This is a genomic window from Rhizobium sp. GN54 (assembly GCF_021026345.1).
Taxonomy (GTDB): domain Bacteria; phylum Pseudomonadota; class Alphaproteobacteria; order Rhizobiales; family Rhizobiaceae; genus Mycoplana.
Genome location: NZ_JAJNCZ010000004.1, coordinates 228,108 through 583,696, shown reverse-complemented (window position 1 = coordinate 583,696; position 355,589 = coordinate 228,108). Strand labels below are relative to the sequence as shown.

The 355,589-nt window shown below is 65.4% G+C and carries 339 protein-coding genes, 2 tRNA genes, 1 other RNA gene and 2 pseudogenes; 141 read left to right on the top strand and 203 right to left on the bottom strand.

From position 1 onward, the window contains the following. Positions 1-40: 40 nt before the first annotated feature. From LQK81_RS14850 to LQK81_RS14780, 15 genes are all read right to left on the bottom strand, one after another. Positions 41-358, bottom strand: a complete 318-nt coding sequence (locus LQK81_RS14850; RefSeq protein WP_230807122.1) for a hypothetical protein — start codon at positions 356-358, stop codon at positions 41-43. Positions 359-429: 71 nt separating this feature from the next. Then, positions 430-849 (bottom strand): hypothetical protein, encoded by a 420-nt coding sequence (locus LQK81_RS14845; protein WP_230807121.1) that lies wholly within the window; start codon positions 847-849, stop codon positions 430-432. Further along, positions 849-1,043 (bottom strand): hypothetical protein, encoded by a 195-nt coding sequence (locus tag LQK81_RS14840; RefSeq protein WP_230807120.1) that lies wholly within the window; start codon positions 1,041-1,043, stop codon positions 849-851. Before LQK81_RS14840 ends, LQK81_RS14845 begins: the two co-directional genes overlap by 1 nt. Further along, positions 1,040-1,972 (bottom strand): phage tail tube protein, encoded by a 933-nt coding sequence (locus LQK81_RS14835; RefSeq protein ID WP_230807119.1) that lies wholly within the window; start codon positions 1,970-1,972, stop codon positions 1,040-1,042. Before LQK81_RS14835 ends, LQK81_RS14840 begins: the two co-directional genes overlap by 4 nt. 29 nt (positions 1,973-2,001) lie before the next feature. After that, on the bottom strand, positions 2,002-2,430 hold the full coding sequence (locus tag LQK81_RS14830; protein WP_230807118.1) for a hypothetical protein: 429 nt from the start codon (positions 2,428-2,430) through the stop codon (positions 2,002-2,004). Between the two features lie 3 nt (positions 2,431-2,433). Next, positions 2,434-3,111: a hypothetical protein gene (locus tag LQK81_RS14825; RefSeq protein WP_230807117.1), complete on the bottom strand. Its 678-nt coding sequence runs from the start codon at positions 3,109-3,111 to the stop codon at positions 2,434-2,436. A 35-nt stretch (positions 3,112-3,146) separates the two neighbouring features. Further along, positions 3,147-3,551: a hypothetical protein gene (locus tag LQK81_RS14820; protein ID WP_230807116.1), complete on the bottom strand. Its 405-nt coding sequence runs from the start codon at positions 3,549-3,551 to the stop codon at positions 3,147-3,149. Next, positions 3,551-4,216, bottom strand: coding sequence for a hypothetical protein (locus LQK81_RS14815; RefSeq protein WP_230807115.1), 666 nt, complete (start codon positions 4,214-4,216; stop codon positions 3,551-3,553). The genes LQK81_RS14820 and LQK81_RS14815 overlap by 1 nt, the downstream gene beginning before the upstream one ends. After that, positions 4,216-4,398 (bottom strand): hypothetical protein, encoded by a 183-nt coding sequence (locus tag LQK81_RS14810; protein WP_230807114.1) that lies wholly within the window; start codon positions 4,396-4,398, stop codon positions 4,216-4,218. Before LQK81_RS14810 ends, LQK81_RS14815 begins: the two co-directional genes overlap by 1 nt. A 59-nt stretch (positions 4,399-4,457) precedes the next feature. After that, positions 4,458-5,735, bottom strand: a complete 1,278-nt coding sequence (locus tag LQK81_RS14805; protein WP_230807113.1) for a phage major capsid protein — start codon at positions 5,733-5,735, stop codon at positions 4,458-4,460. A 50-nt stretch (positions 5,736-5,785) separates the two neighbouring features. Beyond that, positions 5,786-6,388: an HK97 family phage prohead protease gene (locus LQK81_RS14800; protein WP_230807112.1), complete on the bottom strand. Its 603-nt coding sequence runs from the start codon at positions 6,386-6,388 to the stop codon at positions 5,786-5,788. Then, positions 6,375-7,628, bottom strand: a complete 1,254-nt coding sequence (locus tag LQK81_RS14795; RefSeq protein ID WP_230807111.1) for a phage portal protein — start codon at positions 7,626-7,628, stop codon at positions 6,375-6,377. Before LQK81_RS14795 ends, LQK81_RS14800 begins: the two co-directional genes overlap by 14 nt. Further along, a complete protein-coding gene (locus tag LQK81_RS14790; protein WP_230807110.1) occupies positions 7,625-9,433 on the bottom strand; it encodes a terminase large subunit in 1,809 nt (602 codons plus the stop codon). The genes LQK81_RS14795 and LQK81_RS14790 overlap by 4 nt, the downstream gene beginning before the upstream one ends. After that, complete coding sequence (locus LQK81_RS14785) at positions 9,408-9,839, bottom strand: P27 family phage terminase small subunit (protein ID WP_230807109.1); 432 nt, start codon at positions 9,837-9,839, stop codon at positions 9,408-9,410. The genes LQK81_RS14790 and LQK81_RS14785 overlap by 26 nt, the downstream gene beginning before the upstream one ends. 134 nt (positions 9,840-9,973) lie before the next feature. Further along, positions 9,974-10,300 carry a hypothetical protein gene (locus LQK81_RS14780; protein WP_230807108.1) on the bottom strand — a complete coding sequence of 109 codons (327 nt, stop codon included), beginning with the start codon at positions 10,298-10,300 and terminating at the stop codon, positions 9,974-9,976. Between the two features lie 100 nt (positions 10,301-10,400). Between LQK81_RS14780 and LQK81_RS14775 the strand changes: the two genes are divergently transcribed. Continuing rightward, positions 10,401-10,649, top strand: coding sequence for a hypothetical protein (locus LQK81_RS14775; RefSeq protein ID WP_230807107.1), 249 nt, complete (start codon positions 10,401-10,403; stop codon positions 10,647-10,649). Here LQK81_RS14775 and LQK81_RS14770 read toward each other — a convergent pair. The 3 genes from LQK81_RS14770 to LQK81_RS14760 all read right to left on the bottom strand — a co-directional run bounded on the left by LQK81_RS14770 (position 10,646) and on the right by LQK81_RS14760 (position 11,843). Further along, positions 10,646-10,894, bottom strand: coding sequence for a hypothetical protein (locus LQK81_RS14770; RefSeq protein WP_230807106.1), 249 nt, complete (start codon positions 10,892-10,894; stop codon positions 10,646-10,648). The genes LQK81_RS14775 and LQK81_RS14770 overlap by 4 nt on opposite strands. A gap of 40 nt (positions 10,895-10,934) precedes the next feature. Next, entirely contained in the window at positions 10,935-11,126 is a 192-nt protein-coding gene (locus LQK81_RS14765) for a hypothetical protein (protein ID WP_230807105.1), read from the bottom strand. A gap of 543 nt (positions 11,127-11,669) precedes the next feature. Further along, positions 11,670-11,843, bottom strand: coding sequence for a hypothetical protein (locus tag LQK81_RS14760; protein ID WP_230807104.1), 174 nt, complete (start codon positions 11,841-11,843; stop codon positions 11,670-11,672). A gap of 444 nt (positions 11,844-12,287) precedes the next feature. Between LQK81_RS14760 and LQK81_RS14755 the strand changes: the two genes are divergently transcribed. Next, complete coding sequence (locus tag LQK81_RS14755) at positions 12,288-12,470, top strand: hypothetical protein (RefSeq protein ID WP_230807103.1); 183 nt, start codon at positions 12,288-12,290, stop codon at positions 12,468-12,470. Positions 12,471-12,848: 378 nt separating this feature from the next. Here the strand turns inward: LQK81_RS14755 and LQK81_RS14750 are convergent, their stop codons facing one another. The 15 genes from LQK81_RS14750 to LQK81_RS14680 all read right to left on the bottom strand — a co-directional run bounded on the left by LQK81_RS14750 (position 12,849) and on the right by LQK81_RS14680 (position 19,961). After that, on the bottom strand, positions 12,849-13,454 hold the full coding sequence (locus LQK81_RS14750) for a DUF6362 family protein (protein ID WP_230807102.1): 606 nt from the start codon (positions 13,452-13,454) through the stop codon (positions 12,849-12,851). Beyond that, on the bottom strand, positions 13,451-13,888 hold the full coding sequence (locus LQK81_RS14745) for a hypothetical protein (protein ID WP_230807101.1): 438 nt from the start codon (positions 13,886-13,888) through the stop codon (positions 13,451-13,453). Before LQK81_RS14745 ends, LQK81_RS14750 begins: the two co-directional genes overlap by 4 nt. After that, entirely contained in the window at positions 13,885-14,508 is a 624-nt protein-coding gene (locus LQK81_RS14740; RefSeq protein ID WP_230807100.1) for a ribonuclease H family protein, read from the bottom strand. The genes LQK81_RS14745 and LQK81_RS14740 overlap by 4 nt, the downstream gene beginning before the upstream one ends. A 73-nt stretch (positions 14,509-14,581) precedes the next feature. After that, complete coding sequence (locus LQK81_RS14735) at positions 14,582-14,941, bottom strand: hypothetical protein (protein ID WP_230807099.1); 360 nt, start codon at positions 14,939-14,941, stop codon at positions 14,582-14,584. Beyond that, positions 14,938-15,276, bottom strand: coding sequence for a hypothetical protein (locus LQK81_RS14730; protein WP_230807098.1), 339 nt, complete (start codon positions 15,274-15,276; stop codon positions 14,938-14,940). Before LQK81_RS14730 ends, LQK81_RS14735 begins: the two co-directional genes overlap by 4 nt. Further along, complete coding sequence (locus tag LQK81_RS14725) at positions 15,273-15,728, bottom strand: hypothetical protein (RefSeq protein ID WP_230807097.1); 456 nt, start codon at positions 15,726-15,728, stop codon at positions 15,273-15,275. The genes LQK81_RS14730 and LQK81_RS14725 overlap by 4 nt, the downstream gene beginning before the upstream one ends. Further along, the gene (locus tag LQK81_RS14720) at positions 15,725-16,102 is read right to left on the bottom strand and encodes a hypothetical protein (protein WP_230807096.1); all 378 of its coding nucleotides are present in this window, start codon (positions 16,100-16,102) and stop codon (positions 15,725-15,727) included. The genes LQK81_RS14725 and LQK81_RS14720 overlap by 4 nt, the downstream gene beginning before the upstream one ends. Continuing rightward, positions 16,099-16,377, bottom strand: coding sequence for a DUF6074 family protein (locus tag LQK81_RS14715; RefSeq protein WP_230807095.1), 279 nt, complete (start codon positions 16,375-16,377; stop codon positions 16,099-16,101). The genes LQK81_RS14720 and LQK81_RS14715 overlap by 4 nt, the downstream gene beginning before the upstream one ends. Then, positions 16,374-17,243, bottom strand: coding sequence for a helix-turn-helix domain-containing protein (locus LQK81_RS14710; protein ID WP_230807094.1), 870 nt, complete (start codon positions 17,241-17,243; stop codon positions 16,374-16,376). The genes LQK81_RS14715 and LQK81_RS14710 overlap by 4 nt, the downstream gene beginning before the upstream one ends. Further along, positions 17,240-17,785, bottom strand: a complete 546-nt coding sequence (locus tag LQK81_RS14705; RefSeq protein WP_230807093.1) for a S24/S26 family peptidase — start codon at positions 17,783-17,785, stop codon at positions 17,240-17,242. Before LQK81_RS14705 ends, LQK81_RS14710 begins: the two co-directional genes overlap by 4 nt. Beyond that, positions 17,782-18,228, bottom strand: coding sequence for a hypothetical protein (locus LQK81_RS14700; protein ID WP_230807092.1), 447 nt, complete (start codon positions 18,226-18,228; stop codon positions 17,782-17,784). The genes LQK81_RS14705 and LQK81_RS14700 overlap by 4 nt, the downstream gene beginning before the upstream one ends. Then, positions 18,225-18,512 carry a hypothetical protein gene (locus LQK81_RS14695; protein ID WP_230807091.1) on the bottom strand — a complete coding sequence of 96 codons (288 nt, stop codon included), beginning with the start codon at positions 18,510-18,512 and terminating at the stop codon, positions 18,225-18,227. Before LQK81_RS14695 ends, LQK81_RS14700 begins: the two co-directional genes overlap by 4 nt. Next, entirely contained in the window at positions 18,509-18,979 is a 471-nt protein-coding gene (locus LQK81_RS14690) for a hypothetical protein (protein ID WP_230807090.1), read from the bottom strand. The genes LQK81_RS14695 and LQK81_RS14690 overlap by 4 nt, the downstream gene beginning before the upstream one ends. Further along, positions 18,976-19,731, bottom strand: coding sequence for an ORF6N domain-containing protein (locus LQK81_RS14685; protein WP_230807089.1), 756 nt, complete (start codon positions 19,729-19,731; stop codon positions 18,976-18,978). The genes LQK81_RS14690 and LQK81_RS14685 overlap by 4 nt, the downstream gene beginning before the upstream one ends. Then, entirely contained in the window at positions 19,728-19,961 is a 234-nt protein-coding gene (locus LQK81_RS14680) for a hypothetical protein (RefSeq protein WP_230807088.1), read from the bottom strand. The genes LQK81_RS14685 and LQK81_RS14680 overlap by 4 nt, the downstream gene beginning before the upstream one ends. 61 nt (positions 19,962-20,022) lie before the next feature. On the opposite strand from LQK81_RS14680, the gene LQK81_RS14675 reads away from it, so the two are divergent. Continuing rightward, positions 20,023-20,550 carry an Arc family DNA-binding protein gene (locus tag LQK81_RS14675; protein ID WP_230807087.1) on the top strand — a complete coding sequence of 176 codons (528 nt, stop codon included), beginning with the start codon at positions 20,023-20,025 and terminating at the stop codon, positions 20,548-20,550. Here LQK81_RS14675 and LQK81_RS14670 read toward each other — a convergent pair. The 3 genes from LQK81_RS14670 to LQK81_RS14660 all read right to left on the bottom strand — a co-directional run bounded on the left by LQK81_RS14670 (position 20,547) and on the right by LQK81_RS14660 (position 24,407). Next, entirely contained in the window at positions 20,547-21,812 is a 1,266-nt protein-coding gene (locus LQK81_RS14670; RefSeq protein WP_230807086.1) for a tyrosine-type recombinase/integrase, read from the bottom strand. The two genes, LQK81_RS14675 and LQK81_RS14670, sit on opposite strands and share 4 nt — an antisense overlap. A gap of 348 nt (positions 21,813-22,160) precedes the next feature. Beyond that, a complete protein-coding gene (locus tag LQK81_RS14665; RefSeq protein WP_230807085.1) occupies positions 22,161-23,051 on the bottom strand; it encodes a 2OG-Fe(II) oxygenase in 891 nt (296 codons plus the stop codon). Positions 23,052-23,153: 102 nt separating this feature from the next. Further along, positions 23,154-24,407, bottom strand: a complete 1,254-nt coding sequence (locus tag LQK81_RS14660; protein WP_230807084.1) for a rhamnosyltransferase WsaF family glycosyltransferase — start codon at positions 24,405-24,407, stop codon at positions 23,154-23,156. Between the two features lie 358 nt (positions 24,408-24,765). On the opposite strand from LQK81_RS14660, the gene LQK81_RS14655 reads away from it, so the two are divergent. Next, positions 24,766-25,158, top strand: coding sequence for a GFA family protein (locus LQK81_RS14655; protein ID WP_230807083.1), 393 nt, complete (start codon positions 24,766-24,768; stop codon positions 25,156-25,158). 43 nt (positions 25,159-25,201) lie between these two features. Here the strand turns inward: LQK81_RS14655 and LQK81_RS14650 are convergent, their stop codons facing one another. Beyond that, entirely contained in the window at positions 25,202-25,672 is a 471-nt protein-coding gene (locus LQK81_RS14650; protein WP_230807082.1) for an aminoacyl-tRNA deacylase, read from the bottom strand. A gap of 193 nt (positions 25,673-25,865) precedes the next feature. Between LQK81_RS14650 and LQK81_RS14645 the strand changes: the two genes are divergently transcribed. Beyond that, the gene (locus LQK81_RS14645) at positions 25,866-26,225 is read left to right on the top strand and encodes a DUF488 domain-containing protein (protein ID WP_230807081.1); all 360 of its coding nucleotides are present in this window, start codon (positions 25,866-25,868) and stop codon (positions 26,223-26,225) included. 104 nt (positions 26,226-26,329) lie between these two features. Here LQK81_RS14645 and LQK81_RS14640 read toward each other — a convergent pair whose 3' ends face one another. From LQK81_RS14640 to LQK81_RS14625, 4 genes are all read right to left on the bottom strand, one after another. Beyond that, a complete protein-coding gene (locus LQK81_RS14640) occupies positions 26,330-27,373 on the bottom strand; it encodes a Gfo/Idh/MocA family protein (protein ID WP_230807080.1) in 1,044 nt (347 codons plus the stop codon). A gap of 8 nt (positions 27,374-27,381) precedes the next feature. After that, complete coding sequence (locus tag LQK81_RS14635; RefSeq protein WP_230807079.1) at positions 27,382-28,167, bottom strand: ThuA domain-containing protein; 786 nt, start codon at positions 28,165-28,167, stop codon at positions 27,382-27,384. Between the two features lie 113 nt (positions 28,168-28,280). Further along, positions 28,281-28,622: an SMR family transporter gene (locus LQK81_RS14630; protein WP_230807078.1), complete on the bottom strand. Its 342-nt coding sequence runs from the start codon at positions 28,620-28,622 to the stop codon at positions 28,281-28,283. 43 nt (positions 28,623-28,665) lie between these two features. Beyond that, a complete protein-coding gene (locus tag LQK81_RS14625) occupies positions 28,666-29,226 on the bottom strand; it encodes a TetR/AcrR family transcriptional regulator (protein WP_230807077.1) in 561 nt (186 codons plus the stop codon). Positions 29,227-29,449: 223 nt separating this feature from the next. Between LQK81_RS14625 and LQK81_RS14620 the strand changes: the two genes are divergently transcribed. Next, positions 29,450-29,881 carry a group II truncated hemoglobin gene (locus LQK81_RS14620; protein WP_230807151.1) on the top strand — a complete coding sequence of 144 codons (432 nt, stop codon included), beginning with the start codon at positions 29,450-29,452 and terminating at the stop codon, positions 29,879-29,881. Beyond that, entirely contained in the window at positions 29,878-30,249 is a 372-nt protein-coding gene (locus LQK81_RS14615) for a DUF423 domain-containing protein (RefSeq protein ID WP_230807076.1), read from the top strand. Before LQK81_RS14620 ends, LQK81_RS14615 begins: the two co-directional genes overlap by 4 nt. Positions 30,250-30,420: 171 nt before the next feature. On the opposite strand, the gene LQK81_RS14610 is transcribed toward LQK81_RS14615, so the two are convergent. The 4 genes from LQK81_RS14610 to LQK81_RS14595 all read right to left on the bottom strand — a co-directional run bounded on the left by LQK81_RS14610 (position 30,421) and on the right by LQK81_RS14595 (position 32,936). Next, positions 30,421-30,705, bottom strand: a complete 285-nt coding sequence (locus LQK81_RS14610) for a hypothetical protein (protein ID WP_230807075.1) — start codon at positions 30,703-30,705, stop codon at positions 30,421-30,423. Then, entirely contained in the window at positions 30,702-31,103 is a 402-nt protein-coding gene (locus LQK81_RS14605) for a DUF2325 domain-containing protein (RefSeq protein WP_412178778.1), read from the bottom strand. Before LQK81_RS14605 ends, LQK81_RS14610 begins: the two co-directional genes overlap by 4 nt. 441 nt (positions 31,104-31,544) lie before the next feature. Then, positions 31,545-32,444: an energy transducer TonB family protein gene (locus LQK81_RS14600; protein WP_230807074.1), complete on the bottom strand. Its 900-nt coding sequence runs from the start codon at positions 32,442-32,444 to the stop codon at positions 31,545-31,547. Positions 32,445-32,495: 51 nt separating this feature from the next. After that, positions 32,496-32,936: a hypothetical protein gene (locus LQK81_RS14595; protein WP_442967136.1), complete on the bottom strand. Its 441-nt coding sequence runs from the start codon at positions 32,934-32,936 to the stop codon at positions 32,496-32,498. Between the two features lie 309 nt (positions 32,937-33,245). Here LQK81_RS14595 and LQK81_RS14590 point away from each other — a divergent pair, with 309 nt between their 5' ends. From LQK81_RS14590 to LQK81_RS14565, 6 genes are all read left to right on the top strand, one after another. Then, entirely contained in the window at positions 33,246-34,304 is a 1,059-nt protein-coding gene (locus tag LQK81_RS14590; protein WP_230807073.1) for a hemin-degrading factor, read from the top strand. Positions 34,305-34,314: 10 nt separating this feature from the next. Continuing rightward, on the top strand, positions 34,315-35,244 hold the full coding sequence (locus LQK81_RS14585) for a heme/hemin ABC transporter substrate-binding protein (RefSeq protein WP_230807072.1): 930 nt from the start codon (positions 34,315-34,317) through the stop codon (positions 35,242-35,244). A gap of 16 nt (positions 35,245-35,260) precedes the next feature. After that, positions 35,261-36,346 (top strand): FecCD family ABC transporter permease, encoded by a 1,086-nt coding sequence (locus LQK81_RS14580; RefSeq protein WP_230807149.1) that lies wholly within the window; start codon positions 35,261-35,263, stop codon positions 36,344-36,346. Positions 36,347-36,380: 34 nt separating this feature from the next. Then, positions 36,381-37,169, top strand: a complete 789-nt coding sequence (locus LQK81_RS14575) for a heme ABC transporter ATP-binding protein (RefSeq protein WP_230807071.1) — start codon at positions 36,381-36,383, stop codon at positions 37,167-37,169. Between the two features lie 101 nt (positions 37,170-37,270). Then, positions 37,271-37,660 carry a DUF883 family protein gene (locus tag LQK81_RS14570; RefSeq protein ID WP_230807070.1) on the top strand — a complete coding sequence of 130 codons (390 nt, stop codon included), beginning with the start codon at positions 37,271-37,273 and terminating at the stop codon, positions 37,658-37,660. Between the two features lie 162 nt (positions 37,661-37,822). Beyond that, the gene (locus LQK81_RS14565) at positions 37,823-38,257 is read left to right on the top strand and encodes a hypothetical protein (protein ID WP_230807069.1); all 435 of its coding nucleotides are present in this window, start codon (positions 37,823-37,825) and stop codon (positions 38,255-38,257) included. A 116-nt stretch (positions 38,258-38,373) separates the two neighbouring features. Here LQK81_RS14565 and LQK81_RS14560 read toward each other — a convergent pair whose 3' ends face one another. The 3 genes from LQK81_RS14560 to LQK81_RS14550 all read right to left on the bottom strand — a co-directional run bounded on the left by LQK81_RS14560 (position 38,374) and on the right by LQK81_RS14550 (position 40,751). Next, on the bottom strand, positions 38,374-39,885 hold the full coding sequence (locus tag LQK81_RS14560; RefSeq protein ID WP_269064975.1) for a sensor histidine kinase: 1,512 nt from the start codon (positions 39,883-39,885) through the stop codon (positions 38,374-38,376). A 123-nt stretch (positions 39,886-40,008) separates the two neighbouring features. Continuing rightward, positions 40,009-40,569: an RNA polymerase sigma factor gene (locus LQK81_RS14555; protein ID WP_230807067.1), complete on the bottom strand. Its 561-nt coding sequence runs from the start codon at positions 40,567-40,569 to the stop codon at positions 40,009-40,011. Then, the gene (locus LQK81_RS14550; protein WP_230807066.1) at positions 40,566-40,751 is read right to left on the bottom strand and encodes a NepR family anti-sigma factor; all 186 of its coding nucleotides are present in this window, start codon (positions 40,749-40,751) and stop codon (positions 40,566-40,568) included. The genes LQK81_RS14555 and LQK81_RS14550 overlap by 4 nt, the downstream gene beginning before the upstream one ends. 188 nt (positions 40,752-40,939) lie before the next feature. On the opposite strand from LQK81_RS14550, the gene LQK81_RS14545 reads away from it, so the two are divergent. Further along, the gene (locus LQK81_RS14545) at positions 40,940-41,731 is read left to right on the top strand and encodes a response regulator (protein ID WP_230807065.1); all 792 of its coding nucleotides are present in this window, start codon (positions 40,940-40,942) and stop codon (positions 41,729-41,731) included. 286 nt (positions 41,732-42,017) lie between these two features. Here LQK81_RS14545 and LQK81_RS14540 read toward each other — a convergent pair whose 3' ends face one another. The 8 genes from LQK81_RS14540 to LQK81_RS14505 form a co-directional block, all read right to left on the bottom strand. Then, complete coding sequence (locus tag LQK81_RS14540) at positions 42,018-43,601, bottom strand: FGGY-family carbohydrate kinase (protein ID WP_230807064.1); 1,584 nt, start codon at positions 43,599-43,601, stop codon at positions 42,018-42,020. A 4-nt stretch (positions 43,602-43,605) separates the two neighbouring features. Further along, a complete protein-coding gene (locus tag LQK81_RS14535) occupies positions 43,606-44,292 on the bottom strand; it encodes an HAD family hydrolase (protein WP_230807063.1) in 687 nt (228 codons plus the stop codon). Between the two features lie 57 nt (positions 44,293-44,349). Further along, positions 44,350-45,834, bottom strand: a complete 1,485-nt coding sequence (locus LQK81_RS14530) for a mannitol dehydrogenase family protein (protein WP_230807062.1) — start codon at positions 45,832-45,834, stop codon at positions 44,350-44,352. A 142-nt stretch (positions 45,835-45,976) separates the two neighbouring features. Next, positions 45,977-46,750, bottom strand: a complete 774-nt coding sequence (locus tag LQK81_RS14525) for an L-iditol 2-dehydrogenase (RefSeq protein ID WP_230807061.1) — start codon at positions 46,748-46,750, stop codon at positions 45,977-45,979. An 11-nt stretch (positions 46,751-46,761) separates the two neighbouring features. Next, on the bottom strand, positions 46,762-47,763 hold the full coding sequence (locus tag LQK81_RS14520; RefSeq protein ID WP_230807060.1) for an ABC transporter ATP-binding protein: 1,002 nt from the start codon (positions 47,761-47,763) through the stop codon (positions 46,762-46,764). Between the two features lie 11 nt (positions 47,764-47,774). Then, positions 47,775-48,599 carry a carbohydrate ABC transporter permease gene (locus LQK81_RS14515; protein ID WP_230807059.1) on the bottom strand — a complete coding sequence of 275 codons (825 nt, stop codon included), beginning with the start codon at positions 48,597-48,599 and terminating at the stop codon, positions 47,775-47,777. A gap of 9 nt (positions 48,600-48,608) precedes the next feature. Next, a complete protein-coding gene (locus LQK81_RS14510; protein WP_230807058.1) occupies positions 48,609-49,481 on the bottom strand; it encodes a carbohydrate ABC transporter permease in 873 nt (290 codons plus the stop codon). A gap of 189 nt (positions 49,482-49,670) precedes the next feature. Further along, a complete protein-coding gene (locus LQK81_RS14505) occupies positions 49,671-50,984 on the bottom strand; it encodes an ABC transporter substrate-binding protein (RefSeq protein ID WP_230807057.1) in 1,314 nt (437 codons plus the stop codon). A 299-nt stretch (positions 50,985-51,283) separates the two neighbouring features. Here LQK81_RS14505 and LQK81_RS14500 point away from each other — a divergent pair, with 299 nt between their 5' ends. Continuing rightward, a complete protein-coding gene (locus LQK81_RS14500) occupies positions 51,284-51,517 on the top strand; it encodes a hypothetical protein (protein ID WP_230807056.1) in 234 nt (77 codons plus the stop codon). Between the two features lie 27 nt (positions 51,518-51,544). Here the strand turns inward: LQK81_RS14500 and LQK81_RS14495 are convergent, their stop codons facing one another. Further along, complete coding sequence (locus LQK81_RS14495; protein ID WP_230807055.1) at positions 51,545-51,976, bottom strand: OsmC family protein; 432 nt, start codon at positions 51,974-51,976, stop codon at positions 51,545-51,547. 128 nt (positions 51,977-52,104) lie between these two features. Next, on the bottom strand, positions 52,105-53,058 hold the full coding sequence (locus LQK81_RS14490; protein WP_230807054.1) for a sugar-binding transcriptional regulator: 954 nt from the start codon (positions 53,056-53,058) through the stop codon (positions 52,105-52,107). Between the two features lie 256 nt (positions 53,059-53,314). Here LQK81_RS14490 and LQK81_RS14485 point away from each other — a divergent pair, with 256 nt between their 5' ends. The 3 genes from LQK81_RS14485 (at position 53,315) to LQK81_RS14475 (ending at position 57,701) form a co-directional block, all read left to right on the top strand. After that, the gene (locus LQK81_RS14485; RefSeq protein ID WP_230807053.1) at positions 53,315-54,676 is read left to right on the top strand and encodes an NAD(P)-dependent oxidoreductase; all 1,362 of its coding nucleotides are present in this window, start codon (positions 53,315-53,317) and stop codon (positions 54,674-54,676) included. 14 nt (positions 54,677-54,690) lie between these two features. Next, positions 54,691-56,004 carry an NAD-dependent dihydropyrimidine dehydrogenase subunit PreA gene (gene preA, locus LQK81_RS14480; protein WP_230807052.1) on the top strand — a complete coding sequence of 438 codons (1,314 nt, stop codon included), beginning with the start codon at positions 54,691-54,693 and terminating at the stop codon, positions 56,002-56,004. A 275-nt stretch (positions 56,005-56,279) separates the two neighbouring features. Beyond that, positions 56,280-57,701, top strand: a complete 1,422-nt coding sequence (locus LQK81_RS14475; protein WP_230807051.1) for a GGDEF domain-containing protein — start codon at positions 56,280-56,282, stop codon at positions 57,699-57,701. 35 nt (positions 57,702-57,736) lie between these two features. Here LQK81_RS14475 and LQK81_RS14470 read toward each other — a convergent pair whose 3' ends face one another. Beyond that, positions 57,737-58,387, bottom strand: a complete 651-nt coding sequence (locus tag LQK81_RS14470) for a TetR family transcriptional regulator C-terminal domain-containing protein (protein WP_230807050.1) — start codon at positions 58,385-58,387, stop codon at positions 57,737-57,739. A gap of 275 nt (positions 58,388-58,662) precedes the next feature. On the opposite strand from LQK81_RS14470, the gene LQK81_RS14465 reads away from it, so the two are divergent. The 3 genes from LQK81_RS14465 to hydA all read left to right on the top strand — a co-directional run bounded on the left by LQK81_RS14465 (position 58,663) and on the right by hydA (position 62,045). Further along, entirely contained in the window at positions 58,663-59,913 is a 1,251-nt protein-coding gene (locus LQK81_RS14465) for a Zn-dependent hydrolase (protein ID WP_230807049.1), read from the top strand. 97 nt (positions 59,914-60,010) lie between these two features. Next, the gene (locus LQK81_RS14460; protein ID WP_442967141.1) at positions 60,011-60,586 is read left to right on the top strand and encodes an endonuclease domain-containing protein; all 576 of its coding nucleotides are present in this window, start codon (positions 60,011-60,013) and stop codon (positions 60,584-60,586) included. A gap of 1 nt (position 60,587) precedes the next feature. After that, positions 60,588-62,045, top strand: a complete 1,458-nt coding sequence (gene hydA / locus LQK81_RS14455) for a dihydropyrimidinase (protein ID WP_230807048.1) — start codon at positions 60,588-60,590, stop codon at positions 62,043-62,045. 308 nt (positions 62,046-62,353) lie between these two features. Here hydA and LQK81_RS14450 read toward each other — a convergent pair whose 3' ends face one another. Then, complete coding sequence (locus LQK81_RS14450; protein WP_230807047.1) at positions 62,354-62,764, bottom strand: cupin domain-containing protein; 411 nt, start codon at positions 62,762-62,764, stop codon at positions 62,354-62,356. 119 nt (positions 62,765-62,883) lie between these two features. Between LQK81_RS14450 and LQK81_RS14445 the strand changes: the two genes are divergently transcribed. The 8 genes from LQK81_RS14445 (at position 62,884) to LQK81_RS14410 (ending at position 72,913) form a co-directional block, all read left to right on the top strand. Continuing rightward, positions 62,884-63,675 (top strand): ABC transporter ATP-binding protein, encoded by a 792-nt coding sequence (locus LQK81_RS14445; RefSeq protein WP_230807147.1) that lies wholly within the window; start codon positions 62,884-62,886, stop codon positions 63,673-63,675. A 75-nt stretch (positions 63,676-63,750) separates the two neighbouring features. Continuing rightward, positions 63,751-64,167 carry an EamA family transporter gene (locus LQK81_RS14440; RefSeq protein ID WP_442967135.1) on the top strand — a complete coding sequence of 139 codons (417 nt, stop codon included), beginning with the start codon at positions 63,751-63,753 and terminating at the stop codon, positions 64,165-64,167. Positions 64,168-64,169: 2 nt separating this feature from the next. Beyond that, positions 64,170-65,054, top strand: coding sequence for an ABC transporter permease (locus tag LQK81_RS14435; protein WP_230807045.1), 885 nt, complete (start codon positions 64,170-64,172; stop codon positions 65,052-65,054). Continuing rightward, positions 65,051-65,920: an ABC transporter permease gene (locus LQK81_RS14430; protein WP_230807044.1), complete on the top strand. Its 870-nt coding sequence runs from the start codon at positions 65,051-65,053 to the stop codon at positions 65,918-65,920. The genes LQK81_RS14435 and LQK81_RS14430 overlap by 4 nt, the downstream gene beginning before the upstream one ends. A 26-nt stretch (positions 65,921-65,946) precedes the next feature. After that, a complete protein-coding gene (locus LQK81_RS14425; RefSeq protein ID WP_230807043.1) occupies positions 65,947-66,939 on the top strand; it encodes an ABC transporter substrate-binding protein in 993 nt (330 codons plus the stop codon). A 381-nt stretch (positions 66,940-67,320) separates the two neighbouring features. Further along, positions 67,321-68,493 (top strand): efflux RND transporter periplasmic adaptor subunit, encoded by a 1,173-nt coding sequence (locus LQK81_RS14420; protein ID WP_442967140.1) that lies wholly within the window; start codon positions 67,321-67,323, stop codon positions 68,491-68,493. A 211-nt stretch (positions 68,494-68,704) separates the two neighbouring features. Continuing rightward, complete coding sequence (locus tag LQK81_RS14415; protein WP_230807041.1) at positions 68,705-72,016, top strand: efflux RND transporter permease subunit; 3,312 nt, start codon at positions 68,705-68,707, stop codon at positions 72,014-72,016. Positions 72,017-72,238: 222 nt separating this feature from the next. After that, complete coding sequence (locus LQK81_RS14410; protein ID WP_230807040.1) at positions 72,239-72,913, top strand: Crp/Fnr family transcriptional regulator; 675 nt, start codon at positions 72,239-72,241, stop codon at positions 72,911-72,913. A gap of 59 nt (positions 72,914-72,972) precedes the next feature. Here the strand turns inward: LQK81_RS14410 and LQK81_RS14405 are convergent, their stop codons facing one another. The 10 genes from LQK81_RS14405 to LQK81_RS14360 form a co-directional block, all read right to left on the bottom strand. Next, positions 72,973-73,740 (bottom strand): GGDEF domain-containing protein, encoded by a 768-nt coding sequence (locus LQK81_RS14405; RefSeq protein WP_230807039.1) that lies wholly within the window; start codon positions 73,738-73,740, stop codon positions 72,973-72,975. 186 nt (positions 73,741-73,926) lie between these two features. Then, entirely contained in the window at positions 73,927-74,313 is a 387-nt protein-coding gene (locus LQK81_RS14400) for a hypothetical protein (protein WP_442967134.1), read from the bottom strand. 347 nt (positions 74,314-74,660) lie between these two features. Beyond that, positions 74,661-75,632: a 2-hydroxyacid dehydrogenase gene (locus LQK81_RS14395; RefSeq protein WP_230807038.1), complete on the bottom strand. Its 972-nt coding sequence runs from the start codon at positions 75,630-75,632 to the stop codon at positions 74,661-74,663. A gap of 118 nt (positions 75,633-75,750) precedes the next feature. Next, the gene (locus LQK81_RS14390; protein ID WP_230807037.1) at positions 75,751-76,869 is read right to left on the bottom strand and encodes a branched-chain amino acid ABC transporter substrate-binding protein; all 1,119 of its coding nucleotides are present in this window, start codon (positions 76,867-76,869) and stop codon (positions 75,751-75,753) included. Positions 76,870-76,986: 117 nt separating this feature from the next. Beyond that, a complete protein-coding gene (locus LQK81_RS14385) occupies positions 76,987-77,331 on the bottom strand; it encodes a DUF6867 family protein (protein ID WP_230807036.1) in 345 nt (114 codons plus the stop codon). Positions 77,332-77,436: 105 nt separating this feature from the next. After that, on the bottom strand, positions 77,437-78,162 hold the full coding sequence (locus LQK81_RS14380; protein WP_230807035.1) for an ABC transporter ATP-binding protein: 726 nt from the start codon (positions 78,160-78,162) through the stop codon (positions 77,437-77,439). Beyond that, positions 78,162-79,058 carry an ABC transporter ATP-binding protein gene (locus LQK81_RS14375; protein ID WP_318530123.1) on the bottom strand — a complete coding sequence of 299 codons (897 nt, stop codon included), beginning with the start codon at positions 79,056-79,058 and terminating at the stop codon, positions 78,162-78,164. The genes LQK81_RS14380 and LQK81_RS14375 overlap by 1 nt, the downstream gene beginning before the upstream one ends. Further along, entirely contained in the window at positions 79,058-80,449 is a 1,392-nt protein-coding gene (livM, locus tag LQK81_RS14370) for a high-affinity branched-chain amino acid ABC transporter permease LivM (RefSeq protein WP_230807034.1), read from the bottom strand. The genes LQK81_RS14375 and livM overlap by 1 nt, the downstream gene beginning before the upstream one ends. Positions 80,450-80,453: 4 nt before the next feature. Next, positions 80,454-81,356: a branched-chain amino acid ABC transporter permease gene (locus tag LQK81_RS14365; RefSeq protein ID WP_230807033.1), complete on the bottom strand. Its 903-nt coding sequence runs from the start codon at positions 81,354-81,356 to the stop codon at positions 80,454-80,456. 305 nt (positions 81,357-81,661) lie between these two features. Then, entirely contained in the window at positions 81,662-84,088 is a 2,427-nt protein-coding gene (locus LQK81_RS14360; protein ID WP_230807032.1) for a GcvT family protein, read from the bottom strand. Between the two features lie 411 nt (positions 84,089-84,499). Here LQK81_RS14360 and cysD point away from each other — a divergent pair, with 411 nt between their 5' ends. The 7 genes from cysD (at position 84,500) to LQK81_RS14325 (ending at position 92,639) form a co-directional block, all read left to right on the top strand. Further along, positions 84,500-85,399 (top strand): sulfate adenylyltransferase subunit CysD, encoded by a 900-nt coding sequence (gene cysD, locus LQK81_RS14355; protein WP_230807031.1) that lies wholly within the window; start codon positions 84,500-84,502, stop codon positions 85,397-85,399. Next, positions 85,399-87,291: a sulfate adenylyltransferase subunit CysN gene (cysN, locus tag LQK81_RS14350; RefSeq protein ID WP_230807030.1), complete on the top strand. Its 1,893-nt coding sequence runs from the start codon at positions 85,399-85,401 to the stop codon at positions 87,289-87,291. Before cysD ends, cysN begins: the two co-directional genes overlap by 1 nt. 77 nt (positions 87,292-87,368) lie before the next feature. After that, a complete protein-coding gene (gene cysQ / locus LQK81_RS14345; protein ID WP_230807029.1) occupies positions 87,369-88,166 on the top strand; it encodes a 3'(2'),5'-bisphosphate nucleotidase CysQ in 798 nt (265 codons plus the stop codon). A 232-nt stretch (positions 88,167-88,398) separates the two neighbouring features. Further along, complete coding sequence (locus LQK81_RS14340; protein ID WP_230807028.1) at positions 88,399-89,805, top strand: hypothetical protein; 1,407 nt, start codon at positions 88,399-88,401, stop codon at positions 89,803-89,805. Between the two features lie 35 nt (positions 89,806-89,840). Next, complete coding sequence (locus LQK81_RS14335) at positions 89,841-90,635, top strand: ABC transporter permease (RefSeq protein WP_230807027.1); 795 nt, start codon at positions 89,841-89,843, stop codon at positions 90,633-90,635. Then, positions 90,632-91,300: an ABC transporter ATP-binding protein gene (locus tag LQK81_RS14330; protein WP_230807026.1), complete on the top strand. Its 669-nt coding sequence runs from the start codon at positions 90,632-90,634 to the stop codon at positions 91,298-91,300. Before LQK81_RS14335 ends, LQK81_RS14330 begins: the two co-directional genes overlap by 4 nt. Positions 91,301-91,601: 301 nt before the next feature. Beyond that, entirely contained in the window at positions 91,602-92,639 is a 1,038-nt protein-coding gene (locus LQK81_RS14325; RefSeq protein WP_230807025.1) for a DUF2793 domain-containing protein, read from the top strand. A gap of 31 nt (positions 92,640-92,670) precedes the next feature. On the opposite strand, the gene LQK81_RS14320 is transcribed toward LQK81_RS14325, so the two are convergent. The 5 genes and pseudogenes from LQK81_RS14320 to LQK81_RS14300 form a co-directional block, all read right to left on the bottom strand. Further along, positions 92,671-93,966 (bottom strand): capsular polysaccharide export protein, LipB/KpsS family, encoded by a 1,296-nt coding sequence (locus tag LQK81_RS14320; protein WP_230807024.1) that lies wholly within the window; start codon positions 93,964-93,966, stop codon positions 92,671-92,673. Positions 93,967-94,283: 317 nt separating this feature from the next. Then, on the bottom strand, positions 94,284-96,311 hold the full coding sequence (locus LQK81_RS14315) for a capsular polysaccharide biosynthesis protein (protein ID WP_230807023.1): 2,028 nt from the start codon (positions 96,309-96,311) through the stop codon (positions 94,284-94,286). A gap of 98 nt (positions 96,312-96,409) precedes the next feature. Next, on the bottom strand, positions 96,410-97,624 hold the full coding sequence (locus LQK81_RS14310) for a polysaccharide biosynthesis/export family protein (RefSeq protein ID WP_230807022.1): 1,215 nt from the start codon (positions 97,622-97,624) through the stop codon (positions 96,410-96,412). A gap of 344 nt (positions 97,625-97,968) precedes the next feature. Continuing rightward, positions 97,969-100,419: pseudogene (locus tag LQK81_RS14305) on the bottom strand (GcvT family protein); the annotation flags it as partial. Between the two features lie 11 nt (positions 100,420-100,430). Continuing rightward, positions 100,431-101,315 carry a phosphotransferase gene (locus tag LQK81_RS14300; protein ID WP_230807020.1) on the bottom strand — a complete coding sequence of 295 codons (885 nt, stop codon included), beginning with the start codon at positions 101,313-101,315 and terminating at the stop codon, positions 100,431-100,433. A 266-nt stretch (positions 101,316-101,581) separates the two neighbouring features. Here LQK81_RS14300 and LQK81_RS14295 point away from each other — a divergent pair, with 266 nt between their 5' ends. The 3 genes from LQK81_RS14295 to LQK81_RS14285 all read left to right on the top strand — a co-directional run bounded on the left by LQK81_RS14295 (position 101,582) and on the right by LQK81_RS14285 (position 104,535). Then, positions 101,582-102,382, top strand: a complete 801-nt coding sequence (locus LQK81_RS14295; RefSeq protein WP_230807019.1) for a DeoR/GlpR family DNA-binding transcription regulator — start codon at positions 101,582-101,584, stop codon at positions 102,380-102,382. A 493-nt stretch (positions 102,383-102,875) separates the two neighbouring features. Continuing rightward, on the top strand, positions 102,876-103,835 hold the full coding sequence (locus tag LQK81_RS14290; protein ID WP_230807018.1) for a ring-cleaving dioxygenase: 960 nt from the start codon (positions 102,876-102,878) through the stop codon (positions 103,833-103,835). A 139-nt stretch (positions 103,836-103,974) separates the two neighbouring features. Then, the gene (locus tag LQK81_RS14285) at positions 103,975-104,535 is read left to right on the top strand and encodes an NADPH-dependent FMN reductase (RefSeq protein WP_230807017.1); all 561 of its coding nucleotides are present in this window, start codon (positions 103,975-103,977) and stop codon (positions 104,533-104,535) included. A 111-nt stretch (positions 104,536-104,646) separates the two neighbouring features. Here the strand turns inward: LQK81_RS14285 and LQK81_RS14280 are convergent, their stop codons facing one another. The 3 genes from LQK81_RS14280 to LQK81_RS14270 form a co-directional block, all read right to left on the bottom strand. Then, positions 104,647-106,203: a VOC family protein gene (locus LQK81_RS14280; protein WP_230807016.1), complete on the bottom strand. Its 1,557-nt coding sequence runs from the start codon at positions 106,201-106,203 to the stop codon at positions 104,647-104,649. Between the two features lie 105 nt (positions 106,204-106,308). Further along, a complete protein-coding gene (locus LQK81_RS14275) occupies positions 106,309-107,160 on the bottom strand; it encodes an SDR family NAD(P)-dependent oxidoreductase (RefSeq protein ID WP_230807015.1) in 852 nt (283 codons plus the stop codon). Positions 107,161-107,289: 129 nt separating this feature from the next. Continuing rightward, on the bottom strand, positions 107,290-107,505 hold the full coding sequence (locus tag LQK81_RS14270) for a hypothetical protein (RefSeq protein ID WP_230807014.1): 216 nt from the start codon (positions 107,503-107,505) through the stop codon (positions 107,290-107,292). A gap of 748 nt (positions 107,506-108,253) precedes the next feature. Here LQK81_RS14270 and LQK81_RS14265 point away from each other — a divergent pair. Continuing rightward, entirely contained in the window at positions 108,254-109,702 is a 1,449-nt protein-coding gene (locus LQK81_RS14265; protein ID WP_230807013.1) for an efflux transporter outer membrane subunit, read from the top strand. Between the two features lie 208 nt (positions 109,703-109,910). Here LQK81_RS14265 and LQK81_RS14260 read toward each other — a convergent pair whose 3' ends face one another. After that, positions 109,911-110,594, bottom strand: a complete 684-nt coding sequence (locus LQK81_RS14260) for a GntR family transcriptional regulator (protein WP_230807012.1) — start codon at positions 110,592-110,594, stop codon at positions 109,911-109,913. 145 nt (positions 110,595-110,739) lie between these two features. Between LQK81_RS14260 and LQK81_RS14255 the strand changes: the two genes are divergently transcribed. Next, positions 110,740-111,579 (top strand): fumarylacetoacetate hydrolase family protein, encoded by an 840-nt coding sequence (locus LQK81_RS14255; RefSeq protein ID WP_230807011.1) that lies wholly within the window; start codon positions 110,740-110,742, stop codon positions 111,577-111,579. A 322-nt stretch (positions 111,580-111,901) separates the two neighbouring features. Beyond that, complete coding sequence (locus LQK81_RS14250) at positions 111,902-113,968, top strand: calcium-binding protein (RefSeq protein ID WP_230807010.1); 2,067 nt, start codon at positions 111,902-111,904, stop codon at positions 113,966-113,968. Between the two features lie 181 nt (positions 113,969-114,149). Here the strand turns inward: LQK81_RS14250 and LQK81_RS14245 are convergent, their stop codons facing one another. Further along, positions 114,150-114,338, bottom strand: coding sequence for a hypothetical protein (locus LQK81_RS14245; protein WP_230807009.1), 189 nt, complete (start codon positions 114,336-114,338; stop codon positions 114,150-114,152). 207 nt (positions 114,339-114,545) lie between these two features. Between LQK81_RS14245 and LQK81_RS14240 the strand changes: the two genes are divergently transcribed. Then, the gene (locus LQK81_RS14240; protein ID WP_230807008.1) at positions 114,546-114,701 is read left to right on the top strand and encodes a hypothetical protein; all 156 of its coding nucleotides are present in this window, start codon (positions 114,546-114,548) and stop codon (positions 114,699-114,701) included. A gap of 307 nt (positions 114,702-115,008) precedes the next feature. Here LQK81_RS14240 and LQK81_RS14235 read toward each other — a convergent pair. The 3 genes from LQK81_RS14235 to LQK81_RS14225 all read right to left on the bottom strand — a co-directional run bounded on the left by LQK81_RS14235 (position 115,009) and on the right by LQK81_RS14225 (position 117,393). After that, positions 115,009-115,085: transfer RNA gene (locus LQK81_RS14235), tRNA-Met, on the bottom strand. 134 nt (positions 115,086-115,219) lie between these two features. Then, positions 115,220-116,416: a tRNA 2-thiouridine(34) synthase MnmA gene (gene mnmA / locus LQK81_RS14230; protein WP_230807007.1), complete on the bottom strand. Its 1,197-nt coding sequence runs from the start codon at positions 116,414-116,416 to the stop codon at positions 115,220-115,222. Between the two features lie 230 nt (positions 116,417-116,646). Next, a complete protein-coding gene (locus LQK81_RS14225) occupies positions 116,647-117,393 on the bottom strand; it encodes a helix-turn-helix transcriptional regulator (protein ID WP_230807006.1) in 747 nt (248 codons plus the stop codon). A 421-nt stretch (positions 117,394-117,814) separates the two neighbouring features. Here LQK81_RS14225 and sciP point away from each other — a divergent pair, with 421 nt between their 5' ends. Further along, positions 117,815-118,090, top strand: coding sequence for a CtrA inhibitor SciP (gene sciP, locus LQK81_RS14220; protein WP_007769470.1), 276 nt, complete (start codon positions 117,815-117,817; stop codon positions 118,088-118,090). A 40-nt stretch (positions 118,091-118,130) separates the two neighbouring features. Here the strand turns inward: sciP and LQK81_RS14215 are convergent, their stop codons facing one another. After that, entirely contained in the window at positions 118,131-118,583 is a 453-nt protein-coding gene (locus tag LQK81_RS14215) for a paraquat-inducible protein A (protein ID WP_230807005.1), read from the bottom strand. Between the two features lie 202 nt (positions 118,584-118,785). On the opposite strand from LQK81_RS14215, the gene LQK81_RS14210 reads away from it, so the two are divergent. Beyond that, on the top strand, positions 118,786-119,067 hold the full coding sequence (locus tag LQK81_RS14210) for a GNAT family N-acetyltransferase (RefSeq protein WP_230807004.1): 282 nt from the start codon (positions 118,786-118,788) through the stop codon (positions 119,065-119,067). A 152-nt stretch (positions 119,068-119,219) separates the two neighbouring features. On the opposite strand, the gene LQK81_RS14205 is transcribed toward LQK81_RS14210, so the two are convergent. Further along, a complete protein-coding gene (locus LQK81_RS14205) occupies positions 119,220-119,570 on the bottom strand; it encodes a flagellar export protein FliJ (protein ID WP_230807003.1) in 351 nt (116 codons plus the stop codon). Positions 119,571-120,096: 526 nt separating this feature from the next. Between LQK81_RS14205 and ctrA the strand changes: the two genes are divergently transcribed. Then, positions 120,097-120,798, top strand: a complete 702-nt coding sequence (gene ctrA / locus LQK81_RS14200; RefSeq protein ID WP_230807002.1) for a response regulator transcription factor CtrA — start codon at positions 120,097-120,099, stop codon at positions 120,796-120,798. Between the two features lie 166 nt (positions 120,799-120,964). On the opposite strand, the gene LQK81_RS14195 is transcribed toward ctrA, so the two are convergent. Both LQK81_RS14195 and chpT read right to left on the bottom strand, forming a co-directional pair. Then, positions 120,965-121,327 carry a response regulator gene (locus LQK81_RS14195; RefSeq protein ID WP_230807001.1) on the bottom strand — a complete coding sequence of 121 codons (363 nt, stop codon included), beginning with the start codon at positions 121,325-121,327 and terminating at the stop codon, positions 120,965-120,967. Positions 121,328-121,433: 106 nt separating this feature from the next. After that, on the bottom strand, positions 121,434-122,081 hold the full coding sequence (gene chpT, locus LQK81_RS14190) for a histidine phosphotransferase ChpT (protein WP_230807000.1): 648 nt from the start codon (positions 122,079-122,081) through the stop codon (positions 121,434-121,436). Positions 122,082-122,293: 212 nt separating this feature from the next. Between chpT and LQK81_RS14185 the strand changes: the two genes are divergently transcribed. Together LQK81_RS14185 and LQK81_RS14180 are read left to right on the top strand one after the other, a co-directional pair. Further along, positions 122,294-122,881 (top strand): DUF1134 domain-containing protein, encoded by a 588-nt coding sequence (locus LQK81_RS14185; protein ID WP_230806999.1) that lies wholly within the window; start codon positions 122,294-122,296, stop codon positions 122,879-122,881. Between the two features lie 134 nt (positions 122,882-123,015). Continuing rightward, positions 123,016-124,179, top strand: a complete 1,164-nt coding sequence (locus LQK81_RS14180; protein ID WP_230806998.1) for a hypothetical protein — start codon at positions 123,016-123,018, stop codon at positions 124,177-124,179. A gap of 36 nt (positions 124,180-124,215) precedes the next feature. On the opposite strand, the gene LQK81_RS14175 is transcribed toward LQK81_RS14180, so the two are convergent. Beyond that, the gene (locus LQK81_RS14175; RefSeq protein ID WP_230806997.1) at positions 124,216-125,046 is read right to left on the bottom strand and encodes a TrmH family RNA methyltransferase; all 831 of its coding nucleotides are present in this window, start codon (positions 125,044-125,046) and stop codon (positions 124,216-124,218) included. Between the two features lie 7 nt (positions 125,047-125,053). Continuing rightward, on the bottom strand, positions 125,054-125,440 hold the full coding sequence (locus tag LQK81_RS14170) for a hypothetical protein (RefSeq protein ID WP_230806996.1): 387 nt from the start codon (positions 125,438-125,440) through the stop codon (positions 125,054-125,056). A 37-nt stretch (positions 125,441-125,477) separates the two neighbouring features. Between LQK81_RS14170 and LQK81_RS14165 the strand changes: the two genes are divergently transcribed. The 3 genes from LQK81_RS14165 (at position 125,478) to rpoH (ending at position 128,795) form a co-directional block, all read left to right on the top strand. Beyond that, positions 125,478-126,500, top strand: coding sequence for an RluA family pseudouridine synthase (locus tag LQK81_RS14165; protein ID WP_230806995.1), 1,023 nt, complete (start codon positions 125,478-125,480; stop codon positions 126,498-126,500). Between the two features lie 409 nt (positions 126,501-126,909). Then, a complete protein-coding gene (locus tag LQK81_RS14160; protein WP_230806994.1) occupies positions 126,910-127,695 on the top strand; it encodes a class I SAM-dependent methyltransferase in 786 nt (261 codons plus the stop codon). 194 nt (positions 127,696-127,889) lie between these two features. Then, complete coding sequence (rpoH, locus tag LQK81_RS14155; protein ID WP_230806993.1) at positions 127,890-128,795, top strand: RNA polymerase sigma factor RpoH; 906 nt, start codon at positions 127,890-127,892, stop codon at positions 128,793-128,795. A 237-nt stretch (positions 128,796-129,032) separates the two neighbouring features. Here rpoH and LQK81_RS14150 read toward each other — a convergent pair whose 3' ends face one another. Both LQK81_RS14150 and LQK81_RS14145 read right to left on the bottom strand, forming a co-directional pair. Continuing rightward, complete coding sequence (locus tag LQK81_RS14150) at positions 129,033-131,306, bottom strand: hypothetical protein (protein ID WP_442967132.1); 2,274 nt, start codon at positions 131,304-131,306, stop codon at positions 129,033-129,035. A 69-nt stretch (positions 131,307-131,375) separates the two neighbouring features. Next, entirely contained in the window at positions 131,376-132,680 is a 1,305-nt protein-coding gene (locus LQK81_RS14145; RefSeq protein ID WP_230806991.1) for an adenylosuccinate synthase, read from the bottom strand. Between the two features lie 196 nt (positions 132,681-132,876). On the opposite strand from LQK81_RS14145, the gene LQK81_RS14140 reads away from it, so the two are divergent. Continuing rightward, complete coding sequence (locus tag LQK81_RS14140) at positions 132,877-133,764, top strand: DMT family transporter (protein ID WP_230807144.1); 888 nt, start codon at positions 132,877-132,879, stop codon at positions 133,762-133,764. 30 nt (positions 133,765-133,794) lie between these two features. On the opposite strand, the gene LQK81_RS14135 is transcribed toward LQK81_RS14140, so the two are convergent. Beyond that, positions 133,795-134,697, bottom strand: a complete 903-nt coding sequence (locus LQK81_RS14135) for a LysR substrate-binding domain-containing protein (protein ID WP_230806990.1) — start codon at positions 134,695-134,697, stop codon at positions 133,795-133,797. 401 nt (positions 134,698-135,098) lie between these two features. Here LQK81_RS14135 and LQK81_RS14130 point away from each other — a divergent pair, with 401 nt between their 5' ends. Beyond that, a complete protein-coding gene (locus LQK81_RS14130) occupies positions 135,099-136,541 on the top strand; it encodes an MFS transporter (RefSeq protein WP_230806989.1) in 1,443 nt (480 codons plus the stop codon). Then, entirely contained in the window at positions 136,538-136,957 is a 420-nt protein-coding gene (locus tag LQK81_RS14125) for a GlcG/HbpS family heme-binding protein (protein ID WP_230806988.1), read from the top strand. The genes LQK81_RS14130 and LQK81_RS14125 overlap by 4 nt, the downstream gene beginning before the upstream one ends. A 284-nt stretch (positions 136,958-137,241) precedes the next feature. Here the strand turns inward: LQK81_RS14125 and serA are convergent, their stop codons facing one another. The 14 genes from serA to ybgC form a co-directional block, all read right to left on the bottom strand. After that, complete coding sequence (gene serA, locus LQK81_RS14120) at positions 137,242-138,837, bottom strand: phosphoglycerate dehydrogenase (protein ID WP_230806987.1); 1,596 nt, start codon at positions 138,835-138,837, stop codon at positions 137,242-137,244. An 87-nt stretch (positions 138,838-138,924) separates the two neighbouring features. Then, positions 138,925-140,106 carry a phosphoserine transaminase gene (locus LQK81_RS14115; protein WP_230806986.1) on the bottom strand — a complete coding sequence of 394 codons (1,182 nt, stop codon included), beginning with the start codon at positions 140,104-140,106 and terminating at the stop codon, positions 138,925-138,927. Between the two features lie 419 nt (positions 140,107-140,525). Further along, entirely contained in the window at positions 140,526-141,365 is an 840-nt protein-coding gene (locus LQK81_RS14110; RefSeq protein WP_230806985.1) for an outer membrane protein, read from the bottom strand. Between the two features lie 199 nt (positions 141,366-141,564). Then, positions 141,565-142,389 (bottom strand): outer membrane protein, encoded by an 825-nt coding sequence (locus tag LQK81_RS14105; RefSeq protein WP_230806984.1) that lies wholly within the window; start codon positions 142,387-142,389, stop codon positions 141,565-141,567. 254 nt (positions 142,390-142,643) lie between these two features. Next, a complete protein-coding gene (gene glmM / locus LQK81_RS14100) occupies positions 142,644-143,996 on the bottom strand; it encodes a phosphoglucosamine mutase (protein WP_230806983.1) in 1,353 nt (450 codons plus the stop codon). 216 nt (positions 143,997-144,212) lie between these two features. Next, positions 144,213-146,135: an ATP-dependent zinc metalloprotease FtsH gene (gene ftsH / locus LQK81_RS14095; RefSeq protein ID WP_230806982.1), complete on the bottom strand. Its 1,923-nt coding sequence runs from the start codon at positions 146,133-146,135 to the stop codon at positions 144,213-144,215. 191 nt (positions 146,136-146,326) lie between these two features. Beyond that, the gene (gene tilS, locus LQK81_RS14090; protein WP_230806981.1) at positions 146,327-147,685 is read right to left on the bottom strand and encodes a tRNA lysidine(34) synthetase TilS; all 1,359 of its coding nucleotides are present in this window, start codon (positions 147,683-147,685) and stop codon (positions 146,327-146,329) included. 23 nt (positions 147,686-147,708) lie between these two features. Continuing rightward, the gene (gene ybgF / locus LQK81_RS14085; RefSeq protein WP_230806980.1) at positions 147,709-148,695 is read right to left on the bottom strand and encodes a tol-pal system protein YbgF; all 987 of its coding nucleotides are present in this window, start codon (positions 148,693-148,695) and stop codon (positions 147,709-147,711) included. A gap of 216 nt (positions 148,696-148,911) precedes the next feature. Continuing rightward, positions 148,912-149,436, bottom strand: a complete 525-nt coding sequence (gene pal, locus LQK81_RS14080; RefSeq protein WP_230806979.1) for a peptidoglycan-associated lipoprotein Pal — start codon at positions 149,434-149,436, stop codon at positions 148,912-148,914. 257 nt (positions 149,437-149,693) lie between these two features. Continuing rightward, positions 149,694-150,998 carry a Tol-Pal system beta propeller repeat protein TolB gene (gene tolB, locus LQK81_RS14075; protein WP_230806978.1) on the bottom strand — a complete coding sequence of 435 codons (1,305 nt, stop codon included), beginning with the start codon at positions 150,996-150,998 and terminating at the stop codon, positions 149,694-149,696. Between the two features lie 49 nt (positions 150,999-151,047). Next, entirely contained in the window at positions 151,048-152,115 is a 1,068-nt protein-coding gene (locus tag LQK81_RS14070) for a hypothetical protein (protein ID WP_230806977.1), read from the bottom strand. Between the two features lie 8 nt (positions 152,116-152,123). Then, on the bottom strand, positions 152,124-152,573 hold the full coding sequence (gene tolR / locus LQK81_RS14065) for a protein TolR (RefSeq protein ID WP_230806976.1): 450 nt from the start codon (positions 152,571-152,573) through the stop codon (positions 152,124-152,126). A gap of 30 nt (positions 152,574-152,603) precedes the next feature. Then, positions 152,604-153,320 (bottom strand): protein TolQ, encoded by a 717-nt coding sequence (gene tolQ, locus LQK81_RS14060; RefSeq protein WP_230806975.1) that lies wholly within the window; start codon positions 153,318-153,320, stop codon positions 152,604-152,606. A 402-nt stretch (positions 153,321-153,722) separates the two neighbouring features. Next, positions 153,723-154,178 carry a tol-pal system-associated acyl-CoA thioesterase gene (gene ybgC, locus LQK81_RS14055; RefSeq protein WP_230806974.1) on the bottom strand — a complete coding sequence of 152 codons (456 nt, stop codon included), beginning with the start codon at positions 154,176-154,178 and terminating at the stop codon, positions 153,723-153,725. 134 nt (positions 154,179-154,312) lie between these two features. On the opposite strand from ybgC, the gene LQK81_RS14050 reads away from it, so the two are divergent. From LQK81_RS14050 to LQK81_RS14040, 3 genes are read left to right on the top strand one after another with little or no spacing between them, the layout of a single operon-like run. Next, a complete protein-coding gene (locus tag LQK81_RS14050) occupies positions 154,313-155,533 on the top strand; it encodes an NAD-dependent epimerase/dehydratase family protein (protein WP_230806973.1) in 1,221 nt (406 codons plus the stop codon). Continuing rightward, positions 155,530-156,429, top strand: a complete 900-nt coding sequence (locus LQK81_RS14045) for a glycosyltransferase (RefSeq protein ID WP_230806972.1) — start codon at positions 155,530-155,532, stop codon at positions 156,427-156,429. Before LQK81_RS14050 ends, LQK81_RS14045 begins: the two co-directional genes overlap by 4 nt. Further along, on the top strand, positions 156,426-157,322 hold the full coding sequence (locus tag LQK81_RS14040; protein WP_230806971.1) for an NAD-dependent epimerase/dehydratase family protein: 897 nt from the start codon (positions 156,426-156,428) through the stop codon (positions 157,320-157,322). The genes LQK81_RS14045 and LQK81_RS14040 overlap by 4 nt, the downstream gene beginning before the upstream one ends. A 52-nt stretch (positions 157,323-157,374) precedes the next feature. On the opposite strand, the gene ruvB is transcribed toward LQK81_RS14040, so the two are convergent. The 7 genes from ruvB to ruvC are packed head-to-tail and all read right to left on the bottom strand — an operon-like array spanning position 157,375 to position 161,008. Then, entirely contained in the window at positions 157,375-158,415 is a 1,041-nt protein-coding gene (gene ruvB, locus LQK81_RS14035) for a Holliday junction branch migration DNA helicase RuvB (protein WP_230806970.1), read from the bottom strand. Beyond that, positions 158,412-158,810, bottom strand: a complete 399-nt coding sequence (locus tag LQK81_RS14030) for a PIN domain-containing protein (protein ID WP_183804458.1) — start codon at positions 158,808-158,810, stop codon at positions 158,412-158,414. The genes ruvB and LQK81_RS14030 overlap by 4 nt, the downstream gene beginning before the upstream one ends. Next, positions 158,807-159,094 (bottom strand): AbrB/MazE/SpoVT family DNA-binding domain-containing protein, encoded by a 288-nt coding sequence (locus LQK81_RS14025; RefSeq protein ID WP_183804461.1) that lies wholly within the window; start codon positions 159,092-159,094, stop codon positions 158,807-158,809. Before LQK81_RS14025 ends, LQK81_RS14030 begins: the two co-directional genes overlap by 4 nt. Positions 159,095-159,150: 56 nt before the next feature. Then, positions 159,151-159,768: a Holliday junction branch migration protein RuvA gene (gene ruvA, locus LQK81_RS14020; RefSeq protein ID WP_230806969.1), complete on the bottom strand. Its 618-nt coding sequence runs from the start codon at positions 159,766-159,768 to the stop codon at positions 159,151-159,153. An 11-nt stretch (positions 159,769-159,779) separates the two neighbouring features. Further along, positions 159,780-160,196 carry a type II toxin-antitoxin system VapC family toxin gene (locus LQK81_RS14015; protein WP_230806968.1) on the bottom strand — a complete coding sequence of 139 codons (417 nt, stop codon included), beginning with the start codon at positions 160,194-160,196 and terminating at the stop codon, positions 159,780-159,782. Beyond that, positions 160,177-160,440 (bottom strand): AbrB/MazE/SpoVT family DNA-binding domain-containing protein, encoded by a 264-nt coding sequence (locus LQK81_RS14010; protein ID WP_230806967.1) that lies wholly within the window; start codon positions 160,438-160,440, stop codon positions 160,177-160,179. The genes LQK81_RS14015 and LQK81_RS14010 overlap by 20 nt, the downstream gene beginning before the upstream one ends. A gap of 55 nt (positions 160,441-160,495) precedes the next feature. After that, positions 160,496-161,008, bottom strand: coding sequence for a crossover junction endodeoxyribonuclease RuvC (ruvC, locus tag LQK81_RS14005; RefSeq protein WP_230806966.1), 513 nt, complete (start codon positions 161,006-161,008; stop codon positions 160,496-160,498). Positions 161,009-161,167: 159 nt separating this feature from the next. Between ruvC and LQK81_RS14000 the strand changes: the two genes are divergently transcribed. Then, on the top strand, positions 161,168-162,163 hold the full coding sequence (locus tag LQK81_RS14000; RefSeq protein ID WP_230806965.1) for an LLM class flavin-dependent oxidoreductase: 996 nt from the start codon (positions 161,168-161,170) through the stop codon (positions 162,161-162,163). A gap of 103 nt (positions 162,164-162,266) precedes the next feature. Here the strand turns inward: LQK81_RS14000 and LQK81_RS13995 are convergent, their stop codons facing one another. Together LQK81_RS13995 and LQK81_RS13990 are read right to left on the bottom strand one after the other, a co-directional pair. Beyond that, entirely contained in the window at positions 162,267-163,013 is a 747-nt protein-coding gene (locus LQK81_RS13995) for a YebC/PmpR family DNA-binding transcriptional regulator (RefSeq protein ID WP_230806964.1), read from the bottom strand. A gap of 227 nt (positions 163,014-163,240) precedes the next feature. Next, positions 163,241-164,077 carry an MBL fold metallo-hydrolase gene (locus LQK81_RS13990; protein ID WP_230806963.1) on the bottom strand — a complete coding sequence of 279 codons (837 nt, stop codon included), beginning with the start codon at positions 164,075-164,077 and terminating at the stop codon, positions 163,241-163,243. A gap of 166 nt (positions 164,078-164,243) precedes the next feature. On the opposite strand from LQK81_RS13990, the gene LQK81_RS13985 reads away from it, so the two are divergent. Beyond that, entirely contained in the window at positions 164,244-164,783 is a 540-nt protein-coding gene (locus LQK81_RS13985; RefSeq protein ID WP_230806962.1) for a pyridoxamine 5'-phosphate oxidase family protein, read from the top strand. A 20-nt stretch (positions 164,784-164,803) separates the two neighbouring features. Here the strand turns inward: LQK81_RS13985 and LQK81_RS13980 are convergent, their stop codons facing one another. From LQK81_RS13980 to LQK81_RS13965, 4 genes are all read right to left on the bottom strand, one after another. After that, positions 164,804-165,112, bottom strand: coding sequence for a BrnA antitoxin family protein (locus LQK81_RS13980; protein ID WP_230806961.1), 309 nt, complete (start codon positions 165,110-165,112; stop codon positions 164,804-164,806). After that, positions 165,099-165,353 (bottom strand): BrnT family toxin, encoded by a 255-nt coding sequence (locus tag LQK81_RS13975; RefSeq protein ID WP_230806960.1) that lies wholly within the window; start codon positions 165,351-165,353, stop codon positions 165,099-165,101. The genes LQK81_RS13980 and LQK81_RS13975 overlap by 14 nt, the downstream gene beginning before the upstream one ends. Positions 165,354-165,437: 84 nt before the next feature. Further along, the gene (locus LQK81_RS13970; protein ID WP_230806959.1) at positions 165,438-166,262 is read right to left on the bottom strand and encodes a TIGR00282 family metallophosphoesterase; all 825 of its coding nucleotides are present in this window, start codon (positions 166,260-166,262) and stop codon (positions 165,438-165,440) included. Then, positions 166,262-166,897: a 5-formyltetrahydrofolate cyclo-ligase gene (locus LQK81_RS13965; protein ID WP_269064931.1), complete on the bottom strand. Its 636-nt coding sequence runs from the start codon at positions 166,895-166,897 to the stop codon at positions 166,262-166,264. Before LQK81_RS13965 ends, LQK81_RS13970 begins: the two co-directional genes overlap by 1 nt. Positions 166,898-167,161: 264 nt before the next feature. Here LQK81_RS13965 and LQK81_RS13960 point away from each other — a divergent pair, with 264 nt between their 5' ends. Beyond that, positions 167,162-167,401, top strand: coding sequence for a transcriptional regulator (locus tag LQK81_RS13960; protein ID WP_230806958.1), 240 nt, complete (start codon positions 167,162-167,164; stop codon positions 167,399-167,401). A 6-nt stretch (positions 167,402-167,407) separates the two neighbouring features. Here LQK81_RS13960 and LQK81_RS13955 read toward each other — a convergent pair whose 3' ends face one another. Beyond that, on the bottom strand, positions 167,408-168,391 hold the full coding sequence (locus LQK81_RS13955) for a sugar-binding transcriptional regulator (protein WP_230806957.1): 984 nt from the start codon (positions 168,389-168,391) through the stop codon (positions 167,408-167,410). A 306-nt stretch (positions 168,392-168,697) separates the two neighbouring features. On the opposite strand from LQK81_RS13955, the gene tal reads away from it, so the two are divergent. Beyond that, the gene (gene tal / locus LQK81_RS13950) at positions 168,698-169,660 is read left to right on the top strand and encodes a transaldolase (protein WP_230806956.1); all 963 of its coding nucleotides are present in this window, start codon (positions 168,698-168,700) and stop codon (positions 169,658-169,660) included. An 85-nt stretch (positions 169,661-169,745) separates the two neighbouring features. On the opposite strand, the gene LQK81_RS13945 is transcribed toward tal, so the two are convergent. Further along, positions 169,746-170,558, bottom strand: coding sequence for an AraC family transcriptional regulator (locus LQK81_RS13945; RefSeq protein WP_230807142.1), 813 nt, complete (start codon positions 170,556-170,558; stop codon positions 169,746-169,748). 94 nt (positions 170,559-170,652) lie between these two features. On the opposite strand from LQK81_RS13945, the gene LQK81_RS13940 reads away from it, so the two are divergent. Next, positions 170,653-171,060 carry a DUF2000 family protein gene (locus LQK81_RS13940; RefSeq protein WP_230806955.1) on the top strand — a complete coding sequence of 136 codons (408 nt, stop codon included), beginning with the start codon at positions 170,653-170,655 and terminating at the stop codon, positions 171,058-171,060. Positions 171,061-171,106: 46 nt separating this feature from the next. Here the strand turns inward: LQK81_RS13940 and LQK81_RS13935 are convergent, their stop codons facing one another. Both LQK81_RS13935 and LQK81_RS13930 read right to left on the bottom strand, forming a co-directional pair. Next, a complete protein-coding gene (locus LQK81_RS13935) occupies positions 171,107-172,252 on the bottom strand; it encodes a GumK N-terminal domain-containing glycosyltransferase (protein WP_230806954.1) in 1,146 nt (381 codons plus the stop codon). A gap of 53 nt (positions 172,253-172,305) precedes the next feature. Then, positions 172,306-173,220: an ATP-grasp fold amidoligase family protein gene (locus tag LQK81_RS13930; protein WP_230806953.1), complete on the bottom strand. Its 915-nt coding sequence runs from the start codon at positions 173,218-173,220 to the stop codon at positions 172,306-172,308. Between the two features lie 192 nt (positions 173,221-173,412). On the opposite strand from LQK81_RS13930, the gene LQK81_RS13925 reads away from it, so the two are divergent. Then, a complete protein-coding gene (locus tag LQK81_RS13925) occupies positions 173,413-174,903 on the top strand; it encodes a lipopolysaccharide biosynthesis protein (RefSeq protein WP_442967130.1) in 1,491 nt (496 codons plus the stop codon). Positions 174,904-175,014: 111 nt separating this feature from the next. Here LQK81_RS13925 and ssrS read toward each other — a convergent pair. The 3 genes from ssrS to LQK81_RS13910 form a co-directional block, all read right to left on the bottom strand. Next, positions 175,015-175,173: non-coding RNA, 6S RNA (ssrS, locus tag LQK81_RS13920), on the bottom strand. Between the two features lie 48 nt (positions 175,174-175,221). After that, positions 175,222-175,593, bottom strand: a complete 372-nt coding sequence (locus LQK81_RS13915) for a cell division protein ZapA (protein ID WP_230806951.1) — start codon at positions 175,591-175,593, stop codon at positions 175,222-175,224. A gap of 42 nt (positions 175,594-175,635) precedes the next feature. Then, the gene (locus tag LQK81_RS13910; RefSeq protein WP_230806950.1) at positions 175,636-175,908 is read right to left on the bottom strand and encodes a DUF4164 domain-containing protein; all 273 of its coding nucleotides are present in this window, start codon (positions 175,906-175,908) and stop codon (positions 175,636-175,638) included. Between the two features lie 327 nt (positions 175,909-176,235). On the opposite strand from LQK81_RS13910, the gene tkt reads away from it, so the two are divergent. The 5 genes from tkt to LQK81_RS13885 all read left to right on the top strand — a co-directional run bounded on the left by tkt (position 176,236) and on the right by LQK81_RS13885 (position 183,482). Beyond that, on the top strand, positions 176,236-178,218 hold the full coding sequence (gene tkt, locus LQK81_RS13905; protein ID WP_230806949.1) for a transketolase: 1,983 nt from the start codon (positions 176,236-176,238) through the stop codon (positions 178,216-178,218). A gap of 66 nt (positions 178,219-178,284) precedes the next feature. Beyond that, positions 178,285-179,295: a type I glyceraldehyde-3-phosphate dehydrogenase gene (gap, locus tag LQK81_RS13900; protein ID WP_230806948.1), complete on the top strand. Its 1,011-nt coding sequence runs from the start codon at positions 178,285-178,287 to the stop codon at positions 179,293-179,295. A gap of 342 nt (positions 179,296-179,637) precedes the next feature. Further along, entirely contained in the window at positions 179,638-180,834 is a 1,197-nt protein-coding gene (locus LQK81_RS13895; RefSeq protein WP_230806947.1) for a phosphoglycerate kinase, read from the top strand. 169 nt (positions 180,835-181,003) lie between these two features. Then, positions 181,004-182,029, top strand: a complete 1,026-nt coding sequence (locus LQK81_RS13890) for a class I fructose-bisphosphate aldolase (RefSeq protein ID WP_230806946.1) — start codon at positions 181,004-181,006, stop codon at positions 182,027-182,029. A 460-nt stretch (positions 182,030-182,489) separates the two neighbouring features. Then, positions 182,490-183,482: an endonuclease/exonuclease/phosphatase family protein gene (locus LQK81_RS13885; protein ID WP_230806945.1), complete on the top strand. Its 993-nt coding sequence runs from the start codon at positions 182,490-182,492 to the stop codon at positions 183,480-183,482. An 18-nt stretch (positions 183,483-183,500) separates the two neighbouring features. Here the strand turns inward: LQK81_RS13885 and LQK81_RS13880 are convergent, their stop codons facing one another. Beyond that, on the bottom strand, positions 183,501-183,656 hold the full coding sequence (locus LQK81_RS13880) for a hypothetical protein (RefSeq protein WP_230806944.1): 156 nt from the start codon (positions 183,654-183,656) through the stop codon (positions 183,501-183,503). 158 nt (positions 183,657-183,814) lie between these two features. Between LQK81_RS13880 and LQK81_RS13875 the strand changes: the two genes are divergently transcribed. The 3 genes from LQK81_RS13875 (at position 183,815) to rcdA (ending at position 186,231) form a co-directional block, all read left to right on the top strand. After that, positions 183,815-185,149: an MFS transporter gene (locus tag LQK81_RS13875; protein ID WP_230806943.1), complete on the top strand. Its 1,335-nt coding sequence runs from the start codon at positions 183,815-183,817 to the stop codon at positions 185,147-185,149. After that, positions 185,146-185,334: a DUF1192 domain-containing protein gene (locus tag LQK81_RS13870; RefSeq protein WP_230806942.1), complete on the top strand. Its 189-nt coding sequence runs from the start codon at positions 185,146-185,148 to the stop codon at positions 185,332-185,334. The genes LQK81_RS13875 and LQK81_RS13870 overlap by 4 nt, the downstream gene beginning before the upstream one ends. Positions 185,335-185,712: 378 nt before the next feature. Then, a complete protein-coding gene (gene rcdA, locus LQK81_RS13865; protein ID WP_230806941.1) occupies positions 185,713-186,231 on the top strand; it encodes a protease adaptor protein RcdA in 519 nt (172 codons plus the stop codon). 131 nt (positions 186,232-186,362) lie between these two features. Here the strand turns inward: rcdA and rpmE are convergent, their stop codons facing one another. Further along, positions 186,363-186,584, bottom strand: a complete 222-nt coding sequence (rpmE, locus tag LQK81_RS13860) for a 50S ribosomal protein L31 (RefSeq protein ID WP_230806940.1) — start codon at positions 186,582-186,584, stop codon at positions 186,363-186,365. Between the two features lie 271 nt (positions 186,585-186,855). Here rpmE and LQK81_RS13855 point away from each other — a divergent pair, with 271 nt between their 5' ends. Next, entirely contained in the window at positions 186,856-188,616 is a 1,761-nt protein-coding gene (locus tag LQK81_RS13855; protein ID WP_442967139.1) for an ABC transporter transmembrane domain-containing protein, read from the top strand. A gap of 42 nt (positions 188,617-188,658) precedes the next feature. On the opposite strand, the gene LQK81_RS13850 is transcribed toward LQK81_RS13855, so the two are convergent. From LQK81_RS13850 to LQK81_RS13820, 7 genes are all read right to left on the bottom strand, one after another. Then, positions 188,659-190,302 (bottom strand): FAD-binding dehydrogenase, encoded by a 1,644-nt coding sequence (locus LQK81_RS13850; RefSeq protein WP_230806938.1) that lies wholly within the window; start codon positions 190,300-190,302, stop codon positions 188,659-188,661. Between the two features lie 393 nt (positions 190,303-190,695). Further along, positions 190,696-191,727, bottom strand: coding sequence for a peptidoglycan -binding protein (locus LQK81_RS13845; RefSeq protein WP_230806937.1), 1,032 nt, complete (start codon positions 191,725-191,727; stop codon positions 190,696-190,698). Between the two features lie 3 nt (positions 191,728-191,730). Then, positions 191,731-192,810, bottom strand: a complete 1,080-nt coding sequence (locus LQK81_RS13840; protein WP_230806936.1) for a MotA/TolQ/ExbB proton channel family protein — start codon at positions 192,808-192,810, stop codon at positions 191,731-191,733. A gap of 167 nt (positions 192,811-192,977) precedes the next feature. Beyond that, positions 192,978-193,778 carry an inositol monophosphatase family protein gene (locus LQK81_RS13835; protein ID WP_230806935.1) on the bottom strand — a complete coding sequence of 267 codons (801 nt, stop codon included), beginning with the start codon at positions 193,776-193,778 and terminating at the stop codon, positions 192,978-192,980. Positions 193,779-193,849: 71 nt separating this feature from the next. Next, positions 193,850-194,413, bottom strand: a complete 564-nt coding sequence (gene efp, locus LQK81_RS13830; RefSeq protein WP_230806934.1) for an elongation factor P — start codon at positions 194,411-194,413, stop codon at positions 193,850-193,852. 151 nt (positions 194,414-194,564) lie between these two features. Then, entirely contained in the window at positions 194,565-195,872 is a 1,308-nt protein-coding gene (locus LQK81_RS13825) for a tetratricopeptide repeat protein (RefSeq protein WP_269064966.1), read from the bottom strand. A gap of 10 nt (positions 195,873-195,882) precedes the next feature. Next, positions 195,883-196,536, bottom strand: coding sequence for a thiamine phosphate synthase (locus LQK81_RS13820; RefSeq protein WP_230806932.1), 654 nt, complete (start codon positions 196,534-196,536; stop codon positions 195,883-195,885). Between the two features lie 102 nt (positions 196,537-196,638). On the opposite strand from LQK81_RS13820, the gene LQK81_RS13815 reads away from it, so the two are divergent. Both LQK81_RS13815 and LQK81_RS13810 read left to right on the top strand, forming a co-directional pair. Then, positions 196,639-197,409, top strand: coding sequence for a sulfite exporter TauE/SafE family protein (locus LQK81_RS13815; RefSeq protein ID WP_230806931.1), 771 nt, complete (start codon positions 196,639-196,641; stop codon positions 197,407-197,409). A gap of 100 nt (positions 197,410-197,509) precedes the next feature. After that, entirely contained in the window at positions 197,510-197,770 is a 261-nt protein-coding gene (locus tag LQK81_RS13810; protein WP_230806930.1) for an ArsR/SmtB family transcription factor, read from the top strand. Positions 197,771-197,917: 147 nt separating this feature from the next. Here LQK81_RS13810 and LQK81_RS13805 read toward each other — a convergent pair whose 3' ends face one another. Further along, positions 197,918-198,091, bottom strand: coding sequence for a YdcH family protein (locus tag LQK81_RS13805; RefSeq protein WP_230806929.1), 174 nt, complete (start codon positions 198,089-198,091; stop codon positions 197,918-197,920). Between the two features lie 217 nt (positions 198,092-198,308). Between LQK81_RS13805 and LQK81_RS13800 the strand changes: the two genes are divergently transcribed. The 5 genes from LQK81_RS13800 to LQK81_RS13780 all read left to right on the top strand — a co-directional run bounded on the left by LQK81_RS13800 (position 198,309) and on the right by LQK81_RS13780 (position 201,102). Then, positions 198,309-198,512, top strand: coding sequence for a YdcH family protein (locus LQK81_RS13800; protein WP_112593742.1), 204 nt, complete (start codon positions 198,309-198,311; stop codon positions 198,510-198,512). A gap of 49 nt (positions 198,513-198,561) precedes the next feature. Continuing rightward, the gene (gene purE / locus LQK81_RS13795) at positions 198,562-199,029 is read left to right on the top strand and encodes a 5-(carboxyamino)imidazole ribonucleotide mutase (protein WP_230807141.1); all 468 of its coding nucleotides are present in this window, start codon (positions 198,562-198,564) and stop codon (positions 199,027-199,029) included. Continuing rightward, positions 199,026-200,081 carry a 5-(carboxyamino)imidazole ribonucleotide synthase gene (locus LQK81_RS13790; RefSeq protein ID WP_230806928.1) on the top strand — a complete coding sequence of 352 codons (1,056 nt, stop codon included), beginning with the start codon at positions 199,026-199,028 and terminating at the stop codon, positions 200,079-200,081. The genes purE and LQK81_RS13790 overlap by 4 nt, the downstream gene beginning before the upstream one ends. Before the next feature lie 217 nt (positions 200,082-200,298). Beyond that, a complete protein-coding gene (ykgO, locus tag LQK81_RS13785; RefSeq protein ID WP_012709334.1) occupies positions 200,299-200,424 on the top strand; it encodes a type B 50S ribosomal protein L36 in 126 nt (41 codons plus the stop codon). Between the two features lie 78 nt (positions 200,425-200,502). Further along, positions 200,503-201,102, top strand: a complete 600-nt coding sequence (locus LQK81_RS13780; protein WP_230806927.1) for a hypothetical protein — start codon at positions 200,503-200,505, stop codon at positions 201,100-201,102. A 124-nt stretch (positions 201,103-201,226) separates the two neighbouring features. Here the strand turns inward: LQK81_RS13780 and pyk are convergent, their stop codons facing one another. Beyond that, positions 201,227-202,666 carry a pyruvate kinase gene (gene pyk / locus LQK81_RS13775; RefSeq protein WP_230806926.1) on the bottom strand — a complete coding sequence of 480 codons (1,440 nt, stop codon included), beginning with the start codon at positions 202,664-202,666 and terminating at the stop codon, positions 201,227-201,229. Continuing rightward, positions 202,666-203,082, bottom strand: a complete 417-nt coding sequence (locus LQK81_RS13770; RefSeq protein WP_230807140.1) for a DUF1036 domain-containing protein — start codon at positions 203,080-203,082, stop codon at positions 202,666-202,668. The genes pyk and LQK81_RS13770 overlap by 1 nt, the downstream gene beginning before the upstream one ends. A gap of 265 nt (positions 203,083-203,347) precedes the next feature. Between LQK81_RS13770 and LQK81_RS13765 the strand changes: the two genes are divergently transcribed. The 3 genes from LQK81_RS13765 (at position 203,348) to LQK81_RS13755 (ending at position 204,941) form a co-directional block, all read left to right on the top strand. Continuing rightward, positions 203,348-204,148: an N-formylglutamate amidohydrolase gene (locus LQK81_RS13765; RefSeq protein WP_230806925.1), complete on the top strand. Its 801-nt coding sequence runs from the start codon at positions 203,348-203,350 to the stop codon at positions 204,146-204,148. Between the two features lie 62 nt (positions 204,149-204,210). Further along, positions 204,211-204,516 (top strand): DUF1244 domain-containing protein, encoded by a 306-nt coding sequence (locus LQK81_RS13760; protein ID WP_230806924.1) that lies wholly within the window; start codon positions 204,211-204,213, stop codon positions 204,514-204,516. Between the two features lie 161 nt (positions 204,517-204,677). Continuing rightward, positions 204,678-204,941 (top strand): DUF2312 domain-containing protein, encoded by a 264-nt coding sequence (locus LQK81_RS13755; protein WP_183804609.1) that lies wholly within the window; start codon positions 204,678-204,680, stop codon positions 204,939-204,941. Positions 204,942-205,023: 82 nt separating this feature from the next. Here LQK81_RS13755 and LQK81_RS13750 read toward each other — a convergent pair whose 3' ends face one another. Both LQK81_RS13750 and LQK81_RS13745 read right to left on the bottom strand, forming a co-directional pair. Beyond that, on the bottom strand, positions 205,024-206,889 hold the full coding sequence (locus LQK81_RS13750; protein WP_442967129.1) for a DUF882 domain-containing protein: 1,866 nt from the start codon (positions 206,887-206,889) through the stop codon (positions 205,024-205,026). A gap of 178 nt (positions 206,890-207,067) precedes the next feature. After that, the gene (locus tag LQK81_RS13745; RefSeq protein WP_230806923.1) at positions 207,068-208,606 is read right to left on the bottom strand and encodes a sigma-54-dependent transcriptional regulator; all 1,539 of its coding nucleotides are present in this window, start codon (positions 208,604-208,606) and stop codon (positions 207,068-207,070) included. Positions 208,607-208,767: 161 nt separating this feature from the next. On the opposite strand from LQK81_RS13745, the gene LQK81_RS13740 reads away from it, so the two are divergent. The 3 genes from LQK81_RS13740 (at position 208,768) to LQK81_RS13730 (ending at position 212,532) form a co-directional block, all read left to right on the top strand. Then, a complete protein-coding gene (locus tag LQK81_RS13740) occupies positions 208,768-210,621 on the top strand; it encodes a M3 family oligoendopeptidase (protein WP_230806922.1) in 1,854 nt (617 codons plus the stop codon). Positions 210,622-210,706: 85 nt separating this feature from the next. After that, entirely contained in the window at positions 210,707-211,864 is a 1,158-nt protein-coding gene (locus LQK81_RS13735; protein ID WP_230806921.1) for an aminodeoxychorismate synthase component I, read from the top strand. Beyond that, on the top strand, positions 211,849-212,532 hold the full coding sequence (locus LQK81_RS13730) for an aminotransferase class IV family protein (RefSeq protein WP_230806920.1): 684 nt from the start codon (positions 211,849-211,851) through the stop codon (positions 212,530-212,532). Before LQK81_RS13735 ends, LQK81_RS13730 begins: the two co-directional genes overlap by 16 nt. Before the next feature lie 29 nt (positions 212,533-212,561). Here LQK81_RS13730 and LQK81_RS13725 read toward each other — a convergent pair whose 3' ends face one another. Then, the gene (locus tag LQK81_RS13725; protein WP_230806919.1) at positions 212,562-212,867 is read right to left on the bottom strand and encodes a type II toxin-antitoxin system RelE/ParE family toxin; all 306 of its coding nucleotides are present in this window, start codon (positions 212,865-212,867) and stop codon (positions 212,562-212,564) included. Continuing rightward, on the bottom strand, positions 212,864-213,151 hold the full coding sequence (locus LQK81_RS13720) for a CopG family ribbon-helix-helix protein (protein WP_230806918.1): 288 nt from the start codon (positions 213,149-213,151) through the stop codon (positions 212,864-212,866). Before LQK81_RS13720 ends, LQK81_RS13725 begins: the two co-directional genes overlap by 4 nt. A 93-nt stretch (positions 213,152-213,244) precedes the next feature. Here LQK81_RS13720 and LQK81_RS13715 point away from each other — a divergent pair, with 93 nt between their 5' ends. The 8 genes from LQK81_RS13715 (at position 213,245) to LQK81_RS13680 (ending at position 221,982) form a co-directional block, all read left to right on the top strand. Further along, positions 213,245-214,153: a heme-dependent oxidative N-demethylase family protein gene (locus LQK81_RS13715; protein WP_230806917.1), complete on the top strand. Its 909-nt coding sequence runs from the start codon at positions 213,245-213,247 to the stop codon at positions 214,151-214,153. Between the two features lie 134 nt (positions 214,154-214,287). Then, positions 214,288-215,739: a homospermidine synthase gene (locus LQK81_RS13710; RefSeq protein WP_230806916.1), complete on the top strand. Its 1,452-nt coding sequence runs from the start codon at positions 214,288-214,290 to the stop codon at positions 215,737-215,739. Between the two features lie 178 nt (positions 215,740-215,917). Then, positions 215,918-216,286, top strand: coding sequence for a hypothetical protein (locus tag LQK81_RS13705; RefSeq protein ID WP_230806915.1), 369 nt, complete (start codon positions 215,918-215,920; stop codon positions 216,284-216,286). Positions 216,287-216,329: 43 nt separating this feature from the next. Continuing rightward, positions 216,330-217,163, top strand: coding sequence for a PhzF family phenazine biosynthesis protein (locus LQK81_RS13700; protein ID WP_230806914.1), 834 nt, complete (start codon positions 216,330-216,332; stop codon positions 217,161-217,163). Between the two features lie 172 nt (positions 217,164-217,335). After that, a complete protein-coding gene (locus LQK81_RS13695) occupies positions 217,336-219,171 on the top strand; it encodes a bifunctional metallophosphatase/5'-nucleotidase (RefSeq protein WP_230806913.1) in 1,836 nt (611 codons plus the stop codon). A 126-nt stretch (positions 219,172-219,297) separates the two neighbouring features. Next, positions 219,298-220,329 (top strand): ferrochelatase, encoded by a 1,032-nt coding sequence (hemH, locus tag LQK81_RS13690; RefSeq protein ID WP_230806912.1) that lies wholly within the window; start codon positions 219,298-219,300, stop codon positions 220,327-220,329. A gap of 183 nt (positions 220,330-220,512) precedes the next feature. Then, entirely contained in the window at positions 220,513-221,520 is a 1,008-nt protein-coding gene (locus tag LQK81_RS13685) for an SPFH domain-containing protein (RefSeq protein WP_230807138.1), read from the top strand. 3 nt (positions 221,521-221,523) lie between these two features. Then, positions 221,524-221,982, top strand: coding sequence for an NfeD family protein (locus LQK81_RS13680; RefSeq protein WP_230806911.1), 459 nt, complete (start codon positions 221,524-221,526; stop codon positions 221,980-221,982). Between the two features lie 10 nt (positions 221,983-221,992). Here LQK81_RS13680 and LQK81_RS13675 read toward each other — a convergent pair whose 3' ends face one another. Next, entirely contained in the window at positions 221,993-222,709 is a 717-nt protein-coding gene (locus LQK81_RS13675) for a hypothetical protein (RefSeq protein WP_230806910.1), read from the bottom strand. Positions 222,710-222,823: 114 nt separating this feature from the next. Further along, entirely contained in the window at positions 222,824-223,819 is a 996-nt protein-coding gene (locus tag LQK81_RS13670; protein ID WP_230806909.1) for a KpsF/GutQ family sugar-phosphate isomerase, read from the bottom strand. A gap of 141 nt (positions 223,820-223,960) precedes the next feature. Between LQK81_RS13670 and LQK81_RS13665 the strand changes: the two genes are divergently transcribed. Then, positions 223,961-225,445 carry an outer membrane beta-barrel protein gene (locus LQK81_RS13665; protein WP_230806908.1) on the top strand — a complete coding sequence of 495 codons (1,485 nt, stop codon included), beginning with the start codon at positions 223,961-223,963 and terminating at the stop codon, positions 225,443-225,445. A 92-nt stretch (positions 225,446-225,537) separates the two neighbouring features. On the opposite strand, the gene galU is transcribed toward LQK81_RS13665, so the two are convergent. Next, a complete protein-coding gene (gene galU, locus LQK81_RS13660; protein WP_230806907.1) occupies positions 225,538-226,425 on the bottom strand; it encodes a UTP--glucose-1-phosphate uridylyltransferase GalU in 888 nt (295 codons plus the stop codon). A gap of 203 nt (positions 226,426-226,628) precedes the next feature. Between galU and LQK81_RS13655 the strand changes: the two genes are divergently transcribed. The 4 genes from LQK81_RS13655 (at position 226,629) to LQK81_RS13640 (ending at position 230,216) form a co-directional block, all read left to right on the top strand. Continuing rightward, the gene (locus LQK81_RS13655; RefSeq protein WP_230806906.1) at positions 226,629-227,852 is read left to right on the top strand and encodes a lytic murein transglycosylase; all 1,224 of its coding nucleotides are present in this window, start codon (positions 226,629-226,631) and stop codon (positions 227,850-227,852) included. Between the two features lie 178 nt (positions 227,853-228,030). Continuing rightward, positions 228,031-229,233: an SGNH/GDSL hydrolase family protein gene (locus tag LQK81_RS13650; protein WP_230806905.1), complete on the top strand. Its 1,203-nt coding sequence runs from the start codon at positions 228,031-228,033 to the stop codon at positions 229,231-229,233. 54 nt (positions 229,234-229,287) lie between these two features. Continuing rightward, a complete protein-coding gene (locus LQK81_RS13645) occupies positions 229,288-229,752 on the top strand; it encodes a T6SS immunity protein Tdi1 domain-containing protein (RefSeq protein WP_230806904.1) in 465 nt (154 codons plus the stop codon). A gap of 47 nt (positions 229,753-229,799) precedes the next feature. Beyond that, complete coding sequence (locus tag LQK81_RS13640; RefSeq protein ID WP_230806903.1) at positions 229,800-230,216, top strand: VOC family protein; 417 nt, start codon at positions 229,800-229,802, stop codon at positions 230,214-230,216. 119 nt (positions 230,217-230,335) lie between these two features. Here LQK81_RS13640 and LQK81_RS13635 read toward each other — a convergent pair whose 3' ends face one another. The 3 genes from LQK81_RS13635 to gltB are packed head-to-tail and all read right to left on the bottom strand — an operon-like array spanning position 230,336 to position 236,698. Beyond that, positions 230,336-231,793, bottom strand: a complete 1,458-nt coding sequence (locus LQK81_RS13635; RefSeq protein WP_230806902.1) for a glutamate synthase subunit beta — start codon at positions 231,791-231,793, stop codon at positions 230,336-230,338. A 16-nt stretch (positions 231,794-231,809) separates the two neighbouring features. Further along, a complete protein-coding gene (locus tag LQK81_RS13630; protein WP_230806901.1) occupies positions 231,810-231,980 on the bottom strand; it encodes a hypothetical protein in 171 nt (56 codons plus the stop codon). Beyond that, the gene (gene gltB, locus LQK81_RS13625; RefSeq protein ID WP_230806900.1) at positions 231,977-236,698 is read right to left on the bottom strand and encodes a glutamate synthase large subunit; all 4,722 of its coding nucleotides are present in this window, start codon (positions 236,696-236,698) and stop codon (positions 231,977-231,979) included. Before gltB ends, LQK81_RS13630 begins: the two co-directional genes overlap by 4 nt. 556 nt (positions 236,699-237,254) lie before the next feature. Here gltB and LQK81_RS13620 point away from each other — a divergent pair. Continuing rightward, a complete protein-coding gene (locus LQK81_RS13620) occupies positions 237,255-238,307 on the top strand; it encodes a threonine aldolase family protein (protein WP_230806899.1) in 1,053 nt (350 codons plus the stop codon). A 7-nt stretch (positions 238,308-238,314) separates the two neighbouring features. Here LQK81_RS13620 and LQK81_RS13615 read toward each other — a convergent pair whose 3' ends face one another. Then, positions 238,315-239,172 (bottom strand): LysR substrate-binding domain-containing protein, encoded by an 858-nt coding sequence (locus LQK81_RS13615; RefSeq protein WP_230806898.1) that lies wholly within the window; start codon positions 239,170-239,172, stop codon positions 238,315-238,317. 107 nt (positions 239,173-239,279) lie between these two features. On the opposite strand from LQK81_RS13615, the gene LQK81_RS13610 reads away from it, so the two are divergent. Further along, entirely contained in the window at positions 239,280-240,278 is a 999-nt protein-coding gene (locus LQK81_RS13610; protein ID WP_230806897.1) for a bile acid:sodium symporter family protein, read from the top strand. Between the two features lie 73 nt (positions 240,279-240,351). Here LQK81_RS13610 and LQK81_RS13605 read toward each other — a convergent pair whose 3' ends face one another. Further along, the gene (locus tag LQK81_RS13605; RefSeq protein ID WP_230806896.1) at positions 240,352-240,813 is read right to left on the bottom strand and encodes an Hsp20 family protein; all 462 of its coding nucleotides are present in this window, start codon (positions 240,811-240,813) and stop codon (positions 240,352-240,354) included. A 446-nt stretch (positions 240,814-241,259) separates the two neighbouring features. Between LQK81_RS13605 and LQK81_RS13600 the strand changes: the two genes are divergently transcribed. Further along, positions 241,260-242,222: an alpha/beta fold hydrolase gene (locus tag LQK81_RS13600; protein WP_230806895.1), complete on the top strand. Its 963-nt coding sequence runs from the start codon at positions 241,260-241,262 to the stop codon at positions 242,220-242,222. Between the two features lie 24 nt (positions 242,223-242,246). Here LQK81_RS13600 and hisN read toward each other — a convergent pair whose 3' ends face one another. Beyond that, complete coding sequence (gene hisN, locus LQK81_RS13595) at positions 242,247-243,020, bottom strand: histidinol-phosphatase (protein WP_230806894.1); 774 nt, start codon at positions 243,018-243,020, stop codon at positions 242,247-242,249. 321 nt (positions 243,021-243,341) lie between these two features. Beyond that, positions 243,342-244,223 carry an N-formylglutamate amidohydrolase gene (locus tag LQK81_RS13590; RefSeq protein WP_230806893.1) on the bottom strand — a complete coding sequence of 294 codons (882 nt, stop codon included), beginning with the start codon at positions 244,221-244,223 and terminating at the stop codon, positions 243,342-243,344. Between the two features lie 188 nt (positions 244,224-244,411). On the opposite strand from LQK81_RS13590, the gene cpdR1 reads away from it, so the two are divergent. Then, entirely contained in the window at positions 244,412-244,774 is a 363-nt protein-coding gene (gene cpdR1, locus LQK81_RS13585; protein WP_112593707.1) for a response regulator CpdR1, read from the top strand. A gap of 69 nt (positions 244,775-244,843) precedes the next feature. Here cpdR1 and LQK81_RS13580 read toward each other — a convergent pair whose 3' ends face one another. After that, a complete protein-coding gene (locus LQK81_RS13580; protein WP_412178774.1) occupies positions 244,844-245,392 on the bottom strand; it encodes a Pycsar system effector family protein in 549 nt (182 codons plus the stop codon). 84 nt (positions 245,393-245,476) lie between these two features. Here LQK81_RS13580 and LQK81_RS13575 point away from each other — a divergent pair, with 84 nt between their 5' ends. The 4 genes from LQK81_RS13575 (at position 245,477) to pbpC (ending at position 258,939) form a co-directional block, all read left to right on the top strand. Continuing rightward, on the top strand, positions 245,477-249,169 hold the full coding sequence (locus tag LQK81_RS13575) for a FecR domain-containing protein (protein WP_230806891.1): 3,693 nt from the start codon (positions 245,477-245,479) through the stop codon (positions 249,167-249,169). Further along, complete coding sequence (locus LQK81_RS13570; protein ID WP_230806890.1) at positions 249,169-251,148, top strand: CHASE2 domain-containing protein; 1,980 nt, start codon at positions 249,169-249,171, stop codon at positions 251,146-251,148. The genes LQK81_RS13575 and LQK81_RS13570 overlap by 1 nt, the downstream gene beginning before the upstream one ends. Before the next feature lie 248 nt (positions 251,149-251,396). Then, positions 251,397-256,844, top strand: coding sequence for an alpha-2-macroglobulin family protein (locus LQK81_RS13565; RefSeq protein WP_230806889.1), 5,448 nt, complete (start codon positions 251,397-251,399; stop codon positions 256,842-256,844). A 31-nt stretch (positions 256,845-256,875) separates the two neighbouring features. Next, positions 256,876-258,939 carry a penicillin-binding protein 1C gene (gene pbpC, locus LQK81_RS13560; RefSeq protein WP_230807137.1) on the top strand — a complete coding sequence of 688 codons (2,064 nt, stop codon included), beginning with the start codon at positions 256,876-256,878 and terminating at the stop codon, positions 258,937-258,939. A 332-nt stretch (positions 258,940-259,271) separates the two neighbouring features. Here pbpC and LQK81_RS13555 read toward each other — a convergent pair whose 3' ends face one another. The 4 genes from LQK81_RS13555 to LQK81_RS13540 form a co-directional block, all read right to left on the bottom strand. Then, positions 259,272-261,257, bottom strand: coding sequence for an acetyl/propionyl/methylcrotonyl-CoA carboxylase subunit alpha (locus LQK81_RS13555; protein ID WP_230806888.1), 1,986 nt, complete (start codon positions 261,255-261,257; stop codon positions 259,272-259,274). Positions 261,258-261,352: 95 nt separating this feature from the next. Next, positions 261,353-261,736 (bottom strand): RidA family protein, encoded by a 384-nt coding sequence (locus tag LQK81_RS13550; RefSeq protein ID WP_230806887.1) that lies wholly within the window; start codon positions 261,734-261,736, stop codon positions 261,353-261,355. A 19-nt stretch (positions 261,737-261,755) separates the two neighbouring features. Then, positions 261,756-263,363, bottom strand: coding sequence for a carboxyl transferase domain-containing protein (locus tag LQK81_RS13545; protein ID WP_230806886.1), 1,608 nt, complete (start codon positions 263,361-263,363; stop codon positions 261,756-261,758). Beyond that, positions 263,363-264,511 carry an isovaleryl-CoA dehydrogenase gene (locus LQK81_RS13540; protein WP_230807136.1) on the bottom strand — a complete coding sequence of 383 codons (1,149 nt, stop codon included), beginning with the start codon at positions 264,509-264,511 and terminating at the stop codon, positions 263,363-263,365. The genes LQK81_RS13545 and LQK81_RS13540 overlap by 1 nt, the downstream gene beginning before the upstream one ends. Positions 264,512-264,863: 352 nt before the next feature. Between LQK81_RS13540 and LQK81_RS13535 the strand changes: the two genes are divergently transcribed. Both LQK81_RS13535 and LQK81_RS13530 read left to right on the top strand, forming a co-directional pair. After that, positions 264,864-264,938, top strand: a tRNA-Val gene (locus tag LQK81_RS13535). A gap of 189 nt (positions 264,939-265,127) precedes the next feature. After that, positions 265,128-265,487 carry a hypothetical protein gene (locus LQK81_RS13530; protein ID WP_230806885.1) on the top strand — a complete coding sequence of 120 codons (360 nt, stop codon included), beginning with the start codon at positions 265,128-265,130 and terminating at the stop codon, positions 265,485-265,487. A 222-nt stretch (positions 265,488-265,709) separates the two neighbouring features. Here the strand turns inward: LQK81_RS13530 and LQK81_RS13525 are convergent, their stop codons facing one another. From LQK81_RS13525 to LQK81_RS13515, 3 genes are all read right to left on the bottom strand, one after another. Continuing rightward, positions 265,710-265,934, bottom strand: a complete 225-nt coding sequence (locus tag LQK81_RS13525; RefSeq protein WP_230806884.1) for a hypothetical protein — start codon at positions 265,932-265,934, stop codon at positions 265,710-265,712. Positions 265,935-266,338: 404 nt separating this feature from the next. Then, positions 266,339-267,616 carry an alpha/beta hydrolase gene (locus LQK81_RS13520; RefSeq protein WP_230806883.1) on the bottom strand — a complete coding sequence of 426 codons (1,278 nt, stop codon included), beginning with the start codon at positions 267,614-267,616 and terminating at the stop codon, positions 266,339-266,341. A gap of 195 nt (positions 267,617-267,811) precedes the next feature. Continuing rightward, on the bottom strand, positions 267,812-268,564 hold the full coding sequence (locus LQK81_RS13515) for a FadR/GntR family transcriptional regulator (RefSeq protein WP_230806882.1): 753 nt from the start codon (positions 268,562-268,564) through the stop codon (positions 267,812-267,814). Between the two features lie 311 nt (positions 268,565-268,875). On the opposite strand from LQK81_RS13515, the gene LQK81_RS13510 reads away from it, so the two are divergent. Next, a complete protein-coding gene (locus LQK81_RS13510) occupies positions 268,876-270,405 on the top strand; it encodes a UxaA family hydrolase (RefSeq protein ID WP_230806881.1) in 1,530 nt (509 codons plus the stop codon). Positions 270,406-270,529: 124 nt separating this feature from the next. Then, positions 270,530-270,973, top strand: a complete 444-nt coding sequence (locus LQK81_RS13505; RefSeq protein ID WP_230806880.1) for an SRPBCC family protein — start codon at positions 270,530-270,532, stop codon at positions 270,971-270,973. A gap of 27 nt (positions 270,974-271,000) precedes the next feature. On the opposite strand, the gene LQK81_RS13500 is transcribed toward LQK81_RS13505, so the two are convergent. After that, the gene (locus LQK81_RS13500; RefSeq protein ID WP_230806879.1) at positions 271,001-272,029 is read right to left on the bottom strand and encodes a GntR family transcriptional regulator; all 1,029 of its coding nucleotides are present in this window, start codon (positions 272,027-272,029) and stop codon (positions 271,001-271,003) included. A 239-nt stretch (positions 272,030-272,268) separates the two neighbouring features. Here LQK81_RS13500 and ilvD point away from each other — a divergent pair, with 239 nt between their 5' ends. After that, complete coding sequence (gene ilvD, locus LQK81_RS13495) at positions 272,269-274,104, top strand: dihydroxy-acid dehydratase (RefSeq protein ID WP_230806878.1); 1,836 nt, start codon at positions 272,269-272,271, stop codon at positions 274,102-274,104. A 93-nt stretch (positions 274,105-274,197) separates the two neighbouring features. Here the strand turns inward: ilvD and LQK81_RS13490 are convergent, their stop codons facing one another. Continuing rightward, a complete protein-coding gene (locus LQK81_RS13490) occupies positions 274,198-274,497 on the bottom strand; it encodes a lysozyme inhibitor LprI family protein (RefSeq protein ID WP_230807135.1) in 300 nt (99 codons plus the stop codon). Positions 274,498-274,759: 262 nt separating this feature from the next. Here LQK81_RS13490 and LQK81_RS13485 point away from each other — a divergent pair, with 262 nt between their 5' ends. From LQK81_RS13485 to LQK81_RS13420, 14 genes are all read left to right on the top strand, one after another. Further along, positions 274,760-275,494 (top strand): DUF899 domain-containing protein, encoded by a 735-nt coding sequence (locus LQK81_RS13485; RefSeq protein ID WP_230806877.1) that lies wholly within the window; start codon positions 274,760-274,762, stop codon positions 275,492-275,494. Between the two features lie 104 nt (positions 275,495-275,598). Then, on the top strand, positions 275,599-276,363 hold the full coding sequence (locus tag LQK81_RS13480) for a VOC family protein (RefSeq protein WP_230806876.1): 765 nt from the start codon (positions 275,599-275,601) through the stop codon (positions 276,361-276,363). Positions 276,364-276,569: 206 nt separating this feature from the next. Continuing rightward, positions 276,570-277,604, top strand: coding sequence for an aldo/keto reductase (locus LQK81_RS13475; RefSeq protein ID WP_230806875.1), 1,035 nt, complete (start codon positions 276,570-276,572; stop codon positions 277,602-277,604). Between the two features lie 121 nt (positions 277,605-277,725). Continuing rightward, positions 277,726-281,040 carry a transglutaminase family protein gene (locus LQK81_RS13470; RefSeq protein WP_230806874.1) on the top strand — a complete coding sequence of 1,105 codons (3,315 nt, stop codon included), beginning with the start codon at positions 277,726-277,728 and terminating at the stop codon, positions 281,038-281,040. Between the two features lie 33 nt (positions 281,041-281,073). Continuing rightward, positions 281,074-283,455 carry a circularly permuted type 2 ATP-grasp protein gene (locus LQK81_RS13465; RefSeq protein WP_442967138.1) on the top strand — a complete coding sequence of 794 codons (2,382 nt, stop codon included), beginning with the start codon at positions 281,074-281,076 and terminating at the stop codon, positions 283,453-283,455. Between the two features lie 11 nt (positions 283,456-283,466). Beyond that, complete coding sequence (locus tag LQK81_RS13460) at positions 283,467-284,354, top strand: transglutaminase family protein (protein WP_230806873.1); 888 nt, start codon at positions 283,467-283,469, stop codon at positions 284,352-284,354. 259 nt (positions 284,355-284,613) lie between these two features. Further along, positions 284,614-285,819 (top strand): vWA domain-containing protein, encoded by a 1,206-nt coding sequence (locus LQK81_RS13455; RefSeq protein ID WP_230806872.1) that lies wholly within the window; start codon positions 284,614-284,616, stop codon positions 285,817-285,819. A gap of 210 nt (positions 285,820-286,029) precedes the next feature. Continuing rightward, positions 286,030-288,489: a glycogen/starch/alpha-glucan phosphorylase gene (locus tag LQK81_RS13450; RefSeq protein WP_230807133.1), complete on the top strand. Its 2,460-nt coding sequence runs from the start codon at positions 286,030-286,032 to the stop codon at positions 288,487-288,489. After that, positions 288,489-290,693: a 1,4-alpha-glucan branching protein GlgB gene (gene glgB / locus LQK81_RS13445; RefSeq protein WP_230806871.1), complete on the top strand. Its 2,205-nt coding sequence runs from the start codon at positions 288,489-288,491 to the stop codon at positions 290,691-290,693. Before LQK81_RS13450 ends, glgB begins: the two co-directional genes overlap by 1 nt. 22 nt (positions 290,694-290,715) lie before the next feature. Beyond that, the gene (gene glgC / locus LQK81_RS13440) at positions 290,716-291,978 is read left to right on the top strand and encodes a glucose-1-phosphate adenylyltransferase (protein WP_230806870.1); all 1,263 of its coding nucleotides are present in this window, start codon (positions 290,716-290,718) and stop codon (positions 291,976-291,978) included. A gap of 3 nt (positions 291,979-291,981) precedes the next feature. Further along, a complete protein-coding gene (gene glgA, locus LQK81_RS13435) occupies positions 291,982-293,421 on the top strand; it encodes a glycogen synthase GlgA (RefSeq protein ID WP_230806869.1) in 1,440 nt (479 codons plus the stop codon). A 3-nt stretch (positions 293,422-293,424) separates the two neighbouring features. Continuing rightward, on the top strand, positions 293,425-295,053 hold the full coding sequence (locus LQK81_RS13430) for an alpha-D-glucose phosphate-specific phosphoglucomutase (protein WP_230806868.1): 1,629 nt from the start codon (positions 293,425-293,427) through the stop codon (positions 295,051-295,053). A 107-nt stretch (positions 295,054-295,160) separates the two neighbouring features. Beyond that, positions 295,161-297,122, top strand: a complete 1,962-nt coding sequence (gene glgX / locus LQK81_RS13425) for a glycogen debranching protein GlgX (RefSeq protein WP_230806867.1) — start codon at positions 295,161-295,163, stop codon at positions 297,120-297,122. A 113-nt stretch (positions 297,123-297,235) separates the two neighbouring features. Beyond that, a complete protein-coding gene (locus tag LQK81_RS13420) occupies positions 297,236-297,724 on the top strand; it encodes a MaoC family dehydratase (RefSeq protein ID WP_230806866.1) in 489 nt (162 codons plus the stop codon). Between the two features lie 2 nt (positions 297,725-297,726). Here the strand turns inward: LQK81_RS13420 and LQK81_RS13415 are convergent. The 6 genes and pseudogenes from LQK81_RS13415 to LQK81_RS13390 all read right to left on the bottom strand — a co-directional run. Next, a pseudogene (locus LQK81_RS13415) lies at positions 297,727-297,972 on the bottom strand (type II toxin-antitoxin system YafQ family toxin); the annotation flags it as partial. A gap of 27 nt (positions 297,973-297,999) precedes the next feature. Then, positions 298,000-298,257 carry a type II toxin-antitoxin system RelB/DinJ family antitoxin gene (locus tag LQK81_RS13410; RefSeq protein WP_230806865.1) on the bottom strand — a complete coding sequence of 86 codons (258 nt, stop codon included), beginning with the start codon at positions 298,255-298,257 and terminating at the stop codon, positions 298,000-298,002. A 65-nt stretch (positions 298,258-298,322) separates the two neighbouring features. After that, on the bottom strand, positions 298,323-298,871 hold the full coding sequence (locus tag LQK81_RS13405) for a sarcosine oxidase subunit gamma (RefSeq protein WP_230806864.1): 549 nt from the start codon (positions 298,869-298,871) through the stop codon (positions 298,323-298,325). Continuing rightward, positions 298,864-301,857, bottom strand: a complete 2,994-nt coding sequence (locus LQK81_RS13400; protein WP_230806863.1) for a sarcosine oxidase subunit alpha — start codon at positions 301,855-301,857, stop codon at positions 298,864-298,866. The genes LQK81_RS13405 and LQK81_RS13400 overlap by 8 nt, the downstream gene beginning before the upstream one ends. Next, positions 301,854-302,198, bottom strand: a complete 345-nt coding sequence (locus LQK81_RS13395) for a sarcosine oxidase subunit delta (protein WP_230806862.1) — start codon at positions 302,196-302,198, stop codon at positions 301,854-301,856. The genes LQK81_RS13400 and LQK81_RS13395 overlap by 4 nt, the downstream gene beginning before the upstream one ends. A 64-nt stretch (positions 302,199-302,262) precedes the next feature. Then, positions 302,263-303,516: a sarcosine oxidase subunit beta family protein gene (locus LQK81_RS13390; protein ID WP_230806861.1), complete on the bottom strand. Its 1,254-nt coding sequence runs from the start codon at positions 303,514-303,516 to the stop codon at positions 302,263-302,265. A 326-nt stretch (positions 303,517-303,842) separates the two neighbouring features. Between LQK81_RS13390 and rpsU the strand changes: the two genes are divergently transcribed. Together rpsU and LQK81_RS13380 are read left to right on the top strand one after the other, a co-directional pair. After that, positions 303,843-304,070 (top strand): 30S ribosomal protein S21, encoded by a 228-nt coding sequence (gene rpsU, locus LQK81_RS13385; protein WP_097137118.1) that lies wholly within the window; start codon positions 303,843-303,845, stop codon positions 304,068-304,070. 284 nt (positions 304,071-304,354) lie between these two features. Further along, entirely contained in the window at positions 304,355-305,242 is an 888-nt protein-coding gene (locus tag LQK81_RS13380) for a tetratricopeptide repeat protein (RefSeq protein WP_442967137.1), read from the top strand. Between the two features lie 173 nt (positions 305,243-305,415). Here the strand turns inward: LQK81_RS13380 and LQK81_RS13375 are convergent, their stop codons facing one another. The 6 genes from LQK81_RS13375 to LQK81_RS13350 all read right to left on the bottom strand — a co-directional run bounded on the left by LQK81_RS13375 (position 305,416) and on the right by LQK81_RS13350 (position 312,138). Next, positions 305,416-306,813 carry an NAD(P)(+) transhydrogenase (Re/Si-specific) subunit beta gene (locus tag LQK81_RS13375; RefSeq protein WP_230806859.1) on the bottom strand — a complete coding sequence of 466 codons (1,398 nt, stop codon included), beginning with the start codon at positions 306,811-306,813 and terminating at the stop codon, positions 305,416-305,418. Between the two features lie 10 nt (positions 306,814-306,823). Then, entirely contained in the window at positions 306,824-307,234 is a 411-nt protein-coding gene (locus LQK81_RS13370; protein ID WP_183804836.1) for an NAD(P) transhydrogenase subunit alpha, read from the bottom strand. Beyond that, entirely contained in the window at positions 307,234-308,385 is a 1,152-nt protein-coding gene (locus tag LQK81_RS13365; protein ID WP_230806858.1) for a Re/Si-specific NAD(P)(+) transhydrogenase subunit alpha, read from the bottom strand. Before LQK81_RS13365 ends, LQK81_RS13370 begins: the two co-directional genes overlap by 1 nt. An 84-nt stretch (positions 308,386-308,469) precedes the next feature. Next, entirely contained in the window at positions 308,470-308,694 is a 225-nt protein-coding gene (locus LQK81_RS13360; protein WP_230806857.1) for an aa3-type cytochrome c oxidase subunit IV, read from the bottom strand. A gap of 200 nt (positions 308,695-308,894) precedes the next feature. Further along, positions 308,895-309,659, bottom strand: a complete 765-nt coding sequence (locus tag LQK81_RS13355) for an N-acyl amino acid synthase FeeM domain-containing protein (RefSeq protein ID WP_442967128.1) — start codon at positions 309,657-309,659, stop codon at positions 308,895-308,897. Between the two features lie 166 nt (positions 309,660-309,825). Then, on the bottom strand, positions 309,826-312,138 hold the full coding sequence (locus LQK81_RS13350; protein WP_230806855.1) for a putative bifunctional diguanylate cyclase/phosphodiesterase: 2,313 nt from the start codon (positions 312,136-312,138) through the stop codon (positions 309,826-309,828). 497 nt (positions 312,139-312,635) lie between these two features. Between LQK81_RS13350 and LQK81_RS13345 the strand changes: the two genes are divergently transcribed. Beyond that, positions 312,636-313,415: a gamma-glutamyl-gamma-aminobutyrate hydrolase family protein gene (locus tag LQK81_RS13345; protein WP_230806854.1), complete on the top strand. Its 780-nt coding sequence runs from the start codon at positions 312,636-312,638 to the stop codon at positions 313,413-313,415. A gap of 10 nt (positions 313,416-313,425) precedes the next feature. Here LQK81_RS13345 and LQK81_RS13340 read toward each other — a convergent pair whose 3' ends face one another. From LQK81_RS13340 to LQK81_RS13325, 4 genes are all read right to left on the bottom strand, one after another. Then, the gene (locus tag LQK81_RS13340) at positions 313,426-313,842 is read right to left on the bottom strand and encodes an AprI/Inh family metalloprotease inhibitor (RefSeq protein WP_230806853.1); all 417 of its coding nucleotides are present in this window, start codon (positions 313,840-313,842) and stop codon (positions 313,426-313,428) included. Positions 313,843-313,943: 101 nt separating this feature from the next. Beyond that, the gene (locus tag LQK81_RS13335; RefSeq protein WP_230806852.1) at positions 313,944-314,903 is read right to left on the bottom strand and encodes a 2-hydroxyacid dehydrogenase; all 960 of its coding nucleotides are present in this window, start codon (positions 314,901-314,903) and stop codon (positions 313,944-313,946) included. Between the two features lie 30 nt (positions 314,904-314,933). After that, positions 314,934-315,965 carry a LacI family DNA-binding transcriptional regulator gene (locus tag LQK81_RS13330; protein ID WP_230806851.1) on the bottom strand — a complete coding sequence of 344 codons (1,032 nt, stop codon included), beginning with the start codon at positions 315,963-315,965 and terminating at the stop codon, positions 314,934-314,936. Positions 315,966-316,017: 52 nt separating this feature from the next. Continuing rightward, entirely contained in the window at positions 316,018-316,539 is a 522-nt protein-coding gene (locus LQK81_RS13325) for a MarR family winged helix-turn-helix transcriptional regulator (RefSeq protein WP_230806850.1), read from the bottom strand. A gap of 99 nt (positions 316,540-316,638) precedes the next feature. Here LQK81_RS13325 and LQK81_RS13320 point away from each other — a divergent pair, with 99 nt between their 5' ends. The 4 genes from LQK81_RS13320 to cysE all read left to right on the top strand — a co-directional run bounded on the left by LQK81_RS13320 (position 316,639) and on the right by cysE (position 320,596). After that, on the top strand, positions 316,639-317,445 hold the full coding sequence (locus tag LQK81_RS13320) for a creatininase family protein (protein ID WP_442967127.1): 807 nt from the start codon (positions 316,639-316,641) through the stop codon (positions 317,443-317,445). 105 nt (positions 317,446-317,550) lie between these two features. Then, positions 317,551-318,660, top strand: coding sequence for a CobW family GTP-binding protein (locus LQK81_RS13315; protein WP_230806849.1), 1,110 nt, complete (start codon positions 317,551-317,553; stop codon positions 318,658-318,660). Continuing rightward, positions 318,660-319,649: a WD40 repeat domain-containing protein gene (locus tag LQK81_RS13310; protein WP_230806848.1), complete on the top strand. Its 990-nt coding sequence runs from the start codon at positions 318,660-318,662 to the stop codon at positions 319,647-319,649. The genes LQK81_RS13315 and LQK81_RS13310 overlap by 1 nt, the downstream gene beginning before the upstream one ends. Before the next feature lie 170 nt (positions 319,650-319,819). Next, positions 319,820-320,596, top strand: coding sequence for a serine O-acetyltransferase (cysE, locus tag LQK81_RS13305; RefSeq protein WP_230807131.1), 777 nt, complete (start codon positions 319,820-319,822; stop codon positions 320,594-320,596). Positions 320,597-320,671: 75 nt separating this feature from the next. Here cysE and LQK81_RS13300 read toward each other — a convergent pair whose 3' ends face one another. The 3 genes from LQK81_RS13300 to LQK81_RS13290 all read right to left on the bottom strand — a co-directional run bounded on the left by LQK81_RS13300 (position 320,672) and on the right by LQK81_RS13290 (position 323,194). Continuing rightward, positions 320,672-321,115, bottom strand: a complete 444-nt coding sequence (locus tag LQK81_RS13300; protein WP_230806847.1) for a glyoxalase superfamily protein — start codon at positions 321,113-321,115, stop codon at positions 320,672-320,674. 195 nt (positions 321,116-321,310) lie between these two features. Then, positions 321,311-322,342, bottom strand: a complete 1,032-nt coding sequence (locus LQK81_RS13295; protein ID WP_230806846.1) for a serine hydrolase domain-containing protein — start codon at positions 322,340-322,342, stop codon at positions 321,311-321,313. 159 nt (positions 322,343-322,501) lie between these two features. Then, complete coding sequence (locus LQK81_RS13290) at positions 322,502-323,194, bottom strand: OmpW/AlkL family protein (protein WP_230806845.1); 693 nt, start codon at positions 323,192-323,194, stop codon at positions 322,502-322,504. 421 nt (positions 323,195-323,615) lie between these two features. Here LQK81_RS13290 and LQK81_RS13285 point away from each other — a divergent pair, with 421 nt between their 5' ends. Further along, positions 323,616-325,544, top strand: a complete 1,929-nt coding sequence (locus LQK81_RS13285) for a hypothetical protein (RefSeq protein ID WP_230806844.1) — start codon at positions 323,616-323,618, stop codon at positions 325,542-325,544. A gap of 27 nt (positions 325,545-325,571) precedes the next feature. On the opposite strand, the gene LQK81_RS13280 is transcribed toward LQK81_RS13285, so the two are convergent. Together LQK81_RS13280 and odc2 are read right to left on the bottom strand one after the other, a co-directional pair. Next, positions 325,572-326,162, bottom strand: coding sequence for a GNAT family N-acetyltransferase (locus LQK81_RS13280; protein WP_230806843.1), 591 nt, complete (start codon positions 326,160-326,162; stop codon positions 325,572-325,574). A gap of 95 nt (positions 326,163-326,257) precedes the next feature. Next, a complete protein-coding gene (odc2, locus tag LQK81_RS13275; protein ID WP_230806842.1) occupies positions 326,258-327,391 on the bottom strand; it encodes an ornithine/lysine decarboxylase in 1,134 nt (377 codons plus the stop codon). Positions 327,392-327,920: 529 nt separating this feature from the next. Between odc2 and LQK81_RS13270 the strand changes: the two genes are divergently transcribed. The 3 genes from LQK81_RS13270 to LQK81_RS13260 all read left to right on the top strand — a co-directional run bounded on the left by LQK81_RS13270 (position 327,921) and on the right by LQK81_RS13260 (position 330,660). Next, positions 327,921-328,823 carry a LysR family transcriptional regulator gene (locus LQK81_RS13270; RefSeq protein WP_230806841.1) on the top strand — a complete coding sequence of 301 codons (903 nt, stop codon included), beginning with the start codon at positions 327,921-327,923 and terminating at the stop codon, positions 328,821-328,823. Positions 328,824-328,930: 107 nt separating this feature from the next. Further along, positions 328,931-329,572, top strand: a complete 642-nt coding sequence (locus LQK81_RS13265; protein ID WP_230806840.1) for a DUF1007 family protein — start codon at positions 328,931-328,933, stop codon at positions 329,570-329,572. After that, positions 329,566-330,660, top strand: a complete 1,095-nt coding sequence (locus tag LQK81_RS13260) for a nickel/cobalt transporter (protein ID WP_230806839.1) — start codon at positions 329,566-329,568, stop codon at positions 330,658-330,660. The genes LQK81_RS13265 and LQK81_RS13260 overlap by 7 nt, the downstream gene beginning before the upstream one ends. Positions 330,661-330,670: 10 nt before the next feature. On the opposite strand, the gene LQK81_RS13255 is transcribed toward LQK81_RS13260, so the two are convergent. From LQK81_RS13255 to LQK81_RS13240, 4 genes are all read right to left on the bottom strand, one after another. Next, positions 330,671-330,886, bottom strand: coding sequence for an intracellular growth attenuator family protein (locus LQK81_RS13255; protein ID WP_230806838.1), 216 nt, complete (start codon positions 330,884-330,886; stop codon positions 330,671-330,673). After that, entirely contained in the window at positions 330,883-331,575 is a 693-nt protein-coding gene (locus LQK81_RS13250) for a GNAT family N-acetyltransferase (RefSeq protein ID WP_230806837.1), read from the bottom strand. Before LQK81_RS13250 ends, LQK81_RS13255 begins: the two co-directional genes overlap by 4 nt. A 99-nt stretch (positions 331,576-331,674) precedes the next feature. After that, entirely contained in the window at positions 331,675-332,415 is a 741-nt protein-coding gene (locus LQK81_RS13245) for a tellurite resistance TerB family protein (protein ID WP_230806836.1), read from the bottom strand. 143 nt (positions 332,416-332,558) lie between these two features. Further along, positions 332,559-333,197 (bottom strand): 2-dehydro-3-deoxy-phosphogluconate aldolase, encoded by a 639-nt coding sequence (locus tag LQK81_RS13240; protein ID WP_230806835.1) that lies wholly within the window; start codon positions 333,195-333,197, stop codon positions 332,559-332,561. A gap of 227 nt (positions 333,198-333,424) precedes the next feature. Here LQK81_RS13240 and LQK81_RS13235 point away from each other — a divergent pair, with 227 nt between their 5' ends. The 3 genes from LQK81_RS13235 to trhO all read left to right on the top strand — a co-directional run bounded on the left by LQK81_RS13235 (position 333,425) and on the right by trhO (position 335,809). After that, entirely contained in the window at positions 333,425-333,922 is a 498-nt protein-coding gene (locus LQK81_RS13235; protein WP_230806834.1) for a CYTH domain-containing protein, read from the top strand. Then, positions 333,897-334,799, top strand: coding sequence for a CHAD domain-containing protein (locus LQK81_RS13230; RefSeq protein ID WP_230806833.1), 903 nt, complete (start codon positions 333,897-333,899; stop codon positions 334,797-334,799). Before LQK81_RS13235 ends, LQK81_RS13230 begins: the two co-directional genes overlap by 26 nt. A gap of 65 nt (positions 334,800-334,864) precedes the next feature. Then, positions 334,865-335,809, top strand: coding sequence for an oxygen-dependent tRNA uridine(34) hydroxylase TrhO (trhO, locus tag LQK81_RS13225; protein WP_230806832.1), 945 nt, complete (start codon positions 334,865-334,867; stop codon positions 335,807-335,809). 36 nt (positions 335,810-335,845) lie between these two features. Here trhO and LQK81_RS13220 read toward each other — a convergent pair whose 3' ends face one another. Beyond that, positions 335,846-336,244 carry a GFA family protein gene (locus tag LQK81_RS13220; protein ID WP_230806831.1) on the bottom strand — a complete coding sequence of 133 codons (399 nt, stop codon included), beginning with the start codon at positions 336,242-336,244 and terminating at the stop codon, positions 335,846-335,848. A gap of 185 nt (positions 336,245-336,429) precedes the next feature. On the opposite strand from LQK81_RS13220, the gene LQK81_RS13215 reads away from it, so the two are divergent. Continuing rightward, complete coding sequence (locus LQK81_RS13215) at positions 336,430-336,639, top strand: TOBE domain-containing protein (protein WP_230806830.1); 210 nt, start codon at positions 336,430-336,432, stop codon at positions 336,637-336,639. Positions 336,640-336,652: 13 nt separating this feature from the next. On the opposite strand, the gene LQK81_RS13210 is transcribed toward LQK81_RS13215, so the two are convergent. The 8 genes from LQK81_RS13210 to LQK81_RS13175 form a co-directional block, all read right to left on the bottom strand. Then, positions 336,653-337,444: an ABC transporter ATP-binding protein gene (locus tag LQK81_RS13210; protein WP_230806828.1), complete on the bottom strand. Its 792-nt coding sequence runs from the start codon at positions 337,442-337,444 to the stop codon at positions 336,653-336,655. Next, complete coding sequence (locus LQK81_RS13205) at positions 337,441-338,484, bottom strand: FecCD family ABC transporter permease (RefSeq protein WP_230806827.1); 1,044 nt, start codon at positions 338,482-338,484, stop codon at positions 337,441-337,443. The genes LQK81_RS13210 and LQK81_RS13205 overlap by 4 nt, the downstream gene beginning before the upstream one ends. A gap of 5 nt (positions 338,485-338,489) precedes the next feature. Beyond that, positions 338,490-339,524, bottom strand: coding sequence for an iron ABC transporter substrate-binding protein (locus LQK81_RS13200; RefSeq protein WP_230806825.1), 1,035 nt, complete (start codon positions 339,522-339,524; stop codon positions 338,490-338,492). A gap of 192 nt (positions 339,525-339,716) precedes the next feature. Further along, complete coding sequence (locus LQK81_RS13195) at positions 339,717-340,901, bottom strand: Gfo/Idh/MocA family protein (protein ID WP_230806823.1); 1,185 nt, start codon at positions 340,899-340,901, stop codon at positions 339,717-339,719. Between the two features lie 202 nt (positions 340,902-341,103). Continuing rightward, the gene (locus LQK81_RS13190; protein WP_230806821.1) at positions 341,104-342,156 is read right to left on the bottom strand and encodes a sugar phosphate isomerase/epimerase family protein; all 1,053 of its coding nucleotides are present in this window, start codon (positions 342,154-342,156) and stop codon (positions 341,104-341,106) included. A 211-nt stretch (positions 342,157-342,367) separates the two neighbouring features. After that, entirely contained in the window at positions 342,368-343,312 is a 945-nt protein-coding gene (locus tag LQK81_RS13185) for a substrate-binding domain-containing protein (RefSeq protein WP_230806819.1), read from the bottom strand. Positions 343,313-343,377: 65 nt separating this feature from the next. Next, positions 343,378-344,388, bottom strand: coding sequence for an ABC transporter permease (locus LQK81_RS13180; RefSeq protein WP_230806818.1), 1,011 nt, complete (start codon positions 344,386-344,388; stop codon positions 343,378-343,380). 61 nt (positions 344,389-344,449) lie between these two features. Then, on the bottom strand, positions 344,450-345,976 hold the full coding sequence (locus LQK81_RS13175; RefSeq protein WP_230806817.1) for a sugar ABC transporter ATP-binding protein: 1,527 nt from the start codon (positions 345,974-345,976) through the stop codon (positions 344,450-344,452). Positions 345,977-346,151: 175 nt separating this feature from the next. On the opposite strand from LQK81_RS13175, the gene LQK81_RS13170 reads away from it, so the two are divergent. Beyond that, positions 346,152-347,171 carry a LacI family DNA-binding transcriptional regulator gene (locus LQK81_RS13170; RefSeq protein ID WP_230806816.1) on the top strand — a complete coding sequence of 340 codons (1,020 nt, stop codon included), beginning with the start codon at positions 346,152-346,154 and terminating at the stop codon, positions 347,169-347,171. A 53-nt stretch (positions 347,172-347,224) separates the two neighbouring features. Here LQK81_RS13170 and LQK81_RS13165 read toward each other — a convergent pair whose 3' ends face one another. From LQK81_RS13165 to LQK81_RS13135, 7 genes are all read right to left on the bottom strand, one after another. Continuing rightward, positions 347,225-347,899, bottom strand: coding sequence for a class I SAM-dependent methyltransferase (locus LQK81_RS13165; protein WP_230806814.1), 675 nt, complete (start codon positions 347,897-347,899; stop codon positions 347,225-347,227). Positions 347,900-348,049: 150 nt separating this feature from the next. Next, positions 348,050-348,301, bottom strand: coding sequence for a GlsB/YeaQ/YmgE family stress response membrane protein (locus LQK81_RS13160; protein WP_230806811.1), 252 nt, complete (start codon positions 348,299-348,301; stop codon positions 348,050-348,052). Between the two features lie 125 nt (positions 348,302-348,426). After that, positions 348,427-349,737, bottom strand: coding sequence for a xylose isomerase (xylA, locus tag LQK81_RS13155; protein ID WP_230806809.1), 1,311 nt, complete (start codon positions 349,735-349,737; stop codon positions 348,427-348,429). A 175-nt stretch (positions 349,738-349,912) separates the two neighbouring features. Further along, the gene (gene xylB, locus LQK81_RS13150; RefSeq protein WP_230806807.1) at positions 349,913-351,370 is read right to left on the bottom strand and encodes a xylulokinase; all 1,458 of its coding nucleotides are present in this window, start codon (positions 351,368-351,370) and stop codon (positions 349,913-349,915) included. 12 nt (positions 351,371-351,382) lie between these two features. After that, positions 351,383-352,447, bottom strand: coding sequence for a LacI family DNA-binding transcriptional regulator (locus LQK81_RS13145; protein WP_230806806.1), 1,065 nt, complete (start codon positions 352,445-352,447; stop codon positions 351,383-351,385). Between the two features lie 99 nt (positions 352,448-352,546). After that, positions 352,547-353,668, bottom strand: coding sequence for a metallophosphoesterase (locus LQK81_RS13140; RefSeq protein WP_230806805.1), 1,122 nt, complete (start codon positions 353,666-353,668; stop codon positions 352,547-352,549). Positions 353,669-353,790: 122 nt separating this feature from the next. After that, complete coding sequence (locus LQK81_RS13135; protein ID WP_230806803.1) at positions 353,791-355,386, bottom strand: DHA2 family efflux MFS transporter permease subunit; 1,596 nt, start codon at positions 355,384-355,386, stop codon at positions 353,791-353,793. Positions 355,387-355,589: the final 203 nt, after the last annotated feature.

Genomic DNA, 355,589 nt, shown 5'->3' with positions numbered 1-355,589 from the left:
CGCGCCCGCAGGCCCCTGCGCTAAATGGAGAGCTCCGGGCCTACGCGCGCTGACCCGATGCAACCAGAGGCAGGGGTCCCTTTTGGGAGCCGATAGGGGGGCCCGTTTCGATGCCGATTGACACCTGGAGTTTCAGCCATTCGCCATCGACGGCGTTCATGAACAGGTGGAAGTGGCGAAGATCGTCGCCGTGGATTTGGTGATCACGCGCATACTGGCTGAGGGCGAGGTAGCTGATTGGCCCCTCGCCCCCGAACGCCCCATAGAAGCGGTCGTATTGAAGCGCGTCGAAGGCCCGGAAATACAGTTCGTGCCAAAGCTCCGGCTCGAACTCCTCGTCGTCTCCCTCCGGCTGCAACCATTCCTCGTCGGGAAACGCTGCAGCCAGTTCGTCGAGCCAGTCGTAGAAGGCAACCGCCCCCGCCCGCTTTATGCGGTTGCGGAAGGCTTTGCGGAGTTTCCCACTTCGTCCTCGACGAACTCGATATCCGTCTCGGACACCCTGCCGGCGCAGTATTCGACGGCGGCGACCACGTTGCGGTATTCGGGGTCGGTCATGATCTCCAGCGCCATGTCCATCGAATAGGCGACGTCCAGACCGCGCCAGCCGTGCAGGATGTGCTTGGCATAGAGTTTGCCGAGTTCCGTCGTCATGACCGCAGACGGGATCCCCGCCTTCTTGTACTGCCGCGACAGACGCTTGAAGAGGATATCACGGGCGATCTGGTAGGCCGGCAGGTGGAGCGACGAGACATTGAATTCGACGCCCGGCCAGTCGGGAAACTCGATCCAGTCACCCTTTTCTTCGCGCGCCAGATTGGCCTTGAGTGAGGCAAGCTTTACGACCATCAGAGATCACCTTCGGGGATAGAGACGAGGCCTTTGTCACGCATCAGTTGCGCGAACCCGGCCGGGACCGGGACGCTTTCCACCCCGGCGATGAACTGGACCGGCGTTTTCCCATCCGGGTAGCCGGTGAAGGAAACCGCCGGAACAAAGGTTTCGGCAGTCGTCGAGGACGGAAGTTCACGCTTTCTGGTCATGCCGGCGTCCGCGTGATCGTGATGGAGGCGCCCGACGTGCTGTCGTAGCGCGCCTGGAACGGCACTTCGAGCAGCACAGCCCGGCCGTTGCCGCCTACGGTGGGCCCGCCGTCGAGAAGCTTCACCTTCGGCAGGGCGATGGCGTAGGAATTGCCGAGTTCGTCGGTGAGCGTCGTGGAGAGCGCCACGTCGTCATGATCGAGGATGGCCTTGTAGGTATCCATGTTCTCGAACAGCGTCGTCAGGGAGCCGGTCACCTCGAAGCGACCGAGACCGTGCGAATAGGGCTCGTAGGAGCCGATGACGTCGTTCGCATAGATGTTGTTGCGGATGCTGACGTTCATCGCCTGCACCTTCGGCGCATTGGCGATCCCGGTGAAGGACATGGCGGAGACGTTGAGGCCAGCATTCATGACCGGCGTATCGGTCGCAGCCGTATACGTGGCCCCAGACAGGATCGCGCTCGTCGGAGCGGGCGAGCGGAGGCCCATGATGCCCCAGTTCGCGCCGATCGACTGCCTCGAAGAAAGGCGAAGGTCCAACGTGTTCCAGCGGCAGCCAACGTAGCGAATGAACGTGTCCGTCGCGCCCTGCTCGAACATCTTTTCCAGCGTGCCCGCCTGGTGCAGAACGCCGTTCTTCAGGACGTTGGTCGCCCAAGTGGCGCAGAGCAGCCGTTCAAACCATGTGTCGTAGGTTCCGTAGGACAGCAGCGTGTTGATGGTGCCCTGAACCATCCGGCCGACGTCGACGATCGAGGCGACGTTGCGGTCGGCGCGGATCTCGTCGGGAATGTCCGTCTGCTTGGAAATGCGGATGTCCGACGACACATAGCGCATGGTCTGGAACGTGGGAGTGGCCGGCGTGGTGCCGATGACGGCTTCCGTCACGTCGGCAAGGCGGACCTGTGAGCCGTCAGCTACGGTCATGGTAAGCTCCTGTGGTTGAGAGTGCCGCGTTACGGCGTGGGAAGGCTGGTGATGTCGCGGCGATACCAGCGGATGGTCGCAGCGATGGAGAAGTAGCCGGGGAAGTCCTCCCCGGGTTCCCCCGCTCCGATCGACATTTCCGGCATGAACAGCGAGCCGATCGGCTGCTCGCGAAATAGGTTGAGGAGGTCATTCGCCCAGACGCGTGCCTGGCGGCTGCCTTCGCCCGATTTGGTCATGACATGCAGGTAGGTCACGCCCTCTTCGAGGAACTGGTTCGCCTGCGGTGCTCCGAATGTCTCCTGCGCGTAGCTGTCTCCGTAGATCTCGACGAAGACGAACGGCGCGCCGGCATCGAGCAGGTGTTGCGCGAACTCGTTTTCGAAGACGAGCGCGGTTGCCGCCCAAGCCGTCTTCAAACGATTCTCGAAGGCGTCGAACGTTGCGGGGCTTGCCATGTGTCAGACCTGATTGATGACGACGGCGGGATAGGTGATCGGCATGCCGGCTTGCCTGTCCCTACGCGGGGCGAGCGTGGTGCGGCCGGCCCGGAAGGCGCTGGATCGGTTGTTCGTCTTCGCGGCGACGCCTGCCCCGCTTCCCTTCAGGATGTACGGCATGGCCGGATGAAGGCCCGACCCCATTTCCAGCCAGCGCGTCTCGAAGCTGAACGCCGATGAATTGCGCCCCTCGTTGCCGAAGGCTCTTGCCAACGCCCGCTTCGTGCCGTCGAAGATGGCAAAGCGTTTCGTGCTGAGGACGCCGCCTTCTGCCTTGCGGATGTACGGCTGGAAGTTCGTGATGATCACTTCGTGCTCAGGCCCGATGCCGTCGAAATTCGTGACGATCGCCCGGTTCACGATGACGATGAAGGAATTCCGGAACCGCCCGCTTTTGACGGGTGACCGCTTGCGCAGTTCCTCGAGCGCAAAGGTGATGATCGGCTCCCAGAGCGAAAACTCGTAGACGATCGGGCCGGGAAGCTGCACCGCCTCCTCAGGCAGGCCGCGCCGGCTGTTCACGTACCGCTCAAAGCGAGGGCTCGCCCTTCCCGATGCGATGATCTCGGAGACGCTGCGTTTGGCAAACGCGGCGAGCGCGACGCGGATGGCCTCCGGTTCCAGTCCCTCGGTCGCCATCCGCAGCTCCCGGTCGAAAGCCTCGAACCCAGCCATCAGCCGGCCACGATCATATCGGTTCGAACCCAGACGTTCGCCATCAGGATCGCCTTGGAGGCCCTCACCTGGCGCTCGCGGCCCTGAATGACGACCTTGTCGGTGGTTCTCGGTACCCGCGGATCAACTGCGCTGCCAGACACAATGTTGTCGTCCTGCCCCGGCCAGCCAGCAGCGGCGATCTCTGTTGGCGACAGCGTGACGTTGAGGTCGTTTTGCGTGATGGTGCCTGCTATCTGATCGGCGGACACAGCTCGCACAAGTGCCCGACACGCTACCTCGACCTTGACGCTCGCCGCGCTGCGCTTCACTTGGCGGCTGATAACAATGTCCTCGCCGCGACGCGAGAGCGCAGCGTCCAGGCGGGCAATGGAGCCGGCCGGAGTGTCGGAAAGCTGAAGCATCAGGCCACCGGATTGAAGAAGCGACCCAGGCGGGCCATGAATTCGGGCGGCAGGCCAGCAGTATCAGCGCCCGGCGTGGAGCCGACCCACCGGTCTGTTTGGACGGTCTCGACATCGACGATCTCGACCCTCGTCGACTTCACAAGAGGATCGATCGAGGCTTGCGAGAGCCGGAGGCGGACAAGGTCCACGACTACGCCGGCCAGGCTGAACGGCACCGTTTCAAAGCCGGCCTCGTACTCGACGACAATTTCGCGCGCGCTCCAGAACGACTGATGCCCATCGACCCACCGATAGAGAAGGCCGGGCTCGGAACGCAGCGCCCGCGCATCCAGCGTGACCGGCCGACCATCTTCCGTGATGGTGACAATTTTCACGTTGTGGCGGCGCGCAAGGACCAGAACGTCGCGACCGGAGCCGCAAAACGTCTCCTTGACCGTCTCGCGCCGCAATGTCGGTTCGGCGCCCTCTTCCTCCTCCGTTTCCCCGACCGAAATCCGGCAGGCCTCGACAATCTCGGCAGACACGCGTTTGCCAAGCTCCGTCAGCTCCGCGTCCCGGCTCGTGTCATTGGCGGCGAGGCCGGCGGCGGAGCGAAGGGCCTCGATCGGCGCAAGCAACAGATCCTCTGCCGGCGTGCTGATCTGGAGGAAGGAGGTAGCCATCAGCCGCGTTTCTCGTTCGCACGCGGCTTCACGGCGCGCTCAGTCGGCTTTTCGTCGACGGGAACGGCATAGCCTGCCTCGACAAGACGCGACGCCTCCTTGCTGTCGAAGCGATCGGTCTCCTCGTTCGGAGAAAGCGCGAAGTTGATGCCGGCCAGGCCGACAAGCATCCTGATTTTCATGATCGCCTCCATGGGAGATGGGCGAGCGGCCCGAAAGCCGCCCGCTTCTGTTTCGCCGCTTACGAGGCAGCCGTGATGAGGTGCTTGATGGCGGCGGTATCACCGAGCTCGCCGTCGAAGCGGATCAGGCCGGCGATGCCGAGATCCGGCCAGAAGCGTTCGCGAAGAACGCCGATGACCGGAGACCCGACCTTGCGGACGAAGTACTTGGAGAAGTCGCCGAACAGCATGACCTTCTTGGCCGCTGCCAGCGCGTCCATGTCGTCGTTGATGCTGTAGGCGTAGCCGAGCAGCGTGCCCGGCTGCGACGTCTTCACGTCACCCATCTGCCAGAGGTAGTTGCCCTGGCCGTCCTTCAGCTTGCGGATGGCGGCGAGCGTGGTATCGGCGAACATGAACCGAGCCTTCGGCGAACGGCGGTATGCCGAATTGACCGAGTGCAGCAGATCGATGATCTCGTCGGCAGTGATCGCACCCGTTGCGGCTGCAGTTCGGCCGAGCGAGGACGCCGTCGCAACGCCGTTCGGATCACCGGTGCCGTCGCCGACGGTCAGTTCCTTGTTGGCGATCCGGGCGAGACGTTCGCCGAGGAGCGAGCCGAGCAGGCTTTCCATGTTGAAGACGGAATCCTGTGCAAGCTCCATCGAGAACTTCACGAACTCGGTGTCGTACACGTAGGCATCGAGGCGCTTCTGCGCGAAGGTCGCATCCTTGCCGCCGTCGTCGGTCAGCGCAGTGCCTTCCGTGTGCTTTTCCGCGGTGACGGCGGTGTCATCGACGGTCGGAAGGTTGATCTGGTTGCCGGATGCCGTGTTGAGGACGGTGCAGATGTCCTCGTCGTACATCGGGCCCCAGTCCTTCATCGTCTTGATGATCTGGTCGGCGAGTTCCACCGGCACGGTATAGCCGCCGGGGCCGCCGCTGGTCGTGACCTGCGTGCGGAACTCCTCCTTGGCGACGACACCGGCCTTCAGAACGGCGCGTTCCTCGCTGGTGAGTTCCATGGGATCGGCGCCGCAGGCAAGGAACTTGTGGAAGACATGCCGGTATTCCAGCTTGTCGCCCTCGTCCTGGCCACGGCCCTCACCGTCATTGGTGGAGACGGGACGCTTTTTCGCCCGCTCCTCCTCCGAGCGCTTTTCGAGGCGGGCAAGGTTTTCCTCGCGCTCGATCTGCTTTTCGAGGCGGTCGTGTTCGGCCATGGCCGCGTCATGCGCCGTTTCCAGTTCCTTCGCGCGCGCCTCATCGGTCGCCGCATTGATCTGGTCGAGACGTTCGCGAGCTTCGGTGACGATGGTCGCCTGTTTCTCGCGCAGTTCCTTGATCCGATTGCTCATCGGTTCATCCTTTCAACGATGTGTTGTGGGATTGGGCTTCGGCGCGAGGCCTAGGCTTTACTCCTCGCCCGCATTTGCAGGTCGAGGGAAACTTTCATGCCGACGCGATGGGCGGCGGCGTTGAAATTCTGCTGGCGCTTTTCCTTGCGCGCCGCATCCAGGGAGCGCATCGCTACGCTCGTGCCTTCATAGGCGGGCTCGGAAACGATGCTGACCTCGCCGATTTCGACTTCGAGCAGGGTGCGGAGCGGCTTTTCGCCGGATTCGTCCCACATCTCCCTGACAACATTGAACCGGAACGACATTCCCGAGACGTCGCCGCGCTCGATCAGCGTGCGGACGTCGCGGCCGTCAGAGGTGTCCGGAAGGTCGATCTCAACGGCGAGGCCCTTGGCATCTTCCTTCACCCGCAGCGTACCCGCCGACACTCGGCCGAGGACGCGCCCCCGGTCGTGGTTGAAATAGGCGCGCACATCGGCAGTTTTCAGCGAGTTCGTGAAGGCACCGCGTGCGATGACCTCGTCGAAGTATCCCGCAATGTCGGCGACCTCACCGAAGATCACGGCGTAGCCGGTAGCTGTCGTCTTTTCACCATCGGCGCGATGCTCGACCGGTGAGACGAGCGACCGGACTTCGGTCTCAGGCATTGTCATCGTTCTTGTCTCCGTCGATGTCGTCGGCTGATTTGGCAGGGGCCGCCGGCTGCTGGCCGAGCACGACCGTTGCGCCCTGCACCAGAAGCTCGTCCGCGGACGGGTTCTTGTGCTTCGGACGGTTCTCCAGCGCACGCGCCTCGTTCGGCGTAAGCTGTCCAGTCTGGATGCCGCGTGCGATGCCCTCGATTCGGCTCTTGAAGTCCCCGCGCATCAGGCCGTCCAGATTGTGTTCCACGTACTGGCGGCCACTGAACCGCCCGAACAGCTTCAGGTTCATTTCGCCCTCGTAGGCCGACACCCATTGGCCGATCAGATGCTTGACGAGATGCAAATCCTGCTGCTCGGCATTGTTCAGTGTCGCCCGGGTAAGATCCTGCAGGAACACGGGCGGCAACTGCCAGCTGCGGGCGATTTCCTCGACCTGAAACCGGCGCGCGTCCGTCATCTGGCCTTTTTCCGGGTCGATCCCGACCGCATTCAACTCGTGCCCGGGCGGAACTGGGAAGATCGGTTTGCTGCTCTTCTTGGCCTCCTGGATGGCGTCGTGGACGTCGGCAAGTGCACGCTGCACGTTCTTACCAGTGGCGCCGGCCCCGGTGAGTGCCAACGGCGGGACGCCGCCGCCTGCAAAGAAGGTGCTGCCATAGTCGTTCATGGCGATGGCAAGCTGGATCGCCTTCGTTGCCATGGCGATCGGGCCGCGGTGCGAAATCTGGTCTTCCTTAAGCATGAACGGGACGTCGATCACGTCCTCGGCCGAGTATTCCTTGTTCTCGTACTTGTAGACCAGCGAGAAACCGGAGCGCCGGATCGTCGTCTTTCGCGGGTTCATCGGCCAGAGTGCTTCGATCTGGTTGCCGTTCCGCTCGATCCAGGCCAGCCCGCGGCCGCCGGTAAACACCTGCTGCCAGAACCACTGGTCAAACTTGAACTTGTCCATCAACGGGTTCGGGTTCTCGTGGAGAACCATGGCCGTCCGGCCGATCATCCGCTCGGCACCGTCCTTCGTCCGCCGATAGGCGTGGCGGGGGATCGCCGCCATGGTGCGCGACAGGAAGGTAACCGCAGCCAGCACGGCCGGCACCGTCAAGGCGGATTCGATCGTGACGCTCGGAAGATTGACCGACTGGAGACCGAAGAACGCGAGGAAGTTGCTGTCACTCACCGGAACGGACGGGTTTTCCGGCGAGTTCGCAGAGCGGGTTTCCCTGCTGATGTTGAAGCCTAGGAGTTTCATCGTGCCACCAGTGAGAAGTTAGGATCATCCCAGGGCGACACAGGCGCCTGATACGTCTCCACGACCTCGCTGGCGCCGGCGAGCATCGCCAGCACCACAAGGCCGTCAATTCTGCCGCGCTGCGCCTTCTTGACGAAGAAGCGGTTGTTCTGCGGGTCCGCCTGAATGGCCGCGTTGCCGGAACACCATTTTGTCACCGGGCTTTCGTCAATCGCGATCTGCTTCGTCAGGATCATGTCTTCGAGCTGCTGGAGGCTGCGCGGCATCCAGAGTGCCTTTTTCGACTGCATGCCCATCCGGCCTTGGCCATGGATCATGATCTTGAGACCGGAGCCGTACTCCTCTTCAGGCGACCACACCCAGGTTTCGAGGCCGATACGGTCGCACGCCTGGCGGAAATCCGTCAGGAATGCGGGGTCCACGACCATGACCTCGACGTCGAAGTCATTGACCAGTTTCTGCACCTCGGCCGCCACGAAATCGTACTCGATCGAACGGCCGGGGACGGCATTGATCAGCTTTGCCGCTGCCCACTCGACATATTGGGCGTGATCCTCTTTGGCCCGCTCGGCGAGCTTGTATTCGGGCTTCCAGTATCGGACGCTGGCATGAAGCACCTCGTCATCGTCCCGGAAGCCGATGCCAAGCGCGGTAAGGTCGTTCTTTTTCGACAGATCGAGCGAGAGGAACACCGTCCGGTGCTTCGCCTGCCTCATGTCGACTTTCTGCTGAACCCCTTCCCAAGCATCCAGATCAATCCAGTATTCCGACGAGCCGACCGGCACGCCGAAGTAGAGCTTTTCCGTCTGCAGCCGCGTCCCCACCGAATGCCGAGAGGAGTTGACCTCAATCCGGACGTTCTCGATCGGGAACGTGATGCCGAGGCACGGCATGGACTTCGGCCAGCAGCTTTCGTCCTCGAACGGCTTATCCTTCGCGTCCACCCTGGCGATGAATGCAAAGGCGGAATCGTCATCGGCTTCACCGCGCAAGATGCGCTGATGCGTCTCGCTCCATTCGGTGGCGATGACCTGGTCGGCGGCCGGCGTGTTCGTGCTCATCCAGAGCAGGAAGTCGCCCGGCATCTTCGCGCCTGCAGAGCGCCAGGTCTTCAACGGGCCGTCCGACTTCCATTCATGGATCTCGTCCGCGGCGACATACGAGGGGCGCGGGCCGTTCACCCGCTCATCGCCTGCCAGCGCCCGAAACTTGGACCCGCTGGCCGGATGCTCCAGCATCCATGTCATGTCGCCAGTGCCGCGCGGCAGGACGTCGCCGCGGCCAACGAGGGATTCGCCATCATAGGCCGCGTCTGGCATTTCGGCGTTCGCCATCGCGACGGCATCACCGAACAGGACGTTCGCCTGGTTGCGGTCCTTCGCGATCGCGTAGCATTCGGCGCGCGGGATACCGCGATAAGCCAGCGTGTAAAGGCCGATGGCGGCAGCTACCGGCGATTTGATCTGCCCCTTGCCTGCCTCGACCCACGCGGTGCGGAAGCGCAGCCGGCCACTCTCTCGGTACCAGCCGAACAAAGATCCGACGACAAAGGTCGTGTAGCTCGGCAGGTTGAACGGCTCGCCAGCCTTGGCGCCGGCCGTCACGGTCAGCATCGCCGGGAAGAAGCCAAGCGCATGGGCTGCCTTCTCCGGACGCCACACCAGGCCGCGCTTGTGGCCGTTCTCCAGATCGTCGAGGTGGCGCCGGCAAGCGCGTACCGCAAACTCGCCAGCAACAATCCGCCCTTCCACGACATCGCGTGCCCAGGCGGTCGTCGGATCAGCCGGCGCGGCTGGTGTAGGCATCTGCTGCCCTCGGCTTGGCCTTCTTCCGTTTGACGGGGACCAGTTTGCCGCGCCGCGTCGGTGTAAGCCCCAGTTCTCCCTCCGCAGTGGCGATGATCTCAGCGCTCTGCCGGAGGACCGTCCAATAGGCGGAATGCGACGGCACCTTTGTCTTCCTTGCCGGAACGACGGCCCCCTGTTCGGCGACAGTATCTGCCGTGCGATCGTAGATGATGCGGAACACAACAAGCCTTTTGATCGCATGGCCATTGGCAACGGTCAGCGCCTCGGCCTCCTTGAGTTCCGTGACAATCGCTGTCCATTCCTCATGCGCGCGGACAACCTCGGCAGCATCCGAGAATGTCAGGGACCAATCCGGCTCGGGGGGCGTCCCTGCCCCACCATCGATAGCGGTCAGAATGCTCATGGGGCGAAACTCCCCCTTTCCAAATTTCTTGCCACTGCAAACGATGGCCCCGGATGGTCGGGCCCCCTAGCCGCCCTTGAAGGCGACCCTCCCCCTCCCCGATGTTTCACGCGGAGCGTTTCACGGGGTCCGCATCAGGTCCGGTGCCAGGGGTGGTTCGGGTCGAGCGGCGTCCCGTCCGATCGGGCACCCTTCACGATCAGTCTGCCGTCCTGCCTGCGCTTCCCTGTCGCCGTCTCCTTCACGAGGGCGTCGTGGTAGCCGCAGAGCGTGCGGGTGTTGCTCAGCACGTCATAGGCGGTCGGGTGATCGACGTTCGGGCGGCGCTTGATGTGGTCGCAGGTGAGACGGTGTGTCGGTGTCTGGCAGCCAGGTACGATGCAGCGCCATCCGTCCCGCTCGTGGGTCGCCTTCTTCAGCGCTCGCCAGTGGGTGGAGCGGTAGTAGGTGTTACGTGCCACAGTGCTTCCGATACGGCTTGCGGTATTGCGTCACTTCTGCTGATCTGCTCGCATGCCGGGTGTTTTCAGGACTGGCATGGGTCAACCTTGGGAGGATGGAATGGATCAAGAATACGCAGAAGATCTGATCGCCGAACTGGCATCACTGAATACACTAGCCCTCACGGCCTTAGCCGCAATCGCGAAAGTTAAGGCGGACCCAAGCGGGTATCTACAGGCGGTTTTGGAAGACGGCTGCGCCGCCATGGAAAGAACCAACTACTACTCGATCCCGAAAGACCGCCAGGCCGTTGTGATCGAGAAGGCGAAGGCTCGATTCACCGACGCGATCACCAGCATCAAGCTCTAGCGCTCTGTTTTTTCAAGGTGCGCGTCTATCGGCTTCTCCACCTGCATCCGGGTTTCCGGCTTCACCTGCTCTACTGCCGCCAAGGCTTGGGAGGATATGAGGGCAGCGAGGAAGACCATGACGAACACCACGACCGTCCATTCTGTCGTGGTTGCGGGCTCACGAAGGCGCTGGAAGACACGACCGATCAGCGTCTTTGCTTTCGGCTCTGACCAGCCCCTTCCGTAACCCGTGAGTTTGCTCATCGTCTGGCTTCCATGAGGGCGGCGAGGAGAGCGAGGCGGGTCATGCGCGAGGCCGCGCCAGCCGATCGGCGGCAAATTCTGCTGCCTGGGCGATCCGAACATCAACGAGGGCGGCAATCGCGTCGATAACCCTCTGCACCTCCGCAGAAGATGCACCGAGCAATGCTTCATCCAATGCACGACCGAGTTCATTCACGGCCTCGCTCTCGTCAGCATCCTCGACGTTTGGCATCACTCTCTCCGTGAATGCAGAAAACCCGCCCTGCGTGACAGGACGGGCTCTGGCGCTACCCTTGGGTGGCGTTGAAATCTTTGGCCTTTTCGGCTTAAGGTAACTGGCGGTTACCTTTTCTCGGCAAGGTCAGTTCGTGCATATTTTGCACATACTCGCCTGCCTACAGGCTTACGGATAGATCAGGACGGGCCGGGCGCTTTACGCCGTTTCTACGTTTCCAGCGGGGGCGGCGTCGGCAACCACCCCACTCCCATTTCGAGAATTCCGACAATCTCGCCGTCCTGAAGGGTTCCGGGAGGCTGGGCATTGCGCGCCGGTCACTGGCTTCCCAGCTTCCGCTCCTATCAGACGCGGTGCTCCCGAACTGAATCAAAAAGGGCGACTTTCGCCGCCCGTCGCATCGTCCGCATCGGCAAGAGGGCGACCAGAGTGACCCGTAGAGGTTGCTAGACTATCGAATGCGATCAGTTAGGTTTCGTCTTCATCTTCATATCAATGCACATTCTGATTCGCCTGATGCGCCTTCCCCAGAAACAGTTGTCAGTTGCAAGCCACGCTGCGCGGGGCGGAGTATCTGAGGTAGCACTGACGATTCTGGCGGAGCTGTACGGCGCGCGCGCACATGGCGTGTTCGACGAAATTGAAGGCGTATTGACTGATCGGTTCAGCAGCGCACCAGAGATAGTCGAAGAAGTTTTGGACATCCTGACCCATGCGCGGTGTTCCATTTCATCGCCATAAGACGCCAGAAGATCCGAAACTCCGTAGCTTTTCACTAGGACGGTGCCGAACTGCTTACGATTAACACGCCAAACGTGCAGGAAACAAAAAAGGCCGGGGCGTAGACGCACCGACCTTCCTCACCAATCGCTATTCCTCCAGTGCCAGTACATCCGTGGTCAAAGTCAGACTGCGATTGCGGCATTCGCGAGCGGCAGATGCATCCAGCGCTCTTAGCGATACCGATAGTGGTCATATAGAAGACCATTGTGCTTGAAACAAGTCCGGCTCGCATAAATGCGGCCTTCATTGAGACGCAATTGTTTTCTTGCTAATCAACTCACTTGCGCGCACTGTTCGGTCTTCAGCAGCCAATTCCCAGGGCGCTGCTGCTTAAGGGCCCTCACACCCTAGCCCCCCACGCGAAAGGAGGACTTCATGTCTTCCAACGTGCAGCATGTCGAGTTCGCGACAAGCGACCTTCGAATTCTTCAACGAATGCTCAAACACGCCTCTTATCTCACGGCCAACCTGCGACCTTTGGAAGGGCCGCTGTTTTTCCGGTCGAGCAAAGTTCTTAGGCGCTTCCTGACGACGGTTGTCCAGGTTCCTGCTGAATGAGGGCCCCGATGACCAAGACCAATTATGAGTCTCGACAGGAGTCCAACGGAACATGGAGCGTATTCGACCTCCGGTCGGGCATGCCCGCAACCCAGTCACTTCTGCCCGTTTGCGATCTCACAGAGCTCAAGGCCAACGATATCGCGTTGGCGATGAACCGAGCTCCTTCGGTCTCACCGTCACGCTTGCACCGCTACGCGATCCAAGGACTGCCGCCACAACTCATGCCTTCAGATCAAAGCCGCGGCCGAGTGTCCTAACCGGGATGCGGTTTTGGGGGGCAGGAGCAGTGTGTGGTGAAAGCCCACACTCTGTTCGCGGATCAAACCGCCGTGTTGGCGAGGTACCCGACGCCAGCATGCTGCCCGAAGAATGATGCTACTCCGCCATCGTGCTTATGAACGGCCGCGCCCGGGCACGCCGGGGTTCGATTACTCGTAGCGATGCAAGAGCAGGGTCGACTTGCGGCCTTGCGTCCGAAGCGCGCCAGGCTGTGACGCAATTTCCGGACGTTACCGTTGTTGATGCGATATCTGGCTGAATTTCGGACACGAGGCAATCCGGGGTCAGAAGCCGAATTTGGCATTCTTGGTTCAGCCTGTCCGCAATCCGCTGGCAGATAGCGGTTACAGAGCGGCGCAGCGTTCTTTCGTTCAGGTCATTTTCCGCGGCGAAGGCGGCGATCTTCATGCCTTTTCGCACCTTCACCCACGACCAGGCGTAGATCAGCTTGCGGTCGGCCTCGCTCGGCAAGGCGTTCACCCATGACCAGACCTGCTCCATTCGCCCCAGCGCGCCCGCTGACGCGGTTTCACGATATCGGGCGACCACGGAGCCATACGCCTCGCTGTGGCGCTGCACGGCCTCAGGCAAGGACGAGCCGAACGCCTGGGGTCCTTTGACCGCCGGAGACATGCGCAGCGTGTCCGCCATCTCGAGGATCCGGTCTTCAACTGCCTTTGCCGTCCAGTCGGTGAAATTCATGCTGCTTCTCCTGTCGTTTCGATTTGGCCCTCAGCGGGCTTGAACTTGACCGACAGCAGAACAAGTAACGCATCGCTCGTCGGCACTCCGCATTTCATGGATCGGACCTGTCGGCGCAGCCGGCCGAGGTCAATGGCGTTGAAGTCGTCGACCAGAGACGGCCGGCGGATGAGGTCGGGATGATTGACTAGTAGCCGGGAGACCGCCTTGATCATGTCGGCGTAGAGCTCCCGCGCGTTCTGGCGGGTGCCCGTCATCAGCATGAAGACGAGGCGGAGGTGGCCGGCACCATAGCGCTGACCGATGTCGCGGACCGTTGGCTTGCAGTAGCACTCGAACGGCCGACGGCTCGCGGGACTGTGCTCGCGAGCCTCGATAAGCCTGACGCCGCATTCCCGGGCGATCTGGTAGATGTTGACCCTGTGGACCGTCACGCCGCCCCCATAACGCGCTTGTACTGAGCGGTGAGGTAGTCGACGACGACAGGTTCGGCTTCGATGCCGGCGCCATCCATAGCCTGTTGCCGGCCCATCAGAGACAGCTCGTCGGCGCGCTCGTTGCCGAGGGTGCCGTTGTGGCCCTTCACCCACTGGATGGTCAGAGCGCTGCAGGCGTTGAGAGCGGCATCGATTTCCTTCCAGAGGTCGAGGTTGGCAATGACGCCGGTTTCCGGCTTCGTCGCGTTCGGTCCCTTGCGGCTCCAGCCGTTGCGCTTCCATTTGTGGCGCCAGTCGTTGCAGCCGTTGACCACGTACATGCTGTCGCACCAGATCGTGACCGGCTCGCCCTTGAGGAAGTGCTGACGGACCCAATCGATGGCTTGGAGCATGCCGGTCAGTTCCATGGCGTTGTTCGTGGTCTCGACGAGGCCGCCGCAGATCTGGCCGACCTCGACGCCGTCGCGATAGATCGCCACTCCCCAGCCGCCGGCGCCGGGGTTGGGCTCGCAGGCGCCATCGCAGAAGAGGTGATAGCCGGCCGACACCAGCGACATGTCGAAGGGCGCATGCTTCTTGGCGGGGCGAAAACCGTTCTTGTAGGGCCGATAGTTCATCGGGTGGATTCCTTTCGAAGGAGGAAGATGCGGGCGAGGAAGCGCGCGCGGAGCTTGATGATGTCGAGGAGGATCATGCTGCGGCTCCTTGAGGTGGGAGGGACCAGCGGTTACCCCTGCCGCGGATGCTTATCTCCGCCTGCCAGGATGCAAGCTTGCCGGCGCGGTCGAGCCGAGCGAGAGAACGCGAGACGGACGCGAACGTGGCCTTATTGCGGGGAAGCCCGAGGGCATCGACGATGTCGCCGGTGGTCGGCAGGTGGCCGATTTTGCAGCCCGTGGGAGCCGGAAAGGCCCTCATCACCGAAAGTATGTTCACCTGCATCTCTGATAACCGGTTATCAACCTTCCGTTCTGGAACGTTGATAACCGATGCTCCGGCGCCCATGCGTGCGCGGTCACCGGGGAGGATGAATTCGGGCTCGATGGTCATGCGCCCTCCTGCACTGCCGCCGCTTGGCGGGCCCGCTTCGCGAAGGCGGCCTGGATCGTTGTCGTCAGGTCGTCGAAGGTTTTCTCGCCAGAAATGATCGATGCCGCGTGTTCGGGGCATAGCTCGTCCAAGGCTCTGGCCCGTAAAATGGCGCCGGCACTCACATGAACGCCTTCCGCTACGGCTTGGAGCCGCTGGATCGTCCCGTTTCGCTTTGCCCTTACCCGGCAAGCCCCGCTGCAGGTGAGCGCATCGCTGCGTCCGGTCTCGAATAGGCAACCGCATGCCGCGCAAGCGTGGATGTAACATTTCGTCGGAAGTGTTACCGGCGTCATGCGTCCCTCCCGAAGATATGCGGCAAGCAGGCATGCACCATCCGTACCGCCTTCGCTTCCTCCCGGGCGGCGAACTTCTCGATCCGACGGTACATCTCGGCTTCGATCTTGTCGGAGGCCGCCACGCCAATGGCGAAAAACTTGTCGCGTAGCGCAATGGCCGCCGCCTCGGACTGGCATGCGGCGATGACGTGGGATCGGGGCAGACGCTCGCCCTCGTCGATGAGCCGGACGGCGCCGATCGCCACAAAGGTCTTCGGCATCACCTTCTGAACCTGCAGGACGAAGAAGATGTCTTCCTTGCGGTCGCTATCCCATCCGCCGCCGCGGTGCGCGAACATCTCCAGATGCTCCGGCATGGGGCGCAGATAGGGTCCGTAGGGCTGGTGAAAAGCGAGCACCCACTGGCCGGCCTCGATGGGCACGAGTGCTGTCATGGTCGAGGTCTTCATTCTGTACCTCCGTACTTTTTCTCGAGACGATGCCACCATGCGGCTTGTTTTGGCGTGAGGCGGAGAGGTCTGGTCCTGCTGGCTCTGTTCTTCATGCCGAGCGCAAATTCGCGCTCCTTCACGGAACTGGACGCATGCTCCAGGATGATCGGAACGACCCTGAGAACGTCCATCGCCGCCACAGATTGATCCGATCGCTTGTGGCGGGAAACCAGTCTGGGCTCTTTTGGATTTTCAGGCTCCGTGGCGTGGTCGGGCCGGTGGGCGTCGATCCAGCTCCACGCTTCTCGCGCTGAGATGAACGGGCCAGCCAGCCTCCAGTTGCCATTGTCTGCGACGTAGTACGACCCGTCTTTGTGCGCCTTCACAATCATGCTGCACCGTCCGGGGAACGGCCCTTGTCAATAACGATGTAGTCGCGCCGCAGGTACTCCTGCTGGACGGCGGCGCGGAACAGGTGGATCTCTCGGCGCACCTGCTCGTCGGGCAGACCCAACCCTTCGAGCTTTTCCCGGAAGTGCCCCACCGTCTTCCGCCAGTATGCGTCTCTGCTGGCCTGGTTGGCCGACGTCTGCAGGACTTCTGCGCACCGACGCACCTTCCCTACCCGCGCCGCAAGCGGAAACGGGATCATCTGGCAATCTGTCACGATACCCTCCTGTCGGTCGCACGCGCGCGCGCAGAGTCATACTCAGTGCCCTCCGGGCGGGCCAAAGCCTGCGGCCTTGGAACGCATGCGACGGCTGCGCCGCCGCCGTAACCATGCTGATCGGTTTCGTCGTGTTGAGACGTCAGCGATGAACGAGAAGGCGTGCTGATTTTTTCTTGGGAAGAAGGGGGGGCCGGATCGGCAAGCGCTGTGGCGATATTGATCGCGGATTTCTCGTCCGGGTTAATATCTATAGTCATGTCTGTAGTGGGACTTCCGGTCCATGCCAATTCTGGTGCGGAAGTGGAACTTCCGGTCCATGACGGGGCAGCGTTCATAAATTGCCAGTCGTCGTGAACCGGATTTGACGGCAGGACAGGGTCCGGCACACTCAGTCCCGGAGCGTATCGACGCCGGCGATCGTTCGCCTTCCGTCTGCCCTTCTCCCTGTCGCTTTCAGAAATCGGGATGGCGGTAGCGGCGTTCGAAGAATCCGAACATGCCGGTACGCCCTCAAGCACCTGATGCGCCCATTCCTCGCAGAGGTAGTAGGCCTTCGCGTTCGCCAGGGCTTTGTTCGGCGTCAGGCTTCTGATGGTCGCCTGCTGCTTCTTGGGGAGATCAGAAACCTTGACGGGGAAAATGGCACCGAGCTTTTCGAGATACACGAGCAGGTCATGCACGTTGCGGACCGAGCAGTTCAGCACCTCGGCCATTTCCGGCTGGCTCGGCCAGCACACCCGCATGGCCTGATGAGCTTTGAAGGTGAGGAAGGACAGGAGATCGCGGTGGATCTTGTGGGTGCGGAGTTCCTGGCTCGCGAATATCCCGGCTTGGAACGTTGTTTTCCAATTTCGCTTGCTCATCGTCCGCCCTCCCTGTTCGATTTTTCCACAGGCTCGCCGTCAATGGTACGTCGCGCCTTCTCGATCATTTCTTGGGCCTTGGGCTGGTAGATGCCGATCACGGCGCCGTAGAGCTTGCTTGCGAGGTGGTCATAGTCGAACGGGCCATCCGACCAGCCGCCGGTCCACATCGGGACCATGCCCTTTGCTCGGTTGGCGGCCGTCTCCTCGATGAACCGTTCCAGATCACCCGGGCCGGCTGTCTTCATCGAGGTGACATGCCACACCGGCTGGACATCGCGCGACTTCCACATCGCCGAGCTGTGGCGCGCCTGGCAGATGTCGCGCCGGACTTCGCCTCTGAAAGAGTTGTTCCACTGGATGACGTAGATGTCACCGACGCGGGGTGTTGTGTCGGTCGTGTCGACCACGACGCATTCACCCGGGCGGATAAAGGGCATAGAGTATTCGTCCTCGACGAGGAACGGGACGCAGCCGGGCGGTAGCTCACGGTAGACGTTGAGGGTGTTGTGCTGCTGTGGGCGGGAGGCGATGGCTTTCATAGATTGAGCCCCCCAATCTTGCGGCCGATGAAGGTGCGCAGGCACGTCTCCGTTTGGACACGTCGGTCCATCGCGGATTTCAGGTCGAAGGTGCGTTGACCGTCGATGATGTCAGCGCGAAGGCGGACTTCGTACCTGCTCCAAACACCGGTGGCAGAAGGCCGGCCGGATTCGTAGACACCGTCGCCCTCGTACTGGCCGGTGCGCCGGCGGGCGGTGATCGCAACGGATCGGTTATCGTCGTCGTCGTGCGGGCGGTCGACGAACCACGTCTCGATCATCGGGTCGAGTTCCTCGGCTGCCTTCTTGAGCTCGGCGAGGTGATATTCGAACCGCTCCTGCGGCGAGGTTGTGACCGCTGCGACGGCAACGGCCGCGGTCGGCGGAATGGTGGCGCCGGCGAAAAGACCGAGCGACTGACGGCGGGTAATTCCTCCGGTCATCGGCTTGCCTCCTGATTTACGGGATGGCCCACGACCAGTACGTAGCGATACTCATAGCTGATGTCGGTCCGGTACCAGTGGAGCGGATCTCTCTCGTTCATGGCTTCCGCCAGGCGTGCGGCGTGGTAGTTGATGACGGCGTTGAGATCGGCGGTATCAAGCCAGTGCTGCAGGTCGAACGGCTTTTCCGCCGGCTGTGCCGATGCGACGGCTACGACCGTCGCTGGCGGGACGGAAACAGCGGCAAGGAGGCCGAGGGATTGACGTCTGGTGAGATTGGTCACGACCGCACCTCCCGCTCATAGGCCGCAGTCTGCGAGAGCATGACGGCATAGCCGGCCTGATCGGACGGATAGATCCGAGCCTGGAAGCGGCCGCCCTGATAGTCGTTCAGCGCCTCAGCCAGTTCCCACGCGAGGCGGTTCACGCGGTCGACCGGCGCTTCATCTGGGTCCATGGGATATGCGGCTGCGCCGCTGACGACCATCGGTTCCGGCGGCATCACCTGGGCGAACCACCTGCCGTCGTTGCAGGTGCCGAGCGCTGTCGACAAAGCCTTGGTGAGTCGGCGAACCGTCTCCCACGGGTGCTCATTCTTGACGGGATGGTCGAGCGTTGCCGGTTGGCCGGCAGGTGTGGTATTACGTGCCTCGTTCATTTTCATATCCTTCTGGGGATTGATGGAACCACGGTCCGGAAGCGCGCCAACGCTTGCCGGGCCATTTGCTTTTATGGTGGTCTGTTTCGTCACGATGCCACCTCATGCGATGCATGGGGTATGTCGAGGGCGTAAGCTTCCTGCCAGACGTCAGCGTGGTAGGCCTTCACCGTCCCATAGTTCGCATCGAAGACGTCGATCGGCGGAATGCCCATCTCGCTCGAAACGTGCTTGAGCATGCGCCACTCGAACTCCTGACCGTGGTGGAGCATCGACATCCGCTTGACGGTGGCATAGTTGCGCGACCGATCGAGCTCGATCTCGAGGCGGGTTGCCTTCTTCGTTGCCTGACTGGCGGTGTTCATCGCCGTGGCTTCGCGACGCGAGCCGATCTCTGCTTTCGTTCGTTCAGCCGCAACCCGAGCCTCGTATTCAGCGGCCCAAGCTCTGGCGGCCGCACCAGGGTCGGCGAAATTGGGGAGTGAGATACGCCCTTCACCGATGGCGAAGTAGCGCTCGAGCATTTCCTCGAAGACTTCCCAGGCCGTGTCGTCGCCAAGGGTCTTGGCGATCTTGAGGTATCCCCGCTTGGTGATGAGGATGACGCTTTCCGGTGTGCCACCCTGGGGGCGGGCAATACCAAGCGTCCGAATTTCGGACGGTTGGCTAATCGTGAAGAAGTCCACCGCGTCCACAAACCGGCCCTTGTTGTCGTTGAACCGCTTGCGGGCAGTATCCTTCGGCCGCCGATGCACCTGGTCGATCATGGCGAAGGTGACGACCTGCTGGCCGCGGTATTCGATTTTGCGAAGCTCGGCGCCGCCGATGGAGACGAGCGCGCTCATGCGGCCTTCTCCGAAGTGGAGCGAACCGGCTTGGACAGGCGCTCTGCCGCCCAGGCATCCAGATCGTCCGGCCTATAGAGCGGGATGCGACCAGCGTACTGCATGGCCGGCCCCCCGCCCGTGGATGCCAGCTTGTTGAGGGTGGCGAGCGCTACGGGGATGCCGTGCTTCTGCATCATGTAAGCCGGGACGTCCGAGCGCCGCAGCCGAGGGGTTTCGGAATTCATCATTGCTTAACCGTCTCCGCAAATCGTCATAGCATAAGTGCTATGATTGGATTAGGAGGGAAAAATGTGGTTAAGTCAAGCGCGACATAGCACGCGTGATATGATTTTTGAAAACTGTTTGGGGATGGCGGTGAAAAAGACCAAGGTCAAGGACTATGATCAGTTCCAATTGCGCCTGCCCCCAGGGATGCGCGAGCGCATCAAAGCCAAGGCCGATCGAGCGGGGATGTCGATGAACGAAGCAATCGTCTGGTGCTTAGAGGAATATTTCCCTGCACCGGCCACCCTAGAAGATCGGGTGAATGCACTGGCAATTTCGGTTGCAGCGCTCAAGCGAGGGAACGATCTCGAAGCGCAGATGGACGAAATCGTCGACTTAATCGACAAGACATTGCGCGAAGTCGCAGACGGCAAGATATCCACCAGTCCGGACTTTAGGCATAAGGTCAATCAGCGAGTGGAAGAATGGGATATGGACGAGATCGAGGCCGCGCAGAGTCGCCCATTTGACGACGAGAACTGGGGTTCAGACTACAGCATCGACTTCGCCGACCCTTTCCCCGATCCTGTGCCCCCGGAGAAAAAAGACTAAGCCCGGCGCGGCAGCTCGACCACCTTCGCGCCCTGCCCCGTCATCATCCGGTGAACCTCGCCTGAGACCTTGTTCGCGGCGGCAATCAACACGCTGTCGAGGTGATGGACATACCGCTGCGTCACGTTGCCAGCGGCATGGCCCAGCAGCGCCGAGATTGTGATTTCGGTGAAGCCGAGATCGCCGGCCACGCTGGCGTAGGAGTGGCGCAGAGTGTGCGAGGTGACGCCTTCCAGCCCTGCCAGCTTCGTGATCCTGCCGATAGCCTCGTCGAGCGACGTGTAATGCCCCTTCTCGCTACGCGGGCCTGGAAGCACGTAGGGGTGCCCTGCCTCCCGCGGCACCCTTGCCAGCACGTCGAAGACGGTCCGGCCCACCGGGCGCACCGACGCATCCTCCTTCGAATCGTCCAGCCGGAAGCAGCTGCCGCGCTCGTCGACCTCCGACCACATAAGACCGGCAATCTCGCTCAGGCGGAAGCCGGTTAGGAGGAATAGCCTGATACCGACGATGCCCTGCCACAGCTCGCCCTCAGCAGCGTCTAGGGCCTTGCCCAGCGCCCGATACTCTTTCGCGTCCAGGCGCCGTGTACGCTTCCCTACAGCTGGTTTCTTGATGCCGCGGGCAACGTTATGCTGCACGATGCCTTCGGACGCTGCATAGGTCAGAATGGCGCTCAGGAGCGTCACCGCTTGCGAGGCGGTCCCTGCCCCGCCCTCGACGATAGCGCGGCCACGAAGCTTGCCGGTGCTCTCCGACATCGCCGTCTTGCCCACCGTGACATCGCGCATCATCTTCACGACGTCGGCCGTGGTGAGATCCTGCACCAGCTTTGCGCCGAGCAACGGGATGATGTGCCTCTTCGCCCTGCCCTGGTCGACGTAGAGCGTCGATGCCTTCTTAGGCTTCCCGCGCTTGCCGAAGATCAGCCCCTTGTCGGCAGCCTCGAAATAGCCCTCGCATAGGTCTTTGACGGTAAGCGACTTCCGACGGGTAGCGCGATCGAGCTGAGGATCTTCGCCGCGGGCAACATCGCCGAGGACGGCCTTCGCCTCCTTGCGCGCCTCCTCGACCGTCAGCGGGCCATGTACACCGACTTTGAAGCGGCGCGTCTGCTTCCCAGCACGGTACTGTGCGACATAGGTCTTACGGCCGGTGGGCCAGACACGGACTCCGAAGCCGGGCAGCTCGTCGTCCCATTCGAAGTAGTCTTTCTCGCGCGCCTCGAGGCTATCGATCATCCGTTTGGTCAGCTTTGCCACGGGGCATCCTCGCCGCTACAGGAAGCATATAGGAAGCAGCAGGAAGCAAATTGCGGTAAACTGGCTCCCAACCGTTGTAATCGCAGAAAGCGCTTACCGGTTGAGATTGAACACAAAATCGAATTGGAGTAAACAGCAGGAAGCAGCGGAAAACGGGTTAGGCCTGCATTCCGATTCCAAAGGTCACAGGTTCGAATCCTGTCGGGTGCGCCAAAGCTCCACAGGTTCATCCCAGAAACATAGGCAACAACACTTTCGGACCGAACGGGTTCGGCAAAGGTACGAACCTGCATATACTCGACGGCATGCTCCGTCGTAGGCCCAGTGTACCGCTCCTGGCGCCCCAACCTAATGCGTACCCGCCAGATGCTTCTTCAGGCGTCGGAAGTTGCGCATTACGAGCGGTGGAGCGAGTTCCATCGCCATTTCGTTGACCTTCGTTCGCCAGTCCACGCGGTCCTGCGTGCCGGGGCGGACGCGGAACTGGGTTGTTGCGTCCCGCTTCGTGTCATCCCAGGTCGAGGTGTAGTAGTAGAGCGCGATCGAGCGCCGCGGGGTGCCCTGGGGGTGATTGATCGGCTGCGGATTGCCGTGCATGCTCTCTTGCGTGGTGTTGAATATGACGCATCGGTTGAAGCTTGGAACGACCGATTGGGCGCAGCGGGTCATCTCCTGGTTCCACAGTTCGAGCTGTCCGCCGTAGTCCGCTTGCCAGTCCTTGTTGAGATAGATCAGCATGTTGACGCGGCGTTCCAGGTTCATCGGCTTGTGATGGTTGAAGTCCGCATGGATCGACAGGTGCCCGCCCTGATGAATCCGGTGGAGACCGGCGCCGGCAAAGTACGGGTCGGGGATGAGCCCCTTGATGCCGGTGATGTTCTCGATCACCCGGATAAACGGCCGTGAGTTGAACGAATAGAAGATCTGCCGCGTGGACGGAGGCAGGATGTCCGGGTTGAAGCTTTCCTTCAGGCGCTCCTGATGCCGGTCGAATTTCTGTTCGGCCGCGTCGGAACCGGCCGGAAAATCCTTCAGGCAGGTTTCAAGCACGTTCGGCGGCAGGAAGTCCTCTATCACGATGTGCGGGAACGGATCGGCCTGCTGGTAGCTCTGGTGAAGTTCTGCGCCTTTTTCCCGATCGATATTGCTGGAAACAAGCCCGAATTTTTCTTCCATTTCATGCAGATAAACCATGATCTGTCCCCAAGAGTATCTGACGGTACCGTTGTTCTGGCCCAATGAGAGTCTACATGACCGGCCTGGCGTCGCAATTGACGGGAAACCAACTTATGTGCCATGCGGGTTTACTCAATTCGAAGCAGCCGGCTTTACTCTCGCGTGTCAGGCCGCAAGGACACGACGGAAGGCGGCCTCGACGGCTGCTCCGGCATTGTCCCAAGAGACCGAAGCGACACTTTCGGAGGCGCGCCTGGAGACGGCCTCGAAGTCGGGAATGTTCACCACCGCTTCCAGCGCGGCCGCGAGCGAGTGCGGCGTGGCGGGCGCATACCGAACGTGAGGGTTGTCGAGCACCATGCGGTTATGCTCCGCATCGTTGACGACCGGGATGCAGCCTGCGGCAAGCATCTCGTAGGGCACGAGCGACACGTTGGTCAGCGAAAGGTTCAGTCCGGCGAAGCACTGGTTGTAGATATCGTTCAGTTCAGCCGGCCCGACCTGCCCGTGATTGATGGATTTGAACGGAAGTCCCCCGACCTTCTCCCCGAAAATGTGCAGTTCGAGCTGCGGAAGCCGTTTTGCCAGTATTTCGAGCGCCAGGAACCCGAGCTCGGTCCCGCGCCTCGGCGTGCTCGACCGGGCGTAGAAGGCGACACCCGTTCGCTTCTTTCCACCCGGCTTCAAGCCATAGCGGGATGTGTCGCAACCGAACGGAAAATAGTCGGCGTCCATGTCGAACTCGCTCGACAGTTTCTGCGCCAGCCACTTGCCGGCGGTGATGGCGTGAAAACCCATTCGATAGGTGTTTTCCGCCAGCACGCTCTGGGAGCCGACAGGATCGAAGTAGGGCTCGTAGTCCTGGACGAAATAGAAGCGTTTTCCGCTGCAGCGGGAATTGAAGACGGCGTAGGCGGTCGGCCATGCTGTGGCGACGACCGCATGTGCGTCCACCATTCCCTCGCTGACGTCGGCGATCGGGCAGGTCAGGCCATAGTAATCTCTGGCGATTCCTTCGAAATATTTGAGATCCGCGCCATAGGTGTTGTAGAGATAGACACGGTTCTTGTATCCGAGCCTGTCGAAGTATTTGACCATTCGATAGCACGTCGTATGCCCGCCCGATCCGGGCCCCGCGGGTTGCTCCACCCAGTTGATGATAAGCGGTTCGTCCGGAGCGACTTTCGGAATTTTGGGCTTGAAGGGCTGGCTCAGATCGGCCGCCACGACATCATGGGGAAAAACCTCCCACATCGAGTTCCGTGGCCGGACCCAGTCTGACGCCATGAACCGCGCACGATCGACAATCCCCTTGTACCCGTCTTTCGCAAGGATCGCGCCAACCTGGCGACTGCGCCGGCCAAACTGGCGGCGCGCAGAACTCAGAATCGAAGTCGGCATCGTTTGAAGGATCTCCACTGCCGGTTGCCCGCCTCCGTTCAGAGCAGATCAAGCTGTCCGGCACCGATCGGGACGTATGGCCCAAACTGTGGCTCCGGCGGCACCTGCGCTGCAATGCCTCATTTCGGTCGAGGGCATACCCATGACCGCGGGCATTCCGCCATATGAACGGTCATTTCCCTGCAACAGCGCTACGTCTTTTGATGCTTCCCGCTACAACGTCTTCGTTCCCGGAGGGACGGGTTGTGCTACCTATCTGAGGTTTCATGGACAAAGGTTGGGATGACACCCGCCGTCCCCGCGAGACAACGGGCATTTGCAGGCGAGGCGCCATCGCTGTAACCCTTCGGTCCCGTTGATGACGAGGGAGGCGAAGATGGATCGGTTTTCCGGCGGCTGCCTGTGCGGCAATGTCCGGTTTGTTGCGTCGGGCACCCCGTATCGGGTCGGCATCTGCCACTGCCTGGACTGCCGCAAACATCACGGCGCGCTCTTTCACGCCTCGGCGATCTTCCCGCAGGATGCGGTGACGGTTGAGGGCGAGACGCGCGACTATGCTGGGCGGTTCTTCTGTCCCCGCTGCGGCTCGCCGGTCTTCGCCCGCACCGCGGACGAGATCGAGATAAACCTCGGATCGCTCGATGCGCCCGACCAGTTCCAGCCGACCTACGAACTCTGGACCATCCGCCGCGAAGCCTGGCTGCCGCCGTTTCCGCTCGCCAGACGATACGACCGGGATCGCGACGGCACGGGTCGCACAGAAAAATAGGCCGGCCGAACGCCGAATGCACCGGACAGTGGCCCCGCGCGCTTCAATGCGGGTGGCTGATGCGGGCGACCTGGGCGTCCTTCATCAGGCTGAGGAAATTGGGCCCGGTGACGTGGACCAGCGTCCGGTGGTCGCCCCCCTCGAAATAGACGTCGCTGACCCGTCCCAAGCTTTCGTCGAGGATGACCGGGATGTCATAGGCCATGCCGACCGGCGGGGCGGCACCTTCGTCGCAATCCGAAAAGAGCGTGCAGACCTCCTCCTCCGACGCCAGCCCGAGCCTGCGGTCGATCACGTCCTGCAGGGTGGAGAGTTCGATGCGGTGGGTGCTGGGGACGACGGCGAGCACATAGCCCATCTCGTGGTGGACGACCACGGTCTTGGCGAGCCTGCTGCCGGGGATATGAGCTGCCTGGGCCGACTGGCTGGTCGTGGCGGTGCGATGATGCGGGACGGTGTCATAGGCGATCCCCTCCCGTTCGATATAGTCCTGAAGCCTTCTGGCGATGGTCATGGTAGGCGTCCCTTCCTGTCTGCTGGCGACGCGTAACAGGGCCATTGTCCTCCCATCATCGGCGAAGTCAACGAAGAACCGAAACAGGCGGATCGCCGCCTCGGAGGCGGCATGTGTTGCCCGGCAGGCGGGCGCGGTGCATGCTTTACACGGGATTCGCGCGGCCCCGCCGTGCCAGATCGAGGAGGAAGAGATGACTGTCCGGATCAAGCGGGTCTACGATACGCCGGAACCTTCCGACGGAATGCGCATCCTCGTCGATCGGCTGTGGCCGCGCGGCGTCGCGAAAGAGAAGGCGCGGGTCGATCTCTGGCTGAAGGACATTTCCCCCAGCGACGACCTGCGCCGGCGCTTCCACGCCCGGCCCGAAAGCTGGGACGAGTTCCGCCAGCACTACGCCGCGGAACTGGAAGGCGAAGCCGAACAGGCGGCCGCGGCGGAGCTCCGCCGCCATATCGCGCAGGGCCCGGTGACGCTCCTCTACGCCGCCCGCGACGAACGCCACAACAACGCGGCCGCGCTGGCGTTGTGGCTGGAAGAAAAGACGCGGTAGCCCGCCGGGGACGGCCGACAAGCCCGGCAAACGCTCCCGATCAGGGCCGGCATCGTCCGAGGCGGCTGCCTTGGCGCAAGGCAGAGTCCTGGGCGGCCCTCTCCCTAGACCGCGAGTTCGCGCCTCGCCTTCTCCGCCTCGATCGCAAGGTCGAGGACCTTCTGCAGGTTTGCCGCATGGCGGAAGCCGGGCTCGACCTGCCGCCTTTCGCGCACTGCCGCAGCGAACCGCTCGTAATTGGTCGGCACCGCACCGCCGTCGATGTCCCGCCAGCGCGCGGTTTCCACGTCCTCGCCGAGGCAGCCCCGCAGGCTCGAACCCTCCGGCGTATGGATCACCTCCAGCGCGCCCCGGTCGCCGTGCATGCGCAGGCGCAGTTCGTTGAGATGGCCGGTGGCCCAGCGGCTGGCATGGATCACCCCCAGCGCGCCGTTGGAGAATTCCGCCGTCATCGCAAAGCTGTCGTTCGCGTCGAGGTCGTATTCGCCGATGCGGTTGCCCGGCGCCTTGTCGAAGGCCTTCATGCGGGCATAGATCGCTTCCACCTCGCTGCCGCTGCCATAGGCGGCAAAATCCAGGATATGGATGCCGACGTCACCAAGAACGCCGTTCGAGCCGTGCCGCGTCGACAGCCGCCACAGCCACTGGCTCTCGGTCGTCCAGTCGCCCCAGGCCCGCGAGACCAGCCAGCTCTGCAGGTAGGACGCCTCGATGTGGCGGACCGTGCCGAGCGTACCGGACAGCACCAGTTCGCGCGCCTTCTGCAAGGGGGCGACATTGCGATAGGTCAGGTTGACCATGGTCACGAGACCCGAGCGCTCGGCCACCTGCGCCATCTCGTCCGCCTTGGCGAAGGTCTCCGCCAGCGGCTTCTCGCACAGGACGTGCTTGCCCGTCGCAAGCAGGGCGAGCGTGGTCGGATGATGGACCCGATCCGGCGTGACGTTGGCGGCCGCGTCGAAATCGCCCCAGTCGAGCGCCTGCTGCAGGTCCGCAAAGGTGCGGGCGATCCCGAAGCGCCCGGCGAATGCCGCCGCCCGCGCCGGGTCGACATCCACGGCGCCGACCAGTTCGACGCCGGGAATGGCGGAAAAGTGTTCGGCATGCGTGTTGGCCATGCCGCCGGTGCCGAGAATAAGGAGACGCATGGGACCCCTCACCGGTAACCGGCTTCGCCGGCCTGGTGCAGGCGCGGGCCGCGCTCGACGATCGGTTCCAAAGCGCTTTCAACCGGCACGTTCGGGGCATCGTGGACGGCGAGATACGGTGCCAGCGGGTTGTAGGCCCACTTCACCGCGTTGCGCAGCACCTGCTGCACGGTTCCGTCGTGATAGGTCGGATAGGTCTCGTGACCCGGTCGGAAGTAGAAGACGTTCCCTGCCCCGCGCCGCCAGGTCATTCCCGAGCGGAATACTTCGCCGCCGGCAAACCAGGAGATGAACACGGTCTCGAGCGGCTCGGGCACCGAGAATGCCTCGCCATACATCTCCTCGTTCTCCAGCACGAAATGCTCCGGCAGGCCGGCTGTGATCGGATGGGCCGGATTGATCGCCCACAGCCGCTCGCGCTCGCCCGCCTCGCGCCATTTCAGCGCGCAGGGCGTCCCCATCAACCGTTTGAAAATCTTGGAGAAATGTCCGGAATGCAGGACGATGAGCCCCATTCCCTCCCAGACCCGCTTCGCCACCCGCTCGACGACCGCGTCGGAAACCGCGCCATGGTCCTTGTGGCCCCACCATAAAAGCACGTCCGTCTCGGCGAGCCGCGCCGAAGGCAGGCCATGCTCCTCCTCCTGCAGCGTCGCCGTCGACGCCGTGATCGCAGGATCGGCGTTCAGCGCTGCAGCGATCACCGCATGCATGCCGTCGGGGTAGATCGAACGCACGACCTCGTTGGTCTGCTCATGGATGTTCTCGCCCCAAACGATGGTCCGTATCGTCATAAAGACAGCCTCCCGGTCTGCGTCCACGTCAATCCAAAGCGGTTTGAATTGAAGTTTTACAGCCATGGCTGCCGAAGGCAAGCCCCAACCGGCGACCCGGTCGTCACCGGCCGTCAATGGAACGTGGATTTCGAGAACAGGTTCAGGACGAGAACGCCGGCGATGATGAGCCCGAGCCCGATCACGGCGGCGAGGTCGAGCGTCTGGCCGAAGACGAGATAGCCGATCAGCGAAATGAGCACGATGCCGAGCCCGCTCCAGATGGCATAGGCGATGCCGACCGGAACATAGCTGAGGCTCCACGACAGGAAATAGAAGGCGACCGCATAGGAGGCCACCATGACGAGCGTCGGCCCGAGCCGGGTGAAGTGCTGGGCGGCCTGCATGGCCGAGGTGCCGATCACCTCGAAGATGATCGCGACCACCAGGACGGAATAGACGAGGGCGAGGTTCATGGCAGGCTCCGCAGAGGGGATGGAGGTTCGGGGGTGCAGGCGTTCAGCCGCGGGAGAGATCGAAGAGACGTTCTTTCATTCGCTCCGCCTGAGCGGCATCCATTGGATGGCTTTCGAGGACGGAGGCGAGCCACAGCCCATCGAGGGCAAAGCGCGCAAGCGTGCAGTCGAGCGAGGCATCGGTGCCGGCATGCCGTTCGGCCTGCAGCGCGATCCAGTCCCGCCAGCGCGCGCGCAGGTCCGGCTCGGCCAGGAGCGGTATGGTCATCGCCTTCCAGCGCGCCTCCTCCGCCATGGCCCCGGTGCCGAAGGTGACGCCGACATAGGCTCGGGTAAACCGGCCGTGCGGCTCCGGATCCGCCCGCATCGCCGCGGCGATTGCCGCATCCATCCGCGCGATCAGGTCGTCCAGCAGCCCGAACAGCAGATCGGCCTTGCTCGGAAAATGATGCAGCAGGCCGCCCTTGCTGACGCCGGCGGCCGCCGCGACGGCATCGAGCGTCAGGCCGGCGGCCCCTTTCTCCACGCACAGGTCGGCCGCGACCTCCAGCAACTGCTGGCGGACGGCTTGCGGATCTTTCTTGCGCTTGTGGGCGGTGCTCATGAGATAAACATACCGTCTGGACGGTTTTATTGCAAGAGGTCATCAGCATCGACGGCAGAAGATTTCCGCACAAGGACGAGCCGGAAGGCCAATCGCCGTTGCCCGCCCGACGCACGCACGCGCCCGCGGCCGCGATCCGATGTCACAGGTCGCGCAATGCCGTTGTCCCCTCCCCGGTCGTGAACTATCTGTGGCACAGGCGAAATTCGGGCGAGGCTTGCGGGTGCAGGACAGGCAGAAACAGGACGGGCAGGCAAATGGAACGATCACCCTCTACGAGGCCGTCGGCGGCGAGGCGGGCGTCCGCGCGCTGACGCGGCGCTTCTATGCGCTGATGGATACGCTGCCGGAGGCGGTCGCCTGCCGCGCGATCCACCCCGCGGACCTGTCGGACAGCGAGGAGAAGCTGTTCGAATATCTGTCCGGCTGGCTCGGCGGTCCGCCGCTCTACACCGACAAACGCGGCCATCCGATGCTGCGCCGGCGCCACTTCGCAGCCGCGATCGGGACTGCCGAGCGCGACGGCTGGCTCCTCTGCTTCACGCAGGCGCTGGAGGAAACGGTTCCGAGCAGGCAATTGCGGGACATCGTGCTGGCGCCGGTGACCCGGCTCGCCGAGCACATGGTCAACCAGGAACAGGAGGGGGATCGATGACCGTCTCGACCGCACGCCGGGCAACGCTCCTTGTCGCCGGCCTGTTCGGCTTCGCCGGCGTCGTCAGCGCCGCCATCGCCTCGCATGCGAGCGGCGACCCGCGGCTGATGGGCGGCGCCTCGGCCATGTGCCTTGCGCATGCGCCCGCCCTGCTCGCGCTCTATGCCGCCTGGCCGAACCTGCGCACCGCCCCGCTCGCCGCGGTCCTTCTCATCGCCGGTACGCTGCTCTTTGCCGGCGACCTGACGATGCGCCACGCGCTGGGCCACGGCCTGTTCCCCATGTCCGCCCCCACCGGAGGCACGTTGATGATGGCCGGCTGGCTCGCAATCGCCCTCGGCAGCCTGCTGCAGCCGCGCAATATCTGAACGAGCGAGTTGAAAAGCGGGGCAAGCCGCGCGGTGCACGGCCCGCAACAGCCGAGCGTGCGTGCCCCCGGAGAACATGACGGCAATGGCTCGTCCCCATTTGCAGGACGAACCGCGGACGCCACCATGCCGGATCAGGCATGGCGTGCCCCGCTCTTCAGATGCGCACTTTCAGGCTGAATCTTTCCGCCGATCCACCGGCGCGATGCGCTGCGGGAAGGCGACGACGTTGTCGGCGGCCGCGACCGGCGCATCGTCGGTCTGTTCGAACGGCACGGCGCGCGCAGGCGGGCGCGCCTCCCACACCGGAAAGACGGAGACGTTCGGGTTCTCTGCCTGCATGCGCGCTTCGCGCGTCAGAAGGGCATGGAGTTCGGGGATGAGGCCATCCCCGTTCTGCGCGGCCAGCTTGTGCAGGCCGATCATCATGAAGCCGTCAGGCCTGTCGCTGCTCATTGTATCGGAGTTCCTTCGCTGAGGCTCTGCAGGGCCCGCTCGAAGCTGGATTTGCTGCCGTTGCGCAGCGGCACGAAGGCCTTTTCCCACTTCTTGCAGCCCGTCTTCACCCTGAGACACGCATCATGGCTGATGCAGTCGATCGGGCAGAACACACAGTCGACCGAAGGAAGAACGTTGTCGATCCGCGAGACCGCCTCGCGAAGGCCGCCATCGTGATGGATCAGGTTGGCGCCGAACGAACTTGCGATCTGGCGCAGGTGCGCAACCTGGCAGTCGCGTCCGCCGACATAGAGAAAGTTGCGGCCCTCGAGCGCAGCCTTGGCCGAGGCATCGCCGTCGCCGTCCGCACCACCCGCCTGCTGGCCCTGCCTGTCGGCAGCCGCCCTGCGGTCGATCTCGATCGTCCGCCGCTTCACCCGCGTCACCTCGACGGTCCGCTGCTGGCGCGGATCCGGAGCCGCTGGACGCGCCGGCTGCGCCTTGCCCTCGCCGGCATTGGCCGATGCGGCAGAAAGGCGGGCCTTCAATGCGGCGACCTCTTTTTCCAGCGAAGCGATCCGTGCGTCACGCGCCGTCACCATCGCCCTCAGCATTGCCTCGCGCTGGCCGTCCTTGCCTGCCTGCATGCGTCATTCCTCGCGCTCTGGGCCTCGCAGCCCGTTTCGATTGGCGCGACCCTACAAAACATGAGTTATGGAGTAAAGTATAAACATGATAAATTTCATCATCTTTTTTGATCAACCGCAAATCGCACCGAAATACCCGCGCGACTGCCACGACCCTGACGGGCCGGGCGGCCGGAATTCCGGAACGAAAGGAGGACCTGGCCCGAGGGGCTATCGCTTGAAGACGATCGGAACGTTGAAGGGCCAGGAAGACCGGCCCGCGCCTGCCGGTATCTCCGGGAAGGGTGCGGCGCGGCGGACGGCATCGAGGGCCGCCTGGTCGACATCCGGCTCACCGGAACTCTTGGCGACACGAATGCTCGTGGCCTGACCGGAGGCCGAGACGGTGAAGGCGACCGTCACGACGCCGGCGCCCCGCACGCGCCGCTTGGCGCGATTGATTTTGCTGCGGACCTTGCCCGGATAATTGCTGACGGCGGCGTTTCCGGCCGTGGCGCTGCCCTTCTTCTGGCCGCCGGGCGCAGACAGGGTGACGCCGTCGGAGCCATTGACCTCGCCGCGCTTTGCCGCCCGCGGGCTGTTGCCCTTGTCGCCGGATTTCTTCGCCCGCTTCTTCTCGGGCTTCTTCTCCGCCGGCTTCTCGACCTTCTTTTCCAGCGGCTGGATCGCCTCCGGCGGCTTCTCCACGATCTCCGGCCTGATGTCGGGAACGGGAATGGCGGCGATCTCGACCTCGGCGCCCTCGATCTCGACGGCCTCGCTCATCTCGGGAACGAATTCCTCCGCATCCGGCGTCGGCGCGACCTCGCTCGGGGTGATCTCGTCCGGAACGATCTCCTGCGGCTCGATCTCGGCCACCGGCTGGGCAACCGGCTCGATCGTCTCCGGCTCCATCTCCTCGGTCGGCTGGATCTCGTCCGGCGCACCGGATTCGATCGCGTCGAAGGCGTTGTTTCCGAGCATCGCCACCTCGGCGACGACCGCGCCGCCGGCGACCTGCGCCACGTCCGCTTCCGGCTCGGGCGAAAGCGTCAGGATCGCTGCCGCACCCGCGTGCGTGATCAGCGACAGGACGATCGCCGCGCTCCAGATTGTCTTGCTGCCGGCCATGGCTACACCTTCATTCTCTACTCGATCCGGTCGCGCCGCCGCGCCCCCGGATTATCCTTCGAAACCGACCTGCGTGTTGCTGCGGGTCACGATGCCGCTCATGCACGCGCCGGCCGCAATGCCCTCGCCCTCGCATACGGGGGAATCGTTGATCAGGATCCGCTTGACGTTGTCGCATTGCGTGCCGGGCAGGTCGAACTGCCGCACCTTCGTCTTGCCCTGCGGCAGGTCGCGGAAATCGAGCACGATCATGCGCTCGACCGTTCCCGTGCCGTTGAAGAGCACGAATTCGAATTTGGCGCTCGCGACGCTCTTCTCCAGCTGGTTGCCGATGACGAAGGTGAAGACGCAACCGCGCTCGGACGGCGCCACCGCATTGAGCTCCACCTGCAGGCCCTTGCCCGGCTGGGCGTCCTGCGCCCATGCGTTTGCGGCAGGCAGGGCCGTCGTCAGGGCCAGAGCCATCACGGACAGGGCTGCATTTCGGATCATCGGGACGCCTCGACTGTTGGACACGAACAGGACCCGGACACGCCACCCCGCAATGAAGCGATTGCGGATTGCATCGCGCATTTCAACCAGCGGCCGATCCGGTATTGCGTCCATAAATAAATATGACTATGAAAGTCAAGAAAGTTTAACGGAAACGACGTTCAATCCCCTGTGAAAGCTCGCAAATTTGTTGCGGGACGATGTGCCTGAAGCCGCGATCGCGAGGTGTCTCGCAGTCCGGCGCTCCACAGTGACGCGACACAGGGGCGCGACGATATTTGAACAGATGAACGTGAGCAGGCAGACACCATGACGGAAAAGCAGCGCCCCACCCCTTCCGAGATCCGTGCCTATCGAGCGGAAAACCCCAAACTGCGCGAGCGCGACGTTGCCATGCAGCTCGGGATCTCCGAAGCCGCGCTCATTGCCGCCGAGGTCGGGCTGACGGCGGTGCGCATCGACGGCAGCGCCAACCGCCTGCTGGAAAGGGCGCCTTCGCTCGGAGAGGTCATGGTGCTGACCCGCAACGACAGCGCCGTGCACGAGAAGATCGGCGTCTACGAGAAGATCACCGCCGGCCAGCATGCCTCGATCGTGCTCGGCGAAAACGTCGACCTGCGCATCTTCCCGCAAGCGTGGAAGCACGGATTTGCGGTGAGCAAGAAGGGCGAAGGCGACGACGTCCGCCGCAGCCTGCAATATTTCGATGCGGCCGGAAACGCCGTGCAGAAGATCCACCTGCGTCCGGCCTCCAATCTCGACGCCTATCTGGCAATCGTCGACGAATTCCGGCTGGATGACCAGTCGCAGGACTTCACCGAGGTGAAGCCCGCCGCCTCCGATGCGGACGAGACCGGCCCCGTCGACGTTCCGGTCCTGCGCCAGAACTGGAGCGAGATGACCGACACGCACCAGTTCTTCGGCATGCTGAAGAAACTCAAGATCGGTCGCCGGGAGGCCGTTCGCAGCGTCGGCGAGGATTATGCCTGGCAGGTCGCCTCCAATGCCGCCGAACTCATGCTGCGGGCCGCAGCCGAAAAGGCCACCGACATCATGTGCTTCGTCGGCAACAACGGCACGATCCAGATCCACACCGGCCCGGTCAGCAAGGTCGAGCCGATGGGGCCGTGGATCAACGTGATGGATCCGACTTTCCATCTCCATCTGCGCCAGGATCACATTTCCGAATGCTGGGTCGTGCGCAAGCCGACCAAGAACGGCCACGTCACCTCGCTGGAAGCCTATGACGCCAAGGGCGAGATGATCATCCAGTTCTTCGGCAAGCGGAAGGAAGGAAACGTCGAGCTTGCGGCCTGGCGCGACATCCTCGACGGCCTGCCGCGCGCCGACGCCAGCGTCGCAGCCTGAGGATCCGAAGATGAAGCGCTCCTTTTTCCAGACAGCGCGCCGCACGGCGCTCGCATTGTCGGCCCTGACGCTCGCAACACCCTTTCTCCTGCCCGCGAGCGCTGTCGTGTCCCCCGCCGCTGCGCAGGAGACACAGAAGGCCGATACCTCGCGCATCGTCGTGATCGGCGGCGCCTTGACCGAGATCGTCTATGCACTCGGCGAGCAGGACCGGCTGATCGCCCGCGATACCACCAGCACCTTTCCCGAGGCCGCAATGAGCCTGCCTGATGTCGGCTACATGCGCGCGCTGTCGCCGGAAGGCGTGCTCGGGGTCAATCCGAGCGCCATCCTCGCCATCGAGGGAAGCGGCCCGCCGGATGCGCTGGCGGTCCTGAAGAATGCGGGCGTGTCGTTCACGACCGTCCCCGAGGGCTACGACCGCGCCGCCATCCTCGACAAGATTGCCAAGGTCGGCGATTTCCTCGGCGTTCCGGACAAGACGAAGACGCTTGCAGACGAGGTCGGCGCCGATCTCGACACAGCCATCGCCGACGCGGCGAAGCGCCCCGAGAGCGAGCGCAAGCGCGTGCTCTTCATCCTGAGTTTCCAGGATGGAAAGATCATGGCCGCAGGCGCCCATACCGCCGCCGACGGCATCCTCAAGCTCGCCGGCGCCGTCAACGCCACCGACGCGGCCTTCCCCGGATACAAGGCGATGGCCGACGAGGCGATCGCCGACGCCAGGCCCGACGCGATCATGGTCATGTCGCGCGGCGGCCATGACAGCAGCGACGAGCAACTGCTGGCCCATCCGGCCATCGCGCTGACGCCTGCGGCCGCCTCCAAGACGATCATTCGCATGAACAGCCTTGAACTCCTGGGTTTCGGCCCGCGCACCGCAACGGCGATCCGCGACCTGAATGAACGGCTGTACGGCAAGGCCAATGTCTCTCAGTGATGCCGCAAAGACCGGAATGCAGGGCATGACGGCGCACCGCCTGCGCCTTGCCGCCGGGGGCGACCGGACCGCCCTTGCGCGGCTCGTCATCGCCGCGCTCGCCGTCCTGACGGTCGTCGTCCTGTTGCTGTCGACGGCGACGGGCGCCTCGGACGCCTCGGTGGTCGATGTCGCCCTGTCGCTCGTCAGCGGCGAACCGTCCTCGGTTCTCAGCCAGCGCGACCGCATCATCGTCATCGACATCCGCCTGCCCCGCGCCCTGCTCGGGCTCCTGATCGGCGCAGCACTGGCAGTCTCGGGCGCGGTGATGCAGGGCTTGTTCCGCAACCCGCTGGCCGATCCCGGCCTGATCGGCATTTCCTCCGGCGCCGCACTCGGCGCGGTGCTGATGATCGTGCTCGGCGGGGCGCTGCCGGCGGCCCTTCTCGGCCTTGTCGGCGCCTTCGCCCTGCCGCTTGCAGCCTTCGTCGGCGGCCTGCTCGCAACGCTCTTTCTCTACCGCATCGCCACCCTGCACGGCCAGACTTCGGTCGCCACCATGCTGTTGGCCGGTCTGGCGATCGCGGCACTCGCCAGCGCCGTCACGGGCGTGTTGATCTACGTCGCCGACGACCGCCAGCTTCGCGACGTCACCTTCTGGAGCCTCGGCTCGCTCGCCGGCTCGACCTGGCCGAAGGTGCTGACCGCCGGCCCGGTGATCCTGCTCTCGCTCGCGGTTCTGCCGTTTCTCGCCCGCGGGCTGAACGCGATCACGCTCGGCGAGGCCACCGCCTTCCACATGGGCGTCAAGGTCCAGAAGCTGAAGAACATCGCCATCGTCAGCGTGGCCGCGGCGATCGGCGCCTCGGTGGCCGTCAGCGGCGGCATCGCCTTCGTCGGCATTGTCGTTCCGCATATCCTGCGCATGGTCATCGGCCCCGACCACCGCTACCTGCTGCCCGCCGCAGCCCTTCTCGGTGGCATCCTGCTTCTGGCCGCGGACATGTTCGCCCGCACCATAGTGGCACCTGCCGAGCTGCCGATCGGCATCGTCACCGCGCTCGCGGGCGCGCCGTTCTTCCTCTGGGTGCTGCTGCGGCACCGCACGTCCACCGGCCTGTGACGGCGGCGGGCGACCAAACGCATTCGGGACCGACATGATCTGCGCCAAGAACCTCTCCGTCCGGCTTTCCGGAAAGCTGATCGTCGATACGCTATCGCTCACGGCAAAGGCCGGTCAGGTGACGGCGATCGTCGGCCCGAACGGCAGCGGCAAGACCACGACGATGAAGGCCATCTCCGGCGAGATCGCCAGCACCGGCGAACTGACCATCAACGGCGACGACGTCCGCGCGCTCGAGCCCTGGCAGCTCGCCACCCGGCGGGCCGTGCTGCCGCAGGCGACCACGATCGCCTTTCCCTTCACCGTTCGCGAGATCGTGCGCATGGGATTGTCGACCGGGCTGAACAACGACGCGGCCCACGCGCAGGCGATCGCCGCCAAGGCGCTTGCCGCCGTCGACCTGGAGGGTTTCGAGGGCCGCTTCTACCAGGAGCTCTCCGGCGGCGAGCAGCAGCGCGTCCAGCTTGCCCGCGTGCTGACGCAGATCTGGGACCCGGTCCTGAACGGCATGCCCTGCTTCCTGATGCTCGACGAGCCCGTCTCCAGCCTCGACATCCGCCACCAGCTGACCATCATGCAGCTCGCCAGGGACTACTGCACGCGCGGCGGCGGGGTGATCGCCGTGATGCACGACCTCAACCTGACGGCGATGTATGCCGATCACATGGTGATGATGAAGCGGGGAAAGGTCGCCGCCGCGGGGGCGCCGGCGGAGGTGCTCACCGACGCGGCGATGGAGGAGGTCTTCGGCTGCCGCATGCGCGTCAGTGGCTTGCCTGCCGCGGGAACTCCGTTCATTCTGCCGCAGACGGCTGTTCTGTAGGACCCCCTCTCACCGCGTTGGAGCGGAACCTTTCCAGCCCGTCGACGTTGTTGTGCCGGCACAACTTTAGTTTTGCGTTCGAACAGGCAAAGGAGGGTGTAATGGCATCCGGAATGTTCTCCCGCGGCAAGGACCGCACGGTTTCCGAGGCAGCAGAAACGATCGAGGACCAGATCGCCGAACTGCGCGACCAGATTTCCACGCTGGCCAAGCTCGTCGCTCAGGACGTGGCCGACGGGGCGGAAGACGCCCGCGACCGCTTCTCGATGTTCCGCAGCAAGGCCCGCGAGAACGCGAGGCACGCCCGCGCGGAGGCGACCGACGGCCTCGACGAACTGATCGCCAACGGCGAGGACATCCTGGCCGAACTGACGGCGCGCTACAGGGACACCGGCCGCGAGGTGCGCCGCACCGTCAAGGAGCATCCCTTCGCCACCCTCGGCGCCGCCGCCGTCGCCGGCTTCGTCATCGCCGCCATCCTGCGGCGCTGACATCCGCCTTTGGGGACCTTGCCTGACGCGCGCATGCGGCCATCGCCGCCCTGAAACGCAAGCCGCGGCCCTGATCGCGGCGGCTCGCACAGGACGGCTACCACATGCGTCGCCGGCAGGCCGGGCAAGGCGCGACGTAATCACATCCAGGAGCGGGAATTCATGTTGTCGATCGTAACCGCCCTCGCCCAGAACATGGTCTTCCGGGTCGAGGACAGGATAGAGGAAACCCTGCAGCGCTCGAAGCGCAATGCCATCTTCGCCGGCATTGCCGGCCTGCTCCTGCTGACCGCCTATGTGCTGGCAGTCGCGGCCCTTTCGGTCAGCCTCGCCGAGCGCTACGGCACGGTTCCCGCTTTGCTCGGGCTCGCCGGCGGGGTTGCCACCCTGGCGCTCGTCCTGATCGCGGTGCTCCTCTATCTGAACAACCGCGACGCCAGGCTTCGCCGCAGGCGGCGCGAGCAGATGCGCGCGCGCACGCAGCTTGCGGCGATCGCGGCCGGCAGTGCGGCCCGCAATCCGCTTGCGACCGCAGCCCTCGGCGTCGCGCTGGCGCTGTTCCTACGCCCGGGTCGCCGCCGGCGCGACGACGACTGATTTTTCCGGGAAAACTTGAAACACCCGGACAGACCGGCCGGCCCGCCATCGCGGGTCGGCCGGTCTGTCCGTTGAAGCCTTGAAGCGTGAAGCCATTGAGGCGCCAGCGACGCCTCTCACACCTGGTCGAGCGGAAGCCTGATGATCGCGGTCAACCCGCTCGGCAGGAATTCGAGGTGCACGTCGCTGCCGAGCACCTTGTCGAGGCTTCGCTCGATCAGGATGAGCCCGAAGCCCTTGGCCTTCGGCGGCTCGACATGCGGCCCGCCCATTTCGTGCCACGTCATGTGCAGCACCGACTGGCCGTCTTCCTGCATGACGCGTGCGGTGATCACCAGCCTGCCGCCCGGGACGGACAGCGCGCCGTATCTGCGCGCATTGCTGGCGAGTTCGTGCAGGACGAGCCCCAGTCCGATCGACTGGTCGGGACCGAGCCGGACCTCGTCCTTGTGGATCTCGACCTGCCTCTGGAAATCGTCGACGAAGGGGCGGATCTGCGCCTGCAGCAGGGCGGTCAGCGAGATCATGCCCCACTCCTGGTCGCTGAGAAGCCCGTGCGCCTCGGAAATCGATTGCAACCGCCCGGCGAAAGCCGCCATGAAGGCCTCCGGATCCTTGGTCTGCCGCAGCGTCTGCCGCGCCAGCGACTGCAGCATGGCGAGCGTGTTCTTGACCCGGTGGTTGAGCTCGCGCAGCAACAGCCGCATCCGCTCCGAGGCGAGCTGGCCCTCGGTCACGTCCAGCGTGATGCCGAGGAACATGGAAGGCGTTCCGTCCGGGTCCCATTCATGCACGCGCCCGCGGCCCAGCAGCCAGCGTCCGGTCGAGCCCGCCCGGAACATGCCGTCATATTCGCCGCCGGTTTCCAGCGCGTTGCGGAGCTTGCCGATGGCGGCGGCCCTGTCGGCGGCGTGGATCGCCGAGAAGATCTGGCGCGCCGTCAGGTTCTCGCCGCGCTTGAGGTCCAGCATGCGCAGGAGCGGTGCATTGCCGATCACCGTCCCGGCCTTGACGTCCCACAGCCAGCTCCCGACATTGGCGGCGTTGAGAGCTGCGGCATGCCGCTGTTCCTCGCGCGCGATCGCCGCATTGGCCAGCGCCCTGCGCCGCGCCTCCTCCTTGAGGAGCAGCAGCGAGCCCGCAAGCTTGGCAAGCTGTTGCAGATGCAGCAGCGCGTCGTCGCTGGCGCCGGCGCGGGCCTCGACGTCCAGCACGCAGACGCTGCCGATCGGCTGGCCGGCATGGAGGATCGGGGCCCCGGCATAAAAGCGCACATGCGGCGCGCCGGTGACGCTCGGCAGGTCGGAGAACCGGCTGTCGGCCCGCGCGTCGGGAACGATGATGGGGGCGCCTCCCTCCGTAAGAAGGCGGGCACAGAAGGTATCGGCCGCGCTGGAACTGACCTCGCCCAGACCCTTGCGGGCGAGATACCATTGGGTCGTGTCGCCGATCAGGGTGACGAGCGCGATCGGCGCGGAAAAAAGGCCCGCCGCAAGATCGGCGATATCCGTGAAGTCCGCATCCGGCCCGGCATAGGCAGGCAACGTTGCCCGCACTGCCTCCAGCCGCGCCGGGGCGGTCAGGGCAGTGGCAACGGCCACCGGCACGGACGACGGCCGGCGGTTCATCGCGAACCTGCCGGCCACGCAGACGGTGCCCTTGCGTGCCTTTGCGTCATGCTGAGAACCTGCATGATTGTTCTCCGAAACCTGCCCCTCGCCTGCCGGCCCAGGACAGGCGCGGTCGTCCCCTTATGTCATGAAGGCTCGCGACGTCAGCGGTGCCGACACCGCATCCGGACCGAACTCGCCTTCATTCGTGATCTGCAGGATCTCCTGCAGTTTCTGCCTTGCACGGTTGACGCGGCTCTTGATCGTCCCAAGGGCACAACCGCTGATTTCGGCGGCCTCTTCATAGGAGAAACCGGACGCACCCACAAGGATAATCGCCTCCCTTTGCTCATCCGGGAGTTGTTCCAGCGCGCGCTGGAAATCCTGCATGTCGAGCTTGCCGTACTGCGCGGGATGCTGGGCGAGATTGGCCGTCAGCAGGCCGTCGCTGTCCTGCACTTCGCGGCCGCGCTTGCGCAGCTTGCTGTAGAGTTCGTTGCGAAGGATCGTGAACAGCCACGCCTTCATATTCGTGCCCATCTCGAACTGGTCCTGCTTGGCCCAGGCCTTCATGATGGTGTCCTGCACCAGATCGTCGGCCTCGTGATGGCGACCGACGAGCGAAATGGCGAAGGCCCTCAGGCTGGGAAGGATCGAGAGCAGTTCGCGCTTGAAAGTGTTTGCCGGTTCCTGTGCGCTCACCGATCTTGGCTCCCCAGCTGCATGTCTCCGTCCTGCTCGGTCGTACTCTTCCCCCGCTGCTCCGCAAGGTCGAGCTTTTCGAGGAGTTCGAGGAATTTCTCCGGGATCGGCTCTTCCTGGACGGAGAGATAGAACGAGCGAAGCCTGTGGGCGATCTGCCCGTCAACCCCCTCTGTCGTCATTGGATATTCTTGTCTTTGCTGTTGTTTCACATCTCTGACTTTCGACTGCTTCCATCGTCCCCCTCAAGGGAATTCGACACAGGAATGCGCCCGTCCGAAAAAGGTTCCGGGGCGCGGAACCAAAATTCATCATGTTCGTTTTCCCGTTGACCGACAATGCAGCCGTCCGCATCACAGGGGAGCTTACGATGCCGATTTCCGACCGCCTAACGCCTCATCTGCCCTACCTGCGCCGCTATGCCCGCGCGCTTACGGGCACGCAGGCCTCGGGTGACGCCTATGTCGCCGCCACGCTCGAAGCGATCCTGATGGATCCCGCCGCATTCGCCGAGGGCGACGACGACCGCGTGCGCCTTTTCCGGCTGCTGTCGCGGATGATCGCGTCGCTGCCCATTTCCGTCAGCGACACCGTCTCGCTGCGCCCCGGCGCCCCGTCGCCGGTCGATCTCGGCGCGGTTCCGCCCCGCGTCCGCCAGGCCCTCCTGCTGGTGACGATGGAGAATTTCCCGACCGCGCATGTGGCCGAGATCCTCGAGACCGACGAGGCCGAGGTCCGCGCCCTGCTCGACACGGCCTTCCGCGAGATTGCCGCGCAAACCGAGGTCGGCATCATGATCATCGAGGACGAGCCGCTGATCGCCATGGACCTGGCCGACATGGTCAGCGACATGGGCCATCGCGTGACCGGCATCGCATGCACGCAGGCCGAAGCCGAGAAGCTGTGGCTCGAGACCAGGCCCGGCCTCATCCTCGCCGACGTCAAGCTTGCCGACGGCAGCTCCGGCATCGACGCCGTCACGGCCATCCTCGCCCGCACCGAACTGCCCGTCATCTTCATCACCGCCTATCCGGAAAAGCTCTTGACCGGCGAACGCCCCGAACCGGCCTACCTGGTCAGCAAGCCCTTCCATCCGGACACCGTCAAGGTCCTCATCAACCAGGCGCTGATGACCAGCCCGGTTCACGCCGTCGCCGCCTGAACGTTTCACCGGATCCAGTTTCTGCACCACCTGGGGACGAGGCCTGCGCCTCGTCCTTTTTTTCGTCTCCGATTGTCATCATGGGACCCGCCGGCGGCAAAAATAAAGCAGCCAGCGCGGGGGGGCGCTGGCTGCCTGAATTCCCGCTGGCCGGAGGGGACACGGCGAGCGGCTGTGTTCACCGGCTTCGAGGGCCTCGCACTGGGGGAATGCGCTGGCCGGTGACAGTGTAGAAACACCGACGCAGCAAATAGGTTCCGCCGCGTTCAAAATTTTTTTGGGCACCTCAGAGGATTTTTTCCAGCTCGTCACGGTGGCGGTAGAGCGCCAGGAAACGGCGATATTCACGATCGTAAAGCGCGCGCCTGCCCGGATCGGAAGGAAGCTCCTCCCCGCCCGGATGCATGGCCTTGCCGGCTGTGGCGATATCCGGATGGAGGCCGCCTGCGACCGATGCCGCCATCGCCGTTCCGAGCAGTACTGAATCGCTCGTCTTCGGCACCACGACCCGGTAGCCGGTCACGTCGCGGTAGAGTTCCATCAGCAGCGGATTGTGGAGATGGCCGCCGGTCACGTGCAGGGTCTCCAGCGCATAGCCGCATTCGCCGAGCGTGTCGATGACGCGACGGATGCCGAGCACGACGGCGACGCAGGTCTTCCAGTAGAGCCGGCACAGGCTGTCGAAGGTCGCATCCAGCGACAGGCCGCTGATGACGCCGAGCCCGTGCGGATCGGCGAGCGGCGAGCGATTGCCGTGGAAGTCCGGCAGGACGTGCAGCCGTGCGGCGAAGTCGTCGCCCTCCATGGCCCGCAGTTCGTAGATGCGCCTGACGATCCGCTGGTGGGTGGTCGGCACCGGATCGCCGCCGGCGCTGTGGAGCCTGACGATATGGTCGAGCAGCCCGCCGGTCACCGACTGGCCGCCCTCCACCAGCCAGTGCCCCGGCAGGACGGCCTCGTAGTAGGGACCCCACATGCCGAAACCGAATTTCTTCTCGCGCGAAAAGGCGACGATGCAGCTGGAGGTGCCGCCGATCAACGCCAGCTGGCGCTCGAGCGCACGCGGTTCGCCGGCAAACTGGCCGAGCACCCCGAGCGCCCCGGCATAGGCGTCGATCATGCCGGCACCGACGATGCATTCCATGTCGAGCCCAAGTTCGGTCGCGGCCCGTTCGCTCAACCGTCCGATCGGTGCGCCGACCGGTATCGTCTCGTCCGGCAGCGTCCCGCGCCTGCGCAGGTCCGCCAGCCCGATCCGGTCCAGGAAGTCCTCCCGCCAGCCCTCCCGCTCATGCGCCAGGTAGTTCCATTTCGAGGTGATGGTGCAGCGCGAGCGCCCGGTCGAACCGGTCGCCTTCCAGGTCATGAAGTCGGCGAGGTCGAAGAAATAGCCGGCGCGGGCCCACTGTTCCGGCTGGTGGCGCTTCAGCCACATCAGTTTCGGCATCTGCATTTCCGGCGACATGACCTTGCCGGAATGGTCGAGCACCGGATGCTGCGTTTCCGTGCAGACATCAGCCTCTTTTAGCGCGCGGTGATCGAGCCAGACGATCGTGTCCCAGCGCGGGTCCTTGCCGCCCGAGACCGCGAGCTGGCCGCCCTCACCGTCACGCACGACGAGCGAGCAGGTCGCGTCGAAGCCGAGGGCCGCCACACGTCCGGCAGCCGCACCCGCCGCCGCGCAGGCCGCCCGCACTGCCCCGCAGACCGCGCTCCAGATATCTTCCGAATCGTGCTCGGCGACGTTTTCCCGCGGCCGGTTCATCGCGATCGGCCGCTCGGCGCGCGCGAGCAGGGTGCCCGCCCGATCGAAGACGCCGGCACGGGCGCTTCCGGTCCCGATGTCGACCGCAACGATCAGATCGCGCATGAAATCATGTTCCCGTCGGCTGTGCGTTGCCGACAAACTGGAGCAATTCCCGCATGTCGTCAAACAGCACGTCGGGCTTCAGGACGGAGAGGGCTGCACGATGCCGGCCGGTTCGCGCATGCGAGCCTCCGGCAAACGCGCAGACCCGCATGCCGGCGGCCTGCGCCGCCATCACCCCGGCGGGGCTGTCCTCGATCACGACGCAGGCATCGGGCGAGACGCCCATGACCTCGCTCGCATGCAGGAACAGGTCCGGCGCCGGCTTTCCGTTGCGCACCATGCTGGCGGAAAAGATGTTCGGCTCGAAACAGTCGATCAGCCCCGTCACCGACAGCGACAAGCGGATGCGCTCCGGCTGGCTGGAGGAGGCGACGCAGCACGAGACCGGCAGCGCCTCGACCACCTGGCGGATGTTCTCGATCGGCTGCAATTCCTCGCGGAAGCGGGCATAGAGCGTCTTGCGCATGCCTTCGAGAAAGTGATCGTCGATCGCCAGGCCGTATTCGTCGTGCAGGATCTCCGACATGGTCTTCAGGCTCTTGCCGAGGAAGCGCTCCGCCGCCTCGTCGGCGCCCATGCTGACGCCGGCCACGTCGAGCGCGTCGACGAGAACGGCGAGCGAGATCGGTTCGCTGTCGACGAGTACGCCGTCGCAATCGAAGATCACCAGTTCGATCGGACCTGCCGCCATCGCCTCACATACCCAGTTCCGGCCGCGGATGCGGCGTGCCGTTGCGCTTGCGCGGCCTCAGTCCGCGAGCTTGTCGTCGAGATAGAGCCGCAGCGTCTGGCGCGTCCCCTTCTCCCACAGGCTCGAAAGCGCCCTGGCGAATCGCCGCCGGAACAGTTCCGAGGCCGCAACCTCGCCGAAGATGTCGGACAGCGCAAGGAAGGCGGCCGGGTCGTCCTTGGCCTTCAACGCCGCCGCCTGCAGCCGCTCGGCATTTGCATCGTTGAAGACGATCGCCTTGCCGCTGTCCGACGTGCCGGCGAAATAGCGGCACCATAGCGCCGAGACCAGCGACAGGCCGATGACGTCCTCGCCGCGCTGCAGCCGGTCGGCTGTCGAGGGAAGGATGAATTTCGGCTGGCGGTTGGAGCCGTCCTGCGCGAGCCGCGGAATGGTGTCGCCGATCTTCGGGTTGGAGAAGCGCTTCTCGATCAGCTTGAAGTAATCGCCGAGATCGGTGTCCGGCACCGGCGGGATCACCGGGATGATCTCCTCCTTCTCCAGCTTGGCGAGGAAGGCGCGGATGTCGTCGTCCTCCATCGCCTCGTGGACGAAGTGGATGTCGAGCAGGGCCGCTGGATAGGCGATCGCCGCATGGCCGCCATTGAGAATGCGGATCTTCATGTGCTCGTAGGGCGCGACGTCGGGCACGAACTGCACGCCCACCGTTTCCAGCGCCGGCCGTCCCTGCGGGAACTTGTCCTCCAGCACCCACTGCTTGAATTCCTCGCAGAACACCGGCCACTGGTCGTCGATGCCGTATTCGTCGGCGACGATCCCGATCTCGCGCGGCCCGGTCGCCGGCGTGATCCGGTCCACCATTCCATTCGGAAAAGCCACATTGGCGTCGATCCAGTCTGCGAAGTCCAGATCGGAGAGCCGCGCGAGGCCGGAAACGGCGGCGTGGGTGACCTCGCCGTTGCCGGGAATGTTGTCGCAGGACATGATGGTGAAGGGAGCGATGCCCTTGTCCCGGCGCGCCTTCAGCCCAGCGAGGATGAGGCCGAACACGGTCTTGGGATCGTCCGGCTTCTCGCCGTCGGCGGCGATCGCCGGATGGGCGGGGTTGAAGACCCCCGAGGCCGGATCGATGAAGTAGCCGCCTTCGGTGATCGTCAGCGAGACGATGCGGATGGCGGGATCGGAAAGCTGGGCGACGACGGCTGCGACGTCGCCGGGCTTGAGGTAGTCGATCATCGCCCCGGTCACATGCGCGCCGGTGCGGTTGTTGTCCTGTTCGACCACCGTCGTCAGGAAGTCCTGGCCTTCGAGCTTGGCCCGCATCGCCTCGTCGGAGGGAAGCACGCCGGCGCCGATGATGGCCCAGTCATGATCGCGGCCGGCATTGAACAGGTCGTCGAGATAGACCGCCTGGTGCGCACGGTGGAAGTTGCCGACACCGAAGTGGACGATGCCCGCCTTCAGGGCCGAGCGCGGATAGGAGGGCACGCCCGCGGTGTTCTTCACCGTTTCGAGATTGTCCAGCGAGAGTTTGGTGGTCATGGTCGTTTCCTTCCGGTCACGCGCGGGCCCGGCCCGCATCCGGGGCACTGGGCGCAAGCCTGTCTCCGCCGGTGCCCGCCATCCGCGGCCGCCGGCTCTCATCGATCACGTCGCCAGCCGCGGCAAAGGCGGCACGGCCTTGTCAGCTCATCCAGTTGCCGCCGTCCACATTGTAGGTCTGCGCAACGACGTAGTCGCTCTCGGGCGAAGCCAGGAAGACGGCCATGCCGGTCAGGTCCGCCGCCGTCCCCATCCGACCGAACGGCACGGCCTCGCCGACCAGCTTCTTCTTCTCGCCGCGTGGCCGGTTCTCATACTTGGCGAAGAGCGCGTCGACGCCGTCCCAGTGCTCACCGTCGACGACGCCGGGGGCGATCGCATTGACGTTGATGCCGTGCGAGATCAGGTTCAGGCCGGCCGACTGGGTCAGGCTGATGACGGCCGCCTTGGTGGCGCAGTAGACGGCAACGAGCGCCTCGCCGCGCCGGCCGGCCTGGCTCGCCATGTTGATGATCTTGCCGCCCCGCCCCTGCGCGATCATCTGCTTGGCGACCGCCTGCATGGTGAACAGCGTGCCGGAGACGTTGATCGAGAATAGCCGGTCGTAGCTCTCGCGGCTGATCTCGACGATCGGCGCCAGGTCGAACAGCGCCGCGTTGTTGACCAGGATGTCGATGCCGCCGGCCTCGCTCACGCAGGCGCCGACCGCATCGTCGATCGACTGCTGGCTGGTGACGTCCATCTGCACGGCATAGGCAGCGGCGCCGATCTCGCTTGCGGTCTGCCGTGCCCGCTCGATATTGATGTCGGCGATCGCCACCCGCGCGCCCTCGCGCACATAGGCCTCGGCGAAAGCGCGGCCGATCCCGCGCGCCGAACCGGTGATCAGCGCGCTCTTTCCTTCCAGTCTCTTCATCGAAATTCCCGTCATCGGATCGCCATTCCCTTGTCGTCGAAGCGGTGGATCCGGCCTTCCTGCGGGGTGAGATAGACCTGGTCGCCGTGCCGGACGGGCAGGTCGCCGCCGACACGCGCGGTCAGCGTGCCGATGCCGTCGGCGGTCACGTGCAGGAAGGTATCGGAGCCGAGGTGTTCGGCGACGCCCACCGTGCCGCGCCAGGCGCCGGCGGAGGTCGAAAGGTCGATATGCTCCGGCCGGACGCCGATCGTATGCGCGCCGTGGCCCTTGGCGATCTCGCCCTTGATCAGGTTCATCCGCGGCGAACCGATGAAGCCCGCGACGAAGAGATTGCGCGGCGAGCGGTAGAGGTCGAGCGGCGAGCCGACCTGCTCGATGTTGCCGCGGTTGAGCACGACGATCTTGTCGGCCATGGTCATCGCCTCGACCTGGTCGTGGGTGACGTAGATCATCGTCGTCTTCAGCGTGTTGTGCAGTTCGCTGATCTCCAGCCGCATCGTGCCGCGCAGGGCCGCGTCGAGGTTGGAGAGCGGTTCGTCGAACAGGAAGGCCGACGGTTCGCGCACGATCGCCCGGCCGATGGCCACGCGCTGGCGCTGGCCGCCGGACAACTGCGACGGCCGACGCTCGAGATAGTCGGTCAGGTTCAACACCCTTGCCGCATCCTCGACCTTCCGGTCGATCGCCGCCTTGTCGAGCTTGGCCATCTTCAGCGGGAAGGCGATGTTGTTCCGGACGCTCATGTGCGGATAGAGCGCATAGGACTGGAACACCATGGCGAGCCCGCGCTCGGCCGGGGCGTTGCCGGTGACGTCCTTGCCGTCGATCAGGATCTGGCCGCCCGACACGTCCTCCAGCCCCGCGATCAGGCGGAGCAGCGTGGACTTGCCGCAGCCCGACGGGCCGACGAAGACGACGAACTCGCCGTCGTTGATCTCCAGGTCGATGGAGGGGATGACCTTGGCTTCGCCGAAGGTCTTCGACACTTTGCTGAGGGTAATGCTGCCCATGGATCGTGCCCTTACTTAACCGCGCCGAAGGTGAGGCCGCGAACGAGTTGCTTCTGGCTGAACCAGCCGAGGATGAGGATCGGCGCGATCGCCATGGTGGAGGCGGCCGAAAGCTTTGCCCAGAACAGTCCCTGCGGCGAGGAGAAGGAGGCGATGAAGGCCGTGAGCGGCGCCGCGTTGGTGGTCGTCAGCTGGATCGTCCAGAACGCCTCGTTCCAGGCGAGGATGATGTTCAAGAGCAGCGTCGAGGCAATGCCCGGCACCGCCATCGGCGTCAGCACGTAGACGATTTCCTTCCACAGCGAGGCGCCGTCCATCCGGGCCGCCTCGAGGATCTCGCCGGGGATCTCGCGGAAATAGGTGTAGAGCATCCACACGACGATCGGCAGGTTGATCAGCGTCAGCATCACGGTCAGGCCGATACGAGTATCGAGCAGGCCGAAATTGCGGAACAGGATGAAGATCGGGATCAGCACCGCCACCGCCGGCATCATCTTGGTCGACAGCATCCACATGAGGATGTCCTTCGTCCGCTTGGTCGGCGAGAACGCCATCGACCAGGCCGCAGGGATGGCGAACAACAATGCCAGGATGGTCGAGCCGATCGACAGCACCACCGAGTTCATGAACGGCTTGAAATAGTCCCGCTGCGTCTGCACCGTGACGTAGTTCTCGAAGGTGCCGGACGGGATCAGGCTGAAGCCGGCAATCGCCTCCGGCTCCGTCTTCAGGCTGGTGATGAAGGCATAGAGGATCGGAAAGAAGATCAGCAGCGCCACGAGCCAGGCGGCGATGGTCCAGCCGATCTTGCTTCCTCTGGAAACGGTACGGGCCATGATCTTCTCCTATCGGTCCAGGTTTCTGCCGACGGCACGCATCAGGAAGATGGCGACGAAATTGGCGAGAACGACCGCGATGATGCCGCCGGCCGCGCCCCCGCCGACGTCATAGCCGAGACGCGCGGTGCGGTAGATCAGGAAGGTGAGGTTGGTCGACGCGTAGCCCGGGCCGCCATTGGTGGTGACCAGGATCTCCGCATAGATGCCGAGCAGGAAGATCGTCTGGATCAGGATGACGACGGTGATCGCGCGCGAAAGATGCGGCAGCGTCAGGTAGATGAAGCGGTTGAACGCATTCGCCCCGTCCATCTCGGCCGCCTCCTTCTGCTCGCTGTCCAGCGACTGCAGCGCGGTCAGCAGGATCAGCGTGGCGAATGGCAGCCATTGCCAGGCGACGATGATGATGATCGAAAACAGCGGGAACTGCGCAAACCAGTCGATCGGCTGGAAGCCGAGGAAGCGCGCGAGATCCGCCAGCACCCCGTAGCCCGGGTGCATGATCATGTTCTTCCAGATGAGTGCTGCCACCGGCGGCATGACGAAGAAGGGCGAGATGACGAGAATGCGCACGATCCCCTGGCCGAAGATCGGCTGGTCGATCAGGAGCGCAATCGCGATCCCGCCGACCACGGTGATCAGCAGCACGCCGAGCACAAGCACGAGCGTGTTCCAGATCGACTGAAAGAAGGCCGGATCGGTATAGAAATAGATGTAGTTGAAGAAGCCTGCGAAGCTGACGTTCTGCGGCGTCAAAAGGTTGTAGTTCTGGAAAGAGTACCACAGCGTCATCGCCAGCGGCACGACCATCCACACCAGGAGAACGATGACGGCAGGCGCCATCATCAGGCGCGCCAACGTCTTGGTGTTCTGCGTTGCCATCTCGAACGACCCTCCCTGGAGCCCGCATGGCCGGCGCACCGCTTCGAGGCGGGGACGACTGCGTGGCAGTTCGCGTTTCTTGTTGTTGTAGGACGCCCGTCGGGCAATGGCAGGCCGGATGGGCCGCTTCGCCCGTCGGGCGGGCCGCCCGGTCACAAGACCGGACAGCCCGTGCTCTCGGGAGGAACCCTACTTGATGTAGCCGGCACGCGTCATGTCGCGCGTTGCGGTGGCCTGTGCTGCCGTGAGCGCGTCGTCGACCGAGGACTGGCCGGCGATGACAGCCGAGAACAGCTGGCCGACCGTGGTGCCGAGAGCCTGGAATTCCGGGATCGCGACGAACTGGCCGCCCGTATAGGGCACCGGCTTGATGGTCGGCTTGGTGATATCGGCGGCGTCCATCGCAGCAAGGGTGGGTACTGCGAAGGCGGCGGCCTTCTTGTATTCCTCGTTGTTGTAGAGCGAGGTGCGCGTGCCCGGAGGAACGTTGGCCCAGCCTTCCTTGGAAGCGACGAGGTCGGTGTATTCCTTGCTGGTCGCCCAGGCGATGAATTTCTGCGCGGCCTCGGCCTTCTGCGAGCTTGCCGGGATGGCGAGGTTCCACGACCACAGCCAGTTGCCGTGGTTGGCGACGCCTTCCTTGCTCGGGAAGAGCGCGAAGCCGACCTTGTCGGCGACCGTCGAGTCCTTCGGGTTGGAGACGAAGGAGGCAGCCACCGTGGCGTCGATCCACATCCCGCACTTGCCCTGCTGGAACAGCGTCAGGTTCTCGTTGAAGCCGTTGGAGGAGGCGCCGGACGGACCGGCATCCTTCATCAGGTCGGCGTAGAACTGCAGCGATTCCTTCCATTCCGGCTGGTCGAACTGCGGCGCCCAGTTCTCGTCGAACCAGCGGCCGCCGAACGAGTTGGTCAGCGCCGAGACGAAGGCCATGTTCTCGCCCCAGCCGGCCTTGCCGCGCAGGCAGATGCCGGAAATGTCGGCGTTGCGGTCGGTGATCTTGCGTGCGGCCTCGCCGATGAATTCCCAGGTCGGGCTGTCCGGCATCGTCAGGCCGGCCTTCTCGAACAGGTCCTTGCGGTACATGATCATCGCCGATTCACCGTAGAACGGCGCGGCATAGAGCTTGCCGTCGACCGAAAGGCCGCCGCGGATCGCCGGCAGCAGGTCGTCGATGTCATAGGCTTCGCCGAGACCGTCGAGCGGCAGCAGCCACTGCTGCTTGGCCCAGATCGGAACCTCGTAGTTGCCGATCGTGACGATGTCGTACTGGCCGCCGCTGGCGGCGATATCGGTGGTGACGCGTTCACGCAGGACGTTCTCTTCCAGCGTGACCCACTCGACTTGGATGTCGGGGTTGGCCTTGGTGAACTCCGACGTCAGCCCCTGCATGCGGATCATGTCGCCGTTGTTGACGGTGGCGATCGTCAGGGTCTCCGCATTCGCAAATCCGCACAGGGCTACAGCCGAGCAGGCGCCCAGCAGAAATGTCTTCAAATTCATGACTTCCTCCCAGAAGGGTTATGAGCATTTGCTTCGCTCGTGGGCAATTACTCAACTTATTGCCCAAAATGTCAACGGCCATTTTACGCTGCGCCGCCGAAAGTCGTGGTCATGCGATTGATATATAGCGCTGTTTCCAGTCGAAAAGACCGCTGGGGAAATATGCACGCCGCCCAGGAATCAGGCACTTGGCCCGCCGGAATGCAGCCGAACGGATTGATCCGCGCATGACGGCTGGTGTACCCCGACAGCAAGCCGCGGCAACGACCGCGGCTATCGGCGACGGAGCGCGATCGGCCATGGGCAAGGACACACCAGATCGGGACACCCCGGAGATGCGCGCCCTGGTCAAGGCGGTCGCCGAGAGCCCGCGGCGAGACAACAGCGCCTACCACCAGGCGATCGCCGAGGCCCGGCAGGCCTTCGAGGCCGCAGAGGCCGCGCTTGGCGGCCCCGTCAGGCTCAAGACGAAGACCCGGATGAAGGGCGACGGCGAATACGTCGTCAAATGGACCTTCAAGCGGGCGAAGTGACGGCGCCTGCCGAACGCCTGCCCGGGCCTATCCGAGCGAGACGGCGAGGCTGATCGGAACCGCCGCCAGCGCCTTCGAGACCGGGCAACCGGCCTTCGCCTTGTTGGCGAGTTCGGTAAAGGTCGCCTCGTCGGCGCCCGGCACCACGCCGCGCAGCTTCAGGTCGATCGCGGTGATGGCGAAGCCGTCTGCGACCTTCTCCAGCGTGACGTCCGCCCGGGTATCGAGGCTGTCGGCGGTCAGCCCGGCCTCGCCGAGGATCAGCGACAGCGCCATGGTGAAGCAGGCGGCATGCGCCGTACCGATCAGTTCCTCCGGATTGCTGCCGGGAACGCCCTCGAACCGCGCGGCAAAGCCGTAAGGATAGTCCTTCAACGCGCCGCTCTGCGTGGAAATCTGGCCTTTTCCGTCCTTGAGCCCGCCGCTCCAGTGGGCCGATCCGTTCTTCTGGATTTTCATCTGGTTCTCCCTTGCCGGCAGCGTCCGCGCCGGTCCGTCGTGGTTGCACCTCGATGGGTTTGCGCCCTATCAACTATGGCGACGGAGGGTGAGGACAAGGCGGTGGTCGGGCATTTTCCGCCCGCAGCTTACGCCTGCAGCAGATATTTCGCCGTCGCCTCGTCGGTGATCAGCCCGTTGATCATCCGCCCCTTCAGCGCCGAGAGGATCGCCAGATGCTTGCGGCTGCCCTTGGCGAGCCCGATGACCGCGGCATTGTCTCGGGAGGGAAGCGGAACGGAGGCGACGCGCTCGTTGATGCTGCCGGACAAAAGCTTCCCCTCGCGGTCGAACATCCAGCCGCAGATCTCGCCCGCAGCACCCTCGGCCATCAGTTGCGCCATTTCCTCCCGGTCGAGGAAACCGTCGACGCACAGCGGCGCGTCCGGGCCGAGTTCGCCGACGCCGACGAAGGCGACGTCGGCCTCCTGCGCCAGTTTCAGGGTGGACTGCACCAGGCTCTGCTCGTGCAGGAGATCGCGCTCCTTCGCCGAGGAGACGAGCACCGGCAGCGGCATCGGAAAATGCCGCGCCTTGACCGCGTCCGCCATGCTGAAGATGACGTTGTAGTAGGCGGCCGAACCGTCCGGGCCGATATTGCCCGTCAACGACATGATGCGGTGCTGCGGGCATTCCATCGCCGGCAACTGGTCGATCGCCGCCTTGAGCGTACGCCCCGTGCCGACCGCAAGCACGATCGGCTCCGCCCGCTTGAGCCAGCGTTCGATCTCCGCCGCCCCAGCCTCGGCGATGCCGACCGTGGTCGAGGTCGAGGTCGGGTCGGTCGGCACCACGTCCACGTGGACGAGAGCGAATCGCTCCTTGAGGCGCTGCGCCAGTTCGAGGCATTCGGCGATCGGATGATCGAGCCGGACCTTGATCAGTCGCTCGGCGACCGCGAGCGAGACGAGCCGCTGGGCCGACTGGCGCGAAATGCCCATGGCCGAGGCGATCTCGTCCTGGGTGCGACCGGCGACATAGTAGAGCCACCCGGCCCGCGCCGCGTCGTCCAGTCTGCCCCCCGTTTCGGATCTCCTTGCCATCGCTTTCAGACCTCTAACCTGCTCTTGGGATTTGCTGCCATCATTTCCCCCGTCCTGTCAAACCCGTCCTGCGGGCGGCGGGAGGAAACGGAAAACCACCCGTTTCGGCAGCCCAAAACACAACCGTAGCACTCAAGTTTTAGACCCTTCCAGGCCCTGGAAATCCGGCATTTCCGCCCGAACTTTTACCGTTTGATAAAAAAATAAACCGTGTTACCGTTTCTCCAGTCAAAAGCCCACACAATGGGAGACAATAATGGGAACGTGTATCTCCGGAATCCGGGAGGGCAGGCTTTCGCCGGCCGACTACGAGAAGAATTTCACCGACCTGCATCCGCCGCTGGACCGGCACCAGGCTCTTGTCGCCTCTGACCGCTGCTACTTCTGCTACGACGCGCCCTGCATGACGGCCTGTCCGACCGCGATCGACATCCCGATGTTCATCCGCCAGATCTCGACCGGCAATGCCGTCGGCGCGGCCAAGACGATCTTCGACCAGAACATCCTCGGCGGCATGTGTGCGCGCGTCTGTCCCACCGAAACGCTGTGCGAGCAGGCCTGCGTGCGCAACACCGCCGAAGACCGCCCGGTCGAAATCGGCCTGCTGCAGCGCCACGCGACCGACACGGCGATGGAGCGCGGCATCCAGTTCTACACCCGGCCGGAGCGGACCCACCGCCGCATCGCCGTGGTCGGCGCCGGCCCCGCCGGCCTTGCCTGCGCCCACCGCCTCGCCATGAGCGGCCACGACGTCATCGTCTTCGACGCGCGGGTCAAGCCGGGCGGCCTCAACGAGTACGGCATAGCCACCTACAAGACGACGGACGACTTCGCCCAGCGCGAGGTGGACTACCTGCTGGCGATCGGCGGCATCGAGATCCGCAACGGCCAGAAGCTCGGCCGCGACTTCACGCTCGGCGAACTGGCGGAGAACTTCGACGCGGTCTTCCTCGGCATCGGCCTTGCCGGCGTCAACGCACTGCGGGTCGAAGGCGAGCAGCTTACCGGCGTCGAGGACGCCGTCGATTTCATCGCCGCCCTGCGCCAGGTGGACAACAAGGCCGACATCGCGATCGGCCGGCGCGTCGTCGTCATCGGCGGCGGCATGACGGCGATCGACGCCGCCGTGCAGGCCAAGCTTCTCGGCGCCGAGGAGGTCACGATCTGCTATCGCCGCGGCAAGGAGGACATGAACGCCTCGGAATTCGAGCAGGAGCTTGCGACCTCCAAGGGCGTGATGATCCGCCACTGGCTGCAGCCGAAGCGCGTCATCGGCAAGGACGGCCGCGTGGCCGGCATCGAGGTCGAATACACCGGAATGCAGGACGGCAAGCTGGCAGGCACCGGAGAGACCGGCATCCTCGCCGCCGACCAGATCTTCAAGGCGATCGGCCAGACCTTCGATCCGGCGAGCGTGCCCAACCTGCGGCTGGACGGCGGGCGCATCGCCGTCGACGCGGAAGGCAAGACCTCGATGGCCCGGGTCTGGGCCGGCGGCGACTGCATCAGGTCCGGCGAGGACCTGACGGTCACCTCGGTCGCGCAAGGCCGCGACGCCGCCGATTCCATCAACCGGGCGCTGGCCGCTGCGGCCGATCCCGCCGTTGCCGTCGCCTGAAGGGAGAAATAGACATGGCTGATCTCCGCAACTCCTTCGTCGGCATCAAGTCCCCGAACCCCTTCTGGCTGGCATCCGCGCCGCCGACGGACAAGGCCTACAACGTCGAGCGCGCCTTCAAGGCGGGCTGGGGCGGCGTGGTCTGGAAGACGCTCGGCGAGGAAGGCCCGCCCATCGTCAACGTCAACGGCCCGCGCTACGGCGCCGTCTGGGGCGCCGACCGGCGTCTGCTCGGGCTGAACAATATCGAGCTGATCACCGACCGTCCGCTGCAGGTCAACCTGCAGGAGATGAAGCAGGTGAAGATGAACTGGCCGGACCGGGCGCTGGTCGCCTCGATCATGGTGCCCTGCGAGGAGAACGCCTGGAAATCCATCCTGCCGCTCGTCGAGGAGACGGGCGCCGACGGCATCGAGCTCAACTTCGGCTGTCCGCACGGCATGTCCGAGCGCGGCATGGGTTCGGCGGTCGGCCAGGTGCCGGAGTACATCGAGATGGTGGTGCGCTGGTGCAAGCAGTACACCCGCATGCCTGTCATCACCAAGCTGACGCCGAACATCACCGACATCCGCAAGCCGGCACGGGCCGCCAAGGCCGGCGGCACCGACGCGGTCTCGCTGATCAACACGATCAATTCGATCGTCTCCGTCGATCTCGACAGTTTCGCCCCCAACCCGACGGTCGGCGGCAAGGGCTCGCATGGCGGCTATTGCGGCCCCGCGGTCAAGCCGATCGCGCTCAACATGGTGGCCGAGATCGCCCGCGATCAGGAGACCTACGGGCTGCCCATCTCCGGCATCGGCGGCATCACCACCTGGCGCGACGCGGCCGAGTTCCTGGCGCTCGGCGCCGGCAACGTGCAGGTCTGTACGGCGGCGATGACCTATGGCTTCAAGATCGTGCAGGAGATGATCACCGGCCTGTCCGACTGGATGGACGAGAAGGGCCACCGCTCGCTGGACGACATCATCGCCCGCGCCGTGCCGAACACGACGGACTGGCAGTACCTGAACCTGAACTACATCGCCAAGGCGCATATCGACCAGGACGCCTGCATCAAGTGCGGCCGCTGTCACATCGCCTGCGAGGACACCTCGCACCAGGCGATCACCGCGTTCGTCGACGGCGTGCGCCATTTCGAGGTTCTGGAAGAGGAATGCGTCGGCTGCAACCTCTGCGTCAACGTCTGCCCGGTCGAGAACTGCATCACCATGGATGCGCTGCCCGCCGGCGCCACGGACCGCCGCACCGGCAAGCCGGTCGACCCCGACTACGCCAACTGGACCACGCATCCGAACAACCCGATGGCGCGTCAGGCCGCCGAATAGCCGGCGGGAGGCCGCCGGCACTGCCGGTGGCCTCCTCGGACACCCGATAGGGACCTGAATTGCGAGCGATGCTCGCATCTGTGCCACACGCCCCTGCCCGCATCCCCGTATTTCCAGCCGCGTCCAACAATAATGCTTGCCTGGACCACCGTCTCCATGCTTTCGAGGCGGCGCCCCGATCCCGAGCGCGCAACGGCGCGCGTTCGGCAACGGCTCGTTGCAGCGGGGCATCCGGGAAGGCCGTCTTCGGCGGTCAGGGCGAGCGAGGGGCGAAGATGGCCGATCAGGTCCGGCACGAAGCAGGTACGCTGCCGGGGGCGCAGGCCATGCGCCTGCCGGCCGACATGCTCCTGGTCGCCTCGGTGATCTTCTGCGCAGCGCTCTTCGGCATCATGACCCGCCCGGTCGGATTCCTGGCGGCCTTCTGGCCGGCCAACGCCGTCCTGCTCGGCCTGATGATCCGGGAACCCCGGCTGGCCTCCTTCGGCGGCTGGATCGCTGCCTTCGCCGGCTATGTCGCGGCCGACCTCGTGACCGGCGGCACGCTGCGCATGACCCTCTGGCTCACCGCGGCCAACCTGACCGAGGCCTTGACCGGATACGTCCTGTTCCGCGCGCTGGCCGAGGACCACCGGCGCATGCGCTGGCCGCAGTCGATCGTGGTCCTCTTTGCCGTCTGCTGCTGCGCCGCAGCCATGAGCGCCTTCGTCGGCGCCGGGGTCTCGACAGCCTATTTCGGCCGCGACTTCGCGACCAGCCTCGAACTCTGGTTCAGCACCGAACTGGCGAACACCACCGTGATGCTGCCGGTGATGCTGGCGGCGCCGCGGCTTGCCGATATCCGCCTGCCGAGGCGGATCGATCTCTCCGCGCAGGGCCTGCGACGGGCAACCCCGGCCATCGCACTTGCGGCCTCCATCCTTCTGGGCAGCCTGATCGGGGGTCCCGGCTCCTTCGCCTTCCCCGTGCCCGCCCTTCTGTGGTGCGCGGTGAGCTATTCCCTGTTCGCCACCGCAAGCCTGACGCTCTGCTTCACCATCTGGGGCATGGTCATCATCACCGGCGCCTTCGCCGACCTGCCTGCCGACACCGACCTCGTGGCCTGGGGCAAGTCGATCCGGTTGGCACTCGCGCTCATCGCCCTTGCGCCGCTCGCGGTCGCCAGCATCAACGCGAACCGGAACCAGTTGCTGAAGCGGCTGAAGGACATGGTCGAGCACGACGAGATGACCGGCGCGCTGACCCGCGCGACCTTCCTGGAGCGCAGCGAACGCCATCTTTCACAGGACGGCACCGCCGCAGTGCTGATGCTCGATATCGACCGCTTCAAGTCGGTCAACGATCGCCATGGCCACGCCGCAGGCGACGTCGCCCTCGTCGCCTTCGCAGCCGCCGTGCGCGCGGCCCTTCGGCCGGGCGACCTGTTCGGGCGCCTCGGCGGCGAGGAATTTGCGGTCTTTCTTCCCCGGGCAACGCAGGCCGAGGCGCAGGCCCTAGCCGGGCGCATTCGCCGCGCCGTGGAAGAACGCCCGGTCGATATCGGCGACGGATCCCGCCTGACGATCACGGTCAGCATCGGCCTTGCGCTCCAGGCCACCATCGCCCGGCCCTCGCTGGATGCCCTGTTGGCAACGGCCGACGCGGCCCTCTACCAGGCGAAGGCCGGCGGCCGGAACCGCGTCGAGACGGCGGCCTGACACAACGCCCCGTCAAGGGGTCGTCCAAGGGGCCTTCACGGGGCCGCGTCGCGCACCTCCAGGCCATTGATGAAAAGCTGTTCCAGGAAGCGCGCCGCGTCCTCGAAGCGCCCGTCGCCCGCCTTTTCCTGTCCGAGCACCGCCCGTACCTGCACGTCGAAGTCCGCATAATGCTGCGTCGTCGACCAGATGGAGAAGATCAGGTGGTAGGGGTCGCACCTGGCGATCTTGCCCGCTTTCGCCCAGGCGCGGATCACCGCCGCCTTTTCGTCCACCAGCGATTTCAGCGGCCCTTTCAGTTCGTCCTCGATATTGGTTGCCCCCTGCAGCATTTCGTTGGCGAACAGACGGCTTTCGCGCGGGAAGTCGCGCGCCATCTCCAGCTTGCGGCGAATGTAGCTGCGGATCTCGGACACCGGATTTCCCGCCGCATCGAATTCGCGCAGGGGATCCAGCCACGTATCGAGCACCCGCGTGATCAACGCCCGGTGCATCGCCTCCTTGGTCCGGAAATAGTACAGGAGGTTCGGCTTCGACATGCCGGCCACCTCGGCGATCTGGTCGACCGTGGCGCCGCGGAAACCGTGCAGCGAAAACACCTCCAGCGCCGCTTCGAGGATCCGCTCCTCCTTCTCCTCCTGGATGCGCGTGCGCCGTTGGGTCCTGGCTGCCCTCGGTAGTACCATCTGCTTCCTAGCCTTCGCACGGACGGGAAAGTGCCGTCAAAATCACCAGTTTAACTCTCTGCCATTCCTGTGGGCGAGGCCCGTGGCTTTTCGCTTTTTCGACTTGAGTGCCGCACCGGAAGCTGTAATGTTTACCAACCGGTCAAATTATCAGCCAGTTGCGAAACAAAGGCAACTGCTGTTCGGTAGGCGCAGAAAAACGACAAACGCGCCCGGTGACCGGCGGGAACAGATGACGGCTTTCACGAGGAGCCGAAAAAGAGGGAGCTAGCGATATGGCCGCACCCGGCGAGAACATGCGCGTCAATGCCGACCGCCTGTGGGACAGCCTCATGGACATGGCCAGGATCGGTCCGGGCGTCGCCGGCGGCAACAACCGCCAGACGCTGACCGATGCCGACGCCGAAGGCCGCAGCCTGTTCAGGCGCTGGTGCGAGGCGGCCGGCATGAGCGTCTCCGTCGACAGGATGGGCACGATGTTCGCCACCCGTCCCGGCACCGACCCCGAGCTCCTTCCCGTCTACATCGGTTCGCACCTCGACACCCAGCCGACCGGCGGCAAGTATGACGGCGTGCTCGGCGTCCTCTCGGGCCTCGAAGTCATCCGCTCGATGAACGACCTCGGCATCAGGACGAAGCACCCGGTCGTCGTCACCAACTGGACCAACGAGGAAGGCGCGCGCTTTGCGCCTGCCATGCTCGCCTCCGGCGTCTTCGCCGGCGCCATCGACCTCGACTACGCCTATTCCCGCAAGGACCCGGACGGCAAGACCTTCGGCGACGAACTCAAGCGCATCGGCTGGGTCGGCGACGAGGAGGTCGGCGCGCGCAAGATGCACGCCTATTTCGAGTACCACATCGAGCAGGGCCCGATCCTCGAGGCGGAGGAGAAGCAGATCGGCGTCGTCACGCACTGCCAGGGCCTGTGGTGGCTCGAATTCACCCTGACCGGCCGCGAGGCGCACACCGGCTCGACGCCGATGAACATGCGCGTCAACGCCGGGCTTGCCATGTCGCGCATCATCGAGATGGTGCAGACGGTGGCGATCGAGAACCAGCCGGGCTGCGTTGGCGGCGTCGGCCAGGTGAAGTTCTCCCCCAATTCCCGCAACGTTCTGCCCGGAACGGTGATCTTCACCGTCGACATCCGCTCGCCGGACCAGAAAAAGCTCGACGGCATGCGGGCCAGGATCGAGGCGGAAGCGGCGACGATCTGCGAGGCGCTCGGCGTCGGCTGTTCCGTCGAGGCGGTCGGCCACTTCGACCCCGTCACCTTCGACCCGACCCTTGTGTCCGCTGTGCGCAAGGCGGCCGAGGACCTGGGCTACAGCCACATGAACATCATCTCCGGCGCCGGCCACGACGCCTGCTGGGCCGCCAAGGTGGCGCCCGCCACCATGATCATGTGCCCCTGCGTCGGCGGCCTTTCGCACAACGAGGCCGAGGACATCTCCAAGGACTGGGCCAGCGCCGGCGCGGACGTGCTGTTCCATGCGGTGATAGAGACGGCGGGGATTGTGGAGTAGGCTGGTGGTTCTGAAGCAAAAGCCCCCCTCATCCGGCCCTTCGGGCCACCTTCTCCCCGCGGGGGAGAAGAGGGAGGTCTTGGCGACCGCCAACGACATGCCGGTACCAACGAAGAATGCAGCATCTGCTAGCGCTGGCGGGAAGAGCGCCGCGCGTCCCCTCTTCTCCCCGGCGGGGAGAAGGTGGCCCGAAGGGTCGGATGAGGGGGGCCGCACAAGGCAGGATGGACGGGGCCGCGCCATGTCGGACGAAGACATCAGAAAAAGGCGCCCCGGCAAGACCGTGCAGGCACGTCGCCTCCGCCGTAGCGAGACGGAAGAGGAGTTCCGCCTCTGGAGCGAACTGCGCAACCGCCACCTGAACGGCCACAAGTTCGCGCGTCAGGTACCGCTTGGACCCTACATCGTTGATTTTCTCTGTCGCGAGGAACGGCTCATTGTCGAGATCGATGGTTTCCACCACGCCGGCAGCGAACCCGACCTGACCCGCACGCGATGGCTTAACCGCAACGGCTACGCAGTCCTGCGTTTCTGGAACCACGAGGTAACCCGCGAGCGCCGCGCCGTGCTGGAAACCATCCTGGCGGCACTGTCTGGCTGCTTGAACCAACATTGTCACGCCACGCGCTTCTATCCGTCCCTCACCATAGGTCTCGAATCGACAGGGGAATAAAATGACCACCACAGTCATCAAGGGCGGCACCGTCGTCACCGCCGACCTCACCTACAAGGCGGACGTCCGGGTCGAGGGCGGCAGGATCGTCGAGATCGGCCCGAATCTCTCTGGCGACACAGTGCTGGACGCGGCCGGCTGCTATGTCATGCCGGGCGGCATCGACCCGCACACCCATCTCGAAATGCCCTTCATGGGCACCTATTCCTCCGACGACTTCGAGAGCGGCACGCGCGCGGCCCTTTCCGGCGGCACCACCATGGTGGTCGACTTCGCCCTGCCCTCGCCGGGGCAGTCGCTGCTGGAAGCGCTGACCATGTGGGACAACAAGTCCACCCGCGCCAATTGCGACTATTCCTTCCACATGGCCATCACCTGGTGGAGCGAACAGGTCTTCGACGAGATGAAGACGGTGGTGCAGGACAAGGGCATCAACACCTTCAAGCACTTCATGGCCTATAAGGGCGCCCTGATGGTGGACGACGACGAGATGTTCGCCTCCTTCCAGCGTTGCGCCGAGCTCGGCGCCCTGCCGCTGGTCCATGCCGAGAACGGCGACGTCGTCGCCTCGCTGTCGGCGAAGCTTTTGGCCGAAGGCAACAACGGCCCCGAGGCCCACGCCTATTCGCGCCCCGCCGAGGTCGAGGGCGAGGCGACGAACCGGGCGATCATGATCGCCGACATGGCCGGCTGCCCGGTCTACATCGTCCACACTTCCTGCGAGCAGGCGCACGAGGCGATCCGCCGTGCCCGCCAGAAGGGGATGCGCGTCTACGGCGAACCGCTGATCCAGCATCTGACGCTGGACGAGAGCGAGTATTTCGACAAGGACTGGGACCATGCCGCCCGTCGCGTCATGTCGCCACCCTTCCGCAACAAGCAGCATCAGGACAGTCTCTGGGCGGGGCTGGCCTCCGGATCGCTGCAGGTCGTCGCCACCGACCACTGCGCCTTCACCACCAAGCAGAAGCGCTTCGGCGTCGGTGATTTCACCAAGATCCCGAACGGCACCGGCGGGCTGGAGGACCGCATGCCGATGCTGTGGACCCACGGCGTCAACACCGGCCGCCTGACGATGAACGAATTCGTCGCCGTCACCTCCACCAACATCGCCAAGATCCTCAACGTCTACCCGAGGAAGGGCGCGATCCTCGTCGGCGCCGATGCCGACATCGTCGTCTGGGACCCGAAGCGGAAAAAGACGATCTCTGCCGGGGCCCAGCAGTCGGCGATCGACTACAACGTCTTCGAGGGCAAGGAGGTGACAGGCCTGCCGCGCTTCACGCTGACCCGTGGTGTCGTCGCGATCGAGGAGAACACGATCCGCACGCAGGAAGGCCACGGCCAGTTCGTCAGGCGCGAGCCGGTGACGGCCGTCAGCAAGGCACTGTCCACCTGGAAGGAGATCACCGCCCCGCGCAAGGTCGAGCGGTCAGGCATTCCGGCGACGGGGGTGTGATGGCGATGCCGCATTCGGCAGCCACCCCCCTCTGTCCTGCCGGACATCTCCCCCTCAAGGGGGGAGATCGGGCAGGAGGCACCGCAGGCAGACACAGACACCTCGATGCGGATGCCTGCGACCTGAATTCACGTCTTCAAGTGCAATCCGCTGGACATGCTCCCCGCCGCCTGTCGGCCCAAAAGACGCACCGATCCTCGACCGAACCTTGGCATCGGCACCGCGTCGCACCGATCTCCCCCCTTGAGGGGGAGATGTCGCGAAGCGACAGAGGGGGGTATCCCGCTAAGCCGGTGACGCACCGCCGCTTATCCCACCAACCCGTCCAGTTCCGGCAAGAGCACCACGCTCTCCTGCTCGTTCGGATCCGTCCTCGCGATCACCGCCGAGCAGGGCGCGTCGGAGAGATTGGCCGGCAAATGCGGCACGCCGGCGGGGATGTAGAACATCTCGCCGGCCCTGACGACGACATGCTCCTGCAGCCGATCGCCGTACCAGGTATGCGCCTCGCCGCTGAGCACGTAGATCGCCGTCTCGTGGCTCTCGTGCAGATGGGCTTTCGCCCGCGCACCCGGCGGCATCGTCAGAAGGTGCATGCAGAGGCCGGTCGAGCCCACTGTCTCGCGGGCGATACCCTCGAAATAGGAGAGCCCCTGCTTGCCGTCATAGGCGCTGCCCGGCCGGATGACGCGGCAGGTCGCCTTTTCATCCCCATTCATTGCCCTTCCTCCAACATTTCCGTGTGAGCAATTCCGTGTCCGATCTGACCATGAAGACAATGCCGATTGCAATGCGCCCGACAGGCATGCAGTCTGGTTCCGCCAGTGCCATCGAGGGCATGAAAATGGACAGCGCCTCCGTCGTTTGCGCGCAAAATCTCGGCCTGACCTTCGGAACGGCCGACGGGCCGGTCGTGGCCCTTTCGAATGTCGACCTGACGGTCGACAAGGGCGATTTCGTCTCCTTCATCGGCCCGTCCGGCTGCGGCAAGACCACTTTCCTGCGCGTCATCGCCGACCTGGAGAAGGTGACCTCGGGCACAATCACCGTCAACGGCATGACGCCGGAGGAAGCGCGCCACAAGCGCGCCTACGGCTATGTCTTCCAGGCCGCCGCCCTCTATCCCTGGCGCACCATCGAAAAGAACATCGCCCTGCCGCTGGAGATCATGGGCTATTCCGGCGCCGAGCAGAAGGAACGGATCGCCCGCACCCTCGAACTGGTCAATCTCGAGGGCTTCGGCAAGAAATATCCCTGGCAGCTTTCCGGCGGCATGCAGCAGCGCGCCTCGATCGCCCGCGCGCTCGCCTTCGATGCCGACCTGCTGCTGATGGACGAACCCTTCGGCGCATTGGACGAGATCGTCCGCGACCACCTGAACGAACAGCTCCTGAAGCTCTGGGCGCGGACCAACAAGACGATCTGTTTCGTCACCCACTCGATCCCCGAGGCCGTCTACCTGTCCACGAAGATCGTCGTCATGAGCCCCCGCCCCGGCCGCGTCACCGACATCATCGAATCGACCCTGCCGAGGGAGCGCCCGCTCGACATCCGCGAATCCCCGGAATTCCTCGAAATCGCCCATCGCGTCCGTGAGGGTTTGCGCGCGGGGCATAGCTATGAGGTGTGACCCTGTGTCGAAAGGCATGCTTTTGCCCCTCACCCCAACCCTCTCCCCGCAAGCGGGGAGAGGGGGTAGGCAACGTTGGCGCCATGGTCCTTCTCCCCGCCTGCGGGGAGAAGGTGCCGGCAGGCTGATGAGGGGCAACGCCACGGAGCCCCGCCCATGAACCTCCCCTTCATCCTCTGGCTCGCCGGTTCCATGGCCGTGTTCCTCTCCGCGGCGACGGCGTCGCGGGCGTATGTCTCCAGCAACAACCTCGCCCTGCTGCTCTTTTCGCTCTTCCTCTATTGCGTCGGCAACCTGATGATGGTGCGGCTGATGCGCGAGGGCGGGCTGGGGCTTGCGATCTCGGCCTCGGCCATCGCGCAACTGCTGTTCATCAACGTCATCGCCTTTGCCGTCTTCGGCGAGCGGCTGTCCGGCACCCAGCTTGCCGGCGTCGGCCTCGGCGTGGTCGCCATGGGGCTGATGCTGCTGCCCATGGGGGAGAGGAGCTGACGATGGACAGGGAGAATTTCGTTCTCGATCGCCTCCTGCCCGTGGCAACCGTCGTGCTCGCGCTCGTGGCGATCTGGTACGTCGCCGCCGTCTTCCTCAACGCACCCTTCGAGCGCGACACGGCGGCGAGAGCTGGCACGACGATCACCTTCACCGAGATCCTGCCGAAGACCATGGCGCAGGAGCGCCCGGTGCTGCCGGCGCCCCATCAGGTGATGGCCGAACTCTGGGACACCACCGTCAACAAGGCCGTCACCTCCAAGCGCAGCCTCGTCTACCATGCCTGGGTGACGCTCTCGGCCACCCTGCTCGGCTTCGCCATGGGCACCGTGCTCGGCATCCTGCTTGCCATCGGCATCGTCCACAACAAGGCGATGGACCGCTCGCTGATGCCCTGGGTGATCGCCAGCCAGACGATCCCGATCCTCGCGATCGCGCCGATGATCATCGTCGTGCTCAATGCCGTCGGTCTCTCCGGCCTGCTGCCGAAGGCGCTGATCTCAACCTATCTCAGCTTCTTCCCCGTCGTCGTCGGCATGGTGAAGGGCCTGCGCAGCCCCGAACAGATCCAGCTGGACCTGATGCACACCTACAACGCGTCCTCGGCGCAGACGTTCTGGAAGCTGCGCTGGCCGTCCTCCATGCCCTATCTCTTCACCTCGCTGAAGGTGGCCGTGGCGATCTCGCTGGTCGGGGCGATCGTCGGCGAACTGCCGACGGGGGCGGTGGCCGGGCTCGGCGCCCGCCTGCTCGCCGGCTCCTATTACGGCCAGACGGTGCAGATCTGGGCGGCGCTGTTCATGGCGGCGGCCGTCGCCGCCCTGCTGGTGATCATCGTCGGCATCGCCCATTCGGCCGTGCTCAGGCGGATGGGGGCGCGCGCATGAGCACGGCCCCGCTCCTCTCCGCCGTCGTCTTCTGGCTCACCGCATGGGCCTTCAACGAATGGCTCGTGCGCCAGCATTTCCGCAGCCACGCCTTCCAGCGCATCGCCCGCGCGGTCGTGCCGTTGCTCTTCGGCGTCACCCTGCTGGTGCTGTGGGAAGGCATCGTGCGCGGCTTCAACGTTCCCTCCGTGCTTTTGCCGCCGCCGAGCGCGATCTGGCAGCGGCTCGTCACCTCGCTGCCGACGCTCTGGGCGGATTTCCGCCAGACCTTCCTCAAGTCGGTGATCACCGGCTATATCCTCGGCTGCGGGCTGGGATTCGTCGTGGCGATCCTGATCGACCGCTCGCCCTTCCTGCAGAAGGGCCTGCTGCCGCTCGGCAATTTCGTCTCGGCGCTGCCGGTGATCGGCGTGGCCCCGATCATGGTCATGTGGTTCGGCTTCGACTGGCAGTCCAAGGTCGCCGTCGTCGTCATCATGACCTTCTTCCCGATGCTGGTGAACACGGTGGCGGGCCTTGCCGCGGCGAGCCACATGGAGCGCGACCTGATGCGGACCTATGCCGCGAACTGGTGGCAGACGCTGGTGAAGCTGCGCCTGCCGGCCGCCTGGCCCTTCATCTTCAATGCGCTCAAGATCAACTCGACGCTGGCGCTGATCGGCGCCATCGTCGCCGAATTCTTCGGGACGCCCATCGTCGGCATGGGGTTCCGGATCTCCACCGAGGTGGGCCGCATGAATGTCGACATGGTCTGGGCCGAGATCGCGGTCGCCGCGCTCGCCGGATCGATCTTCTACGGGGTGGTGGCGCTTGCCGAGCGCGCCGTCACGTTCTGGCATCCGTCTGTCCGCGGTGGGCAGGCGTAACAATGCGCAAAAATGAGGGAACAGCTATGAAAAAGACTATCGCATCACTTCTCATGGCAAGCGCCTTTTCGCTTGCCGCCTTCCAGGCCGGGGCGGCCGACAAGGTCACGCTGCAGCTGAAATGGGTCACCCAGGCCCAGTTTGCCGGCTACTACGTCGCCAAGGACAAGGGCTTCTACGAAGAGGAAGGCCTCGACGTCGAGATCAAGCCGGGCGGCCCGGACATCGCCCCTGCCCAGGTGATCGCCGGCGGCGGCGCCGATGTCGTCGTCGACTGGATGCCGTCCGCGCTCGCCACCCGCGAGAAGGGCGTGCCGCTCGTCAACATCGCCCAGCCGTTCAAGTCCTCGGGCATGATGCTGACCTGTCTGAAGGAAAGCGGCGTCAAGGGACCGGAGGACTTCAAGGGCAAGACGCTCGGCGTCTGGTTCTTCGGCAACGAATATCCGTTCCTGTCCTGGATGGCGCACCTGAAGATCCCGACCGACGGCGGCCCCGAAGGCGTCACCGTGCTGAAGCAGGGCTTCAACGTCGATCCGCTGATCCAGAAGCAGGCCGCCTGCATCTCGACGATGACCTACAACGAGTACTGGCAGGTGATCGACGCCGGCATCAAGCCGGAGGACCTCGTCACCTTCAAGTACGAGGACCAGGGCGTGGCGACGCTCGAGGACGGCCTCTACGTGCTCGAGGACAAGCTGAAGGATCCGGACTTCAAGGCCAAGATGATCAAGTTCGTCCGCGCTTCGATGAAGGGCTGGAAATATGCCGAGGAGAACCCGGACGAGGCGGCCGACATCGTTTTGGAGAACGACAGCACCGGCGCGCAGACCGAAGCCCACCAGAAGCGCATGATGGGCGAGGTCGCCAAGCTCACGGCTGGCTCCAACGGAACGCTCGACGAGGCCGACTACAAGCGCACCGTCGCCTCGCTGCTGGCCGGCGGCTCCGACCCGGTCATCTCCAGGGAACCGGAGGGCGCCTGGACGCACGAGATCACCGACTCGGCCCTCAAGTAGGGCCAGAGCCGGCATCTGCAGAAACCGGGCGCGCGGGGACCTCTCCGCGCGCTCTTTCGCTTCGGGGGTCCGCTGTCCGGCCCTTGCGCGTCATGATGGCACGGGCCCGGCCTGTTGCACGCCAACAACGCTCAATGTAAATAGTGAGGCACCATTTTGGTTGCCGCTTGTAAGCATGAAGGCGCCTCATTACATAAAACGCGCGGTTCGGACCGGCCCGACAGGCCGAAAGCGAGCGTCGAGGCGACCTTTTCGACCGCACCCGGAGGAAATGCGGCAGCACGGCAAAGTTCGCCGTCCTACGCACTGTAAATTCATTCGCATCTTGAAGGTTCGTCCATGGCGCCTGGATTGAAGTACGCACTCTGCCTGTCGGTTGCCATGTCGACGGCGACAGGCCTGGTGCCTCTCGCCGTGTCTGTCGCCCATGGCGCCGATGCAGCACCCGTGGCCGATCAGGCGCAGAACCTCCCGGCAATCGTCGTCACCGCCGTGGAAGAGCGCGCCATCGTCGATCGCGTGATCGCCACCGGCACGATCCAGCCGGTCGAGGAGGTCTATGTCGCCCCGCTCGTCGACGGCCTTTCCATCCGTTCCCTCGGCGCCGACGTGGCCGACCGGGTCAAGGAAGGCGACACGCTGGCGACCCTGAACGACGACGCGCTGGTCTTGGAAAACAGCCGGCTGGCGGCGATGCGGGCGAAGGCGGAAGCCTCCGTCGCGCAGATGCAGGCGCAACTGGTCGAGGCGAAGGCCAATGCCGAGGAAGCCGACAAGGCGCGCATCCGTGCCGAGACGCTGGTGAAGACCGGCGCGACGTCGCAGGCGACCTTCGATCAGGCGACGGCTGCGGCCCGCGCCGCGGTTTCGCGCGTCACCTCCGCCGAGCAGGCGATCTCGGTGTCGCAGGCGGAAATCCGGGTGATGGACGCCCAGATCGCCGACATCGACCTGAAGCTTGCGCGCACCTCGGTGAAGGCGCCGGTGGCCGGCGTCGTCTCGGCGCGCACGGCCAAGATCGGCGCCATCGCCATGGGCGGCGGCACGCAGCCGCTGTTCTCCATCATCCGCAACGGCGAGATCGAACTGAAGGCGGACGTGTCCGAGGCGAATATCCTGAAGCTCCAGGTCGGGCAGGAAGCGACGATCTCGCTTGCGGGCGGCAGCGACCGGCTGACCGGCCGCATCCGCCTGGTCGAGCCGACGCTCAGCAACGACACGCGCCTCGGCCGGGTCTACATCAAGCTCGACGAACCGGAGAAGGCTCGCGTCGGCATGTTTGCCAGCGCCGAGATCACCGCGGAGGAGAAGAACGGCCTCGTCCTGCCGCTTTCGGCCGTTACCACCTCGCGCGAGGGCACCATGGCCCGCAAGGTCGAGGATGGCGTCGTCACCCTGGTCAAGGTCGTGACCGGCATCCAGGACGGGCAGATGATCGAGATCGAAAGCGGCCTTGCCGCCGGCGACGAGGTGGTCGCCAAGGCCGGCGCCTATGTTCGCGACGGGGACAGGATCAGGCCGGTGCGGGCCGCCCAGTCCCAGGCTGCGAACTGAACGAGGCCCCGGACGGACAAACCAGGCCCCGCCCCGGTCTCCGCGATGGATTTCGCAAGGCAGGATGCGTGGTCAAATATCGCCCGGGACAACCGCCCGTGCGACGACAAGAATGGGAACGCCGGCACCATCAGGTGCGGAATGACGCGCGACGATCGAGCCGGCCGGGTGCGATGGCCGCTATGCGCCGTGCCATGAGGACAACTGGAACATGAACTTTTCTGCTTGGTCCATTCGCAACCCGATTGCGCCGCTGCTTGCCTTCTTCCTCTTGATGGTCGTCGGCATGCAGTCGTTCTATTCGCTGCCGATCACCCGCTTTCCGAACATCGACGTGCCCCTCATCTCGGTGAGCGTGACCCAGAGCGGCGCAGCGCCGGCCGAACTCGAACTGCAGGTGACCAAGGAGATCGAGGATTCGGTCGCCGGTATCGCCGGCGTCGACCACATCATGTCGACGGTGACCGACGGCAGCTCCGTCACCAGCGTCATCTTCGAGATCGAGGTGCCGACGAACCAGGCGCTGCAGGACGTCAAGGACGCGGTCGACCGCATCCGCAACGATCTTCCCGCTTCCGTCGAGGAGCCGATCGTCACCAAGATCGACGTCGAGGGCCAGGCGATCCAGACCTTTGCCGTCTCCTCCCCCAACATGACGCTCGAGGAACTGTCCTGGTTCGTCGACGACACCGTCAAGCGCGCCCTGCAGGGCCGGCCGGGCGTCGGCAAGGTCGACCGCTTCGGCGGCGCCGACCGGGAGGTCCACGTCGACCTCAACGCCGACAAGCTGGAATCCTTCGGCATCTCCGCCGCTGACGTGAACCAGCAGCTGCGCAGCATCAACGCCGACGTCGGCTCCGGCCGCGGCCAGATCGCCGGCGCCGAGCAGGCGATCCGCGTGCTCGGCGACGCGCGTTCGGTGGAAAAGCTCGCCGCCACCGTGATCGCGCTGCCGAACGGCCGCTTCGTCCGCCTGTCCGAACTCGGCCGCATCTCCGACACCTACGAGGAGCCGCGCTCCTTCTCCCGCTTCAACGGCACCCCTGTGGTGACCTTCGCCGTTTTCCGCTCCAAGGGCGCGAGCGAGGTGACGGTGGCGGAATCGGTCGAAAAGGCGCTTGCGACCGTTCGCGAGAAGAACCCGGACGTCGCGATCAGCCTGGTCGACGATTCCGTCTACTTCACCTACGGCAACTACGAGGCCGCCCTCCACACCCTCTTCGAGGGCGCGATCCTGGCGGTCATCGTCGTCCTCCTGTTCCTGCGCAACTGGCGGGCGACGCTGATTTCCGCCGTCGCCCTGCCGCTCTCGGCGATCCCGACCTTCTACGTCATGGACCTGCTCGGCTTCTCCCTGAACCTCGTCAGCTTCCTGGCGATGACGCTCGCGACCGGTATCCTCGTCGACGACGCGATCGTGGAGATCGAGAACATCGCCCGCCATATCAAGATGGGCAAGACGCCGTACAGGGCGGCGATCGAGGCCGCCGACGAAATCGGCCTGGCGGTGATCGCCACCACCTTCACCATCATCGCCGTCTTCGTGCCGGTCTCCTTCATGCCCGGCATTCCGGGCCAGTACTTCATCCAGTTCGGCCTGACGGTCGCCGTCGCCGTGTTCTTCTCGCTGGCGGTGGCGCGCCTCATCACGCCGGTGATGGCCGCCTACCTGATGCGGGCCAGCGACGCCGACGGCCACGACGAGGAGAAGGACGGCGCCTTCATGCGCGGCTACACCGCGATCGTCCGCACCACGACGAGCCACTGGTACAGCCGCTACGCCACCCTCGTCGCCGCGATCGCCTTCCTCGCCGGTTCGCTGTGGCTGCTGGCGCAGGTGCCGGGCAGCTTCATGCCGCCGGAAGACGCCTCGCGCGTCATCCTCTCGATCGAGCTGCCGCCGGATGCCATGCTCGAGGATACCGACCATACGACGGCCCAGATCTACGACCGACTCAAGGACATCGATGGCGTCAGCGACATCTTCATCCTCGGCGGTTCCTCGCCCAAGGGCGATCTCGAACTCCGGCGCGCGGGCATCACCGTCATGCTGGACAAGCGTGACCATTCGCTCGTCAACAGGGTCGTCAACGACGTGATCGGCGGCCTGCCGGTGATCGGCCAGTACCTGCCGAAGCTGCCGCCCGCCGGCCGCACCGTGCCGCAGTGGGACATCGAGCGCGAGATCTTCGCCGCCCTTCGCGACATCCCCGATGTCCGCATCATCAAGCTGAACGACCGCTACGAGCGCGACCTGTCCTTCAACCTGCTCTCCAACAACGAGGCCGACCTGGACAGGACCGTCGCCGTGCTCGAGGCGAGGCTGCGCGCCGACCCCGTGCTCGCCAATGTCAGCCCGGACGGCTCGCTGCCGCGCCCCGAGCTGCAGATCCGGCCGCGTGACGACCAGATGGCCCGCCTCGGCATCACCACCGCCCAGATCTCCGAGGTCATCCGCGTCGCCACGATCGGCGACATCGACGCCCAGCTCAGCAAGATGTCGCTCGACGATCGGCTGATTCCGATCCGCGTCCAGCTCGACCGCGACTTCCGCGGCGATCTCGGCGCGATCCGCAACCTGAAGATCAGGACCGCCAAGGGCGAGTTCGTGCCGCTGTCCTCCGTCGCCGACATCGACTATTCGGAGGGTCCGAGCTCGATCAAGCGCTACGACCGCAACCGGGTGGTCGCGATCGGCTCGGACCTGCAGCCGGGCGTGGCGCTCGATACGGCGACGGCGCGCTTCAAGGAGATCGCCGAGAGCGTCGACATGCCCGACACCGTCCAGTTCCTGGAGAGCGGCGACGCCGAGGTACAGGCGGAGATGCTGCAGGGCTTCGGCAATGCCATGCTGCTCGGGTTGTTGCTGGTGCTGACGGTGCTGATCCTGCTCTTCAAGGACGTGATCCAGCCCTTCACCATCCTGTTCTCGCTGCCGCTCGCGATCGGCGGCGTGGCCGCCGGCCTGATCCTGACGCAAAATTCGCTTTCGATGCCGGTGCTGATCGGCATCCTCATGCTGATGGGCATCGTGACGAAGAACGCGATCCTGCTCGTCGATTTCGCCATCGAGATGATGCACCGGGGCATGGAGCGCACGCAGGCGATGGTGGAAGCCGGCCGCAAGCGCGCCCGCCCGATCGTCATGACCTCGATCGCCATGTCGGCGGGCATGCTGCCCTCTGCGCTCGGCGTCGGCGAAGGCGGCACGTTCCGCGCGCCGATGGCGATCGCCGTGATCGGCGGCATCATCGTCTCCACCGTGCTGTCGCTCGTCGTCGTGCCCTCCTTCTTCCTGATCATGGACGACCTGTCGCGCCTGCTGGCCCGCATCTTCGGCCGCATGGTCGGCAAAAAGGACGAAGAGCCGCCGCCGCTCGACAACGAGGCGCTGACAGAAGCCGCGAACGAGGCCGCCCGCAACGTCGAGGCCCTCGACGACCGGGTCTCCGCCCTGGAGAAGCGCGAACGCGGAAAGAAACCGCTCAGCGTCGTGCACCACTCCGCCCTCGCCGCGGAATAGACGGCAAGAGAAACGCACTGCGGAAGCCGGGGCGACACCCCGGCTTCTTCGTTTCATGAGACAGGAAAGGCGCGGCACCGCAATTTGACCGAAATCAACGTGCGCCGCCTGTTTTCGCTCTAGTCTTTCGTCACATGCCGGACTTGCCATCCCTGTCTTCCGGGGAGGCTCATTCGTCCGGAACGATGTCGGGAAGGAATGGGCGCAAGAGCCATGAACAGGATGATGAGACCCAACGCCTGGGAACGTGAAACCCTGATGTCCCTGCCGCTGTTGTCCGCGCTCGGGCTGGAGAGCCTGTCGGCCATGCTGGATCTCGCGACCGTGCGGACCGTCGGCCCGCGGCAGACCCTGTTCCGCGAGGGCGAGCCGGCCGATACGCTCTACTGCGTGCTCGGCGGCTATGTGCGGACGTTCCACCTGTCGCCGCAGGGTCGCGAGGTCGATCTTCTCATCCACGAGCCCGGCGACCTCGTCGGCGCCAGCGTCTGCCTGCACGGGCAGAACTATTGCGCCAGCGCCCAGGCCACGGACGCCGTCAAGATCGCCCTCTTTCCGCTGCAGCGCGTGCGCGAGCTTGCAGCCACCAGGCCGGACCTGGCCCTGGCGCTCGCCAATGTCCTGGCCGGACAGTTCGCCGGCAGCCTGTCCACGATCGCCGACGACCGCCTGCACACCGCGCCACAGCGGGTTGCCCAGTATCTGAAGAAGCAATGCCCGAGCGGCGCGCGCAACGTCAGCTTCCGCCTGCCCTACCAGAAGAACCTGCTGGCCGGGCAATTGGGGCTGGCGCCCGAGGCGCTGTCGCGCGCCTTCTCGTACCTGCGCCGCCACGGCGTCAGCGTGCGCGGCCGGCTGGTGCAGGTGAACGATCCGGAAGAGCTTCAGTCGGTCTGAGATCGGATCCGGCGGGAGGTACGCCCGCGCTGCGTGGCATCACGTGCGGCGCAGGATTGTCAGCACATCGGTTTTGCGTGCTTGTCAAAGGCATAGACGGCGCGCGTGCTGGCCGTATCGCGGGCGTTCGTGAGCGCCCGGCGCGCCGCGTCCATCGTCACCGTGGCCGGCACGTTCGGCGCAATCCGGGCGACACCTGCAGACAGCGCCACTGCAACAGCCCCCGAACGGGTCGCCACCGACCGCGTTGCGACCGACCGGCGCACGTCCTCCACCAGCAGGATGCAATCGTCCGGGCTCTGGCTTGCCAGCATGACGACGAACTCGCCGTCCGCCGATCGCCCGACCTGATGGGGCGCGTGGAAGGTGCGCGAGAGTTCCTCGGCCACCATCTGCAGAATGAGGTTGGCGGTATCCGACCCATGGCGGCTTGCGAGGAAGGCGAAATGCGCCACGCCGAACAGGATCACGAAGCCGGGTACGGCGGCGGCGTCCAGCGTTTCCGTGATCGCCTCCGGTTTCATGACGCCGGAGAGCGGATCGGCGAGACCGGCGCGATCGATCCTGGCGCGCAGGTGCTGGAGCGCGCCGAGGCCGAGGCCCCCGAGGGCGGCCAGCAAGGCCGCCACGCTCGCGGCCATCAGGACGGACGACGCCACCCCTTGCGCGGCGGGTCCGGGCTCGGGCAACGGCAGGAGCCGGATCGGCGCATGCAGGGCGGCCAGCATCAGGTGCAGGCCGGTCGCCAGCGCCGCCGCAATCAGGAAGCCATACGGCAGGATCGTCGCGAGCTCGGCCTTTGCCAGTGCGTGATGACCGCTCCGCAAGCCTCCCGATGAAGAACCGTCCCGAAACATTACATTCTCCGCATTCGCATGCGGCGAACATAATGGGGTGAATTTCACATCCGGCTAATCCGATCGATAAAAGTCGATGCAACTCATACCAACCTGTAGTGATATCGACCGGCTATGCCGGAGCGGCACCCGCGCCCCGATCCTGCGGCCGTCCGGTCAATAGGCGCGCGGCGGCACGAACAGGCAGATCGTGCGCCCGCTCTCGCCGCCCGCGACCGAGCACCAGTGGAATTCGCCGTCGGGCGACGGGCGGACGCGCGCGTCCCGGTATGGCACGACCTCGCCGGTGACATTGATGACGAAACCCTCCGGCCGCTCGCTGATCGCCTTGGTGGCGACCGGGCGACAATCGTTCATCGAGCAGCAGGCATAGGGGTAGCTCCAGCCGCTCGGCGCGTCGTGGCCACTTGCCGGCAGGGCGAACCCCGACCAGAGCGCGACCTGAAGGGCCGCGCCGAGGACCGGAAGCGAACGGCGCCGGACTGCGCCGGCGCTGCGGGCGTGAAGATGCGGTTTACCGTCATGCAATGAAGGATGGGGCATACTTGTCTCCAGTTCGGGAAAAGCTGTCGCCTTACCCGCCTCGGAGCGTTCTTCCCTGTTCGGCGCGCGCCAAGCCCTCGACGCGGAGCGATGCCGGCATGAAGGGCCGGCACCGGTTCAAGTGCCGCCATGTCCGGCCCCTATCGACCCGCGGACATGCCGACCTGCCTTGTATCGAGGATGGTGTCGCGATTCCGGCGGCCGCGCAAGATTGGGCGCGCCCTCCCGCCGGCTGCGCCCGCCAGATCCGGAAGGGGTGCTGCATTTCTGCCATGGTCCGGCACGGCAACCGGAAACGGGGGACCAGCCTTCGATTGACGATCCGGGAGGCACGCGCCGGGCCTGCCTCAGGCCACCCGGTCCGGCGGCTCGCGCCCCTCGAAGAAGGCGGTGATGTTGTCGACGACCTTCATCCCCATGGCGATCCGCGTTTCTGCCGTCGCGCTTCCGAGATGCGGCAGCAGCACCACGTTCTCCATCTGCCGCAGCGCCTCCGGCACATGCGGCTCGGCCGCGTAGACGTCGAGGCCGGCGCCGGCGATGCGGCCCTCGGCAAGCGCGCTGGCGAGCGCCGCCTCGTCGACGATATCGCCGCGGGCGGTGTTGATGAGCAAGGCCGACGGCTTCATCGCCTGAAGCCGGCGGGCGTCGATCAGCCCCGTGTTTTCGCCGCCACCCGGGCAATGCAACGAGACGAAGTCGGCTGCGGCCAGCACCTCCTCCACCGTATCGAGCTGCCGTGCGCCATGGCGGGCAGCCTCCGCCGGATCGACCCGCGAGCGATTGTAAAAGACGACGTCCATGTCGAAGCCGAAGTGGCAGCGTCTGGCCATCGCCTTGCCGATCCGCCCGAAGCCGATGATGCCGAGCGTCTTTCCTGTCACCTTCGTGCCGATCATGTGGGTCGGCCGCCAGCCCGTCCAAACGCCGGCCCTGACCTCCCTTTCGCCCTCGCCGGCACGGCGCGCCACCGAAAGCAGCAGGGTCATCGCGATGTCGGCCGTGCAGTCGGTCAGGACGCCCGGCGTGTTCGTCACCGCGATGCCCCGCGCCGAGGCGGCGGCAATGTCGATATGGTTGTAGCCGACGCCGTAGTTGCCGATGATCCTGGCGGCAAGCGCCCCCTGCCCGAACAGCGCCGCCGGCAACCGGTCGGAGACGGTCGGCAGCACCGCGTCGAAGCGTGCCAGCGCATCCGCCAGCATCGCCTGGTCCATCGGCCGGTCGCTGGTGTTGAACTCCGCGTCGAACCGCTCTGCCAGAACGGCCTCCACGGCCTGGGGCCACCGCCGCGTGACCAGGATGCGTGCCTTCTTCATTCTTTCCTCCATTCCATGTGCCGCCCAGCAGACATGAAAAGAGCCCGGACGCAAGCGCCGGGCTCCAGTTTTCAGCCGGTTTCGAGCGGTCTTGGCGCCGCCCTTTCCGCCGGAACGATTATTCGTTCTCGAAGTAGCTGTACTTGCCGTCTTCACCCTTCTTCCAGGTGTACATGACGTAGTCCGGACGGGTGATGTCGCCCTTCTCGTCGAAGCCGAGCTCGCCGATGGCGGTCGCGAACGGACCCTTGGCCTTGATGGCTTCGGCAACGGCCTGCGAATCGGTGCCGCCAGCAGCCTTGATGCCATCAGCGATGACCTGAACGGCCGCATAGGCGTAGAGCGTGTAGGCTTCCGGTTCGAAGCCGGCAGCGCGGAACTTCTCGACGAGGTCCTTTGCGGCCGGGTTCTTGCGCGGATCCGGCGCAAACGTCATCAGCGTACCGTCGACGGCGTCGCCGGCGATCGAGGCCAGTTCGTTCGAGACGATACCGTCGCCCGACATCAGCGTCGCCTGAAGGCCCTGGTCCTTCATCTGGCGCATGATGAGGCCGGCTTCGGTGTGCAGGCCGCCGTAGTAGACGATCGAGACGCCGGCTTCCTTCATCTTGGCGATGAGCGCCGAGAAGTCCTTGTCGCCGGTGTTGATGCCTTCGTAGAGGGCCTCGGTGACGCCGGCTTCGTTCATGGCCTTCTTGGTTTCGTCAGCAAGACCCTGACCGTACGGGGTCTTGTCATGGATGACGGCGACCTTGGCGTCCTTGAAGTTGGCGGCGATGAAGGAACCGGCTACGATACCCTGCTGGTCGTCGCGGCCGCAGGTGCGGAACGTGTTCCACAGCCCGCGCTCGGTGTAGGTCGGGTTCGTCGAGGCCGGGGAGATCTGCAGGATGCCGTTTTCGGCGTAGATTTCCGAGGTCGGGATCGAGACGCCCGAGTTGAAGTGACCGACAACGAACTTCACGCCGTCAGCGACGAACTTGTTGGCGACCGAAACGCCCTGCTTCGGATCGGACACGTCGTCGCCGAGCACGATCTTGACCTGCTCGCCGTTGATGCCGCCGGCTGCGTTGAGATCGGCTGCGGCCTGTTCTGCACCCTTCTGCAACTGTGCGCCGAAGGCAGCGTTCGGGCCGGTCATCGGGCCGCCGACGCCGATCAGGATATCGGCCCAGGCGTTGCCACTGAACGCGACCATTGCGGCCAGCGCAACAGCAGACAAGAGAGACTTCTTCATTTTGTTACTCCCAAGTTTAAGGCAGGTCAGTTTTTAACCGGTCGCAATACCCACCACCATTGCGCCGATGTCTTTGTTCCAAGACCGGCGCCAGCACGCCGGGCCTGGGGTTCCCTCTTATTTGGCTTTCCAGGAGAAGGGCGAGGCCTTCTCGTAGAGCCAATAGTAGATATTGGTCATCTGCCTCGTGCGGTAGAAGCGATAACCGGCCGTAGCAAACAACAAAAGAACCACGGTGTCCACGAAATAGTACTGCAAAGTCAGCATGCTACCGTTGAACAGCGCGTGGTGGATGAAGCGGATCGCAACCCCGAGAAGCAGCACGTATAGGACGAGCGTCCGATAGTTATGCCAGTTTTCCGCGACGCTCTTGCCCGTCCTCCAGGCGGTCCAGCCACCCATGATGACGGTGACGAAAAGGAACTGCAGAAACGACGGCTCCTCGTAGAGAATTCCCTGCATGTCACATACTCCTTCTACGGCGCCGCGCATCGTCCAGGACGCGCAAGGGTCGCCGTAACGCTTTCGTTCTGCGCCCGGTCGCAAACGACCATGCGCCGGCCGTCCTCAATGCCGGCCGCCTTCGAGATAGGCGGCGCGCACTTCCGGGTTTGCCAGCAGCTCCTTGCCCGAACCGCTCATCGTCACCCGGCCGTTGACCATGACGTAGGCGCGGTCGGAGAGCTTGAGGGCGGCAAAGGCGTTCTGCTCGACGAGGAACACGGTCAGCCCCTGCTCCTTGTTCAGCACCTTGATGGCATCGAAGATCTGCTTGACGATCAAGGGCGCGAGGCCGAGCGACGGCTCGTCGAGAAGAAGCAGCTTCGGCCGTGCCATCAGCGCACGCCCGATCGACAGCATCTGCTGCTCGCCGCCCGAAAGCGTGCCGCCGCGCTGCGCCTGGCGTTCCTTCAGGCGCGGAAACAGCGTGAAGATCTTCTCCACGTCCTCGTCGAAGTACTTCAGCTTGTCGAGGCTCGCCCCCATCTGGAGGTTCTCGTAGACGGTCATCCGCGGGAAGATGCGGCGACCTTCCGGCGACTGGGCCACGCGCAGGCGCGCGATCTCGTGCGTCGGCAGCCGGGTGATGTCCTGGCCGTCGAAGACGACGGTGCCGGTGCGGGCCTGCGGGCTGCCGCAGATGGTCATCATCAGGGTCGACTTGCCGGCGCCGTTGGCGCCGATCAGGCTGACGATCTCGCCGCGCCTGACCTCGACGTCGACGCCGGCCAGCGCCCGGATGTTGCCGTAGTAGGTCTCGACGCCGTGGACCTTGAGAAGGGTCTCGCTCATCAGTGCTTGCCCCCCTGCTCTCCGTCGCTCTCCTGGATCTCCTCGATCTCTTCGATCACCTCTTCGACCTCTTCGTCCTCGACGCCCAGATAGGCCGCGATGACCTTCGGATCGTTCTTCACCTCGTCCGGCGTGCCGTCGGAAATCTTCTGGCCGTATTCCAGCACGATGACGTGGTCGGAGATTTCCATGACCACCGACATGTCGTGCTCGATGAGCAGGATCGACGTTCCGGTGTCGTTTCTGATCGAGCGCAGGAGCTCGTTGAGCGCCAGCGACTCGCGCGGATTGAGGCCGGCCGCCGGCTCGTCCAGGCACAGGAACTCCGGCCCCGTGCACATGGCACGCGCGATCTCCAGACGACGTTGGGCGCCGTAGGGAAGGTCGCCGGCCGGATCGTCGGCACGCTCGATCAGGTCCGCCTTTTCCAGCCAGTGCTTGGCGATCTCGATCGACTGCTCCTTCGCGCGCCGGTAGCCGGCGAAGCCGAGGAGACCGAGAATCGTGTAGCCCGACGCCCGCATCAGCATGTTGTGCTGCGCGACCAGCAGGTTTTCCAGCACCGTCAGGCCCGAGAACATGCGGATGTTCTGGAAGGTGCGGGCCACCTTGGCGTCGCGGGTGATCTCGAAATCCGGCATGCGTTCCAGCAGGAACGTCTTGCCCGACTGCTGGGTCATCGAGATCATGCCCATGGTCGGCTTGTAGAAGCCGGTGACGCAGTTGAAGACGGTCGTCTTGCCGGCGCCGTTCGGGCCGATCAGGGCGGTGATGTCGCCGCGGCGTGCCTCGAAGGACAGGTCGTTGATCGCCATCAGGCCGCCGAAGCGCATCGACAGATGCTCGACTTTGAGGATCGGGTCTTGGTTCATCGCGTTCGTCTCGAGGGCGGACATCAGCCGTGTCCCTCCTTGGTAAAGCTGCCGGACACGGCCTTGCGCTCGTGCAGGAAGGCGGTCGGTTCACGGCTGCCGACGAAACCGCGCGGCTTCCAGACCATGACCACGACCATGGCGAGGCCGAAGATCAGCATGCGGTAGAGTTCCGGCGTGAAGTCCGGGCCGAACACCGCCTTGAGGAAGGTCATCTCGCGCAGGAGCTCGGTGCCGCCGACCATGACGGTGGCAGCGACGGCGATGCCGACGAGCGAGCCCATGCCGCCGAGAACGACGATGGCAAGGATGATGGCCGATTCGAGGAAGACGAAGGATTCCGGCGAGACGAAGCCCTGCCGCACCGCGAAGAACGATCCGGCGAAACCGCCGAACATCGCGCCCGTCGCAAAGGCCGTGAGCTTGGTCGTGACCGTGTTGATGCCCAGCGAACGGCAGGCGATCTCGTCTTCGCGCAGGGCCTCCCAGGCACGGCCGATCGGCATGCGGCGCAGCCGGATCGTCACGTAGGCCGTCAGCAGCGCCAGCGCCAGGATCACGTAGAACAGGAAGATCTTGTAATAGGCCGACGACATCGGCAGGTCGAAAACCTTGGCGAAATTGTTCGGAGCCCCCACGTCGAACGACCAGATGCCGAAGACGCTCGCCTTCGGGATGCTGGAAATGCCGAACGTGCCCCTGGTGACCTCGGTCCAGTTGATCAGGACGAGGCGGATGATCTCGCCGAAGGCAAGCGTCACGATCGCCAGGTAGTCGCCTTTCAGGCGCAGCACCGGGAAGCCCAGGATCATGCCCCAGAAGGCGGCGAGGATGCCGGCGAGCGGAAGCAGGATCCAGAACGAGAAGCCGAAGTGCTGGGACAGGAGCGCATAGGAATAGGCGCCGACCGCGTAGAAGGCGACATAGCCGAGGTCGAGCAGGCCGGCGAGGCCGACGACGATGTTCAGCCCCCAGGCCAGCATCACATAGATGAGGATCTGGATGCCGAAGTTGTCGACCCACTTCAGCGACCCCTGCACGCCGAAGAGCGCGACCGCGATGGGCGGCATCAGCGCGACGACGAGGATGGCGATCTTGCTGAAATTGCGAGCGAGGAAGGTCTCCGGCGCCGCCTTGTCCACGGCCGCAGCCCGCGCCGCCTTGCGCCCGGCAATCCACGGCTGGACGAACAGGACGCCGAGGAAGCGCCCGACGGCTGCGACGGCGACGAAGACCGCCAGCAGGCCCCAGCGCTGGTTGAGAACAAGCTCGTTGCGGATGTTCTGGGTGGTCTCCAGGCCGACGAACAGGAAGAACAGGCCGAAGGCGACGAGACCGGCATAGAAGCCCTCGCGCAGAGCCCGCGCCGTCAGGTTCCCGGCGGCGCTCTCGTTGGAGTAGGTAGTCGTTGCCATTGGGTTATACCTTCTCGACTTCCGGTCGTCCGAGGATGCCGGACGGCTTGAAGATCAGCACGATGGCCAGGATCGAGAACGTCGCGACGTCCTTGTAGTCGATCGTGAAATAGGCCGACCAGAGCGATTCGATGAGGCCGATCAGGAGACCGCCGAGCACCGCACCCGGCAGCGAGCCGATGCCGCCCAGAACCGCCGCGGTGAAGGCCTTGACGCCCGGCACGAAGCCGTCGGTGAAGACGATCACGCCATAGTACATCAGATACATCGTGCCGGCGACGGCAGCGAGGGCAGCACCCATGATGAAGGTGATCGAGATCGTGCGGTCGACGTCGATGCCGAGCAGCGCGGCCATCTTGCGGTCCTGCTCGGTGGCGCGCTGGGCGCGGCCGAGCGAGGTCTTGTTGACGATGTACCAGAAGATCGCCAGCAGCGAGACCGTCAGGATCATGATCATCACCTGCTTCAGCGAGATCGAGATGCCGAAGACGTTGTAGACCGAGGAGACCAGCGGCGGGATCGGCTTGTTGCGCGGGCCCTGCGTCACCTGGACGAAGTTCGACAGCGTGATCGACATGCCGATCGCGGTGATCAGCGGCGCCAGGCGGAACGAGCCGCGCAGCGGCCGGTAGGCGACCTTTTCGATCGTCCAGTTCCACAACGACGCCGTTAGCATGGCCGCGGCCATCATGACGAGCAGCAGGATCACGACCGGCAGGCCGACGAAAACGCTGGTAAGGATGAGAAAAACGATGAGGGCAGCGAAGCCGCCGAGCATGAAGATATCGCCATGGGCGAAGTTGATCATGCCGATGATGCCGTAGACCATCGTGTAGCCGATGGCGATCAGCCCATAGATCGAGCCGAGAGTCAGCCCGTTGATGAGCTGCTGGACAAAATATTCCATTGCCTATCCCCTGGATGCAATCCAGTCGGTTGCATCTCTTGTTATTGAGCCCCCTAGGCAAGCTCATGAATAGGGGGATTCCATACTGCTTTCCATCCAAAAGGGAAGCGTAAAATGTCCATGCCTCGCAATTCGTCGGGTCTTTGGTGAGTTTGACGACAAAACGGGCAGGAAAACTGAAAAAACAGCCGCTCACATGGGGAAAAAGGCAGCAACACCGCGGAATCCACCGTTCCACGGTCACGACAACGTGTTCTCCGCACCGCCACTCCACACGCAAGACTGGCGGCCGACAATTTTGCCGTTCAGCCCCGCATGCGCGCACCGCCCGGGTCGTGGAGCGGCGCGCGCTGGAGCCTCGCCGGCAGCTGTACCCCGAGCAGTTCGACCGACCACCCCTCCTCCACGTCTGCGACCTCCTTCGGAACATAGCCGATCGCGACCGAGACACCGGCGGCATGAGCATAGCCGCCCGAGGTGACCCAGCCGCGCACGGCACCGTCCAGATAGATCGGCTCGTCGCCGATCACGTCGGCGTCCGTCGCCTCGAGGATGAAGGTCCTGAGCCTCAGGCTGCCGCCTTCCGCCTTCTCCTTCAGGGCCGCGGCCTTGCCGACGAACGCCGCCTCCTTCCCGACGGCGACGAAACGATCGAGCCCGGCCTCGACCGGTCCGTAGAGCGGCCGGTACTCGCGCGCCCAGCTGCCGTAGGATTTCTCGAGGCGAAGCGCATTGAGCGCCCGCAGGCCGAACAGCCGGATCCCGAATTCCGCGCCCGCCTCCATCAGGAGGTCGAAGAGATAGCGCTGGTATTCAGGCTTCATCCAGATCTCGTAGCCGATCTCGCCGGTATAGCTGACACGCCCGACGATGGCCGGCGCCATGCCGAGATCCAGGCGGCGGATGGTCATGAACGGGAACGCCGCGTCGGAGAGATCGTGATGCGTGAGCTTTTGCATCACCGCGCGCGCATTCGGGCCGGCGATCGCAAGCCCCGTCAGCGACAGCCCGAGGGCCGCGAGTTCGACAGAGCCATCCTTCGGCAGGTGCCTTTCGAACCAGCGCATGTGATAGCCCTCGGCGATGCCGGAGCCGATCAGGAGGAAATCGCCCTCGCCGAGCTTGCCGAGGATGAAGTCGCCGATCAACTTGCCATCTTCCTTCAGCATCGGCGCCAGCGTCATGCGCCCGGCCGCCGGCATGCGCGGCGTCAGCATCCGGTCGAGCCACGCCTCCGCGCCGCTGCCCCTGATCGCATATTTGGCAAAGCCGGAGGTCTCCATCAGCCCGACGCTGGCCCGCACCGCCTTCGCCTCCGCGCCGACGGTGTCGAAATCGGTGGACCGGCGCCAGGAGAAGCGGTCCTCCGTGCCTTCCGGCGCGAACCACAGCGGCTGCTCCAGCCCGTACGACGCGCCGAAGACGGCGCCGGCCGCCTTCAGCCTGTCGTAGATCGGCGTCGTCAGCAGCGGCCGGGCCGCCGGCAGTTCCTCGTTCGGATAGCGGATCGAGAAGCGGCGCGAATAGTTCTCGCGGACCTTCGCATTTGTGTAGCCGAGCGTCGCGTAGTCGCCGTAGCGCGACACGTCCATGGCGAAGACATCGAAGCCCGGATCACCGTGGATCATCCAGTTGGCGAGCGCCAGCCCGACGCCGCCGCCTTGGCTGAAACCGGCCATCACCGCGCAGGCGGACCAGAAGTTGGTCATGCCGCGGACCGGGCCGACGAGCGGGTTGCCGTCCGGCGAGAAGGTGAAGGGCCCGTTGATGATCTTGCGGATGCCGACCGAGTTGAAGGCCGGGAAATGGCGGAAGCCGACCTCCAGCTCGGGCGTAATGCGTTCGAGGTCTTCCGCCAGAAGTTCGTGGCCAAAATCCCAGGGCGTCGACAGCGGCGACCACGGCCGGCAGGCCTTCTCATAGGTGCCCATCAGCATGCCGTTGCGCTCCTGGCGGATATAGATCTCGCCGTCGAAATCGACGCAGTGCATTAGTTCCCGGCCCTGCGTGCGGTTGAACTCGATGACTTCAGGCATGTCCTCGGTGATGAGATACATATGCTCCATGGCGAGCACGGGAAGCTCCAGCCCGACCATGCGGCCGATCTCGCGCGCCCACAGCCCGCCGCAGTTGACCACGTGTTCGGCGACGATCTCGCCCTTGTTCGTGATCACCCGCCAGGTGCCGTCGGGCAGTTGCACGAGATCCTCCACCTTCGTATGCAGGTAGATCTCGGCACCGTTCTTCTTCGCCGACTTCGCATAGGCATGCGTGGTGCCGTAGGGATCGAGATGCCCCTCCACGGGGTCGTAAACCGCGCCCACGAACTGGTCGGGATCGAGCAGCGGCATCAGCGCGTGCGCTTCCTTCGGCGTCAGGAGCTCGGCCTCCAGGCCCATGTAGCGCCCTTTCGCCAGGATCGACTTCATCCAGTCGAACCTGTCCTTCGTGGCCGCCAGCATCATGCCCGAGGTCATGTGCAGGCCGATGTCTTGGCCGGAATAGGCTTCGATCTCCTTGTAGAGCTCGACGGTGTACTTCTGCAGCCTGGCGACGTTGGGATCGCCGTTGATCGTGTGCATGCCGCCGGCCGCATGCCAGGTCGAGCCCGAGGTGAGTTCGGAGCGCTCGACCAGGACCGCGTCGCTCCAGCCGAATTTCGTCAGGTGATACAGCACCGAGCATCCGACCACCCCGCCCCCGATGACGACGACCCTGGCATGGCTCTTCATGGGCGATCTCCACTCCCGGTTCACCGGCCCGCCCGCCCCGACCGGTGCCGCGGCTGGAGCCGAACCTCGCTCTCTCCGCTGCAACGACAGGCTGCAATCGGCCGGAACGGATCGTAGGGGCAAAGTCGGGCCCGTCAAAGCCGCCGGAGCGAACAGCACTGGCCGATTTCCGCCATCGCACGGCCAAAACGAGGTGCCGCCGTTGCCATGCGAATGCCGCTTTTTAGTTGCTTTGGAAACACGCAGCCGCACTTTTGCAGAGAATGGTGTGCGAATTTTGCCGGCAGCATTGCAGCTTTGGTGCAAAGCCGGGTACATGGCTGTAACGAACAGCCGCCAGTCATAGCACTGCAAGCGCTGGCAACAGGCCATTGCCGTCGGTCTATCGGGACGGCAAGCGGAACAGGGAACATGTCGCTTACACATCTTCAGCGCCTCGAGGCCGAAGCCATCCATATCTTTCGCGAGGTCGCCGCGACCTCGTCCCGGCCCGTGATGCTCTATTCGATCGGCAAGGATTCGTCGGTCATGCTGCATCTGGCCCGCAAGGCCTTCTACCCGGCCAAGCCGCCCTTCCCGCTCCTGCACGTCGACACGACCTGGAAGTTCCGCGAGATGATCGCCTTCCGCGACCGGACCGTATCGGACCTCGGGCTGGAACTGATCGTTCACGTCAACCTGGATGGGCTGGAGCAGAACATCGGCCCCTTCAGCCACGGTTCCAGCATCCACACGCACGTGATGAAGACGCTCGGGCTCAGGCAGGCGCTCGACAAGTACGGCTTCGACGCGGCGTTCGGCGGCGCAAGGCGCGACGAGGAAAAGTCGCGCGCCAAGGAGCGCATCTTCTCCTTCCGCAATGCCCAGCATGCGTGGGACCCGAAGAACCAGCGCCCGGAAATGTGGAAGACCTACAACACCCGCGTCGCCTCCGGAGAATCGATCCGCGTCTTCCCCCTGTCGAACTGGACGGAGCTGGACATCTGGCAGTACATCCTGAAGGAGGACATCCCGATCGTGCCGCTCTACTTCGCCGACAAGCGGCCGATCGTCGAGCGCGACGGCATGATGATCATGGTCGACGACGAGCGCATGCAGATCGCACAGGGCGAAAAGGTCGAGGACCGCCTCGTGCGCTTCCGCACGCTCGGATGCTATCCGCTGACAGGCGCGATCGAATCGGACGCCACCACCGTTCCCGATATCGTCCGCGAGATGCTGACCGCAAGGACGTCCGAGCGGCAGGGTCGCCTGATCGACAAGGATGAAGCGGGCTCGATGGAAAAGAAGAAGCGCGAGGGGTATTTCTGATGGCGGTACTGGCCTCGTCCATCGCAACGGACACATTGCAGGACTATCTCGCGGAACAGGAAGAAAAGCCGCTGCTGCGCTTCATCACCTGCGGCTCGGTGGACGACGGCAAGTCGACGCTGATCGGCCGCCTGCTCTACGACACCAAGCTGATCTTCGACGACCAGCTGGCGACGCTGGAGCGTGACAGCGCACGGCACGGCACGGCGGGCGAAACGATCGATTTCGCCCTGCTGCTGGACGGGCTGGAGGCCGAGCGCGAACAGGGCATCACCATCGACGTGGCCTATCGCTACTTCGCCACCGGGGAGCGCCGCTTCATCGTCGCGGATTCTCCCGGCCACGAGGAATATACGCGCAACATGGCGACCGGCGCCTCCACGGCCGACCTCGCGGTGCTGCTCGTCGATGCGCGCCAGGGCATCCTGCGCCAGACGCGCCGCCACGCCTTCATCGCCTCACTGCTCGGCATTCGCAACATCGTGCTTGCGGTTAACAAGATCGACCTCGTCGGCTACGATGAGGCAGTCTTCGGCAAGATCGCCGAGGAATTTCGTGCCTTCGCAGGCGGACTGGGCTTTGCGACCATCGCGCCCATTCCGATTTCCGCGCGCCACGGCGACAACGTCACGGCGAACTCGGCGCACATGCCGTGGTATGCCGGTCCGACATTGCTGGGCCATCTGGAGACCGTTCCGCTCGCCGGCCAGGACCTCGGCAGGCCGTTCCGGCTGCCGGTCCAGCTCGTCACCCGCCCCGACCAGGATTTTCGCGGCTTTGCCGGCCAGGTCGCCTCCGGCCGCATCGCTGTCGGGAACGACATCGTCGTGGCCAAGTCCGGCCGCACCTCAAAGGTCAAGGCGATCGTGACGGCGGACGGCGACCTTCAGGCTGCGTCCGAAGGCCAGGCCGTCACGATCGTGCTCGAAGACGAGATCGACATCTCCCGCGGCGACATGCTGGCCGCCCCGGGCGATCGCCCGCAGCTTGCGGACCAGTTCATGGCGCATCTGGTGTGGTTCTCCGCCGAGCCGATGATGCCGGGGCGCAGCTACATCCTGCGCACCGAGACCGACAGCATGAGCGCCACGGTCACGGCCCTCAAGTACCAGATCGACATCAACAGCTTCTCGCACGAGGCGGCCAAGTCGCTGCACATGAACGAGATCGGCGTCTGCAACATCGCCACGCAGTCGCCGGTCGCCTTCGACAGCTACAAGGACAATCGCACGACCGGCAACTTCGTGCTGATCGACCGTTTGACCAACGCCACCGTCGGCGCCGGCATGATCGACCATCCGCTGCGCCGCGCCACCAACGTTCAGTGGCAGGCGCTGGATATCGACCAGAACGCGCGGGCCGGGCTGAAGCACCAGAAGCCCGCCGTGCTCTGGCTGACGGGCTATTCCGGCGCCGGCAAGTCGACCATCGCCAACATGCTGGAAAAGCTTCTGCATGCGAGCGGCCGCCACACCTATGTGCTCGACGGCGACAACGTGCGCCATGGGCTGAACCGCGATCTCGGCTTCACGCCGGAGGACCGGGTGGAGAACATTCGCCGGATCGCCGAAGTCGCGCGCCTGATGACACAGGCGGGACTGATCGTGATCGTATCGGCGATCTCTCCGTTCCGTTCGGAGCGGCGTATGGCCCGCGACCTGTTCGCCGACGGTGAATTCATCGAGGTCTTCGTCGACACGTCGCTGGAGGAATGCGCAAGGCGCGATCCTAAAGGCCTCTATAGGAAGGCCATGGCGGGCGAACTGGAAAACTTCACCGGCATCAGCTCGCCCTACGAGCAGCCGGAAGAGCCCGAGATCCATCTGAAGACGGCCGGGCACGATCCGGGCGAACTGGCCACGCAGATCGCCGAATACCTCGGAAAACGCTAGAACCAGACCCCTCTCTCCGTTGCCGGACCGTTCGCGGTCCGGCAACGGCAATACGAGAACCACAGCAGGACCGCTCAATGACACTACCGGCAAACCTCGCAGCGACACTGGCCAAGGCGGCGATCGATGCCGGCCGGGAAATCCTGGCCGTCTACAGGGCGGGGCCCACCGTCTCGATCAAGAGCGACTGCACCCCGGTGACCGAGGCCGACCAGCGCGCCGAGGCGATCATTCTCCGTGCGCTTTCGGACGCCTTTCCCGATATTCCTGTCGTGGCCGAGGAAGCCGTCGCGGCGGGGAATATCCCCGAGGTCGGCGGCCGGCGTTTCTTCCTCGTCGATCCTCTGGACGGCACCCGCGAATTCATCAACCGTCGAGACGAGTTCACCGTGAACATCGCCCTGATTGAGGCCGGCGTGCCCGTCGCCGGCATCGTCTACGCGCCGGCACTGAAGATCGCCTATTGGGGCGCAGAGGGGCATGCGGAAAAGTTCGAGGTCGCCGACGATTTCACCATCGTCAACCGCCGCCCGATCGGCTGCCGTTCCAGGGGCAGCAGCCTGACGGCCGTGGTCAGCCGGACGCACGGCGACCCGGAGACCGACGCGTTCCTGCAGGAGACCGGCATCTGCGACCACACCACGGTCGGCTCCTCACTGAAATTCTGCCTCCTCGCCGAGGGCCTGGCCGATGTCTATCCGCGCTTCGGCCGGACGATGGAGTGGGATACGGCGGCGGGCGACGCGGTCCTGCGCGCCGCCGGCGGACGCGTGACGCGCCCCGACGGAAGCCCCTTCCTGTACGGAAAGACGAACCAGCAGACTGATTCGGATTTCGCCAATCCGGCCTTCATCGGCTGGGGCCGCGCTGCCTGAACCCGGCCGGGGTGCCAGTAACCCGCGGCCGCGATGTCATAAAAATACCGGATTGGCGTACGAAACGGTGCCCGATCCTGGATCAATGCTTCCAGGTCGGTCCGAAGCGAAAGCACCTCCCCTGCGGACAATATGGGGAGCGCTCATCTTGTAACACGACTGCAGATCGAATAAACTGCCGCTTCCTCAGGCAGTTAGTAAATATTTGCAAGTCAGAGACGAGAGTATTGACGTGAAGAAAGATACTGCGCCCGCGGCGCCGGCACTGGAAGCAGAGACCCGAGAACAGCCGCAGGCCAGCAATCTTCTGGACATGGCGAAGGCTCGTATCGTCCGGCGCGCGGAACGGCAGAAGCGCCGCCTGATCCGGGAGGCTTCGATTGGCGCCGGCGCAAAGGTCAATCGCGACCCCTTCGATGACGACGACGAGGATCTCGCACCCGCCAAGACCGACCGTGACAAGAAATTCTCCACCAAGTCGATCTTCGAGATGCCGGTGCTGCCCAAGAAGCAGCGCAAGGTCCAGTGGACCAGCATTTCCTTCGTCCTGGCGGTGATCCTGCCGACGATCCTGACCGGGCTCTACTATGCCTTCTGGGCCAGCCCTCAATACGAGGTAGAGACACAGTTCGCCGTTCGCGGTTCCAGCCAGGGATCGCTGAACGCTCTGGGCCTCGGCAGCCTGATGGGCACGACGGCGGAGGCGGGCGATTCCTATATCGTCGCCGACTACATCCATTCGCAGCAGGTGTTGCAGGACATCAAGCAACAGGCAGACCTGGACGTGCGTACGCTCTACGCGCACGACGATATCGACTTCGTCTACAAGACCGATCCTGTTACGCCGCTCGACGAATTCGTCAGCTACTGGCGCGACATGGTCAATGTGGGCTTCAATTCGACGACCGGCAACGTCACGCTGCAGGTCTATGCCTTCACGCCCGAAGACGCCAAGCAAATCACGGATGCCATTCTTCTCGTCTCGGAAAACCTGGTGAACCGGCTGTCCGAGGAGTCGCGCATCCAGTACACCGAGGTCGTCAACAAGCAGGTCGAGCGTGCGGAGCAGCGGTTGAGCGCCGTTCGCCGGCAATTGTCGGACCTGCGCCAGACGCAGCAGGCGCTCGATCCGCAGGCCCTCGCGTCGATGGAATCGTCAATCATCGGCTCGATCGAGCAGGAGCTCGCCTCTGTCCGGACGCGCTACAAGGCGTTGGTCACGGCCGCGAGCCGGGAAGCTCCGTCCGCCAAGGTCATGGAGCGGCGAATTGTCGCACTCGAAGCTCAGCTGGCCGAACAGAAGGCACGCGTCGGAACCGGCACGGTGCAGAAGACCGGCCGCAATCCGGACGCCGACAGCAGCACGCTCTCCGACGTGATGGACACGTTCTCGCAGCTTTCTCTAGAGGAAGAGTTTGCCGTCAAGGCCTACTCGACATCACTTGTGGGTCTCGAGACCGCGATGGTCGAGGCACAGAAGCAGGAGCGCTTCTTCGCCACCTATGTGACGCCGCGGACACCCGATATCGCCATCTATCCGAAGCGCGTCCTGAACACGATGCTCGGCTTCCTCGTCTTTTTTGCCGCGTGGATGATCGGCTTCTTCGTTTACAAATCGGTCAAGGATCACGCGATTTGACCTTTGGCCAGAGCGGCGCATAGGGGCGCACCGCCATGTATCTGATGGACAAAAGCTTCAGCTATGCGCTCAAGGAGAATGCGCGCGTCATCGGCGCGCTCGTCGTGCGTAGCGGCGTCACGCGCTTCGGCGAGAGCCGCATCGGCTATCTCTGGACGCTCGCCGAGCCGTCGATCTATGTCTGCCTGTTTCTGTTCATGCACAGCTTCGTGCGCACCTCCCTGCCGTTCGGCGACAGCGCCATGCTGTTCTTCCTGACTGGCATCATCGGCTTTCGGATGACGAACCTGATTGCGCGTAAGGCCGCCAACGGGCTGTCGCACAACCAGCCGATGCTGGGCTACCCACTGGTGAAGCCGCTGGACACAATCGTCGCGGCGTTCCTGCTGGAGGCGATCATCTGGATGATCATCTGTTCGCTGTTCATCTTCTTCATGTTTGCCATTCTGGACCGTCACATCATCGTCTACCCTCTGGAGTTCGCGGGCGCGCTCCTGGCTATCTTCTACTTTGCCTTCTCCTTTGCCGTCTTCAACGCAACGTTCGGAACCCTCGTGCCGCTCTGGGCCAAGATCCTGAGCTTCAGCAACATGATCCTCATGCTGACATCCGGCCTGTTGTTCGTGCCGTCGTCCCTGCCGCCATCCGCCCTGGCGATCGTCTGGTGGAGCCCGTTCCTGCACTGCGTCGAATGGTTCCGTTCCGCAACCTATCTCGACTATGTCAGCGTGCTGAGCAAGACCTACCTCCTGTCCGTTGCGACCGGCTTTCTCGTGACCGGCCTTGCCCTCGAACGCATCTATCGAAACAGGATCATAAGCAGCGAATGATCGTCTTCGACAACGTCAGCAAGGTTTTCAAGAACCCGCGCGGTGGCGGCAAGAAGGTCGTCCTGGACAACTTCACGGCAACGTTCCGTCCGGGCCTCAACATCGGCATTCTCGGCAGGAACGGCGCCGGCAAGTCGACGTTGATGAACCTCATCTCCGGCATCGATACGCCGACTGGCGGTCGCATCTACCGAGAGGGGAAGATTTCCTGGCCGCTCGGTTTCAAGGGCGGCGTGCATGCCCGTCTGACGGGCGCCCAGAACACCCGCTTCATTGCCGACATCTATGGCAAGGACCGCGAGGAAGTCCTAGATTTCGTCAAGGACTTCTCCGAACTCGGGTCCTATCTCGATATGCCGGTGAGGACTTATTCGGCGGGCATGCGGGCACGTCTTGCCTTCGGCATCTGCATGGCGATCGAATTTGAATACTATTTGATCGACGAGGTCATAGCCGTCGGCGACACGACCTTCAAGAAGAAGAGCAAGAAGGTATTCGACGAGCGTCGAGAGAACGCAACCCTGCTGCTCGTCTCCCACTCGTCGTCACTACTGCGTGCCTTCTGTCACATCGGCGGCGTCATGAAGGACGGCAAGATCACCTTCTACGACGATATCGAGGAAGCGATCGCCGTTCACGAGGACAATCTCGCGCGGGGAAAATGATGGATCGGCCGGGGACGGCCGCGGCCGGCACGACAAGCATCACGCTCGACGGAACACATGCCCCGATGATCATCGCCGGCAGCGCTCGCTCTGGCTGAATTGCTCTTTATCCCAAGAGGTTAAGGCCGATCGCCACGCGTGACCTCTTTTCCGGTCACCCCATCCGGTCGCCACGACAAAGCCCCCATCTCCGCCGCCTGGCATCCTCGTCTGCCGCATGCAGGCTACTCTCAACTCAAGCAACCGCCACGGCCACCTCGGCTCGCCGGCTTGCGAGACTGGCGCGGCACAGGAGAGAGACATGCAGGACCAGACAGCGCGGCTCGGCCTTCCCTACATTCTGCCCTCACAGGCACAGAAGCATGTGTCCCACAACGAGGGGCTGGACGCGCTCGACATGATGGTCCAGCTGGTGCTTGCGGACATCGCCGACGCACCGCCACCGGCGCCGGCGGACGGCACCTGCTACGGGGTCGCAGCGGCGCCGGCGGGCGCATGGAGCGGGATGGCCGGCCGGGTCGCCCAATGGCGCGATGGCGGCTGGCATTTCCTGCAGCCGAAGGCGGGCTGGCTTGCCTGGTGCGCCCTTCGACAGCGCCTCCACGTCCATGACGGCACCGGCTGGCAGCCGTTCACCCAGATCGGCGATCTGCCGACCCTCGGCATCAATTCCGCAGCGGACGAGACGAACAGGCTGGCGCTGTCGGCGCCGGCCAGCCTCTTTTCCCACCAGGGCAACGATCACCGGCTGAAGATCAACAAGGCCGGACCGGACGACACCGCAAGCCTGATCTTCCAGAGAAACTGGAACGGCCTTGCCGAAATGGGCCTTGCCGGGAACGACGACTTCGCGATCAAGGTCGCCGACGGTTCGGGCGGCTGGCGGACGGCGCTCGGCATCGATCCGTCAGGCCATGTCGCAACGCCAAACCGGCCGGCGGCGCGCGCCTGGCTGTCAAATCCCTCGCTGAGCCCAGCAGTCGGCAGTCTCACGGGGTTCACTGAAACCGGGTTTGCCACTGGCGGCTTCACGCTCGGCGCTCCCGTTCCTGGCGGCAACGGCAACCGTCTCGTCGCCCCCGCCTCGGCGCTCTACCTGATGTGTCTTTCGGCCGTTCCCGTCACTCAAGGGCCGCTCCAGGTCGAGGTCGTGCTCAACGGTGCCACGCCCGTGCTCGGAACCGGCCTGCACTCAGGCGCACCCATCGGACGAAAGATCTGCGCATGCGGGATCGTCTCGATCACCCGGGACGAATGGATCGCCCTCCAGCATCAGGGATCCGCCGCCCTGGAATTCGGGTTCAACGGCACGGAGCTATCGATCGTCGCTTTGACATAGATACCCGGCACCTGCCGGCCGGCCTGAATCTTCAGCCCTGTGCTGCGTCCGGCAGCTTGCCGCCGAAGTGCCCGGTCACGACTTCGCTCTGCCGGCCCTCGCCAGTGGCGCGCGCGCCCTCGGCAACGGCCGCCATCAGCCTGTCGCGCAGCGCATGGATCGCCACCTCCACGCCCTCATAGGCGTAGAAATCGCCCGGCTGCAGACATTGTTCGTGCAGCCACGAAAGATAGCGCGTGCGCATCTCGCCGGGCGCCACCTTGTTCCACGTCCAGAAGCCGTCGAGATCGATGCCCTTGTTGACGCAGAAGGCAAGGTCGGGGTGCCGGTAGATCGCCTGCCCCATGACCGCGAGCGGAATCCCGTGAAGGAGCGCGAAGAGACCGGACGTGCTGTTGATCGTGATCATCCCGGCCGCGTGGCGCGTCAGAAGCCCCAGCGAACCGCCGTCGATGATGTGCACACGGTCGGCCACGTCGTTCAACTGGCTGACCTGCCGGATGAACTGCCGGTCGCGGCTGTGTCCCCGCTCCATCGGATGGATCTTGAACACCAGCTGGTGCGTCGCCGGCGCATTGCGGGCGAAGGAAACGATCGACTTGAGGATCAACTTCTGATTGTTCCAGCTGCCGGCGGCGCGCCCGAGCTGGCTGTCGTCATGCACCTGCAGCGGGATCAGGTAGTACTTGTGGTCGTAGTACTCCAGGAGCCGTTCGACGCAGCGGTAGTTCGCGCTGAGATTGCGGAACTTCCGATAATAGTTCTTGAACCAGTAGAAAGCCTCCGACGCCAGCATGCGCTTCTGCTTGTGAAACAGCTTGCGCTCGCCGGCGGTGGAAAACAGGTTCCGCAGCGAGAAATAGAGGAACGCATAGGACGCCATCGCGCCGAAGGACGACGCATAGGACACGCCCTTGCGCCGGTCCGAATAGCGGCCCGAATAGTCTTCCGGCGGCAGCTTTCCGGCGATCGGCGACCGCCAGTTGTTGCCGCCGAACTCAAGCGTGATGTTGCCGGGGCGCAGATAGCCCTCCTCCAGGCAGATCACCGGAATACCGAGCTTCTCGCAGCAGGCGATCGCAACCCTGTGGATCTCGCGTTCGCAGCCGAACAGCACGACGAAATCGAAGCCGTGCGCACCGAGCATTTCGGAAAGCCAGATACTCCAGGCATCGGCGCTGCCGTTGAAGTTCAGCGTCTTCTCACGCCTTGCAAACAGCCGGTCACCGATGTTGAAGCAAACGCGCCAGGCGTCGAAGCCGCTCTCGTTCAGGAGGGTCTGCGCCTTGCGGAAGAACGGCCCGACCGGCCCCTGGAGAAGAAGCACCCGCGGAACGCTCTTGGAGGGAAACGGGTTCGATGGCCGACGGCGCAGATTGAGATAGACGAGCCGCGACGAACCACGGCCTGCTGGGCCCTGATCGCGTACGCCATTCTTCTCCGTCCGATCCCTCGAATCGCGCTCGCTTGGCATGATGCTCCGGCTTTACATAGGGTATGCGCAATGATTGCTTGGTCATTGCATAGACGGCTGGATTTATCAACGGAAGCAGGGTCAATTATTCTTACTGCCCTGACATTTTTCGCCAGTGTGTCACCATTTCGGGGAGTGATTCGCGTCTCGCCGGCCGAGGCGGGCGGGCGTCATCCCAGCCGGCGGTCACGCAACCGGACGGCGATCCTGTTTGCCGCGCGCGCAACGCCCGCGATCGCGCGATCGGTGATCGAGACGTCCGCAATCTTTCCCTCGGCGATTTCCCGGACCAGATCCTCTGGCCGGCAGGGCATGCCGCTCAGCGGATGGACGTAGAAGGGATAGAGCACGAGCGTGGCCGCCACCAGCATGTCGAGGTCGATCCGCCGGGTCCGCCGCGCAATCGGGTTCCGGTCGTCGGTCAGCCCCCAGCCGGCATAGAAGGGCATGCCGTGGACGCCGACCGGCTTGTCGCGAATGAGCGCCTCGAAACCGGCAAGCGAGGTCATCGTCTCGATCCTGTCGGCCCAGCCGATCCAGTGCATGATGTCGCCGTCCTTGACGATCCGGTCCGCAGCATCCGGTTCGCGGCCGCCGGAGCGCATTCCCGACACGACGTCCGGGTGCTCCTTGTAGGCGATGCAGGCATCGGGATAGAGCCGCCGGACGGCTGCGACCAGATCCGCGTTCGACCGGACCACCGGCGAACCGAACCGGATCGAGGCATCCTTTTCCACCTGTCCGGGAACCAGGATCTTCAGACGCCCCGGCTCGACGATGGGCAGGGCGGCCGCAGTGCCGACATTGTATTTCGAGACGCCGCGCGCAAGCAGCAGGCCGCGCAGGGCGTTGGCGCGCGAAAGAAGCTCTGGCGAGAACGTCGCGGTGGCGATCAGCCGTTCCAGACCGCTCGGCTGCCGGGCGTCGTAATAGACCGTGTCACCGTCCAGCGCGATCGACGACGGCATCACCAGCGAGACGCCCAGCCCCCGGGACCGGATGAACCCGTCCTCGATCCTGATCGCCTCGATCCCTTCCGGCAGCGGCCGGTCGGATCCCCAGACGGCGACGCTGCCGCCGACCTCGCCGGCCCGGCGGACCGCGATCTCCAGTCCGCGGGCATGCAGGACCGGCCCGGCCCGGCCTTTCAGGAACGGCGCGAGCGCCCGCCGCTTCCACGGCGACATTCCGGCCGTCACGATCCGCTTCGGCAGCCGCGCCCGCTGGTCGCGCACCACGCCCGCCTGCTCGATCGCCCGCTCGATGGTGCAATCGGACCGGTCGTGCAGATCGAGGTAGCGCGAATAGCGGATATAGGCAGCCTCGAACACCTGCTCCACGGATGCGGGCTTGCGCGGCACCGGCGCCGGCAGATGATCCTCCGTCATCCCGCGCCCCGAGAAGAAGGCGACGCCGAAGCAATGAACGGGCCTTTCCGCCATCAGCGCCTCGAAGCCCAACTGGCTGGAAACGGTATAGACCGCATCGGCCTCTTCCAGCAGCGGCCATGGATTCATCGGCGCAGGCACGACGATCTCGACGCCGAAGCGTTGCGCCGCCTGGCGCAGCAGGCTCCTGTCGCCGGCCGCCGGATGCGTGCGCACCACGATCGCCTTGCCGGGATGATGGGCCACCGCATGCTCCATCATGCGCGCAAAGGCATCGTCTCCCGCCAGCGCGCCGGCGATCGACGCGTCGCCTGCGACCTGGTCGACCAGCAACACAAAGGGGCGTCCATAGGGCACGCCGGCCTCGCGCAGGCCGATCATCGGCCCGTTGTTGTATTTTGAAAGCTGCGCCCGCCGGATGGTGTCGATCAGGGCACGGGCACGACCGAGCGCGCCGGCATCCGTCGCCGGCTCGTCCAGAAGCCGCTGCAGCCGCGACGGTCCGCCCGCGTCGAAATAGATGCCTTCGTCATCGATGACGAAGGAATGCGCCGGCTCTTCCGGGCCCGGCGCGTAGCCCTTGATGAAGCCGTCCTCGAGGATGAGGCAGGGCTTGCCGGAGCGGGCGGACAAGGCCTTGGCCTTGAAGCCGGACGGGCGCCAGCCCCAGCCGACATAGCCGTCCATGCCGCCGACCCGACCCAGCGGCCAGGAGACGATCTCCGCGTCCAGCAGGCGGGAGATGTCGGCCCGGATCCGCCACAGGCCGGCGGAGGTGACGGCATAGGTCTTGCGCTTTCGGTCAGCCACGACGCCTTCGTTCCTGCGGGTCCGCCCTGAAAACCACAAAGGGCGCCGGCCAGGCCGACGCCCCGTTCAAACGTTGAACTTATACCGCCGCGCGGCGATCAGAAAGTCCGGTTGGTGGTATTCACCGCCGACACGGTCCCCGTGATCATCTGGACGAACCGTCCGAAATCGGTGGCCGGATGACGCGACAGGTAGATCACGTCGCGATTGCGCACCGGGAAGGACTGGGCGACGATGTAGCTCTGCGGCCTGCCCAGGTCGAGACGATAGATGATCGGGTAGCGGCCCTGCCCGTCCGAGGTCATGCCCTTTGCGAGCAGGTCGCGGAAGCGGTCGTCGCCGACGACGTTGCGATAGACGCTCTCGTTCTCGTAGCGGAAGATGAAATAGCCCTTCGGGTCGGCCGTCGTCATGTTGCCGCCGCCGGCGAGCGCTGCCGCCTCGATGAGGCTCAGGCTGCTGGCATCGAACCGCACCTTGCCGGATTTCGACGTCTGGCCGAGCGCCGAGAAGGTCTGCGGGTCGTAGGTGACGTAGATCCGGTCCTCGGGACGGACGATGATGTCTTCCTTCGGATTGTCGACGATGGTCTGGAGCAGCACGGTTCCGGAGCGTCCGCCGCGCTTGAGCGTCACATAGGTGTCGTAGGGCGCCTTGGTGGCGCCGCCCGCCCTTGCCAGCACTTCGCTCAGGTGCTCAGCGTTGAGGCCCAGAGGTATCATCGCGGCGTCGTTGACGTCGCCCTGGACCGACACGGCCCGCGATTCGTTTCCGGCGATCGATACCAGTACGTCCGGCTCCACCGCCTTCGCCTTCAACGCGTCGACGATCGTCGAGCGGGCGGTGTCAATGGTCATGCCGGCAAAGCGGACCGAGCCGACATAGGGAATCTGGCCGCGGCCGTCCGGCTGCACGACGACGGGAATAGTGGTGGACTTGCGCTCGGTCGTCGAGAACAGGCCGTCGGGACCCGCCTCGAAAATGGTCACGTCAAGCTTGTCGCCGACGCCGATCACGGGGGTGCCGCCGGCGCCGCCGAATCCGAACGTCCGCGCCAGGCTCGGCGTGCCGAGCGTGGTCACGCTGTTGGCCACGCGCTGGTCGATCTCGACCACGTCGAAGACCATCTTGGTCTGCGGGATCTTGTAGGAACTGCCGCCGGCCGCTCCCGATTCGATCACTTCCCGTGTCAGCGGCCCGTCGCTCGGGACGATACAACCGGAAAGCGTCACCAACGCTGCGCCTGCCAGAAGGCGCGTAAAAGACCGTGCAACCCTTGCCCCCGGGGTGCCGATACCTTCATTCTTGCTCATCACACTGCAATTCCCTTCGGTCGCGCCCCGACGAGGCACGACGCAGAAACCGGACCGAGGTCCGCTCCATCAAATCCAACGATGGAAATAGTCAATGTCCCACCATGATCTGTCCCAGAGACCGTCCATGGGCCTCCGCGTCACCTTGGAGCAAATCCCTTGCACATTCGTTACGCCAAGAAAAGTCGTTTCCTCGGCAACCGGCTAAATGACGGCTTTTCCAGTAGGTTTTCCAAAGGAGTGAGGAAAATAGGTAACATTCTAGCGATCTCTCGTGCCCCTCCGCGCCACCGTCGCGCCGCAAAATCTGCGGAATCGCGGGCGCAGGACGGGGCCGGGCCGCCTCAGCTGCGCAGCCGCCTGCCCTCCGGATCGTGCAGGGGTTCCAGGTGCGGCGTGCAGGGGAAGCGTTCACCGCCAACGCCCAGTTCGTAGCGGCCGGAGAGCGCATAGGCGCGGTCGACACCGTCGGGATTGCGAACGTAGCCGAGGCCGATCGGACGGCCGATCGTGTGGCCGAAGCCGCCGCTCGTCAGCCAGCCGGCCCTTTCGCCGTTGCGGTAGATCGTCTCGCGGCCGAGCAGAATCACCGCCGGATCCTCCGGGACGAAGCAGACGAGCATCTTGCTGACGCCTTCCCGCCTCTGCCGCTCGATCGCCGCCTGCCCGCGGAAATCGACCGACCCGCCCCGCCTCACCGCAAAGCCGAGGCCGGCCTCGATCGGCGTATGATCGGGCCCGACGTCGACGCCCCAGTACCGGTATCCCTTTTCCAGCCGGCAGGTTTCCAGCGCCCGGTAGCCGGCGTTCGCAAGTCCGTCCGCCCGGCCCGCCGCCATCAGCGCGTCGTAAACGGCCGGCGCGTCGCTCATCGCCAGGTGCAGTTCATAGCCAAGCTCCCCGGTATAGCTGACCCGGATGGCGCACACCGGGCGGCCGGCCACCGTGATCGAGCGCACGGTGGAAAAAGGAAAGGCCGCGTTGGAAAGATCGTCGTCGCAGACCTTCTGCAGGACGGTGCGCGAGGCCGGCCCCGTCAGGACCAGCACCGAGAGTGTCTCCGTCACGTCCTCCAGCCGCGCATCGAGGCCGGCGGGGATGCTGCGGGCGATCCAGTCGAAATCATGCGTGGCAAAGCCGGTGCCCGTCACGATGTAATACGCGTCCTCGGCGAGCCTTGCGACCGTCAGGTCGCATTCGATGCCGCCATGGTCGTTGAGCATCTGGGTGTAGGCGACGGAGCCGGGCGCCTTGGCCACATCGTTGGCGGCGATCCACGACAGCGCCCGCTCGGCGTCCCTCCCCTTCAGCGAGAACTTGGCAAACGAGGTCTGGTCGAAGACGGCGGCCGCCTCCCGCACGGCCCGGTGCTCGCGGGCGACGGCGGAAAACCAGTTCGGCCGCCCATAGGTATAGACGTCGCGCGGCGCTTCGCCGGCTTCGAGATCGGCAAACCAGTTCGGCCGCTCCCATCCAAGTTTCTCGCCGAAGCAGGCGCCCTGCGCCTTGAGCCGCTCGTAGAGCGGCGAGGTGCGAAAGGGCCTGGCGCTAGAATGCTCCTCCGACGGCCAGGCCATCGTGTAGTGCTTGCCGTAGGCCTCGACGGTGCGCCGCCTGATCCAGTCGCCGTCGAAATGCGGCCGGCCGAAGCGCCTGACATCGACGGGCCAGAGATCGAAGGGCGGTTCGCCCTCGGCCACCCATTGTGCAAGCGCCATGCCAGCGCCGCCGGCCGAGGCGATGCCGAAGGCGTTGAAGCCGGCGCCGACGAAGAAATTGCGCAGCGCCGGCGCCTCGCCGAGGATGAAGTTTCCGTCCGGCGTGAAGCTCTCGGGCCCGTTCAGCATTTGCTTCACGCCGGCCGTCCGCAGAGCCGGCACCCGCCCGAGCGCCAGTTCCATGATCTGCTCGAACCGCTCGAGATCCGGATTGAGCAGGCTGAAATGAAAGCCCTCCGGTATGCCGTTCACCGCCCAGGGCGCGGGGTTGGGCTCGTAGCCGCCCATCACCAGCCCGCCGACCTCTTCTTTATAATAGGTCAGCCGGTCGGGATCGCGCAGCGTCGGCAGGTCGGAGGGTACGCCGAAGGCTTCGGTGACGAGATACTGGTGCTCCATCGGCACCAGCGGCACGTTGACGCCGAAACGGGCGGCGAAGGCGCGCGTCCACTGCCCCGCGCAGACGACCACCCGCTCGCATGCGATCCGCCCGCGGGCGGTGACGACCGCCCGGATCCGCCCGTCATCGATCTCGAGATCCGTCACCTCCGTGTCCTCGAAGATCGACACTCCAGCCAAGGTGGCGCCCCGCGCCAGCGCCTGGGTGATGTCCGTGGGGTTGGCCTGCCCGTCCGTCGGCAGGAAAGCGGCACCGACCAGGTCGTCGATCGCCATCAGCGGCCAGAGGTCCTGCGCCTCCTTCGGCGTCAGCAACTGCATCTCCAGGCCGAAGGACCGCGCTGTCGTCGCCTGACGCCGCACCTCCGCCCACCGCTCCTCGTTGCAGGCGAGCCGCAGCCCGCCGTTCATCTTCCAGCCGCTCGCCAGCCCGGTTTCGGCCTCGAGATTGCGATAGAGTTCCACCGAGTATCCGAGCAACTGCGTGATGTTCGCGCTCGTGCGCAACTGGCCCACCAGGCCCGCCGCATGGAAGGTGGTGCCGGAGGTCAGCTTGTGGCGCTCCAGCAGAACGGTATCCGTCCAGCCGAGCTTGGCCAGATGATAGGCTGTCGAACATCCGATGATACCGCCGCCGATGACGACGGCCCGTGCGCTCCCCGGGAGCTCCTCCATGGTCTCCCGCTCCCCTACGGTCTTGCCTTCATGAAGAACGCGAACGCCCGGAAGAACCGGTCGAGGTTGTCCATGCTATAGGCGGCATAATCGAAATCGATGGTCGAGTGCAGCTCCGACACCATGCTCCACAGCGTCTCGCGCAGCAGCGACGCGCACTTCATCGCCTGGTAGCGTCGCCAGAGGTCGTCGGTGAGCGGCTGCTCGAAATAGGTCTCCAGCAGCCACTTCTCCTGCTCTTCGCCAAGGTCGTTGTTGGAGGCGAGGCCGCCGAGGTCGAACAGTGGCGTGTTGTATCCGGCATAGTCCCAGTCGATCAGCCAGAGCCTCTCGCCGTCGTCGATGACGTTCGACGCCAAAAGGTCGTTGTGGCCGAAGACGATATCATAGGGCCCGGCGCTCGCTTCCAGCAGGCGGGACATCGCCAGCAGTTCCTCCAGCCTCGCGACGTGAGGGCTGGAGGCGCCGGCGAGCGTTGCGGCATAGTCCTCGATGACGTGGAAGGCCCAGAAGATCATCGCCGGCCCGCGATAGTGGCGCCCGGTCTCACGGTGGCACCGTCGCAGCAATGGGACGATGCGCTCCAGACAGGCCTGCGAGCGGATGTCCTCGGGCTCGAGCGTCCTGCCGGGCACATAGTCGAGCACGAGGACGCCGGGCTGGTGATGGATGACTGCGGGAGAAACGCCCGCCGCATGCGCCGCCCGGCTGGCGGAGACCTCGTTCTGCCGGCTGATCTGATGGACCGGGATATCGTCGCCGAGCCGGACGACATAGGCGCGGCCGCCGTCGACGACCTTGTAGTTCGTATTGGTGATGCCGCCCTTGAGAACGGCAATTTCGGGCTGCCCGTTCCAAAACGGCAGCGAGCGGATCATCTCCTGCGCGGCTGGGTCCATCTGCCATCGTTCCCCGGCGCCCATTCGGCACGCCTGTCTTTTCCGCAGACGTTCCCGCACTCGCGGAAAACTGTCAAGAATTTTCCACAAAAACGAACATCGTCATGGCTTTTTGTCGTAAGATATGATCCATGATGGCCAATGCTGCGTGGTTTCTTTGGGTTTTCTGCCCGAAATACGGATAACCGGCGACATTCACATTTATGATGGTTCACCGGATCCGCGTCAGGCATGGCCTCCGTCGGCATGCCGGCACAAGGAAGAGCATGGACACGACGCCCGCCACCCCGACCCTTTCCAATCATCGCGAGCGCGAGATCCTGGACGAACTGCGCCTTGCCGGCGGCTCCAGCCGCATCCAGTTTCTGGCCGACCGCCTGGGCGTGTCCGAAGAGACCATCCGCCGCAACATCCGCACGCTCGAGGCAAACGGCCTGGTGACCAAGGTGCATGGCGGCGTGCACATCACCGACAGCGCAACCGAGCAGCCGCTGCACTTCCGCATGAACGTGAACCCCGAGCCGAAGCGCCTGATCGCGGCGAAGGTCGCGACGATGGTCAAGAACGGCGACAGCCTGTTCCTCGACATCGGCTCGACGACCGCCTTCATCGCCGTCGCCCTGCAGAAGCACCACGATCTCTTCATCGTGACCAATTCGCTCTCCGTCGCCCATACGCTCGCCACTCGCAACAACAACCGGGTCTATTTCGCCGGCGGCGAACTGCGCGCCCATGATGCCGGCACCTTCGGCGTCGAGGCGCTGGGCTATATCGAGCGCTTCAACCTGCAGCATGCCATCCTGTCGGTCACCGCGATCAACGCCCGTTCCGGCTTCATGCTGCAGGACATGCAGGAGGCCGACGTCTCCCGCATCGCCGCGCGGCAGGCGCAGAACCGGATCATTGTCGCCGATGCGCAGAAGTTCGGCCGCTCGGCCCCGATCACGATCGCCCCGCCCGATACCTACGACATGCTGGTGACCGACGAGGAGCCGCCGTCCGACATCCGCCGCATGCTCGACCAGAACAACGTCAGGCTGGTCCTGGCCGGCGGCCGCGACGATTGATCCTGTCCCGCCGGGGGATTTGCAGACAGATTGTGGCCGGTGGTGGTGGCGGAAACAAAAATGCCGCCGCCAGGGCGGGAGCCTTTCTGGCTCTCTCTGCGCTGGACGACGGCATTCCCGGAGCAGTCTTCTAGGACGCTTCTCTTCGGCGGTCCCCTCTGGACCTGCCATAGGGAAAGCAGGATTCGTGCCAAAGGCAATCAGGCGTCGTTCGGCCATCAAAACCGGGCCCTGCCGCGCAGATTGCAGAAGCCCGCGCCTATTTTCACGGCAAAGCTGCGCCCTCCGATTTTGCGATGCACAAAAACGACGCATGGCAACGGAAGATTTACCACGGCCGGCGCCGGCGCGCCCGAGATCGCAGACCGGCTGCGTTCAGCAATAGAGAACGGAGCGTTCTCCGTCCGTCCACTTCAAGGAAACGCCGGTCGGGGCGATATTGGGCTCACCGCCGCACCTTGAGAGCGGCCTTCCCCAATGGCAGGAGCACCCCATGACCATGCAACTGACCGGCATCCATCACCTGACCGCAATCACCGCGAACGCGTCCGAGAACCTGCACTTCTATACGCAGACGCTCGGCCTGCGCCTGGTGAAGAAGACCGTCAATCAGGACGACACCAGCGCCTACCATCTCTTCTATGCCGACGGCCTTGCCTCGCCGGGCACCGACCTGACCTTCTTCGACTGGCCGGTCGGGCGCGAACGCCGCGGCACCCACAGCATCAGCCGCACCGGCCTGCGCGTCGGCAGCGCTGAAAGCCTGCGCTGGTGGAAGGCGCGGTTCGACGACCTGAAGGTGAAGTCCGGTGAGATCCGCGACGTCGCCGGCCGCCAGACACTCGACTTCGAGGACCAGGAGGGCCAGCGCTTCCGCCTCACCGTGGACGACAGCGGCGCGCCCTCGCATCCCTGGGACCGAAGCCCGGTTCCCGCCGAGCATCAGATCAAGGGTCTCGGCCCGATCACGATCAGCGTGCCGGACATCCGCAACACCGAGACCGTGCTGGTGCAGGTGATGAACATGAGGCAGACGTCGACCTATCCCTCGCCGGACGGCACCGGCGACGTCCATGTCTTTTCGATGGGCGAAGGCGGGCCGGCGGCCGAACTGCACGTCGCCGTCGAACCCGACCTGCCGGCGGCCCATCAGGGTGCGGGCGCCGTCCATCACGTCGCCTTCCGCGTTCCCGACATCGAGGCGCTGCATGCCTGGACCGAGCGGGTTCGCGGTTTCCGCGTGCCCTCCAGTGGCGAGGTCGAGCGATACTACTTCCGCTCGCTCTATTTCCGCGAGCCGAACGGCGTGCTGTTCGAACTCGCCACCGACGGGCCGGGATTCGCCGTCGACGAACCGCTGGAGACGCTCGGCGAAAGCCTCTCGCTGCCGCCCTTCCTCGAGCCGCGCCGCGAGCAGATCGAGGCCCGCCTGAAACCGCTCGTCATCGTCTAGGCTGAACCGGGGCGACCGCGGCACCGGACATGGAAAACCCCGGCAGGAACATTGCCTTCCTGCCGGGGTTTTCGTTTGATCGCCGGGCGATGATTCATCCGCGGGAAGCGGCCCGGCCCCTATATGAGGAGAGACAATGATGACCAAGCTCGTGGCGATTTCAGGCAGCCTGCGCAAGGCGTCCTACAACACCGCCCTGATGCGCGCCGCGATCGCGATGGCGCCCGAGGGGGTCACGATCGTCGAAGGCACGATCCGCGGCATCCCGCTCTATGACGGCGACGAGGAGACGGCGCACGGCGTGCCGGCCGCCGCGACGGTGCTGAAGGAACTGGTGGCGGAGGCGGACGGGGTCATGCTGTTCACGCCCGAATACAACAACGCCATCCCCGGCGTGTTCAAGAACGCGCTCGACTGGATGACGCGGCCCTCGTCCGACATCCCCCGCATCTTTGCCGGCAAGCCCTTCGCCACTACCGGCGCCTCGCCCGGCAATTTCGGGACACTTCTGTCCCAGGAAGCCTGGCTGCCGATCATGCGCACGCTCGGCACCCGCCCCTGGTTCGGGACCAAGCTGATGGTGTCCAAAGCCGGATCGGTCTTCGACGAGCACGGAAAGATCATCGACGAGGCGACCGAAAAGCGCCTTCGTACCTTCGTCGAGGGTTTTGCAGCTTTCGTGCGGGAGGCCCGGAGTTAAGGCCGACGGCCCGGCCGGCGAACGGCCGCCTGTATCTCGAACGGAAACACCCTCTTCCCGGCGGGGAAAGAGGGTGTTTCTCCATTCACAGGCCCGTTGGCAGCCCTGAGGCTATTTCGTCACCTTCTCCATGAACGCCCGTGCCAGTTCGACGTCGGGCAGGCCGATATCGTGCCCGGCGGGCAGGACGCGGTTCTCGACGCTGGCGCCGGCCTCCGAAAGGCGTTTCTCGATCTCCTGGGCATGCGGGCCGTAGGGATCGGACTGCCCCGTTACCATCAGCACGTTCGTTCCGGTCAGATCCGCATCCTGCGGCGCTTCCAGTGCGTTCATGCCCCGCAGCAGCACCGCGTTGCGGATGACGCCGGGATGCAACTGCATGATCGCCCCCAGCATGTTGGCGCCGTTGGAATAGCCGAGGAAGACGGTGCGGGCCGGATCGAGCCCGTAGGCCGCGTTCGCCTCGGCGATGAAGGCGACCAGCGCTTCGGCCTCGGAAGCGATCTCCGCCTGGTCGAACGTCGTCATGGTCAGCCGCCGGAAGAATCGCGGATACCCCTCGTCGTTGCTGCGTCCGCGCAGGCTGACGAGCGTTGCATTGGGCGCGACGCGCGCGCCGAAGGGAAGGAGCGTGGTTTCGTTACCGCCGGTGCCGTGCAGCAGCACCAGCGTGCTGCCGTCCCCCTTCTCGGGGCGGTGGACGCGATGGATGAAAGGCAGGTCCCGTTCGGTCATTCTTTCTTCTCCTGGAAGGGAAAACTGGGGCAGCCGCGCCCGGACGTCGGCCGGATCGGCATGGAGATGCGCGGGCACGAACAGCCTGGTGCCGAGTGTCTCCGGCGGCTCGTCGACGAACATGCCCGGCCCGTCCGAGGCATATTCGATCAGCGCCCCGCCGGGTTCGCGCACATAGAGCGAATAGAAATAGGTGCGGTCATGCATGTTGATGTCGCCGGCGCCTTCGGCCTGCAGCACGGTCCCGGCACGCTCGACCGTGTCCCGGTCGACCGCCCGCAAGGCGATATGGTCGATCGTGCCGGTGCCGGGCGCCGAGGTCCAGAAGCCGGCGGCATCGCGAATGTCGAGGATGTCGGCGACATCGCTTGCCAGCCGGCGGATGCCGTTGGCAGCCGCAACCGGCCGGAAGCCGAAGTGGCGGGTGAGAAACGCCGCCGTATCCTCCGGCTTCTCGCTGAAGATCGTGGCGCCGCGGATGCGCAGGATCGCATCCGCCGCGGCAATGCCGGACGCCGGCCAGGGATCGACCGGCTGAACGTCCGCCTCGCCGACGAGCTTGACGATGATCCCGTCCGGATCCTTCAGCCGCAGCACCGGCTCGCCGAACTCCTGTGCCGGTCCGGTCGTCTGGATATTGTACGTCAGCGCCCGCGTCAGCCAGAAGCCGATCGATTCGGGCGCTATCGAAAGCGCGATCTCTGCCGCCTGCCCCGTGCCGACGCGGCCGGGCGAACCGTCCTCCCAGGAGAGAAACGTCAAGAGCGTGCCGGGCGCCCCGGTGCCGCCGCCATAGATGAGATGCAACTGGTCCGCATCCTCGAAGCCGGCCGTCCGCTTGACGAGCCGCAACCCGAGGAAGCCGACGTAGAAATCGACGTTCGCCTGGATCTTTCGCGTGATCGCGGTGATGTGGTGTATGCCGCTGGTCATGGCCGTCCTCCGTTCAGCCACAGACAATCAGGTTTCACGCCGCCGCGACAGCCCGATGCCGGTGACAGCACCGTTCACCATTTGCGAACGAAGATCGCGTGCTCGTCACTTCCTCTCGATCCAGGCCTTGAAGGCCGGGCCGAATTCCGGATGCCAGCGCGACAGCGGCGGCCGGTTCTCGACGATATCGCCGGCAGCCCAGAGGATGCGTTTCTCGTCGGTCGACCGGGCCACTTCGTTGTCCGGGCAGAGGATGTAGAAGTCGCCGCGGGCCAGGCTCTCCATCATGAACTCGAGCGTCTGCTCGGGCGTCCAGGCGCCTTCGGGCTTCTCGGTCCTGCCGTTCGACGTCATCCCTGAGAAGACGAAGCCGGGAATGAAGAGGTGAGCGCTGACCTTGCAGCCGCCACGGTTCCGCAGGTCGTGCTGGAGCGCCTCGGTAAAGACCTTCACGCCGGCCTTGGAAACGTTGTAGGCGGGATCGCCGGGCGGGGTGGTGATCCCCTGCTTGGAGCCGGTGTTGATGACGACCGCGGCATCGCCGTGCTCCAGCATGCCCGGTACGAACGCCTGGCAGCCGTTGATCACGCCCCACAGATTGACGCCCAGCACCTTTTCCCAATTCTCGCGCGGCCCCATAATTGTGCTGCCGGGCTGGACGCCGGCATTGTTCATCAGCACGTGAACCCGGCCGAAACGCGCCCGCGCGGTCTCCTGCAGCCCCTCCACCGAGGCGGGATCGGAAACATCCGCAGCCACCGCCAGCACGTCCTTCTCCCCGCCGGCAGCATCGCGGGCGACGATGGCGGTTGCCGCATCGAGGCGCGGCCCGCCGAGGTCGGCGAGCACGACACGCATGCCGAGCCCGGCAAACCGTTTCGCCGCCGCCAGCCCGATGCCGGAGGCGGCACCGGTGACGACGGCGACATTCGAGGGAGTGAAGGCGGGATGTGGCATGGCAGGTATCCATCCGTCGGGTCTGTTGAAGGAGAACGCCACCCTATTCCGAAGGGGCGGCGGTCGATAGGACGGATGTAGGGACGACGCTGGCGATGTCCACGCCAGATCGAAGCTTTGGGGAGAGTGTCAGGCGGCGGTGAGGCCGCCAGTGGTGCGAGGGCCGGCGGCGGCCGGATCGCTCATCAGCTTGCGGATCGCGTCACGGACTTCGTCTGCGGAATTGAACCGCTTCGAATCCAGATCCCACACATGATACTTGACGGCGACGAACTTCAACCTGTCCTGGTCCGGAACGACGACCCCGACGGCTTCCCCGCCGATCTCGATAACTTGCTTTTCCATAGTAACTCCTGCCATGCGCAAGCACAGCGAACATCATTCTTGCGTATCGTTCGAAGTAGAGAACGTTACATTCGGCGGAGGGCCGAAAGTTTCATTCCGAATTTCGTTCCGCGACAGGAGAAAATATCACCAGCGGAAGCGGTGTTGGCATTGCGATGCATATTCACACTCCCTTGGTTGGGCCACACGCCATGGTGGCGGCGTGGAGAGGTTGGACAGCTCTATAGGGATAGCCCCTCGGCTACGTTCGATGAGATAGGCGATACAACTCGCCTTGTCAACTCGACCCCTCGTTTTTTGGGAAATTTTTGCGCCGAAATCATATGACAATTGGTTTGGCGGAAAATTCTTCGCACATGCAGCACGACAGAGAAATGAGCTTGCATTCCACATATTTTGGGCATTCGCTCTTTTTCTGGGCGGAACCACCATCCGGAAGCCGCAAAATTTTCACGCAAAAGACGTATTCGCCACAGTTGCAAATCGATCCTAAGGCGTATCTGTGACACCAAAACCGGGACCAAAACGCAACATATGGCGTGAATTACTCGCGATTCCGGATGAACGACGGACGAAAACCCATTGGCAAGGTTTTTTGCGTAGTTATGTTGTGCTCGATGATTCTGGGCGGAGCCGGCCATGGCGTCGCCCCGTTGAAAGTGCGTTAACCATGACACGTGGATGATGCGCGAATCGCCAATTGGACTCGAGATTGTGAGCCGCGGTGTTGAGCGGTTCGGGGAAAAACATGAAGATTGTAAAATCCCTACTGCCGCTGACGATGTTGCTGCTCAGCGGATGCGTCGTGGGGCCGGACTACCAGGCGCCCGATACCGCCCTGCCGGGCAAGTTCTCGGAAGCCGCCGGGAAATCGGCAGGCGACACCACGCTGGATCCATGGTGGGAAAACTTCCGCGACAAGCGCCTCAATGAGCTTGTTTCCCGCGGGATGAACGAAAACCTCGACGTCCTGCAATCGCTGGAGCGCATCTCCGAGGCGCAGGCGAACGTGATCCTCGCCGGCGCCGGCGGGCTGCCGCAGATCAATGCCGGCGGCAACGCCACCGCATCGGGACAGGACGGTTCGCTGCTCCAGAGGCAGTCCGGCGTATGGCATACGCAGTCGAAGGACCTGGCCGGCAGCGCCGGCGCCTCCTGGCTGCTCGACTTCTTCGGACAATACCGCCGGGCGCGCGAATCCGCCAACGCCTCGCTCGATGCCGCCTACGACAACGTCAACGTCGCCCGGCTCGCCTATCTCAACGAGCTGACGACCACCTATATCAGCGCCCGCTTCTTCCAGGAGGCGCTGGCGCTGAACCGGCTGAACCTGCAGTCGCGCCGGGAAACGCTGAAGCTGACGCAGGACATCCGCGCCGCGGGTGCCGCCTCCAGCCTCGACGTCGTGCAGGCCGAGGGCCTCGTCAACCAGACGCTGGCGGAAATCCCGCCGCTGGAGACGGGCTTCTACCAGTCCGCCAACCGCGCGGCGACGTTGCTCGGCGTGCCGGCCGCGACCATCACGCCGCAGCTCATCAAGGCCGGCCCCCAGCCGACGCCTCGCCATTCGACCCGCGTCGGCGTTCCCGCCGACCTCATCCGCAACCGCCCGGACATCCGCGCGGCCGAACGGAACCTGGCCGCGGCCACGGCCCAGATCGGCGTTGCCGAATCGCAGCTCTATCCGAGCCTGACGCTCGACGGCACCATCGGCGCCGCGCGCACGATCAGCGCGATCACGGGCAACGTCACCTCATGGTCGTTCGGCCCGACGCTGACCGTGCCGATCTTCAACGGCGGCGCCCTGCGTGCGCAAGTCGACATCGCCGATTCGGTCGCCAAGCAGCAGTATTTCGCCTGGAAGCAGACCGTGCTGAACGCCGTGGAAGAGGTGGAGAACGCGCAGACCGCGCTTATCCGCGACTACCAGACCGTTGCCGCACTTCGCAGGCTCGTGGCCTCGAACGAGGAGGCCCTGTCGCTCGCGCGTGAAAGCTATCGCGGCGGCGCCAGCACGATCCTCGACGTCCTCGACGCCGAGCGCAACGTCGCAAACAGCCGCCTGACACTGGCCTCGTCCATTCGCTCGCTTGCCAACGACTACGTCTCGCTCAACGTGGCGATCGGCGGCGGCTCGGCGATCGAGACGCCCGTGCCGACGCCGGCCCCCGGCCGCAAGGTCGCAGCCACGCAGTAACGAGCGCAAGGCCGCCAAACCAGAATGCCCCGGAACCATGCGGTTGCCGGGGCATTTTCGTTCCGGCATGCAGGCACGGTCGCGACGGCGCCGGTAGCCGATCTCATGCCAGGCAGGACGATGCCCGGGCATCGCTCGCGGATTGCGGCGCTGCCGGTGGCCGGCAGCCGGTCCCGCGCAATCGCCTCGATATCGGTGCAGGCTGGCTTCAGGCGTTCCTGCCGTCGAAGAAGGCCTCCAGGGCGTCGGCCGTGCCCTGGTAGTGCGCATGCAGGGCGGCGACCGCCCCTGCCCCGTCGCGCGCGAGCGCAAGGTCCATCAACTGCCTGTGTTCGGCATCCGCGTCGCGTCGCCTGCCCGACAGGCTGACCGACACGCGCCGGTACCGGCCGGCATGGCCGAAGAGGCGCAGGCATGTGTCGAGCAGGATCGGCGAACCGCAGGCGGAGATCAGCGCCCGGTGGAAGGCGGCATGGCGCTCGTCCCAGTCGTCACGGATGACCGAGGGCATGTCGTCGCGCCCCTGCGGTACCCGCGCCAGCAGGTGATGCGCGGCAACGAGGCGCGCCTCCCACTGGCCATCCCCCCTCTCGATCGACAGCCGCAGCGCCTCGCCCTCGCAAAGCTTGCGATTGGCGGTGATGTCGCGCAGTTCGGACAAGGACAGTGGCGCGACGCTGAAGCCGCGGTGATCGTCCAGCACCGTGAACCCTTCTGCCGTCAGTCGCGCCAGCGCCTCGCGCACCGGCGTCACGCTCATCGTGCACAGGGCCTGCAGGTCAGAAAAGCGCATCCTGTCGCCGGGGCGCAGGCGGCCGTCCTGGATCGCCCCGCGGATGCGCTCATAGGCTTCGCCGGCAAGGGTCTTTCCAGTCGGCCTGTCTGCGGCCATCCGCGTCGTCCTTCATTTTTTTGCCAAATGGCACGGATTTTCGAAAATCATTGACACCTTGTAAGACTCATGGAAGTTGGAGCGCAACAGAATTCGAACCGAGCGTCCCTCGCAGAGCGGCGCCGCACCTGATGGAGGTTGTCACATGAAACTGGTTCGCTATGGAAAGCCGGGAGCGGAGAAGCCTGGTCTTCTCGACGCCGAGGGCAAGGTGCGCGATCTCTCGGCCGTCGTCCCCGACATTGCCGGCGAGGTGCTCGGCCGCGAAAGCCTGAAGCGGCTGCGGTCGCTGGACCCGGCAAGCCTCCCGCTCGCCCCCGCAGGCGAACGCTTCGGCGCCTGCGTCGGCCGCGTCGGCAACTTCATCGCCGTCGGCCTGAACTATGCCGACCACGCCGCCGAGAGCGGCATGGCCGTCCCGCCCGAGCCGGTGCTGTTCAACAAGGCCCCGTCCTGCGTCGTCGGTCCCGACGACACGATCCTCATCCCCCGCGGTTCGGAGAAGACCGACTGGGAAGTCGAACTCGCGATCGTCATCGGCGAGCGCGCCTCCTACGTCTCGGAGGCCGAGGCGCTCGACTACGTTGCCGGCTACTGCATCTGCAACGACATCTCCGAGCGCGCCTACCAGACCGAGCGCAGCGGCCAGTGGATGAAGGGCAAGGGCTGCCCGACCTTCGGCCCGATCGGCCCCTGGCTCGTCACCGCCGACGAGGTCGATACCGCCGACCTTTCCATGAAGCTCAGCGTCAACGGCGAGACGGTACAGGACGGCTCCACCGCCACGATGGTCTACAAGGTGCCCTTCCTCGTCCACTACATCTCGCAGTTCATGATCCTCGAACCGGGCGACGTGATCACCACCGGCACGCCGCCGGGCGTCGGCATGGGCATGAAGCCGCCGCGCTATCTGAAACCCGGCGACCGCATGGAAGTCACCATCGCAGGCCTCGGCCTCCAGCGCCAGACGGTCGCCCAAGGGTAACAGGCCAACCTGACGGGATGGCTGCAGGGCCGACACACAGCCCTTGCCAACCCTGACGCCCAGGTCATCGCACCACCCGTGACCATGAAAAACAAAAGCCGCGCCCGGTTCACCCCGGCCGCGGCTTTTCTGCGTCCGCCTCCAAGCGAAAATCAGAAGTTGCACAATCCCGGCAATCCACAGATGTGCATTTTGCCCGGGGAATGCGCCCGCCCGTGTGCTGCAAAAGCAGCCGCCAGCACTTCACGACGACTTGCGTCTGCGGAAGGCGTCGAATATTCACCGAACGGTATTTTACGTCAGGATTCAAGGAGTTCCATTTATGTCATCAATTCCCGGAAACACCACGACGACCGCTACCATTGCACAAGGGCAGATCGTCAATGGTGAACTGACCACCTCCGGAGACAGCGATTGGTATCGCGCCACGTTCTCGTCGGGCCTTAGTTACGGCTTCCGTGTATCCGGCGATGGATCAGGCACCTCCCTGCCGGACCCAGACCTCTATCTCTACGACGCCACCGGCAACAGGATCGCAGGCAGCACCAACTACAGCAACAGCAGCACGAGCCTCAATTACTCCGCAGCCACCGGCGGCACCTTCTACGTGGGCGTCTCCGACACCATCGACCTTGGAAAATATGTCCTCACCTGGCTTGGAAACGATACGATCCGGCGCGACATTTCTACCACCGCGACGCTTTCGCAGGGGGGGACCGTCAGCAGCGCCATCGACGTGTCGGGTGATTCCGACTGGTTCAAGGTGAGCCTGAAGGCCGGCCTCGACTACGGCTTTGCCGTCAGCGGCGACGGGACGACGACGTCCTTGCCGGACCCCGACATCCATCTGCGCGATGCCAATGGCACCAGGATTGTCACCAACACCAACTACAGCAACAGCAGCACATCGATCGCGCACGCCGCCAGCCAGTCGGGCACCTACTTCGTAGAGGTCACCGACACGGTTGACACCGGAAACTACAAGCTGACCTGGCTTGGAAACGACACCATCCTGCGCAACACAGCCACCACCGCCGTTCTCGGGCAAGGCAAGACGATCGCCAGCAGCATTGACGTGAGGGGCGACGCCGACTGGTTCAAGGTCACACTGCAGGCGGGCATCAGTTATGCCTTCAAGGTGGCCGGAACGGGCGCGTCGAAGTTGCCGGACGGCGACATCCACCTTCGCGACTCCAACGGGAACGTCATCGCGGGAGAAACGAACTACTCCTCCCCGGTCGGGCTGGTCACCTTCACCGCAAAGAATAGCGGCACCTATTTCGTCTCGGTCACGGACAGTTCGGATATCGGAGGCTACGTGATATCGAACAACGGCTTCGATACGGTCGTCAACAATGCCGGCACCGATCGCAGCCTCGCTGTCGGAACGAGTCTCACAGGCCAGATCGACGTCGAGCGCGACAGCGACTGGTATGCCTTTTCCGTCAAGTCCGGCGTCACCTATCAGTTTTCCGCCAGCGGCACCGGAAGCGCCGGCGCGGACGGAATTCTCCTGAACCTTCGTGACGCGAACGGCAATCGCATCGCCTACGATTCCGACAGCAAGGCGCTCATCGAGTTCAAGGCCACAAGCAGCGGCACGGTCTATCTCGACGTCGCCGGGCAGTATTCCACGACGACAGGAAAATTCGTCCTGTCGGCCGTTTCGGATCAGTCGGTCCTCAAAGGCACGTCGGGTGCCGACGTTCTTACCGGGGGGAGCACCAAGACGACGATTTACGGTTATGCCGGCAACGACCACCTGAAGGGCGGGGCGGGCAACGACATCCTGATCGGCGGCAAGGGCGGCGACCGGCTGGACGGCGGTGCCGGCAAGGATACGGCCTCCTATCAGGATGCGACGAAGGGCATCACCGCCAGCCTCGCCAAGGCTTCGAGCAACAAGGGCGACGCGAAGGGCGACGTCTACGTCTCGATCGAGAACCTGACCGGCTCACGCTATGCCGACAAGCTGACCGGTGACGGCAAGGCCAACGTTCTGACCGGCGGCGCCGGCAAGGACGTGCTGACCGGCGGAAAGGGAGCGGACGACCTCTACGGCGGCAAGGGAGCCGACACCTTCGTGTTCAAGTCCGTCTCGGAACTGTCCAAGTCGAAAGGCAAGACCGACACGATCTTCGACTTCTCGCGCAAGGAGAAGGATCATATCGATTTTTCCGGCATTGACGCCAACACCGGCAAGAAGGGCAACCAGGCGTTCGACTTCGTCGGCACCGACAAGTTCTCCAAGACCGACGGCGAACTGCGTTATGTCAAGGAAAAGAAGGACACCTACATCTATGGCGACGTCAATGGCGACGGCAAGGCTGACTTCGTTCTTCACCTAGACAGTCTGGTGAGCCTGAAGGCCGGGGACTTCATTCTCTAAGGCATCGCACCGCCCGTGATCATGAGAAACGAAAGCCGCGCCCGGCTCATCCCGGCCGCGGCTTTTCTCATCCGGCAAGCACCCGTCCTTCGCCTTGAAGGCGCGGGGCCGGAAAAATCATCCGCAGATCGCACGCCATGGAACAGCACCGATCGGATGACGCGAAGCGGGCCTGCCCTCCTCAGGCCGCCAGCCGTTCGGTGGAGGACATGTGCGTATGGACCGCGCCCTGGAGTTGGCCGAGGGTCGCGAACCGGCGCTGGTCCAGGTCGAAGACATGGAACTTGACGGCGACGAAACGCAGCGCGCCCTCTTCCGGGATGGCGATGCCGACGGGCACGCCCGCATATTCGATGACTTGCTTGCTCATGACGTTGCTCTTCAAAATGCTTTGCGGAAACCGCCCTCGAAGGCGGCTAGAAACGGAACCCGGTACAAAGCAACGCACAACAACACGATCGGCCCGCACGGGGCATCAAACCGGAATAGTCCATCCGTCCGCCTCTTTCGGTTGCGCCTCGATAATCCATAATATTTATATACTATTTTCCCGCGACAGGCTCAACGGAAAACCGCGATGGGACAGAAGAAAAATCTAATCATCCTCGAGAACGGTCAATTATTGGGAAATTTCATCCCGTGGCGCGCGACAATGCGGATTTTTCTACTGGCGCAAACGCCAGCTTCCTCGACAGCAAGCCAGCAACCGGCGGCCGCCCTGCAAGAAAGGTAGCGCTGTACCGGGCACCTGGGTGACACGGTCGACCTCCCGCTGGCAGCAGCGGGCTGAGCGCCTCAACGTGACCAAGGACCAGCGACGACCACATTTGGCGCGCAGGCTTCATGCACTGTGATCTGGGATACATCGACCTGGAACAGAGAACCCTGCAGATCATCGACAACCCGTTCGGCACGAGGTTGTCGCCGATGTCTTAGGTACGTTCCGTTACCTATGTCTCCGGGCCGGACAAGAAGATAAATGGTAGCGAAGATCCGTTCTGGCCGTCTCCCCCAACTCCTAACAAGGTTGGAGGGAGAGATGGTAGCGGAGGAGGGATTCGAACCCCCGACACAAGGATTATGATTCCTCTGCTCTAACCTACTGAGCTACTCCGCCGCCGGGCGAAACGGGAAACTTTGCTTGTGTTTTCCGTTCGGGACGGGCGGCTTATAGGGTGCCTGTCCCCAGAGTGTCAAGCACCGTTTCCGGCAAAAGTGCGCGACCGTGCAACGGCTTGTGAATTGGCCGTCTCAGGCCGCGACGGGGCTGGACAGGATGCGCTTCAACGCGGCTTCCGCCGACGATTCACGCTCCGAACGGGCGATGAACCCGCCACCGTAGACGCGCGCGTCCTCGCCCTCGCCCGAATAGAGCGCGCAGGCCTGGCCCGGGGCGACGCCGGCCTCGCCCTCCGCCAGCTCCACATAGAGGCCCTCTTCGTCGCGGTGCAGCACCGCCGGGCGCGGCGGGCGGGTCGAGCGCACCTTGGCAAAGCAGGAGAAGCCCCCGGTTGCGACGGCCATCAGTTCGCCGTCGCCGAGCCAGTTGACGTCGCGCAGATAGAGCCGGCGCGTGTCCAGCGCCTCCTTCGGGCCGACGATCACCCGGCGCGAGCGCGCGTCGAGATAGACGACGTAGAGCGGCTCGCCGGTCGCAATGCCGATGCCGCGCCGCTGGCCGATCGTATAGTGCAGGATGCCCTCGTGCCGGCCGAGCACGCGCCCGTCGATATGGACGATGTCGCCGGAAAGCGCCGCATTCGGCTTCAGCTTGGCGACGATGTCGGAATACTTGCCCTGCGGCACGAAGCAGATGTCCTGACTGTCGGCCTTCTTGGCGACGACGAGGCCCATTTCCTCGGCGAGCGCACGCGTCTCCGCCTTGGACAGGTGCCCGAGCGGGAAGCGCAGGTAGTCGATCTGCTCCTGGGTGGTGGCGAAGAGGAAATAGCTCTGGTCGCGCTCGGCATCCACGGGGCGGTAGAGCGCCCGGCGCGCCGGGTCGTCCGGCGCAGGGTTCGGCCGCGAGCGGATATAGTGGCCGGTCGCCAGCGCATCGGCGCCGAGCTCCCGCGCGGTCGCCAGCAGATCGGCGAACTTGACCGTCTGATTGCAGGCGACGCAGGGGATCGGCGTCTCGCCGGCGATATAGCTCTCGGCAAACGGATTGATCACCGTCTCGCGGAACCGCTTCTCGTAGTCGAGCACGTAGTGGGGAATGCCGAGCGTCTCGCAGACACGGCGCGCATCATCGATGTCCTGGCCGGCGCAGCACGAGCCGGCGCGGTGAACGGCCGCGCCGTGGTCGTAGAGCTGCAGCGTGATGCCGAGAACGTCATAGCCCTCCCGCTTGAGCAGGCCGGCGACGACGGACGAATCCACCCCGCCCGACATGGCGACGACGACGCGCGTATCTTCTGGCTTCCTGTCGAAATCGAGACTGTTCACGCTGTCCATCCGGAATTGTCCAAGGGGTCGTGCCGGGATGCTGAAAATGGCGATCGCTTGCGGCCTTCCCTGCCCGCCTGCGGGCACTTGTCGCGACATATAGAAACTTGCGCCGCCGGGGGCAAGAGAAGGCTCGATTTCGACCGGCCCGGCACGCCGCGGCAGAGTGATGCGGGCCCGGCAGCGGGCCGTCGCGCCAACTGGCTGCCGCCGCCACGGATCGCGTCGGATCAGATCAGCTTCATCCGCATCGCCGAGGCGATCGCCTGCATCCGGTTGACCGCGCCCAGCTTCTTTGCCGCCGATTTGAAGTAGCTCGAGACGGTGTAGGCGGAGATGCCGAGGATGATGGCGATCTCGTCGCTGCTCTTGCCCGCCGCCGCCCAGCGCAGGCATTCGATCTCGCGGCCCGACAGCTTGTCCTTCACGACCGGATTGCGGACGAACGTCTGCTCCAGACAGGCGAACAGTTGCACGGCGGCAAAGTAGAGCTGCGCCAGTTCGTCCCCGGCGCGCGGCGGTTCGCTGCCGGAAAAGACCATGGCGAAGGGCTCGCCGGCCGTGGTGTGCAGCAGGAACGCCAGCGACACGGCAAGCTCATGCCGCTCGGCGAGCGCGGCTGCGGCGTCCGCCGCCGGGCCCGGATCCTTCGGCGCCAGCAGCGAGCCATCGCCGAGAAAGGGACGCTTGGTCTGCGCCACCTCGGTCGCCAGCCGGCTCTCGTGATAGATGTCGAGATCGTCATAGCCGCGCACCAGCTCGGTCGGCCAGCTGCTGATCACGAGGCGCTCCGAAAACTGCCGGCGGTCGCCGACGGGCAGGCGCGCCACCAGGAAATGGCCGAACCCGAAATGGCTGGCGCAGCGCCGCAGGAGCTGCAGGACCTCGTATTCGGTCCTGACCTCCTCCAGCCGCGCCCCTGCGAGGAAGGCGGGCGACCAGTGCGGAAATGTTGTTACCTCGTCAGGCTGTCTCATCTCGTGCTTCCAATTGCCGCCGCGGTCACAAAGCCGTCTCGACCGCTGCCCGGCTTGCGCCGATGCGTGCGCGGTATCGGTGTCATATGCATGGAAGATTGTGCATTCCCGGGGACGAAAACACGGATCGACACGACGCATGCATATTGCAGGAGCTCTGCGGTTGGATCGAACGGATACCACCCCTGACTTGTGCGGGGTCTACCAGAAGCGATGGAAAAATGAAAATGGTCAATTCTCATGGCGTCCCGAATCCGGATGCCGGCGGCTGCGACGCGGGCCTGTCCCGAGCCCGCGTCCGAAGCAGTTACGCGCCGTAACCCCTCCAATTCTTAGCAAATTGTTACAATGTGCTTAGGCAAATTTTAAATGTGGCGAACTACAGTCGGCCCATATGGTCTTGTGTGTAGTAGAGAGTCCTATGACCGAATTGATACGACCCCGCGTAAAGTATGTCATCGGCCCCGATGGCAGCCCTTTGACGATCGCCGACCTGCCGCCTGCGAACACGCGGCGCTGGGTGATCCGCCGGAAGGCTGAAGTCGTCGCCGCTGTCCGCGGGGGCCTGCTCAGCCTCGAGGAAGCCTGCGAGCGCTATACGCTGACGGTCGAGGAATTCCTGTCCTGGCAGTCCTCGATCAACGACCACGGCCTCGCAGGCCTGCGCACCACGCGCATCCAGCAGTACAGACACTGATCCGCCCTCACCGGCAAAGAAATTACCCCCGCGGCCGCACTCAATGCGGCCGCAGCCGCATCTGCAGAATTCCCGTCAGTATCGCCGAGCCTGCATAGAACCAGAGCCCCGGCTGCGTGAAGGCCGCGGCCATGCCGCTGGTCTTGGCCGAGAAGATCACCAGCGCCACCAGTACGACATCCATCATCGACCAGCGCGAGAGAAGCGGCAGCAGGCGGGCGAGCAACCGGTCGCGCACCGCGTTCCCCGGCGGCGTCGTCGCCTCGAAGGCGACCCCGATCAGCTTGACCACCGGAAAGACCACCGACAGCAGGCCGACGAGCACGGCAAGCATCCGGTTCTCCTGCAGCCAGAGCGAGGCGATAATGCCGAGCAGCGAGGGCGCTTCGGTGAAGAAATAGAGCTTCTCGAACAGCACGAGCGGCAGGACCATGCCGAATCCGAGCGATAGCGCGGAAAGGACAAGGAGTGCGGGAACGACCAGTGCAGCCATGCGTTGCCTCGTTTCGGTTCACGCATCCATAGCATCGCCCGTTCGTCCGCACAGCCTCCGCCGGCGGATGCCCTCGGATGAGGCACGGCGCTCCAACAGTTTTTTCGCACGAAAGGCTTTGAGCGGCGGCGGACAAACCCTATGTCCTTCTCCGTCCGGCCGCATCGCAGGCACGGCCGAAGAAGGAACGGAGATCGCAGACATGGACATTCTGGGCGAAGAGAACGGCTCGCACGGGCGCTACTCCGTCACCGTCGACGGCCACCAGTCGGAGATGACCTATTCCCGCGCCTCGCCGCATCTCGTCATCGTCGACCACACCGCCGTTCCCGACGCGCTGCGGGGACGTGGGGTCGGCCAGGCGCTCGCCCTTCACGCCGTGGAGCAGGCGCGGGCCGGCGGCTGGAAGATCATTCCGCTCTGCCCGTTCATGCGCGCCCAGTCCCTGCGGCACCCGGACTGGAACGACGTCGTCAACGTCTGACCGCGCGCATTCCAGGGCGTATACGCAAAAGAAGAGCCCTCATGACCGGCCAGCATCGCGGTCATGAGGGCTCTTCCTGCAAGCGGCATCGCCGGCGCCCGAGGCGCATCGGCGTCCATCCTTTGCTTCGGCGTCCTTGCTCCCGACGCCCGTCAGGCGCGGATGCGGATCGCGTTGTCGCGCTCTTCCAGGGCGGCGGCCTTGGCGAATTCGGCCTCCGCTTCCTCCAAGGTGAGCTCGGCTGCGTCCTGCTGCACCTTCAGCTCGCGAATGGAGACCAGAAGGTTGTCGGCACGCTGCCGCGCGGCCTTGGCGAAGGTCGGATAGGCAAAATGGTTGGGGTCGGAGATGCCCGACTTCTTTTCTTCGATGGCGATCTGGCTTTCCAGTTCCTTCGACATCCGTTCGAATTCGGACATCATCATCTGTAACTGGCTCAGCTGCCGCCTCTTTTCCTTCACCTGAAATTCCTTCAGACGAACAAGGCTCTCACGTGACTTCATACGCAATACTCCCGTGGATAGCGAGACCCCGGCATCAGGCGGGCGGCACACGACATGCGCGACGCCCGACCACACAAGCTAAAGGCATGCTTCGCGTGATACTGATCCGCGAAGCAGGCCGACATTTTTGCCCCGAACCGGCCGAACGAACCGGCCTTCTCGAAAAAATTTCTGCGATATTAACGAATTCCTACCGCTGGTAACCTTTCGTTTACGGGCATCGTTAATCATAGGCGTCATGATTTAAGGGTCGGTAAATGCAAAACCCAAAATGCCGTAGGCCTTGTAATCACGAGTCGAAAGAGTCGCTTAGCGCGATTTCCTCACAATGAACGTGAGGAGCGCGCTTTGAAATTTCCATATGAATTCAGGGAGCTGCTAAAATTATTTAACAACTTCGATCCATCTTGCCAGAGTGAATCAGAATTTGTTAACCATTCGGTGGCAGCCTCCAAATCAGGCAACGACTGGATCCGTATCGCGTAGAGGGGCCAGGATACCTTGAGCGGCGGAAAAGGGGACGGAAATGCGCGTACTACTCATTGAAGACGACAGCGCCACGGCGCAGAGCATCGAGTTGATGCTCAAATCCGAAAGTTTCAATGTCTATACGACTGATCTGGGCGAAGAGGGTGTCGATCTCGGCAAGCTCTACGACTACGACATCATCCTGCTCGACCTGAACCTTCCGGACATGTCGGGCTATGAAGTGCTGCGCACGCTGCGTCTGGCCAAGGTGAAGACGCCGATCCTGATCCTCTCCGGCATGGCCGGCATCGAGGACAAGGTGCGCGGCCTCGGCTTCGGCGCAGACGACTACATGACCAAGCCCTTCCACAAGGACGAACTCGTGGCCCGCATCCACGCCATCGTCCGCCGCTCCAAGGGCCATGCGCAATCGGTCATCACCACCGGCGAGCTGATCGTCAACCTGGATGCCAAGACCGTCGAGGTCGGCGGCCAGCGGGTGCACCTGACCGGCAAGGAATACCAGATGCTCGAGCTGCTCTCGCTGCGCAAGGGCACGACGCTGACGAAGGAAATGTTCCTCAACCACCTCTATGGCGGCATGGACGAACCGGAGCTGAAGATCATCGACGTCTTCATCTGCAAGCTGCGCAAGAAGCTTGCGAACGCCGCCGGCGGCGCCAACTACATCGAGACGGTCTGGGGCCGCGGCTACGTGCTGCGCGAGCCCGATGGCGGCGAATACGCCGAAATCGCCTGATACGGCCTGCCTTCCACCGCTCCATCGACGAACCCGCCCTTACCGGCGGGTTTTTCTTTGCCTGCGGTTGTGGAGCTATGAGAAGCGGCACGGATGAAAAACGCGACAGCGAAGGCTGCCGCGTCGTGGGTCTGGAAGGGTCCTCCGCCAGGCGTGCGCCGGCGCGTCAGGCGGCGATCGAGAGATTGGCGAACACGCTGGTGAGGATCTTGCGGTCGAAGGGCTTCAGCAGGAAGTCGTCCGCCCCTGCCCGCTTGCCCATCATCATCTTCCTGAGGTCGGCCTCGACCACGCAATAGAAGATGCGGACGGTGTCGCCCTTGGGCAGCATGCGGATGTTGCCGATGAGTTCGAGTGCGCCGTCCATCGTCGAATCCACGATCACGACGTTCGGAAGGTCGGCCTCGCAGCGGACGAGGGCTTCGAGCGAGTTGGAGGCTTCGAGCACGAGATAGTCGAGGCCCGAAAGGATCCTCTTTCCGACCTTGCGGACGACATCCGAGCCATCCGCAATCATGATGCGACGCATGACCTGCTCCAGTTCCCCGCTCACACGAACGGCCGATTATGAAGCAAGTGTAGCCTTACCTGGCAAATAAATGGTTACCGACCGGCGGCCGACGTCTCGCATTCGCTCAGGCGGCGGCCATCCTGGCGACGAAGGTGATTTCCTCCGGCGAGGCGATCACGTCCAGCTTCATCCCCGCTTCGTCGGCGAGCAGCACGGTGTAGTAGGGCTGGATGGAGTGGGCGTCGACGGCTTCCTCGAGCTGGCCGGAGAGCATTTCGGTGAACTTCGGCGGCACGCGCAGCATACGGCCCTTCGCCGTCAGCCGGAACTCCGCGTCGAGGTCCGGACGCTCCAGCGTGACGTCGACCGAGCCGCCGCGCGGGATCGCGCCATAGGCGACGAGAAAGAGGTTCAGGAGCAGCTTCACGCGGTTCTTGGCGACGATCGCCCGCGGTCCCGACCAGGTGACCTCGGTCTTCTTCTCTGCCGCGGCGAAATCGCGGGCGGCCTTCTCGGCCTCGCCGGTGTCGATCGACGCCCCCACCGAGCCCGAGGCGCCGAAGGCGAGCCGGGCGAATTTCAGCCTGACCGAGGCGTTCTGCGCGCTGGTGCGGATCAGGTCCATCGCGTCCTCGTCGGCGCCCCCCTCGTCCAGCAGTTCCAGCCCGTTGTTGATCGCACCGACCGGGGAAATGACATCGTGGCAGACCCGGCTGCAGAGAAGCGCCGCAAGGTCGGGGCCGCTCAGGGTGAGGTTCGGATTCTTCGTCATAAAGTTCTCCAAGGACCGCAACCGCCGGCAGCCCGTTTGCGACCGGCAGGGCGCGCATGTTTTCAATTGCCACTTAGCACGCGTAGGTTGCGCGGAGCAGTTTGAATTAGAAGTCAGCCATAAAGACACCACATTTGGTAAACCGATTGTTAACACGATCCGGTCAAATTGAAATCCATGACAGCGTCCCGAACCATGACGAGGGAAGAGACATGCGTGTTTCGAATTTGACCAGGAGGACGGTCCTGCGCGGTGCATTTGGCGGCCTCGTTCTCGCCCATCCTGCGCTCTCCTATGCGGCCCAGCCGGCCGGCGGCTCCACCTACTCTGCCCTGGAGATCGTCGATGCCGGCCACGGCTTCTTCGGCTCGACTACCGGCGGCCTCGCCAAGGTGGTGGAGCGGGCCTTCGAATCCTACGGCCTGCCGAACGGCTACATCCTCGGCCAGGAGGGCTCAGGCGCCTTCGTCGCCGGCCTGACCTATGGCGAAGGCGAGATGAACACCAAGAACGCTGGCAGCCATGCCGTCTTCTGGCAGGGCCCGTCGCTCGGCCTCGACTGGGGCGGCCAGGGCAGCCGCACGATGATGCTCGTCTACAACCTGCCTGACGTGAACGCCCTCTACACCCGCTTTGCCGGCGTTTCCGGCGCGGCCTATGTGGTGGCCGGCGTCGGCATGACGGTGCTGACCGAGCAGAACATGGTAATCGTGCCGATCCGGACCGGCGTCGGCGCGCGCCTCGGCATCAATGCCGGCTATCTCAAGCTCACCCGCAACCCCACCTGGAATCCGTTCTGAGCGGACAAGGCGCACCATCGGCGCACCGCCTGTGCGCGACCGCGAATTTGTGCGAGGCCCCTGTGCAACGGGGCCTCGTCGGCTATAGTGACGCAGGATGATGGGGATGACGGAAGAACGGGACAGGCGTCGTCGTGATTGAATATGCGCTGCTATTCGCCCTCGGCTTTCTTGCGGCCACGCTCGTCGGGCTGATCGTCGCCCCTGCGATCCAGCGTCGCATCGTCGCCTATACGGAAAACCGCATGAAGGCGACCACGCCGCTCAGCCCGCAGGAGGTGCGCGCGCAGACCGACATGGCGCGCGCCGCCTTTGCCGCCGAGAACGCGCGCATGTCGCAGACCCTGGTGCGTGAGCGCGAGAAGGGCACGACGCTCGCGGTGCAGAACGAGGCGCTCAGGCAGGACATCGGCCGCCTTGCCTCCGACAATGCCGACCTCAGGACGCAGATCGACGAGATGAACGTCAACGCCGGCGACCTGCGCTCGGCCATGCGCCATGACGACGAGAAGCATCTTCGGCTCAAGGCGCAACTGGACGCCGCCGAACGGGAGATCCTGCACAAGAAGCGTGAGATCGAGATCCTCAACGCCAATCGAGACCTGATCCAGTCCGATCTCAACGACGGCATGATTTCGCTGGCGGCGCGCGAGACCGAAATCGAGAACCTGAACAGCCACGTCCAGACCCTGCGCCGCGAGCGCGAGAAGCTGCTCGCCGGCCTGCAGGCCGCGCAGGCGACCCTCAAGGAAACGACGCAGCGGCTTGCCCGCGAGGAGGACCGCACCCGCCAGTTGGAACAGGAGCTTGCGCGCGGGCAGGACCAGAACGCCGGCAAGCCTGAAGCGCTCGAGCGTCGCCTCGTCGGGATCGCCCGGTCGCGCGAAAAGGCGAAGGGCGCCCCCACCGGCACGCCGACGCCCGCGCAGAACGGCCAGGCGGCCGAGATGATGCCGCTGCTGGCCTCCCCGCCCGAGACGCCGCTGCTCGCACACGCCAACGGCCATGCGCCGGCACCGGCCGGGCGCGACATCGACATTCATGCGATCGAGGCGGACGTGCGCGACCGGAGCGCTGCGATCACGCAGCGCCTGTCGGATGTGCCCACCCCGGAAACGGACGCGGCACTGCGCGAGGAAATGGCGGACGTCGCCGCAAGAATGATCGTTCTGACCGATGCCCGCGAAGGTGTCGCCTCGCCGATCCGCAGCCTGCTGGACCAGGCGCCTCCCGCCTCCGATCCCCGCCGGCTCAGCCTCGCGCAGCGCGCCAAGGACCTGTTGCCGCCGCAGGAATGAGAACGCGCCGGCGCTGCCGCGCCGCACTGCGACAGATCAGCCGATCCGTCCCTTGGCGAGCGCCATCTGGTAGAGCGCCACGCCGCTTGCGGTGGCGACGTTGAGGCTGTCGAGCCCCGGCTTCTGCGGTATGCGCGCGGTGTGGAACCGTGACAGGATCGCCGCCGGCAGGCCCTCGCCTTCGGTGCCCGCCACCAGCGCCAGCCGCCGGGCCGGCACGATGCTGCCGATCGCCGCCTCGCCCCGCGGCGACAGTGCCCAGATGTCGAAACCTGCGCCGGCGAGCGCTTCCAGCATGTTCTGCGCGCTTCCCTCCCGTGTGAAGGGAACGCTGAGGACGGCGCCGACCGAGACCCGGATCGCCTTGCGGTAGAGCGGGTCGCAGCAGGTCTCGTCAAGCAGGATCGCATCCACGCCGAAGGCTGCCGCATTGCGGAAGAGCGAGCCCATGTTGTCATGGTTGGAGATGCCGCAGGCGGCCAATACGAGGCTGTCTGCGGGCAGCGAGGCGATCAGCGCGCCGGCGGCCGGCACCGCCTCGCGCCGTCCGATCGCGACGACGCCCCGGTGCATGTCGAAGCCCGCGATGGCGTTGAACACCGCCCGGTCGGCCACATGCACGGGAACGTCCGCGGGAAGGCTGTCGAGAATGGCGGCTATGCCCGCAAGACGGTTTTCAAGGACCAGCACGGTCTCTGCCCGAAACCGCCCACCCGCCGCATGCGAGGCCGCCAGCATCCGCAGCACCACCGTTCCCTCGGCGACGAAGCGCCCTTCCCGTCCCACCAGGTCGCGCTCCCGGATAGCACGGAACGCGGCGATCCGCGGGTCGTCGGCATCGGCAATCCGGATCGGCGCGCCGGCCATCGGGCTGTCAGCGGCCGTTGACGTCGATGTCGGCCACGATGCGGCCGGCCGCGATATCGAACAGGATCGCCTTGCGCGCACCGTCGGCGAGCACGCCGTAGAACAGGATCTGGCCGCCGGACTGCGAGACGGAGGAGACAACGAAGCCGTCCGGCAGCGTCACCGCACCGGTGAGCGGCGCATCGCTCGGGACCGGAAGGCCGGCCGACAGCGTGCTTTCGGGCTTGCCATCGGTCCGCGTCACCTTATAGACAATGGCCGCAAGCACCGCCATGAACATGACGAGCATGATGCCACCGGAGACGAGCTGCAGGCGAACCATCTTGCGCCGGACGTTCTCCATCGCGGGGTCGAGCGGCTTGTCTTCCAGTTCATCTGCATCGAATTTCGACATGGGCGGTAGCGTCTCCGACAGTCAGGACAATCTTTGAATGAGCGCCCCCTTTAAACAAGCAGACGACACAAGGAAAGTCCTGACCGCCGGCGAGGACGCGGAGGGCCGGCTGGACGCCTGGCTGGCGGACGCGCTTGGCGGCGAACATTCGCGCAGCCGCATCAAGGCGCTGATCGAGCAGGGCGCCGTCAGCCTCAACGGCACGGCCGTTACCGAGCCGAAGAAGAAGGTGCATCCCGGCGACGAGATCGTCATCGAACTGCCGCAGCCGGAGGACCCGGAGCCGAAGGGCGAGGACATCCCGCTCGAGGTCCTGCACGAGGACGAGGACCTGATCGTCATCCTCAAGCCGGCCGGCCTCGTCGTCCATCCGGGCGCCGGCAACTGGACGGGCACGCTCGTCAACGCCCTGATCCACCATTGCGGCACGAGCCTTTCGGGGATCGGCGGGGTGAAGCGCCCCGGCATCGTCCACCGCCTCGACAAGGAGACGAGCGGCGTCATGGTCGCCGCCAAGAACGACGCCGCCCACCGGCATCTCTCCGCCCAGTTTGCCGACCATGGCCGCAGCGGCCCGCTGGAACGCGCCTACCAGGCCGTCGTCTGGGGCCGCCCGCGGCAGTTGCGCGGCACGATCGACGCTCCGCTCGGCCGCGCCGGCGACCGCACCAAGCGGGCGGTGAAGCGCGAGGAGAGCGACGATGCCCGCGAGGCGATTACGCATTACGAGGTGGTCGAGCGCTACGGCGAGAAGCCGGACGCGACCTGCCTCGCCTCCCTGGTCGAATGCCAGCTGGAAACCGGGCGGACCCACCAGATCCGCGTGCACATGGCCCATATCGGCCATCCCCTGATCGGCGACCCCGAATATGGCGCGGCCTTCCGCACCAAGGCCAATCTCCTGCCCGAGCACGCCCGCGCGGTGGTCAACGCGTTCCACCGCCAGGCGCTGCACGCCCATCTGCTCGCCTTCGAGCACCCGCGCACCGGCGAGGTGATGGAGTTCGAGGCGCCGATGCCGGCCGACATGCAGCAACTGGTCGAAGCGCTGCGCAAATAGGCACCCCTCAGGGGTGACGCCGCGCCCGCCGGCAGGCCAGCCGGGTATACGTCGCTGCGCATCCTTTCGGAGCCGGCCACACCTCGGAAGTAATGTTCCCGCGCACCCTCCGTGACACGGCGGCATGTTCGGCAACGCACGCATCAGAGAAACTCAGCCTGTAGAACTTTCAGAAATATTCCGTATTGAATCAAATGAATAGAAGAATAGACCTATTCAGGATTGCAGTTGCATTCGGCAACCAAGAAGAGAGACAAACTTTTGCTTTATTTGTCGATCTTTTTGCACTGCAAAATACAATGGTCGAAATCAGGATGAGAGGTGTTCTCGAGCACCTTTTTTGACGACGCTCCAGAGAACCTGTCGTCTGCACCTGAACGCCGCAACGGATACGGGTGCCCGGCAAGAAATGAACGCGCAACTCCGCAAATTCATTTTCAACGATCTGCAGACAGTCGAAGGTTATATCGACCCGCCCGACGCGCTTGTCTTTCTCTCCCTGCTGCAGGCGCAGACGAAGGCCGGCATGGGCGGCGGCATTGCTGAGATCGGCGTGTTCTACGGCCGCTCCTATTACCTGATGAAGAAGATCGTCGGCGACGCCGGCAGGATCCTCGCCATCGATCTCTTCGACCTCGGCGGGGATGGCGCCGGCGCACCGACGCAGTACCAGCGCTTCCTCGACTACGGCAGGCGGCTGGGGCTCGCGGTCGACGAGGACCTGATCATCAGGGGCGACAGCACCGGGCTCAGGCCGTCCGACATCACCGACAGGATCGGCCGGACGCGCTTCTTCAGCATCGACGGCGGCCATATGCTGGAACACGTCGTCTCCGACACGGCCCTTGCGACCGACACGCTCGAGGCGCACGGCATCATCGCCTTCGACGACACCTTCAACCCCGCCTGGCCGGAGGTGACGGTGGGCGTCGCCGATTTCCTGCGCGAGCGGAAGGACACGTTTACCGCCTTCTGCATGACCAAGTACAAGACCTATGTCTGCCGCCGGGACTATCACGACTTCTACTACCGAGCGATCAGCGAGGCCCCGGACCTTGCCGCCTTCCGCCACCTCGATACCCAGTTCCTCGGGTCGAAGACGGTGCGATTGCACAATCCGATGGGCCGGCGCATGGTCTATGAGCTGATGGTGCATGCCGGTATGCGCGGTCTTTCCGAACGCGTCTACCGCTGATCGGACCTGTTCTTTCATTACGCATTTGTAATGTTGTAACGCCTTCGTGATGCCTTGAATCACCCTTTCGCCGCACTTATCTGGTACGTGGGCTGGTGCGGGGTCGGAGAAGGCCCGCGCCATTTCGGCTTGCCTTTCAGCAGGCTTCGCAAGATCCTCAGAGGGAGCCGATCAAGATCGGAAAGGGGTGCTCTATGGCCCGCAATACATTGCCGTCTATTACCGCCGGAGAAGGCGGTCTCAATCGATATCTCGACGAAATCCGCAAGTTTCCCATGCTTGAGCCGCAGCAGGAATACATGCTCGCCAAGCGCTACCAGGAACATGACGACCGCGGCGCCGCGCACCAGCTGGTGACGAGCCATCTGCGCCTCGTGGCCAAGATCGCCATGGGCTATCGCGGCTACGGCCTGCCGATCGGCGAAGTCATCTCCGAGGGCAATGTCGGCCTGATGCAGGCCGTCAAGAAGTTCGACCCCGAGCGCGGCTTCCGGCTGGCCACCTATGCGATGTGGTGGATCAAGGCTGCGATCCAGGAATATATCCTGCGGTCCTGGTCGCTGGTGAAGATGGGCACGACCGCAAACCAGAAGCGGCTGTTCTTCAACCTGCGCCGCATGAAGGGCAAGATCCAGGCCATCGAGGACGGCGACCTGCGGCCTGACCAGGTGGCCGAGATCGCCACCAAGCTGCAGGTGTCCGAAGAGGAAGTCGTGTCGATGAACCGGCGGCTGTCCGGCGACGCCTCGCTGAACGCGCCGATCAAGGCCAGCGAAGGCGATTCCGGCCAGTGGCAGGACTGGCTCGTCGACGACCGCGACAGCCAGGAAGAAACGCTGATCGAGCAGGACGAGCTGGATACCCGCCGCGCCATGCTGTCGCGCGCCATGGGCGTCCTGAACGACCGCGAACGGCGCATCTTCGAGGCCCGGCGACTGTCCGAGGATCCGGTCACGCTGGAAGAACTCTCCACCGAGTTCGACATCAGCCGCGAGCGCGTCCGCCAGATCGAGGTCCGCGCCTTCGAAAAGGTGCAGGAAGCCGTAGTCAAGCTCGCCGCCGAGCAGGCCAACGCCGTTCGGGTGATCGAGCAGGCCTGACAGGGCCGCGACCGACGCCGCATGATTTCCGGCCCGCCCGATCCCGCATCGGGCGGGCCGATCCGTTCCCGGGGATGACACCCCTTTTCCGTTCCGGGCGTCCGTTTTCGATCAAGCTGCCCAAGGGGCCCGGAAGACGGATGAAGGGGGCGATCCCGGCATGAACGGGCCGCCAACAAGCCGAAGGCCCCGCACGCCGTGCGAGGCCTTTCTTCATGCGCACCGGAAAAACCTGCGTTACTGGCTGTCGGCCGCCGGTCCGAGCGCGGCCCAGGCGTTCATCACGTTGTTGAACACTTCCGCGCCCGAGGCGCCCTTTTCCAGCGTGATCAGCGCGCGCCGGCCGTTGCGATAGGTGATCGGAATATCGATCCAGTCGCGCGTCTTGAGCAACTCGGTGTTCCGCGTGATCGCGTCCGGGAAATCGTTGAGCGCGATCATGTGGAAGTCTTCGGTGATCTTCGCCGGTACGGCGATCAGCGGATCGCCGCGATCCTGCTCCGTCCGCTTCATCGCCACGCGCTGCACGCTGTCGATGTTGCCGCCCTCGAAGGTCGGCGGCAGGGCGAAGACGATTTCCACCAGATGGCTCGCCGGCAGCGAGCGGTCCGCGTTGCGGCGGATCGTCACCTGCGCGGTCAGGCCGTTCGAAGGTGCGTTCAGCTGCGCGCGGATGACCGGTTCCGCCTTGGCGTCGCCGCCCGGGCTGTCCTCGTCCTGCGACCAGACGACGGTGCCGTCGATCGCCGTCGGCGCCGACTGGCCGAGGCGCTCCTCATAGATGAACATCTTCTGCGTGACACCGATCGGCGCCTGCTCGGCGGCAGCCCCCGGTGCCGTCGCCGGCGTACCGGCGGCCGGCGGCGTCGTGCCTGCGGCGCCCCCCGTTTCCTGAGCAACGTCGCCCGGCGACGTGCCGGGCGTGGCCGCCCCGTCGCTCGTCCCGCCGGCGCTTGGTGCGCTCACCGGATCGGTGGAGGCGACCTCGGTCGACTGCTCGGCCACCGACTTGCCCTCCTCGTTCGCGGCCTGGCCCACGACGGGCGCGGGCCCGTCGTCGGACTCGGTGCCGTCGGGCAAGAGGCGCTGGGTAAACTTGGTGCTGCCGGCGTCTGTGGATGCGACCTCCGTCTCCGGCGTCGCTGCCTGACCGTTCACGCCGGTCGCAGCATTATCGGCATTGCCTCCGGCAGGGGTCGCAGCCCCCGGTGCAGGCGCGGCCGGCGCGGTCAGGTCGGCGACCATCCCGTCGACCGCATCCTTGTTCAGCCAGTAAGCGGCGCCCGCCCCCCCGATCACGGCAAGGGCAGCGACGACGGCGGCGATCCTGCCGGCGCTGATGCGACGCTTGCGCGGCTCCGCCCGGAACGACCGCTGGCCGCTGCGAACGGCGGCCGGCGCCGGATCAGTGGCGGCAGCGCCCTCGTCGACCGGCTGCGGCGCGGGCTCGGCCGCTTCATCGGCCTTCGGCTGGTAACCGATCAGGTCTTCCAGGTCGCCCCAGGCGCTGTCTGCGGGCTTCTTCTGATCGCGGGCAGGCTCTGCGTCCGGCGCCGGCGCGCGGGCATCCTCCGGCCATGTCCATTCCGGCGATAGCTCGGCGGAAACGTCGGGCGTTGCCGCCTGCGTCGGCTCGCCGAGGTCGGTCTCGGTCTGGAGACCGTCCTTCGGCTCGGGCGGGATCTCTGCGTCCGACCATTCCCACTCGGGCGACGTGGCCGGCATGCCGAGCGAGGCCTCGACCGGCGCAGGGACGGCCCCGTCCATGTGCTCCGGCTGCCAGGCGCCGTCGTCCTCCGGCGCCGGCGGCTGCGCGTGCTCGACGAAGGCCGTGTGGTCGTAGGCGGGATCGTCGACCGGCTCCAGGCCGATGTAAGGGGGATTGTCGTCCGGAACCGGCTCGTCGGCAGCGTCAGGATGGACGCTCTCGTCGCTCGAAGCCGACACCGGCGACGGCTCGACCTCCGCCTGCTGCGGCGACCACGCATGCTCGGGTTCCGCCTCGGGCTCGACCGACGGGAGGCCGGGCTCGGCTTCGTCCCGGTAATAGTCGGATTCCGCCGTGATCGGCTCGGGCGCCTCATGGACAAAGCCGGGTTCGTCTGCCGGCTGCGCGGCCACCGGCTCTTCCGCAACGGCCTCCTCGACCGGCGGCTCCGGGGCCGTCTCCTGCGGCTCGGGCTCGGGCTCGGGCTCGGGCTCGGGCTCGGGTTCGGGTTCGGGCTCGTGAACGGGAGCCGCAGCCTCGATCGGTTCCTCGACCGGCATGTCCTCGGCCAGCGGCTCCTCTGCCGGCAGCGCTTCGGCATGCTCGCCCTCGACTGCCGAAATCGCGGCCTCGAGCTTGTCGAGCTGGCGCTGGACGAGGTCGTCCGACGGACGCGGATTCATCGCCTCGAGTTGCCTGCGGACGGCGCCGCGGGCCTTCTCGTAGACCTTGACCCGCATGTCCGGGGAATTGTCCGTGAGGCCATCAACGGCCCTACGAATGACTGCTACAAAATCCGCCATAAGAACTTTCTCGTGATCTCCGGCCTTTCGTGGTCGCGAATCCAGTCCGGAACAGTGTCAAATCGAATCTTAGTCCTCGAAGGGGTCGGTCACAAGTATGGTATCGTCACGCTCGGGGCTCGTGGAAAGCAGCGCCACCGGTGCACCGATCAGCTCTTCGACCTGGCGGACATACTTGATCGCCTGCGCCGGCAGATCGGCCCACTTGCGCGCGCCGACGGTCGATTCCTTCCACCCTTCCAGGGTGATGTACTTGGCCACGACCCGCGCCTGCTGGCCCTGGCTCGCCGGCAGGTGGTCGATATCCTCGCCGTCCAATGTGTAGCCGACGCAGATCTTCAGCTCATCCAGCCCGTCGAGGACGTCGAGCTTGGTGAGCGCGATCCCGGTGATGCCGTTCGTGGCGACCGACTGGCGCACGAGTGCCGCGTCGAACCAGCCGCAGCGGCGCTTGCGGCCCGTCACCGTGCCGAACTCATGGCCGCGCTCGCCGAGGAACTGGCCGATCTCGTCGTTGAGTTCGGTCGGGAACGGCCCCTCGCCGACGCGGGTCGTATAGGCCTTGGTGATGCCCAGCACGTAGCCGAGCGCACCCGGGCCCATGCCCGAACCTGCGGCTGCCTGGCCGGCGACTGTGTTGGACGAGGTGACGAAGGGATAGGTGCCGTGGTCGATGTCGAGCAGCGAGCCCTGCGCACCCTCGAACAGGATGCGGGCGCCGCGGCGGCGCTCCTTGTCGAGCATCAGCCAGACGGTGTCGCGGAACGGCAGCACGCGATCGGCGACCGACGTCAGTTCCGTCATGATCGCCTCATGGCTGACCTCGGCCTCGCCGAGCCCGCGGCGCAGCGCGTTGTGGTGCGTCAAGAGCCGGTCGACCTTGGCCGACAGCGTCTCCAGGTCGGCGAGGTCCATGACGCGGATCGCGCGGCGGCCGACCTTGTCCTCGTAGGCCGGCCCGATGCCGCGCCGCGTCGTGCCGATCTTCACGCCGCCGTTCGACTTGCCCGCCGCATCCTCGCGAATGCCGTCGAGCTCGCGGTGCAGCGACAGGATCAGCGTGGCGTTGTCGGCGATGCGCAGGTTCTCCGGGGTGACCTTGACGCCCTGGGCCGCCAGCCGGTCGATCTCGGCGCAAAGCGCATGCGGATCGACGACGACGCCGTTGCCGATCACGGCCATCTTGCCCGGACGGACGACGCCCGAGGGCAGCAGCGACAGCTTGTAGCTGGTCCCGTCGATGACGAGCGTATGCCCGGCATTGTGACCGCCCTGAAAGCGGACTACGACGTCGGCGCGCTCCGAGAGCCAGTCGACAATCTTGCCCTTGCCTTCGTCACCCCATTGGGACCCGATCACCACGACATTGGTCATTTCGCTCAATCCTGCTTCTTGCGCACTTTTCGGGCGCGCACTCTGAAAACCCGCGCATCTATACTGTGTAGTTTTCGTGAAAGCGACCCTGTTGTACCGGCGCAACCTGCTTTTTGCATGGCGGAATCGGCAAATAGCCCCTATTTCTCCGCTCGCCCCTATCGAAGCGGGGAACGAGGGATCCCCGATGACGGCAGTGAACCGGAAGGCCTATTTCTATCTCTGCGTGACCACGTTCCTCTGGGGCGGCAATTCGGTCGCCGGCAAGCTCGCCATCGGCCATGTCAGCCCGATGATGCTGACGACGCTGCGCTGGCTGATCGCATCCGCCATCGTCATCGCCTTCATGACCCCGCAGATCAGGCGCGACTGGGCGCAGATCAAAGCCCATTGGCTGCTCCTCTTCCTCTATGGCGCCGCCGGCTTCACCCTGTTCAACGCCCTGCTCTACACCGCTGTAGGCCATACCAGCGTCATCAATGTGGTGCTCGAGCAGGCCGGCATCCCGATGCTGATCTTCCTCATGAATTTCGCCCTGTTCCGCACGCCCGCCTCGCCCGCCCAGCTCGTGGGCTTCAGCGTGACGCTGCTGGGCGTGCTGGTGACCTCGGCGCATGGCGACCTGACCTCGTTGCTGGAACTCGAGTTCAACTTCGGCGACATGCTGATGCTGCTGGCCTGTCTCGTCTATGCGGCCTACACCGTCTCCCTGCGCTGGAAGCCGGTGATGCACTGGCAGAGCTTCATCGCCGCCCCCGCCATCGGCGCGCTGGTCAGCTCGCTGCCGCTCCTGTGGTGGGAGGCGTCTGCCGGGCGGACGATCGTGCCCGATGCCACCGGCTGGGCCATCGTTCTCTATGCGGCGATCTTCCCCTCGCTGATGTCGCAGGTGCTGTGGGTGCGCGGCGTCGAACTGATCGGCCCGAACCGCGCCGGCCTCTTCATCAACGCCATCCCCGTCTTCGGCATGCTGCTGTCGATTGTCCTGATCGGCGAAACCTTCCAGCCGTTCCACTTCGTCGCGATCGGCCTCGTCATTTGCGGCATCGCAATTGCGGAATGGGGCCGGCCGAAGCCGGTCTGAACGCTCCCCGCTTCACTCCGGCAATCGACCTCAGGGCCGGCCGGCATCGGCCCGCTCCAGGCTCGCCGGGATCGTCTCGGTGAGCCAGCGCTCCAGCGCCAGCGTATCCGGCCGGGTTGCGACGTGCGGCGAGATCCACAGCACCAGCCGCCGCGGCCCCTTGGCAAAGCCGAAGGGCGCCACGAGCCTTCCCGAGGCGAGGTCGTCGAGGACCAGCATCTTGGGAACGACGGCAAAGCCGAGCCCGAACCCCGCCGCCTGGATCAGCAGATAGAAATGATCGAAGCTGCCGCGGGTCGGCGCCGCCTTCAGCGGAACGCCCGAGGCCGCAATCCAGTCCTGCCAGGCCTCCGGCCGCGTGTTGGTCGCAAGCAGCGCCGCCTCCGCCAGATCGGCCGGCGCGCCGACGGGATTGGCCGAAAGATAGGCCGGCGAACAGACCGGCCCGATCCATTCCGCCGCAAGATCGCGCATCAGCGCATCCGGCGGCGGCGCGATCGTGCTGCTGCGGATCGCCACGCTGATCTTGTCGCGCATGAAGTCGATGCGGTCGTAGTTCATGTTGAACTGCAGCTCGATCTCCGGATGCAGCTCGTGGAACTGCGAGATGTGCGGGATGATCCAGCGCATCATGATCGACGACGAGCAGGACAGCGTCAGCGGCCGCGGCTTCACCCTCTCGATGCTGGTCTGGATCAGGCGGAACGCCGTGCCCAGCCCCTCGGCAAGCTGGATCCCCTCGGGCGTCGGATCAGTCGACTTGGCGTTCCGGTTCAGGAGCAGCACGCCGAGCAGCGTCTCGAGCCCCTTGATGTGCCGGCTCACCGCCCCGTGCGTGACGAACAACTCCTCGGCGGCAAGCGTCATGCTCCTGTGGCGCACGGTCGCCTCGAAGGCCTTGAGCGCCGTCAGCGACGGCAGGGGCTGGCTCACTTTCCTGTCCTCCGAACCTCGCATTCGTTGTGATCTGAAGTCACAACGCCGCGGACAATAAATCGATTGCGGAGTTTGTCCAGCGGCCAATATTATCGCCCGAGGAGCTGCCGGGCAGGCAGGGCCGGGCGGAGCACATATTCTTCCGGACATAGCAAGAGGCGACCAGAGTGAGTTTTAGACAACTCATCGCTGCAGCCTGCAACGCAAAGTTCGCTCCACCGGACTGCCCGTCCGTGCGGGCTCGAAATCCGTTTCATCGTCTGTCCTGGTGAGCGGGGCATTGTAACAGCACAGGGGAGGACGCCTTGCACGCAACAAATCCAGTCGCCCAGGCCGATCGGGTGGAGCAATCCGCCATCAGCAAGATCTCGTGGCGGCTCGTACCCTTCATCGCCTTGATGTTCTTCATCAACTTCCTTGACCGCACGGCGATCTCGTTTGCCGGCCCGAACGGGATGACGCAAGACCTCGGGCTCACGGCCGCGCAGTTCGGCTTTGCCGCCGGCATCTTCTTCTTCGGCTACATCGTGCTCGAAATCCCGAGCAACCTCGCCCTGCACAAGTTCGGCGCGCGCAAGTGGCTGGCCCGCATCATGGTCAGCTGGGGCATCGTGTCGCTGCTGTTCACCTGGGTGAGCAGCGCCACCGAACTCTACATCCTGCGCTTCCTGCTCGGCATCGCCGAGGCCGGCTTCTTCCCGGGCGCGATCCTGTTCCTCAGCATGTGGGTCCCCTCGCGCCACCGCGCCAAGATCCTGGCGCTGTTCTACCTCGCCCAGCCGCTGACCACCGTCATTGGCGCGCCGATCGCCTCGGCCCTCATCCAAGTCCACGGTGCCTTCGGCCTCGAAGGCTGGCGGATCATGTTCTTCGGCGTCTCCGTTCCCGCCATCCTGGTCGGCATCGCCACCTGGTTCTACCTGCCTGACCGGCCGAACGACGCCGGGTGGCTGACCCAGGACGAGAAGGACTGGCTGAACGGTGAACTGGCGAAAGAAGACAAGGTCAAGGCAGGCGGCGGTCACGGCCGCATGACCGGCGCCGCGCTCAAGGACGGCCGCGTCTGGCTGCTGTCGGCGATCTACTTCGGCCTGATCTACGGCCTCTATGCGCTCGCCTTCTTCCTGCCGACGATCATCGGCGGCTTCGAGGAAAAATTCGGCACCAAGTTCGACGTGTTCGACAAGGGCCTGATCACGGCGATCCCCTACCTGCCGGGCCGCCATCGCGCTGTTCTTCTGGAGCCGCGACGCCAGCAAGCGCGGTGTCCGCGTCTGGCACATCGGCATCCCGGCGCTGGTCGGCGCGCTCAGCATTCCGCTGGCGCTGTCGATGAACTCGCCCGAGGCGACGATTGCCGTCATCACCGTCACGGCGTGCTCGATCTTCTCGGCGCTGCCGAACTTCTGGTCGATCCCCGGCCGCTTCCTCTCGGGTGCAGGTGCTGCAGCCGGCATCGCGCTGATCAACACGATCGGCAACCTCGCAGGCTTTGCCGCCCCATACATCACCGGCGCGGTACGGGATGCGACGGGTCTTTTCGAGATGCCGATGTACATCGTCGGCGGCCTGATGCTGGTCTCCGCCATCCTGTCGTTCTCGATCGGCGGCAAGATCAGGGAACCTGTCCCGACCGCTTGACGATGCGAGGTTTCCGCGCCGGCACCCACCGGCGCGGAGACGCTTCCCGAATGCTCCTGCCCGGCCTGTCGGGCGCCTCCCCCGAACGTCCGCACCGGCTGATTTTCTCCCCTGCGACGAAAGTCATTTTCGCGCCGCGCCGGCTGCCTTTGCCTCTCCTGCCACGCTATGGTGACGCGAAACACAGGAGACAGACATGACCAGCTACCGCGAAACGATCACCCTCAGCCACAAGGGCGCCATGAACCTGCTTGCCGCAGCCGTGGCCCATGCCGAGCAGATGGGCGTGCCGCAGTGCGTCTTCGTCGTCGATGCCAGCGGCGAGACGATCGCCAGCTTCCGCATGGACGGCGCCAAGTATCTCAGCATGCACACCGCCCGCGCGAAGGCCCGCACCGCCGCCTCGATCAACAATGCCACCGGCGCCATGCCCGCGGAGTTCGGCGTCGCCGCCGGCATCGCCTCGCAGGGCGGCGTCACCCACCTTCCCGGCGGCCTGCCGGTCCGCTTCGCAGGCAAGCTCGCCGGCGCCATCGGCGTCGGCTCCGGCACCGGCGACCAGGACTTCGAGGTCGCTCGCGCGGCGTTGAAGGCGGTCGGCGCGGACGCGGTGTAACCTCGCCTCAGACGGGCGGCGGTAGCCGATAGTCCCGGAACTGCAGCTCTCTCCTCACCTGACCTCAACATTCGCAGATGCCCCTCACCCCGACCCTCTCCCCGCAAGCGGGGAGAAGGGGGATCGAGAGGTTGCGGCAGTCGTCCTTCTCCCCGCGCGCGGGGAGAAGGTGCCGGCAGGCGGATGAGGGGCAATCGCGGTTCAACTTACGCCTCATGAACAAAAAGGCCCGCCCCGGATCGCTCCGGCGCGGGCCTCCTTGCTCGTCCTGGGAGGAGACGAAATCAGTCGACGTTGAACACCAGCGGCTTGGCCTGGCGGATCGCCGCATTGGCGCGCAGCTTGTCGAGAACTTCCTCGGACACCGGGCCGTCGACATAGAGCAGCGCGATCGCGTCGCCGGCTTCCTTCTCGCGGCCGAGTTGGAAGTTGGCGATGTTGACGTTTGCCGCACCGAGCGTCGTGCCGATGAAGCCGATCATGCCGGGAACGTCGGTGTTGGTGATGTAGACCATGTGATTGCCGACATCGGCGTCGAGGTTGATGCCCTTGATCTGGATGAAGCGGGGCTTGCCGTCGGAGAAGACGGTGCCGGCGACCGAGCGGGTCTGGTTGGCGGTCTTGACCGTCAGCTTGATGTAGCCGTCGAAGACGCCCGACTTGTCGCGCTTGACCTCGGAGAGGATGATGCCCTTCTCCTTGATCATGATCGGGGCGGAGACCATGTTGACGTCTGCCACCTGCGGACGGATCAGGCCGGCGAGCACCGCACTCGTCAGTGCCTTGGTGTTCATCGTCGCCGTCTGGCCGTCATAGAGGATCTCGATCTCCTTGATCGCGCTTTCGGTGACCTGGCCGACGAAGGCGCCGAGCACGTCGGCAAGCCGGATGAACGGCTTCAGGATCGGCGCTTCTTCGGCGGTGATCGAGGGCATGTTGATCGCGTTTGAGACGGCACCCTTGACCAGGTAGTCCGACATCTGCTCGGCGACCTGCAGGGCGACGTTCTCCTGCGCTTCCGTGGTCGACGCGCCGAGATGCGGCGTGCAGACGACGTTCGGCAGGCCGAACAGCGGGCTTTCGGTGGCAGGCTCGACCTCGAACACGTCGAAGCCGGCGCCGGCGACATGGCCGGACTTCAGCGCGTCCGCCAGTGCCTTCTCGTCGACGAGACCGCCGCGGGCGCAGTTGATGATCCGCACGCCCTTCTTGGTCTTGGCCAGCGCTGCGGCGTTCAGGATGCCGCGGGTCTTGTCGGTCATCGGCACATGCAGGGTGATGAAGTCGGCCTGGGCCAAGAGCTCGTCGAGTTCGACCTTGGTCACGCCCATCTCCTCGGCGCGCTCCTTCGACAGGAACGGATCGTAGGCGAGCACATGCATGCCGAGCCCGATCGCCTTCTTGCAGACGATGCCGCCGATATTGCCGGCGCCGATGACGCCGAGCGTCTTGCCGGTGATCTCGACGCCCATAAACTTCGACTTCTCCCACTTGCCGGCCTGGGTGGAGCTGTCGGCGGCGGGAAGCTGGCGGGCGACGGCGAACATCAGCGCGATCGCGTGTTCGGCCGTGGTGATCGAGTTGCCGAACGGCGTGTTCATGACGATGATGCCGCGGCGAGAGGCGGCCGGGATGTCGACATTGTCGACGCCGATGCCGGCGCGGCCGATCACCTTGAGGTTGGTCGCCGCCGCGATCAGCTTTTCCGTCGCCTTGGTGGCGGAGCGGATGGCGAGGCCGTCGTAGTTGCCGATGATCTCGGCAAGCTTTTCCTTGTCCTTACCGAGCTGCGGCTGGAAATCGACGTCGACGCCACGGTCACGGAAGATCTGGACGGCGGTTTCCGACAGTTCGTCGGATACGAGTACGCGAGGTGCCATTTTAGGCCTCCTTGGGAAGATCAAATCTGAACAGGAATGCGGGTTACGGCCCCGCCGGGATGGCGGCGAGGCAAGTCACGCAAGGGATCAGGCCGCAGCCTTGGAAAGCGTCGCCTTCTGGGTCTCGAAGGCCCAGGTCAGCCAGGGCATCAGCGCCTGCATGTCGGCGGTGTCGATCGTCGCACCGGCCCAGATGCGAAGGCCGGACGGCGCGTCGCGATAGGCGCCGATGTCATAGGCGACGCCTTCCTTCTCCAGCAGCGCCACGACACCCTTGGCAAAGGCGGCCTGGGCGTCGGCGTCGAGCGCCAGCACGTCCCTGTCTGCGATCGTCAGGCAGACGGAGGTGTTGGAACGGGTCTCTGCGACCTTGGCGAGATTGGCGATCCAGTCGTTCTTCTCGACGAAATCGAAGATCACCTTGGCGTTGGCATCGGCCCGCGCCATCAGGCCCTTCAGGCCGCCGACCGACTTCGCCCACAGAAGCGCGTCGATATAGTCCTCGACGCAGAGCATCGAGGGCGTGTTGATCGTCTCGCCGGTGAAGATGCCCTCGATCAGCTTGCCGCCCGAGGTCATGCGGAAGATCTTCGGCAGCGGCCAGGCCGGCTGGTAGGACAGAAGCCGCTCGACGGCGCGCGGGCTGAGGATGATGACGCCGTGCGCACCCTCGCCGCCAAGCACCTTCTGCCAGGAGAAGGTGACGACGTCGAGCTTGGCAAAGTCGAGGTTCTGCGCGAACGCAGCAGACGTCGCATCGCAGATCGTCAGGCCCTTGCGGTCGGCGGGGATGAAATCGGCGTTCGGGACACGGACGCCCGAGGTGGTGCCGTTCCAGGTGAAGACCACGTCGTGGTCGAAATCGATGGCGGAAAGGTCCGGCAGCTCGCCGTAAGGCGCCTCGATCTTGCGCGCGTCCTTGAGCTTCAGCTGCTTGACGACGTCGGTGACCCAGCCGGCGCCGAAGCTCTCCCAGGCGACCATGTCGACCGGGCGCTCGCCGAGCAGCGACCACAGCGCCATCTCGACGGCGCCGGTGTCGGAAGCGGGCACGATGCCGATGCGATAATTGGCCGGCACTTCCAGGATTTCGCGGGTGAGATCGATGGCCTGCTTGAGCTTGGCTTTGCCGACCTTGGCGCGGTGCGAGCGACCGAGCGAGGCATCGGCGAGGGCTTCGAGCGACCAACCGGGGCGCTTCGAGCAAGGGCCAGAAGAGAAATGGGTATTGTTCGGACGCACGTCCGGCGCGGTGACGGTCTTCGTCATGATGGCTATCCTTCCAGATAGAAAGCCCTTCGTTGGGGAAGGGTGTCCCGCCGCCGGAAATATGAGAGGAGCCGAACCGAGTCAAGCCGAATATGTCGCCCCGGGGAAAATATTGGGCGCAGTGGGGATGGTTGCGGCGCAGTTTGCACACGGCGTTCTGGCGAGCGAGTGGCTGGCGGTGGTGGTCGCAACTACACTTCCCCGTCACACCGGCCCCCGAGCCGGTGTCCAACGGCGGCGCGGCCGCGGCGCGGAAAGTGCTTTATCGCGCAAGGACTTGCGCAACTGGATGCCGGCTCAAGGCCGGCAAGACGGTGTTGATGGCTACCGGTCGAGGGACAGAGGAAAACTTTGGAGCCTGCGTTAGCGGTCCGACGTCGCAATCCGCCGGCTGCCGCTCGCCATCCCGCCAGCCGGTCCTACCAGGTCGTGACGCGGATACCGGCGCGGATCTCGTGGCGCTGGAAGCCGTCGTCGCTGGCCTTGGTGCCGGAAGCGCCGAGCGCCTTTTCGGCGTCGCTGTAGCCGAACATCTTGCCGCCGTCGATGTCGGAGTAGCGGTAGCCCACGTCGAGCTTCACGCGGTTGGTCAGGTCGTAGGAGGCACCGGCCATCAGCGCATAGGTGAAGCGCCAGCTTTCCTCGCCGGGACTGCGGACCGGATCGCCCTGCGAGGTGCTGCCGCAGACGCTGGTGCCGTCGACGCAGGTCGCGCGCGTCTTCAGGTCGTCCCACTGGACGTTCGTCGCCCCGACGCCTGCGCCGATATAGGGCGTGAAGCCCGCATAGGTGCCGAGGTCGACATAGCCGTTGGCCATGACGCTGATGGCGTTGTAGCCGCTGTCATGGGTGAAGTCGCACCCCGTCCCGGCGTTTTCGCCCGGGCAGGCGCGGCCGATCGACGAATCCGCGTCGAAGCTCGAATTGAAGAAGTCTGTCGTGAGATCGGTGCGCAGGAAATTGTTGAACTGATAGCCCATGCCGAAGCCGTAGGAGAACGGCTTGGAGAAGCGCGCGTCGTCGAACCGCTCGCGGCTCTCGTCCGCGCCGCCCTCGCCGATATAGTTGTAGTCGATGTCGCCGCCCTTGATCGAGGCGGCATAGCCGATGTCGCCGCGGATGTACCAGCCCTGCGCGACCGCGACCGTCGACATGTCGACTTCCGGCGCCTCGACCACCGGGTAGATCTCGCCGCCGGCAAGCGCCGTGCCCGCCGAAAGGCCGGCGAAGATGGCGGCACCGAAAATTGTCTTTCGCACGATCATGTCTCGCCCCCGAAACGACGGCCAAGATGGCGGCCGGTTAACTGGAAGCCAGTATTTCAGGGAGAGGTTAAGGGCCGGTTAAGCATGTTTGTTAACCACGCCGGCGCGCCATACGGCCAGCTTTGAAAACACGAAAACGGAAAAGCCGCCCGGCGGACACCGGACGGCTTTTGACCTAAAAACAGGCGACGTCTTACTTGTAGACGATCGGCTCTGCCGGCGGCACGTAGGGCACTTCGCAATTGTTGAAGCTGTAGCGCAGGCCGACGCGGGCCTCGTGGACGAAGAAGCCGTCATCTTCGCCCGGCCCGCCGTTCATCGCATAGCCGAACATGTCGCCACCGGCGATCTGGCGGAAACGGTAGCCGGCATCGGCCTTCCAGTTGCAGGTCAGGTCGACCGAGGCGCCGGCCATCAGCGCATAGGTGAAGCGCCAGCTGTCCTTGCCGCTGTGGGAGACGGTGTCGTCGCAATTGCCGGGATCGTCGACGGAGCACGAGGTGTTATGCAGCTTGCCCCAGTTGACCCGGGTGGCGCCGATACCGGCGCCGACATAGGGCGTTACGCCGTAGTAGGTGCCGAGATCGACATAGGCGTTGGCGAGCAGGCTGAGCGCCGACCAGGAGGCCCGGTCGGAAGAGACGCAATTGTCGGACACGCCGCAGCTGCCGCTGGTCGAGCCGTTGAAGTCGCCGTCGAAGAGGTAGTCGAGCGTCACGTCGGTGCGGAAATAGTCGTTCCACTGGTAGCCGACGCCGCCGCCGAGGACGACGCCGCCGTCGAGATCGGTGTCGTCGAAGTCCGTCTTGGTGCCGTCCGGACCGCCCTGATAGTAGCTGGCGCCGCGCATGTGGGTCCAGCCGTAGCCGACGTCGCCGCGCAGGTACCAGCCGCCGGTCGACAGCGCGACCGCCTCCACCGGCATTGGCTGCACCGGCTCCGGTTGAAAGGCGTCCGCCGCAAAGGCGGATGAGCTCACGACCAGAGCTGCTACGGCGCTACCAAGATACTTCATCATGCCCCGACTCCATGGACCTGTGCGCGGGGCAGCGGGGTCCGCGGCACCGACGTTCATCGATTTGGAAGGGATAATGGAGTGCAAAGGTTAAGTTGTAATTAACTACGACACTTAACTCTGGTTGTTAACCTCCAGGTAAGCTTTATGCCGGCAGGGCATGAAAAAAGACCGGGGCGCATGGCGTGAGATTTCGCTCACACGATGCGCCCCGGCCTGCCAGCATGCCCCACTGAAACTTGAAATGCCCCGCCGGTTCAGGCGGCGTGGCGGACTGAACCGATGACCCCCACCAGCTCGTCGACGATCCGCTCGACCATCGCATGGTCGTCGCCTTCCGCCATGACGCGGATCAGCGGCTCGGTGCCCGAGGGCCGGATCAAAAGCCGCCCGCTCTTGGCGAGCGCGTTCTCGGCCTCGGCGATCGCGGCGATCACCTGCGTATCCTCCAGCGGCTTGCCGCCCGAGTAGCGCACGTTCTTCAGCACCTGCGGCACCGGCTCGAAGCGATGGCAGATCTCGCTGACCGGGCGACCGCTGCGCTTGACGCAGGCAAGCACCTGCAGGGCCGCGACGAGGCCGTCGCCGGTGGTGCCGAAATCGGACAGCACGATGTGCCCCGACTGTTCGCCGCCGACGTTGAAATCGTGCTGGCGCATGTGCTCGACGACGTAACGGTCACCGACCTGGGTGCGCTCCAGCCCGAGCTTCTTGCTCTTCAGGAAGCGCTCCAGCCCGAGATTGGACATGACGGTGGCGACAAGACCGCCGCCCTTCAGCATGCCGTCGGCCGCCCAGGTCTCGGCGATGACAGCCATCAGCTGGTCGCCGTCGATCAGCCGGCCGTTCTCGTCGACGATCTGCACCCGGTCGGCGTCGCCGTCGAGCGCGATGCCGATATCGGCCCGCACCTCGTCGACCTTGCGCTTCAGCGCCTCGGGGTGGGTCGAGCCGCATTCGAGGTTGATGTTGGTGCCGTTCGGGTCCGCCCCGATCGTCACCACGTCGGCGCCGAGCTCCCACAGCGCCGCGGGTGCGACGCGATAGGCGGCCCCGTTGGCGCAGTCGACCACGACCCTCAGGCCATGCAGCGTCACGTCGCGCGGCAGCGTGCGCTTGGCATGCTCGATGTAGCGATCATGCACGCCGTCGATGCGCTTGGCCCGGCCGATCTCGCCGGCCTTGGCGAGCTGCGGCACGATGTCATCGTCCAGCATCGCCTCGATCTGCGCCTCGAGCTCGTCGGAAAGCTTGTAGCCGTCCGGCCCGAACAGCTTGATGCCGTTGTCCTGGAAGGGGTTATGGGAGGCCGAGATCATCACGCCGATATCGGCGCGCAGCGAACGCGTCAGCATCGCGACGGCCGGCGTCGGGATCGGGCCGAGGACGAAGGCGTCCACGCCGGCGGCAGTGAAGCCCGCGACCATGGCGTTCTCCAGCATGTAGCCGGAAAGCCGCGTGTCCTTGCCGATGACCACGCGGTTGCGATGGGTGCCGCGGCGGAAGATGGTGCCGACCGCGATGCCCACCCGCATGGCGAGGTCGGGCGTCATGGGAAAGACATTGGACTGGCCCCGGATACCATCGGTGCCGAAATAGCGACGCTTCATCTGCGCTCCTGAAATCGTTGGATCGGACCTAGGTGCCGGCGGACACCGTCCTGTGTCGCTGCCGCATCGCCCGTCCGCTTCTGTGCCCTCTTTGCCATAGAACGGAATGGAGAGCATCTGAAATTCGGTTCTCTCCCGTTACAGCCCGTTACCATGGCGAACGAAAAAGGCCGGCCGCGAGAACGGCCGGCCCTGTCGATTTTTACGAAGACCTGGCTATTGGGGCTGCGGCTCGAGACCGCCTTCCGCCTCTCCGCCCTTCTTCTGCCCTGCCTTCGGCACGGCGGAGCCGCGATGCGGCGGGCTGTCGTCGCCGAGATCGCGGGCCGGCTTCTCGCCGCGGATCAGCGCCTTGATCTCGTCGCCCGTCAGCGTCTCGTATTCGAGCAGGCCCTCGGCCAGCGCCACGAACTCGTGATGCTTCTCGGTGATGATGCGCTTGGCCTCGGAATAGGCCTCGTCGATCAGCCGGCGGATCTCGTTGTCGATCTTCTGGGCGGTCGATTCGGAGACGTTCTTCGACTGCGCGACGGAATGGCCGAGGAAGACCTCCTGCTGGTTCTCGCCATAGGCGACCTGGCCGAGCTGGTCGGAGAAGCCCCACTGGGTGACCATGGCGCGGGCGAGCTTGGTCGCCTGCTCGATATCGGAGGAAGCGCCCGAGGTGATGTTCTCCTTGCCGAAGGTGATCTCCTCGGCGACGCGGCCGCCCATCATGATGGCAAGGCGGGAAACCATCCACTTGTAGCTCATCGAATAACGGTCGCCTTCCGGCAACTGCATGACCATGCCGAGCGCACGGCCGCGCGGGATGATCGTCGCCTTGTGCAGCGGATCGGCCATCGGCACGTTCAGCGCCAGGATCGCGTGACCCGCCTCGTGATAGGCCGTCAGCTTCTTCTCCGCCTCGGTCATCGCGGACGAGCGGCGTTCTGCGCCCATCATGATCTTGTCCTTGGCGTCCTCGAACTCCTGCATGGTGACGAGGCGCTTGTTGCGCCGCGCCGCCATCAGGGCAGCCTCGTTGACGAGGTTCATCAGGTCGGCACCGGAGAAGCCGGGCGTGCCGCGGGCCAGCACCTTGAGGTCGACGTTCGGCGCCAGCGGCACGTTGCGGACATGCACCTTGAGGATGCGCTCGCGGCCGACGATATCAGGGTTCGGCACCACGACCTGGCGGTCGAAGCGGCCCGGACGCAGGAGCGCCGGGTCCAGAACATCGGGACGGTTGGTGGCGGCGATCAGGATGATGCCCTCGTTCGCCTCGAAGCCGTCCATCTCGACCAGCAACTGGTTCAGCGTCTGCTCGCGCTCGTCGTTGCCCCCACCGAGACCGGCGCCGCGATGGCGGCCGACGGCGTCGATTTCGTCGATGAAGATGATGCAGGGCGCGTTCTTCTTCGCCTGCTCGAACATATCGCGGACGCGCGAGGCACCGACGCCGACGAACATTTCGACGAAGTCGGAACCGGAAATGGTGAAGAAGGGCACGTTCGCTTCGCCGGCGACCGAGCGGGCGAGCAGCGTCTTGCCCGTACCCGGAGGACCGACGAGCAGCACGCCGCGCGGAATGCGGCCACCGAGGCGCTGGAACTTCTGCGGATCACGCAGGAATTCGACGATCTCTTCCAGGTCCTGCTTGGCTTCGTCCACGCCGGCGACGTCGGCGAAGGTGACGCGGCCATGCGCCTCGGTCAGAAGCTTGGCCTTGGACTTGCCGAAGCCCATGGCGCCGCGCGATCCGCCCTGCATCTGGCGCATGAAGAAGAGCCAGACGCCGAGGATCAGGAGCATCGGCAGGAGTGTTCCGACATAGCTGAGGAAGCTGTTGGAGCCATCAGTCTCCGGGCGGGCGTTGATGACGACGTTCTTGGCTTCCAGCCGCTCCGTCAGCGCGTCGTCGATCGAGGGCGCATAGGTCTGGAACGTCGTCCCGGTCTCCACATAGCTGCCGACGATCTTGTTGCCCGTGATCACGACTTCCTTGACCCGGCTGCCGTCCACCTCTTTCAGGAACTGCGAATAGGGAATGTCCCGCGAACCGGTCTGGGCCGGGCTCGTCTGGAACATGCTGAAAAGAGCGATCAGCAGCAGCGCTATGATGGCCCACAGGGCGACATTGCGGAAGTTTGGGTTCATCAGTTTTCCGGGCACTTTCTCGGCTACAGGGGTTGCGCCGTCTCATTCACGCCTAACATAGGGTCGTGGCGTCGCCTTGCCAAGGCAAACCGAACGCCCCCGGACCTTTTCTCCGATCATCGTTGACGCATATGGCCGTTTTGGGGTGCGCACGGTTGCCGGCCGCGCCGGCAGGCTGCCCCGCGCGCCTTTCAGGCCGGCTCTTTTTCCGTGGCGAGCGGCAGCTTCGGCCGTCGCGGCAGCCCGAGCAGACCGGCGATCGCGTCTGCGAGCGGCAGGCCGAAGACCGGCAGGTAACGGTCATAGGGAGCGAGCACCGGCTCGATCGCATGGGACGCGTCCTCCGCCCTCGCCTCGCCGGCGAGGACGACCGGCCGGGCCCGGCCGGCCCGCCGCGCAACCCCTGCCGGAACGTCCGGCGGGAGAAACAGGCTGCCGTCGTCCGCAGCACCACAGGACTGGACGAGAAGCGGCGCCTTGCCGAGATTCCTCACCCGAAAGCGGCCGTCCCAGACGGCAACCTCCCCCGGTCCGATCCGGAGGCTGCCGATGCCGCGCTGCTCGCGATAGAGGAACAGCCCCTCGCGGCGGCGGTCGAAGACCACCCGGCCGGCCGTGAACCGGGACAGCGCGCCGCTTTCGAGAAAAGCCGCGAGACGGCCTGCCGCAGCTCGCTCCAACCGGTGCTCGCGCCCGCCGAGGACGGCGCAGAGGGCGAGCAGCGCCTGAAACGCGGCGCCGGAGGACTGCACGGTCGCAATCGCCGGCACCGGCAGAACGGCAAGCGCCGCATCGAGGACGCGCACGCTGCCGCCAAGGAATTCGCCCCCCTCCTTCGCGGCCAGATGTCGCGCGCGCGCGGCCTCGGTCCGGCCGGCCTCTTCAGCGTCGGAGGCCGTCCGTGCTGCCTCTGGCCCGGCCGTGGCATCGAGCCGCACGCGCACGCGTTCGAACGTTCTGTTGGCATTGCTGGGGTCTTCCAGCCAGTCCTGCCCGCGATGCCGCAGCGCGTTGCGGATCGCCTCGCGCGGCACGCCGAGCAGCGGCCGCAGCAGCCAGACGGTGTTGTGGAGCAGGGTTGCCGGCGCGATCCCGGCGAGGCCGGCGCCGGTGTCGCTGCGCGCGCCGCGCATCGCCACCGTTTCGCGCTGGTCGTCGCGATTGTGGGCGGTGAGGATCGCGTCGGCCCCCGCATCGCGGGCGGCCTGCAGCAAAAGCGCATGACGCGCCTCGCGCGCCGCGGCCTGCACGCCTCCCTGCGGCTTCGGCCCGCGCCAGATCAGCGTCGCATGGGCGATGCCGCGGCCGGCGCACAGCGCCGCCATCCAGCGGGCCTCCGCGTCCGAGCCGGGCCGCAGGCCATGGTCGATCGTGCAGGCGCACAGGGAAAATCCGGGATAGCGGCCGGATCGCAGCGCTTCGTCGAGCGCGATCAGCAGGCCGACGGAATCGCCGCCGCCGGAAACGGCAACGAGCAGGCGGGCGGGCTTGAAAAAACTGTTCAGAAATTGGGCGACGGCTGCGTCGACGGGCTCGGCTTCGGCGCGCATCGCGGCCTCGCTCCGAAAAAGGCTCAGCAGGAAAGCCGGCCCTGTTCGCTGGTGACCTTGGTCTTCACCGCCTTGGAGGCGTTCGGATAGCGCTTGCCCACTTCGCGCAGCGTCGCGCAGGCGGTTTCGCGGTTGTCGAGCGCGGCAAGCGACATGCCGAGCTTCAGGAGCATTTCCGGCGCCTTCTTGGAGGTGCCGTAGGTCTGGTGCGCGTTCAGGAACGTCTTGGCCGCGTCGTTGAAATTGCCCTGCGAATATTGCGCCTCGCCCAGCCAGAAGCTGGCGTCGGCGGCCTTCTCGCCTTCCGGGAAGACCTCGAGATAGTCGCGGAACTCCTTCTCGGCGAGCTGGTAGTCGCCCGACAGCACGTGGCCATAGGCGGCGTTGTAGATGTCATCAGGCTTGTCGAGCGCGGCCGTCGACTGGCTGTCGACGGGCGGAAGCCCCGCTTCGAGGTCCGGCAGCGCGCCGCTGCCGATCGAGGCGCTCTCGCTCATGTCGGTGCCGATGGGATTGCCCTTGTCGTCGAAACGGATGCTGCCGAGCGTCTGCGGCGGCTTGGCCGTCGAGCCGGCTGAAGCGGTGTCGCCGTTACCCGCGGCGGAGGGATCCGCCGGGGGTTCGGTTGCGTCCGTCTGGCTGTTCGTCTGCGGATCGCTGCCCGCCGGCCGCTCCAGCGCACCGCTCTTGCCGGTGCCGCCCTTGCCGCTCTCCAGGTCCTGGAAGCGATACTCGTTGTCTTCCTGGGTCTTGCGCAGCTGTTCCTGCATCTGCAGGAGCTGGAAGCTCATTTCCTCGATCCGGCCGTTCAGCGAACGGATCTGTTCCTCGAGCTGGCCGATGCGCATCAGCGAGTCGTCCGACTGCGCCAGCACGACCTGATTGTCCGCCCTGCCGCCCCCCGGCAAGAAGCGGTTCGCCAGCGCCTGGAGCGGAGAAGCGTGCAACGCCTCCACCGGCCCTGCGAAGGCTGCCAGGCCGATAAGGCCTGCCGCGACGATCTTCTTCATATTGTGCGTGTCCTGTTGGTCCGAATTCGCGCATTCCCGCGCAGCCGCAGGTTTTTCCAAATGCTGTCAAAAAGCAACGGAGTTCGGCCAAAGTGTGTTAAAAAACTCCGCCCCGCGGGCCATGGCTTCATTTCTGCGTGTGCCGTGTCGCAAACGCAAAGGCCCGCCATCGCTGGCGGGCCTTTTCCGGACGGTGCTTTCGCACCGGTCCGTCGATTACATGCCGGCGCCACCGAGCACGGTGACGGCGCGGCGGTTCTGCGACCAGCACGAGATGTCGTCGCAGACGGCCACCGGCTTTTCCTTGCCGTAGGAGATCGTCTTCATCCGGTTGGCCGGAACGCCGCGGCTTGCGAGGTACTGCTTGGTGGCGGCAGCGCGGCGTGCGCCGAGCGCCAGGTTGTATTCGCGCGTGCCGCGCTCGTCGGCATGGCCTTCGATCGTGATCGCGTAGTTCGAATAGCGCTGCAGCCACTGGGCCTGCTTGTCGAGCGTCGCAGCCGCATCGGCGCGGATCGAGGTCGAATCGGTATCGAAGAAGATGCGGTCGCCGACATTGACGGTGAAGTCCTGGGTCGAGCCCGGGGTCGCATTGTTCAGGCCGAGTTCGCCGGCGCTGTTGGGCATATTCTTCTTGTTGGCGCAGCCGGCAAGGGCCAGGCCCATGAACAGGGCGAGGATTGCGGGGTTGCGGGCGAGGGTCTGCATGCGGCCAGCGGCCGGGACTTCAGTGCGGCTCATGAGCCGGTCTCCTTAGCATCAGTTCAACAGGGCTTGGGTTTCAATCAGGGTTGCCAGACTGTAACCGCACGCGGTTAATCGGCATTCAACGATTATGGTTAACAATCGATTACGCAAATACTCCCCGGCATTCGTCCAAGAACGACGAACGCCGCCGAATCCCTCGCCTTTGAAGCCCTTGGTTTAGCGGACTTTGAGGCGAGAAAGCGGCGGCGTCGTCACGATTGGTTGCAGCTGTTTACACAGGCTGCCGCAATTCACTCCAGGAGCGGCGACCAGGCCGGGTCGGAGGCATAGCCGGCCGTCTGCACCTGCTGCTCGTTGTAGCCGGTCAGGTCGATCGAGTAGAGCTGCGGCCCGCCGGAGCCGGCCGGCTGGCGGAAGAACATCAGCACGCGCCCGTTCGGCGCCCAGGTCGGCCCCTCGTTGTGGAAGCCCGTCGTCAGGATGCGCTCGCCCGAGCCGTCCGGCTTCATCACGCCGATCGAGAACTTGCCGCCCGACTGCTTGGTGAACGCGATCAGGTCGCCGCGCGGCGACCACACCGGCGTCGAATAGGAGCCGTCGCCGAAGGAGATGCGGTTCTGGCCGGAACCGTCCGCGCCCATGACATAGAGCTGCTGGCGCCCGCCACGATCGCTCTCGAAGACGATCTGGCTGCCATCCGGCGAATAGGAAGGGCCGGTGTCGATCGCCGCCGTCGAGGTCAGCCGCGTGGTCGTGCGCGAGCGCAGGTCCATCGTGTAGATATTGGCGTTTCCGTCCTGCTGCAGGCTCATGATGACCCGCTGGCCGTCCGGCGAGAAGCGCGGCGCGAACGTCATGCCGGGGAAGTTGCCGACCACCTCGCGCTGCCCGGTTTCCAACTGCAGCAGGTAGACCCGCGGCTGCTGGCCCTCGAACGACATGTAGGTGATTTCCTGCCGGCTCGGCGAGAAGCGCGGCGTCAGCACGATCTCGTTGGAATTGGTCAGGGCCCGCGCATTGGCCCCGTCCTGGTCCATGATGGCGAGCTGGCGCTTGCGCGCGTTCTTCGGGCCGCTCTCGGCCACATAGACGACGCGGGTGTCGAAATAGCCCTTCTCGCCGGTGATGCGCTCATAGATCGCGTCCGCGATGATATGGGCGACGCGGCGCCAGTTTTCCGGCTGGGTGTAGAACTGCTGGCCGGTCATCTGCTGGTTGGCGAAGGTGTCCCACAGGCGGAACTCGGCACGCAGGCGACCGTCGCCTTCCTGCGTGACGCGGCCGGTGACGAGTGCCTGCGCGTTGATCACCTTCCAGTCCTCGAAGCGCGGCGGCTGGTCGGGATTGGAGATCTTCTCGATGAAAGCCTGCTTGCTGACTGGCGCGAACAGGCCGGACCGCTTGAGGTCGGCCGCGATCACGTCGGTGATCTTCACGCCGAGATCGCCGCTGGAGACGAAGTCGGTCACCGCGATCGGCAGCGGTTCGACGTTGCCCTTGTTGATGTTGATCTCGACGACCGCCCAGGCCGGCGTGGCGGCGGCGGCAAGACCGGTCAACCCGGCTGCGGAATGGAGAAAAGTGCGTCTCAGCATGCGATCTAGGCCTTCCTAGTTACTGTGCCAGTGTTCGTGCCTGTCGGCATCACATCATCTCGCTGGGGTCGAAGTTCACCACGACTTCGCTCCAGGCATCATACTTGTCCTTCGGCAGCTTATCGAACGGCGCCGACTTCAGGATCGCCCGGCGCGCACCGCCGGCAAGCGCCCGGCGCGCGGCGTCCGAGCCACCGGTGGCGACCACGCTCGGTTCACCGACGATGTTGCCGTCGGGGTCGAGCTGCATCGTCACCTTGATGCGCACCTCGGTCGCGTCCGCCATGCCGGGGATGATCGACCAGTTGTTCTGGATGATCCCGCGCAGCGCGTCCATCTCGCTCATCGACAGCTTCGAGCCGCCGGTCGTCTTCTTGCCGCCGAGCGAGGCGGTCTCCGTCGAGCGCTTGGCGCCGCCGCCCTTGGCCTCAGTCTTGTTCAGGAGGGCTGCCACCTCGTCGGCGTTGAAGTCGCTCTCCTTGGCGGAGGCGGCCTTCTTCTGCTCCTGCTTCTTTTCCTCGTTCTTGCGGTCCGGGGTCTTGGCCGTCTGCGGCTGTGGCGGCTGCGGCCTGATCTCGGGCACAGGAACGTTGTCCGGCATGGCTTCCGCCTCGGCGACCTCGGCCGGCGCTTCTTCCGCCGGCTTTTCCTCCGGTGTCGCCTCGGGCGTCACCTCCTGCTTCGGCGCCGCCTCGGCAGCCACTTCCGTCGCCGGCGTCGAGGCCGGCTCGCTCGGCTGCACCTGCTCTGCCGGTTCCGGTGTCGGCTCCGGCGTGGGCATGGTCTGCTCGGCCTTCGGCGGCGCTGCGGCCGTCTCCGTCTTCTGCGGCTTGTCGTTCGGCGTCGGCGGCGTCTTCAGGTCGATGTCGTTGTCGCCGGAATTCTCGGCGTTCTCCACCGGGTCCTGGCGCTTGGTCGGGACCGGCGCGGACTTTTCCGCCATCGGCGCCTTCTTGTCGCCCTGCTGGATCTGGGTCAGTTCCTCGATCGGCACGATGTCGACCGGCATCGCTTCGACATCGGCGACGTCGAAGCTCTCCGGACTGCCGATCGACACCAGCGCCCATGTGAGCACCAGAGCATGCAATGCGGCGGATGTGGCGAGACTGGCCTTCATCGCTGTCTTCAGTTGTCCGGTTTCTGCTCGGTCACGAGGCCGATATTGGTGAAGCCCGCCTGCTGGATGCGCGACATGACGTCGGCAATGACGCCATAGGGGGCCGCACCGTCACCGCGCACGAAGATCCGCTCGGTGTAGCCCGTCGTCGCGACGGCCTCGAGCTTGGCTGCGATCTCGTCTGCCGGGATCGCGGTCTCCTGCAGGAACACCGCGCCATCGGCCTTCACCGATACGGTGATCGGCTGCGTCTCGGCATTGAGCGCCTTGGCGGAGGTCTTCGGCAGGTCAAGCGGCACGCCGACCGTCATCATCGGGGCTGCCACCATGAAGATGATCAGGAGCACCAGCATGACGTCGACGAACGGCGTCACGTTGATCTCGCTCATGACGGCCTTGCGGCCACCGCGCCTGCGGCGCCCGCCGCCGCCCTTGCTCCCACCGACTGACATGCCCATGGCTTCGTCTCCTGCTTGGCGACCGCGGCGTTACTGCGCCGCCTGGCGCGGCTGCAGCTTCTCGTCGATCTGGCGCGAAAGGATGGCCGAGAATTCGTCGGCAAACCCCTCCATGCGGGCCGTGATCTTGCCGGCATCGGCGGTGAACTTGTTGTAGGCGATGACGGCGGGAATGGCGGCCAGAAGGCCGATCGCGGTCGCAAGAAGCGCCTCCGCGATACCCGGTGCCACGACGGCGAGGTTGGTCGACTTCGAGCCGGCGATCGCCTGGAACGACGTCATGATGCCGACGACGGTGCCGAACAGGCCGATGAACGGGCCGGCCGAACCAATGGTCGCAAGCGAGCCGAGACGGGCTTCCAGCGCTTCGGATTCGCGCGCCAGCGTCACGTCCATCGCCCGGTCGATGCGCATCTGCAGCCCGATCGGCGAGCGCGCACCGCGCTCGAAGCTCTTCTTCCATTCGCGCATGGCGGCGACGAACATGGCGCTCATGCCGCTGGTCTGCCGGTCGGACAGGGTGCGGTAGAGTTCCTCGAGCGATTGCCCGGACCAGAACACCTGCTCGAAGCTGTCGAGCTGCCGGCGGGCCTTGTTGAAGGCCAGCGTCTTGTCGACGACGATCGCCCAGGTCCAGATCGACGCCGCGATCAGCCCCACCATGACCAGCTTCACCACCAGGCCCGCCTGCATGAAGAGCGACCAGAGGCTCACATCGGCCGTTGCTGCCAAACCTACCTGTTCCATAGACTTCCGTCCCCGAATCCAAACACCCGGCACGGGCTTTCGGCCATCGCACCGGGTCTTCATCCCTTTGCCGGACCGGCATCCGAACGAACTCGGAAATGCCAGCGCCGGCTTTTCGCAAACTTCAGGGAAACCGCGGCCTGAATTCGTCCGCAGCCGTCCCGCCTGTTCGTCAAGATGTCCGGTTGATGTTGCCGGCCGCCACGCCGATCAAACGCTTTCAACTGCCTTCTTGCCGTCAATTTTGGTTAAAGGATGACGTGCAGCGCACAAAATCCAGTGCTTTGAGTAAGACATCATTATGGTTAAGGGAGTATTACCGCGACCGTGATTAATCCAGGGCCCGGGCCTTGGGACCTGCCAGCGCCGGTCGGAAAGGTGCGAATCGCCGTCCGCTGAAGATCAGCCAGCCGCCGCACTCAGGAATTGCGCCGCCAGCCCGTCCGGCAGGCGCCGCGGCCGGCCCTTTGCATTGATCACCGCGATGACGACCCTTGCGGAGATGAGAATCTGCTCGCCGCGCCGGACCTCCTGCTGCAGGACCATCTTCGCCCCGCCGGCCTTCTGCGTATGCGTCAGGATCGTCAGGACGTCGTCCATCCGTGCGGGCGCCTTGAAATCGATCTCCATGCGATGGACCACGAACATCAGGCCCTCGGTGTCGCCCTCGATCGACAGCGCCCCCTGCTCCACGCCGAGACAGCGCAGATAGTCCGTCCGGCCGCGCTCCATGAAATGCAGGTAGCGCGCGTGATAGACGAAGCCGGAGAAGTCGGTGTCCTCATAATAGACGCGCTGCACGAGACGATGCCCGTCTGCCGTCAGTTCGCCCGAAAGCGCATGATTCTCGTTGGTCATATCCGGCTCCGCCGTGGGGAGATCGACGCCTCTGTGGAGGAAATGTGGAACAAAATCAAGGATTGCACTCTTGTCACATTCGGTCACTATGCAGGGGACAGGCAAACGCAAGGGAGTGTCCGATGGTATCGGCGATGAAGATTGCAGTCCTGGGTGGAGATGGTTTCGTAGGCTGGCCCACCGCTCTGCATCTCTCGAACGCCGGTCATGAAGTTCACATCCTGGACAACCTCTCGCGCCGCTGGATCGATACCGAACTGGGCGTCCAATCGCTGACGCCGATGGATTCGATCCAGGAACGCACCCGCGTCTGGCACGCGGAGACTGGTCGCCGCATCCACTTCCACCTGCTCGACCTCGCCACCGACTACGAGCGTCTCAAGAACTGGCTTCGCGAGGAGCGACCGGACGCCGTCATCCACTTCGCCGAGCAGCGCGCCGCCCCCTATTCGATGAAGAGCGACCGGCACAAGAACTACACGGTCAACAACAACGTCAATGCGACGCACAACCTCCTGAACGCGCTCGTCGAAACCGGCGTCGATGCCCACCTCGTCCATCTGGGCACCATGGGCGTCTACGGCTACTCGACCGTGGGCGCGGCGATCCCCGAAGGCTACCTTCCGGTCGGGATCGAGACCATGGACGGCGCGACTGCCAGCCAGGAGATCCTCTATCCGGCCAATCCCGGCTCGATCTACCACATGACCAAGTGCCTGGACCAGTTGCTGTTCCAGTTCTACGCCAAGAACGACTGCCTGCGCATCACCGACCTGCACCAGGGCATCGTCTGGGGCACGCATACGCGCGAGACCCGACTGCATCCGCAGCTCGTCAACCGCTTCGACTATGACGGCGACTACGGCACCGTGCTGAACCGCTTCCTGATCCAGGCGGCGATCGGCTATCCGCTCACCGTGCACGGCACCGGCGGCCAGACCCGCGCCTTCATCCATATCCAGGATTCGGTGCGCTGCATCGAGATCGCGCTGGAAAATCCCCCCGCCCGCGGCGCGCGCGTGGAGATCTTCAACCAGATGACCGAGACCCATCGCGTGCGCGACCTCGCAAAGCTCATCGCCGGGCTGACGGGAAGCGAGATCGCCTGGCTGCCGAACCCGCGCAAGGAAGCGGGCGAAAACGACCTCGTCGTGAAGAACGAGAAGTTCCGCGAACTGGGTCTCGACCCGACCACGCTGGCCGACGGCCTGCTTTCGGAGATCGTCGACGTCGCCAGGAAATTCGCCTACCGCGTCGATCGCAGCCGTGTCCCGGCCGTCTCGGCCTGGACGCGCGACATCGCCGCCACCCTCAACCACGACCCCGAAGGCCGGAGACTGAAATCGGTATCATGACGGCAAGCCTGAACGTCGAGGCAGGGATCCGCCGCCATGCACCGGCGGCAGGCCGCCATGCCTATGTGACGCTGGTGACGAACGACGACTATGCCCGCGGCGCGACGGCGCTCGTCCATTCGCTCCGCCACAGCGGCACGCAAGCCGATGTCGTCGTCCTCCATACGCCGGCGCTGGGCGAGGCCGGCCGGCAAGCGCTCGCGGCACTCGACTGCCGGCTGGTCGAAGCCGACCTGCTGCCGCTGTCGGATGCCTTCAACGCCCGCCATGCGCGCCGCGCCCTGCATGGCGCCGCCCCCTTCACCAAGGGGCGCAAGCCGGATTTCCATACGCCGCTCGACAATTTCGTCAAGCTGCGGCTGTGGCAACTGGCCGAGTACGAGGCCTGCATCTTCATCGATGCCGACGCGATCGTGCTGAAGAACATCGACCGCCTCTTCGCCTATCCCGAGTTCTCGGCCGCACCCAACGTCTATGAGAGCCTGCGCGACTTCCAGCGGCTGAATTCCGGCGTCTTCGTCGCCCGTCCGGCACTGACGACGTTTGCGGCGATGCTGGAGCGGCTGGACACGACCGACGCCTTCTGGCCACGCACGGACCAGACCTTCCTGCAGGCCTTCTTCCCGCAATGGCACGGCCTGCCGGTCTATTTCAACATGCTGCAGTACGTCTGGTTCACCATGCCCGAGCTTTGGGATTGGAAGAGCATCCACGTGCTCCATTATCAATACGAGAAGCCCTGGGAAACGAACCACCCGAAAGCGGAGGTGCTGATGCCCCTGATCGCGCTCTGGCAGGCCTTTCACGACGGCGGACCGGTCCCCGACATCGACGCGCTCCCCGGTCCTTCGGGCCCGGCCGTCGCTCTTTCCCTTTCGCCTTCGGCCGGCGCATGACACGTGTGCTCGTCTCCGGCGGCACCGGCACTGTCGGGCGCTTCATCGTCGAGCATCTTCTCGGACATGGCTACAAGGTGACGGTCGGCGGACGTGAGCCACCGGCGGCGGGCTTCTTCTCCAAAGACTTCGCCTACGTGCCGCTTCACCTCGATCCCGACCTCGACCAGATCGACGCCTTCCAGAACATCTACTATTTCGTCCACGCCGCCTTCGCCCATGTGCCTGGCAAATACCGGGGCGGCGAGGGCGACGATCCGGAGGGCTTCCGCCGCGCCAATCTGCACGGCTCGGTGCGCCTGTTCGAGGCGGCCCGCGATGCCGGCGTGCGCCGCTGCGTCTTCCTCTCCAGCCGCGCCGTCTATGGACCGCAGTCGGCGGGCACCGTGCTGTCCGAGGAAGCGCTCCCGAAGCCTGACACACTCTACGGCCGGGTGAAGCTCGATGCCGAGCGCAGCCTGCAGGCGCTCTGCGCCCATGATTTCATTGCCGCCAGCCTGCGCGTCACCGGCGTTTACGGCGCGGCCGGCCCGGACCGGGACCACAAATGGCAGGGCCTGTTCGACGACTACCGCGCCGGCCGGCCGATATCACCCCGGGCCGGCACCGAGGTCCATGGCGACGACGTCGCCACGGCCGTTCGGCTGATGCTTGAGGCAGATCCGATGCGCATCAACGGCGAGGTCTTCAACGTCTCCGACGTCCTCGTCGACAGCCGCGCGATCCTCTCCGTCGTCCGGGATGCCACCGCCTGTCCGCATCCGCTGCCGGAGCCGGCCGGAACCGATGCCTTCAACCCGATGTCGACCGACCGGATCCGCATGCTCGGCTGGCGGCCGGGCGGCATGGAGCGGCTGAGGGCAACGGTCGCGGAACTCGCGACGGGCGCATAATCACGCCGTCCCGGCTAACCGCCGAACGCATGGCATCCACCGCAGCCGGTCCTCAATCGTCTTCCGAGAACAGCCGGAACTGCGACGCCTCGAGATCCTTCGGCGGCTGCAGGCCGAGGTGCTTCCAGGCGTTCGCCGTCAAGACGCGCCCGCGCGGCGTGCGCTGGATGAAGCCCTGCTGGATCATGTAGGGCTCGATGATGTCCTCGATCGCATCGCGCGGCTCCGACAGCCCCGCCGCGATCGTCTCGATCCCCACCGGCCCTCCGCCGAAATTATGCGCGATCATCGAGAGGTAGCGACGGTCGAGCTGGTCGAGCCCCATATTGTCGACGAGCAGCCGCGTCAGCGCCTCGTCGGCGATCTCGCTGGTGACGGCATCGGCGCGGGCGACTTCGGCGAAATCGCGCACGCGCCGCAAGAGCCGGCCCGCGATGCGCGGCGTGCCGCGGGCGCGGCGGGCGATCTCGCGCGCGCCGTCGTCGGTCATGCCGAGCCCCATCAGCCGCGCACCGCGCCGCACGATCGATTCCAGTTCCTCCACCGTGTAGAAATTCAGCCGCACCGGGATGCCGAAACGGTCGCGCAGCGGCGTGGTCAGCAGGCCGAGGCGGGTCGTCGCCGCGACGAGGGTGAATTTCGACAGGTCGATCTTGACCGAGCGTGCCGCGGGCCCCTCGCCGATGATCAGGTCGAGCTGGAAATCCTCCATCGCCGGATAGAGGATTTCCTCGACCGCCGGATTGAGCCGGTGGATCTCGTCGATGAACAGCACGTCGCGCTCTTCCAGATTGGTGAGGAGCGCTGCGAGATCGCCGGCCTTGGCGATCACCGGGCCGGACGTGGAGCGGAAATTGACCCCCAGTTCCTTGGCCATGATCTGTGCCAGCGTCGTCTTGCCGAGGCCGGGCGGGCCGACGAACAGGACGTGATCCAGCGCCTCGCCGCGGTTCTTCGCCGCTTCGATGAAGATCTTCAGGTTGGCGCGCGCCTCCGCCTGGCCGGTAAAGTCGTCCAGCGTCTGCGGCCGCAGCGTCGTGTCCACGTCCTCGCCGCGCTTGTCCGGGGTGATCAGTCGGGCGGCATCGGTCATGAGAGAAGTTCCATTCCGGGGATCGCCCTTGCTGCTTTGCGATCAAACGTTACCACTTTGCTGCAGCCTGCCTTGAGCGCCGCCCATGCGACGAGACAATCGGCTAGGTCGGAAATCGTCGCCTCCGTCTCAAGCAACGTCACCTCCAACTCCCCGGCGTACTCGACGACCACTTCGACGGACACGAGAAGCTGGCGCAGCATCTCCGTAATTTGCCTCTGTGAGTAGCCCAGTCTCCGCCGCAGCACCCACACTGTCTCAGCCAGGACGACTGCGCTCAGATAGACAGGGTCGTCTTCGGTGCGCTCCGCCATGAACCGTCGCGCCCTGTCGTTCTGCGCCACGTCGTCATCGACGAGAAAACGCAACAGCACGTTCGTGTCTATACCGATCATTTTGAACCGTCGTGCCATTCACGGACAATGCGCGCGTCGTCCTCTGCCACCGCATCCATAATCGCGTCATCGATTTCGTCGATGGACAAACTGGCGCCATTCGGCGGTTTCCCCAACGCCCCGGCCAGATCGGCCAGTCGAACATTCTTCACCCGCAGATAGACCCTGTCGCCGCTGACGACGTAGCGGATCTTGTCGCCCGGCTTGAGGTTCAGCGCCTCGCGGATCTCGGCCGGAATGGTCGTCTGCCCCTTCGAGGTCAAGGTACTGTCATAGACACCCATGATGCGCACTCCTTACAAATAGCATCATAGTAAGGAATGGCACTGGAAACAAGGAATCATCGCGCCAGCTCCTTCAACCCCAGCCGGATGAGCTTTGCGCTGTCGGCGCCCTCGCCGCCGTTCTTCAGCGCCGCGGCGACGGCATTGGCCGCCTGGTCGCGCGAATAGCCGAGATTGGTCAGCGCCGAGACGGCATCGGCCACCGGCGCCGACGCCACGCCCTCACCGATCTCCTGTTTCAGCCCGATCGCAGCTCCCGCATCGCCGGCAAAGGCAGGCGCCTTGTTCTTCAATTCGGTGACGATGCGCACCGCGACCTTCGGGCCGACACCCGGCGCCCGCGAGACCGAGGTCTTGTCCTGCAGCGCAATCGCATTGGCAAGCTCCCCCGGCGTCAGCGTCGACAGCACCGCCAGCGCCACCTTCGAACCGACCCCCTGCACGCTCTGCAGCAGCCGGAACCATTCGCGCTCCAGCCCCGTCAGGAAGCCGAACAGCCTCAACTGGTCCTCGCGCACATAGGTCTCGATGAACAGCACCGCCGCCTCGCCCGCCGAGCCGAGCTTCGACAGCGTCCGCGCCGAGCAGAAGGCGACGTAGCCAACGCCGTGCACGTCGAGCACGACATGATCCTCGCCGATCTCGTCAATGGTGCCTTTGAGTTTGCCGATCATGAAAGGATCCGTCAGGGATGAGTTTCGGGTGAGATGATGTCGAGTGTCGGGAAATAGGTGCGGTAGCGCGCCGCGTCACGGGTCAGCAGGCGGTGCGAGCGCAAGGCCGCATGAGCGCCGATCAGGAAATCTGGCAGGGTCCGCTCGCGTTGCCCGCCCGCTCTGCGATAGCGCAGTTGTGCCATGCCCGCCTGGTATGCAGCGGAAAAAGGCAAGGCTTCGCGAACCGGGCCGAGGCGCGCCAGCGTTTGCGCAAGCGCGTCCTCGCTCGACATCAGGCCGGCAAGCTCCGCCCATACGATCGGCGACAGAATGAGTTGCGCGTCCCGCTTCAGTGTGATGATCGCCTGCGATGACCATTCCTTGAATGGTGTTTCCGGTCCGAACACATCGATGATGATATTCGTGTCAATCAGAACCGAAGTCATCACGCGGTCCCCGAAGCCACTCCATATACTCGTCCGCCGTCATGCCGCCGGTATCGAACGTGCCGGATCGGCTTTTGATCCAGGCTTCAAAATCGTCAGGCTCAGCCGCCTTGCCGCCGGAGACGACGATCAACCGTGCCCCTTTGTCGTCGGTGACAAAATCCACCTCCGATCCGGGACCGATGTTCAAACGGTCGCGGATATTCTTCGGGATCGTCACCTGGCCTTTTTCCGTTACGCGCACAGTAATACCTCCAAGGTATTACCTATCGCCTCTCCCGGAACAAGTCAAGAACAAACTACCCCGCCAGCGCCGCCAGCCGACCGGCCAGGCTCTGGCGGTTGTGGGCGTGGCAGATGGCGATCGCCAGCGCGTCGGCCGCGTCGTTGCCCTTGAACTCGGCCTTCGGCATCAGCACCTTCAGCATCATGTGGATCTGCTGCTTCTCGCCGTGGCCGACGCCGATCACCGCCTTCTTCACCGCGTTCGGCGCATACTCGGCGACCCGCAGGCCCGCCCGCGCCGGCACCAGCATGGCGATGCCGCGCGCCTGTCCGAGTTTCAGCGTCGCCGTCGCATCCTTGTTGACGAAGGTCTGCTCCACCGCCGCCTCGTCCGGCCGGTAGGAATGAACGACCTCCGCCAGACCGTCATGGAGCTGGCAGAGGCGCGAGGCGAGATCCATCTCGCCATCCGACGTCACCGTCCCCGAGGCCACGAACCGCAGCGAATTTCCGAGCGTCTCGATGATGCCCCAGCCGGTGCGGCGAAGCCCCGGATCGATGCCGATGATGCGAATCGTGCCCTGCATGGTCGAACCCTATTCCCGATGCAGCGACCCTGCCAGCGAAATGTGAACAAAACAAAAACATCCACAAGGCCGCCCGGCATCGCCGGCGGCCCGTCTTGGATTTCAGGAAATTGAACCTACATGCAGGGGCATTCAAATCCATTCATGCAGAGGTCCGCCATGGTGCCCTTTTCGATCCTCGATCTCTCTCCGGTCGTCGAAGGCGGCACCGTCGCCCAGTCGCTCGCCAATTCCAGGCGCCTGGCACAGGAGGCCGAACGGGAGGGCTACCGCCGCTTCTGGCTGGCCGAACACCACGGCATGCGCGGCATCGCCAGTGCAGCGACCTCTCTCGTCATCCAGCACGTCGCGGCGGGGACGGAGACGATCCGCGTCGGCTCCGGCGGCATAATGCTGCCGAACCATTCGCCGCTCGTAATCGCCGAGCAGTTCGGCACGCTGGAGGCGCTCTTCCCCGGCCGCATCGACCTGGGTCTCGGCCGTGCGCCGGGCACCGACATGAACACCGCCCGCGCCCTTCGCCGCAATCTCGAGACCTCCGCCAACAACTTCCCCCAGGACGTGGTCGACCTGATGGCGCTGATGGGGCCGCTGCAGCCGAACCAGCAGATCGTCGCCGTGCCCGGTGCGGACAGCAACGTGCCCGTATGGCTGCTGGGCTCCAGCCACTATTCCGCCCATCTCGCCGGCATGCTCGGCCTGCCCTTCGCCTTCGCCTCGCATTTCGCGCCCGACATGCTGCTGTCGGCGCTCGAGATCTATCGGGAGCGCTTCACCCCGTCGCAATATTTGGAAAAGCCGCATGTGATGGTGGGCGCCATGGGCGTGGCGGCCGATACCGACGCCGAGGCCGCCCGCCTCTTCACCTCCATGCAGCAATCCTTCGTCTCGCTGCGCCGCGGCGCCCCGACCGTCTTCCCGCCACCGGTCGAAAGCATGGACGCCTTCTGGAGCGAGCATGAGAAGATCATGGTCGAGCACACGCTGCAATATGCGGTGGTCGGCGGGCCGCAGACCGTCAGGGACAGGATTGCCGCCTTCCTCGAGCAGACCGGGGCGGACGAGTTCATCGTCTCGATGCCCGTCTACGACATGGAGGCCCGGCTCAAATCCGTGCGCCTCTTTGCCGAGGCGCAGCGGGCGCTGTCGGCCTAGGCTCGGCGGCCAATGGGGCCAAGTGTGGCCCTGACGTCCACATGAAAATGGGCCCGTGCCGTCAAGGCACGGGCCCTTTACCATTCCGGATGACCTTCGGCGATCAGGCCGAGAGCTTCGCCATCACCTCGTCGGAAACTTCGAAGTTCGAGTAGACGTTCTGCACGTCGTCGTCGTCTTCCAACGTGTCGATGAGCTTCATCAGCGACTGCGCCTTCTCCTCGTCGACCGGCACCGTGTTCTGTGCCTTCCAGATCGCCTTGACGGTCTCGGCTTCGCCAAGCGTCGATTCCAGCGCCTTGGAGACCTCGCCGATGTTCTCGAAGGCACAATAGATGGTGTGGACCTCGTCGTCGGTCTCGACGTCGTCGGCACCCGCCTCGATCGCAGCGTCCATCACCGCGTCGGCGTCACCGGCCGCAAGCTTGTAGGTGATCTCCCCGACCCGGTCGAAGGAGAAGGAGACCGAGCCGGTCTCGCCCAGCGCGCCGCCGGCCTTGGTGAAGGTCGAGCGGACGGAGGATGCGGTGCGGTTGCGGTTGTCGGTCAGCGCCTCGACGATGACGGCGACGCCGCCCGGGCCGTAGCCCTCGTAGCGGATTTCCTCGTAGTTCTCCGCGTCTCCGCCGGAAGCTTTCTTGACGGCGCGGTCGATATTGTCCTTCGGCATGGACTGCGCCTTGGCGTTCTGGATCGCCAGGCGCAGGCGCGGGTTCATCGCCGGGTCGGGCATGCCGGCCTTGGCGGCGACGGTGATTTCGCGTGCGAGCTTGGAGAACATTTTCGACCGCACGGCATCCTGGCGGCCCTTGCGATGCATGATGTTCTTGAACTGTGAATGGCCTGCCATGGCACCCCTTAAGCTGTTGGGCGCGACGGCAATGTCTCATCCGTTGGGAACGGCCGCGCGCTGTCTTCGGTTCGGGAGCGAACCCGTCCGCGTCCAGTCCGGCCAGGCGAGCTCCGATTTTGGAAATTGGGCGCGTTATAGTTTTATTGTCGCCCTGCGTCCAGCAGGGGCGGCAAAATCTGCATCGCACGATGGTGCAACGGAGCAATGGCTCCGAAGAGCACAGCTCACACGCCCTTGAGAACGAGGATCGTCGGTTGTCGCGGCAGCGAGCGGATCGACACTTCGACGCTTTCCGTATCGGCGAAGGATACCGCGAAATCCTCGTCGAACATCAACAGGAAACGGTCGATCGGCGGACCGCGCCGGTGCATGGGCAGGATCAGTGCGGAGCGAAGCCGCTCGACCACGCGGCTCATGCTCTCCGCCCCCATCGTCAGCCCGCCGTCGACCGGCACCATCAGGATATCCAGCCGGCCGATCTCGGCATACTGCTTTTCCGTCAGTTCATGGTGCAGATGACCGAGATGACCGATGCAGAGCCCCGCGATCTCGAAGATAAAGATCGAGTTGCCGTTCTGCTCCATCGCCCCGCCCCAACTGCGGATATCCGTCGGCACGTTGCGGATGTAGGCGTCGCCGGCGACGACGTCGTGGTCGGCCGGCGCGCCATCGTCCCGCCAGCCGTGCAGCACATGCTCGATGCCGGGCTCGGGCGAAAGCGTATAGTGGCTGGAATGCGCCTTGTTCATCGTCACCACCGTCGGCAGAGACGGCGGCTTGTACCAGCCATTGTAGTCCGTCGCGATCCTGATGCCGCCCGGCGTCTCGATGAAGAAGGTCGAGTGCCCGATATAGGTGATCCTGACCGTTCCGTCGGCCTGCGCCTGTGCCAGTTCCAAAGCCGGCGATGCAAGGCTCGCAAGGATGGCCCCGGGCAGGGCCTGCGCGATCATCTGGCACTGGCTGGCCGGTTTTGCCGTCTCCTGCGCCTGCGCCGGCGACAATCCCGGCAGGAGCAGAACGAGCGGCAGGACGAGAAGCGAGAACCGAATGGACTGCATGGGCGGCGGCTCCGTTCGATGAACGCCGGAACTATGCCAACGCGGCCTCACACGGTCGAGAGCAACCTCGCCTGCCGCATTCACAATCCCGTCAGCCCCGTGCCGGAACAACCGTCGGGGCGAGACGTTTGGCCTGCATGGACCGATACGAGAAAGGACGACAGCCATGGCAAATCTGGCGGAAGCCCGAATACACCCCAAGGATCAGCTCTACGACGAGATCGACCGGATCCAGGCCGGCATGCTTGGACTGGAAAACGACCGCATGCACATGCAGCCGATGGCCCCGCATCTCGACCGGCGGGCGGCGACGATCTGGTTCTTCACCAAGACCGAAACCGATCTGGTGGAAGCGATCGGCCAGGGCGCAAGGGCCCATTTCTGCGTCGTCGGCAAGGATCACGACTATCACGCCTGCCTCGTCGGCCGCATCACCGTGGAGAAGAATCCGGCGAAGATCGATGAATACTGGAACTCGATCGTCGAGGCCTGGTACGACCACGGCAAGCACGATCCGATGTTGACCATGCTGGCGCTGCGGCTGGACGATGCGGCGATCTGGGCCTCGACCGGCAACAGCCTCAAGTTCGGCTGGGAGATCGCCAAGGCCAACTTCAATCCCGACGAGGAGCCGCATGTCGGCGTGCGCACCCACGTCGTGTTCGGCGACACACCGGACGAAATCCGCCGCCAGTGGGCGAGCTGACGCGACACGCTCTTTTGTCGCTAGACCTTGGCGCGCTTCAGCACCTCGTTGATGCGCGCCTGCCAGCCTTTCCCGGTCGCCTTGAACTTCTCGATGACCTCCGGATCGAGGCGCAGCGAGACCTGCTGCTTCGGCCGCGGCACGGCCGGCCGGCCGCGCGATCGCCGGATGCTCTCCGCCAGTTCGGGGAAAACCTCGGCGAAAGGCCGGGCGTTCGCCAGTTCCTCCTCCGTCGCCTCCGGATTGTCGGGGTCGGAGGCAATCTGGCGTTGGATCTCGGCTTCTTCCTCGTCGGTCAGAGGCGGAATGTGCAGTCTAGGCGTAGCCATGGGCGCTCCTTTCCTTCCGGCTCGCGGGGCGCATGGAGATGATTGAAAGCCCCTGTGTACCCAACGTTACGAAAACGACGGCAATAACCCCGCGGTGCAACACCCCGATCGCCATCAGGCGCCCACGTTGTACCGGCACGATCGTCGAACGCGCAAAGAAGTCGGGCGTCAGGTCCGCGAAGTCATATCCGTGCTTTTCGATGTTCGACCGGCGTTTGCGCTCATCATAGACGATCTGCATGATTTCTGTATCACTTTAAATCGCAATACCAAAATCATGCCGAAGCTGTAGATCAACGCAAAAACAATCCTTGCGGGAAATCGGTCATCCCCAGAAGCTGGGGATGGTCTCCTGCAGGCGCGGTCCGAGCCGCAGCGGCGCGATCTTTTCCGCCAGCCCCGTCCTGTCGGAAATCTCCACGCCCAGCCCGCAGATCGTCGCAGGCCCGCTCGCCGCTTCGAAGCGGCCCTTGGGCATCTTGGAGATGAAGCGGTTGAGCGGCTCCTCCTTGTCCATGCCGAGCGAACTGTCGTAGTCGCCGCACATGCCGGCATCCGACATGTAGCCGGTACCGCCATTCAGGATCTGGCAATCGGCGGTGGGCACATGCGTATGCGTGCCGACGACGAGGCTGGCGCGGCCGTCGACGAAATGGCCGAAGCACTGCTTCTCGCTGGTGGCCTCGGCATGGAAGTCGAAGATGATCGCATCCGCCTGCTCGCCGAGCGGGCAGGAGGCGAGGATCGCCTCGCCGGTGGTGAAGGGATCGTCCAGTTCGGGATGCATGAAGACCCGTCCCATGATGTTGGCCACCAGAACGCGCGCGCCGTTGCGGGCAAAGAACAGGTTCGACCCGCGCCCCGGCGTGCCGGCCGGATAGTTCGCCGGTCGCAGGAACTGGTCGTGCCGGCCGGCGAAGGTCACCGCCTCCTTCTGGTCCCAGACGTGGTTGCCCGTGGTCACGACGTCGGCGCCGGCGTTGATCGTCTCCTGGAAGATCTCCTCGGTGATGCCGAACCCGCCGGCGGCGTTCTCGCCGTTGACCACGACGAAATCGAGCTTGAGGTCGGAAATCAGCCCCGGCAGCCGTTCCCAGACAGCGGTCCGCCCGCTCTTGCCCACCATGTCACCGAGAAAGAGAAACCGCATCAGCCCTGTCCACCTTGTTCCTTGAATATGCGAAAGCCGGTCTCGGTCAAAATCGCATCGAGCGCCACGTCGTGCGCCTCCGCCGGCACGGCCGATACCTCCTGGCAATCGAAGGCGATGCCGATCAGTCGCGGCGTCAATCCCTTGGCGCGCAACCGGCCGATCGCGCGGTCGTAATGCCCTGCGCCATAGCCGATGCGGTGGCCGCCGGCATCGAAGGCCGAAAGCGGAACCAGCAGGATTTCCGGGTCGAGCTCTTCCGCCTCCGGCCCCGGTCCCGTCGTGCCGAAGCCCGTCTTGACCAGCGGCGCGCCGCGCAGGAGTTCGCGGAAGATGATCCGCTCGCGGTCGAGCACGACCGGCAGGCACAGCCGCGCGCCGCGCTCGGCAAGCCGCGCCATCAGCGGCCGGATGTCGGCCTCCGACCGGATCGGCGAGAAGCCGGAAATGACGGCGCCCGGCTCGAAGGCGATGATGTCGCCGGCATGCTCCGCCATTGCGAGGCTCGCCTCGATCCGTTCCTGCACGGGCATCGCATCCCGCAATGCCAGCTTCCGGTTTCGAAGCTCGGCCTTCTGTTCCTTCGGCGTCACGCGTCCCATCCCCGGCTGATCCTGCCCTTCCCATACTGCCATAGGCCGCCTGCCTGCAACCTCCACCGGGAAATGGCGTTTGCCCGGGCGATCGGCCCGACGCAACGACCTCAGGAACGGCGGCGCCTGCGACTGTATCGATATGCGACACCATCCCCAAAGGCAGCGGAAGGCGCCCGAAGCCCCGCAATCCCGGAGCACACGGTCGGCGACGGCTGCAACCGCGCGGCATGTGCATAAGGTTTAATAAAGCATTTCAGAGAGTTCGGCTGGGCTCGGGGCTGCCGGCTCTCTATCAAGCCCGCCATGTCATCAGCCGATTCCCAGTTCCGTCACCGGCACAGCGGTGCCGCACCCGACCTCTCCGCCATCGAGGTGCGTTGCCTTGCGCTTGCCGCCGAAGGCAGGACGCCGGGCCAGATCGTGCTGGAAACGGACCTGCCCCTGCCCCGCGTCGCCGAAGCGCTTTCCAGCGCCATGGAGAAGCTCGAGGCGCGCAACATCACCGGCGCGGTCTCGCGCGCGGCCCTGCTGAACCTCATCTGACGGCGGTCAGGCCGCCTGCGCCTCGGCCAGTCGCAACAGGGAAGCCGCAGCCCCCTCGTCGGTGATCAGCGTGTTGCAGCCGACGCGCCGGATCGTCGCGCGAATGGCGGGCGCCCGATGCGCGCCACCGGAAACAAGCACGATATGGTTCGCCTTCTTCACCGTGTCGAGATCGATCGACATCACCCGGTCGCGGATCGGATGGTCGATCGTCCGCCCCTCGGCGTCGAGGAAATTGCACATGGTGTCGCAGACGCAGCCCGCAGCCACCAGTTCCTTCAACACCTCCGGCGGCAGGAAGCCGCGTGAAAGCGAGGTGGAATCCGGCCCGATGTCACCGCAGCTGACGACGGCGATGTCCATGTTTTCCGCCAGCTCGAACAGCGGCTTCAGGCCGCATTTCTCGATCAGGCGGCGCTTGGTCTCGCCGCTGTCCACGATCAGCGGCGCAAGGAAGAGATAGCATTCCGCGCCGAGCTGGCTGGCGATCCGCCAGCTGTATTCGATCGGGTTGATGTGATGCGCCTCGACCACCCCGCCGAGCAGCGAGACCACCTTCACCCGTTCCCGCCGCGCGGGGCGAAAACTGGCGAGCGATGCGGTCAGCGTCCGACCCCAGCCGACGCCCACCGTACAGTCGTCGGGTATGACTTCAGTCAGGAACTGGCCGAGCGCGAGCCCGACCCCCTTGGCCGTCCCCTCCGCCGTCTCCGCCGCGGGCACCACGATCGCCTCGTCGAGCCCGTAGGCCCGCTCCAGCCGGGTCGCCAGTTCCACGCAGTCGCCGACCCCCTCGTCGATCCAGATCTGCACCTCGCCCCGCTTCAGCGCCTCGTCCAGCAGGCGGATCACCGTGGTGCGGCCGATGCCGAGCTTCTCGGCGACGTCCTTCTGCGTCATGCGCTGGTTGTAGTAGAGCCAGGCGGCCCGCAGGCGCAACGAGGCGCTCTCGGAATAGGCCGTGTGCGTTCCGCGCCTGAGTTTCGCCAAATTCCCGTCCCCGTTTCTGCGGCCGGAGCCGCGGCCATGCTGTCCGTCCTTCCTAGCACGAAACGGAGATGATGCGACATATGTTTATCTGATTGTGCAAAAGTGCTTGACATTGGACCCATGCGCCACCGATATTCGCCACGCACCCTCGGCGCGACAAAGTGCCGGCGGAGTGCTAGTGTGCGGTCACGGCGAAGCGGTTCCAGGAAGCCCGCGACGCTGTGCCGGCACTTCAAAAATTGCGCAGCCTGCGCTTGCTGCGGACGGACGGCGCCTTGCTTGACACCACGGAACGGGATCTCGAACATGACCTCCAAGCTTGAACAACTGCGTGCGATGACGACTGTTGTGGCGGATACCGGCGACATCGAAGCCGTGGCCCGGCTGAAGCCCGTCGACTGCACCACCAATCCGACGATCGTCCTGAAGGCGCTGGGCACGCCGATGTTCGCCGACACCGTCGCCGAGGCGCTGCGCTGGGGCCAGTCGCAGGGTGGAAGCCGCGAGGGCGTGATCGCCGCGGTCGCCGATCGCCTGGCGATCTCCGTCGGCGCAGCCCTTGCCGGCCTCGTCCCCGGCCGCGTCTCGACCGAGGTCGACGCCGACCTTTCCTTCGACACCGAAGCCTCGATCGAAAAGGGCCGTGCCATCATCAAGGCCTATGAGGCGCGCGGCATCGGCCGCGAGCGCATCCTCATCAAGCTGGCCTCGACCTGGGAAGGCATCCGCGCCGCCGAAGTGCTGCAGAAGAACGGCATCGACTGCAACCTGACTCTGCTTTTCAACAAGGCCCAGGCGATCGCCTGCGCCGATGCCGGCGCCTTCCTGATCTCGCCCTTCGTCGGCCGCATCCTCGACTGGCACGTCAAGGCCTCCGGCAAGACGTTCACCGCCGAGGACGATCCGGGCGTCCTTTCGGTCCGCGCGATCTATGATTACTACAAGTCCAACGGCATCAAGACGATCGTCATGGGCGCCTCGTTCCGCAATATTGGCGAGATCGAGGCCCTGGCCGGCTGCGACCGCCTGACGATCAGCCCGCAACTGCTGGAAGAGCTCGACAAGGCCGAAGGCACGCTGGAGCGCAAGCTTTCGCCCGAGACGGTCAACCGCGCCGCCCCGATCAAGGTCGACGAGAAGACCTTCCGCTGGATGCTGAACGAGGACGCGATGGCGACCGAGAAGCTCTCCGAAGGCATCCGCGCCTTTGCCAAGGACCTCGGCGCCCTGCGCGCGATGATCGACAAGGAAATGAAGGCCGCCGCCTGATCGCCAAGCGCCTTCGTTGAACGTGACAATGCCGAACCGCCCGCAACAACCGCGTTGCGGGCGGTTCTCGTTTCCGTGGATATCGTCAGGTCGCGCCGGCCCTCGCGGGCGAGCCGCCGGCTCTCGTCAGGGCGAGCCACTTTCCCGGCGTAATTCCGAACGCGCTCTTGAAATGGCGAGTGAAGTGGCTCTGATCGGCGAAGCCGCTCGCTATGGCGGCATCGGCGAGGCTTGACCCCGCCACCATCAGGCAGCGGCCCTTTTCGAGACGCCGCATGACGAGATACCGATGCGGGCTCGTTCCGAGCAGGGCCCGGAAATGGCGGGTGAGCGAATACCTGTCCAGACCGGTTATCTTTTCAAGCTCGTCCGATGTGACGGACCGGTCGCTGTTGTCATGCAGAAATTCCCGACACCTCGCCACCGCGCCGTGAGCGACGAACCGCAGGGTCGCGCCGTCCGCATCCGCATGCTTCCATAGCCGCTCCGCGAACCGGGCAAGGAGATCGTCCCACACCAGCTCGGACGGCTCGCCCTGCAGATCGCCCAGCCCCTCCAGCAGACCTTGCCGAAGCTCGTCGTCCCGGAGAATGGGGGTTCCGACGAAGGGCAGGCGCCGCCGGCCGCCGGCCGCCTCGATCACACGCTCGGGCGGGAGGTAGAGCATCCGGTATCGCAGGCCGGTCTCCGTCCCCGCGCCGCCGTCGTGCAGTTCGTCGGGATGCAGGACGATGACATTGCCCGGCAGGCTGAAGCGCGCCTCGCCCCGGTAGCGAAACGTCTGCACGCCCGAAAGCGTCACCCCGAGTGCGTAGGTATCGTGGCGGTGCAGGGAAAACCCGTTGCCCCTGAACCGGGCCTCGATGCGCTCGATGCCCCGCGTGGCGGGCGCGTGCACGATGCCGTCGAACCTGCACGAACCTTCAAGACCCGCAGTGTCGTTCGAGGCTACAAGCGAGCCATCTGTCAAACAGCTGCTGGATGCCTTCTGCATGTTCGATACCAAGATCACGATTGTGCTGCGCGACGATCTCGCCGCCTGGCAGAAACTGAACGTCACCGCCTTCCTGAGCTGCGGCCTTGCCGCCCAGTTTCCCGAGATTATCGGCGAAGCGTACCGCGACTCCGCCGGCAATGTCTACAACGCGCTCTCCATTCAGCCGATGGTGGTCATGTCGGCGGATCAGGAGACGCTGCGGAAGATCCATGTGCGCTCGCTTGAACGCGAGATCACCACCTCGCTCTATATCGAGGAGATGTTCGCCACCGGGCACGACGCGGCGAACCGGGCGGTGTTCGCCAATTTCGACCCGTCGACCGCAAAGGTGGTGGGCATAGCCGTCCGCGCCGACAAGAGGATCGTCGACAAGATCGCCAAGGGGGCGAAGCTTCACAACTGAGCGAGGCGGGATCCTTCCATCGCCGCGCAGGCGAGAAAGGCGCGGCCTATTCGGCCGCGTCCCCTGCCACGCGGGTATTGCCGCGCATGTCCGCCAGTTCGTCCTCGATCCGGGCGGCGACCTCGTCCCAGGACAGGATGCCCTCGCGCCATGCCCGATCGTGCGGCAGCGCAACAGCCTTCTCGACCTTGCCGGCCCAGTCCGGCTCGCCTGCCGGCGCATAGCCGACGAGATTGCCGCGTCCGGCGCCCAGGATCTCCGGCACGAGCACCGGCAGCAGGCAATAGGCGTATTGCTGGAGCTTGAGGCTGGATTCGGCGAGGTAGCGCTCGCGCTCGGTCAGCCGGTAGGGTGCGATGCCGAAATCTGCGAACCTGATATAGGGCACGATGTCCGCGAACGCCCGCTCGCCGTAGAGACGCACATTCGGCGGAAACGGGCCCGAAATTCCTGCGCCGAACAGATGCAGGAAGACGTCCGGCTTCGCCGTCGCCATCGCCCGCACCGCATCCGCGTCGAACAGCATGTTGCCGACGGAGACGCCGTTGCGCGATCCGGCCGCATAGGGCGACGTCGTGCAGGCGTCGAACGCGACCTTGTCGATGCCCTGCGGGACGGCGACGATGCGGCTCTCCTGCGGCAGCCCTTCCGCCATGGCCGCCGACGGCACGATCACCCGGTCGAACAGCGGCGCGATGCGGCGCTCCAGTTGCTGCAGGTGCGTGGCGGCGCCGACGGTATCGAGCCGGTCGCGCTTGAAATAGAGCGTGCGGGCGGCGGGATTGATGCGGCGGACCGCATCGAAGAAGGTGATCGCCGTCCCGGATTCGACCGCCACCACGTCCGCAGCCCGGATCGCCGCCTTCATGAAGGCGGGCGGCAGGTTGCCATAGAGCGGGAAGAACAGCGCGTTGATCCCGTTGAGGACGCCATTTTTCGAACTGAACGGATGCAGCGGGGGCAGGTAGCAGGCGGAGCGGCGGCGCGGTGCGGTCTGCACGAAGCGGTTTCTCTGCTCTGCCGAAAGCTGCGCATGGAGTTCCGGCCGCTTGAGCGCGGTCAGGGCGCTGAAGCCGACGCTGATCGTATCGACCTCGTGGCCGCGGGCGGCAAGCGCCTCGGTCACGAAATGCACGCTCGCCTTGCGCGTGGTCGGCAGGAAGGCGTGCGTCGATAGAAATAGGAATCGCATCTCGTTCCGGTCCGTCGCCGCCGGCGGGCCTGTCGCCGCCGGCCTGTCTGTCCTCAGCGCAGCGCCTGCACCAGCTCCTGCTTCCACATCGCCCCGAGCATCTCGTCGAACTGGTCCGGCACGCAGCCCGTGAAACCGCCGCCCGGATAGAGCGTCAGTTCGCCGACATAGATGCGCCCGCCGCAGCGGTAGAGATCGACGCGCATGAAATCGCTGTCGCCGGCGATCTTGCGCACGACCTCCAGCATCTCGTCCAGATCGTCCGGCCGCGGCAAATCGCCCGGATAGGGTTCGTAGTAGAAGCTCTCGTGCTTCATCGGCTGCCAGTCCGGCGTGAAGTTGCGCTCATAGCCGACGCCGTCGCGCCGAAGCCGCATCTCGATATGGGAGACACGGCCCGAAAAGACGAAGAACCGGTAGTCGTCGGGCGCGTCGCCATTGTCCACCAGCATCTCTTCAACGATGATCAGCGGCTCGAATTCGCCATAGGCCCATTCGCGGTTGATGCGGTGATGCTTGAGCTTCAGCCATTCCGGCCCCGGATCGGCAGCCAGCAGTTCGTCGATGTCGCGCCGCTCGCGCAGGAACGCGCCGCAGCCGGAGGCATGCGTCGGCTTGACCACCGCCGGCAACGGGATTTCCGCCCAGTCGACCGCCTTGAGGTTGCGCCCGACCCAATAGGTCGGAATGACGTACTGCTCGCCGGCGCGCTGCGCGATCAGCGCCTTGGCCCCGTGCTTGTCGACCATCTGCGCATAGATCGGCCGCCGGTCGTAGAGCTTGCGCGCCTGCACCTTCTCGCTGAACAGCCGCGGCCGGTCGAGGTCGGGGAAGCGCCCTGCCATGGAATAATACTTCCAGCGCAGGTATGGCCGGTCGGGAAGGACCGCGATGAGGCGCCAGAAGAGGTGCTGCAGCTTCTGCTTCAGCCGGCTTTCATGGCGCGCGGAAAGCGAGATATCCGGCATGGACTACACCTCAGGATGGAAGATTCGCTGGTTCTGCCCTAAACCAGTTTTGTTAAGCCGGGGTTAGCGAAAAGCCCGGAAGTCCGGCTTTTCTATCGCCGGATACCGAATCTTAAGCCGGCTGTTCTAGGGGTCAGGGATAGTTTTTCGGCCTCCCGCCCGGCGGGCGGCAGAACGAAGACGGTCGCCACGATGCAATCCATGCTCGGCTCATCCCTGCTCAACGCCGCCGCCGGCCTGCTCTCGCTCGTGGCCGGCTTCGGCAGCAGCGTCATCGTGGCGCGGACCCTCGGCGTGGAGGGCGCGGGCATCGTCGCCTATGCGCTCTGGATCATGACGGTGGCGACGCTACTCTCCGATTTCGGCATGCCGCAGGCGGTGCTGCGCTTCGTCGGGCAGGCGGACGGCGGAGACGGTGCCCGCCCGGGCCTGGTCCTCCTGCTGACCCGGCGCTTCGTGCTGACGACGGGCACGCTCGCAGCCGCCATCGTCGGCTACGCACTCTGGCTGGACTATGCGGGCAAGGCGACCGCCACCCTGATCTGGATCGCGACGGCGGCCCTGTTCCTCTCCTATGCCTATTCGACGATGTCGCTCGGCGCGGCGCAGGGGCTCGGCCGGTTCCGCGAAAGCAGCCTCAACACGGCGATCGGCTGCCTGGTACAGCCCTTTCTCGTCGCCCTCGGCGCCGTCCTGCTGGGACCGGCGGGCGCGATCTTCGGCCATGTCTTCCGCCATCTTCCGCAGGCGCTCTCGCTGCCGAAATACCTGAAGCCGGCCGCAAGGGGCATCGAACCGGTGACGCCGCCGATGAAGGCCTATGCCCGCAACGCCTGGCTCTCCGGCGGCCTGACGGCGCTGCTGGGCTCGCGGGTGGAACTCGCCGTCATCGGCCTGTTCTTCAACCTGGTCGCCGTCGGGCATTATGCGATCGCCTCGACCATGGCCGGCATGGTCGTGCAGCTCTCCTATTTCCTGGTGGCGCCGCTGGTGCCGCTGTTCTCCCACCACAGCGACCGCGGCGACCATGCCGCGCTGACGAAATCCTACCGGCGCAGCCTGCTCGGCCTGTTGCTGGTGATCGCGCCGGTCAGCCTCGGCGGCGCCGCCATATCGCCGGTGTTGATCCCGCTTCTGTTCGGCGAGGACTTCCGCTCCTCGGTGGCGCTGTCCGTCGTCCTGCTCGGCTTCACCGTCTTCTCCGCCCTCATCACTGTGCCCTATCGCCTGATGCTGGCGCGCGAAAAAAGCGGTACGGTGCTGCGGCTCTCACTCTTGGAAGGCCTTGCCTGCATCGGCCTGCTCTTTGCGACCGTCCCCCTCTTCGGCACGATGGCCGCCGCCGTCGTCAAGGGCCTGACGCTGACGGCAAGCTGCATCTTCTGCCTCTGGTACTGCCACCGCCGCCTCGGCATCGCCTGCGATCTCCTGGCGCTGGCGAAGGTGCTGCTGGCCGCGGCCCTCTGCGCTGCGGCAGCGGGCGGATGCATCTGGTGGATGCCGAATCTCGCGGGCATGGCCATCGGCATCCTCACCGGCGCGATCGCCTACGCCCTCGGTCTCGCTCTCCTGGGCGCGGTCCCCGCCGAGGAACGGCGGATGGTCGCCGATCTGGCCAAGGCCAGGCTCCCCGCGCCCCTCGCCGGCATGCTCAGCCGCGCCATCCTCGCCGGCCGCGGCTGACGCCGGCCGTCAGGCCGTAGCGAAAGCAGGCCGAACTTCGGGAATTGATGGGAAGGATACGCGGCCCGCAACAGCATTGTCGCTGCTTGCCTGCGTTGGAGAATGGAAGAAGCGCGATCCGTGGCGACCGATGGCGTTTGACGATCCCGGGTGCCTACAAAGTAGGTGGGCGCCGTGTGTCCGGACCCACGGGTCCGGCCAGGGACAGCTCCCTTGAGATCGTGTATGGCCCCGGGGAATGTTGTTGCCTGTCGGGAAGCACAGATCGCTTCGTAGATATAGGATGAAAGCGGCCGGTCCGCCAGTGGCTATCTCGCCTCAGTTCGCAGCCGGTCTGCCGGAAAGCTTCGCCGTCATGCCCTGGATCTGGCTCGTCAGTTCGCCGATCGCGGTCGCGATCGCCTCTTCTTCGCGCGAGACCTCGGCGACCGCGCTGTCGCGTCCCTTGCGCAGATCCTCCGCCTCGGTCTCGAGCGCCGCCAGCCGGCGGGTCATCTCGCTCAGCTCGTCCATGATCATGATGCCGGCCATCACCGTCAGGCGCAGATCACCGATCTCGCCGAACTGGCCCTTGAGGTGGCCGACATAGCGGTCGAAGCCGGCGGCGAGGTCGGTCAGGTGCTGTTCCTGCCCTTCCTCGCAGGCCATACGGTAGGCCTTGCCATCGATCAGAACCGTTACTTGCGCCATCGAAAACTCCCGCCCTGTCTCAAGTGATATCGGCGCGCATCGTCAGCGGTCGAGGACCGCCCTGATCGTTTCCATGGCCGTGACCAGCCGGCGGGAGACCTCGCGGTTGACCTCCTCGAGCCGGTTCGCCCGGAATTCAGCCTGGTCGAGTTCCTGGGCCAGCCGCGAGCGGTCCACGTTGACGCGGCGCACCTCGCCGTCGATCTCGCCGTGCTCGCGCTCACGGTCGAAACGCATGTCGAGCGCATTGTCGAGGCTCGTCAAAGCCTTGCTCAACTCCTCGACCGCCGCCCTGATTGTTTCTCCTGCCGCCATGACGCCTTCACCGGCATATCAGTCACGGACGAATCGCCGTGTGAGCTGTTTGCTTCAAGATCTTGACAGTATTCAACATCGAACTCCAGCGTCAACCGCCCGTCCGGACTGCGGCCGCATCCGCTGTGGATGATGTTTTTGCACTGCGAAGACGTCGGTTTCCGGCGGCGAAAATGCGATGCCGTTTATGACGGCAAATCGCCGCAAATCGCGGCAAAACCCGTCCAATTCGTTGACTTGCGCACTGCACCTGCTATGTGTCAGCCGCTTCCTAACCGGTGACCCCGACAGGCATCGGCCCTGACACCCCGATTATTTGGAACAGTCATGATCTCTCGCGAAAAACACGACCGGATGGCGAATGCTATTCGCTTTCTTTCCATGGATGCCGTGGAGAAAGCAAATTCCGGCCATCCCGGTCTTCCGATGGGTGCCGCGGACATCGCAACGGTCCTTTTCACCCGCTTCATGACCTTCGACCCGAAGGCTCCGTCCTGGCCGAACCGCGACCGCTTCGTGCTGTCGGCCGGCCATGGCTCGATGCTGCTCTACTCTCTCCTCTACCTGACCGGTTATGAGGACATCACGATCGACGAGATCAAGAACTTCCGCCAGCTCGGCGCGAAGACCGCCGGCCACCCGGAATACGGCCACGCCGCCGGGATCGAGACGACCACCGGCCCGCTCGGCCAGGGCATCGCCAATGCCGTCGGCATGGCGATCGCCGAGCGCAAGCTGCGCGACGAGTTCGGCTCCGACCTGATGGAGCACTACACCTACGTGCTCGCCGGCGACGGCTGCCTGATGGAAGGCATCAGCCAGGAAGCCATCGCACTTGCCGGCCACCTGAAGCTCAACAAGCTGATCGTCTTCTGGGACGACAACAACATCTCGATCGACGGCCCGATCTCGATCGCCGACTCGACTGACCAGCACGCCCGCTTCCGCGCCAGCCAGTGGAACACGATCGCCGTCGACGGCCATGACCCGGACGCGATCGCCGCCGCGATCGAACAGGCGCAGAAGTCCGACAAGCCGACCATGATCGCCTGCAAGACGATCATCGGCTTCGGCGCGCCGAACAAGGCCGGCACCCACAAGGTCCACGGCTCCCCGCTCGGTGCGGACGAAATCGCCGCCACTCGCAAGGCGCTGAACTGGGACGGCGAAGCCTTCTCCGTTCCCTCCGACGTGCTCGACGCCTGGCGCCTCGCCGGCCTGCGCTCCACCAAGGCGCACAGGGAATGGCAGGAACGCCTGGAGAAGGCCGATCCGGAGAAGAAGGCGCAGTTCGTCCGCCGCTTCGCCGGCGACCTCGAAAGCGGCCTCGATTCGGCGATCTCCGCCTACAAGAAGAAGCTGGCCGAGACCAAGCCGAACCCGGCGACCCGCAAGGCCTCCGAAGACGCGCTGGAGGTCATCAACGGCGTGCTGCAGGAAACGATCGGCGGCTCTGCCGACCTGACCGGCTCCAACAACACCAAGACCAGCCAGACCAAGTCGATCACGCCTGACGACTTCTCCGGCCGCTACCTCCACTACGGCGTGCGCGAGCACGGCATGGCGGCGGCGATGAACGGCATGGCGCTGCACGGCGGCCTCATCCCCTACTCCGGCGGCTTCCTGATCTTCTCGGACTATTGCCGTCCGTCGATCCGTCTCGCGGCCCTCATGGGCATCCGCGTCATCCACGTCCTGACCCATGATTCCATCGGTCTCGGCGAGGACGGCCCGACGCACCAGCCGGTCGAGCAGATGGCGGCGCTGCGCGCCATCCCGAACCTCCTGATGTTCCGCCCCGCCGACGCCACCGAGACGGCCGAGTGCTGGCAGCTGGCGCTTCAGAACAAGCATCGCCCCTCCGGCCTGGCGCTGACCCGCCAGAACCTGATGCCGGTTCGCACGGAGTTCGAGGAACAGAACCTCTGCGCCAAGGGCGCCTACGACCTGATCTCCGCATCCGACGCCAAGGTGACGATCTTCGCCACCGGCTCCGAAGTCGAGATCGCGGTCAAGGCCTGCGAGGCCCTGACGGCCAAGGGCATTTCCACCCGCGTCGTCTCCGTTCCCTGCGTCGAGCTGTTCTACGAACAGCCGGAAGCCTACCAGAAGGCGATCATCGGCAACTCGCCGGTCAAGATCGCCGTCGAGGCCGGCATCCGCCAGGGCTGGGATCACATCATCGGCTCGGACGGCACCTTCATCGGCATGTCGTCCTTTGGCGCATCGGGCCCCTACAAGGACCTCTACAAGCACTTCGGCATCACGCCGGAGGCCGTCGTCGCCGCCGCTGAAAAGAACCTCGGCTGATCCGTTCCGGCGTGCGGCCCCGCCGCGCGCCCTTCCACATACCATGTTGACAGGGAGAGACCCGAAATGACCGTGAAAGTTGCCATCAACGGATTTGGCCGCATCGGCCGCAACGTCCTGCGCGCGATCGTCGAATCCGGCCGCACCGATATCGAAGTCGTGGCGATCAACGACCTGGGTCCGGTCGAGACCAATGCCCACCTGCTGCGCTACGATTCGATCCACGGCAAGTTCCCGGCCGAGGTGAAGGTCGAGGGCGACACCATCACCGTCGGCGGCGGCAAGCCGATCAAGGTCACCGCGATCAAGGATCCGGCCACCCTTCCCCACAAGGAACTGGGCGTCGACATCGCCCTGGAATGCACCGGCATCTTCACGGCACGCGACAAGGCTGCCCTGCACCTGCAGGCCGGCGCCAAGCGCGTCATCGTCTCGGCTCCGGCCGACGGCGCCGACCTGACCGTCGTCTTCGGCGTCAACCACGACAAGCTGACCAAGGAGCACCTGGTCATCTCCAACGCCTCGTGCACGACGAACTGCCTGGTTCCGGTGGTCAAGGTTCTCGACGACCTGGTCGGCATCGACCACGGCTTCATGACCACGATCCACTCCTACACCGGCGACCAGCCGACGCTGGACACGATGCACAAGGACCTCTACCGCGCCCGCGCGGCAGCGCTCTCGATGATCCCGACCTCGACGGGTGCCGCCAAGGCCGTCGGCCTCGTGCTGCCGCACCTCAAGGGCAAGCTCGACGGCACCTCGATCCGCGTGCCGACCCCGAACGTCTCGGTCGTCGACTTCAAGTTCGTCGCCAAGCGCGAGACCACGGTCCAGGAAGTCAACGACGCCATCAAGGCCGCCTCCAACGGCGCCCTGAAGGGCATCCTCGGCTACACGGAAGAGCCGCTGGTCTCGCGCGACTTCAACCACGACAGTCATTCGTCGATCCTCGCGATCGACCAGACCAAGGTCATGGAAGGCAAGTTCGTCCGTATCCTCTCCTGGTACGACAACGAGTGGGGCTTCTCCAACCGCATGGCCGACACCGCCGTCGCCTTTGCCAAGCTGATCTGATTGCAATCGAAGGCACCCGGGCAGCAATGTCCGGGTGCCGACGTTCGAGGCTATCGTGACCGGGATTCTCCCAGCACTGCCGTCACCCCGGACTTGATCCGGGGGCCAGCAGCGCCGCGTCGGCGGCGCAAAAAGTGCTTGTTGCGCTCAAGGACTTGAGCGCGCTGGATGCCGGATCAAGTCCGGCATGACGGATACGGGAGCGTTGACGTCCGGGTGCCCGGAATTCCCCTGCCTTCCGCCGTGAAGGCGGATAAATAAAGTATGCAAATCGCCAGCGCGGATACATACGTTCGTTCAAGCGCGCGGCGCTTCAGGCCCAGAATACGAGGAGCGGTGCCCATGACCTTCAAGACCCTGGACGACCTCACAGACATCGCCGGCAAGCGCGTCCTTGTCCGCGTCGACCTCAACGTCCCCGTCAAGGACGGCAAGGTGACGGATGCGACCCGCATCGAGCGCGTCGCGCCCACCATCCTCGAACTGTCGAAGAAGGGCGCGAAGGTCATCCTGCTCGCCCATTTCGGCCGCCCGAAGGGTGAGCCGGTCGCCGACCAGTCGCTCGGCCTGATCGTGCCGGCCGTCAAGGACGTACTCGGCCAGCCCGTCGCCTTCGCCGAGGACTGCATCGGCGACAAGGCGAAGGCCGCCGTCGATGCGCTCAAGAACGGCGACATCCTGCTTCTGGAGAATACCCGCTTCCACAAGGGCGAGGAAAAGAACGACGCCGACTTCGCCCGGGCGCTGGCCGCAAACGGCGACGTCTACGTCAATGACGCCTTCTCAGCCGCCCATCGCGCCCACGCCTCGACGGAGGGCCTCGCCCATCTGCTGCCCGCCTATGCCGGCCGCACCATGCAGGCCGAGCTCGAAGCGCTCGAAAAGGGTCTCGGCAATCCGAAGCGTCCGGTGGTCGCGATCGTCGGCGGCGCCAAGGTTTCCACCAAGATCGATCTCCTGACGAACCTGGTGAAGAAGGTCGATGCGCTGGTCATCGGCGGTGGCATGGCCAACACCTTCCTCGCCGCCCGCGGCACGAATGTCGGAAAGTCTCTCTGCGAGCACGACCTCGCCGACACCGCCAAGCAGATCATGATCGAGGCCGCCGGTGCCGGCTGCGCGATCATCCTTCCCGAGGACGGCGTCGTCGCCCGCGAGTTCAAGGCCGGTGCCGACAACGAGGTGGTGGCGATCGACAGCATCCCCGCCGATGCCATGGTGCTGGACGTCGGCCCGAAATCGGTCGAGGCGGTCAACGCCTGGATCACGCGCGCCGAAACGCTGGTCTGGAACGGCCCGCTCGGCGCCTTCGAGATCGCTCCCTTCGACAAGGCGACCGTCGCTGCGGCAAAGCATGCGGCCGCGCGCACGAAGGAAGGCGCGCTGGTCTCGGTTGCCGGTGGCGGCGACACGGTCGCAGCCCTCAACCATGCCGGTGTCGCCGACGACTTCACCTACGTCTCCACCGCCGGCGGTGCCTTCCTCGAATGGATGGAAGGAAAGCCGCTGCCGGGCGTCGAGATCCTGCAGCAGAAATAGCTCGGCCGGCATCGCTGAACTGACCGATGGCCCTCTCCAGTCGCTGGCGAGGGCCATTTTCGTTGACGCGCCGGATGCCGCGGTCGAAGATGCCGCCAGAACGGCCGGCAGATCATCGTCGAAGACCGGCAGCGGGAAACGGAAACAGACCCAGGACAAGGAGAAGCGCATGAGCGAACGACTGGAAGACATCGCCGCCCGCATGATGACGGCCGGCAAGGGATTGCTCGCCGCCGACGAATCCACGGGCACCATCAAGAAGCGCTTCGATACGATCGGCCTGGAATCGACGGAGACATCGCGCCGCGACTATCGCCAGATGCTGGTCACCGCCGACGAGGCGATGCGCGATTCCATATCCGGCGTCATCCTCTACGAGGAGACGCTGTTCCAGACGGCCTCCGACGGCAGGCCGCTTGCCGAGATCATCGCCGCGGCCGGCGCCGTGCCGGGCATCAAGGTCGATACCGGCGCCAAGCCGATGGCGCTATTCCCCGGCGAGACCGTCACGGAGGGCCTCGACGGTCTGCGCGACCGCCTTGCCAAATACCATGCGGCAGGCGCGCGCTTTGCCAAGTGGCGCGCAGCACTTGCGGTGTCCGACACGCTTCCGAGCTTCGGGGCAATCAAGGCCAACGCCCAGGCGCTCGCCCGCTATGCCGCGCTCTGCCAGGAGGCCGGCATCGTGCCGATCGTCGAGCCCGAGGTGCTGATGGACGGCGAACCGGGCAACCACACGATCGGGCGTTCCGAAGCGGTGACGGAAGAAACGCTGCGCATCACCTTCAAGGAACTGGCCGACCAGCGCGTCTCGCTCGAGGGCATGATCCTCAAGCCCTCCATGGTCATCGACGGCAAGAAGGCGCGCAAGGCATCGGTGCAGGAAGTGGCCGAACGGACGCTGCGCGTGCTCAGGCGCACCGTGCCAGCCGCCGTCCCCGGCATCGCCTTCCTCTCCGGCGGCCAGACGACCGAGGAGGCGACCGCGCATCTCTCGGCGATGAACGCCATGGGGCCGCTGCCCTGGGCGCTGACCTTCTCCTACGGCCGTGCCCTGCAGACCGAGGCACTGGAAGCCTGGCGCGGAAAGCCGGAAAACGTCGCCGCCGGCAAGCGCGCCTTCAGCCACCGCGCGCGGATGTGCAGCCTTGCCGCGCGGGGGGAATGGCGGAAGGAACTGGAGAACGCGGCCTGAGGTTCGCCCGCCCACGACGGCAATAGCGGAAGAAAGCCCTTGCATGACCGCTGCAAGCACCTACATTGCTCTTATCGTCAACGTACAGAAAGGAAGGTGATCCAATGTCTAATGAGATTTCGGTCTTCGTGACGGCAATGGGAAATGCGGTGGCAGCAGCGAGGCAGCCCTCGTTCTGACCCAACCTTCCTCGGCCCAACGGCCGCGGCCTGTCACGGGCCAAACCTCATGGAGGGCCGCTCAATGCGGCCCTTTTTGATTCCACCGACAGCCGGACGGCACGCCCCGGCTCGCCATGCACGCCGCCACCCGCGTGAGGCACCTTGTTTACGAAACCTGCAAGGAGAGGTTGCTCGGTCGCCGGCGAGAGGCTAGTGATCGCGCCGTCCGCAGCGCCGTGCCGCCGAAGAGGCATCCCCGGCGCGCAATCCCCATCGCCAGAGCCGGAAGGTGGCAGCGCATGCCCACTGTCAGCCGCCGAACGATCGCCGCGATGGCACGCCCGCTCCTCTGGAGCGCGGCAATCGCGATCCTGCTTTCGGCAACGCTGGTCGTGGTCACCGCGCGGACGTTCTGGCTCGCCGATCTCGCCACCTTCGCCTGGCCCTTGCTCGTCCTGCCGGCGGTCGTCGTGTTCCTGTCCGCGATCCTCGCCCGCCGCCCTGCCCTCTTCGCAGTCTCGGCGACCGGCCTCGGCATCGCGCTTCTGCCGTCGTTCGCACTCCCCACCGCCCCGCCGGCAACGGGCCAGCCGGGCCTGAGGGTCATCACCGCCAACCTGTTCGTGGAGAACGAGCGCACGCCCGCCGAGTTCATCGCCTTCCTCCGCCGGGAAAACCCGGACGTCGTCGTGCTGCAGGAGATCCGCGAGCATTGGCAGGAGGCGCTGGTCCAGTCCGGGCTGCTCCCCTACCAGAGTAGCGGCGACATCCTGTCGAGAGACAGGATGAAGGTGTTCTCGAAACTCCCGATCCTGTCCGAAATGCCGCTGGTGCCGCATTTCGGCGGCGAGAAGGTCCACAAGCGGCCCGTCCGCCTGGTCCTCGACAATGGCGGCCGTCCGCTGGTGCTCTATGCGATCCACCCCGAGACGCCGCGACGGCCATGGAAGTGGCGCGACCGCAACAACTACCTGGCACTGACCGCACAGGCCGCACACGGGGACCTGCCATCCTCGGACGTCATCGTCGCCGGCGACTGGAACACGCCGCTCTGGTCTCCCTTCTTCGCGGACTTCCTTCGCAGCAGCGGGCTGCAGGCGGCAATTGTCGACCTCCTGCCGACGATGACCCGCTTCAGTCTCAAGGTCGCCGATCTCCTCGGCATCCATGCCGGATCGCAAATCGACCACGTCGCGGTCTCTCCGGGGATCTCGGTCGGCGGATGGCGCGCCGGCCCGGACTACGGCTCGAACCACCTCCCCGTGATCGTCGACCTCGCTTTGCCGCAATAGCCGCATCCGGGAACGCTGCTACGGCCGCAGCAGCACCGTCACCATCATCATCGCGATCGCGCCGACGGCGATCTTCCAGAAATCCCGCCGCTGCCGCAGGCCCGGAAGACCGAGCGGGCGGATGATGTGCAGCACCATCGCAATCAGCATCAGGGCCGGAAGGACTTTCGACATGGCTGTTCCTCTTTCCTTCCGTTCCTGTCACAACGCCGACACTTTTCCAAGTCGAGGTCCCCAATGGATGGCACGATTCTCCCATCGCCGAAATTCGGCTATGGAAATCAGGCGCTTGCCGCCCTATACCAAGTCTCGATGATAGGCAGGGATCACCGATGCGAAATAATCTCGTCTCCGTCTTCGCGCTTCTGCTCGGCACCCTGTTCCTGTTCCTCGGCAACGGCCTGCACGGCCTGTTGCTTCCTGTCCGCGGCGCCTTCGAGGGCTACCCGACCACCCTGCTCGGCCTGATCGGCACCTCCTGGGCTTCCGGTTTCGTGCTCGGCTGCCTGCTGGCGCCGAAGGTGGTCAAGCGCATCGGCCATGTGCGCGCCTTTTCCGGCTTCGCCTCGCTGATCGCGATCATCGCACTCCTGACCGGCATCCTCGTCGATCCGCTCTGGTGGGTGGCGCTGCGCGCCGTCACCGGCTTCTCCATCGCCGGCACCTCGATGATCATCGAAAGCTGGCTGAACGAGCGGGCGAGCAACGAGAGCCGCGGCGTCATCTTCTCGCTCTACATCGCCATCACGCTCTTCGGCGTCGTCGGCGGCCAGATGATGGTGACCCTCGGCGATATCGAAACGCCGATCCTGTTCATGGTCGCAGGCATCCTCTATTGCCTCGCCATGCTGCCGACGACGCTGTCGACCGCGGCCTCCCCGCAGCCGCTGAAACAGGTCAGCCTCGATATCCCCACCCTCTTCCGGACCTCGCCGGTGGCCTGCGTCGGCATCGTGCTGATCGGGATCTCCAACGGCGCCTTCGGCACGCTGGGCGCCGTCTTCGGCGCCGAGGCCGGGCTGGCCTCGAGCACGATCGCGATGATGATGAGCGTCACGATCTTCGCCGGCGCCGTCATGCAACTGCCCGCCGGCCGCCTCTCCGACCGCATCGACCGGCGCTATGTGCTGGCGGCCCTGTCGGCCGTGGCGGCCTTTGCCGGCCTGCTGATGTTCGTGCTGCAGCCGGTCTCGGTCATTTCGCTGCTGATCGTCGTCGCCACCTACGGCGCTGCGGCCAACGCGCTCTATCCGATCGCCGTCTCGCACGCGAACGACTTCGCAAGCCCGGAGGATTTCGTGAAGGTGTCCGGCGGCCTGCTCCTGCTCTATGGCATCGGCACCATCATCGGCCCGACGCTCGGCGGCCCGGTCATGACTTCGGTCGGCCCCTACGCGCTGTTCGTCGTCACCTTCGTCTCCCACCTCCTGATCACCGCCTATGCGATGTTCCGCAGCAGGCGCCGCGCCGCCCTTCCCGCCAGCGAGCGCGAAAACTACACCACCATCAATCCCGGCACGCTGACGACACCGGAAAGCCTGCACATGTCGCCACGCGCCAGCCAGACCGCGAGCGCACCGGAGGCCGGCCCGCAAGTCGGTCCCCAAGCCGGTTCCCAGGGCGGCCCCCAAGCCGGTCCCCAGGCCACGACGGAGGAAGAGCGATGAGCATCAACGACGAAGACCGCCCCGCCCGCAAGGTGGCTCACGAGATCGGCTGCGACCTGTCGCTGCTTTCGGCGGACGAACTAGCCCAGCGCATCGACCTCCTGAAGGCGGAGATCGCGAGGCTGGAGGAGGAGAAGGCCCGCAAGGGCGCGAGCCGCTCGGCCGCGGAAAAGTTCTTCCGCTGACCGGCGGCGCCCGCCGCCAGGAAAAGACGACACGGCGAAGACCGGACGGGCATCAAAGTTAACCGGGCGTTAAGCTTCATCAGCTATTAATCGCATGTCCGGACCCGTCCGGACTCAGACATTTTCGCCGCTTGGGGAATGGGTCTGATTTTCTCCCTGTTTTACCTTGAGAGCCGCTTTCCCGCGGCTCTTTTTTTGTGCTCTTCCCACCTGTCCCAAGCCGTTGTAAAGAATTGTGGAGATTAACCCTTTCTTAAGATCGTGCTTGCGCGAAATGGGCTATGCCTCCATCGTACCTGCATGAAAACCCGACCTGTGGAACCCTTTTCCACCGATGCGGGTTACCTGAATTGTGATGCGTCAACGGGAAATGGGGCCATGTCCGAAAGAGGATTGAATACCGTCAGCTTCGCTGGTCACGTCGCCACCTCGTCGCAGTTCAAGAACCTCTATGCCGAGGGCATGGGTCTGGTCGAGGAAACGGCAACCTATCTCGACGGCCCCGGCCGCCAGGCCGCCAAGGTGCTGCCGCGCATGGCGTCGGTCCTCTACGCCGCCGAATCCATGCGACTTACCACCCGCCTGATGCAGATGGCGTCCTGGCTGCTGTTGCAGCGCGCCGTCAACAACGGCGAGATGACCCGCGACCAGGTCCTTTCGGAAAAGAGCAAGGTCCGCCTCGACGGCTTCAACGTCGATCGTGCAGCACCCGGCTGGCACGACCTGCCGGAATCCTTCCGCGATCTCGTCGAGCGCTCGCTGCGCCTGCAGAACCGCGTCGCCCTGCTCGATCGCGAGATGTACCGCCCGCAGGAAGCCCAGGCCTTCGTGCCGGACAACCAGAACAGCGTCCAGGCCCAGCTCAGCCTGCTGCAGACCGCCTTCAGCAACACTTGATCGGCGGGAAAGCCATTGGCGACATCCGAACCCGGCCTTGGCCGGGTTTTTTGTTGCCGGCTTGATGATCCTGCAAACGCAAAAAGCCCGGGCGGGCCCGGGCTTCGTCAGAATCGCAATCGGCGAAAGGCTTAGAGGCCGAGGCCTTCGAAGCGCTTCTTGAACTTGGAGACGCGGCCGCCGCGGTCCATGAGCTGCTGGTTGCCGCCCGTCCATGCCGGATGGGACTTCGGGTCGATTTCGAGGTTCATGACCGCGCCTTCGGAACCCCAGGTCGAACGGGTCTCGTACTCGGTGCCGTCGGTCATGACGACCTTGATGGTGTGGTATTGGGGATGGATATCAGCCTTCATGACAATCTTCCTGCATGTTCCGGAGACCTTTTGTCGCAATCGGTTGCGGCAGCCGGGTCAAAGACGTAAATGAAGCCGCGACCCATCAGGCCAGCGGCTTCCCAATTCGATGGCGAGCCTATACATGAAGGCCGGCGGGATAACAAGAGCCGAAAGAGATTTCGGCCCCGGGGTCCCGGCAACGGACGAGGTGGACGTGAGCACAGAGACACAAGCCGGCCCCGATGCCGGAACTGCAGCCGGCCCTGCCCGCAAGGGCGAGCGCAAATCCCTGAAGCCGCTTGCGACGCTTTTGCCCTACCTCGCCCGCTACCGCGGCCTCGTCGCCGGCGCCGGCATCGCGCTCGTCGCCGCCGCCGTTACCACGCTCGCGCTGCCGACCGCCGTGCGCCGGATGATCGACCACGGCTTCTCCGGGGCCGACGCCGGCTTCATCGACACCTATTTCATGATGCTGTTCGCGCTGGCGATCGTGCTCGCGCTGGCGAGCGCCTTCCGCTACTATTTCGTCATTACCCTCGGCGAGCGGATCGTCTCCGACCTGCGCCGCGAGGTCTTCGATCACGTCACCAAGCTGTCGCCCGCCTTCTTCGACCGGAACCAGTCCGGCGAGATCGTCTCGCGGCTGACGGCCGACACGACGCAGATCAAGTCCGCCGTCGGCGCGACCGCATCGGTGGCCCTGCGCAACCTGATCCTCTGTTTCGGCGCCATCGCCATGATGATCGTCACGAGCCCGAAGCTCTCCAGCCTCGTGCTCGCCGCCATCCCGATCATCGTCTTCCCGCTCGTCGCGTTCGGCCGCTCCGTGCGCCGCCGCTCGCGGCAGGCGCAGGACACGCTCGCCTCGGCGTCGGCCTATGCCGGCGAGGTGATCGGCGCGGCGCGCACCGTGCAGGCCTTCAACGCCGAGCCCGCCGCCCGCTCCCGCTTCGGCGCGGCGGTGGAGAACGCCTTCGGGGCGGCGCGCTCGGCCGTTCTCGCCCGCGCCTTCCTGACCGGATTTGCCATCGCCATGATCTTCGGCAGCGTCGTCGCCGTGCTCTGGTTCGGCGCGCAGGACGTGCTCTCCGGCAACATCACCGCGGGCACGCTCGGGCAGTTCCTGCTCTATTCCGTCTTCGCCGCCGGCAGCCTCGGCTCGCTGTCGGAGGTCTGGGGCGAACTTTCGCAAGCCTCCGGCGCTGCAGAGCGACTGACGGAACTCCTCCACGAGAAGCCCGCCATCACCGCGCCTGCCGATCCCGTCGCCCTGCCCGCTCCCGGTCGCGGCGCGCTGGAATTCGCGGACGTGCATTTCTCCTACCCCTCGCGCCCCGGCTACCGCAGCCTGAACGGCCTGTCGTTTGCCATCAGGCCCGGCGAGACGGTGGCCGTCGTCGGCCCCTCGGGCGCCGGCAAGAGCACGATCCTGTCGCTCGTGCTGCGCTACTACGACCCGACCAGCGGCACCGTGCGGATGGACGGCGTCGACCTGCGCACGGCCGATCCGCAAGAGGTCCGCAGCCGCATGGCGGTGGTGCCGCAGGACGTGACGATCTTCGCTTCCACGGTCGCCGACAACATCGCCTTCGGCATGCCCGGCGTCTCGCGCGAGCGCGTGGTCGCAGCCGCCAGGGCCGCGCAGGCGGAAGAATTCATCAACCGGCTCGAGGACGGCTTCGATACCATGGTCGGCGAGCGCGGCATCACCCTGTCCGGTGGCCAGCGGCAGCGCATCGCGATTGCGCGCGCGATCCTGAAGGACGCGCCGCTGCTTCTGCTCGACGAGGCGACCTCCGCACTCGATGCCGAGAGCGAGACGCTGGTGCAGAAGGCGCTGGACGAACTGATGGGGCAGCGCACGACGATCGTCATCGCCCACAGGCTCGCAACCGTGCTCAAGGCGGACCGGATCCTCGTCATGGAACATGGCCGTATCGTCGAGGAAGGCACGCACCAGTCGCTCGTCCGCCAGGGCGGCCTCTACGCCAGGCTGGCCCGGCTGCAATTCGACCATGGCGCAGAGGAACGGGCAGCCGCCGCTCTCTGAGTTGGCAGGCTGCCGTCAACCTTCCTCAAGGGCGGACCTGAATCAGGCGCAGACGCTGCGCCCCGCGACGCGACCGGAAAAGAGGCAGCCGCCGAGGAACGTCCCCTCCAGCGCATTGTACCCATGCACGCCGCCGCCGCCGAAACCGGCCACCTCGCCGGCCGCATAGAGCCCCGGAACGGGCGCGCCCGACAATTCCAGCACCCGGCCCGACAGGTCGGTCTGCAGCCCGCCGAGCGTCTTGCGCGTCAGCAGGTGGAGGCGCACCGCGATCAGCGGTCCCGCCTTCGGATCGAGGATGCGATGCGGCCGCGCCGTGCGCATCAGTCGATCGCCCAGATAGCCGCGCGCGCCGCGGATCGCCGTCACCTGCGCGTCCTTGGAAAACGCATTGGCCACTTCCCGGTCGCGTGCCTCGACCTGGGCGCGGATATGGACGGGATCGAGCCGTGCGGCACCGGCGAGCCTGTTCATCCCCTCGACGAGATCTTCCAGGGTGTCGCGGACGATGAAATCCTCGCCCTTGTCCATGAAGGCCTGCACGGGACCCGGTGGCTTCGGGCCCAGCCGCTTCAAAAGCAGGCGAATATCCTTGCCGGTCAGGTCCGGGTTCTGCTCCGAACCGGACAACGCGAACTCCTTCTTGATGATCGCCCTGGTCAGGATGAACCAGCTGTAGTCGTGGCCGGAAGCCCTGATCGCCTTCAGCGTTCCCAGCGTATCGTAGCCCGGCATGGCGGGCGCGGCGAAACGGTTGCCGTCCGCGTCGAACCAGAGCGACGACGGCCCAGGGAGGATGCGGATGCCGTGGTTCGGCCAGACGGGATCCCAGTTACGCAAACCCTCGGTATAGTGCCACATCCGGTCGCTGTTGATGACGGAGCCGCCGGCGTCCTGCGAGATCGCCAGCATCCGCCCGTCGACATGATGCGGCACGCCGCTGACCATCGTTTCAGGCGGCGCGCCGAGGCGACCGACCGGCCAGTTCCGGCGCACCAGCTCGTGGTTGCCGCCGATGCCGCCGGAAGCGACGATGACCGCATCCGCCGAGATCGAGAACGCCCCGATCGCCTCGCGCGAACTCGTCCTGCCGCGCCCGGCGCCGTCGTCCTTGAGGACCGTGCCCGCCGCGCCGCGGACCGCGCCGTCGGTGACGATCAGCCGGTCGACCTGATGGCGGAAGCACAACGACAGCCGCCCCTTGGCCTCCGCCTCCCGCACCCGCCGCACGAACGGCGCCAGCACGCCCGGCCCCGTCCCCCAGGTCACATGGAAGCGCGGCACGGAATTGCCGTGGCCCGAAGCGAGGCTGCCGCCGCGTTCGGCCCAGCCGACGACCGGAAACCAGCGCATGCCCTGCGCATGCAGCCAGGCGCGCTTCTCGCCGGCGGCGAAATCGAGATAGGCGTCCGCCCACAGCCGCGGCCAGTGATCCTCCGGACGATCGAACTGGGCCGAGCCGAGCCAGTCCTGCCGTGCGAGGTCGCGGCTGTCGCGGATGCGCATGCGCCGCTGCTCGGGACTGTCGACGAAGAAGAGCCCGCCGAGCGACCAGAACGCCTGGCCGCCGAGGTTCTGCTCCCCCTCCTGATCGACGATGGTGACCCGCAGCCCCCGGTCGACGGCTTCGCTCGCCGCGACGAGACTCGCAAGCCCCGCACCGATCACCAGCACATCGCAATCCATGCACACCCTCCCAAGCTGTCCCCGGCGGGAAGTTACGCACACGTCAGCGTAAGGGCAATGCGGAAATCACGGCGGCAGGAGAGTGGGACCCAATGGCGAAGATGCGGATTGCGTCCTGTCGGTCGACGATCCGGCCTGCGTTGCGGCCGCGGCAGCCCCCTCATCCGGCCCTTCGGGCCACCTTCTCCCCGATGGGGAGAAGAGGGAGAGCGCGGCCGTCAGCCAGTCCAAAGGTCACGCCGGATCTGCGGCGAGCGCAAAACCGGCCATAGCCCGACTCCGCTGCCCTTGCCTCTTCTCCCCACCGGGGAGAAGTGCCGGCGCGCAGCGAGGCGATGAGGGCGATTCCGGAGCGCAGGGCAACAAGATCCGCAAACACGGCCGTCGTCGCGCCTACTTCTCCGTCAGCTTCAGTTCGATGCGACGGTTGGTGGCGCGCGCCTCCGGGCTTTCGCCCGGGGCCAGCGGCTGGTATTCGCCGAAGCCGGCGGCGACGAGGCGGTCTGCCGGGACGCCGTTGGCGACCAGGAACTTCACCACCGAGGTCGCGCGCGCCGAGGAAAGCTCCCAGTTGTCGACGTAGCGCCCCGTTCCCGAAAGCGGGACGTTGTCGGTATGCCCGTCGACGCGCAACACCCAGTTGATCTCCGGCGGAATCTCCTTGGCGAGGTCGAGGAGCGCCGCAGCCAGCTTCTGCATCTCGGCCTGCCCTTCCGGGTTCAGGTTGCTGCCGCCCGATGGAAACAGCACTTCCGACTGGAACACGAAGCGGTCGCCGACGATGCGGATGTTCTCCCGGTCGGACAGGATCTCGCGCAGCCGACCGAAGAAGTCGGAACGATACCGGTTCAGCTCCTGCACCCGCTGTGCGAGCGCGACGTTGAGCCGGCGGCCGAGGTCGGCGATCTTGGCCTGCGAGGACGCGTCCTTCGCCTCGGACGCCTGGAGCGCGCCCTCGACCGCTGCGATCTGGCTGCGCAAGGCGGCGATCTGCTGGTTGAGCAGTTCGATCTGGCTCATCGCCCGCGCTGACACCTGCCGTTCGCTGTCGACCGTCTCGTTCAGCTCCGAAATCCTGGCATTGGCGGCATCCGATGCGCCGGCCCCCTGGTTGAGGATCTGCTGCAGGCGCGAGCGCTCGCCTTCCGATTCGGCGAGCGATGCCTGCAGGTTGACGAGCGAATCCTCCAGGTCCTGCTTGCCGCTCTTCTCGAGCGCCAGAAGCTGGGTCAGTTCGTTCACCTGGCTCGTCAGCCGGTCGAGCACCTCGTCCTTGCCGGTGATCTCGCGGCTGAGGAAGAACTGGGCGAGCACGAACACGCAGAGCAGGAACATGATGGCGAGCAGCAGCGTCGACAGCGCATCGACGAAGCCGGGCCAGTAGTCGACGGTGCGGTGCGAGCGGCGGGCGCGGGCAAGAGCCATCGGCTATTCGCCCCCTGCCGGATCGCGAAGCCGTTCGCGGCTCCGCTCCGACCCGCGTTCGCCGTTGAGGTCTCCCGAGCGCGCCGCCAGCCGGTCGAGCGTGCGCCGCAGCGCCTTTGCCTCCTCCTGCTGCGCCTCGATCCAGTCGCGCAGCATCTGCTGCTCGTTGCGCATGTTCTTCACCAGTCCCTGGATGCCTTCGGCAAGGCTCGCCATGGCGGCGGTCGAGCGGCTGTGCCCGCCCTCCTGCGAAAGCTTCAGAATCTGCTCGGCCAGCGCCTTGACGTCCGCGGCCTCGCCGTTTGCGGCAAGCGCCGGCGAAACCTCGGAAGAGACGTCGGTGACCGACGACAGCCAGTTTTCCAGTTCCATGTAGAAGCGGTTCTGCGCCCGCCCCGCCTGCAGGTCGAGAAAGCCGAGGATGAGCGAGCCGGAAAGACCGAACAGCGAGGTCGAGAACGCCGTGCCCATGCCCGAAAGCGGCGCCGACAGGCCTTCCTTGAGCGCCGACAGCACGTCGTTTGCCGTGCCCGCGCCCGCATCGAGCGACTGGATCACCGTGTTGATCGAGCCGATCGTGCCGAGCAGGCCCCAGAAGGTGCCGAGCAGCCCGAGAAAGACGAGCAGGCCGATCAGGTAGCGCGAGGTGTCGCGCGATTCGTCGAGCCGCGTCGCGATCGAATCGAGGATGGAGCGAAGGGCCGTGGTCGAAATCGCGATCGAATGATGCTTGCCGATCAGGGCGCGCATCGGCGCCAGCAGCACCGGGTTTCGCCCGACCTTTTCAGCGCTGCCGGCAGCCCGGAAGGAATTGAACCACCGAACCTCGGGCCGCAGCGACAGCACATGGCTGAACACCAGCAGGATGCCGATGACGAGCACGCCGATGATCAGGCCGTTCAGGCCGGGATTGCTGTTGAAGGCCGCATGCGCCTGGCGAAACAGGATGGCGCCCACGAAACCGACGATGATCAGGAAGATCACCATCGTCCAGAAGAAGGGCATGGGACTCGACAGCTTGTGGGGATATTCCTCCCCGTCCCCGGCCGGCTCCTCCCACTCCGACAGCGCCAGCTTTGCCATGGTCTCCGCATCTCCTGCTCTCAACTAAGAGCGGAGCCTAGAGGAAGATTGCGCCGAATTGAAGGGCCGAATTTCGGTGTACGTCCATTGACTTGCGGCAATCCGGCCACCGCTCGGCAGCCTCGCGCCGGGGCTGCGGCCGGCTGCCGCGAGAAGGTCCGCAAGCCTCAGCGGGCGGGGACCGGACGATGGACGACGTCGGCCAGCGCCTTGCGGATATATTCGTTGCCGGCCACGAGCGTTCCCGTCTCCAGCATCGCGTTGCCGCCGTCGATGTCGGTGACGAAGCCGCCGGCCTCGCGGATCAGGAGAATGCCCGCCGCGATGTCCCAGGCCGACAGGTCGCGCTCCCACATGCCGTCGAAGCGGCCGGCGGCGACATAGGCGAGATCGAGCGAGGCCGCGCCCATCCGGCGGACGCCGGCGACTTCGCCCATCACATGGCGCAGTTCCAGCAGGAACTTGCCGTGGTTGCCCCGGCCAAGATGGGGAACGCCGCAGCTGACGACGCTGTCGGACAGTTCCTTGCGGGCGGCCACGCGCAGCCGGCGGTCGTTCAGGAACGCCCCGCCACCCTTCTCCGCCGTGTAGAGCTCGTCCGTCGCCGGATTGAGCACGACGGCGGCGACGATCTCGCCATTGCGCTCGAGCGCGATGGAAGAGGCGAAGCAGGGAATGCCGTGCAGGAAGTTGGTGGTGCCGTCGAGCGGATCGACGATCCAGCGATGCGCGCCGTCGGTGCCCTTGATCTCCTCGCTTTCCTCGCCGAGGAAGCCGTAGGTCGGCCGCGCCTTGAGCAGTTCCTCGCGGATCAGCTTCTCGGCCTTGCGGTCGGCCTGCGAGACGTAGTCGCCCGGTCCCTTGAGCGAGACCTGCAGGTTCTGCACCTCGCCGAAATCGCGCGAGAGCGACTTGCCGGCCTTGAAGGCGGCCTGGACCATCACGTTGAGAAGAGCTGAGCGAGCCATCGGGGCCTGTCCTTGTCAGTTGTCCGGCGGGCGATCACGGTCGGTGCCACGGCCGGCGGATCTATATCCTATCAGTCGGCGCGGCGAAGATAGGTGATTTCGTTGGTGTCGACGAGAATGCGCTCGCCGGCTTCGATGAACGGAGGCACGAGCACGCGCACGCCGTTCTCCAGGATCGCCGGCTTGTAGGACGAAGCGGCCGTCTGCCCCTTGACCACCGGGTCAGCCTCGGCGATGGCGAGAACGACCTGGTCAGGCAGCGAGATGCCGATCGGCTTGTCGTCGTAGAGCTGGACCGTCACCATCATGCCGTCCTGCAGGAAGGCGGCGCGGTCGCCGACGAATTCCTTCTGCAACTCGAGCTGGTCGTAGCTGTCGACATCCATGAACACGAGGCCCTCGCCCTGCTCGAACAGGAACTGGAAGTCCTTCTTCTCGAGTTCGATGCGCTCGACCGTTTCCGACGAGCGGAAGCGCTCGTTGAGCTTGGTACCGTCCACCAGATTCTTCAGTTCGACCTGGTTGAAGGCGCCGCCCTTGCCCGGCTTCACCGCGTTGCACTTCACTGCCGCCCAAATGCCGCCGTTGTGCTCGATGAGATTGCCCGGCTTGATTTCACTGCCGCTGATTTTCATGAGAATTTCCGTAGAGATCTTGGCGGTTCCGCGCGATCGGAGCGATCGGGAACCCGTCTTGCGGCCTCAAGACCACAATTCCCTTCAAAGTTCAAGCCTCCGGCGCGGAACGCAGCCATTCACCCGGTGCAAGGGTCAGGGCATGAGGTCGCTATCGGATCCGGAACTTGTTGGCGGCCGAGATCGCCGCCTTCTGCTGTTCGTCGGTCAGGCCCAGGTAGAAGTCCTCGAGCCCCGCATCGTTCAGCCCGGCCCGCCGCGACAGGACGAACCACTTGCCGGCCTCGATCGGGTCCGGCTTCGTTCCGAGCGCGTTGATGTAGAGATAGGCGACACGGTTCTGCGCCACGACGTTGCCGCCGTCGGCCGCCCGCTTCAGCCACTTGAACCCGGCCTCGTAGTCCCGCTCGCCGGCCACGCCGTTGACGAGCCAGATGCCGAGATCGAGCTGTGCGGTGTCGAAGCCGGCGCGGGCGGCGCGGACCAGCCACTCGCGGGCGCGGTCGGTCTTCTCCGGCGGCAGCCCGGTGAGATTGGTATAGAGCTGGGACAGGGCATATTGCGCGTCCGCGATACCCTGCTCGGCCGATTTCTCATAATAGGGCAGCGCGGCGCGCAGCCCCTTGTCGGCGGCACCGTCGGCGACCAGCATCTGGGCATAGTTGAACTGCGCGGAAGGATTGCCGGCATCGGCGGCCTTGCGCATGAACTCGTCGGCCTTCTTACGGTCGCGCTCGACCTGCCGCCCCTCCATCAGGAGCAGCGCGTACTTGAACATGCCGGCCGGATCGCCGCCTTCCGCCGCCTGCTTGTACCAGAACGCCGCCTGCTTGCGATCGCGCTTGACGCCGAGCCCCTGTTCGAACAGCAGGCCGACCAGCGTCTGCGCGGCGGCCTCGCCGTTCTGTGCCCGCGGCAGGGCGTTGTCCATCGCCGTCAGATAGAAGCCGCGCTGGTAGGCGCCATAGGCCTCGTCCACCTTGCCGGTGAACGCCTTTTCCGCCGGCAGGTCCGGCAACGGCGCCCCCATGCGGTCGAGCACGCCGAGGCCGGCGGAAGGCGCGGGCTGGGCTGCCCCGGCACCGTTCGGCGAAAGCCTTCCAGCCGCACCGTCATTGGCGGGATCGAGCAGGCGCGAACCGCGTTCGTCCGGAGCCGGCCCGTCGAGCGCCGAAGCATTGGCTTCGCCGTCCTCCGCCGCAGCACCGGGGAATTCGGCGCCGCCGGCGGCAGCGCCTGCAGGCGCCCCCGGCACGCCGGGAAGCGTCACGCCCGGCGCAGCACCAGGCGCCGGAGCAGCGTCGGGCGTGGCCGCCGGAGCCGCAGCGTCTCCGCCTTCGACCTTGGGCGCCGTCTCCGCACCGGGCAACCCCTGGCCGAATGCCGGCGCCGCCATGGCGAGCGCGCAGCAAAACAGCGTGGTCAGCCGCAACGGCCGGCGATCGAAAGCCCTCTTCATCCGCACGGCATTAATCCTCGAACCGTGGCGCTTTTTCGTCAAGGAGCGCATTGACCGATGCGACCACCTGCGCGGCGTTGGCGGGCTCGGCGAACACGGCCTGGCAGAGTGCCACGAATTCGGCGCCCGTCTCGGCGACGGCAAGTGCCGAGGCCGGATCGGTGCCGCCCATCACGACGCAGGGAACCTCGACCATCGAGGCCCACCATTCGGCCAGCGCCAGGTTCTTCGGATGCGCCTCCGGCTTGATGTCGCCGCCGATCTTGCCGAACAGGATGTAGTCCGGTCCGACTTCGCCGATCTCCAGCGCCTGGTGCCGGTCCTTGGCGTTGCCGCCACCGACGATCAGCTTCGGGGAATGCTTTTCCATGGCGTCGGCAAGTGCCTCCGCCCCGCCGGCGACATGGATGCCGTCGGCCCGGGCGCGACCGGCGACGCGCGTGTCGCCGGCAACAAGCGCCGCCGCGCCGGCAGCCTGGATCACCGGCACCAGCGCTTCCGCATGCTTCTGGAACGCGCCGTCGTCGAGCCCGTATTGCGGCACGATCACCGATGCGACGTCGCCGCCGCGCAGCGCATCCTCAAGCATCGTCTTTCGTGCGGCGGCGTCATCGCCTTCCGGCATGACCAGGACGAGGCGGCAGCGATCTTCGATTGCAGTCATCGGGCTTCCATTTCTTCCGCATTCGGGAGCGGGCCATCTGCCCCCTCGCAATATCGTTGCAAAGCCGATAGACCGCTTGCTCCAAAGGATCAATCGCCCCGCATGTCCATCGACCCCAGCATATACCTCGCCGCCATCCCCGCCGTCCTGCTCGTGGGCCTGACCAAGGGCGGCATGGGCGAGGCCCTGGCGCTGATGGGCGTCCCCATCCTTGCCATGGTGGTTTCGCCGGTGCAAGCCGCAGCGATCCTGCTGCCGATCCTGATCGTCAGCGACATCGTCTCGCTCTGGATCTGGCGCCACCACAACGACCGCCGCACGCTGGTCTACCTCCTGCCCGGCGGCATCTTCGGCATCGCGCTCGGCTGGGCGACCTCGGCCTATGTCCCGCGCGACGCGCTGCGGCTGATCATCGGCCTGATCACCGTCTTTTTCGCCGCCCGCTATTTCTACAACCAGTGGCGCATCCGCAAGGGCATCGTGATCGCGGCAAAGCCGCAGCGCGTCGGCCCCGCGGCCTTCTTCGGCACCCTTTCGGGCTATGGCAGCTTCGTCGCCCATGCCGGTGGCGCGCCCTTCCAGGTCTATGCGCTGCCGCTGAAGCTCACCCCGCGCGACTATACCGGTGCCGCCGTCCGCTTCTTCGCCACCATGAACGCGCTGAAGCTCATTCCCTATTTCGCGCTCGGCCAGCTCGACACCACGAACCTGACCATTTCGGCGACCTTGATGCCGCTCGCCATGGCGATGACCGCGCTCGGCGGCTACCTCGTCAAGCGCATGAAGCCGGACGTCTTCTATCCCTTCATGTACGGCATGGCACTGGCGGCGGGGCTGAAACTCGTCACCGACGGCCTCGCCGCGCTCACCTGAACGACGGGTCGCCAGGGCCGCGGTTTTTCGGGGTCCGGGGGGCGATGCGGCAGTGCACAAAAAGCTTGCCGTTCACGCTGCGATGCCATAGCTTTTCCGCATGGTGACGCCGGACCCCTTCGCCTCTATTGCCGACCCGAACCGCCGGTTCCTGCTGGAGGAGTTGCGGCGCGCGCCGAAGACGGTCAACGAGCTGTCGCAGGGCCTGCCGATCAGCCGCCCGGCCGTTTCCCAGCACCTTAAGGCGCTGCTCGACTGCAATCTCGTCAGCGTCACCGCCAGCGGCACCCGCCGCATCTATGCGATCAATTCGGCCGGCTTCAACCGCCTCAATTTCTGGCTCGACCAGTTCTGGAGCTGAGCGCCGGAGAAAAAAGTCCCGGCTGCCTTGGACAACCGGGACCGTGCAATTCGTGAATGGAATTAAGCCTTTCGGCCCGTTTCTGCCATCGCTTGCGATGACGGGGCGGCCCCCTTTTTCGTTCCTCCTTGGAACCTATCGTTTCGATCAGTTCGCAGACGAGCGAATCTTTTCGATCTCGTCCTTGATGCGCAACTTCCGCCGCTTGATCTCGGCAATGGCTTCATCCTCGTAGGACGGACGCGTCATTGCATCGTGAAGCTCTTCCTCGAGGGCGAAGTGCTTCTTTTCAAGCGTGGCAAGATGAGCCTCAATCGACATGTGACAGTTCCTTCCTTTAGTTCGCAGCCGGACGCCGGCGCGCCCGGAGGGCAAGGTTGCAACAGACAAAGTCTGCCATGCTATTTTTCATTTGTCGAAGGCGAAATCGTGGCCGAGGATAACTTCCCGACAGGTTGCCTTTTGTGATAGGAGCAGCGTTCTTGCTGCATACGAATGGCAGGCGCAGACCGCCATCGGTAAGGGACGGGGAATGAGAATGCCAGACCAGGACCAGGCGGAATTGCGGTTGGCGATCGCCAGATTGCGACAGGAACACGAGGACTACGACGCCGCCATCAACGCCATGATCCAGGTCGGCTGCGACGCCCTCCGGGTCCAGCGGATGAAGAAGAAGAAGCTCGTGATCAAGGACCGGATCTCCAAGATCGAGGACCAGATCATCCCCGACATCATCGCCTGAAACGGAAAGCACGTTGAAGACACCTCAAACGCCACCCGTCGCCATCGTCATGGGCAGCCAGTCCGACTGGGAGACGATGAAGAACGCCGCCGATACCCTCGACGCGCTTGAGGTCGACTACGAGGCGCGGATCGTCTCCGCCCACCGGACCCCGGAACGGCTCTACGAATTTGCCAAGACCGCGCGGACGGAAGGCTTCAAGATCATCATCGCCGGCGCCGGCGGCGCGGCGCACCTACCCGGCATGATCGCGGCCCTGACTTCGCTGCCGGTCTTCGGCGTCCCCGTCCAGTCCAGGGCGCTGTCCGGCCAGGACAGCCTGCTGTCGATCGTGCAGATGCCGGCCGGCATCCCGGTGGGCACGCTGGCGATCGGCAAGGCCGGCGCCGTCAACGCCGCCCTGCTCGCCTCCGCCGTGCTGGCGCTCTCCGATCCGGAGCTGGCGCTGCGGCTCGACGAATGGCGCGAGAACCAGAGCGCCTCGGTCGCCGATTACCCGGTGGACGGCCCGCTATGATGGCCACGACCATCGGTATCATCGGCGGCGGCCAGCTCGGCCGCATGCTCGCCATGGCCGCGGCACGCCTCGGCCTGCGCACGATCATCCTCGAACCGCAGCCCGATTGCCCGGCAGCCCAGGTCGCCAACGCCCAGATCGTCGCAGCCTATGACGATCCGGACGCGCTCGCCGAACTCGCGCAGCGCTGCGGCGTCGTCACCTACGAATTCGAGAACGTCCCCGTCTCCGCTGCCGAGCTGCTGGTGCGATCGGTGCCGGTGTTCCCGCCGCCGAAGGCCCTGGAAGTGTCACAGGACCGGCTGGTCGAGAAGCGCTTCATCAACGACTGCGGCATCCCGACCGCCCCCTTCGAGGCCGTCGACAGCCAGGCCGATCTCGACGCCGCACTCGATGCGTTCGGCGGCATCGGCGTGCTGAAAACCCGCCGTCTCGGCTATGACGGCAAGGGGCAGCGGATGTTCCGCTCGCCCGCCGAACGCCGCGAGGACGCCTTCGCCGAGCTCGGCTCGGTGCCGCTGATCCTGGAAGGGCTGATCGCCTTCGAGCGGGAAATCTCGATCATCGCCGCGCGCGCGCAGGACGGCACCATCGTCTGCTACGACCCGGCGGAGAACATCCACCGCAACGGCATTCTCCACACCTCGACCGTACCGGCCGCAATCAGCGAGGCGACCGCCGACCAGGCGCGGCGCGCCGCCCGCGCCATCCTCGACCGGCTGGACTATGTCGGCGTCGTCGGCGTCGAGTTCTTCGTGCTGGGCGACGGCCAGCTGGTCGCCAACGAAATGGCGCCGCGCGTGCACAATTCCGGCCACTGGACGGAAGCCGCATGCGTCATCTCGCAGTTCGAACAGCACATGCGCGCCGTCGCCGGCCTCGGCCTCGGCGATCCGCGCCGCCATTCGGATTGCGTGATGCAGAACCTGATCGGCGACGACATCGAGGCTGTCCCCGCCTGGCTCAATACCCCGGACGTGCTTGTCCATCTCTACGGCAAGGAAGAATCGCGCCCCAGCCGCAAGATGGGCCACGTCACCGAACTGCGGTGAGAAACAGCGTCGCCGGCCGTGGAAATCCCCGCGGCCGGACACCAAAAGCCCCGCAAAACCGCCCCAAAACCCGCTCAAAATCCCTGCCCGGCGGTTGACAGGGTCCGGATGAACGGGTACACGAACGCCAACCTGAGAGCGCGCCCGAAACGGCGCGTTTTTAATTGACAAGATTTCGGGCGGATAAGTTTCCTCCCCAGCATCGCGGATCAGAAACATGAAGATCAAGAATTCGCTCAAGTCTCTCAAGACCCGCCACCGCGAAAACCGTCTGGTTCGCCGCAAGGGCCGCGTCTACATCATCAACAAGTCGAACCCGCGCTTCAAGGCCCGCCAGGGCTGAGGCCGCGCGCAAGCGCCGTCGACTTGCTGTAGCAAGATAGTGATTTGCTTTGAAGCGCATGCGGTCTAGCATAACCGCATGCGCTTCAAATCTGTTTTCGCCACCCTCCTCGTTTTCGCCGCGCCCTTTCCCGGCGCCCTGGCCCAGACCTCCGACACGGCTGCCGTTAGCCGGAGCGTTCCGGCCGATATCAGCCCGGCCGCGCGGCTCGACGCCCTCTTCGACGAACTGAAGCATCAGGGCGACCAGGAGAAGGCCAAGGCGATTTCCGAGAACATTCGGCTGACCTGGCGCGATTCGGGCAGCGCCACCGTCAATCTGCTGATGCAGCAGGCCGACAAGGCGATCGCCGAGGGCAAGGACACCGCCGCCTTCGACTATCTCGACGAAGTCATCCAGCTTGCCCCCACCTATGTCGAGGGCTGGAACCAGCGCGCCACGCTGCACTTCAAGGCCGGCAACTACCGCAAATCGATGTCCGACATCAATCGCGTGCTGGCGCTCGAGCCGCGCCATTTCGGCGCCATCGCCGGCATGGCGGCGATCCTCACGAGCTACGGCCGGGACGAACCCGCCATGGAGGCCTGGCAGCGCTTCCTCGACATCTACCCGGCCGAACGCCGCGCCCAGAAATCGCTCGGCGACCTCGCCGACAAGATCGCGGGCAGCCGGGCCTGAGCCCTCATGAGCATCGATGCGTGTGGAATGCAGCGGACATTCGCCTGTGATCGCCAATCCCCGGCACGAGGCCGGGGACGCGATGGCGAAATAGTATGAAGCCGGGTGGCCCGGCTCGTCGCGGTTACAGGCCGCTGGCGCCGTCCGAACCGATATAGGCGATGCGCAGCATGTTGGTCGCGCCGGGCGTGCCGAGCGGCACGCCGGCCGAGATGATGATGCGGTCGCCCGGCTTGCCGAAGCCTTCGCTGACGGTGATGCGGCAGGCGCGGTTGACCATGTCGTCGAGGTCCTCGGCATCGCCGGTGACGACACAGTGCAGGCCCCAGACGACCGAGAGCCGGCGGGCGGTCTCGATGATCGGCGACAGCGCCAGGATCGGCACTTCCGGCCGCTCGCGCGCTGCACGCAGGCCGGTGGTGCCCGACGAGGTATAGGTGACGATGGCCGACAGGTTCAGCGTCTCGGCGATCTGGCGGGCGGCCAGCGAGATGGCGTCGGCCCCCGTCGCTTCCGGCGGCGTACGCTGGGCGTAGATGATGCCCGGATAGTGCGGGTCGCGCTCGACTTTGCTGGCGATCGAGGCCATGGTGGAGACAGCTTCGACCGGATATTCGCCGGAAGCCGATTCGGCCGAAAGCATGATCGCGTCGGCGCCCTCGAACACGGCGGTGGCGACGTCGGAGACCTCCGCGCGGGTCGGAACCGGCGCCGAAATCATCGATTCCAGCATCTGGGTGGCGACGACGACCGGCTTGCCGGCGCGGCGGCAGGCGCGGATCAGTTGCTTCTGCAGGCCGGGAACGGCTTCCAGCGGCATCTCGACGCCGAGGTCGCCGCGGGCGACCATCAAGGCGTCCGAAAGCTCGATGATCTCGTCGATGCGCTCGATCGCCTGGGGCTTCTCGATCTTCGACATCAGGCCGACGCGGCCGCGCGAGACCTTGCGCACTTCCGCGAGATCTTCCGGGCGCTGGATGAAGGACAGGGCCACCCAGTCGACGCTGCCGGTGGCGAGCACCGCGTCGAGGTCGGCGCGATCCTTCTCCGTCAGGGCGCCGACGCCGAGCAGCGTGTCGGGCAGGCTGACGCCCTTGCGGTCGGAAATCTTGGTGCCGGCGATCACCGTGCAAACGATCTTCGTCCCGTCGGCCTGATCGGCGCGCAGATGCAGCTTGCCGTCGTCGATCAGCAGGCGATGGCCCGCCTTGACCGCCTCGAGGATCTCGGGATGCGGCAGGAAGACGCGCGTGGCGTCGCCGGGCTCGTCGCGGTTGTCGAGCGTGAAGGTCTGGCCTGGAACGAGATCGACCTTGCCATCCTTGAACTTGCCGACGCGCAGCTTCGGGCCCTGCAGGTCGGCCAGAATGCCGATCGGTCGGCCGCAGCGCGCCTCGACGGCGCGGATGCGGCTGATCAGCGTGCGCATCACCTCATGGCTGGCATGGCTCATGTTGATGCGGAAAAGATCGGCCCCCGCCTCATGCAACTTCTGGATCATCTCCTCTTCGGCCGAAGCCGGGCCGAGCGTGGCGAGGATCTTTACTCTTCTGTTCCGCTTCATCAATTCTGGCTTTCCTGGGGACCGGGCGTATCGGAGAGCTGGACCATCCAGCTGCCCTGGCGCCCGGTGTCATATTCCTTGAATCCCATCTTCTGGAAACCGCGTGCGAAGCAGTCCTGGACGCCGGTGATCTTGAACTCGTTCTCGGCGACGCACATGTTGACTTCGCCGGTCCAGCGGCCGCCGCGGGCGGCATCCTCGGCGTAGAGGTAGTAGTAGCGCGACTGCAGCTCGCCTTCGATCAGCGTGGCGCAGGTCGTGGCCGGGATCTGCCACCAGCCTTCCGTCACCCAGCCTTCGGTGGCGCGGTAGCCGATCGCGACGCCGACCAGGTTCTGCGTTCCGTTGCAGACGCGGAAGTCGGCACGCGCAGCCCCGGGGGCCGCGAGGGTGAAGAATGCGGCGGCAGCCAACAGACCGAGGCAGGAAAGGCCGGGCGCCGAACGGAGGGTGCGTGAGTGCGAATGATCTGGCACGGCTTCCAATGGGAACTCCGTTGATTTGGTCACGCGCTTTCTTGCGACGGCAAGCTGAGAATGTCAACGCAACTCTAATCGATTATATTGTGATCGCACCCCCGCACGCTGCCCCAATTCGCCCCGAATCGACGACACCGCCGCGACTTGCGGTTACCGTTTGCCCATGCCATCAAGCCTTGGACGTCCATGACGAAGAGATCGCATGAAAACCCTGCAAACGGATGACAGCCCCTACGAGATTCTGGGCGGCGACATGAGCCGTGGCCTCGTCCTGCTCGCCGACCACGCCACCAACCGCGTGCCGGCCGCCTATGGCCGGCTCGGCCTGCCCGACAGCGCCTTCGAACGCCACATCGCCTATGACATCGGCATCGAGGGACTGACGCGGGCGCTGTCGGCGCAACTCGGCGTGCCGGCGGTCATGAGCCGCTTCTCCCGCCTCCTGATCGATCCGAACCGCGGCGAGGACGATCCGACCCTGATCATGCGGATCTCCGACGGCGCGATCGTGCCCGGCAACCATCCGATCACCGCCGAGGAGTGGCGCCATCGGCTCGAGACCTACCACCGGCCCTATCACGGCGCCGTGTCGGAGACGATCGGCCAAGTGGCCGAGGCAAGCGGCAGGGCACCGCTGGTGATCTCGCTGCATTCCTTCACCCCCTTCTGGAAGGGCGCTCCGCGGCCCTGGCATATCACCGTCCTGTGGGACAGCGACCATCGCGCCGTCGACCCGCTGCTGGCCGAACTGGCGGCGCTCCCCGGCGTCGTGACCGCGAGCAACGAACCCTATGACGGCGCCTTGCGCGGCGACACCATGTTCCGCCACTGCATGAAGGCGGGCATCCCCCATGCGCTGATCGAGGTCCGCCAGGACGAGATCGGCGACGAGGCCGGCATCGCGCGATGGACGGAACGCCTGGCGCCCGTGCTCGCCCGCTTGAATGCCGACGAGGCGCTTCACACCTATCAGACATTCCCCTCCCGCACCGGCCCCTACTGACCGGAACGCGCGAGGATCGAAAGCGGGCAATAGGACGAGCGCCCGCTCACCGGAGGACCGACATGGACGACCTGAGCGAAGAACAACGCATGGCCTTTGAGGCCGCCGCCTTCCGGCGGCTCGTGTCGCACCTGCGCGAACGCACCGACGTGCAGAACATCGACCTGATGAACCTTGCCGGCTTCTGCCGCAACTGCCTGTCGAACTGGTATCGCGAGGCGGCCAATGCCGCGGGCGTGGCGATGGACAAGGAGGAATCCCGCGAGATCATCTACGGAATGCCCTACGACGCCTGGCGCGACCTGCATCAGAAGGAGGCAAGCGCCGGGCAAAAGGCCGCATTCGAGATCAACCGCCCGCAGGAATGACGGGCCGTGGCTGCCCGCGGTCGCCGGGCGCGGATAGCGTGGGTAACTTGTATAAGCTGCGAAAATTCCGGCCGCCTTGCGGATAGGCCTTGATCTCGCCGGAACTTCGCGGCAGATCACGCCATCACGTCCATTCATTTTCCCCAGTCAAGGAGAAGACCATGTCCGATGCTCACGGCGTCGCCCGCGACCAGCTTCGTGCTTTCATCGAGCGGATCGAGCGCCTGGAAGAAGAAAAGAAGACGATCGCCGACGACATCAAGGATGTCTACGGCGAGGCCAAGGGCGTCGGCTTCGACACCAAGATCCTGCGCAAGGTGATCCAGATCCGCAAGCAGGACAAGGACGAGCGCATGGAGCAGGAGGCGATCCTGGATACCTACCTGCAGGCGCTCGGCATGGTCGAACTGCCGCCGGAAGAATGACAGGCTGTTGACCGGAAGGTCGCAAAAAGCCCGCCGAACCAGGTTCGGCGGGCTTTTTCGTGTCTGTCTGCAACGATGGAGGTCAGTCGGTTTCGGAGAACTTCTGGACTTCCATGAAATTGACGGCCGTACCGCTGAACCGGCCCGCGTCGATCCCGGCCGTCTCCGGCTGGAAGCCGGCCTTGTAGACGGTGGTCGGGGCCTGGCGCATGCTCCGGCTGACGAAACGTGGCGCCTTTACCGGCTTCGACAGCGTCGCCACCCGATCCTGCGTCAGCGCCCATTGCGAGATGATCTTCTGGGTCAGCTTCGGTTCGGTGCGGATAGCACCACGAGCTGCGGCCTCCGCATCCTGCTTCTTCGGACGGCCACCCTTGGCCGGAACCTCGTTCATGGGAACGTCGAAGGCGGTCAGCGCTTCACGCGCGGCACCCGAGGGGCGCGGCACGAAGGCTGCGAGCTCGACCGGCGCCTCGCCCGCGATCTCGTTGCTCGGCACGGCAAGTGCGACACGCGTCGCAGCCTCTGCCGAGATTCCGCCATCCGGCCTCGCCTCGGCGACGGCGGCGACATCCGTCGCAGCAGCGGCCTGGCTCGGGATGCCGACGTCGGCTTCCGCCACGGCAAGCCATGCCGCGTCGTCGCCCGGGGGCGAGCCCGGAACGGGGATCAGGGCCGCCGCCATCGTGCCCTGCTCCGCCTCGCCCGGAAGCGTGCGCGGGCCAAGCAGTTCGGGGACCGGCACCTTGTAAGCGCCGAGGTCGGCGAATTCCGCCTGCGGCAATGCCGCCACCGGCGGCGTCGGCGAAGCGGCGTCGAGCGCTGCTGCGGCCGTGTTGGCCGCCGGCGGCACCAGCGCCAGTTCGGAAGCTGCCGGCACCGGGGCGGCGGCGGGAGCGGCGTTGTCGCGGAAGGCCGGGCGAACGAGCGGAATGGGTGCGTTCAGCTCGGCGATCTCGGTTTCGGTGACGGTCGGCGCAGCCGTGGGGACGACATCTGCCGGCGCGGATCCGCCGACGCCCGGAAGCGCTTCGGCAGCGGCCGGCGCCGAGGCGGACCGTGCCGCGGGCCTGGCCTCCAGCGGCTCGGCGCTGGCGATTGCAGTGGGTTCTTCGTCTTCATCCCCGCCGCCGCCGAAGAGGGCTGCGAAGAAATTCTTGCGCTTGGCCGATTTCTCGTCCGCCGATCCGCCGCCTGCGACCTGGACCGCATCGGCGCCGACGCGGCGCTTGTAGTCGGCCACCGCCTGCTGATAGCCGGGCAGCGGCTTGCCGTCGGAGGGGACGTGCATCGTCTTGCCGTCGGGGAAGAGCGATACGAGTTCCTGCCGGTTCATCCGCGGCCAGGCGCGGACGCTGCCGACGTCCATGTGGACGAAGGGCGAGCCGGAGGTGGGATAGTAGCCGACGCCGCCGACCTGGAACTTCATACCGATCTCGCGCAGCTTCTTCAGCTTCACGTCGGGAATGTAGAAGTCCATCGCCTTGCCGAGCATGTGCTGGCTCTTCTTGGCGACGCCCTTGGAGCGCGAACGCAGCATCGAATTGGTGGCGGGCGAGCGATAGGCGGAAACGACGTGGATATAACCGCGCGATCCGCTCTTCTGGTAGACTTCCCAGACGAGGTCGAAGAGACGCGGGTCCATCTTCGTCGGCTCGTTGCGGCGCCAGTCGCGCAGGAAGCGGTTGAGTTGCTGCAATCCCTTCTGGTCGTAGCGCCCGTTGCGCTTGAAGGTGATCTCGGCCTTCTCATTGGTATGGACGAAATAGACCTTCAGCGTGCGCGTGCCGGAGGCGGCATCGGTCGCCGAAGGGACCAGGGCCGGAACGACGAGCGAAACGGCCATGGCAGCGATGGTCAGAGCCTTCGGCGTCTTCGTGAGCGCCGCTTTGCACATGGCTAGCGCGCTGGCGCCCCGGAGCGTCATCGATCCGATAATATTTGCCAACTCTATCCCCGTCCTGCGGACAATGGTCATCCCTGATTGTTCAGATGACGACCAATTGCGGTAACAGCATGGCAAATCCGCCACAGTTGCCAATACAGTACCCTTATAGTGAACGATCCACTAACAAGGCATGAACGGCAACCGGAAAAGCACGAGGCGATTGAGAAATCAACTGAATTCAGGCTACTTCCCTGACCGGATTGTCTGGATCTATGCCATAATCCTTCAATTTTCGATAAAGGGTAGACCTGCCGATGCCCAATTTGCGGGCAACCTGGCTCATCTGTCCATGATAGAACTTCAGGGCAAACCGGATCAGTTCCTCTTCTACATCCGCCAGGCGACGCACCTGCCCGCCGCCGTCGAGGCTCGGGATGGCGTTCTCGTTGCTGGCCGGCGCACGTGATTCGGTCTGTTCCTCGCTGCGGAACTCCGGATAGACGGACGGCAGGCGGGCCGGTGCCATCCGCGGCACGGGCGGCGCGCTGGCGACGTCCCACGACACAGTCCCCTCGGCCGAGATCGCATGCCCCGGTACCTGGGTGGCGATCTGGGGGAAATCGGAGGTGTGCAGTTCGGAGCCCTGGGCGAGCACGACGGCGCGGAAGATCGCGTTCTCCAGCTGGCGGATATTGCCCGGCCAGTCGAAGGCGGTCAGCAGCGCCAGGGCGGCCGCGGAAACCGTCAGCGGCGTCGACAGCTTCTGCTCGCCGGCAAAGCGCTCGACGAACGAGCGCACCAGCACCGGGATATCCTCCTTGCGCCGGCGCAGCGCCGGGATCGTGATCGGGAAGACATTGAGGCGGTAGTAGAGGTCCTCGCGGAAGCGTCCCTCCTTCACCTCGGTGATCAGGTCCTTGTTGGTGGCCGAGATCAGCCGGACGTTGACCTTCTGCGGCGAACGCGCGCCGACCGTCTCGATTTCGCCCTGCTGGACCGCACGCAGAAGCTTCACCTGGACCTCGAGCGGCAGGTCGCCGATCTCGTCGAGGAAGATCGTGCCGCCGTCCGCCTCGGCGAACTTGCCGATATGCCGCTCGGTAGCGCCGGTGAAAGCCCCCTTCTCGTGGCCGAACAGGATGCTTTCGACGAGGTTATGCGGGATGGCGCCGCAATTGACGGTGACGAACGGCTTGTTGGCCCGGTCGCTCGCCGACTGGATGGCGCGGGCGATCATCTCCTTGCCGACGCCGGATTCACCCTCGATCACCACGGGAATGTTCGACTGCGCGGCACGGCGTGCCAATTCGATCACCCGCAGCATCTCCGGGCTCGCCGAGACGATGTCGTCGAACTGCACCGCTTCGCTGCGGCCGCGGCGGCTGGTGCGGCCGCGATAGTCGCGCTGCTCGAGTTTCAACGCGTTTTCGATGGCGACGCCGAGGCGTTCTGGCGACACCGGCTTGACCACGAAATCGAAGGCGCCGGCGCGCATCGCCATCACCACGGTCTCGAGCCCGCCCTGCCCGGTCTGGACGACGACGGGAATGCCGATTTCGCGCTCGGCGAGCGCCTCGAGGAAGGCGCTGCCGTTCATCTCCGGCATCATCAGGTCGAGCAGGATGACGCTGATGAGACCGCCCTTGCGGTCGAGAACCTCCAGGCCCTGGCGGCCGTTTTCTGCCATGTGCGCGACATGGCCATTGCGTTCGATCATGTTCTTGAGAAGCCTGCGCTGGACAGGATCATCGTCGATGACAAGAATGTGGGCCGTCATTGGTACATCTCCTTGCCCTCCACACATCATGCGCGGAGTTGGCACAACAATACCGCCGGACCTTGGCACGAAGGGTTGAACATGCCGTTTTGAGAAAGGCTTGCATTTTAACCAATGACGACGCAAGCAAACGCCAATCGCATCAGACACGAGGCCAACCGATGCCCATCTTCAAGAACCAGCCCGCCATCCACCGTGCGACAGCAACTGCCGGCGCCTTTTCCGGCGATCTCGGCGACCTGCCGCACTGGAACCTCGGCGACCTCTACGCCTCGCCCAAGGCGCCGGAATTTGCGGCCGACCTGAAGCGCGGCGAGGCGGATGCGCTGGCCTTCGAGGCCCGATGGAAGGGCCGGCTCGACGAGGCCGCCGGCCGGACCGGCAAGGACGGCATCGGCCAGGCGGTGAAGGAGTTCGAGGCGCTCGACGACCTGCTCGGCCGCATCGCCTCCTTCGCCGGGCTGACCTATTTCTCCGACACCACCGATCCGGCCAACGGCAAGCTCTATGGCGACGTCCAGTCGAAGATCACCGACATCTCGGCGCACCTTCTGTTTTTCGCCTTGGAATTGAACAGGATAGATGACGCCCGCCTCCAGGCCTGCCTGGAGAAGGACGAGGTCGCCGGCCACTACCGCCCGTGGATCGAGGACCTGCGCAAGGAAAAGCCGCACCAGCTCGACGACCGGACGGAGCAGCTGTTCCTGGAGAAATCCATGACCGGCGCGGCCGCCTGGAGCCGCCTGTTCGACGAGACGATGGCCTCTCTGCGCTACGAGATCGACGGCGAGGAGGTGCCGCTGGAGGTCGCCCTGAACCTGCTGCAGGATGTGAGCGGCGAGACGCGCCGCAAGGCCGCGATGGCGCTGGCGAAGACCTTCCGGGACAACATCCGCACCTTCACCCTCATCACCAACACACTCGCCAAGGACAAGGAAATCTCCGACCGCTGGCGCGGCTTCGACGACATCGCCGACAGCCGGCATCTGGCCAACCGCGTCGAGCGCGAGGTGGTCGACGCGCTGGCCGCCGCCGTGCGCGACGCCTATCCGCGGCTGTCGCATCGCTACTACGCGATGAAGGCGAAGTGGCTCGGAATGGAACAGCTGGAGTTCTGGGACCGCAATGCGCCGTTGCCGGAGACGCCCGACACGCTGATCCCCTGGAGCGACGCGAAGGAGACCGTGCTTTCGGCCTATGGCGCCTTCGCGCCCGAGATGGCCGCGATCGCCGGCCGCTTCTTCGACGAGAACTGGATCGACGCGCCGGTGCGCCCCGGAAAGGCGCCCGGCGCCTTCGCCCATCCGACCGTGCCCTCGGCGCACCCCTACGTGCTCGTCAACTATATGGGCAAGCCGCGCGACGTGATGACGCTGGCACACGAACTCGGCCACGGCGTCCACCAGGTGCTCGCCGCCGGCCAGGGGGCGCTGATGGCCTCGACTCCGCTGACGCTCGCCGAGACCGCCTCGGTGTTCGGCGAGATGCTGACTTTCCGCTCGCTGCTCGATCGGACGAAGGACAGGCGCGAGCGCAAGGCGATGCTCGCCCAGAAGGTCGAGGACATGATCAACACGGTCGTGCGCCAGATCGCCTTCTACGAATTCGAGCGCAAGGTCCACACGGCCCGCAAGGAGGGCGAACTGACCGCCGAGCAGATCGGCGAATTGTGGCTCTCCGTCCAGGCCGACAGCCTCGGCCCGGCGATCCGGATCTCCGAGGGCTACGAGACCTACTGGGCCTATATCCCCCACTTCATCCATTCGCCCTTCTACGTCTATGCCTATGCGTTCGGGGATTGCCTGGTGAACTCGCTCTATGCGGTCTACCAGCAGGCCGAGAGCGGCTTCCAGGAGAAGTATTTCGAGATGCTCAAGGCCGGCGGCACCCGCCATCACTCCGACCTGCTGCGCCCCTTCGGCCTCAATGCCGCCGACCCGTCGTTCTGGAGCAAGGGCCTGTCGATGATCGAAGGGCTCATCGACGAGTTGGAGGCGCTTGATAAGGCCGCCTGATACGGATCGGCCGCGCCGCCCCCAAGCGGGGCCGGCGCGACAGGAGGCGCGCGACAAGAGGGATGGATTGCCGGAATTGCATGAGATGACCGATCGCCAACGCTTTGTGCTCCTGCGCGACGACAGCGCGGACAGGACGACGGTCTTTGCCGATCCCCTGCGCATGGTGACGGTGCGCCGGCGCGCCGATTTCGAACCCGCCTTCCGCGCACTGCAGGCGGCCCATGACGAAGGCCGGTGGATCGTCGGCTTCATGAGCTACGAGGCCGGGCACCTGTTCGAGGACAAGCTTGCCCCCTTCGCGGTCGAGGGACGCGAGACGCCGCTCCTGAGCTTCGGCATCTTCGACGCGCCGGCCACGGACCATCCGCTCGCAGTGCCGAGGCAGCGGACCGAGAACGAGCCCTTCATCACCGAGCCAAAAGCCGGGTGGGATCTTCCGGCCTACCGCCAGCGCTTCGACCGGCTGCACCGGCACCTGCGCGAGGGCGACTGCTACCAGGCCAACCTGACCATGCCGATCCGCGCCCGCTGGAACGGCGATCCCGTCGCCGCCTTCTGGTCGCTGATCGAGCGCCAGCCGGTCAGATACGGCGCGCTCGTCTCGCTCGACGGACCGATCCTGCTCTCGCGCTCGCCGGAGCTCTTCTTCCGCGTCGACGAAGACGGCTGGATCGAGACGCATCCGATGAAGGGAACTGCCCCTCGCGGGACGAACGCTTCCGAGGACGACGCGATCGTCGCCGCCATGCTCGCCGACCCGAAGTCGCAGGCCGAGAACCGGATGATCGTCGACCTGCTCCGCAACGACATCTCCCGGATCTCCGAGGTCGGCACACTGGAAGTGCCGAAGCTCTTTGCGATCGAGACCTATCCGACCGTCCACCAGATGGTCAGCCACGTCCGCGCGCGGCTCGTGCCGGAGACGTCGATCCGCGACATCTTCGCCGCCCTCTTCCCCTGCGGCTCCATCACCGGCGCGCCGAAGATGCGCTCGATGGAGATCCTGCACGACCTCGAGACCGGCCCGCGCGACGCCTATTGTGGCGCGATCGGCGTGATCGCCCCCGACGGCACCATGCAGTTCAACGTCGCGATCCGCACGATCTCGCTCTTTCCCGGCGGCGACGCCGTCTTCAACGTCGGCGGCGGCATCGTCTTCGATTCGACCGCCGAGGCCGAGTACGAGGAATGCCTGCTGAAGGCGCGCTTCGCCGTGGGGGACCAATGGATCTCTCGCTGATCGAGACCCTGCGCTGGGACCCGGAAGGCGGTTTCGTCCGGCTGGAACGGCATCTTGCGCGGCTGGCGCGCTCGGCCGCGACCCTCGGGCTGCCCCGTCCCGAAGGTGCGCAAGCGGCGCTGACGGAGGCGGTCGAGGCGGCTTTGGGACACTCGGCAATTGCGCCCCGCGGACCGGCTGCGATCCAGCCCTCCCCTGCACCACCGAGCCCCCTCCGCATCCGCCTCGAACTCTTCGGCGACGGACGGATCGAGGTGAAGTCCGCAGCCTTCGTGCCGTTGCCCGCCGACACCGTCTGGACCGTCGCGATCGCCGCGACGAGGCTCCGGTCGGACGATCCGCTGCTCCGCCACAAGACGTCCCGCCGCGCGGCCTATGAAGCCGCTCGCGCCGAGTTTCCCGCAGGCACAGCCGACGAGGTCGTCCTCCTCAACGAGCGCGGCGAGGTTTGCGAAGGCACCATCACCACGGTCTTCCTCGACGACGGCACCGGCATCCTCAGGACGCCGCCGCTCGCCTGCGGCCTCTTGGCCGGCGTGCTGCGCGAGGAGATGATCGACAACGGCCGGGCGCAGAAGGCGGTGATGCACGTGGACGACCTTGCCGCGGGCAGGCTGTATGTGGGCAATTCCCTGCGCGAGCTGATCCCGGCAAGGCTGAGCCCTTGAGGAAATGGACGGCGAGGGCCTTGACACGCTCAGTCGCCCGGATCCGCCCCCAGATCCGCGCGCGGTGCTCTTTGCCGGCCGTCGAAGACTTCGAGGATTTCAATGGCTCCCTCCTCCACACGGTAGGGAAGAGAATAGACGGTTCCGGGGACGATGAGACGCCGGACGTCGGTGCGATGCGTGGGAAGGCCGAGACGGGGTTGCTGTTGCAGCAGCTCGACGGCATGCAGGATGCGCCGGGCGACACCGTTGGCGGCCTCCGGATTGTGCTCGCCGATATAGGCGCGGATCGCGACGAGGTCGGCAATGGCCAGGCGCGACCATAGGACCTTCATCGCGCGCGCTTCGCCGCCCCGCCGGCAACAGGCGGCTGCTTCTCGTGCTCGGTGCCCCAGCTGACAAGCCAGTCTGCCACGGCCTCATGCGAGGCAAACTGCCCGTCCCCGGCCGCCACGACCGCCTCATCGATGGCCGCGATTTGCCAGCCGTGCCTGTCGAGGTACTCTGCGAGCGCTTCCTGTGCCAGGAAGGATCGCGGTCGCCGCGTGGCCGCTGCAAGCTGGTCCAGGCGGTCCTTCATCTCGTCCGACACCCGCAGAGAAATGACGTTCTGTGACATGGCGCCTACTCTTGATTACGATGTATACAGATTAACACGATATCGCGCTCCTTCACAATCGGATGGGCGCCACAGCAAGCGAACGCGCCGCAGATGACCCTCCCCGCCTATACGCCCTATGACGGCTCCGCCCGCCTTTTCACGATCGGCCTCGGCCAGCTCGACCCGGATCGCTGGATCGAGCCGGACGACGAGCTCGAACGCTATCTGGCAGAGAAGGAACGCGTGCTGGCACAGCACCGTGACCAGGTCTTCGTCGAGGAGGAAGGCACGCGCGATGCCCAGGCCGAGGTCCTTGCCCTGGTCGCCGATTTCGTCACGCAGCGCCATCCCGGCCGCTACCGGCGCGACGGCGATGCGATCGACATTGCGCACGGGACTGCCACACGCCGTGTCCGGCTCGCCGATCCGCAGATGCCGCCGCTCCTGACCGCGGGCGCCCTGGTCCAGGACGATCTCGTGATCATGCGCCGGCGCGAGACCGGCTGGCACCTCGTCGCGGGCTACGTCTCCTTCCCCTCCTCCTGGTCGCTGCCCGAAAAGTTCGGCCGGCGGATGGAGGATATCCATGCGCCGGTTCCGGATTTCGGCGACGGCACCCGCAACGCCGGCCTCATCAACCGCATGTTCGACAACCTGCAGGTGGAAAGGCCGGTCTTCCGCTTCAACTGGTCGATCAATCCCGACGCCGACCTCTACTATCCGGCCTCGAAGGCGCATGGGGCGCTGCCCTCCGGCCACGACCTGGCGCTGGAGCGCACCTTCGCGCGGGTCGAGCGCCAGACGCTGCGCCGCCTGCCGCTTTCGGGCGACATCCTCTTCACGATCCGCATCTACAACGACCCGCTGGCCGCCATCCGCAGCCTGCCGAACGCCGCCGCGGTCGCCTCGACCTTTGCCGCCCAGCTCGAGGAACTGACCGACCCGCAGGCCGCCTACAAGGGCCTGGTCGACCGGCGCGCCACGCTGGCACGGCTGCTGCGCTCGCAGATATCCGGCTAACAATGCCGGCGCGAGCCGTTTTGCCCACTTTATTGTGACGGAATTCTATGCTCTAGGCTGTTTCCGGATTGAAAAAGGGGCCAGCGGCCCTCTTTTTGCGAGATCGGGCGGCGCCCCGTCAGGAGAACGAGAGAATGGCAGAGAAGAGCTATCCGGTTTACGGCGAGATCACGGGCCCGATCATCATGATCGGCTTCGGTTCCATCGGTCGCGGCACCCTGCCGCTGATCGAGCGTCACTTCAAGTACGACAAGAACCGCCTGATCGTCATCGAGCCGCGCAAGGATGCTGCCGACGACGAGATCTTCGCCCGCCATGGCGCGCGCCACGTCACCGAATTCGTGACGAAGGAGAACTACAAGGAACTGCTGAAGCCGCTTCTCACCGAAGGCGGCGGCCAGGCCTTCGTCGTCAACCTCTCCGTGGACACCGGCTCCGTTGACCTGATGAAGCTCTGCCGCAAGCACGACGCGCTCTATATCGACACGGTCATCGAGCCCTGGCTCGGCTTCTATTTCGACAAGAACATGAAGAATGCCGACCGCACGAACTACGCCCTGCGCGAGACCCTGCGCAAGGAGAAGGCAAAGCGCCCCGGCGGGACGACTGCCGTCTCCACCTGCGGCGCCAATCCGGGCATGGTCTCCTGGTTCGTCAAGGAAGCGCTCGTCAACCTGGCAAACGACCTCGGCGTCAAGCACGACATTCCCGCGCAGGACGACCGCGAGGGCTGGGCCAAGCTGATGAAGAAGGTCGGCGTGAAGGGCATCCACATCGCCGAGCGCGACACCCAGCGCACCAAGAAGCCGAAGCCGCTCGACACCTTCTGGAACACCTGGTCGGTCGAAGGCTTCATCTCCGAGGGCCTGCAGCCGGCCGAGCTCGGCTGGGGCACCCACGAGAACTGGATCCCGAAGAACGCCAAGAAGCACAAGAAGGGCTGCAAGGCGGCAATCTACCTGGAACAACCCGGCGCCAACACCCGCGTGCGCACCTGGTGCCCGACGCCCGGCCCGCAATACGGCTTTCTCGTCACCCACAACGAGTCGATCTCGATCGCCGACTTCTTCACCGTCCGCGACAAGGACGGCGAGGTGACCTACCGCCCGACCTGCCACTACGCCTACCATCCGGCCAATGACGCGGTGCTATCGCTGCATGAAATGTTCGGCAATGGCGGCAACGCCCAGCCGATCCACCACGTCCTCGACGAGAACGAACTGGTCGACGGCGTCGACGAGCTCGGCGTGCTGCTCTATGGCCACGACAAAAACGCCTACTGGTACGGCTCGCGCCTGTCGCTGGAACAGACCCGCAAGCTCGCCCCCTACCAGAACGCCACCGGCCTGCAGGTGACCTCCGCCGTCCTCGCCGGCATGGTCTGGGCGCTGGAAAACCCGAAGGCCGGTATCGTCGAGGCCGACGAAATGGACTACCGCCGCTGCCTCGAGGTCCAGCGCCCCTATCTCGGCCCGGTCGAGGGTCACTACACCGACTGGACCCCGCTCGACGGCCGTCCGGGCCTGTTCCCGGAAGACCTCGACACCAAGGATCCGTGGCAGTTTCGCAACATCCTCTTCCGATAAGCGCGGTTTGAGCAGATTCGCGCCGCAGACCAGGGAACGCCCGCCACCGTGCGGGCGTTTGCCTTCGCGGCGGATAACACCTCCCTTTCGGGGGCGTCTCTTGCTTTCACCGTCCGATCGCGGCATGGTCGGACCGACTTTTTGAAACCCGTATCCGGGTAAGTCCACGGAGTCCCTGATGAAACCCTTGATCGCCGTTTCCCTGCTGACCGCCGCTGCGGCGCTCGCTTCCTGCCAGAGTTCGGAGCGTGCGAACACCTATGCCCCGGTCGCCCAGGCGCCGCAGGGCGTGGACGGATCATGGGTGGATGCGAACGGCCTGGTCTCGACCTTCAATGGCGGCCAGTTCGCCACCCGGACGACCGACACCAACACGACCATGGCGACCGGCACCTATATCCAACAGCCGGGCGGCCTGATCGAGATCAGCCTCTTCTCCAACATTTCCAAGTCGGCATCCAAGGCCAACTGCTCGCTCATCGGCCAGCGCCAGCTGAACTGCACCTCGAGCTCCGGCGCCCAGTTCACGCTGAACCGCCAGGGCTGAGGCTGACATCCATAGGGCCGGCGGCGGCGCCGGGGAGGCCATTTTGGACATCCAGCGCATCGCGGCCTTCTCCGAAGGCGAGACCGGCGGGAACCCGGCGGGCGTCCTGATCGCCGACGCCCTACCCTCGCCTGCGGAAATGCAGCGGATCGCCGCGGAGATCGGATTTTCCGAGACGGCCTTTGCCGCGCCGCAGGGCGACGGCTGGCGCGTGCGCTATTTTTCGCCGCGGATCGAGGTTCCGTTCTGCGGGCATGCGACGATCGCGCTCGGCGCGGCCCTTGCGCTGAAATTCGGCGACGGCACCTTTCCGCTGACGCTGAACGACGCCGGGATCTCCGTCCAGGCGGCGAAGGCGGGCGGTACCGTTTCCGCTGCCCTGCAATCGCCGCCGACACGCAGCCGGCCGGCTCCGCCCGAACTGGCGGCGGAGATCTTGGCGCTTTTCGGCTACGGCAGGGATGACCTCGACCCGGCGATCCCGCCCGCCCTGATCCATGGCGGCGCCGACCATTTCGTGCTGGCGCTGAAGTCCCGCCGGCACCTCGCCGCGATGGCCTACGATTTCGAGGCGACGCGGGCCGTGATGCTGCGCGAGGGCTGGGCGACGATCCTGCTCGCCTTTGCCGAAACGCCGCGCCTGTTCCACACCCGCAACCCCTTCGCCTCCGGCGGCGTCTACGAGGATCCGGCGACGGGGGCGGCGACCGCAGCCTTTGCCGGATACCTGCGCGATCTCGGCTGGCCGCACGAAGGATCGATCGAGATCGTCCAGGGCGAGGACATGGGCATGCGCTCGCGCCTCCATGCCGACATTCCGCCGCAACCGGGCAGCGCGATCCGCGTCAGCGGCACCGCGCGGATCATGCAGGACTGAGGCGGCGCGTCGGCCGCGCGCTCAACCCTCTTCCACAAGGGCTATCGCCCCTTTCCGTTTTCCTCTTGAAGTTGCGCCTGCGCGGTGAAACCATCGGCCCCATTCGGGGACCAGGGCCGACCGGCCCCTGCCTGAGAAGCGGCCTTCCCGCGGGAAACAGGAGAACCTGCCCATGATTTGCCTTCGCATCGGCCTCTTGGCCACGTCCCTGCTGGCCCTGTCCGGCGGCACCGCTTTCGCCGACTACGAACTGAACATCCTCCACATCAACGACCTGCACTCGCGCATCGAGCCGATCAACAAGTACGATTCCACCTGCTCGGCCGAAGACGAAGGCAAGAACGCGTGCTTCGGCGGCATCGCCCGCGTCAAGGCTGCGATCGATGCCCGCCGCAAGGCGCTGACCGATGCCGGCGCGAACGTGCTGGTGCTGGATGCCGGCGATCAGTTCCAGGGCTCGCTGTTCTACACCGCCTACAAGAGCGCGGCGGTCGCCGATTTCATGAACGGCATCGGCTTCGACGCCATGGCCGTCGGTAACCACGAGTTCGACAACGGCCCGGAGGAACTGGCGAAGTTCCTCGACAAGGCGAAGTTCCCGATTATCTCCGGCAACACCGTCGCTGGCGCCGACACGCCGATCGCCAACCGCATTCCGGGCTATGTGGTCAAGGATATCGGCGGCCAGAAGGTGGCGATCGTCTCCGTGCTCGCGACCGACACCGGCGAGACGTCCTCTCCCGGCAAGAGCGTCTTCTTCGAAGACGAGATCGCCTATCTCAAGGGCATCATTCCGACGATCCAGGCCGAGGGCGTCAACAAGATCGTGCTTCTGTCCCACGTCGGCTATTGGCGCGACCAGGAGATCGCCCGCGCCGTGGACGGCATCGACGTCATCGTCGGCGGCCACAGCCACACGCTTCTGTCCAACACCGACGAGAAGGCCATCGGCCCCTATCCGACCTTCGTCAGGAACCCCGCCGGCGTCGACGTTCCGATCGTGCAGGCCTATGCCTATTCGAAATATCTCGGCGATCTGAAGGTCGTCTTCGACGATGCCGGCAACGTCAAATCGACGAGCGGCGCACCGATCCTCCTCGATTCGACCTTCGCGCCGGATGCCGGCTTCACGGCAAAGGTCAAGGAGCTTGCCGGGCCGCTCGAGGAGATGAAGTCGAAGATCGTCGCCGAGACCGCCGCCCCGATCGACGGAAGGGGTGAAAGCTGCCGGGCCGGCGAGTGCGAGATGGGCAATCTCCTCGCCGATGCCCTGCTCGACCGGACCAGGGGACAGGGTGTCACCGCCGTGATCACCAATGGTGGCGGACTGCGCGCCTCGATCGACGCCGGTCCCGTCTCCATGGGCGAGGTCATCACCGTGCTGCCCTTCCAGAACACCGTCTCGACCTTCGGGCTGAAGGGCTCCGACATCGTCGTAGCGCTCGAGAACGGCCTGAGCGAGATCGAGGGCGGCGCGGGCCGGTTCCCGCAGGTCGCCGGCATGAAGTTCACCTTCGACACGTCGAAGCCCGCAGGTCACCGCGTCGTCTCCGTCGAGATGCAGGAGGGCGACGCCTTCGTCCCGCTCGACCCCGACAAGGTCTATACGCTCGCCTCGAACAACTACATGCGCGCCGGCGGCGACGGCTACGATATCTTCGCCACCGCGGCGACGAACGCCTACGACTACGGCCCGACGCTCGACGAGGTGCTCGCCGACTACCTGGCCGCCCACCAGCCCTACAAGCCCTACCTCGATGGCCGCATCGCCACCGCCACCACAACGACCGCCGCACCTTCGGCTACGCCCGCGCCATCGGGCACTGCGACCGCCACTCCGGCGGCAGCCGCCTCGAAGCACATCGTCGTGCGCGGCGACACGCTGTGGGAACTCGCCGAGGACGCCTATGGCGACGGGTTCCAGTGGCGAAGGATCTCCGAGGCGAACGACAATCCTAAGCCCCGTGCGCTCGCGATCGGCTCGGAGCTCGAGGTCCCGGCCAAATAAAAGGACAATTTGTCTCCACATTTTGCACCGGCCCGGGCTTTCCCGGACCGGCTTTTCTTTTTAGAACGATTACAGAGAATTTTCGGCGGTCACCGCCGCCGCCAGACTGAATGCACAGGACCCAATATGAGCAATGCCGCCCCGAAGCCCGCAGACCATCCTTCCGTCAAGCACGGCCGGGTCGGCGTCCTGCTCGTCAATCTCGGCACCCCTGATGGCACCGACTATGCCTCGATGCGGCGTTACCTCAAGGAATTCCTCACCGACAAGCGGGTGATCGAATGGCCGAGGATCGCCTGGTATCCGATCCTGTTCGGCATCGTGCTCAACACCCGGCCGGGCAAGGTGGGCAAGGCCTATGAACTGATCTGGAACAAGGAGAAGAACGAGAGCTTCCTGCGCACCTACACGCGCAACCAGGCGGAACTGATGTCGGTGGCGCTTGCCGGCCATCCCGAGGTCGTCGTCGACTGGGCGATGCGCTACGGCCAGCCCTCGATCGCCTCGCGGCTGGAGCACCTGCAGCAGCAGGGCTGCGAGCGGATCCTTCTCTTTCCGCTCTACCCGCAATACGCCGCAGCGACCACGGCAACGGTCAACGACAAGGCCTTCGAGGCGCTCCTGAAGATGCGCTGGCAGCCGGCTCTGCGGACGGTGCCGCCCTATCACGACGACCCGGCCTATATCGAGGCGCTCGCCAACTCCATCACCGGCCATCTTTCGACGCTCGACTGGGAGCCGGAGGTGGTGCTCGCCTCGTTCCACGGCATTCCCAAGTCCTATTTCGACAAGGGCGATCCCTATTACTGTCAGTGCCAGAAGACGGCCCGCCTGCTGCGCGACAGGCTCGGCTGGTCGAGCGAGAAGCTGCAGGTCACCTTCCAGTCGCGCTTCGGCCCGGAAGAATGGCTGCAGCCCTATACCGACAAGACGGTGGAAAGGCTGGCGCAGGAAGGCGTCAGGCGCATCGCCGTGTTCAATCCCGGCTTCGTCTCCGACTGCCTCGAGACGCTGGAGGAGATCGCCGGCCAGGCGGCCGAGAGCTTCCACCACAACGGCGGCGAGAAGTTCGCCCATATCCCCTGCCTGAACGACAGCCCCGACGGCATGGCCGTGCTGGAAAAGGTCGTCCGCCGCGAACTCGGCGGCTGGATCTGACCGCCCGAAGCCGTCCCGATCCTTCATCGACGACGGCGGCGGCTGGCGCGAATTTGCGCTGGCCTTGGGGCGAAGATTGCGTAGAGTGTCGCAGATAACGCGTTGAATCTGCGCACAATCCTGCCCGCGGGACCCGCCTGCGGAGGAGCGCCGTGCGTAAAGCCGAGGGGTCGGGGCATGTCTTTGGACGGTTTGGATATTTTTGTCGTGGCACTGGTCGTTCTGGTCCTGTGGCTGCTGTTTGCCGGGATCAAGACCGTGCCGCAGGGCTACCAGTACACCGTCGAGCGATTCGGCCGCTACACCCGCACCCTGCAGCCCGGTCTCAACCTCATCATCCCCTTCTTCGACAAGATCGGCGCGCGGATGAACGTCATGGAGCAGGTGCTGGAAGTGCCGACCCAGGAGGTCATCACCCGCGACAACGCCAGCGTCGCCGCCGACGCCGTCGCCTTCTTCCAGGTCCTGAACGCCGCGCAGGCCGCCTATCAGGTCTCCAATCTCGAGCATGCGGTCATGAACCTGACCATGACCAACATCCGCTCGGTCATGGGCTCGATGGATCTCGACGAACTGCTCTCCAACCGCGACGCGATCAACGAACGGCTCCTGCACGTCGTCGACGACGCGGCCACGCCGTGGGGCCTGAAGATCACCCGCGTCGAGATCAAGGACATCGCGCCGCCGAAGGACCTCGTCGACGCCATGGCCCGGCAGATGAAGGCCGAGCGCGAGAAGCGCGCGCAGGTGCTGGAAGCCGAAGGTGCGCGCAACGCCCAGATCCTGCGGGCCGAGGGCGCCAAGCAGTCGGCCATCCTCCAGGCCGAGGGCCAGCGCGAGGCAGCCTTCCGCGACGCCGAGGCCCGTGAGCGCCTGGCCGAGGCCGAAGCCAAGGCGACGAAGATGGTGTCGGAGGCGATCGCCGCCGGCGACGTGCAGGCGATCAACTACTTCGTGGCGCAGAAATACACGGAAGCACTGGCCACCGTCGGCGCGGCGCCGAATTCCAAGATCGTGCTGATGCCGATGGAAGCCTCGGCGCTGATCGGCTCGCTCGGCGGCATCGGCGCGATCGCCCGCGAGGTCTTCGGCGACGGCCCGCAGCCAGCTTCGCCGCGCCCGCGTGGCGCGACGCCTGCGACCGGCACGGCCGTGCGCAACCCCTTCGACACCACCCAGAGGGAAAGCTGAGCCATGGTCGCCAAGATCGCAGCCGAGCTTGGCCCTTGGGCCTGGTGGGTGCTGGGCGTCGTGCTTCTGACGCTGGAAGTGCTGATGCCCGGCGTCTTCCTCGTCTGGATCGGCATCGCGGCCGTTCTCACCGGCGCCCTGTCGCTGCTCCTGTGGGAAACTGGCTGGTGGGTCTGGCAGGTGCAATGGCTCGTCTTCGCCGCCCTCTCCATCATAGCCGTCCTCGTGGGGCGCCGCCTTGTCGCCCGCAACGAGAAGCGCACCGACGAACCCTTCCTGAACCAGCGCGGCCAAAGCCTCGTCGGCCGCACCGCCACGCTCGACCAGCCGATCACCGAAGGCCGCGGCCGCATCCGGCTGGACGACACCATGTGGAACGTGCAGGGCCCGGACCTGCCGGTCGGCGCGCGCGTGCGCGTCGTGGCAAGCTCGGGACGGGATTTGACGGTGGAGCCGGTCTAGGATCGAAATGCTAGCTGATGGCAGCCGGGAAAATGTGCTCGACGAACAATTTCCCTTTTTTCGTAAGCACCACACGAGCAGGAGCGTTACGCGACGCGTCAGTGCTCCAAGTATGCACGGGGCCAATTTCAAGCCTAGTTGTAACCAGGCCCATGTTTATCAAATCATGAAGAATTAGCTCATTGAGAGTTATCTGCTGCGCAATGATAGTTGCGTCACTCGCACGGCGCATTTCCACGGTGATTCCGACTTGCGTGACATCGATTTCGTATGGAGGAAGCTTACCTGGCAGACCGCCGCTGGCGATAAAATGAAGCAAGACCAGATGCCCCTCTGTCACACGGTCCAACAAGGAAAACACCAGCACGGAGAGATCAAATGGATAGCTGCGTTCAAATATCCCTTGAACAGCGGCATTTCTCAGTGCCTCAAGCTTCTTCTCCCCAATTGATCTCGCGGCAGTTTCAAACGCGCTTAGTAGCAACGGCTGAGTTTCAGGTTTCTGCAACGCGTCACCAATGTCTAGTGATGACGTTTGCTCCAGCTCGCGAAGGCGTTTCGCCAACGCAATGGCAAAATGCCGGTATGCAGCACAACGTGGATCGTCCCAAAGCTTTCCCGCAAGCAACTGCCAAAGGCTACCAAAAGGTAGAGCGCCGACGAGCGCCATGGCGAGATCTCTAACCGGCCCAGTCGGCGGCTCATTAAAAATGTCTGGCGATGCCATCCGAGTTCGCTCCTATCTCGATCGAGAAAAGCGATATCAGGAGGCCCAAGCTTTCTCTAGTTCACTTACAAAGGTTACTGGATGTGAATGCCCCATTTCGCGCTACGCCGTCGTTTAGGCGACGCCGATGCGCAATAGGTCGTGGAAGTGCACGATGCCGACCGGCCGCACGGTCTCGTCGGTGACGATCAGCGCCGAGATGTTGTGCTGGTTCAAAAGCCCCAGCGCCGCCGTCGCGAGCGTCGCCGGGCGGACGGTCTTCGGCGTGCGCGTCATGATGTCGTCGACGTCGAGCGCCGCCAGGTTGCGCGACAGATTGCGGGCGATGTCGCCGTCGGTGACGATGCCGGCCAACCTGCCTTCGTCGTCGATGACCCCGACGCAGCCATAGTGCTTCTGCGACAGGAGCAGCACGGCGGCCGGCATCGACGTGCCGAGCGGCACGAGCGGCAGGTTCTCGCCGCTGTGCATGATGTCGCCGACATGGGTCAGGCTCGCGCCCAGCTTGCCGCCTGGATGGAAGGTCTTGAAATCGGTGGCGGTGAAGCCGCGCGCCTCGAGCAGGGCCACGACCAGCGCGTCGCCGAGCGAAAGCTGCATCAGCGTGGAGGTGGTCGGCGCCAGCCCGTGCGGGCAGGCTTCCTGCGCCTTCGGCAAGAGCAGCACGATGTCGGACTCGCGCGCCAGTGCCGAGCGCTCGCCGGAGGTGATCGCGATCAGCGGGATCGAAAAGCGCCGGGAATAGGAGACGATCCCCTGCAACTCCGAGGTCTCGCCGCTCCAGGACATGGCGAGGATGACGTCGTCCGGTCCGATCATCCCGAGATCGCCATGGTTGGCCTCGACGGGATGGACGAAGAAGGCCGGCGTGCCGGTCGAGGCAAGCGAAGCGGCGATCTTGGTGCCGATATGGCCGGACTTGCCGATGCCGGTGACGATGACCCGCCCCCGGATGTCGCCGATCGTGCGCACCGCCTCGCAGAAGGCGTCGTAGAGGGAGCCGTTCAGCGCGTCGGCCAGGGCTTCGAGGCCGGCACGCTCGGTTTCGACGGTACGGATCGCTGAAGCGATCGCGCCGCTGCTTTCGACGAGAGCTTGTCTTTTGATCATCGCTGCCTGTTAGCGCTTTTGCCCGGCGATGTCCATCTGGCGCCGCCTTCGGCGCGGTCACACAGCGTAAGCTACGGAAACCGAACGTTAACCGTGTTGCTTTACCTGTGGTTAGGAATTTCAGAAATCATTGCGAACATCATGGCATACCGGCACGACAGACCAGACAGGGTGCGACCGACCGCGCCGCCGCACCGCACGGCTGCCGGCGCGCTCGTCGTCGCCGCGCTGCTCGGCGTTTCCCCGGTGCAGGCGCAGGAAGCAGCTCCGTCCGCACTCGGCACCGTCGAGCCCATCGGCTCGGACGCTTCGCTGCAAGCATTGGGCGCCCCCGCTGCGGCCGGCCCCCAGGGCGCCTCGTTCCAGACGCCCGCCCCGGCCGCGCCGGCCGCCCCGGATGCGATCGAGACCGGAGCCGTCGAGACGGCGCCGGATGCCGGCCGCCAGAACCTGCCGACCGGCTCCGTCGAAGGCTTCCGCAACGGCGCCATTCCCTATTCCGAGGATCCGCCGGGCATCGCCGTCGGCACCTTCACGCTGCGGCCCACACTTGAGCAGGGCATCGGCTACGAGCGCACCAAGACCGGCGACCAGACCGATACCCGCAGCTTCTCCACGACCACGCTGCGGGGCTCGCTCGTCTCCGACTGGTCCCGCCACCAGCTCACGATCGACGGCGCGGGCACCTACGAACGCAACTTCACCAGCAGCGACAACACCGAACCCGAAGTCGATATCGGCGCCGACCTGCGGCTCGACCTCTCCGGTGAGACGACGGCCAACCTCACCGCCGGCTACAGCCTGGAGCGGGAGGACATGGCCGATCCGAACGCCATCTCGGGCGCCGCGGTGCAGTCGGCGGTGCAGACGTTCAGCGGCGGCGCGCGGATCCAGCGCGACTTCGGCCTGATTCGCGGCACGCTGGGCGGAACGGTCGACCGCGAAACCTATGGCGACGTGGAACTGTCGGACGGCTCCGAACTGTCGCAGAAGGATCGCAACACCGTCACCGGCATTCTCACCGCCAGGATCGGCTACGAGATCTCGCCGGCACTGATCCCCTTCATCGAGGCCTCGGGCGGACGCGTCCGCTATGACGAGGAGCGCGATTCGTCGGGCTACGCCCGCTCCGGCGATCTCTATGCCGGCCGTGCCGGCCTGGAGTTCGATCTCGGCGAGAAGCTGCGGGGCGAACTGGGCATCGGCTTCGACCGCCAGACCTACGACGACGACCGCCTGAAGGCCATCAACGCCTTCGCCGCCGACGGCGCGGTCGACTGGTCGCCCCAGCGCGGCACGAACGTCAACCTGGGCCTCAGGACCTCGATCGAACCCTCCACCGCGCCCGGCGAGAGCGGCTACGTCTCCTACCTCGCAAGCAGCGAGATCACCCAGGATGTGCGCAGCAATCTTGTCGCCCGGCTGACCGGATCCTACGAATGGCGCGATTTCCAGACCGCTTCGGCATCCGACCAGAACGTCTACATCGTCGGCACCGGGCTCGCCTGGAATTTCAACCGTTACCTGGCGCTGAGCGGCGACGTCTCCTACGAACTGACGACGCAGAAGAACACTGAGGACACCGGCGTCACCCGCGCCGGGCTGGGGCTTGTCCTGCGCCGTTGAGCCCTGGATTTTGCGGAAAAGAGAGGCCGAGCCGGCTCGCACGGGCTCGGCGAAGGTTCCGCGCCGGAAAACGGCGCGGAACGGCAGGCGGCTTAGTTCAAGCCCTTGAGCAGCGACGCCAGCGGGCCTTCGACCGCGGGGCGGATGTCGGCGCGCGCCAGCGCGAAGGCGACGTTGGCGAGGATGAAACCGTCCTTGGCGCCGCAGTCATAGGTCTCGCCCTTGAAGTGATAGGCGGCGAACGGCTGGTCCTTCAGGAGCTTCAGCATGGCGTCGGTCAGCTGGATCTCATTGCCCGCGCCGCGCTCCTGGGTGGCCAGGATCGAGAAGATCTCCGGCTGCAGGATGTAGCGACCGTTGATGAAGAAGTTCGAAGGTGCCGTGCCCGGTGCCGGCTTTTCCACCATCGCGGTGATCCGGCGGCCTTCGCCGACCGTCTCGCCGACGCCGACGATGCCGTATTTGTGCGCCTGGTCCGGTGCGCATTCCTCCACGGCGATGACGTTGCCGCCGTCGTGGTCATAGAGCTCGACCATGCCCGACAGGCAGCCCTTCGGCGCCTTCATGATCATGTCCGGCAGAAGCAGCGCGAAGGGCTCGTTGCCGACGAGATCGCGCGCGCACCAGACGGCATGGCCGAGACCCAGCGGCTCCTGCTGGCGGGTGAAGCTGGTCGAACCCGCGACCGGCAGGATGCTGTCCAGAAGCGTCAGCTCCGCCGTCTTGTTGCGCTGGCGCAGCGTCTGCTCCAGCTCAACCTGGATGTCGAAATAGTCCTCGATGACCGCCTTCGAGCGACCGGTGACGAAGATCAGGTGCTCGATGCCCGCCTCCAGCGCCTCGTCGACGACATACTGGATCACCGGCTTGTCGACGACGGTCAGCATCTCCTTCGGAACCGCCTTGGTGGCGGGGAGGAACCGCGTTCCCAGTCCCGCAACCGGGAACACTGCTTTTCGTACCTTGCGCTTTTCGGCCATCATCAACCTCGTTTTGTACCACCACTCATCGGTGGGATGCTGTGTGCTGCATTAGCTTCAATTTGCTATCATTTTGCAAAGAGAGACGTGCTGGGGAATCCATGGTAAAGAATTTGTTGACTTCATGTCTGTAGGCTGAGCTTTCCACCGGAAGCTTACCGCTCCGCCCTGTCGAAATTTCGAAAGACGGAAACCAACGACCGATGCATCAGCTTAGCAACTCCAGGCTCCTTCGCTCCGCACGCGCCCTTGTCGTCTCCGCAGCTCTCCTGGTTCCCGCCACGGCCGCACACGCCGACGCCGGCTTCCAGAAATGGATCGCCAACTTCTACACGACAGCAGCCAAGAGCGGCATCTCGAAATCGACCTACCAGCAGGCCTTCAAGGGCGTCAAGACGCCGGATCCGGATGTGCTCGAGAAGGCGGCCTACCAGCCGGAGTTCAAGCACAAGATCTGGGACTACCTCGATTCGCGCGTGAACCCCTACACCGTCAAGATCGGCCAGGAGATGGCCGCCAAGTATGGCCGCACGCTTGCCGCCGTCGAGAAGCGCTATGGCGTCGATCGCAACATCCTGCTCGCCATCTGGTCGATGGAATCGAACTACGGCGCGGTGCTTTCGAAGGAGGACCGCCTCCACTACGTGCCGCGCGCGCTCGCGACGCTGGCCTATGCCGACCCGAAACGGGCCAAGTTCGCCCGCACCCAGCTGATCTCCGCCCTCAAGATCATCCAGAACGGCGACATCCGCGCTTCCGAAATGACCGGTTCCTGGGCCGGCGCGATGGGCCATACCCAGTTCATCCCGTCGAGCTACCTGCTCTACGCGGTCGACGCGGACGGCAACGGCCATCGCGACATCTGGAATTCGGTGCCGGACGCGCTGGCGACGGCGGCAAACCTGCTGCACAAGAACGGTTGGCAACCGGGCAAGACCTGGGGCTACGAGGTGGTGACACCCCGCGGCGGCGGTGCCTACGAAGGCCAGACGAAGACGCTGGCGCAATGGCAGAAACTCGGCTTCAAGCGCCCAAGCGGCAGCGGCTTCAGGAATGGCGGCGATCGCGCCGAACTGCTGATGCCGGCCGGCGCGGACGGCCCGGCCTTCCTGATGACCCGCAACTTCTTCGTCATCAAGCGCTACAACGCCTCCAACTCCTATGCCATGGGCGTCGGCATGCTGGCCGACCAGCTTGCCGGCTACGGCGGCGTGAAGCAGCGCTGGCCGCGCCCGGACGGCGCCCTCGACATTTCCGAGAAGTTCGAGCTGCAGACGCGGCTGAAGGAGCTCGGCTACTATGACGGAGAAGTCGACGGCAATCTCGGCTCCGGCTCCAAGGCCGCCATCGAGGCCGTCCAGAGCCGTCTCGGTCTGACGGCCGACGGCCAGCCGAGCACGCGCCTCCTGCAGGCCCTGCGGAAATAGCGCCAGCCTCGTCGCAGACTGCATGACGGGCGCCATTGGCGCCCGTATTCGTCGGCGCCGCAGGCATGGAGCACCCGTCATGGGCATTGGCGCTTTCCCGATCCCGCGCAATTTGCGATGATCGCCTGAAACGGATGCCGGGTGCCCGGCTCCGACAGCAACGAGGACCCCGCCGCGCATGGGACGCATCCACCGCCTGCTGGTGCTTCTGGCCTGCCTTGCGATCGCCGTGCCGCCGGCCGCGATCTATTCGGACGCCGTTGCGCAGGAACGGGTGCAGCGCCGCACCGTGCTCGATTTCCTCTTCGGCGGGTTCCGCCGCCGGCCCCGCGTGGAGGCGCAGCCGCGCATGCAACAGCGGGTGCAGCCTCGCCGCAACCAGGCGCGGAGCCAGAAGCCGAAGACCCGCACGAAGGCGCCGCAGGTGGCCGCACCCGCAGCACCCGTCGTGGTCGAGAAACTGGCCGACGCCCGCCGGGTTCTCATCGTCGGCGATTTCGTCGCAAGCGGCATCGCCGACGGCCTGACCGAGGCCTTCCTGCAGATGCCGGGGGTGGCGATCGAGGCGCGCACCAACGGTTCGTCCGGCCTCGTACGCCAGGACTACTACAACTGGGACCAGGAGCTTCCGAGGCTGATCGACGAGACGAAGCCGGCGGTCGTCGTCCTGAGCCTCGGCGCCAACGACCGCCAGATGATGACGATCGGCAGCGTCAAGGAAAAGTTCCGTAGCGAGGCCTGGACGGCGGAATATGCGCGCCGCGTGGCGAAGCTCGCAACCGACATCCGCGCCAGGGACGTACCGCTTCTCTGGGTCGGCATGCCGGCCTTCCCGACGGCGTCGATGACCGCCGATATGTCCGCGTTCAACACCGTCTATCGCGGCGCGGTAGAAAAGGCCGGCGGCACCTTCATCGATATCTGGGACGGCTTCGTCGACGAGGACGGCAAGTTCGTCATCACCGGCTCCGACATCAACGGCCAGCAGGTGCGCCTGCGCGGCTCCGACGGCATCTCGATGACCAAGGCGGGCAAGCGCAAGCTGGCCTTCTATGTCGAGAAGGACATCCGCCGACTGCTGGGCGACGCCATGACGACGGATGGGCAGACACCGGGCGGCGAGGCGGTATCCGACATGCTGGTCACCGCCCCCGCCGATCCGGCCGATATCCTCAGGACCCAGCCGATCAGCCTGACCGACCCCACGCTCGACGGCGGCCTGGTCCTCCTGGGCGGCAACGCGCCCGACAAGGCGAGCGGCCGCAGCCCGCGGGACCGGATGATCGAAAAGGGCGATTTCGCCGAAGCCCCCGCCGGCCGGGTGGACGACTTCCGCATGGACAAGCTCCGCCCGGCGATCAATGCCGCGGCGGGAAATTGATGCAGTCCCACGGTCCACAGCCTTTTACTCGTTGGGTTTATTGACGGACCAAGCATGAGCACCACCAAGCCGCCAAATTTCTTGATCGATGAAGTGCGCGGTGTAGATCTCACTCCGTGGACGGACATTTTACCCAAGAACTATACGATCTTAGGCGCAAGTCTCTGCCTCGATCTGTTTTTGGCTGATGAATCCGGTGCGGTATACATGTTGGAGATTTCGGCAGGGTCGATTTCTCAGATAGCATCGTCTGAAGACGAATTCCGGAAGAGCTGTATTCTCGACGATGAAGGCTGGCTGTTACGCCCGCTTGTCGAAGCATGCTGGGAAGCTGGAATGAGACCTAACCCTTCGCAATGCTACGCGTTCACGACCCTTCCGCTATTCGGAGGTGAGTACTCGGTCAGCAATATGTGGCTTTGCTCTTGGCTGGAATGGATATCTTTCTGCGGTGATATCTACAATCAGACCAAGCATTTGCCAGACGGAACGACTATCAACCTAGATTTCGTGGGCTGAGACAAGCGCGCGACGGTCAACATCGATCAAACGCCCAGGAGACGTGTATGGCACTTCCAACTCCAGACGGCATTTCCACCAACCGCTCGACCTTCCTCGCCGTCGAACCGCAGCTCTACGTCACCGCCATCGAAGCCGCCTGCGACTACTACGGCGAACGGCTCGGCTTCACCGTCGCCTTCGTCTACGGCGATCCGCCCTACTATGCGCAGGTCTACCGTGACGGCGTGCAGTTGAACCTACGCCAGGTGCACCAGCTACCGTTCGCCGCCGATTTCCGCGCCCGTGAAGACGATGCGCTGAGCGCAACCATCATCGTCGAGGACGCGGCAGCACTCGCGGCCGAGTTCGAGGCCGCAGGCGCGACCTTCCATCAGGCCCTGCGCACCGAGGAATGGGGAACGAAGACGATCATCGTCGCCGACCCCGACGGCAACCTGATCGCATTTGCCAGTTCCGCCTGACGCGCCCGCCGGCCGGCCACTGGAGGCCTCTCCGGGACACACATTCGAAAACGGAAAACCCCGCAGGCCGTTTTGGCTTGCGGGGTTTCGATTGCTCAGGCTGGGCTATGCCTGCCCGCTCAGCGCGGCAGCGTCGTCGAGCCCATCAGCACCTCGTCGATCGCGCGCGCGGCCTGGCGGCCTTCGCGGATCGCCCAGACGACCAGAGACTGGCCGCGGCGGACATCGCCGGCGGTCCAGAGCTTGTCGACCGAGGTCTTGTAGTCACGGTCGTTGGCGACGACGTTGGAGGAGCCGCGCTTGTCGGTGTGGATCGTCAGCCGCTCGCCGAGGTCACCCAGAACGCTGTCGGTGAAGGGGCCGCGGAAGCCGATGGCGATGAAGGCAAGGTCGGCCTTGATGATGAACTCCGTGCCGGCGATCGGCTTGCGGCGATCGTCCACCTGGCAGCACTTCACGCCGGTGAGCACACCGTCCTCGTCGCCGACGAATTCGAGCGTGCCGACCTGGAACTCGCGCACGGCCCCCTCGGCCTGCGAGGACGAGGTCCGCATCTTCGTGGCCCAGAACGGCCAGATGGCCAGCTTGTCTTCCTTTTCCGGCGGCTGCGGGCGGATGTCGAGCTGGGTCACCTTGACGGCGCCCTGGCGGAAGGCGGTGCCGACGCAGTCGGACGCCGTGTCGCCGCCGCCCACGACGACGACATGCTTGCCGCCGGCGAGGATCGGATCGGAAGGCCAGCCGACGCTGTCGATGTTCTCGCGACCGACGCGGCGGTTCTGCTGGACGAGGTAGGGCATCGCGTCGTGGACACCGGCGAAGTCGACGCCCGGGATGCCGGCGTCGCGCGGCGTTTCCGAGCCGCCGCAATAGAGCACCGCGTCGAACTCGGCGAGCAGTTCGTCCATCTTCTTGTCGACGCCGACATTGACGCCGCAATGGAAGGTGACGCCCTCGCCGCGCATCTGGTCGACGCGGCGATCGATGAAGTTCTTCTCCATCTTGAAGTCGGGAATGCCGTAGCGCAGGAGGCCGCCGGCCTTGGTCTCGCGCTCGAACACATGCACTTCGTGGCCGGCGCGGGCGAGCTGCTGCGCCGCCGCCATGCCGGCGGGTCCGGAGCCGATCACGGCGGCCTTCTTGCCCGTCTTCACGGTCGCCGGCTGCGGCACGATATAGCCCATCTCGTAGGCCTTGTCGGCGATCGCCTGCTCGACGGTCTTGATCGCCACCGGCATGTCCTCGAGGTTCAGCGTGCAGGCTTCCTCGCAAGGGGCGGGGCAGACGCGGCCGGTGAACTCCGGGAAATTGTTGGTCGAATGCAGGTTGCGGATCGCCAGTTCCCAGTTGCCGCTATAGACGAGGTCGTTCCAGTCCGGGATCTGGTTGTGAACAGGACAACCCGTCGGGCCGTGGCAATAGGGAATGCCGCAATCCATGCAGCGCGCGGCCTGCTTCTGGACCTCCTGGTCCGACATGGGGATGGTGAATTCGCGGAAGTGGCGGATGCGATCCGACGCCGGCTGATACTTCGCAACCTGACGATCGATCTCCAAGAAACCTGTAACCTTACCCACGAGTGTATTCCTCACTTCAAAGCGGGGGAACCGAAGGTCCCCAGTACCAGTAGGCAAATCCGATTGCCGCGCCCAGTACGATGAATTCCAAACCGATTTCGCCGTTCATCCAGAAGACGGCCGCCGGGACGGCGACCGCGATGCCGACTGAAATCACCCGATGAATGATGGCCGCCCGGCCGCTCACTCCGCTGCTTCGGCCATGTTCATGCGCTCCATCTCCTCGAGCGCGCGCCGGTACTCGACCGGCATGACCTTGCGGAACTTCGGACGGTAGTCCGCCCAATTGTCCAGGATGTCCTTGGCGCGTTTCGAGCCCGTGTAGTGCAGGTGGTTGGAAATGAGCTGGTACAGCCGCTCCTCGTCGTGGCGGGTCATGTCGCCGGACACGTCGACCCTGCCCTTGTGCATCAGGTCGCCGCCGTGGTGATGCAGCTTCTCCAGCATGTCGTCCTCTTCCGGCACCGGCTGCAGCTCGACCATCGCCATGTTGCAGCGGCGCGCGAAATCGCCCTCCTCGTCCAGCACATAGGCGACGCCGCCCGACATGCCGGCCGCGAAGTTGCGGCCGGTCTGGCCGATGACGACGACGACGCCGCCGGTCATGTATTCGCAGCCATGGTCGCCCACGCCCTCGACGACCGCCACGGCACCCGAATTGCGCACGGCGAAGCGTTCGCCGGCGACCCCGTTGAAGTAGCACTCGCCGTCGATCGCACCGTAGAGCACGGTGTTGCCGACGATGATGGAGTCTTCCGCGACCGTCTTCGAGGTCTCCGGCGGACGGACGATGATCTTGCCGCCCGACAAGCCCTTGGCGACGTAGTCGTTGCCGGCGCCGACGAGGTCGAAGGTGACGCCGCGCGCCAGGAAGGCAGCAAACGACTGGCCGGCCGTGCCGTTCAGGCGCACGGTGATCGTGTCGTCCTTCAGCCCCTTGTGGCCGTAGCGCTTGGCGACTTCGCCCGACAGCATCGCGCCGGCCGAGCGGTCGACGTTCTTGATGTCGACCTCGAAGGCGGTCGGCGTCTTGCTCTCGAGCGCGGGCCTGGCCTTCTCGATCAGCGTACGGTCGAGAATGTCCTGGATCGGGTGGTTCTGCCGCTCGGTCCAGTAGGTTGCCTCCTTCGGCGCATCGACCTTGTGGAAGATGCGGTTGAAGTCGAGGCCCTGCGCCTTCCAGTGCGAGATCAGCGCTTCCTTCTCCAGCAGTTCGGAGGCGCCGATGATCTCGTCGAGCTTGCGCACGCCGAGCGACGCCAGGATCTCGCGGACCTCCTCGGCGACGAAGAAGAAGTAGTTGACCACATGCTCCGGCGCGCCCTTGAAGCGCTTGCGCAGCACCGGATCCTGCGTGGCGACGCCGACCGGACAGGTGTTGAGATGGCACTTGCGCATCATGATGCAGCCTGCCGCGATCAGGGGTGCCGTGGCAAAGCCGAACTCGTCGGCGCCGAGAAGCGCGCCGACGACGACGTCGCGGCCGGTCTTCAAGCCCCCATCGACCTGAAGCGCGATGCGCGAGCGCAAGCCGTTTAGCACCAGCGTCTGGTGGGTTTCGGCAAGGCCGATCTCCCAGGGCGAGCCCGCATGCTTCAGCGAGGTCAGCGGCGAGGCGCCGGTGCCGCCGTCGAAGCCGGCAACGGTGATGTGGTCGGCACGGGCCTTGGCGACGCCGGCGGCAACCGTGCCGACACCGACTTCGGAGACGAGCTTGACCGAGACGTCCGCCGCAGGATTGACGTTCTTCAGGTCGTAGATCAGCTGCGCCAGATCCTCGATCGAGTAGATGTCATGGTGCGGCGGCGGCGAGATCAGGCCGACGCCTGGCGTCGAGTGGCGGGTCTTGGCGATCGTCGCATCGACCTTGTGGCCGGGCAACTGGCCGCCCTCGCCGGGCTTGGCGCCCTGCGCCACCTTGATCTGCAGCATGTCGGCATTGACCAGGTACTCGGTGGTGACGCCGAAGCGGCCGGACGCGATCTGCTTGATCGCCGAGCGTTCCGGGTTCGTGGAGCCGTCAGGCAGCGGCAGGTAGCGGTCGGCTTCCTCGCCGCCCTCGCCGGTGTTCGACTTGCCGCCGATCCGGTTCATGGCGATCGCCAGCGTCGTGTGCGCCTCTCTGGAGATCGAGCCGAAGGACATTGCACCGGTCGAGAAGCGCTTGACGATCTCGGAAGCCGGCTCGACCTCGTCGATCGATACGGGCTCGCGGCCCCAGGCGCTCGCGCCCTTGATGGAGAACAGGCCGCGGATCGTGTTCATGCGCAGCGACGAGGCGTTCACCATCTCGGCGAACTCCTGGTAGCGGTCCTGCGCATTGCCGCGCACGGCATGCTGCAGCGAGGCGACCGCGTCCGGCGTCCAGGCATGCTCCTCGCCGCGCATACGGAAGGCATATTCGCCGCCGATGTCGAGCGTGTTGGCCAGGATCGGGTCGCGGCCGAAGGCGGCCTTGTGGCGGGCGACCGTCTCGCGGGCGATCTCCTCCAGCCCGACGCCCTCGATGGTCGTCGCCGTGCCGAAGAAGTACTTGTCGACCAGCGCCGACGACAGGCCGATCGCATCGAAGATCTGCGCGCCGCAATAGGACTGGTAGGTCGAGATGCCCATCTTGGACATGACCTTCAGGATGCCCTTGCCCACCGCCTTGATGTAGCGGTAGACGACTTCGCTCTCGTCCACTTCCTTCGGGAACTCGCCGCGCTTGTGCATGTCGGTGAGCGTATCGAAGGCGAGGTAGGGGTTGATCGCCTCCGCGCCGTAACCGGCGAGCAGGCAGAAATGGTGCACCTCGCGCGGCTCGCCCGTCTCCACCACAAGGCCGACCGAGGTGCGAAGCCCCTTGCGGATCAGGTGATGGTGCACGGCGGCCGTCGCCAGGAGCGCCGGGATCGCCACACGATCCGGCCCGATCTGGCGGTCGGAGAGCACGATGATGTTGTAGCCGCCCTTCACCGCCGCTTCCGCGCGTTCGCACAGGCGGTCGAGCATCTCCGGCATGGCATCGGCGCCGCGCGAGATGTCGTAGGTGAAGTCGAGCGTCTTGGTGTCGAAGCGGTCTTCCGTGTGCCCGATCGAGCGGATCTTCTCCAGATCGCCGTTGGTCAGGATCGGCTGGCGCACTTCCATGCGCTTGGCATGCGCGGCCCCCTCATGGTCGAGGATGTTCGGCCGCGGCCCGATGAAGGAAACGAGGCTCATCACCAGTTCCTCGCGGATCGGATCGATCGGCGGGTTGGTGACCTGGGCGAAGTTCTGCTTGAAATAGGTATAGAGCAGCTTGCCCTTGCTCGACATCGCCGAGATCGGCGTGTCGGTGCCCATCGAGCCGATCGCCTCCTGCCCCGTCGTCGCCATCGGCGACATCAGGAGCTTGGTGTCCTCCAGCGTGTAGCCGAACGCCTGCTGGCGATCGAGCAGCGACACGTCGCGGCGCAGCGCCCGCGGCTCGACCGGCCGCAGGTCCTCCAGGATCAGCTGGGTGTTGTCCAGCCAGGTGCGGTAGGGGTGCTTGCCGGCGAGGTCGGACTTCACCTCCTCGTCGGAGACAATGCGGCCCTTCTCCATGTCGATCAGCAGCATCTTGCCCGGCTGCAGGCGCCACTTCCTGACGATGTTCTCGTCCTTGACCGGCAGCGTGCCTGCCTCGGAGGCGAGGATCACGCGGTCGTCGTCGGTGACGATGTAGCGGGCCGGACGCAGGCCGTTGCGGTCGAGCGTCGCGCCGATCTGCTTGCCGTCGGTGAAGGCGACCGCGGCCGGGCCGTCCCACGGCTCCATCAGCGCGGCGTGATATTCGTAGAAGGCCTTCCGCTCGGGCGACATCAGCTGGTTGCCGGCCCAGGCTTCCGGGATCAGCATCATCACAGCATGCGCCATCGAATAGCCGCCGCGGATCAAAAATTCGAGCGCGTTATCGAAACAGGCGGTATCGGACTGGCCCTCGTAGGAGATCGGCCAGAGCTTGGTGATGTCGTCGCCGAACAGCGGCGAGGACACCGACGCCTGACGGGCAGCCATCCAGTTGACGTTGCCGCGCAGCGTGTTGATCTCGCCGTTGTGGGCGACCATGCGGTAGGGATGCGCCAGCTTCCACGACGGGAAGGTGTTGGTCGAGAAACGCTGGTGGACGAGTGCGACAGCACTCTCGAAGCGCGGATCGGCCAGGTCCTTGTAGTAGGCGCCGACCTGGTAGGCCAGGAACATGCCCTTGTAGACGATGGTCGAGGACGACAGCGACACCGGGTAGAAGCCGCTCTCCTCGCCCTGGTACTCGTCATAGATACGGTTGGAGATCACCTTGCGCAGCGTGAACAGGCGGCGCTCGAACTCGGCGGTCGAGGCGGCGTCGCGCCCGGCACCGACGAAGATCTGCACGTGCTTCGGTTCGGTGGCGGCGATCTCGGGCGCCTTGGACAGCGAGGAATTGTCGACCGGCACGTCGCGGAAGCCGAGCAGCACCTGGCCTTCCTCGGCGACGACGTCCTCGATCACCTTCATGAAGTGCGCGACAAGCGTCTCGTCCTGCGGCATGAAGATGTGGCCGACGGCATATTCGCCGGCCTTCGGCAGGGTGACGCCCTGCCTGGCCATCTCCTCGCGGAAGAAGCGGTCCGGAATCTGGACGAGGATGCCGGCACCGTCGCCCATCAGCGGGTCGGCGCCGACGGCGCCGCGATGCGTCAGGTTCTCGAGCATGAACAGCCCGTCCTTGACGATCTGGTGCGACTTCTGGCCCTTCAGGTGCGCGACGAAACCGACGCCGCAGGCGTCATGCTCGTTGCGCGGGTCGTACAGCCCTTGTTTTTTCGGAAGCCCGACGCGTCGCGCCGTCGTTTTGGCGTCCGTCGCAGTCGTCTGCGCGCGGTTCAAACCAAAACTCTTCGACGCGAATTCCGCCATCGTCTTTCCTCCTGTGGCCCGGGCAATGCGGGCAGGCTTTTGCCCGCGTGCCGACCGTCTGCGTCTTGCAGTCCGGCCCCACGGGCATCATCGTTGCATGAACCGTACCGGGCGGCAAACTGAAGTCGGCCCGGCGAGGCATAAACGTCAGAAACCGTCGCAATCTGCATGGCATTCGCGATCGACTTGCGATCCGCGGCACTTGCATCACGGCCGAACACCCGCAAGAAGCGAGAGATCGGACATCGTTTCGGTCCCCCTGACCGAAATAGGACAGCAAGACTGTCCTATTTCGTAGGCTCTATGCCAGAAACGACCCGGCGCCGCAAGGGCATCTGGCCAAAATTTTAACATCAAATGACGAAAAATTGCGACTTGCACACCTCTTTTGAAACTTAATTACGAGTGCGCGACCGAAGGTTTCAGTTAATTCCAAAATCGCGTCCCGTCACCGTTTTGCCACCGTTTCGCCGCCGGATCCCGTTGATCGGTGCCCGTGCTCGTCTATGGTCGCACCGATCGATGACACTGGAGCCGGCCGAGCCGGAAGAACCGCATGTATTTCGCCTCCGACAACTGGGCCGGCGCCCATCCCGAGATTGCCCGCAGCCTCAGCGACGCCGCGGGCGGTTTCGCCAGGGCCTATGGCGCAAGCGACCTCGACAGGAAGGTGGAGCACACCTTCAGCGAGATCTTCGAGCACGACGTCGCCGTCTTCTTCGTCGGCACCGGAACGGCCGCCAATTCGCTGGCACTTGCAAGCTACAACCGTCCGGGCGGCCAGGTGTTCTGCCACGCCGAGGCCCATGTGAACGTCGACGAGTGCAACGCGCCGGAGTTTTTCGCGACCGGCGCCAAGCTCGTCTCCGTCGCAGGGAAAGAGGGGCGGATGGCGCCCGACGCGCTGGCGGCCGCGATCGGCCGCTTCCCGCCCGATTTCGTCCATGGCGGCCAGCCGATGGCCGTTACCATGACACAGGCGACCGAGGCCGGCACGGTCTATGCGCTGGACGAGATCGCCGCGATCGGCAGGATCGCCCACGATGCGAAGCTGCCCCTGCACATGGACGGCGCCCGCTTTGCCAATGCGCTGGTGACGCTCGACACCACGCCGGCGGACATGACCTGGAAGCGCGGCGTCGACATTCTTTCCTTCGGCGGAACCAAGAACGGCTGCTGGTGCGCCGAGGCGCTGGTGCTTTTCGATCCCGCCCACGCCCGCCAGATGCACTACCTGCGCAAGCGCTCCGCCCAGCTCTTCTCCAAGTCCCGCTTCATAGCCGCCCAGTTCGACGCCTATTTCAGAGATGGGCTGTGGCTCGCGCTCGCGCGCCATTCGAACGCCATGGCGTCGCGACTGGCAGACGGCTTCGCCGCGGCGAATTCCGCCCGCCTCGCCTGGCCGACCGGCTCCAACGAGGTCTTCGCCATCCTGAAGAACGCGACCCTGCAGGCGCTGCGGGACGAGGGCGCCGTCTTCTACGACTGGCCGGCGCCGGCCGGGATCCGCGAGACCATGGCCGGCGACGAGACGATGATCCGCCTTGTCACCAGCTTTGCCACGACCGAAGACGAGGTCGACCGCTTCCTGTCCGTCTGCACGCGCTGAGCGCGCATCAGTCCGCCCCGTGCGGCAGGATGCGGGCGACGATGAGGCTGGACAGCGCCTCCGTCAGCGCCGCATCGGCCCCGCGGCGCGGGATCAGCATGAACTCGACGTCCTCGAGCTGCGGCAGGCGGTCGGCGGGAATCTCCTTCAGCCCCGGAGGCACCATGCTGCGCGGCTGTACCAGCACCCCCATGCCGGCGCGCGCCGCCGCCGTCAGCCCGCTGAGGCTGCCGCAGGTGCAGACGATCCGCCAGGCGATCCTCGCCCGGTCGAGCGCCTCCTGCGCCGCCCTGCGGGTGATGCTGGGCGCCGGAAAGGCGATCAGCGGCAGGGCGCCGCCGCGCGACAGCACCAGGTCCGGATCGCGCGCCAGCCAGACCAGCGGTTCGCGATAGAGAAGCCGCCCCTGCGTCTCGCCGGCGTGCCGCTTGGCAAGCACCAGGTCGAGGTCACCGGCCTCCTGCATCTGGTAGAGCACTGCGCTCAGCGCCACGGTCAGCTCCAGGTCGACGAATGGATGCAGCCGGATGAAATCCTCCAGGATCGCCGTCAGCCGGTTCGCCACCACGTCCTCCGAGACGCCGAGCCGCAGTCGCCCGCGCAGGCGGCTCTCGGAAAAGAGCGACGTCACCTTGCCGTTGAGGTCCAGCATGCTGCGGGCGTGGCCGAGCAGCGCCTCCCCCTCGCCGGTCAGCCTGACATGATGGGTATCGCGAAAGACGAGCTGGCGGCCGAGCGCCTTCTCCAGCCGCTGGATATGTTGCGTCATGGTCGACTGGCCGATGCCGAGCCGCTCGGCAGCCGCTGTAAAGCTGCCGGTCTGCTCCAGCATGACGAAGCTGTTGAGATAGGTCAGGTTCAGCATGGTTATCCTAAAATGCGATAACTGTTAGTGTTTGCATCCTGCTTCATGATGAGCGAGGGGTAAAGCCGAAACCAAGGGACTCCGACAGCCAAAGGGAATACCAGAGCATGAGCCGCTTCCTGCCCGACCGCTTCACGATCATGCTGGTCTGCACCGTCATCCTCGCCTCGCTGCTGCCGGTGAGCGGCGTTGCGGCCGACTATTTCTCGATCGCCACCAATCTCGCCATCGCGCTTCTGTTCTTCCTGCATGGCGCCCGCCTGTCCCGCGACGTCGTGGTCGCCGGCATGCTCCACTGGCGCCTCCACCTTGTCATCATGCTGACGACCTTTGCGGTCTTCCCGCTGCTCGGCCTTGCGATCGGCTTTCTGCCCGAATCGATTCTGCCCGGGCCGCTCTATCTCGGCATCCTCTTCCTCTGCGTCCTGCCCTCGACCGTCCAGTCCTCGATCGCATTTACCTCCATGGCCGGCGGAAACGTGCCGGCGGCGATCTGTTCGGCATCGGCCTCCAACATCGTCGGCATGTTCCTGACACCGCTTCTCGTCGGCCTGCTGTTTTCGATCGGCGGCCACGGCGGCTTTTCCTGGGATGCCCTGCAGAAGATCCTGCTGCAACTGCTGGCGCCCTTCGTGCTCGGCCAGTTGCTCGAGCCCTGGATCGGCGACTGGATCCGCAGCAAGAAGAAGATCCTCAGCCCCGTCGACCGCGGCTCGATCCTGATGGTCGTCTACCTCGCCTTCTCGGAAGCCGTGATCCAGGGCATCTGGCGCACCTTTTCGGCCGGCGACATCGCCACGCTTGTTGTCATCGACATCGTCCTGCTTGCCGCCGTGCTGCTGATCACCTTCTACGGCAGCCGCCTGCTCGGTTTCTCCCGGCAGGATGAGATCACCATCGTCTTCTGCGGATCGAAGAAGTCGCTTGCGAGCGGCGTTCCGATGGCCAATGCGATCTTCGCCGGCCAGCCGGTCGGCGCGATCCTGCTGCCGGTCATGCTGTTCCACCAGATCCAGTTGATGGCCTGCGCGGTGATCGCGCAGAAATATGCCGAGCGCCAGCGGGCGAAGGAACAGGAGGCGCTGGCCGCCGCAGCCGCGGCCTGAGGAACGACTGATCCCCCAACGCAAAACGGCGCCTTTTCGGGCGCCGTTCGCATGTCCGGATCAGGAAAGTTCGTCAGGCGGACTGGGCCTCGATCTGCTTGGGCTCGCGGCTGGCCGCGGCAATCTCGATCTTGCGCGGCTTGGCGGCTTCCGGGATCTCGCGGACGAGATCGACGTGGAGCAGGCCGTTCTTCAGCTGCGCGCCGCGGATCTCGACATGGTCGGCGAGCTGGAAGCGACGCTCGAAGGCGCGCTTGGCGATGCCACGATAGAGGAACTGCGGCTGGTCGCCGTTTTCCTCGGCCTTCTCACCCTTGACGGTGAGTACATGCTCGCGGGCCTCGATCGAAAGCTCGCTTTCATCGAAACCGGCAACCGCCATGGTGATGCGGTAGGCGTTTTCGCCGGTGCGCTCGATATTGTAGGGCGGGTAGCTCTGGCCCTGGTCCGGCTGGCCGAGGCTGTCGAGCATCGTGAACAGGCGGTCGAAGCCGACGGTGGAGCGGTAGAGGGGGGAGAAATCGAAGTGACGCATGGTGTCCTCCATTTGAGCAACGTGTTTGCGATCGAAACCGACACCTGATTTCAAGGGTGCCGGTCGGTTCCAAGGGCTCACCCCGATTGGCAGTGATTGCCCGTCAGCAGGCCCTTTCCGGCGCCCGCAGGGTTGAGATGGTGATACCCGCCGGGCAGTTCAAGCCCCCTGCCCGCGCCGTTCGGAACCGGGCCACGGATCCCCTCCGTACCGTCTGAACGGCCGATGAACGCGGTCTTCCGGCTCCGTTCACCTGCCGCCGGATACACCGTCACCATCGGAAGCGCGATCTTCCGCCGCCGGAGTGAAACGTCCCTTCCACCCCGGTCACTCTAGCCGGCTTGCGCAGACGCCCCCCGCGTCCCGCATGGCCGGCTTTTTTCTTTGACGCGAACCGGACGAGCCCCTACCCTCGTGTGCAATCGCTTCCCGAGCCCGGCCCGGACATGGACGAACTCCTTTTCGCAACACCCGACAATCCCGTTCCCGACAATCACTTCACCGGCTTCTTCGAAGGCAGGGGCGGCGTGAAGATCCGCTATGCCGTCTTCCGCTCGGCCGCACGCGAGGCGAAGGGAACGGTCGTGCTGCTCCAGGGGCGCAGCGAACAGATCGAGAAATACTTCGAGACCATCAACGATCTGACGGCGCGCGGGCTCTGGGTCGCGACCTTCGACTGGCGTGGACAGGGCGGATCCGGCCGCATGCTCGGCGATCCGCTGCGCGGCCATGTCGTCCGCTTTTCCGACTACGAGGCCGACCTGAACCATTTCCTCGAACAGGTCGTCCTTCCCGACACGCGCCTGCCGTTCTTCATCGTCGCCCATTCCATGGGCGCGCTCGTCGCCCTGTCGCGGGCGCCCGAACTGGAGAGCCGGATAGACCGCATGGTACTGGCCGCGCCCTTCCTGGCGCTGGCCGGCCAGGTGATGAGCCAGCGCTCGATCACCATGATCGCCAATACGGCGAGCTTCTTCCAGCTCGGCGGTCGCACCTTCCGCAAGCATCCGCCGGCGCCGCCGTTCGAGGGCAATGCCTTGACCGGCGACCGCCGCCGCTTCGAGCGCAACATGGCGATCTGCAACGCATTTCCGGACCTGACCCTCGGCCAGCCGACCGCCCGCTGGCTTAAGGAATCGCTGTCCGCCATCGCCCGCGTCTCGCGCCAGGAACACCTGACCCGCATCCGCATCCCCACGCTTGTGCTCTGCCCGACGCTGGACCCGATTGTGCCGCGCTCGACGCTGAACGCCTTCGCCAGGAAGTTTCGCGCCGGCCGCCTGATCGAGATCGACGGCGCCCGCCACGAACTCTTCAGCGAGGCAGACCGCTACCGCGCCCAGGCGATGGCGGCAATCGAGGCCTTCATCCCCGGAAGCCAGGCGGAGCAGACGGCACTCGGCGCGTAAGCCGGGATTTCGACCGGGCTCCGGTCAGCTGCGAAGGATCGCCATCGCCTCGTCGTAGACGGCGCGGCTGCCGGCCGCGATCACCCGGCCGCCCATCTCCGCGCGCCCGCCGTCCCAGTCGGTGATGATCCCGCCCGCCTGCTCGATGACCGGGATGAGACCGCCGACGTCATAGGCCTTCAGCGACGTCTCGATGACGAGATCGACATGGCCGGCGGCCAGCAGCGCATAGGCGTAGCAATCGACGCCGTAGCGAAACAGCCGCACCTTGTCCTGCACCGCCTCGTAGCGCTGGCGGTCGCCGTCGACGAAGATGTGCGGCGACGTCGTGAACATGACAGCATCCGACAGGCCCGCGCAGGCGCGGGTTTTCAGGACGCGTTCGCCTTCCGGGCCACTGTAGAACGACTGGCTGCCGTCGGAGAAATAGCGCTCCCCGGTGAACGGCTGGTCGACGAGCCCCATCACCGCCCGGCCGTTCCTGTAGAGGCCGATCAGCGTTCCCCAGACGGGCACCCCTGAAATGAACGCGCGCGTGCCGTCGATCGGATCGATGACCCAGACATACTCCCGGTCGAGCCCCACCGAACCGTGCTCCTCGCCGAGAATGCCGTGCTCGGGAAAACGCTCGGTGATCACGGCACGGATCGCAGCCTCCGCGGCACGGTCGCCCTCCGTCACCGGATCGAAGCCCTCCTCCTCCTTGTTCACCACATGGGCGCCGACGCGGAAGCGCGGCAGCGTCTCGGCCTTGGCGGCATCGGCGAGGAGGTCGAAGAAGGCGCGATCGGGAAGCATGGTAATCTCACATTTGGCGAAGGTCGATCGTCCTTAGAGCAAGACGGGGCAAAACGGAACCGTTCCGGAGGTGCATCGCCCGGACGAGGCCTGCCGTCGGGACCGGGCGATGCGGGCCTATTGCCGAAAAATTGGTCCCTGTCTGGAAATGCTTGACAATTGTGCAGCGCAATATTATGGTTCGGCTACAGTCACTCGTGACTGTAATACCCTCCTTGGGTGTTTCCTCCCTAGACTTAACCGCGCCCACAGCGCGGTTTTTTTTGACGGGAATGTTTCAAGGCAAGGGGCGTTCAGCACGCTCGGGCGTGCGCCCGGCCCTCACTCTGCCGCAAGGGCGCTGTCGGAGGCATATTTCTCGACATAACCGGACAGTTCGGCGAGCGCCCAGGCGATCCCCGCCCGGACCGCCTCGAATTCCGGCTTCTTCCGCAACGTCGTCTCGTCCACGTAGAGCGCCCGGTTGACCTCGATCTGGATGGCATGCAGCCCCTTGGCGGGCCGCCCGTAGTGCTCGGTGATGAAGCCGCCGGCATAGGGCTTGTTGCGGGCGACGACGAAGCCCATGTCCTCGAACAGGCGGACGACGGCGCGGGACAGGTCGCCGGCGGCACTGGTGCCATAGCGGTCGCCGATGATGAAATCCGGCTTTTCGCCGCCGGCGATGCGGATGTTGCCGGGCATGGAATGGCAGTCCACCAGGACGGCGAAGCCGAATTTCAGGTGCGTGCGCACGATCAGGCTGCGAAGGCAGGCATGATAGGGCTTGTAGATCGTCTCGATCCGCTCCAGCGCCTCGCTGACCGGCATGCGGCGCTGGTAGATCTCCATGTTCTCGGCCACCACCCGCGGCACCGTGCCGAGCCCGCCGGCGACCCGCATCGAAGAGACATTGGCATAGGGCGGAAGCGAGCCTTCGAACATGCGCGGGTCGAGCTCGTACGGCTCGCGGTTGACGTCGAGGAAGGCACGCGGGAAGTGGGCTAGGAGCATCGGCGCACCGAGTTCGGTCGCTGCGCCGAAAAGCTCGTCCACATAGTGATCCTCCGACCGGCGGATCGAAAGCGCATCCAGCCGCGAATCACGGATAAATCCCTGTGGATAGGCGCGCCCGCTATGGGGAGAATTGAACACCAGTGGAAGCGTCTGCGAGGCCGGCTCCAGGACCTCGAAGAGGCCTTTCTCGCTGAATTCCGGAGCCATTTCGGTCCTTTACCATATGACAAGATCGCGATGTCCTGTATGTTGCCAGCCGCAGCCACCCGTGTCCATAGTCGCCACGACGCAACGAGGCCGCGATTCGTCCGTTCATCGGATTTTTACCGGAATCGTTATTTCGTACCTGAACCGCCGCACCGGCAGAACAACCAGCAGTAACGGCCCCCACGTACATGAGTTTCAAGATCCTCCTCGCCGAAGACGACAACGACATGCGCCGCTTTCTCGTGAAGGCTCTCGAGCGCGCCGGCTACAAGGTCACTTCCTACGACAACGGAGCGAGCGCCTATGACCGGCTTCGCGAGGAGCCGTTCTCGCTGCTTCTGACCGACATCGTCATGCCGGAGATGGACGGCATCGAGCTTGCCCGCCGCGCCACCGAGCTGGATCCGGATCTCAAGGTCATGTTCATCACCGGCTTCGCAGCCGTTGCGCTGAACCCGGACTCCAAGGCCCCGAAGGACGCCAAGGTCCTCTCCAAGCCGTTCCACCTGCGCGACCTCGTCGACGAGGTCAACAAGATGCTGGCCGCCTGAGCGCCGCTCCTGTTGCAGGAAAATCTGTCTCTTTGAGTGCCGCGGCCCGGACGGGTGCGCGGCATATTTCTATTGCCGCAGGAGCAGCAGCGCCACATAGGCGATCACGGTCAGAAGCAGACCGCGGAAGGCGAAGCGCACCATGCGGTACTTGTCCAGCGCAAGCTTCGCCATCGCATCGGCGTTCTCCACGTACTGCCCGAAGAGATAGCCCATGTCGCCCGCCGCACTGGCGGCGAGCAGGCGGCCGCGCTGCTCCTTCCATGCGCCCCAGAACAGCGAGGTACAGTGCTCGGCCCGGCGCGGCAGCACGACGAGGATGGCGCAGACGATGGTAAGGACGACGGATGCGGCAAGGATGGCGGACGCCACCGCCCACAGATGCGCACTGCCGGTGTATCGCGACAATTGGAAGACGCCCTGACCTTCGGCAGACCACATCAGGAACGCCAGCATGAAGGTAAAGATATAGGCCGCCTTCTGGTCCGCCGACCTGAGCTGGTCGTAGAAGACGTCGTTCACCTTCTTGATGTGGTTGAAATGTTCGATGGAAATCGAACCCTCATCCGTCTCTACAGGGATACTGCCGTCCTTCAAGCTATTTCCGATGCCCGTCATGAACTTGTCGCCCCGTTTTCAGCCCGTTTTCAAGTGTTTCCCTGTTAATACAGCAATGAATAAAAGCAAGTGGAAGACCCCAGCATGCTTGACATTTGCGCCGGCACCGGCCGTTCTTCGCCCATGGGACTGAGGACGGGCTGGAAGGCGATAGCGGCGCTGCCGCTTCTATTCGCATGTGGGCATTCGGCTGCCCTCGGCGAGCCGGTTCCGCGCGCCGCCCCGGCGGCCGGTTCCGTCATCGCCCGCAAGACGGGCGAGGAGGTCCGCTTCTTCGACGTTTCCGCCTGGAACCACGTCGACCTCAACCAGGACCTGCTGATCGGCGACGAACTGCGCACCAACGCGGTCGGCCAGCTGGCGATCCTGTTTTCCGACGACACCCAGATCCGCCTCGGCCGCAACTCCTCGCTGCTCGTCCGCCAGATGGGGGCGACCGGCGACACCGTGCTGGATCTCAACAGCGGCAGCATCTGGGCGCGCGCCCAGCGTGGCGGGCGCGGCCTGAAGGTGGAGACCCCCGCCGCCGCCGCCGCCATCCGCGGCACCGACTGGTCGCTGACGGTCGACGGCGACAAGACCTCGCTGGCCGTGCTCGAAGGCACGGTCGAGCTCACCAACGCCCAGGGCAGCGTCCAGGTCCGCCAGGGCGAGGCCGCCGTCGCCCGCATCGGTCAGGCGCCGCAGAAGGTCATCGTCGTCAACTCCGACGACCGCGAGCAGATGCTGTTCTACCTGCCGCTGCGCGACGCCTTCGTCTACATGCAGGCCTCGCCGCTGACGGCGCAGGAGATGCGCGAGGCGATCGACCGCATAGAGCAAATCCCGGAACAGGCTCGCAGCGCCGAAGACTGGCTGACGCTTGCCGAGGCGCAGTTCACGCTGGATGGCCGGCAGAAGTCGGTCGCCTCGCTGGACAGGGCGCGCGCCATGTCGCTTTCCACCGCGGGGCGCGCCCGCCTCGACCTGATGGACGCCATGGTCGCCGGCGCCGAACGCCGCTTTTCCGATGCCGCCGGGCTCTTCGCCCGCGCCGCGCCGGGCCTCGATCCGAAGCGCGCCAGCGTGGCCGATTTCGGCGGCTACTTCGCCCGCGCGCTGGCCTATCCCGATCGTCTCGAAAAGCAGCCGCGTCATGTCACCGGCCCGAACGGCGCCTTCGGGCAGGCCTATGCCGCAGGTTTCCTCGACAGCATCCGGGCAAGCCTGGAGGTGCTGAAGGGGGCCGAGAAGAAGTATCCCGACGACCCGCGGCTGCCGGGCTACCGCTCCGCCTTCGCCTTCATCATCAACGACCGCGAACAGGTGAAGGAAGCGATGGGCCGCGCGCTGGCGCTGGATCCGAACCAACCCTACGGGCTATGGTCGCTCGCGCGCTATCAGGGCGGCATCGAAGGCGATGTCGACGCCGCGATCGCCACGCTCGAAAAGGCGGTGAAGGTCGCCCCCGGCTGGAGCACGCTGTGGAACGACCTGGGCAACGCCCAGGACGCTCGCGGCGACTGGCAATCGGCCGAAAAAGCACTGAAGCGCGCGATCGAACTCGACCCCGAGGATGCGCTGGCCCGATCGAACCTGGCTATCGTCTATCTGCAGCAGGACCGGGTACGGGAGGCCAAGCGCGAGATCGATCGTGCCATGGCCAGCGACCCCGGCTTCGATCTCGCGCTGGTCGCGCGCGGCCGTTACCATCTATCGACCGGCGAACTGGAGAAGGCGACAGAGGACCTGCTGGCCGGCACCGTCGCCAATCCGGCCTATGCACAAGGACAGCTTGCACTGGCCATTGCGCAGCAGGAGCAGGGCAATCGTATCGCTGCCCAGCAGGCGCTGGACAACGCCGACAGGCTCGATCCGAACGATCCCGTCGTCCCGTCGCTCAGGGCCAGCATCGCGATGGACGAATACGATTCCGACGGTGCCATTGCAGCGGCGCAGGAATACATGCGCCGGCTGCGCGCCATCGGTGCGGATCATGCCGCCATCAGCTTCAACCACGACGCCGGTTCAACCCTCAACAACGCTTTCCGCCTGCAGGGCCTCAACGCCTGGGGCCAGTACTACGGCGACATCACCTTCGACCCGTTCACCGGCTCCTCCTATGTCGACCAGACGCTGCGCGGCAGCGTCAATCCGTTCCTGAACAACTACCTCTACGGTGGCGACGGCATCGAACCGAGCCAGAACAAATCGACTTTCTCGTCCTTCATGCAAGGCCTTCTGTACGACCCCCATATGCTCGCAGGCCCGTCAGCACGCCCCTACTACATCCGCCACCCCTTTTCGGAAGTGGAGCTCGGCTACGGCATCTCAACCTACAACGGGGATTCGCGGCCGATCTACCAGGGCAGTTGGAGCAGCTTCGCCAACTGGCCTTTCCCGGTCAGCAGCTACGTCAATCTCGAATGGGCCAAGACGCCGCTCACGGGCAATATCGCGTTCCCTCACTCACGCTTTGACGGCGAGTCCGAACTCGTAAGCGGCACCGGCTACTTCACGGCGACACCGACGCCTGGCAACAGAGTCGTAGTCTATGCACAACACGGAGACGGAACGCTTGATCTCCCCTACTCTTTTCTCGAAGCACCCATAACCTTCGCTCGAAACGACGACTTCAAGACCACCGAATTGGGCGTCGGCTGGAGCCATACGATCAGCTTCGAAAACGTCATCAACACAGCGTTCTTCTACAGCGACACTGACCAGAACCAGCAGGTTTCGATAACAGCCGGCGGTGACACGCTCGTAGTCAACCAGCGGGCGTCGCAGACCTCGTACATAGGCGCCCTCAACCACACGGTTTCGACGGGCAACCTGACATGGCGATACGGCGTCGAGGGTGGCGTCATAGATTTCGACTATGCATCGGACATAACGGACGTACCGGATTCGCAATCGACCTCGCGAGTGGACTACGGCCGAATCTATTTGGACGTGCTGCATGACATCAACCGGCAGGTCAAAGCCGAGTACGGGGTGTTCGGCACCTACGCAAACGGCGACCTCGCCGATACAAGGCGGCTCGAACCACGCATCGGGCTCGCCTACGCCCCCGCCGACGGGCAATGGCTCCGCGGCGCGTTCATCCGGCAGAGCTACGACTACGGCGCCAACACGCTTGCGCCGGTCAGCATCGTCGGCATCCAGCCGAACCAGACCGGTCTCGCAATCGACGGCTACGCGGATACCGTCGCATTCAAGTGGGACGCCGAATGGACGGACTGGTTCTTCACGGCGCTCGACTACCAGCATCAGGACATGAACAGTCTTGCCATCGGCTATCCCACGATCTGGCCGTCCACGTTCTTTCCCAACTCGGTGGAGCTTTCCGAAGGCCGTATCGATCGCACCAGCCTGACGTCGAATGTCCTCATCGGCAATGGCTTCGGCGTTTCCGGTACGGTTGCCTACACCGACTCCAAGAACAAGGATCCCTCCAGTTTCGACTATGGCGATACTTTGCCCTTCGTGCCGACGTGGTCGGGGCAGATAGCCCTGACCTGGGTGAATGAGGCCAACGTCAAGGCGACCGTCGCCGGCAACTACATCGGCACACGCGCCGGAAGCCTGACATCTTTGGACGGTAGCCTTCCCGTCGCCCGCATGGACCTCGCCGCCTTCTGGACCCTCGATGCCAGCGTCACCTGGGAGCCTTTCGACAAGCGCGTCGAGATGAGCCTCGCCGCCTTCAACCTGCTCGACGAGGACTTCGAGGTCGCGACCGGCATTCCGGGCTGGGGACGGAGCTTCAAGGGCACCCTCAAAGTGCGGTTCTGATGCCCCGGGCCTGGCCGTTCCGCTCCGGTGCCGTCCTGGACGCCGGGCCCCGACCGAGCCGCAGGCTGCGGCTCGTGCTCCTGACGCTGGCCGCCTTCCTCATCGTCTCCGCGCTCACCCGCTTCCCATTCTGGACGTTGCAGGAGCTGCGCAGCTTCGACTATCTCTCGACGCTCCACGACCCCGCCCCTCCGGACGACAGCCCGATCGTGGTGGCGATCGACGAGCCGTCGCTGGCCGAGATCAACGTGCAATGGCCCTGGCCGCGCGACATTCATGCGCGGCTGATCGAGGCGCTGCGGGCGGCCGGCGCGAAGGCCATCGGGCTCGACATCATCTTTGCCGAGCCCTCTGCGCCGGAGGCGGATGCGGCACTCGCAGCGAGTCTCGGCCCGGACGTCGTGCTCGCCGGCGACGAGAGCGTGATCGTCACCCCGCAGGCCGAACAACTGGTGCGCACCACGCCGCTGCCGGCCTTTTCCGAGGCGGGCGCGGTCACCGGGCTCGCGTCCATCTCGCTCAGCGGCGACGGCATCTTCCGCGACCTGCCCCGCTACGAGGACGGCTTCGCCCGCCAGATCGCCCGCATCGCCGGCCGGCCGGCCGAGTTGCCGGCGGGGGAATGGATGATCCAGTCCTACGGCCCCGCCCGCAGCTATCCGACTGTCTCCTACTACCAGGCGCTCGACCCGCAGGCCTTCCTGCCGGAGGGCTTCTTCCGCGACCGCGTCGTCATCGTCGGCCTGAGCCTGCAGAACGCGCCGGAGATCAACCACGGCGGCGCCGACGCCTTCGCCACGCCCTACACGGTCCACACCGGGCGCCTGGTGGCGGGCGTGGAGATCCAGGCGACCATCTTCGACAACATCGTCAACGCCAGCGCCATCCGCCGGGCCGGGGCGCCCGTCGTCCTCGCCGGCATCGCGCTCGCCGCGATCCTGGCCGCCGGCACCGTGTGGCGCTCGACGCGCTGGCAGACGGCCGTGATCGCGCTGGGAGCGGCCCTCGGCTTTGCGGCCATCAGCTTCCTGCTGATCCGCCATGCGGGGCTGTTCGTCTCGCCGCTCGGCCCGGCGCTCGCCTTTGCCTCCGTCGCCGTCGGGCAGGCGGCCTTCGACTATGCCGACGAGCGTCGCAACCGCAAGCAGATCACCCGCGCCTTCTCGCAATATCTCTCGCCGGCGCTGGTCGAGCGGCTCGTCCGCGATCCGTCGCAACTGCGCCTCGGCGGCGAGCGGCGCACGCTCTCCATCCTCTTTTGCGACGTGCGCGGCTTCACCACCATCGCCGAGACGATGAAGGACGATCCCGAGCAACTGACGACGCTGATCAATCGCCTGCTGACGCCGCTCTCCGACATCGTGCTCGGCCACGGCGGCACGATCGACAAGTACATCGGCGACTGCCTGATGGCCTTCTGGAACGCGCCGCTGGACGACGAGGACCATGCCAACCATGCCGTGGCCGCCGCGATCGATATGCTGGCCCGCATGGAGACGCTGAACGACGAGTTGAAGCGCGAGGCCGCCGAGCGCGGCAGCGTCCACCACCCGCTGAAGATCGGCATCGGCATCAACACCGGCGAATGCGTCGTCGGCAACATGGGGTCCTCGCAGCGCTTCGACTATTCGGTGCTGGGCGACGCGGTCAACCTCGCCTCTCGCCTGGAAGGCGCGTCGAAGAACTACGGCGTGCCGCTACTGATCGGCGAAGCCACCGCCATGCTGGCCGACCGGTTCGGCGTGTTCGAACTCGACCGCATCACGGTCAAGGGGCGCACGACCGCCTCGCCCGTCTTCACCGCCCTTGCCGGCGTGCCTGAGGAAGCGCTTCTGCAGCACCGACGCCTCGTGGCCGCCCGCGAGGCGAAGACGCTCTCGGCGGCCGACCCGCTCTTCGACCGGTTGTCTACCGCGCTGCCAGCCCTCTCGCCTTACTATACGATCGTGCGGGCCGAACGGGCCGCCGGTACCGGCTGAGCGGTCTCGCGCGGCGATGAAACCCGCAGCCTGAGCCGTCCTAGAGTTTGTCAGGGAAAAGTGGAATCCGGTTTTCCCGATAAGACAAACGACAACAAGGAAGGCGAGAGTCTGACTGCTTCAGCATGAAGCTGAAAGACACTCGTCGTTGGAGTGCCAATTCACCCCGCCACGCCCCTTCGGTTGACATCGCGTTGCTAAGCTTCGACAGTGACCGGGGGCTGAATTTTCTTGGAGGACAAGGGTTTATGCGTGCGTTCATCGGTTTCCTCTGCGCCCTCCTGTTCACCCTCGCGCCAGGCCTTCACCCCGGACATGCAGCCGAAACGCGGCGCACCGTCGTCACGACTGACAATGCCGACTATTTCGGCTTCGACCTGCGCACCGTCCAGAACGTCACGCTCGACCAGTGCAAGGCCCAGTGCATCGACGACCTCTCCTGCCGCGCCTTCACCTACAATCCCAAGGTCAAGTGGTGCTTCCTCAAGTCCGATTTCAGCCAGTTGAACGGCTTTGCCGGCACGGTCGCCGGCAAGATCGCGCTCACCGACGGCGAAGCCGATATCGGTGCGGCACCGTCGCTCACCTTCATCTCCGACAATCTGCAGCAGGAAGCGCGCGCGCTGCGGTCCAGCCTGTCGCTGCTGAGCGCGCAGGACGGGCAAGGGGTCGAGAGCCTGGCCGCTCTCGGCCGGATCGAAGCCTCGTCCAGCCGTTATTCCGAAGCGCTCGACGCCTACAAGGGCGCCCTGTCGCTTTCTCCCGACGACCGTTTCCTCTGGACCGAGATGGCGCAGACGGCGTCGCAGACGACCGACAACAGCTACCTCACGGGCCAGGGCCCGCTGGCCGCGCTCAACGCCTACTGGTTGACGCGGACCACCTCTGCGCGGGCGGAAGCGCTCGCCGTCCTTGCGCTCGCCCTGGACAAGTCCGGCAACTACCGCGCCGGCATCGATGCCTACAAGGAAAGCCTCGCGCTCGCGGACGATGCGATCGTGCGCGCTGCCTATCTCGATCTCAAGGCGCGCCAGGGCTTCCGCCTCGTCCAGCATACGATCGACAACGACAGCGTCAGCCCGCGCGCCTGCGTGCAGTTCTCCGAGCCGCTGATGAAGGTCGGCACCGACTATGCGGGCTTCGTCACCCTCGACGGGGCAGCACCCAAGGGCGTCGAGGCCAAGGACAACCAGATCTGCATCGAGGGCCTGAACCATGGCCAGCGCTATCGTCTCGCCTTCCGCCCGGGCCTGCCGTCTTCGGTCGACGAGAGCCTGGAGGCTCCCGTCGAGCTCGACATCTACGTCCAGGACCGTAGCGCCAGCGTGCGCTTCACCGGCGACAGCTTCGTCCTGCCGAGCACGGCCCGGCGCGGCATCCCGATCGTCTCCGTCAACACCGACAGCGCCGACCTGAAGCTCTACCGCGTCGGCGACCGCAGCATCGCCGCCCTTCTCACCGGCTCGCAGTTCCTGACCCAGCTCGACGGCTACGGCGCCAGCCGCATCGAAAGCGAACTCGGCGAGCTCGTCTGGCAGGGCCAGATCGACATGCAGCGGGACCTGAACAAGGACGTCGTCACCTCCTTCCCCGTCGACGAGGCGCTGCCGGAACGCAAGCCCGGCATCTATGTGCTGACGGCCGCGGCCTCGAACGGGCCGAAGCGCGACTGGGATGCGAAGGCGACGCAGTGGTTCCTCGTCTCCGACATCGGGCTTTCCACCTTCGCCGGCACCGACGGGCTGCACGTCTTCGCCCGCGCGCTCGGCAGTGCTGCGCCGATGGCCGGCGTGGAGCTGCAACTGCTCGCCAAGAACAACGAGGTCCTCGGCACAGCGACCACCGACGCGGACGGCCGCGCCACCTTCACCGCCGGCCTGATCCGCGGCACGGCGGCGACGATGCCGGCCGTGCTCACCGCCCGCAACGGCAGCGCGGACTACGTGTTCCTCGACATGACCCGCGCCGGCTTCGACCTTTCGGACCGCGGCGTCACCGGCCGCGCGGCACCCGGCGCGATCGACATCTTCGCCTGGACCGAGCGCGGCATCTACCGCGCCGGCGAGACTGTCCACGCCGCGGCCCTTGCCCGCGACGTCGAGGCGAACGCCGTGGAGGGCCTGCCGCTCACCTTCGTCTTCACCCGCCCGGACGGCGTGGAGGACCGCCGTGTCGTCAGCAACGACAGCCGGATCGGCGGCCACGCGATCGACTTCCCCGTCCAGCCGAACGCCATGCGCGGTACCTGGACGATGCAGATCTTCGCCGATCCCAAGGCGCCGTCGATCGGCGAGAAGACCTTTCTCGTCGACGACTTCGTGCCCGACCGTACCGAGTTCGACCTGACCAGCGAGGCAACCGAGATCATCGGCGGCACGCCGGTGGCGATCGACGTCGACGGGCGCTATCTCTACGGCGCCCCCGCCGCCGGCCTCGAGATCGAGGGCGACGTGGCGCTGAAGCCGACACGGACGAGCGAGGCCTTCAAGGGCTATGTCTTCGGCCTCGCCGACGAGGAGGCGATGGAGGAGAACCGCATGCCGATCGAGGGGCTGGAGCCGCTCGACGAGGACGGCAAGGCGCGCTTCGAGGTCGATATCGCCGAGCGCCCGGCGACGACGCAGCTTCTCAACGCCGACATCACCCTGCGCATGAGCGAGGCCGGTGGCCGCGCCGTCGAGCGCGCGCTGACACTGCCGGTGCGCCCCGAGGGACCGATGATCGGCATCCGGCCGGCTTCGGACGGTGGCGTTGCCGAGAATTCGACCGCCCGCTTCCACGTCATCGTGGCGAGCCCCGACGGCCGCAGGCAGGAGGTGTCGGGCCTGCCCTGGAAGCTTCTCAGCGTCGAGCGGAACTATCAGTGGTATCGCGAAGGCTCGTCCTGGCGCTACGAGCCGATCCTTTCGACCAAACAGGTCGAGGCCGGCGTGATCGACGTCGGCCCGGACGGCGCCGACATCGCAGTCCCCGTCGGCTGGGGCCGCTATCGGCTGGAGGTCGAGACCGCGGCGACGGACGGCCCGACGACCAGCATCGAGTTCGATGCTGGCTGGTATGTCGAGGCGACTTCGACGGAGACGCCCGACGCGCTCGAGATCGCCCTCGACAAGGAGAGCTATGCGGTCGGCGAGACGGCGAAGCTCAAGGTGTCCTCGCGCTATGCCGGCGAACTTCTGGTGACCAGCGGCACCGAGACCCTGATCTCCGTCAGCACGGCCGAAATCGGCGACAGCGGCGGCGAGGTCGAGATTCCCGTCACCGCCGACTGGGGCGCCGGCGCCTATGTCACCGCTACGCTCTATCGCCCCGGCGACGCCCGGGAGAGCCGCATGCCAATGCGGGCCATCGGCGTCAAATGGCTGAAGGTCGACCCGGCCGGGCGCAAGCTCGCCGTCACCCTCGATGCCCCGGAAAAGACCCTGCCGCGCCAGCCGCTCGACATTTCCGTCTCGGTTGCCGGAGCCGGCGCGAACGAGGACGCCTATGTCACGGTCGCAGCCGTCGATGTCGGCATCCTCAACCTCACCCGCTACGAGGCACCCGATCCGGACGGTTGGTATTTCGGCCAGCGCCGCCTCGGGCTGGAGATCCGCGACCTCTACGGCCGCCTGATCGACGGCTCGCTCGGCGCCACGGGCAGGCTGCGCACCGGCGGCGACGGCGGGCAGACGGCGGTGGAGGGCAACCCACCGACGCAGAAACTGGTCGCCTTCTTCTCCGGGCCGGTAAAGCTCGACGGCGAAGGCAAGGCCAGGGTCTCCTTCGACATCCCCCAGTTCAACGGCACCGCCCGCGTCATGGCCGTCGCCTGGTCGAAGGAGGGGATCGGTCACGCCGAGCGCGACGTCATCGTCCGCGACCCGGTCGTCGTCACGGCGAGCCTGCCGAAATTCCTGGCGCCGGGAGACCGCGCCAGCCTCCGGCTCGACATCGCCAACACCGACGCGCCGGCCGGCGACTACCGACTGGCCGTCACCCACAACGCCGCCGTGATGATCGAACAGACCGGTGCAGAACAGACCGTGCGGCTGGAGGCGGGCGGCAAGACCGACCTGACCCTGCCGCTGATCGGCGGCGAGGTGGGCGCAGGAACCGTCACCGTCGCGCTTTCCGACGGCAGCGGCCAAAGCTGGGAGCAATCGCTCGACATTCCCGTCCGCCCCGCCACCCTGCCGGTCACCACCCGGCGGGTGCTGGAGCTTGCCGCCGGCAGCAGCCTCACGATCGACGACCAGTTGCTGGCCGACAGCCTGCTCGGCAGCGCCTCCGCAGCGCTCAACGTCTCGCGCGCCTCCGCCTTCGACGTCCCTGCCCTGCTGATGGCGCTCGACCGCTACCCCTATGGCTGCGCCGAGCAGACCACCAGCCGCGCCTTGCCGCTGCTCTATCTCAGCGAACTGTCGAAGGAGAGCGGCCTGCCCGACGACGTGGAGACGGGCAAGCGGGTGCAGGACGCGATCTACCGCGTGCTCTCCTACCAGTCCTCCTCCGGTAGCTTCGGCCTCTGGGGCCCGGGCTACGGCGACCTCTGGCTCGATGCCTACGTCACCGACTTCTTGACCCGCGCCCGCGAGCAGAAGTTCGAAGTGCCGGAACAGGCGATGGTGCAGGCGCTCGACAATCTCCAGAACGCGCTGTCCTACGACAACAACGTCAAGGAGCGCGGCAACGAGATCGCCTATGCGCTCTACGTGCTGGCCCGCAACCGCAAGGCCGCGATCAGCGACCTGCGCTACTATGCGGATACGCGGTTGTCGGAATTCCCGACCCCGCTCGCCAAGGCGCACATCGCAGCCGCCCTCGGCCTCTATGGCGATGCGCAGCGCTCCGGCCAGATCTTCGGGCAATCGCTGCGCATGGCGGGCGACGTGACCAATGTCAGCCTGGTCCGGTCCGACTACGGCTCGGCGCTCCGCGACGGCGCGGCCGTCCTCGCACTCGCCACCGAGGCGCGCCCGGCGCCGGCGATCGTCCCCGAACTGGCCCGGATCGTCGAGCACGAATGGGAGCGCAGGGCCTATACCAGCACCCAGGAGCAGAGCTGGATGCTGCTCGCCGCCCGCGCCATCCGGGGGCAGGACAATTCTCTCAAGCTCGAGGTGAACGGCGCCGGTCATGACGGCCGCTACGCCGCCCGCATGAGCGGCGAGGACTTGCTGAAGAAGCCGGTGACGGTGGTCAACCGTGGCGGCGAGCCCGTCTCGGCCGTGCTGACCACGATTGCGGCCCCCGTCCAGCCGCTGCCGGCCGGCGGCGACGGCTTTGTCATCGAGCGCAACTACTACACGCTCGACGGCGAGCCGACCACCATCTCCGAGGCCCGCCAGAACGAGCGCTACGTCGTCGTGCTGAAGGTGCACGAGGACAACACCTGGCCGTCGCGTGTGCTGATCACCGACCTGCTCCCGGCAGGGCTCGAGATCGACAATCCGAGCCTGGTCAACAGCGCCAGCCTCGCCAATTTCGACTGGATCGGCGAGGTCGAGGCCGCCCATACCGAGTTCCGCAGCGACCGCTTCGTCGCCGCCTTCGACCGCTCGGGCTCGAGCAATGACGACATCACGCTCGCCTATGTCGTGCGCGCAGTGACGCCGGGCACCTACGACCACCCGGCGGCGAGCGTCGAGGACATGTACCGCCCGCAGTTCGCCGCCCGGACCGCGACCGGCCGCATGCAGGTACTGGCGGAATAGGAGACGGCCCGTGTCCCTCTTCCGCTTCGGGATACTGGCTCTTCTCGGCAATGCGGTGCTCGGCACGGCATTGCTGCAAGGGCTGAACCGCGCCGACGAGGCCTTTCCGCCGCCGATCGAACGGGCGATGGAAACCTCCCGCGAAGTGGTGGATGCCGACGGGCGCCTGCTCAGGGCCTTCGCGACCTCCGAAGGCCTCTGGCGGCTGCGGACGACGTCTGATGACGTCGATCCGCAGTTCGTCCGGATGTTGCTCGCCTATGAGGACCAGCGCTTCCACGCGCACAGCGGCGTCGATCCGCTGGCACTCCTGCGCGCCGCCGGCCAGTTCGTCGGCAACGGCCGCATCGTCTCCGGCGCCTCGACGCTGTCGATGCAGGTCGCCCGCCTCATCGAGCCGCGCGACGGCCGCTCGCTCCTGGCCAAGGCCCGGCAGATGGCGCGCGCGATCCAGCTCGAACGGCGGCTGACCAAGACGGAGATCCTCGACCTCTACCTGACCCACGCTCCCTATGGCGGCAATCTGGAGGGCGTGCGTGCGGCGAGCCTCTCCTATTTCGGCAAGGAGCCGGAGCGGCTCTCGGTCGCCGAGGCAGCCCTGCTCGTCGCCCTGCCGCAATTGCCCGAACGGCGCCGGCCGGATCGCTTCCCGAAGATGGCCGAAGCGGCGCGCGAACGCGTGCTCACCCGCATGGCCGTCTCGACCGTGATCGGTGAGGGCGAGGCCGAGCGGGCGGGCAGCGAAGCCGTCCCGATCCGCCGCCTGCAACTCCCGGCCCTTGCGCCGCATCTTTCCGAACTTGCGCTGCGCAAGGACCCGGCCCGCCAGCGCCACGAGACGACGATCCGCCGCGGCGTGCAGCAGGCGCTGGAAGCGGTTGCCCGCAGCGCCGCCGAGCGGCTCGGGCCGAAGCTCTCCGTTGCCATGGTCATGGCCGACGCCCGCACCGGCGAGATCATAGGCGAGGTCGGCTCGGCCGGCTATTTCGACGCCTCCCGCTCCGGCTGGATCGACATGACGCGCCAGATCCGCTCGCCCGGCTCGGCGCTGAAACCCTTCATCTACGGCCTCGCCTTCGAGGAGGGGCTGGTGGCGCAGGAGACGATCGTCGAGGATCGCCCGGCCGACTTCTTCGGCTACCGGCCGCGCAATTTCGACATGAGCTATCAGGGCGACGTGAGCGTACGCCAGGCGCTGCAACTGTCCCTCAATGTGCCCGCGGTGCGGCTGCTCGACGCCGTCGGGCCGACGCGGCTCATGGTGCGGCTGCGCCGGGCCGACGTCCGCCTGGCGCTGCCCGCCGCCGAAGCGCCGGGGCTTGCCATCGCGCTCGGCGGCGCCGGCATCACCTTGCGCGATCTGGTCCAACTCTATGCGGCGCTTGCCAACCAGGGCAAGGTGGTTCGCCTCGGCAACGGCATAGAGCACCCGCCCGAAGTCGTCGTCGGCGATCCACTGGTCGAACCGGCCGCCGCCTGGAACGTCAGCGACACGCTTTCCGCCGTTCTGCCGCCGCGCGGCAGCCGCAGGCTCGGCATCGCCTACAAGACCGGCACGAGCTACGGCTACCGCGATGCCTGGTCGGTCGGCTATGACGGCCGGCATGTGCTCGGCGTCTGGGTCGGCCGCGCCGACAACGCCGCCGTCCCCGGCCTGACCGGCTACGAAGCAGCCGCCCCGATCCTGTTCGAGGCCTTCTCGAAATCCGGCATCGCCGTCACCCCGATACCGGGGGCGCCGGCGGGCGCCCTGCGCATCGCCCAGTCGGAACTGCCGATCGGCCTGCGCCGTTTCGCCCGCACCGCATCCGGCCTCGTCGCCGCGACCGCCCGGGAGCCCGCACCCCAGATCGTCTACCCGCCCGAGGGCGCCCACGTCGAACTCGGCGCCCGCACCGGCGGCGACATCGCCCCGCTGGCGCTCAAGCTGCAGGGCGGCCGCGCCCCCTTCCGCTGGCTCGCCAACGGCCGCATGCTCCCCGAAAGCTCCCGCCGCCGCACCACCCAATGGACCCCCGACGGCGCCGGCTACTCGACCCTGACGGTGATCGACGCCGTCGGCCGGGCCGCAAGCGTGCGGGTGTTTGTGGAATAGCGCCGCAGGATCCGGCTTCAGCCCGATGGTACGCCGGCTTCCAGAGCCGTTGCAAAGCCCCCGCAAGCGGGGAGAGGGGGCCGAGACGTCGCGGCATCCCTCCTTCTCCCCGCCTGCGGGGAGAAGGTGCCGGCAGGCGGATGAGGGGCGGCCGTGCCCCAAGCCGTTTCTTCTACCACCTCCCGCGCCACTGCCGGTGAAGGTCCGCCCCGCCAAGGCGGCCAGCAAAAGCCCCTCACCCCGGCCCTCTCCCCGCAAGCGGGGAGAGGGGGACCGAGGCGTCGCGGCATCCCTCTTCTCCCCGATGGGGAGAAGAGGCAATCGCGGTATCCTTACTCCGGCTCCTCCTCCACCAGTCGTAGGAGCACCGCGCCCTCGCCGACCTGGTCGCCGGCCGCCACCGCCACCGTCTCGACCGTGCCGTCGCGCGGGGCGGCCAGTACCAGTTCCATCTTCATCGCCTCCATGGTCACCAGCGGGTCGCCCCGTTCGACGGCTGCCCCCGCAGTCACCTGGACGAGACGCACGAGCCCCGGCATCGGCGCGACGAGCACGTCGCCGCCGGCTTCATCCTCGCCATGCAGGCCGGCCGCTTCCTCGGCGTGGAAGACATGGCTTTCGCCCTCGGCAAAATGCGTGATCTGCAGCCCGTCGCGCACGACGGTCGCCCCGACGCTGCGATCGCCGAAATCGGCCAATACGCTCCCCCCGGCACCGTTCCGGATCGTAAGCGAGAGCCGGAGATTGCCCACGGCGACGTCGAAGCGGTGGCCGCCTGCGGCCGCGACACGGACCTCCAGCGCCTGGCCCTCCTGCTCGATGAAGACCGATTGCCACGAAGCGCCCCACAGCCGGAAGCCGCGCAGGCGCTGCCAGGGATCGTCCTCGCCCGGAGGATCCAGCAGGCCGAGTGCCGCGATCGCGGCCAGCGCCTGCACGCGCGCACTGGGGAAGGGGTTCGGCAGCAGCGTCGCCGCCTCCCGCTCGATCAGCCCCGTATCGACATCGCCGGCCGCAAAATGCGGCTCCCGGCAGAGCCGGCCGAGAAAGCCGGCATTGGTCGTGACGCCTGCGATCCGGCACTGCGAAAGCGCGCCCGAGAGCCGGCCGAGCGCCTCGGCGCGGTCTTTGCCGTGGACGATCACCTTGGCGATCATCGGATCGTAGAACGCGGCGATCTCATCGCCGGCGCGCACGCCGGAATCGACGCGGACGCCGCCCGGAACGTCGAACAGTGCCAGCCGGCCGGTGGAGGGCAGGAAGTCGCGCGCCGCATTTTCGGCATAGAGGCGCGCCTCGAACGCCCAGCCGTCGATCGCAAGCTCCGCCTGCGCCTTCGGCAGCGGTTCGCCCGCGGCCACGCGCAATTGCCACTCGACCAGGTCGAGACCGGTGATCGCTTCCGTCACCGGATGCTCGACCTGCAGCCGCGTGTTCATCTCCATGAAGAAGAAGCGGTCGGCCCGAAGCCCATCGGAGACGTCGGCGATGAACTCGACCGTGCCCGCGCCGCTGTAGGAGATCGCCTGCGCGGCGCGCACCGCAGCCGTCCCCATCGCCTCGCGCATCTCCGCCGTCATCCCCGGCGCCGGCGCCTCCTCGATCACCTTCTGGTGCCGCCGCTGCGCCGAGCAGTCGCGCTCGAACAGATGGACGACGTTGCCGTGGCTGTCGCCGAACACCTGCACCTCGATGTGCCGCGGCTTGGCCATGTATTTCTCGACCAGCACGCGGCCGTCGCCGAACGAGGCCTCGGCCTCGCGTCGGGCGCTGGCGAGCGCCGCCGCGAAGGCGGCCGGCCTGTCCACCCGCCGCATGCCCTTGCCACCGCCGCCGGCCCGCGCCTTGATCAGCACAGGATAACCGATGGCCTCGGCCTGTGCGGAAAGGAACCCGGCTTCCTGGTTTTCCCCGTGATAGCCGGGCACGACGGGTACGCCCGCCTGCTCCATCAGCGCCTTGGCCGCATCCTTCAGCCCCATCGCCCGGATCGCCTGCGCCGACGGACCGATGAAGACGAGCCCGGCCGCTGCCACCGCCTCGACAAAGTCGGGGTTCTCGGAGAGGAACCCGTAACCCGGGTGCACCGCCTCGGCGCCGCTTTGCCGGCAGGCGTCTAGGATCGCGCCGCTGTCGAGATAGCTCCGCGCCGCCTCTGCAGGCCCGATGCGGAAGGCCTCGTCGGCCATCTGCACGTGCAACGCCGCGCGGTCGGCGTCCGAATAGACCGCAACGGTGGCGATGCCGAGCTTGCGGGCCGTCCGGATGATCCGGCAAGCGATCTCGCCGCGGTTGGCAATGAGGATCTTCTTGAACATCGTCTCTCCCGGACAGGCCCGGTTGCAGGTGCCGTCATGTCGCCCGGCCCCCGGCGAACCCGGGACCGGACCATTGCCTTGCCGTCACACCGCACTCACTGGGCTGCGACCGCCTCGACCTCCAGCATCCACCGTTCGTCGAAGATGCCGCAGATCACCACCGTCATCGCCGGCGCGACGGCGCCGAGATATTCGCTGCGAAGTTCCCGGTTGGCGGTGGCGTGCTGCCGGTCGGCAAGATAGGTCGTCAGCTTGACGAGATTGGACTTGTCCATGCCTGCAGCCTTGAGCTGCGCGTCGACGTTGCGCCAGACCTGGCGCGCCTGCGCCTCGAAGCCGTCGGGCACCTTGTCGTCGGAGTCCGCCGGAATCTGGCCGCTGACGAGGAGCAGCCGGTCATACGCCTCGAGCTTCACCGCTTGCGAATACCCCCCGTGCGGGTTCGGTGCATTCTTCGCGTTGATGTTCTCCCGTTTCATGGTCGTCCTCCAGTTGGATCTACATGCGGAACAGGCCGAAGCGCGTGGGCTCGATTGAGGCATTGAGCGCGGCGGACAGGGACAGGCCAAGGACATCGCGAGCCTTGCGCGGATCGACGATGCCGTCATCCCAGAGCCGCGCCGAGGCATAGAGCGGATGGCTCTGGCGTTCGAACATCTCGATCGTCGGACGCTTGAACTCCGTCTCCTCCTCGGCCGACCATGCGGCCCCCGAACGCTCGATCCCCTCGCGGCGCACGGTGGCGAGCACGCCGGCCGCCTGCTCGCCGCCCATCACGGCGATGCGGCTGTTCGGCCAGGTCCAGAGAAAGCGCGGCGAATAGGCCCGCCCGCACATGCCGTAGTTGCCCGCACCATAGGAGCCGCCGATCAGCATGGTGATCTTCGGCACGCCGACGGTGGCGACCGCCGTGACCAGCTTGGCGCCGTGCTTGGCGATACCGTCCGCCTCGTATTTCCGCCCGACCATGAAGCCGGTGATGTTCTGCAGGAAGATGAGCGGCACGGAGCGCTGCCCGCAGAGCTCGATGAAATGGGCGCCCTTCAGCGCGGCTTCGGAGAACAGCACGCCGTTGTTGGCGACGATCCCGACCGGCATGCCGCAGATCGCCGCGAAGCCGCAGACGAGCGTGGTGCCGAAGCGCGCCTTGAACTCGTCGAAGCGCGAGCCGTCGACCATGCGCGCGATCACCTCGCGCACGTCGTAGGGCACCTTGGTGTCGGAGGGCACGATGCCGAGGATCTCGTCCGGATCGTAGAGCGGCGCCTCGCCCTCGCCCTTCCTCGGCAAGGGCTGCTTGCGGCCGTTGAGATTGCCGGCGATCCGCCGCGCCAGCGCCAGCGCATGCCGGTCGTCGCGCGCCAGATGGTCGGCGACGCCGGAGAGCCGCGTGTGCACGTCGCCGCCGCCGAGGTCTTCGGCGCTGACCACTTCGCCGGTGGCAGCCTTCACCAGCGGCGGCCCGGCGAGGAAGATCGTGCCCTGGTTCTGCACGATCACCGTCTCGTCGCTCATCGCCGGCACATAGGCGCCGCCCGCCGTACAACTGCCCATGACGACGGCGATCTGGGCGATGCCCTTCGAAGACATCTGCGCCTGGTTGTAGAAGATGCGGCCGAAATGGTCGCGGTCGGGAAACACCTCGTCCTGGTTCGGCAGGTTGGCGCCGCCGGAATCGACGAGGTAGATGCAGGGCAGCCGGTTCTGCTCGGCGATCTCCTGGGCACGCAGGTGCTTCTTCACTGTGATCGGATAGTAGGTGCCGCCCTTCACCGTCGCATCGTTGCATACGATCATGCATTCGAGCCCCGAGACGCGGCCGATGCCGGCGATCATGCCGCCACCCGGCGAGGCACCACCGTAGAGGCCGTGCCCGGCCACGATCCCGATCTCCAGGAAGGGCGATCCGGGATCGAGCAATTGCGCCACGCGGTCGCGCGGCAGGAGCTTGCCGCGCCCGAGATGGCGTTCGCGCGCCTTCGCCCCGCCGCCCTCGAACGACTGCGCGGCCGCTGCCTCCGCCGTCGCGATCGCCTCCAGCATCGCCGCCCGGTTGGCGGCAAATGCTTCGCTGCGCGGGGAAATGCCGGACCGCAGCACCGCCATCACGCAGTCTCCTGGAAGATCTCTCGTCCCATCAGCATGCGACGGATCTCGGAGGTGCCGGCGCCGATCTCGTAGAGCTTGGCGTCGCGCAGGAGGCGCCCGGTCGGGTAGTCGTTGATGTAGCCGTTGCCGCCGAGCGCCTGGATCGCCTGCAGCGCAGCCTGCGTCGCCTGTTCGGCCGCATAGAGGATGCAGCCGGCGGCGTCCTTGCGCGCGGTCTCCCCCCGGTCGCAGGCGGCGGCCACCGCATAGACATAGGCGCGGGCGGAATTGAGCGCGACATACATGTCGGCGACCTTGCCCTGCATCAGCTGGAATTCGCCGACCGGCCGCTCGAACTGCTTGCGCTCGTGCACATAGGGCACGACGACGTCGAGGCAGGCGGCCATGATGCCGAGCGGGCCGCCGGAGAGGACCACGCGCTCATAGTCGAGGCCCGACATCAGGACGTTGACGCCGCGCCCCTCCCCGCCCATCACGTTTTCCGCCGGTACATCGCAGTCGGAGAACACCAGTTCGCAGGTGTTGGAGCCGCGCATGCCGAGCTTGTCGAGCTTCTGCGCGGTCGAAAATCCCTTGAACCCCTTCTCGACCAGGAACGCGGTAATGCCCCGCGGCCCGGCATCGGGATCGGTCTTGGCATAGACCACGAGCACATCCGCATCGGGTCCGTTGGTGATCCACATCTTGCTGCCGTTCAGCACGAAGCGGTCGCCGCGCTTCTCCGCCCTGAGCTTCATCGACACCACATCCGAACCGGCGCCCGGCTCGGACATGGCGAGCGCCCCGACATGCTCGCCGGAAACGAGCTTCGGCAGATAGGCCGCCCGCTGCGCGTCCGAGCCGTTGCGCATGATCTGGTTGACGCAGAGGTTGGAGTGCGCGCCGTAGGACAGGCCGATGGAGGCCGAGGCCCGGCTGATTTCCTCCATCGCCACGCAATGGGCCAGATAGCCCATGCCCGCCCCGCCATAATCCTCCGAGGCGGTGATGCCGAGCAGGCCGATATCGCCGAGTTCCCGCCATAGCGGCATCGGGAAGGCGTTGCTGCGGTCGACCTCCGCGGCGATCGGCGCGATCTTCTCCGCGGCGAACCGGCGGACGGTGTCGCGCAGCGCCTCGACGTCCTCGCCGAGCCCGAAATTCATTCCGGCCGTATACATCCTCACATCCTCCCGCAGCGATCGCCCGGCACGGCTGCCGGGCCTTGCCGGACTGCCGGAAGGCTATGCCCGGCGACAGCGCCCGACACAGCGTCGCGCCCCGTCGCCGGCCCGCCTCCCGCAGAACCGCCAGCGTTCCTCCCGAACGCCAACTCCTGACATAGGGTGCCATTTTCTCGCGGGGAGAGCGATCCCCATTTTATCCCCAGCCCAATTCGGCGGCCCCGATCGCGGTGAAATCGCGGCCCCGAAAGCGGCACCGAAAAACGGTGAAAAAAGCTTCACGGGGCCTATTGACGCCGCTCGGGCTTTTGTGGTCTATGCGGCCACATCGGATGGGCGTGTAGCTCAGCGGGAGAGCACTACGTTGACATCGTAGGGGTCACAGGTTCAATCCCTGTCACGCCCACCATTCGAATTCGGAAAGGCCTTTCGGGAAACCGGAAGGCCTTTTGCATTCCTCCCGTATGCGAGAACGCCTGCCTCTGCCGGCGATTGCGGCGGGCACCGAAGTCGACTATCCAGACGGGCGAACACGAGGGGCAGATCCCCTCCGCGGGCCTTTCGAACAAGACGGCTGTGCACTACGGGAGACGACACCTTGAAGCCTGGCGCGCGAAGCAACCACCCTCAGGAACAGTTTCACCTCGCCATGCTGGCGCTCTACGACACCTGCGCCGGTCTCGGCTTCCGCCCCGTGCTGTTCCGGCGCTACGTCATCCTCAACGGCGGCGTGGCGGCGGCGAAGGAACTCGTCTTCAAGCCCGGCACCACCGGCCTCGAGCGCCTGATCGATCTCGGCAGGAGCGAGGTCTCCATGGAAGCCACGATGCTGCGGAGCGAATTCCAGCCGCTGTTCACGGCCGGCGAACTGAAGGAAGCGCGCGAGCGGCTGGCAAGCGCGAACCGCACCCGTTCGCGCGGGCGCCTGACGGCGCAACCGACGGAGCGCCGCAGCTGACGAATGTCGCGCAAAAGCGCGTAGCGGCCTTGCGACGACATGCGGCAGGTTCGGTTGCATGGCGTCGACACATGAGACGCAATACCCTTCGATCGCGTCACGCCATGAGACTTATAGGAGACGATGAACAGACTTCATGCGGGTGTCCGAAAAGCCCCTGCGGGATCCCCGATCCTGCTTGGCCCGGTGACCGGTCACAGGGCGGGCAGACGGCACCTGGCCTCAGGCGTGCAGGCGGCGTCGTGCGATGGTCGGGGCCTGCAGATCGAGCAGGGCGTCGTCGCGCCCCTGCATGCGGGCTTCGGCAACGATGACGGCAATGGTTTCGGTAATGATGCGCGAGCAATCCGGCGACATCGCCGGAAGCATGAACCGGGCATCACTGGCCTGCATCTTCGCTAGGGTACTGCCAAGCAGCGCCCCCCATTCCTCCGGCGTTCGAGCCATGGAATTCCCCTTTGAAGCGTGATGATTTTGGCTGGTCTTTTAATTTGTGAGTATATAAACACAACCATACACATATTTCCACAAAAATGTGGGAACTTACCGAGAATAAATCACGGACGTCGGACGTTTCTCCCTGCAAGTCGATCTGGACGGCAGCGCCCCTGCGCCGCCGCGATTTCACGCGCCCCGATTGCAGACGACCGAGTTGCCCTCTGCGCGCACCGTAACTTTAAAATTATTGTATAAAAACAATAAATAGACAGCTCTCCTAAGGACCTGCCGCAGGCGTACCAACACTTTACGCTCCTCCGTGACGAGGAAGGCAAGCTATCTCACATAAACGAGGGTTTAGGTGGATTTCTCATTCCACGCGAGGGAAGTCGTGTGGTTTTGTGATGCGCCCGCTACTGTGCCGGTTGTGGAGCCGGCCGTGGGGCCGGTTGTGTCGCCAGCCGCGAGGATTCCTGCGCCTGATCCTCGAACACCAGCGCCGGATCCACCTTGCCGGCGAGCCTTTCCTCCGACGGCGACATGGTCAGAAGATCGATCGGCGTCGCGACCGTGGTGGCCGCCACGCGGCCGATGCCCCCCGCCGTGCCGGCGACGATGGCGGTGATGCCTTCGCCGAGCGAGACGTCCGAATCCGTCAGCGTCTGGCCGTTGACCAGCCGTTCGCCGATCAGTTGCACGATCTGCGGGCTTTCGGCGAACTTGCCGTGGGCCAGCCGGTCGCCCGTCTTCACATCGGTCAGGTCGACCACCGTGATTCCTGCTTTCTCGAACTGGCTGCGATAGGGTTCGTCGGCGGGGTTGATCTGTCCAAGGCGCTGCACGTCGCCGGAGATGAAGCGGGAAAGCGCCAGCGCCTTGTCGTCCTGCGAGACGAAGATGGTGAAGGTCGGCCTGTCGACGCCGAGTTCCGACCACTGGCGGGCAAACACGTCGATATCGAGGTCCGGCGAGGCGAGGACGACGTTTTCGATCTTCGAAGCGACCCGACCGTCGCGGATCGCCATCTGGCGCAACGCCTCCATCGCCAGCCAGGTCCCCATCGAATGGGCGAGGATGGTGATGTCGGTGACGCCCTTTTCATTCTGCAGCGCCTTCAGCAGCCGCTCCAGGCCGCTGCGGGAATAGTTGGTGCTTTCCTTGTCGTAGTTGTAGTCGAAGACCTTGGCGCGCGACGGCCAGGTGAACAGCACTGGCGTTACCTGCGCGTCCGAATCGTGAATGATCTGGGCAAAGCGGAACACCGCGTCTTCATAGCGGTTGTTGAAGCCGTGCACGAAGACCATCACGTGGCCGTTCCTGTTGTGCACCTGGAACCATTCCTGGCCGCCCTCGATCGAGGCCAGTTGCTCGACGCGCAGGACCGCGAAATCCGTCTCCGGATTGGGCGGCAGCTTCTTCGGCCACTGCACGCTGCCGGGCTTGCGGTTCTTGTCCGGCGGGATCGAAACGGCGATGTCGGTCAGGTAGGGATGCGCGCTGCGTTCGCCGGAGAAGAGCGTGTTCGGATCGCCGGACGGCGTGCGCGTCGTGGCCACCAGCATGTCGACGGTCGAGGCACCCGGGACCGCCGCCGTTTCGGTGATCGGCGCCATGTAGCCCTTCTTGCCGCCGCATGCCGCAAGCGCCACCGAAAGCGACAGGACAATCGCGATACGCCACACACTTCGCATCCCGTCACACCCTATATTGACCAAGCCGCGCGACGCGCGCTCCCCATATCTTAAGCATTGTTTAATGAGCAATGCGAAGGCAGGCAATCGGTTATCGCTCGCGAGCGTGGACCGGAGAAGGAAAGGCTGCGGGCCTGCGGCGCATCGGCCACAATGCCGGCGGGAAGACCCTGAGATGAGCCGGGCCCGGCCTGCTCAGGCCCCGTCGGCATCCTGCCGGCGGCCGCGCAGAGCAGGTGCGAGGTCGCGGACGGCCGTGTCCAGCATCCGGTGCGAGGCGGCGCGCGCCGCCGCCTTGTCGCGCAGCCGCAGGGCCTCGACGAGATCCCTGTGGATTGCGAGCGCCTCGTCGCGATGGTCGATCACCTCGTTGGAGCGGTGCAGCGAATACATCAGCCCGGCATGGATGATGGAGGAAAGCTGGCGGAAGACCTGGTTGTGGCTCGCCTTCAGCAGGATCTCGTGGAACTGCACGTCGGCGCGGGTAAAGGCTTCGGTATCGGTGCCAGCGTCGCGCATCCTCGTCCACGCCGCCTCGAGATCGGCGATCTCCTGCACGCTCGCCCGTTCTGCGGCGAATTCGGCCGCGACGGGCTCGACGGTACGGCGCGTCTCGAGAATGCAGCCGAGCAGGTCGAGATCCTGGATGCGCGGCCCCATCCATTCGAGGATCTGCGCATCGAGCAGGTTCCATTCCGCCTTGTCGCAAACCACGGTGCCGACGCGCGGACGGCTGTGGAGCAGCCCCTTGGTGGCGAGGATCTTCAGCGATTCCCGCACCACGGTCCGGCTCACGCCGTACATTTCGCAAAGATCGCTTTCCCTGGGAAGCACGCTGCCGACCGGGTAGCGCTCGGAGCAGATGTCGAGACCGAGAGCGGTCGTCACGTTCTTCTGCACCCGCGGCCTGCGGGCCTGCGGCGCATCCTTGCCGCCAACATCGGGCAAGCCCGTGCGATCAGCCTCATGTCCAGTCGCAGGCCCTGTCACAGGCCCCGCCTCCAACCCAGTATCCACGTCCAAATCAACTCCCCCGACGCAGCTTCGCGCCCCGCCTCACCATCGATCCCGCATGGCTTCGGTGTCAATAGGTTTTTGTCGGACTTAATTCAAAAATAGTATGACGAATACAGGAGGGGTGCTGCGGAACAGCCATTCGCCGATGAAAGAGTCAACCGTATCACACAGCCGCTTCGCATCAATTGACTTTTGCAGACATTGTGCATAACTGCACGGACCCATTGCCGCAGGAGCCTGCCATGCTTGCCGAGATCCCCGCAGTCCTCGTCCTCAACCCCCGGGATAATGTCGGCGTCGTTCCGGCCAACCTCGATGCCGGGCGTGCGCTGCCGAACGGCGTCGTCACCGCCGAGCGCATCCCGCGCGGCCACAAGGTGGCGATCGCCCCGATCGCCGAGGGCACGCCGGTTCTGAAATACGGCCAGATCATCGGCTATGCGACCCGGGCGATCCGGCCGGGCGAGCATGTCCACCTGCAGAATCTGGCGATCCTCGACGTCGCCCTGAAGCACGAGTTCTGTGTCGACAACGCGCCGCCGGTGATGGTGCCGGAGGCCGAAAGGCGCACCTTCGACGGCTATGACCGCGGCAACGGCCGCATCGGCACCCGCAACTATATCGGCATCCTCTCCACCGTGAACTGTTCCGCCACGGTCTCGCGCTACGTTGCCGAGCACTATGCGAGAAAGTTCCGCGAGGCCGGCCACGACAACATCGACGGCGTCGTGGCGCTCACCTATGGCGGTGGCTGTGCGCTGAACCTCAAATCCGAGGGCGGCCGCATCCTCACCCGCACCTTCAAGGGCTATGCGCGGAACCCCAATTTCGGCGGCATCCTGATGATCGGGCTCGGCTGCGAGACCTTCCAGTACGGCCCTCTCGTCGAAGAGGCAGGGTTGGAGGAGGGCAAGACCTTCCGCACCATGATGATCCAGAACCAGGGCGGCACCCGCAAGACCATCGAAGCCGCCTGCGAGATGATCGACGACATGCTGCCGGACGTGGGCGCGATCCGCCGCACGCCGCAGCCGCTCTCCGGCATCAGGCTGGCGCTCGAATGCGGCGGTTCGGACGGCTATTCCGGCATTTCCGCCAACCCCGCCCTCGGCGTCGCCTCGGACCTTCTGGTCAAGGAGGGGGCGACGACCGTTCTCTCCGAGACCCCCGAGATCTACGGCGCCGAGCACCTGCTCACCCGCCGTGCCGCTCGCCCGGACGTGGCCGAGAAACTCCTGTCGCGCATCGACTGGTGGCGCGACTACACGGCGAAGAACGACGCCGAACTGAACAACAACCCCTCGCACGGCAACAAGGCCGGCGGACTGACGACGATCCTGGAAAAATCGCTCGGCGCCGTCGCCAAGGGCGGCTCGATGCCGCTGAATGCGGTCTACGAATATGCCGAGGAGGTCAAGGAAAGCGGCTTCGTCTTCATGGACACGCCCGGCTACGACCCCGCCGCCGTCACCGGCCAGATCGCCGGCGGCTGCAACCTCGTGGCCTTCACCACCGGCCGCGGCTCCGTCTCCGGCTACAAGCCCGCGCCCTGCATCAAGATCGCCACCAACACGCCGATGTACGAGCACATCAAGGACGACATGGACATCAATTGCGGCACCATCGTCGACGGCACCGAAACCATCGAACAGGCCGGCCGCCGCATCTTCGACTTCGTCGTCGAGACGGCCTCCGGCCGGAAGACCGCGAGCGAGGCGTTCGACTACGGCGACAACGAGTTCGTGCCGTGGCAGGTGGGAGCGATTACGTAAGCGACGTCCCGTCGGAACGGGCCTCGCACAATTTTCATCGGTGAAAATCGGATGCCGTGTCGGATCGGCATGATCCCGTTCGTCCTCAGGCCGTCTATTCCGACGTTTCAAAAGGATCACGACCATGCCGAACACGATAAATCTGCACCGCGTCCTCGCCACCACCCCGGAAAAGGTCTATCGCGCGTTCATCGAGGCGGACGCGCTTGCCAAGTGGCTTCCTCCGAACGGCTTCATGTGCACGGTGCACCACCTGGAACCCAAGACCGGCGGCACGTTCAGGATGTCGTTCCGGAACTTCACGACCGGCAAGAGCCACGCCTTCGGCGGCGAATTTCTCGAACTCGTTCCCGGCGAGCGCCTGCGCTACACGGACAGGTTCGACGATCCCAACCTGCCCGGCGAAATCGAAGTCACGGTGACGCTGAAGAAAGTATCGGTCGGAACCGAGCTGGCGATTACGCAGGCCGGCGTGCCGGACGTGATCCCGCCCGAAGCCTGCTATCTCGGCTGGCAGGACTCGCTGCGAAACCTGGCGAGGCTCGTGGAGCCCGAGATCGACGAATAGCGCATTGCAATCGACCGTGTCGGCGCCTCAATGACCGATGTCGCCGACATAAACTGAAACCTCCGGCCGGTGCGCCGCGCGAAACTCGGTGACGCGCCCGATCACCTTGGGCAGCGAGATCGCGATGTGGTGGCGGAGCGCCTCGGCCGCCGCCTCCACATCCCCCGCTTCCAGCGCGGCAAACACCACCAGATGCTCGGAGATGAACGGCTCGTCCTGCGGCATCTCGTGCGAGACCCCCATGATGTGTTTCGAGACGTTGAGCATGAACCTTGCCCGGCGCAGCGCGATCAGGATCTCGCGATTGGGGCAGTGACCGAGGAGGGTGATGTGCAGGTCGGTCTCCATTCCGTCCATCTCCGCAAGCGAGAGGTCGGGATAGTCGGCGAGCGCGCGTTTCAGCCGCGCCGTCATCGCGGCGCGCTCGTCCTCCGGCATGAGCGGAAACGCCTGTCTCAGCGCCACCGGCTCCAGCGCCACGCGGATGTCGTGCAGGTCGCGCATGCGCGTTTCGTCGAGCGGCACGATGGTCCAGCGCATGCGCTCGTCCTTCTCGACGATGCCAAGGCTTTCCAGCCGGGTCAGCGCATCGCGCGCCACCTGCCGGCCGACGCCCTTGGCGCGCGCCAGCTCCACCTCGTTGATGCGATGTCGGCCGAAGACGGAGAGGTGCACCATCTCGCGCTCCAGCGCCTCGTAGATCGCCTCCCAGGCCGGCACCTTGCGCAGCGCCTGCGCCTCGCAGCCGTCGCCGAACATCTCTGCGGTCAGGGCGATCCGGCGCGGCGCTTCCCGGCCCGGGCCGACGATGAAGCCGCGCCCCTCGAAGCGGCGGATCGCGCCGGCGGCTTCCAGCAGCGCAAACGCCTGGCGCACCGGCGTCCGGGTCGAGGAAAAGATGCCGGCCACGTGCCCCTCGAGCAGGAGCGCACCCTTCGGCAGCCGTCCGGCGGCAATGGCCCCGGCGAGCGCATCGCGGATGCGCAGGTAGAGCGGCCCCGTCTCCGCCGCCTCCGTCCTGTCGGCCCCTATGCTGCCGGCCTGATCCTTCGCCATCGCCCTTCCCATGCCTTCCGAAGGCGGACAGTCTCACAAATGCCTCCTGCCGACAACGGTCATTACTGCGGGTCCGCGCGACAGGAAATTCCAAGTTTCGGCACGAAAAATGACATTCATTTCGTGACGCGGCGGGGGATTTGCGCTAGGGAACCGGGGACAACGGCTTGCGGGAGGGGCCTTTCGACCCACTTTTTTCCCGCTATGCCATGCCTGACCGGACCTTGAGGAATACGTCGATGCCAGCCTATCGCTCCCGAACCACCACCCACGGCCGCAACATGGCCGGTGCCCGCGGCCTCTGGCGCGCGACCGGCATGAAGGATGCTGACTTCGGCAAGCCGATCATCGCCGTGGTCAACTCGTTCACACAGTTCGTGCCCGGCCACGTGCACCTGAAGGACCTCGGCCAGCTCGTCGCCCGCGAGATCGAGGCCGCCGGCGGCGTCGCCAAGGAATTCAACACGATCGCCGTCGACGACGGCATCGCCATGGGCCATGACGGCATGCTCTATTCGCTGCCGAGCCGCGAGATCATCGCCGACAGCGTCGAATACATGGTCAACGCCCACTGCGCCGACGCCATGGTCTGCATCTCCAACTGCGACAAGATCACGCCCGGCATGCTGAACGCCGCCATGCGCCTGAACATCCCCGCAGTCTTCGTCTCCGGCGGGCCAATGGAGGCCGGCAAGGTCGTCATGCACGGCAAGAAGCACGCGCTGGATCTGGTCGACGCCATGGTTGCCGCCGCCGACGACAGCATTTCCGACGAGGACGTCAAGACCATCGAGCGCTCCGCCTGCCCGACCTGCGGCTCCTGCTCGGGCATGTTCACCGCCAACTCGATGAACTGTCTGACGGAAGCGCTCGGCCTGTCTCTGCCCGGCAACGGCTCGACGCTCGCCACCCATGGCGACCGCAAGCGCCTGTTCGTCGAGGCCGGCCACCTGATCGTCGACCTCGCCCGCCGCTACTACGAGCAGGAAGACGAGAGCGTGCTGCCGCGCAACGTCGCCAATAAGAGGGCGTTCGAGAACGCCATGTCGCTGGATATCGCCATGGGCGGCTCGACCAATACGGTGTTGCACATCCTGGCCGCCGCCTACGAGGGCGGGATCGACTTCAATCTCGACGACATCGACAAGCTTTCCAGGAAGGTCCCGTGCCTGTCGAAGGTCGCCCCGGCGAAGAACGACGTGCACATGGAAGACGTCCACCGCGCCGGCGGCATCATGCGCATCCTCGGCGAACTCGACCGCGGCGGCCTGATCCACCGCGACAGCCCGACCGTGCACGCCGCGACGCTGGGCGACGCCATCGACCGCTGGGACATCACCCGCACCACCTCGGAGACGGTCCGCACCTTCTTCCGTGCCGCACCCGGCGGCATCCCGACCCAGGTCGCCTTCTCCCAGGAAGCGCGCTGGGACGATCTCGACACCGACGGCGAAAAGGGCGTCATCCGCTCCGTCGAGCATCCGTTCTCGAAGGACGGCGGCCTTGCGGTCCTGAAGGGCAACATCGCGCTCGACGGCTGCATCGTGAAGACCGCCGGCGTCGATGAATCGATCCTGAAGTTTACCGGCCCGGCCGTCGTCTTCGAAAGCCAGGACGCAGCCGTAAAGGGCATCCTCGGTGGCGAGGTCAAGGCCGGCGACGTCGTCGTCATCCGCTACGAGGGCCCGAAGGGCGGCCCCGGCATGCAGGAAATGCTCTATCCGACGAGCTACCTGAAATCGAAGGGCCTCGGAAAGGCCTGCGCGCTGATCACCGACGGTCGCTTCTCCGGTGGCACCTCGGGGCTCTCGATCGGCCACGCCTCGCCGGAAGCGGCCAACGGCGGCGCGATCGGCCTCGTCCGCCAGGGCGACACGATCGAGATCGACATCCCCAACCGCACGATCAATCTGGTGGTCACCGAGGCCGAGCTGGAAAGCCGCCGTGCGGAGCAGGACAAGCTCGGCTGGAAGCCTGCCCAGCCGCGCAAGCGCAACGTCACCACAGCACTCAAGGCCTATGCCGCCTTTGCAAGCTCCGCCGATCTCGGCGCGGTGCGCATCCTGCCGGAATAGGCCTTTACGCGATATCCGGGACGACGAGAGGCTGGCCGTTGCGCCAGCCTTTTTCGTCTCCGCCAGGCGGCCGGCAGCGCGGGAGGATGGCGGTCAGAGCGGCCTGCTGATGTTCTTGTAGGCCTCGTCCAGTTGCTGCATGCGCCGGTCATAGGCGGACTGGATGCAAGCGACGTCGGCGCCGCAGGCCTGCCGCTCCTTCAGCCACGCCGTCTGCTGGTCCTGCATCTCGCCGCGCGCGCCCATGGCGATGAGGCCCGACAGGATGTCGAAGGTCGTGACCATCCGCACGTCCGCATCGTTCAGCGCCCGGTTGTCGCAGATCGCCTTCTCGTCGGGGGCGAGGTCGCTCCTTTCGCAGTCGAAGCTGGCCGCAACGGCCGGCTGAGCCATGGTCAGGAAGCAGGCAGCCGCGAAAACCGGGGCGAGAATGCCGCGGGTGGGGCGATAGGCAGACAGTATTTCCATGGTCGAACTCCTCGTGAGCGGCGTTAGATATCGCTTGCACCTTTTTTGACAAGGGAATGTCGGATTGGGCGGTCATGCTCCGTCCTTGAGGTAACCGGCCCTCGAACGCCGGCAACTTTGACAGGCACGGTAAACGTTGATATCAACGCAACCAGTCGAACTGTTCCGTGAAAGAGGAGTTACGAGCATGAGACAGCATCATGAAATCGTGTCCCGCGAGGAATGGCTGAAGGCGCGCCAGGCGCTTCTCACCATGGAGAAGGAGGAGACGCGCCTACGCGACAAGGTGCGCGCAGAGCGGCTGGCGCTGCCGTGGGTCAGGGTGGACAAGACCTACACCTTCGACACGCCGGCCGGACGGAAGACGCTGGCCGATCTCTTCGATGGCCGCAGCCAGTTGATGGTCTATCACTTCATGTTCGGCCCCGACTGGGAGGCAGGCTGCCCCGGCTGCTCGTTCGTCGCCGACCATGTCGACGGCATGCTGCCGCATCTGAACCACCACGACGTCACCTTCGTCTGCGTCTCCCGCGCCCCGCTGGAAAAGATCGAAGCCTACAAGAAGCGGATGGGCTGGAAATTCCCGTGGTTCTCGTCCTTCGGCAGCGACTTCAATTTCGACTACCACGTCTCCTTCACCAAGGAGGAGCTGGCCCGCGGCAAGGTCTTCTACAACTACCGCGACACGCCCTCCGAGGATGCCCATGACGAACTGCCCGGCATGAGCGCCTTCTTCCGCGACGACGACGGCGCCGTCTATCATACTTACTCGGAATATTCCCGCGGCGGCGAGGAGCTGCTCGGCACGCTGATGACGCTCGACCGCGCACCGAAGGGCCGCAACGAGACGGGCACGCTGAGCTTCGTCAAGCGCAAGGACGAATACGAGGATACCCCCAAGGCGCAGTCCTGCTGCAGCTGACGTAAAAAGTGCACATGTCGACTGCAGACTGCCGGTGGCAGGATGCGGTCGACGGCACCCGACCTCATCCACTTCGCAACGATTGCACCACTCTGGAGGAACCCATGTCCAGCAACCAAGGAAAGTTCGTCTGGTACGAGCTGATGACAGGCGATACCGACGCGGCCGAGGCCTTCTACAATTCCGTCGTCGGCTGGACGACCAAGGACACCAGCATTCCGGGCATGAAATACACGACCTTTTCGGCCGGGGATCGCATGATCGCCGGCCTGATGCAGACGCCGGAAGAGGCCGAGGGCATGCCGCCGGCCTGGATCGGTTACATCTGCGCCGACGACGTCGATGCGACCGCCAGGGAAATCATGGCAAAGGGCGGAAAGGTCTATCGCCAGCCGGACGACATTCCCGGCATCGGCCGCTTCGCCGTCGTCGGCGACCCGCACGGCGCCGCCTTCTGCCTGTTCAGCGCCAATGACGAAGGTCAGCCGGCCGGCGACCAGATGGCGCCCGGCAATGTCGGCTGGCACGAACTGATGGCCGGCGATCTCGACGGCGCCTGGAATTTCTATTCGTCCATGTTCGGCTGGGAAAAGGACGAGGCCCTCGACATGGGCGAGATGGGAACCTACCAGCTCTTCAAGATCCGCGGCCAGACGGCGGGCGGCATGATGACGAAGCCGGTCGACCTGCCGGCCCCGCCGCATTGGGGTTTCTACTTCGTCGTCGGCAACATCGACGAGGCCATCGGGCGCGTCGATGCGGCCGGCGGCAAGGTGGTGATGGGGCCGATGGAAGTGCCCGGCGGCGCCTGGATCATCCAGGGCATCGACCCGACCGGCGCCCATTTCGCCCTCGTCGGCTCGCGGTGACAGACCGATCCCGGTCCGACTGGACGGCTTCCCGGCGCATCCCCGCGCCGGGGCCACACCGGAAATGTCGATGCGATTGTCGCCCGCGGCCGATCCGTGAATTCAAATCACAGATACTGTTCCCGCCTGTCGGCTAGTGGCAGGAAATATTCGCGTCCATCTTGCTGGCCAACGGCGTCCTGCGCCGCAACGACAGGAGATGGACTATGGAATACAGACGATTGGGGACATCCGGCCTGATGGTGCCGGCCTTGAGCTTCGGAACCGGCACCTTCGGCGGCGAGGGTCCGCTGTTCGGCGCCTGGGGCAACACGAACGAAGCGGAGGCGCGTCGACTGGTGGACATCTGCCTGGAGGCAGGCGTCAATCTGTTCGACACGGCCGACGTCTATTCTAACGGCGCTTCCGAAACCGTGCTGGGAGCCGCCCTGAAGGGGCGCCGGCACGAGGCCCTGATCTCCACCAAGATGGGCCTGCCAACGGGTAACGGGCCGAACGATGCCGGAACGTCGCGTTCGCGGATCATCCGGGCCGTCGATGCGGCGCTGAGACGGCTCGGCACCGACTACATCGACCTCCTGCAGTTGCATGCCTTCGATGCCGGCACGCCCGTCGAAGAGGTTGTGGCGACCCTTTCCAGCCTCGTCGATGCCGGCAAGCTGCGCTATGTCGGCGTCTCCAATTTTGCCGGCTGGCAACTGATGAAGGCGCTGGCGGCAGCCGACAAGCACGGCTATCCACGCTACGTCGCCCACCAGGTCTATTATTCGCTGGTCGGCCGCGATTACGAGTGGGAATTGATGCCGCTTGCCCGCGACCAGGGCGTCGGCGCGCTCGTCTGGAGTCCGCTCGGATGGGGGCGGCTGACCGGCAAGATCCGGCGCGGCGCCCCGCTGCCGGCTGAAAGCCGGCTGCATGCGACAGCGGATTTCGGCCCGCCGGTCGACGAGGCCCGTCTCTACGACATCGTCGACGTGCTGGATGCCATAGCCGAGGAAACCGGAAAGACCGTGCCGCAGGTTGCGATCGCCTGGCTGCTGGCGCGGCCGACCGTCTCCAGCGTCATCATCGGCGCGCGCAACGAGGAGCAGCTTCGCCAGAACCTCGGCGCCGTCGGCTGGTCGCTTTCGGACGACCAGATCGGGCGGCTTTCCGCGGCGAGCAGCGCGCCCGCCCCCTACCCTTACTTCCCCTACTATCGCCAGGACGGATTTGCCCGGCTCAACCCGCCGATCCGCTAAGCCCGGGCCTTGCGCAGAATGACGTAGGCGCTGCGGCCATTGCCGCTTGCAATCCGCCTTCGCATTGCACAAACTTCCCCTCGATGACGGCAAAGACCGTCACGAGGGGAAAAGCGAGCCTATGTCGATCAAGGCCAGTATCTACCACCTGACCCACTACAGGTACGACAATCCGGTCCGCCTCGGGCCGCAGATCATCCGCCTGAAGCCCGCCGCGCATTCCAAGACCAAGGTCATCAGCCACACGCTGCGGGTCTCGCCGTCGGCCCACTTCGTCAACCTGCAGCAGGACCCGTACGGCAACTATCTCGCCCGCTACGTCTTCCCCGACCCGGTGAGCGAGTTCAAGATCGAGGTCGACCTCGTCGCCGACATGACGGTCTACAATCCGTTCGACTTCTTCGTCGAGGAACAGGCGGAGCACTGGCCTTTCGACTATCCGGAAGACCTGCGCGAAGACCTGCGCATCTACCGCGATCCGGAACCGTTGACGCCCGCGCTTTCGGCCTTTCTCGACACTGTCGACCGCACCCGCCAGCGCACCGTCGACATGGTCGTCGGCCTCAACGCGCACCTGCAACAGCAGATAGGCTACGTCATCCGCATGGAACCCGGCGTGCAGACGCCGGAGGAGACGCTGTTGACCGCACGCGGCTCGTGCCGCGATTCCAGCTGGCTGCTGGTGCAGATCCTGCGCAATCTCGGCTTTGCCGCGCGCTTCGTCTCCGGCTACCTGATCCAACTGACGCCCGACCTGAAGGCGCTGGACGGTCCCTCCGGCACCGACCACGACTTCACCGACCTGCACGCCTGGTGCGAGGTCTACCTGCCCGGCGCCGGCTGGATCGGCCTCGACCCGACCTCCGGCCTCCTGACCGGCGAAAGCCATATCCCGCTGGCCGCGACGCCGCACTTCCGCAATGCCGCGCCGATCACCGGCGGCTATTTCGGCGAGGCGAATACCAGCTTCGACTTCGACATGAAGGTCACCCGCGTCGCCGAGCACCCGCGAATCACCAAGCCCTTCTCCGACGAATCCTGGGAGGCGCTGAACGCGCTCGGACAGGATGTCGACCGGGTGCTGACGCAGAACGACGTGCGGCTGACGATGGGCGGCGAGCCGACCTTCGTCTCGATCGACGACTTCGAATCGGAGGAATGGAACACCGGCGCCGTCGGCCCGACGAAACGCGAGAAGGCCGACACCCTGATCCGCCGCCTGCGCGAACGCTTCGCACCCGGCGGCTTCCTGCATTATGGCCAGGGCAAATGGTACCCCGGCGAGAGCCTGCCGCGCTGGACCTTCTCGCTCTACTGGCGCCGCGACGGCAGGCCGATCTGGTCCGATCCCGGCCTGATCGCCGAGGAAGGCGCCGACCATCCCGTCTCCGGCGACGACGCCGAACGCCTGCTGACGACGATCGCGGCAGAACTCGGCATCGAGACGGACATGGTCCTGCCGGCCTTCGAGGACCCGGGAGAATGGCTCCTGAAGGAGGCGAACCTTCCCGACAACGTCGATCCGTCGAATTCCAGGCTGGAGGATCCGGAAGCGCGCAGCCGCATCGCCCGCGTCTTCGAGCGCGGCCTGACGAAGCCGAGCGGCTACGTGCTGCCGGTGCAGGCGTGGAACGCGCGCGCCGCCGGCCAGCGATGGATCAGCGAGAAGTGGCAGACCCGCCGCGGTCGCCTGTTCCTCGTCCCCGGCGACAGCCCGGTCGGCTACCGCCTGCCGCTCGGCTCGCTGCCGTGGCTGTCCCCCTCGTCCTATCCCTACATCAATCCCGTCGACCCCACGGTCGAGCGCGGCGAACTGCCGGAATTTGCCGCGCCGCACCGCCAGATCGCGATGGACTTCCACGCCGCGGAGGGCCAGCAGGAGCAGGTCGAACAGGTCGTCTCCGACATCGTCGGCAAAGTGCGAACGGCGATCAGCGTCGAAGCGCGCGACGGCCGCCTGTGCGTCTTCATGCCGCCGACCGAAGGCGTCGAGGAATATCTCGAACTGATCGCCACCGCCGAGCGCGCGGCGAGCGCCCTCGGCCTTCCCGTGCATATCGAGGGCTACGCACCGCCGCACGACGAGCGGCTGAACGTGATCCGGGTCGCCCCCGATCCGGGCGTCGTCGAGGTCAACATCCATCCCGCCTACAGTTGGGGGGATTGCGTCGACATCACCACTGCCGTCTACGAGGAGGCGCGCGAGAGCCGGCTCGGCGCCGACAAGTTCATGATCGACGGCCGCCACACGGGCACCGGCGGCGGCAACCACGTGGTCGTCGGCGGCAAGAATCCGAACGACAGCCCCTTCCTGCGCCGGCCGGACCTCTTGAAGAGCCTGGTGCTGCACTGGCAGCGCCACCCCTCGCTCTCCTACCTCTTCTCCGGCCTCTTCATCGGCCCGACGAGCCAGGCGCCGCGCATCGACGAGGCCCGCCACGACGGCCTCTACGAACTCGAGATCGCGCTGTCGCAGGTGCCGGCTCCCGGCGAGGGCACGCCGCCGCTGCCCTGGCTGGTCGACCGGCTGTTCCGCAACCTGCTCGTCGACGTCACCGGCAACACCCACCGCTCCGAGATCTGCATCGACAAGCTGTTCTCGCCCGACGGCCCGACCGGCCGGCTCGGCCTCGTCGAGTTCCGCGGCTTCGAAATGCCGCCGAATGCGCGCATGAGCCTCGCCCAGCAGCTCCTGATCCGCGCCCTGATCGCGCGCTTCTGGCTGAAGCCCGCCGCAGGCTCCTTCGTGCGCTGGGGCACGACGCTGCACGACCGCTTCATGCTGCCGACCCATGTCTGGCAGGATTTCCTCGAAGTGCTGGCGGATCTGCGCGAAAACGGCTTCGACATGCGTCCGGAGTGGTTCGAGGCGCAGCTGGAATTCCGCTTCCCCTTCTGCGGCGAGGTCGAGTACGAGGGCGCGAGGCTGGAACTGCGCCAGGCGCTCGAGCCCTGGCACGTGATGGGCGAGCAGGGCGCGATCGGCGGCACCGTTCGCTACGTCGACAGCTCGGTGGAGCGGCTGCAGGTGAAGCTGCAGACCGCGAACCCGGAGCGCTATGTCGTCACCTGCAACCGCAGGCGCCTGCCGCTTAAAGCAACCGGGGAAAGCGGCGTCGCCGTCGCGGGCGTCCGCTACAAGGCGTGGCAGCCCTCCTCCGGCCTGCACCCGGCCCTGCCCGTCAACACGCCGCTGACCTTCGACATTTATGATACATGGTCGCGCCGAGCGGTGGGCGGTTGCATTTACCACGTTGCCCATCCCGGCGGACGAAACTATGACACCTTCCCTGTGAACGGAAACGAGGCGGAAGCCAGACGGCTGGCCCGCTTCGAACCCTGGGGACACAACCCGGGCAGCTACGGGGTGCACGAGGAGACGATCGCGCGGGAATTCCCGCTGACGCTCGATCTTCGGCGCCCGCCAGGAGTGTAGGACTTGACATCGAAGGCGGCCGAAGCGGAGCGTATCGCGGGGAACCCGCTGCTGGAGGGGCTCATGACCTATGCGCCCTTGCCGGGCATTGCCGACGAGATGGTCTCGCCCGACGGTTCGATCCGTCCGGCGTGGCAGAAGCTTCTGTCCGCGCTCGGCCGGATGGACGAGACGGAGCTTGCCAACCGCTTCGCCCGCGCCGACCGCTATCTCCGCGATGCCGGCGTGTTCTACCGCGCCTACGGCAAGGACACCGGCGGCGAGCGCGCCTGGCCGCTGTCCCATATTCCCGTCGTGATCGATCAGGCCGAGTGGGAGAACCTGTCGCGCGGGCTGATCCAGCGCGTCGAGCTTCTGGAGATGATCGCGGCCGACATCTACGGCCCCGCCCGGCTGGTATCGGAAGGTCTCCTGCCAGCGCAACTGATCGGCACCAATCCGGAATACCTCCGCCCCGTGGTGGGCGTGCCCCCGGCCGGCGGGCATTTCCTGCATTTCTGTTCGTTCGAGGTCGGCCGCGGGCCGGACGGAAACTGGTGGGTGCTCTCCGATCGTACCGAGGCCCCCTCCGGCGCGGGCTTCGCGTTGGAAAACCGCGTCGCCACCGCCCGCGCCTTCTCCGACGTCTACGCCGAAACCCATGTGCACCGGCTCGCCGGCTTCTTCGGCGCCTTTCGCGACGCGCTGCTGGCCGGCCGCCAGTTCGAGGACGACCGCATTGCCGTCCTCTCGCCCGGTCCCGCCAACGAGACCTATTTCGAGCACGCCTACATTGCCCGCTATCTCGGCTTCATGCTCCTGGAGGGCGAGGACCTCACCGTGGTCAACGGGCGCGTCATGGTGCGCACCGTCGCCGGCCTGAAGCACGTCAGCGTGCTCTGGCGGCGGCTCGACGCCAGTTTCGCCGATCCGCTGGAGCTGAACCACCAGTCGCAGCTCGGCACGCCCGGCATCGTCGAGGCGCTGCGGGCGGGATCCGTGCGGATCGTCAACGCGCTGGGCACCGGCATTCTCGAGACCCGCGCGCTGCTCGCCTTCATGCCGACGATCAGCCGGCACCTGACCGGCGAGGACCTGCTACTGCCGAGCATCGCCACCTGGTGGTGCGGCCAGCAGGCCGAGCGCGACCATGTCGCCGCCAACATCGAGAACATGGTGATCGGCCCGGCCTATTCGACGCGGCCCTTCTTCGACGACAACGGCCGCTCCGTGCTCGGCTCGACCCTGTGCAAGAACGCGACCCTGCCGGTCGCCGACTGGCTCGCGGGGGACGGCGCCCGCCTCGTCGGCCAGGAGGCCGTCACGCTGTCGACGACGCCGGCCTATGTCGACGGCAGGCTCGTGCCGCGGCCGATGAGCCTGCGCGTCTTCGCCGCCCGCACCCGGGACGGCTGGCAGATCATGCCCGGCGGCTTCGCCCGCATCTCTTCCGGCAGCGACGTTTCGGCGATCACCATGCAGGAGGGCGGCTCCGCCGCCGACGTCTGGATCGTCAGCGACCGGCCGGTCGACCGCACCTCGCTTCTGCCCGCCGACGAGAGCTTCGCCCGCAACCTGCCCGGCAGCCTGCCGAGCCGGGCCGCCGACAACCTCTTCTGGCTCGGCCGCTATATCGAGCGGGCCGAAGGGGCGCTGCGCATCCTGCGCGCCTGGCACGGCCGCTTCGCCGAATATGCCGACCCGGACCAGCCGCTCCTGAAAGACGTCTCCGACTACCTGAAGCAACTCGACATCGACACCGCCGAGCCGGTGCCCACCAGCCTGCTCGCCAGCATCGACAGCGCCGTCTTCTCCGCCAGCAACATCCGCGACCGTTTCTCCCCGGACGGCTGGCTGGCGCTGGCGGACCTCGCCAAGACCGCGCGCCGCTTCCACGATTCGATCCAGCCCGGAGACGACGCCACCCGCGCCATGACCGTGCTCCTGCGCAAGCTCGCGGGCTTCGCCGGCCTCGTTCACGAGAACATGTACCGCTTCACCGGCTGGCGCTTCCTGTCGATCGGCCGCTACCTGGAGCGCGGCCTGCACATGACGCGGCTTTTGCGCCATCTCTCCGGCGAGGACGCGCCCGACGGCGCGCTCGACATGCTGCTGGAGATCGGCGACAGCGTGATGACCCATCGCCGCCGCTACAACGTCGCGACCGCCAGGCTGACCGTCACCGACCTCCTGGCGCTCGACCCGCTCAATCCGCGCTCGGTGCTCTACCAGTTGAACGAAATCAAGACCGAGATCGAGCAACTGCCGAACGCCTATTCGAACGGCCAGATGTCGCCTTTCTACCGCGAGGCGATGCGGCTGCATGCCGGCCTTGCGGTGATGACGCCGGAGGGGATGACGCCGGAGGCCTACCGGCACTTCGAGACCGAACTGGAAAAGCTCTCCGACATTCTCGGCGAGACCTATCTGAGCTGAGACGGGTCCCCATGCTCTATGACATCAACCTGCGCATCGAGTACGACTACGACTTCCCCGTATCGGGCGGCCGCCACATGGTGCGCGTCCTGCCGCGCTCGATTGCGGGCCGGCAGCGCCTGATCGCCGGATCGGTCGGCATCAGGCCCCAGCCGGCCGAACGCACCGGCGTGATCGATTTCTTCGAGAACCAGGCGGCGCTGATCCTCTTCCGCAACGCCCACGACCGGCTCGAGATCGACATGCAGGCGCGGGTGCAGGTCGACGCGGCCAACGCCCAGCCCGATTTCTCTCCGCCGATCGGCGAGCTTTCGCGCGCGATCGCTGCCTGCTGGTCGCTCGCCCCCGCCTCGCCGCACCATTTCACCGGCCACAGCCCGCGCCTGCCCGATTGTCCGGAAATCTCCGACTACGCCCGGTCGGTCGCAGCGGCGGGCATGACCGTGCGCGAGGTCGCCTCCTCCCTGTGCGCGCGCATCCACAAGGATTTCACCTACGACGTCGAAGCCACGACCGTGGACACCCCCCCCCTGGAGGCCTTCCGGCTGAAGCGGGGGGTCTGCCAGGACTTCGTCCACGTCATGATCGTGGCGCTCCGCAGCCTCGGCATTCCGGCCGGCTATGTCAGCGGCTTCCTGCGCACCATTCCTCCCCCTGGCAAGGAGCGGCTGGAAGGGGCGGACGCCATGCACGCCTGGGTCAGGCTCTGGTGCGGCCCGACCAACGGCTGGGTCGAGCTGGACCCGACCAACAACATGCAGGCCGGAACCGACCACATCGTCGTCGGCTACGGACGCGACTACGCCGACGTGGCGCCGGTGATCGGCATCGTCAAGAGCTACGGCCAGCAGCAGACGAAACAGGCCGTGGACGTCGTGCCGGTGCGCCAGACCGCCTAGGAGACGGGACACCTGCCGGTGTCGCAAGCCGGGGCAGCGAGTCCCGATTGGAGACAGCCCGTCCCGGCCTTAAACACCTGCTTTCAGGGGCTTTCTGCGGGTTCGATCGTATTTTAGCGATCGCGGAAACCGGCTGCTCATTTATCATCGCTAATGTCCGCCCAACATTATGACGATGGGGTGGCGCAAAATGAAATCGGCAACGGAAAAACAGGGTGTCCTTTCCCGCCTTCTAAAGGACCGTCTTGGAAATTTCGGCATGATGACCGCATTGCTGCTGCCGGTGCTGCTGGGCGCCGGCGGTATTTCCATCGACCTGACCAAGATGATGATGACCAAGAACCGGCTGCAGGACGCCTCCGATTCGGCGGCGCTCGCAGCCGCATCCGCACTCGCAAACGACAACATGAGCATCGAGGATGCGAAGCTCCTCGCACTGGAGTTCATCAAGACCCAGATGCAGAGCGGCGGCGCCTCGCCCGGCGACCCCGACAGCGCCGACACCGGCGGCCAGCAGGAGGAGGAGACCAACGCCTATGCCTCCAGCCTGGTCCAGATCGACGAGACCTCCACGGTCGGGACCGGGAAGTCCTGGGTCATCAACGTCTCGGCCAATTACGAGATGCCGCTGAACCCGCTGACCCGCCTTCTGGTCAAGGACAAGACGACCATCAGCGCCAGCACGACGGCGGAAAGCGCCACGGAATCGAAGAGCGCGCTCTCCATGTTCCTCGTGCTCGACCGGTCCGGTTCGATGTCGTTCAAGACGGACGACATCGCCAGCAGGAAAGTGCCGTGCAAGAACTGGACGGAAAAGAACTGGCAGAAACCCGAAGTCACCGCAGAAACGCCTTGCTACGTCCGCAAGATCGCCGCGCTCAAGTCGGCCGTCGCCAACCTGACGACGCAGTTGAACACGGCCGATCCCGAGATGGAACTCGTCCGCACCGCTGCTGTGTCCTACAACGACCGGATGCAGCCGGAGACCCAGCTGGCGTGGGGGACGGCAGGCGCCTCGGCCTACGTCAACGCGCTGCCGACCGAGCCCACCGGCGGCACGGATTCGCACGCCGCGTTCGCCAAGGCGCTGGACAAGCTGGTGCCGGCGGACGCCTCCGACGAGACCGAGAACCCGGCGCACAAGGACAAGAACGGCCAGGTTCCGACCAAGTACATCATCTTCATGACGGACGGCGAGAACACGGCCTATGACGGCAAATCGACCGATGCGAACGGCAGGAAGTCCGATACCGAGACGAAGGCCTCCTGCGACAAGGCGCGCACCGCCAAGGTCGAGGTCTTCACGGTGGCCTTCATGGCGCCGACCCGCGGCCAGACGCTTCTGAAGTATTGCGCCACCACGCAGGCCAACTATTTCGAAGCGGACGACATGACCCAGCTGGTGGCTGCGTTCAAGGCGATCGGCGAGAAGGCCGTCGCGGCCGTCGCCCGCCTGACCCACTGAGCCGCGGCAAATCCGACAAAACCGCAAGCCCGCTGCCGCCCTGCGCGTTGGCGGGCTTTGTCCATTCTGAAGGCATCCGCCCTGCGCCAGCTGCATGGCTCCTTTCTTGCCGGGCCGTATTGCAAGCGCTTCGGATAGATGCAAAATTGCCCCGAGAGGCCGTGCCTCGATAGCATCGGAATACAGCGAAGGGGTTCGTGATCGCTCATGATGAACAGGGTCTCCTCCAGCGAAATTCCAGCTCCCGCACTCCGATCGACGGAACCGTCGCAACTGGCGACCGAACTGCTCGAACGCCTCAAATACCGTATCGGCAAGGATCCCAAGGTCGCAAAGCCGCATGACTGGCTGACCGCCGCGATCCTGGTGGCGCGCGACCGCATCACCGACAAGTGGATGGATTCGACCCGGCGCACCTACGCCACCGGCTCCAAGCGCGTCTACTATCTGTCGCTGGAATTCCTGATCGGCCGCATGATGCGCGACGCCATGACCAATATCGGCATCATGGACGAGATGCGCGAGGCGCTGACGTCGCTCGGCGTCGACACCGACATCATCGCGGAACTCGAGCCCGACGCAGCGCTCGGCAATGGCGGCCTCGGCCGGCTTGCGGCCTGTTTCATCGAATCCATGGCGACGACGGACGTGCCGGCCTATGGCTATGGCATCCGCTACGTGCACGGCCTGTTCCGCCAGGAGATCGCCGACGGCTGGCAGGTCGAGCTGCCGGAGACCTGGCTGGCGCACGGGAACCCCTGGGAATTCGAGCGCCGGGAGAGCTCCTACGAAATCGGCTTCGGCGGCGGCGTGGAGACGCTCGATCTCGGCGAAGGCCGGCAGCGCATCGTCTGGAAGCCGGCGGAGCGGGTGATTGCCACCGCCTACGACACGCCGGCGGTCGGCTGGCGGGCGAAGCGGGTCAATACGCTGCGCCTGTGGTCCGCCTATCCGATCGACCCGCTCCTGCTGGACGCCTTCAACGCCGGCGACCATATCGGCGCACTGCGGGAGAGCAACAAGGCCGAAAGCCTCACCCGCGTCCTCTATCCGGCCGACGCCACCCCGGCCGGCCAGGAACTGCGGCTGCGCCAGGAGTTCTTCTTCTCCTCCGCCTCGCTGCAGGACATCCTCCGCCGCCATCTGCAGCAGTATCCGGATTTCACCTCCCTGCCCGATGCCGTCGCGATTCATCTGAACGACACGCATCCTGCCGTTTCCGTCGCCGAACTGGTGCGCCTTTTGACCGACGTCCACGGGCTGGATTTCGATGCCGCCTGGAACATCGCCCGCGACACGTTCGCCTATACGAACCACACGCTCCTGCCCGAGGCTCTGGAGACCTGGCCGGTGCCGCTGTTCGAGCGCCTGCTGCCGCGGCACATGCAGATCGTCTATGCGATCAACGCCAAGATCCTCCTGGAGGCACGCAAGGAGCACGGCTACGACGACCAGCAGATCCGCAACATCTCGCTGATCGAGGAAGGCGGCGAGCGGCGCGTGCGCATGGGCAACCTCGCCTTTGTCGGCTCGCACTCGGTCAACGGCGTCTCCGCACTCCACACCGAGCTGATGAAGGAGACGGTCTTTGCCGATCTCCATCGCCTCTATCCCGCCCGCATCAACAACAAGACCAACGGCATCACCCCGCGCCGCTGGCTGATGCAGTGCAATCCCGGCCTGTTCAACCTGATCCGCGAGGCGATCGGGCCGGAGTTCGAGGACGATGCCGAGAAGCTGAAGGCGCTCGACGCCTTTGCCGACGACAGCGCCTTCCAGACGCGCTTTGCCGCGATCAAGCGCGAAAACAAGCTCAGGCTCGCAAACCTGGTGCAGGCCCGCATCGGCGTGCGCATCGATCCCGACGCGATGTTCGACATCCAGATCAAGCGCATCCACGAATACAAGCGCCAGCTTCTCAACATCGTCGAGGCGGTGGCGCTCTACGACCAGATCCGCTCGCGGCCGGAACTCGACTGGGTGCCGCGCGTCAAGCTGTTCGCCGGCAAGGCGGCACCGAGCTACCACAATGCCAAGCTGATCATAAAGCTCGCAAACGACGTCGCCCGCGTCATCAACAACGACCCGGCGGTGCGCGGCCTGCTGAAGGTGGTCTTCGTGCCGAACTACAACGTCTCGCTTGCCGAGATCATGGTTCCCGCCGCCGACCTCTCGGAGCAGATCTCAACGGCCGGCATGGAAGCGTCGGGCACCGGCAACATGAAATTCGCCCTGAACGGGGCGCTCACCATCGGCACGCTGGACGGCGCCAATGTCGAGATGCGCGACCATGTCGGCGAGGACAACATCATCATCTTCGGCATGACGGCCGACGAAGTGGCGCGCGTGCGCGCCGAGGGCCACGATCCCCGCGCCATCATCGAGGGTTCGCCCGAGCTTTCCCAGGCACTCTCCGCCATCTCCTCCGGCGTCTTCTCTCCCGACGACCGCAGCCGCTTCGCCGGCCTGATCGACGGCCTCTACAACCACGACTGGTTCATGGTCGCGGCCGATTTCGATTCCTATGCCAGGGCCCAGCGTGACGTCGATGCGCTCTGGAACGACAAGACCCGGTGGAACACCAAGGCGATCCACAACACCGCCCGCATGGGCTGGTTCTCGTCCGACCGCACCATCCGCCAGTACGCAACCGAGATCTGGGGCGTCTGATGGCGAAGAAGGACCCGCTGGAGAAACCATCGACGGGTCTGGCGGATGCCGACATCGGGGCCATCCTGGGAAGCCGCCATCCGGATCCCTTCGCCGTCCTCGGCGTCCATCAGGCCGGCGACGGGTTTGTGGCGCGCTGCTTCATCCCGCACGCGACGGCCGTCACCGCGGAAACCATCGCCGGAAAGGCGGTCGGCGAACTCGACTGCCTCGATCCCGCCGGCATCTTCGCCGGCGCGGTCTCCGTCCGCAAGCTCCAGCCGGTCCGCTACCGCGCCCGCAACGAGGGCGGCGAGTGGATCGTCGTCGACCCCTATTCCTTCGGCCCGGTCCTCGGCCCGATGGACGACTACTATATCCGCGAGGGCTCGCATCTCAGGCTATTCGAGCGCATGGGCGCGCACCCGCTGACGCTCGAGGGCGTCGACGGCTTTCATTTCGCCGTCTGGGCGCCGAACGCGCAGCGTGTCTCCGTCGTCGGCGACTTCAACGAATGGGACGGCCGCCGCCATGTGATGCGGCGGCGCGCCGATACCGGCCTCTGGGAGATCTTCCTGCCCGGCGTCGTCGCCGGCCACGCCTACAAGTACGAGATCGTCGGCAAGAACGGCGAAGTGCTGCCGTTGAAGGCCGACCCCTTCGCCCGCCGTTCGGAACTGCGCCCGCGCACCGCCTCGATGACCACGGGCGAGATCGACCAGGTCTGGGAGGACGAGGCCCACCGCGACCACTGGTCGAAGATCGATCCGCGCCGGCAGCCGATCTCCATCTACGAGGTACACGCCGCCTCCTGGCAGCGGCGCGACAACGGCGAGATGCTCTCCTGGGACGAACTCGCCGACCGGCTGATCCCCTACTGCGTCGAGATGGGCTTCACCCACATCGAGTTCCTGCCGATCTCCGAATACCCCTTCGACCCCTCCTGGGGCTACCAGACGACCGGGCTCTACGCGCCGACGGCGCGCTTCGGCGAGCCGGAAGGCTTTGCCCGTTTCGTCAACGGCGCCCACAAGGTCGGCATCGGCGTCATCCTCGACTGGGTGCCCGCCCATTTCCCGACCGACGAGCACGGCCTGCGCTGGTTCGACGGCACCGCCCTCTATGAGCACGAGGACCCGCGCCAGGGCTTCCACCCCGACTGGAACACGGCGATCTACAATTTCGGCCGCCAGGAAGTCCTCGCCTTCCTGATCAACAACGCCCTCTACTGGGCCGAGAAGTTCCATGTCGACGGCCTGCGCGTCGACGCGGTCGCCTCGATGCTCTACCTCGACTATTCGCGCAAGCACGGCGAATGGGTGCCGAACGAATATGGCGGCAACGAAAACCTCGAAGCCGTCCGCTTCCTGCAGACGATGAATGCGCGCTTCTACGGCACCCGGCCGGGCGTGATCACCATCGCCGAGGAATCGACCTCCTGGCCGAAGGTCTCCCACCCCGTTCACGAGGGCGGGCTCGGCTTCGGCTTCAAGTGGAACATGGGCTTCATGCACGACACGCTGCAATACATGTCGCGCGAGGCCGTGCACCGCAAGTTCCACCACAACGACATGACCTTCGGCCTGCTCTACGCCTTCACCGAGAATTTCGTCCTGCCGCTGTCCCACGACGAGGTGGTGCACGGCAAGGGCTCGCTGATCGCCAAGATGGCCGGCGACGACTGGCAGAAATTCGCCAACCTGCGCGCCTATTACGGTTTCATGTGGGGCTATCCCGGCAAGAAGCTCCTGTTCATGGGCCAGGAATTCGCCCAGTGGCGCGAATGGAGCGAGGATCGCGCGCTCGACTGGAACCTGCTCGAATATCCCATGCACGAGGGCATGCGCCGGCTGGTGCGCGACCTGAACGGCACCTACAGGCGCAAGGTCGCCCTGCACGGGCGCGACTGCGAGGGCGAGGGCTTCGAATGGCTGCTCGCCGACGACCGGGACAATTCCGTCTTCGCCTGGCTGCGCAAGGCCCCGGGCGAAAAGACGATCGCCGTCGTCACCAACTTCACGCCCGTCTATCGTGAAGGCTACCGCATCCCGCTTCCCGTCGAGGGGCGCTGGAAGGAGATCCTGAACACCGACGCCGAGATCTATGGCGGCTCCGGAAAGGGCAATGGCGGGGCCGTGCAGGCACAGAGAGACAAGAACGGGAGCGTTTCGGCCGTGATAACATTGCCGCCGCTGGCGACGCTGCTGCTGGAACAGGATGCATGAGATAGTGGTCGGGGAGGACACGATGGAGCAGAAACGCAATCAGCCACTTGCGCGTGACGCGATGGCCTATGTTCTGGCAGGCGGAAGGGGGAGCCGCCTGAAGGAATTGACCGACCGCCGCGCCAAGCCGGCGGTCTATTTCGGCGGAAAGGCCCGCATCATCGATTTCGCGCTTTCGAATGCGCTCAATTCCGGCATCCGCCGCATCGGCGTCGCCACCCAGTACAAGGCCCATTCGCTGATCCGCCACCTGCAGCGCGGCTGGAACTTCTTCCGGCCGGAGCGCAACGAGAGCTTCGACATCCTGCCCGCCAGCCAGCGCGTCTCCGAGACGCAATGGTACGAGGGCACCGCCGACGCGGTCTACCAGAACATCGACATCATCGAGGACTACGGCGTCGAGTACATGGTCATTCTCGCCGGCGACCATGTCTACAAGATGGACTACGAACTGATGCTGCAGCAGCACGTCGATTCCGGCGCCCAGGTGACGATCGGCTGCCTGGAGGTGCCGCGCATGGAAGCCACCGGCTTCGGCGTCATGCACGTCAACGAGAAGGACGAGATCATCGCCTTCGTGGAGAAGCCCGTCGATCCGCCGGGCATCCCCGGCAATCCGGAGATGGCGCTGGCCTCGATGGGCATCTACGTCTTCCACACGAAGTTCCTGATGGACCTCTTGCGCCGCGACGCCGCCGACGAGAACTCCTCGCGCGACTTCGGCAAGGACATCATCCCCTACATCGTCGAACACGGTAAGGCCGTCGCCCACCGCTTCACCTCCTCCTGCGTCCGCTCCGACTTCGAGCGCGAGGCCTACTGGCGCGACGTCGGCACCGTCGACGCCTATTGGCAGGCCAATATCGACCTGACCGACATCACCCCCGAACTCGACATCTACGACAGCACCTGGCCGATCTGGACCTTCGCGGAGATCAAGCCCCCCGCCAAGTTCGTCCATGACGACGAGGACCGCCGCGGATCGGCGATCTCCTCTCTGGTGTCCGGCGACTGCATCATCTCCGGCTCCGCCCTGCACCGCAGCCTGCTCTTCACCGGCGTCCGGGCGAACTCCTATTCCCGCCTCGAGGGTGCGGTCGTCCTGCCGAACGTCACGGTCGGCCGCCATGCGCAACTGCGCAACGTCGTCATCGACCGCGGCGTCGTCATCCCGGAAGGGCTGATCGTCGGCGAGGACCCGGATCTCGACGCGAAGCGGTTCCGCCGGTCCGAAAACGGCATCTGCCTGATCACCCAGGCGATGATCGACAAGCTGGACCTCTAGGCCATGAATGTCCTGTCCGTCGCATCGGAAGTGTTCCCGCTGATCAAGACCGGCGGGCTTGCCGACGTGGCGGGCGCGCTTCCGCTCGCGCTCGAGGGCCAGGGGGTGCGGATGCGCACCCTCCTGCCCGGCTATCCGGCGGTCATGCAGCAACTGACGCGACCCCACAGGATCGCCTCGATGACCAGCACCTTCGGCGACGAGATGCGGATCCTCGCCGCGCAGCAGGCCGGGCTGGACCTGCTGATTCTCGACGCACCCGCCTATTTCGACCGCAGCGGCGGACCCTACCTGGACGTGACGGGCCTGGACTATCCCGACAACTGGAAGCGCTTCGCCGCCCTCTCGCACGCAGCCTGCGAGATCGCCCGCGGCCTTCTGCCGGACTGGCGGCCCGATATCGTCCATGCCCATGACTGGCAGGCGGCGATGACGCCGGTCTACATGCGCTATACCGGCCTGGAGCAGGTACCGAACATCATCACCGTCCACAACATCGCCTTCCAGGGCCAGTTCGGCCCGGAGATCTTCCCCGGGCTCGGCCTGCCGCAGGACGCTTTCAGCGTCGAAGGGCTGGAATATTACGGCCACGTCAGCTTCCTCAAGGGCGGCCTGCGCACGGCCTGGGAAGTGACCACCGTCAGCCCGACCTATGCGCAGGAGATCACCACGCCGGACTTCGGCATGGGGCTCGACGGGCTGATCAACGCCCGCGCCCACCAACTCATGGGCATCGTCAACGGGATCGACACCACGGTCTGGGACCCAGCCACCGATCCGCACATCGCCGCCCGCTACGGCGTCGGCTCGCTGCGCCAGCGCGGCGAGAACAGGAAGGCGCTGATGGAGCGCTTCGGCCTCGACGACGGGACCGGTCCGCTGTTCTGCGTCGTGTCGCGGCTGACCTGGCAGAAGGGCATCGACCTGATCGCCGAAGTCGCCGACTGGATCGTTTCGGAAGGCGGCAGGCTTGCCGTCCTGGGTGCGGGCGATGCCGCCCTCGAAGGTGCGCTGCTTTCTGCGGCCGCGCGCCATCCCGGCCGCATCGGCGTCGTCATCGGCTACAACGAACCGCTGTCGCACCTGATGCAGGCCGGCGCCGATGCGATCCTGATCCCCTCGCGCTTCGAGCCCTGCGGCCTGACCCAGCTCTACGGCCTGCGCTACGGCTGCGTGCCGATCGTCGCCCGCACCGGCGGCCTTGCCGATACCGTGATCGACGCCAACGAGGCCGCGCTCACCGCCCGCGTCGCCACCGGCTTCCAGTTCGCCCCCATCACCGCGGACGGATTTCGACAGGCGCTCCGCCGTGCTTTCACCGCATTTGCAGAACCTAAGGTCTGGGCCCGGTTGCAGAACCAGGGCATGAAGTGCGACGTTTCCTGGGAACGAAGCGCAGAGCGCTACAGCCAACTCTATTCCAGCCTCCTTGCGAGAGTCTAAGTGATGATCAAGACCGTATCCACCACGCCCTACAGCGACCAGAAGCCCGGGACCTCGGGCCTTCGAAAGAAGGTTCCCGTCTTCCAGCAGCAGAACTATGCGGAGAACTTCATTCAGTCGATCTTCGATTCGCTGGAGGGTTTTGCCGGCCAGACGCTCGTGATCGGCGGCGACGGCCGCTACTACAACCGCGAAGTCATCCAGATCGCGATCAAGATGGCGGCAGCGAACGGTTTCGGCCAGGTTCTCGTCGGCCGCGGCGGCATCCTGTCGACGCCGGCCGCCTCCAACGTCATCCGCAAGCACAAGGCTTTCGGTGGCATCATCCTGTCTGCGAGCCACAACCCCGGCGGACCGACCGAGGACTTCGGCATCAAGTACAACATCGGCAATGGCGGCCCGGCGCCGGAGAAGATCACCGACGCGATCTTCGCCCGCACCAAGGCGATCGACAGCTACAAGATCGCCGATGCCGCCGACGTCAATCTCGACCTCGAAGGCACACAGACAGTCGAGGGCATGACCGTGACGGTCATCGACCCGGTCGCGGACTATGCCGAACTGATGGAGCAGCTCTTCGACTTCGCCGCCATCCGCAAGATGTTCGACGGCGGTTTCCGCGTCGTGTTCGACGCCATGAGCGCCGTCACCGGGCCGTATGCGAAGGAGATCATCGAGAACCGCCTCGGCGCGCCCAAGGGCTCGGTGCTGAACTTCATGCCGCTGCCCGATTTCGGCGGCCACCACCCGGATCCCAACCTCGTCCACGCGCGCGCCCTCTACGAGACGATGATGGCGGACGACGCGCCTGATTTCGGGGCCGCCTCCGACGGCGACGGCGACCGCAACCTCGTCATCGGCCGTGGCATCTTTGTCACCCCCTCCGACAGTCTCGCCATGCTCGCAGCCAATGCGCACCTGGCGCCCGGTTACGCCAAGGGGCTTTCCGGCATCGCCCGTTCGATGCCGACGAGCGGGGCCGCCGACCGCGTCGCCGAAAAGCTCGGCATCGGCATGTACGAGACGCCGACGGGCTGGAAGTTCTTCGGCAACCTGCTCGATGCCGGCAGGGTGACGATCTGCGGCGAGGAAAGTGCGGGCACCGGCTCCAACCACGTGCGCGAGAAGGACGGGCTCTGGGCGGTGCTGCTCTGGCTCAACGTGCTCGCCGTACGCAAGGAAAGCGTCATCGACATCGTGCGGGAGCACTGGGCGACCTACGGCCGCAACTACTATTCCCGCCACGACTACGAGGAAGTGGATTCGGCGGCCGCCAACGGACTGATGGCCGACCTGCGCGCAAAGCTCGCGGACCTGCCCGGCAAGAGCTTCGGCGGCCTGACGGTCGAGACGGCGGACGACTTCGCCTATCACGACCCGATCGACAAGTCGGTCAGCGAGCACCAGGGCGTGCGCATCCTCTTTTCCGGCGGCTCGCGCATCGTCTTCCGCCTCTCCGGCACCGGCACCTCAGGCGCGACGCTGCGCGTCTATATCGAGCGCTTCGAGCCGGATGCCGCCCGCCACGACATCGAGACCCAGACGGCGCTTGCCGATCTCATCACGATCGCCGACGAAATCGCCGGCATCAAGTCCCGCACCGGCCGCGACGCGCCCAGCGTGATCACCTGATCGCACGCCGTGGCCCGCGCGGCCACGGCCCTCTTCCGGTCCTTCGGACCGCCCTCTCCCCGAAAGGCGAGAAGGGACACTCCATCCGCCGGAGGCTCGTCCAAGCGATGCCAGAACCGCTCGACGCGACATTGGGGGCCACGGCACGGGACGGCGGCGTCGCCTTCGCCGTCCGGTCGCAGGATGCCGCCCGGATCGACCTTTGCCTCTTCGACGACGAGGGGCGGCAGGAGACCCGCCGGATCCCGATGCGGCGCACCGGCGATCTCCACCAGGCCTTCGTCGAGGGCATCGGCCCCGGCAGCCGCTACGGCCTGCGGGCAGACGGCGTCTATTCTCCCGACGACGGCCTCTGGTTCGATCCGGCGAAACTCCTGGTCGATCCCTATGCCAGAGAGCTGGACCGCCGCTTCGTCCACGATGTCCGCCTTACGCAATATGGCGTGGACACGGCCGGTCTCGTGCCGAAGGCGATCGTCACCGCAGACCGGCCGGTGGAAATCACTCCCCCGCGCTTCCGCCGCGGCGGCGTCATCTACGAGGTCGCCGTCCGCGGCTTCACCATGCTTCATCCCGATATCCCGGAGCCTCTGCGCGGCACGATCGCAGCGCTTGCCCACCCTGCGGTGATCGCCCATCTGAAGCGCATCGGCGTCGACGCCGTCGAGCTGATGCCGATCGTCGCCTGGATCGACGAACGCCACCTCCCCCCGCTCGGGCTGCACAACAGCTGGGGCTATAACCCGATCGCGATGATGGCGCTGGATCCGCGGCTTGCGCCGGGCGGAATGGCCGACCTCGCCTCAACCGTGGCCAAGCTGCACGCCGAGGGCATCGGCGTCATCCTCGACCTGGTCTTCAACCATTCCGGCGAGAGCGACCGCTTCGGCGCAACGCTGTCCATGCGCGGCCTCGACAACCGGACCTACCACCGCCACAACGCCGGCAATCCGGCCGTCCTTGTCAACGACACCGGCTGCGGCAACACGATCGCCTGCGACCATCCTGTCGTCCGCCGCCTGATCCTCGACAGCATGCGCCACTTCGTCGCCCATGCCGGCATCGACGGCTTCCGTTTCGACCTGGCCCCGATCCTTGGGCGAACGGCCGAAGGCTTCGATCCGAAGGCCGTCCTGTTCGAGGAGATGCGGGCCGACCCGGTCCTGGCCGACCGGATCCTGGTCGCCGAGCCCTGGGATATCGGCCCCGGCGGCTACCAGCTCGGCAACTTCCCCAACACCTTTCTCGAATGGAACGACCGCTTCCGCGACGATACCCGCCTGTTCTGGCGCGGCGATCCCGGGCGGATGGGCGCCTTTGCCACCGCACTCTGCGGTTCCTCCGATATCTTCGGCCGCAACGGCGCGACGTACACCCGTAGCGTCAACTTCGTCGCCGCCCATGACGGTTTCACCCTGGCGGACCTCGTCTCCTATCGCGACAAGCACAATGAGGCGAACGGCGAGGACAATCGCGACGGCCACAACGACAACCACGCCTGGAACAACGGCGTCGAGGGCGAGACGGACGATCCGGACATCCGCGCCGCGCGCCGCCGCGATGTGAAAGCGCTGCTGGCAAGCCTGTTCGTGTCGAAGGGAACGGTGCTTCTCACCGCCGGCGACGAGGGCGGGCGCAGCCAGAACGGCAACAACAACGCCTATTGCCAGGACAATGCCATCACCTGGCTCGACTGGGCGAGCCTCGACGCGGGACTGATCGCCCATGCCGCCGCCCTTGCCGCGATCCGCCGCCGCTTCGCCGTGTTCACGGATCCCGCGTTCTTCGGCAACGATGGCGAGGTCGTCTGGCTTCGTCCCGACGGTGCGCCGATGCAGGTTTCCGACTGGGAGGCACCTGACGCCGGCGCCCTGGTCATGTTGCTCGAAAGCGACGACGAGTCCGGGCGCAAGGTCCGGCTGGCCCTCTGCATCAACCGGCGCGCCGAGCCTGTGGCGCTTGCCCTCGATGCCATCGGCAGGTCATGGCGAAGCCTCCTGGCCGAGAGCGACGCCCCGCCGGATACGATCGCCCCGCGCAGCATCGACATTCTTCTCGCCTCATCGTGACCCCGCAGGCGTCGGGACGGAAAATCGCAGTGAAACCAGTTATCAACCGGCTCTGCATAGGCTAAAGATCGCGCAGCGGAATACGCATATCTTGCCGGGCGAAAGGATCGAGAATGCCTCGCGAAATTCACCTCGCCGACGTCAGAAGCCTCGTCGGGCAGGAGATTGGCGTGTCCCGCTGGTTCACCGTCGACCAGACCATGATCGACCGCTTCGCCGAGGCGACCGAGGACCATCAGTTCATCCACACCGATCCGGTCCGCGCCGCCGCCGAAACCCCGTTCGGCGGCACCATCGCCCACGGGTTCCTGTCGCTGTCGCTCCTGTCGGCGATGAACTACGATTGCCTGCCGCGGGTGATCGAGCAGACGATGGGGATCAACTACGGCTTCGAGAAGGTCCGCTTCATGACGCCGGTGAAATCCGGCGCGCGCGTCCGCGGCCGCTTCACCATGGCCGACGCCCGCTTCCGCGGCGGCGGCATGCTGATGGTCACCTACGACGTCACCGTCGAGATCGAAAACGAACGAAAGCCCGCGCTGACCGCCAACTGGATGACCATCATCCAGTTCGATCCGAACGACCGGCCGGAGGATGCCTGAGCCTATTCATCGAACAGGTCGGAATGCGTGCCGGTCCTCGCAAGATGGACTTCATCTTCGGTGACCCGATAGAGAAGCAGCCAGTCCGGTTCGATATGCAGATCGCGATAGCCGCGCCAGCGGCCCTTCAAGGGGTGATCGCGATAGGAGCCGGGAATCGGGCGGGCCTCGATGAGAAGGAGCAAAATCTCCTTGAGCTTGGCCATGTCGCAGCCTCGCTTTTCCGCCCGCCGAACGTCCTGCTTGAACTTGGCGGAGCGGACCGGGACACGCGTTCAGAGGCCGAGATCCTTGAACAGCGCATCCGCACTGTCGAAACGCTTGCCCTTGCCGATTTCCAGTTGTTCCATGGCCCGGACAGATTTCGAGTTCGGGACCTTCACCTCAAAAGGCAGCCTGCGCTCGTCGGCGATGCGCATCATCAGCAATCTGATGGCATCGGATACGGAGAGGCCCATCGCCTCGAGAGCGGCGGCGGCCTTCAACTTCGTTTCACTATCGATTCTTGCGCGAACAACGGTGTCGCTAGCCATTGGAGCCTCCATGGAGTGGCTCCAATGTAGCTACAAATTCATGCGCTTTCAAGTGTGTGCGAGGGTCACAGCCCTGCGTCTTCCGCCCCCTCCGCGAGCAGCGCGAAGGCGTATGGCGCGAAGGAGCGCCAGCATTCCACGCGGTACTCCTGCTCGCCGGTGCGGAAGATCACCACTTCGATCTTGCCGAGCACCGTGCGCGCGCAGGCCCCCACCGGGAAGACCTTCGGCGACAGGTCGTGCGGGCTGCCGCTCGCAATCGCCTCGGCCGCCCTTTCGCCGGCGACGAGCACAGCGGTGTTGCGGTGCGAGACGTCGACCGCCGAATGCAGCACATCTGCCTTCGCGGCAAGGGCCGCGAGATCCGCACTGCTCTCGTCGATCAGAAGCCACTCGTCCGGACCGAGCCACAACGCATGGCGGCCGTTCGCCGATGCCGACGTCTTCGGCTTCTGTGGCAGGGTGAGCCCGAGCGCCTTCGACAGCGCGGGAACGGCGTCGGCCCCGGCCCGCAGCGACAGGCGCGTGGCAGGGCCTGCAGCAGTGACATGGGCTGCGGCGGAGCCGCCGTGGAAGCCGCCGAGCGGCGCCTTGCGAAGTGCTTGTTCAGCCATTGAGGCGAACTCCTTCCTTGTCGATGAACACCATGTCCGTCACCTCGACCGCAATCGTGCGGTCCGGCATCGGCACGTAGAGCGTCTGCCCCATGCGCGTCTGCCCGCCCTCGACGAGGGCGAAGGCGATCGACTGGCCGCAGTTTTCCGACCAGTAGGCCGAGGTGACGTGACCGATCATCTTCATCGGCATCGGCTGGTTCGGATCGGCGACGATCTGCGCGCCCTCCTCCAGCACCACCTTCGGGTCCTTCGTCTTCAGGCCGACGAGTTGCTTGCGTCCTTCCTTGACGAGATCCGGCCGCTTCAGGCCACGGATGCCGACGAAGTCGGACTTCTTCTTCGACACCGCCCAGGCAAGGCCGGCATCAAAGGGCGTCACCGTGCCATCCGTGTCCTGGCCGACGATGATATAGCCCTTCTCGGCGCGCAGCACGTGCATGGCCTCGGTGCCGTAGGCGCAGGCGCCGAGCGCCTCCGCCCGGGCCCAGATCGCCTCCCACACCGCCTGGCCGTAATCGGCGGGAACGTTGACCTCGTAGCCGGCCTCGCCGGTGAACGACATGCGGAACAGCCGGGTCGGCACGCCGCAGATCCTGCCCTCGCGCACGCTCATATGCGGAAACGCTTCGTTGGAAACGTCGATGCCTTCCACGAGCGGCGCGATTATCTCGCGCGCCTTCGGCCCCTGGACCGCGATCACCGCCCATTGCTCTGTGGTGGACGTCAGCCACACCTTCAGGTGCGGGAACTCCGTCTGGAGATAGTCCTCCATGTGGTTCATCACCCGCGGCGCGCCGCCGGTCGTGGTGGTGACGTGGAAGCGATCCTCGGCGATGCGGCCGACGACGCCGTCGTCATAGACGAAGCCGTCCTCGCGCAACATGATGCCGTAGCGGCAGCGGCCGGGCTTCAGCGTGTCCCAGGCGTTGGTGTACATCAGATTGAGGAACTCGGCCGCATCCGGGCCGACGACCTCGATCTTGCCGAGCGTCGAGGCGTCGAATACGCCGGCGACCTCGCGCACGGTCTTGCACTCGCGGTCGACCGCCTCGTGCATGGTCTCGCCGGCGCGCGGATAGTACCAGGCACGCTTCCAGTTGCCGACATCCTCGAAGATGGCGCCGTGCGCCTCCTCCCAGGCATGCATCGGCGTCTTGCGGGCCGGGTCGAACAGGTCGCCGCGCGAATGGTTGATGATCGTGCCGAAGGTCACCGGCGTATAGGGCGCGCGGAAGGTGGTGAGCCCCACCTTGGGGATTTCGCGCCCCAGCGTCTCGGCTGCGATCGCCAGCCCGTGCAGGTTGGAGAGCTTGCCCTGGTCGGTTGCCATGCCATTCGTCGTGAAGCGCTTGATGTGCTCGATCGAGTGCATGCCCTCGCGCACGGCGAGGCGGATATCCTTGGCGCAGACGTCGTTCTGGAAGTCGATGAACGCCTTGACGTTGGTATCGGCACCCGCGCCCTCCGCTGCACCGGCCATGCCGCCGGTCCATTCGAAGGCGTTCTCCGCCTGCAACTGGACCTTCGCGCCGCCCTCGTTGCCGGTCGCCCGCGCCATCAGTTCGCCCGCCGCCAGCGCCTCCTCGATCGTCGCCTGCAGGCTTCCCGTGCCGTTGCAGGCCCCGATGGACAGGCAGTCCTGCGCGTAGGTACCGGGCAGGAACTGGCCGGTCTCGGCATTGTAGGCGACCTTGCCGCGCGACTGCGAGAACAGGTGCACCGACGGCGTCCACCCGGCCGAGGTCAGAAGCGCATCGACGGCGATCGTGCGCTTGCCGCCACCGCCGTTGCGGCAGACGACGATGGAGGACACACGGCGGTGGCCCTTGGTGTCGATCACCGAATGGCCGGTCAGCACCTCGATGCCGTGGCTGCGGGCCTCGTTCAGCACCGCATCGCCCGGCTTGGCGCGGCTGTCGACGATTGCGGCGATCTGCACGCCTGCGCGCTTCAGGTCGAAGGCCGCCTCGTAGGCCGAATCGTTCGCCGTATAGACGGCGACCTTCTTGCCGACGGCGACACCGAAATGGTTGAGATAGGTGCGGGCGGCAGACGCCAGCATGATGCCCGGCCGGTCATTGTTGCCGAAGACCATGTGGCGTTCGATCGCGCCGGTGGCGAGGATGACGCGCTTGGCGCGCACCTGCCACAGCCGCTCGCGCGGGGCCTTCTTGTCCGGACGGGCGACGTGATCGGTGACCCGCTCGACGAGACCGACGAAGTTGTGATTGTAGTAGCCGAACGCGGTCGTGCGCGTCAGCACGGTGACGTTCTCCATCGCCGCGAGCCCTGCGGCGGCGGCCTGCGCCCAGGCGAAGCCATCCTTACCGTCGACGGTGACGGACCGGTCGTAGTGCAGTGCCCCGCCCACTTCAGGCTGCTCGTCGCAGAGGATGACGCGCGCGCCGGTGGCGGCAGCCGAGAGCGCTGCGGAAAGGCCCGCGACGCCGGCGCCGACGACGAGCACGTCGCAGGTGGCGTAGCGGTTGGCATAATGGTCCGGATCGTCTTCCGTCGGCGCCGTGCCGAGACCGGCGGCGCGGCGGATGAAGGGTTCGTAGACCTTCTCCCAGGCGGCCTTCGGCCACATGAAGGTCTTGTAGTAGAAGCCCGCGGCGAAGAAGGGCGACAGCAGGTTGTTGAACCCGCCGACATCGAAGGACAGCGACGGCCATCGGTTCTGCGAGGTGGCCTTCATGCCGTCGAACACTTCCTGCACCGTCGCACGCACGTTTGGCTGGCGGCGGGCGGCGTCGCGGGCGACGTCGATCAGCGCGTTCGGCTCCTCAGGGCCGGCGGAGACGATACCCCGCGGGCGGTGATACTTGAAAGAACGGCCGACGAGATGGACACCGTTGGCGATGAGCGCCGAGGCGACGGTGTCGCCCTCCAGCGCCTCGTAGCTCTTTCCGTCAAAGGAAAAACGCGCAGTCCTGGCAGGCGTCAGGCGGCCCTGACCGGCAATGCGATTGGCGCCGCTCATTTCGCAGTCCCTTCCGTGGCTTCGTAGGTTTCGACCGTCTTCTCCGTGGCGGGTGAGACGCCGGGAATGTCGGGTTTCGGCTCGCCGGCCTTGTAGCTGGCGAAGAACTTGTCGCTGACAGTGTCGCGTGCGGCGTTGAAGAAGCGGCCGCAGCCGTGGACGTGGCGCCAGCGCTCGAAGATGAGGCCCTTCGGGTTGTCGCGCAGGAAGAAGAACGCCTCGAATTCTTCATCCGAGATATCGGCAATGTTGGTCGGCCGCGCGATATGCGCGTCGCCGCCGTGGCGGAACTCGAGCTCGGAGCGCTCTTCCTCGCAATAGGGGCAATGGATCAGTAGCATGCGGTCTCTCCTGTCCCGCGCCGGCTGCCGCGATCGGGCCGCCGGACGCGCGGGGAAAATGGGTTCAGTGCGCCACCGCGGCGGCGGCGGCCTCGTCGATCAGGCGTCCGGTGCGGAAGCGGTCCAGCGTCAGGCCGGCGGCGAGCCTGTGCGGCTCGCCCTTGGCGATCAAATGGGCGAACAGGTTCGCCGAGCCCGGCGTCGCCTTGAAGCCGCCGGTGCCCCAGCCGCAGTTGACGAACAGGTTCTTGACAGGCGTGACGCCCTGGATCGCCGAGCGGTCCGGCGTGTTGTCGGTGATGCCGCCCCACTGGCGCATCATCTTCACTCGCCGGAACATCGGGAAGAGCTCGCAGATGGCGTCCAGCGTATGCGTGATGATCTGCAGCCCGCCGGTCTGGGAGTAGGAATTGTACTGGTCGGTGCCTGCGCCGATGACGAGTTCGCCCTTGTCGGACTGCGAGATATAGGCATGCACCGTGTTCGACATGACGACGCAGGGGAAGATCGGCTTCATCGGCTCGGACACGAGCGCCTGTAGCGGCACCGAATGCAGCGGCACGCGAACGTCCGCCATCGACATGATCACCGAATTGTGGCCCGAAGCCGAGACGGCGATCTTCCTGGCGCCGATGAAGCCGCGCGACGTTTCCACGCCGGTGACCTCGCCGCCCGGTCCGCGGCGGATGCCCTTGACCTCGCAGTTCTGGATGATGTGGACGCCCCGGTCGGAGGCGGCGCGGGCATAGCCCCAGGCGACCGCGTCGTGGCGCGCCGTGCCGCCGCGGCGCTGCAGGGCCGCGCCGTTGATCGGGTAGCGGGCGGTGGCGGCGATATCGAGCGGCGGGCAGAACTCCTTCGCCTGCTCCGGCGTCAGCCACTCGTTGTCGATGCCGTGCAGGCGATTGGCATGGATGTGGCGCTTGAAAGATTGCCGGTCGTGGACGTTGTGCGACAGCATCATCACGCCGCGCGGCGAGTACATGACGTTGTAGTTGAGCTCCTGGCTCAGCCCCTCCCAGAGCTTCAGCGAGTGCTCGTAGATGTCCATGCTCTCGTCGTAGAGATAGTTGGAGCGGATGATGGTGGTGTTGCGGCCGGTGTTGCCGCCGCCGAGCCAGCCCTTCTCGATCACCGCGACATTGGTGATGCCGTGCTCCTTGGCGAGGTAGTAGGCGGCACCCAGTCCGTGGCCGCCGCCGCCGACGATGATGACGTCGTATTCCTGGCGCGGCTCGGGCGAAACCCACTGGGGCTCCCATCCCTTGTGGCCGCGCAACGCCTCGCGTGCGACGGCGAAGACCGAATATTTGCGCATCCGCCTTACTCCGTATGTCCGGGTCATTTCCGTGTCGTCGATAGAAAGCAAATCTGGCCGGGTTACAACGTTTTCTTTGCGACGCATTCCGCCGCCCCATGTGACGCTTGCGACATCCCGCCAGAAGCCCCGTTGTCGCGATTGCGCTGCCTCGGGCGGCTCCGTTAATTTTGCACCGGTTTCAGCCGAACCGTCTGGACTTGGCCGCGATGATCTGGTATCCGAGCATCCAATCGCACGCCGTCCGGCCTGCGAAACGATATATGTATTGCCTCGTTGACCTGATGCCCCGAGGCGTTCAACACAAACCAAGGAACGGGATACTCGTGCAGGTACTAGTCCGCGATAACAACGTCGATCAGGCGCTCCGCGCTCTCAAGAAGAAGATGCAGCGCGAAGGTATCTTCCGCGAAATGAAGATGCGGGACTACTACGAGAAGCCGTCGCAGAAGCGCGCTCGCGAGAAGGCTGAAGCCGTTCGCCGCGTTCGCAAGCTGGCCCGCAAGCGCGCCCAGCGCGAGGGCCTGGTCAGCGGCGGCCGCACGGCTCGTTGATCCGTCGTTTTTTCGACGTTTTCGAATGCAAGGTCTGGCGGTGGCGAAGCGATTGCCACCGCCTTTTTTGATGCGCCGGGGACAGCAAGGCACATCGAGCGGGACGGCTGGATAAGCTTGCCCTGGACGTCGGGAAGGCTGGGCGGCGGGGATGCGACCGATGGCGCACCCCGCACGAAGAGCCCGGGCATTGCCCGTCGGACAGCCACGACGTGGCGAGGAGCATCCCGGCGGATGCAGGATCGGCGCATGAAGCGCCTTGTTGAGGGACGTCTATCTTGAAAATGGCAGCAACCACGGGACAATCGCCTTTCTCCCTGAAACGCCTTGTTCCCGCTTCGGATCTCCGCAGGCCCACGGCCGCAGCTCTCTTCTCCATCATTGCCGCCGCATCGCTCAGCGCCTGCCAGAGCGCCAGTATGAGCACCGATGTCATCCGCGTCGAGCGTGCCCAGGGCTCCACGGAGAACATCGCCTCGCTCTCGAGCGTGATCGCGGCGAACCCGCAGGATCCGGAAGGCTACAACGTCCGCGGATCGGCCTATGGCCGCGCCGGCGACTATCGCAAGGCGATCGATGATTTCGACCGGGCGATCGAGCTCAACCCGCGCTTCTACCAGGCCTATGCCAACCGCGCGCTCGTCCAGCGCAGTCTCGGACGGCAGGGCGATGCAGCCTCCGACTACAACAGAGCGCTGCAGATCAACCCAAGCTACGACGTCGCCTATATCGGCCGTGGCAATCTCTACCGCCAGGCGGGCCGGGTCGACGAAGCCTTCAACGACTTCAACAAGGCGATCAGCCTCGACACCACCGATCCCCGCGCCTATCACAACCGCGGCCTGATCTACCAGCGCCGCGGCCAGCATGGCCCGGCGATCGAGGACTTCTCCAAGGCGATCTCGCTCTCTCCGAGCTCGGCCGAGCCCTACAACGGCCGCGGCCTCTCCTATGCCGCCCAGGGCGACGACGACAACGCTTTTGCCGACTTCAACACCGCGATCGGCCTCGACGGCAAGAACGCCGAATCCTGGACCAACCAGGCGCTGATCTACGAGCGCCGCGGCGACATGGCGAAGGCCGCGAAATCCTATTCGCACGCATTGCGCCTCGACCCGAAGTACCAGCCGGCCAAGGACGGTGTCTCCCGCACCCGCGGCGGCGCGGCGTAAGCCTCACCCGTATTTCGCGAACGATATATTAAACCCGGGGAGCCGCCGCTCTCCGGGTTCTTCTTTTCGCGATGGCATGGGGTCCGCGCCGGCTCGCAGGGCCGATACGAGAATGCCCGCCGAATCGACGGGCATTTTCAGGTAGTGCAGATCCGTGACGCCCTTGCGACGCCTCAGTGGTTCATCGCCTTGACGATGTCTTCCGTCATCTTCTTGGCGTCGCCGAGCAGCATCATCGTGCCGTCCTTGTAGAACAGCGTATTGTCGATGCCGGCATAGCCGGAGCCCAGCGAGCGCTTGACGAACAGGCAGGTCTTGGCCTTGTCGACGTCGAGGATCGGCATGCCGTAGATCGGCGAGGTCTTGTCGTCGCGGGCGGCCGGATTGGTCACGTCGTTGGCGCCGATGACATAGGCGACATCGGCCTGGGCGAACTCGGAATTGATGTCCTCCAGCTCGAACACCTCGTCATAGGGCACGTTGGCCTCGGCGAGCAGCACGTTCATGTGGCCGGGCATGCGGCCGGCGACGGGATGGATCGCATATTTCACCTCGACGCCGTTCGCCTTCAGCTTGTCGGCGAGTTCCCGCAGCGCATGCTGCGCCTGCGCCACCGCCATGCCGTAGCCGGGCACGATGATGACCTTGGACGCGTTCGCCATCAGGAAGGCGGCGTCGTCGGCCGAGCCCTGCTTGACCGTGCGCTGGACACCGTCGTCGGCCGCAGCCGCCGTCTCGCCGCCGAAGCCGCCGAGGATGACCGAGACGAAGGAACGGTTCATCCCCTTGCACATGATGTAGGAGAGGATCGCGCCCGAGGAACCGACCAGCGCACCGGTGATGATCAGCGCCAGGTTGCCGAGCGTGAAGCCGATGCCGGCGGCAGCCCAGCCCGAATAGGAGTTGAGCATCGACACGACCACGGGCATGTCGGCCCCGCCGATCGGCACGATGATCAGCACGCCGAGGACCAGCGCCAGCACCACGATCGCCCAGAAGTCGAAATGGCTCTCGCTGACCGCGAGGCCGAAGATGAAGAAGACGATCAGCGCCAGCAGCGCGGCATTGATCAGGTGCCGGTAGGGCAGCAGGATCGGCTTGCCGGACATGCGCCCGTCGAGCTTCAGGAAGGCGATGATCGAGCCGGTAAAGGTGATCGCGCCGATCGCGACGCCGAGCGCCATCTCGACCAGCGCCTGGGCGTGAATGGAGCCGACATCGCCGATGCCGAAGGCGGCCGGCGAATAGAGCGCGGCGGACGCCACCAGCACGGCCGCCAGGCCGACCAGCGAATGGAAGCCGGCGACGAGCTGCGGCATCGAGGTCATCGGGATCGAGCGGGCGATATAGGCCCCTGCCCCGCCGCCGATGGCAAGCCCGAGCACGATCAGTACGAGCCCGCCGAAGGACGGCGTGGCCAGCAGCAGCGTGGTGACGATGGCGATCCCCATGCCGGCCATGCCGAGCATGTTGCCGCGCCGGCTGGTGGTTGGATGCGACAGGCCGCGCAGCGCCATGATGAACAGCACGCCGGAGACGAGATAGAGGAAGGCAGCAATATTCGGGGACATCAGTGCGACCTCACTTCTCTTTCTTCTTGTACATCGCCAGCATGCGCTGCGTGACGAGGAAGCCGCCGAAGATGTTCACGGAAGCGAGGACGAGGGCGATGAAGCCGAAGCCGGTGGCGACACCGGAAAGCGAGATGCCGACGGCCAGAAGCGCGCCGACGACGATGACCGACGAGATCGCGTTCGTCACCGCCATCAGCGGCGTGTGCAGCGCCGGCGTCACCGACCAGACGACATAGTAGCCGACGAAGATCGACAGCACGAAGATCGCGAGGCGGAACACGAAGGGATCGATAGCCCCGCCGGAAACGCCGTGGGCGGCAGCGCCCGCAGCGTCGGGAACGTATTCCGCCGCCGTGCGGACCGCTTCGACCGCGCGCTCGAGATCGGCGATTGCCTTGTCCAGAAGTTCGTTTGCCATCATGCGCCTCCCTTGCTGTCGGCCGCCGCGAAGTTCGGATGGACCACAGCCCCCGCCTGCGTCAGCATGGTCGCCTTGACCAGCTCGTCCTCCGGGTTGACGGCAAGCGCCTTGGTATCCTTGCCGACCAGGGTCTCCAGGAAGGTGACGAGATTCTTGGCATAGAGCAGCGAGGCGGAGGCGGCGATGCGGCCGGGCACGTTGAGATAGCCGATGACCTTGACGCCCTCGACGTCGACGACCTTGCCCGGCTCGGATCCCTCGATGTTGCCGCCGCGCTCGACGGCGAGGTCGACGGCGATCGAGCCCGATTTCATGTTCCGCAGCATGTCGCGCGTGACGAGCTTCGGCGCCGGACGGCCGGGGATCAGCGCGGTGGTGATGACGATGTCCTGCTTGGCGATGTGATCGGCCACCAGTGCTGCCTGCTTGGCCTGGTACTCCTTCGACATCTCCTTGGCATAGCCGCCGGCGGTCTCCGCCGCCTTGAATTCCTCGTCCTCGATCGCGATGAACTTGGCCCCGAGCGAGGCGACCTGCTCCTTGGCGGCGGGACGCACGTCGGTTGCGGTGACGGCGGCGCCCAGCCGCCGTGCAGTGGCGATCGCCTGCAGGCCGGCGACGCCCGCCCCCATGACGAACACCTTGGCCGCCGGAACGGTGCCCGCGGCCGTCATCATCATCGGCATGGCGCGGTCGAACCCGGCCGCAGCGTCGATCACCGCCTGGTAGCCGGCGAGGTTTGCCTGCGATGAAAGGACGTCCATCGACTGGGCGCGGGTGATGCGCGGCATCAGTTCCATGGCGAACGTCGTCAGGCCGGCCTTGGCCAGCGCCGCCAGCGCCTTCTCGTTGCCGTACGGATCCATGATCGCGATCACGATCGCGCCGGACTTGTAGGACTTGATTTCCGCCGTGCTCGGCCGGCGCACCTTCAGAACCACGTCGGCGCCTTTGGCATCCGCCGCGGTCCCGACCGTGGCGCCCGCCGCGGCGAAATCGTCGTCGGAAATGCGCGATGCCGCCCCGGCACCGGCCTCGACGACGACGTCGAAGCCCAGGGCCTTCATCTTCTTGACTGTTTCGACCGATGCCGCGACGCGGCTTTCCGCGGGATCCGTTTCCCGCGACACGAACACTACCTCACCCACGCCAATCCTCCCCCGAGTTGGTCGCGCCAATTTCTCCCGGCGCCCGGCAAGGGGCGCCGCGTCAGCCGGTCCGGAAGGGAACCGCTAGCGGAGGATGACGAAGCCGAGAACGTTGAGGACGATCAGCAGGATCAGCGCGGAGAAGAAGCCCGCACCGGTGAAGAAGCCGGCAGCCATGGCGATCAGGAGCGTCACGCAGAACATCGTGCCGTATTTCGTCGCGGCGATGAAGAACTCGTAGGTCTTCTCGTGCTCGGAATAATCCATCGGAGCACCCGTCTCGACCGGCCCGGAGTGATGTTCTGCCATGCTATCGTCTCCTGTCTGCATGCGTTCGACGCCGAACCGTCGATCCGCCTCCTCGTTGCGAAGGTGCCGGCCGCCGCAACGCCGCGCCTTGCACAATCTCCACCGTCTCTGGCCTTACACAAAGGCTGGCAAAAGCGCAACGCGCAACCGCGCATTTTCCGATGGACCGGGCCGATGCGGAGCCCAGGAAAAATCGGAGGTTAGCCGATGATGTTCGCCGGGTTGATCTGGATGCGGCTGGTGCCGAAATGGGCGAGCCGCGCCGTCGGCCGGACCGTCAGAGGGTCGCCGCTCCGGTCGAACATCATCCGCCGCTCGAAGGGCTCCGACTTGAAGAAGGGGAAGCGCTCGTAGAGCTTCGGCAGAACCTCCTTCACCCGCGTCGCCATCAGCATCAGGTCGATGATGAACTTGCCCTGGTTGCTCTTCGGCGAGGCCACGAAGTCGGCATCGAACACGCGCTTGTAGAAGGCGGAATGGGCCGGCTTGACCATCTGCAGGCAGCGGTCGGTCTGGAAATAGTCGGTCGCCATCGTGGCGAGCCTGAGCGTAAGATAGGGAATGGCCGGCATCTCGCTCCAGATCTCCGGATCGGCGGCCAGGCGGACGGGATCGATCAGCGTCATGCCGGCGTCGAGGAAGGCGGTGATCTCGTCGGGAAACACCTTGCCGGACGAGGTGACGCGATGCTCGGGCGTCACATGGTGCAGGCGCACGGTCGAGATCAGCCGTTCCTCGTAGTAGATGCCGAAGACATAGGCATGGCTGTCGAAGTCGACCTCGTCGATCAGAAGCGGCGAATCGTCGCCCAGATGCATCACGGCGCCGGCCTTGTAGGCCTTGTAGCGGATGCGGGCGACCTCCTCCATGTCCTCCCCGGTCTCGACCCGGCGATATTCTACCTGATCCAGAAGTTGCATGAGCTTGTCTGAAAACCGATTGGTCGCCGATTGCACGCTGGCCATGAAACACAAACCCCCGATTGAAATGACCGCGGCTGCCCCACCGCCGGGATACACTCAATCATTTCGGTCAATTTGTGTAAATTACCAATTATTAACGTTAACAGTAATTAACCATCCTGTTGAAAATCAGTATTTTAGCGATAACTACAATGCTGAGAGGGAGGGATCAGGCGACGTGCCGGCCGCTCTTGGCGCGGCTGTCGGCGGCCTTGCGGGCGAGCGCCTGGGTCAGGTCGATGATGGCGCTGTTCGACATCGGCGCGGCGAAGACGTAGCCCTGGATCAGGTCGGCGCAGTTGTATTTGTTGATCAGCGCCAGCTGCTCGCGGGTCTCCACGCCTTCCACGACGATCTTGAGGCCGAGCTCCCGCGACAGGTTGACCGTGCCGCGCAGGAGCTTGAAGCGGCGCGCATCCTCGCTGATGTTGCGGACGAAGGACCGGTCGATCTTGATCAGGTCAAGCGGCAGGGCGTCGAGATAGCTGAGGCTGGAGTAGCCCGTGCCGAAGTCGTCGATCGCGATCGTGATGCCGCGCGCGCGCAGTTCCTGCAGCACCGCCTGCACCTTGACCGGCTCTTCCATCAGGCAGCTTTCGGTGACTTCCAGGTGAAGCCGCGACGGCTTCAGCCCCGCCTTCAGGAGCGCATCCGTCACGACGCCGACAATCTCGGAATTGCGCAGGTCCTGGACCGACAGGTTGATCGAAACACCCATGTGCTCCGGCCAGCCGAAGCAATCCGCACAGGCCCGCTCGATGATCCGGCGGGTGATGTCGGAAACGATCCCCATCTCCTCGGCGATCTGGATGAAGACGGTGGGCGGGATCGGTCCGCGCTCGGGATGCGTCCAGCGCGCCAGGGCCTCGCAGCATGCGATCTTTGAGCCGTCCGGCAGGAACATCGGCTGGTAGGCGACCGACAGCTCGTTGTTGGCAACCGCCTCGCGCAGGTCCTGCTTGAGCTTCTGCCGCTCCAGGTAGCGCGCGTCCATCTCGTCCTCGAACACGGTAAAGCCGCCCTTGACCCGCGACTTGCTCTCGAACAGGGCGAGGTCGGCCTTGATCTGCATGTCCTCCATGCGGAACTCGTCGCTCTCGCAGAGGACGGCGCCGGCGCTGAGCGAGATACGGAACGTCGTGCCGGCGAGTTCGTAGCTTCCCTGCACCTGCTGGTGCAGCCGGCGCATGCGTTCCTCGAGGTCCTTGCGATTGCTCTCGTTGGGGAAGAACAGGATGAACTCGTCCCCCATCAGGTGGCCCACTACCGCGCGTTCGCCCGCGACCCTGCGGATGCGCTCGGCGAGCATGCAGAGCAGCCGGTCGCCGGTCACGTGTCCCTTGACGTCGTTGACGTGCTTGAACTCGTCGACGTCGAGCACCAGGAAACCGACCGTTCCCGGGCGCTTGCGCTCCGAAAGCGCGTGCTGGACGAGGTCGCCGAAATAGGTCCGGTTCGGCAGCCCCGTCAGGCTGTTGTAGCGGATCATGTGCAGGATCTTGTTTTCGGCGCGCATGCGGGCCGTCACGTCCTCAAAGATCAGCACCGCGCCGCCATTCTCGCGCTGGCTGGCGGTGAATTCCAGGTAGAAGTCGTCCGTCACCTGCACGAGGGCGCGCGATCGCTGCCCCCGCAAAAGCTCGTCCAGCTTCTGCAGCATGGCCTTGCTCTGCTCGGCATTGAGGAAGGTGCTGCGCACGCCATAGCGCAGCACCACGTCGAGGTGGCAGTCCTTCAGGCGCTCCTTGTCTCCGAGCTGGAGAAGCTCGCAGGCGCGCCGGTTGGCGACCAGGATGCGGTGATCGGCGTCCAGCATCAGCAGGCCGTGCGGCATGTTGTTGAGCGCCGCATCGAACCGGTCGGCGATCGTCGTGATTTCCCGGGTGGCAAGCGCAGCCTTCTCCAGGAAGCTGCGCACACCGTTGGCCATCATCCGCGTCGTCAGGCTGAACGGCAGGATGAGCAGCGCCAGCACGGCGTGGTAGAAATCCTGCAGCCCGAGGAAGCCCACCACCATCGGGAAGCAGGCGCAGAAGGTCATGTAGTCGACCGCCCGGCGCGAGCCGCAGTTGCGCCCGACGACCGAGACCATGGTGGCGAGCGTCACAGAGATCGTCGCAAGCTCGGCAAAACTGTCGCGGCTGATCAGGAGGCTGTAGCCGCTCGCTATGCCCAGCACCAGCGTCGTGCCCACGGCACCGGTGTTGTACCAGTTCTCCCAGTAGCGGATGCCGTCATTGTCGAGCCTGGACTGGTCGACCCGGTCGAAGCGGCGCATGCCGGCAGCGCGCAGCGACCAGATCAGGACGATCGCGCCGGCGCAGGCGAGGAAGAAGGAATCGGCCGTTTTCGCGTACACGAACGCGAACGTCACCACATGGGAGATCATGCCGACGAACAGCGTTTGACGGTTTCCGTAAAGCGAGCTGACGAACGACAGGTACACATCTGTCGGCAGCGTGCTTTGACCTCGATCCTTCATGGACTCGGCGCTCCCATTGACGGGCGAGGGTTACCGGCGAAATTTTAATGAATGATTTCGCGAGATTATTCTATTCAGCGGGGGAATGCACAGCATTTCCGCAATCGCGCCAATGCCTCTCGAAATAAACTCAACTTTAAATTGCTTTGCGCCTCCGCCAGTTGCGCCGACGCAACCCTGCATAGACGAGCAATGCAAAATGGCGTCGCCGTCCGGAGACGGTGCGTGCCGATTGCATCACGCTCAATTCAACACGGCCGACGGATTTCGCGAATCAGGGTTAGCCGGAGCCTAATGCGGGGCGGCAAGATTTCGCCCCCGCGCAGGAAGGCGGCCTCTCTCGGGCCGCCACGGGGGAATTGACGGGAGCGCATTTTCCCGGCAAATCCTTGGAAGCGGGAAGCAGCGGCGCATGTGAGCAGGCGGCCGCGCTCCGGCAGGCGATCGGGCATCGTGCAGCCGGTGCCTGCCGCGCCCAACATCGGAGTTCCTTCGTCATGCCGAAACCTGTCGTCGCCATCCCTGCGGACATCCGCGAAATCGAAGGCAACGTCTGGCAGGCTACGCCCAATCAATACGTACGCGCCGCCGTCAAGGGTGCGGGCGTCATCCCGCTGCTGGTCCCCGCTCTGGAAACAGGCCACGATTTCGACGAGATCCTCGACCGCGTCGACGGGGTGCTGGTCAGCGGCTCGCGCACCAATGTCCATCCCTCGCACTACGGCCGCGAGGCGACCGAGGCCGACGGCCCCTTCGATCCCGCGCGGGATGCGACCTCGCTGCCGCTCATCAAGCGCGCGCTGGAGCGCGGGGTTCCGCTGCTCGCCATCTGCCGCGGGCTGCAGGAACTCAATGTCGCCCTCGGGGGAACGCTCGCCAACGAGATCCAGGATATTCCCGGCAACTGGGACCATCGCAAGCCCGACACCGCCGATCTCGACGTTGCCTATGGCATCCGCCAGGACGTCATCGTCAAGGAGGGAACCTGTCTCGCCTCGGTGGTGGGCACCGGTACCGTCCGCGTCAACTCGCTGCACCGCCAGGCGATTTCGGCAACGGCGCCGCGGCTCGCCGTCGAGGCGGTTGCCGAGGACGGAACGGTCGAAGCGGTGTCCGTGATCGGCTCGAAGGCCTTCGCCGTCGGCGTTCAGTGGCATCCGGAATACTGGGTGGGCTCGGACGAGCCGTCGAACAATCTCTTCAAGGCATTCGGCGAGGCCGTCCGCGACTACGCCGCAGCGAAACTGTCCCCGGCGAAACACCAGGCCGCCGGCTGATCCGCCCGCGCTACTCCGCCGCGCGCAAGGTGATGATCGCGCCGGACGGATCGATCACCTCGTAGAGGCCATCGGTTTCCGCCAGCGTGAGGATCGCATCCCCCGCAGCGTCCGTGAGAACGACCGTGCCGTCCCCCGCTTCCGTCCAGCTGGAGGCATGCGACAGCCCCGACCAGACCGCGTCGCATGCGTCGGATGCGGTCATGCGCATGCTGTGATGGGTCATCCGCTCGCCGCGGGTGAGCACGCAATCCGCCTTGGTCTCGATGTTGGCAACGGAGAATGCCTTCCCGGCGACAGACCCCGCATCGCGGGGGATCGACCCGGAAATGACCGGATCGACATCCGGCGGCGTTGTCCCGCCGATTGACCAGACACCGGCAAGAACGAGGGCAGCACCCAGGGCCGGCATGATCAGCTTTCGCATGGCTTTCTCCGAATTCGTGCGATTCGCCAGAAAGCATGCCACTGCAAACTTGCCGATTGGTTAACGAGCGGTTACCGCCTCGGGCGAGAACCCGCAGGCCGTCACCTCACCGGCGTCTCCGGCACGGGCATCAGCGGCCTGCCGGACCTGAACCAGGTCAGGAGATTACCGGCGACGAGATCGGCCATCGCGTCGCGGGTGGCGACCGAGGCGGATGCCACATGCGGCAGGAGGCTGGTATTGGGGGCTGCCAGCAGGGCTCCGGGAACATGCGGCTCGTCCTGGAAGACGTCGAGACCGGCGGCGGCGATCGTGCCGGAGACGAGAGCCGCTGTCAGAGCGTCCTCGTCCACGGTCCAGCCGCGCCCGACATTGATCAGGACGCCGTTCGGGCCGAGTGCGGCGAGCACGTCCGCATTGATCGTCTTGTAGGTCTCGGGCGTCTTCGGAACGATCGCGATCAGCGTATCCACCGCCTCGGCCATGCCGATCAGCGTCGGATGGTAGTCGTAGGGAGCCTCCGCGCGCCGGCTGCGGGTGTGATAGGAAATCGAAACGCCGAAACCCTCGAGCCGCCGGGCGATCGCGAGGCCGATCCGGCCGAGGCCGTAGATGCCAACCGAGCGCCCGCGCAGGGACAGCTTCGAAAGCGGGAAGGCGCCGGTGCGCTCCCACCGCCCTTCCCGGAGCCACGCCTCGGCTTCGGGAAAACGGCGAACGGTGTTGAGAAGCAGCGCGATCGCCGTGTCGGCCACCTCGTCGTTGAGCACGTCGGGCGTATTGGTCACGACGATCCCCCGGGCGGCAGCGGCACCGACGTCGACGCCGTCATAGCCCACGCCGAAACTGGCGATGATCTGCAGATTGGGCAGGCAGCCGATGGCGTCCGCGTCGAAACTGCCGGATACCGCAACGCCCTGGATGCCTTCTGCAATCCCCGGCGCAAGCTTGCCGGGCGCAAGCGCTGTGGGGCAGCGCACCAGCTCGACCGCTCCCTCCAGTTGCTCGGCGACGCGTTCGCGCACCTTCCCGACGATGAGAACCTTCGGCTTTTCCTGCATGGTCTTCCTGCCTTGATGATCGTTCGAAATTCAGTGATCGTGGCCGTTGTGGCGGAGCGGCCCCGTCGACTGGCGGATGCGCATTTCCGGCTTGATCAGGTGGATGCCGTCAGGCTCGTGGCTGCCTGACAGTTTATCGAGCAGCGCGCGGGCGGCGCTGCGGCCGACCTCGGACTGGCCGTTCCAGACGGTCGTGAGCGAGGGCGTCGCGATCGACGCCTCCTCCAGGTCGTCATAGCCGGTCACCGAGACGTCGCGGCCCGGCACCAGGCCGGCGCGGGCGATGCCGTTCATCAGCCCGATGGCGACGAGATCGTTCCAGCAGACCGCCGCCGTCGGCTTCTGCGGCAGCGACAGGAAATTGACGGCAGCCTCGAAGCCACCCTGCTTGGACCGGGGGCCGGGAATGCGAAGCGCCGGATCGACCTCGATATTGGCCTTGCGCAGCGCGTTGACGTAGCCCTGGTAGCGGTCGCGCCCGGTCGAGGTCTGGTCGGTGCCCCCGACCATGGCGATGACGCGGTGGCCGAGGCCGATCAGGTGATTGGTCGCAAGCGAAATGCCGTAGGTGTCGTCGCCGCGGAAGATCGGCACGTCGAGGCCGTCTATCGAGCGGGCGATCAGGATGGCCGGCATGCCGTTGTCCTCGGCCAGCAGGATGTCTTCCGGCGGCGTGCCGATCGCCGGCGACATGATGACCCCATCGCCGCCCAGTTGCAGCAGCGTCTCGATGAAGTTGCGCTGCTTCTCCACCGAATCGTAGTGGTTGGAAAGGATGAACGTCTGGCGGTCGCGGTCGAGTTCGCTCTCGATCGACTTCAGGATCTCGCCGTAGAACGGGTTCATGATGTCGTGCACGACGACGCCGATGATGCCGGACCTGGAGGTGCGGAGGCTGGCGGCGCGGCGATTGTAGATGTAGCCGAGCGCGCGCGCCTGTTCCTTGATCCTGTCCCGCGTCGAAAGCGCCACCAGCGGGCTGTCTCTCAGGGCCAGCGAGACCGTGGCGGTGGATACCCCGAGCGTTTCCGCAATCGTGGACAATTTGACCTTTTGCGCCATGCCCCTCCCCATGTTCGTGTCGCAGGTCGTTTAAATCGTTTATTTAAACTATTTAAAAATCCTCCGCAACAGCCTTGTCGCCATCCTGCAGCACGACGCCCCGCAGGTTGCCGTCCACGGTCCGCAGGAGCTTCAGCAGGGTGCGAACCTCCTTGTCGCTCAGGCCTTCGAGAGCCTGCCGCTCGCTGAGTTCGCAGGCCTTGCCGATCTTCTCCAGCGAGTCCCGGCCGGCCCTGGTCAGATCGACGACGGTCAGGCGGCCATCGGTCGTGTCCGGCCGGCGCTCGACGAAGCCCTGCGCCTCCAGCCTGCCGATGGTCCGGGTCATCGTCGGCGCCTTCACGCCGAGGCGTGCGGCCAGTGCGCCGGCGGTCATTCCGCCTGCCTCGGCCAAAGCCAGCATGACGCCGTCCTGCCCGGCATAGAGCCCGATCGACAGAAGATTACGGGAAAGCACCGTGCGGACGGAGCGTGCCGCCTGGACGACGGCGCCGGAAACGTCGGCCGGCCCGATCGCGGCATGCTCCTTCTTCCTGGCCTTCTCCTTCTTCTCTTCCTTCTTTTTCTTGCCCATCAAGCCTCCCGATCTTGTTTCGCCGCTGCCACCTTGTATGACAGAGGCGACCCGTTGACGACAAGACCATGCGCAAGACATCAAACGACGAGCTCTGAAATGGCGCGTTCCCTGACGCTGCGACCCGCACGACGCTGGCAGGACAACGATCCGGCCCTTCCGGCCTCTGCCCGCGGGCACTGGATCGCGGTCCTTCCGCTCGGCGCCCACGAGGGGCATGGGCCGCACCTGCCCTTCGAGACCGACTGGCTGATCGCCGACGCGATCGTCAACCGCCTTTCCGCAGCCCTTCCCATGGATCTGCCCGTAACCTTCCTTCCGACCGAGAAGATCGGCTATTCCCCCGAACACCTGGACGTGCCGGGCACGCAGTCGCTCGGCTGGGACGAGGCCGTACGGCGCTGGCTCGGCATCGCCGCCAGTCTGTCCGAGCAGGGTATCCGCAAGTTCCTCATGCTGAACGCCCATGGCGGCAATTCGCCGCTGATGACGATCGTGGCGACCGAGGCGCGGGTGCGCCACCACATGCTGGCGGTCGCGACAAGCTGGACCCGCTTCGGCCAACCGGACGGCTGGATCGCGCCGGAGGATAAGGCGATCGATATTCATGGCGGCGACATCGAGACCTCGGTGATGTTGGCGATCCACCCCGAACTGGTCCGTCTCGACAAGGCCGAGTGGTTTTCCTCCCGACAATCCGATTTCGCCAGGAGCTACCGGCATCTGCGCGCCTACGGCCCGCACGCCTTCGGTTGGAAGATGTCCGACCTCAACGAAAAAGGTGCGACCGGCGACGCGACGAAGGCTTCGGCCGAACGCGGCGAACAGCTTCTCGCCCACGCCACCGCCGGCCTCGTCGAACTGCTGGAAGACGTGCACGCCTTCGACGCATCGGCCCTGCGCTGACGGCAGCCGTTCTTCCGGCGCAATCGTGTCGGGGGAGCGCACCATGTATTGCGGCGACGGCACCCTGCGCCCTATATGAGGGCTGAAACTTTCAGGGATCCTGACATGACCGACACCGCCACGCAAAAACCCGTCCCCGTCACCGTGCTCACCGGCTATCTCGGTGCGGGCAAGACGACGCTGTTGAACCGCATCCTCACGGAGAACCACGGCCGGAAGTATGCCGTCATCGTCAACGAGTTCGGCGAGATCGGCATCGACAACGACCTCATCGTCGAATCCGACGAAGAGATCTACGAGATGAACAACGGCTGCATCTGCTGCACCGTCCGCGGCGACCTGATCCGCGTCGTCGAGGGCCTGATGCGCCGCCCCGGCCGGTTCGACGCGATCATCGTCGAGACCACCGGCCTCGCCGATCCCGTGCCGGTTGCGCAGACCTTCTTCATGGACGACGACGTGCGCTCCAAGACCGAACTCGACGCCGTCGTCGCGCTGGCCGACGCCAAGCACCTGCCGCTGCGGCTGAAGGACAGCCGCGAGGCCGAGGACCAGATCGCCTTTGCCGACGTCGTGCTGGTCAACAAAACCGACCTTGTCACGCCGGAAGAACTGGCCGTTGTCGAGGCGACCGTCCGGGCCATCAATCCGTCGGCTCGCATCTACCGCACCAGCCGCTCGGACATCGACCTCGCCAAGGTCCTCGACCAGGGCGCCTTCAACCTCGAGCGCGCGCTGGAAAACGATCCGCACTTCCTCGAACACGATCATCCCGACCACGTCTGCGGCCCCGATTGCGGCCACGACCACAGCCATGATCATCATGGGCATGATCACGATCATCACCACCATGACCATGACCATGATCACGGCCATCACCACCACGACCACGGCCCCTCGCCGATCCACGACGTCACGGTCCAGTCGATCTCGTTGCGCGGCGGCGAGATGAACCCCGACCGCTTCTTCCCCTGGATCCAGAAGATCACCCAGACGGACGGTCCGAACATCCTGCGCCTGAAGGGCATCATCGCCTTTGCCGGCGACGAGGAGCGCTATGTCGTGCAGGGCGTGCACATGATCGTCGAGGGCGACCACCAGCGCGCCTGGAAGGACGGCGAGAAGCGCGAAAGCCGCCTCGTCTTCATCGGCCGCGACCTCGACCGCGAGAAGATCGAGCGCAGCTTCAAGGCCTGTGAGGCCGCAGCAAACTGATGCCGACCGTCGCTCCTCTCGATCTCGACGGCCACGTCGTCGCCGCGGCCTTCCTCGGCGACGTCCCGTTCTTTGCGTCCGCCACCGGCGAGATCCATCGTCTCGACCATGGCCACAAGGTGAGCCAGGCCAATGACGGCCTGCTCGCCTGCGTCCGCGACGAGGCGAACAACACGCTCGTCACCGGCGGCGAGGACGGCAAGGTCTTCCGTATCGCCGCCGATGGAACCGCCACGCTTCTGGCCGAGGTGCCACGCAAGTGGATCTCGGTCGTTGCCGCAGGCCCGCAGGGCGCGGTCGCCTTCGCCGAGGGGCGGACGACCCGCGTCCGCCTTGCCGACGGCACCGTCAAGGAATTCGCCGAAAGCCGCACCGTCGAAGGCGTCGCCTTCGCGCCGAAGGGCCTGCGCATCGCCGTCGCCCGCTACAACGGCGCGACTTTGCACTGGGTCGCGACGGCCGGCCAGCCGGTCGACCTGGAGTGGAAGGGCGCGCATACCGGCGTCACCTTCTCGCCCGACGGCCGCTTCCTCGTCACCAGCATGCAGGAGAACGCCCTGCACGGCTGGAAGCTCGACAGCAAGCCCGGTGCCGAGACGCGCCACATGCGGATGACCGGCTACCCCGCCAAGGTGAAATCCATGTCCTGGTCGCCCAAGGGCAAGTGGCTCGCCTCGTCAGGCGCGCCGGCGGCGATCGTCTGGCCCTTCGCCTCCAAGGACGGCCCGATGGGCAAGGCGCCGCTGGAACTCGGCACCCGCGGCGACGTGATGGTCACCGCGGTCGCCTGCCATCCGGCGGAAGACGTCGTCGCGATCGGCTATTCGGACGGCATGGTGCTTGCGGCCCGCTTCTCGGACAATCGCGAGGTCCTGCTGCGCCGGCCCGGCAAGGGCGCGATCTCCGCGATCGCCTGGAGCGGCAGCGGCAAGCTGCTTGCCTTCGCCAGCGAGGCGGGAGACTGTGGCGTGGTCGACATCGCCGGCTGACGGCGGGCGGAGACAATTCCGGCACGAACGCCCGACAGGAAACGGGACAAAACGGCTCTTCGGACGAAGGGCGGAACGGGTATCAGGGGAATTCCATGCAAGGAAAGCTGCAAGGCGTCGCACAGGACGTTCGGGACGCTCGGGACGCTCGGGACGTTCAGTACCGGGGTTTGCCCGACACGGGCAGCCCCGTCTGGGAGGCGATCCGCACTGAAGCCATGGCTTTGGCGGAGCGTGAGCCGATGCTGCGCTCGCTCGTCCAGCCGGTCCTGATCTCCACATCCGGCACGCAGATGCTCGTCCGGGTCCTGGCGGCCCGGCTGTCCGCAGGCGGCTTCGACCGTGGCACGCTCGAGCAGGTGATGACGGCTGCGGCCGATGGCGACCTGCTGCGCGCTGCCGAGGCCGACATCGAAGCCGTCGCCACCCGCGATCCCGCCTGCCCCGGTCCCTGCCATGTCCTCGTCAACCTGAAGGGCTTCCAGGCGCTGCAGGTCCATCGTTTCGCCCATCGGCTCTGGCGCGCCGGAAAGCGCGAAAGCGCGCGCTTCCTCGCCACCCAGGCCGCGCTCGCCTTCGACGTCGACATCCACCCCGCCGCCCGCATCGGCTCCGGCGTCATGCTCGACCACGGCTCCGGTATCGTCATCGGCGAGACCGCCGTCATCGAGGACGATGTCTCGATCCTGCAGGACGTCACTCTCGGCGGCACCGGGCGGGAGACGGGCGACCGCCATCCGAAGGTCCGCCGCGGCGTCATGATCGGCGCCGGCGCCAAGATCCTCGGCAATTTCGAGGTCGGCGAATGCAGCAGGGTCGCGGCCGGCAGCGTCGTCCTCAAGCCCGTGGCGGCCAAGACGACCGTCGCCGGCGTGCCGGCCGTGCTCGTTCGCGTCCACGAACGGGCCGAGGTCCCGGCAGAAGAGATGTCACAGGACATCCTGTAGACCTGCCGCGGCAGGACAAACCCAACGAAACCTGAAGTGAGGTAAGCGGCCCGGATCGAGTTCCGGACCGTTCCCCTACCATTCCAGCTCCAGATGCGGCCGGCCGTCGGAGGTTCTTGCGGCCGTCCTGCCCGTCTCGTCGACCGTGCAGTTCACGCGCTGCCGGAAGGCGGAGAAGCTCTCGAAGGTGACCACGTCGACAGGCTCGTCGAAATGCAGCGTCAGCCGGTAGTGCCCCGGTTGCGCCGTCAGCGCCTGCACGCCCAGCACCTTCGCATCGAAGGGCTGGCCGAGATAATGGCCGCGCACGCGCGAGCCGAGCCGCCACGGATCGAATGGCGGCCGGTTGCCGACGGCGGCATGGAGGGTGTTCCAGTCGCGAAAGCCGTATTGCGCGGCGACGAGTTCGAGCGCGCGGGAATGGCCGATCGGCTGGCCGTCGGCCTCGAAGCGGGCCCGAAGGCGCCTGGCCTGATCCTTCAGGCCGTCAAGGGAAGGGAGTGGCGTCGACAGACGCATGGGTTTCTCCAGTGTCTGCATGCGTTCGTTCGGAGGGGTCCGCATTGCCGCCGGTTCGCATGCCTTGAAAGCTGGAAAACCGTGTGCCTGTACGAGAGACTTCACCAAAGCTTGCGCTTGCGGACGGCAGGGGCTCTCACCCTGCGCGATGGGGTACACGTCTGGACCGCGCCTGTCAAATTCTGCCGCCCGGCGTCAGCTCTCCGCCGTGCCGATGATCTTCGCCAGCAGTGCGTGCAGGTCGTCGCGGTATCCGTTGCGCGCGGAAGGCCCGCTCTCGTCCGAGGTCATCGCCACCGTCAGCCCGAGGTCCGGCACGATATAGAGCATCTGCCCGCCATAACCCCAGGCGAAATGCACCGTCCTGCCGCCGATCACGCGCTCGAACCAGCCGTAACCATAGCCGTCGTTGGAGAAACGCGAACGGGTGCGCGACTGCCAGGATTGCCGGATCCAGTCCTCCGGGACCAGTTGCGCGCCCTCCGGCGTCCGTCCGCCGTTGCGATAGAGCTCGCCGAAGGCAAGCAGCGAACGCGCGCTCATCGCCATCTGGTTGCCACCGAGATAGATGCCCTGCGGGTCACGCTCCCACGCGCCGATGCGGAAGCCCTCGAGCGGCCCCAGCCAGTCATGCGCCAGCACCAGCGTCGGCTTGCCACCGACCTTCGTCAGGATCGCCGAGAGCAGGTGGGTGGAGGCGGTGGAGTAGAGCATCCCGCCGCCGGGTTCGTCGACGAACGGCGCGGCGAGCGCGGCCCGCACCCAGTTCCGGCTTGACACCCAGCGTCCGTAATTGCCACCCGACATCCGCTCCAGCCCGGCCTGCATGGAAAGGAGATGGCCGATCGTGACCCGCGCCAGCCGCGGATCCGGTTCCGCCGGCAGGTCGCCCCTGAGGATCGGTGCGATCGGCTGGTCGACACCCTGAAGCAGCCCCTTGTCGATGGCGATCCCGACCAGGGCCGAAATGATGCTCTTCGAGGCCGACTTGATATTGGTGCTCTCGCCGGTCGTGTGGCCGCGATAACCCCGCTCCGCCGCCACTGCACCGTTGCGGGCAACGATGACCGTCCGCAGCGCCGGCAGCGAACGCGCGTCGTCGAGGATGCGGGTCAGGTCGGCCGGAGCATTCGCAGCGGCTGTAGACGACGGCGTCTGGGCGCGGACGGAAAAGGGCGCCGTGGTCAGGGTGAGGGAAAGGGCAGCAAGCAGGGTGCGTCTGTTCATAGGACACGAGGTAGGTCGCAGCTTCGCCGAATTCGTGGCCGCAGGCGCGATATCACGCGCTTTTGAAAGGCGGTGAGGCCGGCGCGACCTCGTTTCGCGCCGGCCCGGCGGCCGCAATCGCGACCGCGGCTCTTCCGTGCCCCCGCCGGAAGAGCGTCTTCAGAAGCGGTAGGTGATACCCGTGCCGATCAGCCAGGGATCGAGCTTGGCCTTGCCCGACAACGGCGCGCCGTCGAGCTTGACCTTCCATTCCGGCTCGAGGAACAGCTTCTTGACGTCGAAGTTCACGCCCCAGTGCTCGTCGATCATGTAGTCGAAGCCGACCTGCAGGGCCGCGCCGAACTCGTTCTTGACGTCGAGGTCCGAGAACGCGCCCTTACCGGACTGGTTGTAGAACAACGTGTAGTTCACGCCCGCGCCGACATAGGGCTTGAACGCGCCGAAATCGGTGAAATGGTACTGCAGCGTCAGCGTTGGCGGCAGCAGCCAGGTCTTGCCGACCCTGCCGAGCGCATCGATCGAGCCGGCGGCGTCGATATTGGCATAGGTCGTGCCCAGGATCAGTTCGGCCGCGATGTTGTCGGTGAAGTAATAGGAGATGTCGAGCTCCGGAACGATCGTGTCGCTGTAGGAGAGATCCGAACCGTCGATGCCGCTCACACGGCCGGAATTGTTGGTGATCACGCCCAGCGCGCGCAGGCGGATCTGCCAGGGGCCGAGTGCCCGGATATCCGCCGCTTCCGCCGCTGCCGCCGCCGGTGACATCAGGTCCGCCGCCGCGGCAGCCTGCCCGATCGCCGCGAGGGCTACGGCCGCAACAAGGCTCAAGGGGCGGGTCAGGGTGTTCGACATCTCTTCTCTCCTTCGTCGATCATTGACAGCGGCACGAAGCGCTGCACCGCAGCCAATATCCTGCGCGGCCGAGAGACGGAGTTGAGATGGATCAATACTTTAGCACTGTCTGCCCGCGACATTGCCGCGCGCATGACGACCGTGGCGGAAATGCTACGCCCCCTCTGCCTGCCGGGCGGGCGGACGTTCGTCGCAACCGAAAGAGGTACTTCGCAGGGATAAGTTGACTTTTGCTTTATAAGCGATCGATCATATTCACTTGTTTTGCGTGGAGGCTGTCATGGCAACAGCATTTGCGGTGCCCCTCAAAGTCTCACTTCTGGTATTCGGTCTGGTCCTTGTCGGCGCCCTGGTTGCAAGCGGAAGCGTGCAGGCCCAAAGCCCGTGCAATCCAAGCATCAGCCAGTGCACATAAGCGACAATGGCAACCGTTCCGGCACAGGACCAGGTCGCTGGCTTTCTCAGCGAGCAGAGTTCCTTTGCGTTGTCGCTTGCGGTGGGCGCGATCGTGATCGCGCTCTATGCGAGGAAACGCATAGAGGAGTTCACGCGGCCGCCGAAGGGCGAGGAGTTTGATTTCACCAAGATGCTGACGATGGGCGACATCGTCGGGCGATCGATCTTCAACCGCTCCTTCGTGCTCTACCTGATCTTCCTGGAATTCCTGTATCTGTTCATGTGCACGGCCAAGCCCGTCGTGCTGCTGATCGCCAACGATCCGACCGGCGCACAGGCGCCCTTCCAGGGCATGGCATGGCCCTTCGGCGCGGCCCTGATCGTGGTCGGCATCCTGCCCTCGGTGCCGATGGTCGCCCAGATCGAGGCGATGCTGCGCGGGCTTGCCCAGCGCGTCGCCAGTATTCCCGGCGAGTTCTATGCCCGCGTGCAGCGCCTGTCGCGCAACGACATCGAGACGCTGGTGGCGGATGCGCCGGACTACCGGCGGGACATGCGTAAGTTCTGGCGCATCCGCAATCTCCTGCTCGGCCTCGGCTTCAACGAGGACCAGGCGACGCTGATGGGGCGCAACTGCATCGCGTTGCGGCTGTTCGCGACGCTCACGATCCGCGGCGAACGCATCTGGTCGAAGGAGGAGTACGAGAAATACCGGGAGATCATCCAGGTCCTGCGGCCAAAGTCCGACATGCTCGAAAACGAGATCGAGACGCTCGTCTCAGCGACGTTGAAATCGCCGCAGGTCAGGGAGATTCTGGCGAAATCGAACATCGAGGATCCCGCGCAGGATCTCTCCCGGGAAACCGGCGAGAAGCTGAACCGTGACGCGGAGGCGCTGGTGCGCGCCCTCAACGATTCCGTCGACGAAAAGGACCTGAAGGCCGTCAGGAACTACGAGGAACTGGTGAAGCGCTGGTCGCTGCTGGCCAGCGAATGCGAAACCGGCGCGAAGCGGCTCTCCGCCCTCTTTGCGATCCTCGCCCGCAACGATCGCGAGACGGCGCTGACGATCAAGAGAGGCGCCGCCCCGGGCATGCTTCCGGCGGCGAAGAAGCCAGACGCCGTTCTGGCGACCCTGTTCAGGCTGGTCAACGACAGTGTCCCGACCTATCCGTGGAGCAACGCGGCGCTGCTTGCGATCGGCATCGGCTTCGTCGGCTGCGTCGTTCCGCTCTGCCTCTACCTCTACGTCACGGAAGTCCTGACGCAGGCCGCAAAACCTGAGGTCGACTGGGGTCAGGCCATTGCCCGGACCGATGCCACGACGATCATCAAGAGCGGGCTGATCACCGCGCTCACGGTGGGCGCCATGTTCGCCCTCACCAGCCTGATCGCCCTGTTCCTGCGTTCGCTGCGGATCGAGGAGGAGAATTGGGAAAGGTTCACCAGCATCTGGAACTTCCCGTTCGCGAATTATCTGGCGATCGTCTCGTGGAGCAGCCTTGCGGCCTTCATGCCGCTCCTGGTCTCGTTCATCATCTACTACTACATCGGCCCCGGCGTAAAAGACCTCGACAAGATGACGCCGGAGATCATCGCCAGCGACATGTTCTTCCGCTACATCCTCGGGTTCGTCGCGGTCGCCTATGGCGTGAGCACATGCATCATCGCCGATTTCATCGACGAAGGCCGAACCGAGAGCGCCAGATATATCGTCTATCCGCTGATCTTCATTCTCGCGGTGGAGGTCCTGTGCCTGCTCGTCAATCCGAGCTATGCCGAGCAGCCCCGCGCCTTCTGGCACAATTTCGTGGCGGTGGCCTGCTACAGCCTCGTGGCGCTGAAGGTGTTCCAGCGAAGCTTCAGCGAGATCGTCGCGCGGTCCGGCGGCCGCGAACCGCGCGAGGCAACGTCACGGGACGCATCGCTCGTCTATGGCGGGCCGGTGATCTGATCCGGCCCGTCCATTGCGTGGCGGCCCTCAGGCCGCCTTCGGAAGCTCGCCCCGCCCGAGCCGGCTACCGGAAGCAACGAGCATGCCGGCGGCGCCCTCCAGCCAGCCTTCCTTCAACTCCAGCGCCAGGAAACGGTGACGCTCGAAGGGACCGGGCATGACGAGATGGGCGGCCTTTCCGGCAAAGAAGCCGAAGCGCTCGTAATAGGGCGCATCGCCGACGAGCAGCACGGCGCCGTGCCCGCGCTGGGCGGCCTCGGTGATCGCCGCGCGCATCAGCGCCGACCCGATACCCGTGCCTTCGTAGTTCGGATCGACGGCGAGCGGGCCGAGCAGCAGCGCCGGCACCGGATTGCCGGACGCATCCACGCCGGCCTCGACGTTCCACAGCCGCACCGTGCCGATCACGTGGCCGTCGCCATCGCGGGCGACAAGCGCCAGGCCTTCGGCCGGCACCCGGCCCCGGCGCAGCTTCTCCGACGACTTGCGGAAGCGTCCCTCGCCCATGGCGCGGTCGAGCAGGCGCTCGCGCGCCAGAACGTCGCCGGCATTCTCCCGGTCGATCGCGAATGCGGATGGCGCGAAAAACGCGCGGACAGAACCAAGAACAGTGGCCATCCCGGCCTCCCGAACTTCAAATTGCCGCCACCAGCGGACATCGGAAATCATTGTGAGTGGCGCTCCCGCTTACCGCGGGAGCTGCCTCGACCGGTTCAGATCACGTAGGCCTTGAGCGGCTCGAAGCCGTTGAAGGCGACGGCCGAATAGGTCGTCGTATAGGCGCCGGTGCCCTCGATCAGCACCTCGTCGCCGATCGAAAGGGTGATCGGCAGCGGGTACATGTTCTTCTCGTAGAGCACGTCGGCCGAATCGCAGGTCGGGCCGGCGATCACGCAGGGCTCCATCGCATCGCCGTCGCGCGTGGTGCGGATCGGGTAGCGGATCGCCTCGTCCATCGTCTCGGCCAGACCGCCGAACTTGCCGATGTCGAGGAACACCCAGCGATGCGCGTCATTGTCCGACTTCTTCGACACCAGCACGACCTCGGCCTTGATCACGCCGGCATTGCCGACCATGCCTCGGCCCGGCTCGATGATCGTCTCCGGGATGTGGTTGCCGAAGTGCTTTTTCAGCGCGCCAAAGATCGCCTGGCCGTATTCTTCGGCCGCCGGCACGTCGCGCAGATACTTCGTCGGGAAGCCGCCGCCCATGTTGACCATCTTCAGCTCGATGCCCTGCTTGGCAAGCTGGACGAAGACGCGCTTGGCATCGGCGAGCGCCGCATCCCAGGCGTCGACCTTCGTCATCTGCGAACCGACATGGAACGAGACGCCGTAGGAGACGAGGCCGAGTTGGTGGGCGTAGACGAGCACGTCGACGGCCATCTGCGGCACGCAACCGAACTTGCGCGACAGCGGCCACTCGGCGCCCTCGCCGTCCGTCAGGACGCGGCAGAACACGCGTGCACCGGGAGCGGCGCGGGAGATCTTCTCCACTTCCTCGTGGCAATCGACGGCGAAGAGGCTGATCCCGAGCGCATGCGCACGGGCGATATCACGCTCCTTCTTGATCGTGTTGCCGAACGAGATCCGGTTCGCCGTTGCACCCGCATCGAGCGCCATTTCGATTTCGGCGACGGACGCGCAATCGAAGTTGGAGCCCATGCTGGCCAGAAGGCGCAGCACTTCCGGCGCCGGGTTGGCCTTGACGGCATAATAGATGGCACTGTCGGGCAGCGCGTGGCGGAACGCCTTGAAGTTGTCGCGCACGACATCGAGGTCGACCACGAGGCACGGACCGTCGGGACGTCGGGTGTTCAGGAAGTCGATAATGCGTGCAGTCGCCATTTCAGTATTCCCATGATCCAGCGCTCCGGAAAAACCGGAGGACAAAGGGCATACGCGTTCATGCGATGGAACCAGCCGGTGGAGACCCCGGAACCAAGCATGCGCGGTATGCGCGAACGGTGAACCTGAGCCCGCCTAGGCTCGGATTCGGCTTTGTCTGCCATGGATTGGAGGGAATGGTCCCAACCGCACTTCCGGCAATGAAGGTGTGCCTCTTCAGTAACCCCGGCTGATGGAAAGCCGGCAGACACCAGAAAGGCCCGCACCGTCGTTGCTTCAAGATGTCCTCGCATTTCCCGGTTGGCCGGAATAGCGACTGGAGCGGTTAGTTCCAGGTACCTTACCGAGATCCTCACCAAATCGAGGGTCGGCGGACACCCACAGGCACGTGCGACTTTGGGCAAGGGCGGAGATAAGAAGATTCCCTGTCGCAATCAAGAGTTTTTTGGCCCCGCTATTGAAAAAAATCGCCCCGCCCACGACATTCCGGTTCCCGCATCCGATACGGCATCGCAGCAAGGACAATTGCATGGATACGCTGACCCGCATTCGCGCCTACATAGACGTCGTGGATGCAGAAGGGTTTTCCGCAGCGTCCCGCAAGGTCGGAAAGTCCAAGGCGCTTCTGTCCAAATATGTGCGCGAACTGGAAGACGAGCTCGGCGCGCTGCTTTTGAACCGCACCACCCGGCAGTTCTCGATGACGGAAGCGGGCCACACCTACTACCGCACGGCCTCGGAGATCCTGAAGGAGATCGACAACCTCGCCGATCTCGTACGCGAGAAGAACACCGACCTGAAGGGCAAGCTGAAGATCTCCGCCCCGCGCACCTTCGTGGACGCCGAGATCGGCCAGTCTCTCATCGATTTCGGCCGCGAGCATCCCGAACTGTCGCTCGAGATCGTCTCCGACGACCGCTTCGTCGATCTGGTCGAGGAAGGCTTCGACGTCGCGATCCGCATCACCCGGCTGGAAGATTCCACCCTGATCGCGCGCAAGCTCGGCGACTTCTACCTGAAGATCTGCGCCGCACCGGACTTTCTGGAGAAGACCGGCCCGATCACCCACCCCTCCGACCTCTCCCGCCTGCCCTGCGTGATCGACACGAACGGCAAGTCGCACAGCAACTGGCGCTTCATCGACGCAAAGGGCACGGGCTTCAGCGTGCCCGTCAGCGGACATATCGAGGTCAACAGCCCGACATCCGCCGTGCGCGCCGCCCAGAGCGGCCTCGGCATCGCGCAGGTACCCGAATTCATCGCGCGCAGCCGCATCGAATCGGGCGCGGTCGTCTCCATCCTCGAAGACTACCTGCCCGCCGACCGCGGCATCTACGCGATCTATCCGCATCGCCGCTACCTGCCGGCGAAGGTGCGCACCTTCGTGGATTTCCTGCACAACTGGTTCAGGAAGAACGGCGACGGCGCCTGAATGCGCCGGGCGCGACAATTCGCGCTCGGCCGAAGTCCCAATTCCGGCCCAATTGCGGTACATTCGGTAGCGAATCCCCAAAGCCGGACGAGAGGTTACCCTCGCGCATGAAGCACGCTCCCCTCCTGATCGCAGGTGCCGCCTGGCTGTTGCCGGCCGCCGCCCTGGCGCATCCGCACATCTTCGCCGAGGCGCGGCTCGAGGTCGTCGCCGGCGAGGACGGCACGGTATCGGAACTGCGCAACGTCTGGCGGTTCGACGAAATGTTCTCCTCGAGCGTCGTTCTCGACTTCGACAAGAACTCAAATCTCAAGCTCGACCCGGACGAACTGGCCGAAGTGGGCCAGACCGTCCTCGAGTCGCTGGAGGAGTTCAGCTACTACACGACGATCACCGAAGACGGGAAGACCGTGAAGGTCGGCAAGCCGGACGCGATCAACGTCGATTTCCAGGACGGCCAGCTTCTGATGTTCTTTACGCTCAAGCCCGGCCAGGCCATGCCGCTGAAGGGCAAGCTGACCTTCGGCGTCTACGATCCGACGATGTACGCCTCGATGGATTTCCCAACCGACGACAACATGGTGGTGGTCGGCGACAGGTTCTCCGCCTGCAAGCACCAGGTGGTGCGGCCGGACCCGGACGAGGTGCTTGCGCAGAACGAAGGCACGCTGACCGATGCCTTCTGGAACGACCCGACCGGCACCGACATGTCGCGGCTGTTTGCGACGAGACTGGAAGTGACATGCTGAGACCTCGACATGGAAAGCGCGCCGCAGCCCTTGCCCTTCTCGCCCTGCTGGCCGGCGCCGGAGTGGCGCTGGCGCAGTCGCCGCTCGGCATCGGCAGCGCTGAACCGGGCTTCGGCACGTCCGGCGGCATGTTCGGCAGCCTTTTCGCCTGGATCAACGCCCATCAGCAGGCCTTCTATCACGCGCTCACCGGTGCGCTGAAGAACATGCGCGAGAACCCGTGGGCCGCCTCCACCCTCGTCGGACTGTCCTTTGCCTACGGCGTCTTTCACGCCGCCGGCCCCGGCCACGGCAAGGCGGTCATCTCCTCCTACATGCTGGCGAACGAGATCGAGCTGAAGCGGGGCGTGGCGCTGTCGTTCATCTCGTCGATGCTGCAGGGGATCGTCGCCATCCTGCTCGTCGGTGCTGCCTATCTCGTGCTGCGCGGAACCGCCATCTCGATGACGGATGCCACCCGGGCGCTGGAGACGACGAGCTACGCACTGATCGCAGCCTTCGGCGCCTGGCTGCTCTATCGCAAGCTCTGGCGGAGCCGGTCCCGCCGCACGGCGCCGGTCGAAGCCTATGCCATGGCGCTTGCCGACACCGCCGGCCACGGCCACCACCTGCATGCCCATGATGCCCATGATGCCCACGGCGCGCCCGCGCACAGCCATGCCCATCATCACCATGGCCATGATCACGGCCATTCGCATGCGGCGGGCGAGGTCTGCGCCACCTGCGGCCATGCCCATGCGCCGGATCCCGAGCTTCTGAAAGGCGACCGTTTCGCGCTCAGCGAAGCTTGGTCGGCGATCGTCGCCGTCGGGCTGCGTCCGTGCTCGGGCGCGCTGATCGTGCTCTCGTTTGCGCTTTTGAACGGGCTCTATGTCGGCGGCCTGCTCTCCGTCATCGCCATGTCGATTGGCACTGCCATCACCGTTTCGGCTCTCGCCACGCTGGCGGTCACCGCCAAGGGCGTCGCCATGCGGCTTGCGGGCGGCGACAGCGCCGCCCTCCGCGTCGGCAACGCCATCGAGATTCTCGGTGCGCTCCTGGTGATGGTGCTGGGCCTGGTGCTGCTCGGGGCCTCGCTGCAGGGCTGAGCCGGAACGCCTACTTGCCCCGGCGCCTCTGGTGGCGGGCCCTCAGCCAGAACAGCAGGAAGAAGGCGAGCACGAGCGCGGTGCCCAACGCCGCCGAAAGCCAGGGCGAGACACTGCCGAGCGAGATCATGACGCCCGGCAGGAAGTAGAAGGCAAGCCCGGTGACGAGCAGGATGACGGCGGCCGCGATCGCCGAGGATCGATTTCCCTTTTCGTCCCCGCTCACGGCGCACCCGCCTGCTTCAGGTCCGCGCGGATGTCTTCCAGCCGCCGCTTCTGGTTTCCCTGCGCGTCGAAATTGTCGGGCGACAGCCATGCCTCGAAGGCCTTCGCGGTGACCGGCCATTCGCTGTCGATGATGGAGAACCATGCGGTGTCGCGGTTCTGCCCCTTGGATAGCATGTGCTGGCGGAAGACGCCCTCGAAGCTGAAGCCGAGCCGCTGCGCCGTGCGCTTGCTCGCTTCGTTGAGGTTGTGACACTTCCATTCGTAGCGGCGATAGCCGAGATCCTCGAAGGCATGCCGGGCGAGCAGGTACTGGCCTTCCGTCGACAGCGGCGAACGCGCCATCGCCGGACCATGGGCGATGCCGCCGATCTCCACCACGCCGTTGGCCGGATCAGGCCGCATGTAGTTCGCCATGCCCACGACCTTGCCGCTCGCCTTGTCGCGGAAGACCTCCGTCACCCAGCCGCCCTTGCCGACAGAGGCGAGCCACGCATCGAAATCCGCGATGCCGGAAAAATCGTCCTGGGTGAAATATTTCAGCAGCGGATTGATCGCCAGCCCGCCGAAGCAGTCCCACAGGGCTTCGAGATGCGTTGCGCGATCATAGGGCTCGACGCGGACGTAGCGTCCTTCCAGCGTCACGGGGGCCGGCGCCGGCCGGGCCGTCCAGTGCTTCAGATCGTGCATTCCTTCTCCCCCGCTTCCCGGTTCGTCGCTGCGTCACGCTCCCAAGGAGGCATAGGGCAGCAACGGCCGGGAAACAAATGCAAAGTGCTGATGCGACGATCAGGCCCAGGGATTGGAGGTGGGACTGGAGGCGGGACCGGCCGGAACCTTCGCCGAGGACACCGTGGCCTCGATGTGATCGACGAGCGCGTCCGGCAGCCCGAGGCGGCCGGCGAGCAGGTCGAGATAGCCGCGCTCGGCCCGGCTGTCGGGCTCGATCGTCAGCCGCGAGGCCGTATAGAGCTCGACGCGCTGCTCCTCGGTCCTGGCGGCTGCGACGATGCCGTCGAGATCGGTCGGATCGGCGAGTTCCTTCTCCAGGAAGGCGGCGGCATCGCCGCTGAGGCCGGAGACCTTGAGCCTGTCCATGATATGCGCACGCTCGGCAGCGTCGATGTGGCCGTCGGCGCGGGACGCGGCGATCATCGCGCGTATCAGCGTCAGCGCGAAATCGTCGCTGACGGCCTGCGTGGCAAAACCGGAATCCGACGGCGGCGGCAGCAGTTCCGGCTGCCGCTCGACATCCGGCGCCGGTGCTGCGGGAGCCTGGCCGGCCTTGTAGTTCTTGTAGGCCTGGTAACCGAGGCCGGCGATCGCCGCCAGCCCGCCGAGCTTCAGGGCAGTGCCCGCGACCTGGCGGCCGCCGCTCGTGCCGAGGAGAACGCCGGCGATGGCGCCTGCTGCGAGTGGATTGTCCTTGGCTGCCTGCGTCACCTGTCCTGCGCGCTCGCGCACGGTGCCGCCCGCGCCCGGGATCTGCGATCCGAGGAACTGATCCAGCAACTTTTTCGCATCGAACATCGGGGTCTCTCCCTTCACGTGTGAGCCGGAGTGAGAGATAGGGATGCGAGGCCGGATTACAAACCGTGGTTTTCAAGAATCGTGATCGTCGCACGCGAGAGCCGCACGACGACCGCAGGCGCAGGGCTGTCGGCGCCCCGCGCTCAGCCCTTCAGCTGCGCTGCCTCGGCGGCGAGCCTGGTGATGCCGGCCCAGTCGCCCTTCGCAACCAGATCCTTCGGCGCGACCCAGGAACCGCCGACGCAGATGACGTTCGGCAGCGACAGGTAGTCCTTCGCGTTTGCCAGCGAAATCCCGCCTGTCGGGCAGAACAGCGTGCCGGCAAGCGGCGAGGACAGCGCCTTGAGGTAGGAGGCGCCGCCGGCCTGCTCGGCGGGGAAGAATTTCAGTACCTCGTAGCCCTCTTCGCGCAGCGCCATGACCTCGCTGGCGGTGGCCGCCCCCGGCAGGAGCGGCACCGGCGATTGCGAGGCAGCATCCAGCAGCTCCTGGGTGGTGCCGGGGCTGACGATGAACTGCGAGCCGGCCTCGACCGCCTCGTCGAACTGCGCCGCGTTCAGGATCGTTCCGGCGCCGGCGACGGCACCCTCGACTTCGCCTGCGACGCGGCGGATCGCTTCCAGCGCGGCCGGCGTGCGAAGCGTGATCTCGATCGCCTTGAGACCGCCTGCGACCAATGCACGCGCCAGCGGCACCGCCGTTGCCGCGTCGTCGACGATCAGGACAGGGACGACCGGCTGCAGCTTCAGCACGGACAGGAGCTTTTCGGTTTTCTCGGCCATCGGCGCATTCCCTGAAACGATTGAATCTGGCCGTGAGATACCTTTTCGGGACGCGCGTGTCGAGAAAAAAGGCCCGCTGCAAAGCGGCGCGGAACCGGATCTCGGCAAGGGTCGTTGCAGGCATCGCAACAGAGACCGGCAGGCGTCGGGATCTTTCGCGCCTTGCCATGACAGGCTCATCGTGTACAGTTTGTTCAACCGACTACCACAATGCGAAAGCGAGTGGCATGGCCAAAGAAATCGAGAGAAAGTTTCTGGTTTCCGGCAAGCGGTGGCGTCTTTCGGCCGATGCCGGCGTACCCATCAAGCAGGGCTATCTCGCCACGATGGACGACCGGTCGCTGCGCGTCCGCGCCTATGGCGACGGGCGTGCCTGCCTGACACTCAAGATCGGCCAGGCAGCCCTTTCCCGCGACGAGTACGAGTTCGAGATCGACCCGGCCGTCGCCGAGGAGATGCTGGGCCAGGCGGTCGGCACGGTGATCGAGAAGGTGCGCCACGAAGTCGCGTACAAGGGCTTTACCTGGGAAGTCGACGTCTACGGCGGACGCTACAGCGGCCTCGTCGTGGCGGAGGTGGAACTGCGCAACGAGACCGACAGGCCGGAAATCCCCGACTGGATTGGGCGGGAGGTGACCGGCGACTATCGCTATTCCAACCAGGCAATGGCCCTGTCCGAAGGAGCGCTCCGGTCCTCTCATGAGCCTCAGTCTCAAAGCGGATAAATCTCTTCAAAGCGAAGTCCGTCGCGTTGCGTCCCGATATCTCTCGCGGGCGCTCGACGCACTGGAGAAGCAGCCCGAAGGACCGCACGAGGCCATACACACCGCCCGCAAGCAGTTCAAGCGCATCCGCAGCCTCTACCGGCTGGTGGCGTCTGCCGACAAGGGCTTCCAGAAGCGGGAGAACGAGCGGATCGGCACGCTGGGCCGCAGCCTCGCGGCGAGCCGCGACGCCACCTCGCTGGTGGAGACGGCGCACCGTCTGGGCGAGGCCGCCTCGACCGCCGAGGAACGCATGGCGCTGGAACGCATCCACGGGAAGCTGGTGGCCCGCCGCGACACGATGGTCGATACCGCCGTAACGAAGGAACGGATGGACGAGGCCGTATCCACCTGCAAGGAGGCCCTTGCGGCTGCGGAACGCCTGCGCATCGACGGGGGCCACAAGCGCGCCGCCGAAGTTCTCGGCCACGGCTGGCGGTCGACCGGCCGCAAGGCCGCCGAAGCGCTCCGGCTGGCCAGGGAGACCGGCGAGCCAGACTGCTTCCATACGCTGCGCAAGCGCACGCAGGACCGCTGGGTGCATTGCCGCTTCCTGGCCGAGGCCTGGCCGGCGGCCTTGAACGGCACGCGCAAACAGGCGCGGGTGCTCGTCACGCTGCTCGGAGAAAACCAGGACATCGCCCTGCTGACGAGCTTCGCCGACGCCCATCCGGGCGAGATCGGCACGCCGAAGGACCTGACGCACCTGCTCGCCGTGATGATCGCCGAGGGCGGCCGCCTGCGCGCCGAGGCGCTGCCGCTGGCCGAACTGCTCTTCCCCGAAGATCCCCGCGAGGACGCCGGCCGCATCGAGCTCCTGTGGCGGCATGCCGCCTGAGCGCGGCGGTGTTGCGGCAACGGGGCCGATTGCACCGCAACGCGCAAAGCTGTATTCCAGCGGCCATGACCGAGATTGACACCGACACGGCGCCGCGGACGGAAGCATCCTTCCTCGTCGCGGCCCTCTATCACTTCGTATCCGTGCCGCACTTTGCCGCGTTGCGCGCGCCGCTGCAGGCCCTGTGCGAGGAAAACGGCGTGCGCGGCACCCTGCTGCTCGCCCACGAGGGCATCAACGGCACGATCGCCGGCCCATCAGGGGGCATCCGCACCGTCCTCGCCTTCCTGCGCGCCCAGCCCGAATTCGCCACGCTGGAGCACAAGGAAAGCCACGCCGCGGAGATGCCGTTCCTGCGCATGAAGGTGCGGCTGAAAAAGGAGATCGTCACCATGGGCGTCGAGGACATCGACCCCAACCGGGTGGTCGGCACCTATGTCGAGCCCGGGGACTGGAACGCGCTGATCTCCGATCCCGACACGATCGTCATCGACACCCGCAACGACTACGAGACCGCGATCGGCATCTTCAGGGGAGCGGTCGATCCGCAGACCAAATCCTTCCGCGAGTTTCCCGACTGGGTGCGTAACCATACGGGCCTGCACAACAAGCCGAAGATCGCCATGTACTGCACCGGCGGCATCCGCTGCGAGAAGGCGACCGCCTTCATGAAGGAGCAGGGTTTCGACGAGGTCTACCACCTCAAGGGCGGCATCCTGAAGTACCTGGAAGAAGTGCCGGCGGACGAGAGCCTGTGGGAGGGCGCCTGCTTCGTCTTCGACGAGCGCGTCTCGGTCACCCATGGCCTTCAGGAGGGCGAACACACGCTCTGCCGCGCCTGCCGCCATCCCCTGACCGCCGAGGAGATCAAGGCCGCCACCTTCGAGCCTGGCGTCTCCTGCCCGCATTGCTTCGATAGCCGCAGCGACGAGGACCGCGCCCGTTTCCGCCAGCGCCAGCTGCAGATGGATCTCGCCCGCAAGCGCGGCGAACGGCACCTCGGCAAGTAGGCCGAAGACCGCACGCTCATCCTTCCGGAGAGGACCCTATTCGGGCATGCCTTCGAATTCGGGAAGGTTGCCCGCCATGTGATCCCATGGCTGGCGGCTGCGCGTCATGATCGCGTCCTGCGGGGCGAATTCCGACGGATCGTCCAGCGTGCCGGCATAGATCGTCCAGCGATCGTCGCCGTCCGCCCCGGACCCGAGCACGATGGTGCCGCAGGTCGGGCAGAAGTGCCGGAGGGACGGCTGGCCGCTTTCGGCGGTCACCGCATAGGACCGCACGTCGCCGCTCCAGGAGAAGTCCGAGCGGCCGAAGATCATGTAGCAGCTGTGCCCTGTGCCGGTCGCCTTCTGGCAGTCGCGACAATGACAGAACCCGGAATATAGCGGCGCGGCCACGGTCTCGTACCGGACCGAACCGCAAAGGCATCCACCCTTCATCACCTGCTCCTCCCTGTTGCAGAAATGCAGCCTCTGGCGGCGACGTTCGCCTTGCAACGTCGCAGCAAGCTCTACGGAAGACAAGTCAAACCTGCGCATGCCTCGTTTCGGACCGGGCATTTCGACATGCCGGCAAGTGTGCTAGGGATTCGCCTTCACGGAGCAACAACAAGGAGTTACCCGCGATGAAGATCAGTGCGCGCAATCGGCTGAAGGGCAAGGTGGTGGATGTGACGCTGGGGGCGACGACTGCGCATGTGCGGATCGACATCGGCGGATCCGTCATCACCGCCTCGATCACCAACGAAGCGGTCACCGAACTGGGGCTTTCGGCGGGCAAGGAGGCCTACGCTGTCGTGAAGGCCTCCGACGTCATGGTCGCTGTGGACGACTGACGGGTCTCCCGTCTCAGTCCTGCGGAGCGCCGCCGATACGGGCGGGCGCGCATGTGAGATGCGCGCTTCCCTCGATCTTGCCGACGACGACGTCGACCCCGAAGACGGAGCGAAGCGCCGCGGGCGTCAGCACCTGCTGCGGTTCGCCCACGTCCACGATGGAACCGCCCGCCATCAGCGCGGCCCGGTCGGCGACGAAGAAGGCGTGATCCGGATTGTGCGTGGACAGCAGAATTCCCTTTCCGCCTGCGGCCAGCAGCCGAATCTGCTCGAGAACCTGGAACTGGTGTCCGTAGTCCAGGTTTGCCGTCGGCTCGTCGAGAACGAGAAAGCTGGCCTCCTGCGCCAGGGCCCGGGCGATCAGGACCAGTTGCCGCTCGCCGCCGCTGATCTCGGTATAGGGCCGGTGCGCCAGCGACTGGATGCCAAGCCGCGCCATCGCTTCGAACGCCAGGTCGCGATCCCTGCGTCCCGGCTGCTGGAAGGCGGTGAGCCTCGATGCCCGCCCCATGACCACGATGTCCAGCGCCCGGAACGGAAACAGCGTGCCGTGCGCCTGCGGCACATAGGCGATCTTCGACGCGATCTCGCTGCGCGAACACTGCGCCAGGTCCGTCCCGTCGACGAGGACGCGGCCGGCAAGCGGCCGCTGAAGACCGAGGATCGTCCTGAACAGCGTCGTCTTGCCGACGCCGTTGGGCCCGAGGACGGCCAGCACCTCGCCGGCATGGACCGACAGGCTCATCTTCGAGCCGATCGCAACCCGGCCATGGCCGAAAGCCAGTTCGTCCAGCCGGATCATCACGACCAGCCCGTGCGGCCGGTCGCCAGCAGTGCGAGGAAGAAGGGCGCGCCAATCACCGCGGTGAGGATACCGAGCGGCACTTCCACCGTGGAGACCGTGCGCGCGACCGTATCGATGACGACGAGGAAGGCCGCGCCGAGAAAGAGGGATGCGGGCAACAGGACCCGGAAGTCCGGCCCCACCAGCATGCGCGCCATGTGCGGGATGACGAGGCCGATCCAGCCGATCACGCCGCTGATCGAGACGGAGGCCGACGTGATCAGGGTGGCAGCGACGATCAGCGCCGGCCGGAGCAACCGCGTCTCCACGCCGAGCGCGCGCGCCTCGTCGTCGCCGAGCGACAGGAGGTTGATCCGCCAGCGCAGGAGATGAAGGACGGCAACGCCGAGGACGAGGCTGGGGACGACCAGCAGCAGATCCCCGTTCGTGACGCTGGCGAGGCTACCGAGCAGCCAGTAGGTGATCGCGGGCAACTGGTCGTAAGGGTCCGCCAGGATCTTCAGCAACGAAATCCCCGCCGCCAGCAGCGCTGCGATGGCCATTCCCGCGAGCACGAGCGTCAGGACAGGATCGCGCCCGCGAACCGCCAGCCCGACCGCGTAGACCACCCCCAGCGCGAAGAGCCCGCCGATGAAACCGAGCCCCTGGATCGCCAGCACCGGCAGCGACAGGAATATCCCGAGGACCGCCCCGAGGCTGGCGCCGGCCGAAACGCCGAGAATGTCCGGCGACACCAGCGGATTGCGGAAGACGCCCTGATAGCTCGCCCCCGCAGCCGCCAGCACCGCGCCGACGCAGAGCCCCGCCATCACCCGCGGCAGGCGGACATTCCAGATCACGTTGCCGAGCGTCGGGTCCAGGTCCTTCGCCGTTCCTGCAATCCCGTTCCAGAGGATCGCGAATGTCGTTCCCGGGCTCACCGGGAACTTGCCGACCGACAGGGCGACGAGAACGACGATGGTCAGGAGCGCCGCCGCCAGACCGTACGCGGCGGCCGCTCGCATCCTCGCCGGCCGATCCGCGGCGCCAGTCTCGCCCATTTGGATCAATTTCCGCTCCCGGCGTCCGCGACGAAGCCGTCGAGATCGGCCTCGGTCAGTTCGACGTGATAGAACAGCTTGAAGAAATCCCGCACCTCCGCACGCAGATCGACCTTGCCGGCATCCGGATAGAGGACGGATTCGAGCCATGTAAGGCCGATCAGCCGGTTGATCCCCGGCGGGGAATCGAACCACCCGAACGGGACGTCGGGGGCCTTGTACACCCGGCCGGAGCGCACGGCCGGGATGGTCGACCAGAGCGGATCGGACCCGACCGTTTCGGCGAAGCGGGCGTCGCTTGCAAGGATCACGTCGGGCTTCCAGGCAAGGACCTGCTCGAGCGACACCTCCGACAGGCCGCCCTCGCCCGCGGCGGCGGCGACGTTTGCGGCACCCACGACCTCGAGGACTTCCATGTTGATCGAGCCTGCGAGCCCGGTTTCAAGTCCCTTGGGACCACGCCCGTAATAGACCCTGGGGCGCTCGCTCTCGGGAATGTCCCGCAACAGCGACTGAACCCCGGCCAGACGCTCTTCGGCATAGCGGGCGAGCTCTTCGGCGCGGGCGCCCACGCCCAGAAGGGCGCCCGCCCGGCGGAGCGTCCCGGGCGTGTCGCGGAACCGCCCGCCGATCAGGACGTAAGGAATCCCCGTCTGCTTCTGCACGCGGTCGGCCAGCGAGATATAGGTGTCGTTGACCGTTCCGACATCGATAATCACATCCGGCCTGGAGGCGAGGACGGCCTCGATATTGGCCGTGCCGCCCCTGCCCGTCAGCCACCCGGTGGTGGGAAGCGCGCGGGCTTCGGGGAGAAGATATTTCCTGGTCTTCTCGCCGGGCTCGCGCACCCATCCCGCAAGCTTGTCCGGAGCGAGCACATAGACGAGGACCGATGCCGGCGGCCCGGCCACGAACACCTTGTCGATCCTGTCCGGAACCTCGACCACCCGCCCGGCAGCGTCGACGAACGATGCCGCCTGCGCCACCGGGTTTCCTGCGAGAAGAAGGGTGGCTGCAAAGACCAGTGCCCTGATGAACATGCCAGGTCCCCAACATGGAAACGGAATCGTTATATTTTTCCGTATGTCACGATAGTTCCATTCGGTCCGCCGGAAAAGACGGGCGACCCGCCCGGTGTTCGACCGGGCCGGCAGCAGGGCGCGAATTGTGAGGAGAAGTACGCCGGGGAGGAAGAGTTCCCCGCCCGGCACGTTCCGGACACGCGACGGCGGTCAGACCTTGACCCAGGCCCCGTTCTTCTTCGACGACTGCACGCAGGCATCGACGAAGAGCATGCCCTTCACGCCGTCGTCGACGGTCGGGTAGATCACGGCCGGATCGACCTCTTCGCCCTTGCGCCGTGCGAAGATCGCCCGTGCGGCCTCGGTATAGATGTTGGCGAAACCTTCCAAGTAGCCCTCCGGGTGGCCCGAGGGGATGCGGGAGACCCGCGCGGCGGCGGCATCGGAACCGGCGCCGCCCCGGGTGAGCAGGCGCTTCGGCTCGCCGAACGGCGTGTACCAGAGATAGTTGGGGTCGGCCTGCACCCACTCGATGCCGCCCTTGGTGCCGTAGACGCGCACCTTCAGTCCGTTCTCGTGGCCCGGCGCCACCTGGCTGCACCAGAGCATGCCCTTGGCACGTGCGCCGTCCTTCTCCTTGAAACGCATCATCACATGCGCGTTGTCGTCGAGCTTGCGGCCGGGAACGAAGCTGTCGAGATCGGCGGAAAGCTCCTCCAGTTCGAGGCCGGAGACGAAGCAGCCGAGATTGTAGGCATGGGTGCCGATGTCGCCGGTCGAGCCGCCGGCGCCGGAGCGGGCGGGATCGGTGCGCCATTCGGCCTGCTTCGACCCGCTCTGCTCGACCGCCTCGGTCAGCCAGTCCTGCGGATACTCCATCTGCACCAGCCGGATCGTCCCGAGATCGCCGTTCATCACCATCTGGCGCGCCTGGCGCACCATCGGATAGCCGGTGTAGTTGTGGGTGAGCACGAACAGCGCCTCGCTCTCGCCGGCGAGCTTCTTCAGCTTCTTCGCGTCCCCCAGGGTCGAGGTCAGCGGCTTGTCGCAGATGACGTGGATGCCGCGCTTGAGGAACTCCTTCGCCGCCTCGTAGTGGACGTGGTTCGGCGTGACGATGGCCACCGCCTCGATGCCATTCTTCAGCTTCGCCTCGCGAATCGCCATCTCCTTGAACGAGCCGTAGCAGCGGGAGGGATCGAGCCCGAGCTCCCGCCCCGAGGCAACGGATTTTTCCGGCGTCGAGGACAGCGCGCCGGCAACGAGTTCGAAATGATCGTCGAGACGTGCGGCAATGCGGTGCACCGCCCCGATGAAGGCGCCGGCACCCCCGCCCACCATGCCGAGCCTGATCCGCGGCTGCCGCGCTTCCGTCGTGCTTCCTTCGATGGCCATGTGTTTCTCCTGAAAAATCTATGCCTGATTTCGCCCCTCATCCGCCTGCCGGCACCTTCTCCCCGCAGGCGGGGAGAAGGACCACAATCGCAATGCTCGCCACGAACGCAACCTCTGAGCAGGCCACGCCCCCTCTCCCCGCTTGCGGGGAGAGGGCTAGGGTGAGGGGCAAGGGTGACGGGTCCTACATTGCTTGCCGAGACTAGATCCCCAGCATGCGCCGGTTGGCTGCCTCGTCGGTGCCGGCGCCGGCGAAGTCGTCGAAGGCCTTCTCGGTGACGCGGATGATGTGGTGCTTGACGAAGTCCGCCCCCTCGCGGGCGCCGTCCTCGGGATGCTTCAGCGCGCATTCCCACTCGACCACGGCCCAGCCGGCAAAGTCGTTGGCCGCCATCTTGGAGAACACCGCGCCGAAATCGACTTGGCCGTCGCCGAGCGAGCGGAAGCGACCGGCGCGGTTCACCCAGCTCTGGTAGCCGCCATAGACGCCCTGCCGGCCGGTCGGATTGAACTCCGCGTCCTTGACGTGGAACATCCGGATGCGGTCCTTGTAGATGTCGATGTTGTCGAGATAGTCGAGGCATTGCAGCACGTAGTGCGAGGGATCGTAGAGCATGCAGGCGCGGGCGTGGTTGCCGGTGCGCTCCAGGAACATCTCGTAGGTGATGCCGTCGTGCAGGTCCTCGCCGGGATGGATCTCGTAGCAGACGTCGACCCCGCAATCCTCGGCATGGTCGAGGATCGGCTTCCAGCGGCGGGCGAGCTCGTCAAAGGCGGTCTCGACGAGGCCGGCCGGGCGCTGCGGCCAGGGATAGACGAAGGGCCAGGCGAGCGCGCCGGAGAAGCTCGCCATCGCATCCAGTCCGAAATTCTTCGAGGCCGTCAGCGCCAGCTTCACCTGCTCCACCGCCCATGCCTGCCGCGCCTTCGGATTGCCGCGCACCTCCGGTGCCGCAAAGCCGTCGAAGGCCTCGTCATAGGCCGGATGCACGGCGACGAGCTGGCCCTGCAGATGGGTGGAGAGCTCGGTGATCTCGACGCCGTTGTCGCGCGCCTTGCCCGCGAACTCGTCGCAATAGGCCTTCGATTCCGCAGCCTTCCTGAGGTCGATCAGCCGGCTGTCCCAGGTTGGCACCTGCACGCCCTTGTAGCCGATGTCGGCGGCCCACTTGGTGATCGAATCCCAGGAGTTGAAGGGCGCCGCATCGCCGGCAAACTGCGCCAGGAACAGACCCGGCCCCTTGATCGTCTTCATCCAGTGTTCCTCCCGTCGCGTCCCGCTCTGCGGTCGCGTCTCTCACAAATGGTATGACACAGGCACTTTTCGGCGCGAACGGCGCCACCTGCAACGTTGCCGCGAACGAAACTAGCGTCGATTGCCGCATCCGGCAATGACAGTCGCCCGGCGATGAACAGACAAGTCGACGACGCCCGGACCTGAGCAGCCCGGGCGTCGTATCAGCGGATCAGAACGGAGAATCGGGGAAGTAGTAGCCTTCCGCATTCTCGGGCGTGATCAGAGTGGCGTCCAGCGTGTAGGTGCCATGCACCGGAACCTGATCGTAGAGGGCAGCCGCCGTCAGTTCCATGGCGGTGGCAACCATTGACGGCGGATAGAGGACGTTGACCGGGAACATCTTGTCGCCGTCGATCACCTTCTTGATCATGTCCTTGGAGCCGGCACCGCCGATGACATACTTGATGTCGGTGCGGCCGGACTGCTCGATCGCCTGCAGCACGCCGACGGCCATGTCGTCGTCCTGGCACCAGACCACGTCGATCTTGGAGTGCTTGGTCAGGTAGTCCTGCATGACCTTGAAGGCGTCGTCGCGGTTCCAGTTGCCGAACTGGCGGTCGAGCACCTTGACGTTGGAGCCGGCGATGCCCTTGTCGAAGCCGTCCTGGCGCTCCTGGTCGATCGGGATCGGCAGGCCACGGATGACGACCACTTCGGCATCCGGCGTGTTTTCGGCGATGTACTTGCCGGCGACTTCACCGAGAGCCGAGTTGTTGCCGGCGACATAGAGGTCGCGCACCGAATTGTCGTTGGTCGACGGCGCGCGGTCGACGATCGACACGAACGTGCCCTTGCCCTTGACTTCCTTGATCGCGTTGACGAGCGGATCGGGATCGGTCGGCAGGATGACGAGCGCGTCGATGCCCTGGACCTCGAGGTCCTGCAGGGCGTTGGCCTGGGTCGCCGGATCGGGCGAGGTCTTCACCACCACCTTCAGGCCCGGGTGCTCCTTCATCAGGAGCTCGGCGACGCGGTTGGCATGGTAGACGACACCGGCGGTCCAGCCGTGGTCGGCGGCGGGAATGGAGACGCCGATCGTCTTCTCTTCCTGGGCATAGGCGGTGCCGAACGCCATCGTCGCAGCGACGGCAAGGCCCATCATTCTCTTGTGCATGTGGTTCCTCCCAAAATACAGGGGCCTGTCAGCTAGGACCGGGCGCCCCCATAAGCCCGGCCGGTTCACGATTTGCGCGTCAGCGAGCGCTGGACGAGCATCGCAATGATGATGATCGAGCCCTGGATGGCGCCGATCAGATATTCGCTGATGAAGTTGGAGAGCAGCATGATGTTGCCGACCAGTTCCAGGATGAAGGCGCCGCAGATCGTGCCCCAGACGCGCCCCGCCCCGCCCTTCAGCGCCGTACCGCCGACGACGACGGCCGTGATCGCCTGCAGCTCCCACAGGATGCCTGTCGTGGCCGAGGTCGAGCCGAGCCGCGGCACATAGAGCAGCACGGCGACGGCGACGCACAGGCCCTGGATGACGAAGGCGATGGTGCGCACGCGATCCACATGGATGCCGGAATAGCGCGCCACCTCGCGGCTGGAGCCGACGGCGACCACGTGGCGGCCGTAGCGCGTACGGTAGAGCACGAAGGCGGCGATCGCGGTGACGACGAGGATGACGACGATCGGCACCGGCACGCCGAGCACGTTGCCGAAATAGGCCGGCCGGTAGAGCGACTGCAGTTCGGACGACTGCAGCGTGATCGCGCCCCCCTGCGACAGCCAGGTGGTCAGCCCGCGATAGATCCCCATGGTGCCGAGCGTAGCGATGAAGGGCTCGATGCGGCCAAGCGTGGTGATCAGCCCGTTCAGAAGCCCGCAGGCACTGCCGATCACGACCGCCAGCACCATGGCGGCGACCAGCATCAGCGAGGGATCGGCGATCGCGCCGGAATTCATGAACAGGATCATCAAGCTGGCGACGAAGGCGACCATCGAGCCGACCGAAAGGTCGAGGTCGCCCGACGAGATCACGAAGGTCGCACCGACGGCGATGATGGCGATGAAGGCGCTGCGGGTTGCGACATTGGCGAGGTTGGTGAGCCCGATGAAGTTCGGGTTGACCAGCGCGCCGATGATGAGCAGCAGGATGAGAGCGGCGAAGGGCGCGACCGCCCTGAGATCGATGTCCCGCCAGGTACGCCGCCGCGGCACGCGCTCCTCGATGTCGCTGTTGGTGCTCATGTCCAAGTTCAACCTCCCGATGGCGCCCGGCGCCGAAAATCCCGTCGTCTTCTTTGTGCGCTCAGCCCACGGCCTTCCGCCGCAGGCCGGCCGCATAGCGCATGATCATCTGCTCGGAGATTTCCTCTCCCTCGAGCATGCCGACCAGATGCCCCTCGCGCATCACCGCCACCCGCGTGCAGAGCCCGATCACCTCGGGCATCTCCGAGGAGACGACGATGATCGAGCGCCCCTCGCGGGCAAGTGCCGCGATGAAATGATAGATCTGCTGCTTGGTGCCGACGTCGATGCCGCGCGTCGGCTCGTCGATGATGATGACCTGCGGCTCGGTCTCCATGACCTTGGCGAGCAGGAGCTTCTGCTGGTTTCCGCCCGACATGCGCCCGACGCGCACCCGGTCGTCGCGCACGCGGATGTCGAAGCGCCGCCTGGCGCGCGCCATCGCCTTCGCCTCGCTTCCCGGATCGAGATAGCCGTGGGTGACGTGCTGGCCGAGCGACTGCAGGGTCAGGTTGGTCGTCATCCCCTCGTCGAGTAGCAGCCCCATGCCCTTGCGGTCCTTGGTCATGTAGGCGAGGCCGCGGCGGTTCGCCTCGCGGAAGTCGCCGGCGACGAGCGGCTCGCCATGCAGGAGCACCTCGCCGGCAAGGCGCGGACGCAGGCCGGCGATCGCCTCCATCAGTTCCGAGCGGCCCGAGCCGATCAGCCCGGAGAAGCCGAGCACCTCGCCCTTGCGCAATTCGAAGTTCGCATCCTGCACATAGCCCGTGGTCAGGCCGCGGACGGACAGGACGATCGTCTCGTCGACGTCCGGCTCGTGCTTGGTGGGATAGAGGCTGGAGAGTTCGCGGCCGACCATCAGCTGGGCGATCGCCTCGCCGTCGAGCATCGAGGTCGGGGCCGTCTTGATCCACTGGCCATCGCGCAGCACGGTGACGCGGTCGCTGATCTCCATCACCTCGTCAAGCTTGTGCGAGACGAAGACGAAGCTCGTGCCCTTGGCCTTGAGCTTGCGAACCTGGTCGAACAGGACGCCCGCCTCCTCGCGCGAAAGCACCGCCGTCGGCTCGTCCATGAAGATCACCCGCGCATCGCGGCTGATCGCCTTGGCGATCTCGACCATCTGCTTGTCGGCGACGGCGAGCGAGCTGATCAGCGCGTTCTCGTCGATCCGCGATCCGAGCATGTCGAGCACCCGGCGCGTCTCGGCCCGCATGGCCTTGCGGTCGAGCACGCCGAAGCGGGCGACCTCGCGGCCGAGGAACAGGCTCTCAGTCACCGTCAGGTGCTCAGCAAGATTGAATTCCTGGTGGATGAGGATGATGCCGAGCGCCTCGGCGGCGCTGTTGGCCGGCAGCGTCACCGGCTCGCCGTCGAGCAGGATGCGGCCCGACGAAGGCGGCTGGAAACCCGAAAGGATCTTGATGAAGGTGGACTTGCCCGCGCCGTTCTCGCCGACCAGCGCATGGACCTCGCCCGGAAGGATGTCCATGTCGACGCTGAAGAGAACCTGCACCTCGCCGAACGTCTTCGATATCCGCTCGGCCGCAAGCACCGGCACGGATGCGATCGCCCCATCGTTGGCCATGTTCCCTCCCTGTGGCTCCCCACCACTTGGGATCACTGTGTAAACCTTTACATGGCGCATGTAAAGGTTTACATCATGTGCACCAGTGGGAATTCCACACCCAAACCGCTTTCAAACGGCGGCGCTTTGGTTCTAGGGTGCAGGGCCCATCCACCCGCAAGGACATCAGGCCAACGTGTCGACCCAGAACCCTGCCACGATCGAGGACGTCGCCCGCCTGGCGGAAGTGTCGATCGCCACCGTCAGCAGGGCAATTCACAATCCCGAGAAGGTCGCCAAATCCACGCGCCAGCGGGTCAACCAGGCGATCGCGATCACCGGATACACGACCAATGCCATGGCGCGATCCCTGCGCATGGGCCGGTCGAACATGATCCTGGTGCTGGCGCCTGATATCGGCGACCCGAACTTCTCTTCCATCCTGATCGGGCTCGAGAACGAGGCGCGCGCACACGGCTACGGCGTCCTCATCGGCCACACCCAGAACGATCCGGAACGCGGGCTCGAATACCTGAAATTCCTGAACTCGAACCAGGCGGCGGGCCTGTTGCTGTTCACCGGCCATGCGCCGTTCGGCCACCAGGAGATGACCCAGCGCCTGCCGCCGTCCGTCGCCGTCTTCGAGCCGGTGTTCGGCAGCACCATCCCCTATGTCGGCGTCGACGACACCGCCGGCGCCCGCAAGGCCGCCGAATACCTGCTGTCCGCCGGCCACCGCCGCATTGCCTTCATCGGCGACAGCAAGACCCGGCTCGGCCATCTCAGGCGCCGCAGGGGCTATGATCTCGCCCTCGACGCCGCCCGCATCGCGCCGGAGCAGCGCATGGTCATCGACGGCGAGGGCACGATCGAAAGCGGCCGGCTCGCCGTCGAACAGCTCTTCATGCGCGACACGCTGCCGACCGCCTTCATGTGCGTCAACGACGCGACCGCCGTCGGCGTCATGAACGGGCTGTCCGCCCGCGGCTACGACCTGCCGCAGGACTTCTCCGTGATCGGCTTCGACGACGTCCCCCAGGCGACCTACCTGAACCCGGCGCTGACGACGATCCGCCAGCCCCGCTCGGCGATCGGCCGCCAGGCGATGGCGCTGTTGCTGGAAAACCTGTCGGAGCCGCTGTCCGAAAGCTGCGAGGTGCTGATCATGCCCGATCTCGTGGTGCGCGGATCGGTGACCTCACCGGCAAGGCGCTGACGCGAGCGAGGTCGCCGTGGCAATCGTTTCTGCCCCGCCTCGTCCGCCCGCCGTCATGGCCGGTAGCCGACCCATCCCCTGAAGGTGAATCCGGCATAGAAAAGCTGCACGTCGGCAAAACCGGCCTCCCGCAGCAGGGCCTCGTCCTCGTCCGGCGACAGCAGCGGCAGCCGAGCCCCGATGGCCTCGGCCGCATTCTGCGCATGGGCGGCCGAAACGCCGGAAGCGGCGGCGAAGGCCGCGTAACGTTCGAGCCAGAGCGCCTTTTCCGGATCGGTCTGCGGGAAACTGTGGTGGGCGACGACGAACGGCGCGCCCGGCCGCAGGCGCCGGAAGATCTCGCCCAGCATCCGCAAGCGTTCCTCGCGCGGCACGAAATGCATGACGAGAATGCAGGTGGCGCCGTCGAACGGTCCCTCGGGTGCGGTCTCGACATAGCCCTCGTGCAGGCGGATGCGCGACATCAGCGGGCCAAGCGTCTGCTTCGCCAGATCCAGCATCTCGGCCGACGGATCGACGCCGTCGAAGGTCCAAAGCGGCTGCAACTCGGCAAAGACCTTCAGATCGAGGCCGCCGCCGGCGCCGACGACCAGGAGACGGCCATCCTCCCGGATGCGCTCGCCGAGCAAAAGTGCCGCCATGCGCTGCAGGGCGTGGAGGCCGGGCACGAGCCGGGCCGGGCCTTCGGCATAGCGGGAGACCGCTTCGGGATCGGAAAAGGACGACACGGGATGGTTCCTGACGCTTTGGCGGACGCTCGGTCGTTGCGGGGGATCAGCGTCGAGAGATAGGGGGTGTGGCACACGGAAGCAATCCTTCCGCGGTTCACCACGTGACTGCAGCGGCCGGGCACCGTCGAGCGCCCGGCAGCGCATGCCCTAGCGCTTCATCGCCCTTGCCACGGCAATCAGGATGCAGGCGCCGATGAAGCCGGCGATCAGATATCCGAGCCAGCCGCCCAGCGTTACGCCGACGAGGCTGAGAATGAGATTGGCGACGAACGCGCCGACGATCCCCAGTATGATGTTCATGAACACGCCCATGTCAGACTTCATGAACCTTTCGGCGAGCCAACCGGCAAGCCCGCCGATGATGATGGCTGCGATCCAGCCGATACCTGCGTCTTCCATTCCATCCTCCTGGGTTGCACGCTCGGGATGAGACTAGGGCGCACCGCCCGCGCTTCAACCGGCAACCTGCGGAAAGGTCTCGCAGGGGATAAAGGCGGGGCCCCGCACACGGGGCCCCGACCACCTCAGACGTAGCGGTTGACGACGTTTTCCAGGTATTCCTGGCGGCCGGATTTCGGTTCGGGAATGACATTGTCCCGCTCCACCCTGGCCGCAATCTCCTCCAGCGAATAGCCGCCGGAGAGCATCTTCTTCGCCTCCGCCCCGTTCCAGCCCGCATAGCGCTCGTCGAGCGGCTTCGACAAGGCCTTGTCCTCGATCATCTTCGCCGCAGCCTTGAGGCCGCGGGCGCAGCAATCCATGCCGCCGATATGGCCGATCAGCAGGTCTTCCGGATCGATCGACTGGCGGCGCAGCTTGGCATCGAAATTGGTGCCGCCGGTGGTGAAGCCGCCGCCGGCGAGAACCTGGTAGTAGGCCAGCGCCATTTCCGGCACGTTGTTCGGGAACTGGTCGGTATCCCAGCCGGACTGGTAGTCGTTGCGGTTCATGTCGATCGAGCCAAAGACGCCGAGCGCATTCGCGAGCGCCAGCTCGTGCTCGAAGGAATGGCCGGCGAGGATGGCGTGGCCCTGCTCGATGTTGAGCTTCACCTCGTTTTCCAGCCCGTACCGCTTGAGGAAACCGTAGACGGTTGCGACGTCGTAGTCGTACTGGTGCTTGGTGGGTTCCTGCGGCTTCGGCTCGATCAGGATCGCGCCCTTGAAGCCTATCTTGTGCTTGTATTCGACGACGAGGTTGACGAAGCGGCCAAGCTGGTCGAGCTCGCGGCCGATATCGGTGTTCAGCAGCGTCTCATAGCCTTCGCGCCCGCCCCAGAGCACGTAGTTCTGCCCGCCGAGGCGCTGGGTGGCGTCGATGCAGGTCTTCACGGTCGCGGCAGCGAAGGCGAAGACGTCCGGATCCGGATTGGTGGCAGCCCCGCCCATGTAGCGGCGGTTGGAGAACAGGTTGGCCGTGCCCCAGAGAAGCTTGACGCCGGTCTCGGCCTGCTTCTTTTCGAAGTGGTCGACGATCTCGTTGAGGTTCTTCGTGTTCTCCGCGAAGTTCTGGCCTTCCGGACGCACGTCGGCGTCGTGGAAGCAGTAGAACGGAACGCCGAGCAGTTCGAACAGTTCGAAGGCCACATCCGCTTTCAGTTTGGCCGCCTTCATCGTGTCCTCGAACCAGGGCCGCTGGAAGGTCTGCCCGCCGAACGGGTCGCCGCCCGGCCAGACGAAGGTGTGCCAGTAGGCGACGGCAAAGCGCAGGTGGTCCTCCATCCGCTTGCCGAGCACCACCTCGTCCTTGTCATAGTGACGGAAGGCGAGCGGATTGGTGCTCTGCGGTCCCTCGTATCTGATCTTGGCGATATCGCCGAAAAAGCCTGTGCTCATGGGATTCCTCCTTGGATGGACGTTCGAATTCATTGTCTCATGGTCGGTGTACGATGAGCTCCCCCTCATCCGCCTACCGGCACCTTCTCCCCGGTGGGGAGAAGAGGGATACGGCAGCGCCGCGGCATGCTCCCCCTCTCCCCTCGGGGAGAGGGCAGGGTGAGGGGGGCTTGCCTCAGCCCATCACCGCATCGCGGATCGCCGGGTAGAGCCGCCGGTAGCGCCCGTAGGCCTCCTCGTAGGCAGACGCGAGCGAGGTGTCCGGATCGATCGTCTCGGCCGTCGCGGGCGCCTGGCAGATGGCCACCGGGTCGCTGCCCGTTGCCGCGATCAGCCCCAGCCGGGCCGCTCCGAAGGCGGCGCCGAAGTCGCCGTCGGCCGGCACGTCCACCGGCAGCGACAGCGCCGTCGCGATCGACTTCAGCCAGTAGCGCGAGCGCGAGCCGCCGCCGATCGCCGTGACGCGCGAAAGGCTGGTGCCGGCCAGGCGCAGCGCCTCGAGGCTGTCGCGGATGGCAAACGACACTCCCTCCAGCACCGCCTGCGTCAGCGCCACGCGGTCGCTCTCATGGCCGAGGCCGGCAAAGGCACCGCGGATCGAGGCATCGTTATGCGGCGTGCGCTCGCCGGAGAGATAGGGCAGGAAGGTGACGCCGGAGGGCGCCTTCAGCGTCTCGCCGAGCTCGGCGGTGAGATCGGCCGCCGAGGCGCCGGTGATGCGCGAATGCCAGTTGAGCGCGTCCGTCGCCGACAGGATCACGCCCATCTGGTGCCAGGTGTCCGGCAGCGCATGGCAGAAGGCGTGGACGGCGCTTGCCGGGTTCGGCAGGTAGCTGCCATTGGCGGCAAAAAGCACGCCCGAGGTGCCGAGCGAGACGAAGGCCGCTCCGTCCCTGACCGTGCCCATGCCGCAGGCGGAGGCCGCATTGTCCCCTGCCCCGCCGGCCACGACGACGCCTGAGCCGAGCCCCCAGCGCGCCGCGAGTTCGGGGCGCAGCGTGCCCGCACTGTCGGTGCCTTCCACGAGGTTCGGCATCTGCCGCTCCTCCAGTTCGGTCGCCGTCAGAAGGTCCGCGGACCAGCGGCGCGCACCCGTGTCCAGCCAGGACGTTCCAGCCGAATCCGACATTTCCGACATATGCTCGCCGGTCAGCCACAGGCGCAGATAGTCCTTGGGCAAGAGTACCCAGCGCACCTGCACAAAGACGTCCGGCTCGTTGTTCTTCACCCAGGCGAGCTTGGGTGCGGTGAAGCCGGGGAAGACGATGTTGCCGGTGATCGCCCGGAAGCGCGGATCGGCATCCAGCGCCGCCGCCTCCGCATGGCTGCGCGTGTCGTTCCACAGGATGCAGGGGCGCAACACCCGATCCTGCCGGTCGAGCAGCGTCGCCCCGTGCATCTGGCCCGACAGCCCGATGCCGCGCACGGCGGCGAGCGCCGCCGGATGGGCGGCCCTGAGTGCGTCGAGTGCGTCTTCGGTGGCGCTGATCCAGTCGGCCGGCGCCTGCTCCGACCAGCCCGGATGCGGCCGCGACACGGTGAGCGCGCTGTTCGCCGAGCCTATGATCTGCTGGCCGTCGTCGATCAGCATCGCCTTCACGCCCGATGTGCCGAGGTCGATTCCGAGATACATGGGCTGGTCCTCCTATGCCTCTGCCGCCTGCGCCGTCCCGGTCTCGTCGAGCGGCTGCAACAGGTTTTCCTTGATGAAGATGTCGATGCGGATGCGCTCCTGGGCGGCGATCACCGGCAGCCCGTCGGCCTTGGCCCGCAGCACGCGGACGGCGCTGCGAACCTCGTGGCCGGCATCCTGGTTCAGCACGGCGTCGATGATACCGTGTTCGAGACCCCGGCGCGTCGGTTCCGTGATCTCGTGAGCGATGACGCAGACGTCGCCCCGTCCCGCAGCCTCCAGCGCTGCGACCAGGCCCGCATTGCCCGCCCCGAGGCTGTAGATCCCGGCAAGTTCCGGATGGGCCGCAAGGCACGCCCCGACGAGCGCGCGCGCCCGCTCCGGCTCGTCCTGGCCTTCCAGAACGTCCAGCACCCGCCGCCCGCCGAAGGCCTCAGCCATCACCGCGGCAAAGCCCTCCAGGCGCTCCCGGTGGTCCCGCACCAGCATCGAGCCGGCCAGCACCGCGACCGCACCCGGGCGGGCGCCGAGGAACCGCGCCATCAGGCTGCCCGCCGTACGGCCCGCAGCCACGTTGTCGACGCCGCAGAAATGGTCACGCGCGGACGCGGCGAGATCGGAAACGAGCGTGACGAAAGCGACACCGGCCGCCCGCGCCCGCCCGATCGCCTCTGCCACCTCCGGCGCATCGACGGCGACGGCGGCGATGCCGGCCACGCCCTCGGCGACCGCCGCATCGATCGCCTGCACCAGCGCCGGCGCGTCGAAGGGGGGAACGTGGACCGCGGCGATACGGGTCCGCTCGAAGGACGAACGGGTGGCGGCCAGTTTCACCTCCGCCTCCAGCCCGCGCATGAACGGGTTTTCGCCTTCCGGAATGATGAAGACCAGCGGATAGACCCGCCCCTTGGCAAGGTTGGCGGCCGCGACGTCTCGCACGTAGCCGAGCTTTTCGATCGCGTCTTCGACCCTCGCCCGGGTCACCGCGCGCACGCCGGGGCGGCCGTTCAGGACCCGGTCCACGGTCGCGAGGCTGACGCCTGCCTTGGCAGCGATGTCGTGGACGGTCGGTCGCATGATGTCCTCCGCGGCGACCATTAGCGAAATTTCTGATGTACGTAAATCAGAAATTTCGCAAGGCCTTCCGGGATGCCTTTGCGATCCGCTTGAAGACAGCTAGGGCGCAGGCCGGAGAGGCTTGCTGAAGGCGTTGGTGAAGACCACGTCGCCGCGGTCGCCATAGGCGCGCGCCAGCACGACGTCGAGGGCGTCGTCGGTGACCCGTGCGACCACGAAACCGCCCATGTAGGAGGCGACCGGCTTGAACAGGTCGTGCCCCTCGGCTTGGTAGATCATCGGGGTCGGATGCTCGTGGCCGTGGAAAATGCCGATGACGTTGGTGTCCCTGATCGCGTCCAGCAGCGCCTGCCGATCCTCCTCCGACCACCAGTGCGCCGCCCCCGCACCATGGTCGTCGAACGTCCGGGCGGCCGGATCCCAGCGCTCCAGCGAGAACGGATCCCAGCCATAATGCTGGAACAGCACCACCGGGCGACCGTCGCCGGCATAGCTGGCGAGGTCCTGCCTCAGCCAGTCGAGGCCGCTGACAGCGCCCTTGGAACGATCGCCGCCGAAGCGCTGCAACTGGACGAGATGCAGCCCGCCCCAGTCCCAGGAATAGCTGTCGGAGGGGACGTCAAAGTTGGTCACCGGCACCGGCGGCTTGTAGAACACCGACGTGCGATGATTGAGCTCGACATAGTCGCGCAGTTCGCGGCGATAGAAATTAACGTGCGGCGGCACGCCGTCCTGGTCGAGATCGTGGTTACCGAGCCCGGCATAGACGGGAAAATGCAGCTGGTCGAGCCCCGTGCCCTGGCGGTAGCGGTTGGCGAACTGCTGCAGCTGCCAGCCCTCCCCCGGAACCTTCAGCTGTCCGCCGCCGTCGTCGGTCATGTCGCCGCCGATGACGACCCCGGCCGGTCGGCCGATCGGGGTGCCGGCGCTTTTGAGCCCCGTCGCCACCCCGTCGATCATGCGCGGCCAGTCCCTTTTCCCGATCTCGTTGATCGCCCGCACATGGCGCACGAGGTTGGCGTCCGTCTTGCCCTCCGCCTCGCAGTTCGGGCTGAGCCCGTCGGCGGTCACGAGGCACGCATGGATGTCGGCGGCGAAGACAAAGGTCACGTCGGTCTTCGGCCACGGGTTCTGCGCACGCGCCGGACGGCCCGACAGAACGCCTGCCGTGGCGGCACAGGCCGCGCCTGCGAGAAGGATACGCCGCGAGAGAAATGCCATGCTGTCACCGGGTTGATGCCGAAGAACGGCATCCTAGAGCGGAACCGGTGACGCCGTACAGCCCCCCGCGGGCGGGCTCGGCGCCTGGATCGGGCATCAGGACCAAGCGTCAGGACCGGGCGTCAGTGCCCGCCGCCGCCCCCGCCGGTGCGGGGCTGGGGCTTGCGGATCATCGTCACGCACAGGAGCATGCCGGCGAACAACGCCGTCAGCAGCATGAACACGTCGCTGAAGGCCACGACCATCGCCTGCCGCTCCACGAGATTAACCATCTGCCTGATGGCCGCGGTCGCCCCGTCCAGCCCGTGCGCGGTGAAGTTGGCCGCCATGTTGTTCAACTGCTCGACCGCCTGCGGGCTGCCCCAGTCGACATGCTCGCGCAACTGCATGTAGTGCACGTCCTGCCGCGTCGTCAGCACCGTGTTGATGATGGCGAGCCCCACCGCCCCGCCGAGATTGCGGGTCAGGTTGTAGAGGCCGGATGCATTGCGGATGCGGGCCGGCGGCAGCGTGCCGAGGGCGACGTTGTTGATCGGCACCATGCACATCATCAGCCCGAAGCCGCGCAGGATCTGCGGAATGAACAGCTCGTAGAAATCCCAGTCGGCGGTGATGCCCGTCATGATGTAGGTGCCGGCGCCGAAGGAGATGAAGCCGATCGACATCATCACCCGCGAATCGAGCTTGTTCGACAGGATGCCCGCCACGGGCGCGGTAAAGAACATCGCCAGCCCCGAGACGAACATCGTCTGGCCGATCATCAGGGAATCGTAGCCGCGGATGTGCCCGAGATAGACCGGGTAGATGTAGGTCAGGCCATAAAGGCCGATGCCCATGATGAACGAGAACATCGAGCCGAAGGCGAAGTTCCGGTCGGAGAAGGCCTTGAGATCCACCACCGGGAATTCGACGTTGAAGGCACGCCAGAAGAACACCAGCGCGCCCGTGGCCGATGCGACCGCCCCGATGACGATGTGGTCGTCGTTGAACCAGTCGTTGGCGTTGCCCTCTTCCAGCACATATTCCAGCGCGCCGAGGAAGACGGCCATGGAAGCGAGGCCCCACCAGTCGAACTTCTTGATCAGCGACCACTCGGGCTTGTCGAAATCGATGAAGTTCCAGGCGACGATGGTGACGATGACGCCGGGCACCAGATTGATCAAAAACAGCCAGTGCCAGGAGAACGCGTGGCTCAGATAGCCGCCGACCGTGGGGCCGATGGTCGGCGCCAGCGTTGCGATCAGGCCGATCAGCGGATTGACGACGCTGCGCTTGGACGGCGGGAAGATCGTGAAGGCGGCCGCGAAGACCGAGGGAATCATGCCGCCGCCGATGAAGCCCTGCAGCGCGCGGTAGACGATCATCTGCTCGATATTGGTCGCCGTCGCGCAGAGCACGCTGGCGAGCGTGAAGCCCGCGGCGGAAATAGTGAAGAGGTAGCGCGTCGAGACGATCCGGGCGAGCGTGCCCGACAGCGGGATCATGATCACTTCGGCGATCAGGTAGGCGGTCTGCACCCAGGCGATCTCGTCGGTGCCGGCACTCAGGCCCGCCTGGATCTCCGACAGCGAGGCGGAGACGACCTGGATGTCGAGGATCGCCATGAACATGCCGAGCACCATGGCCAGGAAGGCGATCAGTCGCTTCGGATCCATGGTCTCGGTCGCAGGTGCTGCGGGTGCTATGCCCTTGCCCAGTATGGCAGTGGTGGCAGACATGCTCGGCTCCGGTGGCGCACATCCCGCCGGATTGGAACCGGAGGGGCATGGCGCCGTCATTGGGTCCAGCTGCCGGCCGCAATCGACGGGGACGGGCAGCTTCGGTTCATGCTGGCGCGACAAGGCGCCAGGCATCGGAAGAAGGCTTACCGGCCCGACCGGTCAGGCACCCGGATGCGGATGCGTGACGGCGAAGGCCATGA

What these genes read in the sequence shown, in the direction of transcription:
- LQK81_RS14685 (WP_230807089.1), bottom strand. Translation starts at nt 19,731, where the DNA reads ATGAGCGCGCTCGTCTCCATCGGCGGCGCCGAGCTTCGCAAAATCGAA.
- LQK81_RS14390 (WP_230807037.1), bottom strand. Translation starts at nt 76,869, where the DNA reads ATGAAGAAGTCTCTCTTGTCTGCTGTTGCGCTGGCCGCAATGGTCGCG.
- LQK81_RS14430 (WP_230807044.1), top strand. Translation starts at nt 65,051, where the DNA reads ATGAGCACGGCCCCGCTCCTCTCCGCCGTCGTCTTCTGGCTCACCGCA.
- LQK81_RS14295 (WP_230807019.1), top strand. Translation starts at nt 101,582, where the DNA reads ATGGACACGACGCCCGCCACCCCGACCCTTTCCAATCATCGCGAGCGC.
- tkt (WP_230806949.1), top strand. Translation starts at nt 176,236, where the DNA reads ATGATCTCTCGCGAAAAACACGACCGGATGGCGAATGCTATTCGCTTT.
- LQK81_RS14150 (WP_442967132.1), bottom strand. Translation starts at nt 131,306, where the DNA reads ATGGCGGATTTTGTAGCAGTCATTCGTAGGGCCGTTGATGGCCTCACG.
- LQK81_RS14470 (WP_230807050.1), bottom strand. Translation starts at nt 58,387, where the DNA reads ATGGTACTACCGAGGGCAGCCAGGACCCAACGGCGCACGCGCATCCAG.
- LQK81_RS13450 (WP_230807133.1), top strand. Translation starts at nt 286,030, where the DNA reads ATGAACAGGGTCTCCTCCAGCGAAATTCCAGCTCCCGCACTCCGATCG.
- LQK81_RS14045 (WP_230806972.1), top strand. Translation starts at nt 155,530, where the DNA reads ATGACGGCAAGCCTGAACGTCGAGGCAGGGATCCGCCGCCATGCACCG.
- LQK81_RS14185 (WP_230806999.1), top strand. Translation starts at nt 122,294, where the DNA reads ATGCGTGTTTCGAATTTGACCAGGAGGACGGTCCTGCGCGGTGCATTT.
- LQK81_RS14240 (WP_230807008.1), top strand. Translation starts at nt 114,546, where the DNA reads ATGGGACAGAAGAAAAATCTAATCATCCTCGAGAACGGTCAATTATTG.
- LQK81_RS13410 (WP_230806865.1), bottom strand. Translation starts at nt 298,257, where the DNA reads ATGGCTAGCGACACCGTTGTTCGCGCAAGAATCGATAGTGAAACGAAG.
- LQK81_RS14650 (WP_230807082.1), bottom strand. Translation starts at nt 25,672, where the DNA reads ATGACCATCGCCAGAAGGCTTCAGGACTATATCGAACGGGAGGGGATC.
- ruvC (WP_230806966.1), bottom strand. Translation starts at nt 161,008, where the DNA reads ATGCAGGGCACGATTCGCATCATCGGCATCGATCCGGGGCTTCGCCGC.
- LQK81_RS14565 (WP_230807069.1), top strand. Translation starts at nt 37,823, where the DNA reads ATGTTGTCGATCGTAACCGCCCTCGCCCAGAACATGGTCTTCCGGGTC.
- LQK81_RS13925 (WP_442967130.1), top strand. Translation starts at nt 173,413, where the DNA reads ATGCAATCCATGCTCGGCTCATCCCTGCTCAACGCCGCCGCCGGCCTG.
- LQK81_RS14580 (WP_230807149.1), top strand. Translation starts at nt 35,261, where the DNA reads ATGCAGGGCATGACGGCGCACCGCCTGCGCCTTGCCGCCGGGGGCGAC.
- galU (WP_230806907.1), bottom strand. Translation starts at nt 226,425, where the DNA reads ATGGCCGAAAAGCGCAAGGTACGAAAAGCAGTGTTCCCGGTTGCGGGA.
- LQK81_RS14820 (WP_230807116.1), bottom strand. Translation starts at nt 3,551, where the DNA reads ATGCTTCAGCTTTCCGACACTCCGGCCGGCTCCATTGCCCGCCTGGAC.
- LQK81_RS14210 (WP_230807004.1), top strand. Translation starts at nt 118,786, where the DNA reads ATGGACATTCTGGGCGAAGAGAACGGCTCGCACGGGCGCTACTCCGTC.
- tal (WP_230806956.1), top strand. Translation starts at nt 168,698, where the DNA reads ATGACCTCCAAGCTTGAACAACTGCGTGCGATGACGACTGTTGTGGCG.
- LQK81_RS13665 (WP_230806908.1), top strand. Translation starts at nt 223,961, where the DNA reads ATGGCATACCGGCACGACAGACCAGACAGGGTGCGACCGACCGCGCCG.
- LQK81_RS13810 (WP_230806930.1), top strand. Translation starts at nt 197,510, where the DNA reads ATGGTGACGCCGGACCCCTTCGCCTCTATTGCCGACCCGAACCGCCGG.
- LQK81_RS13675 (WP_230806910.1), bottom strand. Translation starts at nt 222,709, where the DNA reads ATGGCATCGCCAGACATTTTTAATGAGCCGCCGACTGGGCCGGTTAGA.
- LQK81_RS13315 (WP_230806849.1), top strand. Translation starts at nt 317,551, where the DNA reads ATGACCGACACCGCCACGCAAAAACCCGTCCCCGTCACCGTGCTCACC.
- cysN (WP_230807030.1), top strand. Translation starts at nt 85,399, where the DNA reads ATGGCGGTACTGGCCTCGTCCATCGCAACGGACACATTGCAGGACTAT.
- LQK81_RS14170 (WP_230806996.1), bottom strand. Translation starts at nt 125,440, where the DNA reads ATGTCGAAATTCGATGCAGATGAACTGGAAGACAAGCCGCTCGACCCC.
- LQK81_RS14755 (WP_230807103.1), top strand. Translation starts at nt 12,288, where the DNA reads ATGTCTTCCAACGTGCAGCATGTCGAGTTCGCGACAAGCGACCTTCGA.
- LQK81_RS14595 (WP_442967136.1), bottom strand. Translation starts at nt 32,936, where the DNA reads ATGATCCGAAATGCAGCCCTGTCCGTGATGGCTCTGGCCCTGACGACG.
- LQK81_RS13290 (WP_230806845.1), bottom strand. Translation starts at nt 323,194, where the DNA reads ATGTCGAACACCCTGACCCGCCCCTTGAGCCTTGTTGCGGCCGTAGCC.
- LQK81_RS14700 (WP_230807092.1), bottom strand. Translation starts at nt 18,228, where the DNA reads ATGACCGGAGGAATTACCCGCCGTCAGTCGCTCGGTCTTTTCGCCGGC.
- LQK81_RS14840 (WP_230807120.1), bottom strand. Translation starts at nt 1,043, where the DNA reads ATGACCAGAAAGCGTGAACTTCCGTCCTCGACGACTGCCGAAACCTTT.
- LQK81_RS13245 (WP_230806836.1), bottom strand. Translation starts at nt 332,415, where the DNA reads ATGTTCGATGCGAAAAAGTTGCTGGATCAGTTCCTCGGATCGCAGATC.
- trhO (WP_230806832.1), top strand. Translation starts at nt 334,865, where the DNA reads ATGACCGAGATTGACACCGACACGGCGCCGCGGACGGAAGCATCCTTC.
- glgC (WP_230806870.1), top strand. Translation starts at nt 290,716, where the DNA reads ATGGAGCAGAAACGCAATCAGCCACTTGCGCGTGACGCGATGGCCTAT.
- LQK81_RS13735 (WP_230806921.1), top strand. Translation starts at nt 210,707, where the DNA reads ATGACCGATCGCCAACGCTTTGTGCTCCTGCGCGACGACAGCGCGGAC.
- LQK81_RS13400 (WP_230806863.1), bottom strand. Translation starts at nt 301,857, where the DNA reads ATGAGCGGCGCCAATCGCATTGCCGGTCAGGGCCGCCTGACGCCTGCC.
- glmM (WP_230806983.1), bottom strand. Translation starts at nt 143,996, where the DNA reads ATGAAGCGTCGCTATTTCGGCACCGATGGTATCCGGGGCCAGTCCAAT.
- LQK81_RS14610 (WP_230807075.1), bottom strand. Translation starts at nt 30,705, where the DNA reads ATGAGCAGCGACAGGCCTGACGGCTTCATGATGATCGGCCTGCACAAG.
- LQK81_RS14800 (WP_230807112.1), bottom strand. Translation starts at nt 6,388, where the DNA reads ATGACAATGCCTGAGACCGAAGTCCGGTCGCTCGTCTCACCGGTCGAG.
- LQK81_RS14380 (WP_230807035.1), bottom strand. Translation starts at nt 78,162, where the DNA reads ATGAGCGAGACCCTTCTCAAGGTCCACGGCGTCGAGACCTACTACGGC.
- LQK81_RS13505 (WP_230806880.1), top strand. Translation starts at nt 270,530, where the DNA reads ATGCCGAACACGATAAATCTGCACCGCGTCCTCGCCACCACCCCGGAA.
- LQK81_RS14000 (WP_230806965.1), top strand. Translation starts at nt 161,168, where the DNA reads ATGGTGCCCTTTTCGATCCTCGATCTCTCTCCGGTCGTCGAAGGCGGC.
- LQK81_RS14530 (WP_230807062.1), bottom strand. Translation starts at nt 45,834, where the DNA reads ATGACCACCAAACTCTCGCTGGACAATCTCGAAACGGTGAAGAACACC.
- LQK81_RS14535 (WP_230807063.1), bottom strand. Translation starts at nt 44,292, where the DNA reads ATGGCGGCAGGTCCGATCGAACTGGTGATCTTCGATTGCGACGGCGTA.
- preA (WP_230807052.1), top strand. Translation starts at nt 54,691, where the DNA reads ATGGCTGATCTCCGCAACTCCTTCGTCGGCATCAAGTCCCCGAACCCC.
- LQK81_RS13185 (WP_230806819.1), bottom strand. Translation starts at nt 343,312, where the DNA reads ATGCACAAGAGAATGATGGGCCTTGCCGTCGCTGCGACGATGGCGTTC.
- LQK81_RS13695 (WP_230806913.1), top strand. Translation starts at nt 217,336, where the DNA reads ATGATTTGCCTTCGCATCGGCCTCTTGGCCACGTCCCTGCTGGCCCTG.
- LQK81_RS13985 (WP_230806962.1), top strand. Translation starts at nt 164,244, where the DNA reads ATGGCAAATCTGGCGGAAGCCCGAATACACCCCAAGGATCAGCTCTAC.
- LQK81_RS13875 (WP_230806943.1), top strand. Translation starts at nt 183,815, where the DNA reads ATGCGAAATAATCTCGTCTCCGTCTTCGCGCTTCTGCTCGGCACCCTG.
- LQK81_RS14775 (WP_230807107.1), top strand. Translation starts at nt 10,401, where the DNA reads ATGGATCAAGAATACGCAGAAGATCTGATCGCCGAACTGGCATCACTG.
- LQK81_RS13260 (WP_230806839.1), top strand. Translation starts at nt 329,566, where the DNA reads ATGCTGAGACCTCGACATGGAAAGCGCGCCGCAGCCCTTGCCCTTCTC.
- LQK81_RS14330 (WP_230807026.1), top strand. Translation starts at nt 90,632, where the DNA reads ATGATCGTCTTCGACAACGTCAGCAAGGTTTTCAAGAACCCGCGCGGT.
- LQK81_RS14490 (WP_230807054.1), bottom strand. Translation starts at nt 53,058, where the DNA reads ATGGCAAGGAGATCCGAAACGGGGGGCAGACTGGACGACGCGGCGCGG.
- LQK81_RS14750 (WP_230807102.1), bottom strand. Translation starts at nt 13,454, where the DNA reads ATGAATTTCACCGACTGGACGGCAAAGGCAGTTGAAGACCGGATCCTC.
- LQK81_RS14635 (WP_230807079.1), bottom strand. Translation starts at nt 28,167, where the DNA reads ATGACGATACGGACCATCGTTTGGGGCGAGAACATCCATGAGCAGACC.
- LQK81_RS14420 (WP_442967140.1), top strand. Translation starts at nt 67,321, where the DNA reads ATGTCGACGGCGACAGGCCTGGTGCCTCTCGCCGTGTCTGTCGCCCAT.
- LQK81_RS14500 (WP_230807056.1), top strand. Translation starts at nt 51,284, where the DNA reads ATGGGCAAGGACACACCAGATCGGGACACCCCGGAGATGCGCGCCCTG.
- odc2 (WP_230806842.1), bottom strand. Translation starts at nt 327,391, where the DNA reads ATGGCGACTGCACGCATTATCGACTTCCTGAACACCCGACGTCCCGAC.
- LQK81_RS14195 (WP_230807001.1), bottom strand. Translation starts at nt 121,327, where the DNA reads ATGCGTCGCATCATGATTGCGGATGGCTCGGATGTCGTCCGCAAGGTC.
- LQK81_RS13970 (WP_230806959.1), bottom strand. Translation starts at nt 166,262, where the DNA reads ATGCGGTTTCTCTTTCTCGGTGACATGGTGGGCAAGAGCGGGCGGACC.
- LQK81_RS14725 (WP_230807097.1), bottom strand. Translation starts at nt 15,728, where the DNA reads ATGAAGACCTCGACCATGACAGCACTCGTGCCCATCGAGGCCGGCCAG.
- LQK81_RS14255 (WP_230807011.1), top strand. Translation starts at nt 110,740, where the DNA reads ATGAAACTGGTTCGCTATGGAAAGCCGGGAGCGGAGAAGCCTGGTCTT.
- ybgF (WP_230806980.1), bottom strand. Translation starts at nt 148,695, where the DNA reads ATGAAGAAGATCGTCGCGGCAGGCCTTATCGGCCTGGCAGCCTTCGCA.
- LQK81_RS14600 (WP_230807074.1), bottom strand. Translation starts at nt 32,444, where the DNA reads ATGGCCGGCAGCAAGACAATCTGGAGCGCGGCGATCGTCCTGTCGCTG.
- LQK81_RS14415 (WP_230807041.1), top strand. Translation starts at nt 68,705, where the DNA reads ATGAACTTTTCTGCTTGGTCCATTCGCAACCCGATTGCGCCGCTGCTT.
- LQK81_RS13600 (WP_230806895.1), top strand. Translation starts at nt 241,260, where the DNA reads ATGGACGAACTCCTTTTCGCAACACCCGACAATCCCGTTCCCGACAAT.
- LQK81_RS14450 (WP_230807047.1), bottom strand. Translation starts at nt 62,764, where the DNA reads ATGAATGGGGATGAAAAGGCGACCTGCCGCGTCATCCGGCCGGGCAGC.
- LQK81_RS13610 (WP_230806897.1), top strand. Translation starts at nt 239,280, where the DNA reads ATGAGCCGCTTCCTGCCCGACCGCTTCACGATCATGCTGGTCTGCACC.
- hemH (WP_230806912.1), top strand. Translation starts at nt 219,298, where the DNA reads ATGAGCAATGCCGCCCCGAAGCCCGCAGACCATCCTTCCGTCAAGCAC.
- LQK81_RS13350 (WP_230806855.1), bottom strand. Translation starts at nt 312,138, where the DNA reads ATGAAGGATCGAGGTCAAAGCACGCTGCCGACAGATGTGTACCTGTCG.
- sciP (WP_007769470.1), top strand. Translation starts at nt 117,815, where the DNA reads ATGACCGAATTGATACGACCCCGCGTAAAGTATGTCATCGGCCCCGAT.
- LQK81_RS13480 (WP_230806876.1), top strand. Translation starts at nt 275,599, where the DNA reads ATGTCCAGCAACCAAGGAAAGTTCGTCTGGTACGAGCTGATGACAGGC.
- LQK81_RS13490 (WP_230807135.1), bottom strand. Translation starts at nt 274,497, where the DNA reads ATGGCTCAGCCGGCCGTTGCGGCCAGCTTCGACTGCGAAAGGAGCGAC.
- LQK81_RS14560 (WP_269064975.1), bottom strand. Translation starts at nt 39,885, where the DNA reads ATGAACCGCCGGCCGTCGTCCGTGCCGGTGGCCGTTGCCACTGCCCTG.
- LQK81_RS13640 (WP_230806903.1), top strand. Translation starts at nt 229,800, where the DNA reads ATGGCACTTCCAACTCCAGACGGCATTTCCACCAACCGCTCGACCTTC.
- LQK81_RS13655 (WP_230806906.1), top strand. Translation starts at nt 226,629, where the DNA reads ATGCATCAGCTTAGCAACTCCAGGCTCCTTCGCTCCGCACGCGCCCTT.
- chpT (WP_230807000.1), bottom strand. Translation starts at nt 122,081, where the DNA reads ATGACGAAGAATCCGAACCTCACCCTGAGCGGCCCCGACCTTGCGGCG.
- glgA (WP_230806869.1), top strand. Translation starts at nt 291,982, where the DNA reads ATGAATGTCCTGTCCGTCGCATCGGAAGTGTTCCCGCTGATCAAGACC.
- LQK81_RS14435 (WP_230807045.1), top strand. Translation starts at nt 64,170, where the DNA reads ATGGACAGGGAGAATTTCGTTCTCGATCGCCTCCTGCCCGTGGCAACC.
- LQK81_RS13235 (WP_230806834.1), top strand. Translation starts at nt 333,425, where the DNA reads ATGGCCAAAGAAATCGAGAGAAAGTTTCTGGTTTCCGGCAAGCGGTGG.
- LQK81_RS13975 (WP_230806960.1), bottom strand. Translation starts at nt 165,353, where the DNA reads ATGCAGATCGTCTATGATGAGCGCAAACGCCGGTCGAACATCGAAAAG.
- LQK81_RS13615 (WP_230806898.1), bottom strand. Translation starts at nt 239,172, where the DNA reads ATGCTGAACCTGACCTATCTCAACAGCTTCGTCATGCTGGAGCAGACC.
- xylB (WP_230806807.1), bottom strand. Translation starts at nt 351,370, where the DNA reads ATGTATCTCGGAATCGACCTCGGCACATCGGGCGTGAAGGCGATGCTG.
- LQK81_RS14675 (WP_230807087.1), top strand. Translation starts at nt 20,023, where the DNA reads ATGTGGTTAAGTCAAGCGCGACATAGCACGCGTGATATGATTTTTGAA.
- LQK81_RS13790 (WP_230806928.1), top strand. Translation starts at nt 199,026, where the DNA reads ATGATGGCCACGACCATCGGTATCATCGGCGGCGGCCAGCTCGGCCGC.
- LQK81_RS14815 (WP_230807115.1), bottom strand. Translation starts at nt 4,216, where the DNA reads ATGGCTACCTCCTTCCTCCAGATCAGCACGCCGGCAGAGGATCTGTTG.
- LQK81_RS13510 (WP_230806881.1), top strand. Translation starts at nt 268,876, where the DNA reads ATGCTTGCCGAGATCCCCGCAGTCCTCGTCCTCAACCCCCGGGATAAT.
- LQK81_RS13325 (WP_230806850.1), bottom strand. Translation starts at nt 316,539, where the DNA reads ATGGGCAAGAAAAAGAAGGAAGAGAAGAAGGAGAAGGCCAGGAAGAAG.
- LQK81_RS14740 (WP_230807100.1), bottom strand. Translation starts at nt 14,508, where the DNA reads ATGAACTATCGGCCCTACAAGAACGGTTTTCGCCCCGCCAAGAAGCAT.
- LQK81_RS13990 (WP_230806963.1), bottom strand. Translation starts at nt 164,077, where the DNA reads ATGCAGTCCATTCGGTTCTCGCTTCTCGTCCTGCCGCTCGTTCTGCTC.
- tolQ (WP_230806975.1), bottom strand. Translation starts at nt 153,320, where the DNA reads ATGGAACAGGTAGGTTTGGCAGCAACGGCCGATGTGAGCCTCTGGTCG.
- LQK81_RS13705 (WP_230806915.1), top strand. Translation starts at nt 215,918, where the DNA reads ATGAAACCCTTGATCGCCGTTTCCCTGCTGACCGCCGCTGCGGCGCTC.
- LQK81_RS14160 (WP_230806994.1), top strand. Translation starts at nt 126,910, where the DNA reads ATGAACGCGCAACTCCGCAAATTCATTTTCAACGATCTGCAGACAGTC.
- LQK81_RS14115 (WP_230806986.1), bottom strand. Translation starts at nt 140,106, where the DNA reads ATGACGAAGACCGTCACCGCGCCGGACGTGCGTCCGAACAATACCCAT.
- purE (WP_230807141.1), top strand. Translation starts at nt 198,562, where the DNA reads ATGGGCAGCCAGTCCGACTGGGAGACGATGAAGAACGCCGCCGATACC.
- LQK81_RS14835 (WP_230807119.1), bottom strand. Translation starts at nt 1,972, where the DNA reads ATGACCGTAGCTGACGGCTCACAGGTCCGCCTTGCCGACGTGACGGAA.
- LQK81_RS13605 (WP_230806896.1), bottom strand. Translation starts at nt 240,813, where the DNA reads ATGCGTCACTTCGATTTCTCCCCCCTCTACCGCTCCACCGTCGGCTTC.
- LQK81_RS14765 (WP_230807105.1), bottom strand. Translation starts at nt 11,126, where the DNA reads ATGCCAAACGTCGAGGATGCTGACGAGAGCGAGGCCGTGAATGAACTC.
- LQK81_RS13895 (WP_230806947.1), top strand. Translation starts at nt 179,638, where the DNA reads ATGACCTTCAAGACCCTGGACGACCTCACAGACATCGCCGGCAAGCGC.
- LQK81_RS14050 (WP_230806973.1), top strand. Translation starts at nt 154,313, where the DNA reads ATGAAGATTGCAGTCCTGGGTGGAGATGGTTTCGTAGGCTGGCCCACC.
- tolR (WP_230806976.1), bottom strand. Translation starts at nt 152,573, where the DNA reads ATGGGCATGTCAGTCGGTGGGAGCAAGGGCGGCGGCGGGCGCCGCAGG.
- LQK81_RS14705 (WP_230807093.1), bottom strand. Translation starts at nt 17,785, where the DNA reads ATGAAAGCCATCGCCTCCCGCCCACAGCAGCACAACACCCTCAACGTC.
- LQK81_RS13800 (WP_112593742.1), top strand. Translation starts at nt 198,309, where the DNA reads ATGCCAGACCAGGACCAGGCGGAATTGCGGTTGGCGATCGCCAGATTG.
- LQK81_RS13270 (WP_230806841.1), top strand. Translation starts at nt 327,921, where the DNA reads ATGGATACGCTGACCCGCATTCGCGCCTACATAGACGTCGTGGATGCA.
- LQK81_RS14465 (WP_230807049.1), top strand. Translation starts at nt 58,663, where the DNA reads ATGGCCGCACCCGGCGAGAACATGCGCGTCAATGCCGACCGCCTGTGG.
- LQK81_RS14015 (WP_230806968.1), bottom strand. Translation starts at nt 160,196, where the DNA reads ATGACTTCGGTTCTGATTGACACGAATATCATCATCGATGTGTTCGGA.
- LQK81_RS14105 (WP_230806984.1), bottom strand. Translation starts at nt 142,389, where the DNA reads ATGATGAAGTATCTTGGTAGCGCCGTAGCAGCTCTGGTCGTGAGCTCA.
- LQK81_RS14785 (WP_230807109.1), bottom strand. Translation starts at nt 9,839, where the DNA reads ATGAGCATTCTGACCGCTATCGATGGTGGGGCAGGGACGCCCCCCGAG.
- LQK81_RS13760 (WP_230806924.1), top strand. Translation starts at nt 204,211, where the DNA reads ATGGACGACCTGAGCGAAGAACAACGCATGGCCTTTGAGGCCGCCGCC.
- LQK81_RS13390 (WP_230806861.1), bottom strand. Translation starts at nt 303,516, where the DNA reads ATGCGCAAATATTCGGTCTTCGCCGTCGCACGCGAGGCGTTGCGCGGC.
- LQK81_RS14205 (WP_230807003.1), bottom strand. Translation starts at nt 119,570, where the DNA reads ATGAAGTCACGTGAGAGCCTTGTTCGTCTGAAGGAATTTCAGGTGAAG.
- rcdA (WP_230806941.1), top strand. Translation starts at nt 185,713, where the DNA reads ATGTCCGAAAGAGGATTGAATACCGTCAGCTTCGCTGGTCACGTCGCC.
- LQK81_RS13890 (WP_230806946.1), top strand. Translation starts at nt 181,004, where the DNA reads ATGAGCGAACGACTGGAAGACATCGCCGCCCGCATGATGACGGCCGGC.
- LQK81_RS14175 (WP_230806997.1), bottom strand. Translation starts at nt 125,046, where the DNA reads ATGGCCGGCGCGCCGATCCGGATTGCCGATGCCGACGACCCGCGGATC.
- LQK81_RS13710 (WP_230806916.1), top strand. Translation starts at nt 214,288, where the DNA reads ATGGCAGAGAAGAGCTATCCGGTTTACGGCGAGATCACGGGCCCGATC.
- LQK81_RS13135 (WP_230806803.1), bottom strand. Translation starts at nt 355,386, where the DNA reads ATGTCTGCCACCACTGCCATACTGGGCAAGGGCATAGCACCCGCAGCA.
- efp (WP_230806934.1), bottom strand. Translation starts at nt 194,413, where the DNA reads ATGAAAATCAGCGGCAGTGAAATCAAGCCGGGCAATCTCATCGAGCAC.
- tolB (WP_230806978.1), bottom strand. Translation starts at nt 150,998, where the DNA reads ATGCTGAGACGCACTTTTCTCCATTCCGCAGCCGGGTTGACCGGTCTT.
- LQK81_RS14625 (WP_230807077.1), bottom strand. Translation starts at nt 29,226, where the DNA reads ATGAGCACCGCCCACAAGCGCAAGAAAGATCCGCAAGCCGTCCGCCAG.
- LQK81_RS13580 (WP_412178774.1), bottom strand. Translation starts at nt 245,392, where the DNA reads ATGACGGGCATCGGAAATAGCTTGAAGGACGGCAGTATCCCTGTAGAG.
- LQK81_RS13265 (WP_230806840.1), top strand. Translation starts at nt 328,931, where the DNA reads ATGAAGCACGCTCCCCTCCTGATCGCAGGTGCCGCCTGGCTGTTGCCG.
- LQK81_RS13805 (WP_230806929.1), bottom strand. Translation starts at nt 198,091, where the DNA reads ATGTCGATTGAGGCTCATCTTGCCACGCTTGAAAAGAAGCACTTCGCC.
- LQK81_RS13720 (WP_230806918.1), bottom strand. Translation starts at nt 213,151, where the DNA reads ATGTCACAGAACGTCATTTCTCTGCGGGTGTCGGACGAGATGAAGGAC.
- LQK81_RS14395 (WP_230807038.1), bottom strand. Translation starts at nt 75,632, where the DNA reads ATGAAGAAGGCACGCATCCTGGTCACGCGGCGGTGGCCCCAGGCCGTG.
- pyk (WP_230806926.1), bottom strand. Translation starts at nt 202,666, where the DNA reads ATGAAGCGGAACAGAAGAGTAAAGATCCTCGCCACGCTCGGCCCGGCT.
- LQK81_RS13940 (WP_230806955.1), top strand. Translation starts at nt 170,653, where the DNA reads ATGTTCGATACCAAGATCACGATTGTGCTGCGCGACGATCTCGCCGCC.
- LQK81_RS14425 (WP_230807043.1), top strand. Translation starts at nt 65,947, where the DNA reads ATGAAAAAGACTATCGCATCACTTCTCATGGCAAGCGCCTTTTCGCTT.
- LQK81_RS14550 (WP_230807066.1), bottom strand. Translation starts at nt 40,751, where the DNA reads ATGACGACAGAGGGGGTTGACGGGCAGATCGCCCACAGGCTTCGCTCG.
- LQK81_RS13215 (WP_230806830.1), top strand. Translation starts at nt 336,430, where the DNA reads ATGAAGATCAGTGCGCGCAATCGGCTGAAGGGCAAGGTGGTGGATGTG.
- LQK81_RS13190 (WP_230806821.1), bottom strand. Translation starts at nt 342,156, where the DNA reads ATGAAGACGATCAAGGGGCCGGGTCTGTTCCTGGCGCAGTTTGCCGGC.
- LQK81_RS14485 (WP_230807053.1), top strand. Translation starts at nt 53,315, where the DNA reads ATGGGAACGTGTATCTCCGGAATCCGGGAGGGCAGGCTTTCGCCGGCC.
- LQK81_RS14640 (WP_230807080.1), bottom strand. Translation starts at nt 27,373, where the DNA reads ATGCGTCTCCTTATTCTCGGCACCGGCGGCATGGCCAACACGCATGCC.
- LQK81_RS13995 (WP_230806964.1), bottom strand. Translation starts at nt 163,013, where the DNA reads ATGGCAGGCCATTCACAGTTCAAGAACATCATGCATCGCAAGGGCCGC.
- LQK81_RS14030 (WP_183804458.1), bottom strand. Translation starts at nt 158,810, where the DNA reads ATGATCGGTATAGACACGAACGTGCTGTTGCGTTTTCTCGTCGATGAC.
- LQK81_RS14300 (WP_230807020.1), bottom strand. Translation starts at nt 101,315, where the DNA reads ATGGACCCAGCCGCGCAGGAGATGATCCGCTCGCTGCCGTTTTGGAAC.
- LQK81_RS13240 (WP_230806835.1), bottom strand. Translation starts at nt 333,197, where the DNA reads ATGGCCGAGAAAACCGAAAAGCTCCTGTCCGTGCTGAAGCTGCAGCCG.
- LQK81_RS14360 (WP_230807032.1), bottom strand. Translation starts at nt 84,088, where the DNA reads ATGAAGAGCCATGCCAGGGTCGTCGTCATCGGGGGCGGGGTGGTCGGA.
- LQK81_RS14245 (WP_230807009.1), bottom strand. Translation starts at nt 114,338, where the DNA reads ATGAGCAAGCAAGTCATCGAATATGCGGGCGTGCCCGTCGGCATCGCC.
- LQK81_RS13965 (WP_269064931.1), bottom strand. Translation starts at nt 166,897, where the DNA reads ATGGCAGTATGGGAAGGGCAGGATCAGCCGGGGATGGGACGCGTGACG.
- glgB (WP_230806871.1), top strand. Translation starts at nt 288,489, where the DNA reads ATGGCGAAGAAGGACCCGCTGGAGAAACCATCGACGGGTCTGGCGGAT.
- LQK81_RS13395 (WP_230806862.1), bottom strand. Translation starts at nt 302,198, where the DNA reads ATGCTACTGATCCATTGCCCCTATTGCGAGGAAGAGCGCTCCGAGCTC.
- LQK81_RS13295 (WP_230806846.1), bottom strand. Translation starts at nt 322,342, where the DNA reads ATGAACAGACGCACCCTGCTTGCTGCCCTTTCCCTCACCCTGACCACG.
- LQK81_RS13300 (WP_230806847.1), bottom strand. Translation starts at nt 321,115, where the DNA reads ATGCGTCTGTCGACGCCACTCCCTTCCCTTGACGGCCTGAAGGATCAG.
- LQK81_RS14585 (WP_230807072.1), top strand. Translation starts at nt 34,315, where the DNA reads ATGAAGCGCTCCTTTTTCCAGACAGCGCGCCGCACGGCGCTCGCATTG.
- tilS (WP_230806981.1), bottom strand. Translation starts at nt 147,685, where the DNA reads ATGCGCGCCGAAGCCGAGCCCGTCGACGCAGCCGTCGCCCAATTTCTG.
- LQK81_RS13915 (WP_230806951.1), bottom strand. Translation starts at nt 175,593, where the DNA reads ATGGCGCAAGTAACGGTTCTGATCGATGGCAAGGCCTACCGTATGGCC.
- LQK81_RS14475 (WP_230807051.1), top strand. Translation starts at nt 56,280, where the DNA reads ATGGCCGATCAGGTCCGGCACGAAGCAGGTACGCTGCCGGGGGCGCAG.
- LQK81_RS13780 (WP_230806927.1), top strand. Translation starts at nt 200,503, where the DNA reads ATGCGCTTCAAATCTGTTTTCGCCACCCTCCTCGTTTTCGCCGCGCCC.
- LQK81_RS13525 (WP_230806884.1), bottom strand. Translation starts at nt 265,934, where the DNA reads ATGGCTCGAACGCCGGAGGAATGGGGGGCGCTGCTTGGCAGTACCCTA.
- LQK81_RS13935 (WP_230806954.1), bottom strand. Translation starts at nt 172,252, where the DNA reads ATGCGATTCCTATTTCTATCGACGCACGCCTTCCTGCCGACCACGCGC.
- LQK81_RS13420 (WP_230806866.1), top strand. Translation starts at nt 297,236, where the DNA reads ATGCCTCGCGAAATTCACCTCGCCGACGTCAGAAGCCTCGTCGGGCAG.
- LQK81_RS13180 (WP_230806818.1), bottom strand. Translation starts at nt 344,388, where the DNA reads ATGAGCACCAACAGCGACATCGAGGAGCGCGTGCCGCGGCGGCGTACC.
- LQK81_RS14215 (WP_230807005.1), bottom strand. Translation starts at nt 118,583, where the DNA reads ATGGCTGCACTGGTCGTTCCCGCACTCCTTGTCCTTTCCGCGCTATCG.
- cysQ (WP_230807029.1), top strand. Translation starts at nt 87,369, where the DNA reads ATGACACTACCGGCAAACCTCGCAGCGACACTGGCCAAGGCGGCGATC.
- LQK81_RS13570 (WP_230806890.1), top strand. Translation starts at nt 249,169, where the DNA reads ATGCCCCGGGCCTGGCCGTTCCGCTCCGGTGCCGTCCTGGACGCCGGG.
- glgX (WP_230806867.1), top strand. Translation starts at nt 295,161, where the DNA reads ATGCCAGAACCGCTCGACGCGACATTGGGGGCCACGGCACGGGACGGC.
- LQK81_RS14280 (WP_230807016.1), bottom strand. Translation starts at nt 106,203, where the DNA reads ATGACCAGCGGCATACACCACATCACCGCGATCACGCGAAAGATCCAG.
- ruvB (WP_230806970.1), bottom strand. Translation starts at nt 158,415, where the DNA reads ATGACCGATGCCGCCCGACTGATCACCCCGGACAAGCGCGGCGAGGAC.
- LQK81_RS14805 (WP_230807113.1), bottom strand. Translation starts at nt 5,735, where the DNA reads ATGAGCAATCGGATCAAGGAACTGCGCGAGAAACAGGCGACCATCGTC.
- LQK81_RS13870 (WP_230806942.1), top strand. Translation starts at nt 185,146, where the DNA reads ATGAGCATCAACGACGAAGACCGCCCCGCCCGCAAGGTGGCTCACGAG.
- LQK81_RS13500 (WP_230806879.1), bottom strand. Translation starts at nt 272,029, where the DNA reads ATGGCGAAGGATCAGGCCGGCAGCATAGGGGCCGACAGGACGGAGGCG.
- LQK81_RS13645 (WP_230806904.1), top strand. Translation starts at nt 229,288, where the DNA reads ATGAGCACCACCAAGCCGCCAAATTTCTTGATCGATGAAGTGCGCGGT.
- LQK81_RS14790 (WP_230807110.1), bottom strand. Translation starts at nt 9,433, where the DNA reads ATGCCTACACCAGCCGCGCCGGCTGATCCGACGACCGCCTGGGCACGC.
- LQK81_RS13145 (WP_230806806.1), bottom strand. Translation starts at nt 352,447, where the DNA reads ATGCGACCGACCGTCCACGACATCGCTGCCAAGGCAGGCGTCAGCCTC.
- LQK81_RS14040 (WP_230806971.1), top strand. Translation starts at nt 156,426, where the DNA reads ATGACACGTGTGCTCGTCTCCGGCGGCACCGGCACTGTCGGGCGCTTC.
- LQK81_RS14275 (WP_230807015.1), bottom strand. Translation starts at nt 107,160, where the DNA reads ATGCCACATCCCGCCTTCACTCCCTCGAATGTCGCCGTCGTCACCGGT.
- LQK81_RS14770 (WP_230807106.1), bottom strand. Translation starts at nt 10,894, where the DNA reads ATGAGCAAACTCACGGGTTACGGAAGGGGCTGGTCAGAGCCGAAAGCA.
- LQK81_RS14145 (WP_230806991.1), bottom strand. Translation starts at nt 132,680, where the DNA reads ATGACCAATGTCGTGGTGATCGGGTCCCAATGGGGTGACGAAGGCAAG.
- ilvD (WP_230806878.1), top strand. Translation starts at nt 272,269, where the DNA reads ATGCCAGCCTATCGCTCCCGAACCACCACCCACGGCCGCAACATGGCC.
- LQK81_RS13380 (WP_442967137.1), top strand. Translation starts at nt 304,355, where the DNA reads ATGGCAGCAACCACGGGACAATCGCCTTTCTCCCTGAAACGCCTTGTT.
- LQK81_RS13755 (WP_183804609.1), top strand. Translation starts at nt 204,678, where the DNA reads ATGTCCGATGCTCACGGCGTCGCCCGCGACCAGCTTCGTGCTTTCATC.
- LQK81_RS13430 (WP_230806868.1), top strand. Translation starts at nt 293,425, where the DNA reads ATGATCAAGACCGTATCCACCACGCCCTACAGCGACCAGAAGCCCGGG.
- LQK81_RS13470 (WP_230806874.1), top strand. Translation starts at nt 277,726, where the DNA reads ATGTCGATCAAGGCCAGTATCTACCACCTGACCCACTACAGGTACGAC.
- LQK81_RS14225 (WP_230807006.1), bottom strand. Translation starts at nt 117,393, where the DNA reads ATGAGACAGCCTGACGAGGTAACAACATTTCCGCACTGGTCGCCCGCC.
- LQK81_RS13555 (WP_230806888.1), bottom strand. Translation starts at nt 261,257, where the DNA reads ATGTTCAAGAAGATCCTCATTGCCAACCGCGGCGAGATCGCTTGCCGG.
- LQK81_RS14520 (WP_230807060.1), bottom strand. Translation starts at nt 47,763, where the DNA reads ATGGGCAGCATTACCCTCAGCAAAGTGTCGAAGACCTTCGGCGAAGCC.
- LQK81_RS13475 (WP_230806875.1), top strand. Translation starts at nt 276,570, where the DNA reads ATGGAATACAGACGATTGGGGACATCCGGCCTGATGGTGCCGGCCTTG.
- LQK81_RS13160 (WP_230806811.1), bottom strand. Translation starts at nt 348,301, where the DNA reads ATGGAAGACGCAGGTATCGGCTGGATCGCAGCCATCATCATCGGCGGG.
- LQK81_RS14645 (WP_230807081.1), top strand. Translation starts at nt 25,866, where the DNA reads ATGACTGTCCGGATCAAGCGGGTCTACGATACGCCGGAACCTTCCGAC.
- LQK81_RS14505 (WP_230807057.1), bottom strand. Translation starts at nt 50,984, where the DNA reads ATGAATTTGAAGACATTTCTGCTGGGCGCCTGCTCGGCTGTAGCCCTG.
- LQK81_RS14590 (WP_230807073.1), top strand. Translation starts at nt 33,246, where the DNA reads ATGACGGAAAAGCAGCGCCCCACCCCTTCCGAGATCCGTGCCTATCGA.
- LQK81_RS13520 (WP_230806883.1), bottom strand. Translation starts at nt 267,616, where the DNA reads ATGCGAAGTGTGTGGCGTATCGCGATTGTCCTGTCGCTTTCGGTGGCG.
- LQK81_RS13825 (WP_269064966.1), bottom strand. Translation starts at nt 195,872, where the DNA reads ATGAAGAGGGCTTTCGATCGCCGGCCGTTGCGGCTGACCACGCTGTTT.
- LQK81_RS14730 (WP_230807098.1), bottom strand. Translation starts at nt 15,276, where the DNA reads ATGACGCCGGTAACACTTCCGACGAAATGTTACATCCACGCTTGCGCG.
- LQK81_RS13205 (WP_230806827.1), bottom strand. Translation starts at nt 338,484, where the DNA reads ATGGGCGAGACTGGCGCCGCGGATCGGCCGGCGAGGATGCGAGCGGCC.
- LQK81_RS13910 (WP_230806950.1), bottom strand. Translation starts at nt 175,908, where the DNA reads ATGGCGGCAGGAGAAACAATCAGGGCGGCGGTCGAGGAGTTGAGCAAG.
- LQK81_RS13375 (WP_230806859.1), bottom strand. Translation starts at nt 306,813, where the DNA reads ATGTCCCCGAATATTGCTGCCTTCCTCTATCTCGTCTCCGGCGTGCTG.
- LQK81_RS14570 (WP_230807070.1), top strand. Translation starts at nt 37,271, where the DNA reads ATGGCATCCGGAATGTTCTCCCGCGGCAAGGACCGCACGGTTTCCGAG.
- LQK81_RS14760 (WP_230807104.1), bottom strand. Translation starts at nt 11,843, where the DNA reads ATGGGTCAGGATGTCCAAAACTTCTTCGACTATCTCTGGTGCGCTGCT.
- xylA (WP_230806809.1), bottom strand. Translation starts at nt 349,737, where the DNA reads ATGAGCACAGGCTTTTTCGGCGATATCGCCAAGATCAGATACGAGGGA.
- LQK81_RS13310 (WP_230806848.1), top strand. Translation starts at nt 318,660, where the DNA reads ATGCCGACCGTCGCTCCTCTCGATCTCGACGGCCACGTCGTCGCCGCG.
- LQK81_RS13360 (WP_230806857.1), bottom strand. Translation starts at nt 308,694, where the DNA reads ATGGCAGAACATCACTCCGGGCCGGTCGAGACGGGTGCTCCGATGGAT.
- LQK81_RS14310 (WP_230807022.1), bottom strand. Translation starts at nt 97,624, where the DNA reads ATGAGCAAGAATGAAGGTATCGGCACCCCGGGGGCAAGGGTTGCACGG.
- LQK81_RS13835 (WP_230806935.1), bottom strand. Translation starts at nt 193,778, where the DNA reads ATGGCTCGCTCAGCTCTTCTCAACGTGATGGTCCAGGCCGCCTTCAAG.
- LQK81_RS13730 (WP_230806920.1), top strand. Translation starts at nt 211,849, where the DNA reads ATGGATCTCTCGCTGATCGAGACCCTGCGCTGGGACCCGGAAGGCGGT.
- LQK81_RS14325 (WP_230807025.1), top strand. Translation starts at nt 91,602, where the DNA reads ATGCAGGACCAGACAGCGCGGCTCGGCCTTCCCTACATTCTGCCCTCA.
- LQK81_RS13405 (WP_230806864.1), bottom strand. Translation starts at nt 298,871, where the DNA reads ATGGCTGAACAAGCACTTCGCAAGGCGCCGCTCGGCGGCTTCCACGGC.
- LQK81_RS14460 (WP_442967141.1), top strand. Translation starts at nt 60,011, where the DNA reads ATGCCGGTACCAACGAAGAATGCAGCATCTGCTAGCGCTGGCGGGAAG.
- LQK81_RS13740 (WP_230806922.1), top strand. Translation starts at nt 208,768, where the DNA reads ATGCCCATCTTCAAGAACCAGCCCGCCATCCACCGTGCGACAGCAACT.
- LQK81_RS13550 (WP_230806887.1), bottom strand. Translation starts at nt 261,736, where the DNA reads ATGAAACGGGAGAACATCAACGCGAAGAATGCACCGAACCCGCACGGG.
- LQK81_RS14630 (WP_230807078.1), bottom strand. Translation starts at nt 28,622, where the DNA reads ATGAACCTCGCCCTCGTCTATTCCGTCCTGGTGGTCGCGATCATCTTC.
- LQK81_RS14285 (WP_230807017.1), top strand. Translation starts at nt 103,975, where the DNA reads ATGACCAAGCTCGTGGCGATTTCAGGCAGCCTGCGCAAGGCGTCCTAC.
- LQK81_RS13335 (WP_230806852.1), bottom strand. Translation starts at nt 314,903, where the DNA reads ATGCAGGAAAAGCCGAAGGTTCTCATCGTCGGGAAGGTGCGCGAACGC.
- LQK81_RS14510 (WP_230807058.1), bottom strand. Translation starts at nt 49,481, where the DNA reads ATGGCAACGCAGAACACCAAGACGTTGGCGCGCCTGATGATGGCGCCT.
- LQK81_RS14825 (WP_230807117.1), bottom strand. Translation starts at nt 3,111, where the DNA reads ATGGCGACCGAGGGACTGGAACCGGAGGCCATCCGCGTCGCGCTCGCC.
- LQK81_RS14445 (WP_230807147.1), top strand. Translation starts at nt 62,884, where the DNA reads ATGAAAATGGACAGCGCCTCCGTCGTTTGCGCGCAAAATCTCGGCCTG.
- LQK81_RS13725 (WP_230806919.1), bottom strand. Translation starts at nt 212,867, where the DNA reads ATGAAGGTCCTATGGTCGCGCCTGGCCATTGCCGACCTCGTCGCGATC.
- LQK81_RS13230 (WP_230806833.1), top strand. Translation starts at nt 333,897, where the DNA reads ATGAGCCTCAGTCTCAAAGCGGATAAATCTCTTCAAAGCGAAGTCCGT.
- cpdR1 (WP_112593707.1), top strand. Translation starts at nt 244,412, where the DNA reads ATGAGTTTCAAGATCCTCCTCGCCGAAGACGACAACGACATGCGCCGC.
- LQK81_RS14265 (WP_230807013.1), top strand. Translation starts at nt 108,254, where the DNA reads ATGAAGATTGTAAAATCCCTACTGCCGCTGACGATGTTGCTGCTCAGC.
- LQK81_RS14385 (WP_230807036.1), bottom strand. Translation starts at nt 77,331, where the DNA reads ATGCAGGGAATTCTCTACGAGGAGCCGTCGTTTCTGCAGTTCCTTTTC.
- LQK81_RS13745 (WP_230806923.1), bottom strand. Translation starts at nt 208,606, where the DNA reads ATGACGGCCCACATTCTTGTCATCGACGATGATCCTGTCCAGCGCAGG.
- LQK81_RS13845 (WP_230806937.1), bottom strand. Translation starts at nt 191,727, where the DNA reads ATGGCTCTTGCCCGCGCCCGCCGCTCGCACCGCACCGTCGACTACTGG.
- LQK81_RS13455 (WP_230806872.1), top strand. Translation starts at nt 284,614, where the DNA reads ATGATGACCGCATTGCTGCTGCCGGTGCTGCTGGGCGCCGGCGGTATT.
- LQK81_RS13285 (WP_230806844.1), top strand. Translation starts at nt 323,616, where the DNA reads ATGGCAACCGTTCCGGCACAGGACCAGGTCGCTGGCTTTCTCAGCGAG.
- LQK81_RS13680 (WP_230806911.1), top strand. Translation starts at nt 221,524, where the DNA reads ATGGTCGCCAAGATCGCAGCCGAGCTTGGCCCTTGGGCCTGGTGGGTG.
- serA (WP_230806987.1), bottom strand. Translation starts at nt 138,837, where the DNA reads ATGGCACCTCGCGTACTCGTATCCGACGAACTGTCGGAAACCGCCGTC.
- LQK81_RS13175 (WP_230806817.1), bottom strand. Translation starts at nt 345,976, where the DNA reads ATGGCCAACGATGGGGCGATCGCATCCGTGCCGGTGCTTGCGGCCGAG.
- LQK81_RS13565 (WP_230806889.1), top strand. Translation starts at nt 251,397, where the DNA reads ATGCGTGCGTTCATCGGTTTCCTCTGCGCCCTCCTGTTCACCCTCGCG.
- LQK81_RS13715 (WP_230806917.1), top strand. Translation starts at nt 213,245, where the DNA reads ATGACCCTCCCCGCCTATACGCCCTATGACGGCTCCGCCCGCCTTTTC.
- LQK81_RS13195 (WP_230806823.1), bottom strand. Translation starts at nt 340,901, where the DNA reads ATGGCCATCGAAGGAAGCACGACGGAAGCGCGGCAGCCGCGGATCAGG.
- LQK81_RS14810 (WP_230807114.1), bottom strand. Translation starts at nt 4,398, where the DNA reads ATGAAAATCAGGATGCTTGTCGGCCTGGCCGGCATCAACTTCGCGCTT.
- LQK81_RS13575 (WP_230806891.1), top strand. Translation starts at nt 245,477, where the DNA reads ATGCTTGACATTTGCGCCGGCACCGGCCGTTCTTCGCCCATGGGACTG.
- LQK81_RS14540 (WP_230807064.1), bottom strand. Translation starts at nt 43,601, where the DNA reads ATGCGCGATCTGATCGTTGCGGTCGACATCGGGACCGGAAGCGCCCGT.
- ykgO (WP_012709334.1), top strand. Translation starts at nt 200,299, where the DNA reads ATGAAGATCAAGAATTCGCTCAAGTCTCTCAAGACCCGCCACCGCGAA.
- LQK81_RS14830 (WP_230807118.1), bottom strand. Translation starts at nt 2,430, where the DNA reads ATGGCAAGCCCCGCAACGTTCGACGCCTTCGAGAATCGTTTGAAGACG.
- LQK81_RS14495 (WP_230807055.1), bottom strand. Translation starts at nt 51,976, where the DNA reads ATGAAAATCCAGAAGAACGGATCGGCCCACTGGAGCGGCGGGCTCAAG.
- LQK81_RS13540 (WP_230807136.1), bottom strand. Translation starts at nt 264,511, where the DNA reads ATGAATTTCGGGCTCGGCGAGGACGTCGAGGCGCTGCGCGACACCGTC.
- LQK81_RS13930 (WP_230806953.1), bottom strand. Translation starts at nt 173,220, where the DNA reads ATGCCGGATATCTCGCTTTCCGCGCGCCATGAAAGCCGGCTGAAGCAG.
- LQK81_RS13815 (WP_230806931.1), top strand. Translation starts at nt 196,639, where the DNA reads ATGTCCATCGACCCCAGCATATACCTCGCCGCCATCCCCGCCGTCCTG.
- rpoH (WP_230806993.1), top strand. Translation starts at nt 127,890, where the DNA reads ATGGCCCGCAATACATTGCCGTCTATTACCGCCGGAGAAGGCGGTCTC.
- LQK81_RS14125 (WP_230806988.1), top strand. Translation starts at nt 136,538, where the DNA reads ATGACCAGCTACCGCGAAACGATCACCCTCAGCCACAAGGGCGCCATG.
- ybgC (WP_230806974.1), bottom strand. Translation starts at nt 154,178, where the DNA reads ATGACCAACGAGAATCATGCGCTTTCGGGCGAACTGACGGCAGACGGG.
- LQK81_RS13885 (WP_230806945.1), top strand. Translation starts at nt 182,490, where the DNA reads ATGCCCACTGTCAGCCGCCGAACGATCGCCGCGATGGCACGCCCGCTC.
- LQK81_RS13960 (WP_230806958.1), top strand. Translation starts at nt 167,162, where the DNA reads ATGTCATCAGCCGATTCCCAGTTCCGTCACCGGCACAGCGGTGCCGCA.
- LQK81_RS13345 (WP_230806854.1), top strand. Translation starts at nt 312,636, where the DNA reads ATGCCGAAACCTGTCGTCGCCATCCCTGCGGACATCCGCGAAATCGAA.
- LQK81_RS13340 (WP_230806853.1), bottom strand. Translation starts at nt 313,842, where the DNA reads ATGCGAAAGCTGATCATGCCGGCCCTGGGTGCTGCCCTCGTTCTTGCC.
- LQK81_RS14545 (WP_230807065.1), top strand. Translation starts at nt 40,940, where the DNA reads ATGCCGATTTCCGACCGCCTAACGCCTCATCTGCCCTACCTGCGCCGC.
- LQK81_RS13460 (WP_230806873.1), top strand. Translation starts at nt 283,467, where the DNA reads ATGCTCTATGACATCAACCTGCGCATCGAGTACGACTACGACTTCCCC.
- LQK81_RS14070 (WP_230806977.1), bottom strand. Translation starts at nt 152,115, where the DNA reads ATGAAGGCCAGTCTCGCCACATCCGCCGCATTGCATGCTCTGGTGCTC.
- LQK81_RS13250 (WP_230806837.1), bottom strand. Translation starts at nt 331,575, where the DNA reads ATGCACGATCTGAAGCACTGGACGGCCCGGCCGGCGCCGGCCCCCGTG.
- livM (WP_230807034.1), bottom strand. Translation starts at nt 80,449, where the DNA reads ATGGCAACGACTACCTACTCCAACGAGAGCGCCGCCGGGAACCTGACG.
- LQK81_RS14655 (WP_230807083.1), top strand. Translation starts at nt 24,766, where the DNA reads ATGGATCGGTTTTCCGGCGGCTGCCTGTGCGGCAATGTCCGGTTTGTT.
- LQK81_RS14165 (WP_230806995.1), top strand. Translation starts at nt 125,478, where the DNA reads ATGAGCGCCCCCTTTAAACAAGCAGACGACACAAGGAAAGTCCTGACC.
- LQK81_RS14365 (WP_230807033.1), bottom strand. Translation starts at nt 81,356, where the DNA reads ATGGAATATTTTGTCCAGCAGCTCATCAACGGGCTGACTCTCGGCTCG.
- LQK81_RS13765 (WP_230806925.1), top strand. Translation starts at nt 203,348, where the DNA reads ATGAAAACCCTGCAAACGGATGACAGCCCCTACGAGATTCTGGGCGGC.
- LQK81_RS13820 (WP_230806932.1), bottom strand. Translation starts at nt 196,536, where the DNA reads ATGACTGCAATCGAAGATCGCTGCCGCCTCGTCCTGGTCATGCCGGAA.
- LQK81_RS13330 (WP_230806851.1), bottom strand. Translation starts at nt 315,965, where the DNA reads ATGGCGCAAAAGGTCAAATTGTCCACGATTGCGGAAACGCTCGGGGTA.
- gap (WP_230806948.1), top strand. Translation starts at nt 178,285, where the DNA reads ATGACCGTGAAAGTTGCCATCAACGGATTTGGCCGCATCGGCCGCAAC.
- LQK81_RS13980 (WP_230806961.1), bottom strand. Translation starts at nt 165,112, where the DNA reads ATGGCTACGCCTAGACTGCACATTCCGCCTCTGACCGACGAGGAAGAA.
- LQK81_RS13140 (WP_230806805.1), bottom strand. Translation starts at nt 353,668, where the DNA reads ATGGCATTTCTCTCGCGGCGTATCCTTCTCGCAGGCGCGGCCTGTGCC.
- LQK81_RS14400 (WP_442967134.1), bottom strand. Translation starts at nt 74,313, where the DNA reads ATGCCCCATCCTTCATTGCATGACGGTAAACCGCATCTTCACGCCCGC.
- LQK81_RS14025 (WP_183804461.1), bottom strand. Translation starts at nt 159,094, where the DNA reads ATGGGTGTCTATGACAGTACCTTGACCTCGAAGGGGCAGACGACCATT.
- LQK81_RS14375 (WP_318530123.1), bottom strand. Translation starts at nt 79,058, where the DNA reads ATGTCCGCCCTCGAGACGAACGCGATGAACCAAGACCCGATCCTCAAA.
- ctrA (WP_230807002.1), top strand. Translation starts at nt 120,097, where the DNA reads ATGCGCGTACTACTCATTGAAGACGACAGCGCCACGGCGCAGAGCATC.
- LQK81_RS14290 (WP_230807018.1), top strand. Translation starts at nt 102,876, where the DNA reads ATGACCATGCAACTGACCGGCATCCATCACCTGACCGCAATCACCGCG.
- LQK81_RS13370 (WP_183804836.1), bottom strand. Translation starts at nt 307,234, where the DNA reads ATGGCAAACGAACTTCTGGACAAGGCAATCGCCGATCTCGAGCGCGCG.
- LQK81_RS14515 (WP_230807059.1), bottom strand. Translation starts at nt 48,599, where the DNA reads ATGGCCCGTACCGTTTCCAGAGGAAGCAAGATCGGCTGGACCATCGCC.
- LQK81_RS14270 (WP_230807014.1), bottom strand. Translation starts at nt 107,505, where the DNA reads ATGGAAAAGCAAGTTATCGAGATCGGCGGGGAAGCCGTCGGGGTCGTC.
- LQK81_RS13850 (WP_230806938.1), bottom strand. Translation starts at nt 190,302, where the DNA reads ATGGATTGCGATGTGCTGGTGATCGGTGCGGGGCTTGCGAGTCTCGTC.
- hisN (WP_230806894.1), bottom strand. Translation starts at nt 243,020, where the DNA reads ATGCTTCCCGATCGCGCCTTCTTCGACCTCCTCGCCGATGCCGCCAAG.
- LQK81_RS13485 (WP_230806877.1), top strand. Translation starts at nt 274,760, where the DNA reads ATGAGACAGCATCATGAAATCGTGTCCCGCGAGGAATGGCTGAAGGCG.
- LQK81_RS13320 (WP_442967127.1), top strand. Translation starts at nt 316,639, where the DNA reads ATGGCGCGTTCCCTGACGCTGCGACCCGCACGACGCTGGCAGGACAAC.
- LQK81_RS13545 (WP_230806886.1), bottom strand. Translation starts at nt 263,363, where the DNA reads ATGGCGGTGCTGCGGTCCGGCATTTCCCCGCGCAGCGAAGCATTTGCC.
- rpmE (WP_230806940.1), bottom strand. Translation starts at nt 186,584, where the DNA reads ATGAAGGCTGATATCCATCCCCAATACCACACCATCAAGGTCGTCATG.
- LQK81_RS13220 (WP_230806831.1), bottom strand. Translation starts at nt 336,244, where the DNA reads ATGAAGGGTGGATGCCTTTGCGGTTCGGTCCGGTACGAGACCGTGGCC.
- LQK81_RS14250 (WP_230807010.1), top strand. Translation starts at nt 111,902, where the DNA reads ATGTCATCAATTCCCGGAAACACCACGACGACCGCTACCATTGCACAA.
- LQK81_RS14130 (WP_230806989.1), top strand. Translation starts at nt 135,099, where the DNA reads ATGTTCTTCATCAACTTCCTTGACCGCACGGCGATCTCGTTTGCCGGC.
- hydA (WP_230807048.1), top strand. Translation starts at nt 60,588, where the DNA reads ATGACCACCACAGTCATCAAGGGCGGCACCGTCGTCACCGCCGACCTC.
- LQK81_RS13880 (WP_230806944.1), bottom strand. Translation starts at nt 183,656, where the DNA reads ATGTCGAAAGTCCTTCCGGCCCTGATGCTGATTGCGATGGTGCTGCAC.
- LQK81_RS13355 (WP_442967128.1), bottom strand. Translation starts at nt 309,659, where the DNA reads ATGGCCAGCGTGCAATCGGCGACCAATCGGTTTTCAGACAAGCTCATG.
- LQK81_RS14795 (WP_230807111.1), bottom strand. Translation starts at nt 7,628, where the DNA reads ATGAAACTCCTAGGCTTCAACATCAGCAGGGAAACCCGCTCTGCGAAC.
- LQK81_RS13650 (WP_230806905.1), top strand. Translation starts at nt 228,031, where the DNA reads ATGGGACGCATCCACCGCCTGCTGGTGCTTCTGGCCTGCCTTGCGATC.
- LQK81_RS14260 (WP_230807012.1), bottom strand. Translation starts at nt 110,594, where the DNA reads ATGGCCGCAGACAGGCCGACTGGAAAGACCCTTGCCGGCGAAGCCTAT.
- LQK81_RS14720 (WP_230807096.1), bottom strand. Translation starts at nt 16,102, where the DNA reads ATGATTGTGAAGGCGCACAAAGACGGGTCGTACTACGTCGCAGACAAT.
- LQK81_RS13200 (WP_230806825.1), bottom strand. Translation starts at nt 339,524, where the DNA reads ATGTTCATCAGGGCACTGGTCTTTGCAGCCACCCTTCTTCTCGCAGGA.
- LQK81_RS14710 (WP_230807094.1), bottom strand. Translation starts at nt 17,243, where the DNA reads ATGAGCAAGCGAAATTGGAAAACAACGTTCCAAGCCGGGATATTCGCG.
- cysD (WP_230807031.1), top strand. Translation starts at nt 84,500, where the DNA reads ATGTCGCTTACACATCTTCAGCGCCTCGAGGCCGAAGCCATCCATATC.
- LQK81_RS14525 (WP_230807061.1), bottom strand. Translation starts at nt 46,750, where the DNA reads ATGAAGAGACTGGAAGGAAAGAGCGCGCTGATCACCGGTTCGGCGCGC.
- ftsH (WP_230806982.1), bottom strand. Translation starts at nt 146,135, where the DNA reads ATGAACCCAAACTTCCGCAATGTCGCCCTGTGGGCCATCATAGCGCTG.
- LQK81_RS14410 (WP_230807040.1), top strand. Translation starts at nt 72,239, where the DNA reads ATGATGAGACCCAACGCCTGGGAACGTGAAACCCTGATGTCCCTGCCG.
- LQK81_RS13670 (WP_230806909.1), bottom strand. Translation starts at nt 223,819, where the DNA reads ATGATCAAAAGACAAGCTCTCGTCGAAAGCAGCGGCGCGATCGCTTCA.
- pal (WP_230806979.1), bottom strand. Translation starts at nt 149,436, where the DNA reads ATGAGCCGCACTGAAGTCCCGGCCGCTGGCCGCATGCAGACCCTCGCC.
- LQK81_RS14575 (WP_230807071.1), top strand. Translation starts at nt 36,381, where the DNA reads ATGATCTGCGCCAAGAACCTCTCCGTCCGGCTTTCCGGAAAGCTGATC.
- LQK81_RS13280 (WP_230806843.1), bottom strand. Translation starts at nt 326,162, where the DNA reads ATGGCCACTGTTCTTGGTTCTGTCCGCGCGTTTTTCGCGCCATCCGCA.
- LQK81_RS14845 (WP_230807121.1), bottom strand. Translation starts at nt 849, where the DNA reads ATGGTCGTAAAGCTTGCCTCACTCAAGGCCAATCTGGCGCGCGAAGAA.
- LQK81_RS14735 (WP_230807099.1), bottom strand. Translation starts at nt 14,941, where the DNA reads ATGACCATCGAGCCCGAATTCATCCTCCCCGGTGACCGCGCACGCATG.
- LQK81_RS13840 (WP_230806936.1), bottom strand. Translation starts at nt 192,810, where the DNA reads ATGGCAAAGCTGGCGCTGTCGGAGTGGGAGGAGCCGGCCGGGGACGGG.
- ruvA (WP_230806969.1), bottom strand. Translation starts at nt 159,768, where the DNA reads ATGATCGGCAAACTCAAAGGCACCATTGACGAGATCGGCGAGGATCAT.
- LQK81_RS13590 (WP_230806893.1), bottom strand. Translation starts at nt 244,223, where the DNA reads ATGGCTCCGGAATTCAGCGAGAAAGGCCTCTTCGAGGTCCTGGAGCCG.
- LQK81_RS14680 (WP_230807088.1), bottom strand. Translation starts at nt 19,961, where the DNA reads ATGATGAATTCCGAAACCCCTCGGCTGCGGCGCTCGGACGTCCCGGCT.
- LQK81_RS14335 (WP_230807027.1), top strand. Translation starts at nt 89,841, where the DNA reads ATGTATCTGATGGACAAAAGCTTCAGCTATGCGCTCAAGGAGAATGCG.
- gltB (WP_230806900.1), bottom strand. Translation starts at nt 236,698, where the DNA reads ATGGCGGAATTCGCGTCGAAGAGTTTTGGTTTGAACCGCGCGCAGACG.
- LQK81_RS13620 (WP_230806899.1), top strand. Translation starts at nt 237,255, where the DNA reads ATGTATTTCGCCTCCGACAACTGGGCCGGCGCCCATCCCGAGATTGCC.
- LQK81_RS14615 (WP_230807076.1), top strand. Translation starts at nt 29,878, where the DNA reads ATGACCGTCTCGACCGCACGCCGGGCAACGCTCCTTGTCGCCGGCCTG.